Origin of the sequence: Lutibacter profundi (genome assembly GCF_001543325.1) — a bacterium.
Lineage (GTDB): Bacteria > Bacteroidota > Bacteroidia > Flavobacteriales > Flavobacteriaceae > Lutibacter > Lutibacter profundi.
The window spans coordinates 1,479,045-1,940,417 of record NZ_CP013355.1; the positions used below are offsets into that span (position 1 = coordinate 1,479,045).

420 protein-coding genes, 4 tRNA genes and 2 pseudogenes (2 of these 426 running past the window's edge) are annotated in these 461,373 nt (G+C 29.7%); 180 read left to right on the forward strand and 246 right to left on the reverse strand.

Features of this window, described 5'->3' with window-relative positions; genetic code table 11:
- Window positions 1-238: the start of a signal peptide peptidase SppA gene (gene sppA / locus Lupro_RS06535; RefSeq protein ID WP_068207608.1), read on the reverse strand. It extends 1,517 nt beyond the left edge of the window; the window shows 238 of its 1,755 coding nt (coding positions 1-238); it begins with the start codon at window positions 236-238; its stop codon lies beyond the left edge, outside the window.
- A 102-nt stretch (window positions 239-340) separates the two neighbouring features.
- Here sppA and folK point away from each other — a divergent pair, with 102 nt between their 5' ends.
- Window positions 341-1,465 carry a 2-amino-4-hydroxy-6-hydroxymethyldihydropteridine diphosphokinase gene (gene folK, locus Lupro_RS06540; RefSeq protein ID WP_068207610.1) on the forward strand — a complete coding sequence of 375 codons (1,125 nt, stop codon included), beginning with the start codon at window positions 341-343 and terminating at the stop codon, window positions 1,463-1,465.
- A 15-nt stretch (window positions 1,466-1,480) separates the two neighbouring features.
- On the opposite strand, the gene gldC is transcribed toward folK, so the two are convergent.
- Together gldC and gldB are read right to left on the reverse strand one after the other, a co-directional pair.
- Entirely contained in the window at window positions 1,481-1,819 is a 339-nt protein-coding gene (gene gldC / locus Lupro_RS06545) for a gliding motility protein GldC (protein WP_068207613.1), read from the reverse strand.
- Entirely contained in the window at window positions 1,819-2,769 is a 951-nt protein-coding gene (gene gldB, locus Lupro_RS06550) for a gliding motility lipoprotein GldB (RefSeq protein WP_068207615.1), read from the reverse strand. Before gldB ends, gldC begins: the two co-directional genes overlap by 1 nt.
- Before the next feature lie 95 nt (window positions 2,770-2,864).
- On the opposite strand from gldB, the gene Lupro_RS06555 reads away from it, so the two are divergent.
- On the forward strand, window positions 2,865-4,472 hold the full coding sequence (locus Lupro_RS06555; protein ID WP_169792338.1) for an NAD+ synthase: 1,608 nt from the start codon (window positions 2,865-2,867) through the stop codon (window positions 4,470-4,472).
- A gap of 7 nt (window positions 4,473-4,479) precedes the next feature.
- Here Lupro_RS06555 and dnaG read toward each other — a convergent pair whose 3' ends face one another.
- From dnaG to clpP, 3 genes are all read right to left on the reverse strand, one after another.
- A complete protein-coding gene (dnaG, locus tag Lupro_RS06560; protein WP_068207619.1) occupies window positions 4,480-6,459 on the reverse strand; it encodes a DNA primase in 1,980 nt (659 codons plus the stop codon).
- Between the two features lie 203 nt (window positions 6,460-6,662).
- Window positions 6,663-7,904 (reverse strand): ATP-dependent Clp protease ATP-binding subunit ClpX, encoded by a 1,242-nt coding sequence (gene clpX / locus Lupro_RS06565; protein WP_068207622.1) that lies wholly within the window; start codon window positions 7,902-7,904, stop codon window positions 6,663-6,665.
- Window positions 7,905-7,941: 37 nt separating this feature from the next.
- Window positions 7,942-8,601 carry an ATP-dependent Clp endopeptidase proteolytic subunit ClpP gene (clpP, locus tag Lupro_RS06570; protein WP_068207625.1) on the reverse strand — a complete coding sequence of 220 codons (660 nt, stop codon included), beginning with the start codon at window positions 8,599-8,601 and terminating at the stop codon, window positions 7,942-7,944.
- Window positions 8,602-8,754: 153 nt separating this feature from the next.
- On the opposite strand from clpP, the gene Lupro_RS06575 reads away from it, so the two are divergent.
- Both Lupro_RS06575 and Lupro_RS06580 read left to right on the forward strand, forming a co-directional pair.
- Window positions 8,755-10,350: a M1 family metallopeptidase gene (locus Lupro_RS06575; RefSeq protein WP_068207627.1), complete on the forward strand. Its 1,596-nt coding sequence runs from the start codon at window positions 8,755-8,757 to the stop codon at window positions 10,348-10,350.
- 123 nt (window positions 10,351-10,473) lie between these two features.
- Entirely contained in the window at window positions 10,474-11,805 is a 1,332-nt protein-coding gene (locus Lupro_RS06580; RefSeq protein ID WP_068207629.1) for a DEAD/DEAH box helicase, read from the forward strand.
- Here Lupro_RS06580 and Lupro_RS06585 read toward each other — a convergent pair whose 3' ends face one another.
- From Lupro_RS06585 to Lupro_RS06610, 7 genes are all read right to left on the reverse strand, one after another.
- Window positions 11,806-14,478, reverse strand: a complete 2,673-nt coding sequence (locus tag Lupro_RS06585; RefSeq protein WP_068207632.1) for a carboxypeptidase-like regulatory domain-containing protein — start codon at window positions 14,476-14,478, stop codon at window positions 11,806-11,808.
- Between the two features lie 9 nt (window positions 14,479-14,487).
- On the reverse strand, window positions 14,488-15,234 hold the full coding sequence (locus tag Lupro_RS06590; RefSeq protein ID WP_068207635.1) for a GLPGLI family protein: 747 nt from the start codon (window positions 15,232-15,234) through the stop codon (window positions 14,488-14,490).
- A gap of 138 nt (window positions 15,235-15,372) precedes the next feature.
- Complete coding sequence (locus Lupro_RS13840) at window positions 15,373-15,501, reverse strand: hypothetical protein (protein ID WP_257720987.1); 129 nt, start codon at window positions 15,499-15,501, stop codon at window positions 15,373-15,375.
- Between the two features lie 526 nt (window positions 15,502-16,027).
- A complete protein-coding gene (tig, locus tag Lupro_RS06595; RefSeq protein WP_068207638.1) occupies window positions 16,028-17,350 on the reverse strand; it encodes a trigger factor in 1,323 nt (440 codons plus the stop codon).
- A 90-nt stretch (window positions 17,351-17,440) separates the two neighbouring features.
- The gene (locus tag Lupro_RS06600; RefSeq protein WP_068207641.1) at window positions 17,441-17,794 is read right to left on the reverse strand and encodes a phage holin family protein; all 354 of its coding nucleotides are present in this window, start codon (window positions 17,792-17,794) and stop codon (window positions 17,441-17,443) included.
- Between the two features lie 54 nt (window positions 17,795-17,848).
- Window positions 17,849-18,613 (reverse strand): alpha/beta fold hydrolase, encoded by a 765-nt coding sequence (locus Lupro_RS06605; RefSeq protein WP_068207643.1) that lies wholly within the window; start codon window positions 18,611-18,613, stop codon window positions 17,849-17,851.
- On the reverse strand, window positions 18,610-19,338 hold the full coding sequence (locus Lupro_RS06610; protein ID WP_068207646.1) for a pyridoxine 5'-phosphate synthase: 729 nt from the start codon (window positions 19,336-19,338) through the stop codon (window positions 18,610-18,612). Before Lupro_RS06610 ends, Lupro_RS06605 begins: the two co-directional genes overlap by 4 nt.
- A gap of 100 nt (window positions 19,339-19,438) precedes the next feature.
- Between Lupro_RS06610 and Lupro_RS06615 the strand changes: the two genes are divergently transcribed.
- From Lupro_RS06615 to murI, 8 genes are all read left to right on the forward strand, one after another.
- The gene (locus tag Lupro_RS06615) at window positions 19,439-20,098 is read left to right on the forward strand and encodes a CBS domain-containing protein (protein ID WP_068207650.1); all 660 of its coding nucleotides are present in this window, start codon (window positions 19,439-19,441) and stop codon (window positions 20,096-20,098) included.
- Window positions 20,099-20,100: 2 nt separating this feature from the next.
- On the forward strand, window positions 20,101-20,982 hold the full coding sequence (locus Lupro_RS06620) for an NAD kinase (RefSeq protein WP_068207653.1): 882 nt from the start codon (window positions 20,101-20,103) through the stop codon (window positions 20,980-20,982).
- Between the two features lie 133 nt (window positions 20,983-21,115).
- The gene (gene porG, locus Lupro_RS06625; protein WP_068207656.1) at window positions 21,116-21,796 is read left to right on the forward strand and encodes a type IX secretion system protein PorG; all 681 of its coding nucleotides are present in this window, start codon (window positions 21,116-21,118) and stop codon (window positions 21,794-21,796) included.
- The gene (locus Lupro_RS06630) at window positions 21,796-22,551 is read left to right on the forward strand and encodes an isoprenyl transferase (RefSeq protein WP_068207659.1); all 756 of its coding nucleotides are present in this window, start codon (window positions 21,796-21,798) and stop codon (window positions 22,549-22,551) included. Before porG ends, Lupro_RS06630 begins: the two co-directional genes overlap by 1 nt.
- A complete protein-coding gene (bamA, locus tag Lupro_RS06635) occupies window positions 22,544-25,099 on the forward strand; it encodes an outer membrane protein assembly factor BamA (protein ID WP_082703870.1) in 2,556 nt (851 codons plus the stop codon). The genes Lupro_RS06630 and bamA overlap by 8 nt, the downstream gene beginning before the upstream one ends.
- A gap of 64 nt (window positions 25,100-25,163) precedes the next feature.
- Complete coding sequence (locus Lupro_RS06640; protein ID WP_068207665.1) at window positions 25,164-25,943, forward strand: OmpH/Skp family outer membrane protein; 780 nt, start codon at window positions 25,164-25,166, stop codon at window positions 25,941-25,943.
- Between the two features lie 19 nt (window positions 25,944-25,962).
- Complete coding sequence (locus Lupro_RS06645) at window positions 25,963-26,466, forward strand: OmpH/Skp family outer membrane protein (RefSeq protein WP_068207668.1); 504 nt, start codon at window positions 25,963-25,965, stop codon at window positions 26,464-26,466.
- A gap of 59 nt (window positions 26,467-26,525) precedes the next feature.
- Complete coding sequence (gene murI / locus Lupro_RS06650; RefSeq protein WP_068207671.1) at window positions 26,526-27,311, forward strand: glutamate racemase; 786 nt, start codon at window positions 26,526-26,528, stop codon at window positions 27,309-27,311.
- Window positions 27,312-27,445: 134 nt separating this feature from the next.
- Here the strand turns inward: murI and Lupro_RS06655 are convergent, their stop codons facing one another.
- Genes Lupro_RS06655 through Lupro_RS06665 form a run of 3 tightly spaced genes read right to left on the reverse strand, consistent with a single transcriptional unit; the run spans window position 27,446 to window position 29,293 of the window.
- Window positions 27,446-27,955: a gamma carbonic anhydrase family protein gene (locus Lupro_RS06655; protein ID WP_068207674.1), complete on the reverse strand. Its 510-nt coding sequence runs from the start codon at window positions 27,953-27,955 to the stop codon at window positions 27,446-27,448.
- A gap of 17 nt (window positions 27,956-27,972) precedes the next feature.
- Window positions 27,973-28,950 carry a PorP/SprF family type IX secretion system membrane protein gene (locus tag Lupro_RS06660; protein WP_068211497.1) on the reverse strand — a complete coding sequence of 326 codons (978 nt, stop codon included), beginning with the start codon at window positions 28,948-28,950 and terminating at the stop codon, window positions 27,973-27,975.
- A 55-nt stretch (window positions 28,951-29,005) separates the two neighbouring features.
- Entirely contained in the window at window positions 29,006-29,293 is a 288-nt protein-coding gene (locus tag Lupro_RS06665; protein ID WP_068207677.1) for a hypothetical protein, read from the reverse strand.
- Between the two features lie 236 nt (window positions 29,294-29,529).
- Here Lupro_RS06665 and Lupro_RS06670 point away from each other — a divergent pair, with 236 nt between their 5' ends.
- From Lupro_RS06670 to Lupro_RS06770, 21 genes are all read left to right on the forward strand, one after another.
- On the forward strand, window positions 29,530-29,919 hold the full coding sequence (locus Lupro_RS06670; protein WP_068207680.1) for a DUF302 domain-containing protein: 390 nt from the start codon (window positions 29,530-29,532) through the stop codon (window positions 29,917-29,919).
- 62 nt (window positions 29,920-29,981) lie between these two features.
- Entirely contained in the window at window positions 29,982-30,398 is a 417-nt protein-coding gene (locus Lupro_RS06675) for an HYC_CC_PP family protein (protein ID WP_068207683.1), read from the forward strand.
- Between the two features lie 135 nt (window positions 30,399-30,533).
- The gene (locus tag Lupro_RS06680; protein WP_068207686.1) at window positions 30,534-34,373 is read left to right on the forward strand and encodes an efflux RND transporter permease subunit; all 3,840 of its coding nucleotides are present in this window, start codon (window positions 30,534-30,536) and stop codon (window positions 34,371-34,373) included.
- A 22-nt stretch (window positions 34,374-34,395) separates the two neighbouring features.
- Window positions 34,396-35,631 (forward strand): TolC family protein, encoded by a 1,236-nt coding sequence (locus Lupro_RS06685; RefSeq protein ID WP_158499555.1) that lies wholly within the window; start codon window positions 34,396-34,398, stop codon window positions 35,629-35,631.
- A 10-nt stretch (window positions 35,632-35,641) separates the two neighbouring features.
- Complete coding sequence (locus tag Lupro_RS06690; protein WP_144439114.1) at window positions 35,642-37,465, forward strand: efflux RND transporter periplasmic adaptor subunit; 1,824 nt, start codon at window positions 35,642-35,644, stop codon at window positions 37,463-37,465.
- Window positions 37,466-37,486: 21 nt separating this feature from the next.
- Complete coding sequence (locus Lupro_RS06695; RefSeq protein WP_068207696.1) at window positions 37,487-38,056, forward strand: DUF3347 domain-containing protein; 570 nt, start codon at window positions 37,487-37,489, stop codon at window positions 38,054-38,056.
- Window positions 38,057-38,117: 61 nt separating this feature from the next.
- Window positions 38,118-38,438 (forward strand): P-II family nitrogen regulator, encoded by a 321-nt coding sequence (locus Lupro_RS06700; protein WP_068207699.1) that lies wholly within the window; start codon window positions 38,118-38,120, stop codon window positions 38,436-38,438.
- Window positions 38,439-38,455: 17 nt separating this feature from the next.
- Window positions 38,456-39,037: an AraC family transcriptional regulator gene (locus tag Lupro_RS06705; RefSeq protein ID WP_144439115.1), complete on the forward strand. Its 582-nt coding sequence runs from the start codon at window positions 38,456-38,458 to the stop codon at window positions 39,035-39,037.
- A 106-nt stretch (window positions 39,038-39,143) separates the two neighbouring features.
- Window positions 39,144-39,587 (forward strand): hypothetical protein, encoded by a 444-nt coding sequence (locus Lupro_RS13365; RefSeq protein ID WP_068207707.1) that lies wholly within the window; start codon window positions 39,144-39,146, stop codon window positions 39,585-39,587.
- 133 nt (window positions 39,588-39,720) lie between these two features.
- Window positions 39,721-40,146 (forward strand): hypothetical protein, encoded by a 426-nt coding sequence (locus Lupro_RS06715; protein ID WP_068207710.1) that lies wholly within the window; start codon window positions 39,721-39,723, stop codon window positions 40,144-40,146.
- Window positions 40,147-40,211: 65 nt separating this feature from the next.
- Entirely contained in the window at window positions 40,212-41,543 is a 1,332-nt protein-coding gene (locus Lupro_RS06720; RefSeq protein WP_068207713.1) for an NAD(P)/FAD-dependent oxidoreductase, read from the forward strand.
- Window positions 41,544-42,347 (forward strand): AlbA family DNA-binding domain-containing protein, encoded by an 804-nt coding sequence (locus Lupro_RS06725; RefSeq protein ID WP_082703873.1) that lies wholly within the window; start codon window positions 41,544-41,546, stop codon window positions 42,345-42,347.
- A 121-nt stretch (window positions 42,348-42,468) separates the two neighbouring features.
- Window positions 42,469-43,062, forward strand: a complete 594-nt coding sequence (locus Lupro_RS06730; RefSeq protein WP_068207719.1) for a hypothetical protein — start codon at window positions 42,469-42,471, stop codon at window positions 43,060-43,062.
- A gap of 100 nt (window positions 43,063-43,162) precedes the next feature.
- On the forward strand, window positions 43,163-45,916 hold the full coding sequence (locus Lupro_RS06735) for a heavy metal translocating P-type ATPase (RefSeq protein ID WP_068207722.1): 2,754 nt from the start codon (window positions 43,163-43,165) through the stop codon (window positions 45,914-45,916).
- Between the two features lie 33 nt (window positions 45,917-45,949).
- On the forward strand, window positions 45,950-46,591 hold the full coding sequence (locus Lupro_RS06740) for a DUF3347 domain-containing protein (protein ID WP_068207725.1): 642 nt from the start codon (window positions 45,950-45,952) through the stop codon (window positions 46,589-46,591).
- Window positions 46,592-47,044, forward strand: coding sequence for a heme-binding domain-containing protein (locus Lupro_RS06745; protein ID WP_068207728.1), 453 nt, complete (start codon window positions 46,592-46,594; stop codon window positions 47,042-47,044).
- A gap of 38 nt (window positions 47,045-47,082) precedes the next feature.
- Window positions 47,083-47,604, forward strand: a complete 522-nt coding sequence (locus Lupro_RS06750) for a nuclear transport factor 2 family protein (RefSeq protein ID WP_068207732.1) — start codon at window positions 47,083-47,085, stop codon at window positions 47,602-47,604.
- 78 nt (window positions 47,605-47,682) lie between these two features.
- Window positions 47,683-48,102 carry an HYC_CC_PP family protein gene (locus Lupro_RS06755; protein WP_068207736.1) on the forward strand — a complete coding sequence of 140 codons (420 nt, stop codon included), beginning with the start codon at window positions 47,683-47,685 and terminating at the stop codon, window positions 48,100-48,102.
- Between the two features lie 148 nt (window positions 48,103-48,250).
- On the forward strand, window positions 48,251-48,646 hold the full coding sequence (locus Lupro_RS06760; RefSeq protein WP_068207738.1) for a c-type cytochrome: 396 nt from the start codon (window positions 48,251-48,253) through the stop codon (window positions 48,644-48,646).
- 15 nt (window positions 48,647-48,661) lie between these two features.
- Window positions 48,662-49,822, forward strand: coding sequence for a porin family protein (locus Lupro_RS06765; protein ID WP_068207741.1), 1,161 nt, complete (start codon window positions 48,662-48,664; stop codon window positions 49,820-49,822).
- Window positions 49,823-49,839: 17 nt separating this feature from the next.
- On the forward strand, window positions 49,840-50,118 hold the full coding sequence (locus Lupro_RS06770; RefSeq protein ID WP_144439116.1) for a c-type cytochrome: 279 nt from the start codon (window positions 49,840-49,842) through the stop codon (window positions 50,116-50,118).
- Between the two features lie 97 nt (window positions 50,119-50,215).
- Here the strand turns inward: Lupro_RS06770 and leuB are convergent, their stop codons facing one another.
- The 7 genes from leuB to Lupro_RS06805 form a co-directional block, all read right to left on the reverse strand.
- Window positions 50,216-51,274 carry a 3-isopropylmalate dehydrogenase gene (leuB, locus tag Lupro_RS06775; RefSeq protein WP_068207744.1) on the reverse strand — a complete coding sequence of 353 codons (1,059 nt, stop codon included), beginning with the start codon at window positions 51,272-51,274 and terminating at the stop codon, window positions 50,216-50,218.
- Window positions 51,275-51,427: 153 nt separating this feature from the next.
- Window positions 51,428-52,945, reverse strand: a complete 1,518-nt coding sequence (locus tag Lupro_RS06780) for an alpha-isopropylmalate synthase regulatory domain-containing protein (protein ID WP_068207747.1) — start codon at window positions 52,943-52,945, stop codon at window positions 51,428-51,430.
- 25 nt (window positions 52,946-52,970) lie between these two features.
- Window positions 52,971-53,567 (reverse strand): 3-isopropylmalate dehydratase small subunit, encoded by a 597-nt coding sequence (gene leuD, locus Lupro_RS06785; protein ID WP_068207750.1) that lies wholly within the window; start codon window positions 53,565-53,567, stop codon window positions 52,971-52,973.
- Window positions 53,568-53,585: 18 nt separating this feature from the next.
- Window positions 53,586-54,980, reverse strand: coding sequence for a 3-isopropylmalate dehydratase large subunit (gene leuC, locus Lupro_RS06790; RefSeq protein ID WP_068211504.1), 1,395 nt, complete (start codon window positions 54,978-54,980; stop codon window positions 53,586-53,588).
- Between the two features lie 254 nt (window positions 54,981-55,234).
- Window positions 55,235-56,191 (reverse strand): carbon-nitrogen hydrolase family protein, encoded by a 957-nt coding sequence (locus Lupro_RS06795; RefSeq protein WP_068207753.1) that lies wholly within the window; start codon window positions 56,189-56,191, stop codon window positions 55,235-55,237.
- Between the two features lie 26 nt (window positions 56,192-56,217).
- Window positions 56,218-57,621 carry a M61 family metallopeptidase gene (locus tag Lupro_RS06800; protein WP_068207756.1) on the reverse strand — a complete coding sequence of 468 codons (1,404 nt, stop codon included), beginning with the start codon at window positions 57,619-57,621 and terminating at the stop codon, window positions 56,218-56,220.
- 224 nt (window positions 57,622-57,845) lie between these two features.
- A tRNA-Met gene (locus Lupro_RS06805) sits at window positions 57,846-57,918 on the reverse strand.
- A 97-nt stretch (window positions 57,919-58,015) separates the two neighbouring features.
- Between Lupro_RS06805 and era the strand changes: the two genes are divergently transcribed.
- Window positions 58,016-58,897 (forward strand): GTPase Era, encoded by an 882-nt coding sequence (gene era / locus Lupro_RS06810; RefSeq protein ID WP_068207764.1) that lies wholly within the window; start codon window positions 58,016-58,018, stop codon window positions 58,895-58,897.
- A 28-nt stretch (window positions 58,898-58,925) separates the two neighbouring features.
- On the opposite strand, the gene Lupro_RS06815 is transcribed toward era, so the two are convergent.
- Window positions 58,926-59,429, reverse strand: a complete 504-nt coding sequence (locus Lupro_RS06815; protein WP_068207767.1) for an ABC transporter ATP-binding protein — start codon at window positions 59,427-59,429, stop codon at window positions 58,926-58,928.
- Window positions 59,430-59,550: 121 nt separating this feature from the next.
- Between Lupro_RS06815 and der the strand changes: the two genes are divergently transcribed.
- The 6 genes from der to Lupro_RS06845 all read left to right on the forward strand — a co-directional run bounded on the left by der (window position 59,551) and on the right by Lupro_RS06845 (window position 66,510).
- Entirely contained in the window at window positions 59,551-60,852 is a 1,302-nt protein-coding gene (gene der, locus Lupro_RS06820; protein WP_068207771.1) for a ribosome biogenesis GTPase Der, read from the forward strand.
- A gap of 164 nt (window positions 60,853-61,016) precedes the next feature.
- On the forward strand, window positions 61,017-62,432 hold the full coding sequence (locus Lupro_RS06825) for a M20 family metallopeptidase (protein WP_068207773.1): 1,416 nt from the start codon (window positions 61,017-61,019) through the stop codon (window positions 62,430-62,432).
- Between the two features lie 151 nt (window positions 62,433-62,583).
- A complete protein-coding gene (locus Lupro_RS06830) occupies window positions 62,584-63,750 on the forward strand; it encodes an NAD(P)/FAD-dependent oxidoreductase (protein WP_068207775.1) in 1,167 nt (388 codons plus the stop codon).
- A gap of 38 nt (window positions 63,751-63,788) precedes the next feature.
- Window positions 63,789-65,120: a cytochrome ubiquinol oxidase subunit I gene (locus tag Lupro_RS06835; protein ID WP_068207778.1), complete on the forward strand. Its 1,332-nt coding sequence runs from the start codon at window positions 63,789-63,791 to the stop codon at window positions 65,118-65,120.
- A gap of 3 nt (window positions 65,121-65,123) precedes the next feature.
- Window positions 65,124-66,197 (forward strand): cytochrome d ubiquinol oxidase subunit II, encoded by a 1,074-nt coding sequence (gene cydB / locus Lupro_RS06840; protein WP_068207782.1) that lies wholly within the window; start codon window positions 65,124-65,126, stop codon window positions 66,195-66,197.
- A gap of 13 nt (window positions 66,198-66,210) precedes the next feature.
- On the forward strand, window positions 66,211-66,510 hold the full coding sequence (locus Lupro_RS06845; RefSeq protein ID WP_068207784.1) for a hypothetical protein: 300 nt from the start codon (window positions 66,211-66,213) through the stop codon (window positions 66,508-66,510).
- A gap of 215 nt (window positions 66,511-66,725) precedes the next feature.
- Here the strand turns inward: Lupro_RS06845 and Lupro_RS06850 are convergent, their stop codons facing one another.
- The 5 genes from Lupro_RS06850 to Lupro_RS06870 all read right to left on the reverse strand — a co-directional run bounded on the left by Lupro_RS06850 (window position 66,726) and on the right by Lupro_RS06870 (window position 69,976).
- On the reverse strand, window positions 66,726-67,547 hold the full coding sequence (locus Lupro_RS06850) for a TPM domain-containing protein (RefSeq protein WP_068207788.1): 822 nt from the start codon (window positions 67,545-67,547) through the stop codon (window positions 66,726-66,728).
- Complete coding sequence (locus Lupro_RS06855) at window positions 67,547-67,984, reverse strand: TPM domain-containing protein (RefSeq protein ID WP_068207791.1); 438 nt, start codon at window positions 67,982-67,984, stop codon at window positions 67,547-67,549. The genes Lupro_RS06850 and Lupro_RS06855 overlap by 1 nt, the downstream gene beginning before the upstream one ends.
- Window positions 67,984-68,592, reverse strand: coding sequence for a LemA family protein (locus tag Lupro_RS06860; RefSeq protein WP_068207793.1), 609 nt, complete (start codon window positions 68,590-68,592; stop codon window positions 67,984-67,986). The genes Lupro_RS06855 and Lupro_RS06860 overlap by 1 nt, the downstream gene beginning before the upstream one ends.
- Window positions 68,593-68,669: 77 nt before the next feature.
- Window positions 68,670-69,005, reverse strand: coding sequence for a MerR family transcriptional regulator (locus Lupro_RS06865; protein WP_068207795.1), 336 nt, complete (start codon window positions 69,003-69,005; stop codon window positions 68,670-68,672).
- A complete protein-coding gene (locus Lupro_RS06870; protein ID WP_068207797.1) occupies window positions 69,005-69,976 on the reverse strand; it encodes a M23 family metallopeptidase in 972 nt (323 codons plus the stop codon). Before Lupro_RS06870 ends, Lupro_RS06865 begins: the two co-directional genes overlap by 1 nt.
- A gap of 225 nt (window positions 69,977-70,201) precedes the next feature.
- Between Lupro_RS06870 and alaS the strand changes: the two genes are divergently transcribed.
- The 3 genes from alaS to Lupro_RS13160 all read left to right on the forward strand — a co-directional run bounded on the left by alaS (window position 70,202) and on the right by Lupro_RS13160 (window position 74,190).
- Window positions 70,202-72,814: an alanine--tRNA ligase gene (gene alaS, locus Lupro_RS06875; RefSeq protein ID WP_068207800.1), complete on the forward strand. Its 2,613-nt coding sequence runs from the start codon at window positions 70,202-70,204 to the stop codon at window positions 72,812-72,814.
- A gap of 99 nt (window positions 72,815-72,913) precedes the next feature.
- Window positions 72,914-73,858, forward strand: a complete 945-nt coding sequence (locus Lupro_RS06880; protein ID WP_068207803.1) for a GSCFA domain-containing protein — start codon at window positions 72,914-72,916, stop codon at window positions 73,856-73,858.
- Window positions 73,859-73,947: 89 nt separating this feature from the next.
- Window positions 73,948-74,190, forward strand: coding sequence for a response regulator transcription factor (locus tag Lupro_RS13160; protein ID WP_227807499.1), 243 nt, complete (start codon window positions 73,948-73,950; stop codon window positions 74,188-74,190).
- A gap of 85 nt (window positions 74,191-74,275) precedes the next feature.
- Here the strand turns inward: Lupro_RS13160 and Lupro_RS06885 are convergent, their stop codons facing one another.
- The 3 genes from Lupro_RS06885 to Lupro_RS06895 all read right to left on the reverse strand — a co-directional run bounded on the left by Lupro_RS06885 (window position 74,276) and on the right by Lupro_RS06895 (window position 77,760).
- A complete protein-coding gene (locus Lupro_RS06885; RefSeq protein WP_068207806.1) occupies window positions 74,276-75,562 on the reverse strand; it encodes an amidohydrolase in 1,287 nt (428 codons plus the stop codon).
- Window positions 75,563-75,647: 85 nt separating this feature from the next.
- Window positions 75,648-75,959: a rhodanese-like domain-containing protein gene (locus Lupro_RS06890; RefSeq protein ID WP_068207810.1), complete on the reverse strand. Its 312-nt coding sequence runs from the start codon at window positions 75,957-75,959 to the stop codon at window positions 75,648-75,650.
- Window positions 75,960-76,026: 67 nt separating this feature from the next.
- On the reverse strand, window positions 76,027-77,760 hold the full coding sequence (locus Lupro_RS06895; protein ID WP_068207813.1) for an aromatic amino acid hydroxylase: 1,734 nt from the start codon (window positions 77,758-77,760) through the stop codon (window positions 76,027-76,029).
- Between the two features lie 231 nt (window positions 77,761-77,991).
- Between Lupro_RS06895 and gpmI the strand changes: the two genes are divergently transcribed.
- The gene (gene gpmI, locus Lupro_RS06900; protein ID WP_068207815.1) at window positions 77,992-79,509 is read left to right on the forward strand and encodes a 2,3-bisphosphoglycerate-independent phosphoglycerate mutase; all 1,518 of its coding nucleotides are present in this window, start codon (window positions 77,992-77,994) and stop codon (window positions 79,507-79,509) included.
- A 34-nt stretch (window positions 79,510-79,543) separates the two neighbouring features.
- Window positions 79,544-80,071: a thioredoxin family protein gene (locus tag Lupro_RS06905; protein WP_068207818.1), complete on the forward strand. Its 528-nt coding sequence runs from the start codon at window positions 79,544-79,546 to the stop codon at window positions 80,069-80,071.
- Between the two features lie 75 nt (window positions 80,072-80,146).
- On the opposite strand, the gene Lupro_RS06910 is transcribed toward Lupro_RS06905, so the two are convergent.
- On the reverse strand, window positions 80,147-81,415 hold the full coding sequence (locus Lupro_RS06910) for an acetyl-CoA hydrolase/transferase family protein (RefSeq protein WP_068207820.1): 1,269 nt from the start codon (window positions 81,413-81,415) through the stop codon (window positions 80,147-80,149).
- 163 nt (window positions 81,416-81,578) lie between these two features.
- Here Lupro_RS06910 and map point away from each other — a divergent pair, with 163 nt between their 5' ends.
- From map to Lupro_RS06925, 3 genes are read left to right on the forward strand one after another with little or no spacing between them, the layout of a single operon-like run.
- Window positions 81,579-82,397: a type I methionyl aminopeptidase gene (gene map / locus Lupro_RS06915; RefSeq protein WP_068207823.1), complete on the forward strand. Its 819-nt coding sequence runs from the start codon at window positions 81,579-81,581 to the stop codon at window positions 82,395-82,397.
- A 3-nt stretch (window positions 82,398-82,400) separates the two neighbouring features.
- Window positions 82,401-82,721 carry a cupin domain-containing protein gene (locus Lupro_RS06920; protein ID WP_068207826.1) on the forward strand — a complete coding sequence of 107 codons (321 nt, stop codon included), beginning with the start codon at window positions 82,401-82,403 and terminating at the stop codon, window positions 82,719-82,721.
- Window positions 82,722-82,723: 2 nt separating this feature from the next.
- Window positions 82,724-83,488 (forward strand): class I SAM-dependent methyltransferase, encoded by a 765-nt coding sequence (locus tag Lupro_RS06925; RefSeq protein ID WP_068207830.1) that lies wholly within the window; start codon window positions 82,724-82,726, stop codon window positions 83,486-83,488.
- On the opposite strand, the gene Lupro_RS06930 is transcribed toward Lupro_RS06925, so the two are convergent.
- Window positions 83,489-84,475: an FAD:protein FMN transferase gene (locus Lupro_RS06930; protein WP_068207833.1), complete on the reverse strand. Its 987-nt coding sequence runs from the start codon at window positions 84,473-84,475 to the stop codon at window positions 83,489-83,491.
- A gap of 138 nt (window positions 84,476-84,613) precedes the next feature.
- Here Lupro_RS06930 and Lupro_RS06935 point away from each other — a divergent pair, with 138 nt between their 5' ends.
- On the forward strand, window positions 84,614-85,456 hold the full coding sequence (locus Lupro_RS06935) for an OmpA/MotB family protein (protein WP_068207836.1): 843 nt from the start codon (window positions 84,614-84,616) through the stop codon (window positions 85,454-85,456).
- A gap of 159 nt (window positions 85,457-85,615) precedes the next feature.
- Here the strand turns inward: Lupro_RS06935 and Lupro_RS06940 are convergent, their stop codons facing one another.
- The 7 genes from Lupro_RS06940 to Lupro_RS06970 all read right to left on the reverse strand — a co-directional run bounded on the left by Lupro_RS06940 (window position 85,616) and on the right by Lupro_RS06970 (window position 92,098).
- Window positions 85,616-85,993: a Na(+)-translocating NADH-quinone reductase subunit F gene (locus Lupro_RS06940; RefSeq protein WP_068207839.1), complete on the reverse strand. Its 378-nt coding sequence runs from the start codon at window positions 85,991-85,993 to the stop codon at window positions 85,616-85,618.
- A gap of 68 nt (window positions 85,994-86,061) precedes the next feature.
- Window positions 86,062-87,372, reverse strand: coding sequence for an NADH:ubiquinone reductase (Na(+)-transporting) subunit F (nqrF, locus tag Lupro_RS06945; protein ID WP_068211507.1), 1,311 nt, complete (start codon window positions 87,370-87,372; stop codon window positions 86,062-86,064).
- Window positions 87,373-87,374: 2 nt separating this feature from the next.
- On the reverse strand, window positions 87,375-88,124 hold the full coding sequence (nqrE, locus tag Lupro_RS06950) for an NADH:ubiquinone reductase (Na(+)-transporting) subunit E (RefSeq protein ID WP_068207842.1): 750 nt from the start codon (window positions 88,122-88,124) through the stop codon (window positions 87,375-87,377).
- Between the two features lie 5 nt (window positions 88,125-88,129).
- Window positions 88,130-88,777 (reverse strand): NADH:ubiquinone reductase (Na(+)-transporting) subunit D, encoded by a 648-nt coding sequence (locus Lupro_RS06955; protein WP_068207845.1) that lies wholly within the window; start codon window positions 88,775-88,777, stop codon window positions 88,130-88,132.
- Between the two features lie 4 nt (window positions 88,778-88,781).
- Window positions 88,782-89,528, reverse strand: a complete 747-nt coding sequence (locus tag Lupro_RS06960; RefSeq protein WP_068207846.1) for a Na(+)-translocating NADH-quinone reductase subunit C — start codon at window positions 89,526-89,528, stop codon at window positions 88,782-88,784.
- Window positions 89,521-90,744, reverse strand: coding sequence for an NADH:ubiquinone reductase (Na(+)-transporting) subunit B (locus Lupro_RS06965; protein WP_068207849.1), 1,224 nt, complete (start codon window positions 90,742-90,744; stop codon window positions 89,521-89,523). Before Lupro_RS06965 ends, Lupro_RS06960 begins: the two co-directional genes overlap by 8 nt.
- Window positions 90,745-90,748: 4 nt before the next feature.
- On the reverse strand, window positions 90,749-92,098 hold the full coding sequence (locus Lupro_RS06970; RefSeq protein ID WP_068207851.1) for a Na(+)-translocating NADH-quinone reductase subunit A: 1,350 nt from the start codon (window positions 92,096-92,098) through the stop codon (window positions 90,749-90,751).
- 437 nt (window positions 92,099-92,535) lie between these two features.
- Here Lupro_RS06970 and Lupro_RS06975 point away from each other — a divergent pair, with 437 nt between their 5' ends.
- Together Lupro_RS06975 and apaG are read left to right on the forward strand one after the other, a co-directional pair.
- Window positions 92,536-93,780: a type IX secretion system plug protein gene (locus tag Lupro_RS06975; RefSeq protein ID WP_068207856.1), complete on the forward strand. Its 1,245-nt coding sequence runs from the start codon at window positions 92,536-92,538 to the stop codon at window positions 93,778-93,780.
- Window positions 93,781-93,833: 53 nt separating this feature from the next.
- Window positions 93,834-94,220 carry a Co2+/Mg2+ efflux protein ApaG gene (gene apaG, locus Lupro_RS06980; protein WP_068207860.1) on the forward strand — a complete coding sequence of 129 codons (387 nt, stop codon included), beginning with the start codon at window positions 93,834-93,836 and terminating at the stop codon, window positions 94,218-94,220.
- A gap of 19 nt (window positions 94,221-94,239) precedes the next feature.
- Here the strand turns inward: apaG and Lupro_RS06985 are convergent, their stop codons facing one another.
- Window positions 94,240-94,944 carry an NRDE family protein gene (locus tag Lupro_RS06985; RefSeq protein ID WP_068207861.1) on the reverse strand — a complete coding sequence of 235 codons (705 nt, stop codon included), beginning with the start codon at window positions 94,942-94,944 and terminating at the stop codon, window positions 94,240-94,242.
- A gap of 108 nt (window positions 94,945-95,052) precedes the next feature.
- On the opposite strand from Lupro_RS06985, the gene pruA reads away from it, so the two are divergent.
- A complete protein-coding gene (gene pruA / locus Lupro_RS06990; protein ID WP_068207862.1) occupies window positions 95,053-96,681 on the forward strand; it encodes an L-glutamate gamma-semialdehyde dehydrogenase in 1,629 nt (542 codons plus the stop codon).
- A gap of 71 nt (window positions 96,682-96,752) precedes the next feature.
- Here pruA and Lupro_RS06995 read toward each other — a convergent pair whose 3' ends face one another.
- Window positions 96,753-96,932: a hypothetical protein gene (locus tag Lupro_RS06995; protein ID WP_068207863.1), complete on the reverse strand. Its 180-nt coding sequence runs from the start codon at window positions 96,930-96,932 to the stop codon at window positions 96,753-96,755.
- A 66-nt stretch (window positions 96,933-96,998) separates the two neighbouring features.
- Complete coding sequence (rsmG, locus tag Lupro_RS07000; RefSeq protein ID WP_068207865.1) at window positions 96,999-97,625, reverse strand: 16S rRNA (guanine(527)-N(7))-methyltransferase RsmG; 627 nt, start codon at window positions 97,623-97,625, stop codon at window positions 96,999-97,001.
- Between the two features lie 152 nt (window positions 97,626-97,777).
- On the opposite strand from rsmG, the gene Lupro_RS07005 reads away from it, so the two are divergent.
- From Lupro_RS07005 to Lupro_RS07025, 5 genes are all read left to right on the forward strand, one after another.
- Complete coding sequence (locus Lupro_RS07005) at window positions 97,778-98,875, forward strand: fatty acid desaturase family protein (RefSeq protein ID WP_068207868.1); 1,098 nt, start codon at window positions 97,778-97,780, stop codon at window positions 98,873-98,875.
- 11 nt (window positions 98,876-98,886) lie between these two features.
- Window positions 98,887-100,074, forward strand: coding sequence for a pyridoxal phosphate-dependent aminotransferase (locus tag Lupro_RS07010; protein WP_179945739.1), 1,188 nt, complete (start codon window positions 98,887-98,889; stop codon window positions 100,072-100,074).
- A gap of 86 nt (window positions 100,075-100,160) precedes the next feature.
- Window positions 100,161-100,361, forward strand: a complete 201-nt coding sequence (locus tag Lupro_RS07015; RefSeq protein WP_068207870.1) for a dodecin family protein — start codon at window positions 100,161-100,163, stop codon at window positions 100,359-100,361.
- Window positions 100,362-100,621: 260 nt separating this feature from the next.
- Window positions 100,622-102,670, forward strand: a complete 2,049-nt coding sequence (locus tag Lupro_RS07020) for a thioredoxin domain-containing protein (protein WP_068207871.1) — start codon at window positions 100,622-100,624, stop codon at window positions 102,668-102,670.
- A gap of 4 nt (window positions 102,671-102,674) precedes the next feature.
- Complete coding sequence (locus Lupro_RS07025) at window positions 102,675-103,037, forward strand: DUF1304 domain-containing protein (RefSeq protein WP_068207873.1); 363 nt, start codon at window positions 102,675-102,677, stop codon at window positions 103,035-103,037.
- A gap of 166 nt (window positions 103,038-103,203) precedes the next feature.
- Here Lupro_RS07025 and tsaB read toward each other — a convergent pair whose 3' ends face one another.
- The 10 genes from tsaB to cyoE form a co-directional block, all read right to left on the reverse strand.
- Window positions 103,204-103,875 carry a tRNA (adenosine(37)-N6)-threonylcarbamoyltransferase complex dimerization subunit type 1 TsaB gene (gene tsaB / locus Lupro_RS07030; protein WP_068207876.1) on the reverse strand — a complete coding sequence of 224 codons (672 nt, stop codon included), beginning with the start codon at window positions 103,873-103,875 and terminating at the stop codon, window positions 103,204-103,206.
- Between the two features lie 209 nt (window positions 103,876-104,084).
- Window positions 104,085-105,413: a TolC family protein gene (locus tag Lupro_RS07035; protein ID WP_068207878.1), complete on the reverse strand. Its 1,329-nt coding sequence runs from the start codon at window positions 105,411-105,413 to the stop codon at window positions 104,085-104,087.
- A gap of 90 nt (window positions 105,414-105,503) precedes the next feature.
- Window positions 105,504-105,713, reverse strand: a complete 210-nt coding sequence (locus Lupro_RS07040) for a hypothetical protein (protein ID WP_068207881.1) — start codon at window positions 105,711-105,713, stop codon at window positions 105,504-105,506.
- 1 nt (window position 105,714) lies between these two features.
- Window positions 105,715-106,230: a DUF420 domain-containing protein gene (locus Lupro_RS07045; RefSeq protein WP_068207883.1), complete on the reverse strand. Its 516-nt coding sequence runs from the start codon at window positions 106,228-106,230 to the stop codon at window positions 105,715-105,717.
- Complete coding sequence (locus tag Lupro_RS07050; protein WP_068207886.1) at window positions 106,230-106,856, reverse strand: SCO family protein; 627 nt, start codon at window positions 106,854-106,856, stop codon at window positions 106,230-106,232. The genes Lupro_RS07045 and Lupro_RS07050 overlap by 1 nt, the downstream gene beginning before the upstream one ends.
- Before the next feature lie 3 nt (window positions 106,857-106,859).
- Window positions 106,860-107,513 carry a hypothetical protein gene (locus tag Lupro_RS07055; protein ID WP_144439117.1) on the reverse strand — a complete coding sequence of 218 codons (654 nt, stop codon included), beginning with the start codon at window positions 107,511-107,513 and terminating at the stop codon, window positions 106,860-106,862.
- A 174-nt stretch (window positions 107,514-107,687) separates the two neighbouring features.
- Window positions 107,688-108,041 (reverse strand): cytochrome C oxidase subunit IV family protein, encoded by a 354-nt coding sequence (locus Lupro_RS07060; protein WP_068207891.1) that lies wholly within the window; start codon window positions 108,039-108,041, stop codon window positions 107,688-107,690.
- Between the two features lie 19 nt (window positions 108,042-108,060).
- Window positions 108,061-109,041 (reverse strand): cytochrome c oxidase subunit 3, encoded by a 981-nt coding sequence (locus tag Lupro_RS07065; protein ID WP_068207894.1) that lies wholly within the window; start codon window positions 109,039-109,041, stop codon window positions 108,061-108,063.
- Window positions 109,042-109,095: 54 nt separating this feature from the next.
- The gene (locus tag Lupro_RS07070; RefSeq protein ID WP_068207897.1) at window positions 109,096-109,677 is read right to left on the reverse strand and encodes a cytochrome c oxidase subunit 3; all 582 of its coding nucleotides are present in this window, start codon (window positions 109,675-109,677) and stop codon (window positions 109,096-109,098) included.
- A gap of 1 nt (window position 109,678) precedes the next feature.
- The gene (cyoE, locus tag Lupro_RS07075; RefSeq protein ID WP_099092414.1) at window positions 109,679-110,539 is read right to left on the reverse strand and encodes a heme o synthase; all 861 of its coding nucleotides are present in this window, start codon (window positions 110,537-110,539) and stop codon (window positions 109,679-109,681) included.
- A gap of 222 nt (window positions 110,540-110,761) precedes the next feature.
- Here cyoE and Lupro_RS07080 point away from each other — a divergent pair.
- The 10 genes from Lupro_RS07080 (at window position 110,762) to Lupro_RS07125 (ending at window position 118,814) form a co-directional block, all read left to right on the forward strand.
- Window positions 110,762-110,833 (forward strand) — tRNA-Gly (locus Lupro_RS07080).
- Window positions 110,834-110,853: 20 nt separating this feature from the next.
- A tRNA-Leu gene (locus tag Lupro_RS07085) sits at window positions 110,854-110,939 on the forward strand.
- Window positions 110,940-110,995: 56 nt separating this feature from the next.
- Window positions 110,996-111,280: a GIY-YIG nuclease family protein gene (locus tag Lupro_RS13935; protein ID WP_068207911.1), complete on the forward strand. Its 285-nt coding sequence runs from the start codon at window positions 110,996-110,998 to the stop codon at window positions 111,278-111,280.
- Window positions 111,281-111,377: 97 nt separating this feature from the next.
- Window positions 111,378-111,662, forward strand: a complete 285-nt coding sequence (locus tag Lupro_RS13940) for a GIY-YIG nuclease family protein (protein WP_068207914.1) — start codon at window positions 111,378-111,380, stop codon at window positions 111,660-111,662.
- Window positions 111,663-111,999: 337 nt separating this feature from the next.
- Complete coding sequence (locus tag Lupro_RS07100) at window positions 112,000-112,713, forward strand: LPXTG cell wall anchor domain-containing protein (protein WP_068207917.1); 714 nt, start codon at window positions 112,000-112,002, stop codon at window positions 112,711-112,713.
- A 53-nt stretch (window positions 112,714-112,766) separates the two neighbouring features.
- Entirely contained in the window at window positions 112,767-115,574 is a 2,808-nt protein-coding gene (locus Lupro_RS07105; protein ID WP_144439118.1) for a hypothetical protein, read from the forward strand.
- 9 nt (window positions 115,575-115,583) lie between these two features.
- A complete protein-coding gene (locus tag Lupro_RS07110) occupies window positions 115,584-116,507 on the forward strand; it encodes a zinc ribbon domain-containing protein (RefSeq protein ID WP_068207922.1) in 924 nt (307 codons plus the stop codon).
- 16 nt (window positions 116,508-116,523) lie between these two features.
- Entirely contained in the window at window positions 116,524-117,135 is a 612-nt protein-coding gene (locus tag Lupro_RS07115) for a zinc ribbon domain-containing protein (protein ID WP_068207927.1), read from the forward strand.
- A gap of 2 nt (window positions 117,136-117,137) precedes the next feature.
- Window positions 117,138-118,028 (forward strand): zinc ribbon domain-containing protein, encoded by an 891-nt coding sequence (locus Lupro_RS07120; RefSeq protein WP_068207930.1) that lies wholly within the window; start codon window positions 117,138-117,140, stop codon window positions 118,026-118,028.
- Between the two features lie 84 nt (window positions 118,029-118,112).
- Complete coding sequence (locus tag Lupro_RS07125; RefSeq protein ID WP_068207934.1) at window positions 118,113-118,814, forward strand: urease accessory protein UreH domain-containing protein; 702 nt, start codon at window positions 118,113-118,115, stop codon at window positions 118,812-118,814.
- Here Lupro_RS07125 and hypE read toward each other — a convergent pair.
- The 7 genes from hypE to Lupro_RS07160 form a co-directional block, all read right to left on the reverse strand.
- Window positions 118,811-119,839 carry a hydrogenase expression/formation protein HypE gene (hypE, locus tag Lupro_RS07130; protein WP_068207940.1) on the reverse strand — a complete coding sequence of 343 codons (1,029 nt, stop codon included), beginning with the start codon at window positions 119,837-119,839 and terminating at the stop codon, window positions 118,811-118,813. The two genes, Lupro_RS07125 and hypE, sit on opposite strands and share 4 nt — an antisense overlap.
- A 10-nt stretch (window positions 119,840-119,849) precedes the next feature.
- Complete coding sequence (gene hypD / locus Lupro_RS07135) at window positions 119,850-120,932, reverse strand: hydrogenase formation protein HypD (RefSeq protein ID WP_068207943.1); 1,083 nt, start codon at window positions 120,930-120,932, stop codon at window positions 119,850-119,852.
- A gap of 3 nt (window positions 120,933-120,935) precedes the next feature.
- Complete coding sequence (gene hypF, locus Lupro_RS07140; RefSeq protein WP_068207946.1) at window positions 120,936-123,191, reverse strand: carbamoyltransferase HypF; 2,256 nt, start codon at window positions 123,189-123,191, stop codon at window positions 120,936-120,938.
- A gap of 85 nt (window positions 123,192-123,276) precedes the next feature.
- Window positions 123,277-123,813: a hydrogenase maturation protease gene (locus tag Lupro_RS07145; protein ID WP_068207947.1), complete on the reverse strand. Its 537-nt coding sequence runs from the start codon at window positions 123,811-123,813 to the stop codon at window positions 123,277-123,279.
- 5 nt (window positions 123,814-123,818) lie between these two features.
- Window positions 123,819-124,589: a Ni/Fe-hydrogenase, b-type cytochrome subunit gene (gene cybH / locus Lupro_RS07150; protein WP_068207949.1), complete on the reverse strand. Its 771-nt coding sequence runs from the start codon at window positions 124,587-124,589 to the stop codon at window positions 123,819-123,821.
- A gap of 25 nt (window positions 124,590-124,614) precedes the next feature.
- Window positions 124,615-126,351, reverse strand: coding sequence for a nickel-dependent hydrogenase large subunit (locus Lupro_RS07155; RefSeq protein WP_068207952.1), 1,737 nt, complete (start codon window positions 126,349-126,351; stop codon window positions 124,615-124,617).
- 12 nt (window positions 126,352-126,363) lie between these two features.
- A complete protein-coding gene (locus Lupro_RS07160) occupies window positions 126,364-127,488 on the reverse strand; it encodes a hydrogenase small subunit (protein ID WP_068207957.1) in 1,125 nt (374 codons plus the stop codon).
- A 240-nt stretch (window positions 127,489-127,728) separates the two neighbouring features.
- Between Lupro_RS07160 and Lupro_RS07165 the strand changes: the two genes are divergently transcribed.
- The 3 genes from Lupro_RS07165 to Lupro_RS07175 all read left to right on the forward strand — a co-directional run bounded on the left by Lupro_RS07165 (window position 127,729) and on the right by Lupro_RS07175 (window position 129,356).
- Window positions 127,729-128,070: a hydrogenase maturation nickel metallochaperone HypA/HybF gene (locus Lupro_RS07165; protein ID WP_068207958.1), complete on the forward strand. Its 342-nt coding sequence runs from the start codon at window positions 127,729-127,731 to the stop codon at window positions 128,068-128,070.
- Window positions 128,071-128,081: 11 nt separating this feature from the next.
- Window positions 128,082-128,903: a hydrogenase nickel incorporation protein HypB gene (gene hypB / locus Lupro_RS07170; RefSeq protein ID WP_068207961.1), complete on the forward strand. Its 822-nt coding sequence runs from the start codon at window positions 128,082-128,084 to the stop codon at window positions 128,901-128,903.
- Between the two features lie 174 nt (window positions 128,904-129,077).
- Window positions 129,078-129,356, forward strand: a complete 279-nt coding sequence (locus tag Lupro_RS07175) for a HypC/HybG/HupF family hydrogenase formation chaperone (protein WP_068207963.1) — start codon at window positions 129,078-129,080, stop codon at window positions 129,354-129,356.
- Here Lupro_RS07175 and Lupro_RS07180 read toward each other — a convergent pair.
- The 17 genes from Lupro_RS07180 to Lupro_RS07260 all read right to left on the reverse strand — a co-directional run bounded on the left by Lupro_RS07180 (window position 129,334) and on the right by Lupro_RS07260 (window position 156,333).
- On the reverse strand, window positions 129,334-131,397 hold the full coding sequence (locus Lupro_RS07180) for a gliding motility protein RemB (protein WP_068207967.1): 2,064 nt from the start codon (window positions 131,395-131,397) through the stop codon (window positions 129,334-129,336). The genes Lupro_RS07175 and Lupro_RS07180 overlap by 23 nt on opposite strands.
- A 5-nt stretch (window positions 131,398-131,402) precedes the next feature.
- Window positions 131,403-131,987: an acyltransferase gene (locus tag Lupro_RS07185; RefSeq protein WP_068207969.1), complete on the reverse strand. Its 585-nt coding sequence runs from the start codon at window positions 131,985-131,987 to the stop codon at window positions 131,403-131,405.
- Window positions 131,988-132,063: 76 nt separating this feature from the next.
- Window positions 132,064-132,924 (reverse strand): aldehyde dehydrogenase family protein, encoded by an 861-nt coding sequence (locus Lupro_RS07190; RefSeq protein WP_068207972.1) that lies wholly within the window; start codon window positions 132,922-132,924, stop codon window positions 132,064-132,066.
- Between the two features lie 32 nt (window positions 132,925-132,956).
- Window positions 132,957-134,420, reverse strand: a complete 1,464-nt coding sequence (locus Lupro_RS07195) for an aldehyde dehydrogenase family protein (RefSeq protein WP_068207977.1) — start codon at window positions 134,418-134,420, stop codon at window positions 132,957-132,959.
- A 2-nt stretch (window positions 134,421-134,422) separates the two neighbouring features.
- Window positions 134,423-135,319, reverse strand: coding sequence for a deoxyribose-phosphate aldolase (deoC, locus tag Lupro_RS07200; protein ID WP_068207979.1), 897 nt, complete (start codon window positions 135,317-135,319; stop codon window positions 134,423-134,425).
- Window positions 135,320-135,449: 130 nt separating this feature from the next.
- Window positions 135,450-136,181: an energy transducer TonB gene (locus Lupro_RS07205; RefSeq protein ID WP_068207983.1), complete on the reverse strand. Its 732-nt coding sequence runs from the start codon at window positions 136,179-136,181 to the stop codon at window positions 135,450-135,452.
- Between the two features lie 226 nt (window positions 136,182-136,407).
- Window positions 136,408-137,130 carry an energy transducer TonB gene (locus tag Lupro_RS07210; protein WP_068207985.1) on the reverse strand — a complete coding sequence of 241 codons (723 nt, stop codon included), beginning with the start codon at window positions 137,128-137,130 and terminating at the stop codon, window positions 136,408-136,410.
- 192 nt (window positions 137,131-137,322) lie between these two features.
- Entirely contained in the window at window positions 137,323-138,042 is a 720-nt protein-coding gene (locus Lupro_RS07215) for an energy transducer TonB (protein ID WP_068207988.1), read from the reverse strand.
- Window positions 138,043-138,115: 73 nt separating this feature from the next.
- A complete protein-coding gene (locus tag Lupro_RS07220; RefSeq protein ID WP_082703877.1) occupies window positions 138,116-138,475 on the reverse strand; it encodes a VanZ family protein in 360 nt (119 codons plus the stop codon).
- On the reverse strand, window positions 138,465-138,845 hold the full coding sequence (gcvH, locus tag Lupro_RS07225) for a glycine cleavage system protein GcvH (RefSeq protein WP_068207991.1): 381 nt from the start codon (window positions 138,843-138,845) through the stop codon (window positions 138,465-138,467). Before gcvH ends, Lupro_RS07220 begins: the two co-directional genes overlap by 11 nt.
- Before the next feature lie 23 nt (window positions 138,846-138,868).
- Entirely contained in the window at window positions 138,869-145,912 is a 7,044-nt protein-coding gene (gene sov / locus Lupro_RS07230) for a T9SS outer membrane translocon Sov/SprA (RefSeq protein ID WP_068207994.1), read from the reverse strand.
- 3 nt (window positions 145,913-145,915) lie between these two features.
- Entirely contained in the window at window positions 145,916-146,497 is a 582-nt protein-coding gene (gene ruvA, locus Lupro_RS07235; RefSeq protein ID WP_068207997.1) for a Holliday junction branch migration protein RuvA, read from the reverse strand.
- Window positions 146,498-146,536: 39 nt separating this feature from the next.
- The gene (locus Lupro_RS07240; RefSeq protein ID WP_068208000.1) at window positions 146,537-148,813 is read right to left on the reverse strand and encodes an NADP-dependent malic enzyme; all 2,277 of its coding nucleotides are present in this window, start codon (window positions 148,811-148,813) and stop codon (window positions 146,537-146,539) included.
- Window positions 148,814-149,205: 392 nt separating this feature from the next.
- Window positions 149,206-151,458: a glycoside hydrolase family 65 protein gene (locus Lupro_RS07245; protein WP_068208003.1), complete on the reverse strand. Its 2,253-nt coding sequence runs from the start codon at window positions 151,456-151,458 to the stop codon at window positions 149,206-149,208.
- Between the two features lie 4 nt (window positions 151,459-151,462).
- The gene (gene pgmB / locus Lupro_RS07250) at window positions 151,463-152,107 is read right to left on the reverse strand and encodes a beta-phosphoglucomutase (RefSeq protein ID WP_068208006.1); all 645 of its coding nucleotides are present in this window, start codon (window positions 152,105-152,107) and stop codon (window positions 151,463-151,465) included.
- An 11-nt stretch (window positions 152,108-152,118) separates the two neighbouring features.
- Window positions 152,119-153,348, reverse strand: coding sequence for an MFS transporter (locus Lupro_RS07255; RefSeq protein WP_068208008.1), 1,230 nt, complete (start codon window positions 153,346-153,348; stop codon window positions 152,119-152,121).
- Between the two features lie 372 nt (window positions 153,349-153,720).
- Complete coding sequence (locus tag Lupro_RS07260; RefSeq protein WP_068208010.1) at window positions 153,721-156,333, reverse strand: TonB-dependent receptor; 2,613 nt, start codon at window positions 156,331-156,333, stop codon at window positions 153,721-153,723.
- A 222-nt stretch (window positions 156,334-156,555) separates the two neighbouring features.
- On the opposite strand from Lupro_RS07260, the gene Lupro_RS07265 reads away from it, so the two are divergent.
- Window positions 156,556-157,575: a LacI family DNA-binding transcriptional regulator gene (locus Lupro_RS07265; protein WP_068208013.1), complete on the forward strand. Its 1,020-nt coding sequence runs from the start codon at window positions 156,556-156,558 to the stop codon at window positions 157,573-157,575.
- 141 nt (window positions 157,576-157,716) lie between these two features.
- On the opposite strand, the gene Lupro_RS07270 is transcribed toward Lupro_RS07265, so the two are convergent.
- Both Lupro_RS07270 and nrfD read right to left on the reverse strand, forming a co-directional pair.
- Entirely contained in the window at window positions 157,717-160,617 is a 2,901-nt protein-coding gene (locus Lupro_RS07270; protein ID WP_068208017.1) for a molybdopterin-dependent oxidoreductase, read from the reverse strand.
- A gap of 16 nt (window positions 160,618-160,633) precedes the next feature.
- Entirely contained in the window at window positions 160,634-162,250 is a 1,617-nt protein-coding gene (gene nrfD / locus Lupro_RS07275) for an NrfD/PsrC family molybdoenzyme membrane anchor subunit (protein ID WP_068208020.1), read from the reverse strand.
- 157 nt (window positions 162,251-162,407) lie between these two features.
- On the opposite strand from nrfD, the gene Lupro_RS07280 reads away from it, so the two are divergent.
- Window positions 162,408-162,650, forward strand: coding sequence for a MoaD/ThiS family protein (locus Lupro_RS07280; protein ID WP_068208023.1), 243 nt, complete (start codon window positions 162,408-162,410; stop codon window positions 162,648-162,650).
- On the opposite strand, the gene Lupro_RS07285 is transcribed toward Lupro_RS07280, so the two are convergent.
- Window positions 162,647-162,922, reverse strand: a complete 276-nt coding sequence (locus tag Lupro_RS07285) for a DUF3817 domain-containing protein (protein WP_068208027.1) — start codon at window positions 162,920-162,922, stop codon at window positions 162,647-162,649. The two genes, Lupro_RS07280 and Lupro_RS07285, sit on opposite strands and share 4 nt — an antisense overlap.
- Before the next feature lie 82 nt (window positions 162,923-163,004).
- Here Lupro_RS07285 and Lupro_RS07290 point away from each other — a divergent pair, with 82 nt between their 5' ends.
- On the forward strand, window positions 163,005-163,427 hold the full coding sequence (locus tag Lupro_RS07290) for a molybdenum cofactor biosynthesis protein MoaE (RefSeq protein ID WP_068211516.1): 423 nt from the start codon (window positions 163,005-163,007) through the stop codon (window positions 163,425-163,427).
- Here Lupro_RS07290 and Lupro_RS07295 read toward each other — a convergent pair.
- The 13 genes from Lupro_RS07295 to rplU all read right to left on the reverse strand — a co-directional run bounded on the left by Lupro_RS07295 (window position 163,424) and on the right by rplU (window position 173,441).
- A complete protein-coding gene (locus tag Lupro_RS07295; RefSeq protein WP_068208030.1) occupies window positions 163,424-165,193 on the reverse strand; it encodes a MutS-related protein in 1,770 nt (589 codons plus the stop codon). The two genes, Lupro_RS07290 and Lupro_RS07295, sit on opposite strands and share 4 nt — an antisense overlap.
- A 221-nt stretch (window positions 165,194-165,414) precedes the next feature.
- The gene (locus Lupro_RS07300; protein ID WP_227807430.1) at window positions 165,415-166,272 is read right to left on the reverse strand and encodes a HesA/MoeB/ThiF family protein; all 858 of its coding nucleotides are present in this window, start codon (window positions 166,270-166,272) and stop codon (window positions 165,415-165,417) included.
- On the reverse strand, window positions 166,272-167,108 hold the full coding sequence (locus Lupro_RS07305; protein WP_068208033.1) for a DUF1835 domain-containing protein: 837 nt from the start codon (window positions 167,106-167,108) through the stop codon (window positions 166,272-166,274). The genes Lupro_RS07300 and Lupro_RS07305 overlap by 1 nt, the downstream gene beginning before the upstream one ends.
- Window positions 167,101-168,213 carry an NTP transferase domain-containing protein gene (locus Lupro_RS07310; protein WP_068208036.1) on the reverse strand — a complete coding sequence of 371 codons (1,113 nt, stop codon included), beginning with the start codon at window positions 168,211-168,213 and terminating at the stop codon, window positions 167,101-167,103. The genes Lupro_RS07305 and Lupro_RS07310 overlap by 8 nt, the downstream gene beginning before the upstream one ends.
- Window positions 168,206-168,682 carry a cyclic pyranopterin monophosphate synthase MoaC gene (gene moaC / locus Lupro_RS07315; RefSeq protein ID WP_099092396.1) on the reverse strand — a complete coding sequence of 159 codons (477 nt, stop codon included), beginning with the start codon at window positions 168,680-168,682 and terminating at the stop codon, window positions 168,206-168,208. Before moaC ends, Lupro_RS07310 begins: the two co-directional genes overlap by 8 nt.
- A gap of 27 nt (window positions 168,683-168,709) precedes the next feature.
- The gene (locus Lupro_RS07320) at window positions 168,710-168,916 is read right to left on the reverse strand and encodes a four helix bundle protein (protein WP_068208040.1); all 207 of its coding nucleotides are present in this window, start codon (window positions 168,914-168,916) and stop codon (window positions 168,710-168,712) included.
- A gap of 65 nt (window positions 168,917-168,981) precedes the next feature.
- On the reverse strand, window positions 168,982-169,641 hold the full coding sequence (locus Lupro_RS07325; protein WP_068208043.1) for a Crp/Fnr family transcriptional regulator: 660 nt from the start codon (window positions 169,639-169,641) through the stop codon (window positions 168,982-168,984).
- Between the two features lie 14 nt (window positions 169,642-169,655).
- Window positions 169,656-170,069 (reverse strand): DUF6691 family protein, encoded by a 414-nt coding sequence (locus Lupro_RS07330; protein WP_068208046.1) that lies wholly within the window; start codon window positions 170,067-170,069, stop codon window positions 169,656-169,658.
- A gap of 4 nt (window positions 170,070-170,073) precedes the next feature.
- Window positions 170,074-170,631 (reverse strand): YeeE/YedE family protein, encoded by a 558-nt coding sequence (locus Lupro_RS07335; RefSeq protein ID WP_068208049.1) that lies wholly within the window; start codon window positions 170,629-170,631, stop codon window positions 170,074-170,076.
- A gap of 64 nt (window positions 170,632-170,695) precedes the next feature.
- Complete coding sequence (locus tag Lupro_RS07340; protein ID WP_068208052.1) at window positions 170,696-171,328, reverse strand: Crp/Fnr family transcriptional regulator; 633 nt, start codon at window positions 171,326-171,328, stop codon at window positions 170,696-170,698.
- Window positions 171,325-172,485, reverse strand: a complete 1,161-nt coding sequence (locus tag Lupro_RS07345; RefSeq protein ID WP_335339087.1) for a 3-deoxy-D-manno-octulosonic acid transferase — start codon at window positions 172,483-172,485, stop codon at window positions 171,325-171,327. The genes Lupro_RS07340 and Lupro_RS07345 overlap by 4 nt, the downstream gene beginning before the upstream one ends.
- A gap of 161 nt (window positions 172,486-172,646) precedes the next feature.
- Window positions 172,647-172,907 (reverse strand): 50S ribosomal protein L27, encoded by a 261-nt coding sequence (rpmA, locus tag Lupro_RS07350; RefSeq protein WP_068208058.1) that lies wholly within the window; start codon window positions 172,905-172,907, stop codon window positions 172,647-172,649.
- Between the two features lie 27 nt (window positions 172,908-172,934).
- Window positions 172,935-173,441, reverse strand: coding sequence for a 50S ribosomal protein L21 (rplU, locus tag Lupro_RS07355; RefSeq protein ID WP_068208061.1), 507 nt, complete (start codon window positions 173,439-173,441; stop codon window positions 172,935-172,937).
- Window positions 173,442-173,768: 327 nt separating this feature from the next.
- Between rplU and Lupro_RS07360 the strand changes: the two genes are divergently transcribed.
- Both Lupro_RS07360 and Lupro_RS07365 read left to right on the forward strand, forming a co-directional pair.
- A complete protein-coding gene (locus tag Lupro_RS07360) occupies window positions 173,769-175,088 on the forward strand; it encodes a M16 family metallopeptidase (RefSeq protein WP_068208065.1) in 1,320 nt (439 codons plus the stop codon).
- A gap of 14 nt (window positions 175,089-175,102) precedes the next feature.
- Window positions 175,103-177,163, forward strand: coding sequence for a M16 family metallopeptidase (locus Lupro_RS07365; protein ID WP_068211522.1), 2,061 nt, complete (start codon window positions 175,103-175,105; stop codon window positions 177,161-177,163).
- Window positions 177,164-177,213: 50 nt separating this feature from the next.
- Here Lupro_RS07365 and Lupro_RS07370 read toward each other — a convergent pair whose 3' ends face one another.
- Complete coding sequence (locus Lupro_RS07370; protein ID WP_068208068.1) at window positions 177,214-178,086, reverse strand: DMT family transporter; 873 nt, start codon at window positions 178,084-178,086, stop codon at window positions 177,214-177,216.
- Between the two features lie 89 nt (window positions 178,087-178,175).
- Here Lupro_RS07370 and Lupro_RS07375 point away from each other — a divergent pair, with 89 nt between their 5' ends.
- The gene (locus Lupro_RS07375; RefSeq protein WP_068208072.1) at window positions 178,176-178,553 is read left to right on the forward strand and encodes a heavy-metal-associated domain-containing protein; all 378 of its coding nucleotides are present in this window, start codon (window positions 178,176-178,178) and stop codon (window positions 178,551-178,553) included.
- A 68-nt stretch (window positions 178,554-178,621) separates the two neighbouring features.
- The gene (locus Lupro_RS07380; protein WP_068208075.1) at window positions 178,622-178,900 is read left to right on the forward strand and encodes a hypothetical protein; all 279 of its coding nucleotides are present in this window, start codon (window positions 178,622-178,624) and stop codon (window positions 178,898-178,900) included.
- A 53-nt stretch (window positions 178,901-178,953) separates the two neighbouring features.
- Here Lupro_RS07380 and Lupro_RS07385 read toward each other — a convergent pair whose 3' ends face one another.
- The 5 genes from Lupro_RS07385 to mutY are packed head-to-tail and all read right to left on the reverse strand — an operon-like array spanning window position 178,954 to window position 183,414.
- A complete protein-coding gene (locus Lupro_RS07385; RefSeq protein ID WP_068208078.1) occupies window positions 178,954-180,009 on the reverse strand; it encodes a COX15/CtaA family protein in 1,056 nt (351 codons plus the stop codon).
- Complete coding sequence (gene gldD, locus Lupro_RS07390) at window positions 180,010-180,561, reverse strand: gliding motility lipoprotein GldD (protein WP_068208081.1); 552 nt, start codon at window positions 180,559-180,561, stop codon at window positions 180,010-180,012.
- Window positions 180,562-180,570: 9 nt separating this feature from the next.
- The gene (gene gldE / locus Lupro_RS07395) at window positions 180,571-181,887 is read right to left on the reverse strand and encodes a gliding motility-associated protein GldE (protein ID WP_068208084.1); all 1,317 of its coding nucleotides are present in this window, start codon (window positions 181,885-181,887) and stop codon (window positions 180,571-180,573) included.
- 22 nt (window positions 181,888-181,909) lie between these two features.
- Window positions 181,910-182,335, reverse strand: coding sequence for a single-stranded DNA-binding protein (locus tag Lupro_RS07400; RefSeq protein ID WP_068208087.1), 426 nt, complete (start codon window positions 182,333-182,335; stop codon window positions 181,910-181,912).
- Window positions 182,336-182,364: 29 nt separating this feature from the next.
- Complete coding sequence (gene mutY, locus Lupro_RS07405; RefSeq protein ID WP_068211525.1) at window positions 182,365-183,414, reverse strand: A/G-specific adenine glycosylase; 1,050 nt, start codon at window positions 183,412-183,414, stop codon at window positions 182,365-182,367.
- Between the two features lie 133 nt (window positions 183,415-183,547).
- On the opposite strand from mutY, the gene Lupro_RS07410 reads away from it, so the two are divergent.
- Both Lupro_RS07410 and Lupro_RS07415 read left to right on the forward strand, forming a co-directional pair.
- Window positions 183,548-183,835 (forward strand): HU family DNA-binding protein, encoded by a 288-nt coding sequence (locus Lupro_RS07410; protein WP_068208089.1) that lies wholly within the window; start codon window positions 183,548-183,550, stop codon window positions 183,833-183,835.
- Window positions 183,836-184,113: 278 nt separating this feature from the next.
- The gene (locus Lupro_RS07415) at window positions 184,114-185,664 is read left to right on the forward strand and encodes an Rne/Rng family ribonuclease (protein WP_068208093.1); all 1,551 of its coding nucleotides are present in this window, start codon (window positions 184,114-184,116) and stop codon (window positions 185,662-185,664) included.
- 57 nt (window positions 185,665-185,721) lie between these two features.
- Here the strand turns inward: Lupro_RS07415 and Lupro_RS07420 are convergent, their stop codons facing one another.
- A complete protein-coding gene (locus Lupro_RS07420; RefSeq protein ID WP_068208096.1) occupies window positions 185,722-187,959 on the reverse strand; it encodes a patatin-like phospholipase family protein in 2,238 nt (745 codons plus the stop codon).
- Window positions 187,960-187,963: 4 nt separating this feature from the next.
- A complete protein-coding gene (gene uvrC / locus Lupro_RS07425; RefSeq protein ID WP_068208098.1) occupies window positions 187,964-189,745 on the reverse strand; it encodes an excinuclease ABC subunit UvrC in 1,782 nt (593 codons plus the stop codon).
- A gap of 171 nt (window positions 189,746-189,916) precedes the next feature.
- On the opposite strand from uvrC, the gene Lupro_RS07430 reads away from it, so the two are divergent.
- The 4 genes and pseudogenes from Lupro_RS07430 to feoB (Lupro_RS13165) all read left to right on the forward strand — a co-directional run bounded on the left by Lupro_RS07430 (window position 189,917) and on the right by feoB (Lupro_RS13165) (window position 195,118).
- The gene (locus tag Lupro_RS07430) at window positions 189,917-191,143 is read left to right on the forward strand and encodes a pyridoxal phosphate-dependent decarboxylase family protein (RefSeq protein WP_068208102.1); all 1,227 of its coding nucleotides are present in this window, start codon (window positions 189,917-189,919) and stop codon (window positions 191,141-191,143) included.
- Window positions 191,144-191,247: 104 nt separating this feature from the next.
- A complete protein-coding gene (locus tag Lupro_RS07435; protein WP_068208105.1) occupies window positions 191,248-191,901 on the forward strand; it encodes a metal-dependent transcriptional regulator in 654 nt (217 codons plus the stop codon).
- Window positions 191,901-192,926, forward strand: a complete 1,026-nt coding sequence (locus Lupro_RS07440; RefSeq protein ID WP_068208108.1) for a metal-dependent transcriptional regulator — start codon at window positions 191,901-191,903, stop codon at window positions 192,924-192,926. Before Lupro_RS07435 ends, Lupro_RS07440 begins: the two co-directional genes overlap by 1 nt.
- Window positions 192,926-195,118 (forward strand): annotated as a pseudogene (feoB, locus tag Lupro_RS13165) (ferrous iron transport protein B). The gene Lupro_RS07440 and the pseudogene feoB (Lupro_RS13165) overlap by 1 nt, the downstream one beginning before the upstream one ends.
- 12 nt (window positions 195,119-195,130) lie before the next feature.
- Here feoB (Lupro_RS13165) and Lupro_RS07455 read toward each other — a convergent pair.
- The 20 genes from Lupro_RS07455 to Lupro_RS07550 form a co-directional block, all read right to left on the reverse strand.
- The gene (locus Lupro_RS07455) at window positions 195,131-195,841 is read right to left on the reverse strand and encodes an aromatic aminobenezylarsenical efflux permease ArsG family transporter (RefSeq protein WP_068208118.1); all 711 of its coding nucleotides are present in this window, start codon (window positions 195,839-195,841) and stop codon (window positions 195,131-195,133) included.
- Entirely contained in the window at window positions 195,842-196,276 is a 435-nt protein-coding gene (locus Lupro_RS07460; protein WP_227807431.1) for a nitrophenyl compound nitroreductase subunit ArsF family protein, read from the reverse strand.
- A 33-nt stretch (window positions 196,277-196,309) separates the two neighbouring features.
- A complete protein-coding gene (locus tag Lupro_RS07465; protein WP_068208121.1) occupies window positions 196,310-197,218 on the reverse strand; it encodes a cation diffusion facilitator family transporter in 909 nt (302 codons plus the stop codon).
- Between the two features lie 3 nt (window positions 197,219-197,221).
- Window positions 197,222-197,584, reverse strand: coding sequence for a carboxymuconolactone decarboxylase family protein (locus Lupro_RS07470; protein ID WP_068208122.1), 363 nt, complete (start codon window positions 197,582-197,584; stop codon window positions 197,222-197,224).
- Window positions 197,585-197,603: 19 nt separating this feature from the next.
- Window positions 197,604-198,581 carry a permease gene (locus Lupro_RS07475; RefSeq protein ID WP_068208123.1) on the reverse strand — a complete coding sequence of 326 codons (978 nt, stop codon included), beginning with the start codon at window positions 198,579-198,581 and terminating at the stop codon, window positions 197,604-197,606.
- Window positions 198,582-198,593: 12 nt separating this feature from the next.
- Window positions 198,594-198,971 (reverse strand): rhodanese-like domain-containing protein, encoded by a 378-nt coding sequence (locus Lupro_RS07480; protein ID WP_068208127.1) that lies wholly within the window; start codon window positions 198,969-198,971, stop codon window positions 198,594-198,596.
- Between the two features lie 12 nt (window positions 198,972-198,983).
- Window positions 198,984-199,220, reverse strand: a complete 237-nt coding sequence (locus Lupro_RS07485; protein ID WP_068208128.1) for a thioredoxin family protein — start codon at window positions 199,218-199,220, stop codon at window positions 198,984-198,986.
- Between the two features lie 49 nt (window positions 199,221-199,269).
- Window positions 199,270-199,599 (reverse strand): ArsR/SmtB family transcription factor, encoded by a 330-nt coding sequence (locus Lupro_RS07490; RefSeq protein ID WP_068208130.1) that lies wholly within the window; start codon window positions 199,597-199,599, stop codon window positions 199,270-199,272.
- A 126-nt stretch (window positions 199,600-199,725) separates the two neighbouring features.
- The gene (locus Lupro_RS07495; protein WP_068208132.1) at window positions 199,726-200,583 is read right to left on the reverse strand and encodes a VIT1/CCC1 transporter family protein; all 858 of its coding nucleotides are present in this window, start codon (window positions 200,581-200,583) and stop codon (window positions 199,726-199,728) included.
- A gap of 108 nt (window positions 200,584-200,691) precedes the next feature.
- On the reverse strand, window positions 200,692-203,751 hold the full coding sequence (locus tag Lupro_RS07500; protein ID WP_068208134.1) for an efflux RND transporter permease subunit: 3,060 nt from the start codon (window positions 203,749-203,751) through the stop codon (window positions 200,692-200,694).
- 3 nt (window positions 203,752-203,754) lie between these two features.
- Window positions 203,755-204,813, reverse strand: coding sequence for an efflux RND transporter periplasmic adaptor subunit (locus tag Lupro_RS07505; protein WP_068208135.1), 1,059 nt, complete (start codon window positions 204,811-204,813; stop codon window positions 203,755-203,757).
- Window positions 204,810-206,111, reverse strand: coding sequence for a TolC family protein (locus Lupro_RS07510; RefSeq protein ID WP_068208137.1), 1,302 nt, complete (start codon window positions 206,109-206,111; stop codon window positions 204,810-204,812). The genes Lupro_RS07505 and Lupro_RS07510 overlap by 4 nt, the downstream gene beginning before the upstream one ends.
- A gap of 51 nt (window positions 206,112-206,162) precedes the next feature.
- Window positions 206,163-206,753: a TetR/AcrR family transcriptional regulator gene (locus tag Lupro_RS07515; protein WP_068208141.1), complete on the reverse strand. Its 591-nt coding sequence runs from the start codon at window positions 206,751-206,753 to the stop codon at window positions 206,163-206,165.
- 82 nt (window positions 206,754-206,835) lie between these two features.
- On the reverse strand, window positions 206,836-207,882 hold the full coding sequence (gene arsB / locus Lupro_RS07520) for an ACR3 family arsenite efflux transporter (protein WP_227807500.1): 1,047 nt from the start codon (window positions 207,880-207,882) through the stop codon (window positions 206,836-206,838).
- A complete protein-coding gene (locus tag Lupro_RS07525) occupies window positions 207,878-208,495 on the reverse strand; it encodes a low molecular weight phosphatase family protein (protein WP_068208146.1) in 618 nt (205 codons plus the stop codon). Before Lupro_RS07525 ends, arsB begins: the two co-directional genes overlap by 5 nt.
- Entirely contained in the window at window positions 208,486-208,818 is a 333-nt protein-coding gene (locus tag Lupro_RS07530; RefSeq protein WP_068208149.1) for an ArsR/SmtB family transcription factor, read from the reverse strand. Before Lupro_RS07530 ends, Lupro_RS07525 begins: the two co-directional genes overlap by 10 nt.
- 70 nt (window positions 208,819-208,888) lie before the next feature.
- Window positions 208,889-209,485, reverse strand: coding sequence for a lipoprotein signal peptidase (locus Lupro_RS07535; RefSeq protein WP_068208152.1), 597 nt, complete (start codon window positions 209,483-209,485; stop codon window positions 208,889-208,891).
- A 113-nt stretch (window positions 209,486-209,598) separates the two neighbouring features.
- Window positions 209,599-209,976, reverse strand: a complete 378-nt coding sequence (locus Lupro_RS07540; protein ID WP_068208155.1) for a TraR/DksA family transcriptional regulator — start codon at window positions 209,974-209,976, stop codon at window positions 209,599-209,601.
- Window positions 209,977-209,980: 4 nt separating this feature from the next.
- On the reverse strand, window positions 209,981-213,388 hold the full coding sequence (gene ileS, locus Lupro_RS07545) for an isoleucine--tRNA ligase (RefSeq protein ID WP_068208158.1): 3,408 nt from the start codon (window positions 213,386-213,388) through the stop codon (window positions 209,981-209,983).
- Between the two features lie 305 nt (window positions 213,389-213,693).
- A complete protein-coding gene (locus tag Lupro_RS07550) occupies window positions 213,694-214,434 on the reverse strand; it encodes a TerB family tellurite resistance protein (protein WP_068208160.1) in 741 nt (246 codons plus the stop codon).
- A gap of 195 nt (window positions 214,435-214,629) precedes the next feature.
- On the opposite strand from Lupro_RS07550, the gene Lupro_RS07555 reads away from it, so the two are divergent.
- The 3 genes from Lupro_RS07555 to Lupro_RS07565 all read left to right on the forward strand — a co-directional run bounded on the left by Lupro_RS07555 (window position 214,630) and on the right by Lupro_RS07565 (window position 216,297).
- Window positions 214,630-215,040, forward strand: coding sequence for a BrxA/BrxB family bacilliredoxin (locus tag Lupro_RS07555; RefSeq protein ID WP_068208163.1), 411 nt, complete (start codon window positions 214,630-214,632; stop codon window positions 215,038-215,040).
- Between the two features lie 40 nt (window positions 215,041-215,080).
- Window positions 215,081-215,473 carry a hypothetical protein gene (locus tag Lupro_RS07560; RefSeq protein WP_068208166.1) on the forward strand — a complete coding sequence of 131 codons (393 nt, stop codon included), beginning with the start codon at window positions 215,081-215,083 and terminating at the stop codon, window positions 215,471-215,473.
- Between the two features lie 170 nt (window positions 215,474-215,643).
- Window positions 215,644-216,297, forward strand: a complete 654-nt coding sequence (locus Lupro_RS07565) for an HD domain-containing protein (protein ID WP_068208168.1) — start codon at window positions 215,644-215,646, stop codon at window positions 216,295-216,297.
- Between the two features lie 37 nt (window positions 216,298-216,334).
- On the opposite strand, the gene Lupro_RS07570 is transcribed toward Lupro_RS07565, so the two are convergent.
- The 5 genes from Lupro_RS07570 to Lupro_RS07590 form a co-directional block, all read right to left on the reverse strand.
- A complete protein-coding gene (locus Lupro_RS07570) occupies window positions 216,335-217,111 on the reverse strand; it encodes an enoyl-CoA hydratase/isomerase family protein (RefSeq protein WP_068208171.1) in 777 nt (258 codons plus the stop codon).
- Between the two features lie 4 nt (window positions 217,112-217,115).
- On the reverse strand, window positions 217,116-218,573 hold the full coding sequence (locus Lupro_RS07575) for a sensor histidine kinase (RefSeq protein WP_068208174.1): 1,458 nt from the start codon (window positions 218,571-218,573) through the stop codon (window positions 217,116-217,118).
- Between the two features lie 229 nt (window positions 218,574-218,802).
- A complete protein-coding gene (locus tag Lupro_RS07580) occupies window positions 218,803-219,294 on the reverse strand; it encodes a hypothetical protein (protein WP_068208177.1) in 492 nt (163 codons plus the stop codon).
- 49 nt (window positions 219,295-219,343) lie between these two features.
- Complete coding sequence (locus tag Lupro_RS07585) at window positions 219,344-220,099, reverse strand: PepSY domain-containing protein (protein WP_068208180.1); 756 nt, start codon at window positions 220,097-220,099, stop codon at window positions 219,344-219,346.
- A 126-nt stretch (window positions 220,100-220,225) separates the two neighbouring features.
- Window positions 220,226-223,180, reverse strand: a complete 2,955-nt coding sequence (locus Lupro_RS07590) for a leucine--tRNA ligase (RefSeq protein WP_068208183.1) — start codon at window positions 223,178-223,180, stop codon at window positions 220,226-220,228.
- Window positions 223,181-223,308: 128 nt separating this feature from the next.
- Between Lupro_RS07590 and Lupro_RS07595 the strand changes: the two genes are divergently transcribed.
- Both Lupro_RS07595 and Lupro_RS07600 read left to right on the forward strand, forming a co-directional pair.
- The gene (locus Lupro_RS07595) at window positions 223,309-224,079 is read left to right on the forward strand and encodes a patatin-like phospholipase family protein (RefSeq protein ID WP_068208187.1); all 771 of its coding nucleotides are present in this window, start codon (window positions 223,309-223,311) and stop codon (window positions 224,077-224,079) included.
- An 87-nt stretch (window positions 224,080-224,166) separates the two neighbouring features.
- Window positions 224,167-225,075: a DMT family transporter gene (locus Lupro_RS07600; protein WP_068208190.1), complete on the forward strand. Its 909-nt coding sequence runs from the start codon at window positions 224,167-224,169 to the stop codon at window positions 225,073-225,075.
- A gap of 17 nt (window positions 225,076-225,092) precedes the next feature.
- Here Lupro_RS07600 and Lupro_RS07605 read toward each other — a convergent pair whose 3' ends face one another.
- Window positions 225,093-226,034: a ketopantoate reductase family protein gene (locus tag Lupro_RS07605; protein WP_068208194.1), complete on the reverse strand. Its 942-nt coding sequence runs from the start codon at window positions 226,032-226,034 to the stop codon at window positions 225,093-225,095.
- A 581-nt stretch (window positions 226,035-226,615) separates the two neighbouring features.
- Here Lupro_RS07605 and Lupro_RS13700 point away from each other — a divergent pair.
- Together Lupro_RS13700 and Lupro_RS07615 are read left to right on the forward strand one after the other, a co-directional pair.
- Window positions 226,616-226,926, forward strand: a pseudogene (locus Lupro_RS13700) (hypothetical protein); the annotation flags it as partial.
- 68 nt (window positions 226,927-226,994) lie between these two features.
- Entirely contained in the window at window positions 226,995-227,687 is a 693-nt protein-coding gene (locus Lupro_RS07615; protein ID WP_068208200.1) for a hypothetical protein, read from the forward strand.
- 276 nt (window positions 227,688-227,963) lie between these two features.
- On the opposite strand, the gene Lupro_RS07620 is transcribed toward Lupro_RS07615, so the two are convergent.
- The 4 genes from Lupro_RS07620 to Lupro_RS07635 form a co-directional block, all read right to left on the reverse strand.
- On the reverse strand, window positions 227,964-228,680 hold the full coding sequence (locus Lupro_RS07620; protein ID WP_068208203.1) for a VIT1/CCC1 transporter family protein: 717 nt from the start codon (window positions 228,678-228,680) through the stop codon (window positions 227,964-227,966).
- Between the two features lie 224 nt (window positions 228,681-228,904).
- On the reverse strand, window positions 228,905-231,013 hold the full coding sequence (feoB, locus tag Lupro_RS07625) for a ferrous iron transport protein B (protein ID WP_068208205.1): 2,109 nt from the start codon (window positions 231,011-231,013) through the stop codon (window positions 228,905-228,907).
- Window positions 231,013-231,243 carry a FeoA family protein gene (locus Lupro_RS07630; protein WP_068208208.1) on the reverse strand — a complete coding sequence of 77 codons (231 nt, stop codon included), beginning with the start codon at window positions 231,241-231,243 and terminating at the stop codon, window positions 231,013-231,015. The genes feoB (Lupro_RS07625) and Lupro_RS07630 overlap by 1 nt, the downstream gene beginning before the upstream one ends.
- A gap of 70 nt (window positions 231,244-231,313) precedes the next feature.
- Window positions 231,314-231,991 (reverse strand): SCO family protein, encoded by a 678-nt coding sequence (locus tag Lupro_RS07635; protein ID WP_068208211.1) that lies wholly within the window; start codon window positions 231,989-231,991, stop codon window positions 231,314-231,316.
- Window positions 231,992-232,147: 156 nt separating this feature from the next.
- Between Lupro_RS07635 and rseP the strand changes: the two genes are divergently transcribed.
- Window positions 232,148-233,461 (forward strand): RIP metalloprotease RseP, encoded by a 1,314-nt coding sequence (rseP, locus tag Lupro_RS07640; protein ID WP_068208214.1) that lies wholly within the window; start codon window positions 232,148-232,150, stop codon window positions 233,459-233,461.
- A 151-nt stretch (window positions 233,462-233,612) separates the two neighbouring features.
- Here the strand turns inward: rseP and Lupro_RS07645 are convergent, their stop codons facing one another.
- The 6 genes from Lupro_RS07645 to Lupro_RS07670 form a co-directional block, all read right to left on the reverse strand.
- On the reverse strand, window positions 233,613-236,138 hold the full coding sequence (locus Lupro_RS07645; protein ID WP_068208217.1) for a S9 family peptidase: 2,526 nt from the start codon (window positions 236,136-236,138) through the stop codon (window positions 233,613-233,615).
- Window positions 236,139-236,288: 150 nt separating this feature from the next.
- Window positions 236,289-236,567: a F0F1 ATP synthase subunit delta/epsilon gene (locus Lupro_RS07650; RefSeq protein ID WP_068208219.1), complete on the reverse strand. Its 279-nt coding sequence runs from the start codon at window positions 236,565-236,567 to the stop codon at window positions 236,289-236,291.
- A gap of 21 nt (window positions 236,568-236,588) precedes the next feature.
- Window positions 236,589-238,097 carry a F0F1 ATP synthase subunit beta gene (atpD, locus tag Lupro_RS07655; protein ID WP_068208222.1) on the reverse strand — a complete coding sequence of 503 codons (1,509 nt, stop codon included), beginning with the start codon at window positions 238,095-238,097 and terminating at the stop codon, window positions 236,589-236,591.
- Window positions 238,098-238,265: 168 nt separating this feature from the next.
- Window positions 238,266-241,067, reverse strand: coding sequence for a TonB-dependent receptor (locus tag Lupro_RS07660; RefSeq protein ID WP_179945740.1), 2,802 nt, complete (start codon window positions 241,065-241,067; stop codon window positions 238,266-238,268).
- A gap of 128 nt (window positions 241,068-241,195) precedes the next feature.
- Window positions 241,196-241,894 carry a fibronectin type III domain-containing protein gene (locus tag Lupro_RS07665; RefSeq protein ID WP_068208228.1) on the reverse strand — a complete coding sequence of 233 codons (699 nt, stop codon included), beginning with the start codon at window positions 241,892-241,894 and terminating at the stop codon, window positions 241,196-241,198.
- Between the two features lie 2 nt (window positions 241,895-241,896).
- On the reverse strand, window positions 241,897-245,817 hold the full coding sequence (locus tag Lupro_RS07670; protein WP_068208232.1) for a reprolysin-like metallopeptidase: 3,921 nt from the start codon (window positions 245,815-245,817) through the stop codon (window positions 241,897-241,899).
- Between the two features lie 143 nt (window positions 245,818-245,960).
- Between Lupro_RS07670 and Lupro_RS07675 the strand changes: the two genes are divergently transcribed.
- Genes Lupro_RS07675 through serS form a run of 3 tightly spaced genes read left to right on the forward strand, consistent with a single transcriptional unit; the run spans window position 245,961 to window position 248,789 of the window.
- Window positions 245,961-246,902 (forward strand): bifunctional riboflavin kinase/FAD synthetase, encoded by a 942-nt coding sequence (locus Lupro_RS07675; protein WP_068208237.1) that lies wholly within the window; start codon window positions 245,961-245,963, stop codon window positions 246,900-246,902.
- 18 nt (window positions 246,903-246,920) lie between these two features.
- A complete protein-coding gene (locus Lupro_RS07680; RefSeq protein ID WP_068208240.1) occupies window positions 246,921-247,460 on the forward strand; it encodes a hypothetical protein in 540 nt (179 codons plus the stop codon).
- A 54-nt stretch (window positions 247,461-247,514) separates the two neighbouring features.
- Window positions 247,515-248,789, forward strand: a complete 1,275-nt coding sequence (gene serS, locus Lupro_RS07685) for a serine--tRNA ligase (protein ID WP_068208243.1) — start codon at window positions 247,515-247,517, stop codon at window positions 248,787-248,789.
- Here serS and Lupro_RS13595 read toward each other — a convergent pair.
- Entirely contained in the window at window positions 248,782-248,925 is a 144-nt protein-coding gene (locus Lupro_RS13595) for a hypothetical protein (RefSeq protein WP_169792339.1), read from the reverse strand. The genes serS and Lupro_RS13595 overlap by 8 nt on opposite strands.
- Window positions 248,926-249,061: 136 nt before the next feature.
- Here Lupro_RS13595 and Lupro_RS07690 point away from each other — a divergent pair, with 136 nt between their 5' ends.
- The 4 genes from Lupro_RS07690 to mgtE are packed head-to-tail and all read left to right on the forward strand — an operon-like array spanning window position 249,062 to window position 253,316.
- The gene (locus Lupro_RS07690; protein ID WP_068208246.1) at window positions 249,062-250,837 is read left to right on the forward strand and encodes a tetratricopeptide repeat protein; all 1,776 of its coding nucleotides are present in this window, start codon (window positions 249,062-249,064) and stop codon (window positions 250,835-250,837) included.
- A gap of 24 nt (window positions 250,838-250,861) precedes the next feature.
- A complete protein-coding gene (locus Lupro_RS07695) occupies window positions 250,862-251,194 on the forward strand; it encodes a DUF4286 family protein (RefSeq protein ID WP_068208248.1) in 333 nt (110 codons plus the stop codon).
- A gap of 3 nt (window positions 251,195-251,197) precedes the next feature.
- Window positions 251,198-251,974, forward strand: coding sequence for a 16S rRNA (adenine(1518)-N(6)/adenine(1519)-N(6))-dimethyltransferase RsmA (gene rsmA / locus Lupro_RS07700; protein ID WP_068208252.1), 777 nt, complete (start codon window positions 251,198-251,200; stop codon window positions 251,972-251,974).
- Window positions 251,964-253,316: a magnesium transporter gene (mgtE, locus tag Lupro_RS07705; protein WP_068208255.1), complete on the forward strand. Its 1,353-nt coding sequence runs from the start codon at window positions 251,964-251,966 to the stop codon at window positions 253,314-253,316. Before rsmA ends, mgtE begins: the two co-directional genes overlap by 11 nt.
- On the opposite strand, the gene Lupro_RS07710 is transcribed toward mgtE, so the two are convergent.
- Window positions 253,313-253,843 carry an RNA methyltransferase gene (locus Lupro_RS07710; protein WP_068208257.1) on the reverse strand — a complete coding sequence of 177 codons (531 nt, stop codon included), beginning with the start codon at window positions 253,841-253,843 and terminating at the stop codon, window positions 253,313-253,315. The genes mgtE and Lupro_RS07710 overlap by 4 nt on opposite strands.
- 62 nt (window positions 253,844-253,905) lie before the next feature.
- Here Lupro_RS07710 and mutS point away from each other — a divergent pair, with 62 nt between their 5' ends.
- Window positions 253,906-256,518, forward strand: coding sequence for a DNA mismatch repair protein MutS (gene mutS / locus Lupro_RS07715; protein ID WP_068208260.1), 2,613 nt, complete (start codon window positions 253,906-253,908; stop codon window positions 256,516-256,518).
- An 85-nt stretch (window positions 256,519-256,603) separates the two neighbouring features.
- Window positions 256,604-256,921, forward strand: coding sequence for a Sec-independent protein translocase subunit TatA/TatB (locus tag Lupro_RS07720; RefSeq protein ID WP_179945741.1), 318 nt, complete (start codon window positions 256,604-256,606; stop codon window positions 256,919-256,921).
- A gap of 12 nt (window positions 256,922-256,933) precedes the next feature.
- Here Lupro_RS07720 and Lupro_RS07725 read toward each other — a convergent pair whose 3' ends face one another.
- The 5 genes from Lupro_RS07725 to Lupro_RS07745 all read right to left on the reverse strand — a co-directional run bounded on the left by Lupro_RS07725 (window position 256,934) and on the right by Lupro_RS07745 (window position 263,564).
- Complete coding sequence (locus Lupro_RS07725) at window positions 256,934-257,575, reverse strand: O-methyltransferase (RefSeq protein WP_068208268.1); 642 nt, start codon at window positions 257,573-257,575, stop codon at window positions 256,934-256,936.
- Window positions 257,576-257,646: 71 nt separating this feature from the next.
- Complete coding sequence (locus Lupro_RS07730) at window positions 257,647-257,901, reverse strand: hypothetical protein (protein WP_068208269.1); 255 nt, start codon at window positions 257,899-257,901, stop codon at window positions 257,647-257,649.
- A 9-nt stretch (window positions 257,902-257,910) separates the two neighbouring features.
- Complete coding sequence (locus tag Lupro_RS07735; protein ID WP_068208272.1) at window positions 257,911-258,480, reverse strand: sigma-70 family RNA polymerase sigma factor; 570 nt, start codon at window positions 258,478-258,480, stop codon at window positions 257,911-257,913.
- Window positions 258,481-258,615: 135 nt separating this feature from the next.
- A complete protein-coding gene (locus Lupro_RS07740) occupies window positions 258,616-262,665 on the reverse strand; it encodes a PAS domain S-box protein (RefSeq protein ID WP_082703880.1) in 4,050 nt (1,349 codons plus the stop codon).
- A gap of 107 nt (window positions 262,666-262,772) precedes the next feature.
- Complete coding sequence (locus tag Lupro_RS07745) at window positions 262,773-263,564, reverse strand: sensor histidine kinase (RefSeq protein WP_144439119.1); 792 nt, start codon at window positions 263,562-263,564, stop codon at window positions 262,773-262,775.
- 166 nt (window positions 263,565-263,730) lie between these two features.
- On the opposite strand from Lupro_RS07745, the gene panB reads away from it, so the two are divergent.
- From panB to Lupro_RS07760, 3 genes are all read left to right on the forward strand, one after another.
- Window positions 263,731-264,549, forward strand: a complete 819-nt coding sequence (panB, locus tag Lupro_RS07750) for a 3-methyl-2-oxobutanoate hydroxymethyltransferase (protein ID WP_068208281.1) — start codon at window positions 263,731-263,733, stop codon at window positions 264,547-264,549.
- Window positions 264,549-265,487 carry a 2-hydroxyacid dehydrogenase gene (locus Lupro_RS07755; RefSeq protein ID WP_068208283.1) on the forward strand — a complete coding sequence of 313 codons (939 nt, stop codon included), beginning with the start codon at window positions 264,549-264,551 and terminating at the stop codon, window positions 265,485-265,487. The genes panB and Lupro_RS07755 overlap by 1 nt, the downstream gene beginning before the upstream one ends.
- Before the next feature lie 101 nt (window positions 265,488-265,588).
- Window positions 265,589-265,876: a TM2 domain-containing protein gene (locus Lupro_RS07760; protein WP_068208286.1), complete on the forward strand. Its 288-nt coding sequence runs from the start codon at window positions 265,589-265,591 to the stop codon at window positions 265,874-265,876.
- A gap of 4 nt (window positions 265,877-265,880) precedes the next feature.
- On the opposite strand, the gene Lupro_RS07765 is transcribed toward Lupro_RS07760, so the two are convergent.
- Genes Lupro_RS07765 through Lupro_RS07775 form a run of 3 tightly spaced genes read right to left on the reverse strand, consistent with a single transcriptional unit; the run spans window position 265,881 to window position 269,493 of the window.
- Complete coding sequence (locus Lupro_RS07765) at window positions 265,881-267,716, reverse strand: GNAT family N-acyltransferase (RefSeq protein ID WP_068208288.1); 1,836 nt, start codon at window positions 267,714-267,716, stop codon at window positions 265,881-265,883.
- A gap of 38 nt (window positions 267,717-267,754) precedes the next feature.
- A complete protein-coding gene (locus Lupro_RS07770) occupies window positions 267,755-269,008 on the reverse strand; it encodes an aspartate kinase (RefSeq protein WP_068208291.1) in 1,254 nt (417 codons plus the stop codon).
- Window positions 269,008-269,493 carry a GNAT family N-acetyltransferase gene (locus Lupro_RS07775; protein WP_068208295.1) on the reverse strand — a complete coding sequence of 162 codons (486 nt, stop codon included), beginning with the start codon at window positions 269,491-269,493 and terminating at the stop codon, window positions 269,008-269,010. The genes Lupro_RS07770 and Lupro_RS07775 overlap by 1 nt, the downstream gene beginning before the upstream one ends.
- A gap of 124 nt (window positions 269,494-269,617) precedes the next feature.
- Between Lupro_RS07775 and fbp the strand changes: the two genes are divergently transcribed.
- The 3 genes from fbp to Lupro_RS07790 all read left to right on the forward strand — a co-directional run bounded on the left by fbp (window position 269,618) and on the right by Lupro_RS07790 (window position 272,469).
- Window positions 269,618-270,640: a class 1 fructose-bisphosphatase gene (gene fbp / locus Lupro_RS07780; RefSeq protein ID WP_068208298.1), complete on the forward strand. Its 1,023-nt coding sequence runs from the start codon at window positions 269,618-269,620 to the stop codon at window positions 270,638-270,640.
- A 124-nt stretch (window positions 270,641-270,764) separates the two neighbouring features.
- Window positions 270,765-271,373 (forward strand): superoxide dismutase, encoded by a 609-nt coding sequence (locus Lupro_RS07785; RefSeq protein ID WP_068208301.1) that lies wholly within the window; start codon window positions 270,765-270,767, stop codon window positions 271,371-271,373.
- A 172-nt stretch (window positions 271,374-271,545) separates the two neighbouring features.
- Window positions 271,546-272,469 carry a DMT family transporter gene (locus Lupro_RS07790; RefSeq protein WP_068208304.1) on the forward strand — a complete coding sequence of 308 codons (924 nt, stop codon included), beginning with the start codon at window positions 271,546-271,548 and terminating at the stop codon, window positions 272,467-272,469.
- 2 nt (window positions 272,470-272,471) lie between these two features.
- Here the strand turns inward: Lupro_RS07790 and Lupro_RS07795 are convergent, their stop codons facing one another.
- Window positions 272,472-274,370, reverse strand: coding sequence for an amidophosphoribosyltransferase (locus Lupro_RS07795; protein WP_068208306.1), 1,899 nt, complete (start codon window positions 274,368-274,370; stop codon window positions 272,472-272,474).
- Between the two features lie 58 nt (window positions 274,371-274,428).
- Window positions 274,429-275,355 carry a PfkB family carbohydrate kinase gene (locus Lupro_RS07800; RefSeq protein WP_068208309.1) on the reverse strand — a complete coding sequence of 309 codons (927 nt, stop codon included), beginning with the start codon at window positions 275,353-275,355 and terminating at the stop codon, window positions 274,429-274,431.
- A 90-nt stretch (window positions 275,356-275,445) separates the two neighbouring features.
- On the opposite strand from Lupro_RS07800, the gene Lupro_RS07805 reads away from it, so the two are divergent.
- The 5 genes from Lupro_RS07805 (at window position 275,446) to Lupro_RS07825 (ending at window position 278,866) form a co-directional block, all read left to right on the forward strand.
- Window positions 275,446-275,868, forward strand: coding sequence for a SufE family protein (locus tag Lupro_RS07805; protein WP_068208313.1), 423 nt, complete (start codon window positions 275,446-275,448; stop codon window positions 275,866-275,868).
- A gap of 51 nt (window positions 275,869-275,919) precedes the next feature.
- On the forward strand, window positions 275,920-276,240 hold the full coding sequence (locus Lupro_RS07810; protein WP_068208317.1) for a DUF59 domain-containing protein: 321 nt from the start codon (window positions 275,920-275,922) through the stop codon (window positions 276,238-276,240).
- A 1-nt stretch (window position 276,241) separates the two neighbouring features.
- Entirely contained in the window at window positions 276,242-276,751 is a 510-nt protein-coding gene (locus Lupro_RS07815; RefSeq protein WP_068208318.1) for a DUF2480 family protein, read from the forward strand.
- A gap of 59 nt (window positions 276,752-276,810) precedes the next feature.
- Window positions 276,811-277,695, forward strand: coding sequence for a DUF3078 domain-containing protein (locus Lupro_RS07820; RefSeq protein WP_068208321.1), 885 nt, complete (start codon window positions 276,811-276,813; stop codon window positions 277,693-277,695).
- 79 nt (window positions 277,696-277,774) lie between these two features.
- Complete coding sequence (locus Lupro_RS07825; protein WP_068208324.1) at window positions 277,775-278,866, forward strand: CNNM domain-containing protein; 1,092 nt, start codon at window positions 277,775-277,777, stop codon at window positions 278,864-278,866.
- A 4-nt stretch (window positions 278,867-278,870) separates the two neighbouring features.
- Here Lupro_RS07825 and hflX read toward each other — a convergent pair whose 3' ends face one another.
- Complete coding sequence (hflX, locus tag Lupro_RS07830) at window positions 278,871-280,082, reverse strand: GTPase HflX (protein WP_068208328.1); 1,212 nt, start codon at window positions 280,080-280,082, stop codon at window positions 278,871-278,873.
- A gap of 141 nt (window positions 280,083-280,223) precedes the next feature.
- Here hflX and Lupro_RS07835 point away from each other — a divergent pair, with 141 nt between their 5' ends.
- The gene (locus Lupro_RS07835) at window positions 280,224-281,195 is read left to right on the forward strand and encodes an endonuclease/exonuclease/phosphatase family protein (RefSeq protein WP_068208331.1); all 972 of its coding nucleotides are present in this window, start codon (window positions 280,224-280,226) and stop codon (window positions 281,193-281,195) included.
- 139 nt (window positions 281,196-281,334) lie between these two features.
- The gene (locus tag Lupro_RS07840) at window positions 281,335-283,239 is read left to right on the forward strand and encodes a S9 family peptidase (RefSeq protein WP_068208334.1); all 1,905 of its coding nucleotides are present in this window, start codon (window positions 281,335-281,337) and stop codon (window positions 283,237-283,239) included.
- 58 nt (window positions 283,240-283,297) lie between these two features.
- Here the strand turns inward: Lupro_RS07840 and Lupro_RS07845 are convergent, their stop codons facing one another.
- Window positions 283,298-285,364, reverse strand: coding sequence for a DUF5689 domain-containing protein (locus Lupro_RS07845; RefSeq protein ID WP_068208337.1), 2,067 nt, complete (start codon window positions 285,362-285,364; stop codon window positions 283,298-283,300).
- 10 nt (window positions 285,365-285,374) lie between these two features.
- On the reverse strand, window positions 285,375-288,134 hold the full coding sequence (locus Lupro_RS07850; RefSeq protein WP_068208340.1) for a TonB-dependent receptor: 2,760 nt from the start codon (window positions 288,132-288,134) through the stop codon (window positions 285,375-285,377).
- Between the two features lie 130 nt (window positions 288,135-288,264).
- Between Lupro_RS07850 and Lupro_RS13530 the strand changes: the two genes are divergently transcribed.
- The gene (locus Lupro_RS13530; protein ID WP_068208343.1) at window positions 288,265-289,308 is read left to right on the forward strand and encodes an endonuclease/exonuclease/phosphatase family protein; all 1,044 of its coding nucleotides are present in this window, start codon (window positions 288,265-288,267) and stop codon (window positions 289,306-289,308) included.
- Window positions 289,309-289,312: 4 nt separating this feature from the next.
- Here Lupro_RS13530 and recJ read toward each other — a convergent pair whose 3' ends face one another.
- A complete protein-coding gene (gene recJ / locus Lupro_RS07860) occupies window positions 289,313-291,010 on the reverse strand; it encodes a single-stranded-DNA-specific exonuclease RecJ (RefSeq protein WP_068208346.1) in 1,698 nt (565 codons plus the stop codon).
- Between the two features lie 35 nt (window positions 291,011-291,045).
- Window positions 291,046-291,465: an OsmC family protein gene (locus tag Lupro_RS07865; protein WP_068208349.1), complete on the reverse strand. Its 420-nt coding sequence runs from the start codon at window positions 291,463-291,465 to the stop codon at window positions 291,046-291,048.
- Window positions 291,466-291,677: 212 nt separating this feature from the next.
- Here Lupro_RS07865 and Lupro_RS07870 point away from each other — a divergent pair, with 212 nt between their 5' ends.
- The 3 genes from Lupro_RS07870 to Lupro_RS07880 all read left to right on the forward strand — a co-directional run bounded on the left by Lupro_RS07870 (window position 291,678) and on the right by Lupro_RS07880 (window position 294,214).
- Complete coding sequence (locus Lupro_RS07870) at window positions 291,678-292,301, forward strand: class I SAM-dependent DNA methyltransferase (protein ID WP_068208351.1); 624 nt, start codon at window positions 291,678-291,680, stop codon at window positions 292,299-292,301.
- A 92-nt stretch (window positions 292,302-292,393) separates the two neighbouring features.
- Window positions 292,394-292,858: a hypothetical protein gene (locus tag Lupro_RS07875; RefSeq protein WP_068208354.1), complete on the forward strand. Its 465-nt coding sequence runs from the start codon at window positions 292,394-292,396 to the stop codon at window positions 292,856-292,858.
- A gap of 72 nt (window positions 292,859-292,930) precedes the next feature.
- The gene (locus tag Lupro_RS07880) at window positions 292,931-294,214 is read left to right on the forward strand and encodes a DEAD/DEAH box helicase (protein ID WP_068208357.1); all 1,284 of its coding nucleotides are present in this window, start codon (window positions 292,931-292,933) and stop codon (window positions 294,212-294,214) included.
- A gap of 6 nt (window positions 294,215-294,220) precedes the next feature.
- On the opposite strand, the gene Lupro_RS07885 is transcribed toward Lupro_RS07880, so the two are convergent.
- From Lupro_RS07885 to Lupro_RS07895, 3 genes are all read right to left on the reverse strand, one after another.
- Window positions 294,221-295,699 carry a Na+/H+ antiporter NhaC family protein gene (locus Lupro_RS07885; protein ID WP_068208360.1) on the reverse strand — a complete coding sequence of 493 codons (1,479 nt, stop codon included), beginning with the start codon at window positions 295,697-295,699 and terminating at the stop codon, window positions 294,221-294,223.
- A gap of 117 nt (window positions 295,700-295,816) precedes the next feature.
- Window positions 295,817-296,545: an NYN domain-containing protein gene (locus tag Lupro_RS07890; protein ID WP_068208364.1), complete on the reverse strand. Its 729-nt coding sequence runs from the start codon at window positions 296,543-296,545 to the stop codon at window positions 295,817-295,819.
- Between the two features lie 136 nt (window positions 296,546-296,681).
- Window positions 296,682-297,878, reverse strand: coding sequence for an IS4 family transposase (locus tag Lupro_RS07895; RefSeq protein WP_068205741.1), 1,197 nt, complete (start codon window positions 297,876-297,878; stop codon window positions 296,682-296,684).
- Window positions 297,879-298,028: 150 nt separating this feature from the next.
- Here Lupro_RS07895 and Lupro_RS07900 point away from each other — a divergent pair, with 150 nt between their 5' ends.
- The 6 genes from Lupro_RS07900 to Lupro_RS07920 all read left to right on the forward strand — a co-directional run bounded on the left by Lupro_RS07900 (window position 298,029) and on the right by Lupro_RS07920 (window position 302,172).
- Window positions 298,029-298,562, forward strand: coding sequence for a potassium channel family protein (locus Lupro_RS07900; protein WP_082703881.1), 534 nt, complete (start codon window positions 298,029-298,031; stop codon window positions 298,560-298,562).
- A 10-nt stretch (window positions 298,563-298,572) separates the two neighbouring features.
- Window positions 298,573-299,907 carry an APC family permease gene (locus Lupro_RS07905; protein WP_068208370.1) on the forward strand — a complete coding sequence of 445 codons (1,335 nt, stop codon included), beginning with the start codon at window positions 298,573-298,575 and terminating at the stop codon, window positions 299,905-299,907.
- Window positions 299,908-299,930: 23 nt separating this feature from the next.
- The gene (locus Lupro_RS13845) at window positions 299,931-300,062 is read left to right on the forward strand and encodes a hypothetical protein (protein WP_257720989.1); all 132 of its coding nucleotides are present in this window, start codon (window positions 299,931-299,933) and stop codon (window positions 300,060-300,062) included.
- A gap of 28 nt (window positions 300,063-300,090) precedes the next feature.
- A complete protein-coding gene (locus Lupro_RS07910) occupies window positions 300,091-300,609 on the forward strand; it encodes a TlpA family protein disulfide reductase (protein ID WP_068208373.1) in 519 nt (172 codons plus the stop codon).
- An 11-nt stretch (window positions 300,610-300,620) separates the two neighbouring features.
- Window positions 300,621-300,857, forward strand: a complete 237-nt coding sequence (locus tag Lupro_RS07915) for a VF530 family protein (protein ID WP_068208377.1) — start codon at window positions 300,621-300,623, stop codon at window positions 300,855-300,857.
- A 79-nt stretch (window positions 300,858-300,936) separates the two neighbouring features.
- A complete protein-coding gene (locus Lupro_RS07920; RefSeq protein ID WP_068208379.1) occupies window positions 300,937-302,172 on the forward strand; it encodes a DEAD/DEAH box helicase in 1,236 nt (411 codons plus the stop codon).
- Window positions 302,173-302,214: 42 nt separating this feature from the next.
- On the opposite strand, the gene rlmF is transcribed toward Lupro_RS07920, so the two are convergent.
- The gene (gene rlmF / locus Lupro_RS07925; protein ID WP_068208382.1) at window positions 302,215-303,135 is read right to left on the reverse strand and encodes a 23S rRNA (adenine(1618)-N(6))-methyltransferase RlmF; all 921 of its coding nucleotides are present in this window, start codon (window positions 303,133-303,135) and stop codon (window positions 302,215-302,217) included.
- A 124-nt stretch (window positions 303,136-303,259) separates the two neighbouring features.
- Here rlmF and Lupro_RS07930 point away from each other — a divergent pair, with 124 nt between their 5' ends.
- The 6 genes from Lupro_RS07930 to Lupro_RS13705 all read left to right on the forward strand — a co-directional run bounded on the left by Lupro_RS07930 (window position 303,260) and on the right by Lupro_RS13705 (window position 306,571).
- Window positions 303,260-303,838 carry a TetR/AcrR family transcriptional regulator gene (locus Lupro_RS07930; protein ID WP_068208390.1) on the forward strand — a complete coding sequence of 193 codons (579 nt, stop codon included), beginning with the start codon at window positions 303,260-303,262 and terminating at the stop codon, window positions 303,836-303,838.
- A 47-nt stretch (window positions 303,839-303,885) separates the two neighbouring features.
- Complete coding sequence (locus Lupro_RS07935; protein WP_068208393.1) at window positions 303,886-304,518, forward strand: nitroreductase family protein; 633 nt, start codon at window positions 303,886-303,888, stop codon at window positions 304,516-304,518.
- Between the two features lie 14 nt (window positions 304,519-304,532).
- Window positions 304,533-305,693 carry an iron-containing alcohol dehydrogenase gene (locus tag Lupro_RS07940; RefSeq protein WP_068208396.1) on the forward strand — a complete coding sequence of 387 codons (1,161 nt, stop codon included), beginning with the start codon at window positions 304,533-304,535 and terminating at the stop codon, window positions 305,691-305,693.
- Between the two features lie 243 nt (window positions 305,694-305,936).
- Window positions 305,937-306,140: a hypothetical protein gene (locus Lupro_RS07945; protein ID WP_068208399.1), complete on the forward strand. Its 204-nt coding sequence runs from the start codon at window positions 305,937-305,939 to the stop codon at window positions 306,138-306,140.
- A gap of 30 nt (window positions 306,141-306,170) precedes the next feature.
- On the forward strand, window positions 306,171-306,341 hold the full coding sequence (locus Lupro_RS13535; RefSeq protein ID WP_158499556.1) for a hypothetical protein: 171 nt from the start codon (window positions 306,171-306,173) through the stop codon (window positions 306,339-306,341).
- A 131-nt stretch (window positions 306,342-306,472) separates the two neighbouring features.
- On the forward strand, window positions 306,473-306,571 hold the full coding sequence (locus tag Lupro_RS13705) for a hypothetical protein (protein ID WP_237049965.1): 99 nt from the start codon (window positions 306,473-306,475) through the stop codon (window positions 306,569-306,571).
- 162 nt (window positions 306,572-306,733) lie between these two features.
- Here the strand turns inward: Lupro_RS13705 and Lupro_RS07950 are convergent, their stop codons facing one another.
- Genes Lupro_RS07950 through Lupro_RS07960 form a run of 3 tightly spaced genes read right to left on the reverse strand, consistent with a single transcriptional unit; the run spans window position 306,734 to window position 309,226 of the window.
- Window positions 306,734-308,182, reverse strand: coding sequence for a pyridoxal phosphate-dependent decarboxylase family protein (locus Lupro_RS07950; RefSeq protein ID WP_068208402.1), 1,449 nt, complete (start codon window positions 308,180-308,182; stop codon window positions 306,734-306,736).
- Between the two features lie 2 nt (window positions 308,183-308,184).
- Complete coding sequence (gene rsmI, locus Lupro_RS07955) at window positions 308,185-308,865, reverse strand: 16S rRNA (cytidine(1402)-2'-O)-methyltransferase (RefSeq protein ID WP_068208405.1); 681 nt, start codon at window positions 308,863-308,865, stop codon at window positions 308,185-308,187.
- Between the two features lies 1 nt (window position 308,866).
- Window positions 308,867-309,226: a cupin domain-containing protein gene (locus Lupro_RS07960; protein ID WP_068208408.1), complete on the reverse strand. Its 360-nt coding sequence runs from the start codon at window positions 309,224-309,226 to the stop codon at window positions 308,867-308,869.
- Window positions 309,227-309,518: 292 nt separating this feature from the next.
- Here Lupro_RS07960 and aspS point away from each other — a divergent pair, with 292 nt between their 5' ends.
- From aspS to Lupro_RS07985, 4 genes are all read left to right on the forward strand, one after another.
- Window positions 309,519-311,267, forward strand: a complete 1,749-nt coding sequence (gene aspS / locus Lupro_RS07965) for an aspartate--tRNA ligase (protein WP_068208412.1) — start codon at window positions 309,519-309,521, stop codon at window positions 311,265-311,267.
- Window positions 311,268-311,282: 15 nt separating this feature from the next.
- A complete protein-coding gene (locus Lupro_RS07970) occupies window positions 311,283-313,049 on the forward strand; it encodes an APC family permease (RefSeq protein ID WP_068208414.1) in 1,767 nt (588 codons plus the stop codon).
- A 313-nt stretch (window positions 313,050-313,362) separates the two neighbouring features.
- Window positions 313,363-315,159: a chloride channel protein gene (locus Lupro_RS07980; protein WP_068208419.1), complete on the forward strand. Its 1,797-nt coding sequence runs from the start codon at window positions 313,363-313,365 to the stop codon at window positions 315,157-315,159.
- 41 nt (window positions 315,160-315,200) lie between these two features.
- On the forward strand, window positions 315,201-315,431 hold the full coding sequence (locus tag Lupro_RS07985; protein ID WP_068208422.1) for a hypothetical protein: 231 nt from the start codon (window positions 315,201-315,203) through the stop codon (window positions 315,429-315,431).
- Between the two features lie 11 nt (window positions 315,432-315,442).
- Here Lupro_RS07985 and Lupro_RS07990 read toward each other — a convergent pair whose 3' ends face one another.
- Window positions 315,443-315,892, reverse strand: a complete 450-nt coding sequence (locus tag Lupro_RS07990) for a nucleoside deaminase (protein WP_068208425.1) — start codon at window positions 315,890-315,892, stop codon at window positions 315,443-315,445.
- 147 nt (window positions 315,893-316,039) lie between these two features.
- On the opposite strand from Lupro_RS07990, the gene dxs reads away from it, so the two are divergent.
- Window positions 316,040-317,809: a 1-deoxy-D-xylulose-5-phosphate synthase gene (gene dxs, locus Lupro_RS07995; RefSeq protein ID WP_068208429.1), complete on the forward strand. Its 1,770-nt coding sequence runs from the start codon at window positions 316,040-316,042 to the stop codon at window positions 317,807-317,809.
- A 96-nt stretch (window positions 317,810-317,905) separates the two neighbouring features.
- Here dxs and Lupro_RS08000 read toward each other — a convergent pair whose 3' ends face one another.
- From Lupro_RS08000 to Lupro_RS08015, 4 genes are all read right to left on the reverse strand, one after another.
- Window positions 317,906-322,075 (reverse strand): proprotein convertase P-domain-containing protein, encoded by a 4,170-nt coding sequence (locus Lupro_RS08000; RefSeq protein WP_068208432.1) that lies wholly within the window; start codon window positions 322,073-322,075, stop codon window positions 317,906-317,908.
- A gap of 81 nt (window positions 322,076-322,156) precedes the next feature.
- Window positions 322,157-322,861 carry a hypothetical protein gene (locus Lupro_RS08005; protein ID WP_068208434.1) on the reverse strand — a complete coding sequence of 235 codons (705 nt, stop codon included), beginning with the start codon at window positions 322,859-322,861 and terminating at the stop codon, window positions 322,157-322,159.
- 5 nt (window positions 322,862-322,866) lie between these two features.
- On the reverse strand, window positions 322,867-326,676 hold the full coding sequence (locus Lupro_RS08010; protein ID WP_068208437.1) for a PA domain-containing protein: 3,810 nt from the start codon (window positions 326,674-326,676) through the stop codon (window positions 322,867-322,869).
- Window positions 326,677-326,712: 36 nt separating this feature from the next.
- A complete protein-coding gene (locus Lupro_RS08015) occupies window positions 326,713-328,047 on the reverse strand; it encodes a deoxyguanosinetriphosphate triphosphohydrolase (protein WP_068208439.1) in 1,335 nt (444 codons plus the stop codon).
- A 147-nt stretch (window positions 328,048-328,194) separates the two neighbouring features.
- On the opposite strand from Lupro_RS08015, the gene Lupro_RS08020 reads away from it, so the two are divergent.
- The 3 genes from Lupro_RS08020 to Lupro_RS08030 all read left to right on the forward strand — a co-directional run bounded on the left by Lupro_RS08020 (window position 328,195) and on the right by Lupro_RS08030 (window position 332,953).
- A complete protein-coding gene (locus Lupro_RS08020) occupies window positions 328,195-328,578 on the forward strand; it encodes a carboxypeptidase-like regulatory domain-containing protein (RefSeq protein ID WP_068208441.1) in 384 nt (127 codons plus the stop codon).
- Between the two features lie 229 nt (window positions 328,579-328,807).
- The gene (locus tag Lupro_RS08025; protein ID WP_068211528.1) at window positions 328,808-330,043 is read left to right on the forward strand and encodes a hypothetical protein; all 1,236 of its coding nucleotides are present in this window, start codon (window positions 328,808-328,810) and stop codon (window positions 330,041-330,043) included.
- An 81-nt stretch (window positions 330,044-330,124) separates the two neighbouring features.
- Entirely contained in the window at window positions 330,125-332,953 is a 2,829-nt protein-coding gene (locus Lupro_RS08030) for a TonB-dependent receptor (RefSeq protein ID WP_068211531.1), read from the forward strand.
- A 64-nt stretch (window positions 332,954-333,017) separates the two neighbouring features.
- On the opposite strand, the gene Lupro_RS08035 is transcribed toward Lupro_RS08030, so the two are convergent.
- From Lupro_RS08035 to Lupro_RS08085, 11 genes are all read right to left on the reverse strand, one after another.
- Window positions 333,018-333,365 (reverse strand): toxin-antitoxin system YwqK family antitoxin, encoded by a 348-nt coding sequence (locus tag Lupro_RS08035; RefSeq protein ID WP_068208443.1) that lies wholly within the window; start codon window positions 333,363-333,365, stop codon window positions 333,018-333,020.
- A 204-nt stretch (window positions 333,366-333,569) separates the two neighbouring features.
- Window positions 333,570-335,831, reverse strand: coding sequence for an inorganic phosphate transporter (locus tag Lupro_RS08040; protein WP_068208445.1), 2,262 nt, complete (start codon window positions 335,829-335,831; stop codon window positions 333,570-333,572).
- An 87-nt stretch (window positions 335,832-335,918) separates the two neighbouring features.
- Complete coding sequence (locus Lupro_RS08045) at window positions 335,919-338,300, reverse strand: ribonucleoside-diphosphate reductase subunit alpha (protein ID WP_068208448.1); 2,382 nt, start codon at window positions 338,298-338,300, stop codon at window positions 335,919-335,921.
- A 125-nt stretch (window positions 338,301-338,425) separates the two neighbouring features.
- On the reverse strand, window positions 338,426-339,403 hold the full coding sequence (locus Lupro_RS08050) for a ribonucleotide-diphosphate reductase subunit beta (RefSeq protein WP_068208450.1): 978 nt from the start codon (window positions 339,401-339,403) through the stop codon (window positions 338,426-338,428).
- A 341-nt stretch (window positions 339,404-339,744) separates the two neighbouring features.
- On the reverse strand, window positions 339,745-340,224 hold the full coding sequence (locus Lupro_RS08055) for a hypothetical protein (RefSeq protein ID WP_144439120.1): 480 nt from the start codon (window positions 340,222-340,224) through the stop codon (window positions 339,745-339,747).
- A 1-nt stretch (window position 340,225) separates the two neighbouring features.
- Entirely contained in the window at window positions 340,226-341,182 is a 957-nt protein-coding gene (locus tag Lupro_RS08060; protein ID WP_068208455.1) for a hypothetical protein, read from the reverse strand.
- 5 nt (window positions 341,183-341,187) lie between these two features.
- Window positions 341,188-342,264: a hypothetical protein gene (locus tag Lupro_RS08065; protein ID WP_068208458.1), complete on the reverse strand. Its 1,077-nt coding sequence runs from the start codon at window positions 342,262-342,264 to the stop codon at window positions 341,188-341,190.
- A 65-nt stretch (window positions 342,265-342,329) separates the two neighbouring features.
- Window positions 342,330-343,175 (reverse strand): hypothetical protein, encoded by an 846-nt coding sequence (locus tag Lupro_RS08070; RefSeq protein ID WP_068208461.1) that lies wholly within the window; start codon window positions 343,173-343,175, stop codon window positions 342,330-342,332.
- A gap of 10 nt (window positions 343,176-343,185) precedes the next feature.
- Window positions 343,186-344,481 (reverse strand): OmpA family protein, encoded by a 1,296-nt coding sequence (locus tag Lupro_RS08075; protein ID WP_082703882.1) that lies wholly within the window; start codon window positions 344,479-344,481, stop codon window positions 343,186-343,188.
- 395 nt (window positions 344,482-344,876) lie between these two features.
- Window positions 344,877-346,556, reverse strand: a complete 1,680-nt coding sequence (locus Lupro_RS08080; protein WP_068208467.1) for a tetratricopeptide repeat protein — start codon at window positions 346,554-346,556, stop codon at window positions 344,877-344,879.
- 11 nt (window positions 346,557-346,567) lie between these two features.
- Complete coding sequence (locus tag Lupro_RS08085) at window positions 346,568-347,137, reverse strand: DUF3109 family protein (RefSeq protein WP_068208471.1); 570 nt, start codon at window positions 347,135-347,137, stop codon at window positions 346,568-346,570.
- Between the two features lie 89 nt (window positions 347,138-347,226).
- Between Lupro_RS08085 and Lupro_RS08090 the strand changes: the two genes are divergently transcribed.
- Window positions 347,227-347,811: a MarC family protein gene (locus Lupro_RS08090; protein ID WP_068211534.1), complete on the forward strand. Its 585-nt coding sequence runs from the start codon at window positions 347,227-347,229 to the stop codon at window positions 347,809-347,811.
- Window positions 347,812-347,823: 12 nt separating this feature from the next.
- Window positions 347,824-348,435, forward strand: coding sequence for an FAD-dependent oxidoreductase (locus Lupro_RS08095; protein ID WP_068208474.1), 612 nt, complete (start codon window positions 347,824-347,826; stop codon window positions 348,433-348,435).
- A 31-nt stretch (window positions 348,436-348,466) separates the two neighbouring features.
- On the opposite strand, the gene Lupro_RS08100 is transcribed toward Lupro_RS08095, so the two are convergent.
- Window positions 348,467-349,279: a BtpA/SgcQ family protein gene (locus Lupro_RS08100; RefSeq protein ID WP_068208477.1), complete on the reverse strand. Its 813-nt coding sequence runs from the start codon at window positions 349,277-349,279 to the stop codon at window positions 348,467-348,469.
- Between the two features lie 74 nt (window positions 349,280-349,353).
- Between Lupro_RS08100 and Lupro_RS08105 the strand changes: the two genes are divergently transcribed.
- The gene (locus tag Lupro_RS08105; RefSeq protein WP_068208480.1) at window positions 349,354-350,439 is read left to right on the forward strand and encodes a carbohydrate kinase; all 1,086 of its coding nucleotides are present in this window, start codon (window positions 349,354-349,356) and stop codon (window positions 350,437-350,439) included.
- A complete protein-coding gene (locus Lupro_RS08110) occupies window positions 350,436-351,359 on the forward strand; it encodes a pseudouridine-5'-phosphate glycosidase (RefSeq protein WP_068208482.1) in 924 nt (307 codons plus the stop codon). Before Lupro_RS08105 ends, Lupro_RS08110 begins: the two co-directional genes overlap by 4 nt.
- Here Lupro_RS08110 and glmS read toward each other — a convergent pair whose 3' ends face one another.
- The 3 genes from glmS to Lupro_RS08125 are packed head-to-tail and all read right to left on the reverse strand — an operon-like array spanning window position 351,360 to window position 355,582.
- Window positions 351,360-353,210: a glutamine--fructose-6-phosphate transaminase (isomerizing) gene (glmS, locus tag Lupro_RS08115; protein ID WP_068208485.1), complete on the reverse strand. Its 1,851-nt coding sequence runs from the start codon at window positions 353,208-353,210 to the stop codon at window positions 351,360-351,362. It lies immediately after the preceding gene.
- A gap of 14 nt (window positions 353,211-353,224) precedes the next feature.
- Window positions 353,225-354,748, reverse strand: a complete 1,524-nt coding sequence (locus Lupro_RS08120; RefSeq protein ID WP_068208487.1) for a DUF4270 domain-containing protein — start codon at window positions 354,746-354,748, stop codon at window positions 353,225-353,227.
- Between the two features lie 27 nt (window positions 354,749-354,775).
- Complete coding sequence (locus Lupro_RS08125) at window positions 354,776-355,582, reverse strand: glycogen/starch synthase (RefSeq protein ID WP_068208490.1); 807 nt, start codon at window positions 355,580-355,582, stop codon at window positions 354,776-354,778.
- 107 nt (window positions 355,583-355,689) lie between these two features.
- Between Lupro_RS08125 and panC the strand changes: the two genes are divergently transcribed.
- Genes panC through radA form a run of 4 tightly spaced genes read left to right on the forward strand, consistent with a single transcriptional unit; the run spans window position 355,690 to window position 359,296 of the window.
- A complete protein-coding gene (panC, locus tag Lupro_RS08130; RefSeq protein ID WP_068208494.1) occupies window positions 355,690-356,529 on the forward strand; it encodes a pantoate--beta-alanine ligase in 840 nt (279 codons plus the stop codon).
- Window positions 356,530-356,567: 38 nt separating this feature from the next.
- Window positions 356,568-356,918, forward strand: a complete 351-nt coding sequence (panD, locus tag Lupro_RS08135) for an aspartate 1-decarboxylase (protein ID WP_068208497.1) — start codon at window positions 356,568-356,570, stop codon at window positions 356,916-356,918.
- 1 nt (window position 356,919) lies between these two features.
- Window positions 356,920-357,894, forward strand: coding sequence for a lysylphosphatidylglycerol synthase transmembrane domain-containing protein (locus Lupro_RS08140; protein WP_068208499.1), 975 nt, complete (start codon window positions 356,920-356,922; stop codon window positions 357,892-357,894).
- A gap of 43 nt (window positions 357,895-357,937) precedes the next feature.
- Window positions 357,938-359,296, forward strand: a complete 1,359-nt coding sequence (gene radA, locus Lupro_RS08145; RefSeq protein WP_068208502.1) for a DNA repair protein RadA — start codon at window positions 357,938-357,940, stop codon at window positions 359,294-359,296.
- A gap of 50 nt (window positions 359,297-359,346) precedes the next feature.
- On the opposite strand, the gene Lupro_RS08150 is transcribed toward radA, so the two are convergent.
- Together Lupro_RS08150 and Lupro_RS13945 are read right to left on the reverse strand one after the other, a co-directional pair.
- Window positions 359,347-360,093: a uroporphyrinogen-III synthase gene (locus Lupro_RS08150; protein WP_068208504.1), complete on the reverse strand. Its 747-nt coding sequence runs from the start codon at window positions 360,091-360,093 to the stop codon at window positions 359,347-359,349.
- 17 nt (window positions 360,094-360,110) lie between these two features.
- The gene (locus Lupro_RS13945; RefSeq protein ID WP_068208507.1) at window positions 360,111-360,773 is read right to left on the reverse strand and encodes a DUF4271 domain-containing protein; all 663 of its coding nucleotides are present in this window, start codon (window positions 360,771-360,773) and stop codon (window positions 360,111-360,113) included.
- Window positions 360,774-360,843: 70 nt separating this feature from the next.
- Here Lupro_RS13945 and Lupro_RS08160 point away from each other — a divergent pair, with 70 nt between their 5' ends.
- From Lupro_RS08160 to Lupro_RS08170, 3 genes are read left to right on the forward strand one after another with little or no spacing between them, the layout of a single operon-like run.
- Window positions 360,844-361,563 carry a polyprenol monophosphomannose synthase gene (locus Lupro_RS08160; RefSeq protein WP_068208511.1) on the forward strand — a complete coding sequence of 240 codons (720 nt, stop codon included), beginning with the start codon at window positions 360,844-360,846 and terminating at the stop codon, window positions 361,561-361,563.
- An 18-nt stretch (window positions 361,564-361,581) separates the two neighbouring features.
- Entirely contained in the window at window positions 361,582-362,931 is a 1,350-nt protein-coding gene (locus Lupro_RS08165; RefSeq protein ID WP_068208513.1) for a dihydroorotase, read from the forward strand.
- Window positions 362,924-363,394 carry a DUF4296 domain-containing protein gene (locus tag Lupro_RS08170; RefSeq protein ID WP_068208516.1) on the forward strand — a complete coding sequence of 157 codons (471 nt, stop codon included), beginning with the start codon at window positions 362,924-362,926 and terminating at the stop codon, window positions 363,392-363,394. The genes Lupro_RS08165 and Lupro_RS08170 overlap by 8 nt, the downstream gene beginning before the upstream one ends.
- 1 nt (window position 363,395) lies before the next feature.
- Here the strand turns inward: Lupro_RS08170 and Lupro_RS08175 are convergent, their stop codons facing one another.
- Entirely contained in the window at window positions 363,396-364,397 is a 1,002-nt protein-coding gene (locus tag Lupro_RS08175) for an NAD-dependent epimerase/dehydratase family protein (RefSeq protein WP_068211536.1), read from the reverse strand.
- An 85-nt stretch (window positions 364,398-364,482) separates the two neighbouring features.
- Here Lupro_RS08175 and tyrS point away from each other — a divergent pair, with 85 nt between their 5' ends.
- A complete protein-coding gene (gene tyrS, locus Lupro_RS08180) occupies window positions 364,483-365,769 on the forward strand; it encodes a tyrosine--tRNA ligase (RefSeq protein WP_068211538.1) in 1,287 nt (428 codons plus the stop codon).
- A 13-nt stretch (window positions 365,770-365,782) separates the two neighbouring features.
- On the opposite strand, the gene Lupro_RS08185 is transcribed toward tyrS, so the two are convergent.
- Window positions 365,783-366,760, reverse strand: a complete 978-nt coding sequence (locus tag Lupro_RS08185) for a LuxE/PaaK family acyltransferase (RefSeq protein ID WP_068208519.1) — start codon at window positions 366,758-366,760, stop codon at window positions 365,783-365,785.
- Between the two features lie 88 nt (window positions 366,761-366,848).
- On the opposite strand from Lupro_RS08185, the gene Lupro_RS08190 reads away from it, so the two are divergent.
- The 3 genes from Lupro_RS08190 (at window position 366,849) to amaB (ending at window position 370,290) form a co-directional block, all read left to right on the forward strand.
- Window positions 366,849-367,388: an RNA polymerase sigma factor gene (locus tag Lupro_RS08190; RefSeq protein ID WP_068208523.1), complete on the forward strand. Its 540-nt coding sequence runs from the start codon at window positions 366,849-366,851 to the stop codon at window positions 367,386-367,388.
- Window positions 367,389-367,405: 17 nt separating this feature from the next.
- On the forward strand, window positions 367,406-368,608 hold the full coding sequence (locus tag Lupro_RS08195; RefSeq protein ID WP_068208527.1) for a porin family protein: 1,203 nt from the start codon (window positions 367,406-367,408) through the stop codon (window positions 368,606-368,608).
- 131 nt (window positions 368,609-368,739) lie between these two features.
- A complete protein-coding gene (amaB, locus tag Lupro_RS08200; RefSeq protein WP_068208531.1) occupies window positions 368,740-370,290 on the forward strand; it encodes an L-piperidine-6-carboxylate dehydrogenase in 1,551 nt (516 codons plus the stop codon).
- Window positions 370,291-370,339: 49 nt separating this feature from the next.
- On the opposite strand, the gene Lupro_RS08205 is transcribed toward amaB, so the two are convergent.
- The 20 genes from Lupro_RS08205 to Lupro_RS08295 all read right to left on the reverse strand — a co-directional run bounded on the left by Lupro_RS08205 (window position 370,340) and on the right by Lupro_RS08295 (window position 387,371).
- Complete coding sequence (locus Lupro_RS08205; RefSeq protein WP_068208533.1) at window positions 370,340-371,479, reverse strand: ATP-binding protein; 1,140 nt, start codon at window positions 371,477-371,479, stop codon at window positions 370,340-370,342.
- Between the two features lie 9 nt (window positions 371,480-371,488).
- Complete coding sequence (locus Lupro_RS08210) at window positions 371,489-372,244, reverse strand: SDR family NAD(P)-dependent oxidoreductase (RefSeq protein ID WP_068208536.1); 756 nt, start codon at window positions 372,242-372,244, stop codon at window positions 371,489-371,491.
- A gap of 108 nt (window positions 372,245-372,352) precedes the next feature.
- On the reverse strand, window positions 372,353-373,276 hold the full coding sequence (locus Lupro_RS08215) for a hypothetical protein (RefSeq protein WP_068208538.1): 924 nt from the start codon (window positions 373,274-373,276) through the stop codon (window positions 372,353-372,355).
- A gap of 102 nt (window positions 373,277-373,378) precedes the next feature.
- Window positions 373,379-373,873, reverse strand: coding sequence for a hypothetical protein (locus Lupro_RS08220; RefSeq protein ID WP_068208542.1), 495 nt, complete (start codon window positions 373,871-373,873; stop codon window positions 373,379-373,381).
- A gap of 412 nt (window positions 373,874-374,285) precedes the next feature.
- On the reverse strand, window positions 374,286-375,146 hold the full coding sequence (gene atpG, locus Lupro_RS08225) for an ATP synthase F1 subunit gamma (protein WP_068208545.1): 861 nt from the start codon (window positions 375,144-375,146) through the stop codon (window positions 374,286-374,288).
- Window positions 375,147-375,224: 78 nt separating this feature from the next.
- Window positions 375,225-376,802, reverse strand: a complete 1,578-nt coding sequence (atpA, locus tag Lupro_RS08230; RefSeq protein WP_068208549.1) for a F0F1 ATP synthase subunit alpha — start codon at window positions 376,800-376,802, stop codon at window positions 375,225-375,227.
- 27 nt (window positions 376,803-376,829) lie between these two features.
- Window positions 376,830-377,387, reverse strand: a complete 558-nt coding sequence (gene atpH / locus Lupro_RS08235) for an ATP synthase F1 subunit delta (protein WP_068208552.1) — start codon at window positions 377,385-377,387, stop codon at window positions 376,830-376,832.
- Window positions 377,388-377,397: 10 nt separating this feature from the next.
- Entirely contained in the window at window positions 377,398-377,898 is a 501-nt protein-coding gene (locus tag Lupro_RS08240) for a F0F1 ATP synthase subunit B (protein ID WP_068211540.1), read from the reverse strand.
- A gap of 70 nt (window positions 377,899-377,968) precedes the next feature.
- Complete coding sequence (gene atpE, locus Lupro_RS08245) at window positions 377,969-378,160, reverse strand: ATP synthase F0 subunit C (protein WP_068208555.1); 192 nt, start codon at window positions 378,158-378,160, stop codon at window positions 377,969-377,971.
- 38 nt (window positions 378,161-378,198) lie between these two features.
- The gene (gene atpB, locus Lupro_RS08250) at window positions 378,199-379,299 is read right to left on the reverse strand and encodes a F0F1 ATP synthase subunit A (RefSeq protein ID WP_068208558.1); all 1,101 of its coding nucleotides are present in this window, start codon (window positions 379,297-379,299) and stop codon (window positions 378,199-378,201) included.
- Between the two features lie 119 nt (window positions 379,300-379,418).
- Entirely contained in the window at window positions 379,419-379,802 is a 384-nt protein-coding gene (locus tag Lupro_RS08255) for a hypothetical protein (RefSeq protein WP_068208560.1), read from the reverse strand.
- The gene (locus Lupro_RS13175; protein ID WP_227807432.1) at window positions 379,795-380,025 is read right to left on the reverse strand and encodes an AtpZ/AtpI family protein; all 231 of its coding nucleotides are present in this window, start codon (window positions 380,023-380,025) and stop codon (window positions 379,795-379,797) included. Before Lupro_RS13175 ends, Lupro_RS08255 begins: the two co-directional genes overlap by 8 nt.
- Window positions 379,994-380,392, reverse strand: a complete 399-nt coding sequence (locus Lupro_RS08260) for a bactofilin family protein (protein ID WP_068208563.1) — start codon at window positions 380,390-380,392, stop codon at window positions 379,994-379,996. The genes Lupro_RS13175 and Lupro_RS08260 overlap by 32 nt, the downstream gene beginning before the upstream one ends.
- A 25-nt stretch (window positions 380,393-380,417) precedes the next feature.
- Window positions 380,418-382,595 carry a type IX secretion system periplasmic lipoprotein PorW/SprE gene (porW, locus tag Lupro_RS08265; protein ID WP_144439121.1) on the reverse strand — a complete coding sequence of 726 codons (2,178 nt, stop codon included), beginning with the start codon at window positions 382,593-382,595 and terminating at the stop codon, window positions 380,418-380,420.
- 90 nt (window positions 382,596-382,685) lie between these two features.
- Complete coding sequence (locus Lupro_RS08270; RefSeq protein ID WP_068208569.1) at window positions 382,686-383,381, reverse strand: ABC transporter ATP-binding protein; 696 nt, start codon at window positions 383,379-383,381, stop codon at window positions 382,686-382,688.
- Between the two features lie 23 nt (window positions 383,382-383,404).
- Entirely contained in the window at window positions 383,405-384,877 is a 1,473-nt protein-coding gene (locus Lupro_RS08275) for a DUF5687 family protein (RefSeq protein WP_068208572.1), read from the reverse strand.
- A gap of 49 nt (window positions 384,878-384,926) precedes the next feature.
- Window positions 384,927-385,610 carry a hypothetical protein gene (locus Lupro_RS08280; protein WP_068208575.1) on the reverse strand — a complete coding sequence of 228 codons (684 nt, stop codon included), beginning with the start codon at window positions 385,608-385,610 and terminating at the stop codon, window positions 384,927-384,929.
- On the reverse strand, window positions 385,607-386,332 hold the full coding sequence (locus Lupro_RS08285; protein WP_068208579.1) for a hypothetical protein: 726 nt from the start codon (window positions 386,330-386,332) through the stop codon (window positions 385,607-385,609). Before Lupro_RS08285 ends, Lupro_RS08280 begins: the two co-directional genes overlap by 4 nt.
- Complete coding sequence (locus Lupro_RS08290; protein WP_068208582.1) at window positions 386,329-387,012, reverse strand: hypothetical protein; 684 nt, start codon at window positions 387,010-387,012, stop codon at window positions 386,329-386,331. Before Lupro_RS08290 ends, Lupro_RS08285 begins: the two co-directional genes overlap by 4 nt.
- 26 nt (window positions 387,013-387,038) lie before the next feature.
- A complete protein-coding gene (locus tag Lupro_RS08295) occupies window positions 387,039-387,371 on the reverse strand; it encodes a PadR family transcriptional regulator (RefSeq protein ID WP_068208585.1) in 333 nt (110 codons plus the stop codon).
- A gap of 154 nt (window positions 387,372-387,525) precedes the next feature.
- On the opposite strand from Lupro_RS08295, the gene Lupro_RS08300 reads away from it, so the two are divergent.
- From Lupro_RS08300 to Lupro_RS08315, 4 genes are read left to right on the forward strand one after another with little or no spacing between them, the layout of a single operon-like run.
- Window positions 387,526-388,581 (forward strand): ferredoxin--NADP reductase, encoded by a 1,056-nt coding sequence (locus Lupro_RS08300; protein ID WP_068208588.1) that lies wholly within the window; start codon window positions 387,526-387,528, stop codon window positions 388,579-388,581.
- Window positions 388,582-388,619: 38 nt separating this feature from the next.
- The gene (locus Lupro_RS08305; protein WP_068208596.1) at window positions 388,620-389,294 is read left to right on the forward strand and encodes a LysE family translocator; all 675 of its coding nucleotides are present in this window, start codon (window positions 388,620-388,622) and stop codon (window positions 389,292-389,294) included.
- A 16-nt stretch (window positions 389,295-389,310) separates the two neighbouring features.
- On the forward strand, window positions 389,311-389,520 hold the full coding sequence (locus Lupro_RS08310) for a YwbE family protein (protein WP_068208600.1): 210 nt from the start codon (window positions 389,311-389,313) through the stop codon (window positions 389,518-389,520).
- 33 nt (window positions 389,521-389,553) lie between these two features.
- Entirely contained in the window at window positions 389,554-390,189 is a 636-nt protein-coding gene (locus Lupro_RS08315; RefSeq protein WP_068208603.1) for a transglutaminase-like domain-containing protein, read from the forward strand.
- A gap of 97 nt (window positions 390,190-390,286) precedes the next feature.
- Here the strand turns inward: Lupro_RS08315 and Lupro_RS13540 are convergent, their stop codons facing one another.
- Window positions 390,287-390,436, reverse strand: a complete 150-nt coding sequence (locus tag Lupro_RS13540; protein WP_158499558.1) for a hypothetical protein — start codon at window positions 390,434-390,436, stop codon at window positions 390,287-390,289.
- Between the two features lie 235 nt (window positions 390,437-390,671).
- Here Lupro_RS13540 and Lupro_RS08320 point away from each other — a divergent pair, with 235 nt between their 5' ends.
- Complete coding sequence (locus Lupro_RS08320) at window positions 390,672-391,286, forward strand: class I SAM-dependent methyltransferase (protein ID WP_068208605.1); 615 nt, start codon at window positions 390,672-390,674, stop codon at window positions 391,284-391,286.
- Between the two features lie 18 nt (window positions 391,287-391,304).
- Here Lupro_RS08320 and Lupro_RS08325 read toward each other — a convergent pair whose 3' ends face one another.
- From Lupro_RS08325 to folB, 5 genes are all read right to left on the reverse strand, one after another.
- Window positions 391,305-393,140 carry a M1 family metallopeptidase gene (locus Lupro_RS08325; protein ID WP_068208609.1) on the reverse strand — a complete coding sequence of 612 codons (1,836 nt, stop codon included), beginning with the start codon at window positions 393,138-393,140 and terminating at the stop codon, window positions 391,305-391,307.
- 97 nt (window positions 393,141-393,237) lie between these two features.
- Entirely contained in the window at window positions 393,238-394,887 is a 1,650-nt protein-coding gene (locus Lupro_RS08330; RefSeq protein WP_068208612.1) for a S8 family peptidase, read from the reverse strand.
- A gap of 13 nt (window positions 394,888-394,900) precedes the next feature.
- Window positions 394,901-395,761 (reverse strand): MBL fold metallo-hydrolase, encoded by an 861-nt coding sequence (locus Lupro_RS08335; RefSeq protein ID WP_068208615.1) that lies wholly within the window; start codon window positions 395,759-395,761, stop codon window positions 394,901-394,903.
- A 91-nt stretch (window positions 395,762-395,852) separates the two neighbouring features.
- A tRNA-Cys gene (locus tag Lupro_RS08340) sits at window positions 395,853-395,923 on the reverse strand.
- 101 nt (window positions 395,924-396,024) lie between these two features.
- Window positions 396,025-396,399 (reverse strand): dihydroneopterin aldolase, encoded by a 375-nt coding sequence (folB, locus tag Lupro_RS08345; RefSeq protein ID WP_068208618.1) that lies wholly within the window; start codon window positions 396,397-396,399, stop codon window positions 396,025-396,027.
- Window positions 396,400-396,552: 153 nt separating this feature from the next.
- On the opposite strand from folB, the gene Lupro_RS08350 reads away from it, so the two are divergent.
- Entirely contained in the window at window positions 396,553-398,226 is a 1,674-nt protein-coding gene (locus Lupro_RS08350) for a glutamine--tRNA ligase/YqeY domain fusion protein (RefSeq protein WP_068208623.1), read from the forward strand.
- Between the two features lie 281 nt (window positions 398,227-398,507).
- Here the strand turns inward: Lupro_RS08350 and Lupro_RS08355 are convergent, their stop codons facing one another.
- From Lupro_RS08355 to Lupro_RS08410, 12 genes are all read right to left on the reverse strand, one after another.
- Window positions 398,508-399,482 carry a DUF4837 family protein gene (locus Lupro_RS08355; protein ID WP_068208624.1) on the reverse strand — a complete coding sequence of 325 codons (975 nt, stop codon included), beginning with the start codon at window positions 399,480-399,482 and terminating at the stop codon, window positions 398,508-398,510.
- A 1-nt stretch (window position 399,483) separates the two neighbouring features.
- Window positions 399,484-401,028 carry a lytic transglycosylase domain-containing protein gene (locus Lupro_RS08360; protein ID WP_068208625.1) on the reverse strand — a complete coding sequence of 515 codons (1,545 nt, stop codon included), beginning with the start codon at window positions 401,026-401,028 and terminating at the stop codon, window positions 399,484-399,486.
- Between the two features lie 6 nt (window positions 401,029-401,034).
- Window positions 401,035-401,985 (reverse strand): OmpA family protein, encoded by a 951-nt coding sequence (locus tag Lupro_RS08365; protein WP_068208626.1) that lies wholly within the window; start codon window positions 401,983-401,985, stop codon window positions 401,035-401,037.
- A gap of 20 nt (window positions 401,986-402,005) precedes the next feature.
- Complete coding sequence (locus Lupro_RS08370) at window positions 402,006-402,764, reverse strand: exodeoxyribonuclease III (protein WP_068208630.1); 759 nt, start codon at window positions 402,762-402,764, stop codon at window positions 402,006-402,008.
- A gap of 2 nt (window positions 402,765-402,766) precedes the next feature.
- Window positions 402,767-404,530 (reverse strand): AMP-binding protein, encoded by a 1,764-nt coding sequence (locus tag Lupro_RS08375; protein WP_082703885.1) that lies wholly within the window; start codon window positions 404,528-404,530, stop codon window positions 402,767-402,769.
- A 69-nt stretch (window positions 404,531-404,599) separates the two neighbouring features.
- Window positions 404,600-406,894 (reverse strand): transglycosylase domain-containing protein, encoded by a 2,295-nt coding sequence (locus Lupro_RS08380; protein ID WP_068208645.1) that lies wholly within the window; start codon window positions 406,892-406,894, stop codon window positions 404,600-404,602.
- A complete protein-coding gene (locus Lupro_RS08385; RefSeq protein ID WP_227807433.1) occupies window positions 406,891-407,394 on the reverse strand; it encodes a gliding motility lipoprotein GldH in 504 nt (167 codons plus the stop codon). The genes Lupro_RS08380 and Lupro_RS08385 overlap by 4 nt, the downstream gene beginning before the upstream one ends.
- Window positions 407,378-408,691 (reverse strand): PSP1 domain-containing protein, encoded by a 1,314-nt coding sequence (locus tag Lupro_RS08390; protein ID WP_068208648.1) that lies wholly within the window; start codon window positions 408,689-408,691, stop codon window positions 407,378-407,380. The genes Lupro_RS08385 and Lupro_RS08390 overlap by 17 nt, the downstream gene beginning before the upstream one ends.
- A 114-nt stretch (window positions 408,692-408,805) precedes the next feature.
- The gene (locus Lupro_RS08395) at window positions 408,806-409,036 is read right to left on the reverse strand and encodes a ferredoxin (RefSeq protein ID WP_068208650.1); all 231 of its coding nucleotides are present in this window, start codon (window positions 409,034-409,036) and stop codon (window positions 408,806-408,808) included.
- Window positions 409,037-410,290 (reverse strand): peptidase U32 family protein, encoded by a 1,254-nt coding sequence (locus Lupro_RS08400; RefSeq protein WP_068208652.1) that lies wholly within the window; start codon window positions 410,288-410,290, stop codon window positions 409,037-409,039.
- Between the two features lie 129 nt (window positions 410,291-410,419).
- Window positions 410,420-411,256 (reverse strand): Kelch repeat-containing protein, encoded by an 837-nt coding sequence (locus Lupro_RS08405; protein ID WP_068208654.1) that lies wholly within the window; start codon window positions 411,254-411,256, stop codon window positions 410,420-410,422.
- On the reverse strand, window positions 411,243-411,722 hold the full coding sequence (locus tag Lupro_RS08410; RefSeq protein ID WP_068208657.1) for a carboxypeptidase-like regulatory domain-containing protein: 480 nt from the start codon (window positions 411,720-411,722) through the stop codon (window positions 411,243-411,245). Before Lupro_RS08410 ends, Lupro_RS08405 begins: the two co-directional genes overlap by 14 nt.
- A gap of 178 nt (window positions 411,723-411,900) precedes the next feature.
- On the opposite strand from Lupro_RS08410, the gene Lupro_RS08415 reads away from it, so the two are divergent.
- Entirely contained in the window at window positions 411,901-412,890 is a 990-nt protein-coding gene (locus Lupro_RS08415) for an aspartate-semialdehyde dehydrogenase (protein WP_068211546.1), read from the forward strand.
- Between the two features lie 61 nt (window positions 412,891-412,951).
- On the opposite strand, the gene trxA is transcribed toward Lupro_RS08415, so the two are convergent.
- Window positions 412,952-413,311: a thioredoxin gene (gene trxA / locus Lupro_RS08420; protein WP_068208660.1), complete on the reverse strand. Its 360-nt coding sequence runs from the start codon at window positions 413,309-413,311 to the stop codon at window positions 412,952-412,954.
- Window positions 413,312-413,483: 172 nt separating this feature from the next.
- Here trxA and Lupro_RS08425 point away from each other — a divergent pair, with 172 nt between their 5' ends.
- Complete coding sequence (locus Lupro_RS08425; RefSeq protein WP_068208662.1) at window positions 413,484-413,855, forward strand: DoxX family membrane protein; 372 nt, start codon at window positions 413,484-413,486, stop codon at window positions 413,853-413,855.
- Window positions 413,856-414,042: 187 nt separating this feature from the next.
- Here the strand turns inward: Lupro_RS08425 and Lupro_RS08430 are convergent, their stop codons facing one another.
- Complete coding sequence (locus Lupro_RS08430; protein WP_068208664.1) at window positions 414,043-414,498, reverse strand: GreA/GreB family elongation factor; 456 nt, start codon at window positions 414,496-414,498, stop codon at window positions 414,043-414,045.
- Window positions 414,499-414,539: 41 nt separating this feature from the next.
- A complete protein-coding gene (locus Lupro_RS08435) occupies window positions 414,540-415,874 on the reverse strand; it encodes a YfcC family protein (RefSeq protein WP_068208667.1) in 1,335 nt (444 codons plus the stop codon).
- Between the two features lie 104 nt (window positions 415,875-415,978).
- Here Lupro_RS08435 and mnmL point away from each other — a divergent pair, with 104 nt between their 5' ends.
- The 3 genes from mnmL (at window position 415,979) to Lupro_RS08450 (ending at window position 419,137) form a co-directional block, all read left to right on the forward strand.
- Window positions 415,979-416,917 (forward strand): tRNA modification radical SAM protein MnmL/YtqA, encoded by a 939-nt coding sequence (gene mnmL, locus Lupro_RS08440; protein WP_068208670.1) that lies wholly within the window; start codon window positions 415,979-415,981, stop codon window positions 416,915-416,917.
- 16 nt (window positions 416,918-416,933) lie between these two features.
- Window positions 416,934-417,845, forward strand: coding sequence for a TolB-like translocation protein (locus Lupro_RS08445; protein WP_068208674.1), 912 nt, complete (start codon window positions 416,934-416,936; stop codon window positions 417,843-417,845).
- Window positions 417,846-418,003: 158 nt separating this feature from the next.
- Complete coding sequence (locus tag Lupro_RS08450) at window positions 418,004-419,137, forward strand: saccharopine dehydrogenase family protein (RefSeq protein WP_068208678.1); 1,134 nt, start codon at window positions 418,004-418,006, stop codon at window positions 419,135-419,137.
- A gap of 214 nt (window positions 419,138-419,351) precedes the next feature.
- On the opposite strand, the gene dinB is transcribed toward Lupro_RS08450, so the two are convergent.
- From dinB to gdhA (Lupro_RS08470), 4 genes are all read right to left on the reverse strand, one after another.
- Window positions 419,352-420,443 carry a DNA polymerase IV gene (gene dinB / locus Lupro_RS08455; protein WP_068208680.1) on the reverse strand — a complete coding sequence of 364 codons (1,092 nt, stop codon included), beginning with the start codon at window positions 420,441-420,443 and terminating at the stop codon, window positions 419,352-419,354.
- 173 nt (window positions 420,444-420,616) lie between these two features.
- Complete coding sequence (gene gdhA, locus Lupro_RS08460) at window positions 420,617-421,954, reverse strand: NADP-specific glutamate dehydrogenase (RefSeq protein ID WP_068208681.1); 1,338 nt, start codon at window positions 421,952-421,954, stop codon at window positions 420,617-420,619.
- Between the two features lie 162 nt (window positions 421,955-422,116).
- Window positions 422,117-425,149: a PEP/pyruvate-binding domain-containing protein gene (locus Lupro_RS08465; protein WP_068208682.1), complete on the reverse strand. Its 3,033-nt coding sequence runs from the start codon at window positions 425,147-425,149 to the stop codon at window positions 422,117-422,119.
- Window positions 425,150-425,288: 139 nt separating this feature from the next.
- Window positions 425,289-426,662 (reverse strand): NADP-specific glutamate dehydrogenase, encoded by a 1,374-nt coding sequence (gene gdhA / locus Lupro_RS08470; RefSeq protein WP_227807434.1) that lies wholly within the window; start codon window positions 426,660-426,662, stop codon window positions 425,289-425,291.
- A 257-nt stretch (window positions 426,663-426,919) separates the two neighbouring features.
- Here gdhA (Lupro_RS08470) and pheS point away from each other — a divergent pair, with 257 nt between their 5' ends.
- Complete coding sequence (gene pheS / locus Lupro_RS08475) at window positions 426,920-427,939, forward strand: phenylalanine--tRNA ligase subunit alpha (RefSeq protein WP_068208683.1); 1,020 nt, start codon at window positions 426,920-426,922, stop codon at window positions 427,937-427,939.
- Between the two features lie 25 nt (window positions 427,940-427,964).
- Entirely contained in the window at window positions 427,965-428,366 is a 402-nt protein-coding gene (locus Lupro_RS08480) for a hypothetical protein (RefSeq protein WP_068208686.1), read from the forward strand.
- A 12-nt stretch (window positions 428,367-428,378) separates the two neighbouring features.
- Here Lupro_RS08480 and Lupro_RS08485 read toward each other — a convergent pair whose 3' ends face one another.
- The 6 genes from Lupro_RS08485 to Lupro_RS08510 all read right to left on the reverse strand — a co-directional run bounded on the left by Lupro_RS08485 (window position 428,379) and on the right by Lupro_RS08510 (window position 438,640).
- On the reverse strand, window positions 428,379-431,036 hold the full coding sequence (locus Lupro_RS08485) for a PAS domain S-box protein (protein WP_068208689.1): 2,658 nt from the start codon (window positions 431,034-431,036) through the stop codon (window positions 428,379-428,381).
- 36 nt (window positions 431,037-431,072) lie between these two features.
- Complete coding sequence (locus tag Lupro_RS08490; protein WP_068208692.1) at window positions 431,073-435,539, reverse strand: PAS domain S-box protein; 4,467 nt, start codon at window positions 435,537-435,539, stop codon at window positions 431,073-431,075.
- Between the two features lie 176 nt (window positions 435,540-435,715).
- Window positions 435,716-436,603 (reverse strand): TolB-like translocation protein, encoded by an 888-nt coding sequence (locus tag Lupro_RS08495; protein ID WP_144439122.1) that lies wholly within the window; start codon window positions 436,601-436,603, stop codon window positions 435,716-435,718.
- Window positions 436,604-436,684: 81 nt separating this feature from the next.
- Window positions 436,685-437,212 carry a menaquinone-dependent protoporphyrinogen IX dehydrogenase gene (gene hemG / locus Lupro_RS08500; RefSeq protein ID WP_068208698.1) on the reverse strand — a complete coding sequence of 176 codons (528 nt, stop codon included), beginning with the start codon at window positions 437,210-437,212 and terminating at the stop codon, window positions 436,685-436,687.
- Window positions 437,213-437,365: 153 nt separating this feature from the next.
- Window positions 437,366-437,557, reverse strand: coding sequence for a cold-shock protein (locus tag Lupro_RS08505; RefSeq protein WP_068208701.1), 192 nt, complete (start codon window positions 437,555-437,557; stop codon window positions 437,366-437,368).
- Between the two features lie 87 nt (window positions 437,558-437,644).
- Complete coding sequence (locus tag Lupro_RS08510) at window positions 437,645-438,640, reverse strand: NAD(P)H-dependent glycerol-3-phosphate dehydrogenase (protein WP_068208704.1); 996 nt, start codon at window positions 438,638-438,640, stop codon at window positions 437,645-437,647.
- 172 nt (window positions 438,641-438,812) lie between these two features.
- Here Lupro_RS08510 and Lupro_RS08515 point away from each other — a divergent pair, with 172 nt between their 5' ends.
- The 3 genes from Lupro_RS08515 to dut are packed head-to-tail and all read left to right on the forward strand — an operon-like array spanning window position 438,813 to window position 441,514.
- Window positions 438,813-440,267 (forward strand): oligosaccharide flippase family protein, encoded by a 1,455-nt coding sequence (locus tag Lupro_RS08515; protein ID WP_068208706.1) that lies wholly within the window; start codon window positions 438,813-438,815, stop codon window positions 440,265-440,267.
- Between the two features lie 14 nt (window positions 440,268-440,281).
- Complete coding sequence (locus Lupro_RS08520) at window positions 440,282-441,055, forward strand: class I SAM-dependent methyltransferase (protein ID WP_068208709.1); 774 nt, start codon at window positions 440,282-440,284, stop codon at window positions 441,053-441,055.
- Between the two features lie 27 nt (window positions 441,056-441,082).
- On the forward strand, window positions 441,083-441,514 hold the full coding sequence (dut, locus tag Lupro_RS08525; RefSeq protein ID WP_068208711.1) for a dUTP diphosphatase: 432 nt from the start codon (window positions 441,083-441,085) through the stop codon (window positions 441,512-441,514).
- 91 nt (window positions 441,515-441,605) lie between these two features.
- On the opposite strand, the gene Lupro_RS08530 is transcribed toward dut, so the two are convergent.
- The gene (locus tag Lupro_RS08530) at window positions 441,606-442,547 is read right to left on the reverse strand and encodes an ABC transporter ATP-binding protein (protein ID WP_068208713.1); all 942 of its coding nucleotides are present in this window, start codon (window positions 442,545-442,547) and stop codon (window positions 441,606-441,608) included.
- 91 nt (window positions 442,548-442,638) lie between these two features.
- Window positions 442,639-443,646: a recombinase RecA gene (gene recA / locus Lupro_RS08535; protein ID WP_068208728.1), complete on the reverse strand. Its 1,008-nt coding sequence runs from the start codon at window positions 443,644-443,646 to the stop codon at window positions 442,639-442,641.
- A 98-nt stretch (window positions 443,647-443,744) separates the two neighbouring features.
- Between recA and Lupro_RS08540 the strand changes: the two genes are divergently transcribed.
- Entirely contained in the window at window positions 443,745-444,083 is a 339-nt protein-coding gene (locus Lupro_RS08540; protein WP_068208731.1) for a cupin domain-containing protein, read from the forward strand.
- Between the two features lie 2 nt (window positions 444,084-444,085).
- Here Lupro_RS08540 and Lupro_RS08545 read toward each other — a convergent pair whose 3' ends face one another.
- The 4 genes from Lupro_RS08545 to Lupro_RS08560 all read right to left on the reverse strand — a co-directional run bounded on the left by Lupro_RS08545 (window position 444,086) and on the right by Lupro_RS08560 (window position 446,451).
- Window positions 444,086-444,529 (reverse strand): GNAT family N-acetyltransferase, encoded by a 444-nt coding sequence (locus Lupro_RS08545; protein ID WP_068208733.1) that lies wholly within the window; start codon window positions 444,527-444,529, stop codon window positions 444,086-444,088.
- 10 nt (window positions 444,530-444,539) lie between these two features.
- Window positions 444,540-444,977: a ribose 5-phosphate isomerase B gene (rpiB, locus tag Lupro_RS08550; protein WP_068211552.1), complete on the reverse strand. Its 438-nt coding sequence runs from the start codon at window positions 444,975-444,977 to the stop codon at window positions 444,540-444,542.
- Between the two features lie 560 nt (window positions 444,978-445,537).
- Window positions 445,538-445,852 (reverse strand): diacylglycerol/lipid kinase family protein, encoded by a 315-nt coding sequence (locus Lupro_RS08555; RefSeq protein WP_068208735.1) that lies wholly within the window; start codon window positions 445,850-445,852, stop codon window positions 445,538-445,540.
- 41 nt (window positions 445,853-445,893) lie between these two features.
- A complete protein-coding gene (locus Lupro_RS08560) occupies window positions 445,894-446,451 on the reverse strand; it encodes a diacylglycerol/lipid kinase family protein (RefSeq protein WP_068208736.1) in 558 nt (185 codons plus the stop codon).
- Window positions 446,452-446,563: 112 nt separating this feature from the next.
- Between Lupro_RS08560 and rnr the strand changes: the two genes are divergently transcribed.
- The 3 genes from rnr to Lupro_RS08575 are packed head-to-tail and all read left to right on the forward strand — an operon-like array spanning window position 446,564 to window position 449,797.
- Window positions 446,564-448,813, forward strand: coding sequence for a ribonuclease R (rnr, locus tag Lupro_RS08565; protein WP_068208739.1), 2,250 nt, complete (start codon window positions 446,564-446,566; stop codon window positions 448,811-448,813).
- 60 nt (window positions 448,814-448,873) lie between these two features.
- Window positions 448,874-449,548: a head GIN domain-containing protein gene (locus Lupro_RS08570; RefSeq protein WP_068208742.1), complete on the forward strand. Its 675-nt coding sequence runs from the start codon at window positions 448,874-448,876 to the stop codon at window positions 449,546-449,548.
- A 48-nt stretch (window positions 449,549-449,596) separates the two neighbouring features.
- Window positions 449,597-449,797, forward strand: coding sequence for a Sec-independent protein translocase subunit TatA/TatB (locus Lupro_RS08575; protein WP_068208744.1), 201 nt, complete (start codon window positions 449,597-449,599; stop codon window positions 449,795-449,797).
- A gap of 70 nt (window positions 449,798-449,867) precedes the next feature.
- On the opposite strand, the gene Lupro_RS08580 is transcribed toward Lupro_RS08575, so the two are convergent.
- Together Lupro_RS08580 and Lupro_RS08585 are read right to left on the reverse strand one after the other, a co-directional pair.
- Entirely contained in the window at window positions 449,868-450,185 is a 318-nt protein-coding gene (locus Lupro_RS08580; RefSeq protein WP_068208748.1) for a heavy metal-binding domain-containing protein, read from the reverse strand.
- A complete protein-coding gene (locus Lupro_RS08585) occupies window positions 450,185-451,102 on the reverse strand; it encodes an SPFH domain-containing protein (protein WP_068208753.1) in 918 nt (305 codons plus the stop codon). Before Lupro_RS08585 ends, Lupro_RS08580 begins: the two co-directional genes overlap by 1 nt.
- A 161-nt stretch (window positions 451,103-451,263) precedes the next feature.
- On the opposite strand from Lupro_RS08585, the gene Lupro_RS08590 reads away from it, so the two are divergent.
- Window positions 451,264-451,611, forward strand: a complete 348-nt coding sequence (locus Lupro_RS08590) for a 6-phosphogluconate dehydrogenase (RefSeq protein ID WP_068208756.1) — start codon at window positions 451,264-451,266, stop codon at window positions 451,609-451,611.
- Window positions 451,612-451,625: 14 nt separating this feature from the next.
- Here Lupro_RS08590 and gltX read toward each other — a convergent pair whose 3' ends face one another.
- On the reverse strand, window positions 451,626-453,155 hold the full coding sequence (gene gltX, locus Lupro_RS08595) for a glutamate--tRNA ligase (RefSeq protein WP_068208758.1): 1,530 nt from the start codon (window positions 453,153-453,155) through the stop codon (window positions 451,626-451,628).
- A 551-nt stretch (window positions 453,156-453,706) separates the two neighbouring features.
- On the opposite strand from gltX, the gene Lupro_RS08600 reads away from it, so the two are divergent.
- From Lupro_RS08600 to mnmG, 7 genes are all read left to right on the forward strand, one after another.
- Window positions 453,707-454,150 (forward strand): hypothetical protein, encoded by a 444-nt coding sequence (locus tag Lupro_RS08600; RefSeq protein ID WP_068208761.1) that lies wholly within the window; start codon window positions 453,707-453,709, stop codon window positions 454,148-454,150.
- A 444-nt stretch (window positions 454,151-454,594) separates the two neighbouring features.
- Window positions 454,595-454,789 carry a hypothetical protein gene (locus tag Lupro_RS13445; protein ID WP_144439123.1) on the forward strand — a complete coding sequence of 65 codons (195 nt, stop codon included), beginning with the start codon at window positions 454,595-454,597 and terminating at the stop codon, window positions 454,787-454,789.
- A 194-nt stretch (window positions 454,790-454,983) separates the two neighbouring features.
- Window positions 454,984-455,568 carry a sensor histidine kinase gene (locus Lupro_RS08610; RefSeq protein WP_068208765.1) on the forward strand — a complete coding sequence of 195 codons (585 nt, stop codon included), beginning with the start codon at window positions 454,984-454,986 and terminating at the stop codon, window positions 455,566-455,568.
- A gap of 7 nt (window positions 455,569-455,575) precedes the next feature.
- On the forward strand, window positions 455,576-456,220 hold the full coding sequence (locus Lupro_RS08615) for a response regulator transcription factor (RefSeq protein ID WP_068208766.1): 645 nt from the start codon (window positions 455,576-455,578) through the stop codon (window positions 456,218-456,220).
- A 47-nt stretch (window positions 456,221-456,267) separates the two neighbouring features.
- Window positions 456,268-459,579 (forward strand): DUF4175 family protein, encoded by a 3,312-nt coding sequence (locus Lupro_RS08620; protein WP_068208768.1) that lies wholly within the window; start codon window positions 456,268-456,270, stop codon window positions 459,577-459,579.
- Entirely contained in the window at window positions 459,548-459,961 is a 414-nt protein-coding gene (gene ybeY, locus Lupro_RS08625) for an rRNA maturation RNase YbeY (protein WP_068208770.1), read from the forward strand. Before Lupro_RS08620 ends, ybeY begins: the two co-directional genes overlap by 32 nt.
- Before the next feature lie 33 nt (window positions 459,962-459,994).
- Window positions 459,995-461,373, forward strand: the 5' portion of a protein-coding gene (gene mnmG, locus Lupro_RS08630; RefSeq protein WP_068208776.1) for a tRNA uridine-5-carboxymethylaminomethyl(34) synthesis enzyme MnmG. Its footprint extends 493 nt past the window's final position; 1,379 of the gene's 1,872 nt are visible here — the first part of the coding sequence; it begins with the start codon at window positions 459,995-459,997; its stop codon lies off the right edge, out of view.

A 461,373-nucleotide genomic window follows, 5' to 3' on the forward strand; every position in this document is an offset into this window, starting at 1 on the left:
TATTTAATCCTAATTTTTTATCATTAAAACCTAACAACTCGTCTAAAGGATCATTACTTTTTGGGGCATAATCTTTTACTATATTCTCAAGTTTTAACTCTAAAACCGAATTACTTTTCAAAACCACTTTTTTGGTATCTCCAAAAGTTGCGGCTATTAACAAAAATAACATAACAATTAAGCCTAAGGCAATTAAAGTCCCAATAATTGATGCTGCCAAGTTTCTTAAAAAATTCATAGAAATATTAAATTTAAAAATGAAAAAACAAATAAATGTTTATAAGTTGAGCAACAAAGATATGTTTTTAAATGATACTTTTCTTTTCTTTGTATTCACTTTATGCAAATTGTACGAACCACATATTTATCCTTAGGAAGTAACCTTGGGAACAAGCTTGAAATTTTACAACAAGCGGTGGATTTAATTGCTAAAAACATTGGCTCAATTGCTAAAATTTCAACTGTTTATAAAACGGAATCATGGGGATTTAAAAGTGCTGATTTTTATAACATTTGCATACAAGTATTTACAAGTTTAAATCCGGAAGATTTACTAAAATCTATTCATGAAATTGAATTCTCTTTAGGTAGAACACAAGATTTATCTACTAAATACAACGCGAGAAGCATTGATATTGATGTTTTACTTTTTGATGATGAAATTATTTTTTCAAAAGAATTAATAGTTCCACATAAGAATATGTTGAAGCGTAAATTTGTAATGGTTCCCTTAGCTGAAATTGCACCTAATTTAATACACCCTATTGAAAAAAAACGTATTCAAACTTGTTTAAGCAATTGTACAGACAATGGTAAAATTGAAAATACTTATCTAAAGCTAAAACGTCCTATTTCTATTTCTGAAAAATATAATTACATAGCCATTGAAGGGAATATTGGTGCTGGCAAAACTACACTTACCAATATGATTGCCGAAGATTTTAATGCTAAAATAATATTAGAACGTTTCGCCGACAATCCTTTTTTACCTAAATTTTATGAAGATAAAGAACGATATGCTTTTCCTCTAGAAATGAGTTTTTTAGCTGATAGATACAGGCAACTTTCTGATGATTTAGCACAATTTGATTTATTTAAAAATTTTATTGTATCTGATTATTACATTTTTAAATCTTTAATTTTTGCGCAAGTAACATTGCCAAAAGATGAATATTTCTTATACCGAAGAATGTTCGATATTATGTATAAAGAAATTTCAAAACCAGATTTGTATATTTATTTATATCAGGAAACTCCCCGTTTAATTGAAAATATAAAAAAACGAGGAAGAGATTATGAGCAAAATATTGCCCCTGAATATTTAGATAAAATTCACAAAGGTTATTCAACTTTTATAAAAACTGAAGAAAATTTAAATACGCTCATTATTGATGTTTCTAAAAAAGATTTTGTACGTAATAAAGAAGATTACAAAGAAGTTATTGAACTTATAAAAAACGCTTAAAACTATCTATCTGAGTTACTTTTTCTTTAGTTCTAATTTCTCTGCAAAGAAGTCACAAAAATCATGCATAGTCGCACTCATTTTTTCATCATTAGTTGCACGTTCAAACGTATTTGCCATGGATACCAACGTTTGATAAAAAAAATACCTCATTTCATCTAAAGGCATATCTTTAGTCCATAAGTCCATTTTAAGTGTTTCTTTTGATTTTGGATTCCAAACTGAGACTAAAATAGCTTTAGCTTCTTCGTTTTTTATATTATTGTCTTCTGCAGACCAATGAATTTTTTCAGGAATTTTATTTTCGTCTAACCCTACTTTAAACTCTATTTTTGATGTATGTGCTACGGCCATTATTTTTTAGGTTTATATTTTGATTTTTTAAAAATTTCTTCAGCGTTTGTTTGCAGAAGTTCTTGCAAAGTTACATTATTATTGTTCATATATGAACGTACTATTTGCCACCCTAACCAAACTCCAATTCTACCAGGTGATTCTTTATCAATATCAATATAAAATTTTGAAAAAGGAGCATTCGTTATAAAACGTGTAAGCAAATCTGCATTAGTACTGTACAATAATTTGTTCTCAATAAAATACTTCCACAATTGAGATTCATTTGCTATGGCCCAACCTAGTTGGTCTTGGGTATATCCCATTTTTTGAGCATCAGAAAAAGTTGGTAAATAACGGTCTAATAAATACATCTTTTTCCCTTCGTTAATTATTAAATTTAAAAATTGACGGCTTCTATCGGGGATAAAATAACGTTCACTTATAGCTGTTGCAATATCAACAACCAATTGAGACTTGTTAAAATTTTGGGATAAGTATTTTGGGAAATCGCTATACACATTACTGTTTTTCCCTAAATACATATCTAAAGAAACAAACAGTAAACTATCTGCATAAATTACTTTATTTTCATAATCTAAATTTGTTATTAACGTAATTATTTTAGGAGGTTTAAAACTTGAATGATAATATTTTACGTGCTTAAATAAATTTATTATATGTTTTTTTACAGTATCAATATTTTTAAAAACATTTTGTGTTTCTTGAAATAATTCAGCTTCATTTTTAATTTTATTCAACCAAATACTATCATTTTTAATAGGAAATAAATATGGATATTCTTTTTCAATATTAGGTAACGTTTTTTTGTTTGCTGTATAAAATTTTTGCTCAAACCTATCAATGTTAACAGTTACTTTAATATTTGAAACATCAACCTCTTTTTTTGTTGTAGTAGTACAAGAAACTCCCAATAATAAAATGAAAATGGAAATATAAACTCTATTCATTAATTTCTATCTTTACGCCGTTAATTTAAATAACGACAAAAATATTAAATTAGTTTAATAGAAACCTTTAAATCTTGTTTTAAAACTCGATACCTATGCCTATAAAAATAGCTATTGCTCAAATAAACACAACTGTTGGAGATATTAATGGAAATTTTGAAAAAATAATTTCCAATATTAATAGTGCTAAAACCGAAAAAGCTGAGTTGGTGGTATTCCCTGAATTGACTTTAACAGGATACCCTCCACGTGATCTATTAATAAAAAAAAGCTTTATTAAAAAAAATATTGAAATTCTTCATAATATAGTTGAACACACAAAAAACATTGCTGTTGTTGTTGGTTTTGTTGATGAAAAAAATGGAAAGCTATTCAATGCTGCCGCACTAATTGAGAATCAAAAAATTATAGGTATTTATCATAAAATTCATTTGCCAAACTACGATGTTTTTGATGAAAAGCGTTATTTTACAGCAGGAAATTCAACTGCTATTTACACTTTAAAAGGCGTAAAAATAGGACTTACCATTTGTGAAGATATTTGGATTGATAACGGCCCTGCTACAGATTTAAAACAAAAAGGAGCAGAATTAATTATCAATATATCTGCTTCACCATTTCACGCAGGTAAAGACAAAATTAGACTAAATGTAGTTGCAAAACAAGCCAAAGAAAATAACATTCCTATAGTTTATTGCAACTTAATTGGAGGGCAAGATGATTTAATTTTTGATGGTAGAAGCTATGTTATAAACAACCAAGGAAAGTTAGTACAACAAAGTAAAGCATTTGCTGAAGAATTGAGTTATATTTCTAATATTCAAACAAAAAATGAAATCGATTTTATTGAAAATGAAAACGAATCTATATATAAGGCATTGGTTTTAGGCGTTAAAGATTATTTTAGAAAAAATGGCTTTAAAAATGCAATTATTGGTTTAAGTGGCGGTATTGATTCAGCCTTAACTGCTGCAATTGCTGTAGAGGCCTTAGGTAATGTTAATGTAAAGGGTGTAAGTATGCCAAGTAAATTTTCATCTGAAGGAAGTATTTCAGATTCATTAGCATTGGCAAAAAATTTGAATATTCCTTGTGAAATAATTCCTATTAAAAATATTTATATAAGTTATTTAGACTCCTTGAAAAATCAATTTTCAAATACTAAATTTAATGTTGCAGAAGAAAATATTCAAGCCAGAATTAGAGGAAATATTTTAATGGCACTTTCTAATAAATTTGGATATTTGGTGCTTACTACAGGAAACAAATCAGAAAGCTCTGTTGGTTATTCAACACTTTATGGGGATATGGCTGGTGGTTTAGCCGTAATTTCAGATGTGTTAAAAACTAAAGTTTATGAATTATCAACTTACATAAATAATGTAAATGGAAAAGAAATTATACCTGTTTCTACCATTACCAAACCACCGTCTGCAGAATTAAGAGAAGACCAAAAGGATTCAGATTCATTGCCAGAATATGATATCTTAGACCCTATTTTAAGAGCTTATGTAGAAGACGATTTAAGTAGTGAACAAATTATTGATTTAGGTTTTGAAAAAAGTGTTGTAGTTAAAATTATTGGTTTAGTTGATAGAAATGAATACAAACGACAACAAGCTGCTTTAGGTTTACGAATTACTTCTAGGGCTTTTGGACAGGGAAGAAGAATGCCTATAACAAACCGTTGGAAAGATGAATAATTTAGATTTAAACAACTCTATTTAACCGTTCAAATAATCGTAATTTTAAGTTCGTATAATTTACAACTGTTTCCAAAACCTGTTCCCTTTCATCAATATTTTCGTTTACGGAAATTAATGAGTTAATTTTTTCTTCAATAAGTACACGACGTAAATTATAGATAGCATCTAATACCATTTTAGCCAAGTCTTTTTCTTTGCTTTTAATAACAATATTTTTCCGTTTCCAATCACTCAATGTATGTTTTTCTTCATCCATTAAAATATTGGTTACCAAATTTGCAATTTCAGTATTTGAATGATTTATAAATGCATCAACTAAAATAGATTTACTTTGGTTTAGCTGGTGTATTATTTCATAATAAATTTGTTTAAAATTTTCATCGGTAAATTCAACTTCATCTTCCTGCAAATTCAAATAAATTTCGTTAGAAACTACATTTTTAAAATATTCTTTTTTCAAAGGAGTTACTTCATTATCATCTACTTCTTCACCAGCAATAAAATTTTCAAATTCAACCTCATTATTACCGTATAACAATAAGATTTTTATAATCTCACGTTCATATTTTTTAAGTTCATCAATTTTTTCAAATTGTGGTGTTTTTTGTAAAACAGGTGCTGTTAGTTTTGATTGAGTTGGTCTTTTTGTAGCATCTCTTTTCTCTTTTTTATCAAGTTGAGCCAATTCACTAAACAAAACATTTTCAGAAATATCCATAATTCTGGAACATTCTTGAATGTACACTTCACGTTGAATTCTATCCGGAATTTTAGAAATACTAATCACAATATCACGAATTAAACCTGCTTTTTTAACAGGATCATTTTGTGCATCTTTCATTAATAAGGAAACCTTAAAATTGATAAAATCTTGTGAATTATTTTGTAAATATTCTTTTAATTCCTCATTTGAAACTTTTTTAGCAAAACTATCTGGATCATCACCTTCAGGAAACATTAATACTCTTACGTTCATTCCTTGCTCTAATATAAGGTCTATACCTCTTATAGAAGCTCTAATACCCGCTGCATCACCATCAAAAAGAATGGTTACATTTTTTGTGAGTCGGTTAATAAGGCGTATTTGATTTTCAGTTAAGGCTGTGCCAGAAGATGCAACAGTATTCTCAACTCCAGATTGATGAAACGAAATTACATCTGTATAACCTTCAACCAAATAACAATTATCTTCTTTAGCAATAGCTTGTTTTGCATAATAAATTCCATATAAAATATTACTTTTATGGTAAATATCACTATCTGGAGAATTTAAATATTTGGCTGCTTTTTTAGTATTCGTTAAAATTCTTCCTCCAAATCCTAAAACGCGTCCACTCATACTGTGAATTGGAAACATTACTCGCCCTTTGAAGCGGTCAAATTGTTTTGTTCCTGTATCAGAAAGTAAATCTTGTTTTACAATGGTAAGCCCAGTTGTTTCTAGGTGTTTTAGATTATAACCTTTATTTAAAGCTTCAGAAGTAAATGCTTCCCATTCATCTAATGAATATCCTAATTGAAATTTCTGAATGGTTTCATCTGTAAAGCCACGTTCTTTAAAATAACTTAACCCTATTGCTTTACCTTGGCTGTCTTCTACTAAAATTTTATGAAAATAATCACGTGCAAATTCTGAAACCAAAAACATACTTTCTCGCTCATCCGCTTGTTCCTTTTGTTCATTAGTTTGTTCCGTTTCTTCAATTTCAATATTGTATTTTTTAGCCAAATATCGAATAGCTTCTGGATACGAATAATGTTCATGTTCCATTAAAAACGAAATGGCATTCCCTCCTTTTCCTGTGCTGAAATCTTTCCAAATTTGCTTCACTGGTGAAACCATAAACGAGGGCGTTCGCTCATCAGAAAATGGGCTTAACCCTTTAAAATTGCTTCCTGCCTTTTTTAATTGAACAAATTCGCCAATTACCTCTTCAACACGAGCAGTTTCAAAAACTCTATCTATGGTTTCTCTGGAAATCAATATTCTTATTTTTTTAAGATTCCTAAATTACAAAATTTAGATAAAAAATAAAGGTTGTTTAAAAAGATAAAAAAAAACCAATTGTCACATTGAACGCCGTCGAAATGTTAGTTATATAATTATTTATTTCTAGACTTCGCTCGAAATGACAAGGCCACTCTCATTATTGCTTGCCAACTATAATGCAATATGTTTATTTTAAATTAAGAAACTGCTTTTAACTTTTTTAAGGTTGATTTGTTTAAACTATTTTCTGCATATTTCTTGGTAACCTTCAGTTGTTTTTCATCTGTACTTGGTAATTCAAACATTGCATCTGTTAAAATTGCCTCACAAAGTGATCTTAAACCACGAGCTCCTAGTTTATATTCGATAGCTTTGTCAACTATATACATCAATGCATTTTCATTGATAGAAAAATCAATGCCATCCATTTTAAATAGTTTTTTGTACTGCTTAATAATAGAATTTTTTGGTTCCGTTAAAATAGCTCTCAAGGTATCTTCATCTAAAGGATTCATATGTGTTAATACTGGTAAACGACCAATAATTTCAGGTATTAAACCAAATGTTTTTAAATCGCTAGGAATAATATATTGCAGTAAATTTTCCTTTTCAACTTTATCAACTTTTATAGAGGCACTATATCCTACAGCTTGTCTGTTTAACCTTTTCCCTATCACTTTATCAATTCCTGAGAAAGCGCCACCAGCCATAAATAAAATATTTTTGGTGTTTACTTCAATAAATTTTTGATCTGGGTGTTTTCTTCCTCCTTTTGGTGGAACATTTACTACTGAGCCTTCTAACAATTTTAATAACGCTTGCTGAACTCCTTCTCCAGAAACATCACGAGTAATTGAAGGGTTATCTCCTTTACGTGCTATTTTATCAATTTCATCAATAAAAACAATACCCCGCTCTGCTTTAGCAACATCATAGTCTGCTGCCTGTAATAAACGAGTTAATATAGTTTCAACATCTTCACCAACATACCCGGCTTCAGTTAAAACAGTAGCATCTACTATACAAAAAGGTACATTTAACATTTTTGCAATAGTACGAGCTATCAATGTTTTTCCGGTACCTGTTTCTCCTACTATAATAATATTACTTTTTTCTATTTCAATATCATCTTCATCTTTGGTAACCGGTTGTAACAATCTTTTATAATGGTTGTAAACCGCAACTGACATAACACGTTTTGCTTGATCTTGACCAATCATGTATTGGTCTATAAATTCTTTAATTTCTATTGGTTTTTTAACAATCAATTCAGAAGTAAGAGAAGAACTACTATTTTCAGCCATTTCTTCTATTACAATTCCGTGTGCTTGTTCAATACACTTATCACAAATATGTGCATCTAAACCTGCAATAAGCAAATCGGTTTCTGGCTTTTTTCTACCACAAAACGAACATTCTAAAACTTCCTCTTTTGCCATTTCATCAATTATTTAGTAACCTTAAATTTAAAACTTTTTATTTTCTCACTAAAATTTCGTCAATCATTCCATAAGCTTTTGCTTCATCTGCCTTCATCCAATAATCTCTATCAGAATCTGCATGAACTTTCTCTATAGTTTGACCAGAGTGCTTCGAAATTATTTGGTATAATTCATCTTTTAATTTCAATATTTCTCGTGCGGTAATCTCAATATCACTAGCCTGTCCTTGAGTTCCTCCCATTGGCTGATGAATCATTATACGAGAATGTGGTAATGCAGATCGTTTTCCTTTTGTACCTGCACACATTAATATAGCACCCATTGAAGCTGCCATACCTGTGCAAATTGTGGCTACATCAGGTTTAATAAATTGCATTGTATCATATATTCCCAAACCTGCATAAACACCTCCTCCTGGAGAATTTATGTATATTGAAATATCTTTAGAGCTGTCTACACTTTCTAAAAATAACAATTGAGCTTGAATAATATTAGCGACATTATCATCAATACCTGAGCCTAAAAAAATTATTCTATCCATCATTAAACGTGAAAACACATCCATTTGTGCAACGTTTAACTGACGCTCTTCAATAATATATGGTGTAACACTACTTACCAACTTATCGTAATGCATACTGTTAATTCCTTGATCTTTTGTTGCAAATTTTTTAAATTCTTTTCCGTAATCCATTTTACAGGTTTTAAAATATTAAGGGTGTAAAGATATGAAGTATTTATGAATTGTTTATTTCTTTATTTGTGGAATCTCTAATTTATGATTTCTAGGTTAAATTTTATTTAGAGGTTTCTATGTATATTTGGTGTTTATTTTATACCTTTTTCTATGAAAATTAATTTATCTATCACTTTTATATTTTTAGTGATAACCTCAACCCTTACTGCTCAAAATTATAAACAGCGATTTAACACTATTGATATACAACACTATAAATTAACAATTATTGTTAATGATTCCACCAATAGTATTGATGCTACAGCTCAAATTCAATTAAAATTTAAGAAGCCTGTAACTAAATTTAAACTTGATTTCGTTAAAAAAGATAGTGTTAGTAACAAAGGGATGATTATAGATTCTATTTACCAAAACAACATAAAAGTTGCATTTTTACACAAAAACAATTTACTTACAATTTATCCTAAGCATCCTTTTCCCGGCATAGTGTATACATATACCATTAAGTATAGAGGCATTCCAAAAGATGGGTTAATTATTGGTGAAAACATGTATGGTGATAGAACTTTTTTTGGAGACAATTGGCCCAATAGAGCGCACAATTGGTTTCCTTGTGTAGATCATCCATCAGATAAAGCAACCATTGAATATATTGTTGAGGCTCCTAATCAATATCAGGTTATTGCAAATGGTTTTCAAGTTGAAGAAACCAACATAACGAATACAACAAAACAATATCATTGGCAAACATTGACTCCTTTACCAACAAAAGTAATGGTAATTGGCATTGCCAAATTTGCCGTTCAAAACCTAGGAGAAACACATAATATACCTGTTTCAACTTGGGTATATCCTCAAACAAAAGAACAAGGATTTAATGATTTTTCTAAGGCTAAAAATATACTTAACTTTTTTATTGAAAATATTGGAATATACCCTTTTCAAAAATTAGCAAATGTACAATCCAAAACACGCTTTGGAGGTATGGAAAATGCCGGAAATATTTTTTATTTTGAAGAAGTTGTAAATGGAAAACAAAATCACAATGATTTAATTGCTCATGAAATTGCACATCAATGGTTTGGAAATTCAGTTTCAGAGATTGACTGGCCTCATTTATGGCTAAGTGAAGGGTTTGCAACGTATTTTACAGATTTATTTATTTTAAAAGACAAAGGGGAAAGTGCCTTTTTAGAAAGAATAAAAAATGAACGTAAAACAGTTTTAAATTTTCATCAAAAAAAGCAACTACCTGTAATTAACACCAAAACAACAAATTACATGAAGTTATTAAATGCAAATTCCTATCAAAAGGGAGCTTGGGTTTTACATATGCTTAGACATAAATTAGGTGATACCATTTTTAGAAATGGAATTAAAACTTACTATAAAAAATATAAATTCAGGAATGCTTCAACAACTAATTTTAAAAATGTAATGACCAAAGTTTCTGGTGAAAATTTAGATATTTTCTTTACGCAATGGCTTTATAAATCTGGTCATCCAATACTAAAAACAAATTGGATTTACTACAATAAAAAAGTTCGATTAATTATTGAGCAAACCCAAGAAACTATTTTTCAATTTCCTTTAGATATAGAGCTTACTTATAAAAATGGCACTTCTGAAATTAAAACTATTCAAATTACAACTAAAAATGAACCTTTTGTAATTGAAACCAATGGAGATGTAAAAGAATTAAAATTTGATCCAAACAGTTGGTTGTTATTTGAAAAAATTAATTAGCGATTTTTCAACTAAAAAAGCATACTATTTCTGCCTTCGTAGGAATATCAAGACAGTTTTGCAACTTGTTAACGCTATAACTTGTTACCTAATTAAATAGTACATTTGCAAAAAAATAGAACAATGACCTTTTCCGATTTAAACTTAAACCGTTTTTTATTAGATGCCTTAGACGAAATGGGCTTCACAACACCTACTCCTATTCAGGAAAAAGCCTTTTCGGTAATTATGAGTAGTAAAGATATGGTAGGTATTGCACAAACCGGAACTGGTAAAACATTTGCGTATTTATTACCTATTTTAAAACAATTAACATTCTCAAAGCAACAACACCCTCGTGTATTAATTATTGTTCCAACACGTGAATTGGTTGTGCAGGTTATTAAAGAAATTGAAAATCTTACTCCCTATATTAATGTAAGGTTTGCTGGTGTTTATGGAGGAACAAACTTAAACAAGCAAAAGCAATTGGTGTACCAAGGGCAAGATATTATTGTTGCAACTCCAGGTCGCTTATTAGATTTAGCGTTGGATGGTATTTTAAAACTAAAACACATTCAGAAGTTAGTAATTGATGAAGTTGATGAAATGATGAATCTAGGATTTAGACCTCAGTTAATTACACTGCTTGATTTGTTGCCTAAAAAACGTCAAAGTATTTTATTCTCCGCAACATTAACAAAAGAAGTAGCTGGTTTATTAGATCAGTTTTTTAAATCACCTATTAAAATTGAAATTGCAAGTAGCGGAAGCCCGTTAGACACCATTAAACAACTTGCTTATCCTGTTCCTAATTTTTATACAAAAGTTAATTTTTTAGTTGAATTGTTAAAAGATAAAGCGATTTATACTAAAGTATTAGTATTTGTAAAAAATAAAAAACAAGCCAATATTCTGTTTGAAGAGTTGGAAGTTTTATTACCTGGAGCAACCAATGTAATACATTCTAATAAAACACAAAATTACCGTTTACGCGCTGTGAAAAACTTTGAAAAAGGGTTTTTTAATATATTAATAGCAACCGATATTATTGCACGTGGTTTAGATCTAACCGATGTTAGTCATGTTATTAATTTCAATATTCCTGAAGAACCTGAAAATTATATGCATAGAATTGGAAGAACTGGTAGAGCTGAACAAGAAGGAACTGCTATCTCCTTTTTTACTGAAGAAGAAGTTGATTATTTAGGTGAAATTGAACTTTTAATGAATACTGAAATTGAAGTGTACGATTTACCTGAAAACATTGAAATTTCTACACAGAAGATTGACGAGGAAATGCCAAAAGTAGCACTAGAAAGTGTTGGTAAGAAAAAGACAATTACAGAACCAAGTGGCCCTGCTTTTCATGAGAAAAAAGAAAAAAACAAACGTGTTAACTTAGGTGGTTCATACAGAAGAGAAATTGCTAAAAAATACAAAAAACCTAAAACTAGAGGACAAAAAAGGAAGTAATTATAATTTGTATGAAACTGTAAATAATACTACACGAGGTAATATATATGTTTTAACATCTGAGATTAAAAATTCATTTATATTATTTGAACGCTTATAGTTTATGTTTAATAAATTATTAGCCTTAATTTCAAAACCCCAAGCACTATCTTCTTTTTGATAAAAAAGTGATGTATTTGCAAGTTCATATAAATCTTTTTGAGCTAAAGCTCTGTTTTCAAAAGTATTTTTATAATAATCTGTCTTAAAAATAAACCCATTTAAAAAATTGTATTCAATTTCAACAAAAGGCTCTTTTGTAGTGTAATTACTTTTTAAAGTTGAAGATTGATAGTCATTTAACTTAAGATTGTAACCAATTTTTATATTTGGAGCTTTTTCAAAATTAGTACTTAAACTTGACTTGTAATATTGGCTTTTATTTTTATTTTGAGATAATTTATTGTCTATTAATTGCCTATAATCAGACATGTCAAATCGTCCAGTAAATCTAATTTTAAACTTTCCATAACGTTTATAAATATCACCTCTAAAATTCCAATTCGTTTCTGGATGCTCAAATAAAATTGGGGTCAAAAATTTATTTGTGCCCGATAAAATTATCTCGTTTTTTATACTTTCTTTCTTTTTATTATATCCAACACTAGCGCTCATAATTATGTTTTTATATAATTGAAATTTAGTATACAAAAGCCTAGCTGTATGATAATTTGTGTATTCTAAACTTGAATTTCCCTTATACACTGAATTATAATTTAATAATGTATAATTGTTTGTAAACTGATTGGTTTTTCCAAATCTATTTTTTAACGCATAATTAAAATGCAATTTTTCTGATTTATAAAATGAGTATTTTGCAGTAATATTGGGTAGTAAAGATAATTTGCTTCTAATGATATTGGTATCTTGATTAATTTCCCAATTATAATTATGAAAATTTCCGCGTGCTTCAACTACTAGTTTACCCGCCTTAAATTTATAGTGCATTCCAATAAAAACATCATTTAAGGTGTATTTTAAATAATTATCAAAATTGGCAATTTTAAAATCATTGATAGTTCCATCTGATAATTCTTGAGTTTCACTTGTTTCATAATTTTCTTTAAAATAGTGATTTCCAAAAGTGGTATTTAATTGACTTTTTGCCCCTAAAATCCAATAATGTTTGAGTCCTAATTCTAATTTATGCGACTGTCTGTTAATATTTTGTATAATCGTATAATTATCATCTTCTTGTAAAGGTATTAAACCTTGTAAAAAAGGAGTATCCGTAAACCATTGATTTTTTGGCGTACTCTTTTGATGTTCATAGTTTAAAACAAATGATGTTGTATGTTTAGACGTATATTTTTTATGCCATTCTACATCTTGTTTTACTAATAAATCTGTTGAGTTTTTGTTTATAATAAAATTTATTTCATTAATATTTATTATTGATTGATTTTCACTTACACTTCCTACATCATTATATTTAACCTGAGTATTAACATACAACTCGTTCTTAAAGCTAGGTTTATGTTCAAAACTTATTTTACCAATTGCTAATTTATTGTTATTAATCTTTTTCTCACTTAATTGTTCTTCAAAAGTATTATCAATAAATAAATATTGCCTTAAACTTTCATTAAATGCTGTGGTTTGTGAATCAGAAAACAATATATACCCAGAAATAGCTGTATTTTTAGAAATAGGTGTATTTAAATTTAAAGCTACAAATTTATTAATGCTTTTTGTTACATCTTCAAAATTAAAAAAAGAGCTGAAATTACTATTTGAAGTATTATATACCGAACCATTTGTACTTAATATTTTGTTAATTCCTCCTTCAAAACGAATATAGTCTTTGATTGTAAAAAAATGATCTCCTAAAGTATTTATATCTCCAATAAAGTTAATTGTTGTTTTAGGACTATAATAAAACAAACCTGTATGTGCTAAATAATAATTTTTAGTGCCTTTTCCAACTTCAACATCTCCAAAAGTAAATTTCTTTTTATTTTTTTTTAGCTTAATATTCATAGCCATATCTTCGGTTTCAGTTAAACCTTTTAACATAGCAACTTCATTATAATTGTCAATTACTTCCACTTCTCCAACAGCATCAGCTGGTATATTTTCAACCGCAAGTTTAGAGTTTCCTCCAAAAAACTTTTTCCCTTCCACCAACATATGAGTCACTTTTTTTCCTTGTACTGTAACCAACCCATTTTTATCAACTTCTACACCTGGCAACTTATTTAGTACGGCTTTTAATTTACGTTCATTACCTGTTATAAAAGCTTTTGTTCTATAGGTAATTGTGTCTTCTTTAACTTCAACAGGCAATTGTTGAATAATTACAACTTCATTTAATTGTTGAGATGCTTGTTTTAAGATAAAATCTTTTTCGCCACTTTCACTACTATTAACCTCAAAACCTTGAATTGTATATCCTAAAAAACTGGCTTCAATAGTGTAGGATTCATTTTTTGTTAACTCTAATTTATACCTACCTTGTTCATCAGTAATTGCAAAAGATAAATTTATAGCACTATTCTGCGGTTTTGCAATTACATTAGCATACGTTAATGGGTTTTGTAAACTATCTTTTACAGTACCTTTTAAAACAATAATTTGGGCTTTTAGCCCAAACATTGAAAATAGTAATAAGTTTAAAGCAATTTTTTTAAGCATTTATGTATTTTAATTAGAAATTTTAGTTCTAAAATTCCCCATGGCTTCTTTCCCAATAGCATTAAATTCTTCTTCTGTTACCAGTTTTCCTTTATTAGGTTTTTTAATTTTAATTTTATTTTTAGGATTTAACATTAATTTTGTCATGGAATATTTAATATTTTGAACTGATAATTCTACAATTAAACCAGGTAAACCACCATAACCTATAGGGCCAAACCCAATTGGTATTTGAGATGTGTACCAAGCATCAACTGGATGATTAAAGATCCCTTTACTGTTTTCAACAACAAATATTGTTGTTGCTTTATAACATAAATAATTTCCTATTTTTTTAGTTTCATTATGCATCTTCCAATTCAGATTCTCAATAGTATTTTTAATAATGAACTCTTGTCCAAAAGCTTCCACTTCACGTAACCTCACATTTTGCTTTAGGTCTATGTACCAACTACCTCCACCTCCAAGAAGTAAGGCTAATCTATAATACCTATTCTCCTCAACTTCAAAATTTAAATTTTCAACAAAAAAAACACTCTCAAGGCCTTTAAATCTTAAAGTATAATTCAACTCCTTAAATATATTTTTTAATTCATAGTCCTTATTTGATAAATAAGAATTTATATTCTCATTTGTCTTTGATTTACTTTTATTAACTAATTCCTTACTATAATGAACTTCTCCAAAAATTGACTGACTATAAACATTACTAGAAGTAATATATATAAGTACCAAAACAATTACATATTTTTTCATAATTTTTTATTAATTTTCAAAAGGAGAACTAATTAAAGTTCTCCTTATAAACAATATTTATGTTTATTACTCTTGCCAAGCCATACAATCTTCATATGCTTGATTCGCCTCCTCATATGCTTCTGCATATGAAGCTCCTTATTCTTCTGCCCAATCTCCAACATCCATAGCCATTTGTACACAATTAATTCCTTGTGCTAAGTTCATTGCATTTACAAAAGTTGTAACTGTAAATACAAATACCATACTTAATATAATTTTTTTCATAATTTTAAAAATTTAATTTGTTTGTATAGAGCAAATTGCTCTTTAATTTTGTAGTTTCTACGAGGAATGTTACTTTTGCAACAAACTCCTCATTGTTTAGGAAATTCTCTATTTCATAGGCAATACGTTTTAGTTAGACATTTATTTTGAAATATCTTTGTTGTAACAACTAAAATTAATGGGGAGTTTTCATAAATACTCCTGCAACTTTTTTTGTAAATATATAAAAAAAAAAAACTTAAATAGTACGGTAAAACCGTAAAATTAATATGGTTTTTCCTTACTATTTTGTGGTTTTGTATTTTAAAAACCTAAAACAAGAGGTCAAAAAAGGAAGTAAATTGGTTAACCTTTACAATTACGAGGAGTAATAGTGACGAAGTAATTTGTGACATTATAGTTCCAATCCAAAAGATTGCTTCAGTTTTTACTAAAACTTCGCAATAACAAAATTTAATAAAATGACATAAAAAAACTCCTTAATGATTTTCATTAAGGAGTTTTTTTATATTGAATTTGAATTACTCTATTTGTAAACTTCTTTTACAAATTTTTCGTAGTTCAATTCCTTTACTTTAAACGTAATATTTTCTTTGTAAAAAGTTAATAATTTTTGACTTACTAATTGTTCTTGTAAACGCTTCGCTTCATCTTGGTTACTTAGCACTCTTTGTACAATCTCATCCAATTCTTTTTCCTCTGGATTTAATTGTCCGTATTGAGCCATTTGTGCTTTTACAAACCCTTTTGCGAATTCTTGTAACTCTGCAAAATCAGTTTTTATATTATTATCTTTTAAAACTTTACCTTCTATTAATTGGTAGCGTAATGCTTTTTCTGATTTTTCAAATTCTTCCGATGCCTGTTCTGGAGTCATTGGCTTTTCACCAGCAACTGCTAACCATTTTTTTAAAAATTCAGCAGGCAATTCAAATTTTGTGTTTTCAACCAAATATTCAGTAACATCATTTAGTAATTGTTGATCTGCTTGTGTTTGGAATTGTTTTTCAGCATCTTCTTTTATTTTTGCAACCAACTCCTCTTTAGATTTAACTACGCCTGGTCCAAAAACTTTATCAAATAACTCTTGGTTTATCTCAGCAAGCTCCGTTGCATTAATCTCTTCAATAGTAAAAGTAACTGGAATATCCAATCCGTGAATAGCATCGTGATCTAACCCAAGTGCTCCCATTAATTTATGATCGTCAACAAATAACCCTTTTGTTTTTAACTCAATTACATCTCCAACTTTTTTACCTAAAAACTTTTTTTGGTTTGTTTTTCCTTTAACATCTTCAAAAGCAATGGTAGATTTTTTAGTAATTTCTTTTTCTTCATTAACAAAAGTTCCTGTAATATTTACACCTTCTTCAACAACTGGTTTAGGAACAATTTTCCCGTAACGCTTTTGAATATTTTCAACTTCTTTTTCTAATAATTCTTCGTCTGCAATAATGTTGTATTGGGTAATTTTCTTTTTAGCATCTAAATCAACTTCAAACTGAGGAGCTAATCCTAATTCAAATTCAAACAAATAATCCTCGGCTTCCCAAGAAAAATCGTCTTGCATTTTTGGCAATGGATTTCCAAGAATGTCAAGTTTTTCTTCCACTAAAAAATTATTTAATGATTCTTGTAGCAATTTATTCACCTCATCAATCATTATTGATTTTCCGTATTGTTTTTTTACCATTCCCATTGGTACTTGCCCTTTTCTAAATCCGGGAATATCTGCTTTTTTACGGTAATCTTTTAAAATAGTTGCTACTTTATCTTGGTAATCAGCAGCTGAAATTTCAACTTTCACTACTGCATTTAACGCATCAATATTTTCTTTTGTAATATTCATTATTATGCTTTTTTATCTTAAATCATTAAAAAATCGGGTGCAAAATTACTGTTTTTTATGAACTTCGCAAAGTATTTAACTTATTCTATTTCAACTATTTTCATTATTTTCATTTAAAAATGAATAGAAGAACGATTGAAATAGTGATAATAACAAACTAAACAATAGAGCTATCCAAAAACCTGAGACTGCAAATCCACTCACAAAATAATCTGCTAACAATATAATTACTGCATTAATTACCAGTAAAAACAATCCTAAAGTTACAATGGTTGCAGGTAGTGTAAAAAAGATAAGCAATGGTTTTACTGTAACTCTTAACAATCCTAAAACAATTGCTACAATAATTGCACTGGTATAATTTGCAATTTCAATACCGGGTAAAAACTTTGCTAATATTACAACTGCAACTGCTGTTAATAATACTTTTAAAATTAATTTCATTTTTTTAATTTATAATGAGTTTTAAAACGAACTATAATTGTGCCAATTTTATTTTTAAGCTAAAAACCTGACAACTTCATTATAAAATTGCGTTGGATTCTCTGCGTGAAGCCAATGTCCTGCATTTTTGACAGTTACAATTTGAGCATTTGGAAAATGCGCTAAAATTAATGGCTTATCTTTGGTTGTTATATAATTTGAATTCTCACCTTTTAAAAACAATGTATCTCCTTCAAAATGGGTGAAAGAAGGTAAGGCCTCTCCAACTACTGCATTATTTTCAGTTAAACTTTGTAAATTAAAACGATAATCTAATTTTCCTTTTTCTTTCCAATATACATTTTTTAATAAAAACTGAATAATTCCTTGTTCCTTAATATAAATTTTTAATACTTCTTCAACTTTTTTTCGTGTGTTGTGTATTGAAAAATTAACTTCGTTTAAGGCTTCCAATATTTGTTGATGATGTGGTTTATAAGCTCTAGGGCTAATATCTGCTACAATTAATTTATTCATTAATTCTGGAAAAGTAACGGCAAAAAGCATAGCTACTTTTCCTCCCATAGAATGTCCCAATAGAATAATATTCTGTAAATTATGATATTGAATGTATTGGTATAAATCTTCTACTAATAATTCATAATCAAAATCGTCACTGTGAAAACTTCTTCCATGGTTACGCTGATCTATTAAATGTACTTGAAAATTTTCTGCAAATTTATTTCCTAATGATTTCCAGTTATCACTCATTCCAAAATAACCGTGCAGTATAAGCAATGGCATCCCCTTTCCTAAAATTGTTGAGTGTAAAATTTTCATTGTTTAGATGCCATACTTAATTTATATTTATACATGTTAATCACATTCTCTAACCCTAAATACAACGATTCTGTAATTAATGCATGACCGATGGAAACTTCGCTTAAATTTGGAATGTTTTCAGCAAAAAATTGAATATTATCAAGGCTCAAATCGTGCCCGGCATTTATTCCTAAACCAAGTTCTGCTGCCAAAATAGCACTTTTAGTATATGGCTGAATAGCTTTCTTATTACCCAATCCATACTGTGTTGCAAATTCTTCGGTATACAATTCAATTCTATCTGCTCCTGTAGTTGCAGCAGCCTCAATTAGATTTAAATTGGCATCAATAAAAATAGAAGTTCTTATTCCTTTTAATTTAAATTCGGCAATAATTTCTTTTAAAAACGATTGATGTTTTATAGTGTCCCAACCGGCATTTGATGTAACAGCGTCAACAGCATCAGGTACTAAAGTTACTTGTGTTGGGCATATTTCTAGTACCATTTCCATAAATTTAGAGATTGGGTTTCCTTCAATATTAAATTCAGTAGTTACTATTTTTTTTAAATCATATGCATCTTGATAACGGATATGACGTTCATCAGGTCTCGGATGAATGGTAATCCCATCAGCTCCAAAGTCTTGAATATCAGAAGACACCTTTACAACATTAGGAAAATCACCTCCCCTAGAATTACGTAATGTTGCTATTTTATTTACATTTACACTTAATTTTATCATTCTTAAAACACATTAATTTAAATTAGGTAAGCAAATTTACGAAGTAAGAATATGATTTTGGTTTTATTTTTGATTAATTTGTACTATAATAGTAATTAAAATGAAAACTATCCCATACATATTAAAGGAATTTAAAGCGTTTACCTTACAAACAAAGATTGCCGATGTGAAGTCTCTTTTTAATGAAACTACATATTCTCATTTCCCTATTGTAAAAAACAAGCAACTTATTGGTTTAGTTTCTGAAACTGATATGCAAGGAATTACAGAAGACAATAAAGAGTTAAAAGATTTTCAACTTTTATTTAGTTTATTCTTTACAGAAGAAAACAATAATTTATTAGAAATTTTGAAGGTTTTTGCTTTAAATGAAACAAATTTAATTCCAGTTATTAGTATTGAGAAAGAATATTTGGGTTACTATGATTTAATTGACGTATTGCACGTATATAGAAATACACCTTTTTTAAATAACGAAGGCTCTATTTTAATTTTAGAAAAAGAAATTAGAGATTACTCATTTAGCGAAATTTGTCAAATTGTAGAATCTGATAACGGTAAAATATTAGGTGTTTTTATTTCTGAAAGCAATTCAACTTCAGTAAAAATAACCCTCAAATTTAGTTCACAAGATGTAAACGAAATTATACAGTCTTTCAGACGTTATGGCTATAAAGTTCTTTCCAATCATAAAGAAGATTACTATTTGGAAGAATTAAAAGACAGAACCAACTACCTACAAAAATACTTAAACATTTAAGGATGAAAATTGCTATTTACGGTCAGTATTACAAACCTGAAGATAAAAAATATGTTGAAGAATTATTTGATGTACTGAAAAGTAATTCTGTAACATTTGTTGTTGAAAAAAATTACTATTCAGGCTTAAAAAAACATCTTGAAGTTTCAGCAGTTAAAACATTTCGCTCACATAAAGAATTAGATAATTCCTTTAATTTTATGATTACAATTGGAGGTGATGGTACTATTTTAAGAGCCGTAACTTTTATTAGAAATTCTAATATTCCCATTGTTGGTATAAATACAGGCAGGTTAGGTTTTTTAGCAACTGTTCAAAAAGAAGAAATAAGAAACGCTATTGAACAACTTATTAAAGGTGAATTTATAGTTAAAGAGCGCACACTACTAAGCGTTATTACGGCTCCTAAAATTAAAAATTTAGCTACATTAAATTTTGCACTAAATGAAGTTTCAGTAAACAGAAAAAATACAGCTTCAATGATAACAGTTGAGACATACTTAGATAATGAGTATTTAACTTCTTATTGGGCAGATGGGTTAATAATAGCAACTCCAACAGGCTCTACAGGATATTCTTTAAGTTGTGGAGGTCCAATAATTACACCTCAAGCCAAAAGTTTTGTGCTAACACCTATAGCTCCACACAATTTAAATGCAAGGCCTTTAGTAATACCTGATGATACAATTATAAAATTTAAAGTAAGCGGTAGAGAAGATAAATTTTTCTTATCATTAGATTCACGAATTACAACCATTAAGCGAAATACTGAAGTACAGGTAAAAAAGTCTAAATTTAACTTAAAAATGGTACAACTAAATAAACAAACGTTTATTAAAACACTTCGTGAGAAATTACTTTGGGGGCAAGATACCAGAAATTAATTTTAATACGTATTCATAAAAAAGTAGTTTGTTAAAACTACAATAATTTCATTTATAAGCAGTTTAACAAAAAAGACTTTGCATAACTTCAATAAACAATGATATTTATTTATATTTGCACGCTATTTTATTTATGAAAAAACTAGTTTTACTTATTACATTTATCTGTGTTACAAACACTTCCAATGCGCAAATTAACGAAGTTGGTTTATTTATAGGTGGTAGCAATTATATTGGAGATATAGGCCCTGAGTACTATATAAACCCAACTAATATTATGGGAGGAGTAATTTACAAATGGAATATGAACCCACGAATTTCTTTTAGAGGAACATTCACCTATGCCGCAATAAAGTCTGACGATAAAAATGCTACAAACAGAGAACGCTACTTTAGAGGTATAGGATTTAAAAATAGCATAAAAGAATTGGCTGTAGGTATTGAGTTTAATTATTTTAATTACAACCTAGACGATTACAGAAACACATACACTCCCTATTTACTACTAGAATTTGCGGCCTTTAATTATAATATTGTAGTAGCAGAAACAGCTCCATTACAATATCAATATGCTTCAAAAACAGCATTTGCAATACCTTTCGGTATTGGTTATAAAACAAAATTATTTCAAGATTTTGCCATTGCTTTTGAATTAAGAGCTAGGTATACTTTTGTAGATGATATAGATTATAATAACAATAATATAAAATCTTTAACCTTTGGAAACCCTAATAGTAACGACTGGTATATTTTAAGTGGTATATCTTTAGTTTACACTTTTGGAAGACCAGCCTGCTATTCAAGTCCATTTTAATGAAAGATTTAAAAGCTAACATATTGAAAAGTGCACTTCCAAACCATATTGCAATAATTATGGATGGTAATGGACGTTGGGCTAAATCAAAAGGAAAACCACGTATTTTTGGACATAAAAATGGTGTTACCTCTGTGAAGGAAATTATTGAAGGTTGTGCCGAAATTGGAGTTAATTATTTAACTTTGTACGCTTTTTCAACTGAAAATTGGAATAGACCCAAGTTAGAAGTTAAAACTCTAATGGCTTTGTTAGTTTCATCATTAAAAAAAGAACTGAAAACGCTGCAAGAAAATAACATAAAACTAAACACCATTGGCACTCTTTATAACTTGCCTGAAAAAGCACAAAAAGAACTTGCAGATGTTATTGAAAAAACAAAAAATAATAACAGACTAACACTAACATTAGCATTGAGCTACGGCTCTAGAGAAGAAATTGTTAATGTTATCAAAAAATTATCAAAAAAAGTTGTTAATAAACAACTTGACATTAAAGAAATTAATGAAAAAATTATAAATAACCATTTATATACGTTTTCTTTGCCGGATGTTGATTTTATGATTCGAACAAGTGGAGAAAAAAGAATCAGCAATTTTTTATTATGGCAAATAGCTTATGCTGAATTGTATTTTACAAATACACTTTGGCCAGATTTTAGAAAAGAAAACCTATTTAATGCAATTTTAGAATATCAGAATAGAGAACGTCGTTTTGGAAAAACTAGTGAACAAATTGAAAAACTCAATGAATAAATTAAACATAGCCCTTTTACTTTTTACATTTTTTTTAGCAATAACTTCTGTAAGAGCACAAGAACCAAAAAATAATATTTTAAAAGAGATTCAAATAAAAAATGATTCCATAGCTAATGATAGCATACCTCCAACACTAAAAAATACTACTTTCAAAAAAGATAGTTCTTATGAACTTGGTGGAATTACAGTTAAAGGTCTTCAAAAATTTGAAGAAGAAACTGTAAAAGTTTTTACCGGTTTAAAAGTAGGACAACAAATTAAACTCCCTGGAGATAAATTAACAAGTGCCATAAAAAAACTATATGAAACCAAACAATTTAGCAATGTAGAGGTTTACATCTCTAAAATTGATGGTGATATTGCTTATTTAGAATTTGAAGTTCAGGAATTGCCACAACTAAACAACGTAACTATTCAAGGTATCAAAAAAAATAAAGCCTCCGATTTACAAAAAGATGCTGAACTTAAAAAAGGAGCAATGGTTACAGATAACTTAATTGTTACCACAAAAAATTATTTTAAAAAGAAGTTTCAAGAAAAAGGGTTCTTAAAAACAAAAGTTGCCATAAATACAAGACCCGATACTTCTAGCGTTAACACAGTGAATATGCTTATTCATATTGACAAAGGTGAAAAAGTAAAAATAAAAAACATCACTTTTGAGGGTAATAAAGATTTTAGCACCAAGAAACTTAGAAAAACGCTGAAAAATACTAAAAAGGAAATGTTAGGCAGGTTTTGGAAAAAATCAAAATTTATTGAAGATGATTTTAAAGAAGACCTAGAAAATTTAATTACTACATACAGCGAAAAAGGATATAGAGATGCTAGAGTTGTTAACCATTCAATAAGTTGGAATGATGATAATACCTTAAATTTAAATATAAAAGTTGAAGAAGGTAAAAAATATATTTTTGGAAATATTCAATTTTTGGGAAATACAAAATATACTGATGCTCAACTTCAACGACTTTTAAGAATTGAAAAAGGAGATACTTATAACGGTAAAGTTTTAAAAGAAAGAGTTACAGGTGATGGCTCTCCAGATTCTCAAGACATTGCAACTTTATATCAAGATAATGGTTATTTATTTTCAAGAGTGCTTCCTGTTGAAACAAGAGTAAACAATGACTCTATTGATATTGAAATACGAATTTATGAAGATCAACCTACAAGAATAAAGAAAGTAACTGTTAATGGAAATGACAAAACTAACGACCATGTAGTTTTTAGAGAGATTCGGACAAAACCAGGTTATTTATACAGCAAAAGAGATATTATTAGAACAATAAGGGAAATTGGTCAATTAGGGTTTTTTGATGCTGAAGCTATTTCACCTGATATTAATCCTAACTATCAAGATAAAACTGTTGATATAGATTATACTGTGGCTGAAAAGGGTTCAAGTCAAATAGAATTACAAGGAGGTTATGGAGGAGGTTCCTTTATTGGTACTTTAGGACTATCATTTAATAACTTTTCTGTTAGAAATTTATTCAACAAAAAAGCATATCGCCCATTACCTATGGGAGATGGTCAAACACTTTCATTGAGATTGCAAAAAAGTAGATTTTATACCACTTCAAGTTTCTCATTTGTAGAACCGTGGTTGGGAGGAAAAAAGCCCCAATCTTTATCATTTTCTATCTATAATTCAAAACAATTTAGATACGATTACCAAACTAATAGGGTTGATAAAGACCAACGTTTAAACATTGTTGGAGCATCTATTGGCTTAGGAAAACGCTTGCAATGGCCCGATAATTATTTTACATTATCACAAAGTATTAGCTACCAATTATACGATTTAAAAAACTATCCTGTTTCTACATTTTCTTTTTCAACAGGGTCTTCTAATAATTTATCTTATAGTATTACTTTAGGAAGAAGTTCAGCAGGGCCAAATCCTGTTTTTCCTAAACAAGGATCTGAATTTAGTATAGGAGCTAAATTAACATTGCCTTACTCATTATTCAATGACAAAGATTACTCAACACTAGAAGATAGTGAAAAATACAAATGGCTAGAGTATTATAAAGCTAGTTTTAAGGGTAAATGGTATACTGCACTAACAGATGATTTGGTAATTATGACAAATGCTGAATTTGGAATTTTGGGAAGTTATAATAGTAAATTGGGGGATTCTCCTTTTGAACGTTATTTTGTTGGTGGTGATGGAATAGCAACGTTTCAATTAGACGGCAGAGAAACAATTGGTTTAAGAGGTTATGAAAATGGTAGATTATCAACAATTAGTGGCGGAACTATTTACAATAAGTTTCAATTAGAACTTAGATATCCTATTACACTAAAGCCATCTGCATCAATTTACGTGTTAGGATTTTTAGAAGCTGGTAATTCTTATGACGGCTTTAAAAACTTCAATCCTTTTGTATTAAAAAGATCAGCAGGTGTTGGACTTAGAATATTTATGCCTGCTTTTGGAATGTTAGGAATTGACTTTGCAAATGGTTTTGACCCTTTACCTGGACAAACAGAAAAATCTGGTTGGCAAACTCACTTTATTATTGGGCAACAATTTTAATCAAAATCAGTTATATTTGTAAATATTATTAAATGGCACGATTTTTTCTAAATACTTATTAGTTATGATAAAAAAAGTTCTTTTCTTTGCATTTATAATTTTAAGTGTTGCTTCAAATGCTCAAAAAGCACAAAGAATTGGCTATATTGATATGGAATATATTTTAGAAAATATTCCTGAGTATAAAGAAGCACAAGAAAAAATTAATAACAAAGCAGTTATTTGGCAACAAAATATTGAAAAACAACAAAAAGAGATAGAAAAATTAAAAGCTGAATTAAACAATGAAAAAGCATTATTAACTGATGAGTTAATTGTTGAGAAAGAAGAAGATATTCAAATATTAGAATTTGATTTGAAAAAATTACAAGCTACCTATTTTGGTGTTAACGGTAATTTGTTTTTTTTGAGACAACAATTGGTTAAACCAATTCAAGATTTAGTATTTAATGCGGTACAAGATATTGCAACTAAAAGAAGATATGACTTTGTATTGGATAAATCTAGTTCATTAATAATGTTGTATACCAATAAAAAATTCGATATTAGCGATTTAGTTATTAAAAGCATAACAAGAAGTAAAAAAACAATAGCAGCTAAAGAAAAACAAAAGAAAAGAAATAAAGACAAAACTGAACCAAAAGTACTCAATGAAGAATCACAAAAAAAGATAAGTGTTCGTGATTCTAAAAAAGCTGCATTAAAAAAGAAAATTGAAGATAAAAGAGCAGCTCAACTAAAAAAAAGAGAAGAATTAAAAGCTGCAATTGAAGCTAAAAGACAAAAAAGAATTAAAGAAATTGAAGCTGCCAAAAAAGCAAAAGAAAAAAAGAATAATAATTAAATAAATAACAACTATAAAAATGAAACAATTTAAAAACTTATTATTAATCGCAATAATTACTGTAGGATTTAACACTGCTGTACAGGCTCAAATAAAAATTGGACACATTAGTACAGATCAGCTTTTGAGCATTATGCCAGAGACAAAAGCTATGAATGCTGAACTTGAAAAATTAAGTAAAACTTATGAAACTGAATTAAAAGCTGAGCAAACAAAACTGCAAGCTAAATTAAAAAAATATGAAGCTGAAGTTAAATCTCAAACTGACGAGGTAAATCAACAAAGAAGTGCTGAAGTACAACAAGATCAACAAAACTTATACCAAGCATCTCAAGTAGCTAGAGAAGAAATAAACAAAAAGAGAGATGAAAAATTGAAACCAATTTTAGAAAAAGCTAAAAAAGCTATTGATGATGTTGCTGCAGAGCAAGGTTATACATACGTTTTAGAAGCTTCAACTTTAATTGTTGCTAAAGGAACAGATTTACTACCTGCAGTAAAAGCTAAATTAGGCATTCAATAAAAAAATAATACTTAAAAAAAAATCTCGCAAATGCGAGATTTTTTTTTACATTTATTCTAATGAAAAAACAACCTATTGGTATATTTGATTCTGGTATTGGAGGTACATCAATATGGAAAGAAGTTATAAAACTACTTCCCAATGAAAATACTATTTATTTAGCTGACAGTAAAAATGCTCCGTATGGAGAAAAATCTACTGAAGAAATTATTTCACTATGTATAAAAAATTCTGAACTCTTAATTTCAAAAGGTTGTAAACTAATAATTGTTGCCTGTAATACTGCTACAACAAATGCTATAGATTATTTAAGAAATAATTATACTATTCCGTTCATTGGAATAGAGCCTGCTATAAAACCTGCTGCACTTTTAAGTAAAACCGGTGCTATTGGAATTTTAGCAACCAAAGGTACATTAGCAAGTGAGTTATTTGAAAAAACAACAGCCAATTACACAAAAAATATTACAACTGTTGAACAAAATGGAGAAGGGTTGGTTCAATTAATTGAAAATGGAGAGTTAAATTCACACCAATTAAATGAACTACTTATCTCGTACTTAAAACCCATGTTAAATTATAATATAGACCATTTGGTTTTAGGCTGTACACATTACCCTTATTTAATTCCTCAAATACAAAACATAGTTGGTGATAATGTAAAAATTATAGATTCTGGTGAAGCTGTAGCAAAGCAAACCAAAGCCATTTTAAAAAAGCACAACTTAATAGCTTCACAAAAAAAAAGTAACCACTTATTTTATACCAACATTAAAACCAACGTCTTATCTGAAACTTTAAGTAATGTTTTAGCAACGTTTACCGTTGAAAAGTTAGATTTTTAAAATTTTATTTACGCTAGGGATAGCATACTTCGAAAAGCACAGCACAAGAGCTATTTGTTTGCGCTCTTTTTTAGGTGTTTTCTAACTAAAAAAACGAATAGTGGGCGCCTTATTCAAAAGGTAATGCCCAAAAACTATTGATACCAATTAGCATATTTCACATAATTATCAGCAATTCTATTTATTTCTCCCGAAATTAATTCCTCACTAATATCTTTTACTTTTTTTGCTGGTACACCTGCGTAAATACTTCCCGATTTTACAATTGTACCTTTGGTAACAACAGCTCCGGCAGCAATAATTGAATTACTCTCCACAATACAATCGTCCATAATAATAGCTCCCATTCCTACTAAAACATTATCGTGAATTGTACAACCATGTACTAATGCATTATGACCAATAGATACGTTGTTCCCTATATTTGTAGGTGATTTTTTATAAGTTGCATGTATTACAGCACCATCTTGTACATTAACTTTATTTCCTAATTTTATATAATGTACATCTCCTCTAATTACAGCATTGTACCAAATACTACATTGATTTCCCATTTCAACCTCTCCAATAATTACTGAATTCTCAGCGAAAAAACAATCATTTCCAAAAATTGGTTTGTTTCCATTTAACTCTTTAATAATCATATAAAATTTGTTAACTTTTAAAAAGAAGCATTGATATTAGGGCATCCATTTCTGCGAGGTTGTCTACACCCAAAATTAAATCCCAACGAAATTTGATGATAGCCCGCATCGTCAAATAAAATTTCACCCGTTTGTTTTGTATATGTATACGACATCATAAATTTTTGGTAATTGATACCTACAATTGGTGTTAAATAATTTAATTCTTGTGTATTGGCATTATCAAAACCTCTTCTGTATGAAAATGCAGCCCAAAGTTGAGCATTTGAAACTTCTTTATAAATTTTAATATTAAAATCTACAAATTTCTCTCCTGTTCTTTCAATACTTTGAGCCATCACAGAAGGTTCAAATTGAAGATTTTTACCTTTCCCAAAATAATAACCTAACGTTACCAAATACCTGCGTAAATTTAATGACTCATACTGATCATTATATAAATTACGAGCACTTAACATAATATTTTTTGCAGTGAAATAAGAAAAAAAACCTTCTTTATGATAGGCCATACTAAAATCGGCATTAAAGTAATTCTCGCTTTGTACTATTTGTGAAATCACTGGATCTGGAATTGTAAATTGACTTTCATCAACCGTATTATTAACAACCATAAAGGATAGCCCAAATGAAATTTGATTAGACTCTTCTGGCCATCCCAAATTAATATGGTAAGCATAAGTAGCCTGAATTCCCTGTTGGGAATGATAACCATTTTTATCATTGAAAAGAATAAAACCAACCCCTGTGTTATCTCCAATACGTTGATGAACACTTAACGTTTGTAATGAAGGTGCATCACTTACACCGCTCCATTGACTGCGAGCTGTTAATCTAATTTTACCACAATTACCAATTCCAGCGGCAGAGGGGTGTACTAAATACACATTATCTGATAAATAGTCAGCGTAAATAGGTAATGTTTCCTGTGCTTTTATAAAAATGGGAGCCACAAAAAGGAAACTTAAAATAAAAGATTTTACAATTTTTACAATCATTCTTTTTTTATAAAGCTCAAATATAATTAATATATCTTTTAACTCATGTAAATAGCTATTTATTATAAGAAGTATTAAAAAGCGACAAAACATTACTTTTAACGTCTTCATTTCTCCCTATAAATATTTGTATTTCTAAAAACTTTAACACTTTTAACAATGTATTAAACCTATAATCTTTATCACAATCATCTAAACATAATACACTATTAACAGCCGTTTTACTTAAATGTGTTCCCAAAATTATTTCACTTTTTTTAATTCCATTATTTTCCATTTTTAAACGAATAATTCTAGCGATTTGATTTTTATTATTTACTTCCGTTAGATTTATTGACACCATAATTGAAGAAGTTTTTATTACTCTTCTAATTTACAGATTTTTAGCTAATTAAATAACTATTTTTAATGAATTTTTATTTATACAAGCACTGTTTATTTCACTATTTTTAAGATTATTTTCACACAAAATATCGCAAGAAGAATAAAGCATTTCATAATTTTACAATAAAAAGTCAAAAAAATATAAAATTTGATGCAATAGAATAGTATATCTTTGTATCACAAAATAAAAATATTATGAACTATTATTTTAGCACAACACTTAAAAATTCATCTTTTGAAGATGTGAAAGAAAAAGTAACTGAAGCGTTAAAACAAGAAGGTTTTGGTGTTTTAACCAATATTGATGTTAAAGCAACCTTAAAGAAAAAAATAGATGTTGATTTTAGGCCTTATGAAATATTAGGTGCTTGCAATCCTCATTTTGCACACAAAGCACTTCTTGCTGAAGATAAAATAGGTATTATGCTACCTTGCAATGTAATTGTTGAAGAAGTGAAAAATGGAGATATTATTGTTTCTGCTGTTGACCCTATTGCTTCAATGGGAGCAGTTGAAAATAACAGTTTAGAAGATATAGCAAAGGAAGTTCAACAAAAACTTAAAAGAGTAATTGACAGTTTATAACCTCCTTTTTAACACATATTTAATAACATACTAAATAATAAATTATATCTTTGCACAACTTAATGAAATCATTTTTTGTAAAAATAGCAGCAATTTTAATGACTTTTGTAGTCCTTTTTTCTACAATGTCATTTACCATTCACCAACACTATTGCGGTGGCGAAGTGTTTGCTAGTGCACTATTTTCAAAAGCTGATTCTTGTAGTATGGATGAAGAAGCTCCTTCAAAAGAAGATTGTAATATAGGTAACATAGATTGTTGTGATACTATAATTAAAATATATAAAGGGCAAAATGAGTTAGAAACTACTGACGTTTTAAGTTTAAACTTCAATCAACAACTATTTGTTGCATCTTTTGTATACACCTATATTAATTTATTTGAAGGCTTAGAGACTAACATCATTCCTTTTAAAAACTACTCTCCTCCTTTATTGGTCACAGACATACATATTGTTGACCAAGTTTTTCTTATTTGATTTTAAATTATTTTTTAGACACCATAAGATAGTAAAATTTATTATACTATTTCTTATTTGTATTTTATAGAAATTACGGTATACACCATAGTTTTTTATAACTTTAAAAAATAAATAATTAAAATCAAATGCTATATGCTTAATAAAATAATTCGCTATTTTCTTGAAAACAAGTTAATAACATTTATGTTGCTTGCTACCTTTATTATAGGTGGTATTGTAACAGCCCCTTTTAATTGGGAAACTTCATTAATTGAACGAAATCCGGTTCCTGTAGATGCCATTCCTGATATTGGCGAAAACCAACAAATTGTTTTTACAGAGTGGATGGGGCAATCACCTCAAGATATTGAAGATCAAATTACCTACCCTTTAACAACTGCCTTACTAGGTATTCCTGGTGTAAAAACAATTAGAAGTAATTCTATCTTTGGTTTATCTAGTATTTACATTATTTTTAATGATGATGTAGATTTTTACTGGAGTAGAACACGAATACTAGAAAAATTAAATTCTTTACCACCAGGAACTGTACCTAACGAAGTAAAACCTGCTTTAGGCCCAGATGCAACTGCGTTAGGACAAGTGTATTGGTACACGTTAGAAGGTAGAGATCCTAAAACAGGAAAACCAACAGGTGGTTGGGATCCTCAAGAACTAAGAACTATCCAAGATTTTTATGTTCGTTATTATTTAACCGCTACTAGCGGTGTTTCAGAAGTTGCTTCTATTGGTGGATTTATAAAAGAGTATCAGATCGAAATTGATCCTAATGCTATGAAAGCCAACAATGTTGATGTAAATATGATAATGAATGCTGTTAAAAACAGCAATTTAGATATTGGCGCACGTACCATAGAATTTAATAAAGTTGAATACCTTGTTCGCGGATTGGGATACATAAAAAACCTTTCTGATTTAGAAGAAAGTGTAGTTACCGTTAGAGACAATGTTCCTATACGTTTAAAAGACGTTGCCAAAATACAGTTTGGCCCTGCTACAAGAAGAGGTGGGCTTGATAAAAGTGGTGTAGAAGCCGTTGGTGGTGTTGTAGTAGCTCGTTACGGTGCAAATCCACAAGAAGTAATTCATAAATTAAAAGATAAAATTGCTGAAGTTGCTCCTGGGCTACCTTCCAAAACATTGGCTGACGGAACGGTTTCAAAAGTGACTATTGTTCCTTTTTATGATAGATCAGGATTAATTCAAGAAACATTAGGGACTTTAGAATCCTCCTTATCGCATGAAATTCTCATTAGTATTTTGGTCGTATTAATTTTGGTTTTCAATTTAAGAGCTTCGGTTTTAATTTCAAGTTTATTACCAATTGGTGTATTAATGACATTTATATTAATGAAATATTTTAATGTTGATGCAAACATTGTTGCACTTTCTGGTATTGCCATAGCAATTGGTGTTATGGTCGATGTGGGGATTGTATTTACTGAAAATATAGTTCGACATCTCGAAATGCCAGAAAATGAAGGAGCAAGAGGTAAAAAATTATTGCAAATTATTTATGAAGCCACCATTGAAGTTGCTTCTGCAATTATTACCGCATTAGCTACAACAGTTATAAGTTTTTTACCTGTGTTTGCCATGCAAGCTTCCGAAGGAAAGCTATTCAGACCTTTAGCATTTACCAAAACATTTGCGCTAATATCTTCTTTATTTATTGGGATTATGTTTATTCCAGCCATTGCACATGTATTATTTTCAATAAGATTAGATAAAAAACGCTCTTCAAGAATATTTAATTCTATGTTGATAGGTTTAGGATTTGCACTTTTAATTATATATGGAAGTATAATGTCTTTAGCTTTAGTAGCATTTGGAGTTAATAATTTACTAACACAAGTTGCTAAAAGAAGCTTATTTAACAACAAAATTAAACTTCCTTATTCAACCAAAGTTGCTAATATTATTAATATTATCATCACTATCTTTATTGTCGTTTACTTTTTAACTATAGAGTGGATGCCTCTAGGAGCTTCCAATTCGCTACTGGTCAACTTCATATTTGTTATTATTGTAATTGGTGTTGTACTTGGTTTATTAATGAGCATTGTTCATTTTTACAAACCTATATTAATGTGGTGTTTGGATAATAAATGGAAGTTTTTATCCCTTCCAATTATTATAGTTTTCTTCGGAGTTACTATTTGGATGGGTTTTTCAACCGTATTCGGATTTATGCCTAATTTCACCAAAGACAATGTAGCTTGGAAAAGTATGGAGAAAACCTTTCCAGGATTGGGTAATGAGTTTATGCCTGCTTTAGATGAAGGTTCATTTTTATTAATGCCAACTACAATGCCTCATTCTGGTATTACAGAAAATATGGAGGTAATAGCAACCATTAACAAGCATATGAATTCTATCCCTGAAATAGCTACTTCTGTAGGTAAATGGGGACGTGTAAATTCTGCTTTAGATCCAGCACCAACTTCAATGTACGAAAATACCATCAATTATATTCCTGAATTTATTTTGGATGAAGACGGAAGAAGGGTTCGTTTTAAAGTAAATGATGATAAAGCCTTCGTTTTAAAAGATGGTTCTACCTATAAATACGGCAAAGATAAATTCAGAAAGATTACTAAAGAGCAATTAACTAAAGATGAAGACGGTGAATATTTTAGACAGTGGCGTCAAAAAATAAAAAAAGCAGATGATATATGGAAAGAGATTGTAAAACATTCTAAATTTCCAGGTCTAACATCTGCTCCTAAATTACAACCTATTCAAACACGTTTAATCATGTTGGCTACAGGAATGAGGGCTCCTATGGGAATTAAAGTATTTGGACCAACACTAGAAGCCATTGAAAAAGTAGGTTTTGAATTAGAAAACTTATTAAAAGAAGTTCCTAGTATAAACCCTTCAACAGTTTTTGCTGACAGAGTTGTTGGAAAACCATATCTAGAAATTAAGCTAAACCGTCAAGCGATGTCTCGCTATGGATTAACTGTAAAAGATATGCAAACACAATTATCCGTCGCTGTGGGTGGAAAACAATTAACTACCACTGTTGAAGGAAGAGAGCGTTTTCCTGTTCGTGTACGTTATGCCCGTGAGTATAGAGACAACCCTGATGATTTAAAGAAAATTTTAATCCCTACACCTGCAGGTGTCCAAATAGAATTGGGTGAATTAGCTTCCATTGAGTACGTACGTGGCCCTCAAGTTATTAAAAGTGAAGATACCTTTTTAACAGGTTATGTAATTTTTGATATGAAAGAAGGAAATGCAGAAACAAATGTTGTTGAAGCTGCTCAAAAACTAATAAAAGATAAAATTGATTCAGGAGAATTTAAATTACCTGATGGTGTTACTTATAGGTTTACAGGTAATTATGAAAATCAAGTTCGAGCTTCCAAACGCTTATTAATTGTAGTACCTATTTCATTAATGCTAATTTTATTAATATTATACTTCCAATTTAAATCGTTAACTCCAGCATTAATGGTGTTTAGTGGGATATTTGTAGCATTTTCGGGAGGGTTTATCATGATTTGGTTATACGGTCAAGGATGGTTTTTAAACTTCAGTTTTGCAGACGTCCATATGCGAGATCTCTTTCAGCTCCATAGCATAAACCTAAGTGTCGCCGTTTGGGTTGGTTTTATAGCCCTCTTTGGTATTGCAACCGATGATGGTGTAATTATGGGAACATACCTAACACAGGTTTTTGAGAAAGAAAAACCCACCACAATTAAAGAAATTAGAACTTCTGTTTTACACGCAGGATCTAAAAGAGTACGCCCTGCAATGATGACCGCAGCAACAGCAATTATAGCCCTAATTCCTGTATTAACAGCCACAGGAAAAGGAGCAGATGTGGTTATACCTATGGCAATTCCATCATTTGGTGGTATGTTGTTACAAGTAATGACCATGTTTGTGGTTCCTGTATTATACAGTATGTGGAAAGAGCATAAATTTAAAAAAGAATTAAAAAAATCACAAGCTTAAATTTAAAAACATGAACGTAAAAATGTATAAAATAATTTTCTTTAGTTGGTTGTTGCTACTAAGTATTAACACTTTTAGTCAAACAACTCTAGAAAATTATCTGAAAATTGCAGCTGAGAATAATCCTGAATTAAAAGCAACATTCAGTGAATATATGGCTGCTATGGAAAAAGTACCTCAAGTAGGTGCTTTACCAGACCCACAAGTTGCTTTTGGTTATTTTATTGAGCCTGTTGAAACACGTGTTGGCCCACAAAAATGGAAATTTAATCTTGCGCAAAGTTTTCCTTGGTTTGGCTTATTAGCCGCTAAAGAAAATGTAGCAACTGAAATGGCAAATGCGAAATTTGAAAAATTTGAAAATACAAAGTCAAATCTTTTCTTTGAAGTAAAAACAGCTTATTTTAATTACTATTTTATTGAAAAAGCTATTGAAATTACAAAAAAAAATATGGAAATTCTTCAGGTTTTCAAACGGCTATCTTTAGTTAAAATTGAAGCTGGAAAAGCATCAATTGTTGATGAATTACGTGTTGAGTTAGAATTGAATGATTTAGAAAATCAGTTAGCGCTATTTGTTGATACAAGAAATACTATTCAAACTAATTTTAATAATTTATTAGCAAGAGAAGTTTCAAATAGCATTGAAATACCAGATACTTTATGGCAAGATGAATTACCATTTGACAAATTAAATATGCTAGATGAAATTTATGCAAACAACCACCAATTAAAAAGCATCAATCATAGATTAAATGCTTTTATAAATCAGGAAGTTGTTGCTAAAAAAGAAGGATTGCCTAAATTTAATATAGGATTAAATTATACGGTAGTTGAAAAAAATCCTTCTTCAACAGCAATTGATAATGGTAAAGATGCCTTTTTATTCCCTTCAATAGGTGTTAAAATACCTATTTTTCGTAAGAAATACAAAGCATTAATTAAAGAAGCTAAATTTTTACAAGAAGCTGAAAGCTTTAAAAAAGAAGACAAAAAGAATGTATTAAGTACTGTTTTTTCATCTTCTTATAAAAATTTTAGTGATGGAGACAGACGTATAGCTTTAAACAAAAAACAATCACAAATAGCAAAAAAAGTATTAGACGTATTAATTATTTCGTATTCAACAAATGCAAAAGATTTTGAAGAAGTTTTAAGAATTGAACGTCAGCTATTAAAATATGAATTGGCTTACCAACAAGCCTTAATAGACAAAAATGCGGCTATAGCATTTATGCAATATTTAATTGGAAAATAAAATCAATAGTATGAAAAAATATAAAAATTATATTATAGGAGCCGGTATTTTAATTATCGGAATTATTTTAGGAAACGTGTTTTCTGGAAATGACAATACAAAAACTTCACACAGTGAAGAGGAACATAATTATGTTCAAGATCCAGTAACTAAATTATGGACTTGCTCAATGCACCCACAAATAAGAATGGAAAAACCAGGAAAATGCCCTATTTGTGGAATGACTCTAATTCCTGTAGATAATAGTAGCTCTTCTGAAGAAAAAATTGGGGATAATGAAATTGTTCTAACAGCTGAAGCTATTGAATTGGCAAATATTCAAACTTCAATTGTTGAAAGAGCAAGTGCAACTAAAGAAATTCGCTTATTAGGTAGAGTAAAACCTGATGAAAGACGTTTATTTTCACAGGTGTCTCATATTCCAGGTAGAATTGAACGCTTATATGTAAACTTTACAGGTGAAAAAGTATATAGAGGACAAAAAATAGTACGAATTTATTCTCCAGATTTAATCTCAGCACAAAAAGAATTATTTGAAGCCATTAGATCTCGAGATATTTACCCTCAATTATATACAGCAGCTCGTAATAAATTAAAATTATGGAAACTCTCTGACAGTCAAATTGATGCTATTGAAAAATCTAAAAAAGTACAAGAACAAATAGATATTTTATCTGATTACACAGGCTATGTTATGAAACGTAATGTTGAACTTGGAGACTATATTACTGAAGGAAGCTCTTTATTTGACATTGCAGATTTAAATAGCGTATGGGTTATGTTTGAAGCTTATGAGGCCGATATTCCTTGGATACAAGTTGGCAATATAGTAGATTTTACAATTAATGCAATTCCTGGGAAAAACTTCAAAGGCAAAGTTACCTATATAGACCCTTTTGTTTCGTCAAGTACTAGAGTTGCTAAAGTACGTGTTGAACTTAAAAACCCTGGTAATAAATTATTACCTGAAATGTATGCTAATGGTATTATTAAAGCCAAATTAACCAATATTAAAAATGCTATTATAATTCCAAAATCAGCAGTACTTTGGACTGGTAAAAGAGCGGTGGTTTATGTTAAAGTACCACACGAAAAAACAATTTCATTTGTTTATAGAGAAATTATTTTAGGTCAAGATATGGGTAATTTCTACATTGTAGCAAAAGGGTTAAAAGAAGGTGAAGTTGTGGCTACAAACGGTGTATTTAGAATTGATGCCTCTGCTCAATTAATTGGCCAAAAAAGTATGATGAACCCTACAGGTTCTAAAGGCAATACAGGAGGTATGGCTGGAATGGATATGGGTGGTGATAAAAAAGAGAAAGAGACCAAAACAGAGATGAACGATGCAGAAATGAAGAAAATGGTTATGATTGATAAATCTAAAATTGACCCAAAATTTAAAAGTCAGCTAGGAGAAGTTGTAGATGCGTACATTCATTTAAAAGATTTACTTTTTGATGGTGATTTTGCAGAAGCAAAAATGCAATCAAAAAATGTTGAAAAAGCCTTAAATAATGTAGACATGTTAGTGCTTTTAGGAGATGCTCATAATGAATGGATGAAAGATTTGAAAAAAATGAATTTACAAGTAACTTCAATTATGAATGCTAAAGATATTAAAAATCAAAGAATCTCTTTTGCTAAATTAGGACCAGAACTAGGAAAATCAATTGAAAAATTCGGCTTTAAAAATTCAAATAAACCTCTTTATTTAGAATACTGTTCTATGAAAGATGTGTACTGGTTAAGTTACGATAAAACTATTAAAAATCCATTCTATGGAGACGAAATGCCAACGTGTGGAGAAGTTACAAAAGAGTACAAAAATTAAACAATTAAAAACATAAATAACATGAACAAATTAAATTTTAAAACTGTTTTAATAATTGCAATTACTCTAAGTATATCAATAACAACTTTTGGTCAGCAAAAACACGACCATAGCACAATGAACATGAACCACAAAAAAGGGATGATGAAGGGTGAAATGATGCAGCAAAAAATGGGTGAAACACAATTTACTGATGCAAACTTAAATAAAGCTTATATGCATTATATAATGATTAATAAAGCATTGGTTAAATCTCAACCAAAAAAAGCACAAATGATGTCTAAAATGCTTGTTGATATTTTAAATAATTATGGAAAAGCATCCGAATCTTTAGTTGCTGCAACTAAATTAGCTGAAAATGATAATTTAGAAAACCAACGTAAAATATTTGCAGAGTTAACCATTTCAATGGAACCTCTTTTTAAAGATAACATTACAAAAGGTAAAGTTTACAAAAACTTTTGTCCAATGGCAAATGGTAGCGGCGCTTACTGGTTTTCAAATTCAGAAAATATTGTAAACCCTTATATGGGTGCAGAAAGCTCAATGTCAAGTTGTGGCAGTGTAAAAGAAACATTTAAATCTATATAAAATACTTTGGGCTATTTTGAATTGTAAATCAATTCAAAATAGCCCCTAAATAAGTAAAATCATGAAAGAAATTAAAGCATTTATTCGACCTGAAAGATTAAATTTAGTTGCTAAAAACCTAAAAAAAGAACAGTATTGTTGTTTTACAGTTTTTCAAGGCGAAGGTGTTGGAGACTACACCGATCCTAAAACTGAATTTCCGAGCCTAAACTTCCCTTTTTTACATAATAAAGTAATAAAAATAGAAATAGTTTGTAATAAAGATGATGTAGATAAAATTATCAATGTTATAAAAACACATGCAAGAACAGGAGACAAAGGAGATGGGTTGATATATGTAAGTAATGTTGAAAGTAAAACACGAATTAGAGACGGAAAATAATTAAAAAACTTTCTATTTTGAAAACTTTAAAACTCATAGAATTACGTATCAAAGGAATGGTTTGCGATCGCTGTATTAGTGCAGTAAAAACTGAATTAACAAGTTTAGGAGCACAAGTTGTTGAAATAAAATTAGGGAAAGTTGTAATAAAAGACCCTAAACATAAAATTACTTTGCAAAGTATTGAAAATGCATTAATGAAACATGATTTTGAGTTAATTATTGATGATGATACTAAAATTATTGAAGCTATAAAAGCTGTTTTAGTTGAAATCATAAGTGATCTTCCTATAGAAATGACAACAAATTTATCAGCTACTTTAGCTCATAAATTGCAAAAAGATTATACTTATTTAAGTAAATTATTTTCCAATACACTTGAAATTACCATTGAGAAATATTTCATATTACTGAAAATTGAAAAAACCAAAGAATTGATTCAAACTGGGCAATTAAATTTTACCCAAATATCATACGATTTAGGATACAGTAGTGTTAATTATTTATCAAACCAATTTAAACAAATAACAGGTATGAGCATGAGTGCTTACAAAAAGCTATCTAACTGGAATAGAAAGCCTTTAGATAAAATTTTATAGATATCAACCATAATACTATATAAATAAAAGAAGGCTTAAAAGTACCTTTACTAAGTAATAATAAATTAAAATAATAATAATAATAATAATTTAAAACAAAATAATCATGAAAAAAATAGCATTTATTTTAACAATTGTAGGGCTAATAAGTTTAAACGGAAATAGTCAAAATATGGATACTATGAAAAAAACGGATATGCAACAACAAAGCATGTCTAAAGCAATGGAACAAAATCCCGATATGAAGGATAAAATGATGAGCGCAATGATAGAAAACGAAACAATGCGTAACAAAATACATATGATGATGATGAAGGATGAAGGAATGATGAAAATGATGATGAAAAGTGATGGAATGAAACATATGGAATCTAAAGAAGGAATGATGAAAATGATGAATGCTAATCCAGAGATGAAAAATAAAATGATGAAAATGATGATGAAAAACCCTGAAATGTTAGCTAAAATGAATGTAATGATGAAGAACCCTGAAATGATGAAAAATATGAAAGAAAAGAAAATGGATCACAATATGAAACATAAACATTAAAACATTTTAAAGACCTGCTTTTAAGAAAAGAGAGTGTAACCCCATATTAATAAATGATTTTGATTATTTCACTCTTGAAAAACACGCTCTTTTCTTTTGCAGGCACTAATTATTAATTTTAAGAAAAACATTTATGAAACGAAAGAAATATTTATTAGGAATCTCTGTCCTTGTTTTAAGTATAATTTTAAGTAGCTGTACAACTACTAATCAAAAAAAACAAGACAGTAAAGCAACAACAACTATTCAAAAAGAAAAAGTTGTTGCTACAAAAAAAGGAGCGAAACTAAAATCTAGTGAGGTTTGTTATGTAAATAATGCATTTATGAGAGCTGAACAAATTCCTGTTATGGTGGAAGGTAAAATATATTACGGATGCTGTGAAGGTTGTGTAGATAAACTAAAAAACAATTTAGAAGGTGTAAGATACAGCACTGACCCGCTAACAGGTGAAAAAGTTGATAAAGCTACTGCCTATATTGTTTTAAAACCAAATAGCAATAGTGATGTTCTTTATTTTGCTTCTGAAAAAAATTATAATGAGTTTGTAAAACTCTAATACAAAATTGTTTGTTGATTTTTGATTTGAATTTTAATTCAGTAAAACTGCTAAAACATAACACAATGAAAAATGATTGTACATCTAATGTTTATGAAGACATAGAATGCCGTTCATCAGAAACCATTTGTTTACCAAAAACAACCCTAAAAAGGCTGGTAGTTATTGGAGGTGGTTTTGCTGGGTTAGAATTAGTCAAAAAATTAAAAAACAAACCTATTCAAGTAGTATTAATTGATAAAAATAATTTTCATCAATTTCAACCTTTATTATATCAAGTTGCAACAAGTGGTTTAGAGCCTGACAGCATTGCATTCCCATTAAGAAAACAGCTAGCAGGTTATAAAAATGTTAATTTTAGGCTTACAGAGGTATTACAAATTAAACCAAAAGAAAATACTATCTATACTACTAAAGGTAAAATAACCTACGATTATTTAGTATTAGCAACAGGTACAGCTACCAATTTTTTCGGATTAAAATCTGTTCAAAAAAATGGTCTTGGATTAAAAGACATTCGTGACTCTTTGAATATACGTCATATGATGCTGCAAAACCTTGAGCAAGCAACCATAACCTGTAATGAAAAAGAAAAGAAAGCTCTAACCAATTTTGTAATTGTTGGTGGTGGCCCTGCCGGAATAGAAATGGCTGGTGCATTGGCTGAATTTTGTAAATATATTATCCCAAAAGATTACCCTGAATTCTCAGCATCAATAATGAAAATTTATTTGATTGAAGCCTCTAATAAAATTTTAGGAGTAATGTCTAATAATGCCTCTTCTCAATCACTAAAATACCTAAAAGATTTAAATGTAAATGTTTTAATAAATGAATCGGTTATTGATTATGATGGTACCCTTGTTAAAACTAAAAGTGGGAAAGAAATACAGGCTAAAAATTTAATTTGGGCTGCTGGTGTAAAAGGGCAATTTCCTGAAGGGCTTGATCAAAATAATATTGTTAGAGGTAATCGTTTAAAAGTAAATGAAAACCTATTGGTTGAAGGGTTTGATAATATTTATGCTATAGGTGATGTATCAGCAATGATAACAGAAAAAACACCTAAAGGGCATCCTCAAGTAGCACAACCAGCCATTCAACAAGGAAAATATTTGGCAGATAGTTTTCTCAGGGCTCTAAAAAATAAGCAACCAAAACCTTTTAAATATAGTGATAAAGGTTCTTTAGCAACAATAGGTAAACGTAGAGCTGTAGCTGACATAGGAAAACTTAAATTTTCTGGGTATTTAGCTTGGTTATTATGGTCTTTTGTTCATTTAATGTCTATAAGTGGTTTTAAAAACAAACTGCTTGTTGGATTAAATTGGACAATAAGTTATTTCTCATACGATAAAAGTAACAGGTTAATTATTAGAAAATTTAAAAAGAATTAAATGCTAACTTATACCTTCTTTTTTAATAAGCTAGTTGACAAAAAAACAGTCATTCTTCATGCCATTATGGGTGTAATTATTTTCTATTTTATATTCCACCCTTTAACAATGGTTGTGTATTGGTATGAATTTAATTCTGAACCATTAACATTTACATCTTTCTTTAATGTTCTAAATCATAGAATAGAGCATTCTTTTTCTTATAGGATGCTAGATATGTCATTTATTTTTATGTTAATGGGAGGAATTACAGGTTTAATTTTTGGATTGTATAAATTAAATAACAAAAAATTAAACAAGCATATTCAGTTGTTAAATAATGATTTATTAAAATTAATTAATCAAGGAGAAAGTCAATTTGTTGAGTTAAAATCATCTGTTAGATATGATTTTAAACAACAAACAACCAATCTTGATTTAGAAGTTATAATTGCTAAAACCATTGTTGGTTTTATGAATGCTAAAGGTGGAAAATTAATTATTGGCGTAAATGATGATGGAGAAATATTAGGTTTAGAAAAAGATTTTAAAACTCTAAAACAACAAAATACTGATGGTTTTGAACAAAAAATCTATGAAATAATTTCAAAATATATAGGCAAAGAGTTTTGTTTTTATTGTACTGTATATTTTCATCAATTAGCTAAAAAAACTATTTGTGTTGTAGCAATAGATAAAGTTGCCGAACCCGTTTATTTATCAAAAGGTAAAGATACCATATTTTATATAAGAACTGGAAACTCTACTAAACCTTTAACTATAAAAGAGGCTTTTCATTATATTAAAATGGAAAAGGAAGCATAAATTTATTAAATTTTGAACGAACATACTTATGGCTTTAAAAAATAAAATAATTAGTACTCTGTTACTTTTTGTACTGTTGTTCAAATTTGAACTGTACTCACAGAGCCTTAAAGGAATGTTAATGTACCAAATAGAGAATAAACAGTTTAAAAAAACAAATTTTGATAAAAACCATAAAATAGTAGATTATCAATATATTAAAGTTGGAAATATTGTTAAAAACAATAATGGATTCTCTTTAGAAATAAACATGAAAAAATTTGATAAAAAAGGCAATTTAAAAAAGGAAGAAACCTCTAAATATAGTTGCAACACAAAAGAAGGAGGCGTTTTTATGGGTATCATCCCTTTTATAAACAAACCTTCTAAAAAAATTAATATTAATGTATTGAGTAAAAATTCTTTATATCCCAGTAATTTTCAAGAAATAAATGTACTTGATGATTATAAAATTATAGCTACCTATAAAACAGGGTTTTTAGGTGTTACATCCATTACTGATATGAACTATATAAATCGAAATATTAAAAAAACTGATGACAACACATATACTATTTTAGGTGAAATTGATATAAAAATAGAGGTAGCTGGTGTTAACATTTCAAATATTAGCTACAAATCAGAAGAAAAAATAGATACATTAAAAGGTATTGTATTTCAAAAATTTGTTGAAAATTCTGGTTCCTATTTTACAATACAACTTATAAATGAGTAATTATCAAAAAATTATAGTTAATAACCAATAAACCGTAACTTAATTTTATACGTATTTTATACGTTTGGTAGCAATTAAAATAATCAAATAAATTTTTATTATGAAACATACATATAAGGTAACCGGAATGACTTGCGTTGGTTGTGAAACAGATGTAAAAAGTGCTTTAAGTAATTTGAAAGAAATAACAGCCGTACATGTTAATCTAAATAAAGAAGAAGTCACGGTAGAAATGACTACACATGTTTCTATAGAAAAACTCCAGCAAACCCTTTTGTTGGCAGGATTACACTATACCATTAGTTTACCGAATACAACTTCTCAAAAAGAAGAAAAAGAGAGCAATATAATCAACAAAAAAGGCATATACGCTTGCCCTATGCACTGTGAAGGAGATAAAACTTATGATGAGTCGGGGAAATGTCCTGTTTGTGGTATGTTTTTAAAAGAAGTTTCAACTAAATATACTTGTCCTATGCACCCAGAAGTGCTAAGTGATAAACCTGGAACTTGCCCTAAATGCAAAATGAATTTAGTTCCTAAAAATGTGAAAGACAATAAACCAAACGCTCAACACCATAATCATAAATCAACCTCTCACACACATAATCATAATCATGAAAAATCAGATTCTGGTGTTTATTATTGCCCTATGCGCTGTGAAGATGATAAAACTTACAGCGAACCTGGTAGTTGCCCAAAATGCGGTATGGATTTAATTGAGCAACCTAAACTGGTTGTAGATTCAAAATACACGTGTCCAATGCATCCTGAAATTATTAAAGATGCTCCTGGTAATTGCCCTATTTGCGGAATGGATTTAATCCCTATGGAACCAGATGAAAGTGAAGAATTAAAAACCTACAATAAATTGGCTAAAAAAATGAAATTAGCCACCGTACTTTCTGTTCCTGTTTTGCTCATTTCTTTGGCAATGTACTTGCCAAAAAATCCTTTACTATTAATAATGCCTCAATATTATTGGGATTGGGTACAATTTCTATTAACAATTCCTGTAGTATTTGTGGCTTGTTGGATGTTTTTTGAACGCGCTTGGAAATCTATTATCACTTGGAATTTAAATATGTTTACCCTAGTAGGAATTGGAACTGGTGCCGCTTTTTTATTCAGTATTGTTGGATTATTTTTCCCTGATGTTTTCCCTCAAGAATTTAAAGGAGAAACAGGTGATGTTAGTTTATACTTTGAGGCTACAGCAGTTATTTTAACATTGGTATTACTAGGCCAGCTGTTAGAAGCTAGAGCACACAGCCAAACCAGTGGTGCAATTAAAGAATTACTAAAATTAGCGCCTTCTGAAGCCACACTAGTTATTGATGGTGAAGATAAGGTGGTTTCTATTCACAATATTAAAGCAGGTGATTTACTACGAGTAAAACCAGGAGAAAAGATTCCTGTTGACGGAGTTATTGTTGAAGGAAAAAGTAGTATTGATGAATCTATGATTACCGGTGAACCTATTCCTGTTGATAAAACAATTGATGACAAAGTAAGCTCTGGAACTATAAATGGTACGCAGTCTTTTATTATGAAAGCTGAACGTGTTGGTTCAGAAACACTGTTATCTCAAATTATTCAAATGGTTAGTGATGCAAGTAGATCAAGAGCTCCTATCCAAAAATTAGCAGATACTATTTCAAAATATTTTGTTCCAATTGTTGTTGTTATTTCTATCATAACCTTCATTGTTTGGTTTAATTTTGGACCAAATCCAGCAATGGTTTATGCCTTTGTAAATGCTGTAGCGGTATTGATTATCGCTTGCCCTTGTGCATTAGGCTTGGCAACACCAATGTCTGTAATGGTTGGTGTTGGTAAAGGTGCTCAAAATGGTATTTTAATTAAAAATGCCGAAGCCTTAGAGGCAATGAATAAAGTTAATGTGCTAATAACAGATAAAACAGGAACACTAACTGAAGGAAAACCATCAGTAGAAAGTGTTTATGCCCTTAATGGAGATTCAAAAGACGTATTACAACAAATTGCCTCTTTAAATCAGTATAGTGAACATCCTTTAGCACAAGCTGTTGTGCTCTATGCGAAAGAAAATAACACAAAACTTATTAAAGTGAACGATTTTGAAGCTGTTGCAGGAATGGGTGTTATAGGTACTGTTTCTAAAAACAAAGTAGCTCTTGGAAACAAAAAACTAATGCTTCAAACAAATACAGAAATACCAAAAGAATTAGAAACCAAAATTATTACCGAACAAAAATTAGGTAAAACCGTATCTTTTATTGCTGTAAATAAAAAAGCTATTGGTTACGTAAGTATTTCTGACGCCATAAAAGAAACCAGTAAAAAAGCAATAAAAGCTCTAATGGATAAAGGCGTTGAAGTAATTATGTTAACAGGTGATAATGAAAATACTGCAAAAGCTGTCGCCAACGAATTACATTTAAGTAATTTTAAAGCAGGCTGTTTACCTGAAGATAAATTAAATATCATAAAAGAATTACAAGCTAAAGGAAAAATTGTTGCAATGGCAGGAGATGGAATTAACGATGCACCTGCTTTGGCACAAGCAAATGTGGGTATTGCCATGGGAACTGGTACTGATGTTGCTATTGAAAGTTCAGAAATAACGTTGGTAAAAGGTGATTTACAAGGTATAGTAAAAGCAAAAAATTTAAGCCATCAAGTAATGAAAAATATTAAACAAAATTTATTTTTCTCATTTGCTTATAATATATTAGGGGTTCCAATTGCTGCAGGCGTATTATTTCCTGTGTTTGGAATTTTATTATCACCTATAATTGCTGCCTTGGCTATGAGTTTTAGCTCTGTTTCGGTAATAGCAAATTCACTTAGGTTAAGAAGTGCAAAAATTTAAATAATCAATAATAACTATTAAAAATCAAAACAAATGAAAAAATCAATTTATGTATTAGCGTTAATTACAATACTTTTTAGTGCTTGTAAAAACGACAAAAAACAAGCAGAATCTAACAGTATGCAATCGTCAGAAATGAACATGAAAGAGGCTGACGGTCATGACCATGACGACCATGACCATGATGCAACAATGGGCGAAAATTCTTCAAAGGAAGAACGAAATATTGATGCAACTACTCAAAAAAATAGCGCTACATCAGCTATTATTGACAGCTATTTACAAATTAAAAATGCATTGGTAGAAGACAGTAAAGAAGGTGCTGCCAAAGGTGGAGCAATGATGCTTACTGCTTTTACAGATTTTGATATGTCGCAACTAAACGACTCTCAACATAAAGAGTATATGGAAATTTTAGAAGATGCAAAAGAACAAGCTGAACATATTGTTAAAAGCCCTATTGATCATCAAAGAGAACATTTTGAAAATTTAAGTATAGATGTTAATGATTTAATTGCATTGTTGGGAACAGACAAAACATTATACCAAAGTAAATGCCCAATGGCTGGAGAAGGGAAAGGCGCTATTTGGCTTAGTGAATATAAAGAAATTAAAAATCCGTTTTTTGGTAGTAAAATGATTTCATGCGGAAGTGTGCAAAAGCAAATTAACTAAATGAAAAAACTAAAAAAATTATTTATTTTCTTATTAATTGTGTTTGTGGGTATACAATTTATACCCACAAAACGCAATCAGAGCACTGAAGTTTTAGAAACAGATTTTTCTAAAACTTTTGCTGTTCCAACCAACATCCAAAATATGTTTGAAAAATCATGTTATGATTGCCATAGTAATAATACAAATTACCCTTGGTACAATAAAATTCAACCCATAAGTTGGCTATTAGAAAACCATATAAAAGAAGGTAAAAAAGAATTTAATTTTAGTGAATTTGGTGCTTACTCTAAGCGAAAACAAAAAAATAAATTAAAATCTCTTGCCAGTCAAATTAGAGATAATGAGATGCCTATGCAATCTTATACTTTAATTCACCGTGATGCCAAACTATCTGACAATGATAAAGAGCAAATTATAGTTTGGATAAACAAATTAAGGGACAGTTTGTGATAAATTTAGAATTAAAAAAATATAAAAACTAATTAAAAATGAATACTTTAAAAACAATTATAACATTAATTATAGTTGCAATACTTTTTACGAATTGCACAAATAATAAAACTACTGACAGCAAGAGAGTTCAAACAGTTGATATTCCTGCTGAAAAACAAGCTGTATTTACAGTATTAAAAAATTATAAAGATGCCATACAAAATTTAAATGTAGAAGGAACTTTAGATCTTTTCTCAAAAGATTCAGAGGTTTATGAATCCGGAGGTTCAGAAGGTAGTTATTCTAATTATTTAGGACATCATTTAGGCCCAGAACTAGATTATTTCAATAGCTTTATTTTTTCTGACTATAAAGTTAATGCTATTATAGACTTACCCTATGCATTTACAACTGAAACATACATTTACACAATAGATTTAAAGGCAAATGAAAAAAAAGGGAGAGAATCCCGCATAATAAATAAAAAAGGCGTTGCAACCTCTATTTTAAAGAAAACAAATGGCGTTTGGAAAATTATTAAAACCCATTCTTCGTCAAGAGCCAATAAGAACCATTAAATACAGTGATATTTGTCATAAATTTAAAATAAAAATGATTTAATTTTACAGCATTACAAATAATTGAATAACAACAAGTTGAAAGACATAAAAAATAAAATAAAAGCCGTTTTTTTAGCAATTATTGTATTGTTTTCATCATCATTTGTCATAATTGATGAGCATTTTTGTGGTGATGAATTACAAGATTTCTCAATACTTGGGAAAGCAGACACTTGTAGTATGGCTATGTCAACTTGTGAATTTAAAAATAAACTTAATTTAATTTCCGAAGACAACTGTTGTTCCAATGTTCAAAAAATAAAGGCAGGCAGTATTTTTGCAAATAGCCCTTTATCAGGCATTAATTTTCAACAATTTATAGCGACACCAAATATCAATCTCAATTTATATAGCCTATATTTAAATTTAACTAAGAATACTCTTCATTTTAAGGATTATTCCCCTCCTTTAATTGTAAAAAATATTCTAGTTTTTATCGAATGCTTCCGCATTTGATTTCTCTCTCTAAAGTGTCTTCATTTAAACAACAAACTTAGACGCACTTTAACCTCAACTTCAGGACCTTTTTTTATATTAATTTAATTGAATTTACTTCATTTAAATTACTTATAAAATAATACTAATAAAAATAAAATTATATAAAATGAAAGTAATAACAAAAATAGCATTCGTTGTTTTAATAGTCACATTTTCAATAAATGTACAAGCTCAAAAAAGTAGTTGGGTAGCTCCTAAAAACGCAGATGCAATTGAAAATCCTTTAAAAGGAAATACAGATGCTATTAAAAAAGCTAAAAAATTATACGTAAGTATGTGTGTAATTTGTCATGGAAACAAAGGTAAAGGTGATGGTATTGCTGGAGCAGCTTTAAGTCCAAAACCTGCAAATTTCACCTCGAAAAAAGTACAAGCACAAACTGATGGTGCAATATTTTGGAAATTAACAAATGGAAAAACACCAATGGCTGCTTACAAAGATATATTATCTGAAGAGCAACGTTGGCAATTGGTTAATTATATAAGAACATTTAAAAAATAACTAAACAAAAAAATAATGAAAAAACTAATTTTAGTAATCTTTTTAGGACTTATTGGATTTGGAGTAAAAGCTCAAGTAAACGACTTCAAATCTAGTAAAACCCAATTTATGATTCGTGGTTATGGCCATATGGGCTATGAAAACGTTACCATAAATGGAGACAAGGAAACAACTTATAATGGTGGGACTTTTGCACCAATATTTCTATTTAAACACTCAGATCGCTTAATGGTTGAAGCAGAGTTAGAATTTCAAATTAATGAAGGATCTTTAGAAGTAGGTTTTGAGTATGCCAATATTATGTATATTTTAAATGATTATATGACCATAAGAGGTGGTAAATTTTTATTGCCTTTTGGTACATTTATGGAACGTTTACACCCTAGTTGGGTTAATAGAATGCCTACTAAACCTTTAGGTTTTGGACATGATGGTATTGCCCCAAGTTCTGGTGTTGGAGTTGAATTAAGAGGAGCCTTTAGAGTTGGAACATCTACTATTAATTATTCTGTTTACAATACAAACGGCCCAGGAATTAAGACTCCAGATGGTGTAGAACCAGGTGAAGCTGGTATGTTAGCTTTTAATAACCTTATAGATAATAACAACAGCCGTGCATTTGGTGGACGTTTAGGAATACTCCCTTTTGCTAATAATTCAACTGAATTTGGGGTCTCTTTTTATACTACAGATAAAGCAGGAGATACTGGTAGTATTTATGAAAATTTAGGAGCTAACTTATTTGCACTTGATTTTTCATTTGTAAAACAATTAGCTGGTTTAGGTGGAATTGTAGATGTTAAATCACAATACAATAAATCAAAAGTTGATAATATGATTTATACTGTTGAAGAAACTCCAGGTGAGTTTGAGAACTTGAATTTTGATAATAACAGTAATTCATTTTATGCTCAATTATCATATAGACCAACCATGTCTGGTAGTGAATTTATTAGCAAACTTGAATTTGTAACTCGTTATTCTACTTTAAGAACTCCGGAAGGTGCAGGATGGGAAGTCAATAAAAAAGAATATTCTTTTGGATTAAACTATTGGATTAGCTGGAGATCTCTTATTAAATTAAATTATCAAAGTATTACTGGTGAAGGAGGTCATGATACTCTTGGTGATTTTGATCAAAAAGGTCTTTACTTACATTGGGCAATAGGATTATAATTAAAAAACATACAATAATGAAAACATACAAAACATTTGGAATAGCTACTGTTGTAATAGGAATTTTAACAGTATTTATGCTTGAATCTTGTTCAACTGAACAAGTAACAGCATACAAAAACAAATCAGGAGCCCAACTTTGGGGAGAAAATTGCATTAGATGTCATAATACGCCATCTCCAGCTGCTTATAATGATACCGATTGGTCAACTATTGGCTTACATATGAGAGTTAGAGCAAATTTGAGTAAAGAGCAATCTGAAAAGATATTTGATTTTATTAAATCTGCAAACTAATATTTGAATAGTATGTTGCTTTATAAGCAATACAATTATAACAAAAAACAGTGAAAACATCTTCACTGTTTTTTGTTATAAAAATACTATCAACTCTTTATAAGTTTAAAACTAACCAGTCTCCTACTTCACTAGTCTTGTACGCTTTATTTTTTCCTGATAAATCTTCTGTAACAACACCTTCAGCTAGTGATTTATTTACAACATTTCTAATACTTTCTGCTTCCTGCTTTAGTCCAAAAGCATCTTCAAACATCATTGCTGCAGATAATATTGTTGCTAACGGGTTAGCAATGTTTTTACCAGCAGCTTGTGGATATGAACCGTGAATTGGTTCGTACAAAGATGTTTTTTCTCCAACAGATGCAGAAGGCATTAACCCCATTGAACCCGATATTACAGAAGCCTCATCAGTTAAAATATCTCCAAATAAGTTTTCAGTAATTAACACATCATAAGAATTTGGCCATTGTACCAAACGCATTGCAACTGCATCAACAAATTCGTAAGAAACTTCTACTTCTGGGTAATCTTTTTCCATAGCTTGAACAGTTTCTCGCCACAACCTTGAAGTTTCTAAAACATTTGCTTTATCAACACAGCATAATTTTTTAGAACGTGTCATCGCCAATTCAAATCCTTTTTTAGCCAAACGAATCACTTCTTCTCTAGTGTAGGTACAAGTATCAAAAGCCGTTTCTCCTCCATCTTTTCTTCCTTTTTCTCCAAAATAAATACCGCCCGTTAATTCTCTTAAAAATACCAAATCAGTACCTTCAATACGTTCTCTTTTTAGTGGCGAATTGTCTATTAATGACGGAAAAGTAAATGTTGGACGTACATTGGCAAATAAGCCTAATTTTTTACGCATTTTTAATAAACCTTGTTCTGGACGTACTTTTGCAGAAGGATCATTATCATACTTAGGATGCCCAATTGCTCCAAATAAAATAGCATCAGCATTGATACAAATTTTATGAGTTTCATCTGGGTAAGGTTCTCCAACAGCATCAATGGCTGCAGCTCCTGTTAACGCAGGTATCCATTTTATTTCATGACCATGCTTTACTGCAACTGCATCACATACTTTTACCGCTTGGTTTATTACCTCTGGACCTATTCCATCTCCAGCTAAAAGTGCTATATTTAATTTCATTTTTATTTATTTAATATTCTTAAAATAGTGAAATTCTTTAAAATGTAAAATTTTTATGCTTTCTAAAGAAGTCGAGAAATCTAAAACATTTCGACTGCGCTCAATGTAAAATTTAAGGTTCAATCATAGGTTAAAGATAGTTTCATTCTTCTTTTATATGTTTAACATTTTTTTTGTGGCTTTAATTGCTGATACTGTTTGATCTGAATCTAAGCCTCTTGTAATAAATTGCTTTTCATTTGTTTTCCAAGTAATTATTGTTTCACACAAAGCGTCCGAATTACTTCCTGGGGGAATTCTCACCGCATAATCAACTAGTTTTGGCAATACCATGTTTTTCTTAGTATATAACTTATTTAATGCATTCATAAAAGCATCAAACTGCCCATCACCTTGTGCATGCTCTTCATATAATTCTCCATCAATTTTAACAGCAACGGTGGTAGATGGTTTTAAGCCTTTTGAATGAGTAAGCACATACGATTCAATGGTAATTCTTTCTTCATACAAATTATTGTGTAATACATCTGAAATAATATATGGTAAATCTTCTTTGGTTACCAATTCTTTTTTATCGCCCAATTCAATAATTCGCTGGGTAACTTTTTTCAAATCTTCATTATTCAATGCTAAACCCAATTCTTGCAAATTTTTTTCAATATTCGCTTTTCCTGAAGTTTTTCCTAAAGCATATTTGCGTTTTCTCCCAAAACGATTAGGCATTAAATCGTTAAAATAAAGGTTATTCTTATTATCACCATCGGCATGTATACCTGCTGTTTGCGTAAAAACATTTTCTCCAACAATTGGTTTATTTACAGGTATTCTAAATCCTGAAAAAGTTTCAATTAACTTACTAACAGAATACAGTGCAGTTTCTTTTACAGAAATTTCAACCTCATTTTTAAAAAAATCATTTACAACAGCAACTACACTAGCTAACGGAGCATTTCCTGCTCTTTCTCCCATACCGTTAACTGTTAAGTGTAATCCTTTTGCTCCTGCTTTTATTCCCTCCATCACATTTGCCACACCTAAATCATAATCGTTATGAGCGTGAAAATCAAAATGTATATTTGGGTATTTCGTTGTTATTTTTGAAAAATATTTATAGGTTTCTGAAGGTGTTAAAATTCCTAAAGTATCTGGCAACAATATTCTGGCAACTGATTGTTTAGTTAAAAAATCTAAAAATTGAAATACATAATCTTCTGAATTTCGCATTCCATTACTCCAGTCTTCTAAATATACATTGGAAACAATACCTTCTTTTTTAGCAAGTTCAATAGTTTCTTTTATTTCAGAAAAATGTTGCTCAGGTGTTTTTTTTAGTTGATGTGTCAAATGATTTAAGGAGCCTTTTGTTAGCAAATTTTGAACTGTTGCTCCTGCTCTTTTCATCCAATTTATAGATTGTCCTTTATCTACAAAAGTTAAAATTTCAATCTTATCTAAGTGGTCATGCGTTTTTGCCCATTTTGTAATATTTTTAACGGCTTCAAATTCACCCTCTGAAACTCTTGCTGAAGCAATTTCAATTCTATCAACGTGTAATTCTTCTATCAAAAGCTTTGCTATTGTTAACTTTTCAGGTGCTGAAAATGACACTCCAGAGGTTTGTTCTCCATCGCGAAGTGTAGTATCCATTATTTCAATTTTTCTTTTTTTCATGTAAATCGTGAAATTTAATTTTCACCTAAAAGGGCCTCGTTTTTTCAAAATCTTTAATTTCTTCTTTCATTTTTGTTAAATAATCTATATCGTCATAGCCATTTAACATATTTTGTTTCTTATAGTCATTTATTTCAAACAATTCATTTTCTCCACTATCTAGCAGTGTAATTGTTTGGTTTGGTAGATTTACTTCAATTTCAGTAGCTGGATTAATCTCAACTGCTTTAAATATTTTATTTAAAAATGCTGGGCTTACCTGAACTGGCAGTACACCAATATTTAAACAATTTCCTCTAAAAATATCTGCAAAAAAACTAGAAACAACACATCTAAAACCGTAATCATAAACTGCCCAAGCTGCATGTTCTCTTGACGATCCAGAACCAAAGTTTTTCCCTCCTATTAAAATTTTTCCTTTGTAAATTGGGTTATTCAGTACAAAATCTTCTTTTAATGTATTATCTGGGTTATACCTCCAATCTCTAAACAGATTATCTCCAAATCCCTTTCGTTCCGTTGCTTTTAAGAAGCGTGCTGGAATTATTTGGTCTGTATCAACATTTTCAATTGGCAATGGAACCGCTGTACTTTTTAATATTTCAAATTTATCGTAAGCCATTTTCTTTTGTTTTTAAAATTATAAAAGTGTTCTTGGATCTGTTACAACTCCTGTTACAGCCGTTGCCGCAGCAACTAAAGGACTGGCTAACAATGTTCTTGACCCAGGCCCTTGTCTGCCTTCAAAATTTCTATTTGAAGTACTCACGGCTAATTTACCAGCAGGAACTTTGTCATCATTCATAGCTAAACAAGCTGAACATCCAGGTTGCCTTAACTCAAATCCTGCTTCTGTAATAATTGCCAACAATCCTTCTTCTTTAATTTTAGTTTCAACAATATGAGATCCAGGAACTAACCAGGCGGTAATATTTGTGGCTTTTTTTCTCCCCTTTACAATAGAAGCAAAAGCTCTAAAATCTTCAATTCTACCATTTGTGCAACTCCCTAAGAAAACATAATCTACCTTTTTACCTATCATAGTATCACCTTCTTCAAACCCCATATAATTTAAGGATTTTTTATAAGTAATAGCACCACCTTCAACTTCTTCAGCATTTGGAATAGTATTTGAAATACCTGTTCCCATACCTGGATTTGTTCCATAAGTAATCATAGGTTCTATTTCATTTGCACTAAACGTTAATTCTTTATCAAACACCGCATCTACATCTGTTTTTAATGTTTTCCAGTACTTCATTGCTAAATTCCAATCTTCGCCTTTTGGTGTATACAAACGTCCTTTAATGTACTCGTATGTTTTTTCATCTGGAGCAATAATACCTCCTCTAGCACCCATTTCAATACTTAAATTGCAAACTGTCATACGTCCTTCCATTGTCATATTTTTAAATACTTCACCTGCATATTCAACAAAGTATCCTGTGGCTCCTGAAGTTGTTAATTTGGAAATAATAAATAACGCAACATCTTTTGGCGTAACTGCCAAACCAAGATTACCATCAATGTTTATGCGCATTTTTTTTGGCTTTGGCTGCATAATACATTGAGAGGAAAGTACCATTTCTACTTCTGAAGTTCCAATACCAAATGCAATAGCGCCAAAAGCGCCATGTGTAGACGTATGAGAATCTCCACAAACAATTGTTGCTCCTGGGAGCGTAATACCATTTTCTGGACCTATAACATGTACAATACCATTATTTTGATGCCCTAAGCCCCAGTGAGGTATACCCCATTCAGCTGAATTTTCTTCTAATGCTTTTAGTTGATTAGAAGATAAAGGATCCTCAACTGGTAAATGTTGATTTATAGTTGGTGTATTATGGTCTGCTGTTGCAAACGTTTTATTAGGATATAATACCGTGTTATTTCTACTTTTTAATCCTAAAAATGCTACCGGACTTGTAACTTCATGAATTAAATGTCTATCAATAAAAAATACATCTGGCCCATTTTTTATTTTACGAACTACATGAGAATCCCAAACTTTGTCAAATAATGTTGTACCCATTCTAATTATTTTTAAAACTTTAATAAAAATTAACATCTCAAAATTTTAATGCTAATTTAAGTTTGCAAGTTTACAAAATAATGAGAGTTTATTAGAGATAAAATACGAAAACGATTGAAATTTTATAGGTTTAGCACTATTTTTTAACAATGTTTGCGTTTTAACTTAAAAAACTAAACAAAATATGAATTATTTTAAATAGATATTTACTCAATTGCTTTTCTATTATTATTTAAATAAAGTCTATTTAATTATTATTCAATAATATCAATAACTGATTGTCTTTCTCTATTCACTATTAGTTTTGTTATATCTGGACGAGAGTAGTGCCCTACAGGATCAAAATTTTGTCGCTCTTCTAACACTCTATTAAAATCTATATCTTTTATAATTAATCCTTCCTTTCCTACAATTGGTTCAACAATCCATTCTCCATCAGGACCTGCAATACATGAACCTCCATTTGCTAATACTGTGGGAGCGTTTTTTAAAATTGTTTTTAAATGAGGTGTATTGTTTGGAAAATCTTCAACCTTCATTAAACTAGAAACAGATATTACAAATGATCGCGATTCTCTTGCTATAAATCTGGTGATATCTATTGTATTATAATCTGAACCCGGCCAAACAGCTATATGCAAATTTTCTCCTAAACCATAAAGTGCAGTTCGGGAAAGTGGCATCCAGTTTTCCCAACAATTTAAACCACCTACACAAAATTGTTTAAGATTATGAACTTGTAAACCATTACCATCTCCAGCAGCCCAAACCAATCTTTCTTCATAGGTAGGTTGTAATTTTCTGTGAACAGATTTAATTTTTCCTTTTGCATTAATGTACACCAAAGAACAATATAGGCTATGCCCTCCTCTATTTTTAGCTCGTTCTATAATTCCAAGATAAATTGCAATATTGTATTTTTTTGCTAATTCACAAATTTCATTTAATTCTCCTGCTTCAATTTGTATTGAATTTCTAATATAATGAGCATGTATTTCTTTTTGAATTGTAGAATTAAACTCTGACCCATTTGTTATTGAAACCCAAAAAGGATAACCTGGTAACAACCCTTCCCCAAAAATTACAAGTTCACAATTTCCTTTTCCTGCTTCGATAATAAATGATTTTATTTTTTCAATAGTTTTATCTTTATTTAACCATACAGGAGAAATTTGAGCCATTGCTATTCTTAATATATTTTTTTTATTCATATTATATTAAAGGTTTTTATTCGTCATTATTTGATAGGTTTTTGCCATTTCTCCCATATCTTAGAAACATCTACATTCACAGATTTTGATATTATAGGAGCTATTTCGTTATACTTATAAGCTCTTTTATTTATTTCCGTCCATTTTAGCAAGCCTAATATAGCATCTTTGAAAGATTTTTGTCCGTTTGTTTCCTTAAGAATTAAAACATCAATATCATGAGCTAAAAGTGCACCTCTTGAAAATAAATTTTGACCTATTCTAAAATCCATTGAATATTGGGTAGAACCTAACAATGATAATTCTTTTAATGATTTTTTCTTAATATAATCTGGCGCATTATCTATTATTTTATTAAAAAAAATAAGAATTTGCTTGTTATTTAAAACAGTATAGTATGAAATATACCAAATAAATCCTTCATTTAACCAAATAGTTTCTATTAGCGGAGCCGTTTGCCATTCAAACGGGCGATATCCTGTACCGTAAGAGCGTAACGGAACCCAAGAATGCGCTATATGGTGAACAACACTTCCTATTTTTGCATTTAGATTGTAATTTTTAATAGCTTTAGAAATATCAAAACTTGCTGTCATACTGTTTAAATGTTCCATAGAAAAGCCATAATCATGCCTCTTAGAAATAGGCTTTAAAAATTCATAACAAACTGTATAATGTGGCATAGGAACATATCCAAAATAGCTAGTTAATTTATTAAATGATTTTAAAACTCTTCTCCCAATTTCTTTGATGTTAATTTCTGTTTCGGCATATACAGCAACAAATAAGGGTATTTTTGCACTTGTTATTTGATAAACCTCAACACCTTCTCCCAATAAATATTGAGCATCTGCAAGTAATGCGTAATTTTCAATAGCATAAGAGTCTGTACCTTTTTTTCTTTCTTTTTGAGGGCGAAGAGTACTAAAAATGGGCCAATCTGGAGCTGTATTAATATCTAATACTATTTGTTTATCTTCCAAACCCTCAACAAAACCAAAAACTGAATATCCTAAGATTCCTAAATATTTTTTCCTTTTTTTAGAACTTGCATAAGAACCTAATAATGTTTTTTCCATTTTAACAATATCAACTTCATAAGTAATAGACGATATGTATAAATTTTTATCAGCTGAAAAAGTAAAATAAGAACCATCTCCTATATTTCCTTCTATATATTTTTTAGAACCCGTATACGCTTTAACATTATTAACAAAAGAAATGTAATTTGTAAGTTCATAAGTTCCTGGAGCGCTTCTAGGAATTATAAACTTAACAGTGTTAATACTTAAAGAATCAAAATGTATAGTTATAAAAACCTTTTCTAATTTTTCAATATGATTAAGTGTGTATTTTACGTTATTTTTATTTTGTCCAAATGCATACGTAAGGGAAATAAATAGAAAACACAAGTGTATTATTTTATTCATAATTAACCTATATAACAAACATCTTTTAATGTTTTTGCTTTAGTTAGAAGTAATTTATACTTTTTAAATTATTTTTCATGTATAAATGTACTGAAATTTTTAATGTAGAAATACAAGGTTGAATTTTTAACATACTAAAAAACGAATAGTTAACCTTTTTGGAAACAGAAATCAAAATATAGAATATAAAAAAACCTCATTTAAAAAAAATGAGGTTTTTTTAGTAGCGGGGACTGGACTCGAACCAGCGACCTTCGGGTTATGAGCCCGACGAGCTACCTACTGCTCTACCCCGCGATTTGGACTGCAAAGATACAACGTTTTTTCAAAAAACCAATAAGATTTTTTAAATTAAAAATATTAAAGAGTACCTTTGCAGCTTTAAACATTGAAAATGAAGCACAAAGCAGGTTTTGTTAATATTATTGGAAATCCAAACGTTGGTAAATCCACTTTAATGAATGCTTTTGTAGGTGAACGGCTCTCAATTATCACCTCAAAAGCACAAACTACTCGTCATAGAATTTTAGGAATTGTAAATGGCGATGATTTTCAAATATTATTCTCTGATACTCCAGGAATTATTAAACCCGCATATGAATTACAAGCTTCTATGATGGACTTTGTAAAATCTGCTTTTGAAGATGCCGACATACTAATTTATATGGTTGAAATTGGAGAAACCACCTTGAAAGATGAAAAACTTTTTAATAAAATTAAAAGTTCTAAAATCCCTGTTCTTCTTCTTATAAATAAAATTGACAAGTCTTCACAAAAGGAAGTAGAAGAAAAATTACAATATTGGAAAGAAAAAGTACCTAATGCTGAAATATTTTTAATATCTGCTCTAGAAAATTTTAATGTTGAAAACGTTTTTAACAGGATTATTGAAATTTTACCCGAGTCACCAGCATTTTACCCTAAAGATCAATTAACAGATAAACCAGAACGTTTTTTTGTAAATGAAGCTATTCGTGAAAAAATATTAATGCACTACAAAAAAGAGATTCCGTACGCCGTTGAGGTAGATACTGAAGAATTTTTTGAAACTGAAAAAATTATAAAAATACGTTCAGTAATTATGGTTGAGCGTGAAACTCAAAAAGGAATTATTATTGGTCACAAAGGTGCTGCTTTAAAACGCGTTGGCGTTGAAGCTCGTAAAGATTTACAAAAATTCTTTGATAAAAAAATTCATTTAGAATTATACGTTAAAGTAAATAAGAACTGGAGAAGTAATAAACGTCAATTAAGGAGATTTGGGTATAACGATTAGCAATATTATTTCACCTTTTACCTTACAACTACTTATTTAATGTTTTCATCATAAATTCATAAAGTTCATCCATTTGTTGGTGCCCTCTTTTTTTACCCAATTGTCCTAAAAAATACATTACAATCCATAAAATAGGCAAGGCAATCACTATAATTAATGCATTTGTGTAGTTACTTTTTAAAGTCCATTTTACATAAGCCATAATTGAAAACCCAATAAAGGCAACAGCAACAGCAAAATGAAAAAACATAAATAATGTCCAAACTTGTGGCTTAGGCCCAAACAAACCTTTAACAATTGTTTTATTTCCTTCAACCTTTGCAATTTCAATGTTAAGTTGTGGAGACCAAAAATGATTTTCACCAAAAGGGATATCAATTACAATATGCCCATCAATAATTTTACTGCAATATTTACAATTTGTATCTTTTAAATTATCTTCAAATTTTGAAATTAAACGTTGTTTAGTTTCATTAAAATTCATTTTAAATCTAGGGCGTAAATAAATATCCCTGTTTTTAAATTCGTTCATTCATTGATTTTTTTAGCAATGCAATATACTGTTTTTTAATAAATAGCTAATTTAGAAGCAATCATATTCCGTTTTCCAAATTAAAATTACGTAATTTTGCAAAAAATTTAAAAATACTCAAATGAGTAATATTGTAGCCATTGTAGGAAGACCAAATGTTGGTAAATCAACTTTATTTAATCGTTTAGTACAACGTAGAGAAGCTATTGTTGATTCTGTTAGCGGTGTTACGCGAGATAGGCATTATGGAAAAAGTGATTGGAATGGGAAAGAGTTTTCAGTAATTGATACTGGAGGTTATACTATTGGATCTAATGATATTTTTGAAGAAGAAATAAGAAAACAGGTGCAATTAGCCATTGAAGAATCTGATATTATTGTATTTGTTGTTGATGTTGAAGAAGGAATTACCCCAATGGATACTGAGGTTGCTAACATTTTACGAAAAGTAAAAAAACCCGTTTTAATGGCGGTAAATAAAGTTGACAATTCAATGCGAGTTAATGACGCCCTTGAATTTTACAACCTTGGATTAGGTGAATATTATACAATTTCATCTATTAATGGTAGTGGAACTGGAGAACTTTTAGATGCCTTAACTGAAAAATTAGAAGGTGAAGTTATTGCTGAAAATGAACTTCCTCGTTTTGCGGTAGTTGGCCGTCCAAATGCCGGAAAATCTTCATTTATCAATGCTTTAATAGGTGAAGATAGAAATATTGTAACTGACATTGCCGGAACAACACGAGATTCTATTGATACTAAATACAACCGTTTTGGCTTTGAGTTTAATTTAATTGATACTGCTGGAATTCGCAAAAAATCTAAAGTAAAAGAAGACTTAGAGTTTTATTCAGTAATGAGAGCTGTTAGAGCAATTGAGAATTGTGATGTAGCTATTGTGGTTGTAGATGCCACTCGTGATTTTGAAGGGCAAGATGAAAATATATTTTGGTTAGCTGAAAAAAATAAAAAAGGCGTTATTATTTTAGTAAATAAATGGGATTTGATTGAAAAAGAAACCAATACTATGCGTGATTTTGAAGCCAAAATCAGAAGAGAAATAGCTCCTTTTACCGATGTTCCAATTTTATTTATTAGTGCTTTAACCAAACAGCGTATTTACAAAGCTATTGAAACTGCTGTTGACGTTTTTAAAAACAGAAAGAAACGAATTCCAACAAGCAAATTGAATGACACAATGTTGGAAATTGTGAAACATAATGGCCCTCCAGCAATTAAAGGGAAATTTGTTAAAATTAAGTATTGTATGCAATTGCCTACTCCAACACCTCAATTTGTGTTTTTTTGTAATCTCCCTCAGTATGTAAAAGATCCGTACAAACGTTTTGTTGAAAATAAATTACGTGAAAATTTTGACTTTCATGGCGTTCCAATTGTTATTTATTTTAGACAAAAATAACCCAATTAGAACAGTGTTTTGTTTCGGTTTATTTATTAGGTTTTTAATTGCCTATCTTTAATTTGTGCTTAATTTTTAGCACCATCAATCATATAAATAAATTACTTTTTTGGTCAGTTCAATATTTATAGTATATTTATTTCCACAAACATAATTTGATAATAATGAACACTAAAATTTTAGTATTAGCTTTATTTTGTTCTCTTTTGACTTTTGGTCAAAAAAACAATACCATAAAAGATTTAAATAATAAAAAAGATTTCTATAGTACAATTGCACAAAAGATATGGGGTTATGCTGAAATGGGTTATCAAGAAGAAAAAAGCGCAGCCCTATTAGAGCAAACACTTAGCGATGAAGGCTTTAAAATAAAAAAAGGAGTTGCTGGTATGCCTACTGCTTTTATAGCCGAATATGGAAAAGGCAAGCCAATTATTGCTATTTTAGGAGAATTTGACGCATTACCTGGTCTTTCCCAAGAGGCTATTCCTGAAAAAAAATCTGCTCACAAAGCAGCAGGACATGCCTGTGGTCATCATTTGTTTGGAACAGCTTCGGTGGCTGCATCTATAGCAGTTAAAAATTGGTTGAAAACTAACAATATAAAAGGAACTATTCGCTTTTATGGATGCCCTGCAGAAGAAGGTGGTTCAGGAAAAGTTTATCTTGTAAGAGAAGGGTTATTTAACGATGTTGATGCTGTATTACATTGGCATCCAAATTCTGTAAATGAAGCTAACGCAGGAGCTTCTTTAGCCAATAAATCGGCTAAATTTAGATTTTACGGTGTTTCTGCACACGCTGCAATTTCTCCAGAAAAAGGAAGATCTGCTTTAGACGCTGTTGAAGCTATGGATATGATGGTTAATATGATGAGAGAGCACATTCCTCAGGAAGCTCGTATTCACTATGTTATAACAGATGGCGGAAAAGCACCTAATGTAGTTCCAGATTTTGCTGAAGTATACTACTATGCCAGACATAATAATAGGGAAACTGTAATTGAAATATTTGATAGAATTGTAAATGCAGCAAAGGGAGCCGCATTAGGAACAGGAACTACTATGGATTATGAAATGATTGGTGGAACTCATGAATTATTACCAAACCTAACCTTACAAGAATTAATGTATAAAAATTTAGTAAAAATTGGGGGAATAACTTATACTGATGAAGAAAAAATATTTGCTCATAAAATTGCTAAAACTTTAGGTTTAGAAAAGGCAAACTTAGAAGCTGCAAAAATAGTTCAGCCGTATAAAAGTAAAGGGAAACCTTTTGGCTCTACCGATGTTGGAGATATTAGCTTTACCGTTCCAACCGCAGGAATGAGTAGTGCTACTTGGGTACCTGGAACGCCCGCTCATAGCTGGCAAGCTGTAGCAGCTGGAGGTACTAATATTGGCTACAAAGGCATGATGGTTGCAGCAAAAACAATTTCTTTAACAGCCATTGATTTATTTTTAGATAATTCAATAATTAAAAAAGCAAAAGAAGAATTTTACATAAAAAGAGGTGAAGATTTTAAATATATTCCTCTTCTTGGTGATAGACCTCCCGCATTAAATTACAGAAGATAATTTTATAAAACAATTCGACTATTAAAAAACACCGTACGCTATTTTATTTTATTTTCTGTAATCTTATATACTTTACTCTGTAATTTATTTTACAAAACTAAATTGTTTATCTCCTTACTTTTGAAATCAATTTAAAATTTCAGAAAAAAGAATGAAAATTTTAGTCTTAGGTGGTGGTTTTGCAGGTGTTGAAGCAACCATAAAACTTAGAAAATACGGGTACAATGTAACATTAATTTCAGATAGAGATTATATGTTTATTTATCCTGTGTCTATATGGATTCCTGTTGGAAAACGGAGTTTTGAAGACACCAAACTCAATCTTTTTGATTTACAAAAAAAACATGGATTTAATCTTGTAATTGAAAAAATTACAAAAATTGATATTGAAAATCAACAAATAGTTACCAACAAAACTATACATGAATACGATTATCTTTTTATTGGCTTAGGAATGAGTAAAGTTTATATAAAAGGAATGGAACATACACATTCTATATGCGGTAAACCAAGAGAGTCTATAACCATTAAAAATGAATTAGAAAAATTAGTTACTAAAGGTAGTGGATCCATAAATGTTGGTTTTGGAGGGAATCCCAAAGACCCTACATCCACTACCGTTAGAGGTGGGCCTGCTTTTGAACTATTGTTTAATATTAGCCATTACCTTAATAAAAAAGGATTGAGAGACAAATTTAAACTTACCTTTTTTGCGCCAATGGCAGAACCAGGAAAACGAATGGGTAGGAAAGCTTATAAAAATATGGACTCATTTTTTGAACACTACCATGTAAATACTCATTTTGGCAAAAAAATTAAAGAATTTACAAAAAATGCTATTACTTTTATAGATAATACACAATTGGATTCAGATTTAACTTTATTTATTTCTGGTGGAGATGGCATGAATTTAATTAAAAATACTAGCTTGCCTCAAAATGAGACAGGTTTTGTAAAAATAAACGAACTTTGCAGAGTAGAAAACAAAGACAACGTATATGTAATTGGTGATGCGGCGGCTATTATAAATCATCCATGGGCGGCTAAACAAGGCCATATTGCTGAAGTAATGGCAGATGTAAGTACTTACAATTTTCACAATACCATAATAGCTAGTGGAAAACGTAAAAGTTATTGGGAAAAATTACATATTATTTGTGTTATGGATAGTGGAGATGGCGCTGCATTTGTAATGCGTACTGCTAAAAAAGAAATAATGATACCTTTGCCAATAGTAGGTCATTGGTTAAAAAAAGGTTGGGGTTGGTACTATAAACAGAGTAAAATGAAACGTATGTTCCGTATTCCTGGAATGTAACAAAATTAATAACTACCTTTAAAAATATAGATATAGATATGGAAGACATGATTTTTTATGATAGATTGCAATTTGCTTTTACTATCACTTTTCACTACATATTTCCCCAATTAACAATGGGTTTATCTTTACTAATTGTTTATTACAAATGGCGATTTTTAAAAACTAACATTGTAAAATATAATAATGCCGCTAAATTTTTAATGAAAATATTCGCTATTAATTTTACAATGGGAGTTGTTACCGGAATTCCTATGGAATTTCAATTTGGAACCAACTGGGCTAAATTTTCTGAACTTACAGGTAGTATTATAGGCCAAACATTAGCTATGGAAGGTTTATTTTCATTCTTTTTAGAATCTACATTCTTAGTATTGTTCATTTTTGGTGAAAAACTAATGGGACAAAAATTACATTTTTTAACAGGCTTTTTAGTTTTTTTAGGCTCTTGGGCGAGTGGATATTTAATTCTAGCTACCAACGCTTGGATGCAGCACCCAGTGGGTTATGAAATTTTAGAGAATGGTAAATTTGTACTAGAAAATTTTTCAGCATTATTTAGTAATCCTTGGCTGTTACCAGCTTTTTTACATAATCAAATTGCATCTCTTGTTACTTCTTCATTTGTAGTTGCAAGCATTGGTGCTTTTTATATATTAAGAAATAAAAACATTGAGTATGGTAAGCTTTTTTTAAAAACGGGAGTCATATTTGGCCTAGTCTCAAGTTTACTCCTTGCTTTTCCAACAGGAGATTGGAATGCTAAAAATGTAGCTAAATATCAACCTGCCTCATTTGCTGCAATGGAAGGGATTTTTAAAACTGAAGAAAAAGGAGCAGAAATTGTACTTATTGGACAACCTGATATGGTTCAAAAAAAATTAGACAATAAAATAGCCGTTCCAAATATTCTTAGTTTTTTAACATATCAAGAATGGGATAAGCAAATTCCAGGGATGGATCAATTTAAAAAAGAAGAATTACCCGATAATATTCCTGCACTCTATTATTCTTATCATATTATGGTTGGTTTAGGAACTATTTTTATGGCTATAATGGGCTTAGCCGTTTTCTTTTTATGGAGGAGAAGATTATTTTCTATGAAACCATTACTATGGGTAATTATGTTTTTAGTACCATTTCCTTACATCGCAAATTTAACAGGTTGGTACGTTGCTGAACTAGGTAGGCAACCTTATTTGGTTTACGGATTATTAAGAACATCTGAAGGCGTATCACCTACAGTTTCATCAGGTAATACTTTATTTACATTATTAGGGTTTGTAGCCTTATATATGCTACTAGGTTTGCTATTTTTAGTACTTGTAGGAAAAACTATTCACCATGGGCCAACACCTCAAAAACATTAAATTATGGAAGTATTTTGGTATATTATAATAGCAATTGTTTTAACTATTTTTTTTATTCTAGATGGTTATAATTTCGGAACAGGCATCATACATTTATTTTTAGCTAAAACAGAAAAAGACAAAGAAATAATTACAAAAAGTGCAGGTTTATTTTGGGATTTTAATGAAGTATGGCTTGTTGCTGGTGGAGGACTCCTTTTTATGGCATTCCCTACATTTTACGCTTCCGTTTTTAGTGGATTTTATTTACCCTTAATCATCGTTTTATGGTTAATTATTTTTAGAGCTATCGGTCTAGAATTTAGGAGTCAGTTTAATTATCAAATGTGGAAAGACATTTGGGATAAATCTTTTGGTGTTTCCAGTTTATTATTAGCATTATTTTTTGGAATAGCTTTAGGAAATGTTGTTAGAGGTGTTAATTTAGGAGGAATTGAAAATGGTATTGCTGCATTTGAAGGACACTATTTTTTCTTACCATTATGGAATAGTAGTTTTAGTCCGCTAAGTGAAACACCAGGTGTTATTGATTGGTTTACTATTATAATTGGTTTAATTTCAGTAGTTACTTTAGCAATTCACGGAGCAAATTGGATTATTTTAAAAACAAACTCTTCTATAAATAACAAACTTAAATCTGTGATATTTAAGTTGAATATATTGTTGTTCATTTTAACTGTAATTTCATTATTTGTTTGGCAAATAGTGAATCCTAATTCTTTAGATAACTTTTTTGATAAGCCTTATTTAATAGTATTCCCGGTTATTTATTTTTCTGGATTATTTGGGCTATTTTTTATTAAAAAATTAAAAAAAGACATCCATGGATTTATCTTATCAACATTAGTTATTTTTGGTGGTATTACCTCATCTTTAGCTTCATTATTCCCTGTAATTTTACCTTCAACTCATAAACAAAATGAATCGCTTACAATATACAACACCGCAGCTCATGAATATGGTTTATCGGTTGCTTTAGGTTGGGGTATTATTGGTATTATACTTGTTATTGTGTATTTAATTACTCAAAACAAATTACTGAGTGGAAAAATAGACAACATGGATTATGGGCATTAAAAAGTAGTATTTTATGACACCAACCATAATTTCGTTAACTAGTATCCTTATTGGAATATCTGGAGCTAATCTAGCTGGGTATATATTCAAAACATATTCTTTAGGTAGTATTGGAAATACAATTGCGGGCGTATTTGGAAGTGCTTTTTTTATAAAATCATTTGGACGGTTAGGTTTTGATCCAATCTCCATAGTGAAATTAGGAGATATTAATTACAATTTGTTAATTATCAATTTTTCAGTATCATTTTTAGGCGGTGTTGTTGCAGTTATTTTAATTTATAAATTAAAAACGGTAATGAATAAAGAATGATATAATTAATAGTATTTTTTCTAATAAAAAAACACGAAGAACTAAATTATGTAAATAGCAATACTAACAAACAATAGAAAAATAATTACAAAATACACAATTTATTTGTAGACAGCATTCACCTTATGTACAATTACCAAACATTAAGAGTTATTATTTTTTATTTAACTTCTTTTATTTGCCCAAAATTTAAATACTTTCTGAAATTACACTGATTACCAGCCTCCTCCGGCACCACCACCACTAAAACCTCCACCTCCAAAACCACCTCCGAAGCCTCCGCTTCCAAAGCCACCTCCAGAACTTCCGCCTCCAAAACTACCACTTCCAAAACTACCTCTTCCTGCACCGCTTAAAAGAATGGCTGTTAAAATATCTGACGCTGTGGAGTTTCTTCTATTCCCTCTGTTATTACCGCCTCCTTTATTTTTTTTAGAAAATAGAATCATTAAAATAATAAAAATAATAACGGGCGCTATAAACCCTGAAAAGCTTTTTGATTTACCTTTTTTATTCGTCTGCTTATTTTTAAAAGTTCCATTTAAAACTTCAAATATAGCATCAGCTCCTTTGTTTAAACCTGCGTAATAATCTCCTTTTCTAAATTCTGGAATAATAATGTTTCTAACAATTGTACCTGTTATACCAGCCGTTAGTTTATATTCTACTCCATAACCAGGAGATATCCATATTTTTCGCTCTTTTTTAGCTAACAAAATAAAAACACCATTATCTTCTTTTGCTTGTCCAATACCCCATTTGTGTGCCCATTTAGGTGTTAAAATCCCAATATCTTCTCCTTTAATGGTTTCAACTGTAACCACAACTATTTGTGTTGATGTTGAGTCAGAGTATTTGATTAACTTATTTTCTAAAGCAGCTTTTTGCGAAGCAGACAACAATTTAGCATAATCATATACACTTGTTTGTAATGTTGGTTTTTCAGGTATTGTAAACTGACCAAAAGCAACTTGAACTAATAATATGGCAATTAAAAATGTACTGTATTTTTTAAATAATCTGTTTATTGAAGTCATTATCCTTTAGAAATTTCATCTGACAATTCATTAGTATCATTTGTTTGGTATGGAAAATAGTTCTTTAATTTTTCTCCAACTTCAAGTATTCCAAGTTCCAACCCTTTTGCAAATTCTTTTTTAGCAAAATGCGATAACACAATCTCTTTAGTTGTATCCCAAAAGCTACTAGTTACTTTATTATGAATACCTTCATCACCAATTATAGCAAATTGTTTACTTTCAATTGCTACGTATAATAGTACCCCATTTTTAAGTTGTGTTTCGTTCATTTTTAAAAGATGAAAAACCTCTAATGCTCTATCTATTGGAGGTTTATCTGATGCCTTTTCTATATGAACACGTATTTCTCCTGAAGTATTTTTTTCAGCAACTTTAATTGTTTGAATAAGTTTCTGTTCTTGCTCTTTTGTTAAAAAATCTTCAACTTCAGCCATTATTTCTTATTGTTAAAATCAAATTTAACCTCTGGTGCTTTTTCAGCTCCTGGTTCAGAATCAAAATAAGCTTTTCCTTCAAAATTGAAAATACTTGCCAAAATAGAATTTGGAAAAGTTTTTACATGATTATTATATGGTTTTATAGCTTCATTAAAACGTGTACGAGCTGTTAAAATTTGGTTTTCTGTGCTAGCCAGTTCATCTTGTAATTTTAAAAAACTTTGATTTGCTTTTAAATCTGGATAACGTTCAACTGTAACTAATAAACTTTTTAAAGCTCCACTTAACCCTCCTTGAATTTTATTGAAATTTGCCAATTGTTCAGGTGTTATATTTGAGGGATCAATTGTAACAGATGTTGCTTTTGCTCTTGCTTCAATTACAGAAGTTAACGTAGATTTCTCAAAATCGGCTGCTCCTTTAACTGTATTAACTAAATTTCCTATTAAGTCACTTCTGCGTTGGTAAGCTGTTTGAACATTCCCCCAACTTTCCGATACATTTTCATTTAATTTTACGGCTGTATTATTGAAACCTACAGCCCAGCTGTATATCCCAAAAACAACAACGACTATAATTATTAACGGTAATAACCACTTTTTCATTATGTTTTGTTTTAGTTTTTATAATTCTATTATATTCGTGTTAAAAATACTCATTTGTTACAAATTAACAATATTATTTATCCATTAATCTGATCTTTTATTTTAATGAGTTTTGCTTTAATGGCCTCTAGACGTATAATAATGTCAAGGTTATTTTTAATATTTTTCGGATTCTCTTTCATTTTACTTTTAGCACCTTCTAGGGTAAATCCTTTCTCTTTAACTAGATGATAGATTAACTTTAAATTTTTGAGATCTTCTTCGGTAAATAATCTATTTCCTTTCTTATTCTTTTTTGGTTTTAAAATATCAAATTCTTTTTCCCAAAACCGAATATGAGAAGTGTTTAACCCAAATGCCTTGGCTACTTCTCCAATTTTATAGTATCTTTTTTTAGGTAAATTTATATGCATTAGTCTAATGATTGTCCTTCAATTTGAGCTGCTTTTTGCATTGCTTCAAATTCTTCAGGAGATAAGTTTCCATAGTAAAAATTAATAGGGTTTATTTTTCTGCCATTTTTATGAACTTCGTAATGTAAATGGGGGCCTTGAGAACGACCGGTTGTACCTACAAATCCAATTAAATCACCTCGTTTAACATGTTGCCCTCTTCTAACATTATATTTACTTAAATGTGCATACAACGTAATATATCCAAATCCATGGTCTATCTCAATATGTTTACCAAAGCCAGAGGCTCTTTGATCGGCTCTTTTTACTATACCATCTCCAGTTGCATAAATAGGAGTTCCACTTGGTGCCGAAAAATCCATTCCATAATGTTTTTTTCTAGCTTTTGTAAACGGATCGGTTCTCCAACCAAAACCAGAAGCCATACGTGTTAAGTCTTCTTTTTTAACAGGTTGTATAGCGGGGATTGCAGCCAGTAACTTCTCTTTATTTTCAGCCAAATTAACAATTTCATCCAATGACTTTGATTGAATATACAATTGCTTAGATAAAATATCCATATTTTTAGTAACATCAATAATCATTTCTGAATTATCAAACCCTTCTAATGCTTTGTATCTATTAATACCTCCAAAACCTGCTTTTCTCCGTTCTTCAGGTATTGGGTTCACTTCAAAATACAACCGATAAATATTATTATCTCTATCCTGAATTTCTTTTAAAATACTTTCAAGTTGAACTATTTTTTTACTGTGTAATTCCTCATTTAATTTTACAAACTCTAATTCTCTACTAAGTTCTTTCTCTTTTGGTGATTCAAAAAAAGGTGTAAAAACTACAAATCCCAAAATCATAAATATAAAAGCCGAAATAATTGTTAGTAAAAAGTTTTTAAGTTTATCTCTTTTTTTAATCTTAATCTTTTGATAAGAAAGCGTATCTGAATCGTAATAATATTTTACTTTCGCCATGTGTATAAATTATATTATTTTTGCATCGTGAAAAATGCCATATTATTTTATGAATTATATGGCGTACAAAAACAAATTTACAAAATGTTTTACAAAAGTTGTAGAACACTTATTTTTTAGCATATAATTAACAAATGAAATAGCTCTAAATAAAATTTTAATAAAATATAATATTATTAAATTGAGCTATTCCTTTTGACCTATAAAAACATTAAGATATTACAAATGAAATCACAACAAGTTCGTCAACAATTTTTAGACTTTTTTGCTTCAAAAAAACACACAATAGTACCATCTTCTCCAATGGTACTTAAAAATGACCCTACCCTGATGTTTACAAATGCAGGTATGGTTCCTTTTAAAGAATTTTTTTTAGGGCAAAAAACAGTGAAAGATAAACGTGTTGCTGATTCACAAAAATGTTTGCGCGTTTCTGGAAAACACAACGATTTGGAAGAGGTTGGAAAAGACACCTATCATCATACTATGTTTGAAATGCTTGGCAACTGGAGCTTTGGAGATTATTTTAAAAAGGATGCTATTGACTGGGCTTGGGAATTATTAGTTGATGTGTTAAAAATTGATAAAGATTGTTTGTATGTTACTGTTTTTGAAGGGGAAAAAGAAGAAGGATTGGCTTACGACCAAGAAGCCTACAATTATTGGAAAAAGCATATTAGTGAAGACCGAATTATTAACGGTAATAAAAAAGATAACTTTTGGGAAATGGGTGCTCAGGGGCCTTGTGGTCCTTGCTCTGAAATTCATGTGGATATTAGATCTGATGAGGAAAAAACAAAAATTTCAGGAAAAAGCTTGGTGAATATGGATCACCCTCAAGTGGTAGAAATATGGAATTTAGTTTTTATGGAATTCAATCGCAAGGCCGATGGTTCCTTAGAAAAGTTACCTGCTAAACATGTTGATACTGGAATGGGGTTTGAACGTTTATGTATGGTTTTACAGCACAAACAATCTAACTATGATACTGACGTTTTTACACCATTAATTAGAGAAGTTGAAGCAATTACGAATACTAATTATGGCAAAAATGAAGAAATAGACATTGCTATCCGGGTTATTGCAGACCATGTTCGTGCAGTAGCTTTTGCCATTGCAGACGGGCAATTACCATCAAATACAGGTGCTGGATATGTTATTAGACGTATTTTAAGAAGAGCTATTAGATATGGGTTTACTTTTTTAAACAAAAAAGAACCTTTTATTTATAAATTAGTTTCTACTCTTAGTAAGCAAATGGGAGATTATTTCCCTGAAATAAAAGCACAAAATCAATTAATTACCAATGTAATTAAAGAAGAAGAACATTCTTTTTTACGCACTCTTGAACAGGGTCTTATTTTATTAGATGGTATTATAAAAAGCACCAATGGCACAAAAGTTTCTGGTAAAAAAGCCTTTGAATTGTATGATACTTACGGTTTTCCTATAGATTTAACTTCGTTAATTCTCTCTGAAAAAGGAATGACTCTAAATGAAGATGAATTTACCGATGAATTAGAAAAGCAAAAAAATAGATCAAGAGCTGCAGCAATTGTGGAAACTGATGATTGGATTCTTTTGATAGATGATAACGAAGAAGAGTTTGTAGGGTATGATATTCTTGAAACGAATGTGAAAATAACCCGCTATAGAAAAATATCTTCAAAAAAATATGGAGATTTATATCAATTGGTATTTAATTTAACTCCTTTTTATCCTGAAGGAGGTGGGCAAGTTGGAGATAAAGGGTATTTAGAAGCTAGTAACGGAAATGTAATTTATATTGTTGATACCAAAAAAGAAAATAATTTAATTATTCATTTTGCTAAAAGTTTACCAAAAGACCCTACACAAACTTTTAAAGCTGTTGTTGATAAAAAACAACGTTATAGAACTGCTTGCAATCATTCTGCAACTCACCTTTTACACCAAGCTTTACGAGAGGTTTTAGGAACACATGTTGAACAAAAAGGATCAGCGGTTCACTCAAAAAATCTACGCTTTGATTTTTCGCATTTTTCTAAACTTTCAAGTGATGAGATTCAAGCCGTTGAAGATTTTGTAAATGCGCGTATTGAAAGTAAAATACCTCTAAAAGAATTTCGAAATATTCCCATGGAAGTTGCCCAAAAAAAAGGAGCTATGGCTTTGTTTGGCGAAAAATATGGAGATACCGTTCGTGCAATTCAGTTTGGAAATTCTGTAGAATTATGTGGAGGTACTCATGTACAAAACACGGGAGATATTTGGCATTTTAAAATAATTTCTGAAAGTGCCATTGCTGCAGGTATTAGACGTATTGAGGCTATTACAAATGATGCTGTAAAAGAATACTATTCTGAAAATAACAAGATTTATAACAACCTAAAAGTGTTACTTAAAAATCCTCAAAATCCACAAAAGGCTATTACCGATTTACAAGAAGAAAATACATCATTAAAAAAACAATTGGAAATTTTATTAAAGGATAAAGCTAAAAATTTAAAAGGAGAATTAATTCAGAAGGTAGAAAACATTAACGGGGTTAATTACTTAGCTAAAAAGTTAGATTTAGATCAAAATAGCATTAAAGATTTGGCTTTTGATTTAGGTAATAAAATTGAGAATTTATTTCTATTAGTAGGTACGGAGAGGGAAGGAAAAGCCTTTTTAACATGTTTCATTTCTAAAAATTTAGTTGAAGATAAAAAACTAAATGCTGGACAGGTAGTTAGAGAACTAGGAAAATTAATCCAAGGTGGTGGTGGTGGTCAACCTTTTTTTGCAACTGCTGGAGGTAAAAATCCAGAAGGAATTGAAAAAGCACTGGAAGAAAGTAAAAGATATATTTTATAAATGTATATCCTTACGAAGAGTGAAACAATGAAGTAGTCTCACACAAATAAACAAATTGCCACAGCAAATTATTATTTGACTCGCAAAGACAAAATTACCATGAATTTCAGAACTAACATACAACTTCAAAAAGAGCGTAATCAAATAGATTATAATTCTAAATTGTTGCTAATTGGTTCTTGTTTTTCAGAAAATATTTACCATAAATTAAACTACTTCAAGTTTAATGCTTTTAGCAATCCGTTTGGAATTTTATTCAATCCTATTGCTATTGAAGCGTTAATTTCAAATGCTATTAATCAAAAAGAATATACCAAAAAAGATGTTTTTCAACTAAATGAGCGCTGGAATTGTTTTGATGCACATTCTAATTTGAGTTCTATTGATAAAGTTGAATTGTTAAGTAATTTAAACAATGCAATTACTTTAACTAATCATCAATTAAAAAAAGCAACACATATTATTATTACATTGGGAACTTCATGGGTTTACAGGTTTATTGAAACTGACACAATTGTGGGGAATTGTCATAAAGTACCTCAAAAAAAGTTTTTAAAAGAGTTGCTTTCTGTGGAGGAAATCAATGCTTCTTTAGAAAATATGTGTGCACTTATAAAAGATTTTAACCCAACAATAAACATCCTTTTTACAGTAAGTCCGGTAAGGCATTTAAAAGATGGTTTTGTTGAAAATTCTGTTAGTAAAGCGCATTTATTAGCTGCAATTCATCAACTAGGAGATAAAAGGAAACAGCTATATTACTTTCCTTCTTATGAAATTATGCTAGATGATTTACGTGATTATCGTTTCTATACTAGCGATATGGTTCATCCTAACGAAACTGCTATTAATTATATTTGGAATCAATTTCAAAAAATTTGGATTGATGAAAAGGCATCTTCAATTATGAAAGAAGTGAATACCATTCAAAAAGGATTGGGACACAAACCTTTCAATCCTACTTCCAAACAACACCAACAATTTTTAGTTCATTTAAAGCAACAAATTACTTCTTTGAAAAATAATTACAATATTACATTTTAGAAAAATAGAGCATTTGACGTATTGCTTTAAAAGCATTCAATTTATTACGAAACCCCACCTTATTTAAAATTGATAGTTTAGTTGAGAAAATAAAACTTACCAATAGAGAAACCGATATTTTAGAACATTTAAGCAATGGTTTAATTTATAATGAAATTGCTGAAAATTTATTTATTTCTCCTTCCATCGTGAGAAAACACCTTGAAAATAGGTACAAGAAATTACAAGGCCATAATAGAATAGAAGCTGTATATAAAGCTAAAAAATATAGAATAGCTCCATTTTTAAATGAAACATTAGCCTTTATAAGGCTGTATTTTATTAATAATTAAATTCGTATTATCTAAAAAGAGAAGTTTTCACTTCTCTTTTTAGATTTAGATTGTTACTCTCTAAAAAATGTTATATTTAGCCTAATTATTTAGGGTTTTGGTTTAAATAATCTAAGGTTAAATTTACAAAAGCTTCTACTCCTAACTTGAAGCCACTTTCATCTATAAAAAAATCTGGAGTATGGTGTGATGCCGTATTTTCAATTGATACATCAAGTGGTTTTCCTCCTAAGAAAAAATAAAACCCTGGAATCTCTTTTTGGTAAAATGAAAAATCTTCAGCTCCAGTAACTGCATTAATTAATTTAACATTGTTTTTTCCAGCTGCTTTTTGCAATGAAGGTAACATTTCGTTTACTAAATTCACATCATTATATGTAATAGGGTATCCCTTATCAATCTCAATAGTAGCTGTAGCTCCAAATGCTTCAGCAATTGCAGGTACTCGCCTAGTAATCTCTTTATTTAACTTCTTTTGCATATCGTAATCTAACGTTCTAATTGTTCCAATCATTTCAACCTCTTCAGGGATAATATTACTTCGTACACCTCCACGAATTAAACCCACGGTAATAACAGCTGCTTCTTTAGTTAACTCAGTACCTCTACTAATAATTGTTTGTAAACCATTTATTATTTGAGCTGAAATAACAATAGGGTCTATCCCTTCCCAAGGTCTAGATCCATGCGCTTGTTTCCCTTTAACTTTTATTGTAAAACTTTGGGCTGCAGCCATAATTCCTGCTGGTTTATATGTTATTATACCTACATTGGTAATAGCACTTATATGCAAGCCGAAAATGGCATCAACATCCGGATTTTTAAGTACTCCTTCTTCAACCATAAGCTCAGCACCTCCTCTTTCTCCTTTGGGAGCTCCTTCTTCTGCAGGTTGAAAAATAAACTTTACTGTTCCTCTTATTTCATCTTTAATTTTGGTGAGTACTTCAGCTGTTCCCATTAAAATGGCAATATGTGAATCATGCCCACAAGCATGCATTACTCCTGTTTCAATTCCATTATAAGTACTTGTTACTTTAGAAGCAAACGCAACTGGCGTTCTCTCTGTTACAGGTAAAGCATCTATGTCAGCTCTTAATGCAACAACAGCACCTGGTTTTCCTCCTCTTAATATGCCAACAACTCCTGTATGAGCAACATTTGTTTGCACCTCTAACCCCAAGCTTTTCAAATATTTTGCTATTTTTTCAGCCGTTTTGAATTCTCTATTCGACAATTCAGGGTGTTGATGAAAATCTCTTCTCCATTCAATTACTTTAGGCTCAATGTTAGTAATTAGTTTATTAATTTTTTTGTTTTGTGCATTAAGCGCAGCAGAAATTAAAAATAATAGTATCGTTAAATTTTTCATAAATTAAGTTAATTAGGCGCTAAATATAATAAAAAAAGAGAAGTTTTACTTCTCTTTTTCCAATCAATGATTTTTGAATAAATAACTATTTTATAAACTTTTCAACATGCTGCCATGGGCCTCCATTAATAATATCAATCCCCTGCTTACTTAAAAAAGCTGTTGCTTGTCCGCTCCTTGCTCCACTTCTACAAACAGCTATTATCTTTTTATTTAAATCTTTTATTTCTTTAATAGTATTTGGTATACTATTTAACACTATATTTTTAGAGCCTTTTACATGTCCTTCTCTAAACTCTTCTGGAGTTCTAACATCAATAACAATAGCCCCTTCTTTAATATATTTTTCAATTATTTCATTATTATTACCACCTCCAAATAATCCAAAAAAACTCATTTTTCAATTTTTTAATTAATGTGCAAAGTTAATTGATTCGTAATTAATTTTAGTAACATTAGTCACTTTATTTTTTGAGTAATTGAATTCCGCTAGCTATTAGGTTTTGATATTCTAACTGATTATTCAAGTAATTTAAAACCTCTTTCTCTAAAGTTATTTTTGAATTTAAAATTAATTCATAAACCTCTAATGCGAGTAACCATTCTGTAGGATAATCTTCTTTTAAAGTTAAGAATATTTGTTCTGATTTTTCAATATTTATAATTTCTTTTTTACGCATTTCTGCAATTTGTTTGTATAATTTATGAAGTTTTAATTCAGGTTCAGAATACTTAATTCTATGTGTTTTTTTAGTAGAAATTTTACTTTTATTCTTGAACGAATTTATTGATGCAGGTCCAGCATAGGCCGAAATTATTTTCTCTCCTACCGCCATATCATAAACTCCCCAATCAGGTTTAAATAAAATGGTTTGGTTATGTGTTACTGTACAATTTTTAAAGGAAATCAATATAATTTTACCTTGTAAATCTCTTTTCCCGGTAATTACCTCACCTTCAACTTTAATATTCCCTTCAAAAAGTAACGTTGTTTTTTTACCTTCATAAATTCCGTAGACTTCTAAATCTTTGGGAAACATATCTTCAATAGCCAAATTAATACCTTTTAATTTACCTAACGGGCTTCCAAAACCTTCGGTATGATATGAAATTCCATGACCTATTAATTCCTTATCTCTGCTAGCCAATGCTGTTGCTCCAACAGTTTGAAAATAAACGGGTTTGTTTTCATCAACAATAACATTTGTAAAAACACCCGAAATTTGTATTCCTGTACTCAATTCTATTGTGCCTAAATTTTTAGATTGTATTAATTTTTGAATTCCTTTAAGCCCTCCTGTTCGTAAAGCCATTTTATTGGCAAACTCTTCTAAAATATAACTTAAGTATGCGAAATTTGGTGTTACAAACAGTTGTGGTTGGGGTTTTGTAATATCAAAGTTTTGCAAAGCGGCTTCAATACTATATGGTATTTTCTTTACTTTATTTGTTAAACAATACCTACTTTCATTAATTGAAGAAAGCAACCCTGCTCCATAAATTTTTGGGTTATTAACATCACCTATCAACCCATATTCTACGGTCCACCAATGTAAATTTCTAATTTGTGCCATTTCAGAAAGTTCTCCCATATTATTTTGCAATGCTTCAACTTTATTTTGAGCGCTTTTAATTTTTTCTTCTGAAGAATTTGGGTCTTCTTTTAAAATAGAAAGTAAACGAATAGCTTCATACATTTCAAAATCTTTAGCTGAAGAAATTGCTTTAGAACCAATTTCTCCAAATCTTCTTAAATACTCAGCATATTCAGGATTTGCAATAATTGGTGCGTGTCCTGCAGCTTCATGAATAATATCGGGTGCAGGTGTATATTCAATGTGTTCTAATGTTCTTATATCTGAAGCAATTACCAACACATTATATGCCTGAAATTCCATAAAAGCATTTGGAGGTATAAAACCATCAACAGAAACAGCTGCCCAGCCAATATCTTTCAAAATACGGTTCATGCCTTCCATTTTTGGAATACTTTCTTCAGATATTCCTGCTTTTTTTAATCCCTCTATATACGATTTATCTGCTACTTTACTTAAAAAATCAATATTTACCCGCATCACATACCTCCAAACAGCTTGGTTTTGAGCCGTATAGTTTGCATATGGTTGCTTAACTATAAACTTATGCAGGTGTTTTGGTAACCTTTTTGTAATTTTATTAAATTTTATAGTTTCAGTCATTCTACTTAATATTTTAGGTCTGAAAGTTACAATTTTTAAAAATTTAGCCTTTAGGTTTAAAAAGTACAAAAAGTAAACCAATTATTCTATTAATAAAGACATAGAAAAATCTCCTGTTTTTAATTTTTCCCCGCAATCGTTTTAGTAATTTTAACAGGAATTAAACAATATTTATAAAAGTCAAAAGCGAATACTTCGTATCTTTGACATTCAAAACAAATAGATATTCTGATGAACAAGAAAGTGATTTTGATGATTTTAGATGGTTGGGGAATAACCCAAATCCCTGAAGTTTCAGCAATTTTTAATGCAAAAACTAGTTTTATTGACAGCCTGTACAATAAATACCCAAATGCTAGCTTAAGAACCGATGGAGAATTTGTGGGCTTACCTAAAGGACAAATGGGAAACAGCGAAGTGGGACATATGAATTTAGGTGCGGGTAGAATTGTTTATCAAAACCTAGTTAAAATTAATTTAGCAGTTAAAAATAAAACATTAGGAAAAGAAAAAGTGTTGTTAGACGCGCTCTCTTATGCTAAAAAAAATAATAAAAATGTTCATTTGTTAGGATTGGTATCTGATGGAGGAATTCACTCTCATATAAATCATTTAAAAGCGCTATTAGAGGTTGCAAATGAAAATAATGTGAAAAATGTGTATTTGCATGCTTTTACAGATGGAAGAGATTGCGATCCAAAATCTGGAAAATATTTCATCAATGATATTCAACAACACATGCAAAAAACAACTGGAGAATTGGCTTCAATTACTGGTCGTTATTATGCTATGGATCGTGATAATAGATGGGAGCGTATTAAAATAGCGTATGATGCCTTGGTAAATGCTAAAGGTAAAAAATCTACAAATGCTGTAGAAAGTATTGAAGAAAGTTATAAAAATAACATAACAGATGAGTTTATTATGCCAATAATTATGGCAGATGAAAATGGCGCTCCAAAAGCACAAATTAAAGCAGATGATGTTGTCATTTATTTTAATTACAGAACAGATAGAGGAAGAGAACTTACTGAAGCTCTAACCCAAAATAATTTTCCTGAATTTGATATGAAAATGATGCCTTTGTATTACGTTACAATGACAAACTACGATGAATCATTCAAAAATATTAAAGTTATTTACAATACTGATAATTTAGTTGACACCCTTGGTGAAGTTTTAGCAAAAGCACATAAAAAACAAATTAGAATAGCTGAAACAGAAAAATATCCACACGTAACTTTTTTCTTTTCTGGAGGAAGAGAAACTAAATTTGAAGGTGAAAAACGAATATTAATTCCATCACCTAAAGTAGCTACTTACGATTTAAAGCCAGAGATGAGTGCCTATGAAATTAAGGATGCAATTATTCCTGAATTGGATAAAAAAGAAGTTGATTTTGTATGTCTAAATTTTGCTAACGGCGATATGGTTGGTCATACAGGGGTTATGGAAGCCGCAATTAAAGCTTGTGAAGCTGTTGATAAATGTGTTGAAGATGTTGTAACAAGTGCTTTAAAAAATAACTACACAACAATTATTATTGCAGATCACGGTAATTGTGAAACTATGATAAACCCTGATGGAACTCCAAATACAGCTCATACAACAAACCCTGTGCCCATTGTTTTGGTTGATAAAGAGCTCAAACATATTAATGATGGAATTTTAGCCGATATTGCACCTACCATTTTAAAATTAATGGGAATTGATCAACCAAAATTAATGACACAACACTCTTTGATATAATTTTGTACTTTTATCAAAATTTAAATTTATTCAAATGAAAAAAATACTCTTAGGTGTTATTTTAGTAACTAGTATTGGTTGTCTAGCACAAAAAAAAGAAACATCGGTAACAAAAGATGAGGAAGGAAACTTAATTGGAAATGTAAATAAAGCAAATTTTCTGCAAGAACCTTATACCGATTGGTTTAGTCCAAATTATAACAACTATAAAACAAACAAAGAAACTATAAACAAGTTAAAACCTTTGTTAAAAGGTATTAGCATAAAAGCTTTTATGGGAACTTGGTGTAGTGATAGTCAAGAACAAACGCCTGCCTTTTATAAAATTTTAGATGAAGTTGGGTTTAACTACAAAAATTTAGAATTGGTTGCTGTAAATAGAGATAGAGAAACACCTAATAATTTACAAAAAGGTTATGATGTTGAAAGAGTTCCTACTTTAATTTTTTATAAAGATGGAAAAGAAATAGGTAGGTTTGTAGAATTTCCTAGAGAAACAGTAGAGAGTGATATTTTAAAAATTGTAAGCGGAAAACCTTACAAACATTCATACGAAGATTAACTAATTTAATATTTAAAAAAACCGATATTTAATAATTGAATATCGGCTTTTTCGTCTTTGGGCTATATTTTTCTTTTATTTTGGAGCCTCAAAATATTCTCTTTCAATATGTTCTCTGTGATCTGGATGTGCAATTTTAATCAGTGCAGTTAAGCGTTGTTTTATAGTTTTTCCATATAAATTAGCAACTCCATACTCTGTTACAATATACTGTACATGTGCTCTTGTGGTTACCACACCGGCTCCAGGGTTTAAAAAAGGAACAATTCTACTAATCCCATTTTTTGTGGTGGAAGGCATTGCAATAATTGCTTTCCCTCCTTCACTTAAAGAAGCACCTCTAATAAAATCCATCTGTCCACCAACACCTGAATACAATCTAGTACCAATTGAATCTGCACAAACTTGACCAGATAAATCAACTTGAATTGCAGAATTTATAGCTACCATTTTTGGGTTTTTTCTAATATTGGCAACATCATTAACATAATCACATGAACGCATTTCTATATATGGATTATCATCAACATAATCGTACAATCGTTTTGAGCCCATTAAAAATGTGGTTAATGCTCTTCCGGCATTAATTCCTTTATAATTCCCATTAATTACATCATTCAAAATTAAATCAATAACTCCATCTGAAAACATTTCAGTATGTAAACCTAAATCTTTATGATTCTTTAATCTAGATAACACTGCATTTGGTATAGATCCTATTCCCATTTGAAGTGTACTTCTATCTTCAATAAGTTCAGCAATATGGTCACCTATTTTATTTTCAACTTTATTTGGTGTAGGCAAAATAAATTCAGGAATTGGTCTATCTACCTCAACAAAGGTATCTAATTCAGAAATATGAATAATTCCTTCTCCATGTACACGTGGCATTTGTTCATTAATTAAAGCAATAACATGTTTGGCACTTGAAATAGCCGCTAAAATAGCTTCAACCGAAACACCTAAAGAGCAATACCCATGCCTATCGGGCTTAGAAACTTGAATTAAAGCCACATCTAATGGTAAAATATTTCTTTTAAACAGCAGCGGTACTTCACTCAAAAACACAGGTGTATAGGATCCATTGCCTTCTTTTATTGTATGACGTACATTGCTACCTATAAAAAATGAATTTATGTGAAAACTATCTTTATATTTTGGATTTGCATAAGGTGTTTCACCTTCTAAATGTAAGTGGCAAACTTCAACATCTCTTAGCTCTTCATGTCTTTCAGTCATAGCATTTATCAATTCTTGAGGAACAGAAGCTGCCGCTTGAATATAAACCCTATCGTTCGATTTTATAACTTTTACAGCCTCTTCAGCCGTTACTGCTTTATACATAATTTACAATTTAAATTATGCTGCAAATTTACAAATGATTTTCAGTAAAAATCCTGCTAAAAATCAGTTTTTAAAAAGATCTTATTGTTAATTTTAAAGCCGCTTTTTAAGCTTTGTAATTATTATTTTTAAATTACCTTTGCATCCTAAATTTCAGGATTATATGATACTCACTAAAACTCGTGAAGAAATTGAATTAATGCGCGAAAGCGCACTCATCGTTTCAAAAACTTTAGGAATGCTTGCCAAAGAAGTAAAACCTGGAGTTTCTACTTTGTATTTAGATAAATTAGCTGAAGAATTTATAAGAGACCACCAGGCAATACCTGGTTTTTTAGGGCTTTATGATTTCCCTAATACCTTATGTATGAGCCCAAACGCTCAGGTAGTTCATGGCATTCCAAATAATAAGCCAATGGAAGAAGGCGATATTATTTCAATTGATTGTGGTGCCTTAAAAAATGGTTTTTATGGTGATCACGCTTATACTTTTGAAGTTGGAGAAGTTGCTGCAGAAACCAAAAAATTATTACAAATCACAAAGGAAAGTTTGTACGTAGGTATCCGTGAATTTAAAATAGGCAATAGAGTTGGAGATGTTGGTTTTGCGATTCAAAATTACTGTGAAAAACAGGGTTATGGAATTGTAAGAGAATTGGTAGGCCATGGATTAGGCCATGAAATGCACGAAGATCCGGAGATGCCTAATTATGGTAGAAGAGGAAAAGGTAAGAAATTTATTGAAGGAATGGTAGTTGCCATTGAGCCAATGGTAAATTTAGGAACTCATAAGATAACTCAACTTAAAGATGGTTGGACTATTTTAACTAAAGATGGTAAGCCTAGTGCTCATTTTGAACACGATGTTGCTCTTGTAAATGGTAAACCTGAATTACTCTCAACATTTAAATATATTTATGAAGCTCTGGGAATTGAAAATAATGAAGAAGAAGGTTTAAGACAACAAGATTTAGTTTTATAATTTATGTTTAAATATATTTCGAAAATTAAGCAAAAAGAAATAATAGAAGGCTTTAAAGGGCGTTTTTTTCATACTGATAGTTTTACCATTGCTTTTTGGGAAATTGAAAAAGGAGCCATTTTACCTGAACATTCTCACATTCACGAACAAACAACTCAAGTAATTGAAGGCACACTTGAAATGACTGTTCATGGCAAAACTCAAGTTTTAGAATCGGGCATGATTATTAACATTCCATCAAATGTAAAACACAGTGGTAAGGCATTAACAACTTGTAAATTAACTGACACCTTTTGCCCTGTTAGAGAAGATTATAAAATTTAATTTTGAAAAGGTTTTTTAAATTTATATTAAATACTATTCCTCGTCCAATGCTAATTAAAATTAGTTATTGGGCTCGTCCTCTAATTTCCTTTTATTTAAAAGGAACAACCTATACGGACCCTATAGACAATAAAAGTTTTAGAAAATTTTTACCCTATGGTTATGGAGTACAAAGGTTAAATGCTTTGTCACCAAGTACTTTTTCTTTAGAACGTCATAGACTACTATGGCTATATTTAAAAAATGAAACAGCTTTTTTTACTTCAGCAAAAAAAGTACTTCATATAGCGCCTGAACAATGCTTTTTAAAACAATTTAAAGCACAAGGTAATTTAAATTATATTACAGCCGATTTAAATTCTCCAATTGCAGATGTTAAAGCTGACATTTGCAATTTACCCTTTAAAGAAAACACTTTTGATGTTATTCTTTGCAATCATGTTTTAGAACACATTGAAAATGACAAAAAAGCAATGAGTGAGTTATTTAGAGTTTTAAAACCTGGAGGCATGGGGATTTTTCAAGTTCCTCAAGATTTAAATAGAGAGAAAACATATGAAGATTTAACAATTACTTCACCTAAAGAACGTGCCAAACACTTTGGACAATATGACCATGTACGTGTTTATGGAAGAGATTATTTTGATAAATTAAGAGCCGTTGGATTTATTGTACGTGAAATTGATTACTCCAATACTCTCCCAAATAATTTAATTAAAAAATATTGCTTGGTAAAAGGTGAAATTTTACCAGTTTGTATTAAATAATTAACTATTGAAATTTGCTGACTTAAACGTTTTTATTTTTCCATTTTCATCAACATAAATTAAAAATGCTTTTAATTCTGTATGTTCTTTTAAAAATTTTGTTGCTTTCTCAAATCCCATAGCCATAAAAGCCGTGGCATATCCATCTACATCAGCACAATCAGATTTTGAAATTACAGAAGCACTTAACAAGTTACTTGGAGTTGCATAACCTGTTTTTGTATTTATTGTATGCACAAATTTAACACCATTAGCTGAAATTCTATATTTTCTGTAGTTTCCTGAAGTTGCCATAGATTCATTATGTAATTGAACCGCTGTTGCAAAAGAACGTGTACCGTCAAAGTTTGGCTCTTCAATTGCTATTCTCCAAAATTCATTATTTTGATTAACACCTCTTGCTCTAATTTCACCTCCAATTTCTACCATATAATTTTTAATATGGTTTCTTTCAAAAAGCCTTCCAACAACATCAACTAAGTATCCTTTGGCTATCGCATTAAAATCAAAATATATCTCAGGGTATAATTTTTTTATTTTTTTATTAAGCATACTAACCTTATCAAATCCAACAAATTGTAAGAGGTCTTTAATTTTTATAGAATCCAAATTACGAATAGGTTTTCCAGGTCCAAAACCCCAAGCATTTACCAAAATTCCTATTGTTGGATCAAAATCTCCGTTTGTTTCTGAATAAATTTTAGCCGATTTTAAAAACACTTCTTCAAAAATATCATCAACTACAATGGTAGTATCTCCTTTATTAATTTTAGAAATATCAGAAGTTGGAATATACGTTGAAACAGATTTATTAACTACGGTAATTAAACTATCAATTTTAGCGTCAAACTTTCTGTTACTTGTATCTAAATAGCGAATTGAAAATGTGGTGCCTAAAGCTGTTCCTTTTAAAATTTTTAAATTTTCTTGTTTATTATTGCAAGAGAATATTGAAAATATTAAAAGAACTAATAACTTATTTTTCATTGTAAACTTTTATTAAAATTTAATTTCACAAAGTTAACATTTATAAATATCATAAAATATTTATAAATTATAATTTAAAACGGTAAATTTTAAACTTCTTTTTTTAACTTTGCTTTTAGTCTAAAGCATTTTTAAATTATGAAAAAATTAGTTGTATTAATTATTGTAACATCGGTGATGTTAAGTTCATGTGTATCTCAAAAAAAATACACTGAATTAGAAGGAAATTTCAATAAAAAAAATCAGGAGTTAGTGGATGCTAAAGCTGACTTAATGAAATGTAGAATTGAAAACGAAGGTAAAATTACCTCACTTGAACAACAGGTAATTGATTTAAGGAAGGATAAAGAAAAAACATTAGAATATGTTGATAATTTAACTGTACTATCTAAATCTGCTTCAGAGAACATTAAAGAAACGCTATCTCAAATGGGTAAAAAAGATGAGTACATTAAATACATTCAAAAAGCAATTACCCGCAAAGACTCTATTAATTTAGCTCTAGGGTTTAAATTAAAAAGCGTGCTAAAAGAAGGGTTTAGTGATGAAGATATACAAGTTGATGTTGAAAAAACAGTTGTATATATTTCTATAGCAGATAAATTATTATTTAAGAGTGGTAGTTCAACCATTTCTAACAATGCAAAAAAAGTATTAGGTAAAGTTGCTGAAGTAATTGCAGCACAACCAGAATTAGAAGTTATGGTTGAAGGTTATACCGATAATAAAAAAGTTATTAAAAACTCAAGTATTAAAGATAACTGGGATTTAAGTGTTAAGCGTTCTACAGCTGTAATTAGAGTATTGCAAAACGATTTTAACATTGAGCCAAGTCGTTTGGTTGCCGCTGGAAGAAGTGAATATAAACCTTTAGAGAGTAACGATACGGTTGAGGGTAGAGCTAGAAACAGAAGAACAAGAATTGTTTTAATGCCTAAACTAGATCAGTTTTTCAATTTATTAGAAAGTAAGGTTGAGTAATAACCTTATTATTTATTACATAAAAAGAGGCTGTCTGAAAAGCAATTATACTTGTCATTTTGAACAAAGTGAAAAATACCAACACCTTGATATATAAGTGTTTAATTTCAAAGAGATTCTTCATTTACATTCAGAATGACACTTTTTAGACAGCCTCTTTTAGTTTAATTGAACATCTATAAATTGCAAACCATCATACTGCAATAAATATTCTTCATTTAAAGTTGGTGGTTTTGATTTATTGTTCACAGCACCTAACCCAACACCTGCAAATATAATTTTAGCGTTATTTTTTTGTGCATGATTTTTAAAAGTTTCCATCCAAATAACATCATAAGTTATTGGATTGTCAGAAATACCTATTGCTTTTACTAGAACAAAATAGCGTATATTATTCTTATCAACACAAACATATTGTGGATGCTTCTTTAATTTGCTATTAATGGCAATAAATTCATAACCTTTTGCTTGCAAATCTTTCCCTACAATATTCATTGCCAGATTATGTAATTCTTGTTTTGTAAGTGGTCTACTCATAATAAAAAGTTATAAAAAAATCCGATACAAAAATATCGGATTTTAATTCATATGTATGTATTTTTAGTTTATCCACCAAAATCATCAAATCTAATATTCTCATCTGGCATTCCAAAATCTTGACCCATTTTCTGAACAGCTTTATTCATTAATGGAGGTCCACAAAAATACAATTCAATATCTTCTGGAGCTTCGTGTTTAGATAAATACTCGTCTATTACCGCTTGGTGAACAAATCCCGTAAATCCATCGCCTTCAGTATCATTCACATCTTTTTTATTTACCCAGTTATCTTCTGGAGCAGGTTCAGATAGCACAACATAAAATTTAAAATTATCAAATTCATTTTCTAATTCATGGAAATGTTTTAAATAAAATAATTCGCGTTTAGAACGACCTCCATACCAATAGGTTACTTTCCTTTTAGTTTTTAAAGTTTTAAACAAGTGATATAAGTGTGAACGCATTGGAGCCATACCTGCACCTCCACCAACATACAACATTTCAGCATCAGATTCATTTATAAAGAATTCACCGTAAGGCCCAGAAATTACTACTTTGTCACCCGGTTTACGAGAAAAAATGTACGATGAAGCGATACCTGGATTTACATCCATCCAAGCATTTTTAGTTCTATCCCAAGGTGGTGTTGCTACACGAACATTTAGCATAATTTCTCTTCCTTCAGCAGGATAAGACGCCATTGAATAAGCACGTTCAACTGGTTCTTGGTTAACCATTTTAAGTGACCATAAACCAAATTTATCCCATTCTAATTTAAATTTATCAGGTGTTTCATGCTCTTCTGGATGAGCCGTAATATCAATATCAGAGAAATTTACTTCACAAGCTGGAATTTCAATTTGAATATATCCACCAGCTTTATAACCCATATCTTCAGGAATTTCAACAACAAATTCCTTAATAAAGGATGCTACATTATAATTTCTAACAACTGTACCTTCCCATTTTTTAATACCAAAAACTTCTTCAGGAATAGAAATATCCATATCCTGTTTAACTTTTACCTGACAGGCCAAACGAATACCGTCTTGCAATTGTTTTCTTGTAAAATTAGGTATTTCTGTAGGTAATGCTTCTCCTCCTCCAGAGTGTACATAGCATTCGCATTGAAGACAAGTTCCTCCTCCTCCACAAGCTGACGGCAGAAATATTTTTTCGTTACTCAACGTAGTTAATAGAGTGCTTCCTGAAGCTACTTCAATTTCTTTCTCTCCATTAATTTTAATTTTGACAGGTCCTGAAGGTGATAGTTTTTGTTTTACAAACAATAATAAAGCAACTAGCAATAGTGTTAAAACTAAAAATGCTACTACTGTTGCTACAATTGTACCTAAGGTATTTGCTGCTAATATAATCATTACTCTTTAATTTCTTTTTCGTTATTCGCTAAATTATTAGCATTTTTGGTTACTTCAAGTTGAGCTGTTTTTTCTTTAGTTTCTTTAATTTTCTCAATTTGAGTTGTTTCTTTTTTAACTTCCTTTTTATCACCTCCAGTTAACATTCCTCCAAAACTCATAAACCCAATAGCCATTAAACCAGTAATAATAAATGTAATTCCTAAACCTCTTAAAGGTGCTGGCACATTTGAATATCTAATTTTTTCACGAATAGCTGCAATTGCTAAAATGGCTAAGAACCAACCAATTCCTGAGCTCACACCGTAATTAAAAGCCAATCCAAAAGATTCAATTTCACGAGATTGCATAAACAATGAGCCTCCTAAAATTGCACAGTTTACGGCAATTAGTGGTAAAAATATTCCAAGTGAATTATATAAACCAGGAGCAAATTTTTCTACAATTATTTCTACCAATTGTACCATTGTAGCAATAGTTGCAATAAACATAATAAATGACAAGAAACTTAAATCAATATCTGCATATTCTTCCCCTAGCCATTTTAAAGCTCCTTCTTGTAAAATATATTGATCCAACAACCAGTTTAGAGGAACTGTAATAGCCATTACAAATATAACTGCCGCTCCTAATCCTACAGCTGTTGATACTTTTTTAGATACGGCTAGGTACGAACACATTCCTAAGAATGTTGCAAACACCATGTTATCTATAAATATTGCCTTAAAAAATAATTCTAAATGTTCCATACTACTTAATTATCTTCAATTAATGCTTCATTTCTTGAGCGTTGTACCCATATTATAATTCCTAACGTTATTAACGCCATTGGTGCTAACAGCATAAATCCATTATTTTCATAACCGTAAGCATACACTCCTGTTTTCTCAATAGAATCTCCTAATACTTTAAACCCTAATAATGTTCCTGATCCTAATAATTCTCTGAAAAATCCGACAATTACTAGAATTATACCATAACCTAATGCGTTTCCTATTCCATCTAAAAATGATCTCCAAGGTCCGTTTGCTAAAGCAAATGCTTCAAAACGCCCCATAATGATACAATTTGTAATAATTAACCCTACAAATACAGACAATGTTTTACTCAATTCATATGCGTATGCTTTCAATACTAAATCAACTATTATAACCAATGCAGCAACTACAATTAATTGAACAATAATTCTAATTTTGGGTGGTATAATATTTCTCAGTAATGAAATTACTACGTTCCCCATAGCGAGTACAAACAATACTGCTAATGCCATCACAATAGATGCTTTTAATTCAGCTGTAATTGCTAATGCTGAACAAATTCCTAAAACCTGAATAGTAATAGGGTTATTATCAGCTAGCGGGTCTGTTATTAATTTTGCGTCTTTTTTTGATAAAAGTCCCATAAAATTATTGCTTTAATGTTTTTAAATATGGTATATACATCGCTAAATCTTTTTTTAGCATTTCTGACAAACCATTTCCTGTTATGGTAGCTCCTGCAATTGCATCTACTTCAAAATCTGTTTTATCTAAATTTTTAGGGTCTGAATTTCCTTTAGATACAGAAATTCCTTTAAATAAATCTCCATCTAAAATATGTTCACCTTCAAAATCATCCATAAAAAATCGTTCTTTTATATTTGATCCTAAACCTGGTGTTTCACCCGCATGATCAAAATACACTCCTTGAACCACCAATTGATTATCTAATGCTACATAGCCCCAAATTGCATCCCATAACCCCTTACCTCTAACAGGAATAATATAATATTTTTGATTATCCTTATTTCCAATAAATAGTGGAAGTCTTCTTTTATAATTGGGGTCTTTTGCAGCAGCAGCTTCTTTTTTAAGATCTATTAAATAGGCTTTATCATCTTCTACAGCTTTATTTCCTGTAATTACTATTTGTTTGGTAATATATTTAGAAAACTCACTTGCTACTTTGTCTTTCGAAACAAAAACAACACTACTTTCATCGTTTTCATTGATACCCATTGCGTATAAAATATTTTGTTGTTTTTCTATACGTTTATTCTCAGCTATTTTATCTTTTAATGATGATGACACAAAAGCTAACAATGTTCCAACTATAAGTACCATCCCAGTTGCAAACAGTATTGTATATACGTTACTTTCAGTATTTTTAGCCATAGTTTTTTATTATAATTTTTTGTACTTTTAATCGTTTTAGCCTTCTTTTTATGTTCCCAAGAATCACATAATGATCAATGGTAGGTGCAAAAACGTTCATTAATAAAATTGCGAGCATTACACCTTCTGGATAAGCTGGATTGAAAACACGAATCATAATTGAAATAAATCCAATTAAAAATCCATAAATCCACTTTCCTTTATTTGTTTGCGAACCAGTTACAGGGTCAGTAGCCATAAATACAACTCCAAAAGCAAATCCTCCAATTATTAAATGTTCCCAATAAGGTGTGGTCATCAAGTCATAAAATTTACTTCCTTCTGTAATCCAGCCAGCAGTTACAACACCGTTAAATATAAGTCCCATAACAATTGCTCCAATTATTGCTGACAGCATAATTCTCCAGCTGGCTATTTTGGTAAACAATAAATATAGAGCTCCCAATAAAATTAAGAGTGTTGATGTTTCTCCAACTGATCCTGGAATAAATCCATAAAACATATCCCACGTTGAATATACTAAGTCTTTTCCTTGAGCTAAACCTCCTAAAATAGTTTCACCTGATATGGCATCTGGCGTTCCCTTTAATGCATTGGCTCCTGCTACCCAAACTTTATCACCACTCATCCATGTTGGATATGCAAAAAATAAGAATGCTCTAATAGTTAATGCTGGATTTAAAATATTCATTCCTGTTCCTCCAAAAACTTCTTTTCCTATAACTACACCAAAAACAATTGCTACTGCAAGCATCCAAAGAGGCGTATCAATAGGTATAATTAAGGGAACCAACATACCTGTTACAAAATAACCTTCTTCTACTTCATGTTTATTAATAGTTGCGAAAAACACTTCTATCCCTAACCCTACAACGTAAGAAACAAGTATAAGAGGTATTAATTTTACAGCACCAATGTAAAGGTTATCTAAATTCCAAAAATCACCACTAAAAAAGGACATTCCTTCAGGAAAACCATTAATTGCGGCATTGTGTTGAAATCCAACGTTAAACATCCCAAAAATTAATATTGGAATTAAAGGTATTATAACATTTGTCATAACACGTTTTAAATCATCAGCTCCTTTTATATGACCTCCCGAATGTGTTGTTTCATTAGGTGTATACACGAAAGTATGAAAGGCCGAATAAGCAGACAACCACTTTTTACCCTTTCCCTTTTCTTTTATATTATGTAATTTTTCTTTTAATCCCATAATTTTATCCTATTTCTTTTAACATTAAGTCTAAGCCTTTTCTAATAATTTCTTGATGAGGTTGTTTAGAAACGCACACAAATTCAGTTAAGGCAAAATCTTCAGGAGCAACTTCATACATTCCTAATTGTTCCATTTCATCTAAATCTTTATACATACAAGATTTTAATAATTGTATTGGATAAATATCAAGAGGAAAAACCTCTTCATAAATACCTGTAACAACAAATGCTCTATGCTCTCCATTGGTATTTGTATTTAAATCAAACTTTTTATTTGGGAATAACCATGAAAAAGTTAAAGCTCTTGAAGTTGAAATTTTATTGAAAATTGGCTTAATCCACCCAAAAAATTCATAGTCATTTCCTTCAGGAATTACTGTAACCATATTGTTGTAATACCCTAATACTCCTTTTATATCTTGTGCAATACCTGTTAATACATTTCCACTTATAATTCTATTGTCACCTTTTTTTAACTTTCCTCCAACGATAGAATTTATAGCTGCTCCTATTTTAGTTTTATAATACTTAGGCATTTCAACCGATGATCCTGCCAAAGCAATTATACGTTCAGCATTAAATTTACCCGTTAAAAGTAACTCTCCAATAATTACTAAATCTTGAGGTGTCACCGTCCAAACTACTTCTCCTTTATTTATAGGGTCAATTTTTGCAATTTGAGTTCCTACATTTCCTGAAGGATGTGGGCCTGAAACTTTATGCAAGGAAATATCATTTAACCCTGCAAATGGTGAATTTGAATTTTTACCAATAGAAACATGAACTTTCCCTGCTGTTAACTTGCTTAAAGCCGTAACAGCTGCTTGCAATTCCTTTTCTTTCCCTACCAATACGTAATCGTAATCGGCTGCCAAAGGAGCACTTGCATACGCCGAAATAAAAATTGCCTTAGGGTCTTTTTCAGTATTTGCAATTACATCATAAGGTCTCTGTTTAATAAATGGCCAGCACCCTGAAGCTAATAAATGACTTTTAATTTCTTCAGCTTTCATTGATTTCGGGTCTTTTGTACCAAAATCAAAAAAATGTTGTTCACTATCAGCTTGTATTTTAATGGCTAATAATTTTCTTTTTTCACCACGTATAATATCAACCACTTCACCACTTACCGGAGAAGGAAATTTCATTTCTTCGTTAGCTTTATTATAAAAAACTGGTTCTCCAGCTTTTATTTTAGCACCAACTTTTACTGATAATTTTGGAATAATACTGTGGAAATCTACAGGTTTTAATGTATAAACATTACTAGATACAGCGTTTTCGGTAACTTTCTCGGCTTCACCTTTTAGCTTTATATCTAAACCTTTTTTAATCTGAATGTCTTTTGACATATATTTAGTTTATTTAATAGTCTTAGAAAACGGAGCAAAAATAACAATTTCTAAGGTAAGATTTATGATTTTTATCATGTTTTTTGTTACATTTATTTGCTTGTGGTTACAAACCATAATTTTATTAATAAATAAAAGGAATTTAAATGAAATTCTTATTCTAAAATTTACAATCCTTGTTATTCATTATAAGTTTAATAAATTAACATTTACCAATCTAAAGGAGTCTTTTTCTATAGAAAATTGTATTGAGAACTGCTTTTAGGTCGAGTTATTTTTATCCTTCACATTAAAAGTTTATGTGTTTACCATAAGAAAAATGAGGTTTTACCTTACTTTCAGTTTTATTAGCCTTCTAATTTTAGTTTTAATACTTTTGCTCTTACCTTTTTGGTATTATTATTGTTAATTTAACTACTAAATAAACCTTAATTATTTTGAAAAAATATCTTCTATTTTTCTTTTATATCTATTTCGTTCAATTCGGTTATTCACAATCTGATTTTACGGAACCCGATTATATTAAAACTATTATTTTCAAACCAACCGCTACAAACAATTATGCACCTATAATTAGACTAGGAGAAAAATTAGTACTTACTTTTGACGACTTAAATGCCGATGAGCATAACTACACTTATAAAATTGAGCATTGTACTTTAGATTGGGAAATTTCTAATCTATCTGAGTTTGAATTTATAACTGGTTATGCCGAAGACAGAATTAGAGATTTTGAAAACTCAGTTAACACCTTACAACCTTATACAAACTATAGCTTAACAATTCCAAATGAAGCTACTAAAATTAAAATATCTGGGAATTATATATTGTCTGTGATAAATGAAGATGAACAAGTTGTTTTTAAAAGAAAGTTTGTAGTTTACGAACCTAAAGTTACTGTTGGAGTTTCCATTTATAAAAGTAGAGATATTTCAACAATTGACACCAAACAGTCTGTTGAATTTATTATTAATCACCCAAATTACAGAATTAACAATCCAAGTTTAGAAATTATACCTGTTATTCTTCAAAATAACAATTGGCAAACGGCAATTATTGGGTTAAAGCCTCAATTTTATAGAGGAACCCAACTACTGTATAAATACAATAAAGAAACTAGTTTTTGGGGAGGTAATGAATTTTTATTTTTCGATTCAAAATCAATCAGAAATTCAACTTTAAACATTGCTAAAGTTGAACTTGGCCAAGAATTATATCACACCTATTTATATACAAACGAAGGAAGAATTGGCAAGCCTTACACGTTATTTCCTGATATTAATGGAAACTTTATAATTAGAACACTTGATGGAAATAACAGCAATTTAGATGCCGATTATAGTTGGGTTCATTTTTCATTAGAAAGCTTTGAAAATTTAGAGGAAAAAGACATTTATGTTAGCGGAAATTACAATAATTGGCTGTTAAACAAAACCAACAAACTTCATTATAATACAAATTCAGGTTTATATGAAGCAACAATATTACTTAAACAAGGATTCTACAATTACCAATACGTTACCAAAACTAAAAAGGGTATTATTAGCAATCATGATATTGATGGTTCTTATTATCAAACTGAAAACGATTATACGGTTTTCGTTTATTATAAAAAGTTTGGAGATAGATATACAAAAGTAATTGGTATTGGTTATGGTAATTCTGAAAAAGTAAATAATTAATTTTTTGATTTTATAATTTTAGTATCTTTGACCTTTAAAAACAGTAAGTTACTATGGTACAACAAGTAACAAATGGAATTAAAATCTCAGTAATTTCTAATTTCGAAGGCACAAGCTATCGAAATTACAGGCTCTACTATGCCTTTAGTTATCAAATTACAATTGAAAACCAAAGCAATGAAACTGTTCAACTTTTAGGAAGACACTGGAAAATTTTCGATTCATTAAACAATACTGAAATTATTGAAGGATCTGGTGTTATTGGTGAGAAACCTATTTTAAAACCTACTGAAAAACACACTTATAAATCGAATTGTTTTTTAACCTCTCCCATTGGAGCTATGAAAGGATTTTACAACATGATAAATTTTAAAACCTCTAAAACATTTAAAGTTTATATTCCTACATTTCAATTAATGGTTTCTAATATTTACAATTAATTACCTAACAATAAAATGATTATAGGAAATTGAATGTTGATTTTTTATGGTGTACAACATCTTCGTACAACATTTTAATGGAGGCTCCTTCTTTTTTTACCGAAGTAATACTTACTGTTTCAACAGAAGAACGCTTCATTAAAACCGACTGTTTTTTGTCTCCTTTTTCCGAATGATGGAAACTTAAAATAGCGTTGGAAGTAAATTGATTTGTACGAACCCAATTCCCAAACCATTGTTTACGTTTTTCTTTTATTACATCTGAATACAATGTAGAAGATGACCAAACTTTTGGTTCATTCTTTAATTTGGTAAAATATATTTTTTCTTCATCCCAAATTAATTCATATAAATTTAATTGCTTATTATTCCAATCAACAATAACCATTGTAAAAGGCTCAATACCTTTTAAATTTAAACATTCAATATATTGAATAAAATTATCTTCTTTTAATATTTCTTTGGCAATTACACCTCTACTTTTCTTGTACTTTTTTTTCTTTACATGCTTTTTAAAAGCTCCATTTAACACACACACCAATCTATTTTTAGAACTTATACCAATCCAAGTTCCACCCGCAATTTTATCTTTTGGAAATACCATTTCTACACCATTTTCAATATAACTTTTTGGAGGTAATGTTTCCCTCAATCGTTGTTCATCTCTATTTGATGTTAAAATGAAATCGTTATTGGTTAAAGGAAGAAAAGTAACGGTACACATGCTATTAAAATTTGAATATTCAGTATTAGTTTAGAACAAAAAAAGTGAATCCAATTTTGTAACTTTGTCGAGCAAATTTAAGTAGAAAAACTTTTAAAAAATAATATAATGGCAACAGGATTTTATAAAGTACCAAAAGCAGTTAATGAGGCTGTAAAGTCGTACGCCTCTGGAACTCAAGAACGTAAAGATTTGTTAGATACATACAAAAAAATGTACAATGAACAAGTTGATATTCCATTCTATATTGGCGGGAAAGAATATAGGACAGGAAAAACAATAGATATTCATCCACCTCATGACCATAAACATACCGTTGGAAAATATCATACAGCAGAAAAAGAGCATCTTGAATTAGCTATAACAGAGGCCATAAAGGCTCGTAAAAAATGGGCGGCAACAAGTTGGGAACACCGAGCTGCTATTTTCTTGAAAGCTGCAGAATTATTAGCGGGTCCATTTAGAAACAAAATGAATGCTGCAACGATGATTGCACAATCTAAAAATGTAATGCAAGCTGAAATTGATGCTGCATGTGAATTGATAGACTTTTTCCGCTTTAATGTGGAGTTTATGACTGAAATATACAACAATCAACCACAATCATCACCTGGAATATGGAATCGTATGGAATATCGTCCACTCGAAGGTTTTGTATATGCAATTACTCCTTTTAACTTCACATCAATTGCAGGAAATTTACCTGCGGCTCCGGCATTAATGGGAAATGTTGTTATTTGGAAACCTGCAAGGTCTCAAGTATATTCAGCAAATGTGATTATGGAAATATTTAAAGCTGCTGGTTTACCTGATGGTGTTATTAATATGGTTACTGGCAACTCAAGCATGATTACTGATGTAATTTTAAATAATGCTGAATTTTCTGGAGTTCATTTCACAGGGTCAACACCTGTGTTCAACAGCTTTTGGGAAACTATTGGTAAAAATATGAATAACTACAAATCTTACCCAAGAATTGTAGGAGAAACTGGTGGTAAAGATTTTATTTGGGCTCATCCATCTGCAAATGCTCAGGAAATTGCCACAGCTATTTCAAGAGGTGCTTTTGAATACCAAGGACAAAAATGTTCAGCTGCATCACGTGCATACTTACCAAAAAGTTTATGGGGAGCAATTAAAAAAGCTGTTTTAAAAGATGTGAATTCATTTAAAATGGGCTCACCTGAAGATACTTCAAACTTTATAAATGCAGTAATTGATGATAGAGCTTTTACCAAGTTATCTGGCTATATTGATCAAGCTAAAAAAGATGCAGATGCTGAAATTATAGTAGGTGGAGGTTATGATGATTCTGTAGGATATTTTATTGAACCAACTATTATTGTAACAACAAACCCTCAATACAAAACTATGTGTACTGAATTGTTTGGACCAATTATTACTATATTTATTTATGAAGATGACCAATGGGAAGAAATTTTAGATGTTTTAGATAATACAAGTGAATATGCTTTAACTGGAGCCATTTTTAGTGGAGATCGTTACGTTATAGACATTGCTACTGATAAACTTGAAAATGCAGCTGGTAATTTTTATATCAATGACAAACCTACTGGAGCTGTTGTTGGTCAACAACCTTTTGGTGGAGCAAGAGGTTCAGGAACAAATGATAAGGCTGGGTCTGTGTGGAATTTATTACGTTGGGTTAGTAACCGTACCATAAAAGAAACTTTTGTACCTCCAACAGATTATAGATATCCTTTTTTAGAGGAATAATTTAAGTAACTTTTCAAATCAAAAAACTCGCCTTTCGGCGAGTTTTTATTTACTAATGTTTAAATATTCTATTATCCTTTTTGTAGCTTATCTGCGTTTGGCAGCAACCCTATTAATTCTTGAGGGTTATGAATTAAAACAGGTATGTGTTGCGGACAAATATAAAATTCACTCGTTTGATAATAAAATTTCGTTACAGGTGTTTCACTTGATGATTTTTTACAAACTAGACACTCTTTCTTTTGATCCATAATTTTATCTTTATTAAAAGACAAATTTACCTTAAAATACTTAATTGATTTCTGACATTTGTCATATCATCTTTTTTTCAAGGGAATATGCACTATCTTTTTAGTTTCATAGAATTCTTCTTCAAAATAATTGTCCAAATTATATTGTGTTGCTTTAGGGAAATTAGCCAACTCTTCCGTTAAATCACCTCCTTTTAAATATAAAATTCCATTTTTTAACTCGTGTTTCTGTTTTTTAGCAATTTTATTGCGAGTCCACTTTACAAAATTATCCATATTGGTTACAGCTCTACTCACTATAAAATCAAACTCACCTTTTACATTTTCAGCTCTAATAGCTTCTGTTTTAATATTTTTTAAACCAAGTGCGGTAACAACTTCATTTACAACTTTAATTTTTTTTCCAATTGAATCAACCAAATAAAATTTAGTTTCAGGAAATAATATTGCCAATGGAATCCCTGGAAAACCTCCTCCAGTACCTACATCTAAAACAAAAGTATTTGGTTGAAATGGTTGAACTTTTGCAATACCTAATGAATGTAATACATGGCGAACATATAACTCATCAATATCTTTTCTTGAAATTACATTAATTTGTGCGTTCCATTCTTTGTACAATTCTTCTAATTTTGAAAACTGTTCAATTTGAATTTCAGATAAATTTGGAAAGTATTTTGAAATTATTTTCATGTTTTTTAATTTTAACGTTACAAAATTAATCTTTCTGAAATTAAATTAACATCTTATAAAAAAATGTTATATTTTTCCCAAAATTTCTTTTTTGAAATTTAATTGGCATAATTTTGGCGTATATAATATATACCGTATTATAAAATAAAATCATGAGTAACAACACAATACATTTTTCAAGAGTTGATAAAGCAAAATTCTTCAGAACATTAAACAAACGAGTTAATACCTACTTTAAAGAAAATAAAATTAAACGAACAGGTAATTGGATACTATATACGAAAGCAATTATAATGTTTGCTGTATTTTTAATTCCTTTAATTTTAATATTAACTGTTTCTATGCCACAGTGGGCACTACTGGCATTAACGGTTATTATAGGAATAGGAATGGCTGGCGTTGGCATGAATGTAATGCACGATAGTAACCATGATTCCTTTTCTAGTAAAAAATGGGTAAATAAACTAATGGGAAGTAGTATTTACATTTTAGCTGGAAATGTTTACAATTGGAAAGTTCAACACAATGTATTACATCACACATTTACCAATATTCAAGGTTATGATGAAGATATTGATGCAGGGAGAATTATTCGTTTTTCAAAACATACGAAATGGTTAAAAATTCACAAGTTTCAAAAATATTATTCGTTTTTATTATACGGTTTGTTGACCATAAATTGGGCTATTACAACCGATTTTAAGCAAATGCATAAATACTTGAAGCGTAAACTTTCATATGGAAAATTTCCTAACCCAACAAAAGAGTGGACTGTTTTAATAATTACTAAAATAGTGTATTATTCTCTTTGGATTGTATTACCGCTAGTTGTTTTAGATATTGCTTGGTGGAAAGTATTAATTGGCTTTTTTGTGATGCATTATACTGCTGGAATAATTTTAAGTGTCATTTTTCAATTGGCTCATGTAGTACCAAGTACAGATATGCCTATACCAAACAAAGAAGGGAATTTAGAACATACTTGGGCTGTTCATCAACTATTTACAACATCTAATTTTGCTCCAAAAAATAAATTCATATCGTGGTATACAGGTGGATTAAACCATCAGGTTGAACATCATATTTTTCCTCATATTTCTCATATTCATTATGAAAAAATAGCAAAAATAGTTAAGGAAACTGCACAAGAATTTAACTTACCTTACAACGAATATAAAACTTTTAGAAAAGCAATTATTGAACATTTTAACCAACTAAAAATGCTAGGAGCAAAACCTACTTACGCATAATTTTATTTATTATGAGCAATCAACTCTCAAACAGAATTAACAGTTTACCTATTTCAGCAACTTTGGCAATGGCAGCTAAAGCTAGAGAATTAAAAACTGAAGGAAAAGACATCATCAGTTTAAGTTTAGGGGAACCCGATTTTAATACGCCCAATTTTATTAAAGAAGCTGCTATACAAGCTATTCATGATAATTATAGCTCTTATAGCCCTGTAGATGGTTATTTAGATTTAAAAAAAGCAATTTGTAAAAAATTTAAACGCGATAATAATTTAGAATACAACCCAAGCCAAATTGTAGTTTCAACAGGGGCAAAACAGTCTTTAGCGAACGTTGCAATGGTATTATTAAATCCGGGTGACGAAGTATTACTTCCTGCACCTTATTGGGTAAGTTATTCTGCTATATCTATTTTGGCTGAAGCTACCTATAAAGAAATTCCTTCAACTATTGAAACTAATTTTAAAATTACACCTCAACAGTTAGAAGCTGCAATTACACCTAAAACTAAATTAATTTTCTTTAATTCTCCCAATAATCCAAGTGGTTCAATTTATAATGAAGATGAATATAGGGCTTTAGCAAAAGTTTTAGAAAAATATCCATATATATATATTATTTCTGATGAAATTTATGAACATATAAATTATGGTGAACCTAGTTTTAGCTTTGCTGCTATTGAAAGTATGTATAACAGAACTATTACTGTAAACGGTGTGGCAAAAGCTTTTGCTATGACTGGCTGGAGAATAGGCTACATAGGCGCACCAGAATGGATTGCCAAAGCTTGTACTAAAATGCAAGGGCAAATTACTTCAGGGGCAAACAGTATTGCTCAAAGAGCAACTATAACAGCTTTAGAAGCTCCCGTTTCTAAAATTCAGTATATGGTTGATGAATTTCAAAATCGTAGAGATATGGTTTTAAATTTGTTAGGTAAAATTGAAGGTTTCAAATTAAATGTTCCTAGTGGTGCTTTTTATGTTTTTCCTAATATTTCTTATTTTTTAGGAAAAGAAATTAAAGGTTATAAAATTAATACTGCTGCAGACTTTTCTATGTTTTTATTAGAAAAAGCAAATGTTGCAACAGTAACAGGTGATGCCTTTGGGGCTCCTAATTGCATTAGAATATCGTATGCCGCATCAGAAACTCAATTAAGAGAAGCTATCAAAAGAATTAAAGAAGCTCTAAGTTAAAAATTAATCTGTTCTTTTATTTTATTATTTAGTAATACTTAAAATTTTGTATATTAGTGTTTATTAATTAACAAAAATCATGTATTATGTCAGTAATGAAAGTAATTGAGGTAATGGCAAGTTCTGACAAAAGTTGGGAAGATGCTACTAGAAAAGCAGTATCACATGCTGGAAAAAGTATCAATCATATTAAATCTGCATTTGTACAATCACAAAGCGTTGTTGTTAACGGTGGCAACGTTGAAGCATTCAGAGTAAATGTAAAAATTACTTTTGAAGTGAAATAATTTTAATTAAATCTATTTTAAGAGGCTGTCTGAAAAGCAATTATACTTGTCATTTTGAACAAAGTGAAAAATCTCAACATATTGATATATAAGTGTTTAATTTCAAGGAGATTCTTCATTTACATTCAGAATGACACTTTTTAGACAGCCTCTTTCTATTTTATATTTATACCTCATCTAAAAAACTAGTAATGCATCGTTTATTATTTATTATAATATTAGCTTCTTTTATTAGTTGCAAAAGTCAAATCGAAAAAAAAATGCCTGAACAATATAAGTATACCAACAATTTAATCCATGAAACTAGCCCTTACCTACTTCAACATGCTCATAATCCTGTTAATTGGTATGCTTGGAATAATGAAACTCTTGAACTTGCTAAAAAAGAAAATAAACTTATTATTATTTCAATAGGGTATTCCTCTTGTCACTGGTGCCATGTTATGGAGCATGAAAGCTTTGAAAATGAAGAAGTTGCTAAGGTTATGAATGAAAATTTTATAAGTATTAAAGTAGATAGAGAAGAGCGTCCAGATATAGATCAAGTTTATATGAATGCCGTACAATTAATGACTGGCAGAGGCGGTTGGCCTTTAAATTGTATTGCTCTGCCCGATGGAAGACCTATTTGGGGAGGTACCTATTTTCCTAAAGAGAATTGGATAAATGCACTAAATCAACTAGCCGACTTGTTTAAAAATACTCCTGAAAAAGCAATAGAATATGCAGAACAACTAACAGAAGGCATTAAAAAATCAGAATTAGTTTTCTTAAAAAAAACGCATACAGAAAATACGGTTTCAAATTTAAATTTAGCAGTAAAAACGTGGGAAGAAACTATGGATTTTGATTTAGGAGGAAGAAAAGGAGCCATAAAATTTCCAATGCCTAACAATTATGAATTTTTATTGCGATATGCCGTTCAAGCAGAAAATAATAAAATATTAAACTATGTTAATACAACGCTAACCAATATGGCGTATGGAGGTATTAACGACCAGGTTGGCGGAGGATTTGCTAGATACTCAACAGATGAAAAATGGCATATACCTCACTTTGAAAAAATGTTATATGATAATGGTCAGCTAGTCAGCTTATACTCAAAAGCTTTCCAAGCAACAAAAAATGAATTGTACGAAAGCACAGTTTATCATACGCTTAATTTTATTGAAAGAGAGCTTACAAGTAATGAAGGTGCTTTTTATTCTTCTTTAGATGCAGACAGTAACAATGCAAAAAACGAGTTAGAAGAAGGCGCTTACTATGTTTGGAAAAAGGAACATTTAAAAACTATTTTAGGTGATGATTTTAAATTATTTTCAGACTATTACAACATCAACAATTATGGTTTTTGGGAAAACAATAATTATGTACTTATAAGAAAAAGTAGTAATGCTGAGATTGCAAAAAAACACTCTATTTCAATTTCTAAATTAAAAGATAAAGTTACAACGTGGCAAAAATTACTTTTAAAAGAAAGAGGAAAAAGAGAAAAACCTAGATTAGACGATAAAACACTAACTTCATGGAATGCTCTTATGTTAAAGGGCTATATAGATGCCTACACTGTTTTTAATGAAAAACATTTTTTAGAGATTGCAGTTAAAAATGCTACATTTATTTACACCAAACAATTACAAGAAAACGGAAGTTTAAATCACAATTATAAAAATGGTAAAAGTACCATCAACGGCTATTTAGAAGATTATGCCACTGTAATTGATGCTTATATTGCATTATATGAAATTACTTTTAATGAATTGTGGTTAAACACGGCCAAACAATTAACCGATTATACATTTGATCATTTTTATGATGTAGAAAAGTCTATGTTTTATTTTACTTCAGATGAAGATACTAATTTAATTACTCGCAAAATGGAAATTGAGGATAATGTAATCCCTGCTTCAAACTCTATTATGGCGAAAAATCTATTCAAACTAAGTCATTACTACTCAAACAATTACTATTTAAAAGTGAGTAAACAAATGCTAGAAAACGTTAAGGAGAATACTCAACAATATGGATCTGGATATTCAAATTGGTTACAATTACTGGCAAATTATGTTGGAAATTATTATGAAGTTGCCATCTCTGGTAAAAATGCATTTGATAAAATAGTTGAACTAAACCAGAAGTACATTCCGAATAAATTAATTGCTGGTAGCACAAAAAAAAGTAACCTCCCATTAATGGAAGGTAGATACAACGAAAATGAAACACTTATTTATATTTGTGTTGATGGAGCGTGCCAACTCCCTGTTAACAACACTAAAGAAGCTTTAAATCAATTAAAAATTAAGTTTTAAGATTATGAAATATTTACAAATTTTCTTTGTTGCATTGGTTGCATTTGAACATCTTTATTTTATGATACTTGAAATGTTTTTTTGGGACAAACCTATAGGGTTAAAAACTTTTGGGTTAAAATTAGAAGATGCAAAAAAAACTAAAACACTAGCTAAAAACCAAGGGCTATACAATGGTTTTTTGGCTGCTGGACTTATTTGGGCTATTATAAGTGACAATAATTTTAAAGAAATAGCTCTTTTCTTCCTTATTTGTGTAACTATTGCAGGCATGTATGGAGCTTATACTACACAAAAAATAAAATTGTTTTTTGTGCAATCTATTCCTGCTTTAATTGGAATAACCTTAATCTTACTATATAAATAATAAATTATTAAGAACACTAAAAACTAGTATTAAATGTTGTGGTAAAACCTTCAGCTTCGCCAAAAGCAATTGAAGTGTGTTTTTTGATATTATTGAAAGTGTTATTAAATACACCCTAAAAAAAGTAGGGATTAGAATACCATATCCACATCAAGTAAAAATTAATTTATTTTTTTGACTTTAAAGCAATAAAATCTTTTAAATAAAAAGGTTCAAAATACGCAACATCCTCAATATCATTATTTTTATACTTTTTAAAAGAAAGCATTGACATTTCATTTGCTGAAGGTAATTTACCATCAATAAAAGTTATATTTTTATGATTTATAACTTCTTTACATTTTTCAACACCATCACCCACTAAATACACTTTTTGTTTTGTTAAAAAATTATGAAATGAATCTTCAGTAATTATTTCAGCCTTTACTTCTCTTATTTTTTTATTTTCCGAATCAAAAACACTACTGTAAACTTCCATTCGTCTTGCATCTAATAAAGGAACAATGCAACCTTCAGTAATTGAAACTGATAATGCCAATGTTTTTAAAGTATCAACCGATATTAACGGAATATCTAAGGCAAAACACAACCCTTTAGCTGCTGAAACCCCAATTCTTAAGCCCGTGTATGATCCAGGCCCTTTGCTAACTGCTACAGCTTTTAAGTCATACAATTCTATTTCACTTTTACTAATTACCTCTTCAATAAATTCATGCAATTTCTCAGCATGTGAATATTCTCCACTATTTAATTCTTTTAAAGCAATAGTTTCTCCGTTGTTTGCAATACTTACTGAACAATTTTTAGTTGCTGTTTCTATGTTTAATATATATGCCAATGTTTTTCTTTTTGATTGGCAAATATACTTAAATCAACAGGTATAAAACAAAAGAGGCTGTCTAAAAAGTGTCATTCTGAAAGTAAATGAAGAATCTCCTTGAAATTAAACACTTATATATCAAGATGTTGAGATTTTTCACTTTGTTCAAAATGACAAGTATAATTGCTTTTCAGACAGCCTCTTTTAATATTTATTTAAAGTTTTAATTAATCAATTAAAGATTTGCCTACGTAAAAATCTAAAACTTTTGTTCTAAACACAAAATCATATTTAGCATTAATTAATGATGATTGTGCATTTAAAAATCTATTTTTAACTTGCTCAAAATCAAAAGAAGTCATAACTCCTAAATTGTAACTCTCTTGTGAGTTTTTAAATGACAGTTCTTGTGATGCTACATTTTTCTCTGCAGCAACGTATGTTTTTAAAGCTGCCTTTGCATCCATAAATGCTCTTTCAATAATTTTCCTCAATTGAAGTTTTGTATCTTCTAAATTAAATTGACTTATTTCATGATTTATTTTAGCTGAATTCACATTTGATTTAACCCTAAATCCTGAAAAAATAGGGATGTTTAATGAAAGTGAAAAGCTATTATTTTTATTGTTATCTAATTGATAGAAAAATGCTTTGTTTGAAATTGATGCCAAATCTAAAAATGAAGCTGCTGAACCAAAATTATAATTGAAAGATAAAGTCGGCAAAAACCCAGATTTCGCAATATCTATTCCTTTTGAAGCACTTAAAACATTTAATTTAGCACTTTTTATCTCACTTCTATTTTCAAGGGCAATTTTATAAATTGGTAATGCTTCATCATACATTAATAATTCAGAAGGTGTATTAACAACCATATCTTCAATATCAAACCCCACATAATCAAGCTGTAGCGTTTGTGCTAAATCTAATAATGCTAAATCTAACGAATTTTGAGCTGTAACAACTTGTTGTTCATCATTTGCCAAATTTGCTTCTACTTCTAATAAGTTTGATTTAGGTTGAACACCTGCATCAACAAGTCTTAAAACTTGACTTACTTGTTTTTGACTAACTTCTATTTGAGACTTCGCAATTTTAAGATTTTCTTTGTTAAATAAAACATTTAAGTACGAATTAACAACTGTTAAGGAAATATCATCTTTTAATTTTTCTAAATCATATTTGCTGGCTTCTAATCCTATTCTTGATTGTTCAACCTGATTTATAATTCTAAAACCATTAAAAATTGTTATCCCTGCATTAATACCAACACTTGTTGAGTGACTTGTGGCGTTAACCCTTCTAAAAGTTACTCTGTCCTGTGCTGAACCAAAAGTTAACCTTTGAGATGTAGTTGCTGAAACTGTAGGATAAAAACCTGATTTCCTATTTACAATTTCTTCATTTTTTAATTCAATAGCTAATTCACTTCTTTTAACCGAAATATTATTTTCTAAAGCATAATTAACACATTCTTGTAGAGTCCATTTTTTATCTTGTGCATTCATAGTTATAAAAAATACAAATGCTAAGGCAGTAACAATTTTTGTTCTCATTTTATGAAGTGAGTTTTATTTATGATGTTGATTTTGTTATAAGACGACTAAATTTATTATTTGTTACACTCTTAGTCTCTTATAGAAATGTTAAATTTTATTCTTTCTTTTTCTTTTAAGAATAAAGTAAAATAGTGCACCAACTAAAAGGTATGGAAAAATCATTAAATAAAGTATGCCTGTATTTAGCCCTTCAGCTTCAGAAGCATTGCCACTTTCTACAACTGCCTTACACATGGCACATTGCGCATCAACAGAACTCGTAAAAATTATAAATATGATAACAAGTAACTTTTTCATTTTAATAATAGGGTGCTATCATTAGGTAAACAATTACTCCACTAATAGTTACATACAACCATAAAGGGAATGTAATTTTGGCTATTTGTTTATGAAGTCTAATGTTGTTTGTAATGGCTCTTACAAAAGTAATTAACACAAACGGAATCACTACAATTGACAATATTATATGCGAAATTAAAATGATGAAATATATGGTTTTTAAACTTCCTTCACCACCAAACTTCGTTGAATTAGAAGTCATATGATAAACAACGTAGAGAACTAAAAATAATATAGAAAACACAATTGCACTCTTCATTAACTTTTTGTGTAATTCAACTTTTTTATTTTTAATAGCCCAAAATGCTACAATTAACAATACTGCTGTAAATGCATTAATACTCGCATAAATTGGGGGTAAAAAAACGGGTAAAGAAACATTAATTTTAACACCAAATAAAACAGCAACTACCAAAGGAATTAGAATTGATAAAAGAATTATTCGTTTGTTATATTTTTTAATAGTTGTTTCCATTATTCATTTAAAAGTATTGCAATATCTTCTTTAATCATTTGAACCCCTTTAGGATCTAAACCATCATAAAATGCTATTGGGTTTCCAAATTCATCTAATCTCGAACGAATATTACCCTGTTTATCAACTAAAGCAAACATTCCAGAATGTTCAAAACCTCCTTCAGCATCACTATTTTCTCCTGCAAAAAGTGTAAACCCAGTATTAGCCAATTCATAAATTTTATCTTGATCTCCTGTCAAAAAATTCCAATTTTTTAATGTTGCGCCGTGAGATTTTGCATATTCTTTTAAAATTTGAGGTGTGTCATGTGTTGGATTAATACTAAAAGACGCAATTCCAAATTCGTTATTTCCATAAAATTCATTTTGAATTTTCACCATATTTTCATTCATTTTAGGACAAATTGTGGGGCAGGTTGTAAAGAAAAACTCTACAACATATACTTTGTCTTTATAAAATGAATTTGTAATTAATTTTCCATCTTGATTTGTAAATTTAAATGGGGGTACTTTTGCAATTGTAATTAATTGAGGTGGTTTTAATTTAGCTACAATTTTAGGAATGGCATAAATACCAAAAATTAAAATTATAAAAGCAATACCTATGTATGAATATTTTTTCATTCTTTATTGTGATTTTTCTCTTTTTCTTCGTTGTTCCTTTTCTGCAGTTTTTTTTAATTGGTAATAAATAATATCAATATCATCTTTTAGTTTATTTTTTAATGTGGAAACAGATCTCATATTGTAACCAAATAGTTCTCCACCTACCGTATCCTCGTCATCTTTTCTTCCTCGTAAACGCAGTTCCTTATCAATAATATACGCATATTCTGAATACCCGTTTTTATTTAATTTATAGGGTGTCTTTAAACTATTAAAAAGTAATTGCATATTCGTTGTATCAGCGTATATAAAATGCCATTTACTCAAATCTGTAAATACTGACAATTCATTAATTACATTTAAATACTCACTTTCTGTTGCTTTTGGCAGAATAGCTACCGCTTGAAAAAAAGGTTTTGGATAATATCTTTTGTAAACAATTTGATTTAAATTAAACAAGCTTGCTTTTGCTGTTTTAATATCACTGCCTAAAAAGCATACAATTGAAATTTTATTAGAAAACGAAACATCTTTCTCTGTTGATATTTCTTTAATATCCAAAACGTTTTCAGTTAGTATTGGTAAATTTGAATATTTATAAATTCCTTGTGACAAAAAAATATAAAAAACCAACGGTAACAAAAACAGACTAAAAAGGACTAAAAATTTCTTCATTTTTTTATAAAAAAGTAAAAGAGGCTGTATAAAAAGTGTCATTCTGAATGTAAATGAAGAATCTCCTTGAAATTAAACACCTATATATCAAGATGTTGAGATTTTTCACTTTGTTCAAAATGACAAGTATAATTGCTTTTCAGACAGCCTCTCCTCCTTCTATTTTTTAATTTTTTAGTAATTCCATTTTGTTAATGGCCCTAAAACATCATTAATATAACTACCTTCTATTAATATTAATGTTGCTAAATAGGCTATTAAAAATAATGCGGTCCAGACTACTGCTCTCCTTAAACTCTTTTTTTCATCAGCCATATGCATAAAAAACCATGTGATATAATATGCTTTTACTAATGTTAAAATTAAGAATATAATATTTAATATACTTGTTCCTAAAAAATGCGTTAAATGAAGTGATGCTGGTTTTATAATACCTAAAACAACTTCAACCATTGTTATTACAGAAAGTATTGCAAATACTTTCCAAATTAATTTTGTGTGCGATGTATGTTCTTGTGCGTGTTCCATTTTAATATTTTTTTGTGAATTAAACTAAGTAGAAGAATGTGAATACAAATACCCAAACTAAATCTACAAAGTGCCAATATAACCCTACTTTCTCAACCATTTCATAACTTCCTCTTCGCTCATAAGTTCCTACAATTACATTAAAAAATATAATTATGTTAATTAAAATTCCTGAAAAAACGTGAAATCCGTGAAATCCTGTAATAAAGAAAAAGAAGTCGGCAAACAATGTTTTACCATATTCATTAACCTCTAAGTTTGCACCTTTAACAATAGCCTTACCTTCAGCTAAATAGGCCATTGCATCTTTACGTGGAATTATTATTTTTTGTTTTGTTTCTGGGTTTATCTGTTCAGTTCTAATTGTTATTTCTGGATGTTCTTTAAATCCCTCAATAACTTCATTTATAGTAAAAGGAGGTAAAGAAGCTTCCTTTACATACCATATTCCATTGCTTTTAGTATGTTGTACTCTTTCGGAATTCAAAGGTTTAGAAAAACTTTCTAAAGTAACCTGATGCCCAGAAGCATTAACAAACTGAATAATTTTTCCATCTTTTAATTGCATAGCTCCATAAGATCCTTGAATGAATTGTTTCCATTCCCAAGCTTGTGAACCTAAAAATATGACACCACCAATAATGGTAAGTAGCATATAAAATGTTACTTTACCTTTTTTCATTTGATGACCTGCATCAACTGCTAACACCATGGTTACAGATGAAAAGATTAAGACAAAAGTCATTAATGCTACATAAAACATAGGGGCATTAACACCATGTAAAAAAGGAAAGTGAGTAAAAACTTCATCGGCAATTGGCCAAGAGTCTATAAATTTAAAACGCATTAAGCCATAAGCGGCCAAAAAGCCTGAGAATGTAAGTGCATCAGATAAAATGAAAAACCACATCATCATTTTACCATAGCTTGCATCTAATGGTTTTTTATTTCCTCCGCTCCAATTATTCCCATTAGAATCACTAGCAATAGTTGCTTCCATAAAAGTTTTATTTTGATTTTTAGTTATAGTTTTGCCAAAAATACATATTTTTTATTATCTAATAAAATAGAAAAAGAAAAATAGGTAAATCCACAGTATATCCACAAAATGCCAGAAAATAGCTCCTAATTCAAGGCCTAAGAAGTTTTTTGAAGAATATTTTTTTATTAAATGATTATAAATTACAATTACTAGCACAATAATTCCAGCTATTATATGCGCTAAATGCGCTAGGGTTATACCATAAATAAATGACGATTTCACGGTACTGTATTCACCGGCAAAAAACAATCCAGAATCAAATAGTTCTTTAAATCCTTCAAACTGAAAAAACACAAATCCAATACCTAACAGTAATGTTAATACTAAAAAAAGTGTTGTTAGTTGTCGATTATCTTTTCTAATAAAATTTTTTGCTAATAAAAAAGTAATACTACTTAATACAATTATAATAGTACTTATGTAAAAGGCATTAGGCAAATCAAATGATACCCAATCACTTCTTTTACGGCTAACTACGTACGCGCTTGTTAAGCCTGCAAACATCATAGTCATACTAATCATTGAAATCCAAAGCATTGGTTTGGCTGATTTTCTTCTGGCTTGTTTTAATTCTTGATCTAAAGTTTCTTTCATTTTAATGTAAAAATTTATCTACAACATATATTATTTGTATCAATGTAATATATAAAACACTTGATAACATTAGTTGCCTTGCTACTTTATTTGTTAACTTTTTATATAATTTTATAGCATAAAATAGCATTGTACTTCCTAAAAGTAATAAAATTACAGCTGTAATTGGGTAAATATAAAAACTTCCTGTTAATTTCAAAACTGGAATTACAGAAACAATTATTAAACAAAATGTATAAATAATAATTTGGACTACTGCTTTCTTGTTTTTTTGTCCCATTGGCATTAAGTTAAATCCTGCTTTTTTATATTCATCGTATTGCAACCAAGCTATTGCCCAAAAATGAGGAAATTGCCAAAAAAATTGAATTAAAAATAACATTCCAGGTTCAATAGAAAAACTATTTGTAGCTGCTACCCAACCTAACATAAAAGGTATGGCGCCAGGAATTGCCCCTATAAAAACTGCTAATGGTGTTATTGATTTTAGTGGTGTATAAACACTTGTGTATAAAAATATTGAAATAGCACCAAACAATGCACTTTTAGGATTTATACTATATAAAATTGATATTCCTAAAATAGTGAATGAAACAGCAATTACCATAGCCATTGAAACATGCATTCTACCAGTTGGCAATGGACGGTTTTTGGTACGTTTCATTAAAGCATCGGTATCTTTTTCAATAATTTGATTAAATGCATTTGAAGCTCCAACCATTAAATACCCTCCAATTGCTAATAAAATAAGAGTTGAAATTTGAATTTTTTCAACAGCCAACAAGTAGCCTGCTAATGACGAAAACACAACACTTAATGACAAACCAACTTTTGTAAGTTGCTTGAAATCGTTAAATACCATGGAAAAATTCACTTTTTGATGAACAAAATTTGACACTACCTTCATTAAATTAACTTATAAACTGTGCAAATATATTTTATTATTAGAGAATTACAACCTTATAGTAAGTTGATTGAGTAAATATTTTAAATAAATTTGAAAAAAGTCTTTGCATTTAACAGATTTGTATTAAATTTGCCCTCGCGTTTGAGAGATTAAATGTATGTTCTTTAAAATATGACTGCGAAAGTAGCTCAGGGGTAGAGCATCACCTTGCCAAGGTGGGGGTCGCGGGTTCAAATCCCGTCTTTCGCTCTATTTTTACATATACCAATGCTGAAGTGGTGGAATTGGTAGACACGCTGGACTTAAAATCCAGTGGGCTGTAAGGCCCGTACGGGTTCAAGTCCCGTCTTCAGTACTAAAACTCTTGTTAATCATCTGATTAACAAGAGTTTTTTAGCTTAACAAAACACCATGGCTTACGTTTATATTTTACATTCAGCTTCTACAAACCATTATTATACTGGCAGTTGTAAAAATTTGACTTCTCGTTTAAGGGAACACCGTACACACATATACACTAATAGTTTTACAGCCAGAGCATCAGATTGGAAGGTCTTTTTAGTTATTGAAAATTTAGAATATCTACAAAGTAGAAAAATTGAAAATCACAACAAAAGAATGAAAAGTAAAATCTTCATAGAAAATTTAAAAAAGTATCCAGAACTTATTCAAAAATTGAAAATAAAATACTCCTAAACGGGTTCATTCCGATAGCTATCGGAACCCGTCTTCAGTACTAAAACTCTTGTTAATCATCTGATTTTCAAGAGTTTTTTTGGCTTAACAAAACACCATGGCTTACGTTTATATTTTACATTCAGCTTCTACAAACCATTATTATACTGGCAGTTGTAAAAATTTGACTTCTCGTTTAAGGGAACACCGTACACACATATACACTAATAGTTTTACAGCCAGAGCATCAGATTGGAAGGTCTTTTTAGTTATTGAAAATTTAGAATATCTACAAAGTAGAAAAATTGAAAATCATATCAAAAGAATGAAAAGTAAAATCTTCATAGAAAATTTAAAAAAGTATCCAGAACTTATTCAAAAATTAAAAATAAAATACTCCTAAACGGGTTCATTCCGATAGCTATCGGAACCCGTCTTCAGTACTAAAAACTCTTGTTAATCATTTGATTTTCAAGAGTTTTTTAGTTTTTCTTTTATTTGTAATTATAAACTTCTTTTTACTAAATCTATTTATTTAATTTTTTATTTGTCTAATATGCATATTTTTAGAAATTTATTTAAAAATAATAGCACTTATTTACACAAAACATAACAATTATCATAAATTTTTGGAATTTATTTAAACAAGTTGTAAATTTACTCAGCTACTTATTAAAAATTTTAAAACAATTCTGAATTATTAACGGAATCACAAGTTGATACTATTTTATTAGATTGTTATGCGATTTTTTTCTCTCCTTTTATTTTTTGTGCTTAATGGTGTTTATGGACAAGAATTTGAAATAACTCACAAAGGACCATTAAAAGAAAATTGGGAGTTTTATAAATCAAAAACGACATATATTGATTATAGTACAATTTATCTTTGTGGTAGACAACCTAATGAGAATAAATATAATGATGCTAAAGTCAACATTTTGTTTATTGATTATACTCTATATGGAGGCATCATAGTAACTGCAAATAACCAAACAAATATTGAAAATGATTATGTAGATGATTATGTTCTAAAAGGAATAAATTATTATACAATTTATAGTAAACGAAAGGAAAATGAGACTGATTATAAATATTGGTTTTATATTGATATAGATGGTGATAATACTAAAGGAGTTGAAGTAGCTGCAATTATAAAAAAAACAGGTAAATCAACTTGTTCCTATGATAAGCTAGAAAAAATTTTATTTCAACATGTAAGAGAGTTACAGTTTTTACCTTTAAGTAATAACAATAAACAACCCACTTTAAACAATAACACACAAAATGACAAGAATTCTTCCGATGATAACAGCAACACTTGGACAGTCATTATCGGTGCCATAACTGCAGGGGCATTATTAGGAATACGAAATAGAAGAAAAAAAAGAAAAAGTCTAAAGAAGAAAAGAAACTCAAAAAAGAAAAAGAAGCTACCGATTACATTTTACAACTAAACCACAATAGTTTTAACTTAAAACCAAATGAAACCCAAAACTTAGTGGTTAAAGTGTGGAAAATTACTGAAAAAAGTAAATTTGTGGTAAATGCATCCATAAGGGTAAATAATCCGGAAAAGGCTTTAAAAATAATGCCTTATAGCAATATTGGAACACTTGACAGTCAATTAACATTAAAAGACAAACCTGCCAATAATAAATTTAATATTATGGTTACTGCCACTACCGGAGGAAATTCCTTTCAAAAAATAGTTTCCATAAGTATAGGTGGTGAAAAACAAATTTTAGTAAAAACAACACCAAATAACACTCGTATTTTACGACCTAATACCAAACAGGCTATTTCTTGTTATGCGAAAGTTGTTGATGAAAATGGAAAACTCCTTCCAAAAGAAACTAAAAATATAAAATTCAAACCACAAAGTGATTGGATTGATTTGTCTGACCCAGTAATAGATGGTGAATGGATTGCTATAAATATGGGAGCATCAGATCCAAATGCTATTGCTGCTGTATCGCATCCACCAAAATCGGTTATTTTATCTGTCATCATGGATAAAGTAGAACAAGGTGAAGAAATTTTACAAAATGATTTAGAAATACAACTCTTAGATTGTAAAATTGACACAAATATAGATACCATTTCTTTACCTGTTTCAAACGAGCTAACTGAAATAACATTTAACGCTTTTATTGAAGATTGTGATGGCAGTACCCCTTGGAAGTTTGAAGCATTGTACCTAACCAATGATAACAAACCAGATAAACCTCTCTCTAAAATTGAGTTAGCACAATTATCCAATACCAAAATACAAATTACAGTTACTGGCCCAATTTTATTCCCTTCTGAAAATGAGAAATACCTAATTAAAAAGCTAGTTATAAAAACTTGGCAAAAAGAAGAAAAACCGCTAGAACGCCATCTTAAAGTAATCGTATCAAAAGAAGGTTTATTTGTAGAAAGTGGAGCAACAAAAAACAACACTATAAAATTTACAGCTAAAGGTGAATATGTACATGAACTTGAATTTGGACTCTATGTTTATGATGAAGCAACCAATGATATTGTAGTTGATAAACTAGGACTTCAAAATTTAGATTTTGAACTAATAGATAAAGACTTAAAATTAAAAAATATTAACAGTGTATTGAAACCCAAACTGAATTTTGATAATTATGTTACAACAATTCCTCATGCCAGATATATTTTAGAAGTGCCCAACAAATTTCCAGGCTTTGGAGATTATTATAATTTACACTATCGTATAAAAGTACTGGATGCAAAATATAATGAAAGTTTAGAGTTTGAAAAAATAATCACATTAAAAATACAGGACTACGGTATTGGAGAAGCATTCCCAGATTGGCAAAAAGCGTATGATGAGTGTAAATATACTATTTTAGAATACGTACCTAATTCTGACAAACAACACCAGTTACTAAATATGCTCGAAAAGCATAAGTTTCAGTTTGATATAGAAGGTATGGTGGCATTTCGTAAAATGATTTGGAGAACTGCTAGAGACCTAATGCTTAATAAAAGAGATGGTTATTTAGCTTTAGCCAACTGGTATGATGCTGTTATTGACACTTTAGAATGGGTAGTTTGGATGGGAGACATTGCTTTTCAAATAGTTATATCAACTTATACAGGAGCTGCAGGTGGTTTTGCTGCAAGTGCTTTTAAGGAAACCTTTTTAACGGGAGTTAGATTAGTTATTGAAGGAAAATCTATAGATGATTTTGTGAATGAAGAAATTGAGTCTCTAAAACAAATGATGTATGGTGCAGCAAAAGGAAGTGTTATCAATACTCGAAATATTGAAAAAGTATACAAAGGTAATAAGCTAAAAGTATGGGCTATTTATGCAGTAGTTACTTTTTCTATGCAATACCACCGCTCTGGATCTATTCCACAAGCTGCAAAAGATACAGCAAAACAACTACGCGATGAAGCTATTATACGTTTTTTGCACGGGAAAGTCATGCAAGAAAGTGCGAAACTGAAACAAAAAACATTAAAAGACAAAGAAGCTAATTTTAAAGAAAAACAAGGAGATTCAACTGAACTCACAAAAAAAGGAACAAACGATTATGAAAACGTCTATAATCCGCCAGATGTAAGTGGTTATACAAGTGGTAGTTTGAAAACAATCCAAAGTGTAGCTAATAAGTTAAAGGTTAAAATAATTACCAGACCCACAAATGCCGCTGCTCGAAAATTATTAAAATCTGGTAAAGCCGTTGCAAAAAAAATGTTTGTTAAAAACAAAACCATTAATAAATTAGATACCTACATAGGTGCAAAAAAAGACGATATAGGTAAAGTTGGTAGTTTTAAGCCTAAATTGAATAGAGCCAAAATGAAAAATTTGTCTAAGAAACAAGTTGAAAAAATTGTAAAACGCTATAAACAAAGAAGTAGAGAATGGATAAATCAATCAGAACATCTTATACAAAATTCAGATAAACTATATGTAAAAAAAGGAGTAGTATATGATAAATTATCTGGAAAACCTTTTACGGGTGATATAGATATATTTGATATTAGAGGAGCGCATGGTGAATTACTTACTAAATCTCAATATGAAAAAGTAGTTAAAGAATTATTAAAATCAAATATAAGTAATGTGGAACATGGTGCACATGTGAAATGGGATTGGCAAAGCATTAAAGATTCTGGTGATAGAAAAATAGCAAAAGATATTTATGATAAAATAATTGGTGACCACACTAAAGTAGAAGGAAGTAAATCAATAGCTAAAAATATTAAAGACTATAAAAAAGAAGCTTTAGTTGAATTTGAACCTGGAAGTTCCAAAGGGGTAAAAATAAAAAGTGTATTACATAAAGGGTAATTATTACGTATGAAAACTACTAATTTCACAATAGAAAAAAGAAATAAATTAATTAATTTAATATTTCAACAAAGAATTATTGTCGCACAATTATCAAATGATTTAGACAAAACATCTGATGACGAAAAGCTACAAAATCATTTAATGCTCGAATATGAAAAAGCACTAAACGAACTTCAAACAGTTGAAAATGAATACACCCTAATTTTACCTAAAATAGAGTTATCACGTTGTCCATTTTCTAAGGAAATTTATACTTTATCTATTGACTCGTTTGGACTAAATGGTCCTTGGTGGGATGCCAATCAACCAATAAGAACTTTTGAGAAAGAAAGCAAAACTTTTTTTGCATTAACTGGCAGTGTTAATATTAAAGGAGAATTGCCAGATGCACCTTTCCCTATAAAACCCGGACCTGCTGTGCCTTGGGTTTCTCCTAGATTACTGTCTAACAAAAATATTACAGCCGTTTTATCTGCTATTAAAATTGACATATACAATGCCTACGTTGTTGTGTATTTTTCAAAGGATAAAACTATAGAAATAGAAAGAATAAACACTTGGGGCACTGATGGGTATATAGCTGAAGATATTGAAGGAATAGCTGTTTTAGGCAGTACTTTTGATGAAGAAGATGAATATGATTTTGATATTACCCCGTGGATAGAAAAAGGAAAATTAAAATGGATTTTCCCAAATGATGATGCATTAGAACTTCAAGATAGTGTTGATAATTGTCCTTATTTAGGTATTAAAGGTTACCAATACCCAGTACTTATTCAAAATAAAACAATAAAAAGTTGTATGCTTAAACTAGAATATGATGATGATGATGATGATGAAAGAAAATCTAAGAACTTTTGTACTAACTGTGGCGCTCCAGTAATTAAAGGAGCTAAATTTTGTGGAAATTGTGGAAATAAACTTAATTAATCTTAATAAATAAATTATGCCTTTTTGTACTAACTGTGGAGCATCAATTAATAACAAAACTAAATTTTGTCCAAATTGTGGATTTAAAATTGGAATAACGCCCAAAAATAGCAGTGAACCGTCCAAAAAGAAAATGGAAAAAGGAGTGGTAAAAAGCTTGAAAAATGAAACTTCAAACTATGTGAAATCAAAAATAAAGGAGACTGTTTCTCCAAAAACCCAAAAAGATAATTTATATACACACTCAGAAATCAAAACTGATGATATTCAAATTGATAACAACAATACTATTAATACGAAGAAAACAGCTAAAAACTTAATACTATTTTATGTTTTATTAAATATACTTTTATTTTCATTTGGGGAAGGTTCTGACGATATTATGGGAGTAAAATTCTTTTCTGTAATTATACTTGTTATTTATTTTATTAGACATCAAAAAGAAAAACCTCTTAATTGGCTACTTAAAATATTTATAGGATTACAAGCCATACTGCTATTCTCAATTTTCATAACTCAATCTCAATACCTTTTTGTTAATTTCATTTCATTTTTAACAACCTTATCACTTCTAGGATTATTTATTATCATACTCCTGTTATTATTTAAAGGAAATAAAACTCAATAATTATGAAAACTATATATTGTACAAATTGTGGTGAAGCTATAACTGAAGACACTAAATTTTGTCCCAGTTGCGGTAAAAAAACAAATAACAATCAAAAAGAAAATTTAGAAGAACCCAAAAACTCTTCTTTTAACCCTAATACCTCCTCATCAAATATTTTTTTAGAAATAAATAATAAAATTACCCTTCAAAATAGTGAAAGTAAGATTGTTAAACGTTCTTGGTATGCTGCTGGTTTCTTTTTATTAATTATTATTGTAGCTTTTATGGATTTGGATGCATTACCAATACACCCAGCAATTGTAATGATTTCTATTTTCTTTTTTATAATATCAATAGTTATTGGATATATGTTTAAAAGTAGAGAAAAAAAATTACAAACTTTAATAAACGGCGAAAATTTAGTGGCTGAATGGACTTTAACAAAGGAACAAAAAAAGAGCTACGTTAATTATTTATTTAAACAAGAATCTGGCAAAAACCTAATCATCCTTTTTTCAATAGGATTAATTGCTATTGTAGTTTTTGGAATATTTATTTTAGTTATTGATGAAGGAAAATTATTTATGTTTTTAGTACTTATAGGCTTAATATTATTTTTAGCCTCTTTTGCCTATGGAATGCCTTTTTATTACAAAATAAGAAATACTAAAGGTGATGGCAAAATATTAATTGGAGCAAAATACGCTTATATAAATGGTTATTTTCATAATTGGGATTTCCCTTTATCAGGTTTAAAAAAGATAAAAATTATTGAAGATCCTTTTTATGGCATTTACTTGGTTTATTATTATACGGATAGAACTTTAAAACATAGCGAAGAACTCTATATTCCTGCAAACAACACTATTGATTTACCTAAATTAATTACAACTTTAAAAAATTTAAATTAGTAAAATCACATCATAATTCTTTATAGTATTCAACCTGTTTTCAATTAAAAGTTGTAATTTTAATACTCATAATTTTTGATTCTTATGGACTTTAACTTACCCTTATTCGCAGGCATAATTGCTGCGGTTGCTCATGTTATTTCAGGCCCTGATCATTTGGCTGCTGTAACTCCTTTTGCAATTGAAAGCAAGAAAAAGGCTTGGAAAGTAGGTTTGTTTTGGGGAATAGGGCATTTGTTGGGAATGTTATCTATTGGTATTTTATTTTTACTTTTTAAAGAATTTATTCCTGTTGAAAAAATTTCAGCTCACAGTGAAAAATTTGTTGGCGTACTGTTAATTGGGTTAAGTATTTGGATCTTTTTTCAATTGTTTAGAAAAGAAAAAAATCACACACACACACATATTCATACTGAAAATAATGGTATTATTCACAAACATCCCCACCAACATTCTGAAGAAAAATCACACAATCATCAGCATATAAACTTAAAGCAAAACACAATGGCTTCCTTATCTTTTGGCTATGTTCATGGGTTAGCTGGTATTGCTCATTTTTTATTGTTTTTACCCGTTTTGGGGTTTACATCTAAACTAGAGTCTACCGAATACATTATTGGGTTTGGAATTGGAACCATACTTGCTATGGTTTCTTATGCAATTGTTATTGGGCATATTTCTCTTGCCTCAAAAAACAACCACAATATCAACTTTTTTAAAGGAATACGTTTTGCAAGCGGTTTATTTGCTTTAATTATTGGCGTTTATTGGATTTTAGTAAATTAACAAATTCTAGGTAATTGCTCTCCAACTAACGGACTCACAATTCGTTTACCTCCAATTGAACTTTCCATAACTACTTTTTTAGGGTGGTTATTTGTAACGAAGCCAATAATAGCCGCATTTTTTCCTTTTGAATGGTTTCTCATTAATTGTAAAACCTCAGAAGCAATTTCTTTACTAACTATTGTTAAAAAAACACCTTCATTGGCTACATAAAGCGGATCTAAACCAAGCATTTCACATGCGGCTGCAACTTGTTTTTCAATAGGAATATCAGTTTCTTTTATAAAAACACCTTTAGAAATATCATTGGCAATTTCATGCAATACTGTTCCTAGCCCACCACGTGTTGGGTCTCTAAACATTTTAATGTTATTGCCAAATTCATCTAACAAATCTTTTACCAAATAATTTAAATTGGTAGAATCACTTTTAATTGTAGTTTCAAATTCTAACCCTTCTCTGTCACTCATAATTGCCATTCCGTGTTGAGCAATAAAACTATTAACAATAATTACATCATTTTCTAATATATTTTGGATTGATATATTTGCTTTTGAATGCATTTCACCAAAACCCGTTGTATTTATAAAAATTTTATCGCCTTTCCCTCTTTCCACTACTTTAGTATCTCCAGTAATTATTAGTACACCACTTTCATCGGCTGCTTTTTTTATAGATTGAACAATTTTTATGAAATCTGACACTTTTAATCCTTCTTCAATAATAAAAGCTAACGACAAATATTTTGGTATTGCACCACACATTGCAACATCGTTTACAGTTCCGTGTACTGCTAAACTACCAATATCTCCTCCTTTAAAAAAAATTGGAGTTATCACAAAACTATCTGTTGAAATGGCAATTTTTTCATTAAATTCTACAATAGATCCATCATGTTTTTGATCTAAAAACGGATTGCTAAATGTTTTGAAAATTATTTTGTCTAATAAATTCCTGGTTAATTCACCTCCACTTCCGTGACCTAAATGAATAGTTTCAAATCCTATATCTACTATTTTTTCCATTTTTACTTTTTTATATTATTGAAAAATGATAATATGCTGCACAAGCCCCTTCTGAAGATACCATTGGTGCTCCTAGTGGATTTGAAGGGTTGCATGCTTTACCAAACTGAGCACACTCAGCAGGTTTTTTAATTCCTCTTAAAATTTCACCCGCAATACAAGAACTATTTTCAGGTACTTTTATATGACTGATATTAAACTTTGCTTCAGCATCGTAATTTTTGTATTTTGATTTAATTACATATCCACTATTAGGAATTTCTCCTATTCCACGCCATTCTCTAGTACCAATTTCAAAAACTTGATTTATCACATTTTTTGCAGCTACATTCCCTTCCTTTTTAACTACTCGCGCATATTGATTTTCTAATTCAAATCTATTTTCTTCTAATTGTTTTACCGCCATATAAATTCCCTGAACTAAATCTAAAGGTTCAAAACCTGTAACCACAATTGGTATTTTATATTTTGTTACCAATGGTTCATATTCTTCAGTTCCCATAATTGCACACACATGGCCAGCTCCTAAAAAAGCATCAATAGTACAAAACTCATCATCTAAAATAGCTTCCATAGCTGGCGGAACTAGCACATGAGATGCCAAAATAGAATAATTAGTAACACCTTCTTTTTCTGCATGTAAAACTGAAAGAGCATTTGCAGGAGCTGTGGTTTCAAAACCAACAGCAAAAAACACAACTTCTTTTGTTGGATTTTCTTTAGCAACAGCTACCGCTTCTAAAGGTGAATACAAAATACGTAAATCACCACCTAAAGCTTTAGCTTCCAGCAAACTTTTTTTACTCCCTGGAACTCGAATCATATCCCCAAAAGAGCAAACAATAACTCCTTTTTCAAGTAAATCAATGGCTTTATCAATTAAATTTAGCGGCGTTACACAAACTGGGCAACCTGGGCCATGAATCATTCTAACTTTCTCTGGTAGTAATTCTAAAATACCATTTTTAACTAAACCGTGTGTTTGTCCGCCACAAATTTCCATAATATTCCATTCATGTTTAGTAATATTATGAATTTCATCTAATACTTTTTTAGTCTCTTCTAAATTTCTATATTCCGCTAAATACTTCATCTATTATTTTTTAATATGAATATAATACATCAGTTGACCGAATGAAATATTTTCATCATTTGGCGATAAATCTTTATGAAAATACAATTTTATTTCTTTAGGAACTAATTCAATTAGCATATCTACCAATGTAGTGTTTTGAAAAACACCTCCGCTAAATGCTATATATTTATAATTGTTTGTTTTTGCCATTTCAATAATTGTATTTGCTAATGTGAACAAAAAATTTAAAATAATTTTTTGTTTAGATTTTCCTTTTTTAACATCAATAGCTATTTGTTTTATTATTTCTTTGGAAGAAATCCCTTTTTCTATAGAATTCAAATAACTTTTGCAGTTTTTTATATTATACCCCGTAACTAAATTTTCTAAAAGGATTGCTGCTTCACCTTCGTATGAATTATAATCTGTTATATTTAATAAAGAAGCTACCGCATCAAATAACCGTCCTACAGAAGAAGTTTTTAACCTATTTAACGTTTTTAAGGTTTTATACGTTTTTAATTCATTTGGTGTGAATTTAACACTCAAAATTCCATCCATTTCTGAAGTTGCTAAAGACAACAATGAAATACGTGGTTCTTTAGCCATTTTATCGCCTAACAACCAATCAAAATATTCTAGGTGATTGATTCTTTTTATTTTATTTTTTTCGTAATTAAAAAATTCTCCTCCCCAAATAGCCTTGTCATCACCATAACCGGTACCATCAAAAATAACACCTAATACCTTTTTTTTAAATAAATTATGGTCTCCTAAAATAGCTGTAAAATGTGCTTTATGATGTTGTATTTCAATTAATTTGGCCTTGTTTTTTTTCGCAAAATCTCTTCCAAATTCTGAACTGTGATATAATGGATGCTTATCTATCAAAATTACTTGAGGTTGTTGTTCAAAAATTTTGATATATGAATTTACCATTGCTATAAACCGATTATAAACATCGTAGTTTTCTAAATTCCCTAAATATTGACTGCTATAAATATACTGATTAGGATAAAAAGTAATACTGCTTTTTAAATCTGCACCCATTGCTATTATTTTTTCAGTAGATTTTAATTGAGCTCCAAAATAATTGGGGGCAAAACCTCGCGAGCGCCTAAACAAAACTGGTTGCTTAAATTTAAAGCTGAATTTTAACACAGAATCGTCTTGAGGTTGTGTTATTTTTAAATTATGGTGCAGAAAATAATCGGCTACATTTTTTAATTTCTCTATAGCATCTTCATTATTACTAATAATTGGAGAACCATGAATATTACCACTTGTAGCTATTATTGGAAAATCTAATTCATTTGCTAATAACTGTAAAATTCCTGTATATGGCAGCATTACGCCTAACTGATTTAATTTTGGAGCAATTTCATTTAATACCAAGTTTCCTTGGTAGTTTTCAGATGAAATAATGGTTATGGGGTGTTCTTTTGAAGTTAGAGACTTTACCTGCAACTCATTTAATTTTAATTCTTTTTGAAGTTTTTCTAAAGAAGGATACAATACCGCAAATGGTTTATTTGGACGGTTCTTTAACTTTCTTAGTTTTTGAATAACCTCTGAATCTTCAGCATTGCAACATAACAAATATCCACTTGTGTTTTTTATTGCAATTATTTTTCCATCTGTAAGAAACTGAGCTACTTTTTTAAAAGTAATTGATATATTTATCGTTATTTTTTTTGAATTAGTATCTTCTAAATGCAACTGAATTCCGCAGGTAGAACAGGTATTTGTTTGTGAATGAAATCTTCTATCTCCCGGATTGGTATATTCTTTTTCACAATCATCACACATTGTAAACATATCCATGCTTGTATGGTTTCTTTCAAAAGGAAAAGATTGTGTTATAGCCCAACGCGGCCCACAATTTACACAAGTAGTAAATGGGTAATTATACCTGCGATTTGTTGAATTATTAATTTCAGTTTTACACGCTTCACAAATTGCAAAATCAGGTGTTAGCGGTAAGTTAATATTCCCGTTTTTACTTGAAGGAATTATTTTAAAATTATCAAACTTAAAAAAATTAGTTGGCTTAATTTCACTTGCTAAAATATGTGAAACTGGAGGCGGATTTTTAAGTAATTCTTCATAAAATAGTTTAATGTTATCACGTGTTTGCGTTGCATAAATAACAACTCCATTTTCATCATTTGATACAGAGCCTTTTATTAAATGTTTTGTTGCTAGATTATACACAAAAGGTCTAAATCCAACACCTTGTACTTGTCCAGAAATATAAATTTTATAAGTTTTGAGCATAAAATTTACTTAAAAAATTATCCCTATAAATTTACAATTTTTTAATATAATTTATAGGGATAGGTAAATAAAAGAATGGTTAAAATTATTTTTCGATAGTTATTTTATTTAAAATGTTTAAAATTTTATTTACAACATGTTGAATACTATTTTCAACGTTATCTGTCAGGCTAATAGTCATAGGAATCATTTCTGTAATAGAGACTGTTACTAAAATTATTTTTGGTAATTGATTTTGAAACTCTAAGGCTTCAATCATATCTTTTAGCCCAACATCATGGGCACTTAATACTGTTGGGAAATCAGCTGCAAATTTAGGATAAATAACATCTATAGTTCCTGCAGGTTTATTATCCATTGTAGCATCAACAAAAATCACCAAGGGGTATTGTGATAGAATTGGCATTAAATCAAAACTTCCTGTACCACCGTCCATAATATCCACATTGTCAGGTAAATCAATTTTACTCAAAGCATGAATGGTGTGCACACCAACACCTTCATCTCCCATTAAATAATTACCAATACCTAGAACTAAAATGCTATCTTTTTTCTCACTATTTAAATAATTATGAGTTTGATAAAATAGCTTTTGCAGCTCCATTACATCATCTGAAATCATATCTATTATTTTTCTTTTTGAGTTTTTTTATTCTTTTTTTTCCATGTTATTTTTTCGGCTTTATCAATAATTTCAGATTCACTTTCTTTCAATCTTTCAGCGCGAACAAATTTAAACCCACTTATCATAGAGGAGGCTTCTCCTCTTGCTTCTACATAATCATGGAATAAAACTAAGTACACATGTATTACTACAAATGCCATAAATAACCAAGTAAGAATATGATGAATATAGCGTGTAACTATATCACCTCCAAACATAGTTGAAACCCATTTAAACATACTTGGAAACCACCAACTTGAGGTATCTGCAATAAGTGATAAACCAGTCATTACTTGTAATAAAAAAAACAATGCCATTATAAAATATGAGAAAGCCGCCAAGTAATTATGACCAATACTTATATTGTATAATTTGTGTTCTGTGTCTTTCATTAAAAAGATATCTACTTTTAACACATGAATAATGTTATGTATTCCTTTTTTAGTATATGGAATAAAATTACGCCAATTTGCAAATTGATTACCAGTAAATGCCCAATAAACTCTAAAAATTAAATTTGCAATTAAAATATATGCAGTAATAAAATGAATAGCTCTTATATAGCCAAACCAAAATGAATTTGTAGCTTCTACATTAGCATTGATAGCAGGTGGATCTGCAATAATAAATCCTGTAATTATCAAAATGGTTGTTGAAAATGCTGTTACCCAATGAAAAAAACGAACAGGTAATTCCCATACATAAACTCTTTTATAATTAAATGTTGTTGCCATTACTTATAATTTCAATTGTTAACTACTAAATACTACAAGACCCACCAATTTGAATTTGGCTAATGTGTTTACCATGCTCATCATACAAATGCACAGCGCAAGCTAAACAAGGATCAAATGAGTGAATGGTTCTCAAAATTTCAACAGGATTATTTGGATCTGCAATTGGCGTTCCTATTAAAGCAGATTCATATGCAGACATTTGTCCTTTTGGATCACGTGGTGAAGCGTTCCAAGTTGTTGGAACAACCATTTGATAATTATCTGTTTTTTTATCTTTAATCACAATCCAATGAGCCAAACCTCCTCTTGGAGCTTCCATATACCCAACTCCTTTAGCTTCTTTTGGCCAAGTTTTTGGATCCCATTTTTCCATATTTGCCATTCGAGTATCTCCATTTTTAATATTGGCAATAAGTTTATCATAGAATTCTAAGCCCCAATCAGCTAACAATTTAGACTCTAACCCTCTAGCAGCTGTTCTTCCAAGTGTTGAAAATAACGCAGTTACAGGAATATTTAGTGCTTTTAACGCGCCATCAACAACATTTTTAAATTCAGGAACTCCTGAAGCATACCCCACTAACATTCTTGCTAATGGGCCAACTTCCATAGGTTTCCCTTTCCATCTAGGAGTTTTTAGGAAACTATATTCCTTATCTACATCTAAATGTTCAAATGGAGGTTTTGGTCCTGTATAATTGATATCGGTTTCTCCTTCCCAAGGATGTAGCCCTTTATCTTTACCTTCAGTATAATTATACCAAGATTTATTTACAAATTCTTGAATTTCATTGGTGTTTTCTAAATCTACAGGATGTACTTTACTAATATCTCCATTTAATATAACACCTTGTGGCCATTTAAAACTCGCAGGATTTCTATAATTATCCGTTGGTAAATCTCCATAAGACAAATAGTTGTTAAATTTAGCATCGCCAATGGCACCCCAATCTTTATAAAAAGAAGCAATTGCTAACAAATCGGGAACATACACTTCGTTAATAAACGTATGAGCATCTTTTAATAATTGCCCAACATAAGCTAAACGCTCCATATTAAGCCCTCCTGCATCGTCTAAATTTATTGCACTACCCATACCCCCAACTAAGAAATGAGGATGCGGATTTTTACCGCCTAATATTGTGTGCACCTTTACAATTTCTTTTTGCCATTCTAAGGCTTCTAAATAATGAGCAACCGCTAATAAGTTTACTTCAGCTGGTAATTTCATTGCTTTATGTCCCCAATATCCTTTGGCGAAAATTCCTAACTGACCGCTATCAATAAATTTTTTAATTCGGGCTTTAACATCTGCAAAATAACCAGGAGAACTATTTGGCCATTTAGATATGCTTTGTGCTAATTCAGAAGTTGCTTTAGGGTCTGCATTTAAAACTTGTGTTACGTCAACCCAATCTAATGCGTGTAAATGATAAAAATGTACTACGTGATCTTGCATTGCATGTGCAATTGTCACAATATTTCTTGCTATTTCTGCATTAGGAGGAATAACAATATCCAACGCATTTTCAACAGCTCTTATAGAAGCTATTGCATGTACTGTAGTACAAACACCGCAAGTACGTTGCACAAAAGCCCAAACATCTCTTGGGTCTCTTCCTTGCACTATTTTTTCCATTCCTCTTATCATTGTTGAGGAAGTATATGCATTTACTACTTTTCCATCTTTTATTTCAGCTTCTACACGTAAATGCCCTTCTATTCTAGTAATTGGATCTATTACAATTCTATTTGCCATGATAAGTTTATTTTATGCTTTAATATTTTGTTCATTTTCTTCCCCGCATTTTTCAGCTTCTCTAATTTCCTTTTTCTTTGCTAAATTAGTTGCTACAGAATGTATAACCGCTCCACCTACTGCTGCCCCAATAACAATTTTACCAATTTTATCAGCAGTTGCTTCAATACCCATTCCAGGTAGATTCACTAATCTCTCTGTAAAAGGTGAGTTATCCCAGAAACTTGGCTCACTACAACCAATACAAGGATATCCTGATTTAATTGGAAAACTAACGCCATTATTCCATCCCATAGTTCCACAAGCATTGTAGGTTACAGGCCCTCTACATCCTAACTTATACAAACAATAGCCATCTTTGGCTTCTTGACTATCAAAGCTTTCGGCATATAAACCGGCATCAAAATTAGGTCTTCTATAACAGCTATCATGAACTCTTTTTCCATAAAATTGTTTTGGTCTTCCCATAGAATCTAGTTCAGGCAACGTTCCAAAGGTGGCATAATGCATAACAACCCCTGTCATAACTTCACCAATTGGTGGGCAACCTGGTATTCTGATAATTGGTTTGTCTTTAATAATTTCATCAACTGGAACAGAACCTGTTGGGTTTGGATATGCTGCTTGTACTCCTCCCCAAGATGAGCAGCTTCCAAAAGTGAGAATTGCTGCTGCTCCTGCGGCTGATTCTTTTAAAATATCTACAGCTGAACGACCTGCAATTGTACAATAAACACCGTCATCTTTTATAGGGATAGCTCCTTCTACTACCAAAATATAGTTTCCGTAATTTTCCTTCATAGATTCATGCTTGGCTTCTTCAGCATTGTGCCCCGAAGCAGCCATTAAAGTATCTGTATAGTCTAATGAAATATGGTCAAAAATTAAATCTGCCACCAAAGGGTGGTCAGAACGGATGAATGATTCAGAACAACCAGTACATTCTTGGAAATGCTCCCAAATAACTGGAATTCGTTTTTTTGTTTCCATTGCTTTCACAACTTGTCCAATCATAGATGATTCTAGCCCCATAAAGGCAGTCATATATGTTGCAAATTTGATAAAATCTCGACGTGAATAGCCTTTTTCTATTATACTTTGATAATAGGTTTTCTGCTTTTCTTTTTTGGTAGACATACGTGAAGTTTTTAATATTAAAAAAATCTTTTGTTTATTTTATATATTTATAAAAAATGAACAGTACTAAGTTATAAAATATTTTAACGCCATTTCACTTAATGCCCTAATTTAGAACGCTTTAAAATAAGATATCCTAATCTTAATTATATGATAATTATCATATAAATTTTTAAACTATTCTTTAGTTCATTTCTTATTAAATTTTGTAATTTTGAATTGGTCACAATTATTAATAGCATGCATGAATTATCTATAGTTATGGGAATTGTAAAAATTGCTGAAGATGAAACTGCAAAAATTAAAGAAAATACCGTAGCTAAAATTGAGCTTGAAATTGGGCAATTAGCTGGAGTAGAATTAGATGCCTTAAATTTTGTATGGGAGTCTGCTGTTAAGGATAGTGTTTTAGAACATGCGCTAAAAACCATTATTGAAATTCCTGGAAAAGCAATTTGCGCAGATTGTAATCGTGAATTTTATTTAAATAATATATTTGATAGCTGCCCTAATTGCAACAGCAACTTTAAAGGTATTATTCAAGGAAAAGAATTAAGAGTAAAATCATTAGAAGTAATTTAAAAGCTATAATTATGTGTGGAACTTGCGGCTGTGGATCTGATACTAATGGTCCAACAATTTTAAAACCTGGAGAACACAATCATTCTCACGATGTACTTCATCACAACCATGATAGTCATACTCATACCCACGAACATCATACTCATGAAGAGCATACACATACGCACAATCATTCTCATGACCACAAACATAAAGTATTAGAAATAGAGCAAGATATTTTACAAAACAATCAGGTTTTGGCTGCCAGAAATAGAGGTTATTTTGAAGCTAAAAATATTTTCACCTTAAATTTAGTAAGTTCTCCTGGATCTGGGAAGACTTCTATTCTTGAACGAACATTATCTGATTTAAAAGAAACAATTCCTTTTTATGTGATTGAAGGAGACCAACAAACATTAAATGATGCAAATAGAATTGATGCTATAAAAATTCCTGTAATACAAATTAATACAGGTAAGGGATGCCATTTAGAAAGTGATATAGTTTATGAAGCTGTTAAAAAATTAGAAATTAAAAATAACAGTATTTTAATGATTGAAAATGTAGGAAACTTAGTATGTCCTTCTATGTTTGATTTAGGAGAAAGCAAACGCATTGTTATTATTAGCACTACAGAAGGTGATGATAAACCTATTAAATATCCTGATATGTTTTATACTTCTGACATTTGTATTATTAATAAAATTGATTTACTTCCTTACTTAAATACTGATATTGAAAAGCTTAAAAGTTACGCATTACAAGTAAACCCTAAATTGCAATTTTTTGAAGTTTCAGCAACAACGGGTGAAGGTATGGAAGCATGGTATGGTTGGCTAAAAGAAAATATTTAAGCTGTATTTTCTTTTGCGTTAGCAATTGAAGCGCTTTAACTACGCTCAGGATAAATTTATCCTTTTTTGAAGCATAACGAAAAAAATATATAACAGAAAAATGCGACCTGAAAGGGAATCTGCCTATCCGGCAGATAGGCATTCAAAATAACAAATTAAAATTATTTTATAGATATGTGTTTATCAATTCCTGGAAAATTAATAGAAATTACAAACGAGTTAGACGAAGTTTTTAGGTTAGGAAAAGTCTCCTTTGACGGTATTATAAAAGACGTAAGTCTCACTTTAGTTCCTGAAGCTAAGGTAGGAGATTATGTTATGGTACACGTTGGTGCTGCAATTTCTGTAATTGATGAAGAAGAAGCTAAAAAAACTTTTGATATTTTAATGCAACTAGATGAATTGAAAGATTTAGATATCCCCGAAGATATTAAAAATCGAAATTCCAATTAAATAGATCTGTTTTCAAACCAAAAGAGAACCAAGTAGTATTTGATTTGTCAAAAATACCTGTTGGAGCATCTGGATTAAAATTTCTGAATGTTACTCCTCCAAACAACTTTAAATTAGTAGCTGGATTAACTAAGTAACCTAGTTGTAAATCACCAATAAAAATTGAAGCTGAATTTCCTTGACCTATGTTATTCCCATAATCTGAGGCTCTATTATCATTGTCTTCAAAAACATTTCCTCCATAACTAAAGGTATCTGTTGTATTACTATAATCAAATCCTTTTGTTCCAAAAATAATTTTAGCATTTGCAAACCAGCGATTTTTTGTATATCTCACAATACCTATGGTTTCTCTAAAATTTGCCCCCCATAAATGTGCTAAAGGTTGGTTGTTATGTCCGTAATTTAAATTAAGCTCATCATGAGAATATGTATAAGGTCTTACTGCATTGTATTCTGCTTGCAAATACAAGTTTTCAATATTAAATGCATTGTAAAATTTTACACCTAATTGAATACCGTTCTTATTTCCCCACCAACCATTACCACCTGTAATTTCAGAAACTCTAAATTCGTCTAATATGAATTGAGAATATAATGAGATATTTTTGAGTTTATATTTCAAACTTAATCCTAACAATGTATTCCCTGCTCTTGATCCTGTTGAAAATTCGGCTGCTGTGTAAAATATCAATGGATTTAGGTAATTTACATCAAAACCTCTGTTGTTTGTATCTTCCCAAATAACAGTTTCAAACAAACCTATATTCAGTTTTTTAGTAACATTCCAGCTTAAATAATGAACGGCCATAAACTTTTGCTTATAGGCTCCATCAACTGTTAATTCTGGTCTAACATCCTGCATCCACATCCAAAGGTTTGTATATTTTATTTTCCAAAAATTGGTGTTTATTTTGACAAAAGGATATGGTGAGGCTACATCAGATAAAAATAAAGAGCGATAACCATCTCCTATGAAATTTTTACCATTTCCAAACTGAAAATTAACTGTTTTATTGGGTGTATAAGATATGTATGCCTCTGCAACGGGATAATCGTACGCGTCAGATTTATATTCTTTAGCAATACCTCTTCCTGGTATAATTGCAGGATTACCACCTGCAGGTTTTATTGATTCAGCGTATTGATTCACATAATTCGCAAATCTTCCCTGACTTTCATAAAAACTTGCTGAAAAATTAAACTTCTTTCCTAAACCACCATTTATTTGAATAGATCTTGTGTTGTTAAAAGTATTTATTCCATAGTTGTCTTTACCTACTTGTACATCAACACCAGGATCAACTGTAAACCAAAAATCTTTTCCTTTTACAAAAGCCATATGTTCATTCAATAACTTTTTACCAAACCAAGTTGATTTTGGTTTTATTAATTTATCTTTTTGAGCGTCTAAATCAATATATTTTGTAACTTCTGAATATACGTATGGTTTCACTGCTGTATGTGAATTATCTGCCTTATCTAAATAAAAATTGTAAGAACTATATTCTGCATGCGTAAAAGGGATATTTAATTCACTTTTATGTTCTGGAAATAGGCTTTTTTTGTTCAACGTTTTTATAGGTTTTTTTGTTAATTGAACAATTTCTTTTTTAACTTCTTTTTTTTCTATTACTTCTTGAAAATTATTTTCTAACGGAATTATTAGTGGAAAAACAAACTGCATTTCAATGGGATGATTATTAAATTTTGCAGGCGTTATTTTTGGTAAGGTTTTAAAAACACGTTCAACTTCCTTTTTTAATTCTTTGTATGGAGAATTAATGTAAGTAACATGGAAATTACCTGAATTATCAACCAAAAAAACAATATTAATTGTCCCTTCAAAATTTTCTTGCTGTATGTTTTTTGGGATTTTAAATTCTTTTAAAATTGCCTTTTTAATTTGTGTTTTAAAGCATGTTGGTATTTTAGAAACATCTGTAGAGTTACATTCATTAAAAACAGGGTATTTTTCAATTTGAGAAAAAACTGAAATTGATAAAAAAATGAAGATGAAACTTAACAGTGCTTTTTTCATAGACCTTAATTCGGGATTTTCTTAACTTTATTGTCTTTTAAACTATATATTTCTTTACTTTCAATACAGGTTGCAAAGCCATTCTTATCAAATTCTAATCTATGTCCGTACTCACTTATCCAACCTATTTGTTTTGAAGGATTTCCCACAACTAAAGCATACGGTAATACTTCTTTTGTAACAACAGTACCCGCACCAACAAAGGCAAATTTACCAATATTATTTCCGCAAACAATAGTTGCATTAGCACCAATACTAGCTCCTTTTTTTACGATGGTTTTCAAATATTCACCTCTTCTAACAACTGCACTTCTTGGGTTTATTACATTCGTAAATACCATTGAAGGGCCTAAAAACACATCGTCTTCACAAATAACACCTGAATAGATGGAAACATTGTTTTGTACTTTCACATTTTTTCCTAAAACAACCTCAGGAGAAATAACAACATTTTGACCAATATTACAATTCTCTCCAATTTTAGAATTTGGCATAATATGGCTGAAATGCCAAATTTTAGTCCCGTTACCAATTACACATCCGTCATCAATTACAGCTGTTTTATGTGCAAAGTAACTTTTAGTATCCATGATGCTCAATTTAATTATTTTTGATTTAACTGTGTGTTAATTCAATGTAGTTAATTTAATACCGTTTCCCTTACTCTTAAATTTCTGTTGGATGCCAAGTAGTTTTCACTTCTTGTGTTTTTTCAATAAAATAAGGAGATTCACATAATTTATTTTCCCAATTACTTTTTTTATAAAAAATAGTTCTCTTTACGTTGTTACTAGCTAGTTCACTAATTTCTTTCAGTTCGTTTTCATCTTTTCCACAATATACGATGGCGTTAACGTCCATATGTGAAGCCATGTGACTTACTAATTCTGCTTTATTTCCTGTTAGAATGTTAACAACGCCTCCTGGAACATCAGATGAATTTAATACTTCAGCAAAAGAAATAGACGTTAAAGGTTTGCTTTCTGAAGCTAAAACAACAACTGTATTCCCTCCAACTATTGCAGGCGCAATTACAGACACTAATCCCAATAAACTTTGCTCTTCAGGAGCTATTATTGAAACTACCCCAACAGGTTCAAGGTTTGAAAAGTTAAAATGAGAACTTGATACTGGATTTACAGCACTAAATAATTGCTGATACTTATCGCTCCATCCTGCGTAATAAACCAACCTATCAATAGCTGTTTCAACTTCTTTTTGTGCTACTTTTCTTGCTTCACCTTGTGTAATTAACTCTAAAATAAACTGTTCTTTTCTACCTTCAAGTATTTCAGCAATACGATATAGTATTTGTCCTTTATTTAAGGCGGTAGCATTTGCCCAAGAATTTTGAGCTTTACGTGCAATAACAACTGCATTCCTAAAATCTTTACGAGAAGCTAAGCACATATTTGCAATTAAATTTCCACTACTATTATTAATTGTGTAATATCTACCTGATTCTGTACGAGGAAATTTACCTCCTATATATAATTTATATGTTTTATTAATATCTAATCTGCTCATATTCTGTAGTTAAAATAATTTTAATTTATATTTTACTCAAACTTCACGTATGGTTTCAATCCATGTAAGCCTCCTTCTCTTCCAAAACCACTTTCTTTGTAACCTCCAAAAGGAGAAGTTGCATCAAATTTGTTAAAGGTATTTCCCCAAACCACACCTGCATTTAGTTTTTGAGTTAAATGAAATATTTTTGACCCTTTCTCTGTCCAAACTCCTGCTGATAATCCGTAAGGAGTATTATTTGCTTTTTCAATAACTTCATCAATTGTTCTAAATGTTTGAACGGCTAAAACAGGACCAAAAATTTCTTCTTGAACAATACGATGTGATTGTGAAACATTTAAAAACAATGTTGGAGCACACCAATTTCCTTGCTTTGGAAATTCACATGTTGGTTGGTATATTTCCCCCCCTTCATTGATTCCTATTTTAATATAATTCTCAATTGTTTGCAATTGTTTTTTAGAATTAATAGCGCCTATATCTGTGTTTTTATCCAATGGATCTCCTACAATTAACGTTTCCATTCTTCTTTTAAGTTTTTCAATCACCAAATCAGCAACTGATTCTTGCACAAACAATCGTGATCCTGCACAACATACATGACCTTGGTTAAAAAATATAGCATTCACAATTCCTTCAACTGCTTGATCAATTGCAGCATCTTCAAAAATAATATTCGCTCCTTTACCTCCAAGTTCTAAGGTTAGTTTTTTATTTGTTCCTGCTGTTGCCTTTTGAATGTATTTTCCAACTCCTGTTGAACCCGTAAATGCTATTTTATTAACATCTGGATTGTTTACAATACTAGCACCAGTTTCTCCAGCACCTGTAACAATATTAACAACTCCTTTTGGAATACCACTCTCATGAATAATCTCCGCAAGTTTAAGTGCTGTTAATGATGTTGTTTCTGCTGGTTTTAAAACTACGGTATTACCCGTTGCTAAAGCTGGAGCTAATTTCCAGGCCGCCATTAACAATGGAAAATTCCAAGGAATAATTTGCCCAACAACTCCTAAAGGTTTTGGGTTTCTATTAGGAAATGCATATTCTAACTTATCTGCCCAACCCGCATAATAAAAAAAGTGATTTGCCGCTAAAGGAATATCAATATCTCTTGACTCTCTTATTGGTTTTCCTCCATCTAAACTTTCAATTACTGCAAATTCTCGTGCTCTTTCCTGAATTAATCGGGCAATTCTAAAAATATATTTACCTCTTTCTTTTCCGGTTAGAGCTGCCCAACCTTTAAAGGCTTTTCTAGCTGCTTTTACAGCTTTGTCAACATCTTCAGAAGAAGCTTCTGCTATACTTGCTATTTTTTTTCCGTTAGAAGGATTTATCGTATCAAAATAATTATTTTTAACGGGTTTTGTAAATTCTCCATCAATATATAATTCGTACTGTTTTTTAATTTGAATATGATCTGTACTTTCAGGAGCTTCATCGTAAGTCCACGAAGCTTTAAATATATTATTGTTTTTTTTAGCCATAATTAATCTTTTGAAAAGTAATTGATAGATTGATATATTCCCGTTTCTGCTTTTACTAACTGCATTAGAACATCATTTGCTAAACTGCTTGCTCCAAATCGAAAATAATTGTTATTCATCCATTTTTCTCCTAAAACCTCGTTCAACATTACCAAATATTGCAATGCAATTTTTGAAGTAGAAATTCCACCTGCAGGCTTCATGCCAATCATTTTTCCTGTTTTTAAGTAAAAATCTTTAATGGCATCTAGCATTACATATGTTACCGGCATAGTAGCTGCTGGTTGAATTTTTCCTGTTGAAGTTTTTATAAAATCAGCGCCCGCATACATGGCAATTTCACTTGCTTTTCGTACGTTCTCTAATGTATCTAACTCTCCTGTCTCTAAAATTACTTTTAAATGAGCCTTTCCGCATACTTCTTTAACTGCAGCAATTTCATCAAATACAAATTGGTAATTTCCTGAAAGAAATTCTCCTCTTGAAATTACCATATCTATTTCATCAGCTCCTTGATCTACTGCAAATTTTGTATCACTTAGTTTAACTTCTAGAGCTGACTGACCACTAGGGAAAGCGGTAGCTACAGATGCCACTTGAATATTACTTCCCTGCAGTGCCTTTTTTGCAACACCTACATAAGATGGGTACACGCAAATTGCTGCTACAGTGGGAATATTTTTTAACGAATCATGTGGATGCATTGCCTTATAGCAAAGTTGTTGCACCTTTCCTTTGGTATCTTTACCTTCAAGAGTTGTTAAATCAATCATACTTAACGCAAGCTTTAAACCTTCTGTTTTTGAAGATTTTTTAATACTACGAGTACAAAAACGTTTAACACGCTCATTAACACCTGTATTGTCATAAACAGGTAAATTATTTAAATTTGGAAACATTTATTTTATTTAATTTTCAAAATTACGAATTATTTTATTGTAACTATATAACAAAATAGCTACTATAAAATGTAATTTCATGTGTTTTTTATGTTTGCAAATTTATACTAATTAAGTTAAATAGTAAATATTATTCGACTCTAAAAACAATTGGAAGCCCATATCTAACACCTACAGCTCTACCTCTTTGTTTCCCTGGTTCCATTTTTGGTAATAACTTAATTACTCTTATGGCTTCTTCTTTTAATTTTTTATGAGGAGCTCTTGCCTGTATGTTGGCAATATTTCCGTTTTTATCAATTTGAAACATTACAAAAATTCTTTGAATACTTCCTGATGATAATCCTAAATCTGATGCCAATTCTGAATTGAAATTTTCGGAAACAAATTTAGACATCTGTGCAGAAAAACATGCTCTAAGTTTTTTATTATCGCCTTTGCACCCTGGAAATATTGGGACATTCTCTATAACCATAAATGGCACATCTTCAACAATAGTTTCTTCTTCTTCAACCGACTTAATTTGTTTATTTGGATCAACGATAATTGCTTCAGATTCATCTGTTTCAGTAGACTCAATAATTGTTTCTTCTACGTCTATTTTATCTTCAACTTTTAATATTTTATCGGGTATAACCATTTTAGCAGCTGGCTTAACTTTGACTTCAATTTTTTTAATATCAATTGTTTCTTCTGTATCGTCAATTTCAACAATATCCCCAGTTAATCCTTTAATTGATTTTGGATAGGTTTTCATATTCATAAATTCATAAACAATAAAAAGTGACAATACTAAACCTAATTGAATTAAAATTTTACTATAATTTTCTAAAGCCGCGTCTGGATATTTTTTTATTTCCATGATTACCTTGCTTTTGGTTCAACAAGAAATACTTCTAAAAAGAACTGTTATAACAGTATAATTTATAATGCAAGAAATTGAAAAATAACAAGAGTATTGTATCAATACCTTGCAAGATGTTCATCGTATTAAATTTACGAAATTTTTGAACAAAATGCAATAAACAGGCAAAAAAAGACTCATTTAAGCGGATGAGTCTTTTTAAATAACTTATAAAATTTTATTGCTATTCTACTTTAAATGCAATTGGCAAGCTGTACTTTACACTAACAGGAATTTTACGCTGCATTCCTGGTTCCATTTTAGGCAATAACTTTACAATTCTAATAGCTTCTTCCTTTAACTTTTTATGAGGTGCTCGAGCCTGTATATTTGTAATATCTCCATTTCTATCAATTTTAAATAGTACAAAAATACGTTTTACTCCAGGTGTTAAACCAAGTTCAGATGCTAACCCTGAATTAAAATTTCTATATATATGTTTTGTGATTTTTTCTTGTAAACAAGCCCTTAACTGATCCTTATCTCCTTTACAACCTGGATAAACTGGAACGTCTTCAATAATTGCAAAAGGCACATCTTCAAGAACCTCATCAGTATTACCTGAATCAACATCAATAAACCCTAAGTCATCAATAGGTTCGCTTGTATCAATATCTTTAAGTGTTGTTTCTATAAAATCGGAGTCATCATCCTTCTTTTGAATATCAATTAAAATTACTTTTTTAGGAAGTGGTTGTTTAATTTTGGGTTCAATCTCATATATAATATTTGACTCTGGATTAAAAGCGTCTTCTCTACCAGTATCGCTTAAAATAGCTATTTCTTTTTCAAAAGTTTTGTTTTGTATTAATACATATACGACAAGTAAAGATAAAACAAGTCCTAATTGTACAAATAATTTACTGTAATTTTCTAAATTTGCATTTGGGTGTTTTTTTGTATTCATAATTTTATCCGTTTTATTTCATCCTTTTTAAGAGCATGTTATTTGAAATTAATTGTTTTGAGTGGTATTAAGATTTTTAGTTTTTAACAACTCTTATCAAGGACAAATGTTAAAATTATGTTAATGCAATAAACAGGCCAAAAAAAAAGCTCAACCAAATGGTTGAGCTTTTTAATTATAATTTTCTAATATTTATTCTACTTTAAATGCAATTGGCAAACTATATTTTACTCCTACAGGTCTTCCTCGTTGTTTTCCAGGAATCATTTTAGGTAGTAATTTTATAACTCTAATTGCTTCAGCTTGTAATCTTTTATGAGGTGCACGCGCCATTACATTGGTAATATTTCCATTTTTATCAATTTTAAACATCACAAAAATACGCTTAACCCCTGGTGACAAACCTAAATCTGACGCTAAATCAGAATTAAATTTCCTATTTACATGCTTTGTTATTTTTTCTTGCAAACAGGCTCTTAATTTTGCTTTATTTCCTTTACAGCCAGGATAAACAGGAACATCTTCAATAATTGCAAAAGGCACATCTTCCATTACATCTTCATCTTCTTCAACATCAACTATTTCTTCAACTTCAACAGCGTCATCTTCATCAGTTTCAGTAGACTCTATAACTGTTTCTTCAACTTCTTTTTCATCCTCTACAATTTCAATCTTATCAGGAGTTGGTGGTGGTGGTGCTTTTTGTTCTGGTGGAGGTGGTGGTGCAATTTCAATTGTTTGTTCATCATCTTCAGCGTTTAAAACAACTGGACCAAGATCACCAATTACTCTATCATACGTCTTTTTTTCAATGGCTAAATATACCACTAATAGTGCTAAAACTAAACCTAATTGCATAAACAACTTGCTGTAGTTTTCTAGATTTGCTTTTGGACTTTTTTTAACTTCCATTTATAAAATAATTTAAATAGTGTGCTAATTTAATAATTTTAATATATTATACAAGTATATTTTTTATTTCATTCTATTTTCTTTTAAAAAATAGGCTAAAAAATATAAAAGAGAGACCAATACCTATAAAATTGGCTAAAACATCTAATAAATCTGCCTGCCTATAATTGGTTATGGTTCCTTGCAAAACTTCAATAACTATGCCATAAATAAAAACAAACAGCAAAATCAATAAACTAAATTTTAGTTTATTGGCTTTAAACTTATAGGCCAGCAACCAATTTAATGTTAGCAAACAATAAGCAGATATGTGCACAAGTTTATCTGAAATTTGTACTTGTGTTACTTCTAATTTAGGGATTGAAATTAGACTACCTATTGTAATTACAATTGTTAAAAGTAGTGCACTGTAAAAATATAATTTACGCTCCAATTAATTTTTTATAATCTTCAGCTGATAATAACGCTTCAACTTGAGAAGTATCAGAAATAGCTATTTTAATCATCCATCCTTCTCCATAAGGATCTGTATTCACTTTTTCTGGTTCATCTTCTAAAGCTTCATTAAAATCTGTTACTTCACCTGTTAAAGGCATTAACAAATCTGATACTGTTTTTACGGCTTCAACAGAGCCAAACACTTCATCTTTTTCAACTGTTTCATCAACAGTATCAACATCTACATAAACAATGTCTCCTAATTCAGATTGCGCAAAATGCGTAATACCTACTGTTGCTGTATCTCCTTCAATTTTTATCCATTCATGGTCTTTTGTATACTTTAATTCTTCTGGAATATTCATTTTTATTAAATTTAATTTGTTAATTAATTTCCTAATATATATCTAATACTTAACCCAGAACTCACAGATTGTCTAGGGAAAGTAGTTGAAATTGCGTATCTAGATGAACTTTGATCAAAATAGAAAGATGCTATTAAATTTTTACTTACTGCATAATCGGCAAAAAGTTTAAGAGATAGTAAACGTTGCCCTCCTGTTACTTGATTATTATCTTGATCTATTGCTCTAATAACTGTTATGTTGTCTCTTAAAGATAAATCGGCTCTTACATTCAGATCCCCTTTTAATCTAGTTACTTCTCCTCCAAATTTTAATTTCATTTTTAAATCTTTAATTCTATAACCTAATCCTATAACATATTCTGTTCCCTTAATTTGAGTAATAGTATTATTATTAAAATTTAACGTTAATCCTCTATCTTTATTTATTCTACCGCTGAAAGATAATGAATTTTTCATTTTCATATCTACTTTTAGTAATGGAGAAAATTCTTCAATCAAATTTACATTTGTAAAAAGTGTTTTATTGAAGTAATTCCCCACAATATCCGTTTCAGCATACGGATTATTTACATTATATTCTAAATTATTACTAAAATTTGTAATTGAATACAGTGAATTATAACTGTGTGAAATTGAAAAACTTCTAAAACGTTTTTTAAACCATTTCATTCTCATAAACCCTTTATAATTTAATCTCCACCCTGGAATTGGAACGCTTTTAAATGTATTTAAACTTATTTTTGAAGCATCCTTACCTGAGTATGCTGCCATAAATGCAGGGAGCATAACTTGCTGGCTAGTTTCTCCAAACCCATTTATTGGTTGCCCTGTATTTAATGCTAAACGCTGAGCAATGATTGCTCTGTTAGTTTTGAATTTTTCAAAATTTACATTATTGTTACTAAAAGATGTTTTTAACATATTATAGCTGATGCTGAAATTCCCAAATTCTGTAATGGGAGCATTTGTATCTAATATATTGTCTACCACATCTAATTGTTGTGATGTTTTTGTGGTATACGTTCTATTACCTCTAAACTCTAAATCGAAATTTTTAAACGGTTCAACAGTAATAATACCATCTAATTTATTAAAATGGGTTTTGCTATATGTTCTATTGAAATAAGGGTCATTAATATTACGTGATAGCAACCAACCATTTTCAATTGCTCGTTGTCTAATATCTATTTGGCTACCAAAAACAAACCCAAATGTTGGTGCTAAACTTCCACTAAAATTATCACGTCCTAAGAATCCTATTTCTGGTAAATATCCCGGTAAATAAGTACCATTGTTTTCAGAGTAATTAATACGCGCTTTTTTAATGGATGTTAAAAGGTTATAAAACCCTTGTCCTATTTTACCTCCAATTGTTTTTTTCTTTTTTGTTTTAAAATTTCTTGGTATAATTGGTGTTTTAGAGCTTCCTTTTTTGGATGAAGAATTCTTTTTATTAAACAATTTGTTTAAACTTAAAATTTTATAAAATTTATTAAAATCAATATTTGCTCCTAAGGTATGTGTGTTTTTATTTTGAATTACATTCCCAATTTGATTGACATAGGATTGTGATGCTGATTGCCAATCAAAATCTGCAGTATATACATAGTTTGCTTTTACAAAATTTAAAAATGGAATTTTATTTAAAGGAATTTCATACGTTCCATTTAGTGTTTGATGATAATGATTTGGCCTTCCAAGTGTAAAGAAATTATCCATTAACTGTATATCGTCTGAAGCTTTAAAATCATCATAGATATAATTATTGGTTGCTCGAAAATTAAATTGTAACGATTTTGTTAGGTTATACCCAATATTGTAATCCCAATCAAACATAAAAAAACGTTGCTTCAACACTGGTAATTCTGGCAATCCTTCTATTAAACTTCGTGATAATTGCTCACTGTATCTTCTAATAATACTTGAGTTAATTGAAATAGTTGATGGTAATAAATTTACATTTAAATCTTTTATAAATTTTAAATACCTACTATTTAAAGATTTCCAATTTTTAAATGGCTCAATACTCATAGGTCCAAAACTATAATTATAATTTGCAGAAGCTCTCACGTTTTGATCAACAAATTTTTGAATATTATAGTTTTTGCGATAGATTTCATTAAATGCGTATGAAACAGATACATTTTCTATATTATAAAAACGTTGTTTTTTGGTTGAGTTTGGATTGAATTCTTTTCTAACATTTATTAAGCTAATACTTCTTCTTTTAGTATAATCTCTTGCTTTATTGCTATTTGGGTTGATATTTTTTGCTTCCTCAAATAATACATCTTGATATTGAGGGTCGTATTTTGGGTCTTTAAATTGTTCAGAAATACTATAATTTAATGGCAACTTAATTCCCCATGTTTTTGGTAGTAGTTTTCCTAGATTTACATTGGTAACTATATCATATAATTTTGTATCTTCTTGGCTGCGTTCATTTACACGTTGCTCTATACCTCCAAAACCTTTTGTTTCCATTCTTCCTGTAATAGAGACATCTGCAAAATCTGCAAAGTTTGCATCAGCACTTACAACTGCAGCCCATCCGCCCTGATTATCAAATTCAGAAACACGCATTTCGTTAAACCAAATTTCAGCACTTTGATTCACATTTGTTACGTTTTTAACGCCTAACATAATGGTTCTAATATTTGATAAATTTGGATTTCCTTTTACTCTAATATCATACCCTTCTAAACCTTCTATTGGGGAAGGTGTTCCAATAGCAGGATAAAGTACATTTGGTGCAATACCTTCGTCAAATCTTAACAGTTTTAACTTCCCTAAATACTCTAACAATGCATTTAAATTATTTTCTTCAGGCCATATTTCAAGGGGTGAAATTACGCCATAATCTGAAATTGTAAGCAGTTTTTCAAGCTGATAATAATTATCATTTAAATCACTTCCTATTCTAATTATAGCTTTTACTTCGTTATCTTGAACCTGTGGCTTAGTTTGTATTCCTTCAGCATGTAAAAACAATTTTAATTTTTTATACATCCTTAAATCAACATTTACATTTTTAAATATTGCTCTAGTTTCATTAGGTTCTAAGTCTGTTACTTTAATGGTTACTGATTGCTCATTTTGTTTTTGCAAGGTGGTACTTCCTCTTAAAATCTCTCGCTGAATTCCTGGAGGTAAGGTATAAGGTATTGGTGATCTTTTTTCGTTTTCTTGAATATTAACTACTCCTACTTCAAAATTTTGTAATTGTGGTGTGGTTAAGTTTTGTGGTGGTGTAATTGCTTCATCTAACGTTTTGGTATAACGTCTCCAGTCTCCTCTAACTAATTGTAATTCACCAAAACGTAAAACAATTGGCATCTTAAATTTTGTTAAGAAAATTCTCATAAACCGAATTGAATTGAAACCTGTTATATCATTAATAACTTCATCTGGTGTAGCAACCTGTATTCTAAATTGCAACCATCTATATTGTTTTTCACTACCGTCTTCAAGCTTCACTGTTACCGTTTTTTCATCAACAATATTATTGCGCCCTACAACTAAATCATTTTTGTTTAAAGATACTTTATATTGATAGTAACTTTCTACTGAATTCATTGTTTGATCTTTATCAATATCTTCTGTATCAGGAAATGTGGTTGCAGAAGTTGGATAATTTTCTGGAGATAAATTATTTGTTGGTGAGTTTCCCTGTGTATTATTGTACTTTTTATATCGTGTTATAATTGAGGCATCCGTATTGTCATATTCTGAACTTCTAAAATAAGAGTAGTTATCATTTGCTGGATCAAGCCCAAAACTAGTTCCAAACAATTGTATTTCTTCCTCATCATTTAGACCATCATAACCAATATCTTGATTCAACCGCTCATTATCATTATCACTAAAAGCATATAATAGAGACTGACTTGTTGGTATTTTACCCCAAATAGTTGGATCTGTATTTGTTGTACTTAAAGGATTTTCAGGTAATCCATTTTCATACATTTTTCTTCCGTCTTTTAAAACGTCTTCAGAAATATTTCCAAGATTAAAATACAAATCTCCCACTTGGTTTTCAGGGTCATTTGGATTAACTCCAACGGGTAGTCCTTCTTCATTCGTAATTGAATAATGATCATACGGATTCATTAACCAAAACTGAATGTATTCTACATTTGATCGTTCAAAATCTGTTGTTGTTAATGCTCTAGTAATACCGGCCCACCTATCTTCAGGGTTTGTAAATTTACCATCTCCTCCTACATTATTAGTGTCGTAATTATAACTTCCTCTTTCATTAGGAAAGTATGCCAAATCAAAGGTTCTAACTATAGTTGTTTGAGTTAAATCTAAATCTTGTTCAGGAAACAACTCTTCAAACCTTATTCTTCTAACCTCTGCACGTGAAAGTTCAGCATTGTCAATATTTCCAGGTTTTAATGATGTTCCTCCATAAAATAATGGGTCAATAATATACCAAGCTAATCGAGCTCTTTTATACCCATAAGACAAATCTATTTCATTCCCTCCTAAATCAAATTGTGTTTGATATTGGGGGGTGCTTGCCAAATGCCATTGTTGAACAGATTTAATTTCTAGTGGAATTTGAGAACCCTCAAAATCATCTACATAAGAAGTTGCTTCTCCATCTAGGCTAATCCTTTTCGGTGAACCTGGCTTTAAATAAGCAAAATCTCCTCTAATTGAAAAATTTGAAATAACATCTGTATCAATATTAGGCAACTTATTCACCCATTTTGTGAATTTTGGCACTTCCGTTCCAAAGTTCGCATTTAACCCAAAAATAGTATTGTTAATTGGCTCTTGGTTAAACAATGCTTTTTGAGTTATTGGCCTCTCATTTAAATTTAAAATTGTTGCTCCTGCAATAAATTTATTTGAAAATTTATGTTCAATATCAATCCCCGTAAACCGTTTCGTTTGTAAATTAAATGTAGCATTATTTTCAACTGAAACTTGAATTGGCGCATTGGATGCTTCTAAACTTGGGTTTACAATTTGCACTCTACCCATTTGATAATCTACAACGTAATCAACCCCTTCAACTAATTCTCTTCCTCCTGTGGTAACTCTAACTGAGCCCTGTGGAACATTAAAAGCCCCTAAAGGAATACCATTTTCATTTTCAGATTTGTGATATCCTTTTATTAAGTATTTATCTTTTTGTTGAAAGTTGTTTTTAGCTTCAGATTGAGTCATTTCATACAACTCATTAAAAACATATATTTCATCTGCTGGGTCGGTTAACTTTGATTGCAAGTCTTTTCCGAAGGGTTCTACCGTAGGGAAAATAATATATCCTTTTTCTGAATTTACCGTTGCGCCTTCAACATAATCAAAATAGCCATCACCTTCGGGTGTGTAAAATTGGCTTTGGTCTAACCTATCAATATCAAATAAATTCAATAATGTTCTATCTGAAATATTTGGTGTTTGTGCATTTTGTAATACATTTATTGAAACTCCTGTAGCATCATCAGCATATAATAATTCTAATCTAAAACCTTCTGGTTGCATTCTATAAGTTTGTAAAGAATAAACATTCTTCATCATCAAATCCCATAATGGTATTTGTGTACTTATTATTTCACTTCTCAATAATTTAACAACAATATTATCTGGTGCTATAATTCCATCACTTATAAATTCACCTACTCTATATACTTTAGAATCTCCACTTACTGTATATTCATAAGCTACAGCAAGCACATCAGAATCTGTTAATCTCCTATTTAATGAAATAATTCCTAATTGTGGTTGTAATGTAAATTCATCTGGACGTAACTTAATCGCATTTTCCAACACAGAATAATCACGTCCTTGCTGCATTGAGAATGATGATAATCCACTACTTACTGTAGCAATTTTTCGAACTGCATTTGTTGTAGTTAAAATTGACGAAATATCATTTGACTCGTTAGACGGTAATAGTGCTCCTGGAACTGGAGTTACATTTGCAGGTCCAATATTTACAGGGTTTCCTTCTCCAATATCAGCAAGAGCCACAATATTTCTAATATCTGTTGTGGAAGCTCTTCTATTCGTAATCCAAACTTCAATTCTTGTGATATTAATAGCGCTATTTATTAATGGAAAATCTTTTAAAGCATTGTTATAATTATCTCTAAAATACTGTGCTAAAAAGAAATGACGATTTTGGTCATAATCAGTTGTATGCAACTCAAATTCCTGAATTGTTGAACCTCCTTGTGCAGCTACTGAACGTGTTTGTGATTTTTGTTCTGCAAATACACCTGTAATAGTTGTTTTCCCAAATTGTAATTGTGTTTTAACACCAAACAAACTTTGTGCTCCTACAATTAATGAATTTTTTAAAGGCATACTTACATTTCCCACTTCTATTTTTTGAAGTATATCATCTTCTGTAGGAGTGTATTCTAATTTTACCTGATTTTGGAAGTTAAAAGTTGATTGAGTATCATATTGTGCTCCTACTTTTAATCTTGTACCTACGTTGGCTAAAATACTTGCACTAATTTCTTGGTTAAAATCAAATGTGAAACTACTTCGGTTTCGCTCAGATAATTGGGGGTTATCAACCTTTTGATATAACATCCCTAATTTAATTAACACAGATCCTTGTGCGTTTACTTCTATTTTATCTCCTCCAAAAACGGACTGAAAAAAATCTGATTTTACATAATAAGTTGGTAGTAAATTTTTTTGTGCATTTTCACTTCCAATTCTTTTACTATTTGTAGCACTAATTTTTTCTTTGTAATATTCAAGCATATCTTTTTTAAGCTTGAATTTTTTATACTCCTCTTGTGTCATGTAAATTGGACGTTTCACTAAATAACCTCCAATTCTTTCAATAATCATATATTTTCCTAATTCAGCATCATAAATAACTTCAGATTTTGATGGATCTGCTAAATACAGGCTCCCAGATTGGTTGCTTTTAAAGGGGTATTTTAATTTTAGTGAGTCGCTAATTTTGGTGACTTTTGTAGTGTCTATAGGTCTAACAACCTGGGGTATTTGAGCCTTCACTGTTGATTGAATAAACAACAATAAAAAAAATAATACAGCTATTTTGAAAATAAATTCGCTCTTTTTCAAATCTTATAAATTTTTAAGCGCTTTTTTTATTAAAATTTCAACACTTGATATTTTATTTTCTAATAAAATTTTATCCAATACTTTTTCTGATTGTTTTTTATTGAATCCTAAAACCTCTAAAGCAGATAACGCTTCATTTTTATTCGTATTGTTTTCAGCGAAAGAAACTTCATCAATAATAAAAGTTTTTAAAATTTTATCTTTCAAATCTAGTAAAACACGCTGTGCTGTTTTTACTCCAATACCTTTAACTGATTGAATAGCCCCTACATTTCCAGAGCCAATAGCTTGTTGAATTTCATCTGTAGTCATTGAGGATAACATTGTACGTGCTATGCTAGGGCCAACTCCAGAAACAGAGATAAGCAATCTAAAAATTTCACGTTCAGTTTTACTAATAAAACCATAAAGTGTATGCGAATCTTCTTTTACTGAAAGATGGGTATATAATAAAATAGCCTCATTTTTGGGTAAAAGAGAAAAAGTATTTAAAGAAATATTTAGCCAATAGCCAATGCCATTTGCTTCAATTATAACATAGGTTGGGTTTTTTTCAACTAACTTACCTCTTATATGGGTTATCATATTTTATATTTTCTAATAACACCAAATGTAATAAAATTATTATTGCTTTTTACTGTTTTCTTGAGCGTCTACCACAGCCACACAAACCATATTTACAATTTCATCTACACTAGATCCTAAATGTAAAATATGTGCTGGTTTTTTTAACCCCATAACAACTGGGCCTATTGATTCTACATTATTTAATCTCTTGATTAGCTTGTAGCTAATATTTGCTGAATTTAAGTTTGGGAAAATTAATCCATTTACTTTTTTATTAAGTAATTTGGTGAAAGGAAATTTTTCATCTCTTAATTCTCTACTCAATGCAAAATCTGCTTGAATTTCACCATCAATAATAATTTCAGGATAGTGTTTATGAAGGTAATCTACGGCATTTGAAGCTTTTGTTGCTGATTTTGATTGTGCGGAACCAAAATTTGAATATGATAACATCGCTAAATTAGGTTCAACACCAAAAATTTTCATTACTTCAGCTGTCATTCTTGCAATTTGAACCAATTCTTCTTGAGTTGGATTTATATTGAAAGCTGTGTCAGAGAAAAACATGGGTCCTCGCTCAGTCATCATAATATTAGTTGCAGCAACTCTAAGTACTCCTTCTGCTTTTCCTATCAATTCAATTATTGGTTTTGCAACAGTAGGGTAACTGCGTGAATAACCTGTAACTAGCGAGTCTGCTTCTCCTTCATTTACCATCATTGCTGCAAAATAATTACGCTCTCGCATCCATTTTTGTGCATCTAACAATGAAATCCCTTTGCGTTTTCTCTTTTCCCAGTATACTTTAGCGAAACGATTTCTCCTTTCTTTTTCTTCAGCAGATTTTGGGTCTATTATTTTAACATCTCCTTCAAAATTAATCTCAGCCATTAATTCTTTGATAATTTTTTTATCACCTAATAAAATTGGAATTCCAATTCCATCTTCATAAACAATATGTGCCGCTTTTAAAACATCAAAGTGATCTGCTTCAGCAAAAACAACAGTTTTAGGGTTTGATTTAGCACGTGAAGTAAGCATCCTCATTAATTTATTCCCTGTTCCTAATCTTTCTGCTAACTCTTCTTCATAAGCTTCCCAATCTTTTATTGGCTCTTTTGCCACACCTGATTCCATTGCTGCTTTTGCAACCGCTGGAGGAACTTTAGTTATAAGTCTATTATCAAATGGTGTAGGTATAATATATTCTCTTCCAAATTGGATATTGGTTTTCCCGTAGGTTATATTTACATGTTCTGGTACTGTTTCTTTCGCTAAATCAGCCAATGCATGAACAGCCGCAATTTTCATTTCTTCATTAATTGCTGTTGCTTTAACATCTAAAGCTCCTCTAAAAATAAATGGAAATCCTAATACATTATTTACCTGGTTAGGATTATCTGATCTTCCGGTAGCCATAATAATATCTTTTCTTGTTTCTACAGCTAATTTATATTCAATCTCAGGAGTTGGATTTGCCATTGCAAAAACTATTGGATCTTTTGCCATAGTTAATAGCATTTTTGGCGTTACAAGATTTCCTTTTGATAAACCAATAAATACATCTGACCCATCCATTGCCTCTTCCAATGTGTAAATATCTCTAGCTGTTGCAAATTCGGCTTTTTGACTACTTAGATTTTTAATGTCTTTTCTAATTACTCCTTTGCTATCACACATAACAATATTTTCTCTTTTTACACCAATTGCTATATATAAACGTGAACAAGAAATTGCTGCTGCACCAGCACCACTTACTACAATTTTAACTTTTGAAATATCTTTTTTTGCAATTTCAACTGCGTTTTTTAAGGCAGCAGCTGAGATTATTGCTGTTCCGTGCTGATCGTCATGCATTACAGGAATATCTAATTCCTCTTTTAATCTACGTTCAATTTCAAAAGCTTCTGGAGCTTTGATATCTTCTAAATTAATTCCTCCAAAAGTTGGTGAAATATTTTTAACCGTTTCTACAAATTTATCTACATCAGTAGTGTCAACTTCAATATCAAAAACGTCAATTCCAGCAAATATTTTAAATAATAATCCTTTACCTTCCATGACTGGTTTTCCAGCTAATGCTCCAATATTTCCCAATCCTAAAACTGCTGTTCCATTTGAAATAACAGCCACTAAGTTTCCTTTTGAAGTATATTTATAAGCATTATTCGGGTCCTTCTCAATTTCTAAACAAGGTATAGCAACGCCCGGCGTATAAGCCAATGATAAATCTTTTTGGGTTGCGTGTTTTTTGGTTGGAATTACTTGAATTTTACCTGGAGATGGTTTTGCATGATACAATAACGCTTCTCTTCTTAATTTAGAATCACTCATAATAGTTATAATTTCGTATAAAATACTGAGTACAAAGTTAACTATAATTAAAAGAAACAAAAGCTAACATTTATCATATTATTAAAAACAAATGTTACATTAATATGTGAAACAGTTATACAAAAAAGACATATTAAGTTTTAAACGAGGCTGTCTGAAAAGCAATTATACTTGTCATTTTGAATAAAGTGAAAAATCTCAACATCTTGATATATAAGTGTTTAATTTCAAGAAGATTCTTCATTTACATTCAGAATGACACTTTTTAGACAGCCTCATTCTTTTTTATTCTCATCAATATAGTAAACAGATTCATCTGGTTTGAAGGCTCTATTTTAGAACTAATTAATCTTTTTCTTTATAAAACATAAACGTCAATTGAAAAAAGTAATTTAATTAACCTCTATTAAATTGTTGTTAACACAAATTTTTAAAGGTTGCCCATCTATCAATTTAATTTCAATTGTATTTGTCTCAAGATTACAATTTAAAACTCTATTTTTAAAATTTATTCTAAAATTTAAGCTTTCCCAGTTTTTTGGTAAATTAGGTCTAAAACTCAATTCCCCATTAATTACGCGCATACCTGCAAAACCAAATACAATAGACATCCAAGAACCTCCCATACAGGCAGTATGAATACCATTTTCAGTATTGTGATGTAAATTATCGATATCTAATCTTGATGTATTCATAAAATAATCATATGCTTCTTTATATTTGCCAATTCTATTTGCCATAATACTAAAAATACAGGTTGACAGGGAAGAGTCATGAGTTGTAATTTTTTCATAATAATTGTAATCATTCTTTATAAATTCTAATTCTGTTTCTCCTTCAAGTAAGAAATGCCCTAATATTGTATCTGCTTGTTTGCAAACTTGGTGTCTGTATAAAGTTAAAGGGTGATAATTTAATAATAATGGATAGTTTTCTTTTGGAGTATTTTCAAAATCCCATACTTTTTTATTGAAAAAACTATCATCTTGTGGGTGTAATTTTCTCTCCTTGTCAAAAGGCAAGTACATTTTATTTCCTGCTTTTTCAAAATTAATTAATTCCTCTTCATTGAATTTTATTTTATTGGAAATTTTTTCCAACTCACCCTTGTGAGTTTCTTTAATGCTATTCCAAATAGCCCCTATTTTATCAAAAAGATTTTTGGTAAGTACATTAGTATAGTAATTATTATTTACAATACAAGTATACTCATCTGGGCCAGTTACGGCATCAATACAAAATTTACCATCATTCCTAAAATGACCTATGTGATACATTAATCTGGCCATTTCAGCTAACATTTCCATACCTTTTTCTATCATGAAACCAATATCTTCGGTTACCTCAAAATATTGAATTATTGAATATGCTATATCTACATTAATATGATATTGTGCAGTTCCGGCTGGAAAAAAAGGAGAGCATTCGTTACCTGAAATTGTTCTCCAAGGGTAAAGCGCCCCAGTGGTATGCCCCATTTGTTTTGCTCTTTTACGGGCATAATCTAAAATTGTATACCTATAGTTTAATAAGTTTTTTGCCAAATTTGGATTGGTGAATAGGAAAAAAGGGAAAATATAAATTTCTGTATCCCAAAAATAATGCCCTTCATATCCTTCTCCCGAAAGTCCTTTTGCCGAAATATTACTCCACTGGTCTTTCCCTGTAGATTGCAATAAATGAAATATATTAAAACGAATAGCTTGTTGCATTTTCTCATCGCCATTAATTTCAATGTTAGATGATTTCCAAAAATCATTTAAATATTCCTCTTGTAAAAAAGCAAAATGATTAAAATCGTACGTTAAAACACTGTTTAAAATTTCAACATTTTTAGATATTTCATTTTTATATCTAATTGTATCTGTATAAACAGCATATTTTGTGAAAATATTTTTTTTTCCTTGAAGCAAACTTCCTTTAATAAAATGATTGCTGTTTTTTTGTTCTGTTAAAATTGATTCTATAAATTCTTTAGGGTATTTATGTGCAATTCCTGAAACAACAATTAAATTAGAGTTTTTTGTTTTTGCTTCTATAAACGAACAATTGTTTTCTTGCTTTACATTTATAACTTTAAGAGCCTTTGCATTTGCAGAACCAACTCGTGGATCTTCTTCAACAATAATATTACTTACATCGCCATCTATTTTAGAAACAATTTCAATTACACCATCAAAATTTAGTGCTTCAACCTCCATTTGAATTAAAAAAAGTTCTTTTTGAATGAATGATATTAACCTTTTAAACTCTATATGAATTTCATTTCCTTTTGGAGACCTCCAATGTACCTTCCTTGTTGCTATGCCTTTTTTAAAATTCAACTCTCTTTCAAATGACAAGACTTCTCCTTTATCTAATGAAAACTCTTCTTCATTAATTCTGATTTTTATTCCCTGAGTATCAATAACATTTAAAATACTTTCGCTATTATTAGGGAAACCATGTAGTTTTTCTCCATAAATGATTTCTTCTTTTTCATAAAAACCATTTATATATGTTCCTCTAACGGTTAAAATTTCTTTATTTAATCCTTCTTCGAAACTTCCTCTTACTCCTAAATAGCCATTTGCTACACTAAAAAGAGTTTCTTTTAGTTGATACGATTCTTTATAATTACTATCTTTTAAAATCCAACTATTCATTTGTCTAAATATTTTGTATTATTTCTAATTTTAAAAAATTTGTACTTTCTAAAACAACCTCTGCCTTTCCTAAAACCTCTTTAGAACCTATACCTATGGCTTTCATTCCAGCCTTATGAGCAGCTTCAATTCCAGATGAAGCATCTTCAATTACTATACACTCATTAGGAGTTAGCCCTAGTTCTTTAGCTACATATAGAAATAAATCTGGAGCTGGTTTAGCCTTTTTAACTGAGTTTCCATCTCCAATTACATTAAAAAAAGGAGTTGCTTCTAACCTTTCCAATACTGATAAAGCATTTTTACTTGCAGAACCCAATCCTATTTTAATATTAGATGCCTGTAATTCTTGTAAAAATTTCTTTATTCTAGGTAAATAATCTTTTTGAGTAATTTTTTTAAGATATTGTAAATAATAATTATTTTTACGCTCCAAACAATCTTTCTGTTTTGTTTTAGAAAAAGTTGTATTGTTATGTTTTAGAATTCTATCAAGTGATTTTGCACGTGAGACTCCTTTTAATTTTTCATTTAGCAGCTTATCAAAATTTAGTCGTTCTTCATTACTTAATTGTTTCCATGATAAATAATGAAATTCTGCGGTATCAGTAATTACACCGTCCAAATCAAATATTATTCCTTTAATCATGCTATGAATGTTTAATAAATATTAGCTTTTGATTTATTTGTTAACCTGTACAGAACCATTATTGAAACTAATAATAAAGCCATTGGAATTAATGTGTAGAAAAATGCTGATTTAGCACCAAAATTTTTAAATAACCACCCTATAAAAGTTGATCCTGAAGTGCCTCCAAGTGCTGAAAAAACAACTATTAAGCCTGTCATTGGGCTATGTAATTTTTTAGGTAAAGCACTTAAAACTGATGAATTTAATAATGGATAAATTGGAGCTATAAATACTCCTACAATAGGGAAAGCATATCCTATTAACGGAATATCTTTGATTGAATTAATCACACTAACCTCAGCTTCAATAGTTTTTGGCAAGACAAAAATTACCATTAACATTGCTACTACAATGCAAAATGATAAAATGTAAAACCATGAAATGTATTTAGATACTATACCCGCACCAATTCTACCAACTGCTAAAGACAACGCAAAAATACTTGCCATCATAATACTAACATTTGAAGGGAGCTGCAAAACACGATTGTAAAATGTAGGTAACCAAGTCATAATGCCTTGCTCAACCATTACAAATAAAAATGCACTGCAAATAAAAATTATTACCAATATTTTTGAACAAAGCATTATCATTTGCTTTATATCATCCAATAGATTTACACCTGGTATTTCATTCCCTTCATCAAACTTTGTAAAATATAACAATACAAATGAAATAAAAGTTAATCCTGCTAATAACCAATAAACTCGTAGCCATGCATCTGGATCTTCATTTGAATTAAACGCAGGGAATAAAAAATAAGCTAAGGCAATTCCAATCATAAAAACCCCTTCAATAGAACTCATAAAGCTGTTGTGTTCTTTAGGGCTATCTGTTAAAAGGCCTATAACTGAGTACACGGAAACTTTAATTAATGCAAAGGAAATTCCAACAGATGCAAATAATATTTTGGCTGTCCAAAAAGAATTACCAAAATACATATAAACACAAGCGAACATAGATAACGTTAATGCTATTAACATAGATTTTTTATATCCAATTCTTGGTAAAAATGATGCTACAACAAACGACACTATTGCTATTGGCAAATCCTTAAACCACTCTAAAACACTTGCTTGAACCTCGTTAACGCCATAATTTTCTAAAGATTTTAAAATTACAATTCCAACGCTATTTAATAAAATAGCAAAAACAAAGTAATTTAAATATAATGATATTTTTATTCCAATATTCTTCATTTAAAACAAGTTAATTATTGATTTTAAAAATCTGTTGTGCATTTTAAATAATATTAATTCTAATATAGTTAATGTTTCTCCCAAAAATAAACTTGTATATGTGTTGAGCTTCAGTTAATGTAATGATTTTGGGGATATTCTAATTCTAAACAGGCTCTAAATGTTGATTTTTTTTATATTTTTTTCAATAATTACAACATGTTCTTTTGTGATTTAATACACTTATAAACAACGCTTTATGTATAAAATAATTCACTAATTACTTATAGTAATAACTACTTTTTTTATTAAATTATAATACACAACGGGTTTTAGAAATAAAAATTTACTGCATTTATAAATTTCATAATGTAAATGCAGTAAATAGTTTTTTTAGAAATTAATTGCAACAGACAATCTTACCGATCTCCCTAAAATTGATCTTCCTAAAAATACTGCTCCATTTGCTGGTGCTCCTCCATCTCCTTCAGTAAGACCTATTGTATTAAATAGGTTTGCTGCATCTAAAGCAAATCTCAAATTATTAACTTTATAAGACGCTCCTGCATTTACAACTCCAAATTCTGGTAATTCAAATGTATTTCCTATATCGTTATATTTTTTACCAAAATATGAGTATTTTGCATATACATTAAATTTGTCTGAGATGTTATAATCTGGTCTAAAATTAAAATATACTTTTGAAATTCTCCTAGCTAAATTACCATTAAGTGACGCCTGAGACCCCTCATAACCACTATACTCAGGATTTTGAATTGTTCCATTAAAATTTAAATTAAATTTACCCATTTTCAAAATAGCTTCTAACTCTAATCCAATGTTATTCACATTAGCAAACTTTCTTTCAGAAACTCCTCCCTCTCTTATATCTTGATAGGTAACATTATCCAATTTCATATAAAATGCATTCGCAAATAAAGCTAATTTTTCTGAAGAATATTTAAACCCAAGCTCAGATTGATTAACTTTAGTTGGTTCTAATTCTGCAAGAGCTGCATTACCTTGCCCACTTTCAACTGCAACATAAAAAGCTTCTTCAATTGGAGATCTAAACCCGTGGCTATATCTCACATAAGACGCTACATTATCACTAAATTTATAATTTGCTGCAGCAGTATATGACAATTCACTTACATCATAATCCCAATAAACGTAGTTTCCTGTTAAAATATTTACTCCATTATCAGCATTGTTATTTGGTAAAACTCCTATATCATTTCCCCAAGTACCGTGATCTCCTGATCCCGCATATTTGTCGCTATCGTAACGAAACCCAATATTTAAAGTTAAATCTTCGCTTGCATCTATTTCAGCATCAACATAAATAGCATTTAATGTCCCTTTAATTTCAGACTCTCTTTGCAACCAAGAGATTCCTGAAATACCACGATATGTGTATTCTATATTTGAATTAGTATCTACTAAATTCACCAATCTACCTTCATCTTCAACACTTGCTAAAAAGCTACTCCAATTCCAATTTTGTTTTGATTTCCAATTCGAATAATAATATCCTACATTTAGGTTTACTTTGTCTAGGTTAAAATTAAATGCCAAGTTATTGGCAAAATTATCCATCTTCTTTCTGATATTCCAAAAATCAGCTCTTTTTAAGTTAGTATTAGCATTTAAAGTTGCTCCTCCGTTATTATATGTAAATAAAGCATCACTAGGGTTAATACCTAAACCTGTTGCGTAATCTGCTTGACTTGTTACTCCACCCATCCAAGCTGCAGCAAATATTGCATTATAATCTAAATCAATATTGGTTGATTTAAAGCTATTTTTTACAGAAACAATGTCAGATAATTCATATTTAAATTCACCACCTACTGCAGTTGTTTTAGGGTGAATACCGTCTTCTAAGTCTGCTTTAAAAAATCCTCCTCCTCCTTGAGGTATATTAATATTAGCCATTTCTCGGTTAGCAAAAGTCCCATAATTAGCATCAAATCCTGAAAATTCTTTTACTTTATTTCCATCTTTTACAAATGGTGTAGATTGGTAAAAAATTGTTCTGTCATTTAAGTTTTTATAATTAATACGTGCATACCCTTTGTCAAATTTGTATGTTACATTTAGCTTAACCTGACCTCCATTGTTTGCTTTGTATCCTGGATCTCTAATACCATCATCAACTCTATAGAATCCACCAACATTAAAAAATAATTTATCTTCAACAATGGCTCCTCCTAAGTTGAAATCTGTTCTAAATAACCCGTAATCACCAACAGTTAATTTAGTGGTTCCTTCAAACTCATTTTGCCCTGTTTTAGATATAAAATTGATAATACCACCTGGTGCTCCTGATGCATAAATAGATGCTGACCCCCCTTTAATCGCCTCTAATCTTTTTACAGTTGCATCTACTCTTTGAAAATTATCAATATTTGCAAACTGTAATGCTCCATCTTCAAAAATTGGTAATCCGTCTTCTTGAAATTGTACATACTCATAGGCACCTGCAGTTGGAATTCCACGAGCAAATAAATTATTCCCTGTTTCTCCTCCAGAGGTTTCAACTAAAAACCCTGGTATTGATTGCAAAAGATCTGCAGTACTTTGAGGTGATCTTTCTTCAATTTGTTTTGCGCTCATTGTAGTAACAGCAATGCTTGATTCTAGTTTTGTTTTAGGATTTGATGATCCTGTAACAATTACTTCATCAAGAGATAATAAATCTTCTTGCAAAATAAAATTTTGAATCTCATTTTCACCATCCAGCGTAATCTGATGACTTACAGATTTATAACCTACAAATGATGCAGTAACAACGTATGTCCCATTTGAAACACCTGTTATTTCATATTTCCCATTAAAATTAGAAGATGCTCCTTGACTCGCTCCTTCAATAATAATACTTACCCCAGGCAAAGGTTGATTTAAAGCATCAGTAATTATCCCTGATATCGTACCTGTCTGTTGTCCTATTGCATTAGTAATAGCAAATAAAGCAAAGACTGTTAAACATAAAAATTTTTTCATCTTTTATTAATTTAGTTTAAATAATTTGATTTACTTTTTAAAAGTAGTCACATTTCACACAGCTCATTCTCGTTTTTTTTACGAAATCGATTGCGAAAACTACGAAATCGATTGCGAAAACTTTTTTACTATTTTAAAATTATAAAGATTTAAACAAGTATTAAATTTTCAATTATAAAAAGTTAATAAATTATCCTAATTTAGAGCAATTATTTTTTTTAGATGAAGCCAATTACCTTAAAAGACATTGCGTTAAAATTAAATATTTCAGTAACAACGGTTTCTAAAGCATTACAAGGCCGAAGAGATGTTAGCAAATCAACACGCCAATCAGTTGTTGATTTAGCTGAAGAAATGAATTATGTCCCAAATTCAGTAGCTGTTAACTTAAGAACACAGCAAACTAAAACTATTGGGGTTATTATTCCAACTGTTGTTCATCAATTTTTTTCCAAAGTAATTGATGGTGTAATTGAGGAAGCGGAGAAGCAAGGATACTTAGTAATAACATTACAATCAAATGAAAATTTTGAGTTTGAAAAAAAACAGTTACAATTATTAATGCAAAAAAGAGTTGATGGAATTCTAATTTCCCTCTCTAATGAAACTCAGCATTGTAATCATTTAAATGAAATAATCAAAAATGAAATTCCTATAGTTCTTTTTGATAAAATTTATAAGCTCGCCAATTGCTCTAAAGTGTATATTGATGATCAACAAGCGGCGTATAATGCGGTCACTAGTTTAATTAAAAAAGGATACAAACGAATTGCACATTTTAGAGGTTCATTAACACCTCAAAACTCAATTGATCGATTTTTAGGTTATAAAAGGGCACTTACAGATAACGATATTGAATTTGATGCTTCACTTGTATATTTATGTAATAACAATGATGATTTCAATGATGGTTATAACAATGCTAATAAATTATTAATAGAACAAAATAATGTTGATGCTATTTTTGCTATTACTGATCTTATTGCCGTAGGGATACTCAAATGTTTTAATGAAAAAGGAATTAAAATCCCTAAAGATATTGCAGTATTTGGGTTTAGTGACTGGTTTATGGCATCTGTAGTTACCCCTTCTTTGTCTTCTGTAAAACAACCTAGTTTTGAAATGGGTAGAAAAGCTACTGAAATTTTAATTGATGAAATTAAAAACCTCAATAAGAATATTTCATATTCATTTCAAAATGTAGTTTTACCTACAACTTTAGCTATTAGAGATTCTATTTAATTATTATTGAAGTTTTCGAAAATAAAGATTAAAAACAGACTTAAAATAATTCACTTTTAAATATTTATGCATTTTCAACTTTTTAAAAAGTCTCTATTAAAATCAATTAAAAAAAATCCCGCTGCAGCGGGATTTAAGTTCTTATTTCTCCTTATCAATATAGTAAACAGATTCATCTGGTTTGAAGGCTCTATTAAACCACAATGGTCTTCGTTCTCCATTTGGTCCTGGTGCAGGGCGCGTCATTGCTAACCATTCTTTATATACTTCATGAGATTTATTAGTATCAACAAAAATATCTCCATATTTTTCGTCCTTTCCAGGTTTTTCAATTCGTACTCGTTGATGCCAAGTGTGCATACCACTAATTGGATCTGGATGTACGGCATGTGTAATGTTTTGATGTACACCACCATCTTTCCAAAAAATACGTTTCGAATCTTTGTCGCTCGATTCAAATGGTTTAATCCCTGAAATGGTATTCATTTTCCAAACTCCCTTACCATCAGTTTCAATATTTACGGTATTGGTTGCCCAACGATTTCCTGTTTTGTCTTGGGATCTTCTCCAACGTCCAATATGATGTGAACAGGCAACTACACCTGGTTTCATACTTTGCGTTACCCAAACTTTATCAATAAAATAACCAATATCGGTATTTAACTTCACCAAATCACCTGTTTGGAATCCCCATTTCTTAGCATCATCTGGGTGCATCCAAATTGGGTTTCTATTGGAAATTTCAACCAACCATTTTGCATTTCCAGAGCGTGAATGAATTAATGTTGGTAATCTAAATGTAGGAACCAACACATATTCTCCTTTTGACTTATCCAATACATCATTATGAATATGACTTTTAATATACGTTGGTGTAGCATACTCCGGCCATTTCCAATCTACCATAGTTTGTGAATAAAACTCGTTTTTACGAGATGGCGTTGGGAAACCTACACAAGGTTTGCCTTTTATCATGACCCCAATAGGTTTGCCATTTTTTGAAATTACATCATTAGTTGGGTCTACTTTAGTTCCTTTTAGTTGTTCTTCACTTAATAAATTTTCATTCATTTTATAAGACTCTCCTTTTTCAATTTCATAAGCACCGTACTTTTTCATGTATTCTAATGCTGCAAATTGTCCAGTAAATCCGTCTGCTTTTGCAGTTTCATTCAACCCTTTAATTCTTTCAAAAATATATTGGTAATATTCATCTATTGTAATTTTTTCTCCTGGTCTGTACGGAGATTCAAATGTTTTACGAATTCCCATACTTCCATCAGGATCAATTCTCCAAGATAATTCTATAAAAAATTCATCTTCTTCCCAAACTTCACCCGGATTTGCTTCATAGGTTAATTTTACTGGTTTGCCATTTCTACGTGCAGCCTCTCTTAATACTGGCTGACGGAATGCTACCCAAGTTCCGCCATGTGTTGCGTAACTATTTAAATCGTGACGCTCTGATGCCAATCCCATTGGCAACACAAAATCTGCATAAAAAGCAGTTTCGTTCCAAGTTGGAGTTAACGCAGCATGGAGTCCAAATTTTGTTTCATCAGAAAACATTTCCATCCAAGTAAATCCATCAGGATATGTCCAAACTGGATTAAATACTCGTGAAAAATACACATCCATTTTACCTCTTCCTTCTTTTAAGAAATGTGGTAATAACTGACTCATTTCAAAAAATGCTAATGGATATTCTTTTGGGAAATGTAATTCATTCCATTTTTTCTGAGGTGCTGGCGGATTTGGTTGTGTTGGCTTGAATTTGTTCCAAGAATTTGGAGATGTTCCTCCCTTGGCACCAACTGCTCCAGTTAAAACAGTTAGAAAATGTAAACAACGAGCTACTGCCCAACCTCCTAGGTTTGAAGCGCCTGCTGCTCGCCAGTTATGAGATGCAAAACGTTCACCTGCTTCCCCAATTTTATGCGCTATTTCAACAATCATTTCAGCTTTAACACCCGATTCTTTCTCTGCATATTCAGGAGTAAATTCTTTATACTCTTCTATCATTTCAGCAATATAATTCTCAAAAGTTATTTCTTTATCTGAATGTCTTGCTTGTAAATATTCTTTCCAGTTAGTCCAATTTTCCAGATATTCTCTATTGTACAATCCTTCTTCCAAAATAATTAAAGCCATGGCTAATAAAACAGCAGCTTCAGTTCCTGGATAAGAAGGCAACCAATAATCGGACATACTCGCAGTGTTTGATAAACGAGGATCCATGGTTGCTAATTTGGCTCCCTTCATTTTGCCTTCAATAATACGTTGTGCATGCGGATTGAAATAATGTCCAGACTCTAAATGTGCAGAAATCAATAATATAAATTTTGCTTCAGCGTGATCTGGTGATGGTCTGTCATACCCATACCATAAATTATATCCAAAACGAGCTCCTGAAGAACAAATATTGGTATGTGAGTTATGCCCATCAATTCCCCAACCTTGTAAAATCCAGTTCATAAATTTTTCATTTCCTGGTCTTCCTACGTGGTAGGCAATTTCATTGTGACGATCTTCAAGAATTGCTTTTCTTATACGAGCCGCAATAGTATCTAAAACTTCATCCCAAGAAACACGTTCCCACTCACCGTCTCCTCGCTTTCCCTTTCTCTTTAAAGGAAATAAAATTCTATCTGGATCTGTAACTTGATTTATGGTAGCAGGTCCTTTTGCACAATTTCTTCCTCTACTTCCGGGGTGATACGGATTTCCTTCAAACTTTTTAACTTCTTGTGTTTCTTTATCTATAAAAGCTGTTAAACCACAAGCACTTTCACAGTTAAAACACGTTGTTGGTATAATTTGATAGGTCTTTTTTTCTTTTCTAGGCCATACTTTTGGATTGTATTCAACCCAATTATCCCATTTTTCTGGTGGTGGGAAATTTTCATATAGTTGCGCAACCTCCTCATCTGAAAATTGACGCATATCGCCATCAAATTCTTGATAACCCTCTTTGTGCAGATTTGGAATAATTCCTAATTTTTCTGCTATATTTTCTATAAACGATGGTTTTTTATAACCCATAATTTTAAATTTTAAATTAAGCTAATGGAATTCTCTGAGGCGCTTCCACCCAAATTTTTTCAGTGATTAAAATTCCTATTAATACACATATTCCTGAAACAACTGTTAACAGTCCTCCATTTCCAAAAAATAACAATGCTAATGGAATGATATTGCCTATTAAAACTGTAACCATCCAAAATAGATTTTTATATCTCCCTTTGGTAATCATTTTAACAACTGTTTTTGCAGCTGTTGTAGGATGCGTAATTGTTAATTCAGTTACCAATGTAAATAGGTTAACAACTAGCGCAATAATCATGGTGTTTTTTAAGATGCTCATCCATTCTTCATTTCCAAATACTAAAGAAGCAATCACAAAAATTGCAACTCCTGCCATAATGCTGTGCACTAACATGTGTAATGGTAATGTTGGACTTTGCCAAAAATCGCGCCCTTTTGCTTGCGCAAATAAGAATGCTGTATAAATAGCTAATAATACTGCAAAAACAGCTGTTACCCATAGTAAAACAGTTTCTCCAACATGTACTTCAAAGAATGTCATGGCTCCCCAAACGGTTACTAACAATCCAAAAACTGTAATTGTGTAACCTCCTTTTACTAACCAAGAATTCCATTGTGGACGTAATAAAACGTTTAAGAAACGATCTGGCCTGTCTAAATCCATTACCAAGAATAATCCCGTTAAAGCTAAGAATGTTAATGAAATTCCTGCTGACCATAATTTAGCTGTTGAAGATACTTCATAACCCAACATAATTGCTAAAAATGGAATTAAAAATGCGCCTGCTGCAATTGCTTTTGTAAACACATACGCTGAAACTTCCCAACCCCATAAAATACCTTTATCTGGCGTATCATAAACTCTACGAGCTTTCCCAGTTAGTACATCAATATAATTTGGATTTTTACTTTCTTTCTTTTGATAAGCTGCCTGAATATCATTATCTATAGTCATTTGTAATAAATCTACATCATTATTGGTATGCATCATTTTTTCAGCCGCTTTTGCAAAATGCCCAACACCACGTGCTTGTGAATTCCACAAACCTGGCCCAGATTTATCTGTTGCTTCAGGAACTAAAGAAGCGTCATCAGCATCAATATAAAATAAATTTGGCTTGGTGCCTTTTTCTGGCTTACGAACTTTCACTGCTTGACGTGCCAATAATTGAGAGATTTCAGTAGCAGGATTATCCATGTCTCCAGCAATAATTGCATGTTCTGGGCAAACCGACACACAAGCGGGCTCTCTACCTACATCAACTCTATGTGCACAATAATTACATTTTGCAGCAGTATTAGTGTTTGGGTCAATATATAACGCATCATACGGACAAGCTTGCATACAAGATTTGCAACCAATACAACGGTTATTATCAAAATCTACAATACCATCATCACGTGTATATAATGCTTCAACTGGACAAATTTCCACACAAGGTGCATCTGTACAATGGTTACATCTCATTACTGAAAAAATTCGACGTGTATCTGGAAATTCTCCTTTTTCTACTTGTTTAACATACGTTCTGTTAACGCCAACTGCAACATCATGTTCTGACTTACAAGCTGTTGTACAAGCATGACAACCAATACATTTCCGATTGTCAATTATAAAACCATACTTCATATTTTATTAAAATAATTTAGTGTTAACAAATTTAACTATTGACAATGTTAGTATTGTGACAAATATCACATAATATATTATTTAGAATCAATTTAAATTACACACCTGATTTATTAACTAGAAATAATTTACTTTTGCTCTAAATTAATGTATAATAATGAATATTACTGTTTTATTTTTTGGTATTACTACTGACCTTGTTGGAGAAAGTTTATTACATTATAACTTACAGGGAAAATCTAGTGTTAAAGAATTAAAAGAGACTTTAAAATTAAAGTATTCTACTTTAAAAAACATACACGAATATGCCATTGCAGTTAATGAAGAGTATGTTAATGATGAATTTTTAATTAAGGATGGTGACATCGTAGCTATTATTCCGCCTGTAAGTGGTGGCTAATTTTTTAAGTGTTTTTTATCTATATAAAATGTACCAAATGGAATAACAGATGCTATTAAAACTGTCCAAGTAGTTTTAGCTTCCCATTTTAATTCGTATTTCAGCATAATTGCAAATACAACATACACTAAAAATAATATTCCGTGCGGCATTCCAAGCATTTTAACAAAAGAATCGTTTCCTGCAAAATATTTGATTGGAGTTGCAATAAATAACAACAATAAAAATGATATCCCTTCTAAAAAGCTAATAATTCTAAATATACTTTTCATTCTGATTTTCTTAAAATTAAAGATTTTACGAAAATAGACTTTAGATTTGTTAAATTTGCTAAATATTAGTTAAATATCAATGATCCAAAAAACTTCTATAAAAATAACAGCTGAAAAATTAAATTTACAAAACTGTATCACTTTTGTTGAAGACGATACTTGTGGTGGAATTGTTACTTTTGTTGGAACCGTAAGAAATGTAACACAAAACAAAACGGTTACTTTATTAGATTTTAGTAGCTATGAACCAATGGCATTGAAAGAAATGCAAAAAATTGCCGATACCATATTGGAAAAGTACCCAATTCATAAAGTTGCTATTCATCATGCTATTGGCAAATTGCAAATTGGAGCTATTCCTGTAATTATTGTTGTTTCATCCGCTCATAGAAAAGCGGCCTTTGAAGCTTGTGAATACGCCATTGACACCTTAAAAGAAACCGTTCCTATTTGGAAAAAAGAACATTTTGAAGATGGTGAAGTTTGGGTGAACTCACACCCTTAAATAATTTCCATTTTTTGTAACAAAAAAGAGGCGTTCATATTTTTACAAATTCCTTCTTTAAGTTTATAATCAAAACTTAATTCATCATTTATAATTTCAGCGTCAAAATAATAGTTCTTAACTTGCGGTAAATCTCCTTCAATTTCACACAAACTTAAATCGTGTGTAGCTATTATCCCAGTTGACTTAGAACTTACCAATTTTTGTACAAATTTTCTAGACCCAATTGCCTTATCTGTACTATTGGTTCCTTTTAATATTTCATCTAAAATAATAAAATATTCTTCTGTTTTAATTTCATCAACAATAAATTTTAATCGTTTTAATTCAGAAAAGAAATAAGATTCATTATCTGCCAAAGAATCTGACGTGCGCATACTTGTAATTAACTTTATAGGAGCATATTTAAATTCCTCAGCACACACTGGCAATCCCATATTTCCCATAACTATAGCAAGTGAAACCGTTCTTAAAAAGGTGCTTTTACCTGCCATATTTGCGCCAGTAATAATAAAAAATTGTTGGTTTTCAATTGAAAAATCATTATCAACTCTTTGAGATTCCTTTAATAAAGGATGTCCCAAATTTTTTGAAGTGATTACTTGTTTATTTTTATCAATTTTAGGGAAAACATACCTTGGATGATTATAGGCGAAATTTGCTAAAGAATTTTGAGCATCAAAAAAAGCAATAATAGTAAACCAATTTTCTACTTTACCTCTATAAATATGTATCCATTTTTCAACGTTGTAAACTTGTTGCAAATCACGTAATAAAAAAGCATTTCCAAAAACAGCTACAATTAAATTATTTCGCTGATCAAACGCATTTAGAACTTTAGAAAATTTAGCAAATATGGTAGATGCTTTTTCCAATTCGGTTTGAATCTCTTCCTGTTTCTCTTTTAAAATTTGTGAAGAAAAAGAAGCTGTTTCAATTTCGTTCAATAATTTATGATACTGCTTAAAAGTGTCTTTTGCATTGCTGGCATCACTGTATAATTCATTTACTCTCTTGTGATAAGCTCCAGAAATTCCTAAACCAATAAAAAACCAAAGTAGCAAAATTTGTTCTGCAATAATTTGCATACCAACAAGGGCAATTAACACCATTGAAACAACTGAAAATATTGTTGGTAAAAAAGCGATAACTTTTGGAAAAACCGATTTATAATTATGCATCCAATTTATAATTTCTTTCGCTGGATGTTCAACTTTTACCAAGCTGGCAAGTGCAGAAAATTGCTGCCTCCATTTCGGTTTTTGACTTAATTCTTTAATGGCATTTTGTCTTTCAACAATACTTGAAATATCATTATTAGTTAATCTTTTAACAAACTCTTGTTCTCCTTCATTTGTAACTGTTCTGTTGCAATATTGAAAAAAAGACCCTTTCCCAAACAAATCAATATCATAACTAAAAGGATGTGTTGAATCCATAAATTTAGCTCCACTTTGTAATGAAAAATAGTCTCTTTTTAAAACTTTTATTTCTGTGTTGTTTATTTCAAGAAGTGCTTTGTTAAGATTGTTTTTGTATTGTAAATTGGTATGCCTATTTATTAAATAGGCAAACAAAATAATCCATAAAACAATAATTAAAATTACAATTTTAATAGTTCCAAAAAAGAAATAAATGCCAAAAACAGCACTTAAAAAAATAAAGAGACGCAATAAACTAGAAACTGCTAATTTCTTTTTTATGGTTTTTAATTCTTGCTCAAAAAAAACTTTTTGAGTTGTATAAAATTTAGATGGATTGTGCATTTAATATTTTGTTATACCTCCAGACAGACTTAAAACCGAGAGTGATGGATATTTTTCCTTTATTTTTAAAGTAACTGCATAACTTGTAATTCCTTTTGCACAAATTATTACATACTTCTTTTTAAAATTGGGTTTAAAATTTTCTATATCGAAAGTTTTATATGGAATTTGTTGATGAACATTGAAAGGAATTGTTTCATCAAAATTATTTAATATACTAACTATTTCAATGGCTGAATTTGAAATAGTTTTTTTAATTCTGAAGCAGTAATTAACAATGTACTATCTTGAAAAGTACATTTAGAGTCTAAATATGTTGAGTTTTTAAAAATTTCTTCAATATTTAGCTGCTTGTTTCTCTTTAGTTTTATTTTAAATTGAGAGTTATTAAGCGTATTGTAAATTAACAATTGATTGGTTAATAGTTTCCCTTTTTTTGTAATTAATTTAATCACTTCATTTGTTTGAAACAAGGCAATTAAACCTACAATTGGATTTAGAGTTCCTGCTTCTTCACAATTTGGAATATCTGTTGCTATTTTAGGAAAGGCATCTCGTAAATTACATGTATATTCTTCGTCTTCACCTAACACATTAAACGTAGCAACATAACCATCAAATTTGTACAATGAACCGTACACTAAAGGTTTTTTAGCTAAAACACAAGCATCGTTTATCAAATATTTTATTGGTAAACTATCTGTTCCATCAACTACAATATCGTATTTTAAAATTAAATCTAAAATTGAATCTTTATCAATAGCCTTGTTTGTATGCGTAACTTTCGTAAAAGGAGTTCTCGTTTTTATTTCATTTGCCAGAATTTCAACTTTTGGTTTACCAACATTTTCGATTTTATAAAAAACCTGACGATGTAAATTTGAAATTGAAACAGTATCAAAATCAACTAAATGTAATTCTCCAACCCCACTAGTTGCTAAATAAATTGCAACTGGATTTCCTAAGCCTCCACAACCAATTATTAATACTTTGGCTTTTTGCAAAAGTTCTTGCCCTTCTTTACCTATTTCAGACAATGTGGTTTGGCGTTTAAAATATTCCTCTTTATTGAAGTCCATTATCTATTTATTTTAGCGTAACCCATTTCATTTAAATAGTATTTCTCTTCTTTTATTGTATAGTACTTATCTAACTTTTTAAGATACTGAAAATACTGAATATCTCCAAAGCCATAAACAGTTTCTTTTTGTTGCCAAAGTAATAAATTACTAACAATTTCTTTTGTTGAAAGTGAACTAGAATTTATAATTTCTAAAATTTTATTTTCAATTTGATTTAAACCGTTTTCGCTTGGAAATCGCAATAAATGTTGATTGATAGCTAATTGTAAATACTTAAATTTTGAACTTTGGTTGAAATCAAAGCTCTTTAATTTTTCTTTATTATTTTCAACGTATAACTCCCAACTTTCTTTGGCAAATTCTAAATTAGTTTTACTTAATGAAATTTTATGATTATATAAAATTGTAAGCTCTTCTGGAGAATAATTTGGCAAAGACTGCAATTGTACTTTGTCTTTCTCTTTTTCTGTACAAATTAAATAATAATTTGTTTTTTTTACATAATTATCTAATAAATAAGTACACAAAGCCAACAAATTAACTTGGCAAAACAAATCATATTCAAACCATAAAACTACGTTATCATAATCTGACACATCTTCTAATTGTATAATTTCTTTAATGGTTTTATCGTAATATTCTAATCGTTCTACAGCAAACTCATTTTTAAAATAAGTATATCTTTTAGTCCAAAACTCATCGCTCCCAACTTCTTTATGTAAAGAACCATCACATAATAATTCTCGCCAAACAACAACATCACCTTTAATTCCAGATTTTTCTAAAATTTGAGCAGTGCTATCATCATTTAATACATGAATTGTTTTACTCATTTATTTCTTTGTGGGCTGCTTTAAATTCTTCAGGAGTATTTATATTTCTAATAAAATCATCGTCAACCTCCACAATTTCAACATCAGAATTTATCAATACTTTTCTTGGGCAAGAATAACCTTGTGCTAAATAATTCAACAATAATGTATAACTTTTTGGTTCCCAAATGGTAATTAAAGGCTCTGGAAATTGTTTGTTTTTTCCTTTAATTGTAGTGGCAGCTTTTGAAGGATTTCTATGTTTTAATAACAATTGAATTACAGCATCATTTACAAATGGTAAATCGGTTGCAATTACCAGCCAAGCAACATTCGGGTTTTCTTGAAAAGATGAACAAATAGCTCCAAATGGACCTAAACCTACAAACTTATCGGTAATTTTATTCTCAATACCAATTTGTTGTTCTTCTCTAACAGATAAAAATGTTTTCAAGTTGTTTTTCTCTAGCAAATCAATGGCTACATCTCGCTGATTTTTACCGTAGAAATTTAACATTCCTTTATCCGTTCCCATTCGGGTACTTTTCCCTCCAGCCAAAACCAACCCTTGAATTGGCGCAATTTTTTCTTTTATTAAATTTTCTATGTGCTTTGAAATTTTATCAATTTCATTGATATTATAACAATGTAAGTTTTTAATTTGAGGATGCTTCTCTTCTAGAAAGTCGAAAAACGCAACATCATCGGTTAATTTAATAACAAACTGAATATTATTTAATTGGTCTAATCTTTTTAAAACCGAAGCCTCTTTATCTTTATCTAAAATTAAAATTTGCTTGGCTCCTTGGTAATGGTTTCCATTAATAAAAACAACATCAAATTGTGAGAATTGAATACGTTGATTGAATTTATTGACTTCAAAATTTGTTGAAATAGCAGCCGTTCCTTTTGAATGAAATGTAAACGTTTCTAAATTATTTAATTGAATATCTTTAGAATGAGAAGCATCAAAATAAGCTAACTTATAGTTCAATAAATTTTTAGAAACTTGATGTGCTAAATTTGAAATAATACCACATTTTGTACCAACAAAAGCTATTTCATTTGGTCCAAAATTATCGTTATCTCTTAGTATTAATTTGGTATGTTTTTGATGTTTACCCATTTTTAATATCACTTTTACCTCCTGATTTTTCAACCAATTTCACTTCTTTAATGACCATTTTTTGAGAAATTGATTTACACATGTCATATACGGTTAATGCTGCAATACTTGCGCCTGTAAGCGCTTCCATTTCAACACCCGTTTTCCCTTCAATTGCAACAGTGCATAAAATTTCTATATGTTTGTTGTCTATAATTTCAATATCAATATCAACGCCGTTAATTAATAAGGGGTGACACATTGGAATTAACTCAGAAGTTTTTTTAACAGCTTGTATACCTGCAATAATAGCGGTTTGAAAAACAGGGCCTTTTTTGGTGGTTAATTCCTTGTTTTCAAAATGAGCAATAATTTCAGCACCCAAAAACATGGTTGCTTTTGCAATTGCTTTACGTTTGGTAATTTTTTTATCACCAACATTTACCATTTTGGGGTGGTTATTTTTATTTATATGAGAAAATTGTTTCACAATTTTAAAGTTTTTAGTGTTGTATTTTTAGTGCTTAGTTAGATTTTTCTGAGATGTTTTGACAATTGCGGTTAACATTCCAATAAGTTCTTCAATATTAGCTCCAATTGAAGTTCCACTTCTCAATAATTGATTGGATAAAATATATTCATTTTCGCTTAATAATTTCTTATAAAGCTTAGTTGTTTTTAATGAAAATTGAAAACTTTTTTCTTTAATAATACTTTCACTCATAACTTAACACTCAAAATTAAAAACTCCGATACAAAAATATTGAAAATACTTCTCCTTTTGTAAAATTACTTAATTGTTGGGTTAATTTTATTTTGTACAATGTATATTTTATTTCTACCTAAAGTTATAACCTTCTCTTGTTCTAATTTTTTTAAGGCTCTTGAGACTGTTTCTCTAGATACTTTCAAATCACGAGCAATATCAAAATGTTTTATGTTTATTGTTGTGTTATTTTTTATTAAACTTGTGTATTGCAAATACTTTAATAATCTATTTTCCAAACATGTAAAAGCAATGTCGTCAATTTTTTCAATTAGATAAGATGTCTGTTGCTGATTTAATTGAAAATAAAAAGATCTCCAAGAGTTATATTTTAAAAACCATGAATTTACAACTTTTGCGGGTATAGCTATATATACAATATCACTTTGCGCTTCTAATCTTATTTCACTTATTTTATTTTCTAAAGCATAAGTAATAGCAATTGCACTGAGTTGATTCTTCGCTAAAAAATGTAAAAAAATTCCATTTCCTTTCCCATCTCTATGCATTACCTTAACTACACCTGAAACAATTAAAGGAATGAAGTCAATTTTTCTTCTTATCTCTAAAATTATTTTTTCTGATTCTGCTTTTTTTAAAATCCCATTATTGCCAATTTCTTGCAGTAATTTTTCTTCAAAAATAGTTGAAAAATTGGCCGTAATAATTTCTTTTAGTTTCATAGACAGAAACCTTGTTAATGAGGTAGTTTTTCTTTAAATAATCCATATAGAAATGCACCTAAAGTTGCTCCAAAAATTACAACTAAAATTGACACAACTCCCTTACCTATCAATACAAACATTGGCCCTGGACAAGCGCCTGCTAATGCCCAACCCAAACCAAATAAAATACCTCCTAAAAGATTTCGATATAATCCACTTTTTTTTGGTGCTACATAAACATCATTTCCTTCAAATGTTTTTACCATTTTTTTTCGAAAAAGAAACATACTTATCATACCCAAAACAATTGCAGAACCAATAATTCCGTACATATGAAAAGATTGAAATTTAAACATTTCATAAATTCGATACCATGAAATTATTTCTGCTTTGGTCATTACTATTCCGAAAAGAATTCCTACTAAAAAAAATTTTATATACTTCATCTTTCTAAAATATTAATGGTAAAATAAACCAAGTCATTGTTAATCCTCCTATAAAAAATCCAATGACAGATATTAATGAAGGAAGTTCTAAATTACTCAAGCCAACTATCGCATGCCCTGAAGTACAACCTCCGGCCCAACGTGCACCAAAGCCAACCATAACACCTGCAATTATAAGTGTAAAAAACCCTTTAATTGTAAGCATTGTATCTATACTAAAAATTTCGTCAGGCAAATAAGAACTCCCTGCATTGGCAATACCTATAGCCGCCAAATCTTTAACAGTTTGCGGATTTAACGCTACAACATCACTAGTTGACAACCATTGAGATGCTATAAACCCTCCTGCAATAGAACCGGCAATAAATATTAAATTCCATGAGTTTTGTTTCCAATCAATTTTAAAATAATCAATAAATTTCCCTGCTCCACCAATAGAGCATAAAGTTTCTAAATTTGAAGATACGCCAAAACGTTTACCAAAATAAAATAGTAAAAACATGACGATTGAAATAACGGGACCTGCAACATACCAAGCCCAAGGTTGGGTAATAAATTCCATAATTAAGTTAGTTAGTTTCTCCAAATATCATAAAATAAATTGCTTATAACAAATATTAGAAATTTTAAAACTCTAATATTTCTATTTTATTTCGGTGTAATTTTATTTTTCCTTCGTTTTCTAGTTGTTTTAACAGTCTTGAAATCACAACCCTAGATGTATGTAAATCGTACGCAATATCTTGATGTGTGGTATGCAAAGATGTGTCCCTCATTATTTGAGCCTTGTCTGTTAAATATTTATACAACCGCTCATCCATTCTCATAAATGCCAGGGTATCTATAGTTTCCATCATTTCATTGAGTCGAATATTATAACTATCAATAACAAAATTTCTCCAAGATTTATATTTTACCAACCATTCATCTAGCTTCTCTTTTGGAAGAAAAATAAGTTCTGATTCTTTTTCTGCAATAGCCCTAATACCACATTTTCCATTTGATATTGCACTTGCAAATGAGCTTGCACACGTATCCCCTCGTTCTAAAAAATACAATAAAATTTCTTCCCCATTTTTATCTTCTCTTACTATTTTAATAGCTCCTTCTAATAATAAAGGTACACCTGTCATTTTATCTCCTAAATCAACTAGCAGTTCATTTTCCCTGAGTTTTTTATACGTTCCTACTTGCACTATTTCATCAATTAGTTCATCTTCAAAAACAAACGAATAATAGTTTTTTAGCTTTTCTCTCATTTTTTTAAATAATATAAAATTTTAGTTGTAGCTCCTGTTCTTTCAACTACATAATTTAAGGCTTGTTTACCTGCTTTTTTCCTTTTTTGTTCTTCTTGAAAAAACTTTTTTAAAAGTACGTATAATTTTTTAGAATTATTAACTGAAAAACATGCCTTTTTATTTACCAAGTCAATCACCTCTAAAAATTTATTATAATTGGGGCCTATTAGTATTGGAACTCCAAATGTTGCAGGTTCTAAAACATTATGCACACCTGTATTTGTAAAACCTCCTCCTACGTAAGCTATATTAGCATAACTGTATATTTTAGTAAGTATCCCTACCGTATCAATTATAAAAACCTGAAAATTTTGAAGTTTTTTATCCTTTTTGTCAGAAAATAGAATTACTTTTTTTGAAATGGATGCTTTTAATTCTTCTATATTTTTGGCGTTAATATTGTGTGGTGCTATTATAAATTTTTCATTTTCTGAAGCTAAATTGTTGATATATTCAACTAATATTTTTTCATCATCTTCCCAAGTACTTCCAGCAACCAAAGTATAGGTGTTGTTTTTAAATTCTTCAATAAATTGAAGTTGATTATTTTGTTGTGTTATTTCAAAAACCCTATCAAAACGTGTATCACCACTTACTGTAACATTTGAAAAACCAATACTTTTTAATAATGTTTCTGAATTTTCATCTTGTACAAAAAAATGATTAAATGCCTGTAAAGTTTTTCGCATCCAGTTGCCATACCATTTAAAAAAAGGTTGATTTTTTCTAAAAATTCCTGAAACTAATATTGTTTTTATATTTCTTTTTTTTAATTCCCTCAATATATTTGGCCAAAATTCATATTTTACAAATACGGCTAATTTTGGATGTACAATATCTAAGAATTTTTTTGCATTTAATTTTGTATCTAATGGCAAGTAACAAACTACATCGGCCTCTTTATAATTTTTTCTAACTTCATATCCAGAAGGTGAAAAAAAGGTTAAAACTAATTTGTGAGTTGGGTTTTCCTCTCTTAATTTTTCAATTATTGGCCTTCCTTGCTCAAACTCGCCCAATGATGCACAATGAAACCAAATTACTTCATCATTTTTAGAAATAACTTTTTTTAGTTTAGAAAAAGTTATTTTCCGACCATCAACAAACAACTTCACTTTTTTATTGAAAAGTGCTATAATTTGTAGAAACAAGCGGGCAATAAAAATAAGTATGTTATATAAAAAGTACATAAAAACACAAAGGTACAAAATAAGCCTATAAAAAAACTCCCAAACTTAACAAGTTTGGGAGTTTTAAATTTATAAAAATTTGTTTCTTAAGCTTCAAAAGGCTCAATAGAAACATATGATCTATTATCTTTCTTTTTTTGGAATTTCACCACACCATCAACTTTCGCATGCAATGTGTGATCTTTTCCCATATATACGTTATCACCAGGGTGGTGCTGAGTTCCTCTTTGACGGATAATAATATTACCTGCTATTGCAGCTTGACCACCAAATATTTTTACTCCTAGTCGTTTCGATTCTGATTCTCTACCATTCTTCGAACTACCTACTCCTTTTTTATGTGCCATGATATTATGGTTTTAAAATTGAAATTTTTATTTAGTTAATGCCTCAATTAATTCAGCTTTCTTTAAAGAAGTGTATCCTGTAATACCTTTTTCTTTAGCTAATGCTTTTAATTCAGTAACCGTTTTTGAACTTAAATCCTCTGAAATTGTTTCTTTAGATTCTTTTGTTGGTTCTTCTTTTTGTACAGGTGCTTTTTTAGCAACTTCTTTTTTATTTGCTCCACTAGCAATAATACTTTCAATTTGAATTTCAGTTAAAGCTTGGCGATGACCATTCTTTTTCCTATATCCTTTTCTACGTTTCTTTTTAAAAACGATTACTTTATCACCTTTTAAGTGACCTAAAATTTTAGCCGTTACTTCGGCTCCTTTTATAGCTGGGGCGCCAACTGTTACTGTACCTTTACTGTCTAAAAGAAGAACTTTATTGAAAGAAACTGTAGTTCCTTCTTCTTTTTGTAAGCGTTGTACATAAACCTTTTGGTCTTTTGCTACTTTAAACTGCTGCCCTGCTATCTCTACAATTGCATACATACGTATAGTTTTATTCGCTTTATTAATAATTCTTTACCTTTTAATTAAGGCGGGTGCAAATATATAATTTTTTCTTGATTTCAACAAAACAAATCAAACCCAAAAAAAATCCATCCTTTTATTAAGGATTGCTAACTATCTTAAGTTTTTGTTAATTCTTAATGTTTTTTAAAGTAGATGTTAAAAAAACAATATCTTTATCTCTAGTATTAGTACTTCAGAATGGTTTTTTTATTTAAAAAACATTTCTTCTGTAAAAATTGTAACATCTATTCAAAAATAGCGTCTTATACGCAATATTAATTAATTTAAAACCTATAAACAACTATGAGAAAAATTTATTTCTTAAGCCTTTTAGGGCTACTTTTAAGCATTAATACATTTGCTCAAAAGGTAGACTTTGAAGAGTATGACTTAAGCAACGGTTTGCATGTAATTTTATATCAAGATAATTCTGCTCCCGTAGTAACCACTTCTGTTATGTACCATGTAGGTGCAAAAGATGAAAACCCTGAAAGAACAGGTTTTGCTCACTTTTTTGAACATCTATTATTTGAAGGCACTGAAAATATTAAAAGAGGTGATTGGTTTAAAATAGTATCTTCTAATGGAGGAACAAACAATGCCAATACAACTCAAGATAGAACTTATTATTATGAAGTTTTTCCTTCAAACAATTTAAAACTTGGTTTATGGATGGAATCTGAAAGAATGTTACATCCTATTATAAACCAAATAGGTGTAGATACTCAAAATGAAGTTGTAAAAGAAGAAAAGAGAATGCGTTATGATAATTCTCCATACGGACAATGGACGCCTCAAGTTTTTAAAAATCTATTTAAAAAACACCCTTATCGCTGGACAACAATTGGGTCTATGGATGATTTAGATGCCTCTACTTTAGAAGAATTTAGAGCTTTTAACAAAAAATTCTACACCCCTAATAATGCTGTATTAGTAGTTGCAGGAGATTTTGAAAAAGCTTCTACAAAAAAATTAATTAAAGACTATTTTGAAAGTATTCCTAGAGGAAAAGAAATAACACGTACTGTAATAAAAGAAGACCCTATTACTGAAGAACTTAATGTAACATTTGAAGATTCTAATATTCAAATACCTGCTGTTTTTACAGTGTATAGAACACCTGCTATGACTACGAGAGATTCTCGAGTGTTAGATATGATTTCGACAATCTTAAGCGGAGGTAAAAGTTCACGATTGTATAAAAAATTAGTTGACGATGAGAAAAAAGCAATGCAAATTGCTGCATTTAACTACTCTTTAGAAGATTATGGAGCCTATGTTGTATTGGCACTTCCTTTAGGGGAAAATACACTTGATGATTTAGTAAATGAGATGGATGAAGAAATTGTAAAACTTCAAACAGAATTAATTTCAGACAAAGAACTTCAAAAATTAAGAAATAAATTTGAAAATAAATTTGTAAACTCAAACTCAAGTATTGAGGGTATTGCAAATTCACTGGCAAAATATTATATGCTTTATGATAATGTGAATTTAATTAATACTGAAATTGAAATTTACAATTCTATTACCAAAGAAGAAATAAGAAAAATTGCTAAAAAGTATTTAAATCCTAATCAACGATTAGTACTAGATTATTTACCTAAAACTGCTAAAGAATAAAACCTATGCAACGTATGAAAACAAAAATTTTATCTATCATAACACTATTTTTATTGACATTTTCAATGTCGGCTCAAATAGACCGATCAATACAACCAAAACCAGGACCATCTCCTAAAATTAATATTGGACAGCCTAAAACCTTTGAATTAAAAAATGGGCTAAAAGTTTTAGTAGTTGAAAACCATGTATTGCCTCGTGTATCAGCAACTTTAACTATTGACAATAATTTAATTTTTGAAGGTGATAAGGCTGGCGTATCAAGCTTAACAGGTAGCTTAATGGGGTCTGGAACAAAAAATATTCGTAAAGATGATTTTAATGAAGAGGTTGATTACTTAGGTGCAAATATCTCATTTTCAAGTCAAGGTGCTTATATGCGATCTTTATCTAAATATTTTCCAAGAGTTTTAGAATTAATGGCAGATGCAGCCCAAAATCCGGTTTTTACACAAGAGGAGTTTGATAAAGAAGTGAACCTTTTGCTTGACGGAATTAAATCTGGTGAAAAAAGTGTAGCCAACATTGCCAACAGAGTGCAAAGTGCATTAGCTTATGGTAAAAATCATCCTTACGGTGAATTTACATCAAAAAAAACTGTTCAAAATATAAAATTAGCAGATGTTCAAAATTTCTACACTACTTATTTTAAACCCAACAATGCATATTTAGTAATTGTTGGTGATGTTAATTTTAAAGAGGTAAAGAAATTAATTAAAAAACACTTTAACAATTGGGAAAAAGGTGAATTGCCATCTTACACAATTCCAACGGTAAAAAATGTTGCTAAAACAGAAATTGATTTTATTAATATGCCCAATGCTGTACAATCTAATATAGCTGTTTTAAACACTGCAAATTTAAAAATGAGTAATCCTGATTTTTTTGCTGTAAAACTTGCAAACAAAATTTTAGGTGGAGGTGGAGAAGGCAGACTCTTCTTAAATTTACGAGAAGATAAGGGTTATACTTATGGTGCCTATTCAAACATAAGGAGTAACGAAAAAACAGCTACTGTATTTAAGGCTTCTGCTCAAGTACGTAATATGGTAACTGATAGTTCAGCTGTTGAGTTTATAAAAGAAATTAAAAAATTTAGAGACAGTCTTGTTTCTGAAGAAGAATTAAAAAATGCTAAGGCCGCTTACATTGGTAGTTTTGTTAGAAATGTTGAAAAACCTGAAACAGTAGCTAGTTATGCTCTAAATATTAAAATAAATAATTTACCAGAAGATTTTTATGAATTGTATTTAACTAAAATTAATGCTGTAACCGTTGAAGATATACAACGTGTTGCACAAAAATATTTTAGTGCAGATAATGCTCGAATAATTATTGTTGGTAAAGCTTTAGATGTATTACCAAACCTTGAAAAATTACCTTACCCTATTAAATATTTTGACAAGGAAGCAAACCCTACTTCAAAACCTGAGATGACAAAGCCAATTCCTGCTGGTGTTACAAAACAAACTGTAATTGATAGTTATTTTGAAGCTATTGGAGGGCAAGAGAAAGTAAATACAATAAAAACGGTATTTAATACCTCTGAAGCAAGTATGCAAGGTATGACCTTGCTATTAGAATCAAAATCAATGGTTCCAAATAAGCAATCAGTTATTATGTCTGGTATGGGTATGATTATGTCTAAAATGAAGTTTGATGGAGAAAAAGGCTATTCAGAACAACAAGGGCGTAGAATGGATTTAGCAGGTAAAGAATTAGAAAAAGTAAAATCCAATACTGTACCATTTCCAGAAACTGGTTACGCTATAGATGAGAAAGTTTCATTAGAAAAAATTGAACCAATAGACGGAAATGATACTTATGTATTAAAAGTAGGTGATGATATTTCTATTTATTACGATGTAGCTTCAGGGTTAAAAATAAAACAAGCAACTAAAATTAAAATTGGTGAAAAAACAATGTACCAAACTTTTGATTTCTCAGATTATAAAGACGTTGATGGTATTAAATTTCCTCATTTAATTAAAATGACAATGGGACCTCAACAGTTTGAATTTATTGTTAAAGAAATATTAATTAACAAAGATGTTGCTAACAGCGATTTTGAATAAATAATATAAAAGAATACTTTTAAAACGCCTCAATTTGTATGAGGCGTTTTTTATTTAGATTTATTAACTAAATAAACTCCTATAAGAATAATAAACCCTGAAATAAATTGTAAAAACAAGATTTTTTCTCCATCTAAAACACCCCAAGTTATTGCAACAATTGGAATTAAATACGTTACAGATGAAGAAAACACAGGGGAAGAAATTTGAACCAATTTATTAAACATAATTTTGGCTAATGCAGTTCCAAAAACTGCTAAAATCAACATATAAAATAATGAGGTTGTACTAGTTTCTGTAAATTCGAATGTTTCAAAAAATCCAGTAAACAATAGTACCGCTATAGCAGGAATTATTAATAATACAAAATTCCCTACAGCAATACTTACAGCATCTAAATCATACAAATATTTTTTTAAAATGTTTACATTTAATGCGTAACCAATGGATGCAATGAGTATAAATATAGCATAAAAATAATCTTGATTTGGATGAAGTTCAGCACTTTTGAGAATTAACATCAATGTTCCTACTAACCCAATAAAAATACCGATAACTTGATTTTTTCCAAAGTTAAATCCAAAAAACAAAACTCCTAAAATTAAGGTATTTAAAGGCGTTAATGAATTCAAAACGGCAGTAATTGAACTGTCAATTTTTTCAATAGCATACGCGAATAAAAAGACGGGAAAAAAGCTACCTAATAAAGCATTTAACGATAAATAATACCAATGCTTTTTTTTTATTCTTGAAAAACTCTTAAACCCAATAAGCAATAAAAAAATGGCCGTAAATAAAATTCTAAATACTCCTACTTGAATTGGAGTTAAACCAATCAAAGCTTTTTTCATTAAAATAAAAGAACTCCCCCAGATAATTGAAAGGGAAAATAAATAAATCCACCTTAATTTTTTATCGTCCATTTTTGAAGCAAAATGCAAAAATCGGATAAAAATTCGGATTTAAAGTATAAATTTATAAATTCGCAAAACTATTTACTTAATTTTTAATTATGAAAAAAATAATTCCCATTCTAATACTAACATTCCTTTTTATTTCTTGCAGCGAAAACAAAAAAGAAACTACGGCTAAAAAGACCGAAGTTAAAAAAACCGAAGTTGCTGCAAATTACAAAAGTATTGAAGTTGACATTGAAGGTATGACATGTGAAATTGGTTGTGCTAGAACCATACAATCAAAATTATCAAAAGTTGACGGCGTTACCTATTCAAAAGTAAATTTTGAAGCAAAAAAAGGAATATTTACCTATGATTCCAATAAATTAAGCGAGCAAGATATTACGAATAAAATAAGTGGAATTGGTGGTGGAGACCTTTATTCAGTTACAAAAACAACTGAAATTAAAGAAGTTATTAAAAAAAATAAATAATTTCATTATTTCTACGCTAAAATTATTGTTTCTTTGTATCATCAAATTTTAATCAAAATCAATCTAAAATGAAACAAATCAAATTTTTAATTGCAATTGCATTGGTAAGTGTTATTGCTATTTCTTGTAAAGAAACTAAGAAAGAAGATGTTAAAGACGCTGTAAAAACAGAAGTTGAAGCTGCAAAAGAAACTGTAAAAGATGCTGTTGATGCAACTAAAGAAGGAGCTGAAGACATGAAAGAAAGTGTTGAAAAAGCTGTTGATAGTTTAAAAGCTACTGCTGAAGACGCTGCAAAAAGTGTTAAAGAAGGTGCTGAAGCTGTAAAAGATGCCGTAAAACACTAAGACAATTTTATATAGGTCTAAATAAAAACTCCAATTGATAAATTGGGGTTTTTTTATGCTCTATTCTTTCTTAGTGAATAGTATAAAAATAATAAACTCATAAAATACAATAACCCCACCAATTGATGAGCTACACCTAGAAAGAGAGGGATTTTTCCATGAACATTTAATACTGTAAAAATTCCTAATATTACTTGAACCACCACTAAAACAAAAGTGAATTTAAGCCATTTTTTTGAAGTTATTTCAATTTTATCTTTTAATTTGAAATACATATAAATAGTTGAAAAAACTAAAATATAAGCTAGCATTCTATGCGTAAACTGAATAAATGCTGGAGCAAACAAATAAGTGTCGTAATTAATAAAATTATTCCAATTCCAATTTGAAGAACTCAACAAAACACTTGGAATAAACTCTCCATTCATATCAGGCCAAGAGGGGTAATACAACCCTGCCTTCATCCCAGACATCAATCCTGCAAAAATTAGTTGAATAAAAGTAATACCTATTGTAATTAAAACAACTTTATTAGCAACTATAATTTTAAGGCTTTTAAACCTGTATACATCTGCCACTGTTTTAACCATTGCTGTAATTACTAACACCGCTAAAATAAAATGAACAGTTAATTTATATGCATTTACCCAAGGCCTGTTTACCAAACCACTTTGTACCATAATCCAACCAGCCGAAGCAGTTAATATTGTAAGAAAAATAACCAGTCCTAAACGCTTTATTAAATAAAAATCGAGTTGCTTTTTAACAACAAAGAAAATAAAAGGAATTAAAAATATAAATCCGAGTGACCTAACCCAAAGTCTGTGAAAGTACTCCCAAAAATAAATAAATTTGAACTCATGAATTGTAAATGTTGAGTTTAATTTATGAAACTGAGGTGTTTGTTTATACAAATCAAATGCATTTAGCCATTGCTCAGGAGTTAATGGAGGTATAACTCCCGTAATTATATCCCAACGTGTAATAGAAAGCCCCGACCCTGTTAAACGAGTAATTCCGCCCAAAATAACCTGGCCAATTAGCATAATTAACCCTACTAGTAACCAATTTCTAATTGTTTTTGAGTATTTAAAATTGTTTTTTAACATTTATTTCCATTCTAAAGTTTCAACTAAATGCACCATATCTTTTTGAATATATTTAACAGCTGGTATTATTGAATCATAATTAGGTTTTACATAAAAATACAAAGCTCCTGAAAGCACATGCTTTACACTATCTGTAGCTCTAAATTGAATATTTGTAGCAACATTACCTTCAATATTATACAATTCTCCAAAAACTTTTTTGTCAAAATTTTCGTATGGAACTGAATTAATTACGTCTGCTTTTATAGTGTGTTCAAATGTTAGTTTCTCAACCTCTTTTAAAATTTCTTCTAAATTATTTTCAACAGCTCTATATGTAATATATATAGTAGCTTTAAGTTTTGGGTATTCAATACTTGCCCAACAATTCTTTTTAAATTTTATTGTGGCTAAATTGGAAATTTCAAAACTATATGGACAGTTTGATTTAATTTTTTTATATGTTGGTTTATGGTATTGTAGTTTTAAATATGGTTTTGGTTTTGGTAATACTTCCTCTCCACAAGAAAATATAAAAAAGGCAATAATTAAGAGTGCATAAATTTTCTTCATTCTACTATTTTAATTAGTTCTATGAATTGTAACCTTTACTTGTTTTATTCGCTTCTTATCCATAGATTCAACCTTAAACGAATAATTACCAATTTTTATTATTTCATTTTTTTTAGGAAATTTTCCATGAACTTCTAAAATTAAACCCGCTAAAGTTTCTGATTCTCCTTTATTTTCATCAAAAAAATCTGTATTTTCAATTTCTAATATTTTGTAAAAATCTTTTAAATTAGTTTTTCCTTCAAATAAATAGTTGTTTTTATCCAACTTTGAATATGTAGCATCGTCATCATCAAACTCATCACTTATATCACCTACAATTTCTTCAATTACATCTTCTAAAGTTATTATTCCACTTGTTCCTCCATATTCATCAACAACAATTGCTAAATGACTTTTTATTTCCTGAAATTCTTTTAATAAATCATCAAGTTTTTTATTCTCAGGCACAAAATACGGTTCTCTAAGTAGTTTTAGCCAATTAAAATTTTTCACATTTAAATATGGTAATAAATCTTTTGCATATAAAACGCCTATAATATCATCTATGTTTTCGTTAAAAACGGGGTTTCTAGAATAACCATTATCTACTATTTTGTCTAAAACATCTTTGTATGGCTCTGAGCTAGAAAGTGCAAAAATATCTATTCTAGGTGTCATAATTTGACTTGTTTCAGTATTGCCAAAATTTACGATTCCTTCTAATATTTTTTGTTCATCTTTTGTTGTTGCTTCATTTGAGGTTAACTCTAATGCTTGAGATAACTTTTCAACTGATAAGTTAGATTTCTTTTTTCCAAGTTTTCTTTCAATAACATTTGTTAAACGCATCATTGGTAAACTAACTATTGAAAGTATTGAATTTAATATTTTAAGTGGAAAAGCCATAAATGAAGCAAATTTCAACGAATTTCTTGTCGCATAAATTTTAGGCAATACTTCACCAAATAATAAAATTAAAAATGTTACTAAAACTACCTCTAAAATAAATTTGAAAATAATTGAAGCTATATTTTTAAAAATAAACTCTCCTATATAAGCAAAAATTAAAACAATTAAAATATTTATAAAATTGTTTGATATTAAAATAGTTGCTAGTAGTTTTTGAGGGTTTTTAAGCAGCGACACTACTGTTTTTTGGCTTATTGATTTTGATTCAGAAGCCTTGTCTAAATCAGTTTTAGAGAGTGAAAAAAAGGCGACTTCAGCACCAGAAATTAAAGCAGAGAGTAATAGTAACAGTAAAAAAATTACACTACTTATGGGTAACCAGTAACTTATAGTTTCTGGTAATAAAATGAGTAAAATCGAGGGTTCAGGATCCAAATTAATTTTAATTTAATTAAACTTAGAATGGTAAATCATCATGGTTATCTGTAGACTGTTCTTGTACAGTTGGCTTGTCAATTGTGTTTTTTTGAGGCGTGTTTAATTCACTTTTGGTGGTTAGAAATGTCATGTCAATTACATGAATTTCTGTGGTATATCTTTTCGCTCCATCATCTCCTTCCCATTGTCTTGTTTTTATTCTACCTTCACAATATATTTTATCACCTTTATTTAAATATTTTTCGCAAATTTCGGCTAGCTTATTTCTAACCACAATATTATGCCATTCTGTGGTAGTTACTCTTTCTCCTGTTTGCTTATTTGTATACGTTTCATTTGTTGCTAAAGGAAATCGTCCAATTGAATTTCCTCCTTCAAAATAATGCATCTTTACCTCGTCTCCTAAATGTCCTATAAGGATTACTTTATTAACTGTACCTGCCATAATTTTAATTCATTTACACATCAAAAGTACTAAAAAAAATAGTTGGTTTTGTATTGGTTTAAAAAATTATGTATTAAAGTTGAAACTGGATATTTTTTAACGGTTTTCCAATGAACTGTATAATCTGTTAAAATTTGAGTTTTTACAATCCAAAATTTAGTATAAATATGTTGGTGAGATAATTTATGTATTACCACACTATCATTAAAAAGCTTTACGGTTATATTACCTGTTTTAAACAATGTATTAAATTCTTGTTGTTCAATAAGTTGCTTTTCATCAATTAAGCTTTCTGTTTCAATTAAAGGAAACTCATACAAATTTTTCCAAATACCTTTTTCTCGTTTTACAATTTTGGTGTTGTTATCTTCTGTCTCAATAACAATATAATTGAAATATCTCTTTTTTATTTTTATCTTGTTTTCTTTTACAGGAAGCTCATTAACTCTTTTTTCTGACAATGCAACACAGCTATCATTCAATGGACAATTGCTACAAATTGGGTTTTTAGGTTTGCACATAAGTGCTCCAAACTCCATAATTGCCTGATTGTGTGTACCTGAGTTTTTAGTATCTAATAATTGTTGAGCTAGCTGTTTAAACTCTTTAATTCCTTTAGTTGTATTAGTAGGAGTGTGAATTCCAAAATAACGAGCTAATACTCTATAAACATTACCATCTACAACCGCTGTTGCTTTGTTAAAACAAATTGAAGCTACAGCTGAAGCAGTATAATCACCAACTCCCTTTAATTTAATTAGTTCATTGTAGGTTTTTGGAAATTCTCCATAAAGTTCATTCATTATATATTTAGCTGAAAAATGTAAATTCCTTGCTCTTGAATAATATCCTAATCCTTGCCAAAGTTTTAATATTTGTTCTTCTGAAGCTAAAGCCAGATCATTTACGGTGGGAAAATTTTCAATAAATTTATAATAGTATTCCGTTCCTTGATCAACTCTAGTTTGTTGTAAAATAATTTCAGACAACCAAATTTTGTATGGGTTAATGGTAGAACGCCAAGGTAAATTTCGCTTATTCTGTAAATACCACGATATTAGCTGATTAGAAAAATTCATTACATTTTTTATAAAATACAATAATACAAGTTTTAATTGATTAAATTTTAGTGAATTAACTTTTTGAAATTGATTTATATATCCTATATTTGCCGTCTTAATTTTATAATAACTCATATTAACAATATTAAAAATGACGAAAGCAGAAATCGTATCAAGTATCTCAGATAAATCTGGAATTGAAAAAGCAGATGTTTTAGCAACTGTTGAAGCGTTTATGGAAGAAGTAAAAACATCTTTAGAAAAAGGTGACAATGTTTATTTAAGAGGATTTGGTAGTTTTATTATTAAAACAAGGGCTGAAAAAACTGGAAGAAACATTTCAAAAAATACAACTATTAAAATTCCTGCTCACAATATTCCAGCTTTTAAACCTGCAAAAGTTTTTGTAGAAAGTATCAAAAGCAATGTGAGTGTATAAATAGACACATTTTATTTATTAACATAAAAATATTATTTTATTATGCCAAGTGGTAAAAAAAGAAAAAGAGCTAAGATCTCTACTCACAAACGTAAAAAAAGAGCAAGAGCAAATAGACATAAAAAGAATAAGTAGGGCTAACTTACTTATTCTTTAAATTTTAAGTTCATTGAAATAAATATTTACATTAATTTGTAAATATTGTTGGGTATAAAATCCTGTAAAAATTAATTATAAATCGTTCAAATCGAAGTGATTTGGACATAAAACAATACAGAGTGAAAACAGAATTAATTATAAGATCAAACTCCTCTGATATTGATTTTGCCTTATTAAAAGATGGTAGATTAACAGCACTAAATAATGAAACAAATGGAAATAAATTCTCTGTAGGAGATATTTTTTTAGCTAGAATAGGTAAAGTATTATCTGGGTTAAATGCTTCATTTGTTAATGTTGGTTATGAAAAAGATGGTTTTTTACATTATCATGATTTAGGAGCACAATTACTGTCATTAAATAAATTTATAAAAGGTGTTAGCACAGGTAAAATTAAAGATTACACTTTAAAGAATTTTCAACTAGAAAAGGATATTGACAAAAATGGAAGTATTATTGACGTATTAAAAACAGGTCAAACTTCTTTAGTTCAAATTGTAAAAGAACCAATTTCTACAAAAGGACCACGTATGAACTCTGAAATATCAATTGCAGGGAGATATATGGTTTTAGTTCCTTTTTCTGAAAGAGTTTCAGTTTCTCAAAAAATTACTAACTTAGAAGAAAAAGAACGATTAAAAAGATTGGTAAAAAGTATTAAGCCAAAAGGTTTTGGCGTAATTATTAGAACTGTTGCAGAAAATAAAAAAGTAGCAGAACTCGATAGAGACATACAAAACTCCCTAGAACGATGGGTAGTGATGTGTAAAAAAATTAGATCAGTAAAATCACAACAAACACCTGTAAAAGTGTTGAGTGAGTTAAATAGAGTTTCTTCAATATTAAGAGATTTTTTTAATGATTCTTTTACAAGCATTGTAACAAATGACGAAATATTATTTCTAGAAATTAAAGAATATTTACGAGAAATAGCTCCTGAAAAAGAGTCTATCGTAAGTTTATACAACTCTAAAGTTCCTATTTTTGAAAAATTTGGAATTGAACGTCAAATAAAAACAGCATTTGGTCGTACCGTTTCAATGAGTAAAGGAGCTTATTTGGTAATTGAGCATACTGAAGCACTTCATGTAATTGATGTTAATAGCGGAAATCGTTCTAATAAGGCGACTTCACAAGCTGACACAGCGCTTGAAGTTAATTTAATTGCTGCTTCAGAAATTGCACGTCAATTACAATTGAGAGATATGGGTGGTATTATTGTTGTTGACTTTATTGATATGCACACAGCTGAACATAGACAAAAATTATATGATCACTTAAAAGCTGAAATGGCATTTGATAGAACTAAACATAAAATATTACCTCCAAGTAAGTTTGGACTTGTTCAAATTACAAGGCAAAGAGTGAGGCCTGAGTTAGTTATTAAAACTCAAGAGCCTAACCCTAGTGGTTCAGGAGAAGTAGAAGCTCCAATTGTTTTATTAGATAAAATTGAAGCTGAACTTGATAAACTTATTGTTTTAAAAGATCACAAAAAGATAATACTAAACGTACATCCTTTTATTGCGGCTTACTTAAAGAAAGGAATTCCATCTATTCAACATAGATGGTTTACAAAATACAAAAAGTGGATTAAAATTTTACCAAGAGATGCTTACCAATATTTAAAATTTAATTTCACCAATAAAAATGGTGAAGTACTTAAATAATTAAATAAGGCATTTACAATATCTAAAAGTCCTACATAAAAAATGTAGGGCTTTTTTTTAAAACCAAAACCCAACATTAAAATACCAAAATTTTGTATTATGATCTGGTGACCAAGCATAATTTATTTCCATTGGTCCAAAAAAAGTATCTAATCCATAACCAACCATATATCCTGATTTGGTGTTTTCAAAAATCTTTCCTTGATTAAATAAATCACGTTCTACCCTCGCATAATTAGCTGTAACCGAAAAATAATTTTTTGGTAAAAATTCATATCTCAATATAAATGTAGATTTTAAAAATGAATTTGCACTTAATTCGGCAAAATCGTAACCATAAAAAGGAATAAATGTATTTATAAAATTTTCGCCATATCCACCTATATTATAATCTAACACTCTATTATTATTTTCACCAATTGTAATACCAGCTTCAGAAATGAAATGTAAGGTTAGCTTGTTAAAAAATGTGTGAGCAACACCTAATTTGCCATTTAATTGAGAAAAAGACACGAAATTATTTTTATAATCTGATGAAGTTAAATACCCTTTAAAATCAATATCTAGATAAAACCCTCTTTTTTGAAAATATTTTTTATCGTACGTATCTATTTTTAAATAAGCTAACATATTCAAATAGTTAGATTTATCAAAATACAGCCTGTCCCTATTATTTATAATACCTCCATTATCTGAAGGAAAAACTGTTTCTGTATAAGCTCTTATATTTTTATACTCAAAACCAACACCTAAAGCAAATTTTCGGTTAAATACTGTTTGAAAATAAATTTGATTTGTAAAATCTTCATACTCCAAGTTAATCTTATTAACATCAACATTTGAGTCGTAAATATTGGTGTTATCAAAATTAACACTTGCATTAAAATTATTATACCTTGCTTTTATTCCAAAACTCCAATAAAAACCATTATCAATAAAGTAATTAATGTTGTACCGTAAATTATCTCCTAATATAAAATCTGTAGATAAAACGTCATTTTTATAAAATATATGCTTTGTTTTAGTGTTTATTAGAATCCCCGTTTTGTAAAGATCATCAAAGTGAATTCCTAGTTGTAAAAAAGTTGATATTGCATTCTCCTTAACTTTAAATTTTACAATACTTCCTTCTTTCTCATTAATTATTCTATATTGAATATTTTCAAAATTACCTGTAGCAGACAGGTTGTTTACACTTTCTATTAATTTTTGATAATCTGTAGTATCCTTTTTTCTTATATTTAATTTGCCCAATATATAGGCTCTTGTATAATGTTTATTTCCTTCAATTTCAATTTTTTGAATATGAAATTTTTGAATATGTCTCGTATTTATTTTTTTAACTTCTTTTTTAATTTGTAGACTTGCAATATTTTTCAATTGTTCAATTTTTTCTCTTGCTGCCATTTGACCCGCATACATAATTTCATGTATTTTATCAAAAGAAACAACATTAAAATTTTTCACTTTTGGTTTTATTAAAATATCCACACTATTATGTTTAGATTTATTTGCCTGATGTATTTGAAAACCAACTATTTGATTTAATATTTTAACAGCAGAATCTAATTCTTCTTTTGTTTCTAAACCGCTTTGAATATCAACTCCAATAATAATATCTGCACCCATTGCCTTAACTTCATCAACTGGGAAATTATTAACTATTCCTCCATCGGTTAATAATTTTCCATCTATTTCAACAGGAGCTAATAATGTTGGGAAAGAACCACTAGCCTTAACTGCTTCTGGTAAAAAACCTTTAGTTAAAACCTCCTGTTTTCCAGTTTCTAAGTTTGTAGCAATACACAAAAATGGTATTGGCAATTTGTTAAAATCACTTATATTATTTACATGCTGAGTTAATTTAGTTAGTAAATTAAGTACACTCTGCCCTTCTGATAATGCTCTTGGAATTCCTACTTTTTTATTTTTAATTGGTAAAGATAATGCGTATTTTTCACCGCTTTCTTTTTCATAAAATGGTTTTGATTTACGCGGTAAATCGTCTAACAAAATTTTTTCAAAATTTATAGACCTAATAATTGAATCTAATTGATTTCCATTATATCCTGAAGCATAAAGTGCTCCAATTATGGCTCCCATACTTGTTCCTCCAACATAATCAACTCTCACTCCTGCTTCTTCCAAAACTTTTATAACTGCCACATGGGCAAATCCTTTTGCTCCTCCACCACTTAGCACTAAACCTACTTTTAAGTCCTTTTGCTCTTGTTTCTTTTGTGAATAAACAAACGAAATAGATAACATTAAAATAGCTATTAAGAGTTTTCTCATTTTATTATTTTTGAAAGTGTTCTTTTATTTTTTTAGCGCGATTTGCTCCTATTATTTTTTCAATTTCATCAAATGGTGCTGCTTTTATTCTTTTTACCGATTTAAAATGTTTCATTAAAGATACAACAGTTTGTTTACCAATTCCTGATATTAGTTCTAATTCATTAATTAGCAAAGCCTTACTTCTTTTATTTCTATGGTGCGTAATTCCAAACCGATGCGCTTCATCTCTAAGTCGCTGTATTACTTTTAAACTTTCAGATGTTTTATCTAAATATAGCGGAATGGAATCATTTGGGTAATAAATTTCTTCCAATCGTTTTGCAATTCCTATAATTGCAATTTTATTTCGAAGTCCTAATATATCTAAACTTTTAACTGCAGATGACAATTGGCCTTTCCCTCCATCAATTACAATTAATTGTGGCAATGGCTGATCTTCTTCTTTTAATCGTTTATAGCGCCTAAATACAACTTCTTCCATAGATGCAAAATCATCAGGACCCACTACTGTTTTTATATTAAAATGTCTATATTCTTTTTTACTTGGTTTTCCGTTTTTAAAAACAACACAAGCAGCAACAGGGTTTGTTCCTTGTATATTCGAATTATCAAAACACTCAATATGGCGAGGCTCTTTTGTAAGTCGTAAATCTTTTTTCATTTGCGCCATAATACGATTTACGTGCCTATCTGGATCAACAATTTTTATTTGTTTAAAACGTTCTTGTCTAAAATATTTGGCATTTCTAATACTCAATTCAACAATGCGCTTTTTATCGCCTAATTTAGGAACTGTTACTTTTAATTCCTCTCCCAAATCTACCTTAAATGGTACATAAATTTCTTTAGATTGCGAGTTAAATCGAGTTCTAATTTCAATAATAAAAAGTTCTAATAATTTTTTATCTGTTTCATTTAATCGTTTTTTTATTTCTGTAGTATGTGATTGAATAATTGAGCCATTCACAATTTTAAAAAAATTAGCATAGGCAAAACCCTCGTCTGAAATTAACGAAAAAACATCTACATTTGTAATTGACGGGTTAACAACTGTTGATTTTGCCTGATAATTAGCCAATAAATCTATTTTTTCTTTTATTTTTTGTGCTTCTTCAAACTCCATTTTATCTGCAAATTGGAGCATTAACTCCTTAAATAGTTTCAAAGAATGCTTAAAATTACCTTTTATAATATTTCGTATGGCATCAATATCTTGTTGGTAGTTCTCTACTGTTTGCAACCCTTCGCAAGCACCTTTACAATTCCCAATATGATAATCTAAACAAACTTTATACTTTTTAAACTCAATATTTTTTTTGCTTAAATCATAATTACACGTTCGCAATTGAAATAATTCTTTAATTAAATCTAACAAAGCTCGTGCAGTTCTTACCGAAGTATATGGACCAAAATATTCAGAACCATCTTTTATAACATTTCTAGTTAAAAATATTCGAGGAAATCGTTCTTTTTTAATACAAATCCACGGGTAAGTTTTATCATCTTTCAACAATACATTATAACGTGGTTTATACTTTTTTATCAAATTATTTTCCAACAACAGCGCGTCTGTTTCAGAATTTACTACAATGTGTTTAACAGTTGCAATTTTTTTAACTAACACTCGTGTTTTACCATTCTCGTGTGTTTTAGTAAAATAGGAAGCTACTCTTTTTTTTAAATTTTTGGCTTTACCAACATATAAAATAACACCTTCTTTATCGTAGTACTGATAAACGCCAGGTGAAGTTGGTAAGGTTTGTATTTGAATTTCTAATTTCAAAAAAAGTATTATTTAAAAAATAAAAATACAGTTTTTTATTGACTCTACTCTTTATTTTTTAAGATTGAACTTCGCATGTTTTTACTACTAAAAAAAGCGTATTTTTGCAGAAAATATAAAAATTTACTTTTTATATCTATTTTTTTACGAATAACTAGAAATTATTACTAAATGAAATACTGGAAAAAATATTCAAAAGAAAAATTAATACAACGAATTGACAAAGCTTTAGATGCCAACGTTAATTTTCAAACAAGTAAATATTTAGGGTATCCTGTATCAAGATTAGACCAAAATGTATTTAACACTAGTGGTGCATTTTTAAGTGACTCTCCTTTGTTAAAATCCTTCATTGCAAACCCAAATAATATTGGTTGCCATACCACCGGAAAATCTGAAGAAGCTTTTAAAGGCTCTCAAGAATTAGAAAAAGAAGTTTTAGACGTATTGGCTGTTGATATTTTTAAAGCTAAAGAAAATGAATATGATGGCTATATTGCAACAGGCGGCACAGAAGCAAATATTCAAGCATTGTGGATTTACAGAAATCATTTTAAAAATAATTTCAATGCAACTTTAAATGAAATGGTTATTTTATCCTCTGAAGACACGCATTATTCTGTACATAAAGGATCCAATTTATTAAGTGTTGAGGCTGTTTCTATTCCAGTTAATTTTGATTCAAGAGAAATTATTGTTGAAGAATTAAATACCATTGTTGAAAATTTAATTGCTGATGGTAAAAAATATTTTATGGTTATTTCAAATATGGCAACTACTATGTTTGGATCGGTTGATAATCCTGATGTTTATGCAGAAACATTAACAAAACATAACGTTACCTTTAAAATTCACATTGATGGTGCTTTTGGCGGATTTATCTATCCTATTTCTAATAAAAATTCAACTATTAATTTTCAAAATCCAAATATAGCTTCCATAACCATTGATGCTCATAAAATGTTACAAGCTCCTTATGGAACTGGTGTTTTTTTATGTAGAAAAGGACTTATAGAAAATGTGTTAACCAAAGAAGCTCAATATGTTGATGGAATGGATTTAACTTTGGTTGGAAGTAGATCTGGAGCAAATGCCATTGCTGTTTGGATGATTTTATTTAGCTATGGTTATTATGGTTGGTTCGAAAAAATTAATACACTTTTACTAAGAACAGTTTGGTTTTGCAATCAATTAGATAAACTTGATATTAAATATTTTAGAGATCCTTTTATGAATATAGTAACCATAAAATCTCAATACGTCCCTCAAGAACTAGCTCATAAATTTGGTTTAGTACCTGACACACATAACGGAAATCACAAGTGGTACAAAGTAATTATGATGGATCACGTTGAAATTGATGATTTATTAAAGTTTGTGAATGAACTAAAAAAGTAAATCACAGTAAATACTTATATCTTTTCAATAATAATTCTGATTACTTTTTTAATTTTTAGATTAATCTAAATATTTTTATTAGATTTGCCTAAAACAGGACGTTTATGAATTCTTTTACTGAAGAAAATTATTTAAAAACCATTTATAAATTTAGCACTGCTGCCAATAAAGGAGTTTCAACAAATACAATTGCTAGTAAATTAAACACCAAAGCATCATCTGTTACAGATATGCTTAAAAAATTAGCTACAAAAAGCTTAATTAATTATAAAAAATATTACGGTGTAACCCTAACTAATAAAGGTGAACAAATTGCGCTTACAATTATTAGAAATCACAGATTATGGGAGGTGTTTTTAGTTGAAAAGTTAAATTTTAAATGGGATGAAGTTCATGAATTAGCCGAAGAATTAGAACATATTAAATCTGAAAAATTAATAAACAGTTTAGATGCTTTTCTAAATTTTCCAACCAATGATCCTCACGGAGATCCAATCCCAAATAAAAATGGTAAAGTTAAAAATCTTACTATGGTTAATTTATCTAAACTTAAAATAAATGAAGAAGGTGTTTTTATTCATGTTAAAGATTCTTCTAATAAATTTCTTAAATATTTAAGTAAAAATGAATTAGAAATTGGCAAAAAAATTAAAGTTATTGATATTGAACCTTTTGATAATTCATTTAAAATTGCCTATGGAAATCAACAATTAATTTTATCAGAAAGTGTAGTTAAAAACATTTATATCCAAAACTAATGAGTACTTACAATCCACTTAATGCATTACTGATTTTTTTAGGGTTTTCTACCTTAATTTATTTTTTATTTCGACCTACAAAAGGTTGGTTTTGGATTATAAAAAATAATTATAGAATCAATGAAAAAATAGTTATTGAAGATATTCTAAAACTATTATTTCACAGTGAAGATTCAGAAAAAATAGTAAATACTAACGACCTTACCCGTATCCTTGATTTTGACAATAGTCTCATTATTGCATCCATAGAAAAAATGACTGCAAAAAACCTCATTTCACTTGATGGAGAGCAGTTAAAATTAAAACCGTTAGGTAGAGAATACGCTTTAAGAATTATTAGAATGCACCGGTTATGGGAGAAATTTTTAGCAGAAAAAACAGGTTATGACAAATCGGAATGGCACGGAAGAGCCGAACAAAAAGAGCACGAATTAAATGCTGAAGAAACCAATTTATTAGCTTCAAAATTAGGGAATCCTCAATTTGATCCACACGGCGACCCTATCCCTTCAAGAACTGGCGAAATGCAAACAGTTAACGGCGTACCACTCACCACTTTAGCTGTAAATACCATTGGTAAAATTATTCATATTGAAGATGAACCAGAAATTATTTATAAACAAATTTTAGCTGAAAATATTCATATAGGTTCACACATTAGAGTATTAGAAAATAATAATACAAGAGTCTCCTTTTTTTCTGAAGGTGAAGAATTTAAATTAGCGCCAATTGTTGCAGGAAATTTAACTATTTCAATACTAAAAAAAGACATTATAAATGAAGAAAATATAGCCCGACTTTCTAATTTAAAAGAAAATGAAACTGCCAGCATCATTGGGATTTCAAAAGAAAGTAGGGGAGAAAATAGAAGAAGGTTATTAGATTTAGGTTTTGTAAAAGGAGCAACTGTTAGCATTGATTTACTAAATCCTTTAGGCGAACCAAATGCTTATTTAATAAAAGGAACTGCCATTGCTTTAAGAAACAATCAGGCTTCTAAAATTTTGATTAAAAAAATTAACTAATGGATGTAAAAGTAAAAACTGCTTGCGATACCTGTGCTCATTTCAACGCAAAAGGATTAAAAAAATTAGGAGTAAATACTTCCAATTTTAACTTTGTAATCGCTTTAGCAGGAAATCCAAATACTGGAAAAAGTACTGTTTTTAATGCTTTAACAGGATTAAAACAACACACAGGAAACTGGCCTGGAAAAACAGTTACAAGAGCTGAAGGTGGATTTGAGTACAATGACCAAAAGTATAAATTAATCGATTTACCGGGCACATACTCATTACTATCAACCTCTGAAGATGAGGAAGTTGCTCGTAATTTTATCTTATTTGGAAAACCTTCTGTTACGGTAATAGTTGTTGATGCTAGCAGACTTGAGCGCAATTTAAATTTAGTATTACAAATTTTAGAAATAACTGACAAAGCCGTTTTATGCCTAAATTTAATGGATGAAGCCAAACGAAATAATATTGAAATTAATACTCGTACTTTAGCTCGTAATCTAGGTATTCCAGTAGTTCCAACAAGTGCCAGATTTAATAAAGGTATTCCAGAATTAATTCAAACAATTAGTGAAGTTGCAAATGGTGAAATTAAATGTAACCCACATAGAATTAAAAATATTCCTAAAAATATTGAAATTGCGGTTAAAAAACTAAGTGCCAAAATTGAGAAACAATATCCAACAATACCAAATAGCAGATGGATTGCTTTTAGATTGTTAGAAGGAGATTCTCAAATAATAAACGCCCTTAAAACAGGTGAATTTATTTAAACTTAAAATATGAAAAACAAAAATATTAATGACATATTAAATCTTTCTAATGAATTACGTTGGCAAATAGGTGATGATTTTCACGACCATTTAGCCGAAGGTATTTATGCTGATGCTGCTGAAATAGTAGATGTTGCAATCACAAAAAAGAACAAAAAAAATAAATTTTCTATAGACACTAAAATTGATAAAATTGTAACTAGCAAAACTTGGGGTTTTCCTATTATGTTTTTAATTTTAGCTGTAGTACTTTGGTTAACAATCACTGGGTCAAACTATCCTTCTTCATTTTTAGCAAAAATTCTATTAGATGATGTTCATCCGTTTTTAAAAAATTTGACTACAAGCTTTCATTTTCCTTGGTGGTTAAGTGGTTTTTTAATTGACGGCGTTTACTTATCTGTTGCTTGGGTAATTTCAGTAATGTTACCTCCAATGGCGATCTTTTTCCCTTTATTCACTTTATTAGAAGATTTTGGTTACTTACCTAGAGTTGCCTTTAATTTAGATTCACTATTTAAAAAATCTGGAGCTCATGGAAAACAAGCATTAACTATGAGTATGGGATTTGGCTGTAATGCTGCAGGTGTTATTGCTACAAGAATTATTGATAGTCCTAGAGAACGTTTAATTGCTATTATAACAAATAATTTTTCACTTTGTAATGGGCGTTGGCCTACTCAAATTTTAATTGCAACTATATTTATTGGGGCTGTAGTACCTAATTATTTATCTGGATTGGCTTCTTTAACAGCCGTAATTGGAATTGCCTTATTGGGAATATTTTTTATGTTTTTTTCCTCTTGGGCACTATCAAAAACCATTTTAAAAGGTGAAGTTTCTACATTTAATCTTGAGTTACCTCCATACAGGCCTCCAAGATTTTGGCAAACTATTTATACCTCCTTAATTGATAGAACTTTAATCGTTTTATGGAGAGCAGTTGTATTTGCAGCTCCTGCTGGCGCAGTTATTTGGTTAATTTCAAATATTTATATAGGTAACGAAAGTGTAGCTTCGTGGATTATTAATTCTTTAGATGGATTTGGTTTTTTATTAGGTTTAAATGGTGTTATTTTATTAGCTTTTATTGTTGCAATACCCGCTAATGAAATTGTAATTCCAACCATATTAATGTTAACTGTTTTGGTTACAGGAATTTCGGCAGGAAATGGTGCAGGTGTTATGTTTGAATTAGATTCTGTAAATGCAACTGCAAAAATTTTAAAAGCTGGCGGATGGACCTTACTTACCGCAGTTAATATTATGTTATTCAGTTTATTACACAACCCATGCAGTACTACAATTTATACTATTTATAAGGAAACTAAAAGTTTAAAATGGACAACAGTTGCCACTATTTTACCCATTATTTTAGGTTTTATTGTTACTTTTTTAGTTGCACAAATTTGGAGAATTTTATTTTAATTAAAGTAAATTTTATTGAATTATTCCCGTAAAAATAAATACATAGTAGAATCCTGTTAGGATAAATACGATACCTGCAATAGAACGCATGACTTTTTCAATTTTGGTAATTTTATTATAAAATACACCTATGCTTCCTGCGGCAAAAGCCAATAAATAGGTAAACAAAACAACAGGCAATCCAGTACCAAAGGCAAAAATTATAGGTAAATATAATCCGTCAACACTAGAAATTGTCATTGGAATTAACATTCCAAAGTACAAGGCTCCACTATACGGACAAAAGGCTAAAGCAAAAATAGCACCTATTAAAAATGAACCTAACAGGCCTTTGTCTTTAAATTTTTTAGAAAATCGTTCGGTAAAATCAGATTTTCCTAAAAAGTTTAATTTAATAATATTTAACATTATTAAACCTACTATTATCAATAGTGGTCCTAAATATTTTTCACCATTAAGTTGAAAAAACCTCCCAATTTGAAACTTACTCGCACCAAAAAACAAAATCAATCCAATTGTAGTATAACTAAAAGCTCGGCCTAAAGAATATAGTAAGCCACTTAAAAACACTAATTTTTTATTTGAAATATTTTTTGAAATAAATGCTGTTGCTGTAATATTTGTAGCAAGTGGACAAGGACTTATTGAAGTCATTAATCCTAATACCAAAGCAGATAAAATTGGTATGTTATAATTTTCGAGAAGCGCTTGTAAATATTCCAATTAAACTTTTTTTAATTCAGCTTCTAACTTAGATTTCAATTCCATTGAAAAAACTTCTTGGTCGTTTCCTTTCATAAAAGCAAAGTCTGTTAAATCAATTTGAGTTTCTTTCCCGTTAACTATTACATTTAAAAACAAAGCGGTACCTGTTGCTTCAAACTTTTCAGCTAGTTTGTAATTCTCTTCCTCATCAACATTTACAGTTTTAAATGTAATTTTCTTATTTTTTAATTCAGAAGAAAAATAGGTGTCTAATGTATATTTTGTGTTTGCTTCTATAGCTTTACAAGTCATACAACGATGTGTTGAATAAAAATCAATAACTTCAATTTTATTCGCTACTTTTTGAGTTTTTTCTTTGGTTTTATTTGTTTGTGTATTTCCATTACAGGAAATAAAAATTAGGCTTAGTGCCAGAATTGATAAATACTTCATTTTTATAAAATTAAAATTATTATTTAAACTGATTTATATATTATTTATAGGATTAATATCTTCACATTCTTCTGCTGCTGTTTCAAACTCTAAAGTGCTGTGTTTAATATTGTGAGCTTCTAATTCTTCTTTTATTTTTTGTTTAATTGAGGCTATATTTTCCATATTTCCAATTAAGATATGACAGGTTAGTGCATTTTCGTTAGTACTCATTCCCCAAATATGCATATGATGAATGTCAATAACTCCTTTTACTTTTAAAATATGATTGATAATTTCTTGCTTATCAATATTAGAAGGAATGCCATCTAAAACACCAATAATACTGTCTTTAAATAAATTCCAAGTGCTAAATAAAATAACCACAGCTACAATTATAGCTGCCAGTCCATCCACAAAATACCAGCCCGTATATTTCATAATTAAACCTGCAAAAACAACGCCTAATGAAACCAACGCATCAGCCATTAAATGCCAGTAAGCGGCTTTAATATTTAAATCGCTTTTTCCTTTTTTTCTGAATAACAATGCAGACCCAAAATTGATTATAATACCTATAAAAGCAACAACCATTACTATATTTCCGTTAACTGGTGAAGGATTTAGAATATGTTGAATTCCTTCCCAAGCAATGGCTCCAATAGCGAATGCCAATAAAATAGAATTTACAAAAGAAGCTACAATAGATGCTTTTTTAAATCCGTAAGTAAATATATTAAATGGTTTAATAGCTTGAACTCTAAATGCAACAAGTGCTAATACCAATCCTGAAATATCACCTATATTATGAACGGCATCGGATAACAATGAGGTTGAACCACTTCGCCAACCATACCATAGTTCAATAATTACATAAGTTACATTTAATGCAATTCCTATTATAAACGAACGATTAATATCGTTTGTTGATGCTACGGTATGGTGGTGATGGTGTTCGCTCATAACTTAGAGTTCTTCAAATAACATTTCAGCATTTCCCATTACTCTAGAAGATTCTGCATATCTCACAACTTTATAAGTTTCAATTAATTTCTCTTTAGAAATATTTTGAGCCTTGGCTTTATTTAACATGGCTTTAATACAGGTTTTACTTCCTGTAGCAATAGCTACTCCTAAATAAATTAAGGTTCTGGTTTCATTTTCTAGCGCTCCGTTTTCTGGCATAGCGAACATATTACTTCTAATTTGCTCGTACAACATTTCTGGCATTTTTTCACTTACTAATTTTACCACATTTGGTAATTCTCCATTCATTGATTCTTTCATTTTTGAAATAATTTGTGGTACTGTTGGTTTTTGTGTTTCCATCACATTTAAATTTAAAATTCTATAAAATTATATTAAATACATATCCTGAAATAATAATACATAGTGTTACTACTCCAAAGAATATTCCTATTAATTTAAAAGTCATTACTTTTTTCAAAAGCATAGCTTCAGGAAATGATAATCCTACCACTCCCATCATAAATGCAATTGCTGTTCCTATAGGAATTCCTTTTGAAACAAGTACTTGCACTACGGGTAAAATTCCTGATGCATTTGAATACATTGGCACTGCTAAAATGGTTGCCAAAGGCACGGCAAAGAAGTTGTTTTTGCTCATATACTGTTCAAAAAAACCGTGTGGAATATAACCGTGCATTAAGCCACCAATAGCTATCCCTATTAGTACATAAATAATAATCCCTTTAACAATTTTTAAAACTTCATCCCAAATTATGGGTAATCGTTTTATAAAAGGTGTTTTTTCTGCCACAAAAGCTTCTTCATCTCTTTCTGCACTCGCTAAAACTTCTTTTACCCAAGGTGTTAGAAACCGCTCTAATTTAAAACGACTTAATATAAGTCCGCTTATTAAGCCTAACAATACACCACTTATAACATAAATAACTGTTATTTTTACGCCAAAAAGGCCTAAAAAAAGACCAATAGCCACTTCATTTACTAAAGGTGAGGTTACTAAAAATGCAAAAGTGACGCCCAGCGGAATGCCACCTCTTACAAAACCAATAAACAATGGAACAGATGAGCAAGAACAAAACGGTGTAACCACTCCAAAAAGACTTGCCATTAAATATTCAAATCCAAATAGTTTATTACGAGATAAGAAGTTACGAACTTTTTCAATTGGGAAATAACTATTAATTATCCCCATAAAAAAGATAATTACAAAAAGCAAAAGAAGAATTTTTATACTATCATATATAAAAAAGTTTAAGGCTTCTGCTAAATGCTGTCCTTTAATCAAATGTAAGGTGTCATAAACAACCCAATCTGCTAAATGTTGAATCCAATCAAACATAATTAATATTTATTAGCAGCAATTAGATTGAGAGCAATCACAACTTGACATAGCAAGCAGTGAGGCAACATCTCCTTTAGTTGGAAAATTTTTAGAAACCCATTTTATAATGCCTCCATCCATATTAAATACATTTTCAAAACCATTATTCATTAAAAAATAGGTAGTTTTTAAACTTCTTTCTCCACTTAAACAAACCATTACAATTTCTTTGTCTTTAGGTATTTCGTTAAACCTTTCTTCTAATTCATCTATTGGAATATTTATGTAATTTGGTACATCAAAAGTAACACTTGCTACTTCTTCAGTTTTTCTTACATCAACAATTAATGCGCCATTTTTTATCTTACCCATAGTAGTGGATGGGCAAATTTGATTTGCTAATTTCATGATTTTAATTTTTTACTTTAATAGTTCTTCTATTTCTTTTTTTGAAGGAACTCTTCCTTTAATTTTAATTTCTTCATCAACAACCAAAACAGGTGTTGAAAGCACGTTGTATTTCATAATTTCCATAATATCCTCCACCTTTTCAATTATGGCATCAATATTATTTTCTTTCACAACGTGTTCAACTATTGCTATGGTATTTTTACATTTTGTACAACCTGTTCCTAATATTTTAATAGTTTTACTCATTATTTTTTATTTGTTTATCGCAAATAAGCGATTGTGTAATTATATTTTTTTAGTGTTTAGTTTTTTGTGCTTTACTGTTAAATAAATCCTCAAATAATTGTTTTGCTTTACTCCAATTTTCTTGATTGATACAATATTTTATTTTTGGTGGTTTCAACTCGCCTTGAATTAATCCTGCTGTTTTTAATTCTTTTAAATGTTGCGAAATAGTAGATTGTGCCAACGGTAATTCTTCCACCAAGTCGCCCGTAAAACAACAAGATTCATTTTCCAATCTTTTTAAAATTGCAATACGAGTTGGATGCCCTAAAGCCTTAGCAAAACGAGCTAATTCTTCGGTATGATCCTTATATTCTATTTCTTTTAAATTTCTTTTCATTTTTCCTATCGCAAATATACGATTAATATTTTAATCAACTCTTCTTAAAAAGAATTCCTTGGTTATAAGAACCATTCTTTACACTTGTTATTTAAAACATTTAGTTTTGAATTAAATTAATGTTTCTTAAATATTTACTCCAAATATTTGTTTTATGATAGTCCCTATTCCAAAGGAAATTGCTGCTACTCCAATAGAAATAACAGCCATTTGTATAAATCTTTTTTTAAAAGATAGTATTTTAGCCACTGAAATATAGTATGTATAGCCGGCAATAATTAATACTGTTGTTAATAGCATTAATCCTAATGCTAGGTATGGATTATCCAATATTAAATAAGGAGCAACTAAAAAAACAACTGTAAGAATATATGATACTCCTGTATAAATTGCAGCTGTTATTGGATTTATCTTTTCATTTTCTTCCTCTTCTTTTGAAGATAAATAACCTGATGCCGCCATAGAAAGAGATGCTGCAAACCCCATAATAAGTCCAGTTGCACCAACTATTTTGTTATTTGAAAAAGCAAAGGTTAAACCCGCTAAAGTTCCTGTAAATTCAACTAAAGCATCATTTAATCCTAATACAATAGATCCTGCATAGTTTAAACGATTATCATTTAAAATTCCTATTAATTTTTGTTCATGCTGAAGCTCTTCTTCTTGGATAGTTAGTGCTTCTGGGTATTTCTCTGCAATAGAACTGTAAAATTTACTTGCCTCACTTTCTCCCATTTCCATTAATCGCAATGAAAATGATAGACCAAACATTTTAGCTAGCCAAACATATTTTTTTATTTTCCATTTATTTGGTTTTATTTCTTTTTTTGTAATTCCTTTCCAAAACTCATAATGGCTTAGTTCTTGACTAGAAATTTCATAAAGTATCTCAATATTTTTTTTATCTGTACTAATTTTAGCTAATTCGGCATAAATTAAATGTTCCGTTATTTCATTTTGTTGCTGCTTTACTATTTTATTCATATTGATATTCCTAATTTATTCTATTTCAATCTATATATTTTAAATATAGTTTAATTATTTTAGTATTTATAAAAAGATTGCTAATTAAAATATCTTCTACTAACCATTTTATGTGTCAACTGAATACGCATAAATAGGTACGTATATTAAGGTTAAAAGTGTTCCAATTAATAAGCCACCAATGGCAACATCAGCCAACGGACTTAATCGCTCTAACCCAACTGCGTGTTCTAGTGCTATTGGAATCATACCCGCAATAGTACCAAAAGCAGTCATTAGCACAGGACGAAAACGTACGCGTACACTCTCAATAGCACTTTCAAACGGTGTTTCTCCACTAGCACGGTGATGTTGATAAAAGTCTATCAGCAATACAGCATTTTTAATAATAATACCAAAGAGCAGTAAAATACCTAACAAACTTGGCATACAACTTGGTTTATGAAACAGCAACATTCCCCAAGCAGCACCTATTAATGATAACGGCAGTACCAATATCATAATAAAACCCATTTTAACAGATTTGTAGATGGCTATTAAAACCATTAATAATAACACAATACCTAAAGCAATGGCTTTCATCATTCTACCGAAACTATCATTTATGGTTTGAATATCACCTTCTTGTGTAACCACCACATCTTTTAAGTTTTTAATATTACTTAAAGCTGCATCGGCATCATCTGTTAAATGTGTAATAGGGCGTTTGGCACGATAACCACTTACATCTACACTATACAACATTTTATCGCGTTCGATTTTAGCATAAGTGAGTTGTTTGGAAATTTTTGCTAACGACTCCAATGGAATTTCACCAAATTTTGATTGAATAGGCAATAAGCGCAAGGTTTGCTCATTTTGACTAAATTTTCCTTTTAGATACAGACGCACATATTGCGTATTCATAGATTGCAAATTGGCATTTAAGCCAACTACTTGACCCTTAACCGGAATTTGCATCGCTATTTGATAAGGTGTTAAACCATAACTCAAGGCTTTATTTTCATCAATATCCAATACGATTTCACTTACATCTTTATCCCAACTTGTAGAAACCGATGTTAAGCCTTTAATAGAAGCAATTGCGGCACTTACTTGATGTGTTTTATCAGTTAATCCATCTACAACAGGTGATTTTAGACGAACTACTAACGGTGCTTTTACTGAGGATAAGGCTGTTGCACCAAAATCAAAAACATCATTGCGTTTTAGCCCTTCTAATTCTGAAAGTTTATCACGTAGAATATCTTCTATTTCCCACATCGTTAATTTTCTATGAAAACGATCTACACAGTTTATGGTAATGGTAGCTTCCGAAGGTAAATTTCCGCTACCTAAACTTAATACACCCGGTTCTGTTCCAAATGCCACAGAACTTTTATCTGCCCAATCTTGGGTATGCAACCAGGTTAAGAAGGGTGCCACTTTTTTCTCCGCACTATTTACAGTTTCATTCGCACTAAAGGCAATTTGTGCTTTAATAATTCCAGTATCCATTGGTGGCATAGCATCTTTACCAATGGTTGGCATAATACTACCCATACTTACTGCTAATAATACTACCACACCAACGGTTAATGCTAATCTTCTTAAAACTTTGCGTTTTCCGTTAGAAAACTTAATCACATTTACATAAGGTTCTACCAATCTTCCTATAGAATTATTATAAGCTTTGTCAAACCATAATTCTACTTTTGTTTTTCTAAACCCATTTTTATACAACACTTTTAATAATTGAGGAATAAATGTAATGGATATAAAAAATGATATTACAAGCGCAATTATTAAGGTGAAAATTAAAGGTTTAAATATTTTTTCAGGAAACCCACCAATAAACATTAAAGGAAATATAATAGCAATGGTAGATATGGTTCCAGCAAAAACAGGGGCTATAACTTCTTTGGTTCCTTTAATAATGGCTGTTTCTAAATCTTCTTTTAGCTCGTTAAGATGCCGTTCAACATTTTCCAAAACAACCACCGCATCATCGGTTAACATACCCAGCGCTAAAATAATAGCAGTATAAATAACGATATTTAGTTCGCCACCTGTTAACCAAATTACCGCCATAGTTGCAAAAAATACCATAGGTATTGATAAACCAGCCGCAATAATGGCTCTAAAATTTCCTAAGAAAAATAGCACCACAATAAGTGTAAAAATAATGGCATCTCGTAAAGCGTCTAGCATATTAGAGTTCGCTAATTCGATAAGGTTTCGTTGGGTATCCGAAATTTCAAATTTAATGTTTGGATATTGCGCCTCTAATTTTTTCATTTCAGCTCTGGCTGCCTTACTAACATCAAGCACACTTCCTCCAGGAGCACGTTGAATAGCTAGGGCAATAGCGGGTTTTGCATTGCCAATATAACCACTGGTACGTTTTTTATACCCCCAAACAACATCCGCCACATCTTTTAACCGAACATTTGGCAAAATATGTATATTTTTAATTTTCTCTATTTCATCTTTCTCACCATAAAAAGTAATGGTATAAAAGCTATTTTCACCTTTAACAAACCCAATGGGCATATCTTTATTTAATACTTGAATTGCTTTTGATATGGATTCAAAATTTACATGATAGCGTTTCGCTTTAAACGGATCTACTTCAATGTTTACCGCACTTTCATATCCCCCAAACACTTCCACGTTTCCAATTTCAGGGTTACTCAACAAATAAGGCTTGATAAAACTCTCTGCTATTTTACTAATATCTGCAATATTTATGTCGCTGTTTTTAGGACTTAAAGAGATTACATCTACTGGTAAGGTAAAATCACCAGCCGTATAAATAGCTGGATTTACATTCGAAGGCAATTTTCCTTTTGCAATGGATAAGGCATTAGCCACATCAACAGCAGCAGCATTTAAATCCTTTTTATATCCAAAATCAGCTTTTACTATAGAGAAATTGGCAACGTTTACAGAACTTACATCTGTTACTAAACCCAATCTTGAAATTTCTTGTTCAATAGGTTTTGAAACCGTATTTGCTGCTACTTGTGCAGTAGCTCCAGGAACATTTGTAATAACAATGACCTGTGGTGGGTTAGCATCTGGAAATAGATTTTTTGGTAATGTAATTAAGGCTACTATGCCCATAATAAAGAAACCTGCTATGATGGCATATAGTGTATAAGGGCGTTTATAAAAATAGTTGAACATAGCTTAGTTTTTTTGAGTTGTGATGTTTGTACCTCCCAAAAGTCTCAATAAAATATCCTGCTTGGCAACAATAATTTCTTTACCTACAATAGCTGGATTACTAATTACAACCCCTTCTTCTCCTGATTGGATTATAGTTACAGGAATCGCTTTTGCCTTATCATTTTCTTTTGCTAACACAAAACTTTCTCCATCACGATTTAAAATAGCATCAAAAGGTAATTTTATTGCTTCTCCTTTAAAAACAATAACATTAACTTCTATTCTATCGCCTGTTGTAAACCCTTTTGAGTTAACATATACTTTGTATTCTGCTAAGCTGTTAAAAGTGCTGTTTAATGCAATGGCCGAATAATTTTCATTTTTAAAATTAACGCCATATATAGTTAGATTTGTAGGAACTCTTAGTAGCAAATAAAAACCATTGGTAGCCCTAATAGTTGCCACAGGGTGCCCTGGTAAACACATGTCTCCCTTATTGACCAATGTTTTTGAAATAATACCATCAACTGGTGACAAAATAGTAGAGTACGTTAGTGTATTAGCTACATTTATTTGATTTTGTTGTAAAGCATTTAATTTAGCTTTTAAAGTTTCTATGCTACTTTCTTCTTTTTGATATTGTTCAATAGAAGCACCCTTAATAGCTAGTAATTCTTTAGTTCTTTGATGTGTTTCTTCTAAATTTTTAAGCGAAGTTTGAGTCGCTTTTATTTGTGATTTTAAACTAGCTGAGTTGGTTTGAATGGAAGTATTATCTAATCGTGCAATAATTGCTCCTTTTTTAACTTTTGTGCCACTTGGCTGTATAAAATTAACACGTGCTGTTACTTTTGATGATAAATTAACATCTTTATCATTTTCAGTTTGCGCTAAATAAGGAAGTGTTAAGGCTACCTCTTTTAATTCAGGTTTAATGGTTGAAACTACAATACCATATTCTTTAGCTATTGGTAATGCGGCTTCTTTTCGTTTAGCATTTAGTACAGCAAAAATTGCTAAAAGTATAATTACAACTACTGCAATTATGCCTATTGTTTTTTTGTTTTTTATTGTTTTCATTTTACTAAATTTTCAATGTTATTACCATAAATTACAGCCAACTTCATAAGTGTTTGCCATTTTTCAGCTTGTGCTTTGTATAATTTTGATTTTTCCAACACTAAATCGTCTTCATATTTTAAATAATCTTCAATAGATATTCTATTTAATTGATAGCTTACTTTAGCTATATGTAAAATATTTTCTTTTTCTTTCACATTTTGTTGATACAGTCTTTCCGACTTATATAATAACTTTAGGCTATTCTCTAATTGATTTACTTGTGATTTAAGTGATAATTCCAATCTAGAGAACTCATTTTGGGTAGATTTGTAGATTATTTTACTTTTTTTAATTTGAGTATATTGACTTTTATTAAAAAGAGGCATGCTTACTACTAAACCAAATGTGGTGTAATTTTCATCAATTGCAATATCATTATTATATGCATTTGCAAAGCTGTGATTATAGTTTCCTCTAAGCAAAATAGATGGTAATAACTTTTCTTTTTCAGCTCTATAGTTTAATTTATCAGCAAAAACTTTTTGTTTTAAAGGTTCTAATGCTTCCATAGCACTTGTATCTATACTTTTATTAATTTCAAGCATATCTACTGGGTTTTCCACTCTAATTCCTGTTAATGTTTCAATAGTTTCTATTATTTTCCCTCTATTAATAGCAATTTCATTTTTGGTAGCTTCTACTTGGTTTACTCCATTACTAATAATTAATAAACTTGAACCTGAAGCCCTTCCATTTTTTACTTTTAAAGCAATTATTTCTTTCGTTTTTAAAAGTGATTGTTTTTTACTTTCAAGTGCTTCTGTTAAAGCTTTTATATATTGTAAATTAGCATTTGAGCTAACTATAATAGCTTCATATTGTAATAAATTAATATGTTTTTTTGCCTTGGCAGATTGTTGCATATATTTCGCTTTACTTACCATAGTATAAATAGATTTTATAAATACTGGCATTGAAATACTAATTCCTACTCTATATATTTCTTCACTAAATGGTTGAGGTATACTTTGGTTATTAACTAAAGGCATTAAATCATTTGGAGGTAGAGGTATTAACCCTGTTGGAACAGATGTATTATCATAAGTACCAAATGCAGTAATTTTGGGGAACAAAGCGCTATATGCTAATTGTTTTCCTGTTTTTGCTTTTTCAAATGCTAAAGCATCACCTTTTGTTTGTGGATGCTTTTTTAAAGCACTAAATAAATCTTGAATATTTGTAACTTTCTGAGCTTTAAGCAACGGAGGGGTTACAAAAAACAGAATTAAAACTATTATTAAAATTTTATTTTTCATTTCTAATTATTTATGTTTGTGAACACTTACTTACTTATTTGTGTAAATTTTTTAATATTTTAATATGCGCTCTAAAAGCACAAACATTTTATTACAAAACGCTTCATGATTAAAGTCCTTTTTATTTAAAACCAGTTCAATGTTTAATATTATAGGAATTCCCATATAAATGGTAGCAAAATCATTTACATCAATATTTTTATTCCACAAACCATGTGAAATTCCTTCTTGAACAATTTGAATTAGTAAAAGTTTTTGTGATTTTAAAATTTGTAAAAGTTTTTCTTTTAATTCTGAGTCGTTTGCATGTGTAGCTTCAGTAAATAGTAAAATAGTGATACCCTTATTATGAATTAAATACTTAATTTGTTTACAAAAAAACGTAAATAACTTAATAGATGGTACCATGTTTGAATTGGCAACCTCTTTTTGATTTACAACTAAATTATTATAAACATCTTTAATTATTGATAAAAGAATACCTCTTTTACTTTTAAAATGTCTGTAAATAGCTCCTTCACTAACTCCAACCTTTGCTGCTAAATTTTTTATGGAAAGTTTTGCTAAACCTTCATTTGAAATTATATCTAAAGTAGCTTCTTTTATTTGAGCTTGCCTGGTTTCAGTACTTAATCTTAACATAACAGCATACAAGTATGTAAGTAATCGCTTACAAAAGTATTGTAATAATTACAATTCACAAAATAATACATAAAAATTTATTTTAATAATACTTTTTCTTTAACCAAAAAGAAACTCGCACTAATAAAATCAATGCAGGGACTTCAACCAAAGGCCCAATAACACCAGTAAATGCTTGTCCTGAGTTTAAACCGAAAACAGCAATGGATACCGCAATAGCTAATTCAAAATTATTTCCTGCTGCTGTAAATGCAACTGCTGCTGTTTTATCATATTCTGCACCCATTGCTTTGGTAAAGAAAAATCCAATAATGAACATTAAGCTAAAATAAATAAGTAATGGCACTGCTATTATTAATACATCCATAGGTATTTTAACAATTAACTCGCCTTTTAGAGAAAACATAACTACAATAGTAAATAATAAGGCAATAAGAGTTAATGGTGAAATAGTAGGAATAAATTTTTTGGTATACCACTCTTCTCCTTTTAGTTTAACTAAAATCATTCTGCTTAAAATTCCTAAAACAAAAGGTAACCCTAAATAGATAGCTACACTCTCCGCAATGGTTGCAATAGATATATCAACAATAGCTCCTTCAAACCCAAAGTAAGGTGGTAATACTGTTATAAACAACCAGGCATAAAAACTATATGCAAAAACTTGAAAAATACTATTTAACGCAACTAATCCTGCTCCATATTCACTACTTCCCTCTGCAAGATCATTCCAAACTAAAACCATAGCAATACAACGAGCCAACCCTATTAAAATTAGCCCTACCATATATTCTGGGTAATCTTGCAAAAAAGTAAGCGCAAGTATAAACATAAGTACTGGTCCTATTATCCAGTTCAATACTAAAGAAATAGCTAAAATTTTTACATTTTGAAATACTTTTGGCAATAGTGCATAATTAACTTTGGCTAAAGGTGGGTACATCATCACAATTAAACCAATTGCTATTGGAATATTGGTAGAGCCACTATTAAATGAATTAATAAGGGTTGGAAATGAAGGTAAAAAATAACCTATTCCAACACCCAGAGCCATAGCAACAAATATCCATAAAGTTAAATAACTATCGAGAAAATTTAATTTTTTTTGATTGTTGTCATTGAAATTAATTTATTTTAATTTGTGAAAAAACATATAACATTTCAACTGCAATTTGATTACTTCGTTCTTGGTATTTTTCCTTTTGCTGGGGTGTATTGTCAAATTCCTTTGGATCTTCATATTCTATAGGGATACGTTTTTCTGCTCCAGGAATAAAAGGACAATTGGCATTGGCATGTGAACATGTCATGATTGCAGCAAATTTATTTTTAGGATTGAATAAATTGTCAAATATTTTAGAAAACCCGATAACAGGATGTTCATTTTCAGCATATTTAATGCTATATACTTTATTCCCACTTTCAGATAATTTATTAATCTCAAACCCTACCTGTTCTAATGTTTGCACAATTATTGGATACAATGTAGTAGCTTCAGTACCTCCAGAATAGCAATGTACATTTTTTACGTTAAAATAATGTGCAACTGCTTGTGCCCAAACTTGTGATAAATGACTCCTTCTTGAATTATGTGTACAAATAAAGTTTAAATTAACATTTTTATTTTCTGAAACCTTTGATTGTATATAATTAATTAGAGGTTGTAAAATTTGCTTCCTCTCGTTAGAGATTTTTTTAGTTTTTAAAAAATCAATTGTATTTTTTATTTTTTTTAACAGCATTGTATCTTAGAATTGTTATATTCATTAAAAAATGAGATAAAAAGTTGTTTAAATTCTTCCCAAACTTTTTCATCAATACAATAGCAAACACTTGTTCCTTCAATTGTTCCTTTAATTAAACCAACATTTTTTAGCTCTTTTAGGTGTTGTGAAGTTGTAGATTGAGCCAAGCCTATTTCAAGAGCCAAGTCTCCACAAACACAGGTATTTAATTTAAATAACTGTTGTAAAATAGCTATTCTGGCAGGATGTGCAAAAGCTTTTGCAGCCTGTGAAATTTTATTTTGTTCTTCGTTAAATTTTTCAAATTTTGTAATACCCATATTAATATATCGTTTTATTGCAATATTACGATAAATAATTATTATAAATATACTTTTATTAAAATTTAATTTATACTTCTTTGGGGAATACTTTCTTGTTAAAAACAATTAACAAACCAACACCTGTAGAAATTGCAGTATCTGCTACATTAAAAATAGCATTGAAAAAAGTAAAGGGTTTACCGCCATAAAAGGGTATCCAAGAAGGTAAATTACCGCTCCACATTGGAAAGTATAACATATCTACAACTTTGCCAAAAAATAATTTACCATAAGGTTTGTCTGAAAATAATGTAGCTATATTTAAACCTCCAGGTGTATTAAATATAGTTCCATAAAAAACAGAGTCTATAATATTTCCCATAGCTCCAGCAAAAATTAGTGATATAGCGACAATTAATATAGTATGCGCCTTTTTTTTAACAGAAGTATATAACCAATAGCCTATGCCCGTAATTGCAAATAATCTAAAAATAGTTAAAAATAATTTTCCTGCTTTACCCCCAAATTCAGCACCCCAAGCCATTCCATTGTTCTCAATAAAATGAATTCTAAACCAATCAAAAACTACAACTTCTTCTCCGTAAAAAAAATTAGTTTTAATATAAATTTTGCTAATTTGGTCTATTAATAAAACCAAAACTATGATAAATAGTGCTTTTTTCAATTTTAGTTATTTTATATATTGAAAATAAAAGCTATTAAAAAAGGGTTAAACTTTGTGTTATTTATTTTTATAATTAACGTTTAACTCTTTTTTAATAGCTTATTTTAGATTGATTATTGTTGCATTCTTTTAGCTTCGATACTTAACGTTGCGTGTGGTACTAATTTCAATCGTTCTTTTTGAATTAATTTACCTGTAACTCTACAAATACCGTATGTTTTGTTTTCAATACGCAACAATGCATTTTTTAAGTCTCTTATAAACTTTTCTTGACGAATTGCTAATTGCACATTTGCTTCTTTAGACATGGTTTCTGATCCTTCCTCAAAAGCTTTGAATGTAGGTGAAGTATCATCAGTCCCATTATTACTGTCATTTTTAAATGCACTTTTTATCAATGCTAAATCTTCTTCAGCATTGCTTATTTTTTTTAAAATTATCTCTTTAAATTCAGCTAAGTCTTTGTCGGAATATCTATTATTTTCATTCATAATCCTATATTTTTTCTATTAATATCTTTGTATTTACATTGTCAAATACAATTTCAATACCTTTTTCTAACATCTCTTCAAATACCAATTCTTTTGTTAACGTTTCAGCTTTAATATATTGTTCATTTGCTAAAATTGATTGCTCTAATATATCATTTTTTTGAATAACTAGCTTAATTTTATCGGTAACATCTAATCCTGATTCTTTACGTAAGTTTTGAACTCTATTTACCAACTCTCTTGCATTTCCTTCTTTACGTAAATCATCTGTAATTGTTACATCTAAAGCCACGGTTAAATTTCCTTGGTTTGCAACTAACCACCCTTCTATATCTTGCGATGTGATTTCAACTTCTGCAATGGTTAAATTTACAATATTTCCTGCTATTTCTATAGGAATTTTTCCTTGTTTTTCAACAATTGCTATGTCATCCTGGGTTAAATTTTGAATTGCTTGTGCCACAAACCTCATGTCTTTTCCATACTTAGGGCCTAGTACTTTAAAATTAGGTTTTATTGTTTTTACCAATATACCTGAAGCATCATCTATTAACTCAATTTCTTTAACATTTACTTCCGATTTTATTAAATTTTCAACTGCTAAAATTTCTTCTCTTTCCTCATTATTCAAAACGGGAATCATTATTCGTTGTAATGGCTGACGTACTTTTATCATTTCCTTTTTACGCAATGATAAAACCATAGATGATATTTTTTGGGCTTGTTGCATTTTATGCTCTAATTTACCATCAATTAAACTTTTATCATAGATTGGAAAAGAGGTTAAATGTATAGATTCAAAATTTTCTTTTCCTGAAACACTTGTTAAATCTTTGTAAATATTATCCATAAAGAATGGAGCAATTGGTGAGGCTAATTTAGCAACTGTAACCATACACGTATATAACGTTTGGTAAGCAGAAATTTTATCTTCCCCATATTCTCCTTTCCAAAAGCGTCTTCTACTTAAACGAACAAACCAATTACTAACATATTCTGAAACAAAATCTTGTATAGCTCTTGCGGCTTTGGTTGGTTCATATTCTTCGTAAAATTTTTCAACATTCTTAATTAATGTATTTAATTCTGATAAAACCCAACGGTCTATTTCAGGTCTTTTTTCTATAGCTATTTCATCTTCAGCATACGTAAACCCATCTAAGTTTGCATACAAAGAAAAGAAAGAATAGGTATTATACAGCGTTCCAAAGAATTTGCGTCTAACCTCATCAATTCCTTCAATATCAAATTTTAAATTATCCCACGGATTTGCATTTGAAATCATATACCAGCGTGTTGCATCTGCACCATATTTATCCATTGTTTCAAATGGATCCACTGCATTTCCTAAACGTTTCGACATTTTTTTACCTTCTTTGTCTAACACCAATCCATTAGACACTACATTTTTATAGGCTACCGAATCAAAAACCATGGTTCCAATTGCATGCAAGGTATAAAACCATCCTCGAGTTTGATCAACACCTTCTGCAATAAAATCGGCTGGAAAGAATTTTTTCTCGTCTATTAGCTCTTTATTTTCAAAAGGATAATGCCATTGCGCATACGGCATAGAGCCAGAATCAAACCAAACATCAATTAAATCTGATTCGCGTTTCATTGGTTTTCCTGAAGGTGAAACTAATGTAATAGTATCAACTACATTTTTATGCAAATCAATTTTATCATAGTTTTCTTCACTCATATTCCCAACTTCAAAATCGTCAAAAATATCAGCTTCCATAAACCCTGCTTCAACAGCTTTTGCTATTTCAGCTTTCAACTCTTCAACAGAGCCTATCATTATTTCTTCAGTGCCATCTTCAGTTCTCCAAATTGGTAAAGGAATACCCCAATAACGTGAACGAGATAAATTCCAGTCGTTGGCATTTTTTAACCAATTACCGAAACGACCTTCTCCTGTTGATTTTGGTTTCCAATTAATAGTTTCATTTAATTCAAACATCCTATCTCGTTTATCAGTCACCTTTATAAACCAAGAGTCTAATGGATAATATAATATAGGTTTATCTGTTCTCCAACAGTGTGGATAACTGTGGCGATACTTTTCAACATGGAATGCTTTATTTTCTTCTTTTAACTGAATAGCAATTTCAACATCTAAAGAACGTGCAGGAGCCGGTTCATCTATATAATATTCGTTTTTTACATATTTCCCTGCATATTCTTTCATATGCTTGGTAAATTTTCCTTGTAAATTAACTAAAGGCACTGGATTTCCATTATCATCTAATACTAGCATTGGTGGAACTTCTGGTATTGCTTTTTTAGCAACCATGGCATCATCAGCACCAAATGTTGGAGCAGTATGCACAATTCCCGTACCATCTTCAGTAGTTACAAAATCCCCGGCAATTACTCTAAAGGCATTTTCAGGGTTTTGGTATGGAAGTGCATAAGGCATTAACTGTTCGTATTTAGACTCCAAGAATGCTGTTCCTTTAAACTCTTTTACAATGACATATGGAATTTTTTTTTCATCCTCTTTATATTCTGAAAGTTGAGTTTCATTTTCAACTGCAAAGAATTTTTTTGAAAATTGCTTTTCAACTAAATTTTTAGCTAAAATTACATTCATCGGTTTAAATGTATACTGATTGAATGATTTCACAACAACATAGTCTATTTTTTTTCCAACTGTAAGTGCTGTGTTAGAAGGTAATGTCCAAGGAGTTGTTGTCCAAGCTAAAAAGTAAATATCACCATCTATTTCTTGTAAAAAATTAGGCAATGTGTTTTTAATTGCTTTAAATTGTGCTACAACTGTAGTGTCTGTAACATCTTGATAGGTTCCTGGCTGATTTAATTCATGTGAGCTTAAACCTGTACCTGCTTTTGGTGAATATGGCTGTATTGTATACCCTTTATAAATCAATCCTTTTTTATACAGTTGGGCTAATAACCACCAAACCGTTTCCATATATTTTGATTTGTATGTTACATACGGGTCATGCATATCAACCCAATGGCCCATACGGCGTGTTAAATCTTCCCAAACATCGGTATAACGCATTACTGCTTTTTTACAAGCTTCATTATATGCTTCAACGGTAATTTTTTTTCCTATATCTTCTTTGGTAATTCCTAATTCTTTTTCAACACCCAATTCAATTGGTAATCCATGAGTATCCCAACCTGCTTTACGCTTTACCTGAAAACCTTGTAAGGTTTTATACCTACAAAAAATATCTTTAATTGCACGTGCCATTACGTGATGAATTCCTGGTAAACCATTTGCTGAAGGAGGCCCTTCAAAAAATACGAATGGTTTATTTTTATCTCTAGTAGTGATACTTTTTTCGAAAATATGCTCTGCTTCCCATATCGCTAAAGTTTCTTCTGCTACTTTAGTGAGGTTCAATCCTTTATATTCTCTGAATTTTTTACTCATTTTATGCCTTTAAATCAATTAGTTTGCGAAATTACGTATTTTATTGAAAATATCATTTTATAATAAGCAAAAAATTAATCACTTGATATGTTGAAATTTAAAGTTTTAATTTAACTTTATATTTATATATATTTTAGACTGTAAAATGATTCAGTAAATTATTTTAAATTCATATAAGAAGGTGAAAAGAATTCCATATCTAAAAAGTTATTTATACTTCGGAAAAAATGCAATATGGGCGTTAAAAAGTATCTAAAAGGAAACTCTTCTTTTTATAAAATTAAATCTCAATAAAAAAATAGCTACTATATTTTTTGTTCTTTTTGCAATTCTTCATAAGCCTTTTGAACTTGTGTAAACTTTTCTTTGGCTCCTTTTACATGTTCTTCTCCCAAATGCTGTAGTTTATCTGGATGGTATTTTTTTACCATTTTTCTATATGCTATTTTAATTTCTTCTCTGCTCGCCGTTTTATCAACTCCTAAAATTCTATATGCACTTTCAGTACTATTGTAAAACATTGCCTTTATAGATTCAAAATCATATTGATTTATATATAAATAACCTGCAATTGTTTTAATTGAGTTTACTTCTGCTTCATTGACAAAACCATCAGATTTTGCAATACCAAATAAAAAATGAATCAATTGCAATCGAGAAGCATGCGTTAAATTTTGCCTAATTTGTAAGCAAACTTGCCTTGTAGAAATTTTATTATTCTTTATAAATCCTTTAAATAATTTAAATGCATTTGTAGCTCTTTGCTCTCCATACATTTTTATAAAATGATTTCTTACATAAGACAATTCTCTTTGATCTACTTTTCCGTCAGCCTTAATTACAACGGAAGATAAAAGCAATAAACTAATTTCAAAATCACCTGAATGGCTTGTTCTACTAGTATTTCTATATGCTCTAGCTCTTTCAACATCTCCTTTTGTAAAACCATCAATTAAATTTCCAACAGCATAACCTAAAATACTTCCAATAGGCCCTCCCAAAGTAAATCCTAATCCAGCTCCAAGCCATTTAATAAAATTTGCCATTTTTATTTTTTAGTTTTCAAATATACACCTAATTGTTAGTATCCTTTCTATTAATATTTGCTACAGTTGTTAAAATATTTATAATTATTTGTAAACGAGGTTCTTTTGATTGTTTTTTGTTTTTAAAATAATTTCAAAACAAAAAAATTATGTAGGTTTGTACCTTAAATATTGTATAACTAAAAAAATAAAAATATGTATCCACCAGAATTGGTAAAACCAATGCAAGAAGAGCTAGAAAATGTAGGTTTTACGTCACTTCATACAGCTCAAGAAGTAGAAGAAACATTGAAAAAAGAAGGAACAACATTAGTTGTTGTAAACTCGGTTTGTGGTTGTGCCGCAGGTACAGCTCGCCCAGGTGCAATTCTTTCTTTACAATACGATAAAACACCTGCTAATTTGGTAACTGTTTTTGCAGGAGTAGATGCTGACGCCACTGCAAAAGCACGTGAAAACATGGCTCCTTTTCCTCCATCATCACCTTCAATTGCTTTATTTAAGGATGGGGTATTGGTTCATATGCTAGAACGCCATCATATTGAAGGTAGACCTGCTGAAGTTATTGCTTCTAATTTAGCTGGAGCTTACGAAGAGCATTGCTAAAATATTATCTTTAATCCATTTTTGAAGTAATTAAATACATATGAAAGTTTTTAAACACCTCTTAAAAGCAATTGTAATATTAGCTACCATCCTAAGTTGCTCTAACAATTCTGATATAAGCCAAAGAGAAGAAGAACGGCTTGAATTAGATAATTTAAAAGAAGAAATTGAACTATTAGTTTCTAAAGGAACTTGTACTGAAAACACTATGTGTAATTTTATTGCCTTTGGCAGTAAACCCTGTGGAGGACCTTGGAGTTATTTAGTATTTAGCACTTCTATTAATGTTGGGTTGTTAAAAGAAAAGGTAGCTACCTATACCAAAAATGAAGCCGCTTTTAATATAAAATGGAATATTATTTCTGATTGTTCTATTGTATTACCTCCTACACAACTAACTTGTGTAAATGGTAAGTGTACGGCAATTAATTAAAAAAGATTAAAATATATTTTTAAGAGGTTGTCTAAAAAGTGTCATTCTGAATGTAAATGAAGAATCTCCTTGAAATTAAACACTTATATATCAAGATGTTGAGATTTTTCACTTTGTTCAAAATGACAAGTATAATTGCTTTTCAGACAGCCTCTTTTTATTTTTAGAAAATGAATAAACAACAAATAATTTCCAATACAGAAACCTTTGTTAAAGCCACTTTAAAAAATGCTGAAGGTGGCCATGACTGGTTTCACGTATTGCGTGTATGGAACAATTCTAAGTTAATAGCCCAACATGAAAATGTTGATTTATTTATTGTAGAATTAGGAGCTTTGTTACATGATATTGCCGATTCAAAATTTCACAATGGAGATGAAACCATTGGCCCTAAAATTGCTCGTGCATTTTTAAAAAGTCAACTTGTTAAAGAATCAATAATAATTCATATTGAAAATATAATTACAAATATTTCTTATAAAGGCGGAAATTTTGAGCAAACATTCACATCCCCTGAATTAGATGTTATTCAAGATGCTGACAGATTGGATGCCATTGGAGCTATAGGTATTGCACGAACTTTTAATTATGGAGGGTTTAAAAATAGACCATTGTACAATCCTGAAATTAAACCAAACCTAAATCTAACAAAAAAGGAATATAAAAATTCTGAAGCTCCCACAATAAATCATTTTTACGAAAAATTATTGTTATTAAAAAACAACATGAACACAGAAACTGGTAAAAAAATTGCTGAAGAACGCCATCAATACATGGAAACGTTTCTCAAACAGTTTTTTAATGAGTGGGATGGGCTTAAATAAATTATACGCAAATTAAAGCTGCTTTTTTATTTAATTTTTATTCAAAATTTGGTTTTTTCTTTTCTAAAAAAGCAGTGGTTCCTTCTTTAAAATCACTGGTACCAAAACTTTTACCAAATTGCTCAATTTCAACATCAAATCCATTTACAGCATTCTTATAATTAGCATTGATAGATTTTATGGCTGCAGCAATTGCAACTGATGAATTTCTTGCTATTTTGGTTGCTATTTTTTTACAAAAAGGCAATAACTCTTCCTGTTCAACTACGTTGTTTACTAATCCCCAATCTTTAGCTTCTTCAGCAGAAATCATTCCTGCCGTCATTATCATTTCCATAGCTTTTCCTTTACCAACTAGCTGAGGTAAACGTTGTGTACCTCCATAACCTGGAATTACACCTAAGGAAACTTCTGGCAACCCCATTTTTGCATTTGTACTTGCAACTCTAAAGTGTGAAGCCATGGCTAATTCTAAACCTCCACCTAAAGCAAAACCATTTATTGCTGCTATTACAGGAGTACTTAAATTTTGAACAAAATCAAATAATAGCTCCTGTCCATTTCTTGCAAGTTCAGTTCCTTCTTCAATGGAATAATTTGCAAATTCAGAAATATCAGCACCTGCAACAAAAGCTTTTTCTCCACTACCAGTAATAAGGATAACTTTAACTTTAGTAGTTGCATCTAAACTCTTAAAAGCTTCGTGCAATTCTTCAATTGTATTTTTATTTAATGCATTTAGTTTAGATGGTCTATTTATTGTAATTACTGCTATTTTGTCTTTTTGCTCAACTAATATATTTTCAAAATCCATAAAATTATTTTTTAGGTAATACTATTTTAAAAACGGTTCCTTTATTTATTTGTGATGTAAATGTAATTTTTCCTCCATAGGTTTCTACAATGTTTTTTACCATTGGCAAACCCAACCCCATACCACTCGATTTTGTAGTAAATTTAGGCTCAAACACACGTATTTTATCTTCATTAGAAATTCCTTTACCATTGTCTGCAACTTTAATAATAACACTTTCATTATCTTCTTCAACAGAAACTTCAATTTGTTTATTTTCAGTTTCATCTAATGCATGGACAGCGTTCTTTATTAAATTCGTGATAATTCTAATCAACTGAGCTTTATCCAATTTTGCAATAATTACTTTCTGCTTTGGAAAATAAGAAATATAATCCTCTGTAAAAATATCTAATGCGTGTTTTACAACTTCAACAACATTTAATTCTTCACTTTTTTGAACTGGCATTTTAGCAAAAGTTGAAAAGGCAGATGCAATGGAACTCATCGTATCTATTTGTTGAATTAATGTTTTACTAAATTCGTTTACTTTATCATAAATATTTGGGTCATTCGCATTAAATTTTCGCTGAAAACTTTGTACCGTTAAACGCATTGGTGTTAACGGGTTTTTAATTTCATGGGCAACTTGTTTAGCCATTTCACGCCAAGCTTGTTCTCGTTCTCCCTTTGCTAATTTTACAGCACTTTCTTCTAATTCATCAATCATTTCATTATAAGCATTCACTAGTGTGAAAATTTCTGAACTCGCATCTTTCAATATAATTTTTTCATTACGCTCATCTAACCTTGTTCTTTGTATTTTATCTGTAACTGCTTTAATAGACCTTGTAATATAGCTAGATATAAAATATGCCAATAAAATTGCCACAGCAAACATTAAAATATATACCATTAATAAACGGTATAAGAACTCTACTAAATCTCTATCCTGAACCGAATTATCTTGAACATATTGCAAATTTAAAATTCCTATTGGTTTAAATTTGTTATCGGTTATATATGAGTATGAGGATTGAAAGGTATTTCTCTTTATTATCTTTGTTTCAACATAATGATGCTTAAAATTATTAGCAATTTTAGCTAAAACTGTATCAGATAAGTTAATTGGCGCATCACTTTTTACAAATCCAGAATGAGAACTTTTAACTAATTTTCCATCTAAATCATAAATGTTAATTTCTAAATTTTCAATATCAGAAATCTCATAAATTTTATCTTTAAATATAGCAGCTAACTTTTCTGTAACTATTGGATATGAGTTTTGTGAAGAATTTAGCCAAAAGTTTATTGCGGCTTTTACAGATGCTTCTTTTCTGTCTAACCTTCCTTTATTATACTCGCTAGTTTGTTCTTTATACTGATAAATAGTAATGGCAGCAATTAATATTGAAGCTAATAAAACAAGCAATATCATTGACAAAAATATACGAATACGTAAAGAAAGTTGTTTTAATTTCATCCAATCAAATTTATTGTTTTTTATTGATTAACAGAAAGTAATTAAATTTAATTATACTCATTTTATGCTCAAGTTTAATGTAAATATAGGTGTTAAGCTTTGGTTAATCTCAACCAAAATTATGATTTTATTATTGTAATTTTTTGTTTTATAAATATCATAATTTTAAAATTTAAGAAACCTCTCTTTTACTAAATTTAACAATTTCAGTTAAAAAATATTGTATTAATTACTCAATTGTAGTCTTCATAATTTTATAAACTTTTAAAATAAAATCATCGTTAGAAGAACTTCTCAAATATGTTGAGTTAACACCAATTACTTTATTCGTTACTTTCACATTCTTTTCAGACACAAAAATATTGTTCTTGTATTTTTTCATTAACCAGTTAATAGTATCAATATTTATATATTCTGCAAAAATTTCATAGTCGTTATTTTTTATAAATAGGTCATATTTCCAGTCGCTTTTTCCATCGCTATTTTTCTGTTGTAAAATTTTACAATAGTTAATTTCCTTGATGTTTTTATCAATTTTTAATGGTGAAATTTGCTCACCTACTTTATCAAAGCAAAAACAAGTTCTCAAGATTGAATCTTTTTTTGAAAAATAATTTCCTACAAGAAAATCAGGTATTTTAATAATTTTTGTATCCGATTGCCCAAATAAGGTTAATGGAAAAATTAGTAGTATTATACAAATGGCTTTTACACTTCTCATAATTGGCTACAATACAGTAAGCAATAAATATACCATATATAAATTTTAATTAAGAATTTTTACTACTTGCTTTTTTTTTCATTTTTTTTACTGATGGAGATGTTAAATAAAATAGGAAAAACCCTGAAAATATGGTTAATATCCCAAAAATTGAAAGAATTCGAAGAGCCCAATTGGTAATTTCATCTCTTGCTGAGTAATCCATCGTATGAAGCATCCACAAAAAATCAAATCGCCTCCAATTATTATTTCTAACACTTGTAATTTCTCCTAATTCTGGCGAAACATAAATAGTTGTTTTAGTAGGGTGATCAATAGTAAAAGCGTACACCGGAAGTGGTTTTTTTCTATATTCGTGATGTTTTCCAACATCATTTTGGGTTAAATATTCAGCTTTAATAATTGGAATTGGCTCTTTTAACTGTTGTTCAGCTATTTCAAGACATTCTTGAGCAGAAAATGGGGAGTGTAGTTTTCCTGTTTCAGTTATTAATTGTGTTTTTAAATGGTTTTTATTGTAATATTTAAACTGTGTTAATGGTTTTCCTAAAACTTCAATTAAATGAATAGAATGAATGGAGTCAATTTTTAAAGAATCAATTCCTTTTTGAATTTGAGAAAAATCAACATGTTTAACATGTTTTTTTTCTTGTTTCATCAATGTTTCACCATGAACATCATCCATATTATTCCAACTAAAATAGATACCTCCAAGTGTCCAAAATAAAAATTGAATGCCAATTATTACTCCTAAATAACGATGAATTTTTCGAGTATTATAATTAATGTTTTTTTTTAATTTCATAATTTATCTCTTAAATTTAGTTAGTAATTACTATAAAAAAACACAATATACATAGTTAATAACAAACATTCAAGCATTTTGTATTTTTAGAATTTCGAAAAATAAAAACTTAAAATCTTAATTATTTTACCCAACAATATTTACAATTTTACCAGGAACAACAATTACTTTTTTTGGAATACGCCCTTGTAATTGTGCTTGTGTTTTTTCATGAGCCATTACTGCTTTTTCAATTGCATCCCTATCCATATCCATAGGAAACTCTAACTTAAATCTCATTTTTCCATTAAATGAAATTGGATATTCTTTAGTGCTTTCTATCAAATATTCTGGGTTAAATATTGGGAAATCTACCGCCGAAATTGATTCTTCATAACCTAAATTTTTCCATAATTCTTCAGCAATATGAGGTGCATAAGGTTCAATAATTATAGCTAAAGGCTCTAAAATAGCTCTTTTGTTACATTTTAAAGCAGTCAATTCATTAACAGCAATCATAAATGTAGAAACAGATGTATTGAATGAAAAATTTACAATATCTTCTTCTACTTTTTTTATGGTTTTGTGTAAGGTTTTTAGTTCTTCCTTTGTTGGCGGTTCATTTGAAACAATAAATTCTTCATTTTTAAAATATAACTTCCATAATTTTTTTAAGAAGCTATACACCCCTGAAATACCCGATGTTTTCCAAGGTTTAGACTGCTCTAAAGGCCCTAAAAACATTTCAAATAAACGCAAACTATCTGCTCCATATTCCTCACAAATTTGATCTGGATTTACAACATTGTATTTTGATTTCGACATTTTTTCAATCTCACGACCAACAATATATTTATCATCTTCTAAAATAAATTCAGCATTGCTAAATTCAGGTCTCCATTTTTTAAAAGCATCAATATCCAATTCATCAGATGCATTTACAAGGGAAACATCTACATGGATAGGTGTAAAATTAGACCATTTACTGTTATTTTTAGCTTCTAAAATTTTAGTTTGCTTTAATAAATCTGATGGATCTACTTTTACATTTTCACCTTCTTTCTCAATAATTTTTCTTTCTTTAATTATGTTATCCATTAAGTTTTTACTAACAAAAATGGTTTTTTTAGCCATTTCTGACCTATTTCCATCTCCAAACTCCCATCGATAAACAAAAGCACTGGTTCCTGTTATCATTCCTTGGTTAATCAGTTTTTTAGCATATTCATCAACAGGTAATATTCCTTTATCAAATAAGAATTTTTGCCAAAAACGAGAGTATAATAAATGACCTGTTGCATGTTCACTTCCTCCTATATACAAATCAACATCTTGCCAATAATTTACGGCTTCTTTACTTACAAATTCCTTAGGGTTATTAGCATCCATGTATCTATTAAAATAAGATGAACTTCCTGCCCAACCCGGCATCGTATTTAATTCTAATGGAAAAATGGTTGTATTATCAATTTTACTATTCTCTACCACTTTATTTTTTGAAGTATCCCAAGCCCAAACAGTTGCATTTCCAAGTGGTGGTTTTCCATCTTCAGTAGGTAAGTATTTTTCTACTTCAGGTAAAACAATTGGTAAATATTGTGTAGCAATCATTTGAGGTAATCCATTTTTGTAATACACAGGAAAAGGTTCTCCCCAATAACGTTGACGACTAAAAACAGCATCTCTTAAACGGTAATTTATTTTTCCAAAACCTAAGCCACGTTGTTCAATTTCATAAATAATACGTTTCATCGCTTTTTTATAGGGCAATCCATTTAAAAAATCTGAATTTGTAATTATTGAATTCTCTTTATCTGTATTTGCTTCTATAGAAATATCAACATTTTCAAAAATATTTGGTATTGGTATATTAAAATGTTTTGCAAAATTGTAATCTCGTTGATCTCCACAGGGAACAGACATTACAGCTCCGGTTCCATAACCTGCCAACACAAAATCTCCAATCCAAATTTGTAATTTTTCTCCTGTAAATGGATGTTTTGCATATGCTCCTGTAAAAACTCCTGATATTGTTTTTACATCTGCCATACGCTCCAGTTCACTTCTCTTTGCTGTAGCCTTAATATAAGCTTCAACCTTTTCTTTTTGGTTTTCTGTTGTTATTTTAGAAACCAATTCATGCTCAGGAGCCAATGTCATAAAACTTACACCAAAAATTGTGTCAGGCCGTGTTGTAAAAACATCAATACTTTCCTCATGTCCATCAACTTTAAAAGTAACCATAGCTCCTTCAGAGCGTCCAATCCAATTAGTTTGAGAGTCCTTTAATGGCTGTGGCCAATCTATTTTCTTTAAACCATCTAACAAACGTTGTGCATACGCCGTAATTCTCATACTCCATTGCTTCATTTTTTTTCTAACAACAGTATGACCTCCTCTTTCTGAGACTCCATTTACAATTTCATCATTGGCTAAAACTGTTCCTAAAGCTGGACACCAATTAACTTCAGTTTCAGACAAATAAGTTAATCTATATTTTAATAAAATTTGCTGTTGTTCTTGTTCAGAATAATTATTCCAATCTTCTTTTGTGAAAATTTCAATATCATCATCGCTAGCTGCATTTATATTTTTATTTCCTTCAGAAGAAAAAATAGTAACTAAGCTTTCAATGTCTTCAGCTTTATCGCTAGTTTTATTGTACCAAGAATTAAATAATAACTTAAAAATCCATTGTGTCCATTTGTAATAATTAGGGTCTGATGTACGTATTTCTCGAGACCAGTCAAATGAAAATCCAATTTTATCTAGTTGCCTTCTATACGTTTTAATATTGGCTTCTGTTGTAATGGATGGATGTTGTCCTGTTTGAATAGCGTATTGCTCGGCGGGCAATCCAAATGAATCATAACCTTGCGGATGTAGCACATTAAACCCTTTATGACGTTTATAACGCGCATAAATATCTGAGGCTATGTAACCTAACGGATGACCAACATGTAAACCCGCTCCTGATGGGTATGGAAACATATCTAACACATAAAATTTTGGCTTATTTGAATTGTTTTCAGCTTTAAACGTTTGGTTATCTGCCCAATATTGTTGCCAATTTGTTTCTATATCTCTAAAATTGTATTCCATACCTTGTTATTCGTTTTTAAAAGCGCAAAGTTACATTTTAAATAGAAAACTATAAAGTCTATTTAGCTTGTATTTAAAGTAATTATATTTTGTAACTTAGACGTGAATCATTTAATACTTAACAAGCAATGGCCAAAGAAATTGGTTTGGTACTTTCAGGTGGTGGAGTAAGGGCAATTGCTCACATTGGACTTATAAAGGTATTACTTGAAAACAATATTATTCCCATTGAAGTATCAGGAACAAGTGGTGGTGCATTAGTAGCTGCTTTATATGCTGCTGGATATAATCCAAGTGAAATGATTGATTTTTTTGTTCAAACTCCATTGTTAAAATTATCGCTCTACGCTCTTAATAAACCAGGAATTATGGATAGTGACAAATATACCTTGTTTTTTAAAAAATTCTTTCCTGAAGACTCTTTTGAGAGCTTAAAATACCCTTTAACAGTAACTGCAACTAATTTACTTAGTGGTAATTTAGATTATTTTAATAAGGGAGAACTTATAAAACCTTTAATTGCCTCTTCGGCATTACCTCCTGTATTTTCACCTATTGAAATAAATGGTAATTTATATTCTGACGGAGGTATATTAAATAATTTCCCCATTGAACCCTTACAAAATAAGTTTAAATACATTATTGGAAGTTTTGTAAATCCTATTTCCACTGTAGAAAAGTCTGAAATTAATTCTTCATTAAAACTTTTATATCGGGTTTTTCATATTGGTTTAGATGTCAATAATTTTAAAAAATTTAGTCAATGTAATTATGTGTTTTCACCTACTGATATAAATAAAGTTGGCGTATTAGATTCAAAAGCTATACATAAAGCTTTTCAGTTTGGTTATGAGCATGCTAACCGTGAAATTTATGAAATTGTCAAATCTTTAGCTTAAGTTATTTTTTTAGTATTACCAAAAGGTAAAATACAATTAATTAATTTCTACATAATTTGTAATTTCGGCTTTTTTAAAACCTAAAACTTGAACAAAAAAAATTATAAAGCACATTTGGCTTTATTGGGTGCCAATATTATTTATGGAATAAATCATATTGTTGCAAAAGGCATAATGCCAAACAAAATTGGCCCTTCAGCTTTTATTTTTTTAAGAATATTAGGTGCAGGGCTATTATTCTGGATTATAAAGTCATTTATTAAAGAGAAAATACATAAAAAAGATTTCAAGTTATTAGCAATTAGCGGTTTGCTTGGCGTAGCTATTAATCAGTTACTTTTTTTTCACGGTTTAAATTTAACATCACCTATTGACGCTTCTATTATAATAACTGCCGTACCTGTTATGGTACTAATTTTTGGTGTATTTATTTTAAAGGAAAAATTAACTTCATATAAAATAGCGGGTATTATTATTGGTGGCATTGGAGCTGTTTTACTAATTGCTTACGGAAGTAAATCTGGAGGAACAAGTTCTATTTTAGGCAATATCTATATTTTTCTAAACGCTATGTCTTATGCATTGTATTTGGTATTGATAAAACCACTTATGAAAAAATATAAGCCTTTAACCGTAATAAGTTGGGTGTTTTTATTTGGCTTTTTATTTATGCTTCCTTTTGGTTTACCCGATGTAATTAAAACCAATTTTTATGCTTTTACATTAAATACATATTTAACTGTTGCTTTTGTTGTTATTGGTACAACTTTTTTAACCTATTTACTAAATATTTATGCACTAACAAAAGTATCTCCTTCGGTTAATGGAAGTTATATTTATTTACAACCTGTAATTAGTTTTCTTATGGTTAGCTTTTATGCTTATATTTTAGGTTATAATGAATATGCCAGAGATATTAATTTAATTAAAATATTAAGCTGTTTTATGGTAATAATTGGTGTTTCTTTAATTAGTAAAAAGGTGAATAAAATATAACTTTTAAATTGTTGTTATTAACAGCCTATTTTATTTAATACCCTTGCTTTATTTTCCTGCGGAAGTAAACAATAATAAATAAAATTATTAACAGGAGTTGAAATTCCTAATTCATTTCCCATTTTTACAATTTTTCCGTTTTGTGCTTCCAATTCAGAAGGCTTTCCTTCCATCATATCTCGTTGCAAGGATGAAGTTGTATTATAAGGTTGATTTTCAATTAATTTAAATTGTTTTTTTATAATATCATCTGGTAAATTAATTTTTTTAGCCTTGGCAATAGTTACAATTTCCTCAGCCGTTTTATACATTAAATCTTTTATTTCAGGTAAACAAATCATTTCTCCAATTGAAGCTCTTGTTAGGGCTCCAATGGCGCTAATTGTTGAAATAAATAAAAATTTAGTCCATATTTCTTTTTGAATATCCATTGTTAATTTGGTGGTGATTCCTGCTCTTTTAAATGTTTGTTCTAATTGTAATGCTCTTTTAGATTTTATATTATTTAGCTCTCCAAATACAATAGTTGGTTCATAAGAAATATGATTGACAATTCCGTAATCCTCAATTTTACTAACTATTTTGCACAACCCTCCTAAGATATGTTTTTTGTCAATTTTTTTTGATATAACCGCTACATTATCAATACCGTTTAGTAATGAAATTATCATTGTATTTTTAGCTAAAACATTTTCAATTTCATTTACAGCCTCGTTCAATTGCCAAGTTTTAACACATATTAAAATTAAATCAATGTTTTTGACTTCTGAAATAGCTGAAGTAGCTTTAGCTGGATACACTAAAAAATCTCCTTTATAACTTTTAAGTTGTAGTCCTTTTTTTTTAATTACACTTAAATGTTCTCCTCTAGCTATAAATGTAACGTCATTTCCTGCCTGAACTAATCTAGCTCCAAAATATCCGCCAACTCCACCAGTTCCATAAATTACTATATTCATTCTTTTGTTTTTATATCCAAAAATAGCATTTTATGATTTGAGTCAAAAAAATATTACTTAATTTGATTATTTTGATTCATATTTTGGATTAAATTAATATGAATATTTTTTTTGGCTAAATTTAAATATTATGCTATCTCAAACTGAAGAAAATTATTTAAAAACTATATACTGTATTGGATTATCAAATTCGAAAAATGTAAATACATTTATAATTAACCTGTAGTGCATTTGGATGTTTTGGGAGTTCTTGACGGATTCTTTAAACCTTCAAAACCTAGTTTTATCGAACCTATTTATTAACTTATAAGCTGTTAATATTGAGATTTTAAAATTCATACATAATCCTGTAATGGTATATTTTCCTATTCTACATCCACAAATAAATTTAATTTTTTGCTCCATAGTTGTTGTTTCTTTCTAAGTCATAATAATTTTAGTTTAGTTTTTAAATTACTCCACAACTTTTAGTGCTGATCCAAACTACACCTCTTTAACTTTGTGAAACCTGTCCTATTATCATACCTAAATAACACCTAAGTGCTGAATATCAATTAGGTATGTTTTAAGGACGTAAATAGGTAAAACTAGAGGTTTCAATGCTAAAAAATCAACAAAATTATAATCAACCTTAGCCTTATATTTATAGGAAGTCAAGGAAGCGATTAGGAACCTTATTTTCTCAACTTCCAATCTCTTTATGATTAAAGAAAATTACGCTAAATATTTTCAAGGTTTTAAAACTAGAATACTATTTAAATTAACATCATTAACAATTATTCAATACAATAATAGGTTTGTTTTTGATAGAAATATAAACAATTTAAAAATCAATTTTATAAAGTTATACAACGGATTCTTTTATTTATATTTGCTTAATTTATCTAGTTGAATCATTAGACTGAAACAACCAAAGACTGAAAACAAATAGAAATTCAATTATTAATTAAAAGTCATAAAATGAAGAAAACAAATCTATTATTTAAAATTACATCTTTACTAGTATTTACTGCATTATTGTTTAATAGTTGTGATAAAGATGATGGTGCTAATGATACAACCATGAGAGTATCTTTAAAAATGAATACAACAATTACACCCACCGCTAAATCAATAGCGGTTAATACTCTTGTGTTTAATTCAGGTTCTGTAATAATTAGAGAAATTGTATTTGATGGCGAAAGAGTATCTGGTAGTGGTACAGTATCTGAATCCATTACGCATGAGCAGATTTCTACAATTAATTTGGCAACTGGTGTTGCAAGCCCTTCTGTTGAAGTAACAATTCCTTTTGGTGAATATACTGATGTTAATTTAGGAATTGAAATTTATGACGAAGTTGACGCTCCATCGGTAATTGCCGAAGGAATTTACATCAATGATTCAGGAACAGAAATACCTGTTAGGTTTGAATTTAATTCAGGTGAAGTATTTGAAGTAGATGCGGAAGCTCACACATTTACTGAAGGTTCTACTGCTATTGCAGAAATTAATTTTAGCCCTGCTATTTGGTTCTCAACTATTTCAGGGGCAATGTTAGATGATGCAATACAGGTTGAAGGAGTTATACTTATTAATGAGAGTACAAATAGCACAATTTTTGACATTGTTGCTGACAAATTAGACAATGCTACACAAGGCATATTTAATTAAAATTTCAAATACATAATAGAAAAATAGGCTGTTGAAAAATAATTTGACAGCCCTTTTTTTTACAACACACTTAATGCTTATAAGAAAAAAAGATTAAGCAAAAGTATTTAAATATGCGATTAGGTTTTTCAAATTGCCTATCAAAGGCAAAACAACCTTTACTTTGTATTCACTTAAATTTAGTTATATTAAAAATAGAACCAAAGGAAAGGCCTTAGGTTTTTCAAATAAACACAAAATCAACAATTGATTATACCTGTTGTTGACCATAATTTTTTATCCAACATTTACATTGAAGAAATAACCAACTAAAGCTGTCAACCCCATTGCCACAGTTCCCCAGAAAGTAATTCGGGTTATTGCTTTCCAAATACTCGAACCACCAGCTCTAGCTGCAAATGCTCCTAATATTATTAGAAAAAATAGTGCAAAACCGTATAGAGAATATTCCATACTTTTCAAAGGAAGAAATAATGTAACTAAAAACGGAAGTAACCCTCCTACTGTAAAGGCTGCACCAGAAGCAAATGCAGCTTGCATAGGTTTAGCTTGGCTAATCTCATTAATTCCTAATTCGTCTCTAATATGTGTTCCTAACGCATCGTGATCTGTTAGCTCTTTAGCTACTGTTAAGGCCGTTTCTTTTTTCAGGCCTCTTTTTTCATAAATTTCTGCTAGTCTTTGTAATTCAATTTCGGGCATTTCATCTAGTTCTTGTTTTTCACGTTCAATGTCAGCTTTTTCCATATCAGTTTGTGAACTTACAGAAACATATTCTCCAGCTGCCATTGATAAAGCACCAGCAACTAGCCCAGCTAATGTTGCCAAAATAACAGGTTCTCGCATATCGCTCGCAGCAGCAACTCCAATTGCAATACTTGCCGTTGATAAAATTCCATCATTAGCTCCAAGGACAGCAGCTCTTAACCAATTACTTCGATGTATGTAATGATTATCTAAATAATTGTCTAATTCGTCTGTTTTTTCTACCATCTATTCTGTTTATTCAAATTACACGTAAAATATGATAAATAGATTGATATTGCAACTCTTGGTTTTATGGGAAGTTTATTATTATGACTTTAGATGTAGGTTTAAGTTATATTAACACTTACAATCTGTATCACATTTCCCTTTCTTTTTTGATTTGAAAAAATATTTTTTAACCAAAAATACAATTGCAACTCCTAAGGCTATATATACTAAAATTTCTTGCATTAATTTAAAATATTAAAAGCTATAGTTGATGTAACATAAGCCAATACACCCATACCTACTAACTGCAAAACTGGCCATTTCCAACTGTTAGTTTCTCTTTTTACTATTGCTAAAGTACTTATACATTGCATAGCAAATGCATAAAACAACAATAAAGAAATTCCTGTTGGAAAATTAAATCGCTTTTCACCTGTTTCTGGATTTATCTCAGCAGCCATACGCTCTTTAATTGTCCCAACATTTTCATCACTTTCAACATTATAAATTGTAGCCAAAGCACCTACAAAAACTTCACGTGCTGCAAATGAGCTAATTAATGCTATTCCTATTTTCCAATCGTACCCCATTGGTTTAATAATAGGTTCAATTGACTTACCCATATATCCAATATAAGAGTGTTCTAATTTATAGGAGGCTACTTTTTTTTGAAGGGCCACTTTAGATAGGTTAGAATTTTCTATTTGAGCTGATACCATTTCCTCTGCCTTTTTAAACGATGAAGGACCATTAGAAGCTAAAAACCATAATATAATTGAAATTGCCAAAATAATTTTCCCTGCTCCAAAAACAAAAGCTTTTGTTTTTTCAACAACTTCATAAAAAATATTTTTTAATGATGGTATTTTAAAATTTGGCATTTCAATCACAAAAAAACTTTTACTTTTAATTTTTAATACATTATGCAACAAAATTGCCGACAAAATTGCAGCTGTAAACCCCAACAAATACAAAGCCATCATAGTTAAACCTTGTAAATTTAAAAAACCAAATACTCGCTTATTGGGAATTATTAATGAAATTAATATTGCATATACTGGTAAACGTGCCGAACATGTTGTAAATGGAATTACTAAAATGGTAATTAATCTTTCTTTCCAGTTGCTAATATTTCTTGAAGCCATTATTGCAGGTATAGCACAGGCTGTACCTGATATAAGCGGTATAACACTTTTACCACTCATTCCAAATCTTCGCATTATTTTATCCATTAAAAAAACAACCCGACTCATATATCCTGTTTCCTCCAATACAGAAATAAATGTAAATAAAATAGCAATTTGAGGAATAAATATAACCACTCCTCCAATACCCGGAATAACACCTTCAGCAATTAAACTCGTAAAAACTCCTGCTGGGAGAACCGATTTCACCCACAAACTTAAATTTGCAAATGTTCTATCAATAAAATCCATTGGATAGCTAGCCCAATCAAAAATACCTTGAAAAATAAATAATAGTATTAAAGCAAAAATAATATATCCAAAAAATTTATGCGTTAATACTCTATCTAATACTCCTCTTAAATCAGTTGCTTTAGATTTATCAACCTTAAAATTTTCTTTCAATATATCATTAATAATTTGATATCTTAAAATTGTTTCTTTGTGTTGATAGCGCTTTATACAATCTAAATCTTCTCTAAATTTTAGAACTATTTTTTTTTGTTCCTTATTTAGGAAATGAAATTCAATATTCTGAGTAATTAATAACCATGATTTGTACGTTGAAAATTCTTTAAAGGCGTCTTTTAAATTACTGAAATACTCTTTATCAATTCTCTTTGATATTTGACCTATAGGCTTATTATCAAGTTTTTTATAATTTAATATTGCTAACTTTAATTGCTCAATACCTATTTTTTTTCTAGCACTTGTTAAAACAATTTTAGTATGAAGTTTTTCCTCTAATTGTTGTACGTCAATACTAATACCTTTGCGTTTCATTTGGTCAATCATATTGATAACCAAAATTGCAGGTATTTGTAAATCTTTTATTTGAGTGAATAGAAGAAGGTTTCTTTTTATGTTTTCAATATCGATTATTACTACAACTACGTCAGGAAAACTATCTCCGCTTTCATTTAATAAAGTATCAAGTACAATGGTTTCATCCATAGAGGTAGGATTGATACTGTATGTTCCTGGCAAATCGGTAATTTCAGCTTTAATACTACTATCTAACTTACATATACCCTGCTTTTTTTCAACGGTAATCCCTGGGTAGTTTCCTACTTTCTGCTTTAAACCCGTAAGTTGGTTAAATAATGATGTTTTACCTGTGTTTGGATTTCCTATTAAAGCAACTTTTATAACCTCGTCATTACTCATTATTTTGCTAATACAACTGTTATTTTTTCTGCAGTTTCTTTTCTTATAGCCAAATAGCTACCATTAACTTTAATATATAAAGGGTCTTTCATGGGGGCTTTTTGAATTAATTTCACCTCTTTCCCTGGTAAACAACCCATTTCTAATAATTTTAATGGAATATTTTCTAAGCAGAGCTTTTCAATAACGCCTGTATCTCCAACCTCTAAATCTGCAATAGTTCCAATCATTATTAAGACTAATTATAAATAATAGGCAAATATACTAAATTAGAATCATTCTAAACAATGATAATTATCATTAATCTTTAAATTCGTTTTTTAATATTTTAATGTCGGCTATTAAACGTTGCATATCTTTGGAGTCTGTACCATCATAAAATCCACGTATTTGCTTTTTTTTATCAACCAAAATAAAATTTTCAGTATGAATAAAATCTTGTACTCCTCCATCTCCTTCATCTAAAACGGCAAAATAACTTTTACGTGCCAGCTCATAAATATGTTTTTTATCACCTGTAGTAATATTCCATTTAGCATCTATAACTCCTTTTCTGTTTGCATACTCTCTCAAAATTGGAATACTATCCATTTCAGGTGTTACTGAAAGTGATAAAAACTTAATATCATTATCATTTTTAAAAACTTCTTGTAATTTTCCAATATTATTTGTCATAATAGGGCAAATTGTTTGACAACGTGTAAAAAAGAAATCTGCTACATAAATTTTATCCTTATAATCTTCTTGTGTAATGGTATCTCCGTTTTGATTTATCAACTTAAAATTGGCTACTTTATGATTTCTACGAATATGAATCATACTTTCATCAACTAATTTCGGGTTAACATCAGCAGGGTTATAAATAGGTAATTTTTTTTCGGGTGTTAATAAAGAATAAATTAAATAAATCATAACAACTGACAAGAAGGCCATGATAACCAACACTGGAATTGATTTTTTGAAAAAACTTGAATTCATTTTTTGTCTAAATTTAAAATACAAATTTAGTACAATTCGCAATCATAGCTATCTATCTTTTTTAAAACTTTGTTAAAACTATTAGTTACAGTATTTTCAGTTTTAAAACTGTATTTAAAACCGTACATTTGTGCGATTTTATTTTTGAAAGTATATATGGAGATAGTTATAAAGGCATCACAGTTTATTTTAAGTTTATCTTTTTTGATAGTATTGCACGAATTAGGGCATTTTATTCCTGCAAAATTATTTAAAACACGTGTAGAAAAATTTTATTTATTTTTTGATTATAAATTTTCTCTTTTTAAAAAGAAAATTGGAGAAACTGAATATGGTATTGGATGGATTCCTTTGGGAGGTTATGTGAAAATTTCGGGAATGATTGATGAAAGTATGGACACTGAACAAATGAAACAGCCTGCTAAGCCTTGGGAATTTAGATCAAAGCCAGCCTGGCAGAGATTAATTATCATGTTAGGAGGTGTTATTGTGAATTTTATCTTAGGAATCTTAATTTATATTATGATTACCTTTGTTTGGGGTGTTGATTTTATAAAACCAAATGATGTAAAAGAAGGGTTTACTGTTCATGAATCATTCAAACAATATGGATTTAAAGATGGTGATAAGATTACTAAATTTAACGGTGTTGAACCTTCTAATGTTACAGATGTAAATAAACATTTATTTTTAAGAGGAATTACTTCGTTGGAAGTTTTACATACAGATGGAACAAAAGAAACAATAAGTATTCCTGAAAATATTGGGGAAATTATGTGGGAAAAGGGTATTATGCAACCATTTGAAGTAAGAATACCTCCTGTTATTGATACTGTTATTGTGAATTCTCCAGCCGAAAAAGCAGGGCTTTTGAAAAATGATAAAATCTTAGCTGTAAATAATACACCTGTTTTTTATTGGAACGACTTTACTAAAATAATTGTGAATTCAGAAAATGAAATTAATATTACATTAGAAAGAGATGGTGTAACTAAAAATATCTCTCTTAGGGCTGGGAAAGATAAAAAAATTGGAGTTGCTCCAAATAGAGCTAGTGTTGTTCATGTTCAACACAAAAATTATTCATTTTTAGAGAGTATCCCAAAAGGAAACTCAATTGCTATTTGGACTTTAAAAGATTATATTACACAATTTAAGTACGTATTTACTAAAAAAGGAGCAACAAGTATTGGTGGTTTTATTGCTATTGGAAGCATTTTCCCTGCTACTTGGAGTTGGCAAGCATTTTGGAGTATTACAGCATTTTTATCTATAATGCTTGGATTTATGAATTTACTACCAATACCAGCATTAGATGGTGGGCATGTAATGTTTACTTTATACGAAATAATTACCGGTAGAAAACCAAACGATAAGTTTTTAGAATATGCCCAAATTGCTGGGTTTATACTTTTAATAGCGTTACTTATTTTAGCAAATGGAAATGATGTTGTAAAACTATTTTCATAAAAATTGAAAGAGGCTGTCTGAAAAGCAATTATACTTGTCATTTTGAACAAAGTGAAAAATCTCAACATCTTGATATATAAGTATTTAATTTCAAGAAGATTCTTCATTTACATTCAGAATGACACTTTTTAGACAGCCTCTTTATTTTGTCTTATCCTTTTGGTTTATCCCTGCTCATTTCTAACATGTCAATGTTTACAGCCTCCACTCTCAACAAGTATTTACTAAAGTAATCTGCTTTTAACCAAAAAAAATATTCAGTCATTTTTCCATAACCATGGCGTTGCCCTGGCATTAACATAAAATCAAAACGTTTGTTTGCTTTTATTAAAGCATCTGCCATTCTAATCGTTGAGCCTGGATGCACGTTATTATCAACATCACCTGTAACAAGCAACAAGTGTCCTTTTAAGTTATTCGCTAATTCTTGATTAACATCTATCTTGTATTTATAAGAAATTTCACCTTCTTCATCCATTTCTTCTTTTACACCATGATGTGTTTCACTCCACCAGCTATTGTATATGGTATTATCATGATTTCCAGATGAAGAAACTGCAACTTTAAAAAAATCAGGATAAACTAGCATTGCTGCTGTTGACATAAACCCTCCTCCTGAATGTCCAAATATCCCAACTTTGTTAATATCTATAAATGGAAACTTATCAGCTAATTGTTCTGCAACATATTTTTTATCAGCCAACCCATAGTCTCTTAAATTTCCATACCCATAATTATGATACCATTTGGAACGATTTGGGTGCCCACCACGATTTCCAAGCGTTACAACAACAAAACCAATTTGTGCCAAGCGATCTGTTCTATTCATTCTTATTGAAAATGATTTAGCTACAGCTTCAGTTTGTGGTCCTGGATACACATATTCAATTAAAGGATACACTTTTGTAGCATCAAAATCATACGGCTTATACATCACACCATAAATATCGGTAATTCCATCATCTGCTTTCATTTTAAATGGTTCTGGAAACTTGTAACCTGTTGTAAACAATTGAGATAAATCGGCTGTTTCTAAATGCATTACAACATTTCCTTTGTTATCTCTTAATTCAGATTTTGGTATTGTGTTAACTCTTGAATAACTACTTACAAAGTATTTATTAGAATCAGACATGCTAATGCTTGTATTATAATCGCCTACATTTATACTTCGTAAACCCGTTCCATTTAAATTAATACGATACAAGTGAGCATAATAAGGATCCTGACTTTTATTAACTCCATTAGCTGTAAAATACAAAATACGTTCTTTTTCGTCAATATTAATAAAGTCATCAACATGGTAAGAACCTTGAGTAATTTGTTTTTTAAAATTCCCTTTAGTGTCATATAAGTAAAAATGTGCCCAACCATCACGCTCAGACCAATGCAACATTTCTTGTTCATTATTAAATAACACTAAATTTTTTGACTCAATATAAGTGTTAAAACGTTCTTTTATTAAAATTGTAACGTCACCTGTATTGATATCTGCAACACAAATATCTAATTTTTTACGATCTCTACTAATGGTATTGAAATAGATTTTATTTTTTTTAGAAAGCAACAATGCAGGTTTAAATTTATTATCTAGATTAGCCTTCTTTATAGGTGCTCTATATACAGAAATACTTTGTTGTTTAATTGTATCTAATTTAACTTTTACAACACCTTTGGAAGGAATATCAAAAACCTGTAATTCGTTTTTATAATATTCTTGTTCTCCTGGCATATGATATTTATACGTCTCAAGTGTTGGTCTTTTCTTAGAAACAGAATTTATTACCCACAAATCTTTAATATTTCTTAGATCTCTTTTTTGAAAAACAAATTTTTTAGAATCACGTGACCAAATTCCCCAAATTGTTTTTCTATCATCTTTTTTTTCTTCCTTTGTTTCATTATTTTCTCCTCTTGACTCTCCTCCATAACCAAAATTCTCTACACCGTCTTTAGTCCATTGATGTTCTATAATTGTTGTGTCTTTCTCATCTTTCACCGCTTTTAAAAAATTTTCTTTATTCATCCAATATAAATTGTAATTTTTAGAATACAATACTATTGAACTATCTGGTGCAATATTTGCCCATTTTTTAATATTCTTTTCTTCTTTCTTATTGTCAATTACTGTTAATTTATTATCTCCTAATCTGTATTCAAAGTGATACACTTTCTTCTCCATTTTAGGTTTTTTATTTACTTTTTTTACTGTTTCTGTTGAATCTATTTTTACTTCTTCTTCACTTTCTTCAACAACCTCAACTTCTTCAGTAGCCGTTATTCTAAAACGTATGGCTGTTTCATTCTTAACAAACTCAAATTTAAATTTTGGTAAATGTTTGGCATCGTATGGGTCTTTTGTTATTTCAGTTAACCATTTTGCCATTTTTTCATTATTAAAAAGTAAAGTTTTAACTTTTTTATCAGCATCTACTAAATAATAATTTGAACCTTCGGTAGTTTTATATTGATACCAAAAACGGTTACTATTTTTTAACCAATGTGGTTTAACTGTGGTTGAATGTACTAATTTTGCTAAATTTTCAGGTGAATATTTTGCTGCTAATCTATAATTTGGAACTGGTATTTCTTTAGATAATTGCTCATTTACATAGCGTTGCGAAAAAACAGATGTTGAACTTATGATTAGCAAGAGTAAAAGTATTATTTTTCTCATAATTATGGTAGTTGTTAAAAGATTTAACTATAAATTTCATTAAATCTATTTACATAACAAACCGTATTATAATACTTTATTATTATTTTAACAGTTGAACAAAAAAAAACCTCGTAAAAACGAGGTTTCAATAAATATTATCTATTAAAATTAATCTGCAAGTACAATTACTTTATTTTCTTTCATTTCAATAGTACCACTTTTTATTTGTAGCGTAAATTCATCTTTATCATTTGTAAATTTATCTTCAAATTCTTCTTCTATTTTAATATTGTTCCCTTTAAATTTTATAGCACCCTCAACAAGTAAGGATACAATTGGAGCATGGTTATTTAACATTTGAAATTCACCATTAATACCTGGAACTGATACCAATTCAACATCAGTATGTAGCAAGGTCGCTTCAGGTGTTACTATTTCTAAAATCATCTTTTAATATTGTATATTATACTAAACTTCTGCTAACATTTTTTCTCCTGCATCAATTGCATCTTGAATTGATCCTCTAAGATTAAATGCAGCTTCTGGATATTTATCTAACTCACCATCTAAAATCATGTTAAACCCTTTAATGGTATCTTTAATGTCAACTAACACACCAGGTATTCCTGTAAATTGCTCTGCAACATGGAAAGGTTGTGATAAAAACCGTTGTACTCTACGCGCTCTATGAACTGCTATTTTATCTTCTTCAGATAATTCTTCCATTCCTAGAATAGCAATAATATCTTGTAATTCTTTATAGTGTTGTAATAGTTCCTTAACGCGTTGTGCACAATTATAGTGTTCATCTCCTAATATATCAGCCGTTAAAATTCTTGAAGTAGAATCTAGTGGGTCTACCGCAGGGTAAATACCTAGTTCTGCAATTTTACGAGATAATACAGTTGTTGCATCTAAATGTGCAAATGTTGTTGCTGGCGCAGGATCTGTTAAATCATCTGCAGGTACATAAACTGCTTGCACAGATGTAATTGAACCATTTTTTGTTGAAGTGATACGTTCTTGCATGGCTCCCATCTCAGTTGCAAGAGTTGGTTGATAACCTACTGCAGATGGCATACGTCCTAATAATGCAGATACTTCTGAACCTGCTTGTGTGAAACGGAAAATATTATCAACAAAAAATAATACATCTTTCCCTTGTCCCTCTCCAGCACCATCACGAAAATACTCAGCAATTGTTAATCCTGATAACGCAACTCGAGCACGAGCTCCAGGAGGCTCATTCATTTGTCCAAAAACAAAGGTTGCTTTAGATTCTCTCATTCCAGCTTTATCAACTTTTGATAAATCCCATCCTCCTTCTTCCATTGAATGCATAAAATCATCACCATATTTTATAATACCAGATTCTAACATTTCTCTTAAAAGGTCATTCCCTTCTCGTGTTCTTTCTCCAACACCTGCAAATACAGATAAACCACCATGACCCTTTGCTATATTATTAATCAATTCCATTAATAATACTGTTTTACCTACACCGGCACCACCAAATAACCCAATTTTACCACCTTTTGCATAAGGTTCAATTAAGTCAATTACTTTAATTCCAGTATATAAAACTTCTGTAGAAGTAGATAAATCTTCAAATTTTGGAGGCTGCCTATGAATAGGTAATCCATTTTTACCATCTTTAGGTAAATTTCCTAATCCATCAATAGCGTCTCCAATTACATTAAATAAACGGCCGTAAATATCATTTCCAACAGGCATTTGAATTGCGGTACCTTTAGAAACCACTTCGGTTCCTCTGCTCAATCCGTCTGTTGAATCCATTGATATTGTTCTAACAGTGTCTTCTCCAATATGAGATTGTACTTCTAATACTAATAAAGAACCATCCTCTCTTGTAATTTCTAATGAATCATACAATTTTGGGAGTTCATTCTCTGATTCAAATTCAACATCAATAACTGGACCTATAATTTGTGCAACTTTACCTGTAACTTTTGCCATTACTTTAACTATTTATTTTTTAGATATTTAACCTTTTTAGCCTAATCTTAATTTTAAAGGGGCAAAGATAGTTTTTTGATTTTATTTTTAAAAATTTTTATGCCTTTTTTAAAAAAAGAAACGCTCTAAAAATTTAGAACGTTTCTTAATTATATTATTTATTATTTATTATGGATTAATTGTCCAAGACAAATAATATTGTGAACCAATACTTCCAACACCTGGTGCGCTAATATATTCTTTCCCTCCAATATTAGCACCTCCTATTTTAAATGTAGATTTAAAAGAAGGAACTGAATAACTAACTTGTGCATCAACTACTGTTCTAGCATCAACCATAGTATCTACAAATGATGATTGCCATAAGTATTCATCACTCCATCTTAAATTAACCATAAATCCAAGATTTTCGGTAACATTTGAACTTCCAAAAGATACTTTCACTTTATTTTCTGGTGTATTAAATCCAGCTTCGTAATCAGGATCTGTAGTTTGGTCAAAATCAAGTTTTGCATAAGTATAGTTTATTCCAAAACTATAATTACCAAACACCTTAGTTGTTAAACCAAAAGTTGCTCCATAAGATGCTATATCTGCAGCTGAATTTGTGTAAATTTGAAATGGTTTATAATCTCCATTTCCTAAAGCTATTAAAGCGTTTGGTAATTGAACAACTGGATGTATGTCAGAGAAATCTGCCTGTCCATAATAAGGTACTAAAACTGTTTTATTTCCAATAAAATCTTGATATTGATTGTAATAAGCACTCATGTCTAATGCCAATTTCCCAAAACCAGCTCTATACCCAACTTCAAAAGCTGTTACCCTTTCAGGTTGTACAAAATCAAAATTGGCTTTTTCAGGTGCTCCTGCTAATACAGAAGATAAAGAAAATGCATTTTCATAAGCGGCTCTTCCTGATAATTGAACTGACGCTGGAAAACCTAAGAATTGACCTGTTCCACTAACTGCTTGTGGTGCGCTTGTATATCTATCTAAGTTATCTGGTGCGGAACCAATTAAAATAGCTCTACCTGCATCTAAACCAATATATTGGTCTTGTGTTGTTGGATTTCTAAAACCTGTTTGAATAGAAGCTCTTAAATTACGTGTTTTCCCTTCTCCTAAAGAATAAGAAACGGAAAGCCTTGGTGAATAGTTTCCATCAAAATTTTTGGCCTTATCATAACGTATAGAACCTGTAAATTTAAGTCTATCGTCAACAAATTTCTTTTGTACTTGCATATAAGCACCATACTCATTGTAATTAATTGGCCCATCGTAATCTGTAAAAATAGTACCACTAGAGTTAAGTGAATATTGTCTCCATGACCCACCTACTTGAACATCTGCAAAATCAATAATATCTCTAAAATTATAATTTGCATCTCCGTGATAGATTTTTGTTCTATCTTGAAACTTAGCTCCTGTAGCCAAATTAGGATCAGAAGTAACCTGATCTAAAGCATTGCTAAAAGCTGGTGTTCCAGGAACCAAAGCTCCTGTTTGAGCAAATGCTCTTGCTTGTTGGTGAATTGCATTAGGATCTGGTGTTCCTCCTGCTAAAATTGTTCCAACATAGGTTTGAACATAAGCTCCAGCATATTCTGTAAACCATTGCCTGTCTGATTTCCACTTTCTATTTAAATTAATTGCTGCAAAACGGCTATCATAAGAATCTCCTGCATCCTCATCGGTAATATATCCTCTAACAAAGAAGTTATCCCCTTTAACTTCCAACTTGTGTTGTTGCATGAAGAAATTTTTGATAGAATATCTGTTTGCTCCTTGATAAATAGTACTTCCTTGTCCAAATTTGGCATTGTAGCTTATTTCAACATTATTATCAAACGGTCTATAGTTTAAAGAAACATCAACTTTAGCACTTTGAGCTACATAATCCATTAAATCTACCTCTTTATAACCTGTTCTTGAAACAGTTGTAGCCCCCATAGTTGAAGCTATAAATGCAGGAACACCATTAGCAAGTGCTATTTCTTCAAAGTTTAACGATGTAGAAACTTCATCTCCATAAATATTTAACCCATCATAATTTGGATCATCTCTTGTTGCTCCAGGATTTGCATAATCTTTATAATCCGTCGCGTACCAATCAGTACCTCTAAGAAATGAGAATGATGCTTTTGCTGCAAATTTATCACTAAATTTATGTGCCATTCTAATTCCAACATCTGTAAAATTATTATCTCCTGCAGCTTTTTGTGATGTAAGTCCTGTTTTTATGTAAGTACTAATCCCTTCTGAATCAAATGGGTTTTTACTCGTCATAAATAAAATACCATTGAATGCATTTGCTCCGTATAAAGCAGAAGAAGCCCCTGGTAGTAATTCTATAGAGTTTATATCTAACTCAGACATTCCTAATAAATTTCCTAAATTAAAGTTTAATGCCGGAGATGAATTATCCATCCCGTCAACTAATTGCATAAAACGTGTATTTGCAAAAGTTGCAAATCCCCTTGTATTTATAGATTTAAAAGTTAAACTATTTGTATTTACATCAACTCCTTTTAAATTTTCTAAACCATCGTAAAAGCTTGGTGAAGATGTATTTCTGATAGCTCTAACATCCATATGTTCAATAGAAACAGGTGATTCTAAAATACGTTCTGGTGTTCTCGAAGCTGATACAATAACTTCGTTTAATGCTGTTGCGGCTTCTTCAAGTGAAACAATAACTTTTTGGTTATTTTGAGTGATTTCAACTTTTGTTGTCGAAAACCCCATAAGAGATACTGCTATCGTAAAAGGAGGATTTTGATTTACCGTTAATGAAAAGTTTCCATCAAAATCGGTTGTAGTCCCAATAGATTTCCCTACTACTTTTATATTTGCTCCCGGTATTGGTTGCTCAGTTTTTGCTTCTTTAACAGTACCAGAAATTGTGGTTTGAGCCACCATTACCGATCCTACTAAAAACACAAAAATAACACTTAATAATTTTTTCATAATATCCTATATAGTATTGATTAACATAACCGCAAAATACAAATTTTTTCCAATTCCAATTAAATAATGACATAAAAAAAAGCGTATAATACATTTATACACTTTTTATTTTGAGAATATGATAATTATCAGTCGGTTACAAAGTTCCAGATTTGCCCAATGGTTTGGCCTCCTTTATCATCTTTTACTACCACTTTCCAATAGTAATTGGTAGAAGCTGTTAAACTTACATTTAAGCTATTTGTAGTTAAATTTGAAGACTCCATTGTCACAGGAGGGTTAACCGTATCAAAATAAACATCGTATGTTAAGGTATCTGAAGTATCAACGTCACTTGCAGTCCATTGTAATGTTGTAGTTGTGCCTGTTTCTGTTGTATTTAAACTTGGTGATACCAGTACTGGTGAAAATGGCAAGTAATTTGAAACACCATTACCCTCTGTATAGAATTGGTTCGTACTTGAGTAATCACTTGATAAATTTTTACTATCTGTAGCCCTTACTCTCCAATAATAAGCAATCCCTTTTTCTAAAGAAAGTGTTCTTAGTGTATTAGTTTCAGATACCGTATGTACTATTTGTGTAAAATTAGCATCTGTTGCTACCTGTACCTGATAAGTAATAGTATCTCCCTCAGGATCTGTTGCGGCATTCCAATTAAAATCCAACACATTATTAATACACAATAAATTATTTGTTGGATAAACCAATGTAGGTGTTGTTGGTGCTTTGTTTGCAGGAGGTGGTGGAGGTGGTGTATCTCCTCCGCTTCCGCCACAAGACCATAAAACTGTACCTAATACAAGTGTGAATATAAATTTTTTCATTTCTATTGTTTTATAATTTTAAGGGTTACTGGTTTATCTAATTGTACTTTTACTATATACAACCCTGTTGGTTTGTTTGCGATATTTAACTGTACTTTTCCATTTATTATTGGATATACCTTTCTTGATATTAATTGTGAATGGATACTGTACAAACTTATTGTTACCTCTTTCTGTGAAACTGGTAAGGCTATCTCTAAAACACCACTTGTTGGATTTGGATATGCAACAATACCTTCTAATAATGCTATTGTTTTACTGTAAACCCCCTCACAAGATTTTGACGTTTTTACCTCTAATAAATCTCCGTGTTTTACTTCAACATTAAATACCGGTGAGTTTGTTTCCAATACCTCTTGCCCATTTACATAAATAATAAATGGTGCCGTGCCTTCTGCTATCTCTATGGTGGCTCTATTTGAACTTACGCTTGATTTTCCCGATACGGTAACCCCTGCTATAACTTCCACAACAAAACACTGCTCATAGGTTTCTCCTGTAACGGTAATACAAAAATTATACATTCCCGGAGCTAAACTATCAACGGTTAAACTATCGGTAAAAGTATAAGCTGTACCATTAATTGTTACGGCATAATTTTGAACTGTTTGAGCTGTGATAACCAACTGTCCATTGTTTTTATCTGGACAGGTTTCACTAATTACTTGAACATTAAAATTGTCCTCGGGTAAGGTGAAACATCCTGTAGCATCTACTGTTACTCCTAGAGTGGTGTTTGGGCATAAATCATTGCTATTTTGAACTCCATCTCCATCATCGTCTAATTGTCCGTTTGAACAACCATCTGAGTTAACAATCTCTCCTGTTGGTGTATTCGGACACAAATCTAAATTATCCAATACACCATCGCCGTCTGTATCCGTAAGTATATGAACCCCGCAAATTTCAATACTCCAACTTTCTATTTGACCAACATCTGCAGGTCCTGAATCAACAACTTTTAAAATCCACACTCCATAAGATTCTTCATTGTTAAAGCTCGATAAACTTCCTTGAGGTGAAAACACTCCTGTAAAAGGAGCTACTCCTGAAGTAATTGACGTTGTTGCTGCATCATCAAAAACAGTGTTTGTATAATTATCTCCTTCATCATTTCTACTAGAGACTAAAACTATAGAAGTTCCTTTTGGACTTGTTAAAGTTAATGTTAAATCTCCAATCCACGGATGCGTAATATTAACCGTTACATTAACATCTGTAATTATTTTATTAGCTACTAAGTTAATTCTTGAACTTATTCCTATTGTATTGTTATCGGGTATTCCCAACGGTGTATCAGTTGAATTATAGGAGTCACAAACTTCATTTGCAGTTGTAAAATTATAAACACTTGAAAAAACACTTTCGCTGCAATCGTTTATTGATTTAACCCTCCAAAAATAATTTGTGTTTAATTGAAGCAGTAAAGGACTATAAAAATTATCACTAACTGTAGCCGACTCAATAATTGTTGTAAATGAATTATCTGTTGAAATTTCTAAGCTATAATTTAAGGCGTTAACATCATTTTGCCAATTTAAAATATATGGTTTTAAAATACTTACAGCATTATTTTCTGGAGATACTAATATAGGCGCATTAATTGTTGACGAATAAACATCTAACGTTACAGCCGTTGTTTTAGTAGTTGAAGAAGTAGCTGAAACACCTGTTACAGAAATAGTATGGCTCCCTATATTTGTATTCGTTACACCACTTATTGTCATTTCAACCGTAGTATTATCTGCTGTTGCAGAAGTTGGATTAAAAGTAACTGTTGTTCCTGCAGGTGTATTTGAAGCTGAAAACGTAGTTTCTTCATTAAATCCTAAAAAAGTGTTGTATGTAAACGTATAAACCGCATTGTTTGGGCTACATACTGCTACGTTATTTGAAGTGAAATTCATGATAAATTCTGAGGCTTGAACAGTAATATCTGCAGCATTCATCGTATAAAATATATTACCAACACTTTCAATTTTTATTCTTGCTGTATTGGTTGTAATATTGGGAGTGATAATTTCGTGAGAGCCATCATTTGCAACATTTGAAGCTAGTGTTATAGGATATGTAAATCCCCCATCTGTAGATAATAGAATATTTACTAACGTACAATTTATAGGAGAAACATTTGTGTTGGCAACATCCCAAGTAATAGTTTGTGCTGTTCCTGCATCCCAAATTTCTACAGTCGCTTGTGAAGTTAGTTTAAAAGGCCCTGAAAGTCCATCAACAGTTACCGTTGTTTCTTCACTTGATGTTTGACCTCCTACAACATTATTATCTCTAACCGTTACTCCAAATCTCATAGTTCTTGCAACCGAAGGTAAAACCTCCCAAGTAGACGATAAATTTCCTGCCACAACCGTATTTTGATTTGGGAAAAATCGCATTGAAGAAGTACTTGGCATAACAGATCGAAAAGCGGGTCCTCCAATAGCTGTAGATTCTAGTGGATGTAGCGTAATTTCCGTATCTAATTGCTCCCAAGTGTAGGTTAATGCATCATTTTCAGCGTCTGTTGCAGTTGCATTTAATACAAAAGGAGTAGAAATTGGTATTGTATAGTTCGCTAACACGTTTAAAACAGGTGTATTATTGGCCGTAGAAGTTTGTGCTCCGCAAGTACTATTCCCAGCTGTAATATTATCCCACATTTCTCTAATACTAACTAGGTGAAAATAGGCATCACTAAGATTTTGCACATTATTTGGCGCACAAATACCTGCATAAGCCATAATGGTTGATCCACTCCCTGGTTCTACAGCTGTTGCATCATTTCTGTTGCCACCGCCACAATTTCCTGAATCAGTATTAAAGGTGTGATGAGCCCCAAATTGATGTCCCATTTCATGAGCTACAAAATCAATGTCATACGGATCTCCAATAGGGTTGCTAGACCCTGTTATTCCTCTAGCTTTACTATCTGTACAAGGAGATCTTAATTGTGCTAAACCACCTCCACCTGTGCTAAAAGTATGCCCTATATCATAATTTGATGTGCCAATAGCAGCATCTATTACTGTTTGGCTTTCGTCTATTAATTTACTGGCATCGTCATTTGTAAAACTATCAGTAGTAGCATCTAAAAATATAATATCTGTATTATTTGCTACAAGTACCATTGTTAGTGCAACATCTCTTTCAAAAATAGCGTTCACTCTTGTCATTGTAGCAACTATTGCAGATAATACTGCCCCTTTTTTTTCTGCATCGGTTGCAGTTGCACTTATACCTTGATTTGTTAAATGAAATTGAGAATATTCACCAGTTGTAGCAATAGCTAACCTAAAAGTTCTTAAAATGCCATCATTCGCATTTTCAGCTTTAGCTGTTATATTTGATTGTTCAATTTTTGTAGTGTTTTTCACCTCTTCAACTCTACACTGAAATTGCTCAACCTGTGGTAAGCTTTTCTTTTTATAAAAAATATATGATTCTTTATTTGAAGAATAAGGATCAATATACGTTGATTGCCCTGTTTTTTGAAAAACCATCGCATGCAACCCTAAAGAAGTAACGCTAAATCTAACAACAGAGTTAGAATTGTTAATGCCTTTTCCTATGTAAGATTTAATATTAGGGTATTTCCTTTGAAGAGCTTCTTCTAAAATAGGAGTTTCAAAAATTTGGTATTTTACGAATTCACCATTTTCATTAGGAAACCTTAAAACAACATTAGATTTTGTTATTTTATTTTTTCTTTTAGGTGCATTTGTTAACTCCCTTTGAAGTAGGTTTAAATTTAAATTATATATTTCAAAATCTGTAGGAATTGATTTTCTTTTAATTTTTTGGAATGTGTTTTTTTCTAATTTAGTATTCTTAATCCATAAATCACCTTTGTTTTGAGATGATACTGAGAAAATTATTAAAAATAAAAAAAGTGTAAAAACGAAGTATTTATTACAAAGTTGTTTCATAAATTTCTGTAGTTGGGGCATATATATTCACAAATATAAAAATATTTTAGTTAAAGCAAATATAATAGAAATTTATAACAATGTTTTTTAATTAAATAAAGTATTTTTGAGAACTCATTAATAACTTAATACGATTTTAACTTTTGGAAATCATTAACGATTTATCTACTTACAAATCAACAGCAAAAACTTTTGTTACCATTGGCACTTTTGATGGTGTACATATTGGCCATCAAAAAGTACTAAAAAATTTAGTAGAAAGTGCTAAAATTAATAATGCAACACCCTTACTATTAACTTTTTTCCCTCATCCAAGAATGGTTTTAGAGAAGGATAAAGAAATTAAATTAATTAATACTATTGATGAACGAATTGAGTTATTAAAAAAAACAGATCTAGAATTTTTAATCATCCAAAAATTTACAAAAGAATATGCAAATAAAACGGCACTAAATTTTGTGAAAAATATTTTAGTAGACACCTTAAATATCTCAAAATTAATAATTGGATATGATCATCAATTCGGAAAAAATAGAGAGGGTGATTTTAGCCATTTAAAAGAATATGGACAACAATTTAATTTTACTGTAGAAGAAATATCACAACTTAATGTTGATTCTATAACAGTAAGCTCAACTAAAATAAGGAAAGCTATTGAAAAAGGTGAAATAGAGAAGGCAAATAACTATTTAGGTTACAATTTTATGTTAACTGGCAAAGTGGTTAAAGGAAGAAATTTAGGCGAAAAAATAAAATTTCCTACGGCTAATTTAAGTATTTGTGAAACCTATAAATTAATACCTAAAACAGGTGCATACATTGTTAAATCTGAAATTGAAAACAATACCGTTTTTGGAATGATGAATATAGGATATAGACCTACTGTTAGTGGCAAACACCAAACTATTGAAATTCATTTTTTTGATTTTAATAAAAATTTGTACGGCGCTAAAATTCAAATAGAGGTTCTGAAGTTTTTAAGAAATGAACAAAATTTTAAATCGATTGAAAATTTAAAAACTCAATTACAAAAAGACAAACAAAAATCTTTAAAATATATTAACGGCTTACTTTTTGATTATTAATTGTTGTAAATTAAATTTATGAAAAGTATTTTACCTATAATTATTATATTATTTATCTCTTGTAAACCAACTCAAAAAACATACCAAGTGAATGAACCTATTATTGTATCTGCTGAGAATTGCCCCAATAATGGAGTGTGTTTTTTAGAGTTAATTCCAAACAAATCATTGATATTTATGGAAGATGAGTTTGGTAATTTATATCCCGTAATTTCAGAAGGCGAAAAAACAATATTAAAGTACACCTACAAAAAAAATCCGGTTTCTAAAACACAAGACAGTAATTACACAGAAATTGTATATGCTGAGTTAGATAAAACAATCTCCGAACTTTCTTTAAATAACAAAAATCTGCAAACTATAAAACTACATTTTGGACGTTTGTGCTATTGCAAAGGAGAAACGGGTTATTACCCTATTAAAAACGGAATATTTAAAATTGTCAAAATCGACAGAAAAACAATGAAAATTAATTTTGAGTTTACCATAAATAAAGTTCCTCAAATTATTTCAAAAATAAATGAAACTATTTATTTAAAATCAAATGGCACTAATTAGTTCCTTTTAACTTCAATTTATTAAATTTGCTTTTCAATTAAAGGAAAAGGAACAATGTTACAAGTAGCGTTTATTAGGGAAAACAAAGAGATTGTTTTAGAAGGTTTAGCAAAAAGAAATTTAAAAAATGCCGAAGAGTTAGTTGATAGCACTATTTTGGCTGATGAAGAAAGAAGGACTATTCAAACAGAATTAGATGCTATTTTGGCTGAATCAAACAAATTATCGAAAGATATTGGACTATTATTCAAGTCTGGCGAACGTCAAAAAGCAGAAATTTTAAAGCAAAAAACTATTCTGTTAAAAGAAAAATCAAAAGAGTTAACAGAAAATTTACAAAATAAAGCAACTGAACTACAAGAATTATTATACTTAATTCCTAATATTCCAAATAAAATTGTTCCTGGAGGAACGTCGGAAGAAGATAATGAAACAACTTTTCAAGAAGGAGAAATTCCTAAATTACACAAAGGAGCTTTACCACATTGGGAACTTGCAAAAAAATATGACATTATAGATTTTGAGCTTGGAAATAAAATTACTGGTGCAGGTTTTCCTGTTTACAAAGGAAAAGGGGCAAAATTACAACGAGCTTTAATTAATTATTTTTTAGATAAAAATACAAATGCTGGATACGATGAAGTTCAAGTACCCTATTTAGTTAATGAAGCATCGGGTTTTGGAACAGGGCAATTACCTGATAAAGAAGGACAAATGTATCATGATGCACAAGATAATTTATATTTAATTCCTACTGCTGAAGTTCCTGTTACTAATATTTTTAGAGATGTTATTTTGAAAGAAGATGAATTTCCAATTTGTAAAACTGCTTATACACCTTGTTTTAGACGTGAAGCAGGATCATATGGAGCCCATGTTCGAGGGTTAAATAGACTGCATCAATTTGATAAAGTTGAAATTGTAAGAATTGAGCATCCTAGTAATTCTTATGCAGCTTTAGACAGCATGGTAAATCACGTAAAAGGTATTTTGAAAGAATTAAAATTACCTTATAGAATTTTACGCTTATGTGGTGGAGATATTGGATTTACTTCTGCATTAACTTATGATTTTGAAGTATTTTCAACAGCACAAGATCGTTGGTTAGAAGTGAGTTCTGTTTCAAACTTTGAAACATTTCAAGCAAACCGATTAAAACTTCGTTTTAAAAACAGTAAAGGTAAAAGTGAATTGGCACATACACTCAATGGAAGCTCGCTAGCCTTGCCTCGTATTTTAGCTGGCTTATTAGAAAACTATCAAACACCTGAAGGAATTAAAATCCCAGATGTTTTGGTGCCGTATTGTGGTTTTAATATAATTAGTTAGCACTAACCATTAACATTAGTTTTTTATAATAATTCATTTCAATCAAAGCTTCAAAATAAGCGTTTAATTGCCCTTTATTCATAAACTTTAGTGCTTTTATTTTTGCTATTTCGTATTGTCTAATTAGTTCTTTCATTGTGTAAAATTTAGTTGTTTGTTTTTATGTAGACAACTTCCGTGCCAAAATGTTACAAAACTTGTTTAAGAATAAGTTCATTTTATCAAAACTTTAACACTTGTTTGGTTATCTTTGGCTTAGTTAAAAAGAGTAAATGCATAAATTATTATTGATATTATTCTGTTGTTTTTCTTTGCAGTTTTATGCTCAAGAACAGCAACTTGCATTGCAATATTTTAGAAATGGTAATTATGAAAAAGCAGCATCTTTTTATAAAGTTTTACACAAAAAACACCCATACAACACTAGCTATACTAACTATTTAATTGATTGCTATCAACAATTAGAAAAATTTGAAGAAGTAAAAATCATTGTAAACAATCAATTAAAAAAATTCCCAAACCAAGAATATTTATACATTAAATTAGGGTATAATTACCAATTACAACATCTACAAGAAAAGGCAACTTTAAACTATCAAAAAGCACTAAAAGCAATTGAAAAAAAACCATCTACAGGTTACTTAATTGGAAAAACTTTTCAAAAGAGTAATTTGCTAAACTACGCTTTACTTTCCTACAAAAAGGCTATGAAATTAAACCCTTCATTAAATTATTATTTTCAAATAGCTGCTATTTATGGTGAAAAAGCAGAGATAGAAAATATGTTTAATACGTATTTGGATTTAATTGCTAACAACAATAATTACCTACCAATTGCAAAGAATTATATAGGTAAATTTATTACCAATGACGCTCATAACAAATACAATGTTTTACTAAAAAAAATAGTGCTTAAACGTTTACAAAACAACCCGAAAATTAGCTGGAACAAATTATTGAGTTGGCTTTTTATACAACAAAAAAATTATAATAAAGCGCTAATACAAGAAAAAGCACTCTATAAAAGAAATTTAGGCAGCCTACAAAACATTATTGAAATTGGTAAAATTTCATTTCAAAATAACAGCTATGAAACTTCCATAAAATGCTTTAATTATGTTATAGAACACACAAATGATTTAGAGATTGAATTAATTTCAAAATTATATTTATTAGAAATTGACATTAAAACAAATACAACAATTGAAATTATTGAAACTAAATTTCAACAACTATTTAACCAATATGGCAAAAACAGTGAAACCGCAAACATACAAGTTAAATATGCTGAATTTTTAGCCTTTAAAAAAACCGAGCCAGAAAAAGCCATTTCAATCTTAAATGAGGTATTAAAATTACCCATAAATAAATTTCAAAAAGGCAAAATAAAAACAACATTAGCTGATATTTTAGTATACACTAATAAATTTAATAGCGCTTTAATCTATTATACTCAGGTTCAAAATAATTTAAAAAATCATCCTATCGGACAAGCAGCACGATTTAAAATTGCACAAACTTCCTATTTTAAAGGTGATTTTGATTGGGCTCAATCGCAATTAAAAATATTAAAAAATTCTACATCACAACTCATTGCAAATGATGCGCTAGATTTAAATCTCTTGATAACTGATAATACTGTAAAAGACAGTTTGAAAATTGCACTAAAAAAATATGCAATTGCAGATTTACTTTCATATCAACAAAAAAATCAACAAGCAATAGATACCTTACAAGTAATTCTAGAAAATTACAAAGGACATCCAATTGAAGATGAAGCACTGTTTAAACAAGCTAAACTTTATGAAAAATTAAATGAGTTTGAAAAAGCAGCAAACAATTATTTACAAATTATAAGTTTAAATAAAGATGATATTTTAGTTGATGATACTGTTTATTTTTTGGCAGAATTGTACTTGAATAAATTAAACAATCTTGAAAAAGCTAAAGAATATTATCAAAAAATTATCTTTGAATTTCCCTCTAGTATTTATTTAGTTGATGCTCGCAAAAAATACAGAAAATTAAGGGGAGACCTCATAAATTAATAATATTAATTATTCAATAAAACTATGTATATCTATAACGTTACAACAAATATTGATGAATCTATTAAAAATGAATGGTTAAAATGGATGAAAGAAAAGCATATTCCTAATATGCTTGCAACAGGAAAATTTAGCAATGCTAAAATGAGTCAAGTTATGATTCAAGAGGAAATGGGAGGTATTACCTATTCCGTACAGTATACAACTGATAATTTTGAAACGTTACAAAAATATTATAAAGAAAATGCATCTCAATTACGCAAGGAAGCATTCTCTCTTTTTGGTAATAAAATAGTTATTTTTAGAACTGAGTTAAAAGTAATAAGTGAACAATTTAGCATGAGTATAAAAAATTAATTTATGAGTGTAAAAGCAAAAAAACACCTTGGTCAACATTTTTTAAAAGATGAACTTATTGCACAACAAATAGCAGATAGTTTAACCGGAAAAGGATATGAAAAAGTATTAGAAATAGGCCCAGGAATGGGTGTTTTAACCAAATATTTACTTCAAAAAAAATTCACAACTCACGTTATAGAAATTGATACAGAATCTGTTGAATATTTAAAAGCTCATTATTTAAATTTAACCAATAGAATTATTTTAAACAATTTTTTAAAAATAAATTTGTTTGAATATTTTGGAAATAATCAAGTTGCTATTATTGGTAATTTCCCTTATAATATTTCTACCCAAATAGTTTTTAAAACCTTAGAAAACAAACACCAAATCCCCGAATTTTCAGGGATGTTTCAAAAAGAAGTAGCCAAAAGAATTGCAGAAAAAGAAGGAAGTAAAGTATACGGAATTTTATCGGTGCTTACACAAGCATTTTATAATGTTGAATACTTGTTTACCGTTCCTCCAACTGTTTTTAATCCGCCACCAAAAGTAGATTCGGGAGTTATTAGACTTACTAGAAAAGAAAATTATATACTTCCTGTAAATGAAAAATTATTTTACCGCGTTGTAAAAACTGCTTTTCAACAACGTAGAAAAACACTTCGTAATAGTTTAAAAATCATGAATTTATCAAATAATTTAAGGGAAGATAGTATCTTTGCAAAACGCCCAGAACAATTATCAGTTCAAGAATTCATAAATCTTACTTCTAAAATAGAAAAAGATGCAGTTTGAAATTACAAAAGAATACATTCAACAAATTCAACAATTAATTGCTGAAAATAAAAACACCGCACTTTTAAATTTATTAGAAGATTTGCACTACGCTGATGTTGCTGAAATTATTGAAGAATTAGATACAAAAGAAGCCATTTATTTAATAAAGTTATTAGATAGTGATGTTACTTCTGAAGTAATTGCAGAACTTGATGAAGATGATCGTGAAAAAATATTAAAAAGGCTTTCTTCAAAAGAAATTGCTGAAGAAATTGAAGAATTAGACACTGATGATGCAACTGATATTATTGCAGAACTTTCTGAAGAACAAAAGAAAGAGGTAATTTCTCACATTGAAGATGAAGAACACGCAAAGGATATTATTGAACTTTTACGTTATGATGAAGATACCGCCGGTGGTTTAATGGCCAAAGAGCTAGTGAAAGTAAACGAAAACTGGAATGTACTTACATGTGTTAAAGAAATGCGTAAACAGGCCGAAGAAGTTACCAGAGTTCACTCTATTTATGTAGTTGATGATAACGATATTTTAAAAGGTAGACTTTCTTTAAAAGATTTACTAACAACCTCAACCAAAACAGCCATTAAAGATGTACTTATTAAAAAGGTTGATGCCGTAAATGTAAATGACAAAGCTGAAGACGTAGCAAGAATTATGCAAAAATATGATTTAGAAGCCATTCCTGTTGTAGATGAATTAGGGCGTTTGGTTGGAAGAATTACTATTGATGATATTGTTGATGTAATAAAAGAAGAGGCCGAAAAAGATTACCAACTAGCAGCAGGTATTACGCAAGATGTTGAAGCCGATGATAGTATTTGGAAATTAACAAAGGCTCGTTTACCTTGGCTACTTATAGGTATGTTTGGAGGGTTAGGTGCCGCAAGTATTATAAATGGTTTTCAAGGGGCTTTTTTAAAATTTCCAGTATTGTTAATTTTTATTCCTTTAATTCAAGCTACAGCTGGTAATGTTGGGGTACAATCATCTGCAATAGTTGTACAGGCATTGGCAAATAATACCATGAAAGGAGAAATGGCAAATCGTATTTTTAAAGAGTTTTTATTGGGTTTAATTAATGGTCTTGTTATTGCCAGTGTAGTAATTTTAATCAGCCATTTTGCATTTCACACTTCATTTTTAATTTCAATAACCGTTTGTGTTGCTTTAATTACTGTAATTATAATGGCCGCTCTCATAGGTACATTTATTCCCGTATTTTTAGAAAAACAAGGGATAGATCCTGCTGTTGCTACAGGTCCTTTTATAACTACCAGTAATGATGTTTTTGGTATTTTAATTTATTTTATGATTGCAAAAATGATTTTAGGCTTTTAAAATTTTATTTTCTTAAATAAGTCCCAAAGTACAATACCTGTACTAACAGCTATATTTAATGAGTGTTTTGTTCCAAACTGTGGAATTTCAATACAATAATTTGAGGCTGAAACTACTTCCTGTTGAACCCCTTTAACTTCATTTCCAAAAACAACCGCATATTTTTGATTCTCTTCAATATTAAAATCTGGTAACGTTGTGCTATGGTTAGCTTGTTCAATAGATGCAATAATTACTCCTTTATTTTGTAGTTTTTTTATCAGCGTTAAAGTATCTGTTACATATTCCCAATCTACTGTTTCTGTTGACCCTAAAGCTGTTTTATGAATTTCTTTATGAGGTGGTTTTGCCGTAATTCCGCACAAATATATTTTCTCAATTAAAAAAGCATCACTTGTTCTAAAAACCGAACCTATATTATTCAAGCTTCTTATATTGTCAAGAATAACAATAATAGGTGTCTTCTCCTTTTTTTTAAATTCTTCAACGTTCAATCTTCCTAACTCACTATTTTTTAATTTTCTCATAAATTCGTTTATCTTTAAAACGGAATAATTAACTTCGCAAAACTAATCTAAATTCTCAAAAATTGGCAGCGAAAACCAAGAAAGTCACTCCTTTAATGAAACAATACAATGCTATTAAGATGAAATATCCTGATGCAATGTTATTGTTTAGAGTGGGTGATTTTTATGAAACCTTTGGTGAAGATGCCAAAAAAGCGGCTAAAGTTTTAGGTATTATTTTAACCAAACGAGGTGCTGGAAGTGAAACCGAAACAGCATTGGCTGGTTTTCCTCATCATTCATTAAACACCTATTTACCTAAATTGGTAAAAGCAGGAATGCGTGTTGCCATTTGTGATCAGTTAGAAGACCCAAAAATGACAAAAACTATTGTAAAACGTGGTGTTACAGAATTGATAACTCCAGGTGTTTCTTTAAACGATGAAGTTTTACAAGCAAAAACCAATAATTTTTTAGCTGCCATTCATTTTGGAAAAAAACATTTTGGTATCTCATTTTTAGACGTTTCTACAGGTGAGTTTTTAACTGCACAGGGAAATAGTGAATACATTGATAAACTACTCCAAAATTTCAATCCAAGTGAAGTATTGGTTCAAAAACAATTTAAATCCCAGTTTTTAGAACTATTTGGTCATCAATTTTATACTTTTTATTTAGAAGATTGGATTTTTCAATCTGAATATGCTTTGGAAACACTAACCAATCATTTCAACGTAAAAACACTAAAAGGGTTTGGTATTAATACTTTAAACGAAGCTATTATTGCCTCTGGTGTTGCACTTCACTATTTATCTGAAACACAACACAACAATTTAAATCATATTGCTGTAATTAAGCGTGTTTTGGAAGATAATTATGTTTGGATGGATCGTTTTACCATCCGTAATTTAGAATTATATAACGCTACTTCTGATAATGCCGTAACGCTTTTAGATGTTATTGACAAAACCATTTCTCCAATGGGTGGAAGATTGTTAAAAAGATGGCTTGCCTTACCTCTTAAAGACATAAATAGTATTAAAAAAAGGCATGATATTGTAAAATATTTTATTGATAATGCTACTTTTTTTGATCTTTCAACCTCACAAATAAAACAAATAAGTGATATTGAACGATTCGTGTCTAAAGTAGCAACTGGCAAAATAAATCCTAGAGAAGTAGTATTGCTTAAAAATTCATTAAATGCCATAATTCCTATAAAAAAAGCTGCCTTAATAAGTAATAATGAATCGTTAAAAGTTATTGGAGAACAATTACAAAGTTGCACCTCACTACGTGAAAAAATAAGTAAAACTTTAAATGAAGATGCCCCTGTTAATATTAACAAAGGGAATACTATTGCAAGTGGTGTTTCAGTTGAGTTGGATGAGCTAAGAGCTATTTCAACCTCTGGAAAAACATATCTAGAAGGTATGGTTTCTAGAGAAATTGAACGCACAGGTATTTCGTCTTTAAAAATAGCCTTTAACAATGTTTTTGGGTATTATATTGAAGTTAGAAATACCCATAAAGATAAAGTTCCAGAAGAATGGGTTCGAAAACAAACATTAGTAAGCGCTGAACGCTATATTACTGAAGAATTAAAAGAATATGAAACTAAAATTTTAGGTGCAGAAGAAAAAATTGCAACACTTGAAAATAATCTTTTTACACAACTGGTTAGTTCATTGCTAAATTATATTGAACCTATTCAACTCAATGCGCAATTAATTGCACAAATTGATTGTTTAATCTCTTTTGCTAAAATTGCCAAACAATATAATTATATACGGCCACAGTTAGATGAAAGTACCAATTTAGAAATTAAAAATGGTAGGCATCCTGTAATTGAAAAACAATTACCAATTGGTGAAGAATATATTGCAAACGATGTTGTTTTAAATAGAAATTTACAACAAATAATTATGATTACCGGTCCAAATATGAGTGGTAAATCTGCTATTTTACGCCAAACAGCATTAATTGTTTTATTGGCGCAAATGGGAAGTTATGTACCTGCCCAAAATGCTAGAATTGGTATTGTTGACAAAATTTTTACTAGAGTTGGAGCTAGTGATAATATTTCTATGGGTGAATCTACGTTTATGGTAGAAATGAATGAAACTGCCAACATTTTAAATAATATTTCCGAAAGAAGTTTAGTGCTTTTGGATGAAATTGGAAGGGGTACAAGTACGTATGACGGTATTTCAATTGCTTGGGCTATTGCTGAATATTTACACGAGCATCCTTCAAAAGCAAAAACATTATTTGCTACACATTATCACGAGTTAAATGATATGACGAGTACATTTAAGCGTATTAAAAATTTTAATGTTTCAGTTAAAGAACTAAAAGATAAAGTAATTTTTCTTCGAAAATTAGTTCCTGGCGGAAGTGAGCACAGTTTTGGAATTTACGTTGCTAAATTAGCCGGAATGCCAACAGCTGTTATTCATAGAGCAAGTAAAATGCTAAAACAGTTAGAAAAAAATCATACAAATGAAAATGTAAAAGAAACCTTAAAAAATGCTTCAGAAAACGATATGCAATTGAGCTTTTTTAAGTTAGATGACCCTTTGTTAGAAGATATTAAGGAAGAAATTCTCTCTACCAATATTGATACACTTACACCAATTGAAGCGTTAATGAAATTGAATGAGATTAAAAGAATGTTGAGTAAAAACAAAATATAGCACTAGCCATTTTCTATAGTTAAACTTAATTCTGTACTATTTTAAAATATTTTTTTAACTATCTTTGTACTTAAATTAGTTTATAATGTACTTATTTATTAGTGGTCCTGAAATTTTTGTTGTATTACTTATTGTTGTAATGCTTTTTGGAGCAGATAAACTTCCTGAAATAGCTCGTGGGCTTGGGAAAGGCATGCGTCAAATAAAGGATGCTACTAATGATATTAAAAGAGAAATTAATACCAGTGCAAAAAAAAATAATATTGACATTGATCTTGCCTCCAACGTTAAAAAAGAAATAAATAAAGTAAAAGATAATTTTGATGATTTTACCAGACCTGTTTCAAAAATAAAAGATTCCGTTGAAGATTTCACAGGCCCTATTAAACGAAAAAAGTTATAGAGTACTTCATTTTTATTTTACTCTACTTATTGATAAGCCATCACGTATAGGTAATAAAATAGTTTCAATTCTATTGTCAGAATTTAATAATTTATTATACGCTATTAAAGATTTTGTGTCTAAATCTTTAGGTTTAATTTCTTCAACAACTTTCCCGTTCCACAATACGTTATCAGATAAAATTACTCCTCCTGTATTCATTTTTTCAATCACTAAATTAAAATAATTACTATAATTAGATTTATCTGCATCAATAAAAACCAAATCAAATTTTTGATTAAGAGTTGGCAATATATCCAATGCATTCCCTATTAAATGTTTAAGTTGATTTTTATACGGTGATTTATCAAAATATTTTTTTGCAAAATCTGCCAATTCTTCATTTTTATCAATTGTAAAAAGTGTTCCATTTGCTTTCATTCCTTCAGCCAAACAAAGTGCAGAATAGCCTGTATATGTACCTATTTCTAAAATGGTTGTAGGTTGTATTAATTTTGAAATCATTGCCAATACTCTTCCTTGAAAAGCGCCACTTAGCATTCTAGGGTTTAATACTTTTTGCCAAGTTTCTTTATTTAATTGTTGCAGAAGTTGAGGTTCTCTTTGAGAATGATTTACTACATATTCATTTATATTACTAGGTAAAAAACTCATTGTATTTTTTTGTAAAAGTAAAAAAGGAGCTCAATTTAAAGTTCCTTTATATTGCACAATTTATAATCTTATTAATGATTCATTTTTATCTCCAACTCTTCTTTAATATGTTCTTTTTCTACATCACTTAAAGAATCCTTTTTTATCAGTTTAGAATCTTTATGAATTTTAACACACTTCGTTACAATATGGTTTTGTTTAGAATATAAACCACATTTTTTACATAAAAAAAGGTGTATATTAAGTTTTAGTTTCTCCCAAAGAGTTGCTTCATTGTATTGATTTTTATCGCATAAAGCCGTTGCTTCGTCACAGGTTAATTTCATACTATAATTTTAATTTTTAAACCAATTTTCTTCCATACATTTTCTAAGTTGAGTTCTCGCTCTGTGGATGATTACCCAAAGATTTGACGAGGTTATCTCAAGTTCCTTACATATTTCTTCTGTTTCAAATTGTTGAATTGTTTTCATTCTAAAAACCATTGCATACTTTTCTGGCAAGTCTTCAATACATTCTTCTAAGGCTACCCCTAACTCATCATTTTCAATACTTTTTTCAACTTCGTTATTCCAATCTGTTGGAACACATTCTTCTATCCATTCACCCTCTCTATCTCCATCAGTATAAAAGCTCATTTTCACTTCTGCCTTGCCTTTAGCCGAATTAATTTTACGGTAATAGTCAATTATTTTTCGCTTAAGAATAGAAATTAACCAAGTTCGTTCACTTGCTTTACCCTGAAAATTATCTTTTGCTTTTAAAGCCGCAAAAAAAGTATCTTGTACTAAATCTTTTGCTATATCATGATTGCTAACTCTACTAATTGTATAATTAAAAAGATAATCTGCGTGGAGTATTACCCATTTAGTAGGATTGAGCTTGTGTTTGTTAGTTAACGGCATTCGTTTTAATTGCTTTACAGCTAAAATAGTTAATTATTTATAATAATTTTAGTTCAGTTATTTTTTGTTTAACTAGTTTAGTCGTTTATTTTTTTAACATGTACATTGAGCTCCATCTTTTTTTTACAAAAAATGTTAATTTGCATGTTTATCAATTAAACTGAAAAGGTGTTTTTTATTTATTGGTTTCGTTAAGTAAGCATCAAATCCTTTTTTTAAAGCACTTTCTTTATCAGATTCCATTGCAAACGCAGAAAGTGCTATAACAGGTAATGACGGGTTTTCTTTTTTTATCTCAATCATTGCTTCATTACCATCCATTATTGGCATTTTAATATCTAAAAAAACCAAATCTATTTCAGGATGATTTTCTAGCAACTCAACTGCTTTTTTACCATTACTTGCTTCAATAATTGTATAGTTAGTTTTTGAAAATAATTCGTTAATATACATCATGTTATATTCTTCATCCTCAGCTACTAATATTGTTAATTTTTTATTTTTCACTTGCTTGTTTGGTTTTTGTTCTTCAACTATAGAAGAAACTAATGGTTCTTTCTCTTTAATATAAGGTATTGTAAAATAAATGGTTGTACCTTTTGTATTAGAATCTATCCATATATCTCCTTTAAACAATTCAATAAATCTCTTTGATATTGCCAAACCCAGCCCTGTTCCTTGAAGTTTTTTATTTAAATCTTGATTTGCCTGAATAAATCTATCGAATATTTTATCTTGAATATCTTCTTCAATACCAACACCAGTATCTTTTACATAAAATTGCAATTTGTTTTCAATAAATTCATATCCAAAATCTATGCTCCCTTTGTCTGTAAATTTAAATGCATTTGACAACAAATTTGTTAATACTTGATTTAATTTAATTCTGTCAATACTAATTACGCTTTTAAAATTTTCCAATCCTTTCACACAATTTAATTCTAAATTGTTTTCCTCGGCTTTTGGTTTGTAAAAAGCATATAAATTATCAAGCATTCTATTCACATTTGTACTTTCATAATTTAGCTTTACAACTCCAGCTTCAATTTTTGAAATGTCTAAAATGTCATTTACAATAGTTAATAACTGTTTGCTACTGTTTATTACAACATTTGCATATTTTTCTCTATCCTCATTCGATAAATTTGGTTCTAAAAATAATTCTGAAAATCCAATAATCCCATTCATTGGTGTCCTAATCTCATGACTCATATTGGCTAAGAAAGAAGATTTTAATTTATCTGATTCTTGTGCTTTTGCCAAAGCTTGAGTTAATTCGTCTTCTATTTTTTTACGCTGAATAGTGGTACTTATTTGGTCTGCTACAAATTCTAATAAATTTACATCACTCTTATTAAAAGCATTTTTATTATCATAACTTTGAACAACAATGGCTCCAATTGCTTTACCATCAATTAATAATGGAACACCCATCCAACATTCAGAATGTGCCCCAATAATATCTACAACTCCTTGTCTAATTAAACTCCTATGTTCATTATTCGTTAACAATAGTGGTTTTTTTGTTTTTATTACATGACCTGTTAGAGATCCTTCTGCAGAAAATTCTTCAACTTCTTCTTTTTCATCTACAAAAATGGGAGTTGTAATCATATTTGTTTTCTCGTTGTATATAGCAACGTAAAAATTGCTAGTATCAATAATTGTTTGTAGTTCGTCTTTTAGAAAAAGACCAAACTTATTAAAATCATTAATTGTTAACGCCGCTCTAGAGATATTGTACAATACATTTTCTAATTGTTCATTTTTAACTCTTTCGGTAATATCTCTTATAACTGTATGTATTGTAGGTATATTATCTGGAGTATTTATTCTAGTAAGAGAAACTTCAGCAGGAAAAACACGTCCGTTTTTTTGTTGATGATTCCATCTAAACCTATGATGCCCTTTTTCTAAGGCAATTTTCATCATTCCTTCAGCTTTTAAATAAGATGGTGTCCCATCAGGTTGTTTTTCTGGAGATAGTATTGATGGGTGCTTTTGAAGTAATGATTGCTTATTATCGTAATCAAATATTCTTAGTGTAGATTCATTACAATTAACAAACTTGCCATTTTTTATAATAATAACTGCGTCAATTGATTTTTCAAAAATATCTCTATATTTCCGTTCAGATTTTTCAAGTGCTTTTTTAGAATTAATTCTTTCTGTTACATCTTCAATTAATGAAGCAAAACCTGTTATATTCCCTCTGGCATCTTTTAATTGTACATTGTACCACCTACAAATTATTGTTTTCCCATCTTTAGTAATATTTTCACTCGACGTTACTTTCTCAAAATTGAGAGAAGCAAATTTATCTCGGAATTTTTTCATTTCCGAAATTAAATGAGGTGGATTTATTAGGTCTTTAATCGATTTTACTTTTGATTCTTCAACCGTATATCCAAATATTCTCTGAGATGAGTTATTCCATTCAAGTACATTAAAATCTAAATCCCAAATTATAATACCTAGTGGTGTATTTTTAAATATTTCTTCTAAACGCTGATTACTTTTAAATAGTAAATCTCTCGAAATTTTCTGTTCAGTAATATCTTCAGCTATTCCTTGAATATGGGTTGTTTTACCATTAGAGTCTTTTATAACATCAATTCTAACCTCAATCCATCTTACATTTCCATTTTTAGAAAAAACTTTAATGGCCTTTGTTTTAAAACCCTTAAAATCTTGATTTCTTTTAAGTGGGGCTAATAAAGATTGCACATAATCTAAATTATCTGGATGAATTATTTTAAGCGTTCTAAAGGTGTTACTTAATACTTCTTCACTGGTATACCCAAATAATTTTTCTGTGTTTTTGGAAATGTATTCAATGGGAAAATATCTTTCATTTTTACATAAAAATACAACTGAAGAGCTTTTATTAATTATATCATATGCTTTTTCTATTTTTTCTTCATCAATCTTTCTACTGGTTATTTCATGAAAAAACATTATAATCCCTTCACTTGAAGGAATTATTCTATTTTCAAACCATCTATTCCAAGGTTTAAAATAATTTTCAAAACTAATAGGTTTTTTGGTTTTTAACACCTTTTGATAATTGTCAAAAAAAACATCTCCTTCTTTTTCTGGAAATTCAGTCCAAATATGTTTTCCTATAACCTCCTCAGGGTTTTTAACACCTAATAATTTTGCTGCTTCATTGTTTAGGTACAAATAATTAGAATTGTAATCTAAAATTATAAAACCATCTTTAATGCTTGTAAGTGTTTTTGAAAGTAAATTCTTAGTAACATTTAACTTTTGTTCAATATGTACATTTTCTGTAATATCTTGACATATACCTATTATTTTAACAATCCTTCCATCTTTAATTTGTACACTTCGCTTTTCACTAATATATTTTATTTTGCCTTGTTTTGTAATAATTCTATACCTTAAATTCTGATTTTGGTTTTTTAATAAAAAGTTTGCACTTACGTTTTTTACCAATTCCCTATCATCAATATGTACATGTGATAAATAAAATTCTAAACTTATATTCTTTTGTGGTTTACTTTCTATTAGTTCAAAAGCTTCATCTGACCAATATATTTTTTTAGCAGAAAAATCATATTCCCAACTTCCAATTTTAGCAACTTCTTGAGACTCTCTATACCTTTTTTCACTCTCTGCTAATGCTCTTCTAGTGTTAATTCTTTCGGTAATATCTTCAATAGAGACAATTATATTTTCAAGTGTTTCTTCACTACCCTCAATTACTTTAAATTTTATTGTGATATCAAGTATTTCACCATTTAAAGTTTTATTAACTGTTTCAGCCTCTGTTTCTTTTTTCCCAGTTAAAATATCAATAATCAAGTTTTTAAAAGCCTCCGTTGATTTTTCGGTAAAGGTTCTATTTAAATTTTTTAATAATTCTTGTTTAGTTTTTGCTTTAAACAACGTTAGCGTAGTTGCATTTACATCTTTTATTATAATTAAAGATGCTAGTTTTGATATTACACTTGGATTTTCATTAATATACGATATAACATCTGTATTGTTCTCTTTTACAACCTTTTCAATATGTGTTTTAAGTTTTGAGAAATCTTCAACCATTAATGCAATTGGAGCGTTCTCAAAAAATGTAAAATACTTTTTGTCTGGTGCTTGTTGGTTTTGTGTTTTATTTTGGTAATCTATTGGAGTCATTTTAAGATTAAATCTTTCAGTCATTTTTAAAATTTTGGGGCTTTTGACATGTTAAATATACGTTTTTTTATAAAACTTTAAGTTTCTAATTTTTCTGTATAAACTTTTAAAAGAAGTATGTAAATTAATTTTTAGCGCTTTGGAATACTAATTTTAAAGCTAGATCCTTTATCAATTACACTAGTTATTGATATTTTTCCTTTATGATGTGTGCTTATTTTAGAAGCAATTGCTAGCCCTAAGCCAATACACTTTTTCTTATCTTCTGAATAAGTATTTACAACAAAAAACTCATTCAATACATTGGGTAAATTTTCTTCAGAAATACCTATTCCCTCATCCGTTATTATAGTTTCAATAGTATTATCCTTTTCAATTATAGTAATTTCAATTGTTGTGTTTTTGCCAGAATACCGAAAAGCATTGTTGAGTATGTTTCTAATTACCACAGAAATTTCAGCCTCATCAACAGTTAAAAAAACTGGCTTTTCAGGAAATTTTATTTTAATTATACAATTTTTTTTCTCAGCTGTATCTTTAAACTCACTTATAACATCATTTACTAAATTCGTATAATTTATTTCCTTTAAATTTAGTGTATAGTTTGAAGATTTAATTTGTGAAAGCTTCGCCACCGTGTTTAATAATTCAATAGAAAATTTTGATGAATTTTTAATAATTTCAATATGGCTTTTTAGTTTTTCTATTGAATAATCTTCAATATCTTCCAACATCATTTCAGAAAATGAAAAAATTACACCAACAGGATTCTTTAAGTTATGTATTAATTTCCCTATCGTTTTATTGTAACTTTCTTTAACTGAAATCAACTCATTAGAATAACTTTTAAGCTGTAAACTAAGATCTACTACTTTTTCTTCCAATTCATTAACATAAGTGGGCAAGTTATTTTTCTTTATCAAAATAGACTTATTTTTAGTAAAGTTAACTTATTTTACTAATTTTTCAAACTATTTTTTTCATGTTTTTACCCTCGTTTAAATTCTAAAATAAATACTTAAATAGGTTCCTGTAAAATACAAACTGTTTTTTCATTACTTTTACCTTTTAAGATTAAACTTATTTAAAATGTCAACAGCAAAAAAAGATTATAAAAGAATTACAACCAAAAGTTTGGTAGAAATGAAAAATAATGGTGAAAAAATTGCCATGTTAACTGCTTATGATTATACTATGGCTAAAATTGTAGACAAAGCAGGTATTGACATTATTTTGGTTGGTGATTCTGCATCAAATGTAATGGCTGGTCATGAAACCACACTTCCTATTACTCTGAATGAAATGATTTACCATGCAAGCTCCGTTGTTAGAGCTATTGAAAGAAGCTTAGTTGTGGTAGATTTACCATTTGGTAGTTACCAAGGTAATTCTAGAAGCGCCCTAGATTCAGCCATAAGAATAATGAAAGAATCAGGTGGACATGCTGTAAAATTAGAAGGCGGAAGTGAAATTAGAGAATCAATCTCAAGAATTTTAACCGCCGGAATTCCTGTTATGGGACATTTAGGACTTACCCCTCAATCTATTTATAAATTTGGATCTTATACCGTTAGAGCCAAAGAAGATGAAGAGGCTGAAAAATTAAAAGAAGATGCCTTATTAATTGAACAATTAGGGTGCTTTGCTTTAGTTTTAGAAAAAATACCTGCAAAATTAGCTCAAGAAATTGCAGAAAGTATTTCTATCCCAGTGATAGGAATTGGAGCTGGAAATGGTGTAGATGGCCAAGTACTTGTAACGCATGATATGTTAGGGATGACTCATGAATTTCACCCTCGTTTTTTACGCCGTTATTTAGATTTATTTTCTGAAATGACAACTGCTTTTGAAAATTATATTTCTGATGTGAAAAATAGAGATTTCCCTAATGAAAACGAACAGTATTAATGAAAGTTCTTTTAATTGACACCAATCATTCATTACTTCAAAATGGTTTAGAAAAACTAGGCTGCATTTGTGATGAGGATTATACTTCTACGAAACAACAAATTGAAGAAAAAATAAACAACTATAACGGTATTGTTATTAGAAGCCGGTTTCATATTGATAAACAATTTATAGATAAAGCAACTCATTTAAAATTTATTGCGCGTGTAGGTGCCGGACTTGAAAGTATTGATGTTATATACGCCAACAAAAAAGGAATCCATTTAATTTCTGCTCCAGAAGGAAATAGCAATGCTGTTGGTGAACATGCCTTAGGAATGATACTTTGTTTATTTAATAATATTAAAAAAGCTGATCTTGAAATTAGAAATGGAAAATGGTTACGTGAAGAAAATAGAGGTATTGAATTAGAGGGGAAAACTGTTGGTATTATCGGTTACGGAAATATGGGGAAATCCTTTGCTAAAAAATTAAAAGGGTTTGATGTTGATGTTATTTGCTACGATATAAAAGAAGGAGTAGGTGATGAAAATTGCAAACAAGTCTCGTTAAAACAATTACAAGAAAAAACAGACATTTTAAGTTTACATACCCCTTTAAATAAACTATCACACCATATGGTAAATGATCTGTTTATTAGCAACTTTAAAAAATCTTTTTATTTAATAAATACCGCACGAGGTTCTGCTGTTGTTACCAATGATTTGGTTGAAAATCTCATTAACAAAAAAATATTGGGTGCTTGTTTAGATGTATTAGAATATGAAAAACTATCTTTTGAAAATTTGTTTGAAAATGAAAATTTACCCGAAGCCTTCTCGTATTTAATTCATGCAAATAATGTACTACTATCACCTCATATTGCAGGTTGGACCGTTGAATCCAAAATTAAATTAGCGCAAACAATTGTTGATAAAATTAAAAGAATATTTTTTTAAAATAAACGCTGTTAAAACTAAAAATTGACTCATAGAAACTTCTATAGACTCCTTTTTTTATCGTTATTATTTTGTATTTTTATAATACTAAAAAACACACAATGGATGTATTGGACGAAAATGGAAATATAATTCCAAAAAATAATGAAGAAAGTAAAAGGGTAATTGCTGGAATTTTAGCCATAGTTTTAGGGCCGTTTGGTGTACATAAATTTATTCTTGGCTATACTACACAAGGTATTATTCTATTAGCTGTCACAATTTTAACTTGTGGTATTGGAGCTGCAGTTACAAGTATTATAGGATTAATTGAAGGCGTTATTTACCTCACTAAATCTGATGAAGAGTTTATTCAAATGTATCAAACCAATAAAAAAGAATGGTTTTAAAAAATTAAATAGAAGATGGCTTTTCTATAATTTTGTCTTCTTTTTTCTCACTTTCAAGTCTGCTTTCTAATTCTGCTTGAAACTCTTCCATAACTGGTTTTACAGTGCTCTCTGGTATATCTGCAACTCTTATATACATTAAACCATCAACTGAGTTATTAAATTTTGGATCAACATTAAAAGCAACTAAGCGTGCATTTTGTTTAACATATTTTTTAATAAGAACAGGCATTCTTAAAGCTCCAGGTTCAATTTCATCAATCACTTTATCAAATTTATTCATATCAGCCTTTGTAGCATCAAAAACAAAATCTTTATCAGCATCATTTAGTTTTACTTTGTATTCTTTTTTAGGATGAATATACTGTGCTATATACGGATCGTAATAATGTGATTTCATAAACTCAATCATCAACGATTTTGAGAAATTTGAAAACTGATTGCTAATACTTACACCTCCTATTAAGTATTTATACTCTGGGTATCGCAATGTAATATGAACTATTCCTTTCCAAAGTAAAAACAGAGGCATAGGCTTTTGCTGATATTCTTTAATAATAAAAGCCCTGCCCATTTCTATAGAATTTTCCATCATTGAAAACAGCTCGGGTTCAAATTTAAATAACGTTTGCACATAAAAACCTTCAATACCATACTTTTTAAATATGTCTTTACCTAATCCCATACGGTAAGCTCCAACAACGCATTCAGCTTCGCTATCCCACAAAAATAAGTGGTGATAATAGCCATCAAAAACATCTAAATCTATGGATTCATTTGTTCCTTCTCCAACTTCCCTAAACGTAATTTCGCGTAAACGCCCAATCTCAAACATAATATTTGGGATTTTTTTACTTGGAGCAAAAAACACTTCATAATTCTTACTTTTAAGCAATCGGCCGTTATTTTTTCTCAAAGCTTCTACTTCAAGAATCATTTTATCTATATTTCTTTGACTTACAATTTCTTTCGGAGATTTTGGTAATTTTAAAGATGAGGCATTTAGCTTTATTGTCTCTTTTTCAAAAGGATTCGCTAACATATAGGTTTTCTTTCTAAGAAAATCACAAAAATCCTGCGAGTTTTTATACTCTTCTTGATCTTTTATTGATATTTGTTTCCCTATTCTAACTTTAATAACTCGTCCTTTTTGTGATAATAATTCTGAGGGTAATTTTGCTGTTCTCAAATTTCCATTTAATTTTGATAGGAAATAAAACAATGGGCTATTCTTTGCGTGAAAATAAATTGGAATTACAGGAACTTTTGCTTTCTGAATTAATTTTATGGCACTTTCTTCCCATGGCCTATCAACAATTACTCTACCATCTTTATAAGTAGAAACTTCACCTGCAGGAAAAACGCCTAAAGAATTTCCCTCTTGTAAATGTAACAATGCATTTTTTATTCCTGAAATACTCGAGTGACTATCTTTTCTATTTTCAAAAGGATTAACAGGCATAATAAAAGGCTTCATTGGCTCAATTCTATGCAATAAAAAATTAGCTATAATTTTATAATCTGGTCGTTCTTCAATCAATAGTTTTAATAATAGAATACCATCTATTCCACCAAGTGGATGATTAGAAACTGTTATAAAAGCTCCTTTTTTGGGAATTCGTTTTAAATCTTCTTCGGGTATTTCAAACTTAATTTGTAAATCATCTAATAATGCCGTGAAAAAGGCAATATCTTTTAAATGTTTATGCTTGTTATAAATTCTATTAATTCTTGAAATTCTGAGCACTTTTAACAAAACCCACCCAAAAAATGTACCAATAAATCCATATTTATCAAGGTGAATTACTTTCGCAATTTCTTTAGCTGTTACTAAACTCATTCATTTAAAATTATTGGTAAATACAAAAATACTTAAAATTATTGTATCACAACTTGTACCGTTCCTTTTGTTGCTTGTTTTAACAATACTTTACCTTTTTGTTCTATTTTATTAACTGCTTCATTAGAGGCATGCCTTATCGTATATAATGAAACATTCTCAGTATAGTGTATCTTATATTTTGACTCTAATACTACTAAAAGATTTCTAAAATTATTGAATTTATCTTCAATACAAACTGAAAAACTTAACGCTGAATTTTGAATTAAATTTACTTTGAGTTTATTATTGTGTAAAATTTTAAAAATATCACTTAAATTATATTCAACCATAAATGAAAAATCTAATGCTGAAATTGAAATTAATATTTGGTGTTCTTTTAAAATAAAACAAGGAATCTCAGGAAATAGAGAAGGCCCTTTTTTTACTGTTGTCCCCTTTTTTTCTAAATTATAAAAAGACCTCACATACAATGGGATATTTTTATTTTCAAGAGGTTTTAATGTTTTTGGATGTATAACCGATGCTCCATAAAAAGCCATTTCAATAGCTTCTGAATATGAAATTTGCTGTAATAACTGTGTGTTTTCAAAAGAACTTGGATTGGCATTAAAAACACCTTCAACATCTTTCCAAATTGTAATGCTTTTTGCACTTAAACAATAGGCAAAAATTGCCGCTGAATAATCTGATCCTTCACGCCCTAATGTAGTAGTTACATTATTTTTTGAGCTACAACCACTAATAAACCCCTGAGTAATACACAATTGATTTTTGTCTAAATTTAAAATATTTGCAGTAGTTTGCTCCCAATTTACATGGGCATCTCTATAATTTGAATCTGTTTTAATATACGCTCTTACATCAATCCAATAATTTTCAATGTTATTTTTATTTAAATAAGCACCTATAATTTTAGTTGAAAGCAATTCTCCAAACCCAACTATTTGATCATAAATAAAATTGTAATCTTTTGACTTATTCGTTATCAAAAAACCTATCATTTCACCAAATAATTTTTCAACTTCTATAAAAATAGCATTGTTTTTAGTGAAAGATAATTCATCTACTATTTTTAGGTGAAAAGCTCTTACAAACTCAATTTTTTGGTCTAAGTCATTTGTTTTGTTATAATAAGCTGTTACTATATTTTCAAAAGCGTTGGTCATTTTTCCCATTGCCGAAACAATGATTAGTGTTTTTTGAAATCCTTCATGTTTTAGAACCCTAAGCACATTTCTTACACCTTCAGCATCTTTAACCGATGCACCTCCAAACTTAAAAATTTTCATTATATCACCGTTGTTTCCAAATATTTTTTTATTGCTTTATCATCTATTTGCACAGTATTCCAATCATCTAAAATTATAGCTCCTGTTTTTTTATAAAATTCTATTGCTGGTGTATTCCAATCTAAAACCACCCATTCAATTCGTTTTACACCCTTTTTATAACCAAATTCAAGAACCTTCGTGTATAAAGCCCTGCCAATATTTAATCCTCTTTTGTTTTTTTTAACAATTAAATCTTCCAAATGAATTGTTGGTCCTTTCCAAGTTGAATATCTTGGATAAAATAATGCCATTCCAACAATTTCATCATCTAATTCTGCTATAAAAGTTTTAAATAGTGGGAAATTTTCAAATCCATGTTGTTCTAAATCAGCTACTGTAACTTCAACGGCATTAGGTTCGTTTTCAAAGTGGGCTAATTCTTGTATTAATTCCAATACAGCAGGCATATCTGTAATTTTTCCTTTTCTTATTTTAAAATCCATTTTAAGTGCTACTCCTTTAGTTTTAGCTAAAATAAAAAATCTTTATTCAAACTATCTGAAAAACAAATGTCTTTTTAAAAATAATTTTCTCGATATTTGCGCAAACAAACAACTAAATACAATTATGAAAAAAAACAACCTTACTTTAGGAGAGTTTATAATTGAAAATCAAAAACATTACAAATCAACTTCAGGTGAATTTTCTCGTTTAATAAGTTCTATTAAATTGGCTGCAAAAATTGTTAATTATAAAGTTAACAAGGCAGGGTTGGTTGATATTTTAGGTGATGCAGGAGATACAAATATACAAGGAGAAGATCAACAAAAACTTGATGTATATGCAAATGATGTATTTATGCAAACCCTTATTAATAGGGAAATTGTTTGTGGTATTGCAAGTGAAGAAGAAGATGATTATGTAACTATTAAAGGAAAACACGAAACAAACGAAAATAAATATGTTGTATTGATGGATCCTTTGGATGGCTCATCAAACATAGATGTAAACGTTTCTGTTGGTACCATTTTTTCAATATATAAAAGGGTAACTCCAACGGGCACGCCTGTAGATAAAATAGATTTTTTACAGCGTGGAAACCAACAAGTTGCAGCAGGATATGTTGTTTATGGGACTTCAACAATGTTAGTATTAACTTCTGGCAGTGGTGTTAATGGTTTTACTTTAAATCCGGCAATTGGTTCTTTCTATTTATCGCATCCAAATATGAAATTTCCTGAAAACGGAACTATCTACTCTATAAACGAAGGAAATTATGTACATTTTCCGCAGGGCGTAAAAGATTATTTAAAATATTGTCAAGAAGAAAAAGAAAATAGACCTTATACTTCTCGGTATATTGGTTCTTTAGTATCTGATTTTCATCGGAATATGATTAAAGGAGGTATTTATATTTATCCAACAAGTACCAAAAACCCAAAAGGAAAATTAAGATTGTTGTATGAATGTAACCCTATGGCTTTTTTAGCAGAACAAGCTAATGGGAAAGCTAGCGATGGTTATGTTCGAATTTTAGATATTAAACCAACCGAGCTACATCAACGTGTGCCCTTTTTCTGTGGAAGTAAATCTATGGTTAAAAAACTCGAAGAATTTATGGCAAAATACCCTAAAGACGCAAATTATTAATCTCAAAAATTTAAGATTTCTCATAACAATAACCAATAACACTATAAAAACATTCGATTTTATAGAATGAATATCGTTTATTACCTTTGAGTACTTTTTAATTATTAACTAATAAATTACAATTATGGCTTTTGATTTACCAAAATTATCGTACGCTTATGATGCACTTGAACCTTATATTGATGCAAGAACAATGGAGATACACCTTACAAAGCATCATTATGGATATACTAACAATTTAAATAATGCAATTGCCGGTACCAATTTAGAAGGAAAATCTATCAATGATATTTTAACTAAATTAGATATGAATAATACAGCTGTTAGAAATAATGGTGGTGGTTATTACAATCACAATTTATTTTGGGAAGTGATGAATCCTGAAGGAAAAGGTTACCTCTCTGGTGAATTAAAAGATGCAATTGTAGCAGAATTTGGATCTGTTGAAGATTTTAAAGATACTTTTGCTAAAGCTGCAGCTACTAGATTTGGTTCTGGATGGGCTTGGTTATGCGTTCATAAAGGTGGTAAAGTTGAAATTTGTTCAACTCCAAACCAAGACAATCCTTTAATGCCAGGTGTTTCTTGTAAAGGAACTCCAATTTTAGCATTAGATGTTTGGGAACACGCTTATTACTTAAAATATCAAAACAGAAGACCAGATTATATCAATGCATTTTTTAATGTAATTAACTGGAATTATGTTGAAAAACTATATGCAGAAAACAAATAAACCGTTTTATTACTATTACTAAATTAATCAACTAAAAACCCACTATATTGTGGGTTTTTTAATTATTGTAATTTCAAATGGTATTATTTATTTGAAAAATATTTCACAACTCATAATCCTTAACCTTAAGTTTTAAGTACTTTAGTACCCCTAAATTTATCCTTCATTAGTTATGATAACATCACACTTAGGTGAATTATTTGCTTTATTAACTGCTTTTTTTTGGACTACTACCAGTTTATCTTTTCAACAAGCAACTAGAAGATCTGGTGTTTTATCTGTTAATGTTTTACGCTTAATTATTGCTTTTGTTATTTATGCTTTAATTTCGTACTTCTCAAGAGGTATGTTTTTACCTTTTGATGCTTCTGTACACCAATGGATTTGGATGTCATTATCTGGAATTGTAGGATTTGTTTTTGGGGATTATTTTTTACTTAAATCATACGAGTTTATCAGTGCTAGAATTTCTATGCTACTCATGTCTTTAAGTGCTCCTATTGCTGCTCTTATAAGTTGGATTTTCTTAGGAGAATCAATGAGTTTTATCTCATTGATTGCTATGTTTATAACTATTTTTGGAATTACAGTGGTAATTACCGAAAAAAAGAAACTAGACGAGGAAAAATTAGGATCCAAAAACAAGAAATTTCAATTTTCATTTTCTCCAAAAGGAATGTTATTTGCTTTTTTAGGTTCATTAGGACAAGCTTTAGGATTGGTATTAAGTAAATATGGAATGCAAGATTATAACGTTTTTGCCGCTACCCAAATTAGAATAATTGCCAGTAGTATTGGGTTTGTAATTTTAATTTCATTGATAAAACGATGGCCAAAAGTTAAACAAACCGTTAAAGATTCTATTTCAATAAAATTTATACTAGTTGGCTCTATATTTGGTCCTTTTTTAGGGGTTTATACTTCATTGTTATCTGTAAAATATACAAGTGTAGGAATTGCCTCTACAATTATGGCTATTATTCCTGTGCTAATTATTCCTCCAGCAATTCTAATTTATAAAGAAAAAGTGACTCTAAAGGAAGTTATTGGAGCTTTTATAGCATTAACTGGTATTGGCTTATTTTTTATTCAATAAAATTAATATGCTCTTTTATTACTTCCTTCATAAAAATTAATAAAAGCATCATTTACAACACGATTCCCTCCCGGTGTTGGGTAATCTCCGGTAAAATACCAATCACCTAAATGGTTAGGAATTGCTTTATGTAAATTTTCAACCGATTGGTAAACAATTTCCACATCAGCATTAATAGTTGGTGTTTTTAACATTTCAGCAATTTTATCTGAAATTTGCTCATTGGTAAATGGTTCATATATTTTAACAACGGCGTTGGTTATTTCAAAATCTTCTAATAATTGCTGTTGCTTACAATCTTTATAAACTTGTTCCACAATATCATTTTGTTGTGTTTCTTGAAGTAAAGCTAATGCAGCTCTAAACGCTATAAAATCACCCAATTTAGCCATATCAATTCCGTAACAATCGGGATAACGAATTTGAGGTGCCGATGAGACTATCACAATTTTTTTAGGATTTAATCTATCTAAAATTTTAATAATACTTTGCTTCAACGTGGTTCCTCTAACAATGCTATCATCAATAATTACCAAATTGTCAGTTGGTTTTACAATACCATAAGTAACATCATAAATATGAGCAACCAAATCATCTCTACTGTTATCATCAGCAATAAAAGTACGTAATTTAGCATCTTTTATGGCTAATTTTTCAATACGTGGCCTCTCGGCCAAAATTTCTTTTACCTTTTCAACAGATAAACTTCGTTGACCTTTTAAAATAATTTTAGCTTTCTGTAAATTTAAAAAGTCTTCAGCTGCTTCTCGCATTCCAAAAAAAGAAGTTTCTGCAGTGTTAGGAATAAATGAAAATACCGTATTTTTAATATCCTCATTTATTTTTTTTAATACTTGAGGAAATACTAATTTGCCTAAATTTTTTCGTTCAGTATAAATATCAGCATCACTTCCCCTTGAAAAATAAATACGCTCAAAAGAACAAGATTTTTTAGGTAATTGTTCTTTAATTTTATCCATAGAAACACTTCCATTTCTCTTAATAATTAAAGCATGGCCTCTGTCTATTTCTTTAATATCTTTTATAGCAACATTAAAAACAGTCTGAATTACTGGTCTTTCTGAAGCAACCACAACAACTTCATCATCAACATAATAAAATGCCGGTCTAATCCCCGCCGGATCACGTAATACAAAAGCATCTCCATGTCCTAATAAACCTGCCATTGCATAACCACCATCCCAATTTTTAGCAGATTTTTTTAGTATTTTTTTAATGTTAATTCGCTTTTCAATTAAAGGAGAGGCCTCTTTTTTATTTATACCCTCTTCTTTAATTTTTTTGTACAAACTAGCAACTTCGTCATCAATAAAATGACCTATTTTTTCCATAACAGTAACAGTATCTGTCATTTCTTTTGGATGTTGACCTATTTCAATTAAATCATTGAATAATCTTGGAGAATTTGTCATATTAAAATTCCCTGCTACAATTAAGCTTTTATGCATCCAGTTACTTTGACGTAAAAACGGGTGTACGCTTTCAATACTATTTTTACCAAAAGTACCATAGCGCACATGACCTAAAAATAAATTACCTATGTAAGGGGCATTATTATTTTGCCATTCAACATCATCAATTTTAGTTGGGAAATCTTCATTTAATTTATTTAAACGGCCATTAATTTGCGCAAAAATATCTTGAATTGGTTGATCTTCATTTGAGCGAATACGACTAATATATCTTGTTCCTGGAGTAACATCAAATTTTATACTTGCCAAACCTGCACCATCCTGACCGCGATTATGCTGTTTTTCCATAAGTAAGTACATTTTGTTTAACCCATAAAAAGCCGTTCCATATTTATCTTTATAATATTGCAAGGGTTTTAATAACCGAACCATTGCAATTCCACATTCATGTTTAATAGCTTCGCTCATAATTTCAATGTTAAAGTAAAATTAAATAAAAAATTCCGCACGCTGGCGGAATTTATTTCTAACTTAATTCAATTTCAAATTGTGTAAGTTGTTTAAATTGTAATAATCTTTTTTGTATTTCATCATGTGTGATGTTCTCCATTCTTTCAGTTCCAAATTTTTCAACGCAAAACGATGCCAAATTAGAGCCTGATATTACAGCTCTTTTCATATTCTCAAATGAAATATCTCCAGATTTTGCAATATGCCCAATAAAACCTCCGGCAAATGTATCTCCAGCTCCTGTTGGGTCGAAAACTTCTTCTAATGGTAATGCAGGAGCAAAAAATACATCTCCATTATTAAATAGTAAAGCCCCGTGTTCTCCTTTTTTTATTACTACATATTTAGGGCCCATTTTATGAATTTTTTGTGCAGCTTTAACCAATGAATATTCTCCTGATAATTGGCGAGCTTCTTCATCATTTATGGTAATTACATCAATTTTGGCAATAACTTCCATCAATTCATTTAACGTATTATCCATCCAAAAATTCATAGTATCCAGTACAACTAATTTTGGTCGAATAGGAATTTGTTTAATCACTGCCATTTGTACAGAAGGGTGTAAATTTCCTAACATCAAAAATTCAGTATCTTTAAAATTTTCAGGAACTATTGGATTAAAATTTGCCAATACGTTTAAATCTGTAATTAAAGTATCACGTGTGTTTAAATCGTTATGATACTTCCCTTTCCAAAAAAATGTTTTCCCATCTTCAATAACCTCAATACCATCTGTATTGATATTTTTAGCATTTAATTTTTCTAAATATTCCTTCGGAAAATCTCCTCCTACAACAGAAACAATTCCTGAATTTACACCAAATTGTGAAGCTGAAAGCGAAATATACGTTGCTGCTCCACCTAAAATTTTATCAGTTTGTCCAAACGGAGTTTCAATAGCATCAAAAGCAACCGTACCTACAATTAATAGTTTACTCATAATTTAATTTATATCAAATCTTGTTTAATTTGTTATTATATTTTTTTTAAACAACAGATGTGATTATTTTTGCAAAAATAAGTTTAAAAAATGACTATCAAAGAAATACAAGAAGAAATTATAGATGAGTTTTCTATGTTTGAAGACTGGATGGAGCGTTACGAATATATAATTGATTTAGGAAAATCACTTCCTCTTATTGACGAAGCCAATAAATTAGATGAAAATTTAATTAATGGATGCCAATCTAAAGTGTGGCTACGCTCAGAAATTAAAGGAGATAAAATTAATTTTACTGCAGATAGCGATGCTATTTTAACCAAAGGAATTGTTGCTATTCTTCTGCGTGTTTTTAACAACCAAAAACCTGCTGATATCTTAGCTGCAGATTTATTTTTTATAGATGAAATTGGGTTAAAAGAGCATCTCTCTCCAACTCGTGCAAACGGGTTAGTTTCTATGATTAAGCAAATTAAATTATATGCCTTGGCACATCAATCTAAATTAAGTTAATTAGTGTATATTTGTACTTATTTAGAATGAATATAAAGAAAGATTTTTAAAATGAATAGTGAACGTGTTCAAGATTTAGGCGAAGATATAGTTGAAATGCTTAAAACCATTTATGATCCCGAAATACCTGTTGACATATTTGAATTGGGTTTAATTTACGACGTTTTTGTTAGTGAAAATAATGATGTTAAAATTTTAATGACTTTAACCTCTCCCAATTGCCCTGTAGCTGAAACTTTACCTGTTGAAATTGAAGAAAAAGTAAGATCAATAGATAAGGTTAAAGATGTTGAGGTTGAAATTACTTTTGACCCAATGTGGACACAAGATATGATGAGCGAAGAGGCTAAACTAGAACTTGGTTTTCTTTAAAATGTCAACAAAAATTATAAATAAAGTTGCAAATAGTCAATTAAAAACAATTGATCTTGAAGAGTTTTACCCTCAAGGGACAAGAACAATTGTTGATATAAAAGACTGGCTTTTTCAAGAACTAATTTTAAAAGAAACCGATTTTCGTGAGCATGTAAAAAAGCACAATTGGAATCAATACAAAAATCATTATGTTGCACTTATTTGCTCCTCTGATGCCATTATTCCATCATGGGCGTATATGTTAATCTCAACATACATTTCTCCATTTGCAAAAAAAATTATTGTAGGAACTTTACGCGAATTAGAAACTTCTATTTTTCAAGATATTATTTCTAATTTTAATGTTGAGGATTATGCAAATAAACCCGTTATTATTAAGGGTTGTGCAAACAAACCTATTCCTGAAACAGCTTATATTCAACTTGTTGAAAAACTACAACCTGTTGTAAAATCAATTATGTTTGGTGAAGCGTGTTCAACGGTTCCTCTTTTTAAAAAGAAAAAATAAATTTTATTTTAGAGATAATAAATATATTTTTGCCACCAATTATTAAAAATAACTTAAAAATGAATAATTGTAAGGGAACGAAAATCTTATTATTACTATTTATACTAAACACTACCTTAAGTTTTACTCAAGAAAAAAAAGAAAAATCAAAAGAAGGCTGGTCTAAAAAAGGGAATATTTCATTTTTATTCAACCAATCTGCTTTTTCTGATTGGGTTGCCGGAGGTCAAAATAATATTGCTGGTAATATTGGTATTAATTACGAATTTAATTATGTAAAAGGAAATACTACTTGGAATAATAAAATAATAGCATCTTACGGGTTAACAAAAAGTAAAAATACCGACTTTGAAAAGAAAACTGATGATCGCTTTGAATTTAATTCTGTAGTTGGTATAAAAGCACAAAATTATTGGTATTATTCTGTTTTTGTAAATTTTAAAACCCAATTTACTAAAGGATATGTTTATGGGAAAGATATAAATAACACCGAAGTTAGAACTGAATACACCAATGTAATGTCTCCAGGTTATCTATCTTTTGGCCCTGGTATGCTTTGGGAAAAGAATAGTAATTTAAAATTTAATATAACTCCTGCTACTGGTAAATTAGTTTTTGTAAATAAAGACTTCACGCTACCAAATGGTGCATATTTTGGTGTTGAAGAAGGAGAAAGTACTCGTTTTGAATTTGGTTTGAACGCATCGGGTTATACAAAACTTAATATTATGGAAAACGTTTCTATAGAAAATATTTTAAATTTATATGCCAATTATTTAGAAAATGTACAAAATGTTGATATTGATTACACCATGAATATTGTTATGAAAATTAACAAGTATTTATCAACCACTTTTATTTTCCAAACTATTTATGATGATAATGCATTTAAGGGGTTTCAAATTAGAGAGGTGTTTGGGTTGGGTATTAACTACAATTTTTAATTTTCAAGTATCCTTTAAATTAAATTTTTTTACTTAAGTGAAATTTATTTCTTATTTTGGTTGTTAAACAATTTTTGTAATGACATTACTTTTAGTATACGCTTCACTTTCTATTTTTTTTTCATTTTTATGCTCCATACTTGAAGCTGTTTTATTAAGTGTAACGCCAACATTTATTACTATAAAAAAGCAGGAAGGGAAAAAATTTGCTGAAACTCTTGAACACTTAAAAAATGATGTTGACAAGCCTTTAATTGCTATATTAACAGTAAATACAATTGCACATACTGTAGGAGCTATTATGGTAGGTGTTCAAGCTGAAACACTGGACTATAAAGTATCTATACTTGGTATAAATATTGTAGGAATTGTTTCTACTATAATGACCATACTAATTTTAGTAGCCTCAGAAATAATCCCTAAAACAATTGGAGCTACCTATTGGCAGCAATTAGCCAACATTACTTCCAAAGCATTGGTTTTATTAATATTTCCTTTAAAATGGACAGGTATTTTATGGATTTTACAATTAACTACTAAATTAATTAACGGAAAAAAAATTCATGGATCTGTTTTAAGTAGAGCTGATTTTAAAGCAATGACTGATATTGCTCAAGAGCAAGGTGTTTTTGAAGAGAGTGAAAGTGCTATTATTAAAAATTTACTCATATTTAAAGAGGTTCAAGTAAAAGATATTATGACTCCTAGAACTGTAATGATAACAGCTTCAGAAGATCAAACAATTAAATCTTTTTATAACAATCATCCTAAACTTCAATTTTCAAGAATTCCTATTTTTAAAACAAACCCTGATAATATTACTGGTTTTATTCTAAAAGGAGAAGTTTTAGAAGAAATTATTAAAGGAAATAGTGCCAAAAAATTAGAAAACTTAAAACGTGAAATTTTAATAACTAATAGAAATTTACCTATCCCTGATTTGTTTGAAAAATTTATTGAGAAACGGGAACATATAGCCTTGGTAGTTGATGAATACGGTACTACAAGTGGCTTGGTAACTATGGAAGATGTGATTGAGACATTACTTGGGCTAGAAATTATGGACGAAAGTGATAATATAGCAGATTTACAACATTTAGCTCGTGAAAACTGGAAAATAAGAGCAACCAAACTTGGAATTATTGAAGAAAAAAAACTGAAAAAAAAATAGATAGCTAATCTATTTCTTTATACTCTTCATATAAAAAATCATTATATGGAAAACGTGTAATATGAATTTTCTTTACTTCTTTAAAAACTTTTTCTTTAAAATTTTCTAAATTTTCTTTATTCAACGCAGAAATAAATAAACAATTATTATCTAGTTTATTCATCCAAGTTTTTTCCCATTCAGCTAGCGTATAATGTTCTTTCGTTTTTTTAGTAACTAAATCATCACTGTCAATTGTTTCGTGTTGGTAGACGTCAATTTTATTAAAAACCATAATAGTTGGCTTATTTGCACTTTTAATTTCGTCTAATATTTTATTTACCGAAGCAATATGCTCTTCAAAATTTGGATGTGAAATATCAACAATGTGCAATAGTAAATCTGCTTCTCTAACCTCATCTAAAGTAGATTTAAAAGACTCCACAAGTTGTGTGGGTAATTTTCTGATAAACCCAACCGTGTCTGTTAATAAAAATGGAATATTTTTTATCACAACTTTTCTAACTGTTGTATCAAGAGTAGCAAATAATTTATTTTCGGCAAAAACATCACTTTTACTCACAACATTCATTAACGTAGATTTACCAACATTTGTGTAGCCAACTAAAGCAACCCTAACCATTTTACCACGGTTTTTACGTTGCACAGCCATTTGCTTATCTATAACTTTTAACTTCTTTTTTAATAAGGTTATTTTATCTCTAATAATTCGTCTATCCGTCTCAATTTCAGTTTCGCCAGGTCCACGTAAACCAATACCTCCTTTTTGACGTTCTAAGTGCGTCCAAAGTCGTGTTAATCTTGGCAATAAATATTGACATTGAGCTAATTCAACTTGGGTGCGTGCATAACTTGTTTGTGCCCTTCGGGCAAAAATATCAAGAATTAAACTGGTTCTATCTAACACTTTACAATCCAATACTTTTTCTATATTTCTTAATTGAGAAGCCGAAAGTTCATCATCAAATATGGCAGTTTCAATATTATTAGCTTCCATATATTGTTTTACCTCATCTAATTTACCCGTACCAATAAATGTTTTTGGATTAGGTATTTCTAGTTTTTGAGTAAAACGTTTAACGGCAACTCCTCCCGCTGTTAACGTTAAAAATTCCAATTCATTTAAATATTCATTTGATTGTTCCTCATCTTGATGTTGAGTTACAACTCCAATCAAAACAATTTTTTCAGATGTAACTTTTTTTTCTTCAATCATATTTTTAGTCGCTTCTTACAATATCTTATTTTAAATTAAAGAACATTTATTTTGTTTTAATATTCTTAAATTACTGAAGCAAAGATACGAATACAAAGTTTAATTCTAATTTTGTATTTTACTGTTTTTAATCAAAAATTTATGTTTTCATATTTTAAATCTACAGGGAGAATAAAACAAGCATACACCATTGCTTTTTACAATCTTGAAAATTTATTTGACACCAAAGATAACCCTACAACTTTAGATGATGATTTTACGCCTAAAGGACGAAAAAATTGGAATTATAAACGCTATAAAAATAAAATTAGGAAACTAGGAAATGTTATTGCCCAACTTGGAACTAATAAATCTTTTTATGCACCAGCCATTGTTGGTGTTGTTGAAGTTGAAAACCAAAAAGTATTGGAAGATTTAGTTGCCTCTAAAAACTTAAAAAATCATCAATATGGAATTGTACATTATGATTCTCCTGATGAACGAGGTATTGATGTTGCCTTACTTTACAAAAAGGAATTTTTTGAATTATTACACTCTGAAACTTTTCCATTATACCTTGAAGACGAGCAAGGCAATAGAGATTACACAAGAGATATTTTACTTGTAAAAGGGAATTTAAATGGAGAACTAATTTATGTTCTTGTAAATCACTGGCCTTCACGCAGAAGCGGAGAAGATTTAACCGAAGAAAAAAGGATAAAAGCTGCCCAATTAGCTACTCAGATAACAGCAGGTATAATTTCTAAAAACGCAAATGCTAAAATTATAATTATGGGCGATTTTAACGATAACCCATCTAATATAAGTGTAAAAAAACACCTTGTAAATAACACTTTTTACAATCCAATGGAGCGGTTAATTAATACTGGAAATAGGACTTTAAATTATAAAAAAACATGGCTTTTGTTTGATCAAATTATCTTTTCTAAAAACTTTTTTAATAATGAAAAAGAAAAACATTCTTTTAAATATGCCGCGGTTTTTGATAGGTATTTTTTAAAAGAATGGAAAGGAAAATATAAAGGAAACCCTTTTAGAACTTATATTGGGAAATGGTATCAAGGTGGGTTTAGTGATCACTTTCCCGTATATGTGTATTTAAAAAAGAATTAACGTATATAAAATACTGATTTAAAGTTGCTTAATTGTTTTCAACTAATCTAACACCTAAATTAAAGACTTTTAAGAAGTTATTTAAAATTAAAAATAATAAATTTGTTAAGTAAAAATTCACTTCACACAAATTTAAATTATGCAAAAATTAATAGTTCGTTTTATATTCCTATTTACAACTTTAGGGTTATTTGCTCAAGATGTAATGACTCCTGAAATATTAATTCAATTAAACAAAGTTCATGGAAAGGGTATTACCAAAGATGGTAACAATTTAATTTACAGTGTTTCAAAATATAATATTGAAACAAATAGCAAATTAACAAAAACGTATATTGTTCCAATTTCTGGTGGAGAAGCTCAAATAATTAGTGATTTTGAATCTTTACTAACAGACAAAAGTATTTCTCCAAATGGAAATTATAAAATAACAACTTCAGAGATAAAATTAAAAAAAATTACAGGACAAGATTATTACCCTGAATTAAAAAATTCTAACGTAAAAATAATTCAATCTTTAAATTATAGACATTGGGATACTTGGGAAGATGGTGCTTTTAGCCATGTTATGTATACATCTACTAAAAACAAAGGTGAGCTTATTGATATCATGGAAGGAGAACCTTTTGATTGCCCACAAAAACCCTTTGGTGGTTCAGAAGATTATACTTGGGGTCCTGATAGTGAAAACATACTATACGTAACAAAAAAATTAAGCGGAACTTCTTATGCAACAAGTACAAATACGGATATTTATAAGTATAATTTAACTACTAAAAAAACAATAAATTTAACTGCTGAAAACAAAGGGTACGATACGAATCCTGCTTTTTCTTCAAAAGGGCAATTGGCTTGGTTACAAATGAAACGTGACGAATATGAGTCTGACAAAAATGATATTGTTGTTAAAATAAATGGCGAAACCATAAACCTAACAGCGAATTGGGATGGTACAGTTAATAGTTTTAAATGGCAAACTGAAGGAAGTAAAATTTATTTTGTAGCTCCTGTTTTAGGTACTGTTCAATTATTTGAAATTAAAGTTCCTTCTTCTAAAAAAAATATTGAAAGTCCGAAACAAATTACAAATGGTCAATTTGATGTGAGTGGAATAGTAGGGCAATCAAAAAACACAATGGTTGTTAGTAGAAGAGATATGAATCACGCATCTGAGTTATACACTGTAAATTTATCAACTGGTAAAATGAAGCAATTAACCCATGAAAATGATGCTATTTATAACAGTATTAAGTTAGGAAAAGTAACCAAAAGAATGGTTAAAACAACCGATGGTAAACACATGCTTTCTTGGGTTATTTATCCTCCAAACTTTGATTCATCAAAAAAATATCCAACTTTATTATACTGCCAAGGTGGGCCACAAGGAGCTTTAAGTCAGTTTTATTCTTTTAGATGGAATTTCCAATTAATGGCTGCTAATGGCTATATTATTATTGCTCCAAACAGAAGAGGAATGCCAGGTTATGGCGTTGAATGGAATGAACAAATTAGCAAAGATTATGGCGGACAAAATATGGAAGATTATTTAGCTGCCATTGATGATATTTCAAAAGAACCGTACGTTGATACCAATCGTTTAGGAGCGGTAGGAGCCAGCTATGGTGGTTATTCTGTATTTTATTTAGCAGCTATTCACGAGGGGAGATTTAAAACTTTTATTTCACATGATGGTATTTTTGACTGGAGAAGCATGTATGGCACAACAGAAGAATTATTTTTTGTGAATTGGGATTTAGGAGGTGCTTATTGGGATAAAAATAATGCTGTTGCACAAAAATCATATACGGAGTTTAACCCAGCTGAAAAGGTTGAAAAATGGAATACCCCAATTATGATAATTCAAGGTGGAATAGATTACAGAGTTCCTATTGGTCAAGGGTTAGCTGCTTTTCAAGCCGCGCAACTACAAGGTATTAAAAGTAAATTACTGTTTTTTCCAAATGAAAATCATTGGGTTTTAAACGGCCAAAATAGCTTAATTTGGCAACGAGAATTTTATAAATGGTTAAAAGAAACCTTATAGCTTCAACTGAACCTTAAAATTAGGTAGCGAATTTATCGCTATCTAACTTCTATAAAACCTATCTTTCTCTAGGGTTAAAATTTATTGGTGCGTTTTGAGGTGTATTTGGGTTTGAAATTAGACCATTAGAAGCTTTTGAATAAATAACCCACTCACTTACTGTAAATGCTGTATTTGGTTCTGTTATTTCTATATTTCTAATAGCTCTGCCATCTAAATATTCCCAATTAGTACCATTGCCATCTTCACCAATAACACCAAAAATATCTATTGTGTTTTCTGTATTATCAACCAATTCATATACATCATCACCATTGCCTGAAATATATGATGATTCTATATCTGAAATATCATTAAAAATAGCTTCATAACCTGTATTTGCAATAATTATAAATCCACCAGCTTGAATGGTAATATCACCTAATTCAACTGGAGAACCAGAAATTGTTGTTGAACCATTTACATATTTATTCAATTTCCAACCTGTTAGGTTTATTTCTGAATCTCCTGCATTGTACAATTCAACAAAACGTGATGAAACACTATTTTTTGGGTCGGCAACTTCAGTAATTATTATTTTAGGAATAATTATTGGGCAAACTTCAAAATCTTCATTAAACTGAACGTCATTCAAAGCTCTTATTTCTAAATTATTACTTAAAATTCCTGTTATTTTGCCATGCCCTTCTGGAAACAACTCATGGGCGAAAATTGCATCTCCATTAGTAAAAACAGAAAGTTTTATAATTTCTCCACAAGTTTCAAGTGTTCTTGTACCATTATTATTTCCTGTAAAATACGTAAATGCTTTTCCCAATTCACTTTCAACTAATTGAACATCTAATATAGTTACTAATGTATTTTCATGACTAGAGCTTAACGCTTCTGATATTAAAATTTCTTTTGGAGTTATCTCAAAATTTTCTCCACTATTGTATATAAAACTACCTATTTCTTCAGCATCAATTTTTGTGATTTTGTTTCCACTTGGATAGCCTACTGTTAAAACTCCATTATTTTTTGACATATATAGTTTATCTAATTTTACAAAAACTTTGTCGCCAATATTATATTGTTCAAAAATAGCGTCACTTTCAATCAAAATTTGTATTCCTGTAGTTGGATTTTCAATAGCGTCTTGTATTACTAATTTTTCCTTAAAATTGCGATTTTCATCACTTGAAACAACATACCCTTCTATTATATAATTATTGTTTATACCAAATTCAACTGTAGTTCCTTGGTATAATTCTTTAATTTCTGAAAGAGTAATATTGGGTGTAAATACATTGGAATAAGCACACCGTTGCTCTATAAAATTCACATCTTCTTCATCTCTTAAATACAGTTGAAAATCATCATAAAAATTACCTAAAACAGCTACTATACTACCTCTTCCTTCTGGTAATAATTTATTTTTAAAGCTAGAGAAACCACTATTTCTAATGGGTACCTCACCAACCAAATTACAATTACTATTAAAACTTTCTAACATTCTGTTTACAGTTTCAGTGTTTTCAATGTTAGCATAAGACAATCCTAAATCATTAGATTTAAATTGTACATTTTCAATTTCAATTAGCATTTCTAGCATATTTTTACTCAATGCTGAGATAGTCACTTTTTTTGGAATTATTTCAGCAACTTCACACGAACGAAAAATATGATTTTTTACTTTAAATGATGAAATACGAGCCAATTCACCACCAACAGCTTGTCCAATTTGGATACTTCCAAAAGTGTATCCTACTGCCAATCCTTTTAATTTAATATAAATTTTACGCCCTATATCGTATTTGGTGTATAAATTTGTTTCATCAATAGCAATTTTAATTGCTGAAGTTGGATTTTCTGGCTTGTCTTGTATTGATAGTGTTTTGTAAATATTTCCAGATTTATCACTAGAAACCACATACCCTTCAATAACAACATCCGTATCAATAACTATTGCATTACCATAAGTATACATGTCTTTTACTTGCTGAAGTGTATTGGTGACAGTAATATTTGGTTCATTACAACTAATTGTGGGTGTTAAAAAATTTTGATCTTTTACACAATTCGTAAATAGGTTAACTAACAGTAATAGCCCTATTATTTTTTGTTGGTTTTTATAAATTTTCATAGCTTAAATTTTAAAATCTCATATATAAATTTAAATAATATGATGTATTGTTTCCATACCAATATTTGGGGCCAAAAATTGGTTTATCTAATTGTTTGTCTTGTTTTAGTTCAGGGTAATTTGCATTTCTAGATTGTTCAAAACCTCCTGTTTTAAACAGTTTACCTAGTACATTGTTAACACTTAGAAAAAACCCAACATAATTATGATTCACCAGCCAGGATTTACCCCCTACAATATTCACTAAAAAGGCAGCATCAAACTTTTCTTGATTTAATAATGAATTTACTTGCTCTTGAGTAACTTGAACTCCTGTTTCTTCATCAACAAATGGAATCCCATCTGAATCTGTAAAAAAATTGTTGGTGCGTAATAATGGAGAAATATCTAAATAGTTATTTGATAAAAGATTTGCATTTGCTTGAAACCACCAAAAATTAGGATCTCTATACTCAAATCCTAATGAATAAGCACGTTGAGGCGTTCCAGAAATACGATAATTTTTTAAATAGGAAATTCCAAAATCACTGTCTTCTCCAATAAAACTTTCTGATTGAATATACAGTTGAGGGTTATTATCATACGTGTATTGCCCCAAAGAACCTGCTAATAATAGCTTTATTTCTGGCGTAACTTGGTATTCAAAACTTAACTCAGCTCCTATATTTTTTTTATCGACACCTGTAATAATTTCATTTACAAAATCGGCTTGATTCCCTAACAAACCTTCTGCAAAAAAGAAAGATGTTTCAATAGTATTATTAAATTTTGTGTAATAAGCAGTTACTCTTGTTTGAATTTTTGGAAGCCTTAAAACATAACTTATATCTCCTGTTACAATTTTTTCACTAAATAAATTTGGCACAATATTATTATTTACCCTTGCGTTTGAAAAAGTAGTTTTAATTGTTGGAGCATTTGAAATATAAGCACCATTTAACGTTAATAAATGACGTCCCGTGAATTTATAGGTTATTCCTCCTTTTGCACTAAAATCGAAAAAAAATTGTTTGTTGCTTTTCCCAAAAGAATTGTTTGAATATGTTCCATTTTGATACAATCCATCACGTTGATAATTTGTGCTTTTAACGTTAACACCTAGAAAGTAATCTAATTTTCTTTTAGTAATTTGTATTTGTGAAAAAAAACTTGCTATTGATGCTTTTATCTTATAGTTGTATTGAAATTTTTCATTAACACCTACTCTTTTATTAGGGTTGTTTAAATCATTTTGTTGTGCATCACCCTCAGCGTATTGGTCTAAATCTACAAAAGTATTACCTCCTAACAAATCTAACATATTTGCATAATTGCTAGAATTTAAATTTTTATAGGTAACACCTATATTTAAATTTAAATTATTAGTTAAAACTGCATTGTACGTTGTGTTAAATGTAACTTGAGAATCATCAAGGCTATCTTCATACAAATAATACAATGAGTTGCTATTAATTGTATTTATTTCGTACATTTCATTCCAATTCAATTGTCCATTATTTAAAATTTCTTGTTCGGCTAAATACGCATTTTCAAAATCCAAATTATCACTGTAACGCAAAAAACTACTAGGTAATTTTTTCCAATATGTTGGGTCTGGGTTTGGAGCATTAAAATAGCCTAACCTACTATTTCCAATATGCCCAAATTGGTATGCCAATGTAGTTTTTAAAGAACTTTTTTTAGTTGTATAATAATAACTTAACATTAGAACTGGTTCAACAATTTCTTTAATACGTGAGTTCCTGCTATCACCTTGTTGATTACCCCAATATGAATTGTATCTATATCCTTTTAAATCATAAACTTCTTGCGTATTTGGTGATGATTTTCCTCTTCTATTTGGCGCTACAAAAACCGTTAAATTTAAACTGTGTTTACTATTTAGTTTTTTCTCTACCGCTAAAAAGGTTGCCCAAGCATTGTATGACGTTCCTTCAAAATACCCTTCATTAGCAATTCTACGAGAGGTTGAAACTACAAAAGCCCAATTATTTTTATTTAAACCTGTTGCATAAGTTGCCATTAATCTACCTGTATAACTTTTATTGGTTGAAGACAACGAAATTTTTGATACCTTTTGATAATCAGAAGCCCTTGTACTAAAATTAGTAGTTCCTAATATTCCTCCAAAAGTAATTGACGAAGGTGCAATTCCGTTTGTAAACTCCTGATTTCTAAATGCATCATTTAAACCGCCCCAATTACTCCACTGAGGTCTGCCATCATATAATTTATTCATTTCAATACCATTAATCAAAATGGTTCCATAACTAGAATCGTAACCCCGAACTTTAAACCATGCCTGACTAAAATTGTAGGCTGCTGCCTTTAAATAATTATCTTTAGAAGACTGAAATAAACCGGCTATATATTCTGAACTACGCTCTCCATCATCTAGCAAATCATCATCCGATAAAGAAATAGTAGCTGTTTCCTGAGGTTCAAAAATTTCTTTATACAAAAAAATAACACCTAGGTTATAAATTTCATCTTCAAAAGCATTAACATTAATTGGTGTATTTTGTGTTTCAAAACCTTTAAAAATAAATTGTAAAACCATATTTCCTTTCGGAAGATTCTCAATACTAAATTCTCCTTCAGATTTAGTTTCTGTAAAAAATGGAGTACCTTTAATTTTAACCATTACCCCTTTTAAAGGTCTTTCTGAAGTGGCCTCAATAACCTTTCCTTTAAGTGTAATTACTGTTTGTGAAGTTACATTTATTGTACAGCACAGCCATACAATAGTAGTAATAACTATTATTTTCATTAGCTTTTTTTTTAAAAGTAATCATTTTTATCATACTACTAAAATTCTATAACCAAAAATATTATACCGGTGCTTTTATTGAGACTCAAACTTTGTTAGTATCTTTGCCTCTTTATATATTCAAATACCTATGAAACGTTTTTCTTTAATATTCGCTTTTTTTCTTATAACATCATCTGCTATTTTCAGTCAGGAAAACTACCAGATTAAAACCATTGCTTTTTATAATTTAGAAAATTTGTTTGACACTATTAATGACCCCACTAAAAATGATGAAGCAAGTCCTATTATGGAAATTAAAGGAAATAGGAGTAAAATTTATGAGAAGAAACTAAATAATATGGCAAAAGTACTTTCTGAAATAGGGGTAAAAGAAGCTAAAAATAGCCCAGTTATTATTGGTGTTGCTGAAATTGAAAATCATAAAGTATTAGAAGATTTAGTAAACACTAGTTATTTGAAAAATAAGAAATATAGTATTATTCAATATGATTCTCCAGATTTAAGAGGAATTGATGTTGCTTTACTATATCAAGAAAAGTATTTTAAACCAATTTCTCATGAAACTTTTGAATTAAAATTATGGGACGAGAATGGTATGCGAATTTACACCAGAGATCAATTATTAGTGTCTGGTTATTTAGATAATGAGTTAATTTATATTATTGTAAATCACTGGCCTTCAAGAAGAGGTGGTGAGAAAAAAAGTAGATCTAAAAGAGAAAAAGCGGCCTATTTAAATACTCAAATAATTGAAAAAATTAAATTAAGCAACCCAAATCCTAAAATAATTATTATGGGCGATTTAAATGATGACCCCACCAATGCTAGCTTAAAAAAAGTGCTAAAAACAAAAGCTGTAAAGGCAAATGTAAAAGAGGGAGATATTTACAACCCAATGGAAGATATGTTTAGGCGTGGACAAAACACTTTGGTTTATAGAGATAACATCAATCTATTTGATCAAATAATGATTAGCTCAGCATTGTTAACTACAACAAAAGATTTTTCTTCTTATAAATTTTACAAAGCCAAAATTTTTAAACCTCAATATTTAACTACTCAAACTGGAAAATACAAAGGATATCCTTATAGAAGTTTTGCGGGGAGTAACTTTATTGGAGGTTATAGTGACCATTACCCTGTTTACATATATTTGATAAAAGACAACTAAATTGTTATTCCTCTTTTAAATCTTTTAGCAGTAATTGTAATGACGTATTTCCATTCCAATGGTTTTCATCAATATTAAAAACAGCTTTAAAAGGCTTTCCGTTTTTTATCAACGAATGTTTATTTCCCATATTAAAACCTATAGCATTAAATGTTTTTTGGTTTGAACCTTCAAAAATATTTAATTTTAAATGAGTTTCATCAACACCTACTTTTTTACCGTAGCCATTATCACGCAACCCATTTGCTAAAAAAACAGGTTTCATATTTTGAGGCCCAAAAGGTTCAAGTTGTTTTAAAATACGATAAAATTTTGGTGTTACTTCTAATAAACTTATTTCAGCATCAATTGAAATTTCTGGTTCTCTTAATTCATCAGGTAGTGTATTTTTTACAACTTCTTCAAATTTTGCTTTAAAATTTTGATAGTTTTTTTCTTCCAATGTTAATCCTGCTGCATATTTATGTCCGCCAAATTGCTCAATAAATTCAGCACATTGCTCTAACGCATCATAAACATCAAAACCTTTAACTGAGCGTGCAGAAGCCGCTAATTTATTGCCGCTTTTTGTAAAAACTAATGTTGGTCGGTAGTATGTTTCAATTAACCTAGAAGCCACAATACCTATTACACCTTTATGCCAATTTTTTGCATATACAACTGTTGAGTAATTCTGTTGCTCATTAGTATCTTCTATTTGTTGTAAAGCTTCTTTGGTTATTTTTTTATCCAGTTCTTTTCTGTCATTATTATTCTTTTCAATTTCAGCAGCAAATTTTATTGCCGTATCTAAATCCATTTCCGTTAATAATTCCACCGCATAATTTCCATGTTTAATTCTTCCAGCAGCATTAATTCGTGGAGCAATAATAAAAACAACATCTGTAATTGTAAATTGTTTCTTTTTTACTTGTTGAAGCAATGCCTTTATTCCATTTCTTGGATTGGTATTTATAACTTGTAACCCAAAATATGCCAAAATTCTATTTTCTCCTATTATTGGAACAATATCTGCTGCAATGGCGGTAGCTACCAAATCTAAATATTCAACCAAATCTCCTATTGTTTGATTTCTTTCTGTTGCCAACGCTTGAATTAATTTAAATCCAACGCCACAACCACATAATTCCTTAAATGGGTATCCACAGTCTGAACGTTTTGGGTCTAAAACTGCAACAGCTTCAGGAATTTTATTTCCAGGTCTATGATGGTCACAAATAATAAAATCTATTCCTTTTTCTTTAGCGTAAGTAACTTTATCTATTGCTTTTATTCCACAGTCTAACGCAATAATTAATGAAACTGCATTGTCTTCAGCAAAATCAATTCCTTGAAATGAAATACCGTAGCCTTCATTATATCTGTCAGGAATATAGGTGGCAATGTTGGGGTAAATTTTTCTTAAATAAGAAGACAATAATGAAACGGCTGTTGTACCATCAACATCGTAATCACCGTAAACTAAAATGTTTTCACCTTTTAGTATTGCTTTTTCAATACGATCCACAGCCAAATCCATATCTTTCATTAAAAATGGATTGTGTAAATCATTTAAATTAGGGCGAAAAAAGGCTTTGGCTTGATTGTAGTTTTCCAAGCCGCGTTGCACAAGTAATTTAGCCAATGTATTATCTATTGATAATTCTTGTGCAAGTTTTGATATGATTTGAGGGTTTGGGTTTGGTTTTAATTTCCAACGCATAGCAGTGCTTTTCCCTCAAAAGTAATCAAATTATTTTATTGTTCAATATATTTAATTTCTGTTGTTATTTCTGAAAATTTACGAAACATTTCCATAACTCCACAATAACGTTCAACAGAAAGTTTTACAGATTTTTCTATTTTATCTTTTTTGAAATCACTTCCGTAAAAATAATAAACTACATGAACTTTATCGTAAAATTTAGGGTGTTCATCTGTTAAATTAGCAATTACTTCAACTTTAAAGTCGGCCACTTCAGCACGCATTTTTTTAAGCAAAGAAATTACATCCATAGATGTACAACCAGCCAATGATGTTAACATTAAAGCTTTTGGGCGCAACCCTTTTCCTTGTCCGCCAACTGCTTCATCAGCATCAATTAATACACTTCCTTCAGGAGCAACAGATTCAAAAAGCATATTGCCTTTCCAACTAACTTCTATTTTATTTGTCATAATTATTTCAGTATTAAAAAATGCAAATTTAAATGATTTTTTATCCTTTTGCCGTAATATTTTACACAAATTAGTTATTACCCCATTCGCATCTATAAATATGACGTAAATAAACCTTATAATTTGATTAAAATTTAATAAATTAGATAGCTTATATAAATTATAATTGAAGCCAAAATTGTAAATACAAAACAAGTACAACTATTAAAAAAATGAGTATAGAAAAAGCATACAATTCCTGGGCTGCACAATATGATAGTAACGAAAATAAAACGAGAGAGTTAGATAAAATAGTTACTATTTCTACACTGTCAAACTATAAATTTAGTACTGTTATAGAATTAGGTTGCGGAACAGGGAAAAACACTTTGTGGTTACTAAAAAAAGCTCAAAAAATTATTGGGTTAGATTTTTCTCAAGAAATGTTGAAAAAAGCCAAAGAAAAAATTAAAAATTCGAATGTAGTTTTTAAAAATGCTGACATCACAAAACCTTGGGATATAGAAAATGAATTTGCCAATTTGATAACCTCTAATTTAACGTTGGAACATATTAAAAATTTAGATTTTATTTTCAATCAAGCTTTTAAAAAATTAAAGCCCAATGGTGTGTTTTTCATCAGTGAACTACACCCTTTTAAACAATATAGTGGAAGCAAAGCAAGATTTGAATCTGAAAACGGAACTGTAGCATTAGAAGTTTACACACATCATATTTCTGAATATTTAAATAGTGCTAAAAAATATAATTTTAAACTCATTGAAATAAATGAGTGGTTTGACCAATCTAGCAAAAATGAAATACCAAGACTTATCTCATTTATTTTTAAGAAATAATTACTCCTAAAATAATATTTTATTTACCTTTAATGTGTTAAAAAAGATTTGTGAAAATTTTGGTTTTACTGCTTAAATTTTTATAGTTGTAAATGCTAAATACTTCAATTGATATGAAAAAAAATGCTTTATTTGTTTTAATACTAATTACTTTATTTGGTTGTAAAAATGACTGTAGTGATTATGCTTGTTTTACACCTCCACCTGTATTTAATTTTGAACTTCTTGATAAATCCACAGGAGAAAATCTTTTTTCTAATGGCACTTTAAACCCTGATGAAATTCTTGCTTTTGATGAAGAAAACAAACGTGTTAATGTTCGTTTTATTTCCGAAAACAACATCAATCTTATTAATCTTTCTGAAATTGGTTGGTATCTTGGGGCGCATACCTACAAATTAATTGTTGCACCTGACTTAGAAATTAATATTGAACTTGACATGGAAAAAAAGAACGAAAATTGTTGTACTTACTTTGATGTACTCAATTTTCAAGTTTTAAATTATGAATTTTCAACATCTAATACAACTGAAATAATAACAGTTTTAATACCTTAAAAAAATCTCTTTTTATAGTAAAACTATATATTCAATCAAATCCACTACCTTTGCCGCTTTTATATAAACTCTATGAAATTTACAGACTTAGGAATTATAGCACCTATTTTAAAAGCATTAACTGCTGAAGGTTATACACACCCAACACCAATTCAGGAACAATCTATCCCTATTTTATTAAATAGAAATGATTTATTAGGTTGTGCACAAACAGGAACAGGTAAAACTGCAGCTTTTACAATTCCTATTTTACAACATCTTTTCAACAGTAGAGATGATTATAAAGGGAGACGAAGAATAAGATCGCTAATTATGACTCCAACAAGAGAATTAGCCATCCAAATTTCTGAAAATATTACAGCTTATGGTAAATACACAGGAATTAAAAATGTGGTGGTTTTTGGTGGAGTAAAACAGTTATCCCAAACAAAAGCGTTACAACAAGGTACTGATATATTAGTAGCAACACCCGGCAGGTTACTTGATTTAATTTCACAAGGTTTTATTAGTTTAAAAGATGTCAAATATTTTGTATTGGATGAAGCTGATCAAATGTTAGATATGGGGTTTATTCATGACATTAAAAAAATAATAGTCAAATTACCTACCAAAAGACAATCTCTTTTCTTCTCGGCCACCATGCCGTCTGCAATTATAGATTTATCAAGTAATATTCTTGGAAACCCTCAAAAAATAACTATTAAACCTAAGCAAGCAACTGCTGAAAAAATTGAACAAGCTATTTATTTTGTTAGTAAACCAAACAAGAATAAGTTATTAGTTCATTTATTAGGAGAGCGCCCCAATTCATCTGTGTTAGTCTTCTCGAGAACAAAACATGGAGCCGATAAAATTGTACGAATTTTAGCCAAAGCACAAATTAAAGCTGCTGCTATACACGGTAATAAATCACAAGGTGCAAGGCAGCGAGCTTTAGGAAATTTTAAAAAGGGAGAACTAAATGTGCTAATAGCAACTGATATTGCTGCAAGAGGAATTGATGTTGAAGAACTATCGTTGGTAATTAATTTTGATTTACCCAATATTCCTGAGACTTATGTGCACAGAATTGGAAGAACTGGCCGTGCAAAATCAAACGGCTTAGCACTGTCTTTTTGCAATGTTGAAGAAAAGGCATATTTAAAAGATATTCAGAAATTAATCAAGCAAGAGATTCCGGTAATACGAGAACACTCTTTTGTTGATGATGAAATTGAAGAAACTCCAGTTCCAAAAACACCTTCAAAAAATAAACAAAAAAAGTCACAACATCGCTCAAAATCTCCAAGAAGAGAAGGTGAAAATACTCCTAAGAAAAAAAAATGGAGACCTTATTCTAAAAAGCGTAGTTCTTAAATATTTTTAAACAATATAACCCATAATAACATACAAAATAGTACTTATAGCACCTCCAATTAACGCATAAGGCAATTGCGTTTTTACGTGATCTATATGGTCACTTGCCGATGACATAGACGAAATTATTGATGTATCTGAAATAGGAGAACAATGGTCTCCAAATACACCTCCACCAAGTGTTGCTGCAATTACTAAATTTGTTTCGGAACCGTGTATGGTTGCCATTGGTAAGGAAATTGCCAGCATAATAGCAAATGTACCCCAGGAAGTTCCTGTAGAAAAAGCTATAAAAGAACTAATCACAAAAACAATAGCAGGCAATAATTCGGGTGATAACCAATCTTTAGAAACATTCGCAATATAAAGGCCTGTTCCTAATTGATTACAAGCTTCTCCAATCGCAAAAGCAAGCATCATTAATAAGGCTAAAGGCATTAGTTCACTAATTCCTTTTAACACTAAATCTACCATCTCTTTCATTTTCATTATTCCTTGAGCTCTATATAAAACCATGGCAACAAAAATTGCTGCAATTACTGCATACAACACAGAAGAAGACCCAGATCCCTTCCCAATAGCTTGAGAAATATGATTTGCAAAAGAACTAGCGTTTTCTACACTACTCCATCCCGTATAGACTAAATTAATTGGCATCATAAAAACCATTGTTGCTAAAGGAATAACCATATTGTAAGCTTTGGCTTTAACTCCTTCTTTTGGCGGGAACGATGTTACCGTATCTGATAGCATTGGTTTAGCGCCTTCATTCATTAATTTCCCCGTTTCTTTGGTTCTTTTTTCAGCCTTTTTCATAGGCCCAATATCTTTTTTAGAAACTATTACAAAAGCTAAAATTAATAAGGCTATTATAGGGTAGAAATTATATTTAATAGTTGCTATTAATGTAGCAAAAGGATGTTCAATTCCTTGGGTTATTAATAATCCCATAATAAAAGCTCCCCAAGCATTAAATGGAATAAGAATAGATGTTGGAGCAGAACTAGAGTCTGCAATATAGGCTAGTTTTTCTCTAGGTATTTTTAACTTATCAAAAACAGGTCTGTATAGTGTACCTACTGTAAGTGAACTAATACTGGTTTCAACAAATAAAATTATTCCCGTAAACATGGCCAACAATTGCACTATAACCCTACTATAACCAGCTTTTTTATTTTCAAAATATACTATTAAAACATGTAATTTATTTACAAATCCTTCAACTCCTCTAGAGTATTGAATAAACAGAAGCAAAGCTCCAACCAAAGCACTAAACATAATGGTTCTTGTATTTCCTGCTGATTTAAAAACATTAACTAACCCTTCAATTGTAGCTAAAGTACCTGTTAAAATATTCCAATCACTCATTATAATCCATGAGAACCAAATTCCAAAAAACAAAGCTATGTAAACTTGTTTGGTTCTTAGTGCAAAAATAATAGCTATAACAGGTGGAAGAATTGACAAAAACCCATAATCAGTCATAAGAAATAATCTAATTTAGATGGAAAGATAAAGAAAGTAGGCTAATAAAAAAATAATGTAAAGTACGGCACTCTTTTTATTTCTTATAAATTACTTGCAATCAACAAACTACAACGTTTATTTATTTCTAACGTAAATTAGTTTAAACCGTTTATTAGATCTTTCTCTTTGTTCTATCTCAAATTCCTTTAACGATTTGAATAAAGGTGTTAATTTTTCAAATCCAAAGTTACGTGCATCAAAATTAGGCTGTTTTTTTAAAATTAAAGAGCCTACATCTCCCATAAAAGCCCAACCATCCTCATCGGCTGCATCAGCTACAGAGTTAGAAAGCAAACGAATTACTTTTGGTGTAATTTTATCAATATTTAATTTTTTCGATGTTCTTTTACCCTCTTGATTGTCCTCTTCAATTTCTAAAATTTCTAAATAAATAAATTTATCACAAGCAACAATAAATGGGTTTGGTGTTTTCTTTTCCCCAATACCATAAACAACATGACCTGCTTCTCTTAGTCGTGTTGCTAATTTAGTAAAATCACTATCTGATGAAACCAAGCAAAAACCATTTACTTTCTCTGAGTATAAAATGTCCATGGCATCAATAATCATCGCTGAATCTGTGGCGTTCTTGCCGGTAGTATAACCATATTGCTGAATGGGCGTTATCGCATTTTCTAACAATATATTTTTCCATTTAGACAAATGTGGTTTCGTCCAATCTCCATAAATACGTTTTATGGTAGGTGTGCCATATTTTGCAATTTCTTCCATCATCTCTTTAATATATTTTGAAGGAATGTTATCACCATCAATAAGCACTGCTAATTTTATATCTTTTATCATAATTGTAAAGGTATTAAAAATTACATATTTAAAATAAGTATCATTAGTGTCCGATAAAACTACGAATTTTAATTAAACCCATCTTTGATCCCAATAAATACGCTTTATATTTTTCTTTTTGATTTAGCAAGGTGTCTTACTTAAAAAGTTGCAGTTGTATATCTGGAGGTTTAGATGTTAGTTCCCACCATTGTTTGTTTGGATTTTCGAGAAATTTAAACAGATCAATGTAGGTCATCAGATGAAATCTCATCACAGAAATCATATTTGAATATGCCCATTTCCGTTTGATTTTTCGTTGAATAACTAGTATAATGAGTTGAATAATTAATGCTGACCATATCTGAATTTCTATTGCATTTTGATTATCTCCAAGAAAATATTTAAGAGGGAAGTTCTGCTTAAGTCTTTTAAACATTGTTTCAATCTGCCATCTGTGTTTGTATATATCGGCTACTTGGTCTGGAGATATTTCTACATTATTGGTGATAAACTCATACACTTTTTCTTGTGTAGCATCCCAATAAGCAACTCTTCTTATTTGAATAGATGTATCGTCTTTTTTTATCAATATAAGTTCATCTTTTAGCACTGCATCACTTGTTTTGTCTGCTAAATCAAATTCTTTAATGCTTTTATAGACAGCATTGTCTTTTTGGCGAGTTACAAAGTAAATATCATTTAAAGTCCACTCTAAATATTGGAGATAATCATTGTATGCTTTATCAAAAACTACAAAAGAATCTTTCTCTAAATTTAACTCTTTTAAAAAGGTGTGGTCGTGAGTAGCAGCACTGCTAAAACGTATCAGACAAGGTACATCTTCCAAAGCATTTATCATTGTGTGCATCTTGATACCTCCTTTCTTTTTGCCATTAAGAGGATTACGACCAACTCCTTTTAAAATATCACTAAATAGGCTGATTGTGGTAGAATCTACAATTTTTAAATTCTTTATTGTTGGTTTTAATGGACTGCTGTCCGATAAAAACGGAGCATAGCGTTGCAATAGTTTTGAATAAATTGCGCCAAAGACTTCACTGGTTCTCTTCCTGTTGGCATCTGATAATGTACTTCGTTTTGGAAAATGTTTTAGGTTTAAATGACTGATACGTCCTTCACAGGCTAATAAAACGGTCGACAACTCTCTAAGTGAGGATACTCCGCTCATTGTGGCATATAGCATCGTGACTAAATGGTCGTAGGTTTTGAACTTTTTATAATATCTGTCGCTATTATAGGTTTTGGCTGTCCGAGTAATATCTTCTTGTGGGATATACTTTAAAATTTGTTTAATTATGGGAGTTCCGCTAAAGTGTGTACTTTTGTTCATATCTCAATTTTGTAGTAAAAATCAAGATATAAATAAAGCAGGAAATCCAAAATGGAAATCCTGCTTTTAAAAATGTTTATCGGACACTAATAAATAAGTATCATTAATTTTTGTAAATTACAAGCTACACTTATTAAAAAATCTTATTTTATGATTGAAAATTTATTTTCTAAAATGAAAATAATTGTTAATCTCACTAAAGAATTTATTTTTCTAATAGTTTTATTAATTGTTTTTTTTGTAATCATGACCTTTTTTGGGCATCAAAAACAACCTCACTTATGGGCAATAGCACTCATACTATTTTCAATAACAAAAATTTATTTTTTAGTATCACATACCTTTAAAAAATTAGATAAATTAATTGAGCATAATCATTCTTTCAATCATATGCTTTTTTTGCTTGGAGCCATAATTAGTATCATTATAATTTCTTTTGCAATAGATTATTTATGCATTAGTGAAATTTATCCAGAAGCATTTTCTGGTATTTCACATAACCAACCTCTAATATTTCGCTTTTCAAATTTATTATATTTTAGTATCGTAACATTTACAACCGTAGGGTTTGGAGATATTACACCTTTACTACCTGCAGCTAAACTTATTACTGTGTTTGAGATGATGTCAGCTTTTATTGTAATTATATTTATTATTTCTAAGTATTTTAAAAACACCAACTAAAACTAAAAAAATGAAAAACAGTAAACTAAAAGAACAAAAACTCTCCTTAATTGGTTCTATATCTTTGGGAACAGGAGTAATGATTGGTGCCGGAATTTTTGTTCTTATGGGGCAAATAGCTGAATTGGTAGGCGATTTATTTCCTCTAGCTTTTGTAGCAGGAGCTATAATAGTTGGCTTTAGCTCTTATTCTTACGTTAAGTTTTCTAACGCCTATCCGTCGTCTGGAGGTGTCGTTAAATTTTTATCAAAATCTTATGGGCCAGGAACTACAACGGGCACATTTTCATTGTTAATGTATGTTTCAATGGTTGTTTCTGAGAGCTTAGTTGCCGGTACTTTTGGTGCCTATACGCTACGCCTTTTCCCTGAAGGGTATGCTGGATATGCTTCTGTTTTGGGAGTGCTATTAATTGCTTTTGCTTATATTATAAATATCTCAGGAAACAAGGTAATTGAATCATTTGCTACTTTTACGGCTATTCTAAAAGTTATTGGAATTACAGTTTTGGCAATTTCAGGACTTCTTATTTCGGGATTGCCAAACATTACTGGCTCTTATATTGCTGAATCAAGTGTTAATGTACCTAAAGGATTTGGTTTTGTAGCTGCATTAGCACTATCAGTTCTTGCTTATAAAGGATTTACAACAATTACAAATCAAGGAGGAGATGTTGTGAATCCACATAAAAACATTGGGAAATCTATTATTATTTCAATTATAATATGCACTTTTATATATGTTACTTTATCATTATCTGTCGCTGGTGGATTAAGTATCTCAGAGATTATTAAAGCTAAAGATTATGCCTTGGCAGCAGCAGCTAAACCTGTATTTGGTGAGTTGGGCTCTCTATTAACCATTATGCTAGCTATTATTGCCACAGTCTCTGGTGTTATAGCAAGTGTGTATTCTGCTTCAAGAATGTTAAAAATGTTAAGTAACATGAAACAAGTTCCTAATCTAAATAAATTAGGAAACGCTAAATCTCCAGCACTAATTTTCACCGTTTCATTGGCTATTCTTTTAACCATTTTATTTGACCTTACTCGAATTGCGTCTATTGGAGCTATTTTTTATCTAATTATGGATATAGCTATTCACTGGGGATTGATTTGGCATTTAAAAAATAAAATTAAATTTAATCCAATTATACCAATCCTTGCAATAGTGGTAGATGTAATTGTGTTGGGGGCGTTTATTTATATAAAATTTTTAAATGATCCGTTTGTTCTTGTAATTGCCTTCATTGGAATAATTTTAGTGATTTTAGGAGAACGTCTTTTTATGAAATCACACACAGATAGCGAAGGAAAAATGCATATGGGAATGGATGATGAATAGTAAAATGAGCGCTAAAAAATTTAGTGAGAATTAAAAGAAAAGTTAAAAAAGCACAAGGAGTAGCAACTTCAAAAACTATTTTAAATAAAAGAGAAATAATTGTACTTTACGGCAATGTAAAAAATATTAAAAAGCTGTTAGAAGAAGAAGGTTGAAACCATTTTAAATGAAACTACTTATTTTATGAAAAAATTACTCCTAATTATTTTACTCTCTTTACCTGCTTTTTTGTACGCTCAGGAAAATACAAGAGGTTATAAAGTAAAAGTTGGTGAACAAGCACCTAAATTATCGTTTTCTTTAATGGATGGTACTGTAATTTCCAATAAAACTTTAAAAGGAAAAGTTGTAGTACTTCAATTTACGGCATCTTGGTGTAGCGTATGCCGCAAAGAAATGCCTCATTTAGAACAAGAGGTTTGGCAACGATTTAAAAATGAAAATTTTATTTTAATTGGAATTGATTTAAAAGAAAAACCCCAAAAAGTAAAACACTTTATAACTCAAATGCAAGTTACCTATCCTTTTGCAATTGATACTAAAGGTAAACTTTTTGAAAGTTTTACCCTACCAAATGCAGGAGTTACAAGAAATATTGTTTTAGATAAAAAAGGGGAAATTATTTTTCTCTCTCGTTTGTATGAAGTAGAAGAGTTTAAACACATGGTAGAAATTATAGATTTAGCACTTAAAAAAAGTTAACTTTAACTTATATGAAGACAAAAAATAGTGACAAAGAGCAGCCAAACAACCCGCTTCACGGTGTTAAATTAGCTGAAATTTTACAATACCTCGTTTCAGAATATGGGTGGAAAGAACTAGGTGCTATTATTAAAATTAACAGTTTTAATAATAATCCAACCATAAAATCAAGTCTTAAATTCTTAAGAAAAACACCATGGGCTAGAACCAAAGTTGAGAATTTATATTTAAAATCTATTCAGAAATAAACCTAAACACTCCTTCTTATTCCTAAGAAAATGCTTATAAATATGCGTACCTTTGCAAAATATTGTTTAAACAACATCTATGCAATTTAAAAACTTACAGTTAAACAAACCTATTTTAAGAGCCATTTCAGAAAAGGGATATCAGTTAGCTACTCCCGTACAAGAGCAAACAATTCCGTTGGTATTGGATAAAAAGGATGTAATTGCATCTGCGCAAACTGGTACAGGTAAAACAGCAGCTTTTGCATTGCCAATTTTACAGTTGTTGTTTGACAAACAAGATGCGGGTAAAAAAGCTAAAAAAATTAGGGCATTAATTGTAAGCCCAACACGTGAATTAGCCATTCAAATTGAAGATAATTTTAAAACCTACGGTAAATACACCAATTTAAGAACCACAGTTATTTACGGTGGAATTTCTATTGAGCCTCAAAAAGATACTCTTAAAAAAGGAGTTGATATTTTAATTGCAACACCTGGAAGACTCTTAGATTTACACAAACAAGATATTGTTAATTTAGATTATGTTGAAATCTTGGTTTTAGATGAAGCCGACTTAATGTTAGATATGGGTTTTATAAATGATGTAAAAAAAATTGAACGATTATGCCCAAAAGAAAAACAAGTTTTACTGTTTTCTGCAACAATGCCTAGTCGTATAATTGAATTATCAAATTCCATTTTAAAAAACCCTGAAACTATAGATGTGACACCCAAATCATCAGCCGCAGAAAGTGTACATCAAAAGCTGTATTACGTTCCTAAAACTAAAAAAATGGAATTGTGTTTACACCTATTGCGTAATACCATAAAAGGCGATATTCTTATTTTTAGGCGTACCAAATTTGGCGTTGATAAATTAGAGAAAATGCTTCGTAAAAATGGATATAAAGTTAACAGTATTCACGGTGATAAAACTCAAAGCGCTAGAGAAGATGCTTTAAATAAGTTTAAAAATAAACAAGTCAATATTTTAATTGCTACGGATGTTGCTTCTCGTGGAATTGATATTCAAAATTTAGATGCTGTTATTAATTTTGATATGCCAAATGTTCCTGAAATTTACGTTCATAGAATTGGCAGAACAGGTAGAGCTGGTTTAACAGGAAGTTCTCATTCTTTTTGTGCTGCTGATGAAAGAACTTACATTCAAACCATTGAAAAATTAATAGGTACCACTATTCCTGTTGAAAAAGAACACCCTTATCCGTTAGATCCGAAAGCAAAACCAGAAGTATACATAAAAAAAGGAAGTAACCATAAAAAGGGACGAAAATCTGCTGCTTCTAAAAAGAATAAAAAACGTTGGTATTAAAACCACACGATACAATTGTGCGGGAGCGATGGCTGTTTTATTTTACTTATTCCACTCTTTCTGTTCTTTGTCGCTCAAAAAAGTCCAAGCAATAACACGTGTGATTTTATTTCCTTGATGCATTGGAATGGTTTTTATTTCTGTTGCCCCCAGCTTTGTTAATGAATCATACATACTTTGTGCATTTTCTTTTTTTGAAACCAATGTAGTATACCAAAAGCATTGTGTTTTAAACATGGAACTTTCGTACAAATAAGTATGCACAAAAGCTTTTTCTCCTCCTTTATACCACAATTCCTGCTGTTTCCCACTAAAATTTCGTGTTTTAGAATCATTTCTACTTCCTAAACCTTCTAATTTTCGGGCATTTGCTTCCATAGCCTCTTGCTGAGACCTATAAAATGGAGGGTTACACATTACTGCCGAAAATCTGTCTTTTTCATCCAAAATCCCCTTAAGTATTTGTGATGAGTTTGCTTGTTGTTTTAATTCAATAAAATTAGTTAAGTCATTCTTTTTTAGGATTTTATTAGCTCTATCCAATGATTTTTTATCAATATCTGTTCCAACAAATTGCCAACCATATTCAGCATTTCCTAACAACGGATAAATACAACTTGCTCCAGTACCAATATCTAAAATTGAAATATTTTTTTTAATTCCTGAAGATTTTAACAAATCATTTAAATAATGAATATAATCTACTCTACCCGGAATTGGCGGACATAAATTATCACTGGGGAAATCCCAAAAAGTAATATTATAATACTTAAATAGTAAGGCTGTATTTATGGCTTTTACAGCTTCATAATTGGCAAAATCTATAGTTTCTGTTCCAAAATTATTTATAAAAACAAACTCTTTTAATTCTGGATAAACTTCACATAATTCAGTAAAATTATAACCTTTATTATGATAATTTCTTAGATGAAGACGTTTATTATTTCTTTTTTTAGTTTCCATAATTTATATACTTCAACAAAAGTACGCTTTTTAAGTTTTAACATAATTTTATATTTGCAAAACGAATGAATGTTCATTTTGTAAATATTTTTATATATCTTTGCCCAATAATAAAATTTAACGAATGGCTATTAGACAAAAATGTGATAAAAAACGTACTGCTTTATTAAATGCAACACTTCATTTGGTAAACAATCAAGGGTTTCATGCTGCACCAATGTCTAAAATTGCGAAAATGGCTGAAATGTCACCTGCAACTATTTACATTTATTTTGAAAATAAGCAGGATTTAATAAATAAGTTATACTTAGAAGTTAAAAAATCATTTAGCGAATATGCATTTAGTAATTATTCTGAAAATTTATCTATTGAAAAAGGATTCAAATTAATTTGGTATAATATTGCCGATTTTAAATTAAATAAAATTGAAGAAGCTATATTTTTATCTCAATGTGATAATACTCCAATGATTGATGAACAAAGTAGGCAAGAAGGTATTAAACATTTACAACCTTTGTTAGATTTATGGGAACGTGGACAAAAAGAAGGAATTATAAAGTCTCTTTCTCCTTATATTTTATATGCTTTTACAATTTACCCTCTTGCTTTTTTAATGATAAATCAACAACGAAATTTCTGTAAATTAGATAAAATTAAATTGGATGATGCATTTAAATCTGCTTGGAATAGTATAAAAGTTTAAAAAACAACTAACAAAAATAAATAGATTAAATAATATAAATAGAAAATATGGAATTATTAGATAAATTAAATTGGAGATACGCTGCAAAAGCAATGAACGGAGAAAAAGTATCCGAAGAAAAAATTGCCAATATTATTGAAGCTGCACGTTTAGCTCCAACCTCAAGTGGTTTGCAACCCTTTGAAATTATTATTGTAAAAAATCAAAAAATTAAAGAACAAATTAAACCCTTTGCTTGGAATCAATCTGTAATAACCGATTGTTCTCATTTATTAGTATTTGCAGCTTGGGATACTTACACTGCAGACCGTATTAATAAAATGTTCGATTTAACCAATGAAATTAGAGGGTTTAAAAATGAAGGCTGGGAAAATTATCGCCAAATGTTATTAAACAACTATCCTCAAAAAGATGCAGAAGAAAACTTTAACCACGCCGCAAAACAAGCATATATCGCATTTTCAGCTGCAATTATTGCCGCTGCTTATGAAGGTGTTGATACTACGCCAATAGAAGGATTTGAACCTGCTGAAGTTGACAAAATTTTAGGCCTACGTGAAAAAGGATTACGAAGCTGTGTTATGCTTGCAATTGGTTATAGAGATGCTGATTCAGATTGGTTAGTAAACTTGAAAAAAGTGAGAAAATCAACTAAAGATTTAGTAACTATTATTGAATAACAAAATAAAAAACGATGAATAATTTTCAATTTAAAAATCCGACAAAGATTTTATTTGGGAAAAACCAAATTGAAAATCTTACAAACGAAACTCCTAAAAATGCTAAAATATTGCTTCTTTATGGCGGTGGAAGTATTAAAAAAAATGGAATTTACAATCAAGTAATAAAAGCACTTTCCAATTTTGAAGTGATTGAATTTGGAGGAATCCCGGCAAATCCAGAATATGAAGTGCTAATGGATGCCTTAAAAATTATAAAAAAAGAAAACATCACTTTTTTATTAGCTGTAGGAGGAGGCTCTGTTATTGATGGAACTAAATTTTTAGCAGCTGCTGCATTATATAAAGGTGAAGAGCCTTGGAATATTTTAAAAAATAACGAACGAGTTTTTAAAGGATTGCCTTTTGGAACTGTGCTTACATTACCTGCAACAGGTTCAGAAATGAATTCGGGGGCAGTAATTACACGTAAAGAAACCAAAGAAAAATTTGCAATGGGAGGTCCGGGATTGTTTCCTCAATTTTCAATTTTAGACCCACAAGTAGTTGCATCTATTCCTCAACGCCAAATTGCAAATGGTTTAGCCGATGCTTTCACCCATGTTTTAGAACAATATATGACTTATCCTGTAAACGGTCTTTTACAAGATCGTTTAGCTGAAAGCATTTTACAAACCTTAATTGAAGTTGCTCCTAAAATAATGAAAGACACAACGGATTATGATGCTGCAGCAAACTTTATGTGGAGTTGTACTTTAGCTTTAAACGGATTAATTCAACAAGGCGTTCCATCCGATTGGGCAATACATATGATAGGTCATGAATTAACTGCTTTGTATGGTATAGACCATGCTCGTACTTTAGCTATTATAACTGAAAGTCATTACACCTTAAATTTTGAAGATAAAAAGGAAAAACTAGCACAATATGCCGAACGAGTTTGGAACGTTACTGAAGGAACGGCAGAAGAAAAAGCAAAAGCTGGTATTGAAAAAACAACTGCTTTTTTTCAATCTTTAGGAATTAAAACCAAACTTTCAGAATATACAAAAGACTATAAGGGAACAGCAGAACTAATTTCAAAACGTTTTGAAGAACGTGGTTGGAAAGGTTTAGGTGAACATGGAAAAGTAACTCCAAACGATGTTGAAAAAATAGTAAAAATGAGTTATTAATTAATTCCTTATGTTCACTTAAAAACATGAGGCTGTCTAAAAAGTGTCATTCTGAATGTAAATGAAGAATCTCCTTGAAATTAAACACTTATATATCAAGATGTTGAAATTTTTCACTTTGTTTAAAATGACAAGTATGATTGCTTTTTAGACAACCTCTTTATAAAAATATTTATCTATTTTAATTGTCTTTATGTAAAGTTTTATTTACTTTTTGTATGGAAATAATAGATTTTAAAAACGTTGATATTACCAAACTGGTGTAAAAAATTTGGGATAATTGTATTTATCATTTTTTCAATTTTAGGTGATGGAGATGATTTTAATGAAGGTTTTAAATCTGGTTATAATTCTGTTAGCCCTAGTAGAAACCATATCGTTAGCATTCATAAAAAATTAACACCCTTTTCTTCATACTTTGGAGAAAATTTAACACACTTTTTTTAAATTTTAGAGATTCTTGGAATCTTAATTTATATGCTTTCAAAAGAAAAAGTTGAAGACGATTATATCAATAAATTACGTTTAGAATCTTATCAATTGACAGCGATTATTGGATTAGCAGTTTCTATTTTATTATTTTCTTTTACAAAAGATTTAAAGTTAACACTAAATTACTTTATAACTCATTTTTACTATTTCATCTAGTTGTGTTTTTCATTAAAAAAAGGCTTTATTAATGAAAAACCTAGTAAAAGTAGAACGAGCTCGGCTCAATTTAACACAAGCAGATTGAGCTAAAAAATTAGGAGTATCAAGGCAAACGAACGATACATGCAATTGAAAAAAACAAATTCAATCCTTCTGTTACATTAGCTATAAAAATGGCACACTTTTTTAGTGTTACTGTAGAGTATTTATTTGATATTGAAAAATAATTTAATGTATATCCGTTTTTAGTCAGATGGTTAAGACGTCACCCTGAATTTATTTCAGAGTCTCACCTTATTATGTTGATTTACAATCATTATTAGATTCTGAAACAAGTTCAGAATGACGTACATTATAAATTTATGAGTTTTTACGGATATACAAATCATTTATATTGAAAAAGCGTCTTTAGTTTGTTTCAAGCATTTTTGAATCATTTCAATTGCTGTATCAATAGTTGCTGTTTTTGTTCTTATTGAAAGAATTGCCATTCTTATTACAAACTTCCCTTTAATTTTTGTAGAGCTTAAAAATACATCTCCATCATTATGAATAATTTCCATGAGTTTTTTATTAAACTCATTTTCATCAACTTCTTTTGATGGATACCAAAAATAACTCACTGTTAAATCGGGTTTTGGTCCTAATTCAAACCCTATTTCAATCAACTTATTTCTGAAGTATTCTGTAAGCAATAATTTTTCTTCAATACTTGCTATAAAAGGTTTTACTCCGTGTATTTGTAAAGGCAACCACATTCTTAAACCTCTAAAGTGCTTTGTTAATTCAGGCGATACATCCGAAGGGTTTACTTGCATTGTGTCTGATACAGCATCTTGCATATAATCGGCTGTATAATGATGTGAATGAAAAACAGCTTCTTTGTCTTTTATCAATACAGCTCCTATACCATAGGGTAAAAATAATCCTTTATGTGGGTCTACAACCAAAGAATCTGCCATTTCAATTCCTTTAAAAAGATGCTTTCTGTTTTCTGATAAAATAAAGAATCCACCATAAGCTGCATCAATATGATACCATAAATTGAATTTTTTGGCAATACTACCTATTTCTTCTAATGGATCAATTGCTCCAGTATCTGTTGTTCCAGCAGAAGCAATTACTAAAAAAGGGTTCAAGCCTTTTTCTTTATCTTCCTTAATTATAGTTGCTAGTTTACCTGTGTCAATTTTTGAAATGGCATCTAGCTCTAGCAACGTAACATTAACATCTTCCAAACCTATAATTCGTAGTGCTTTATGAATACAATGATGTGCCTGCGGACTTAAATAAATAACACTTTTTTGTGTTTTTTCATTTTTAATTTGGTATTTATCTCTCGCTGCTGTTAAAGCTATTAAATTTGCAATTGAGCCACCTGATGTAAGGTTACCGACAGCTTTTTTTGGAAACCCAAAAATATTTTTCATCCAATTCAAGAGTTCGTTTTCAATAGTAACTGCCCCAGGAGAAGCGTAATACATTCCGGCATATTCATTGGTAACACTTGCTAAAAAATCTCCAATTGCAGCTACGTATATACCTCCTCCGGGCACATAACCTAAATGTTTTCCAGATGCAGGCTTGATACCTTTTAACACAACTTCTGAATTAAAATCAGCCAATAATTCCTTTAAATTTTTCTTGTTTTCTTGAATTGATAATTTCTCAATATTTGGATTCTCATTAACGTATGCAGGATAATTTGCTAAGTTCTCAAGAAAATTATTGATAAATTCTTGAACATCTTGATTTATACTTTCCCGTTCTTTAAGTGACGGATTTAATTCTTTAGAAACTTTTTCTAAAGCAGCAATTTTATTAACTAAACTATCCATAACTACTCTTTTTGCTTTTTCCCACTAACTACAATAACAAATTCACCTTTGGGTGGTTTTGTTGTGAAATACTCAACAACTTCTGAAACAGTTCCTCTAATTGTTTCTTCGTACAATTTGGTTAACTCTCTTGAAACTGAAATTAAACGATTATTTCCAAAATATTCTTCAAAATGAGTCAATGTTTTTAGTAATTTATGAGGAGATTCATAAAAAATCATCGTTCTAGTTTCTTCAGCTAATAACAGTAAACGTGTTTGTCGTCCTTTCTTTACAGGTAAAAAGCCTTCAAACACAAATTTATCGTTTGGCAAACCACTATTTACAAGTGCGGGAACAAAAGCTGTTGCGCCAGGTAAACATTCAATCTCAACATCATTTTCTATACAAGCGCGTGTTAATAAAAATCCTGGATCGGAGATTGCAGGTGTACCAGCATCAGAAATTAAAGCAATATTATCACCATTTTTAATGCGTTGTACAATATTAGCAACCGTTTTATGTTCGTTGTGCATATGGTGGCTGTGCATATGAGTTGTAATTTCAAAGTGTTTTAATAATTTACCACTGGTACGCGTATCTTCAGCTAAAATTAAATCAACTTCTTTTAAAACTTTAATCGCTCTTAACGTAATATCTTCTAAATTTCCAATGGGTGTTGGTACTAAATAAAGTTTTGACATATTATATGTTTTCGAATGTTTCAACGGTTAAATTATTGATTACATTTCCGGTGTGTTTAATGGCTAGAGGTTCAAATAATAAAACGTGAACTTCTTCTTTTGCAATTGGTTTATGTTCAACACCTTTTGGAATAATAACGATTTCTCCTTCATTTAACTCCACTATTTTATCTCTAAATTCAATAATTAAACGACCCTTTATAATATGAAAAAGTTCATCTTCGTTTTCATGAGTATGCCAAATAAATTCACCTTTTAATTTGGCTAACAATAGCTGTTGCCCGTTTAATTCTCCAATTTTTTTAGGAGTCCAGTGTTCATTAAACAGTTTGAATTTTTCAGAAATATTAATTGGTTTCATTCGCCAAATTTTATGTTTTAATTAGTAAGATAGAATTTGCCAATTATTACCTCCAATTGATTTTGAAATTATATTTGGCTCATTTTGTTTTACAAAAATACAAAGAATTTTGCGTTAAGGATAGCAGCATTTGTTTGAGCTCTTTTTATGCTTCTTTTGGCATAAAAAAGCGAGTGCTGTTAGCCTGACATTTGCTTTTGCAAATGGAACGCCCAAAAAAAAACACTTATCTGTACAATCTATGTTGGAAATCCTTAAATTTGCACTTTCTTTTTATTTTTAAACAACAAAAATGTATAGAACACATACGAACGGAGAGTTACGATTGACAAATATAGGTGAGCAAGTTACCTTAACCGGATGGGTACAAAAAACACGAGATAAAGGGTTTATGATGTGGGTTGATTTGCGCGATCGCTACGGTATAACTCAATTGATTTTTGATGAAGAACGTACACCTAAAGAAATGATGGCAAAAGCCAAAACCTTAGGTCGCGAATTTGTAATTCAAGTTAAAGGTGAAGTTATTGAACGTATTTCTAAAAATAAAAATATTGAAACAGGTGAGATTGAAATATTAGTGAAAGAACTAACTGTTTTAAACAAATCTATTACACCTCCTTTTACTATTGAAGATGAAACTGATGGTGGTGACGAATTGAGAATGAAATATCGTTACCTTGATATACGAAGAAACCCTGTAAAGAACAACTTAATTTTTAGGCATAAGGTAGCTATTGAAGTTCGTAAATACCTTTCTGATAACGATTTTATTGAAGTTGAAACTCCTGTTTTAATTAAATCTACTCCTGAAGGTGCTCGTGATTTTGTGGTGCCAAGTAGAATGAATGAGGGACAGTTTTACGCATTGCCACAATCTCCTCAAACTTTCAAGCAATTATTAATGGTTGGAGGAATGGATAAATATTTTCAGATTGTAAAATGTTTTAGAGATGAGGATTTACGTGCTGATAGACAACCAGAATTTACTCAAATTGACTGTGAAATGGCTTTTGTTGAGCAAGAAGATATTTTAAATACTTTTGAAGGTTTAACACGTCATTTACTGAAAGAAATAAATGGTGTTGAGGTTGCTAAATTTCCAAGAATGACCTACGATGAAGCGATGAAAAAATATGGGAACGACAAACCCGATATTAGATTTGGAATGGAGTTTGGTGAGTTAAACGAAGTAACTCAACACAAAGATTTTGGTATATTTAACAATGCTGAATTGGTTGTTGGAATAGCTGTACCGGGAGGAAATAAATTCACAAGAAAAGAAATTGACAACTTAATTAAATGGATAAAACGCCCTCAAGTTGGTGCTTTAGGAATGATTTATGCTCGCTGTAATGAAGATGGCACTTTTAAATCATCGGTCGATAAATTTTACAATCAAGAAGATTTGGCTGAATGGGCTAAAATTACAGGTGCAAAAGCAGGTGATTTAATTTGTGTTTTATCTGGAGATATTGATAAAGTTCGCACACAATTAAGTGCTTTACGTATGGAATTAGCGGAACGTTTAGGATTGCGTAACCCAAAAGAATTTGCACCATTATGGGTGGTTGATTTTCCATTGTTAGAATGGGATGAAGAAACAAAACGTTACCACGCAATGCACCATCCGTTTACATCTCCGAAACCTGAAGATATGGCTTTGTTAGATACTGACCCTGGGAAAGTACGTGCCAATGCGTATGATATGGTGTTGAATGGAAATGAAATTGGTGGTGGCTCTATACGTATTCACGATAAAGAAACACAAGCTTTAATGTTCAATCATTTAGGGTTTACACCTGAACAGGCTAAAGAACAATTTGGATTTTTAATGAATGCTTTTGAATATGGTGCGCCTCCACACGGCGGACTAGCATTTGGATTGGATAGGTTAGTTGCTATTTTAGGCGGACAAGAAACCATACGTGATTTTATTGCTTTCCCAAAAAACAATAGCGGTCGTGATGTTATGATTGATGCTCCTTCAAAAATTGATGATGAACAATTAAAAGAGTTACATTTGAAAATAAATTTGTAAAGAATATTTCTAATTATGGGAACTAAAGTCCATAAAAAATTAAATGAACTAGCAGCAACAGCAATTTGTGGTAATGATATTAGTTCTTCTGTATTGTATGTTTCAGCTTTGGCTATAGCATTTGCTGGTCAATATGCTTGGATTACATTACTTATTGTATCATTAGTGTTGTTTTTATTTCGAAAAATTTATGGAGAAGTTGTTGGTGCATTACCTTTAAATGGAGGAGCATACAATGCCTTACTAAATACTACAAGTAAAGGTATGGCGTCTTTTGCTGCTGCATTAACATTACTTTCCTATATGGCTACAGCTGTAATTTCGGCAAATGAAGCCATTCACTATTTACACCATTTAATTCCATCTATGCCAATAATTATTGCAACAATTGTATTGCTTGCTATATTTGCATCTCTTACTATTGGTGGAATAACCGAATCTGCCAAGGTAGCTATAGGGATTTTCTTATTTCACTTATCATCATTGGTAATTTTAAGTGCATTTATTATTTATTATTTAAGTAACAATGGAATTGGATTATTTCTAGAGAATTGGCACTTTTCAGGAAATGGAGGTAGTATTTCCAATGCTATCTTTTTTGGTTTTGCAGCCTCAATGTTAGGCGTGTCTGGGTTTGAAAGTTCTGCTAATTTTGTTGAAGAGCAACAAAAAGGTGTTTTCCCAAAAACATTAAAAAATATGTGGTCTATAGTAAGCATTATAAATCCGCTTATGGCAATATTTGCATTGGCTTTGTTTACAATTCCTATACTGCAAAGCCCTGAATATCAAAATACATTATTGGTAGAAATGGGAAAACACGTTGGTGGTAAATGGGTAGCTGTTTTAATATCAATTGATGCTTTTTTAGTTTTGAGTGGAGCTGTTCTTACAAGTTTTGTAGGAGTGTCTGGATTATTAGAACGTATGACTTTAGATAGAATTTTACCTCAATTTTTCTTAAAGAAGAATAAAAAAGGGAGCTCTTACAGAATCATATTAATGTTTTTCTTTTTATCCATATCCGTATTACTTATTACCAATGGTAATGTAAAATTATTGGCTGGTGTTTATACTATTTCATTTTTATCAGTGATGGTTTTATTTGGAGTAGGTAATATTTTATTAAAAGTTAAAAGAAGTAAATTACCTAGACCAGAAAAAGCTTCTTGGCTTGCTGTTATAATTGCAATTAGCGCTGTTGGATTGGCTCTTATTGGGAATATAATTATGAAACCTAAAGATGGTTTACCAAGTAATTTAACAATCTTCCTCGACTACTTTATACCAACCATTCTTTTTATTGTTTTTATGCTAAATAGAACTGTTTTACTAACATTCTTATTAAATGTAATGCATACTATTTTTGATCCTGTTCGTAATTTTGTTTTAAAAACTGATAAAAAAATATTAAAGACCATTAACAAAATAAATTCACAAGAATTTGTATTTTTTACTAAAGGTGATAAAATATCTACGCTAAATAAAGTGATGCTTTACATCTTAAAAAATGAGCATACTAAAAAAATTAAAATTGTTATAGCTTTAGAAAAAGGACAAAAAGTACCCGAAAATTTACCACAAGAAATAGATTTTCTAGATAGAGAATATCCTGAAATAGCTATTGAATTTTTAGTTGTTGAAGGAAAATTTAGTCCAGAACTTATTAAAGAACTTTCAAAAAAGTGGGGCATTCCTATTAACTTTATGTTTATTGGGTCACCAAGTGATAAATTCCCTTATAAAATTGAAGAATTAGGAGGGGTCAGATTAATAATATAAAAAGACTTTGTCTTCCAGTCTATTTAACTTTAATTAAAATTCATGACTTTTTATCATGCTGATTTTCAAAGTATTTGTACATTTGTTAACGTTTTATTCTAAATGCATGTGTATCCAATTTTAAAACTACAACCATTTATAATTATGTTTTTGAATGATTCTATTCAACTAAATACCGTAAAAAAATCAATAAAAGAAAAGTGTTGTAAAAAGCATTTAGAGGAAGGTAAAAAAAAAATAAAAACTGCTCTAATTTATCAACTTAATGTCTTTATTTTGATACTTTTGCACTTTCTTTTTTATAAAAACAAAAATGTTAACTAGTCCTAAAATTTTATTTCGTAAATTTTTAAAATGGAGATACCAACATATTTCTAATAAACAATTTACAAACATTGCTAGTGCTGTTATAGGTTTATTAGCTGGTTTAGGGGCTGTTGTTTTAAAAAATATTACTCACTTTATACAGCGTTTATTAGAAGGTGAATTTATTAGAGATATTCATCAGGCTTTTTACTTTATATTTCCAATTATAGGATTATTAGTAGTTTTATTTGTAATTAAGTATTTGGTAAAGAAAAAGGTAGGGCATGGAATTCCTTCAACTTTATATGCTATTTCCAAACAAAAAGGAATTATGTCTAGGCATCAAATGTGGGCATCTTTAATTACAGCACCATTAACCGTTGGTTTTGGAGGTTCCGTTGGATTAGAAGGACCAACTGTAGCTACTGGAGCCGCATTAGGTTCTAATTTTGCACGATTATTTCATCTAAATCAAACTACCCGAACATTGTTAATTGGAGCTGCTGCTGCAGGAGCCATGTCATCAATTTTTAAAGCTCCTATTGCTGCCATTGTTTTTGCTGTTGAAATATTTAGTTTAGAGCTAACTTTAGCTTCAATGATTCCTTTATTACTAGCATCTATTACTGCTATTTTAACTTCTTATTTCTTTTTAGGAGATGATGTGCTACTCCATTTTCAAATACAAGATAAATTTATTTTAAATGATGTTTTGTTTTATGTTTTTTTAGGTGTTGTAACCGCTACAATTTCAATTTATTTTAGTAAAACGTATTTCGCTATAGGTAATAAGTTCAAACAATTTAAAAGCCCTTATAAAAGGCTTTTAATTGGAGGTTTTTTAATAGGTATAATGGTTTATTTTGTACCTCCTCTTTTTGGTGAAGGGTACGAAACTATCAATAATATTTTAAAGGGTAATGTTGGAAATGTTATTGTAAATAATATTTTTCAGACAGAAATAAGTAATATTTGGATTATTATATTACTGCTTATAGGGCTAATTATTTTCAAAGTAGTTGCCATGTCTTTTACATTTGGAGCAGGAGGTATAGGTGGTGTTTTTGCTCCAACTCTTTTTACAGGAAGTATTTCGGGATATGTATTTGCAGTAATTGTAAATTATAGTAGCTTCTTTAGCCACCAATTATCTTTAACCAATTTTGCTATGGTTGGCATGGCAGGTTTAATGGCTGGAGTATTACAAGCTCCATTAACAGCCATCTTTTTAATTGCAGAAATCACAGGTGGTTATGAACTTTTTGTCCCTTTAATGATTGTTGCCTCTATTTCTTTTATAATTACAAAAATATATGTTCCTCATAATATTTATGCTGCTGAACTAGCTAGAAGAGGAGAATTAATAACTCACGATAAAGATAAAAATGTTTTAATGATGTTAGATTTAGATAAACTAATTGAAACTAATTTTGTTTTATTATATCCTGAAATGACCTTAGGAGAAGTTGTAAATAATGCCGTTGTAAAATCATCACGTAATCATTTTCCTGTAGTTAATGAAGCACATGAATTTTTAGGAATACTTACATTAAATGATATTAGAACTATTATGTTTGATAAAGATTTATATGATAAAGTGAAGGTTAGAAGTTTAATGCATAGCGCATCAGATATTATTTATTATGAAAAAGATTCTGCAGAAGAAATTTTAAATAAATTTAAAATGAGTGGCGCTTGGAATTTGGTAGTTCTTAAAAACGGCAAATACTTTGGTTTTATGTCAAAATCTCGTTTACTAACGGCCTACAGAAGAAAATTAATTAATGTTACAGCCAATTTATAACTTTTATTAATTTTGCAACAACTAATAAAAACACTTTCTTTATGAAATATCTTTTAGCCTTTCTTTTAGTACTTATCTTAGGAATATTAGGCTATGGTTTTTACCTTAAAAGCATAGGAAATACCAATAGTGAACTTGTTATTGGGCTAAGTGTTACTGCAATTGCATTTATATATATGCCCTTGTTTATTTACCACAGGTATAAAAACAAAAAAATAAGCGATTTTACCTTTGAAAAATTTAAAAAAGATTTAGAAAACAGAAGTAAATAACTTTCGTTTATTTAATTTAAATTACGTTTTTCAATAAAAAAACGTTTTAAAAGGCTGGCTGATTCTTCTTCTAAAATACCTCCCAAAACCTTTGTTTTAGGATGTAAAGTTGTTTTTAAAGCCAAAAACCCTCTTTTTTTTTCAGAAGCACCATATACAATTTTCCCTATTTGAGTCCAATAACTTGCACCTGCACACATTTGACAAGGTTCTAATGTTACGTATAAAGTACACTCTTTTAAATATTTTCCCCCTAAAAAATCTGAAGCAGCTGTAAAAGCCTGCATTTCAGCATGTGCAGTAACATCATTTAGCGTTTCAGTTAAATTGTGAGCTCTTGCAATAACTTGATTATTCATAACAATAACAGCTCCAATAGGCACTTCATTTTTATCAAAGGCCAATTGTGCTTCTTGCAAAGCTCTTTTCATAAAATAAATATCATCAAAAGGGTTTATCATACTTCAAAAGTAATTTTTTTAATTCAACGTACAATTTAAATATTGTAATTTTGTAATGAATGAACCGAGCAATACAAATTTTGATACCTATAAAAATTATGAATAGTGAACACCATCTGTTACCTTTAAAAAATAAAGTTTGAACAGATGAAGCCTAATTTATTAAATCATATTAATAATCCTGAAGATTTACGAACTCTTAATCGAAATCAACTTCCTCAAGTTGCGAAAGAATTACGTAATTTTATTATTGATGTTGTTGCAACAAAAGAAGGGCATTTAGGTGCAAGCTTGGGTGTAGTTGAATTGACTATTGCTTTACATTATGTTTTTAACACTCCTGAAGATCTTTTAATTTGGGATGTTGGTCATCAAGCATACGGACATAAAATTTTAACTGAAAGACGAGAACAATTTTATACAAACAGGCAATTAGGTGGAATTGCAGGTTTTCCAAACAGAAAAGAAAGTGTTTATGATGCTTTTGGAACTGGGCACTCATCAACATCAATTTCGGCTGCGTTGGGGATGGCTATTGCTTCAAAATTAAAAGGTGATTTTAAAAAACAACATATTGCAGTTATTGGAGATGCTTCTATTGCAAGCGGAATGGCTTTTGAAGGATTAAACCATGCGGGCGTTACTGATGCTAATTTACTGATAATTTTGAATGATAATGCTATGGGAATTGACCCAAGTGTTGGTGCTTTAAAAAACTACTTCACCAATGTAAAAGCTGGTAAAAAAGTTCGGAAAAACAACATTATAGAAGCATTAAACTTTAACTATTCTGGCCCTATTGACGGGCATAATATTGATGCTATTATTAAAGAATTAGAACGATTAAAAACCATAAAAGGTCCTAAATTTTTACATATTATTACCACAAAAGGAAAAGGTTTAGAGCAAGCAGAGCAAGATCAAGTAACCTATCACGCACCCGGGAAATTTAATAAGGTTACGGGTGAACTAATTTCTAAAAACAATACACTCCAGCCTCCAAAATTTCAAGATGTTTTTGGTGAAACCATTGTTGAATTAGCCAAAAAGAATATTAAAATAGTTGGTATAACACCTGCTATGCCAACAGGAAGTTCTTTAAAAATAATGCTTGATGTGTTGCCTGAAAGAGCCTTTGATGTTGGTATTGCAGAACAACATGCAGTTACTTTAGCTGCCGGAATGGCAACTCAAGGTTTAATTCCTTTTTGTACTATTTATTCTACTTTTTTACAACGTGCTTACGACCAAATAATTCATGATGTTGCTTTGCAAAATTTACCCGTTATTTTTTGTATTGATAGAGCTGGAATAGTTGGTGAAGACGGTGCTACCCATCATGGCGTTTTTGATATTGCTTACTTACGTTGTATTCCAAACGTAGTGATTTTTGCTCCTTTGAATGAACTAGAATTACGTAATATGATGTACACCGCTCAATTAGGAATAAATTTTCCATTAGCTATTCGTTACCCAAGAGGAAGGGGAACTATTATTGATTGGAAACAACCTTTTTTAACCGTTGAAATTGGTAAAGGGGAATGTATTTCAGAAGGAAATGAAATAGCGGTTTTAAGTATTGGAACCATTGGCAATACTATTATGGAGGTGCAAAAAGAACTTCCTCTACATAAAATTGCACATTACAATATGCGTTTTGTAAAACCTTTAGACTCTCTCTTATTGCATAAAATATTTCAAAAATTTAACACTATTATTACCATTGAAGATGGAACAATTAAAGGTGGTTTTGGAAGTGCTATTTTAGAGTTTTCTCAGCAACAAAACTATATTAATAAAACAATAAAGCAACTTGGTATTCCCGATAATTTTGTGGAACATGGTAAAGTTGATGTATTATTTGATAATCTTCATTTATCAAAAGAAAAGATTAAAGAATTTTTATTGAAATTATAATAGGTATCACCCATTGTGTATGCTGAATCAAATTTTCTAATTTCAAAATAGTTCTCGATACAATTTTCTATCGAAAATCACTCGAACTAACATTCATTATTTAATAATTATCTTTTTACTTCCTTGTAACGCTTCAGAAGTTAACTTTAAAATATATACTCCAGAAGCTAAATGATTTGCGTTAATATGCTCAATATTACCTCTATCAAAACTCAATTGCTTCACAAAAACTTTTTGCCCCATAATGGTATACAATTCAATAGTTGTTTTTCCAATAAACTTACTTGACGAAATTGAAAATTCTCCTTCTGATACCGTAGGGAAAACCGAAATTCCAGTTTTTTCAAAGAAATTATCATCAATACCTAAAGCGGCATCAATTGTTACGCTAATTTGTTCATTTGGCAAAAACCCATTTGTTGCATTGGTAATATCTACTTTAAAAGAATCGGTATCATTTGTTCCACTTGAATTTACATAGGTTATTATTCCTGTATTAATATCATCTTGAGTAAATGTTTCTCCTAGTAATAAGGTAACATTGTTTAATCTTACTTCTCCTACTGTTGGTAATTCAGCTAACATATAAATCTGTTCACTTGCTGTAGAACCCGCACTGGTTGCTTCTGTTTCACTTTGTAATAACGTGTAAGTACTATTTGTACCTACAGTAATTGGAGCGTTTGTAAAGGTTGAATTTGTAGTTGTTTGATTTTGACAAATTTGAATAGACCAACTATTAATATCTCCAAAATCTCCATCATACCAATCAACTACTTTTAACGTCCAATCTCCCACAGAATTTTTCCCATTAAATCCGCTTAAAAGATTTGTTGGGATAACGGTAGCTGAAACTGCACTATTTGCACAGTCAAAAATCCCTGCAGCGGCATCATCATAGGTAACAAGAATATCATTTTCTCCATTACACTCTCTATCAAATAAAACTATTTCTGTAGCATCAGGAGCAATTATAGAAATTACTAAATCTTGAATATATGTATGAGAAATATCAATAGTTATATTTACATCACTTATGGTTAAATTATCTGTAATATTTATAATAGAAGTAGCTGGCGTACCAGCAGTATTTGCTCCTGCTCCATCAGGAATTGTAACTGAGGTAGCATTAGTAGCTAACGTACAATCGTTTTGGGTTTGAAACTTTTGTGTTGCAGAATAAGTACCTGTAACACAGTCGTTTTTTGCTCTAACTCTCCAATAATAAACTGTACCAATAGTTAGTATTGAAGTACTTGTATAGGAGTTGGTTGCAACATTTGCTGTTTCAACAATTGTAGAAAATCCTGCATCTGTAGAAATATCAATATCATAAGAGGTTGCACTTGCATCAGCATTCCAATCAAAAACAAGACTAGAAATAGCAATTCCTATGGCTTCATTTACCGGAGCTACTGTTGTTACAGTACCAATAGATGTGTCACGTACTTTTAAAATTACATCAATAGAATTTGTTTGGTTTCCGGTTCCTGTAACTGTTATTGTATAATCACCTATTGCTACGGATCCTATATCTCCAATGGTCATTGTAAAAGTACCTGCTGTACTAAGTGAAGTTGGATTAAACGTAATTGTAGCACCCGTTGGAGCGCCAGTTTGTGAAAAAGTAGTTACTGTATTATAAGAAGCATTTGCATTAAAATCAAAATCAAAAACAGCATCATTAGGTGTACAAGTAGTAATGGTGCTATTTGCTGTTGTAATTGAAAAATCAGTATCTGTAAATTTCCCTGTAAAAGTACCTCTTCCAAATGTTGTTGCCAACACACTATTATCAGAAGTACGCAAATCTAAATCTAACACTTTAACATCTTGCATTCCATTGTAAGAAGATACCCAAGTTGGAGATGCATCATTAAAATTAGCTGTTGACCATACTCCTAATTCTGTACCAACGATAACTTCGTTTGCTACTAACGGATTTTGTAAAATACATTTCACAGGCATATCGGGTAAATTACCTTCTTTATCTTGCCAAGTGGTACCACCATCAGCAGAATACCAAACACTCGTAACACCGTAATTGTGAAATGTTACAAAAATATCATTTTCTGTTGCTCCAAATTCAATAGCAGAAACACTTCCAACAAATGATCCTCCAGAAATATCGGTCCAAGTTGGCGTTCCATCTGCGTTGGTTAGTTTTAATAATTTACTGTTATCTGTACCCACAAGTAGTGTAGTGCTTGCTGTGGTGTATAGAGAAACTTTAAAAGCTGTTGGAGAACCGTCTAATAATGCATTTGTTAATTGATCCTTTATTGCACTACTACTACCCAAAGTATATCTATTTATTTGCTTTGTAGTTCCAGTAGAACCATTAGAATACATTATATTTAAATTATGGTCTAGCCCTGCAGGATTTATAAAATCTCCTTCTGTTGTTGCATTTTCTATATAATATCCAGCTCCACTATATGGTAAATCTAAATAATAATGCGTATTATACACATAAGAAACTACCATATAATTACCATCTTTATCTATGGTACTATAGGCGCCATCTCCACCAAATACACGTATGCTAGAATTTGCTCCTGCTGAAGCGCCATTAATAAACTGTGAGCCGTTATCTTGAGCTCCTGCAACAATTAATTCATTTGCAGCATCTTGTCCATATCCTCCATAATAAAACTGAGTGACATTATAGTCTGTATTCATAGCGGTAAATACATCGTTTGTTTCAGCTGTAGATAAGCTAGAAGCGTAATACACACCACCATCACCACCTATAACAGCTTCGTTATTTGCTCCTGGTCTAAATGAAAATGCATGCTGATCTGCATGTACTATAGAGCAACTAAGCGTGTTTAAATTAGGATTGGTTGACCATCGTGAAATTTGTTTCCAATCACTAGCTACACTTGTGTTTTCTCCTTGTGTTGTTCTAAATAAATCGATACCGCCTACATAAACAATAGTGTCATCAGTAGGATCCACTTCAATAACTAAATCGTAAAATGCTTGCCCACGGGTAAAATCTGCTGCCGAAATTCCATTATCAGCATCATCTGGTTTTGCTAATTCAGTGGTAGTTGCAAAAGCATCAGTAGTTACAAAAATGTGTGGATCTGTACCATCACCTTCTGTTAATGCGTATAGTTTATTTGCATTGCTAGATGAAACTGCTAATTCAACTCTATCAGAAGTTGTTAATGGTGAAGCTGCTGCTTCTGTCCATGTAGTACCATCGGTAGAACTAAAAACCTTTCCTCCCCCTATACCACTTGTTCCTGGAGTAGTTATGGATCCCATCCAAAGCGTATTGTTCACTGAAATTTCTAAATCGTTTGGAATATAATAAAACGTATAGCCATTGTAGGCAAAACTCATATTGGCAGACTCTATTCTACCCCAATTTGCACCTCCATCAACGGTTCTATACAACCCTGCTGATTGTAGGCCTAACCAATTTGTTGGGTTTGCAGAATCACCATAAAGGTGACCTCCAACACCTATAAAAACCTCTGTAGTTCCAGCATTATTCCAAGCTATAATATCATTAATAAAATAAATACCTGCTAATAAATTCCCCGAATTACCCCCGCCTGCTATTTGCACAGGTACATTTGTCCAATTAGCTCCACCGTCAGTTGTTTTATATACGCCATTCCCTACAGCAGCGCCAAATGTATATTGTTCACCTGTTCCAATATACCATGTATTAGAATCGTTTGGATCCACCGTAATACACGAAATATTCATATTTCCTGGCACTCCAGAAACCAATGTCCACGTAGAATTTACATTTGTTATATCTGGGTTTACCCATAACCCTCCACTAACTCCACCGGCAAAAACTCTCTTATTCGTGGAATCATTAGGATCAAACAACACAACCCGTGTTCTTCCTCCTACATTATTTGGGCCTCTATCTACCCAAGCATTGTCAACGGCATCTCCTGGGTTTCTTTTACTCAAAAACTTATCTTTTAATCTTTTTTGAAGTGCTAATACTTTGTAAGGTTCTGGTTTTCCCGTTGCTGGGTTCATGGTTAATTCCCATTCACGTTCATAATATTTGTTGGGTGGTAACCCTTGTTTTAGACGCTCCTCTCTCGTTAATTTAAGTGTATTTTTAAATGGACTATTTTTTAAAAAATATTCGTGTTGTTCTCTAAGTTTTTCTGCATTTGTTAAAACGCTATTGAAATCATTAAATTTTATTATATAATTTATTGATATCAATGTAATAATAATAGTTATTATTATAAGAGGTAACCTATTCTTTAATTTGAGTTTCATAAGTACAAAAATATCATTTTACTTTTTAAAGTCAAGTAAGTATGTGTTTTGTTAATGTTTTATCGTTAAAAAAAATAATTATTAGTCCGTTACAAAATTCCAAATTTGACCAATAGTTTGTCCTCCTTGATTATCTTTAACAACTACTTTCCAAAAATAAGCTGTAGATGCGGTTAGAGTTGGAGTTTCAAAACTAGTTTCTGTTTGATCTGCTGATGCGATGCTTAAATTAGCCTGATTTGTTCCAAAATAAACATCATACGTTAACGTGTCTGTTGTATTAACATCATCTGCTGTCCATTGTAATGTTGTTGTAGCACTAGTGACAATTAAATTTAATGTTGGCGCTACTAGTATTGGTGAAAATGGTAAATAATTGGACACCCCTTCACCTTCTGTATAAAACTGATTGGTTGTTGAATATGCACTTGATAAATTTTTACTGTCTGTTGCTTTTACTCTCCAATAATACGCAATTCCCTTTTCCAAAGATAAGGTTCTTAATGTTGCTGATTCTGTTACCGTATGCGTTAGTTGGGTAAATCCTACATCTTTGGCTACCTGTACTTGGTAGGTAATTGCATCTCCATCTGAATCTGTTGATGCATTCCAATCAAAATCTAGCACATTATCTATACATAATAAATTATTTGTTGGATAAACCAATGTTGGCACTGTTGGGGCATTGTTTGTTGGTGTTGGGGAAGGTGGAGGAGTATCTTCTCCTCCGCCACCACAAGACCAAATTAGTGTACTTAATGCTAATGTATATAGTATTTTTTTCATTTTCTTTATTGTTTTATTATTTTTATACTTAGAGGTTTATCTAACAACACTTTTGCAATATACACTCCTGATGGAATTGTTGTTAAATCTAATTGAACTTTCCCATAAACTATTAAGTATACGTTTTTAGAAATTAATTGTGAATGAATATTGTATAATTCAATGGTGACTTCTTGTTCTGAAATTGGTAATATAATCTCTATATTCCCTCTTGTTGGATTTGGATATGCTACAATAGCATCTAATAATTCAATAGTTTTGGAATAAACCCCTTCGCAAGTTACCGCAGTTTTTACCTCAACCATATCGCCTGGTTTTATAGCAATATTAAATATTGGCGAGTTTGTTTCAAATGTTTCTTTTCCGTTTACATAAATCGTAAATGGAGCTGTCCCTTCTTCTATTTCTACTGTAGCTTTTCCTGATGTTACACTCGATTTCCCTGAGATTGTTGTGCCTTCTTTTACTTCTACAACAAAACATTGTTCGTAGGTTTCTCCTGTAACTGTTATGCAAAAATTATATATTCCTGGCGCTAAATTATCAACTGTTAAATCTCCTGTGAAATTATAAGTAGTCCCATTAATGGTAGTTACATAACTATGTGACTCTACTGTTTGGATAATAACTAGTCCATTATCACTACTAGGACATGTTTCACTTATTGTTTCTATGCTAAAGTTGTTAGAGGGTAAGTTAAATATTGAACAACCCGTTTCATCTACAACATCATCTACTGGAGTGTTAGGACAAACATCTAAATTGTTCATTACTCCATCGTTATCATCATCTATTTGACTCTCCGAACAACCATTTGCATCAACAGTTTCTCCTGCTGGTGTATTTGCACATAAATCTAAACCATTAATTACACTGTCATTATCATCATCATCATTGTAATTATCAACAGTAAATTTAGCTGTAAACATTCCTCTTCCATAGGTTGAAGCTAAAACCGTATTGTCAGATTTTCTTATATCAAAACTAGTAACTTGAACATCTTTCATTCCATTTTGAGATTGAAACCATGTTGGACTTGCCTCATTAAAATTAGAGGTTCCCCACACTCCTAAATCTGTTCCAAGTATTACTTCATTAGAATTTAAAGGATTCATAAGAACCGCTTTAACGGGCAAATCTGGTAAATTTCCTTCTTTATTTTGCCAGGTGTTACCACCATCTTGAGTATAATAAACACTTGTTACTCCATAGTTATGGAACGTAACCATAATATCGTTTTCTGTTTCTCCTAATTCTATACAAGATATACTTCCGTAAAACATATCTCCTGTAATATCAGCCCAAACAGTTCCTCCTATACTTCCTGCTATATTAGCGTTTGTTAACTTGAGCAATTTACCATTTTCAGTACCAACAAATAGAGTGGTAGTTGTAAATGTTGAAGTTTTAAATGCTGTTGGTGATGCAGTTAACAAACTGTTTGTCATTGTTGAACTAGTTGCACTGGCAGCATTTAATGTATACCTGTAAATTTTATTATTCCCCGAAGTATATAAAATATTATTATCACTATCTAAAGCCGCTGGATTTATAAAATCACCATCATCATCATTTTCTGCAATAGCGTACTTAAAAGCACCCGTATTATAATCTAAATAAAAATAATTATTGTATACATATGATGTAACTATATACTCATTATCCTTATCTATAAATACATGTGCTCCATCTCCTCCTGTTACTCTTATTGAAGCATTAACACCAGAAGAAGCGTTGTTGATAAATTGCGCCCCATTATCTTGTGCTCCTGCAATTAATTTTTCTGAAGAAAGGTTTGACCCTATTGAACCATCATAAAATTGAAGGGTATTGTAATTTTTATTCCGACTAGAAATAGCTGATGTTGATAAGGTTGCATTGGTTAAATCATTTCCATAGTAAATACCTCCATCTGTACCAAAAATTCCCTGATTGGCATCTTCTGGATTAAAAACTAAAATATGATGATCTGCATGAACCATAGGAATATTTAAGGAAGCTAAATTATTATTATTTGACCATTTAGAAATTTGAGACCAATTTGTTCCCCCATCAGATGACCTGAATAAATCTATCCCTCCAACATAAATAACATTATCAGAAACTGGATCAATTTCAATCATTAAATTGTAAAAAGCCTGACCTCTTGTAAAATCATTATCTGGAATTCCTGTATCTGCATCTACTGGTGGTATTAATTCATTTACTGTTGTAAAAGCATCATCAGTTTTAGCTAAATAAATAGGAGCGCTACCCTCGCTTCCAAGTTCTGCTAAAATATATACAATACCTGCATCTAATTTTGAAACTGAAATTTGAGTTCTATCACCATTCGCAATGGTATGTTTTACCGTAAATGTATTGCCATCTGTTGAAGAAAGAATTGTTCCTCCACCATCACCAAAAAGAATACTGTTATTTGTTGATACCCAAATAGTATTATCAAACCCTATTTCAATGTCATTTGGAACATACTTATTATCATCTACAGTTGTTGGCAATAGAACTTCGGACCAACTTACTCCTTCATTGTCTGACTTATAAAGTCCATATTCTTGAACTCCTAATAAAGATACAGGTGTTGAATTTGAATAATACGACTCTCCTACAGCAACATATACTTCACTATTTCCACCTCCAATATCTCTTACTTTAATATCATTTATATGTTGAATACCAGGCGTAACAAATGATCCTGAAAAAGGTGAATCAACAGCTTCTATTGTAACATTAACGCCGTTGTCTAATTCTTGCATAATTAACGCCCCTTCTTCTTTTGAAATCATTATAGAAGGTATTGTAATTGTGTTATCATCCCCTCCTAAAGAAATAGGTGGTCCAATAACATTATTAACCACAATAACTGCAGTAGCCCCAGCATCTTGAGCATTTTTAACCTTCGAAACAAATGTACAACTCCCTCTTTCTACAACAGCAATATTCCCACTAATTGCAGAGTTATTTGTAAGTGTGTTACAAGCTTCTGTTGGTGACAATGAACTATCATCTGATAATACTAGATTTCCTGTTATTGATGTTATTCTTGGCCCAAAAGCTGCAGAAGTAACTTGATACTCTCCTATAATTGAACTTGGAGAATTCACAATAAGTTTTAGATTAGTTTGGAAAGTTGTTTCACCTGTTATTCCTCCAAATATTTTTGACCAATTAGCACCTCCATCTACTGATTTCCATAGTCCATTACCATTAACACCTCCAGCTACATATGATTCACCCGTGCCTAAATAAAAAATATTAGTGTTATTTGGATCATAAGTTATAACACTTATTGCTAAATTTTGCGGCATATCAACTAGCTCCCAGCTTGAGTCTTGGTTGGTAATATCATTATTAACCCATAACCCTCCACTTACACCTCCTGCAAAAACTCGCTTATTTGTTGCATCATTAGGGTCAAACATAATAGCTCTTGTTCTTCCCCCAACATTATTTGGACCTCTTTCTTCCCAATTATTCCAAGCTGCTGATCCCGGGACTTTACTTGCTATATTTTTTAATCGTAAAGACTCCTGCAATGTAAATAATCGCTCTGGGTGTGGTTTTCCTGTTGTAGGATCCATTGTTAACTCCCATTGCCTTTCAAAATATTTATTTGGGGGTATCCCCATTGTTTTCCTTTCTTTTTTTGAAAGCTGTAATGTTTTCTTAAATGGACTATTTTTTAGAAAATTTTCATGTTGTTTCCTAAGGTTGACTATAGCACCATTTGTTCTTTCTAGTTTAGAATTCTTAAAATTAGAAATTAGAAATATAGCAAAAAATAGTACTAAAAAAAGAATAAATTTATTTTTCATTGTGGAGTGTTTTAAATCAAGAATTTGGGGTTATTTTTAGTTTCCAGTTAGTTTTTTATACAGTTGTAAAGCAAAACCATCGGTTAAACTTGCTACATAACCACACATACTTAGAAGTCTAAGGTAGAGTGTTTCTTTTGGTTTCTGTATATTCTCAGGAAGCAAAGATAGTATTAATTTATCATAATTCGTTAAAGAGCCTTTATGGCTGTTATTTGTTGCCTCAATAAATACATCCAATAATTTTGTTATTATGGTATAACCTGTCAATTCTTTTTCAACAACTTCTCTACTTTTATAAATTTTTTCAACGCTCAATTTAATAATATCATTTATTTGAGCTTCATACTTACATTTTTCTAATAAAGAATATGCATATTCTCCTTTTAAAATTACTGCTTCATTATTCAAGAAAACTGTTGCTGCTTCTTTTATAAGTGTTCCTATAGCCAACGCACGTAAATAACTTAAACGATCTTTTTTATATTTTAATTGATAATATTTTTTAGAATTAATAGTATCTTTTACTAATTTTATCAAGTATTCTAAAGCAAATTCTTCTTCAATTAAACCTAAATTTATACCATCTTCAAAATCAATAATTGTGTAACAAATATCGTCTGCTGCTTCAACTAAATATGCTAACGGGTGCCTTTTAAATGCTACACTCCCTTTTTCTCCTGAAACTTTTAATCCTAATTCTAATGCTACTTCATTAAAAAATGGTATTTCAGACTGAAAAATTCCATATTTCTTATCAGCTATTTGGTTGGTAGGTTTTTTTGGCAATGATTCTTTTGGGTATTTAATAAAAGCCCCAAGTGTTGCATAAGACAACCGTAAACCACCTTCTATACCTTCTTTATTTTCTGTTATAATTTTAAAGCCATTTGCATTCCCTTCAAAATCAATTAAATCTTGCCACTGTTTTTTATCGAGGAAATCTTTATATTTTTGCCCATTTCCATTCTTAAAATACTCACCAATGGCTTTTTCACCGTTATGTCCAAAAGGCGGATTTCCAATATCATGTGCTAAAGCAGCCGTGGCAACAATGGCTCCAAAATCGTTCATTTTATATCCTTGCTTAAGTAACGTTGGATGATTTTTTAATATTTGTTCTCCAACAATTCTTCCAAGCGAACGTGCAACTACACTAACTTCTAAACTGTGTGTTAAACGCGTATGCACAAAATCGGTTTTTGAAAGAGGTACTACCTGCGTTTTATCTTGTAAACTTCTAAAGGAATCTGAAAAAATGATACGATCATAATCTACCTCAAAACCCAATCTTGTTTCATCTTGACTTGTTCGTAATCTCTTTTGCGTATCTCCATAACGTTTTAAAGAAAGTAATTGTTCCCAATTCATATTTTAGTATTTAATCGCAATATATTTAATTTAAAATAATCTCTCTTAAATTTGAATTAATAATTGATAATTAAATTATATAATTTTAATTTTTAGTTAACTATTACTTAACATAAACTTCCTTTATTTGCAGTAAAATTTATTTAAATGAAGTTGAAGTTACTTTTCTTTTTAACAATTATTACGCTTTCAGCTAATTCACAAAATTTTAAAGTGGGTTCGTTTTTTACTGAAACTATTAAAAATGGAATAGTACAAGGAATTGTTTTAGATGGAGAACTAGAAAAAACACCCTTAGTTTTTGCTAAAATAACCGTTAAAGAATTAGCAAAATCAATTAATACCAATACCGAAGGAGCGTATAAACTTAAATTAAAGCCGGGCACTTACACTTTGTTGTTTGATTTTATTGGTTACGATACCAAAAAAGTGGTTAATGTTGTTGTTAAAAACAATACCAAAACTAATTTAAATCAAACGTTGAAAGCTTCTACTATCAATGGTAATTTTTCTATCACCTCTCTTAATTAGTCTTTTTTTAAAAATATCACCTACTTTTTGAACAGCTATATAATTATGCAAGCATTTGATTGTTAGATTATTGCTTAGGTAATTTTATATATGTTAACGTTTATTTTACATTGTTAACTATTTATTAAAATTTAACACTGTTTAAATAACATTCATATAAAACACACTACTAATATTGGCTATACTTTTGCAGAAGAATTTAATAATTAAAACAATTAATTTAAAAAAAATGAAAAAACTAATTATTCTATTATTTTTAACAAATCTTATTTTAACTTCATGTTCTAATACAGATTCAAGTCCTATTATCCCTGTAGTTACTGCACCAACCGAGGAAAATGTTGCTGGGTTAATAAACCAAAATACAACATGGACTAACGATAAAATATGGGTGTTAAATAGTAAAGTTGTAGTGGAAGACGGAGTAACTTTAACTATAGAAAAAGGAACAATAATAAAAGGAAAAGAAGGATCTGGATCTCTTGCCACAGGACTAATTATAGCTAGAGGTGGAAAAATAAATGCTGTAGGCACGCCAGATCAACCTATAATATTTACTTCAATAAATGATAATATTCAAATAGGTGAAAAATTTGGTACTAATTTAACGGTAAGTGATAATTCTCTTTGGGGAGGCGTTATAATTTTAGGAAAAGCAAAAGGTTCTTTTAGTGGAGATGTTAGCGAATTTCAAATAGAAGGAATTCCTGCTAGTGATTCATTTGGTCTTTATGGAGGGAATGATGATGCAGATAATTCAGGAAATTTTGAATATATTGCTATAAGACATGGCGGTGCAGAAATAGGCGCTGGAAATGAAATCAATGGCTTAACATTAGGAGCTGTAGGAAGTGGTACAACTATAAGAAATATAGAAATAACAGGAAATCTTGATGATGGAGTGGAATTTTTTGGAGGTACTGTTAGCCCTTCAAATATATTGGTGTGGGGTTCAGGTGATGACGGGTTAGATATTGACCAAGGTTATTCTGGAACAATTAGTAATTCATTCGTTATTGAAGGGAATACCTCAGATAGTGGATTAGAAATTGATGGAGGCGAAGGAAGTTACCAAGCTCAATTTACATTAAACAATATAACCATAAAAGGACATCAAAATGCTCCTGGAGGAAAATATTGTGATTTAAGAAGTGGTGCACAAGGAAATTTAAACAATATTTATGCTTATGATTTTAAAACTACTTCATACGTACGTTTGAAACAAGATAATGTTGCACAAAATTATGTTGATGGAAAAATTACTTTTAGTAATTGGGAAATTGCGTTACCTGATGGTGTAGCAATAACCGATATTTTTCAAGACCATTCAGATTCTCAAGTTGCTTCAAATATAGCAAATGATGCAACTAATTGGACAACATCAGTAACTGCAGGAAGCCAAACAGTAGGTGCTGATTTATCAGTTTTTAGTTGGACTTATGCAAATTCTCAAGGAGCTTATTAATATAAAATTCAATATTCAATATTCAAATTGCTTGCTTTTTTAAGGCAAGCAATTTGTGTGTTATCTATAACAATGTTTCAAATGAAAAATAAATTTAAGTTACTTCTAATAAATTTTTTTATATCTTTTATTGGTTGGACTCAAACGGGTATTTTAACAGGAAAAGTAATTGATGGTGATTCAAATGATCCTCTTGCCTTTGCAAATGTAATTATTAAAGGAACTTCAAAGGGTACTACCTCAGATTTTGAAGGTTATTACGAACTAAAAATAAAACCAGGTACGTATTCTATTACTTTTTCTTTTATTGGATATGAGACAAAAGTAATAACAGAAGTAGTAATAACAGCTGATGAAATTAATAATCTTGATATTATTTTGAAGCCTGAAGGAATTAGCTTTGAAACCGTTATTATTACTGCAAAAAGAGCCAAAAATACTGAAACTGCCATTTTAAACGTTCAAAAAAAATCAGTGAATTTAATGGATGGTATTTCTGCTCAGTCTTTTAGAAAATTAGCTGTTAGCAATGTTGCTTCTGCTGTAAAAAATGTTGCTGGAGTTTCGGTTCAGGATTCAAAATATGTTTACATCCGTGGATTAGGAGATAGATATACTAAATCTATTTTAAATGGTGTTGATATACCTGGTTTAGACCCAGATAGAAATACCGTACAATTAGATATTTTCCCAACAAATATTATTGATAATGTCCAAATTTTAAAATCATCTACCGCAGATTTGCCCGCTGATTTTACAGGAGGTATGGTAAATATTGTAACCAAAGATTTACCTTCTTCTAAAAACTCAAGTTTAAGTATTGGTGGTACCTATAACCCAAGCATGCATTTCAATACTAATTATTTAAATTACAAGGGTTCTTCTACTGATTTTTTAGGTTTTGATAATGGAGATAGAGATTTACCCATATCTAGGTCACAACCTATTCCTGGTGCATATTCTAGAAACCCTGCACTAACTGCCATTACCAAAGTTTTTGACCCTACTTTAAAGGCTCAAAAAGGAACAAGTGGTATGGATTTTAGTTTTGCATACACTATGGGTGATCAATTTAATGTTGGAGAAAATAATAAATTGGGTTACTTAGTAGCTGTTTCATATAAAAATAAAACTACTTTTTATAAAGATTATGAGAGGGGATTTTACAGAAAATTCGCTGATAAATCAATAAATGAATTGGATTTTTCAGAAAATCAAATAGGAGATTTAGGAAAAAATGAAGTGCTGTTAAGTGGGTTGGCAGGTTTTACTTTTAAAACAGAAAAAAGTAAATATCGATTAAACTTCCTACACCTTCAAAATGGAGAAACTACCGCAGGTTATTTTAAACAAATTAAAAATTTCTCAGATGCTGTAACTATTTATAAAGATAATTTACAATACACACAACGATCAATTTCTAATGTATTGCTAAGTGGTAAACATTATAATGATGAATCTTCATTTACTACTGAATGGAAAATTGCACCTACTTATTCATTTATACAAGACAAAGATGCTCGTGTTACACCTTTTGAATTTAATGAAAGTACAAATACTTTTTCTATTAGACCAAGTTCTGCCGGAAGCCCAAGAAGAATATGGAGAACTTTAGAAGAGTACAACGTAGTTGGTAAAATAGATTTTACATATAAACATAAGCTGTTTAATCATGATTCAAAGTTGAAATTTGGAGCAAGTTATTTATATAAACTAAGAAATTTTAGTATTGATGATTACTTTTTACTAATAAGGGGTTCATCAGGCGAATCACTTAATGGAGATGCAAATTTATTGCTAGCTGATGAAAATATATATGATTCAAACTCCGGATTAGGAACTTATGTTAAAGGAAATTACGAACCTTCTAACACATTTGAATCTTACAACAATAATATTGCTGGTTACATCTCTGAATCTTTTAAGCTAATTGAAAAATTAAAAGCTGTAATGGGTTTAAGGGTTGAAAAATTCAATCAATTCTACACGGGGCAAAACAATAGTGGTTCTATAATTTATAACAATGTTGAAACAATTAGTAAATTAGATTTGTTTCCTTCTACAAATATAATTTACAGTTTAAATGACGATATTAATTTAAGAGTTTCTTATTCAAGAACTGTTGCTAGGCCTTCATTTAAAGAGGCATCAATTACTCAAATATTTGATCCTATTACAAATTTAACTTTTAATGGGAATATTAATCTACGTCCTTCATATATCAATAATTTTGATATTCGATTTGAAAATTTTGGTGAAAAAGCTCAATTATTTGCCTTCTCTGCTTTCTACAAAACATTTAAAGATCCTATTGAACTAACTTTCTTTAGCGCTTCTGCTCCTGATAATTTACAACCTAGAAATATTGGGTCTGCTATTGTTTATGGTATAGAAATTGATTTTCGTAAAAATTTAGATTTTATTGGAGATAACTTTAAAAATTTCACTCTTAAAGTGAACACATCTCTTATAAAGTCGGAACAAGAAATGGATAAAAGTCCAAATGGAGAGTACGAATCAAAATTACTAAACTTAAGAGATGGAGAAACATTATCTGATAAGCGTTATTTACAAGGGCAATCTCCTTATTTAATTAATGCCGGAATTAGTTATAATAATTCTGATAAAGGAATTGAAACGGGTTTATTTTTTAACGTTCAAGGTAAATCGTTAGAGGTTGTGGGTATTGGTGCTATTCCAGATGTATATGCTATGCCTTTTAATAGTTTGAATTTCACACTTAACAAATCCTTTGGAGAACATAAAAAATCAAGTGTAAACATTAAATTTGGTAATATTTTAAATGATGAAAGGGAAAGCCATTATCAATCTTATAAAGCTTCAGATAAAATATTTTCTAAAATACGTTTAGGACAAACTTTTTCTTTAGGATATAATTTTAAATTCTAAAAAAATCAATAAAAAAAATCAGATTATTTACAATCTGATTTTTTTTTATTGTTAGTTTTTACAACTAATTTACCACTAGTAGTTTTTCTTCAACACCTATTAATTTATTATCTTTATAGGTTACAAAATTTATTTTGTCTTTGCTAAAATAAGTCCAAACACCAACTTTTTTATTTTTATCATAATATGCAATAACTTTTTTATTTCCATTTATATCATAACTCACCCACATATCTTGTAGCTGGTTATTGCTATTAAAAAAACCTTCACGTTGAACTATATCACTATTATTTACAAAATAATACGTTGCTTTAACTAAATTGTTAGAAACTTTTTCATACTCAACACGTTGCTCTTGTGAAAATGCTGTTATGCTAAACAACAAAATTACGATGCTTAAAATTGCTCTCATCTTTTTAAAATTTTAGTTAATACTAGGCTCTTGTGTATATCAAATATATGAAATTTTACCTTTTATTAACGCTTTGTTAACGTTAAGTTTACATTAAGTTTTTTAAAAACAAGTGTACATAGCTCATAACGTGATAGTTACAAGCTTTAAGGTTAAGGTGCTAAAATTTGGTTTTTAATAAAAAAGGATATAGAGCCGCGTTTTTTATCTATGTTCGTTACCTACCGCGCTTAAATAAAAATCTTCATACAATTTAAGAAGGTTTATTAATGCATTTATTAAGTCTTGCGTTTCTAACAATATACTAAAATACAAGGTTGTATTTTTTGGGCTTGTTTCTTCTGTTCTAATACGTTTTATTTGACGCTCAATTGATTCAGAGACTCTATTCAATGTATTTTGTTTGTCCTCTATTATTGTTCCAAGACTATCAAACTCTCTTTTAATAAATACTGTTTCTATTTCATTTAAGATAATTTCTAATTCATTATCTATTGATTTTAAATCTTTTAGTTGATCTTTCTTCAGTTGTTTATGGTTGTTATTTACATGTTTAAAACTTGCTTTTGATATATAGCTTATACTTTGAGCTACATCTTGCAAGTAACTAAGTACTAAAATATAAAATCTACTAGCTGCAACAGATGTTTCATCTAATGATTTAATAAAGTAAAATACTTCATCTTTTAAATCATCTACTTCCTGGTTTAATTTACCAACATGTTTATCTGTTTTTTTGAGTTTATTTAAATCATGTAAAGATAAATCGTTTACAACACTAGAGAACAGTTTACGAACTCTATCAACAACCGCAGCAATATGCTCAGAACTTTCATCAATAACTCCTTTTATTGTAATAATCTCATTTCTTGTTATGTTTCTCTCAACTTTTTCTTCTTTTTGTTTTTTAGAATATCTTAAATAGTTTCTACCTATCATTAAAAAAACAAAAATAAGTAATAGTGACACAGCTGTGATTCCTCCCAAATTAATTACGTATAATGCAATTGCGGCTGCCGAAAAAGCGATTAAGGCCGTACCAAACCAACCAGCAATAACATTAAGAACACCTGCAACTCTATAAACTGCACTTTCTCTACCCCAAGCTCTATCAGCAAAAGAAGTTCCCATTGCCACCATAAAAGTTACATAGGTAGTTGAAAGAGGCAACTTAAATGATGTTGCTATTGAAATTAAAATTCCCGCCACTACTAAATTTACTGAAGCTCTAACTTTATCAAAAGCAGGCATTTCGTATGTTTTAGATTTAGGTAATGAAATTACTGGAACTTGAAATCTAGAATCAATCCAATTTCTGATAGATTTAGGAATTATTAATTCCAACACTTTATTAATAGCTATTGCTCCTCTAACTGTTATTCTAGAAATATCTGTAGGTTGAAATTTTTCAGCTCCTTCTCCTTGTCTCGATAAATCAACACCTGTTTTAATAACAGAACGTGCTTTTTTAGAGAACCAAATGGTAATTACCATTATAAGACCTGCCAATACTAAAAATATGGTATTTGATGGAACTTTTCCTGCTAAACTTTCCATTGAAAATTCGGTAGCTAATTCACCTGATGAATGCCAAACCTCATAAGCGTTCCACCCAGCAATAGGAACTCCAATAAAGTTAACCAAATCGTTCCCAGCAAAGGCCATCGCAAGAGAAAAAGTACCAAACGCAACAATAATTTTTAAAATATCTACTTTAAAAAAACGTATTAGCAACTCTGAAACCAATGTCCAAGTTGTAAAACTAATTACAATAATTTGTGTTAAACTATCTTCAATAATATATTTAATATCACCATAAAACGGTGTTCCTTTTAATCCTTTCACAAAAACAAAATAGGTGATTGACGTTAAGGCAAACCCTCCAAACAAAGCATTTACATAGCTCTTTTTATTTTCTAAATTAAAGGAATAAATTAATCTTGATATAAATTGCACTATAGCACCAACAGTAAAAGCTATAATAACCGATAGTAAAATTCCTAAAATAATTAATGTTGCTTTTTCATGATTTATATACTTCCATATTGCTGATGCTGTTTCATTTTCATTCATTGAAATTTTTATAAAAGCCATAGCGACAGCAGCTCCAAGCAATTCAAATACAATTGAAACAGTGGTAGAAGTAGGCATTCCTAGGGTATTAAAAACATCTAGTAATAAGATATCTGTTATCATTACCGCTAAAAAGATGTATATAATTTCATTAAAATAAAACTCTCCCGGAACAAAAATTCCTTTTCTAGCAACCTCCATCATACCACTAGAAGTTAATGCTCCAAAAGCTACTCCTAAACTAGCTATTATTAAAATATTTTTAATTGAAATTACTTTAGAACCAAAAGCTGAATTTAAAAAATTAATTGCGTCATTACTTACCCCAACAACTAGATCAATAACTGCCAAAACAGCCAAAGCAACAACCATTAAAATATATATGTTTTCCATTAAAATTATTTTCAACAAAATTACTTCTAAGTATGTATCTTAATGTTAAATTAATGTTACTAATAGTAAGCTATTTATTTTATTTTTCTAAGATCCACACATTAAACAATCATCTGGATTTTCTTTTGACTGAAGCAATAATTCTTTTAATTCTTCTGGAGTTAAAGGTTTGTTTTCTTGCTTTTTTTCTTTTGATACTGTAAATTGAATGGCATTTACCGCGCTTTTAGTTCTTAAATAATACATCCCTGTTTTTAATCCACTTTTCCAAGCGTAAAAGTGCATAGACGTTAATTTCGAGTAATTAGCATCTTGCATAAATAAATTTAACGATTGAGATTGATCTACAAAATAACCTCTTTGTCTAGACATATCAATAATATCCTTCATACTTAACTCCCAAACTGTTTTATACAACTCTTTTAGTTCTTGTGGAATTATATCAATATGCTGAATAGAACCATTAGCACGCATAATCTCTTCTTTCATTTCATTATCCCACAAGTTTAATTCTACTAAATCCTCTAATAAATGTTTGTTTACAATAATAAATTCTCCACTTAAAACTCTACGTGTGTAAATATTTGAAGTATATGGTTCAAAAGCTTCGTTGTTTCCTAAAATTTGGGATGTTGAAGCTGTTGGCATAGGTGCAACTAGCAATGAATTTCTAACACCATTTGTCATTACTTTTTTTCTCAAGGTTTTCCAATCCCATCTTCCGCTTAAATCGTCTTCAGAAATTCCCCACATATTAAACTGAAATTCTCCTTTAGACATTGGTGAACCTTTAAATGTTGAGTATGGTTCTTTTATTTTTGCAATCTCCATAGAAGATGTTACCGCTGCAAAATAAATAGTTTCAAAAATTTCTTGATTTAATTTTTTTGCTTCATCACTAGTAAAAGGCATACGCAACAATATAAATGCATCTGCCAAACCTTGAATTCCTAACCCAATTGGTCTATGACGAACGTTTGAATTTTCAGCTTCTTTTACTGGATAGTAATTACGATCAATAACGGTGTCTAAATTTCGGGTAACTTTTTTAGTGACTTTAAATAATTTTTTATGATTGAAAAATTTAACCCCTTCTTTATTTTCTTCAATAAACATTGGCAGTGCTATTGAAGCTAAATTACAAACAGCTATTTCGTCTTTTGCTGTATATTCCATAATTTCAGTACATAAATTTGAAGAACGAATAGTTCCTAAATTCTTTTGGTTAGACTTCCTATTTGCTGCATCTTTATATAGCATATATGGATTTCCTGTTTCAATTTGTGCTTCTAATATTTTTTCCCATAACTCACGAGCTTTGATGGTTTTTCTTCCTTTTTTCACCTTTTCATACCCTGTGTAAAGCTTCTCAAATTCATCTCCATACGTATCAAATAAATGTGGGCATTCATTAGGGCACATCAACGTCCAATTTCCATTTTCTTCAACACGTTTCATAAATAAATCTGGAATCCACATGGCGTAAAATAAATCTCGTGCACGCATTTCTTCAGCTCCAGTATTTTTACGCAAATCTAAAAAGTCAAAAACATCGGCATGCCAAGGTTCCATATAAATTGCAAAAGAGCCTTTACGTTTTCCACCTCCTTGATCTACATAACGAGCCGTATCATTATACACTTTTAACATAGGTACAATCCCATTTGAAGTGCCATTAGTACCTCTAATATACGAACCGGTTGCACGCACATTGTGAATTGACAATCCTATACCACCAGCCGATTGTGAAATTTTAGCTGTTTGCTTTAAAGTATCATAAATCCCATCAATACTATCGTCTTGAATTTGTAACAAAAAACAAGATGACATTTGAGGTTTTGGTGTTCCTGAATTAAATAATGTTGGTGTGGCGTGTGTAAATATTTTTTTAGACATTAATTCGTACGTCTCAATAGCTTCATCAATATCTTCTTGGTGAATTCCTATAGCCACACGCATTAACATATGCTGTGGTCGTTCAGCTATTTGCCCATTAATTTTCAATAAGTATGAACGTTCTAAGGTTTTAAAGCCGAAATAATCATAACTAAAATCTCTGTTATAAATAATTGTAGAATCTAATTTAGCGGCATTATCTATAATTATTTTATAAGTTTCATCAGACACTAATGGTGCTTTTTTACCCGTACGTGGATTTACATATTTATATAAATCTATCATTACTTCTGAGAACGTTTTTTTGGTGTTTTTATGTAAGTTTGAAACGGCTATACGAGCAGCTAGTTTCGCATAATCTGGATGTTGAACAGTCATAGTTGCTGCTATTTCAGCAGCTAAATTATCTAATTCTGAAGTGCTTACACCATCATACAAACCTTCAATAACTCTCATAGCAACCTTAACAGGATCTACTAGTTTATTTAAACCATAACACATTTTACGAACCCTAGCAGTGATTTTATCAAACATCACTGGTTCTTTCTTTCCGTCTCTTTTTAATACAAACATAAGTTACACGTATTTTTTTAGTTAGTTAATTTTTTAAAAATCATATAAACGATAACGCTATTGACTTTTGAATAGTTGAAACTCAAAGGGGGTTGAATTTGCCTGTTATTTACTTTATTCTGAAATTAAAAATCTGCGTCAAAGCTAAGATCTCCGGCTCCGGTTCCTCCACTTTTTACACCTGCTTTTTGATATTCAGAAACTCTTTTTTCAAAAAAGTTAGTTTTACCTTCTAATGAAATCATTTCCATAAAATCAAAAGGGTTTGAAGTATTGTAAACTTTATCACAACCGTATTCAACCAATAATCTATCGGTTACAAATTCTAAATATTGAGTCATTAATTTTGAATTCATACCAATTAAACTTACTGGTAATGACTCTGTTATAAATACACGTTCTATATCAAGTGCGTCTATTAATATTTCTGTTATACGCTCTTTTGGAACTTTGTTTACAATATGATTTTGGTGTAAATGCACTGCAAAATCGGCATGCAATCCTTCATCACGATTTATCAGTTCATTTGAAAAGGTTAAGCCTGGTAATAGCCCTCTTTTTTTCATCCAAAATATAGAGCAAAAACTTCCTGAGAAAAAGATACCTTCAACTGCCGAAAAAGCAATTAAACGTTCGGCAAAACTATCGCTTTCTATCCATTTTAAAGCCCAGTCGGCTTTTTCTTTAATGGCAGGGAAAATTTCAATAGCTCTAAAAAGTTCATCTTTTTCATTTTCATTTTTAATGTACGTATCAATAAGTAATGAATATACCTCAGAATGAATGTTTTCCATCATTAATTGAAAGCCGTAAAAAAATTTTGCTTCGGTATATTGTACTTCTGATACAAAATTTTCAGCTAAATTTTCATTTACAATCCCATCAGAAGCAGCAAAAAACGCTAAAATATGTTTAATAAAATAACGTTCATCATCGTTTAATTTGGTTTCCCAATCTATTACATCTTGGTGTAAGTCTATTTCTTCTGCCGTCCAAATACTAGCTTCCTGTTTTTTATACCATTCCCAAATATCATGATGTTGAATTGGAAAAATAACAAATCGGTTTTTGTTAGGCTGCAAAATAGGTTCAATGAAAGACATTAATGGTAGCTTTTTTTTAGTTGATAAATGATTGCTTATTTCTATGAAAACGAATTAAACAAATATTGAAAAAAAATACTCAAAAAAAAAGGGCACTTATTCACATTTACACCCAAGTTTTTAACATTTTGATGAAAAATAGAAATTTATAAACTATTTTTAATTGCTGATATTCAGATAGTTAAAAGTTTAGCAATGCGCTGAGTAGTTGAGTTTATTGAGTTTTGTAAAAAACGCTAAAACATAAAAGAGCACATGTTAATTGTACTCTTTTTTGGGGACACAATTAAAATAGCAACAATACTATTTTAAATTATTACTCAAATAATTATTGTTCAGCCTTATTTTTTAAAATAATTTTTATATTTTTCATTAATCTGTGTCATTCTATTTGTAAAAGTGGCTCCTACTTTTTCTAAAGCATTTAATTGGGCATCATTCATTAATCCTTGTGATGCTTGCTTTTTTTTGTAGGTGTCAAATTCATCAATTAATTTACCTAATTGAGCACTATTTGCGGCAAATTCAACAATTAGTTTTCCCATTTTTAAATTATCCATGACTCCTTGTTCCTCTTCTTTCATCTCAAAAACTTCTTTACCATCTATAACCAATTGCTCAATATTATCTGACAGTTCATTAATGGCTTTTTCTGAAGATTTTATAACTTTTGTAAGTTCTACATCGTTTTTAATTTCAGTTGGTATTTGAATACTTAGGGGTGGTAAAAAATTAACATTTCTTTTTTTTTCACCCGAACACGCATAAAATAAACTAGTAACAAGTATTATAATTAAAATTCTTTTGGTAAAATTTTTCATTTTATTTAATTTCTTTAAGTGTATATAAATTTGTATAACCAAACGGCACCATTGCGTCTTTAACTTTAACTATTTTTGCAAATACGCCTGGTTTTTCATTAACCATCCAATATTTTATCTTCCCGTCAAAATCCCCATAACCTTCAACAACAGTACATTCAAAAGTTCCAATAGCAGTTGCCACATTTTCTGTACCTACTACTTTATATATATTTAAATTTTCTTTTGGAAAAAACATAAAATCGTATTCATATTCCTGTAAATTATCCATCCAAATTGGGTCTTCTGTCATATCTATATACTCATTTTGGAAATATGAATATCTTCTAACATCAATAGATTTTGCTTCTTCATTATAGTTTATTTTTTCGCTTTCTACCCAAGCATCTGCTTCTTGTTCGTCAGGGAAATTTGTTACATCATAAACAACTTCATTATACTCTTTTAAAAAGTTTACAATAGTTTCTATTCGCCAAGGGAGCTTACTTTCTGCTTCTTCATAATTAAAATCTCCTTTTTCATCAAAAAGAGTTTCTCTTTCAAATAATAAAACTGGCTTTTTTAAAGTAATTTTATTCGTGTTAACTGCAATTGATTTAGGAGTAATCTTTTTAAAACTTAGTATTGCTTCATCTTTTTTATATGCTAATACACTATCGTTTAATTTTATAATTTTTGCTTCTCCATTAAAATCCTTATCCATGCTGCTAGTCATAATAATGGCTTTTTTCTTTTTATTATATTTCCATGTCCCAGCTTCAATAGATTTTGATGTAGTACTTCTGGCTGCTTTTAAAACGCCTTTTTCAGCAAAAATAAACACAGTTTGAAAGCCTTCTAATGTTTTACCATCATCAATAACTGTTGTTAATTGCCAGTTGCCAATTATTTTTGACTCTTGTGATTGCGCTATAAAAGCAACAAGTAGTAGTAATAATGTTATTGTTAATTTTTTCATGATTTTTATTTTAACTTTTGGGTTCTACTTGCTTTTAGTACATATATTCCTATATTATTTTGCGGAATTAATTTTGAGTTTTCGTACTTAAAGTCAAGTTGACTAATATCTTCTGTTTTAAATGGAATATTATCTATATTTAATAATGTGTTGTTTTTAATACTAAAATAATTTCTAAAACTAACAATGTTATTTACACCATTATACAATGTGAAATTTATGTTTACCTTATTTTTATCAATATTTAAAATTTGAATTTTACCTAAGTTTAATTTTGTAGTTACAAAAAATAAAATGTCATTTTTTTGGATAACAATTCCTTCAACATTTTCTGCCTGAATTAGTAAATCTTGTCGAGCATCTAGTATTCCTCCTATTTCAATTCCATTAAAAGACTTATATAATTTATCTCTTTTCAACCAAATTGGATGAAACAGTTTTTTATCAATTTTAAATACAGTATCTATTTCTACAGCTATTTTTGTTCTATCAGGATGTAATCGCACTCCTTTTTTGGTGGTTGCAAAACTTTCATTTTTTAATACCAACCCTTTCCAAGCATATAAATCTTGAAACGTATCAATTTTATAATAATCGGCTTCTTTCCCAAGTATTTCTTTGGTTGCTGATTTTTCAGTTCCCATATAAAGTGTTTCAATCCAAGAATCTTTTATTTGATAATACTGAAAATTTTCCCTGCATTTTATTCTTAAATAATAGGGATCGTCACTTACTTTATTTTTTTCAACATCAAAATAATAACGATGTTCATCAACCCAAAATCGTTCGGCTATTTTTACTTTTTTTGGAAGTAATTTTCCTCCAAATTTTGAAACTTTATAAATTTCTTCAAAAGCAATATCCCCAAAATTATCCCAGTAATAAATTACTTGTTCTGCTACATAAGGTATTTGTTCGCTAAAACTTGTTTCAACACCATTTTTAAATGAAAATCCAGCATGTGTTGAGTATCTATACTTTTCATAAACTATTTTACCTGACTTTATTTTATAGGGTTTAAAATCTTGTGATTGTGTTGAAATAGTAATGATAAGTAGGAGTAATTGAGTTATTCTTTTCATGTTTTGTTGTAAAAAATTACCATCTGAAAACTAAGTAGGGACGACTTAATTATTTTAAAAGTTAACTAATTTCCTTTTCTCATTTTAATCATTTTCTGAATCATATTGTATGTTTGATGCAGTTCTTCATCGCTCATTTCTTGCATTTCAGAATCATCTTTTGTTGCTAATTTTTTCCATTCTTCAAAACTTAGTTTACTTATTTGATCCATATTATCATTCATTCCATCCATTTCACCTTCAAACACTTGATTATTCATAAAACCTTCTTGTTTCTGTATTGGAAAATTTGGGAGTTTAAAATTAGAATCGGCTACAGAAACATTAAACTTAGCACTTGTAGCTTCCTTTAAAGTTCTAATACCCAAAACAGTAATATCTATTTTTAAGGGAACTCCTTTGTACATCCATTGTTTGGCTCCTTTAATATCCCAAACTTCACAGTTATACCCTAAAAAACTTTCATTTCCTATCTTTTTACCACCAATAGATTCTAACATACTTTTTCCTGCATCACCTGCATCAGTATTACTTTGTTTCATCATATCCATCATTACATCTCTACCAACTGTAATTATTTTTTTATCGAAATCAACTACATAACTCTCTCCATTATTTAATTTATTTATTACATGAGTTGAATTTTTTTCTGTTTTTGATCTTCCAAAAAACTTCATGGTTGTAGTTTGGGTAGCTTGTTCTTCTTTTAATTCAACAGCACCCCAATTTTTAAAATATAAACTCTCTGTGCCGCTTCCTTTAACTTCCCCTCCAAGTACTTTTCCTGAAATAGTACTTGTATATTTTACAATTCCTGATTTTACATCATAGCGTTTTAATTTGTTTTGGCTGTTTCCACTACAACTTGTAAGTATTATAATTAATGAAAGTAATATGTTTAGTTTTTTCATGATTTTATTTTTAAAATTTTACAAATTCCACTCTTCTGTTATTTGCTTTCCCTTCTGGTGTACTATTAGTATCTAAAGGTTTACTTTCTCCAAAACCATTTGATTTTAATCTGTTAGGTGAAATTCCCATACTAATAAGTTTATCCATCACTGTTTTTCCTCTGGCTTTTGATAAGACCATATTGGTTTCATCTCCACCATCACTATCTGTATGTCCTTCTACGCTAAATTTAAGGTCAGTGTTTTTGTTCATCAATTGGTAAATTTTATTGATGGGCCCCATACTTTCGGGTTTTAAAGTGGCTTTATTCACATCGAATTTAATACCGTTTACAATAATTTTTCCTTCTGATAAAACTCTATCGTAATATTTTACACCGCCTTTTGCAATACGGAAATTTCTTAAGTATTGATTCCCTTTCTGTGATTCTATAGTAAATCCCCAAGGGTTACCTTCTAGATGAGGAATATTGATTAATCGAGTGTCATCCATATAAGCTTTAAACTTCCCTTTAGTATAGGCAATAGCAATATGTCGCCATTGTCCTATTGGTTCTTCTGCCCAGCTTAGTTTTTCGGTGCCAGGATATCTTTTGTCTGTATCTTCAAATTCAATTCCATTTGGATAAACCGTGAAATTTCCTCCTAAACCTTTTCCCCATTGATTCTTTTTATCTCGGAAAGCTATAAAAAACCTATTAGCGGTGGTACGTCCTTTTTCAAACCAAACATCAAATTCTACGGTAAAAACTTCTGGTAAATAATCTTCTTTAGAATTTTTTAAATAGGGTACTATTTCGCCACCTCTATCAATAAACATGATGACATTTTCTCCATTTACTTGGGCAATTTCAGCAGAACCTTCATATAAATCCCAACGGCTTGGAAATTCACCGTTTTCTTCATCAGCACTTGGGCCGTCTTCAAAAATTACGGTATCGCCAGGTACAAAATCAAACTTGCTCCAAACGACAGTAGGCTTGTTTGATTTTGCTTTGGCTTCATTAGAATTTGTAGATTCTAAATTGTTTTCTCTTTTTTCATTTGTATTGCTATTTCCCTCTTCCTTGTCTTTTTTCTTACCATCTAAAATATCTTCCGCTTTATCAAATTCTTTATCAATTTTTTTATTAACACGTTTTTCTGCTCTTTTCTCAGCTTCACGATCTATTTTTTCTTTCGCTTTTTTAGCTAACTTTTTAAAAAATTGAGCTTCTGATTGTTGGGGAATAAAGAAGAACAAACTAAAGACCAACAATATTTTAAAAATTGAGCTCGTTTTAAAATTAAGTGTGCTTTTTTTCATGATTTTTGAATTTATAATTTTAGCGTTATTGTGGTTTTAATTATGATGCTAAATTACTTTCAAAATCAAAAAATTACTTCATACAAAAGTGTGATTTACCTAACCCTTTTGGGTGATTTTGTATTGAAAAGGTATTGTTATTATTAACATTTACAGTAGTTAGATCTATTGCAAAATTATTTTAACAGTGTAGTTTATAAAAAAGTTTTAGTACAAGACAAAAAACAAAATGTGTTTTGTTTTGGAGGTAGTGAGCGAAAATTATAGAGCGATTATTTTATTACAAAGGCCTTAAAAAAGAGGTCTCGACTGTGCTCTACCTGACATTTGATAATTTATGTTAACTTTTGATAAGTACTAAAAAAAGTAGTTGGCTCCTAAAACAAGCTTATTGTTTAAGTTCTAATTTTTTTTATGGCCTGAATTCTATTTTTAACATCTAATTTAGCATAGATGTTTTTTATATGTGTTTTAATGGTATTGTTTGAAACAAACATTTTTTTGGAAATTTCATTATTACTAAATCCTGCTGCAATATGTTGTAACACTTCAATTTCTCGTTTTGAAAGTCCAAAATCACTAAAATTTTCAGCAATATTTTTAGTTTCGGTATTTATATTGTTTTTTGCTTTTTCTTTTAAATCATTAATTTGAAGTACGTAATTTTGTAATTCTGAATTTTTGTTTTCAATTTCTAAGTCCGAATTTCTTCTGTAAAGTCGAAATAAATAAAGTAAGCCTAAAATTCCTGCTAAACCTAAAGAAGAGATTATAATTAAACGGTTAAAATTTGTTTTTGCCTTCTTTTTATTTAATTCATTTTCTTTTGCTAATTCCTGTATTTGCGCATCTTTTTTTGCTGTTTCATATTCAACTTGAGTACTTATAATACTTTTTTGTGATGCTTCATTAACAATGCTATCTTGAAATGCTGTTGCAATTTTATGTGAACTTAGTGCTTCTTTATAGTTTTTTGTATGTGTATAGTAATCAACCAAAGCATTATATCCTAAAGAAATATTTTCTTTAGATTTAATTATTTTGGCACTTGACAAACCCATAATAATATTTTCTTTAGCCTCTTTATATTCACCTAAATTTAACTGATTTTTACCAACATTAATTAATGTATTGCTTAAATATCTTATATTATTTTCTTTTGTAAAAAGAGGGATTGCTTCTTTATAAAATTCGATAGATTTTTGATATTCTCCTTTTTTTTGAAATAATAGCCCTAACAAATTATACCGTATAGCCTCACTTTGTTTGTGTTTGTATTTTTTTGTTAATGCTAATGCTTTACGTAAATAATGATCTGAAGAATCATACCGTTTTTTATATAAATAAACCTCTCCTATATTTGATAAACTATATTCTTGACCTCTAATGTTATTATTCTCTACATCTAACCTATAAACTCTTTTAAAATAATGTAGTGCCTTGTCATATTCTTTAGTGTCTATAAATACATTTCCTATACCATTTAAAGCTATTGTAATACTTTTATTGTGTTTTATTTTTTCTGATAAATCTAATGCCTGAAAATAAAAATCAAAAGCTTCCTTTTCTAAATTTAATTTTCTATAGCTAACACCTATATTATTTAAACATTTGATTTTTAATAATGTATCTGTAGTTTTATTGAGATAGCTTAAAGCTCTTTTGTGAAGTGCAACCGAACTTTCATAATCATAATTATATCTTGCGGCTAAACCTTTTCTATTGTAACTTTCTCCTAATCCTTTTATATAAAATATTTTTTCTGAAGTTGAAATAGCATTATCTATCACATATTCACTTGGTATTTTGGCTCTAACAGCATTTTTGTATAATGCAATTAAATCATCAACCTTAGAAATAGTATTTGGTTTTACTTTTAACTCATTAAAAAGACTATCAACAACCCTTTTATTTATTTTTTTTTGTGAATATATTGGGTTTAAAGCAAGAAATGTTAAAATTAAAAAGAGTGAGGTTAAATAGTGATTTTTATTCATTTTTTTAAATTCTACTTCCTGTAAAGTTAAAGAATTACTTCCTCTTTTTAACTTATTAAAAAGTAATATTTGATACATATAACTACTCTTTAAGTTTCAATAAAGGTTTTCGCTACTTTTTCAAGTTCGCTATACCAATCTTTTCCAAATTTTCTAATTAAAGCTTCTTTTACAAATTTATATACAGGTACTTGTAATTCTTTTCCTAAAGTACAAGCATCATCACAAATTGGCCACTTATGGTAATTTACTGCCGAAAACTCACTATATTCCATAATACGTATTGGGTATAAATGACAAGAAATAGGTTTTTTCCATTGTATTACACCTTGATTGTAAGCTTCTTCAATACCACATTTTGTAATGTTATTCTCATCAAAAATTACAAAAGCACAATCTTTATTATTAATTAAAGGCGTTTCAAATTCGCCTTCATTGGTTATAAAAAGTCCTTGATTTTCTATTGCTGAAATTCCTTCAGCTCTCAAAAATGGTTTTATTTTAGGATAAATATCTAACAATATTTGTAATTCTTCTTCTTCTAAAGGTGCACCTGCTTCACCGTCAATGCAACATTTACCTTTGCAAGAAGCCAAATTACAAACAAACTCCTTTTCTATAATATCTTCTGAAACTATTGTTTTTCCTAATTGAAACATGCTGCAAAATTAAACTATTTTTTTACATACATTTGTGTTAAATTAGATTGTTATTTTATAATTTAGTCCACTTTTAAAAATTTATGATTATGGGCTTCAATTTTAAAGAAATATTTACTGCAACAATGATATTGTTTGCTGTAATTGATATTATAGGTAACATTCCTATAATTATTGATTTACGAAAAAAAGTTGGGCATATACAGTCTGAAAAAGCTTCAATTATAGCTGGTGTTATTATGATTTCTTTTTTATTTTTAGGAGCAAGTATCTTAAACTTAATAGGTATTGATGTTAATTCATTTGCTGTAGCTGGTTCTTTTATTTTATTTTTTTTAGCTTTAGAAATGATTTTAGGAATTACACTTTATAAAGAGGAAGAAACAAATGCAATTACAGCATCTGTTTTTCCATTGGCATTCCCGCTAATTGCTGGTCCGGGTAGTTTAACCTCTATTTTATCTCTAAGAGCTGAATACGCAACAATAAATATTGTAATTGCCATAATTATAAATATTATATTTATGTATATTGTATTAAAAACTTCATCAAAAATTGAAAAAATAATCGGTGAAAATGGTATCAGCATTATACGTAAAATATTTGGCGTAATATTACTGGCAATTGCTGTTAAATTATTCACCACAAATATTCAAGGTTTATTACATAATTAAAATATATAAAATATGGGTTCTTTAGATGTGTTAATTATTGGAGGAAGTGCTGCTGGGTTGTCAAGTGCTTTAATTTTAGGTTCAGCATTAAACAAGCCTTTTGGTATTGGCAAAAAAGTTGGAATTATTACGCACCAAAAAAGTGCTGCCTTACAAAATGCTGAATTAAATAATGTTTTGGGATTTAAAAAAGGAACAAAAGGAAATGAAATTCTTAAAGAAGGTTTAATTCAATTGGCTGAAACCTATCCTGAAATAATTCAAATAGCTAAGGAAAAAGTAGTTAAAGTTGAAGGTAATTACCCAAGTTTTACAGTAGTTACCAATAAAAATTCATATCAAACAAAAAAAATTGTAGTTGCGGTTGGCCCTTCTAATTTATTTAATATTGAAGGATTAATGCAATATGTGATTCCTCATAAAGCGATACCTGCTGTTAAAGAAAAAATTATGCTTAAAAACAACAATCACATAGTTACTGAAGGAATTTACGTTGCTGGTGTTTTAGCTGGTTGGAGAAGTCAATATGCAATTGCAGCCGGTAGTGGGTCTCAAGTTGCCACTGATATTTTAACTTTATGGAATGGAGGAAACCATACAATGATCCATGATGTAATTGAGTAAAAAATGAATTTTATAAAAGTCTTTGGATGTCTTATTTAAGTCTAATCCTTTTTGCTTCTTCCATAAACCTTGCAATTTTATCATAATTTAGAGCATTTTTCCAATGCCCATCTTCTTTAAACCAAGAACCAACAATTAAAGCATCTGCAATAGGTAAATATGTTTCTAAATTTTTTAAAGTTACACCCGAACCTACAATTACAGGAATTTTACAAGCTTTTTTTACCGTTTTCACCTCCTCAATATTTGCTTCTTCACCTGTACTTGTTCCCGTTATTATAAGTCCATCACTCCTAAAGTATTCGGCTGTTTTGGCTGTTTCTTCTAAACTAATATCTGAAGTTAATGCATGGGAACTATGCTTCTTTTTAATATCTGTAAAAACTGCTATTTCTTCTGCGTCAATTTGTTTCCTGTAACGCAATAAATCTCCAGCGCAAGAATCTATATAACCTTCATCGGCCAAATGCCCAAATACAAACCCTTCAGCACGAATAAAATCCAAATTTGCTGCTTTTGCAACTGCTAACGCAGCTCTGTTAGCTGATGATAATACTTGAATACCACAAGGCAATTGTGTTGTTTGCTTTATTTGCGAACCAATAAGCGTCATCATTGCACTAATTTCATGTCCTACCTCATTTTTAATGTAAGGTACATCGTGCATATTTTCTATTGCTAAAGCATCTATTCCTGCTTTTTTATATAATTGGGCTTCCATTAAGGCAGTTTCTAAAATTTCATTGTTATTATTTTTATAACCTGGCGTACCTGGCAAAGCTTTTAAATGAATCATTCCAATAATTATCTGATTTCTTTTAAAAATTTTGAGAAATTTTTCCATAAATTAAAATACAGTGTTTAATTAAAATGTAAATTTACACAAATGTTTAGTTTTAAACATTAATTTAGATAAAAATGACTAAGCGAGAACAAGAAATTCTGATTATACTAAAGGAAAACCCTTTAATAACACAGCAAGAACTAGCAAATATATTAGGAATTAAACGTTCATCTGTTGGCGTGCATTTAAGTAATCTACTTAAAAAAGGTTATTTAAAAGGTAAAGGATATATTATAAATGAAGCTCCTTATTTAGTAGTTTTAGGAGGTGCTAATGTTGATATTGTTGGTTTTACAGATGTTCCTTTAGTTATGAAAGATTCCAACCAAGGAACACTTAAAATTTCTATGGGTGGCGTTGGCAGAAATATTGCCGAAAATTTAGTAAGGCTTGGTTTAAATACAAAATTGATAAGTGTAATTGGAGATGACGCAAATGGATATCAACTTAAATCACATTCTCAACAAATTGGATTGGACATTTTAGATAGTTTGTTTTTGAAAAATCAACCTACATCCGTCCATTTAGCAATAATGGATGAGCATAACGACATGGCTTTGGGACTTTCTGCTATGGATATTTATAATCAGTTTAGCTTGGCCTTTATCAAAAAAAAGCATGAAATTTTACAAAAAGCCGAATGTATTGTTTTAGATACCAATATGCCAAAAGCAATTTTAGATGCAGTAGCTGCTAATTATCATTCTCAAAAACTATTTTTAGATGCAGTAGCTGGTTCAAAAGCCTTACGTGCTAAAAACATTTTACAGTTTTTATACGTTTTAAAAGTGAACCGGTTAGAAGCTGAAATTTTAAGCGGACTAACCATTAAAAAAACTACAGACGTTCCTAAACTTGCCAATTACTTTCACAAAATAGGAGTAAAAAACGTATGTATTACACTAGGTAATGAAGGTGCTTTTTATAGTAATTCCAAAATAAATGGTTATATAAAACCACAAAAAATAAGTGTTATAAACGCCAATGGAGCCGGTGATGCTTTTATGGCTGGACTCATTTTTTATGATTTACAAAATAAATCATTGAAAGAAAGTGCATCTTTTGGGATGACCTGTGCTGCCGTTACTTTAGAACATGAAGACAATGTACACCCAGAATTACAACAAAAACTTAATACCCAACTAAAAACATTTAAATGAATTCTTTTTTAGAAATACATCCTGAAGTTAAACAAGCACTTGCTAATAACAAACCTGTTGTAGCACTAGAATCTACCATTATATCACACGGAATGCCTTATCCAAAAAATATGGAAACTGCATTGCACGTTGAACAAATTGTACGTAACAATCGTGCTATTCCTGCAACCATTGCAATTATCAATGGTAAATTAAAAGCCGGATTAACAAAAACAGAAATAGAGTTATTAGCCAAACAAGGACCATCTGTAATTAAAACAAGTAGAAGAGATATTCCTTATTTAGTTTCTAAAAATTTGACTGGGGCAACAACAGTTGCTTCAACCATGATTATTGCGCAAATGGCTGGTATTAAAATATTTGCAACTGGTGGTATTGGAGGAGTTCATAGAGGAGCAGCTGAAAGTTTTGATATTTCGGCAGATTTACAAGAACTAGCCCATACCAATGTTGCGGTGGTTTGCGCAGGAGCAAAAGCTATTTTAGATCTTAATTTAACGTTGGAATATTTAGAAACTCAAGGGGTTCCTGTAATTGGATACAAAACCAAAGAATTACCTGCTTTTTACACTCGTAAAAGCGGATTAAATGTAGATTTTAAACTAGATTCAGCACAAGAAATAGCTACCTTTCTCAAAAGTAAATGGGATTTAAACCTCAATGGAGGCGTTGTTATTGCAAATCCGGTACCTTCTGAATATCAAATGGATTATTCACTCATAATGAGCATTATTGATAATGCACTTTTAGAAGCAGATAAATTAGGTGTAAAAGGAAAAGAAAGCACTCCTTTTTTATTAGAAAAAATAACTGATTTAACTCAGGGTCAAAGTTTAGAAACTAACATTCAATTAGTTTTAAATAATGCTAAACTAGCTTCAAAAATTGCATGCAATTATGTAAAACTAATAAACCATTAATTACTCCACCGTAACGGATTTTGCTAAATTTCTTGGTTGATCTACATCACAACCTCTCATTACAGCAATATAATATGATAGCAATTGTAAAGGTATAGTGGCAAGCAATGGTGTAAAGGCTTCTTCAGTTTCAGGAATCTCTATTACGTGGTCAGCAATTTCTCTAACTGTTGTATCTCCTTTTGTAACTACAGCAATTATTTTTCCATTACGTGATTTTATTTCCTGAATATTACTCACCACTTTATCATAATGACCTTTGTTTGTAGCTATTATTACAACAGGCATAGATTCATCAATTAATGCAATTGGCCCGTGCTTCATTTCAGCAGCTGGATAACCTTCTGCATGTATGTATGAAATTTCTTTTAATTTTAATGCACCTTCAAGAGCTACGGGGAAATTATAACCTCTTCCTAAATACAGGCAATTAGAAGCGTCTTTATAAATAGCTGCTATTCTTTCAATTTCAGAACTAATTTTTAATGTCTCTTCAATTTTAGAAGGAATCAAAGTCATTTCTTGTAAAAATGCATGAAACCTAGAATTTGAAATTTCACCTTTTAAATTTCCTAGTTTTAAAGCCATTAATGTTAGTACTGTAATTTGAGTTGTAAATGCCTTTGTTGATGCAACTCCTATTTCTGGGCCGGCATGAGTATATGCTCCTGTATCTGTTTCTCTAGCAATAGACGACCCAACAACATTACATATTCCAAAAACAAATGCTCCTTTAGATTTAGCTAATTTTATAGCTGCTAAAGTGTCTGCTGTTTCTCCAGATTGAGATATTGCAATTACAACATCACCTTTATTAATTACAGGGTTACGGTACCTAAATTCAGAAGCATATTCCACTTCTACAGGAATACGTGCTAAATCTTCAAATAAATATTCAGCCACCAAACCTGCATGCCAAGAAGTGCCACAAGCAACAATAATAATTTTATTTGCATTTAAAAATTTTGCAATATTATTATCAACGCTACCCATTTTAATAATGCCATTATTTGCCAAAAGCCTTCCTCTATAGGTGTCAATAATTGCATTTGGTTGCTCATAAATCTCCTTTAACATAAAGTGATTGTAACCACCTTTTTCTATTTGCTCTAAATTTAATTTTAATTCTTGAATAGTTGGTTCAACCTCAGAATCATCTTGAATTTTATGAATTTTAATATCTCTTCCTAACTTAATTATTGCGAGTTCCTCATCATCTAAATAAACTGCATCTTTAGTATATTCAATAAATGGAGAAGCATCAGATGCTACAAAAAATTCTTGGCTATTTTCGCCTATACCAATAGCTATAGGGCTTCCTAAACGTGCAACAATTATTTCATCTGGTTTAGTAACGTCAAAAACAGCAATTGCATAAGCTCCAACTACATTTGTAAGTGCTAATTGAACAGCTTTTCCTAATTTGCAGTTATTGGTGGTTTTTACCTCTTCTATCAAATTAATTAAAACTTCAGTATCTGTTTCGCTTTTAAAAGTATATCCCCTTGTTAGAAGTTCTTTTTTTAACGTATTGTAGTTTTCAATTATTCCGTTGTGGACAATTACTAAATTTCCTGAACTAGAAACATGTGGATGTGAATTTTCATTATTAGGAATACCATGAGTAGCCCAACGAGTGTGCCCTAAAGCTAAATTTCCATCAATATCTTTATTTTCAGCAAGTTTTTTTAATTCAGCAACTTTTCCTTTTGTTTTATAAAGTTGCATTCCCTTTTTATTAGTTAAAACAACTCCTGCGCTGTCATAACCTCTATATTCTAAACGCTGTAAACCGTTTATAACTATTGGGTATGCCTTTCTAAAACCTAAATAACCAACAATTCCACACATAATAATTTATGTTATTAATTATTAATTTGAGAGTAAGAAATTTCTAGTTTAACTTTTTTATCTCCTGCACTTTCATTTGCACCAAACAGAACAACTCCTTTTGGATTCCAATTAAAATCTTTTATTTTATTATCTATAATACTCGCAGGTAAATCTGTAGAATTATAGACTCTTAATCCTAATTTTACTAAATCTAAAGGTTCTTCAGATTTTAAAAGTTCTGATACATAATCTGTAATTTTAAATACATACTTATATGGGTTTCCATCTTCATCTCTTTCTAATCTCCCTCCAAATGCAGCCAATCCTTCAGACATCATATCTCGTATATGCTCTTTTTTATCATAATTGTATAATAAAAGCTGCTCCGGGGCAATGTTACTTGATGCGTTTTGATCTACATAAAAGGTTAGGTTAGCATCGGTAATTAACCAATTATTACTTTGTAATTCGTTTATATTTTCATTTTTAAATAACTCTAAAATTTCCATAGTTCCTGCAGCTCCTTGTACATACAGTCTATCATTACCACTTTGACGAGAATTTGTATAATCTCTCTCTAATATATTTGATTTAATAGCTCCAAATACAAATATAAATTCTTTCTTTATTCTAACTCCTTGCTCTCCATTAACGCCATTTCCATTTAAATCTATATCTGCGCCCTCATCTTCATCATTTGAAAAATATATCGTTATTTTTGCATTTGCCATATTTAGCGATATTAAATGTGATTTATCATTCAATAATTCTTCTGCCTCAATATACAGCCCTCTAAAATAATGATGAAACTCATCTAATGACGAGAATTCAATGCCAGATGCGTTATCAACAAAAATTTGTTGAATCATACTTTCGTTTAAAGGAATTTTAATGCTTGGACTTAGGTCTGTTTGTTTAATAGTGTCTTTATCAAAAACAGTTCCGTCAGCCAAATATCTTTTTATTATAGATATTGTATCGTCTGGGTTAACTTTAAAGTTTGCTGAATAAAAAGGAGTTGTCCCTTTTTGAAATACTTTATCTGAATAATAAACTGCGTTTTTTGAAGGATCTTCTGGGTCCAACGTATTTAAAAAAGTTTTAAGTTCATAAACACTTAATTGAAATTCAACGTCAGTATCACCAATAATTGAGTCTATAGAAAATTTGGGTTTCCCATCTGCATAATTTTCTTCTCTTGTTACTTGATATGGAATGTTGAGTATTACTGAATCAATACTTGAATTTGTTCCATAATTATATTCAATATCAATTACTGGAAGTGATAATTGAGATACAATTGACGCTTTTAACTTTCCAAATTCAGGGTCTGAATATACTCCTAATAAATATTGTGGAATACCCGTTGTAGGTACTCTATTAATATTTTGAGGGGTTGTAAAAACTTCTGAAGTTAGAGCGTTTGTACTAAAATTATTGTTATCTACAAGATTTACACCAATACTTTCAATGTTTTGTTCACATGAAATTACCATAAAAAATACTAAGAATAATAATCCAAAGTATTTAATTGCATTTACAACTTTTGTTGTCATATATAATTTTTGATTTTTTTTATTGAACTATAAAACTTTGTTTAAATAAAATTCTGTGTAAGCTGTATCAAATTCACTAACAGGGAAATAGTCCAATACAGGTTTTTCCGTTGTTTTTAAAATTTCGTTTAACTCACTAGGAAGTTCTTCGCTACCTTTAATAACTGCATCAGAATTTTGAATTGCATTAATTAATATATTTACATAGTTTGGCTTAGATAAAGTTTTTATTGTTGACTCATCAATATTGTCAAACTTAATTTTTTCACTAAACTCTTTACTTAACGAACCTTCAAAACCTTTATTATAAACAGATGTAACTATTTTGCTTTCTGAAAATAACGCATCATCTTTATAGTATTCTTTAATATATAATGGTAAAAGTGATGCCATCCATCCGTGAACATGAATAATATCTGGTGCCCAATTTAATTTTTTTACAGTTTCAATTACTCCTTTTGCAAAAAATATTGCTCGCTCATCATTATCATCAAATAACTTGTTATCTTCATCAGTATATAATGCTTTTCTTTTAAAATACTCATCATTATCAATAAAATAAACTTGCATTCTTTCTTTTGGAATGGATGCAACTTTAATAATTAATGGCATATCCATATCATTAATTACCAAATTCATTCCAGATAAACGAATAACCTCGTGTAATTGATGTCTTCTTTCATTTATTAATCCATATCTAGGTATAAATATTCTTGTTTGCCCTCCTTTGCCATGAATCATTTTAGCGGCTTCAAATGAAGATGTTGACAATTCGTTTTCTGGCAAATAAGGTATAACTTCCGAAGAAACAATCAATACTCTCTTATCTTTCATAATCCAACTATATATTTTAAATATTATGCAAAATTACGAAATTTTATATAGAATTTAGCTTGAAAAATGTAAGTTTGCACGCTTTTAACGTTTATTAACAATAGTATATGTTAGTTTTTGCTAAAATAAAATCAATACAAGAATATTTAAAGTCCTTAAAAAAGGGAACTTCAATTGGTTTTGTTCCCACAATGGGTGCGCTTCACAAAGGACATTTATCACTTATTGAGCAAGCAAAAAAAGAAAATGATGTTGTTGTAGTTAGTATTTTTGTTAACCCAACCCAATTTGATAAAAAAGAAGATTTAATAAATTACCCTAAAACTATTGATCAAGATTTAGCTCTTTTAAAAAAAATAAAATGTGATTTTGTTTTTACTCCAACTGCAAAAGAAATTTACAGTAACAATGTTAAATCTCAACAATTTAATTTTGATGGTTTAGAGTATCAAATGGAAGGAAAATTTAGAGAAGGACATTTTGATGGTGTAGGGACTATTGTTAAACGTTTTTTTGAAATTATAGCTCCCACTAACGCTTATTTTGGCGAAAAAGATTTTCAACAACTCCAAATTATTAGAAAAATGGTGCAAAAAACCCATTTACCAATAAAAGTAATTGGTTGCGCTATTTATAGAGAAACTGATGGTTTAGCTATGAGTTCTAGAAACTCAAGACTGACAAAAGAGCATAGAAAAGCAGCTCCTTTTATTTATAAAATACTTAAGCAAGTAAAAAACAAGTTTGGCATAAAAAATGCCTTAGAAATAACAAAATGGGTTGAAAATGAATTTAAAAAACAACCGTTATTAAAGTTGGAGTATTTTGAAATTGCCAACGAAGAAACTCTTCAACCAATTAAAAATAAAGATTTTAAGCAAAATTACAGAGCTTTTATAGCTGTTTTTGCTGATAAAATTAGACTTATTGATAATATAAGTTTATAAATATGAACTGTTTAATACAAAATCATTAATTTTGCACCATGCAAATAGAAGTAGTAAAATCAAAAATTCACAGAGTTAAAGTAACCGGAGCCGATTTACAATATATTGGCAGCGTTACTATTGATGAGGATTTAATGGAAGCCGCAAATATAATACAAGGAGAAAAAGTTCAAATAGTAAATATTAACAATGGTGAGCGCCTTGAAACATATGCTATTCCAGGCCCTAGAAAAAGTGGTGAAATCACATTAAACGGCCCAGCTGCCAGAAAAGTTGCTAAAGGAGATATTGTTATTATAATTTCTTATGCAATAGTAGATTTTGAAGAAGCTAAATTGTTTAAGCCTTCACTTATTTTCCCTAATGAAATAGATAATTCATTAACGTAATTTGAGTTTTAATATAAAAAAAATAAGTTTTATAACACTCCCTATTGTATTGGGAGTTTTTTTAATTTGGTATTCACTCTCTAAATTAACAGATAACGATATACTATCTATAAAAACTTCTTTTAAAACAGCAAATTATTGGTGGGTTGCCTTGTCGTTATTTTTTGGTGTTTTAAGTCATTTATCACGTGCATACCGTTGGCAATTTTTACTAGAGCCTTTGGGTTATAAACCACGATTTGCAAATAGCATTATGGCTGTTTTAATTGCTTATTTACTTAATTTAGTTATTCCTAGGTCTGGTGAGGTTGCCCGTGCTGCTAGTATTAAAAAATATGAAAAAATTCCTTTTAAAAAAGCTTTTGGAACAATTGTAGCCGAGCGTGTTGCCGATGTAATTATGTTACTTTTTATTACTGGAATCGCATTTTTTTTACAAACCGAACTTCTTGCTAGTTATCTTTTTAAAGATGATAAAGAAAGTACTCTTATCTCTAAAGTTTTCTTTTTTATTGTATTACCCGTAATTGGCTATTTTACTTATACTGTTTTAAAAAAATCCAAAAATTCTTTTTTATTGAAAATATTTTCATTTATAAACGGATTAATGGATGGTGTTAAAAGCATAAAAAGAATGGAAAAGAAATGGCAATTTATTTTTCATACTGTTTTTATATGGACAATGTATGTTCTTATGTTTTACACTACAACTTTTGCTTTACCCGAAACTACAAATTTACCTTTTGCCGCCATTATTGTTGGCTTTGTTGTTGGCGGATTTAGTATGGCTTTAACTAACGGAGGTTTAGGAACTTACCCTGTGTTTGTTGCAAGTGCTCTTATATTATATCATGTTGATGATAACCCTGCGCGTGCCTTTGGATGGATTATGTGGACCGCACAAACTTTGATGGTAATTGTATTTGGTGGAATCTCTTTCTTATTAATTCCCATCTATAATAAATATCAAAAATAACTAAGAATTCTTAGTATATTTACTTTTTTCAACTCATATAAACATGGCTAAAACTAAAACAACTTTTTTTTGTCAAAATTGTGGCGCCCAATATGCAAAATGGTTAGGGCAATGTAACTCTTGCCATAAATGGAATACAATTGTTGAGGAGATTATTCAAAAAGAAGAAAAAAGAAGTTGGAAACAAACTACCAAAACAAAAAGAGTAAGCAATGCTTTAAAAATTAATGAAATCCCCTTCGATAAAGAAGACAAAATTTCAACAAAAAATAATGAGCTAAACAGAGTTTTAGGTGGGGGATTGGTAAAAGGGTCAATGCTTCTTTTGGGTGGTGAACCTGGTATTGGAAAATCTACTTTATTACTTCAAATTGCGCTAACACTCCCTAAAAAGGTATTATATGTTTCTGGCGAAGAAAGTCAATCTCAAATAAAAATGCGAGCTGAACGATTACAAAACTCCAATACAAACTGTTTAATTTTAACCGAAACAAATACACAAAATATTTTTAAGGTTATTGAAGAAATAACTCCTGATGTTGTTGTGATAGACTCTATTCAAACTTTATACACAGAATATATTGAAGCTTCTCCTGGTTCTATTTCACAAATTAGAGAAACAACTGCCGAACTTATTAAATTTGCCAAAGAAACGGCAACACCTGTACTTCTAATAGGGCATATAACAAAGGATGGCAATATTGCTGGCCCAAAAATATTAGAACATATGGTAGATGTTGTATTGCAATTTGAAGGCGACAGGAATCATACATATAGAATACTACGTGCTATTAAAAATAGATTTGGATCTACTGCAGAGATTGGAATTTATGAAATGCAACATACGGGCTTACGCCAAGTTGAAAACCCTTCTGAAATTTTAATTTCTCAAAAAGAAGATAATTTGAGTGGTACTGCAATTGCAGCTACATTAGAAGGTGTGAGGCCATTAATGATTGAAGTTCAAGCGTTGGTAAGCACAGCTGTTTATGGAACACCTCAGCGTTCATCTACTGGTTATGATATAAAGAGGTTAAACATGCTTTTAGCTGTTTTAGAAAAACGTGCAGGGTTTAGGTTAGGTGCAAAAGATGTTTTTTTAAATATTGCAGGAGGTATAAGAGTAGATGATCCTGCGATAGACTTGGCTGTAATAAGTGCTATTTTATCTTCAAATGAAGATATTGCAATTCCACAAGACTTTTGTTTTGCAGCTGAAATTGGTTTGGCTGGAGAAATTCGCCCTATAAGTAGAGTAGAACAACGCATTTTAGAGGCTGAAAAACTAGGATTTCACAAAATATTTATTTCAAAATTTAACAAGGTAAACAGCTCAAATCATACCATTAAAATTATAAAGATTACTAAGGTTGAAGATGTTTTCTCTAATTTATTTATATAAAAAAAACTTGAGTTTATCTCAAGTTTTTTTTATATAATTTAATAATTATTTTATCTTTTATTTGCTTTTATTATGTATTTTTCTAGTGCCATAGTCATTGAAGGAGTTTCAGGAGTTGGTGCCTGAATACTGCATTTTAACCCTGCATCAGTTGCAGCTTTTACAGTTGAATTTCCAAAAACAGCTATGCGTGTATTTTTTTGTTGAAAATCCGGAAAATTCTTGAATAAAGAATCAATTCCTGATGGGCTAAAAAACACTAAAATATCATAAAAAACATCTTCTAAGTTTGATAAATCGCTAACAACTGTTTTAAATAAAATTGCCCTGTCCCAATTAACATTAATTTCATTCAATACTTGTGGAATAATTTCTTTTAATTTATCAGATGATGGTAATAAGAACTTTTCTTCTTTATATTTTTTAATAATTTTGGCTAGTTCAGGGAACGTTCTTTTTCCAACATAAATTTTTCGTTTACGATAAACAACATACTTTTGTAAATAAAAAGCTACAGCTTCAGACTGGCAAAAATACTTCATATCATCAGGTACCGTAAATCGCATTTCTTCAGCAATTCTAAAAAAATGATCAACTGCATTTCTACTTGTTAAAATAATAGCAGTATAATTATTTAAATCAATTTTTTGAACCCTAACATCTTTAGCTGAAACCCCTTCAACATGAATAAATGGCACAAAGTCTATTTTAACCTTTTGTTTTTCCATTAATTCAACATAAGGAGAATTTTCAGTCTTAGGAGCTGGTTGAGAAACTAGTATTGTTTTCACTTTCATAAGCTTCAATTTTATTTTTAAAAAGTTAGTTTTAAAACAATTATTAAAGGCGCTATTTCAAGGGCGCAAATGTACAAAATAAAATAGAACAAGTTATTAAAAATGAGCTTTTTATTCATTATAAGCATTAAAACGTATCTCACAATTAACAAAAAAACAAATAACATTGCCGTAATTTCAAAAAATAATTTATTGTAATATCTTGAGTACACACTTAGTATTAAAAAGGGTAATAACCATAAAATTACATTATTAAAATAATTAGATTTATCAAAAACTATTTTGCTATACTCATTTATAAAATTAAATAAATATGCTAGTAAAAGCCCTAATACGTAACGTGAGCTGTAATACAAACTAACCCAAAATAAAATTAGTATATAGCCTTTAAAATTTAATAATTCGACTTCAAATTGAAAATAAACATTCGTTAAAAAAATTAATAATGATAGTGCTAAAAGTTGCACACTAAAAAGTAATATTTGAAACCCATTTAGTAGTTTTCTTTTTTCTTTGTTGAAGTATATTGAAAGATATTTTCTTGAAAGGAAAAACACATTTGTATGAGATAGTCTTTCATTGTATACAACTTTAGTGATTGTTAAAACGACTAAAATGACTAAAAAAACAATTGTTATCCAATCTTTATTTTGATATATTATTTTTAAAGCTTCAGCCATTAATTTAAGGTATATTTTTAACGCAAAATTAGGAATAATTTGTTTTATCTTTGTCAAATAATTTTTTTAGATGTCAAATACGCTTGTTATAATTCCTACATACAATGAAAAAGAAAATATTGAAGCTATTATTGAAGCCGTATTTTCTCAGGAAAAAGAATTTGATATATTGGTTGTTGATGACAGTTCTCCAGATGGAACGTCTAAAATTGTAGCTACCCTCCAACGTAAATTTTCTAACTTATTTTTAGAAATTAGAAAAGAAAAAAATGGCCTCGGCGCTGCTTATATCCATGGTTTTAAATGGGCTTTGAATAAAAATTATGATTATATTATAGAAATGGATGCTGATTTTTCGCATAATCCAAAAGATTTAATATCTTTATATAATGCTTGCGCTATTGATGGAGCTGATTTCTCAATTGGATCAAGATATTTAAATAACAAAATTAACGTAATTAACTGGGATATTAAACGATTACTCCTATCCTATTTCGCCTCAAAGTACGTTAAAATTATTACTCAAATCCCCATTTTTGATACCACAGCAGGTTTTGTTTGTTACAAAAGCAAAGTGTTAAAAAATATTGAATTAGATAAAATTAAATTTGTTGGATATGCATTTCAAATTGAGATGAAGTTTAAAGCTTGGAAACGAAAATTTAAACATAAAGAAATCTCTGTTATTTTTACCGATCGAAAAAAAGGAACTTCAAAAATGAGTGGCTCCATAATTTCAGAAGCTGTGTTTGGAGTTATAAAAATGAGATTGCAAGGGTTACCTAAATAAAAAAGAAAAAGAAAAAACATGAGTTTAACACTTATTAAAAATGCTAAAATTGTTAACGAAGGAGAAACAATTGAGGGAGATGTATTAATTAACGGAGAATATATTGTAGATATAGATTCTTCAATAAGTCCAAAATCTGCAAATACAACTGTTATTGATGCCGAAGGTAAATATTTAATTCCAGGTGTTATTGATGATCAGGTTCACTTTCGTGAGCCAGGATTAACTCACAAGGCAACCATTAGAACCGAAAGTAAAGCTGCTATTGCTGGTGGTATAACTTCATTTATTGAAATGCCAAATACAGTTCCTCAAGCAACAACTCAAAAGTTATTAGAGAAAAAATTTGAAATTGCTTCAAAAAATTCATACGCTAATTATTCATTTATGTTTGGCGGAACAAACGATAATTTAGAAGAATTAATAAAAACAGACCCTGCAAATGTTGCTGGTATTAAATTATTTTTAGGATCTTCAACAGGAAATATGCTTGTTGATAACGATGCTATTTTAGAAAAAATATTTTCCTCTACAAAAATGCTTATCGCAGTACATTGTGAAGATGAGCAAACTATAAAAAATAATTTAGCATCCTATTTAAAAGAATATGGTGAAGATATTCCTATAGAAATACACCCAAAAATTAGAAGCGAACAAGCTTGTTATTTATCTTCATCAAAAGCTATTGAATTGGCTAAGAAAACAGGAGCACGTTTGCATGTGTTTCACTTATCAACAGAAAAGGAAACACACCTTTTTACTAATAAAATTCCTTTAGAAAAAAAACAAATTACTGCTGAAGTTTGTGTTCACCATTTGTGGTTTGATGAAAGTGATTACGAAAAGAAAGGGGCATTTATAAAGTGGAACCCAGCAATTAAGACCAAAGAAGATAAAGAAGGTTTGTGGAAGGCTTTATTGAATGATAAAATTGATGTAATAGCATCTGATCACGCACCTCATACTTTAGAAGAAAAACAACAAGTTTACACAAAAGCACCAAGCGGAGGCCCTTTAGTGCAACACGCTTTACCTGCTTTATTACAGGCACATAGAAAAGGTAAAATATCCGTTGAGAAAATTGTTGAGAAAATGTGTCACAATCCTGCAAAAATATTTAAAATTAAAAAAAGGGGATTTATAAAAAAAGGGTATTATGCCGATTTAGTGTTGGTAGACCTTTATTCACCTTGGACTGTTACCAAAGATAATATTTTGTACAAATGCGGATGGTCTCCTTTTGAAGGGACTACTTTTTATTCAAAAATTACACATACATTTGTTAATGGGTATTTAGCGTATTACAATGGTGTTTTTCACGATGAATTAAATGGTAAACGCTTACAATTTGACCGTACAAATGAATAAATTTTTACACATAATTATTTTAAGTATGTTTCTGGGTGCTTGTACAAGCAATACAATCCTAAAAAAGCCCAAAGACCTAATACCAAAAGAAGAAATGGTTGACTTATTAACAGATATATTTATAGCAAATGGCGCTATGAGTGTTAAAAACACCAACCTAAAACGCAATGTAAATTATTTTCCGTTTGTTTTTGAAAAATATAAAATAGACACCACTAGATTTAAAGAAAGTAACTATTATTACACCTCTAGAATTGATGATTATGACTATATTTTAGGAAAAGTTGATAAGCGTTTGAAAGCTCTTAAACACCAATACGAAAATGACCTTAAGATTAGAGATTCTATCAAACGTATTGAGAAAGATTCATTAAGAAAGGTAACTTCCCCTAAAAAAAATAAACAACATGAAATTATTAAGAGGCTTCAAAAAAATCGTTTAAAAAAAGAAATTATTGAATAAGCTATTTCTCATATAGTTTACAAACAGCTTTTACAGTAGCAAAAACTGATTCAAACTGAAAATCAATCGCTTTCTTTATTTTTTCTGAAGAATAATAATGTTTATTGTGAATTGCTTTTGAAGATTGCTTTGTAAGTAAAGGAGGTTTGTGCGTTAAAATAGCTCTTATTTTTTCTAAACGCCAACCTATGGCAGTCATAAACTTTGTGGTTTTAATTGTGGGTCTTTTTTTATTAAAACTATCTGCAATCTTAAAAAATACATCTTTAAAACTCACATTTTCAGAAACTAAAATATAACGTTCGTTCTTTATGTCACTTTGCATTAATTGTATCATTATTTTAACTACATCAGTCGTAGATACAAACCCTGTAATTCCTTCAGAGTAAAATTTTAGCCCATTATAAATTTTTGAAAAAAGTTCTCCCGACCCATTATGCCAAAACCCAGCGCCTAAAATTACACCGGGGTTTACAATTACAACATCAACACCTTCTTGAGAAGCTCTCCAAACTTCCATTTCAGCACCGTGTTTTGTTATTGCATAACCATAATTATTTAACTCTACATTCCATTCACAATTTTCATCTATAATTTTATTATTTATAGATTTTTCAATAGTAGCAATTGAACTTACATAACATATTTTTTTTACCTTTTTCGCAATACAAAGATTTACAATATTAGAAGTGCCTTCAATATTAACTTTACGCATAGCTTTGTTGTCTTTCGAGTTAAAAGAAATTAATGCCGCTGCATGGTAAACCTCTGACACATTTTCAAAGGCTTTTTCCAACGAAAACACATCAGTTATATCTGCTTCAACCCATTCAATTTTCTTGAAAAGAGTTTCAAAGTTAGATGAATAATAACTAAATACTTTTTTTACTGCATTTAAATTACTATTTTTTCTATGGATGGCTCTTACCATATTATTTTTCAATACCAATTGAAGTAATAAATGTGAACCCACCAAACCTGTACCTCCTGTAACTAAAATCATAAAACGAAAATATAAAAAACTAAGGGTTAAAAATAAATTACTAACAACTAAAATTTTATATTTGCTAAAAATTAAAATTTTAAAAATGAATTTTGTTGAAGAATTACGTTGGAGAGGCATGTTACACGACATTACGCCTGAAACTGAAGAATACCTTTTAAAAAATAAAACTACAGGATATATTGGTTTTGACCCAACTGCCGATTCCTTACATATTGGAAGTTTAGTTCCAATTATATTACTTATGCATTTTCAAAAAGCTGGTCATAACCCTATTGCATTGGTTGGCGGAGCTACAGGAATGGTAGGAGACCCTTCAGGAAAGTCTGATGAACGTAATTTATTAGACGAAGCTACTTTAAATAAAAATGTTGCAGGTGTGAAAAGTCAGTTAGCTCGTTTTTTAAATTTTGATAGTACCACTAAAAATGCTGCTCAATTGGTAAATAATTACGATTGGATGAAAGAAATTTCATTAATTGAATTTGTGCGCGATATTGGAAAGCACATTACCGTAAATTATATGATGGCAAAAGATTCTGTAAAAAAACGCTTAGATTCTGAAGCTAAAACAGGAATGAGTTTTACTGAATTTACCTACCAATTATTCCAAGGATATGATTTTTACCATTTATACAAAGAAAAAAACTGTAGGCTTCAAATGGGAGGTTCAGATCAATGGGGAAATATTACTACTGGAACTGAATTAATTAGAAGAAAAGTTCAAGGTAAAGCTTATGCGTTAACTTGTAAATTAATTACTAAAGCAGACGGCTCTAAATTTGGCAAAACTGCCGGAGGAAACATTTGGTTAGACGCCAATAGAACATCTCCTTATAAATTCTATCAATATTGGTTAAATTCATCAGATGAAGATGCTGAAAAGTATATTAAAATATTTACTTTTTTAGATAAAGAAACCATTGAAACGTTAATAGCAAAACATAAAGAAGCTCCTCATTTACGTATTCTTCAAAAAAAAATTGGAGAAGAAGTAACTGTAATGACTCACGGAGAAGAAGCATATAATAATGCCATAAAAGCTTCAGCAATTTTATTTGGAAAATCAACTGCTAACGATTTAAAAACATTAGATGAACAAACTTTTTTAGATATTTTTGATGGTGTTCCTCAAGCTAAGATTAAACGTGAAGTAATTGAAAACGGATTGGATATTGTTGCTGCTTTTGCAGAAAACGGATTTTTAAAATCAAACGGAGAAGTACGTAGAGCACTAAAAGAAAACTCCATTTCAGTTAATAAAGAGAAAATAAAAGAAGATTTCGTTATTACAATCTCTGATTTAATTGCTGATAAATATGTGTTATTACAGCGTGGCAAAAAAAGTTATTTTTTATTGAAAGTTGTTTAAAGAATTCTAAAAATTACATTACCATTAAATTACAACCTCTAATATCTGAGTTGTCAAACCTTCCTAATACTTCAAAAGTATTATTTGGGTGAATTTTTCCCAAATCTTGGGTAGTAATAAAAGAACATGAATTTACATTTGCCAAATCAATTACATTAATACCTCCTGATTTTCCTGTAGGTAATAATGTAAGCGCATCTTCGGTATCACGAATTAAAATTTTCATCCAAGGAGGGCATTTAAAAATTCCATTCCCTTTAGAATACGCTTGGCTTAGCAGTTCAGTCATTCCATACTCTGAATGAATTTTTTTTACTCCAAAACCCTCACACAAAATTTGATGTAATTCTTCTCTAATTAATTCTTTTCTTCTGCCTTTCATACCTCCTGTTTCCATAATAATGGTGTTTTTTAGTTGAAATTTATATTTTTCAACCAAGTCTAACAACGCAAAAGAAACTCCTATTAATATTGTTTTTTCATTATTTTTATCTAATTCTAATAAATTTTTATGTAGTTCATCAAGGTTATTTAGATAAAATCCACTTCTAGGTTTTTTAGATTTTTTAATAAAATTATTCACCATATAAATTAATGAAGATCCTTCTCGTTCAAGATAGGATGGCAACAAAGCTAAAATTGTGTAATTTTTTAATGACCCATAAAAATATTCAAATCCTTTTTCAAAACTTTTTTCATAAATAGTTAAATCCGTAACAAAATGTTTACTTTGGCTATTTCCAGTTGTCCCACTACTTAAAAATAGTTGTTGAATTTTCTCTTTTGAAGAAATAACTTTATGAGATTTAAAAAACTGGATGGGTAAAAAAGGGATTTGCTTTATACTTTTAACATCTCTTATATCAACATGTAAATAATTTATAAACGCTTTATAAACTAAATTATTTTCAGCTTGAAATTTAAATATTTCAAGTGAAATCTGCTTAAAATCGTTGGCATTAGAAATGTTAAAAAACTTATTTATTTTCATAAACTTTGGGAAACATCACAAAAGTAATGTAAATTTACGCAACCTATTATCTTTTTAGGTATCTTATTAACAATTAAAACAGTTGCTTTTGGGTTTAAATAAACTCATAAAACAATGTGCTAAGAACGATCGAAAAGCACAAGAAGAAATTTACCAGCTTTTTGCCGGTAAGTTATTTTCAATATGCTTAAAGTACTCTAAAAATAAACAAGAGGCTCAAGATAATTTTCAAGATGGTTTTGTAACTATTTTTAATAAAATTGGGCAGTTTAAATTTAAAGGATCTTTTGAAGGTTGGTTAAAGCGAATTATGGTTAACACTATTCTGTTAAAATATAGACAAAAAAACGTGTTAAACATTGTTGTTACAGAGGAGATACCTGACGAAGTAATTGTTGATGTTGATGATGAGGAAATTTCTTTAGATTTTTTGCTAAATCTAATACAGGAATTGCCTGATAGATACAGAATGGTTTTCAACCTATATGTATTGGATGGTTATTCACACAAAGAAATTTCTAAAATGTTGTGTATTGCTGAGGGTACGTCCAAATCAAATTTAGCCCGAGCAAGAGCCATTTTAAAGAACAAAATTGAATTACATCAAGAAGAGCAACAATCTGTTTAAGATTAATTAAGGTAGTAGTGAAAGATTATAAAAATATTGATAGAATATTCCAAGAGAATTTAAAAGACTTTGAGGTTTTTCCTCCAAACAATTCTTGGAACGCCATTGAAAAACAATTAGCTCCAACTTCTAAAAAACGCCACATACCTATTTGGTTTAAAGTTTCTAGTGTTGCAGCATTACTTGTTTTATTTTTTAGCATTGGTACCATTTTTTTATTACCCACAAATAACTTCACTAAAAATTTAATTTTTAATAGTGATAAACAAAAAGAAAAATTAAATACTAAAGATACTTTAAATAGTAAAAATACTGTTATAAAATCTAATACCATAAACGAAAAAGAATCAGTAAAAAGTATTTTCGATTTTGAGAATGAGAAAAACATTTTAAGTTTAGAGAATGTTGATTCAAAAAAAACTGATGAGAATGTTGAAAAAAATGGGATTACAAACAAACATTTAAATAGGTATTATTCTTTAACTGATGGTAAAAATTTACCACTAAAAAACAATATCAATAAAAAAGTTTTAGGTAAAGATTTTTTAAAAGGTAGATTGTCTGTAGCAACAATATTTGCTCCAATTTATATCAATTCATTTGGTAGTGGGTCTGGAATTGATTCTCAATTTAAAGAAAATACAACTTCTGGAAATTCATCCTATTCGTATGGTGTTAAATTTGCCTACAAACTTAACAACAAGTTTAGTATACAATCTGGTGTTAACCTTATTAATTTAGGATATACAACTAATGATGTATTTATAACACCTGGGGTAGCTGTTATCAGTTTATCCAATCTATCAAGTAACCCTATTTCAAGTAAAAGCAGCAATATCTCCTCAAAAGAAATTACCAATACAGGAAACATAAATCAAATTTTTGGTTATGTTGAAATTCCTGTAGAAATAAAATACAATGTTACCAATGGCAAATTAGGTGTTAATTTAGTTGGTGGTTTTAGTACACTTCTTTTAAATAAAGATGAAGTTTTTATTGAAACAAGCAATTTTTCACAAAGTTTAGGTTCTTCGAACAATTTAAGATCTGTAAACTTTAGTGGTAATATTGGATTAGATGTAGATTATTCAATCCATAAAAATCTATATATCAATATATCACCCATGTTTAAAGTTCAAACAAACACATTTTCTAAAAACGCTGGTAGTATTCAACCTTATTACCTAGGAGTTTATACAGGATTAAATTATAAGTTTTAGTTGGTTTATTATTTGGTTGGTTACCAAATATTGAATGAAGAATGCCGTTTCAAATTTGAAGCGGCATTTCTTTTTATAACATTTATTATTTGTAATTTTGCAACATCATTTATTTAAAATAAATCCATATCATGGAAACAACTATAGAAAAAACAATTCAAAAAACGCTTACTAAATTAGGAGTTCAAAACTTAAATCAAGGAACATCAACCGGTTCTAATTTCTTTGGAAACGGTGAAATTATTGAGTCTTTCTCACCAGTAGATGGAAATTTAATAGCAAAAGTAACTACAACAAGCAAAGATGATTTTGAAACTGTTATTGAGACAGCTCAAGACGCTTTTAAAACTTGGAGATTAAAGCCTGCGCCTCAACGTGGTGAAATAGTTCGCCAATTTGGTTTAAAGTTGCGTGAATTAAAACAACCTTTAGGCGAATTAGTGTCTTATGAAATGGGAAAATCATTACAAGAAGGTTTAGGAGAGGTCCAAGAAATGATAGATATTTGTGACTTTGCCGTTGGGTTATCACGTCAATTACAGGGTTCTACCTTACATTCTGAACGCCCTGGGCATAGAATGTACGATCAATACCACCCTCTGGGAATTGTAGGGATTATTTCAGCATTCAACTTTCCTGTTGCTGTTTGGGCTTGGAATACTGCTTTGGCTTGGATTGCAGGTGATGTTTGTATTTGGAAAGCTTCTGAAAAAGCTCCTTTGTGTAGCATTGCTTGCCAAAATATTATTGCTGATGTATTGAAAGAAAACAATTTACCAGAAGGTATTTCTTGCATTGTAAACGGAGATTATAAAGTAGGGGAATATATGACTACTGATAAACGTGTTGCTCTAATTTCAGCAACTGGTTCTATTAGAATGGGAAAAATAGTTGCCAAAACAGTTGCTGAACGTTTAGGACGATCTTTATTAGAATTAGGAGGAAACAATGCTATTATTGTAACTCCAGATGCAGATATTAAAATGACAATTATTGGAGCTGTTTTTGGAGCTGTAGGAACTGCTGGGCAACGCTGTACTTCAACACGTAGACTAATTATACATGAATCTATATATGATACAGTAAAAAATTCATTGATTGATGCTTACAAACAATTAAGTATAGGAAATCCTTTAGATGAAAAAAACCACGTGGGGCCATTAATTGATAAAGCTGCTGTTGAAATGTATAAAAACGCATTACAACAAGTTGTTGAGGAAGGTGGAAATTTAGTGGTTGAAGGTGGTGTATTAAGTGGTGAAGGTTATGAAAGTGGTTGCTATGTTAAACCTGCAATTGCAGAAGCTGAAAACCACTTTGAAATAGTTCAAAATGAAACTTTTGCCCCCGTTTTATATTTATTAAAATATTCAGGTGATGTTGAAAATGCTATTGAAATTCAAAATGGGGTTGTTCAAGGACTTTCTTCTGCAATTATGACCAACAATTTACGTGAAGCTGAAAAATTCTTATCTCAAGCAGGTTCAGATTGTGGTATTGCGAATGTTAATATTGGAACTTCTGGAGCTGAAATTGGTGGTGCTTTTGGTGGTGAAAAAGAAACTGGAGGAGGAAGAGAATCTGGTTCTGATGCTTGGAAAGTTTATATGAGAAGACAAACAAATACTATAAACTATACTACGGAATTACCTTTAGCACAAGGTATTAAATTTGACCTGTAGTAAAAATTTTATACCAAATAAAAAACCACTTTAAATTTGAAGTGGTTTTTTATTTATTTTTTACTTTTCTTAAAACTCTAACGGCTTCTTTATACTTAATATAAGTAGATTTATCTTCTAAATTTCTCAAAATTTCTCGAGCCTCTTCTAACTTAAGTTTTGCTCCTTTAATGTTATTCAAAACACAAATCATATAATTGGTTGGTAATTCTTGTAAATCAATTAATTCACGTTGAGTAAGTGGTGTTTTATTTTTTAACTTCATTAAAATTGCATTGCAATTATTAAATATATGATGTAAAACTGTTTTGTTAAATTTAGGAGGCTGAAATATCAGTTCACTAACAATATCATGTTTACCGTTATCTTTAAAATGGATTACTGTTTTCTCAAATGGATAAAAATCAAAATCATCTTTAATTCTTAAATAAACGTATTCAGTAATAATAAATGATCTATGGTTGTATTCAATTTTAACTTCATCTAAAGCCGAATAAAAAAGTCGTACTCGTTCATTAATTAACTCTATATCTACACGAGAATAGAATGTTTTATCTCCTACTTTCTTTTTTTCTCCCGCCCAACATAACACAAATTGTTCATTAAAAACTTTATATGTTGGATGAAATATTTTTTTGTGTCGTTTAAAAAAATCGAAAACACCATCTAGTGTTAATTCAATATTGTTACTCGCATTAATTTCAATAGCTTCAACAATAGCCTGATTTGTGTTTTTTAGTTCAAACTTTCCTAAAGTTGACATAGAATTGCTACCTCTTCTAAAAAAAATTCTTCCTTTAACATACTTCCAAATAGACTTCTTTAAATACGTAACTTTATTATTAGGATGAATTGTTACTAAGCCAATTACTTTATGCCTAGGTAGCCTTGGAAAAGGAATATTTTCATATTGAATTTGTGGCGGATTTTCAAAATAGGAATTAATAAGGTTTTGAATTTTGCTGTCATCAAAAAAATCAACTCCTTCAATCTTATTAGTTTGATCTTCAACGCCTATAACTATGTATGAATTATTTTTAGGATTTGAATTTGATAATGCACAAACATGTTTTAAAAATTTAGCTTTTCCTTCATTTGTGTCTAACGATATTTTTTGCTTTTTATCATAAAAGCTATTCTCATCATTATGAGCTAATAAATTTTTAATTAATAACCGCTTGTTAATCATGTTAAAATCTTATTCCTTATTTAAAATAGTTGCACTTGCCTGTGCTGTAGGATATACTATTAAATCTTCTATATTAACGTGGTATGGCCTTGTTATTACAAAATAAATGATATCGGCTACATCTTTAGCTTCCAATGCCTTAAACCCTTTGTATACATTTTTAGCTCTTTCTTTATCCCCTTTAAAACGAACTTCAGAAAACTCAGTTTCAACAGCGCCAGGGTGTATAGCCGATACTCTAATATTATAGTTGTTTAAATCTATTCGCATTGACTTGTTTAAAGCATTAACCGCATACTTTGAAGCACAATAAACATTTCCATTTGGATAAACTTCTTTTCCGGCAATAGATCCAATGTTAACTACAAAACCATTATTTTTCTCAATCATTTTTGGAAGTATCGCCCGTGAAACATACAACAACCCTTTAACATTTATATCTATCATTGCATCCCAATCATCTATATCTCCTTCTTGAATAGTGCTTAGTCCATGCGCATTCCCTGCATTATTTATTAAAATATCTATCTCTTGAAATTCATTTGGAAGTGATTCTATAGCTTTAAAAACTTCACCTCTTTTACTAACATCAAATTGTAACGTAATTACATCTGTTAATTTATCTAATTCTTCTTTTAATTCAACTAACCGTTCTTTACGCCTTCCACATAATATTAACCTTATATTATTCTTGGCGAAAAGCTGAGCTGTTGCTTTTCCAATTCCAGAAGTTGCTCCTGTAATAAATGCTGTTTTATTATTCATTTTATCTTTATTTTAAATTATAAAGATACAAAAAAACCGCTCCTTGGCAGGAGCGGTTTGACTTAATTGGTTATAAAAATAACCAACCAAAAATCAACTAACCAAACTTTATTTTAAATTTCTTCTTATTTTTGTTTCTCTTGTTACTTTAGTTCGTTTTCTACCTTCGTTACTTACAGTTTCTTTGGCTGAACTAGATTTTAAGTATTGAATATATCCAACTCCAGTAAACTCATAAGTTGTTCCAGAACTTATATGGTACAAACTAATCTTTTCATCATTTATAACGGTTAACTCAAACTCCTCATTGCCCACAGAATCATAATCTAATGTTAAAATTTTTAGATTGTCATATCCATGTACATTTGCTACTGAGTAACTTCCAACATAATCCCAATATATATTATCAATATTTGTGCCAACTTTATCTTGAGAAGAATAAAATGTTGTAATATTTTCAGGGGTAAAAGCTAAAAAGTTTTCATTATCAAATTCATTTAAATTACCTGTAGTGCTTACATCTGTTTTTTCCCAAGCATCATATTCTTGTAAAAAATATTCTATGTTGTCATAAAATATTTGATCAAAATCAAAACTATTTTTTTGATAACCTTCTAAATAATAGCTCACATTATTATAATTATCTACTAGTTTTAATCTATCAACTGATAATTGGACAACTTCAAAATTAAAATATCCATCTAAATCATGGTCTATTTCTAAACTTCCATTAAAAGTATCGTAATACCCTACCAAAATACCATATCCGTTTCCTGTAGCTCCAATTCCAACTAAGTTATTGTTTGCATACAATTTTCCATTAATAAATGATACCGTAAAAGCTTTTGATAAAAAAGGAACATCTCCAAATCCAGTTGTTTGATTGTAATCTATATACCATAAATCATACGCAGTTACAACATCTTCTAAATCTACATAATATGGGGCATTAAACTCTTCTACTATAACACTACATGATGTAAACAATATTCCAGCTACTACGGTTGTAAAAAGTAATTTTAAAGTTCTCATAATCATTTCTTTTTGGTTACAACTTTATAGTTTCAATTTTTATGCCATAAATTTCAAAGCACAACAACAAAGGTGTAAAATACTGATTATAAATACTTTGTATTATTGTTTTTTCTTCATAGGGTACTGAACTGCTTTTACTTCAATAACATTTTTTATCTTATAAAAATACTTTTTATCCTTATAAATATAGCTTACAACTGCTTCGTTATCTCCCAATGTAAAAGGTATATTTAAAGATGTTTTAGGTGGTATATTCCCAAATTCTTTTATTGATTTTTTTTCTAAAATAAAATCATGTTCTTTATTATGAAGCGTAAAACTACCTACAAAAGTGTTAGATGTAACACTTAAATCTTTCTTTAATTTCGTTTTCATATTTCTGAAGAAAACCGTATCTAAATTAATTTTAGGGTTATCTATCGTAACATAAATAGTAATTCCTCTTACTCCTGGCTGTCCACCAACCCAGCTATTGTACGTAGTTTTAATAATTTTAAAAGGAGGGTTGTTTTTGAACGTATTTTTTGATGCGCTACAAAAAGAAAATGCAAAAAGGATAATTATTGAGATTGAAAAACTTGCTAATTTATTCATATTATTATTTTAAATCAAATATACACAAAGTATGTACCAAACTAAAAGAGCTTATCAAAATTTGATAAACTCTTTTAACTATTAACCAATTTAAATTTTACGAATTATTAACCCCTCTGCGCTTTTTTAAACATTTGGCTACGCCTAATTGTTTAACGCCTCTGTTCTTTTAAACATTTGGCTACGCCTAATTGTTTAACGCCTCTGCTCTTTTTTAAACATTTGGCTGCGCCTAATTGTTTAACGCCTCTGCTCTTTTTTAAACATTTGGCTGCGCCTAATTGTTTAACGCCTCTGCTCTTTTTTAAACATTTGGCTGCGCCTAATTGTTTAACGCCTCTGCTCTTTTTTAAACATTTGGCTGCGCCTAATTGTTTAACGCCTCTGCTCTTTTTTAAACATTTGGCTGCGCCTAATTGTTTAACGCCTCTGCTCCACCAACAATTTCAAGAATTTCATTGGTGATTGCTGCCTGACGTGCTTTATTGTATTTTAATAGTAGATCGTCTCTTAATTCTGTTGCATTATCTGTAGCTTTATGCATCGCAGTCATACGTGCACCATGTTCAGAAGCAAAAGAATCTCTAATTGCTTTGTATAATTGTGTTTTTAATGATTTTGGTATTAATTCTAATACAATTTTTGCTTTAGATGGTTCAAAAATATAATCTGTATTTACCTTTATAGCTTCTTTTACTGGTTCAATTGGTAAAAACTGTTCAATAGTTTCAATTTGAGTTGCTGCATTTTTAAATCTATTGTATATCAATTCAACCTTATCATATTCACCTGAAGCAAATAAATCCATTACTCTTTCTGCAATAACTGCAACTTTATCAAAAGTTAATTCTTCATAAATTTCATTATGCTTTTCAACAACAGTATAATTTTTCGCTAAAATAGCATCTCCTTTTTTACCAATAGTTAAAAGATCAACTTGTTTCCCTTTATAATTATCTTCAATATTTTGGATAGTTGCCTTAATTATATTTGAATTAAAGCCGCCACACAAGCCTCTATTTGAAGTAATTACAACTAATAATACTTTTGAAACTTCTTTTTGCTCAGAATAAACTCCTCCTACTTCACTATCTAATGTTGCACTTAAACTTTGCAAAAGTTCTGTTAACTTATTAGCATACGGTCGCATTTTAGTAATTGCATCTTGTGCTTTTTTCAACTTTGCTGCTGATACCATTTTCATGGCACTAGTAATTTGCATTGTTGAACCAATGGATGTAATTCTATTACGTATTTCTTTTAAGTTTGCCATTTTTAGCCTTTACGAACCTCTTTATATAGAGGTAAATTAAATTTTAATTTTTACTCAAATAAAATATTCGATAGTAATTTAAGCGTATTTTGCTGAAATTTCTTTAGCTGCATTAGTTAATGTGTCTATAACCTCATCAGTTAATTTTCCTGCCTTTAAAATATCTAAAGTATCTCTATGTTTTGCATTTAAATACGCTAAATAATCTTTTTCAAATTCTTTTATTTTATCAACAGGAACATTTCTTAATAGGTTTTTTGACCCTGCATAAATAATTGCAATTTGATCTTCAACTTTAAAAGGATCTGCTTGGTTTTGTTTTAAAATCTCAACATTACGCTTTCCTTTTTCAATTACGCTCATAGTTGCAGCATCTAAATCTGATCCAAATTTAGCAAATGCTTCTAACTCACGATATTGAGCTTGATCTAATTTTAAAGTACCTGCTACTTTTTTCATAGATTTAATTTGAGCATTTCCTCCAACACGAGATACTGAAATACCAACGTTAATTGCTGGGCGCACACCTGAGTTAAATAAATCTGACTCTAAGAAAATTTGACCATCAGTAATAGAAATTACATTTGTTGGTATGTAAGCTGATACATCTCCTGCTTGAGTTTCAATAATTGGTAAAGCGGTTAAAGAACCTCCTCCTTTTATCATTCCTTTTATTGAATTTGGAACGTCATTCATTTGAGTAGCAATAGTATCATCTTTAATTACTCTTGCTGAACGCTCTAGCAAACGAGAATGTAAATAAAATACATCACCTGGATATGCTTCACGCCCTGGTGGACGACGTAACAATAATGAAATTTCACGATATGCAACTGCTTGTTTAGATAAATCATCATAAACAATTAAAGCAGGGCGACCTGTGTCTCTAAAATATTCTCCAATAGCAGCACCTCCCATTGGAGCATAAACTTGCATTGATGCAGAGTCTGATGCGTTGGCAGCAACAATAGTTGTATAAGCCATTGCTCCTTTTTCTTCTAATAAACTAGCAATTGCAGCAACGGTAGAGGCTTTTTGACCAATTGCAACATAGATACAATATACTGGTACACCAGCATCGTAAAATTCTTTTTGATTGATAATGGTGTCAATTGCAACAGTTGATTTACCTGTTTGACGGTCACCAATAATAAGTTCACGCTGTCCTCTTCCAACAGGAATCATAGCATCAATAGCTTTTACTCCTGTTTGTAGTGGTTCTGTTACAGGCTCTCTAAATATAACACCTGGTGCTTTACGCTCTAATGGCATTTCAAAGGTTTCTCCCTGTATTGGGCCTTTTCCATCAATTGGAAGCCCTAATGTATTAACTACACGCCCAACGATACCTTCACCAACTTGTAAAGACGCAATTTTTTTTGTGCGTTTTACAACAGCTCCTTCTTTAATTACCTTAGAGTGTCCTAATAAAACAACACCTACATTATCTTCTTCTAAGTTTAATACAATACCTTCCAATCCGTCTTCAAACTCAACTAGTTCTCCGTATTGAACATTTGCCAAACCATATACACGAGCTATTCCATCACCCACTTCTAGTACGGTTCCTACTTCATCTAAAGAGGCTGAACCTTCAAATCCTGCTAATTGTTGTTTTAAAATCGCTGATACTTCAGCTGGTTTTATTGATGCCATTTTTTATTTATTTTTAAAACTAAATTTCTACAATTTTAAACTTAAACTTTCGTCTTCAAATTGTCTTTTTAATATTTGTAATTTATTTGCAATACTTGCATCATATTGTATATCTCCAATACGTAAAATAAACCCACCAATAATATCTGGATTTACTATGTTTTCAATTGTTGCTTGTTTTCCTGTAATTTCTTTTACTTTATTTAAAACCTGTTTGTTTAAATCATCCGTCAAAGAAATTGCGGTTGTAACTTTAGCTACTTCTATTCCTTTTAAGCTATCAAAAAGAATGGTGTATTTTTTTGCTACACCTTCTATTATTGAAAGGCGTTTATTATCTATTAAAAGATTGATAAGGCTTGATGTTAAACTTGTAATTTTTGTTGAAAAAACTTTATTTAATGCCTTTTTCTTTAATTCAGATTTAATAATTGGATTGTTCAGAAACAATTGTAACTCTTTACTTTCATCAATTGTGTTAGCAATTAACAACATATCTTTATTTACTTCAGTTTCTTTATGTTGTTCAAGTGCAAAACTTAATATTGCCTTTGCATATCGTACTGCTGCTCTAGATCCACTCATTTGAATTCAATTAACTAATAGTTACTTCTTTTAACATATCTTCAACAAGTTTAATTTGCTTGTTTTTATCAGATAATTCTTCTCTTACTACTTTTTCAGCAATTCCTAAAGATAATTCTGCTACCTGATTTTTTAAATCTGTAATTGCTGCTTGTTTCTCTGCTTGTATTGTTGCTTGAGCTTGTTCTATTACTTTAGTTGCTTGTATTTGAGCAGCTCCTTTAGCTTCAGAAATAATATTTTCCTTCATCTCTCTTGCCTCTTTTAAAAGTGTATCACGTTCAATACGGGCTTCTTTTAAAATACGTTCATTATCGGCTGTTAGATTTTGCATTTCTTTACGAGCATTTTCAGCTTCTTCTAATGCATTTTTAATACCTTCTTCACGCTCATTTATTGCATTTAAAATTGGTTTCCAAGCAAATTTCTTAAGTAATAGTAATAAAACTATAAATAGTAGTGATTGCCAAAAAAACAATCCGTAAGAAAAGTCGTTTATTAATTTGTCCATAATAAAATAAAATTGTTTTAAATTAAAGCAAAAAGCTATAACCAACCGTTACAGCTTTTGCTTTTAAAAATTAAACTGCAAATAATGCTGCAAAAGCTAAACCTTCAACAAGGGCTGCTGCAATCAACATTGCTGTTTGAATTTTTCCAAATGCTTCAGGTTGACGAGCAATTGCGTCCATAGCAGAACCACCGATTTTACCGATACCTATACCTGCTCCAATTACTATTAAACCTGCTCCTACCATTACTGGAATTTCCATAATATATATATTAATTAATTAAACATTCATTTTTAAAATTATTCCGTATGCTCCATTTCGTGTTCTTCAGATGCAAATCCAAAATACAGTGCTGATAACATCGTAAATATATATGCTTGCAATATGGCTACTAATAATTCCAAAATTGAAATTACCAATGCCAAAGTAAAACTTAAACTTCCTCCTATATAACTTTTAAATACAAATAGCAAACCAAGTATACTATAAATAACTATATGACCTGCAAAAATATTAGCATATAAACGCATCATTAAAGCAAATGGCTTAATAAAAACCCCCAGTAATTCAATTGGAGCTAATACAATTTTCATAGGCCACGGCACTCCAGGCATCCAAAAAATATGCAGCCAATAGTTCTTTTTTGATGTTAATTGTGTAATTAAAAATGTTAATAAAGCTAGTGCTGCTGTTACTGCTAAGTTTCCTGTTATATTCATTCCAAAAGGAGTAATTCCTATTAAATTTGAAAACCATATAAAAAAGAAAACAGTTAATAAAAACGGCATGTACTTTTTATAATGCTTGTGTCCAATACTAGGAATGGCTATCTCATCTCTGATATAAATAACTAATGGCTCAAAAAAACGACCAATTCCTTTTGGTATTGAACCATTTTTTGCATACGATTTAGCTAAACTAGAAAATATTAGGAATACTATAAGAGAAACAATTATAATACTTAAAACACCTTTGGTTATTGAAAAATCTAGCGGTTTTGTATTTGTTGGGTGATGATGTTCATCAAATGACAACTTCCCTGATGCGTCTGTTTTATAAATTTTATTGTGATATAATTTATAGTAATTCCCTCCAACTTTAGCTATTTCTTTTCCATGTTTAAATTTTGACGACATAAATACTTGTAGCCCATCATCAAATAAAATAATTGGTAATGAAAATCCATTATACTCTCCCGTTTCTGAATTTGAATTAAAATCAAAATAATATGAATCTTTAACGTGATGTCTTATTTCTTCTTTTATTTTAGTTTTAAAATCTTTTTCAGGTGATGCCTTTTCTTCATGAGAAGTTTTGGTTGCTTCATGTTGAGCATTTACTGAAAATGTTATTACTAAAAATAGTAATGTAAGGGTTTTTACTACGTTAATTCTGTACATATCACTTTATTACTAGTGGTGCCTAAAAATATTTTGCAAATATATGTTTTTAAATTAGAAACCAAAACTATTTTTTGAGATAATGACTTGGTGCTTTCTAGTAAATAATTAAGGTATTACTACTTACTGGTCAACAGTTTAGATAAATAAAAAATTTCAACTGTTAAACACGCAAAATAGGGTGTTAAAAATGAAGTAGCTTCTAATGTGCTCATATTACCATCTTGCTTATAGATTGGATAAAAATAAAGAAAGAAAATAGTAAATTTTAGAAAACTTCCAATTAAAAAAACAAACCCAAGTATTTGTTCATTATCTTTTTTAAGCTTAATTAGTCCAATAAAAATTACAATTGCTAAAACAACATTTACGATATAGGCTAAAATAATTTTATTTTCAAATAATGGAATATTTAAAAAATATAAAATTCCTATATGAATACTAAAAACAATACTTATAATAAGTAGTAATTTTATGCAAAAACGAACTATCAACTTAGTCATATTTTTTGTTTATTCTTTTCAACTGCCTTAAAACATTCCATATTGAAACAACTAAAGCCAACATTGTTGTAATAATTAAAAATGTTTTATTTGAAGTTTGGAAATAATTATCTAACCATTTTCCGGCATAAGTGCCTAAATAAATGGTAATACCCATTTGAAACACAACACTTGTTAGTTGTAGATACTTACTAAGCTGTTCTTTCTTTTTTGGTTTGCTCACTTTTTAATTCTTTAACAGATCCTTTCATACTGCATGAGGCATTAAATTCAGCTCCTGGCTCAACAGATAATTTACTAATTATTACATCTCCAGAAATAATTGCTGTTGCTTTTAACGTAAGTAGGCTATTTACAATCAATTCCCCCGAAAATTTCCCTTCAATATCTGCATTATTACACGCTACTTTACCATTTATACTTCCTGTTTTTCCAATAACAACTCTTCCTGTTGTTTTTATAGTTCCTTCTACTTTTCCATCAATTCTAAAATCTCCTTCAGAAATAACATCTCCTATAATAGATGTGTTTTTTCCTATAATGTTTCTCTCTAATACTTGTGGCTGCTTGTCTTTTTTTTCTGAAAACATAGTGTTGTTATTTTTTAGGGTTTGTTTATATTTTAGTTTTTATAGTGTTTATTACCTCTAATGCTTTTTTTCCTTCTTCAGTATTTGGGTAATTCATAGCAACAAAATTTAATGCTTTTTTAAAAGCTTCTAGCCCTTCTTTTTTCCCTATTGCATAAGCCTTTAATAGTTCAAATTTTGAAACTATTTTTTCACCTTCATATTTACTTATGGCAATGGTTGTTTTTTTAATTACTTCTTCATACAGTTTGTCTTTATATTCGTAAAAAACAGCGGCATACTCATCTTTTGGAGTAATTTCAGAATCGTTGTTTAAAACCTCGTTAGGATTTAAAATAATTTTAGCATATTTCGAATTAGGATACGTATTAATAATATCATTTTTTAGCAAAATAGCTTTTTTATTGTTTTGATGACTATAAATTTTATACAAATGATATTTTGTTGGTAATAATAATGTAGAAACAGGGTTAAACGTAAGTAGTTTCTCTAATTTATCTGTAGCTAGAGAGAATTCTTTAAATTGTTCTTTATAAATAATTCCCAATTTAAAATATGCGTCATTTCTCTCTTTTGTAATACTATCAATTTTATGCTTACTTGTTACTACTTTATTTAAATAATAAGGTAATTTTAGTTTTTCAGGAGTATTAATTACATCGTTTTTTTGAGTAATATTTGTTTTGCTATTCTCTAAATTAAGTTGCGTTTTATCACTCAAGCGCCAATTATCTTCTAAGGGCCTATTTCCCCAAACGCGTTGAAATTCTTGTTCTCCAAAACCAACAGCCTGAATGTTGTAAAAATACCATTTTCCTGCATTTGAGTTTTCTTCATTTAAGTTATTTGAGTTGTAAAATGCTGATCCTGTATTTATTTTTTGTTGCAGTAATTCTTCATTGGCTTTAAGTTTTTCAATATACCCTGTAAAAAAGGCTATTTGTTCTTCTTTACTCATAGAAGCTACTTTTAAAATACTATCATTTGTTTTTGCTATTTTTTCATAAAAAATAACTTCATTTAAATTATTTCGTTTTCTAGTTAAACGTCTTATGCGTTTCGTATGTTTTTCTTTCGTTATATTTAAAATACTATCATAATACAACCCTGCTGTAACAAATTTAGCTTTATCAAAATACAAATCTCCTATAGATTGGTAGGTAATTTCTTTTTGTAAATTAGTTGTTTTACTGGCTTGTAAAGATTTTTTATAATACTCAATAGCTCCTTCTAAACCTATTTTATTTTCTATGGCACCCAGTTGATAGTATATTTCTTCCAAATAAGGTCTATTATCTCTATCTTTTAATAATTTTTTTAAAATAGCAATAGTTGCTAAAGCTTCTTCTTTTGTTGAAACATTTTTTGCTTTTTCAATGTATGCATGAATTTTGTATTTAAACGGTGCTTTTTTAAAATTTATTAATTCTTGAAATGAAATATTTGAGGAATCTATTAATTTTTTTTCTCTATAAACTTGACCAAGTATAAATAAATTACGAGCTGTTTGTTCATTGTTATTGTCGGCTAAAATTGCTTTTTTTAGGTGATTAATAACTTGTTGTAAGCTATCTTTTTTTACATAAGCCATTGCAATTGCGGTATGGGCTTGTTCTTTAATTTTATCTTTTAACTCTTTGTCTTTTAATAAATTATTTAAATTTTCAATAGCTTGTTCTTCATTTTGCAAGCGAATTAAGGTTTTTGCTTGCCAAATTTTAGTTTCATCTATCAAGTCTGCGTTTGGATAATTTAAAATCACAAAGTTAAAAGCCTCTAACGCAGGCACAAATCTTTTAGAGTAATAACGAGATTTCCCTAGTAATAAATAGGCATCATCTATTTGGCTATTTCGTTCTTGCCTAGCAATTAGCATAGAATGTTTTTGAATTGCTTTTACTGCTTTTTCTTCTGCTTTTTCAAATTCTTTTGGAGAAATATCTTTGTCTAATTTAACACCTGGTAGTGCTAATTCATCAATTTTTAAAGGTTCAATAGGTAAGCGTTGCCAATAATTATCACTATAGTTTGAGTTTAATTCAAGTAACCCTTTTTTAAGAGCTTCATTCCCATTGTAAAGTACATTGTACTTTGTGGCCATAGCCTGAAAATTTCGATTTAAAAAAGCATCTTTTTTTGTTGAGCAACCAACAACAAAAAGAATCATAAAAAAAGCACCTACTATTTTAAAAATATTTTTCAAAAGAAAATGTTTTACTCGCCTCTAACTAGTTATTTACTATAATTATTGTTAAAGGGTTGTAAAAATACAAAATTATGTGTATTTATTGTATTACGCAGAGAAATAGGATTCCAATTCTTTTAGTGTTTCTTTAGACGTTTTTAAATCTTTAACCACATTGCCTTTATCTAGCACAACAATACGTTCACAAACCTCTGTTATATGACCTAAATCATGACTTGAAATTAACACTGTTGAATTATTATTTTTGGTTAATTCCTTTAACAATAACTTAAGTCTAATTTGTGTGGTTGGATCTAAATTTGCAAAGGGTTCATCTAACACAATTACCTCTGGATTCCCAATTAATGCAGCTACAATTCCAGCTTTTTTTTGATTTCCTTTTGATAAATCCCGTAAATATTTTTTCTTTCCTAAAATTTCATCATTAAAAATTTCTGAAAATTGCGCTAAAAAAGTATCAACATCGGCTTTGTTCATCCCTCGTAGTTCACCAATAAAATAGAAATATTCTTCAGGAGTTAAATACCCAATTAAAAAGCTTTCATCAATAAAAGCAGCCGTAAAAGGTTTCCAATCTTCACTTTTATTAACCTGAATATTTTTATTAGTAATAAATCCGGTTGTTGGACTTATTAAATCGAGTATTAAATTAAAAAAAGTAGTTTTCCCTGCTCCGTTGTTTCCTACCAAACCAAAAGCTTGTCCGTCTGGAATTTCTAATGCTTCTATATTTAAAACTTGAACGTTGTTGTATTTTTTTGTGAGATTAGTTACTGATATCATTTATATTACTTTTTAAAATTTGCTTATTTTTTTTCGTTGTATGCGGCAATGGTTTTGTACTTTCCTTTTTGATAAATGCCTTCAATTTTAGTTAAAAAGAAGTTTCTAAAAATAATTCCTAAAACACCGCTAAAACCAAGTACTAAAAGTCCTGCTTCAAAATTTATAAACTTATATGGTATATAAAATAGCAACATAGGCAATACCATTTTTGGTAATGCTATTAACATTTGAGTTGGATTAAATCCGTTGGTATTACTAAACGCTTTTGCCTTTACATTTAATTCTACCGGCGTTCTATTTAAAGCACCTCCAAACAACGTGATAAAAGAGTTTAAACCAATATTAAAAAAGGCTCCAGCTACTATCATTCCATAAATTTTCCAACCAAAGTATAAATATGGAGTACTTAATACAAATGAAATAGTTACCGCAAAAACCATTAAATACCATTTTGATTCTAAGTATTTTTTATAGGAAATATTTTGACTCATTAATAGTTTGTAATACTCGCTATCCCAAGAAGGAACTAATTGACCAAAAGTTAATAAAAACCCACCCGTTACAAATATAGAAGCAAAAGCTAAAATTGCTGGCATTTCTTGATATGTTTTGTTTGTGTAAAAAAGTAGTCCATAAAATAAAAATAAGAACGACATTAACATTACTTGTCTTGGGCGAGCATTTCGCCAAATTAGTTTTACATCGTTTTTTAAGAATATTGCAACACTTCCAAATCTATTCATCCAAGATAAATCAGCTGTATTAACTTCTTTTATGTTTTTTGAAACTTTTCCATCTATATAAAAATCACTTTTTATATACTTGAAATTCATAAAATACAAAACCGCCAATAGTAAAGCCGGAATTACAATTAATATTGGGTTATTGTACAACGTGTTAAAAGCAGTACCAATAGGTTTTGATATTTGAAATATTTTAAAATATTCTAACACAATTAGTACAACCAACACAGAAATTAAACTGTAAAAAATTGCATTTACTTTGTTAATTAGAAAGTTTAAAAAGTTGATTGAATAGGTTAGAAACCCCATTGATAAAAACCAAAATATCACATTTACTGCCGGATAATTTTTTATAAGCAAAACCACGCTAAAAGGGAAAAGCACAAATATTGGCAAAAAATTAAAAAAAGAAATGGTAGTTTTTCCTAATAAATAATGAATAACTGTTTTCTTTTTAACAGGAATAGTCATTAGCGGTTTAATATTCATTACTGGTAATTGTTGCATAAAATATCTCAAAATCAAATCAAACAAAAACCAATAAATTAAAAAGTTATTTACAATAACAATAGGATCAGTTTTTGGAATTGCATCTTTTAAAATAAAATACAAGGCTCCTCCCATAATTAAGGCGCTGCCCCCAAAATAAATTACGGCAAATATTAATAAAATTTTAATAGCAATTCCTTTTTGAAAATAGGCGGCTCTAGAAAATTGTTTCCATTCTAAAGTTAAAAAGTGTGAAATCATATAGTTTGTGCTAATTGTTGTTAAATAAGTATCTCTTAAGCATAAATTGTTACACTAATTTGTATTCGGGATATTGTTTTATCAATATCTCTTCAATTTGTGAAGGTAAAATAAATGTTGTGATGTAAATTAATAAAATAAATATTGTTAAAATGAACGAGGCAATTAAGATAAGAGTATTTGAAGTTGTTTCGGGTGAAAAATTTGCCATTTGTAAAAATAAATTTAAAAAAGCTGCTGCTCCTCCTAAATTAAAAACAAATTCTTCTAGCAACCACTTTTTATTGGTGTCTTTAAAACGTTTCTTTTTTTCTTGATTCAAAAAATACAATTTGAAACTCAAAATAATTACCCCTCCAATACTAATTGATATAAATAGCATTTTTGAGGGAATAAATTGAAAACCCATAAGTAATATTAAAAAAATTGAGATTGAAATAATAATGTGTGGTACATTAAAAAACTGCTTAAAAATTTTCCATACCAATTTCCAATATTTTTTATTTAGTGCTTTTGAGCGAGCTTCAACAACTTCCATAAAACCAAAAACACCAAATTTTTTGAATGAAATAGTTTTAGCATCCTCAAAAGAAAGGTTGGGTTGTGAAAGCCAAATATGTTCAATATCGTTTGCTAGGTGGTCAACCAACTCGGTTTGTACATCGTAGTATTCTACATAATGTTGACGTGTAAACCTGTAAAGTTGTTGGATTTGTGAGGAAGTTAGTTTCATAACGATTGAAGTTGCTTAAATATTTTACTATATTTTTCATAAGTTCTTTTATAAAGCTTTAAACCACAATAAGAAAATACTAAATTTAATGGAGCTATAATAGCTACAACAATTATTTGAAATTCTTTACTAACATTAAATAAGCCATCAGGGTTACTAATTTGAAGAAACATATTTAAAATAGAAAAAGAAAACGTATAATAGAATAAAGCATATTCTAAATGGATTGATTTATTTTTAATAGTAAAATTTCGAATTGAATAAATAACAAAAAATATAATTGGAATTAGAAAAACAATTATATTAATTCTTTTAAACCTAACATATTCTACATTTTGAAATAATAAATAATTCAAGTAAAATATAATTCCCAGAATAGTTGAATTTCTGAATGATTTTAAGAAATTAAAAATCTCCTTAAAGTATAAATTTCTATACTTCTTATTCATTTGCTTTTTCTTAGTTTGAACTAAATTTTTAAAACCTAGTCCATTCGCAAAAATTGAATATTCAACACCTGTATTCCATAGCATTTTCATAGAATTCCCAAAACTTTTATGAACTTCAATCATGGCATCATCAAATGAAATGCCTTGCTCCATTTTTTCTTCAATAGTACTTACAATATGGTCTAATAATTCTATTCGAATATCCCAATATTTAACTTTGTGATGTTTTAGATAATCATCTATGTATGTTATTTGTTCTTTGGTAAGTTTCATTTTAACTGATACTTTTTATAGTTTGAAACTGCTTTTAAGTGGTTTTTAAAGAAGTATCTAGCACCTAGAAAGGTTAAGAAAAAAACAAACAACATTGCGAACATTATTACGCTAAGTTTATTTTCTCTAGTAATATAGCTGTCATTTAAGTAAGGCATAAAAATAAATACAGAGAATAAATTTGGAATAATTCGTTTTCGAAAAAGATAACTGAATGTTGTATTTGCTTTTCCTAATCGTATTTTAATATACCAAAAAAGGATAATTCCACAGTATAAAATAAGTGCTAAATATATAAATTGATGAATTACATTTTTATAGTTTATTAATGAATATTCAAAATAATAATTTACACTATAACCTATTGCTATAAATAAAAATACTAGAATTAATGATTTAACAAATAACGGTTTATAAATTTTGATGCATTTTTTAATTAACATTTTAGGCCCATTACTACTGTAACCTAATAATAAGCTTGAAGTTTTTTTAAAACTCTTATTCCATTTTATTGTTACTTCTTTAAAAGCATCTCCAAAAGAATAGTTATTATGTTCTATCAAATATTCTAAATCAGTAGATATATGATCCAATACTTCAAAACGAATGTCAATATATTTAATTCCTTTTTTAGTTAAATAATTTTCTACTTGCTTAATCTGTTCTTTGGTGAGTTTCATAGTTATAGCAATTTCATGTTGGGGATTTAAGCAAATTTAGGGTTTACAATAGTTTGCATTGTTTTAATAAATTCTTCCAATTCGGCTAAACGATTCACCGTTTCTTTGGTGCCATTTTCTGTGAGTTTATAATATTTACGCAAACGGTTATCAACTTTAGCAACCTCAACATCTAGTAAACCTTCGGCTTCTAATTTGTGTAATGCCGGGTATAAAGCACCTTCCGTTATATTCAATTCTCCTTTGGTAAGCTGTTTCACTCTTTGGGTTATTTCATAACCATACATTTTATCATTCTCTCCTAACAACTTTAAAATAATTGTTTGTAATGATCCTTTATACAATTTTTGATTTCCCATTTATTAACTGTTTATTCGCTAAATCGTTTATTTATTTAAACTTTCAACAAAACAAATATATACATAATTTTCTTATGTATAAGAATCTTAGGTATTATTTTTAACAAAAAGTTATGTTTAGATTAATTACTTTTGTAGCCTTAAATTATTGATAATGTCAAATTTTCATTCTCTTATCGTCAAAGAAATTAAACAAGAAACGCCTGATGCTATTTCTATTGTGTTTGATATCCCTAAAGCAATTCAAAATAATTTTAATTTTATTGCCGGGCAATACATCACCATTAAAACAACAATTGCTAGCGAAGAAATTAGGAGAGCTTATTCTATTTGTTCATCACCAAATAGTGGTGAATTGAGAATTGCCATTAAAAAAATTAAAAATGGTTTGTTCTCTGTATTTGCAACAACAAAATTAAAAAAGGGTGATGTTTTAGAGGTGTCTGCTCCAGAAGGAAAATTTATACTAGAAACCTCTAAAAATAATGCTAAAAATTACTTAGGAATTGTAGCTGGCAGTGGTATTACACCTGTTATGGCAATGATAAAAGCTGTTTTAGAAGATGAACCTACTAGTACTTTCTCTCTTGTTTTTGGAAATAAAACAGTAAAAGATACTATTTTTAAAGGGGAAATTGATACTTTAAAAAATAAGTATCCAACAACTTTCAATATTCAATATGTTTATAGCAGAGAGCAACAACCTAATGCTTTATTTGGTAGAATTGATGAAGGGAATATCAACTTTATTTTAAAAAATAAATTTACAGGTTGTACTTTTAATTCAGCTTTTTTATGTGGCCCTGAAACTATGATTGAAACTGTAAAAAACACATTAATTAATAGTGGATTTGATAAAAACAATATTTATTTTGAATTGTTTTCAACTCCTTCTTCCTCTAAAAATGACGTTACAAAAACCTTTGAAGGAAATTGTGATATTACCGTACTTGTTGACGATGAAGAGACCACTTTCACAATGAATTCTAAAACAACTATTTTAACAGCTGCTTTAAAAGAAGGAATTGACGCTCCGTATTCTTGTCAAGGAGGAATTTGTAGTAGTTGTATAGCAAAAGTTGTAGAAGGAAGTGTTGTAATGGATAAAAACGCAATTTTGTCTGACAAAGAAATTAAAGAAGGACTAATTTTAACTTGTCAAGCACACCCAACTTCGCAAAAAATTACCATTGATTATGATGATGTTTAATAATTATGGTATTTTAACGTTCTTATTAAACCGCCCTTATGCAATTTAACGAAATAAAAGACGCTATACTTATTGGTTTTTTTTTAGCCTTTATGATTGGTCCTGTTTTTTTTATATTAATTCAAACAAGTATTTTAAAAGGGTTTAGAGCCGCATTTGTATTTGATATTGGTGTAATTTTAGGTGATATTACCTTTATTTTAATTGCTTACTTTGGAAGTAAAAGTTTATTAGAAGAAATTAAAGATGACCCTCGCCTATTTTATATTGGAGGTTTAATATTACTCATTTATGGTTTAATTACCTATTTAGATAAAAGTCAAAAAAATATAATTCCGAATAAAGATTTTTTACTCCCTGAAAAAACAAATTATATAAAACTTTTTTTAAAGGGCTTTTTTCTCAATTTTATAAATGTTGGAGTATTGGCTTTTTGGCTAGGAATGATTGTAATTGTTGGTTCCAATTTAAAAATGAACCCAGCAAAAATATTTAATTATTTTACTATTATTTTAGTTAGCTATCTAATTACTGATATTGGAAAAATATTATTAGCAAAACAATTAAAAAAGAAATTAACTCCAAAAATGGCTTATAAAGTAAAACGAATTATGGGTATTGTATTAATGGTTTTTGGTGTTTTTTTAATTTTAAAAGGTTTTGTTCCTAAAGAAAATAAATTCTTTAATAGTGTTATTGAAAAAGTTGAATAAAATTATATAAAAATTTATGGAAACTAAAAAATTAACAGGAAATATTCGAAAGAATATTCAAATAGGTGCAACAGTAGAAATTGTTCAAAAACACCATCAAAAAACTGGTGAATTAACAAAAGGTATTGTAAAAAGAATTCTTACCAATTCAACAAATCACCCTCACGGAATAAAAGTTCAATTAGAAACCGGTGAAGTTGGACGTGTAAAAAATGTTCTATTGTAAATATTAATCCTTTTACTGTTATTAATTACTAAAATGAATTATTTAAAAGCTACGTATTATTTTGATTATGATACTGAAGAGATTCAAAAACTCATACAGGAGTTTAAATCAAACTCACTAACACAAAAAGAAAAAGCAAAACAATTGTATCTTAAAATCCGTGATAATTGGAGATACAATCCATATAAAATAAGTTTATCAAAGCAAAATTATAAAGCAAGTGTTATTGCTAAAAAAACTGAAACTCATTGTATAGATAAATCTATTTTATATATAGCTGCCTTACGCGGATTGCAAATTCCTGCAAAAATTCATTTAGCTAAAGTGAAAAATCATATTGGTATAGAACGAATTGTAGAGAAATTTGGGACTGATGAAATAAGTCCGCACGGAATGGTAGATGTTTTTTTAGATAATAAATGGATTAAAGCCTCACCTGCTTTTAATATAGAATTATGTCACAAATGCAATGTAGCTCCTTTGGAATTTGACGGAGAAAACGATTCTATATTTCAAGAATTTGACAATTTCGGTAATGAGTTTATGGAATATATAGAAGATTATGGATCTTTTAATGATGTTCCAATAGATTTTATTTTTAATAATTTTAAAGAAAATTACCCTAAAATAATGAATCGTTCAAATGGTTTAACAGATATTATTATATGATAATGACATTTTATTAATGTTAATTACACTCAAATAATTCCGTAAATAAATTAAACATTTTTTAATAGACTATAGGCATTAAAAAAATAAACTAAAATTAACTATTGTAATTTTTTAAGAACTCTTCTATTGGCATTGGCTTTAAATTTCTGGCTTTGTAATGTTTTACGTATGTGTAATAATTCCTCTTTGCAAATTGGGTAATTGCATTTGAAGTATTATTATCTGTTAGGGGTACTCGTTTCATAATAAGTTGCGGTTAATTTACGCTATAAAGCTACAACACAAATAGTTGTAATCCAAGTAAAATTACTTTTTGTTGTATTTTTACTGCTGTTTATTGTGTTTTTATTGCTGTTTGGTTTATTTATTAATAAATTTATCTTATGCATTAAATTAATTGGAAACACATTATATTTACAAAAATTGGTTGATATTTTTACATCATACTAATTATCTTAAATTAATTATATCATTAAAGTATGGGGCTTTACAATAAATTTATTCTTCCAAAAGCAATACATTGGGCTTGCAGTCAAAAACCAAGTATGCTTCAACGAGAAAAAATAATTCCATTAGCAACTGGAAATGTGCTGGAAATTGGTATAGGGTCGGGTTTAAATTTATCTTATTATACTAAAAAAGTTAAACAGCTTACAGCTATTGACCCTTCTGAAGAACTTTGGAAAAAAAGTAATATCAATACGCTTTCTTTACCTTTTGAATTTGAATTTATAAAAGCTTTTGCTGAAAATATTCCTTTACCAAAAAACCATTTTGATACTGTTGTTATGACTTATACAATGTGTACGATTCCAGATTTAGATAAAGCATTTTTAGAAATAAAAAGAGTTTTAAAACCAACTGGTAAACTCTTATTTTGTGAACATGGAAAAGCTCCTGAAAAAGGAATACAAAAATATCAAAATATAGTAAATCCTTTTTGGAAACGCATTGGGGGAGGTTGTAATTTGAACAGAGATATTCCAACTCTAATAGAGGGTTCTGGTTTTACTATTAAAAAATTAGAAACCATGTACCTTCCTGGCTGGAAACCTGCTAGTTATAATTATTGGGGAATGGCTGAAGTTAAATAATAATACCCTTTTTTAGTTTTACTCTTTTTCAAATTTATTATTACTTCTATCAATATCTGCCATTAATTGAGATGGATCTATTTCAACCGTTTTAATTTCTTTTAAAGCAGAAAAAGTATATGTTGGATGTGCCCAAGCCCAATTTTTTAAGATGGTATTATTTGTTGGTTTATAACCAAACATCATTCTTAAAGGAATGGTAAATTTTTCTAAAGTTCCATCAACATAAGTTACAGAAACATCAACTGGCATTGGCATTGTACCAACTCTTGCTAGCGTTATATTTTTACCTTCTACATTAGCAATTGCATAATCAATAGTATGCATAGTTTCAATCCATTCATTTAAATACCAGCCTAATTGTAATCCTGACACCTTTTCGGCCACTCTTTTAATATCATTAGGCGTTGGGTGCTTAAATTTAAAGTCATTAAAATATTTTTTAATAGTTTGCTTTACATTTTTTTCTCCAATAATATAATTTAGTTGTGTTAAAAACATGCTCCCTTTTGTATAACTGCCAATACTAAATGCTGCATTTGTATTAAACCTATCTGCATGAGTGGTTAGAGGCTCTTGAATTCCTGATTTAACCGAGTAAAAATACCCTCTATAATTTCTTGAAGATGGCTTTCCATCTCCTCCTCTTAAAATTTTATTTGAAGCCATCGATGATATATAACTTGTAAACCCTTCATCCATCCATGAATATTCACTTTCATTGGTTGCTAAAACTTGCTGAAACCATTCGTGTGCTAATTCGTGAAATATTGTCCCTGCAATACTATCAAATGTTTCACCTCCTGCAACTAATGTACACATTGCGTATTCCATACCTCCATCTCCTCCTTGAATTACAGAATATTGTTTCCAAGGGTATTCACCTATATTTTTATTGTAATATTCCATAGCTTTTGCAGTATATGGTTGAATTTTCTTCCAAGCTTTAGTATATTTTTCATCATTTTTATATAAAAAATGGAGAGTAACTCCATTATCCATTTTTAAAATATCATGAATGTAATTTGGATCTGCTGCCCAAGTAAAATCATGTACGTTTGGCGCAATAAAATGCCATGCTAATTTTTCTCCATTTGTAACTTTAAGTTTTTGTGTGTTATTTTCATATCCATGTCCTATTTCTTGTGGATTTTGGAGATACCCTGTGCCTCCAACTGTATATTTTCTATCTATATGGATGGTTACATCAAAATTACCCCAAACGCCATGGAATTCTCTTGCAATATAAGCATCGGCATGCCATCCTTCAAAATCATATTCAGCCATTTTAGGGTACCATTGTGCCATAGATAACGCTACCCCATCTTTATTGTTTCTTCCAGCTCTTCTAATATGCACTGGCAATTGACCTTTAAAAACCATGTCAAAAGTTACTTTTTCTCCTGGCTTTACTGGCTCATTTAACATAACTTCTAAAACTGTACCTATTACTTTGTATTGTACTTTCTTATTATTTTGCATTAATGAAAGTACTTTTAAATACCCTATTTCATTTGGTTTTAATTTTGCAATTCTACTTTCGTATTTTGGGTTTTCAGCAGTGCCAATATTATTTACCATTCTTCTATCTGGATCAACAATTTCTTGTAATCGAGCATCCATTTCACTATTTGGTTGAAATGCATTATAGTATAAATGATAGAATACTTTATTTAATACATCAGGAGAGTTATTTGTATATACCAACTTCTGAGTTCCGTTGTATTGATAATTTTCAACATCTATATCTACATCCATTTTATAATCAACTTTTTGTTGCCAATAAGAAGTGTTATTTTGTGCAAATGAAATAATTGAACTAATTGAGAATAGAAAAATAAGTACTTTATTCATGGTATTCAGTTTTTAAGTTTGCAATATAAACATAACTCTATCAAACAAAAAAACACACTCGATAATGAGTGTGTTTTTTAACAGAAAATTATAATTTTTATCTTTTATTTACCATTCTATCGGCTAAAACCAATGCATTATAAGCATTTACAATTCTTCCTGTAACTGACAATGTTGAAAAGTCAACCAATTCAGGTTCTTGTCCTCTACTTGTTGGTTTAAATACTTTCATATTTAGTTTTGTTCCTGAATTCATGATAATGTGTTTAACTTGGCTTGCAGATAATTGAGGATAATAAGATCTAATTAATGCAGCTACACCCGCTGTTTCTGGCGATGCCATAGATGTTCCACTATACTTCGCATAACTGTTTTGAGGTATGGTAGAATATATTTGAACACCAGGCGCAAATATATCTACATTTTTTTGCCCATAATTACTAAACGTTGCTGGTAACTTTTCGTTATAATTAACACTTATTGCTCCAACGGTTAAAACATTATCAGCAAATTCATTAATTTTATCCGAAGAATCATTTGGCCAGTTATCTTTTACATCAATATCTTTATTATCATTTCCTGCGGCATGTACTAATAAAACATCATGTTTCTCAGCATATTTTATGGCATCAAAAACCCAATTTCTATAAGGAGAAAAACTTTTTCCAAAACTCATATTTATAACTTTAGCTCCATTATCAACCGCGTATCTAATAGCTAAAGCAACATCTTTATCGCGTTCATCACCATCAGGAACAGCTCTTACAGACATTAATTTCACATTATTTACAACGCCATCCATACCTACACCATTATTACGTGTGGCTAAAATAATACCTGAAACATGTGTTCCATGAGATTCATCTTCAACAGAACCTATTACATATGGGTTTCCGTAATTGGTATCATTAATATCAGTAGGATTATCACCAACAATAGCTCTTCCGTTAAAATCAAAATCGAAATTTTTATTTTTCTTTTGAGTTTCATAATATTCTAAATATGCTTTTTCATCTAAACCTCTTAACATTAAACCCAAAATATCACCTATTTGAGCTTGTAATTTTTGGTCTTCAGTTTTAATAGCTTGTAAATCTTCTATTGTAAAACTATTTTTCCCCAAGAATTTTTTAATAGCTGCAAAGTTTTCGCCTATTTGAACTAAACGATTCATTGTTTTAAAATGTTTGCTAGAAGAAGCCTCGTATGCTTTTAAGTATTTTTGATATTTTTCAAACTCTACTTTTTCATCATCACTAATATCGTCAATTGTTTTTCCTTCAAAACGAGGATTCAATTTTGCAACAATACGTGTAATTTCTAATTGTTCAGGAGCAGCTACCCCGTTACCTCCTAAAAAGTTCCATCCGTGTATATCATCAACATAACCATTTTTATCATCATCAATTTTATTTCCTGCAATTTCCTTAGGGTTTGTCCAAACTTCATCTTTTAAATCCTCATGCTCAATATCAATTCCTGAATCAATTACTGCTACAACAATAGGTGTACCTGTTTTACCTTCTAAAAATTTATATGCCTTATCTAAACTAATTCCAGGTATAGTATCCGTTACTAAATCAGCATGTGCCCATTGATTAAATTGTTCTTCACTTATTGCGCCTTTTTTTGGCTCAATATTCACAGTTGTATCCATAGTTGGTACTTCTAAATTTTTTATAGAACCACAACTAACTAAGGTAACAGTTGCAAGAACCGCTACAAACATTGGTTTAAATATTCTCATTTCTATTTATTATTTAATTAAATACTTCGCTAAATTTATATGTTTTGTCTAATCGAATCCCTTTTTCAGTTTGTTTTACTGTACACAATTCATTTGTTGCATCATGCTCAAAAAACAAAAAATAGTTATTGTTGGCTGCCTCATTTAAAAACTTTGATTTTTCATCCATTGTTAATAATGGACGCGTATCATACCCCATAACGTATGGTAGTGGAATGTGTCCAACAGTAGGTAATAAATCTGCTACAAATACAATTGTTTTTCCTTTGTATTGAATATGGGGTATCATTTGTTTTTCGGTATGTCCATCGGCAAATAAGATATCAAATCCGAGTACTGTATCTGTTGCAAAATTACCAGAAGGAATATCTAAAAAGTTTAACTGTCCACTTGCTTCAATAGGATTGATATTTTCTTTTAAAAAAGAAGCTTTTTCTCTTGGATTAGGTTCTGTAGCCCATTTCCAATGGTTTTTGTTGCTCCAAAATTTTGCATTTTTAAACGCGGGTTCATAACCTGTATGATTTTTATTCCATTGAATACTTCCTCCACAGTGATCAAAATGTAAATGTGTTAAAAATATATCGGTAATATCATCTCTATGAAAACCATGTTTAGCCAACGAAGCGTCTAAAGAAAAGTCTCCAAACATATAATAATAACTAAAAAACTTATCTGATTGTTTATTGCCAACACCGGTATCTATTAAAATAAGCCTGTTACCATCTTCAATAAGCATGGTTCTTAGGCTCATATCAATTAAATTATTGCTATCAGCAGGATTTGTTCGCTGCCATAAAACTTTAGGTACCACTCCAAACATTGCCCCGCCATCTAGCTTAAAGTTTCCTGTTTCAATAGGGTAAATTTTCATATACAAACTTATACGTGCAAAGATACATGATTTTATACTTAAGAAAGTGTTAAAGAAAAGCAAAAACCTAAGTTCTCACTTAGGTTTTTTGAGGCATCGAGCGGATTCGAACCGCTGTAGGAGCTTTTGCAGAGCCCAGCCTAGCCACTCGGCCACGACGCCTTATTTGGATTGCAAATTTACGTATTTTTAATTTGTTGGCAAGTATTTTTTAAATTATTGTAACCTCATTTTATACTTAAACTCTTTTCTGTAATAATATTTTATATGTTTAGCTTTTTACTTCTGCTTTTACTCATCTCAATGGTTACCATTGAAACATTACCGCCAATTGGAGGATTTAATTTTGAAACTGCTACATTCGCTTTTTTTACTAGAGGTATTTCAACCAAAATTCTGTTTAAAATACGTTTAGCTACTTCTTCTAACAATTTAGAACGAATGGCCATTTCTTGTTTTACTATTTTATTTAAATATACATAATCAACTGTATCTATAAGGTTATCTGTTTGTGCTGACTTTGATAAATCTGCCTTTACAGATACATCTACTCGATAATCTGAACCTATTTTCCCTTCCTCAACCAAACAACCATGATAGGCATAAATTCTAATATTTTTTATTTTTATTATTCCCATATTAAAATATTTTAAACAAAGGTAAGTTGTTTTATTATTTAAATGTAACCGATGTTGTTTTTAAAAATTCTTGACACTTAAGTAATGACAACTATTTTATAGTTGTATTGCAAAAAAAAATCAATAATTTTACAGCTTATTAGTTTTAGCATTATGAATGAAGAAAAAAAGTCTCTAAATTTTTTAGAACAAATTATTGAAGAAGATTTAGCAAATGGTTTACCGAAAGAAAAACTGCGTTTTAGGTTTCCTCCTGAACCAAATGGATATTTACATATTGGTCATGCAGCATCAATTTGCTTAAACTTTGGATTGGGTTTAAAATATAATGCGCCTGTAAATTTACGCTTTGATGATACAAACCCAGCTAAAGAAGAACAAGAATATGTTGACGCTATTAAACACGATATTAATTGGCTAGGTTTCAAATGGGATAAAGAACTCTATTCTTCTAATTATTTTCAACAATTGTATGATTGGGCAGTTCTATTAATTAAGGAAGGAAAAGCGTATGTTGATAATCAAACTTCTGAAGAAATGGCAATTCAAAAAGGAGCGCCAACCGAAGTGGGAACCAATAGCCCAAATAGAGATAGATCTATTGAAGAAAATTTAGATTTATTCTTACAAATGAAAAATGGGGAACTCGCTGAAGGTTCTCACGTACTTCGTGCAAAAATTGATATGAAACATGTAAATATGCATATGCGAGACCCTATTATGTATCGAATTTTAAAAAAAGAACATCATAGAACAGGAAAAAATTGGTGTATTTACCCAATGTATGATTGGACGCACGGAGAATCAGATTATATTGAACAAATTTCACATTCCATCTGTACTTTAGAATTTAAAAGCCATAGAGATTTATACGATTGGTATTTAGACCAAGTTTGCGACCCAGCAAAATTACGACCAAAACAACGTGAGTTTGCTCGTAGAAATTTAAGTTATACTGTTATGAGTAAACGTAAATTATTGCAATTGGTTGAAGAAGGTATTGTTACCGGTTGGGATGATCCACGTATGCCTACAATTTCTGGATTACGAAGAAGAGGTTACACGCCAACATCTATTCGGAATTTTAGTGATACTGCAGGGATTTCAAAAAGAGACAATGTAACTGACGTGGCTTTATTAGAATATTGTATTAAAGACGACTTAAATAAAACTGCTCCGCGTGTAATGGCTGTTTTAAACCCCGTAAAAATTGTAATTACTAATTACCCTGAAGGAAAAGAGGAATTTTTAGAAGCTAATTATAATGATTATGAAGAAGGTTTTGGTAGTAGATCTGTCCCTTTTTCTCGTGAAATATATATTGAAAAAGAAGATTTTAGAGAAGAAGCTAATAAAAAATTCTTCCGATTAAAATTAGGCAAAGAGGTAAGGCTTAAAAATGCATATATTATTAAAGCTGAAAGCTGTTTGAAAGATGAAAATGGTGAGGTTACTGAAATTTACTGTACGTATGATGTAGACAGTAAAAGTGGTAGTGGTACTGAAGCAAGTAAACGAAAAGTTAAAGGTACATTACATTGGGTTTCTATTAAACATGCCATAAAAACTGAAGTTAGAATTTATGATAGGTTGTTTACAGATGAAGCTCCTGACGGACATAAAGATATTGACTTTAAGGAATTTATAAATCCTAATTCTTTACAAATAATTGAAGCTTTTGTTGAACCAAGTTTAAAAAGTGCTTCTGTTTTAGATAGATTCCAATTTCAGCGCTTAGGTTATTTTTGTGTAGATAAAGATACCACTAAAAGTAATTTAGTTTTTAATAGAACTGTTCCTCTGCGTGACAAATGGACAAAGAAGTAAAATAGCTAAAAAAATTAAACCTTTGTGGTTTAAACCAGTCTTATAACTAAACCCTTAAATTATATAGTTATGAGAACTACTTTTTTATTTATACTTTCTTTGTTTTTTATCTTTACATTAACATCATGTGTAACTACTGTAAGAACAAGACCAACAAACGTTGTATTTATTAAAAAAATACCAAGAGCACACAAAATAGTATATATAAACGGACACCAATACTACAAATGGAATGGCAAGCATTATACCAAAACCCCTAGGGGATATGTTGTCGTTCGCTTTTAGTTTATTTTTAAGGTTTTTAAAATAGCTTCTAGCTCAAACATATAATCACGCTTATTAATTGAAGGTGCGTATGTTAACCCTTCAACAACAACTAATCTATTATTTGGTTTATCTACAACTGTATAGCTTAAAAAAGGACCTGCCATATATACTCCTTTCACTTCCCATTTCCCTCTAGTTTCAAATGCTTTTTTGCCATCTAATGTTACTTCAAAAATATGTGGTGTATATGCTTTTTCAGTAATCATGTATGAATTTTCAATCTCTCCTGGCATATATTTTTTACCTATTGCATCTCTAATTGCCACAATATTATTTCCGTTTTCATCATCTTCTGATGTAATTGGTACTGTATAAGAAATTAACTCCATACTATTTCCTCCAAATAAATGATAACGATACCAAATAAAATCACCATTATCTTCAACTTTATTGTATGTGCGAGGTATTTTTAGCGAATATCCTTGCTTTTCAAATGTTTTAATTTTTGATGGATCCCAATATTTTTTAAGAATTTTTCTTTGAATTGCTCTTAAGTCCGATTTTTTAAACTCTAAAATAATTTTTTTACTGTTTTTTTGAATTTCATTTATCAGTTCTTTTTCACTTTTACCAATAATAGTAATTATTTTTTGTGGTGAAGCATAAACATCTGTACTTATAGTAAACGAATTTTTATCGGCAACACCTATTTTTAATACACTTCTACTTGCCTTAAACATCCTTCCAAAACTTTCTGGTGGTACTTGCGAAACTTCAAATTGTGGTTCTGGTTGAGGTAAACCTACTACCGGCTCTGCAATAATTTTACGCAATTCATCACCCAATTTCCCTTGCCATTCACTATTTTTCATTACTACAAGTAAATTGTTTATTCTACCATTTGCCTCTTTTAATACTTTTTGATTATTCCCTGAATTACAGGAAATTATAAAAGAAACTATCACTAAAAGAATTCCTACTTTTTTCATCTTATTTTTTAAATATTTTTAATTTGGTTCCTGGTTTTAAGTTTTTAACACTCCAAATATTGTTCCAATCTTTAATATCTTGTACTGAAACATTTGCAAACTTTTGAGCAATTAACCACAGCGAATCTCCAGATTTTACAATATACGTATTAAATTTACCTTTAGGAAATGATTTTTTTTGTGTTTTTTTTGCTGATTTCGAACTAGAACTAGAAACAATATTTAATTTTCTTGGGTAAATTGTTAATCGTTGTCCAATACGCAACCGCGTGCTTCTTAAATTATTCCAACGCTTAATTTTTGAAACTGTAACACCAAATTTTTCAGCTATTCTTCCCAAATAATCACCACTTCTAACTCGGTATCTTATTCTATCGTTCATTTCAAAATACTTTGGCAACGGCTTTTCTCTTTTTGCCTCTTCAGCATTTGCAAAAGCATAAATTTGCTGTTCATTACTCACAAAATTCCCAATATCTTTTACAGGTAAAGTAAGTGTATAATTTTTCCCTTTTATATACGGAATAATATCTAACTTATACTGTGGGTTTAGAAACTGAAGTACTTCAATATCAACATTTAACGTTTCATAAATTTGTTCAAAAGTTAATTGTCCTTTTATTTGAACTGTATCGGTTTCAAAATAATTTATAGCACTTTCTTTAGCTTTTATATTGTGTTCTTTGGCATATTCAAAAATATACAATGTAGCGTAAAATGCAGGCACGTATCCTGCCGTTTCTCGTGGTAAATTATGTCTAATATTCCAATAATTTGTACTTCCTCCAGAGCGTCTTATTGCTTTTGTTACATTTCCAGGGCCTGAATTATATGCTGCCAAAGCTAAATCCCAATCTCCAAATATTTTATATAAACTTGCTAAATATTTACATGCAGCTTCTGTTGCTCGATAAGGATCTGAACGTTCATCAACATACGAACTTACATTTAATCCAAATTGTTTACCCGTTTGATACATAAATTGCCACAAGCCGGTTGCTCCAACTCTTGAGCGAGCCCTTGGTTTTAACGCTGATTCTACAATTGCTAAGTATTTAATTTCTAACGGAACATCATATTTATCTAGCTGTTCTTCAAACATTGGAAAGTAAAAACGGGCTCTGTCCATTAAAGCTGAGAAAGCTGATTTTCGTCTTTTTAAATACGTTCTTATAACCTGTTCCAAATTTTTATTGTATTCAATATGAAATGGTGTTTTGCTATCTAAAATTTTCAGCCTTTCTTTTAATAATTCTGTTGGTAATTCTTCTAATTCTGTAAGTAAAATTTCATCATCTTTTAACACATAGGTTATGGTGTCATATAGTGGTGATTTTATCAATTCATTCAACCATAAACTATCTATTAATGTTGCTTCTTTAAATGTTTTAAATGTTGTAGAATCTGTTTTTTTAGAAAATAGCGTGTCTGAAGTTGAAAATAATTCTTTTGTATCCTCAATTTCTTGAACTTTTAAAGTATCTGTTTTTGTTTGAGAAAAACCAAGACTAAAACAAAACAAGCTTATATATATTAATTTATTCATTAATTATTATTCGTTTAAAAGTTTTGAAATTTCATCAAAATTTGGTGCTAAAATAATTTCAATTCTTCTGTTTTTAGCTTTCCCTTCTGCTGTTTTATTAGTGCTAATTGGCATAAATTTACTTCTTCCTGCCGCAGTAATTTGAGTTGGATTTACATGGTTATTTTCTAAAATTCTAACAATTGCTGTTGCTCGTTTTACTGATAAATCCCAGTTGTCAATTAGTGTGTTTCCCTTATATGGAACATCATCTGTATGTCCTTCAATTAACACTTGAATATCTTTATTTTTTGACAATACACTTGCTAATTGTTCAACTGCTTTTTTACCTTGAACCCCTACAGCCCAACTACCTGAATTAAATAGCAATTTGTTTTCCATAGAGACATAAATCTTTCCATTTTTACGAACTACCGTTAATCCTTTTCCTTCAAAATTGTGTAATGCATTTGAAATTGCATTTTTTAATTGCTGCATTTTAGCTTCTTTTGCATCTATTAATCTTTGAAGTTCATCAATTTGTTTAGCACGTAAATTTAATTCTTTTTGTAATTTTTCTAATCGATTACTTTCTATCGTTAATTTCTTTCCTTTTTCTTCAAGTTGAGCTAACAACTCTTTATTTTTTTTAGATTGTGCTGCTAATTTTTTTGAACTTTGAGCTGAAAGTAGTTCGTAGGATTCATCTAAATTATTGTATTTATTTTGAAGAGAAGTATATTCATTATCTAAAATCTCTTTCTGAGTTGAAAGTTCAGCATATGCTGTTTCTAACTTCTCTAAAGTTTCTTCGAGCTGTTTTTTTGAAGCAACTAAATTATCTTTTTCTTTAATTACTGTTCTGTTTAAATCCTGTAGTTTACTATATTTTGTGTCTAATTCTTGATATAATTTTTTAGAAACACACGAATTTAAGGCAATTGAAATAACGAATAAAACTATTATTTTTTTCAACATTGTACTATTATATTTTTTAATTAATCTATTTCAACAACTATCGGGCAATGGTCTGAGTGTTTGGCTTCTGGCAAAATATAAGCTCTTTTAATTCTCTCTTTCATTGGCTCACTTACCATATTGTAGTCTATTCTCCAACCTTTGTTATTGTTTCTTGCATTAGCTCTATAACTCCACCAAGAATAATTATACGGTTCTTTGTTTAAATGACGAAACGAATCTATAAAACCACTCGCTATAAATTTACCTATCCATTCTCTTTCAATAGGTAAAAATCCTGAAACACCTTTCATTTTAGGGTTATGAATATCTATTTCTTCATGGCAAATATTGTAATCTCCACAAATAATAAGATTAGGAATTTCATTTTTTAAATCATTTATATATTGCTGAAATTCAGCCATATAATTCAGTTTAAATTCTAAGCGTGCATCATTAGTTCCTGATGGTAAATACAAGCTCATTACTGAAAAATCGTTAAAATCTACACGTAAATTTCTTCCTTCAAAATCCATTGTTTCAATTCCTGTGCCATACTCAATATGTTTGGGTTTTATTTTAGATAAAATAGCAACACTACTATATCCTTTTTTTTGTGCAGAAAACCAATAGTGAAATGGATATCCAGCTTCTTCAAACAAACTTAAATCTAATTGTTCTTTGTGTGCTTTTGTTTCTTGAATACAAACAACATCAGGATTTGCAGCTGTTAACCATTCAATAAATCCCTTTTTTAAAGCTGCTCTTATTCCGTTTACGTTGTATGATATTATTTTCACAATTATGTTTTATGCTGTTCGTACAAATCTCTTAATTTTCTTCGCATCACTTTATTAGATGCTGTTCTGGGTAATACTTCAATTTTAACTAATTCTGTTACTTTAAATAATGGATTTAATTGTTTTCTGATACTATTTTTAGCTTGATTATAACGTTCTTCATTAGAAAATTCCACAGTACTTTCTACGTAATAAACCATTAACAAACTTGGTCCGCCTCCTTTAGGTGAAACGGCTATTGCAGCAGATTCTTTCACAAATGACAATGTATTAATAATGGCTTCTATTTGAGTAGAACTAACTTTTATTCCGCCCAAATTCATGGCGTCATCAACGCGACCTTGCGCTTTATAATACCCATTTTTAAGTTGCTCCATTTGATCTCCGTGCCTACGTAACGTTTTTCCTTCAAAAGTTGGAGTATTTTTATAATACACCTCAAAATGATTGCTATTTAAAAGATTGGTTGACAAACCCATAATTGGAGGAATTAAAAATACTTCACCTTTGGTTGATTTATTGTTGTTTTCATCTAACAATACAAATTCACCACCTAAAGTCTGTGTTGAAAACGTACTTGCTATATTGGGTTGTACTACGGTGCTTGTTACATAACCTCCACCAATTTCAGTACCTCCACAATATTCAATAGCGGGTTTATTATTCGCTAATTGCATTAAGTATTCCATTTCTAAAGGGTTTGAAACTTCTCCTGTTGAACTAAAACATTTAATAGCATTCCAATCGTACTTTTCCATACACTTAGAACTTTTCCAATACTTTACAAAACTTGGAATAACGCCTAACATAGTTACTTTTGCATTTTGCACAAATTCACCAAACTCATTATCTGTTGGTGTTCCGTAATACAATGCTATTGTTGCTTTGTTTATTAATGCTGCAAAAACCAACCAAGGCCCCATCATCCAACCTAAATTAGTTGGCCAACAAACCACATTGTTTTTATGAATATCTTGATGATAGTATCCGTCACTTGCTCCTTTTATTGGCGTTGTATGTGTCCAAGGAATTGCTTTTGGCTCTCCTGTTGTACCAGATGAAAACAAAATGGTAATAATATCATCTGGGTTTTGAATTATTGTTTTAAAATTCGTTTTTAAACTTAAAAAGTTCTCAAAATATATATCTTTATTTCTTAAATTGATTTTTTTATCTGATACTTTTAAAATAACTGCTTTTGGAGCATTAGCCTCCACAACTTTTTGAAAAAGAGGCAATTCTTTTCCTGCTCTTTGCAATACATCTTGTGTGAAAATTACTTTAGGATTTGTAATTTTTAAACGTACTGCTATTTCGTTTGATGTAAAACTATCTGCAATGGTAACTATTGGCATTCCTGCCTTAATTCCTGCTAAATAAATAGCAACAGCTTCAACAGTCATTGGCATGTCAATCGCAATTTTATCACCTTGCTTTAAACCTAATTCAACCAAGCCATTTGCAATTTGGTTTACTAAATTTAGAAATTCTTTTTGAGTGACTTTTTGAAGCTCTTTTCCTTCTTCTTGAAAAACCACTGCTATTGCATTATCACTATTTTGAAAACAAGAATCTACAATATTAAATTTAGCGTTTTTTAACCATTCTGGATTTTCAACACCTTTTGAAATATCTAAAATTGAAGTGAATTTTTGTGCTAGTTTAATTCCTAAATTTTGTACTGTTGTTTCCCAAAAAACCTCTTTATTGACAACTGACCATTTCCAGAAATCTGAATAATTATCAAAACCATATTGTTGCATCATTTTATAAATGTTGCTTTGTTTACTGCTTTTTTTCGATGGTTTCCAAAAAGGTTTCACAATTATTTTATATTAAAATTCTGGATCTTCATCTATTGTGTTTTTCAAATTTTCATCTACATCAGTTGTATCATCACAATTAACATCAATACTTAAGTTTTCGGGTTTTTCAAATTCTTCTTGACTTATGTTCAAACTTTTATCTGCATATAACTTTTTATAATACAATGCCCAAATTGGTAAAGCCATGGAAGCTCCTTGTCCTTTCGTTATACCGGCAAAGTGAGTAGATCTATCTTCACCTCCTACCCAAACTCCTGTTGCTAAATTAGGGACTATACCCATAAACCAGCCATCTGATTGATTTTGGGTTGTTCCTGTTTTACCAGCAATTGGATTTGTAAATTCATACGGATACCCTGTAGCTATATTATCAGGATATTTTGCCCATTTTGTACGCAAACGAACTCCTGAACCCGCTTCAGTTACACCTTCTAATAAATTAATTACAACATAGGCCGATTCTTCACTTAAAACTTCTTTAGATTTTGGTATAAACTGTTCTAAAACAGTACCATTTTTATCTTCAATTTTCTGTAGCATCATAGGTTCTACTCTTAGGCCTTTATTCGCAAAAGTTGTATAAGCACCCACCATTTCATACAACGATAAATCAACAGAGCCTAATGCTATAGCTGGTACTTCAAGAATATCACTTTCTATACCGGCACTTTTTGCTAAACTCACTACATTTTTTGGATTTACCATATCAATCAACTTTGCGGTAATTACATTTACTGAGCCAGCTAATGCTTGTTTTAACGTTAATTCTCCTCCATATTTTCCTCCTGAATTTACAGGAGTCCAATCTTCAGGCATTCCATATTTTTCTTTTGGAATTGTATAAGGTGTATTTGGAAACTTGTCGCAAGGAGATAAATTTAACTGATTAATAGCTGTTGCATATACAAATGGTTTAAAAGTAGATCCTACTTGTCTTTTTTGTTGTTTAACTGCATCAAATTGAAAATGTTTATAATTAATACCTCCAACCCAAGCTTTTATATGACCAGATTGTGGTTCTATAGATAATAACCCTGATCTTAAAAAATATTTATAATAGCGAATAGAATCTTTTGGTGACATAATTGTGTCTATATCTCCTTTCCAAGAAAAAACTTTCATTTCGTATTTTTTATCAAATGAAGCTTTTATTTCTTTAACTGAAGCTCCACTTCTTTTCATTCGTTTCCAACGATTAGAACGCTTCATAGCCCGTTCAATAGTATTTGTAATTTGCTTTTTATCTAAATCATAAAAAGGAGCCGTTCTGTTGTGCTTTTGTTCTTTAAAAAATACTCTTTGTAAATTAGACATGTGTTCTTTCATAGCTTCTTCAGCATATTTTTGCATACGAGAATCTATGGTTACATAAATTTTAAGTCCGTCACGGTGCAAATTATAAAAAGTACCATCAGGTTTTGGATTCCTTTTTATCCATTTTTTCATGAAATCTCGTAGGTATTCACGAAAATAGGTTGCGTAACCGTCGCTATGACCTTCTCTATTTACATTTAATTCCAAATCTAATTTTTGAAGAGAGTCTTTTTGTACTTCGGAAATAAAATGATTTTTGAACATTTGATGTAAAACCACATTTCTACGGTTTTTAACCAGTTTTTTTCTTGATTGTCTTAAAGGGTTGAAATACGAAGCATTTTTTAACATCCCTACCAACATTGCTGATTCAGGTATTGTTAATTCTTTAGGTTCTTTTCCAAAATAAATACGGGATGCAGATCTAATTCCCACTGCTTGATTTAAAAAATCGTATTTATTAAGATACATTGCTAAAATTTCTTGTTTGGTATATTGCTTTTCTAAACGAATGGCAATTACATATTCTTTAACTTTTTGAAGGATTCTTTCGGGTAAATTTTTAGATCCTTCTCCATGGAATAATAGTTTTGCTAGCTGTTGAGTAATGGTGCTACCTCCTCCATCTCTTCCCATTTTTAAAATGGCTCTAAAAGTTGCTTTAAAATCTATTCCAGAATGCTCATAAAACCGCTCGTCTTCTGTTGAAATTAAGGCATTTACTAAGTTTTTAGGTAAGTCTTTATACTTAACTGGAGTTCTATTTTCTTTAAAATATTTACCCAACGTTTTTCCATCAATTGAAATAACTTCTGAGGCTAAATTATGTTCAGGGTTTTCTAGCTCTTCAAAGGTTGGAAGCATTCCAAAAACACCCCAAGAAGCTAATAAAAAAAGGAATATTAGTGTTAAAACACCTCCTAAAACACTAAACCAAAACCATTTTACATATTTTGAGAATTGATTATTAGTCATTTCTTTTTTCTTCATTTTTTCACTTTTTCAATTCTTAAACCTACATCTGTTATCCCATTTAAAGGGTTTTTGCCTTCAATATCTTTAGAACTTCTAGTTGCTTGATAAATCGCAAATTTATAATCTCCTTTTTCATAAAATACTACATTTTCTTTATAAAAAAGTTTATTTTCTTTAATATCTGTAAACCCTTGTCCTAACCAATTTCCATACGAATCTGTCATTTCATACTCTAATGTGTCAATTACTTGATTTCCACTAGGGAATTCCATTTTTGTAATTAAAAACAATGAGCTAAATTCATAGTTCTTGTTGTTTCTAATATTAATAAACACATTATTTAAAGAAATAGTATCTTTATTACTAACAATAAAATTAATTGCATTTTCTGAATACCATTGATGATTTTCAATAGGTTTATACTTGTCATAAACCACATTTGAATTACACGATAGTACTAAAAATATACCTGAGTATAAACTTATATTTTTAATTATTTTAATTGCTATTTTCACTTCTTTTTGGAGGTCTTCTTTTTTTATTTTTACGTGTTCTATTTTCCGTACTATTCGAATTTTTACTTTGATTATTTGCCGTTGATTTTTGCTGATTATGAGTTGGCTTTCTCGTTTGGTTACGTTGTTTTACCTGAGCTACGTTTTTTTGCTTATTTTGAGAATTTTTGTTTCTGTTTTTGTTTTTTCTTTTCTTTTTTCTTTTTGGAATATCAAATCTGGTTAAACTATCTTGCCCAACTACATTTTCAAATTTATCAATTGTTTCTTCAATTAAATCTAATTCATATTCTTCTAACGAATGTACTGTTTCATTATTTTTATTTGCTTCAATAATTTCATTAACTTGTTCAAGTGTTAGTTTATACCATTTACTTCTATTTTCTTTGTAAGTATACCAAAATACTCTCTTAAAAATATCCATTTTAATAAAAGTAGCTTCTCCTTTTTCTGTTTTCAAAACAACATCTGATTTAGGAAAATCAGTTAATGCATCTAGATAAGTATCTAATTCATAATTTAAACAGCACTTTAATTTACCACACTGACCAGCTAGTTTTTGAGGATTTAATGATAATTGTTGATAGCGTGCTGCGGAAGTACTTACATTTCGTAAATCTATTAACCATGTTGAGCAACATAATTCCCTGCCACAAGAGCCAATTCCTCCTAGTCTAGCTGCTTCTTGCCTTAAGCCAACTTGTTTCATTTCAACTCTAATACTAAAAGCACTTGCTAAATCTCTAATTAATTGTCTAAAATCAACCCGCTCATCAGCTGTGTAATAAAATGTGGCTTTATTTCCATCTCCTTGATATTCAACATCTGAAAGCTTCATTTTTAATCCCAGTCTACCTAAAATTTCTCTTCCCCTGTATTGTGTATCATATTCTTTACCTCTAGCCAATTTCCAAATATCAATATCTTTTTGAGTAGCTTTTCTATAAACTTTTTTAATTTCCTCACTATCAACATTTAATCCTTTTCTTTTTAGTTGAATTTTAATTAATTCTCCTGAAAGAGAAACGGTTCCAATATCATGACCTGGATTTCCTTCAACAGCAATAATATCTCCTATTGAAATTTTTAAATTATCAACATTTCTGTAAAAATGTTTACGTCCATTTTTAAAACGCACTTCAACAATATTAACTGGTTTTTGACCTGCTGGTAATGACATATTTCCAAGCCAGTCAAAAACTGTTAATTTTTCACAATCTCCTGTAGCACAATTACCATTACTTTTACAACCTTTTGGTACTGTATTTATATCTGAAGAGCAACTATTACAGCTCATATATTCTTAAATTTATTTGAGTTACGTAAAATTTATTTTTTAAATTTTACAATCTTCACTAATTTGTAAAGATAAATTAAAATTACAAACGGTAAAACCTTAAAAAGTGTATTTTTAAGTTTGTTTTACATCAATAATTTTTACCGGACAAGCTTCTTTTGCTTTAACACTTGCATCAAAAATTGTTTCATCGGGAGATTTGATAGTGAAAAACCCTTTTTTTTCTTTAGCATGAAGCAAAACTGATTTACCATCTTTTTTTGACATTTGAAATTGAGCAGGAGCCAATTCAACACAATAATTACAACCTATGCATTTGGCTCTTTGTAAGGTGATAATTACCATTTAAACCTCAACTTTAGTTGAAACTATTTTATACAATTTATCTGATGGGCGAATTCTAAAATCTAACGGAATAGTTACAGAATCTCCTTTTTGTCCTTTTTCGCCTTTTACATCATTTATAAACATTTCTTTCACTTCCATTTCTTGTGCTCCCGTTGTTGGCCCTGTAATTAAAATGGTATCTCCAACAGTTATATCGTAAGCTTCAATTTTAAATTCGCCGATGTTTGATTTTGGAAAATAATGCATTCCTTTTCCTATATACACTTTCTTTTGGGTGGCATGACTTCCAGAACCTTTACTCCATTCACCTAATTTCTGACCTAAATAATACCCACTCCAAAAACCACGATTGTATACTTTTTCCAATTCTAACATCCAAGAAATTACTTTTTCTTTGTTGTAGGTTCCTGCTTCAATACTATCAATTGCATCTCGGTAACATTTAATTACTTTTGCCACATACTCTGGTGCTCTTCCTCTTCCTTCAATCTTTAAAACTTTTACACCTGCATCATCAATTTGATCTAAAAAATCTATCGTACATAAATCTTTTGGAGACATGATATATTCATTATCTAACTCCATTTCAAATCCCGTTTCTTGATCTATTACTGTATATTTTTTTCTGCAATTTTGTTTACAAGCACCTCTATTTGCTGAAGAATTTGCCGAATGTAAACTCATATAACATTTCCCTGAAACCGCCATACACAATGCTCCGTGTCCAAAAATTTCAATTTCAACTAAATTTCCTGAAGGCCCACAAATATTTTCTTTTACAATTTGTTCTGTGATTTTCTTAACCTGACGCAAACTCAATTCTCTACTTAAAACCATAGTATCAGCAAACATGGCGTAAAATTTAACCGTCTCAATATTGGTGATATTTATTTGAGTTGAAATATGAATTTCCATACCAATAGCTCTAGCACTTGCAATTACTGCTTGATCCATAGCTATTACTGCAGTAATAGCGGCATCTTTTGCTTTTTGAAGCAATGTTTTTACAATGGTTAAATCGTGGTCGTAAATAATAGTGTTTAACGTAAGATATGTTCTTACATTCTTCGCTTTACATCTGTCGGAAATTTCTTGTAAATCATCTAACGTAAAGTTAATAGATGCTCTTGCTCGCATATTTAATTGCTCAACTCCAAAATAAATTGAATCTGCACCATTATCTAAAGCGGCTTGCATGGATTCAAAATTTCCAGCAGGAGCCATTAATTCAATCTTCCCAGTAGTAGTCATTCTTTTTTGATTTTTTGCAAAAATACGTATTTTGTGATAACTATTGGTATTTCAATATAATAATGCTACTAAATCTCATTAGATTTTAAAGTGTTTTTGAATTGATAACTTTCATTTTATTAAATTCAGTTATATCAATACTAAAAAGATCTCTTGATGGAAATAAGGAATAACTATTTTTTCTAAAACCACCCAATATGTATAATCGTAATAATACAATTCCGGTGCTTCCATAAACAAATCTATTAAATACGCATTCAATTCTTTAGTTAAAACGTTATATGTGCTTATTTTTCCGTCATTAAAAAGATAAATAAGATTCTCTTTATGTGTTATTGCCGGTTTACCAATTCCATAAAAAAGGTTTCCTTCTTTTTTCCATTTTTGAGTTGTCAAATCAAAAGACTCTATAGATGCTAATGGCTTTTTATTAAAGCTACCTACTAAATAAATTTTATCTTCTATTAAAACTCCTTTTACTTCTTTTGCTATGGGCATATTCCCTAATTGATACCAATTCCCCGTTTTAATATCATACAAGTCTACTTTATTAGAATACTCTTTAAATCCATTATTCTTCTTTTTAATTGAGCCTCCCATTACAATAATATTGCCTTTATACGTGAAAGACGCAAAATTTACCGCTTGATGCGGATTGGTATTGTCAATAATTACAATATCCTTATCTACATCAAAAACTTCTATTTTATCATCTAAATATTCAAATTTACCATTTGCTGAAATGTTTTTACCTCCTACCACATATATTTTATGATTGTAAAAATTTAAATTGTGATACGCTCTTTTTTTAAATTTTGATTTTAGTTTTATCCAACTATCATTTTTTATATCATATAATTGTAAATCATTATTATATTTATGCATTGAAGAGAAACCTGCACGACCTGCTCTATTTAAAAACTCAGTAAAATCTTCTAAATCAGGATAATACTCAAGAGTTTTCATAAATATCTTCTACAACTGAAGCATCTCCACCAATTACATAAATTTTATCATCTATTAATATTGAACCAAAAGAATGCACTCCATTTTTCATAGAAGAAAGTTTTGTATACGAAATGCGTTGTTTTAAGTTTCTCCTTTCAGAAATTTTTACTTCTTCTAGTTTATTTAAATCAATTAATAGATTAACTGAATAATTTTTTTTCTGTGGAACATAGGGAACTTCTAACTCTTTATATGCTATATGCGAGAAACGAATAACATCATTTTTTACAATAACATAAGGAAATTTCAAGTAGTAATTTCCTTTTTCATTAGTTACAGCTCCTCTATTTATTCCTTCCATATACACATTAACACCTTCAATAGGTTTATTGGTATTGGCATCTACTACTTTTCCTTCAATATACTGTGAAAAAGATAAAAATGTTGAAAGCGAAAAGATTAAAAACAATGTAATTTTTTTCATAATTCGTTTATTGTGATTGCCTCAATAATTAAGCCTATTTAAATTCATATTAATATATTGTTTTTCAATTAAATTTTAACAAAAAAATATTTATTTGTTAATTTTCAATTATTTACTGCTTGTTGTTGCTTTTTTTATGAAATTTGCTCAAAATTTAAACTTAATAAAATTATTAAAGATGAAAGTAGCTGTTGTAGGTGCAACCGGAATGGTAGGAAATGTGATGTTGAAAGTTTTAGAAGAACGAAATTTTCCGTTTACTGACTTAATCCTTGTCGCTTCTGAGCGATCAGTTGGTAAACAAATCTCCTACAAAGGAACAGATTATACGGTTATTGGATTACAAGATGCTGTTGATTTAAAACCTGAAATTGCTTTATTTTCTGCAGGAGGAACAACATCAGAAATTTGGGCACCTAAATTTGCTGAAGCAGGAACAACTGTAATAGACAATTCATCAGCTTGGAGAATGGATCCTACTAAAAAGTTAGTAGTACCTGAAATTAACGGAGATGTACTAACTAAAGATGATAAAATTATTGCAAATCCTAATTGTTCAACGATTCAATTGGTAATGGCTTTAGCTCCTTTACATAAAAAATATATCATGAAACGCGTGGTAATTTCTACCTATCAATCGGTTTCAGGAACAGGTGTAAAAGCTGTGCAACAACTTGAAAATGAGGAGAATGGTATCAAGGGAGAAATGGCATATCATTATCCAATTAGCAGAAATGCAATTCCGCATTGTGATGTGTTTTTAGAAAATGGATACACCAAAGAAGAAATGAAATTGGTGAAAGAGCCTAAGAAAATTTTAAATGATAAATCGTTTACCGTTACTGCAACTGCGGTTCGTATTCCAACAGCAGGCGGACATTCTGAAGCTGTAAATGTTCAATTTGAAAACGATTTTAATGAAAGTGACGTCCGCAAATTATTAAATGAAACTTCTGGAGTGGTAGTTCAGGATAATTTAGATACAAATACGTATCCAATGCCTATTTATGCGCACAATAAAGATGACGTTTTTGTTGGACGAATTAGAAGAGATGAATCGCAATCCAAAACTCTAAATATGTGGATTGTTTCAGATAATTTACGTAAAGGTGCTGCTACCAATGCTATTCAAATTGCTGAATATTTAATTAAAAATAACTTGGTTTAAATAAAATTAAAAAAAAGACTGCCTTTTCAGGCAGCCTCTTTTGTTTTGGGGTTTCTTAGTGTTACTTTGAAACCTTTAATACATCTTTAAATATTTGTTCAAGTTGATGTTTAGGGAGTGCTCCCTGTGCCATTTGAGGCTCACCATCTTTAGGAACAAATAAAATAGAAGGAATACTTCTAATACCAAATGCTGCTGCTAATTCTTGCTCAGCTTCTGTATCTACTTTGTAAATATTGATTTTTCCCTTATAAGTTTCACTTAATTCTTCTAAAACCGGGGCAACCATTTTACAAGGGCCACACCAATCTGCATAAAAATCAATAACACAAGGTATATCTCCTTCAAACTTCCACTCTTTATTTTTTTCGAAATTAAAAACCTTTTCTAAAAAAGTTTTTTTAGTTAATAATTCTGTCATTATTTTTAAATTTATTTTTATAAATGTAGCAATTTTAATGCCATTTTTTTAGACGACAAAGTGACATAAAAACTTACAATCATATAGTAACTTAAGTTACATCTGTAAATAAATTTGTACTTTAACGACTCGTTTTAAATCAATTAATAAATTTAACTAAAAACTTTTTATTATGAATTCAAAATTAACAATGGTACTTCGTATTTTATTAGGATTAATCTTAGTTGTATTTGGTGCTAACAAATTTTTTGGTTTTATGCCAAATATGGAAATGCCCGCTCCCGCAGCAAATTTAATGGGTGCAATGATGGAATCTGGTTATATGCTTAAGTTAGTTGGAGCTACTGAAGTTGTTATTGGGTTATTACTTTTAATTAAAAAATGGGTTCCTTTTGCCTTGATAGTTTTGGCGCCAATATCCGTAAATATAATCTTTTTTCATGTTTTCTTAGCTCCTGCTGGAATCGCCCCAGCCGCAATTGTAGCAATTATTAATATTCTATTAATCTACAATAATTGGAATAAATTGAAGATTTTATTTTAAAAAATTTGTTTTATAAAGCAAAAAAACAAAAAACAATTTAAGCATAACGTCATTTTGAACATGGTAAAGCTTTCTATTATTTAGAACTAAACACCAAAATATAACCGTATTGTAAAAGCTGTTCAAAATGACGTTGTGTTTTTTAAAAACATTGATTCATTCAATCTTAAACTATACTATAACTAAATTAATATACTTCTAAAATTTTAGCGTTGTTAAAAGTAATACGCTCTCCAACTTTTTTGCCTAATAACTGCATTCCAATAGGTGAATTGGTTGAAACTGCATAAAATATTTTATTATCAAAACTAATTTCACCTGCGCTAATCGCTAAAAAATAGTTAGCTTTTGTAGTTATAATTAAACTACCTAAACATATAACTTCCGAAGTTTTTTGAATTTCAATTTTAGCTAAAATATCTTTCATTTCTGTAATTGACGCTAATTGTTGACTAGCTTTTTCCATTTCTAACTGCAACATAGCTCTACCTGTTTCATGTTTATCCCCAGCAGAACTTTTTGTTTCAGAAAACAAGGCTTTTTTGTTAAACTCAATAATAGTAGATACTGTATGGTGTTTTTTATTCACAAACAACAAACAAGCTTCGTATAGTTTCTTTTTTATTTTTAAATAATCTTTCATAGTTTAAGAGTAAAAATAACTCACTAAATTTTTATAAAAATTTAAATACCAATATAAACTGCAACAACAATAGCTATAGCTCCAACACTTAATATTACCAAGGTAAATTTAAAAATGAACTTAAACCATTTATCAAAAGGTATACCTGCAATAGCTATAATTGCCATTAAAGCACCTTGTGTTGGGTAAATTAAATCCATCATTACGGCGCCATATTGGTAAGCCAATACACAAACCTGACGAGAAACTCCTATTAAATCAGAAAGTGGAGCTAATATTGGCATTGTTAAAATGGCTTGACCTGAGTAACTTGAAACTGGAAAATGTAATACCGATTGAGAAACCATCATAGAAATAGCTGCCAAGCTTTTTGGTAAATATTGCATTGGTTTAAACAAGCCATATATAATTGAATCTATAATCATTCCTTGCTTTAAAATAATTGAAATACTACTTGCAAAACCAACAATCATAGCTGCAAAAACTAGTTCTTTAAAACCATCAATATAGGTTTCAATGGTGCCGTTCATTCCTAGTTTTCCAATCAAACCAACAAGTATTCCAAGTGCGAAAAATTCAGCAGACATTTCATTGAAACCCCAATTATATTTCATCATTCCAATAATTAAAACAACAAAAGCTACACCAACAAGTGTTAAAATAAGAATACTTCTAATACTTACTTTTTCTGTCAATTCATTCTTTTCTACAAGCTTTTCAATTTTGTTTTTATTTGCATATCTAATAATCATAAACATCCATACTACAAATGCTATAAACATAATTATTAATCTAAATTCACTTCCAGAAAGAAATTCTAAACCTGTTTCTTTTTGAGCAATTACAACAGCAAATGGATTAATTGGGCTAAAAGAAGCACCTAAAATTGCAGAACCAAAACTTATGGCAATAGCCACAAAAGCGTTATAGCCTAAACGAGAAGTTAAATAGAGTAAAACAGGCATCATTGCTATTATTTCCTCTTGCAAACCCATAAGCGCACCTGCAATTAAAAAAATAATAGAAACCAATATTAATACAATTTCTTCTTTCCCTTTGAGCTTAACTGTTAGGTATGTAATTCCTTCTTTTAGTGCTCCCGTTTTTTCAATCACATAAAAACAACCGCCAATTAATAGAATTAGCGCAATTAAATCAGCTCTATCTACTATCCCTTCAGGAATAGATAACATTGTTTTAAAAATAGAAATTGGTTCTGCATCAACTAATTTGTAAGAATTTGGGACAACAGTAACCTGATTCGTTTCTGGATTGGTAATTCTTTCATATTGACCTTGTGGAATAATATAGGTTAAAATTGCAGAAAGGAAAATAAACCCAATCATAATGACTAGCGCATTCGGAAATTTTTTCATTCATTCAGTTAGTTAGTATTTTGTAAGATAATAAAAAAATATAACCTATAGGTTTTTAGGTATTTGCACTAGATAATCTTAATTTTGAAGCTCAATTAAAAAACGTGAAATTTACAGGAAAACGTTATTTAGATTATTCTTCATTTATCAAATCAACGTTTGGTAAACGTGTACAAAAAATTTCATTAGATATAGGTTTTTCTTGTCCAAACAGAGATGGTTCAAAAGGATACGGCGGTTGCACGTATTGTAATAACAACACTTTTAATCCAGCTTATTGTGAACCAACAAAAAGCATCAAAGAACAATTAGAACAAGGCATTTCTTTCTTCGGAAAAAAATACAAATCACAACAATATTTGGCTTATTTTCAAGCATATTCAAATACGTATTCTGATTTAAATTCGCTTAAAAAAATATATGAGGAAGCTTTAAATGTTGAAGGTGTTATTGGATTAGTAATTGGCACTAGACCTGATTGTATCTCAGAAGAAATTATTGATTATTTATCTTTTTTATCTGAAAAGTACTTCATTTCGTTAGAATTTGGTGTTGAAAGCACCAATGAAAAAACGTTGATAAATGTAAACAGGTGCCATACGTTTGAAGAAACAAAAGCAACGTATAAAAAATGTAAAAACAAGGGGTTTCATTTAGGTGCGCATATAATTATTGGCTTGCCTGGTGAAACAAAAGAGGAATTGATGAATCATGCTTTTGAAATTTCTAAATTACCTATTGACACTTTAAAATTACATCATTTACAAATTGTAAAAAATTCTGTCATGGAAGTTCAGCACAAACGAAATCCGGAGAATTTTAACTTATTTACTTCAAAAGATTATATAGATTTTATAACCGATTTTATCAGCTATTTACGACCAGATATTGTAATTGAACGTTTTATAAGTGAAACACCTCAAGATTTATTAATTGCACCAAAATGGAACAATCTTAAAAACTTTGAAGTAGTTGCTAAAATTGATAAAAAACTCATTGAAAAAAATAGTTGGCAAGGGAAATTTTATCAAAATGCGAAATAAGTTGTAAATTTAACCTATGAGAAATCCTAAAAACAACTGTAAAACCCTATTCTTAATTTTAAGCATATTGGCGTTTATTAGCTGTAGTCATATAATTGATAATCAATTACCTAACTCTAATTTAATTACGTTTGGATTACCACAAAAAGTGGCTGTAATAGGATACAATAATCATATTATGGAGCCTTTCTTGTCGAGAGATGGTACAACCTTATTTTTTAATAATTTAAATACTCCTGATGTAAATACAAACTTATATTATGCTACAAAAATATCGAATACTTCCTTTGAATATAAAGGGGAAATTGCAGGAGTTAATACTGAATACTTAGAAGGTGTTCCAACGGTAAGTAGCGCTCATAAATTATATTTTGTTTCAGAAAGAAATTACACAACTACTCTTGAAATGGTGTATGAAAGTGATTTTTTTAATGGGTCGGTTTCTAATATACAAGCGGTGCCAAATATTTCAAAAAACCAAGTAGGATGGGTGAATTTTGATGTTGAAATTAGTGAAAATGGGAATTATCTGTATGCTGTAGATGGAAGGTATGATGAGTTTGGTGGACCCTATGAAGCTAATTTGTTTTTGGCTGAAAAAATCAATGGTATTTTCCAACGAAGCAACAATACATCTATTTTTGAAAATATAAACACAACTGCTTTAGAGTATGCTGCTTGTATTTCTTCAGATATGTTGGAATTGTACTTTACAAGAGTTGACACTCCTCTATCAAATACTTCAATACCTCAAATTTATATGGCTACAAGAAATTCTATCAATGAAGATTTTAATACTGCTTATAAAATTAACTCAATAACAGGGTTTGTTGAAGGACCAACTATTTCACCCGATGGACAACGAATCTATTATCATAAATACGAAAATGAACAATTTGTTTTGTACATGGTTGAGAAAGAAGAATAATTTTGTAAGTTTAACCTATGAATTTTTTTGGTAGAAAACACCTCTCAGAAATGCCTTGGATTTTAATTCCAGGATTATAGTTTTTCTCTTTAATTTCTTAAAAGAATTTCAACATTTTACTTTATTATTAAATTTTATTCACTTTTAAAAACGCTAAAATGCATACCATTATTGTACTTGGAGCTGGCATGGTTGGAAGAACTATTGCTATTGATTTAACTAAAAAACATACTGTAACTTTAGCAGATTTTAACCAAGAAGCACTTCAATCTTCAAAAAATAAATGTAATTTGCTTACCACTTTACAATTAGATGTAACCCAAAAAGAAAATCTTAAACAAACACTTCAACCTTTTGATTTGGTAGTTTGTGCAGTACCTGGTTTTTTAGGGTTTGAAACCTTAAAAACCATTATTGAAGCGAAAAAAAATGTAGTTGATATTTCCTTTTTCCCAGAAAACTCATTAGAATTAAATGATTTAGCCAAACAAAATAATGTTACTGCAATTGTAGATTGTGGAGTGGCTCCGGGAATGGATAATATTATTTTAGGGTATTATAATGAAAAATTAAAACTCACAGATTTTCAATGTTTAGTTGGCGGACTACCAAAAGTGAAAAAGTGGCCTTTCAATTACAAAGCTCCTTTTTCGCCCGTTGATGTTATTGAAGAATATACACGCCCAGCACGTTATGTAGAAAATGGAAATGTTATTGTAAAGGAAGCATTATCAGATTGTGAATTTGTGGATATTGAAGGTGTTGGCACCTTGGAATCTTTCAATTCTGATGGGTTACGTTCAATTATTTTTACCATGCCTCATATTAAAAATATGAAAGAAAAAACATTGCGATATCCTGGCCATGTTGAATATATAAAAGTGTTCAAAGAAAGTGGTTTCTTTAATGAAAAAAAAATCAATTTTAATGGTGTCGAAGTTTCTCCATTAGCGTTTACTTCCAAAATTCTATTTAACGAGTGGAAGTTGGGTGAAACAGAAGATGAACTTACCGTTATGAGAGTTACTGTAAAAGGTGAAAATAACAAAGGTGAAGTTAAGGAAATAACTTATAATTTATTAGATAGATATTGTGCGAAAACCAAAACTTCATCTATGGCACGGTGTACAGGTTATACAGCAGCAGCAGCAGCAAATCTATTTTTAGAAGGATTATTTAAAGAAAAAGGTGTTTTTCCTCCAGAATTAGTTGGTAAATACGAAGCGTGTTTTTACTATTTTTTAAATTATTTAGAAGATAGAAATGTAATTTATACATTAGAAGAATCATAAAGAAATCTTTGCTGTAATTCCTATTTACTTGGTTACTGAGTTGGAGTTGAAGTAAAGGAATAAGTGGCTGTCTATAACGTGCAATTTTCGTTAACCTAAATTTATTGCAGGTTCTCATACCTATTGATTATCTATAAATTGAGATTCTAAAATAAATTTAGAATAACTCCTTTCAGTAGTTTTTAGACTACCTAGTGGATACCTACGTTTCTTTTTAAAATTCAAATTTTAGTTGAATATCAATTATTTTTTCTGTTTTTTTAGAATGAATGTTTAAGTTAGTAACTGAAATACCTAATAAACGTACTGAGTTCAATATTTTTTCTTGAAACAATAATTCTTTAACTGTTTCAAATAAAATAGCTTTATTTTTTACAAAATAAGGAAGTATTTTACTACGAGTTTGTGTTTTAAAATCGCTGTATTTTATTTTTAAAGTGATGGTTTTTCCTGATACTTTTGAACGAATTAATCGTTGCTCTAATTCTTCTGAAATTTTATCTAGTTTTTTTAGCATAAATATTTCAGAAGTTAAATTTTTTGCAAAAGTATGTTCAGCTGCTACTGATTTTCTTATTCTGTTTGGTTTTACTTCACTATGATGTATTCCACGAACAATATTGTAATAATGCGTTCCTGAGTTTTTAAAATGTTGTTTTAAAAATTCTTCACTTTTATCTTTTAAATTTTTGCCATTAAAAATACCTAAATTGTACATTTTAGAAGCAGTTACTTTTCCTATTCCAAAGAATTTTTCAATAGGTAATTCTTCTAAAAAAGAGATTACATCTTCGGGTGGAATTGTTTTTTGTCCGTTTGGTTTATTAATATCTGAAGCAATTTTAGCAACAAATTTACTATTTGAAATTCCTGCGGAAGCGTTTAATCCCAACTCTTTAAAAATTCTAGTTCTAATTTCTTTAGCGATTAAACTCGCTGACGGATTTCCTTTTTTATTTTCCGTTACATCTAAATAGGCTTCATCTAAAGATAAAGGCTCTACCAAGTCGGTATAATCATAAAAAATAGCTCTAATTTTTTGAGAGATTTCTTTATACCGTTCAAATCTAGGTTTTACAAAAATTAAATGCGGACAATTTTTTTTAGCTTGTTTGCCGCTCATAGCTGAACGAACATTAAATTTGCGTGCTTCATAGCTGGCGGCCGCTACAACTCCTCGTTCGCCACCACCTCCAACCGCAATTGGTTTGCCTTTCAATTTGGGATTATCAAGCTGTTCCACCGATGCAAAAAACGCATCCATATCTACATGAATAATTTTTTTATCATTTATGCTTACACCCATACGTTAAACATACAAAAGAGGCTGTCTAAAAAGTGTTATTCTGAATGTAAATGGAGAATCTCCTTGAAATTAAACACTTATATATCAAGATGTTGAGATTTTTCACTTTGTTCAAAATGACAAGTATAATTACTTTTTAGACAGCCTCGATAATTAAAATTCTATTTTAAATTTTAAACGATTCCTTGATCTAACATTGCGTCTGCAACCTTAATAAAACCTGCAATATTTGCACCTTTTACATAATTAACATAACCATCATCTTCTGTTCCGTATTTTTCACAAGCAATATGTATTGAAGACATTATTTGATGTAATTTTGCATCAACTTCATCTTTCGTCCAATTAAGTTTCATAGCATTTTGGGACATTTCTAATCCAGAAACTCCAACTCCTCCTGCATTTGCAGCCTTACCAGGAGCAAATGGTAATTTATTTTTAAGGATTATATCAATAGCATCAGGTGTACAACCCATATTAGATACTTCAATAACATATTTTACACCATTAAATACTAATTGTTTTGCATCATCTCCATTTAATTCATTTTGAATTGCTGAAGGCATTGCAATATCACAAGGTACTTCCCAAGGTTTTTTCCCTGGAATAAATTTAGCTTCTGGGAATTCTTCAATATATGGCGAAACAATATCATTATTTGAAGCTCTTAAAGCTAGTAAATAATCTATTTTTTCTTCATCTAATCCTTTTTCATCGTACACATAACCATCAGGGCCAGAAATTGTAATTACCTTACCGCCTAATTCAGTAACTTTTAGGGCAACACCCCAAGTAACATTTCCAAATCCAGAAAGGCAAACGGTTTTTCCTTCAAAAGAATCATTTTGAGTTTTTAGCATTTCATTAGTAAAGTAAGTAGCTCCATAACCTGTTGCTTCAGGCCTTATTAAACTACCTCCCCAATTTAATCCTTTTCCTGTTAAAACTCCTGCATTTTCATGTTGTAGTTTTTTATACATTCCATACATAAAACCTATTTCTCTACCTCCTGTACCTATATCTCCTGCGGGAACATCAGTACTTGGACCAATAATACGCCATAATTCTAGCATAAATGCCTGACAAAAACGCATAATTTCAGCATCTGATTTTCCTTTCGGATTAAAATCTGAACCACCTTTCCCGCCTCCCATAGGTAATGTTGTTAGTGCATTTTTAAAAATTTGTTCAAATCCTAAAAACTTTAAAATACTTAAATTTACACTTGGGTGTAATCTAATTCCACCTTTATATGGTCCAATTGCATTGTTAAATTGAACTCTATGCCCTAAATTAACTTGAACATTTCCTTCATCATCTACCCATGAAACTCTAAAAGTTAAAATACGGTCAGGTTCAACCAATCTCTCAATTATTTTTGCCGATTCATATTGTGGGTTTTCATTGTAAATTGTTTCAATAGACTCTAATACTTCATGCACTGCTTGTAAGTATTCTTTTTCACCCGGATGCTTCGTTTCCAAGTTTGTTAATATCTCTTGTACATTCATAATTTTATTGTTAATACCTATTAAAAATTAAATAATTTAAATTTTAAGCAAAAATACTTTTATTTATTGCAATTTTTATAAAATATCTCAATAATTTTATTGATTTGTTACTTTTATTACCCCCCCAATTATTTGTATTTATCTACGGAATTATAACTATTTTTACATAAATCCATCTGGAGGTAAATCATCAATAGATTCTTCTAACGATTCTTGATTTGTTTTTAGTTTAAAACCTGCTTTGTAGATTGCTGCTTTATTACTTTTTCCTTCAATAATAATACATAAAGGCTCTTTAAATTGAATGTGCCTTAAGTAAGTATCTTCATAAACTGCTTCTTGTTTGTTTAAATATTCTAAATCAAAAAAACCGTCATTTATAAAAGGGTTTATGGTTAAATAGCCCACTTTAAATGATGTTAAATTTTGAAAAAAATGTGTTCCTTGGCTTGGGTCAATTCTAAAATTATTTAATCCTGATTCTACTATTACTTTAGCAGCAGAAATTTGAGGCCAAATAACAGGTATTCCTAGCCATGGATCACTTGAACCCCATCTTCCAGGTCCAACTAAAATGTATTGTTTTTGTGATTCTACAAATTTTTTGTTGATTTGTTCAACTGCTGTAGCAATTTCTCTGGTATTTGCCGAATTAAAAGTTTCGGGTTTTACATATACAAAATCATATATATAATCATATTTCCCATTTCCTAAAGCAGACTCTGAATAAATTATCGTGTCTTTTTTATCAAAATCATCTGGTAATTTAGTCATATTTTCATTCGTTTCAACAATTGGTCTTATCTGCAAAAAACTAAATTCTTTAGGTGTTCCTTTTGGAACATCTAAATTTACAGCAAATTCCATTTCTATTGGGTTTCTCATTTCACGCTGACTAATACGCAATAAATCTTGTAAAATTTCTGGTAATGGAAATGTGTTGTATTTTAAAATATTGTCAAAAGTAATTACTCTAATTCCGTCATGTAAAACACCTGGACGAATTACATTATTTTGTAAATCGTAAGTTGATGCCACAAATTTTAACGAGCCATGCTTTTCTGCTCTACGAATAGAAATTTTCTTTTTATTAATAGCTTCACTTGTTGAAACCTTGTAACTATCAGGGTTCATATCCAATCCATATAAGTATTGTTGCGTATCTCTTTGTGTTGAACCTGGAGAAGAAAGTTGCAATACTTTTTTAGGGTGATACGGTGAAAACCGTAAGGTTTTTCCTCCTCCAACAATTATTTCTCCTAAGCCTAAGGCTATATTTGCAATACCCTCATTTGGTTTTTCATTTCCAATTGGATAAAAATTGATAGAACGTGCTACACCAGAAATATTTGGGTAATATACATCGGCATATTGTTTCCCTGTAACTTCTTGTAAAATTACTGCCATTTTAGCTTCTTCAATGGTGTGTGATGTTGCTTTTAAGTAAACTTTACTATTTATAAAAAAAGAGGAGGCCATTACCGATTTCACTGCATTTGAAACCATTTCTGCCATTTTACCAATTTCTGTATTAGGCAGCATATAGGTTGAAAAAACACCTGCAAAAGGTTGGTAATGAGAATCTTCTAACACACTTGAAGATCTAATAGCTATGGGAGATTTTGTTATTTTTAAAAAAGCCTCAATATCTTCTAAAACCCAATTTGGTAAAGGTTTTGAAATAAATTTTTCTAAAATTTCTTCATCGTTATTACACTTTGCAACAAAATGAATTAGTTTGTGTTTTTCAATAAATTCATCAAAAACATCAGTACTTAAAACCACTGTTCTTGGAATAGAAATGTTAATGTCTTTATATTTTTGATTTAACCGATGTCTCTTTAAAAAAGAATCTATAAAAGCAAGCCCTCTCCCTTTTCCTCCTAACGCTCCATCTCCAATTCTAGCAAATCCTAAATATTCATCATATCTATTTTTATCAAATTTAGAAATTATACCTCTAGCTCTAAAACTTTTATATACCCTAATTGCTTTAATTAAAAATTTTCTAATTTGTTCAGGGTCTTCAAAATCTTCAAGTTCAACTTTACTGAATAAATTTGCCAAAGGAAAAAGAGCTCTTGATTTTAACCATTTTGAATATTGGCTTCGTTCAGCATGGTAAACTATGGCTTCGGGAGTAACTGTTGAAAGTGCTTTTTGAAAAGCTGTTAAATCTTTCACTTTGGCTATTACTTTTTTCTGAACAGGATCCCAAAATTCAAAATCTCCAAACAAAAAATAGTAATTGATATAATTTTTAATTTCTTCTTCTAAAGCATCGGTATGTTTGTATAAAAATTTACCCTTTAGTTTTAACGCAAGTTTTTCATTATTACTATCAGAAGACTGAATTAAAAAAGGGAAATAGCGTTTAAATCCTCGTACATATTTTAAAAATTTAAAACCCGCTTTGGGATCTCTTTTGCCGCCTCTAAAATAGGAAACATCTGAAATTACACCTAATAAGTTGTTTTTATACTTTTCAAACAGGTTTAGCCCTTCTTCGTAATTTGTTGCTAACAATATTTTTGGTCGTCCTCGCATCAACATCATTCTACGGTGTTCATTTAACCCCTCTGACATAAATGCGGTAGTTTGATTTAAAAGTACTTTGTAAAAAAGCGGTAAATATTTAGAATAAAATTTCAACGAATCCTCAACCAATAAAATAGCTTTTACACCAATATGCTCAATATCATTTTCAGCATTCATTCTATCCTCAGTCAACTTTATAATGGCTAGTATAATATCGGCATTTCCATTCCAGTGAAATACATAGTCTATAGCGCCTGTACTTTCTTTATTTAACCTTTCTCTTAATTGAGTTGAATAATGACTAATAGCTGCTATTGGAACATTTGGGAAGGCTTCTTTTATTAATTTTGATGTTTCAATAGTTTTAGCATTCCCAATATCTAACCAAGTAATAACCAAATCAATATTTTGGTTTTGCATCATTCTAATGGCTCTTTTTGCAGAGTTTGCGTGCGCAAAACTTGGTGGGTATCGTAAATTTAAAGCTGTATATTCATTAAAAATTTGTTCATCAATTCTACCATCTTCTTCTAACATATAATAATCATAGTTAGAGCAAACAATTAAAATTTTATGTATTCTATTTTGCATTAACTTATCAAATGCAACTTCTTCAAATTGATATGATTTTAAATCGGGAATTGGATTCTTATTCATTTATAAAAAGGCATTAAATTACCTATGCAAGATATTATTTTACATATAAATTACAGTAAATTTAGCAAGATAAATTCTGATAATTAAAAAAGGATTGCTATTTACAACCCTTTTTAATTATTAATTATAAAATTAATTGTTATACAACACCATGTGCTAACATTGCATCGGCAACTTTAACAAATCCTGCTATATTAGCTCCTCTAACATAATCTATATAACCATTTTCGTTTTTTCCGTATTTTGTACAAGAGTCATGGATATCAGCCATAATTTTTTTAAGTCTTTTATCTACTTCATCACGAGTCCAGTTAATACGTAAAGAATTTTGGCTCATTTCTAATCCTGAAGTTGCAACACCTCCAGCATTTGATGCCTTACCTGGTGCATATAAAATTTTAGCAGCTTGGAAATTGTGAACTGCTTCAGGTGTAGAAGGCATATTTGCGCCTTCACTTATAACATAACATCCATTACTCAATAATAATTTAGCATCCTCTCCGCTTACTTCATTTTGGGTAGCACAAGGCATTGCTACGTCACACTTAATACCCCATGGTCTCTCTCCTGCAAAGAATGTTGCATTTGGATATTCTTTAACATATTCACTAATTCTACCACGTATGTTATTTTTAAGATTCATTACAAATGCTAGTTTGTCCTCATTTATACCTTCTGCATCGTAAATATATCCTGATGAATCAGATAAAGTAACTACTTTGGCACCTAACTGCGTTGCTTTTTCACAAGCATATTGAGCTACGTTTCCAGAACCAGAAACCGTAATTGTTTTACCTTTAAGCGTATCACCTCTAGTTTCAAGCATACTTTGCGCAAAATATACGGTACCGTACCCTGTTGCTTCAGGTCTAATGAGTGAACCACCCCAAGACATTCCTTTGCCTGTTAAAACACCTGTAAATTCATTTCTTAATTTTTTATACATTCCAAATAAATAACCTATTTCTCTACTTCCAACTCCAATATCACCTGCAGGAATATCCGTATTAGGGCCTATATGACGAAATAGTTCACTCATAAAACTTTGACAAAAACGCATAATTTCAACATCTGATTTTCCTTTAGGATCAAAATCCGACCCTCCTTTACCACCACCCATTGGTAATGTGGTTAATGCATTTTTGTAAACTTGTTCAAAAGCTAAAAATTTAAGAATACTTAAATTTACCGTAGGGTGAAAACGCAAACCGCCTTTATAAGGACCAATTGCTGAATTCATTTCAATTCTATATCCTCTATTAACTATTATTTCTCCAGAATCATTAATCCAAGGAACCCTGAACATTAATACTCTTTCAGGCTCAACCATTCTAGTTAAAATTTGCTTACCGTTATAAATCTCATTACTAAGAATAAAAGGAACAACTGTTTCAGCCACTTCCTCTACCGCTTGCAAATACTCAGGTTCATGTGGATTTCGTTTCTTAACTAAATCCATAAATTTTTTTAATTCTAGTTTTGTTGTTTTCGGTTCCATAACTTCTGATTCCATAATTTAAAGATCATTTTTATGTTTATAATGTATTTCCTATAAAATTAAAGTATTTTTTTTAAAAAACATTAAAATTAATTTTTTTTTATTACTAAACTTTCCTTATTTACAACGTTTTCGAAACACTTTTTATATATATTTTTTGCGAGTAATTTAAATACCGTATTTGACTACAAAAAAGTATATTAAGCAATTATCTTTACAACCTTCTTTTCAAAATAAAATTGTTTAAATTTGCAACCTAATTTTATATGTAAATGTTAGATAAAGTAACGAAATTGATTGGTGAAGTAAATGCATTTAGTGCTACCACCAAAGATGAAATTGAAAGTTTTAGAATTAAATTCTTAGGAAAAAAAGGAATTTTAAATGATTTATTTGCTGAATTTAAAAATGTTGCTCCAAAAGAAAGAAAAGATTTTGGTGCGGCTTTAAATACGTTAAAAAATTTAGCGCAAGAAAAAGTAACACATTTAAAAGATCTTATCGAAATTAAAAGTGAACAAAAGGGTATCTACGGGGATTTAACACGGCCTTCTGATCCTGTTGAACTCGGTTCTCGTCATCCAATATCTATAGTTAGAAATAAAATTATTGATGTTTTTTCTCGTATTGGTTTTACCGTTTCTGAGGGGCCTGAAATTGAAGATGATTGGCACAATTTTACAGCTCTTAACTTACCTGAATATCATCCGGCACGAGATATGCAGGATACTTTTTTTATCGAAAAAAATCCTGATATTTTATTAAGAACACATACCTCATCTGTTCAAGTACGATACATGGAAAATCACAAACCACCTATTCGAACCATATCTCCTGGGCGTGTATTTAGAAATGAAGACATTTCTGCTAGAGCTCACTGTATTTTTCATCAGGTTGAAGGATTGTATATTGACACCGACGTTTCTTTTGCAGACTTAAAACAGACGCTGCTATATTTCACTAAAGAAATGTTTGGGAAATCAAAAATTCGTTTACGACCATCCTATTTTCCGTTTACTGAACCAAGTGCAGAAGTAGATATTTATTGGGGATTAGAAACTGAAACTGATTATAAAATCACCAAAGGAACTGGTTGGTTAGAAATTATGGGTTGTGGTATGGTTGACCCCAATGTTTTAAAAAACGCTAATATTGATCCTGAAGTGTATTCAGGCTATGCTTTTGGAATGGGTATTGAACGTATTGCAATGCTTTTATATCAAATACCAGATATTAGGATGTTTTATGAAAATGATGTGCGATTTTTAGAGCAATTTAAATCTATTTTATAAATATCGTTTTTTTACGCAATATTTTATGAAAAAAGATATTCAAATACCTAAGGTAACAGGTGTTTCTATGGCTATTGTCAAAGAATACAATAATGAATTTCAATGTGATGATTGGAATGCTTATATTATTAATAATAAAAATGTTGATATAGAAATGATATTAATTGTTTCTAAGGGGTACAATGAAAATAAACAAATTGAAACAGCTATTTTAAGGCATAAAATTGAGAAACTTCCTGCAAAATCTTATGCAAAAGTTGAACTATTACTTAATGATGTAATAAAGCTTTCCAATGTTTTTAATGTCACTTTTTTTGAAGAAAATGTAATGTACGACAAAAAATTTTTATTTAAAAAAGGAATGATTAATGACGGTGCTTTGAGGGTTATTTCTTTACTAAACAAACGTGGTATTTTAATAAAATAACTGTTTTTAGTGCTACTTTTCATCTTGCTTCAACAAATACTTATCTATTATTTCTAATAAGGTTTTTTTACTTATAGGTTTCGAAATAAAATCATTACAACCTGCTAAAGATGCTTTTTCTATCTCATTAGGGGTTGAATAAGCCGTTTGGGCAATTATAGGTATTGTAGTGTTAAATTTTCGTATCTGTTCAGTAGCTCTATATCCATTTAAAACAGGCATTTTTATATCCATTAATACTAAATTAATAGCCGTATTATTTTTACAAAAATCAACAGCCTCTTGTCCATTTTTTGCGTGTAAAATAGTACATGGTAATTTTATTTTATCCATTAATACTATCTCTATAAATAAATAATTTACTTCTTCATCTTCAGCAACCAAAATAGTATATTTTAAAGGTTTGTTTTCTGTCTCTAAAATTGTTTCTTTTTCTTTAATTTTTTCATGTTGATTTACTGGCTTATAAGGAATAGAAATAAAAAATGTAGATCCTATCCCCTTTTCGGATTGTACTGAAATCTCTCCCCCTAATAATTCTGTATTCTCTTTTGCTATAGATAATCCCAATCCTAAACCTCCTGTTTTTTCAGATAGCTTATGATTACCCCGAGAAAAACGATCAAAAATTCTTTTTTGGTATTTTGAATCTATTCCTGTACCCGTATCTTTTACATAAATATTTAACATTTTGTTTTCTAAGGAATAGCCAACCTCAATAAATCCTTTGTTTGTAAATTTTATGGCATTTTCTAATAAATTACTTACTATTTTAATCAATTTTGTTTTATCAATAAAAATGGTGCTTTTTACATTTGAGAGAGGCTTTTTAAGGTATAGTGGTGTGTTATTTTCTTTCGCTTTGATATCAAAAACTGAAAATAATTCTAACAAAACATCGTTTAAGCAAACTTTTGTTTCAATTACTTTTACTTGTCTGGTTCCTAATTTAGAAATTTCTAAAATATCATCAATAATTTGTAATAGTTGCTTACTACTATTTTGAATTATATTTATAAAGTACTTTCTCTTTGCCTCGGTTATGTTTTTTGCTGTTAACATTTCTGAAAATCCTATAATACCATTCATTGGAGTTCGTATCTCATGAGACATGTTGTTTAAAAACTCTGTTTTCAAACGGTCACTTTCTTCTGCTTTTTCTTTTGCTTTTAATAATTCTTGTTCTATTTCTTTTCTCTCTGTAATATCTTGAATTGTTCCAACAAAATTTACAGGTTCTCCATTTTTATAAATTACTTCTCCTAATCCATGAATACATTTTATTTTTTTTGTTTTCATGGTTATAATTCTATATTCTAAATCAAATTTTTCACCTTTTTCAATGCAATTTTCGAATACTTTTTGATTGTTTTTAGCGTCATCAGGATGGGTAATTTCTCTCCAAACGGCAAATGGTATTTCGCCTAAATTAAATTCTGTTATAGCTTCAAAATTGCTTGATGTTTTAGCAATCATTGTTTTTAAATTCAAATTAAAGCTCCCTATTTTAGCTATTTTTTGTGCTTTTATTAAATTGCGTTCACTTTCTTTTAGGGTTAGCATTGTTTTTTTACTTGCTGTAATATCTTCTTTTATACTTAAAAAATTTATAATATTGTTATGTGCATCCTTTATTGGTGTTATGGTTGCTTGCTCCCAAAAAACTTTTCCTGTTTTAGATTTATTACGAAAAACCCCTTTCCAGGTATTTCCACTTTTAATTACCTGCCACATTTTAGCATAAAATTCTTTAGAGTGGTAATTTGTTTTTAAAATTCTCATATTTTCTCCTAGAACTTCTGTAGCTGTATAGCCTGTAACCTTAGTAAATTTTGGGTTAGTGTATTCTATATTCCCTGCTGTATCTGTAATAACTATTACGCTAGCACTTTGATTGACAGCAATAGAAAGTTTTCTGTTTTCCTTTTCTTTTTCCTCTGCTTTTTCTTTAGCTTTTTTTAATTCTTCAAGCTGTAGAATAATCTTATTTTTTATTTTAAAAAATGAAATTGTAGATATTATAATAATTATAACTACTAAAATATTAATACCCCAAAGTAATAAGTAACTAGTAGTTTCATGCTTTTTTATTTCTCTCCCAATTCTTTTTTGATACATCACAAAAAAATCTTCGATAAGTTCTAATATCTTGGTTTTATCTTCTTGATATTTATCATCGAAAATTATGGTTCGTGCTAAAAATAAATTGGGTGCTTTTTTTACTGTAAAATTTTCTGTGCCATCATCAAATAAACCATCAATAGCATTGATTGCTTTTTTTTCTGTATATGATAAATTATTAATATTTTGAAAAGCCAGCTCAAGTTTATCAACTTCTTCTTTTAAAAAATTAAATTTTGAAATACTATCTTTCCAAGAAATAATTCTTCCATTAGGCCATGGTTTTTTTCCATTTAAAATATTTAAAACTTTCCCATATTTCTTTTTCCAAATACTATCTCCAGTTAAAACATAGGTTCTAGCGTACTGCGTTAAATTATTAGAAGATTTTCTTAATTTACTTGCTATTGCGTATGATTTTAATTTGGCTTCATTATGACTTTTAATATGTGTTATCTTTTGAAATAATAAAAGTGTGAGAACGCTTAATACAATTAACAACGTAATTAAGCTAATATGAATTATTGTAAATATTTTTTTTAAATTCATTTTCTATTACCAAAACACCTTCTCTTAAGAAGAATACTACTGGGTTTTATTTAATGTAATTTTATTAATAATGTCAAAAAACTCTTCTTTATCTATTGGTTTTGAAATAAAATTAGTACAACCAGCTAAAAAGGCTTTTTCTTTATCTTGTTCAGTTGAATATGCCGTTTGAGCAACAATAGGTAGTGTATCATTAAATTTTCGTATCTGTTCAGTAGCTTTATAGCCATTTAAAACAGGCATTTTTAAATCCATTAACACAAAATCAACTGTTGTATTATTTTCACAAAAATCAACTGCTTCTTTTCCATTTTTAGCGTGAAAAACATTACAATTTAATTTCATAACATCTTTTAACATCGTCTCAAGGTACATATAATTTACTTCTTCATCTTCAGCTATCAATATATTATAACTATTTTTAGTTTTTTCTATAATCTCATTTTTGAAAACTGGCTTATACGGAAGGCTAACTATAAAAGTAGCTCCTTCCATTTTTTTAGATTGAACCGAAATTGTACCTCCTAATAATTCCGTATTTTCTTTTGCTATAGATAATCCCAAACCTAAACCTCCTGTTTTTTTAGACATTTCTTTTTCTGCTTGTGAAAAACGTTCAAAAATCAATTGATGTTTTTTAGTCTCTATGCCAACTCCTGTATCTTTAACGTAGATATTAAGTTTAGGAAATTTATTACTATTACTTAGCGTGTATCCAAATTCAATAAATCCTTGATTTGTAAATTTTATAGCGTTTTCTAATAAATTGCTTACTATTTTATTCAATTTAGTTTTATCAGTAAATATAGTACTTTGGCTATCTGAAAGCTCTTTTTTTAGATACAACGGTGTTTTATTTTCTTTCGCTTTAATATCAAAAATTGAAAATAAATCCAATAATAAATCATTCAAACAAACTTTTTCATTTATTACTTTTACTTGTTTTGTTCCTAATCTAGATATTTCTAAAATATCATCTATAATTTGTAAGAGTTGATTTCCGCTATTTTGAATAATATTTACAAATGTTTGTCTTTTAGAATCATCTAAATCAGGGTCGTTCAGCATTTGTGAAAATCCTAAAATACCATTCATTGGAGTTCGTATCTCGTGAGACATATTATTTAAAAATTCGGTCTTTAAACGGTCGCTTTCTTCTGCTTTTTCTTTAGCTTTTATCAGTTCATTTTCTGCTTTTTTTAAGGCTGTGATATTAATAATAGAAACTAAATTTTTGCCTTTATTGTTAAGCATTGCAGATTTCACTAAAACATGTAATTTATCACCATTTTTATTAACTAATTGAGTTTCACTAAAAAATTCTTTTTCACCTGAAATAATTGATATTAGCTCTTTTTTTATCGTATTCAATGATATTTCATTATTTGTTTTTCTAATATGTATTACCAATTCTTCAATATCTTTAATTCCTAATAACTCAAGTGTTGTTTTATTTACATTTAATATCTTAATTTTCGAAATACATTTAATTAAAAAATCTCGGTTTTCATTTAAATACACGTTTACATCTATACCTTCAGATTTCTTTTTGTTCAGTAATTTAATTACTTCTGAAAAATCTTGCTCCCACAATGAAACTGGACTTTTATCAAATAAATTTTTAAATTTATTTTTACTTTCAATAAGTAAGTTGTTTTTTATAGACAATTCATCACTAAGTTTCCTTAGCTCTTTGTTTTTATTTTCTAGATTTTTGTATGCTTTTTTAATTGAAGAAATATCTGAAACCATAGCAAATGAACCTATTCTAATATTTTTTTTGTTAAAAATTGGAGAGGTTTTAAATAAACAAGCTAAACTATTTCCGCTCTTGTGTTTTAACTCAATTTCATAGGTTGAAGGCAAACCTAAACCTCTTATTTTAAGTTGTTTTTTAAATATTTTAGCATTTTCTTCATCAACAAAATTAAATATCGATTTTTCTAAAATTTCATTTTCTGAGTAGCCTAAAATATCACACATTTTAGGATTTACTTCAATTGTTGCACCTTTTCTATTAATCATCCAAAAACCTTCATTGGCTGTTTTTAAAATGGTATTTAATTCTTCTTCACTTTTTTTAATTAATTCAAAAGCATTATTTAAATTCTCTTCGGCTTTTTTCCGTTCAGAGATATCTCTCCAAACACAATGTATAATTTCATTTTCAATTTCATTAGAAATAGCAGTTAGCAACACTTCAACAGGGAAATTTTTTTTAGATTTTTTTGTGTGAATCCATTCAAATCTATGCGTTCCGTGATTCAAAGCCAATTGCATCATTTTATTAGCTTTTTCATTAGAATCTAGCCCGTCAGGTTGTTGTTTTGGAGATAATTTTGAAGGGTGTAAATTTAAAAACTCTTCTTTTGTATTGTAGCCAAGCATATTAACTGTAGCTTGGTTACAATCAACAAAAATTCCATTTTTTATAATTAAAATAGCATCTCCAGATTTTTCGTATAATTCTCTAAACTTTTTTTCACTTTCTTTAATTTTATTGGTAGCCTTTTCTAGCTCTTGATCTGCACGTTTACGGTTGGTTATATCTACTTTAACAGCTAAATAATTGATAATTTTTCCTTCCTTATTTTTAATAGGGGTAATGGTTACTTTCTCCCAAAACAAGTTCCCGCTTTTAGATTTATTTCTAAACTCACCATTCCATATTTTTCCTGCAGTAATTGTTTCCCACATTTTTTTATAATATGATTTAGGCTGAATTCCTGAGTTTAAAATTCTTGGATTTTTCCCTAACGCTTCTTTAGTGGTATACCCTGTAAGTTCCGTAAATTTTGGATTGGTATATTCTATATTACCTTCAGTATCCGTAATAACAATTGTATTGGCACTTTGTTCAACTGCTGTATATAGTTTTAAATATTCTTTTTCTGATTTTTTGCGTGCTGTTATGTCTCTAAAAGCGGTAACCCTTAGTGCATCTTCTGCTATAATATTTCTTGCTTCAACTTCAATAGGAAAAATAGAACCGTCCTTTCGTATAGCTTCCATTTCATAGGCCTGAGTGTATTTGTCAATTCTATTTTTTAAAATAGTTTTATGGTATTTTTTAGGATAAATAATTTGTGTAATATCTTTTCCATAAATTTCGTCTAGGTTGTACCCAAACATTTTTTCAAATGCCAAATTTATATCTAAAACAACGCCATTTTTATGTATTAAAATTCCTTCAAATGTTAGATTTGCTAATTTTTTGAATTTTTCTTCACTTTTTTTAAGTGTTTCTTCTAATTGTTTGTGTAATGTTATATCACTAAGTTCAGTAACGCGAACATTTCTTCCTTTATACAGCATCATCTTTGCTTGTATTTTCGCTGGAAACATTGTGCCATCTTTTCGTAAAGCCCTTACTTCGTACGGTTCCTCATTTCCTGAAAGTATTTTATTCATAACCATTGTTCTATCTTCAGGTACAACCCACTCTGTTGCTAGTTTTCCTACGGCTTCTTTATTTGTATACCCAAATAGTTGTTTTGCTGTAGCATTTTGGTCTAAACAAACTCCTTTTTCGGAAAGAAAAATGGCATTAAATGAAGCTTCTGATAATCCACGGTACCGCTCTTCAGATTCTCTTTGTTTTGTAATATCTATAACAGTTCCTATTGAGGATACAGGCTCTCCTTTATCATTGTAATTTGTATTGCATTTTTCAATAAGATACTTTGTTTCTCCCGTTGCTAATAATATTCTGTGTTCTATTTTATAAGGTGTTTTGTTTTTTAAGGAAGATAGGTAGGCTTCATTTACTTTATTTCTGTCTTCTGGATGTACTTTCTCTAAAAAATCATTGTAAGTAGGGTTAAATTCTTGAGGTTTCAAACCAAAAATTCTATAAATTTCATCTGACCAGGTTAATTTATTCGTTGGAATATCTAATTTCCAATACCCTAATTTTGCAATTCTTTGTGCGTCCTTTAAATTATTTTCACTCTCTTTAATTTTTTTATTTGATAATTCTAAATCTTTTATTTGACGTTTTAATTTATTTTCATAACGCTGTTTTTCAACAACCTGTGCTACTTTTATAGCCACTATTTGTAAAGCTATTGAAATAGTTTTGGTTTCTTTTAGTTCTTTATCATCTAAAATAATTATTAGCCCAATTGGCACTCCTGTAGAACTCCAGAGTGGAATACCAATATAGCTTTCAGCATTCATTTGTGCTAGCAAATAATCTTTAGGAAAAAGGGTTTGTATATTTTTAGGATAAATGCAAATTTTGTTATCAATTACATTTTCGCAGGGTGTGTGTGCTAATTTATAAGTTATATTTGGTAATATGCTACCAGTACTATAAAATGCAATTGTTTTTACAATATTTGGCTCCTTTTTTGAGTACTCATTAATTAAAACGTAGTTAACCTTAAGCGCCTCACTTAGGTACTTAGCAACTTGTTTTAAAAATTCAAATCCTTTTTCTTCGTGACTTTTTTTTGTAATGTATTTTAATGTGTTTTCTACAAGGTTTAATTGCTTTTTCATACTTTTAAATTTGAGTATTCTATTTAGTAATAACCTATTTGAAATTATTTTTAATGGTGCAAATACTTAAAAATAACTTTTATTAATTACACAATTTACGAATTTACGGAATGTAATTTGTTGGTGTTATGATATTTATCAATATATGAAACAAGAATTTTAACTATTTCACATATTTATTTCAATTCAAAATAATAAATATTATCAGTACTATTAAACCTAAATGAAGTTAAATAGCCGCTTTTTTTAGCATTAAATAAAACTCCAAGTTCGTCAAATTCAGAATTAAATTTATTGGCCTTTTGTGGAATACCCCATTTTCCGTTTATTCTTATAATTTTATAAATATTAAAATCACCTTCTTCTCTATACGCTCTTTCTACTTCAATTTCACCTCTCTCATTCACAATATAATTAATTTCATTTATTTTTCCGTCAAAAATATTTGACGAAAAATAAATAGTGTTTTTATCAAATATAGTTGGGTTAAAAATGTCGAAATTTGGATGAGAAATAAAAACAACACTTTTCTGAACCCATTCATTATTTTTATTTCTTACAAATTCAATAATATGTACCAATTCTCTTTCATTACTTACTAAAACCAGTTGATTGCCATCTGGAGAGATAAAAGGGTCTGAATAAGAAAAATTATTATTGCAAAAGGGAAGTTTTTTTACTTTTGAAATTTTAAAATTTTTAAAATTTCCTTTATAAATAGCGAAGTTATAGTATCCTCTTTTATCCATTTTTTTGGAAATTCCTGTAAAGTAAATTTCATTGTTAAAAAGAGAAACTGAACCGAAACGAAATCGTGAATCTATCGTTATTTTTTGAGGTTTAGATTGTAAATTAGAATAATAAAGGTGGTGGTATTTTGTTTTATTATTTGATACATAAATTAATCCTTTGTTATACAAATATGGAAACACATTTGCTTTAGAATTATTTGATAAATATGTTTCAAATAACCGAATACTATCTGTTTCTTGAATTAAAAAGCGTTCTTGGGCTTTAGAATAATAAGAACATAGCGTTAAAGTTATAAATAAAAGTATTCTCATTTGAAGCAATTTACAAGGTTTAAATATGCCAATTGGCATACTCAAATATAACAATAATTGACATTTATCAGGTGTTTTTAGTTAAAACCCTGAGATTTTTTCTCCAAATTTTGTTACTTTTCCCCAATTTGTATACTCTATTTCCGTATTGGTATTTGTGGGTCCTTTTGTCATCCACATAATAAACTGAATCATAATTCTATCAAAAAAAGGATATTTTTTATAATCTAATTTTCCTGCAAAAACTTCAATTATTGTAGGTTTCCAATGAATAGTTTTAAAAAATTTGATGACATACGGATTAGTAGTTGGCGTATTTTTTTCTGGTTTTCTAGCTACTAAATTTACTGAAAAAAAAGCTGTTTTTATAGAATCTAGTTTTAATTTATTCGTATTAATAAAGTCTATTATTTTTTTATGGTGAAGACCATAACGAATGCTAGAACCAATAATTAACTTATTAAAATTGGTGATGTCTTCATTAAAATCATCAATTGAAAATAATGTTACATTTTGCTTATTTTTTTTTAAAATAGTAACAAGTTTATTACATATTTTTAATGTTTGGCCATCAACACTAGCATATATAATCCCAATTTTTGATTCCATATTGAACGTTGTTTAATTTATAAAATTAATTCTATTCAAATTTACAAAACCATTCATGTTGTATATATGATTTATATCAAGTGAAAAAATTAGACAAAAAAAACCAGTTAAAAATAACTGGTTCTAATTTTTCTAAAAAGCTAATGTAGTATCTTAAATTACTTTAACATTTACTGCGTTTAAACCTTTTTTTCCTTCTTTTAGTTCAAATTCAACTACATCACCTTCTCTCACTTCATCAATTAAGCCTGAAATGTGCATGAAATAATCTGTTCCTGAACCTTCTTCTGTTACAAATCCAAATCCTTTAGATTCGTTAAAAAATTTTACTGTACCTTTTTTCATTTTATAAATAGAATATATTAAAGTGCAAAGGTAGTTTTATTTCAGTTATTTATAATCTTTTTTTGAAATAAAATAAATAACTAATTGCTAATCTAATAGTTCTGTCAATTTTTTAAAAATTTTTTTTGGGTTTTTGTGTTCATATAATACTGCATAAACAGCATCAATAATGGGTGTTTTAGCCTTGTTTTTTTCATTCAGTAAATAGGCGCTTTTTGTGGCATAGTAACCCTCTGCAATCATACTCATTTCCATTTGGGCGCTTTTAACAGTGTAACCTTTACCTATCATATTACCAAACATTCTATTTCTACTAAAAACAGAATACCCTGTTACCAATAAATCACCTAAATAAGCTGAATTATTAATATTTCGTTTCATTTTATGTATTTTTTTAATAAAACGTTTCATTTCACGAATAGAATTTGACATTAAAACCGATTGAAAATTATCTCCATAACCCAATCCGTGCGCTATACCAGCTGCAATTGCATAAATATTTTTTAACATTGCGGCATATTCAGAGCCTATAATATCGTCAGAAGTTTTTGTTTTTATATAATTACTAGCGAGGCATTTACTTAACAATCTTGCTTTTTTAACATCAGTACAGGCAATTGTTAAATATGATAAACGTTCCATGGCGACTTCTTCTGCGTGACAGGGACCTGTAATTACGCCTATATTTTCAAAGGGAATTTGATGCATTTTATTAAAATGCTCACCAACAATTAATCCGGTTTCTGGAACAATACCTTTAATAGCAGAAAACACAATTTTTGAAGAAAAATCTTCCGTTATTTTATCTAATTCTGCCTTAACAAATGCTGAAGGAATTGCAAAAATTAAAACATCTGCATAACGTACCAATTCATTAATATCACTTGATAAATACAATTTACTCACATCAAATTCAGCAGAGCTTAAATAATTTGGGTTATGGGCATTTTCTTTAATATAATCAATTGAATTTTGATTTCTCATATACCAGCCAACTTGATGTAAATTTTCACATAACATTTTTACTATGGCTGTTGCCCAACTTCCACCACCAAAAACGGCAATTTTAGGGATTTTTTTCATTTATAAAACATTTAGAATTCAAATGTAAACAAACTAAGATTAAGACCAAAACATTAGAGCTTAACAATTCTTAAAGTAAAAATAGGTGCTTTGTTTTAGTTGTAATACTTTTAAATAGAAAGAAAAACTTTTGTACATTTATACGGTTAATTTTATACACCATAACTCACTTTTGAACGCACTTAAAAGATTTTTTAAAGACACTATTATTTACGGAATTGCTGCTGTTTTACCTCGTGTAATTAATTTTTTATTGGTTCGTGTTCATACTGATGCTTTACCCACAAATAATTATGCTGAAAACACCAACTTTTATATTTGGGCGGCATTATTTTCTGTGTTATTAACTTTTGGAATGGAAACTGCTTTTTTTCGGTTTTATAAATCTGAAGAAAAAAAAGACACCTTAATTTCTACTGCTTTTATTAGTGTATTTTTTTTAGCATTACTTTTTGTTTTTACTACTTATTTATTCTCAAATTTTTTTACAACTATTTTTGATTTTAGTAATAACCCACTTCAACTTAAATTATTAATTACCATTTTAACTATTGATACGCTTGCTGTAATTCCTTTTGCTTATCTGCGCGCTTCAAACAAGCCTATAAAATATACTGTAATTAAATTAATAAATGTTGGAATAATTGTAAGTATTAACTTACTTTTTTTAAAATTTATTCCTGAATTTAAAAACAGCGGAAAAGAAATTCCAACTTTGCTAAACACTATTTTTAATAGTACAGAAATTGTTAATTTTATATTTATCGCTAATACTATTGGTAGTGCTATCTCACTTATTTTATTAATTCCTTATTTACTAAAATTTAAATGGCGTTTTAGTACTGCTTTATTTAAAAAAATGATTTCTTACTCTTGGCCTATTGCTATTGCGGGCATTGCGTATGTAATTAATGAAAATTTAGATAAAATTTTAATTGGTAAAATGATTGATAAAAATACTATGGGTATTTATGCGGCCTGCTATAAACTAGCCATTTTTATGAATTTATATATTATGGCATTTCGTTTAGGTGCAGAACCTTTCTTTTTTAATCATTCAAATCATAAAAATGCAAAAGAAATTTATGCTAGAATTTTAAACTATTTTATAATTGTAGGGTCTTTAGTTTTTCTGGGAATTGTTGTTTTTATCGATTTTTTAAAACAGCTATTTATAAACCAACAATATTGGGATGCTATTATTATTGTTCCAATTGTGTTATTGGCAAATTTATTTTTAGGTGTTTATCACAATTTGGCTATTTGGTACAAATTAACTGATAAAACACGGTATGCAATGTTGTTTTCAATTATTGGTGCAATAATTACCATTATTGTAAATATAACTCTAATACCGGTTATTGGGTTTATAGCTTCAGCTTGGGCTACATTGTTAGCTTATGGAGCTATGATGGTGCTTTCTTATTTTATTGGAAAAAAACACTATCCTGTTCCTTATAATTTAAAAAAATCTGGTAGTTATTTAATTGCTTCTATTATAATTTCATTACTATCTTTTAGTTTTTTTAGAGAAAATTATTTGGTTTCTATAATTTTTGTTACAATTTTTGGAATGCTTATTTTTTGGAATGAAAAAAAAGAAATACTAGCAATTTTAAAACGATAATTAGCAAATAAATAATGAATAATACTACAAAGTGGAATCCTAAACTTTATAATGATAAACATTCTTTTGTTTATCATTATGGTGAAGATTTAATTGAACTTCTTAATCCGAAAAAAGAAGAAAGAGTTTTAGATTTAGGATGTGGCTCAGGGCAATTAACTTTTAAAATTAGCAAATTAGTAAATGAGGTTATTGGGATAGATAAATCACCCGAAATGATAGCTGATGCTAAATCTAAATTTAAAAATATAGAATTTTTTGTTGCTGATGCTTCAAATTTTACATTCAACAAAAAATTTGATGTTATTTTTTCAAATGCTGTACTTCATTGGGTTACAAATTACAAAGGAGCTATAAAAAGTATGTATGAAAATTTAACTAATAATGGTAAAATTGTTCTTGAGTTTGGAGGAAAAGGAAATGTTCAAAAAATTGTTAATCCATTAAGAAATTCTTTGGAGAAACGAGGATATTTAAAACAATCAAAATTACAATTATGGTATTTTCCTTCTATTGCTGAATATACAACTAAACTTGAATTTGCTGGGTTTAGAGTACTTATGGCTCAGCATTTTGATAGACCTACAGCGTTAGCTAAAAAAAATACAGGAATTAAAGATTGGATTGCTATGTTTGGTAATTCTTTTTTTAAAAATGTTACAACAGCACATGTTGAAGAAATTAAAAACGAAGTACAAGAAAAAATAAAATCCGCATGTTTTATAAATGGAAAATGGTTTGCTGATTATAAAAGAATCCGAATTATCGCAATCAAAGAAACAATATAAAATAAACTAATTCTATAACTTATAACAATGAAAATACAAATTATAAATAAATCTAGACATGAATTGCCTAGTTATGAAACCATTGCATCTGCTGGAATGGATTTACGCGCTAATATTTCAGAAGCAATTATACTAAAACCTTTAGAACGAACTATTGTAAAAACCGGGTTGTTTATTGCATTGCCTGTAGGTTTTGAAGCGCAGGTTCGTCCACGTAGTGGATTGGCTGTAAAAAAAGGTGTCACAGTTTTGAATTCTCCTGGAACTATTGATGCTGATTACAGAGGTGAAATTGGTGTAATTTTAGTGAATTTATCTACTGAAAATTTTGTGATAAATGATGGTGAGCGTATTGCACAATTAATAATAGCAAAACATGAACGTGCAGACTGGGATATTGTTGAAGTATTGAGTGAAACTGAGCGTGGTGCTGGTGGATTTGGAAGTACCGGAGTTTAAAAGTACACTAATTTAGTTGTATATAAATTCCTATTTTTATAGGAAGGTAACTTACTATTTATTATCATCCCTTATGTAGGGAGCAATCTCATTAAATTATATCAATACATACCTCTTCTCCCTTATTTAATTTAGTCTCATACTCGAAAAACACAATTGTATTCTTTAATTTAGCTTCAATTAAATAGTGATTTCCTTTAAAATAAGATGAAATTACTGTTGCTTTTATAGCTGACTTTTTTACAATTTTAATTTCATTTGGGTATGCTAAAATTGTTTTTTCTGAAGTTATGTTTGAATCTATTTCACTTGATGGAATTTCATTTATTTCATTAAAAAATGAAGCTACATATCCGCTTTTAGGATTTTTGTATAATTGTTCTGGTGAGTTTTTAGCTATTAATTTTCCATCTCTTATTACTAAAATTTCATCAGCAAAAGAAAGTGCATCAGTTGTATCATGTGTGGCAACAATACAGGTAATATTTTTAGATTTTAAATACTTAAAAAGACTTCTTCTTAATTTGTTTTTTCTAAAATTGTCTATGTGGCTAAAAGGTTCATCCAATAATAAAATTTCAGGTTCTTTTGCAATTACTTTTGCAATGGCTACACGTTGTTTTTGACCTCCACTTAAGTTTTTAACCTTTGTTTTTGAAAAATCATTCATATCAACAACTTCTAATAATTCTAGTATGCGTTGTTGCTTATTTGGGTCTAAACTTGAAATATTTTTCCCAATATTTTCTTCAACAGTTATATAAGGCATTAAATCAAAATCTTGTGGCAAATATTTCATAAAATCTTCACCTGGAATTAATTTAAAATTTGGACCTAGTAATTTTTTTTCATTCCAATAAACAGCCCCTTTATCAAGGTGTAATAAGCCATAAATAATTTCTAATAGTGTACTTTTTCCACACCCACTTTCACCAACAATAGCAATATAATCGCCATTGTTTACGTTAAAACTAATGTTTTTTAGTACTTCTTTTGAAGTGTAACCAAATGATATGTTATCTATTTGTAGCATACATAAAAAACCATCATAGCGATTAAAAGAAACAAAAGATTGATTATGTTCGCAATGATAGTTTTATTAAAATTATTGTAAAATACAATTACTATTCTTTACTATTTATAGCTTCTTTAATTTTAGTTTCTAATTCTTCTGCTAAATCTGGGTTATCTTGAATTAAAGCTTTAACCGCATCACGGCCTTGCCCTAATTTAGTATCTCCATAACTAAACCATGAGCCGCTTTTTTTAACAATTCCAAACTCAACACCTAAATCTAATATTTCACCTGTTTTAGAAATTCCCTTACCATACATAATGTCAAATTCAGCAATTCTAAATGGTGGTGCAACCTTGTTTTTAACCACTTTTACTTTGGTGCTATTACCAATAACTTTGTCACCATCTTTAATTTGAGTTCTTCTACGAATATCTAAACGAACAGAAGCATAAAACTTTAAGGCGTTACCACCAGTAGTTGTTTCAGGATTTCCAAACATTACTCCAATTTTTTCACGTAATTGGTTGATAAATATTACTGTACAATTTGTTTTGTGAATAGTACCTGTTAATTTACGAAGTGCTTGAGACATTAAACGTGCATGCAATCCCATTTTAGAATCTCCCATTTCACCTTCAATTTCACTTTTTGGAGTTAATGCTGCAACTGAGTCAATTACAATAATATCTATAGCTCCAGAACTAATTAAATTATCGGCAATTTCTAATGCTTGTTCACCATAATCTGGTTGAGAAATAATTAAATTATCAATATCAATACCTAAATTTTGAGCATAAAAACGATCAAAAGCATGTTCTGCATCAATAAAAGCGGCAATACCACCTGCTTTTTGAGCTTCAGCAATTGCATGTAATGTTAAGGTTGTTTTACCTGATGATTCAGGTCCGTAAATTTCAATAACTCTACCACGCGGATAACCACCAACTCCTAAAGCTAAATCTAACCCTAATGAACCTGTTGAAATAGCATCAATATCGTCAATAGCCATATCTCCCATTTTCATAACAGTACCTTTTCCGTAGGATTTATCTAACTTATCTAACGTAAGTTGTAATGCTTTTAATTTTGCTGCTTTTTCTTTATCGTCTGCCATAATTTTAATAAATAAGTTTAAATTATTTTGTTGCTAAAATATAAAAAACTATTGAGTATATTTATCGTTTATTTATATTAATATTTATTGCTTTTAACATGAAAAAATCTTCCTTAATAGAAAAAATAATTTATAACGAATTAAAACCTGCTATTTCGGTTTTATTTGAGACTGATTCAACAAAAGAAATTAGAATTATTTTTAAAGAAAATCAACAAATGAAAGAACATAAAACATCTTTCCCTATTACTGTTGAAATTTTTGAAGGTGCTATTGATTTTGGTGTAAAAGGAACCATTTATAGCTTGGTAAAAGGTGATTTAGTTTCGTTAGAAGCAAATGTTTCGCATGATTTATTAGCTAAAAAAGATAGTATAGTACGTTTAACGCTTTCTAAGTTAGATACGGTTGAACGTGTTCTTAAAGTTACTGAATAAATTTAAGTTTTAATCATAGCAATGTGTGGAATATTATCTTCTAAATACTCTTCACCTACTTTTTGAAACCCGTGTGATTCATAAAACTTTTTTAAATAGGTTTGAGCTGAAATTTTAATGGTAGTTTCATTAAAATTAGTATTGATAGTATTGATAGAAGCTTCAACTATTTGATGACCATAATTGTATTTTCGTTCATTTTGTTTAACTAAAACTCTACCAATACTTGCTTCTGTAAAATAATCTCCAGGTTTAAAAACTCGTGTATAAGCAATAATTTTATCTTTTTTTAGTCCAATTACATGTAAAGCTTTTTGATCTTTAGCATCAATATCCTGATACACACAATTTTGCTCAACCACAAAAACTTCGCTTCGTAATTGTAAAATTTTGTATAATTCTTTTGTTGTTAATTCTGAAAATGACTTTATTCTAATTTTCAACATTAATAATATTTTAATTACATTCTATTGGAATTTTAGCAACTCTTTTTTGATGTCTTCCTCCTTCAAACTTAGTATTCAAAAATATATCTACAAAACCTAATGCCTGATGTAAAGACACAAAACGAGCAGGAATACTTAAAATATTTGCATTATTATGTTGTCTGGCAAGTGATACTAATTCATCATTCCAACAAAGTGCTGCTCTTATACCTTGATGTTTATTGGCTGTTATTTGAGCTCCATTACCACTTCCACATAAAATAATACCAAAATCTGCTTCATTATTTTCTACAGCTTCTGCTACAGGGTGAATTGTATCAGGATAATCCATACTTTCATTAGTATTAGTTCCAAAATTTAAAATTTCATAACCTTGATTTTCTAAATGTTTTATAATTTTAAATTTATACTCAGTACCAGCGTGATCATTACCTATTGCTATTTTCATAAATAAATTTTTATGTTTTATTAAGTACAAAAGTACAAATTCATACTTATTAACCATTAAAAAAGTAATTGTTAATAGTAATTTTTAAAAAGCTGATTAACAATTACTTTATATAAAATTCTAATTGTGAATAAATATATACTTAAAAAAGAAAACTTTTTTTTGTTATCAAATATATTTTTACAATACAACTATATATAGTTAACAAGCAACTAAATTTGTACTTCTTTTAAAAGAAGTTGTAAACTAATTTTATATAGGTTATAAACATTTATATGTAATAAACTTATTAAAATAAATTGTTAATTAACCATCTAAATAGATTGTTTATAACCTATGTATTTTAGTTGATTTTAAAGCTTTTAATAAATTATTAATTGTTTATATTTTTTAATAAGTAACAAATACAACTATTTGTTTATTTATTTATTGTACATATTAACATACCATTATAACAACTATGTTTTTTTTAAATTTTAAATAAAAATAAATAGTATTATTATAGATGTTCATAAGTTATATTTTATTGAAAATTATAAAATTTTTAAAGTAGGTTTTACTTACGGTATAATAAAATTTATTGCTTTTGGTAAAATTGAAACTAAAAAATCACCTGATCCTATTAATTCACCATCTGCTTGTATATAAGATTTATTATTATCTAAAACATTAATTTTAAGGGTTGAAGTTTTATATGTACTTATTAATTTATGACTGGTAATTTTGCCATTAAATAAACTTTGTATATTGTTTAAAATAGTTAACAATGTTAAATCTTTAATGTATGAAATATCTAAAAGTCCATCAGTTGAATTAGGATTTTTAGTAAGTTGCATTCCGCCTCCAGAATATTTACAAATACCAATTAATACCATTAAACATTTACCTTTTAATACTGTTTTATTAAAACTAATTTCTAAAAAAGATTTTTGTAACTAATTAAACTTATTAAAGCTCCAACTAAGTATGCTAAAAAACCTAGGTTTTTATATTTATAAACTTCATTTACAACGTAACCATCAAAGCCAATACCAGCTAAATTATTAAAATAAACAGTTTTATTAGTTGAATTAATACTAATTTTACCTATATCTTGTTTTATAGTTTTTTCATTTTTTATTACAGTAATAGCTTTTTTAAAATTTGAAGAAATATTATAGGTTTTTACCCAATCATTTCCTGTACCTATTGGAATTACACCAATCTTTATTTCTGAAATATTTGTAGGATTAAAACTTAAAATACCATTTACAATATTATGTAAAGTACCGTCACCACCAACACAAATAAAATTTTTAAAACCTTTTTTTATAGCTATTTCTACTAATTTTATTGAATGTTTTTTATACGCTGTAAAAACAACTTCAATTTTAAAATTTTGATTTATTAATTCTTTATTTATAACCGGCCATTTTTTTTTAGAAGCACCATTTCCTGATGTAGGATTAACAATTACAAACCACTTATCTTTCATATAAATACTAAATTAATGGAGCACAAAATACAAATTTGTGATTTATATAACCATTTATTATCAACTTCAAATATAAATATTTGTATTTTTGATTAATATTAAATAATAATGAATGTCAAAAAGAAAAAATATATATAAAAAGAAAGGAAATATTGTTAAAGATTTAACTCAAAAAATTTTAAAATTGTTAAATCAAACACCATCTCAAAGTTATAATTACAAACAAATTTCTTCAAAGTTAGCATTGACTGATGCCAGTGCAAGAAACCAAATTACACAAAAATTAGAAGCGTTAAAGGCACAACAAAAAATTGAAGAAGTTGAACGTGGAAAATTTAAAATAATTCCAAATAATAAATATTTTATTGGAATAATTGATGCTACAGCTAATGGAAATGCCTATTTTATTTGTGATGATTTAGAGCATGATATTTACATACCTGCACGTAATTTAAATAAAGCATTAAATAAAGACACCGTTAAAATATATTTATACAATCGTAGAAATAGTAAAAAACAAGAAGGTGATGTTATTGAAATTATTAAACGTTTTAAAACTGAATTTGTAGGTGTTTTACAATTAAATAGAAATTTCGGATTTGTTATACCCGATGATTCAAAAATGTATGCAGATATTTTTGTTCCTCAAAAAAAATTAAAAGGAGCACAAGATGGAGTGAAAGTATTGGTTGAAATTACTGATTGGCCCGACAAATCTAAAAATCCTTTTGGTGAAATAAAGGAAATTTTAGGTATGCCAGGTGACCATAATACCGAAATTCACTCTATTTTATTAGAATATGGATTACCTTATAAATTTCCTGAAAATGTTGAAGAAGAAGCTGCTAAAATTCCATTAGAAATAACAAAAAATGAAATTGCAAAGCGTAGAGATATGCGAAAAGAATTAACATTTACTATAGATCCTAAAGATGCGAAAGATTTTGATGATGCGTTATCTTTTAACATATTAGAAAATGGAAATTATGAAATAGGAATTCATATTGCCGATGTTTCACATTATGTACAAGAAAATACTATTTTAGAGGAAGAAGCTTATAATAGAGCAACATCTGTTTATTTAGTTGACAGGGTTGTACCAATGCTTCCAGAAACACTATCAAACGGTGTATGTTCTCTTCGACCAAATGAAGAAAAATTAACGTTTTCAGCAGTTTTTGAAATAAATGAAAAAGCACAAATTTTAAATCAATGGTTTGGTAGAACTGTGACATATTCCGATAAAAGATTTTCTTATGAAGAAGCTCAAGAACTTATAGAAAATAATAGGGTTATTTCTAGTGAATCTAAGAAATCTTCCATTTTAAAGTGCGATGTTTCTTCAGAAATATCAATTACTGGCGAAGCATATACAGTTGAAAAGGAAATTGTTTCAGCAATTTTAACACTAGATAAATTAGCAAAAAAACTTAGGAAAAAGAGATTACAACAAGGAGCTATTACTTTTGATAGAGTAGAGGTTAAATTTATTTTAGATGACCAAGCTGAACCTTTAGGAGTTTATTTTAAAGAATCTAAAGATGCTAATAAATTAATAGAAGAATTTATGTTATTAGCTAACAAAAAAGTAGCTGAATATGTTGGTGTTAAAAAAGGTGTACCAACAAATAACACCTTTATTTACCGTGTTCATGATGAACCAAATTTAGATAAATTAGAAGCACTTCAAACCATTGTTAGCAAATTTGGATATAAAAATAAAATTGACACAAAAGACAAAAAATCAACGTCAACTTCTTTAAATAAATTATTACAAGATGTGCATGGAACAGGAGAAGCAAATTTAATAGAAACATTAGCTATTCGTTCTATGAGTAAAGCTGAATATACTACACATAATATTGGACATTATGGTTTAGCTTTTGATTATTACAGTCATTTCACTTCACCAATTAGAAGATATCCTGATGTTATGACACATAGATTACTTCACTATTATTTGGAAGGAGGAAAATCACCAAAAGCTGATATTTATGAAGAAAAATGCAAACATTCTTCAGAAATGGAATATTTAGCTTCAAAAGCAGAGCGTGATTCCATTAAATATATGCAAGTAAAATATATGGAAAATCACAAAGATCAAGAATTTGAAGGTGTTATTTCTGGGGTTACCGAATGGGGTATATATGTTGAAATTATTGCAAATAAATGCGAAGGAATGTGTAGAATTAGAGAAATTAAAGATGATTATTATATTTATGATGAAAAACAATATGCATTGGTAGGCCAATCAACTAAAAATGTATATCAACTAGGAGACCATGTATTAATAAAAGTAAAACATACAGATTTAGAAAGAAAACATTTAGATTTTACTTTACTGGAAAAAATTAATAAATAATTAACTATAAAAGGTACAATTATTGTTTGTTTTTGTAGTTATAAATAAAAATAATAAAAAATGAAAAAACTAGTATTGTTACTCACATTATCATGTTCACTAATTTTTGCACAAAAACCTATTACTAAAAATTTAGGAGATTTTAATACCTTAAAAGTTTTTAATGGATTAACAGTAGAATTACAAAAATCACCAACACCTAAAATTCAAATTACAGGATTAAAATCACATGATGTTGTGGTTAAAAATTCAGATGGAGTATTAAAAATACGTCTTAGATTTCCTGAAGGTTTTACTTCTGAAGATTTAAAAATTGTACTTTATTATGCTACTAATATTGATATATTAGACGCTAATGAAGGTGGTAAAATTGTTTCAGATGAGGTTATAAAACAAAAACACCTTGAAGTTAAAGTACAAGAAGGAGCTATAATTAAAGTTCCTGTTGATGTTAAATATTTAGTTGTAAAATCGGTATCAGGAGGTATTGTTAAATTAAAAGGAACTACACAAAACCAAATTGTTGAAGTTACCACAGGTGGTATTTATAAAGCTTATGAGTTACAAAGTAAGCAAACAACAATTACAGCTGCTTCTGGTGCAAGAGCTGAAGTAAAAACAAGTGAAATTTTAGATGCTAAAGTTCGCTTTGGTGGAACTATTTTTTATAAAGGAACTCCTGAAGTATTAAAAACTAAAAAAATTATTGGAGGAACTATAAAAGATAAAAACTAATTTTAGTTTTATATTTATTACTATCTTTGTATTTTAAAATTTTAAATTATGAATGCATTATATATATATTTAGGTATGGTAGGGCCTTGGCAAATAGTGGTAGTTGTTGTTTTAGTACTATTATTATTTGGAGGTAAGAAAATTCCTGAGTTAATGAAAGGTCTTGGTGGTGGAATTAAAGAATTTAAAAAAGCCGCACAAGAAGATGACGACGATGAAAAAAAAGAAGAAAAAATAGACAAAAAATAGTGATTTAATAACTCAAACAAAAAAACCTGTACAAATTGTACAGGTTTTTTTGTTTTTAAATAGTATATTTTTAGAATTTAATAGCGGTTCCAGAAGCAGTTACCATTAACATACCCCCTTTTGCACCAACAGTTTCATAGTCTAAATCAATACCAATAACAGCACTTGCTCCAAGTTTTTGCGCTTCTTCTTGCATTTCTTTCAATGCAATTTCTTTAGCCTCTCTAAGTACTTTTTCATAAGATCCAGATCTTCCACCTACAATATCTCTAATACCTGCAAAAAAATCTTTAAAAATATTAGCTCCAATAATAGTTTCGCCAGTAACAATACCTAAATATTCTTTAACAGGGTGAGTTTCTAGTGTGTTTGTAGTAGTTAATATCATTATTTTTTAGATTTTTTAGCTGTTGAACTAGATTCGTTTATTTTGTTAGCAGCTACCAAACTGGTAACCATATCATTTAACATAGAACTAGCTGCATTTGGGTTATTTGGTAGTAAAATTAAATTAGAGTTTGTATCTGATCCAATACTTTGTAAAGTATCATAATGTTGTGTAATTACAATTAAAGCAGATGCTTCTTGACTGTTGATACCAGCCCTATTTAATACATCTACGCTTTCTTCCAATCCTCGTGCAATTTCTCTTCGTTGATCTGCAATACCTTTTCCTTGCAAACGTTTACTTTCAGCTTCTGCTTTTGCTCTTTCTACTATTAAAATACGTTGGGCATCACCTTCGTGTTGAGCAGCAACTTTTTCACGTTCAGCAGCATTAATTCTATTCATTGCAATTTTTACATTTTCATCAGGATCAATATCAGTTACCAATGCTTTAATAATATCGTACCCGTAGTTAAGCATAGCTTCTTTTAAGTCTCGTTGTATTGCAAGTGCTATCTCTTCTTTTTTAACAAAAACATCATCTAAAATCATTTTAGGCACTTCTGCACGTACTACATCAAAAATAAAGGCAGTAATTTGTTCATGTGGATTTTGAAGTTTATAAAAAGCATCATACACATGATTTCTTTGAACTAAAAACTGTACTGAAATTTTAAGATGAACAAATACATCATCTTTAGTTTTGGTTTCAACAATTACATCTAGTTGTTGAATTCTTAGGCTTATTCTACCAGCAATTCTATCGACTAGAGGAACTTTTAAATTTAAACCAGATTGCCTAGTACTTTGAAATTTACCAAAACGCTCAACAATTACAACGGTTTGTTGTTTAACAATAAATAAACCAGAAATAATAATAAAAAGAATAGGGATAATCCACACAATAGCTGAAGTCATAGTTTTTAATTTAAAATTAACAATTTATGTAAAGATACAAGTTTAAATGGTTTTTATTAGTAAGTATTATAAAATATAAAAATGTTACAAATACATAAATAATAACTTTTTCAATCATCTAATTCTATTTAATGATTATCTTTATTCTTTATAAATTTCATATGAAAAAAATTATAGTTAGAATTGTAGCAGTTATAGTTATTGGTATTACGTTGTATATTACCTCAATTTACTATATTACTTATAGTGAAGGGTATAGAGCAGGAAAATTAGTAAAAATTAGCCATAAAGGTGTAATTTTTAAAACTTGGGAAGGTGAAATTAGCCAAGGCGTTTCAGATGCTCAAACATTTAAATTTTCAGTAGAAGAAAAGGAAAAAAATGTAATAGAGTCTCTTAAAAATTTACAAGGAAAGAGTGTAAAACTAACTTATAAAGAGCGATTCAGCACTTTTTTTTGGTTAGGAGATACTAAATATTTTGTTACAAAAGTTGAAAAAACAGAGTGAAATTTATTTATATATTATTTCAGATTATCAATTGCATTATTAATTCTTAAAATAGTCTCTTTTTTACCTATCATTTCTGCAATATCAAATAAATGGGGTCCTTTCATAGCACCAACCAGGCACAATCTAAGAGGTTGCATAACTTTACCAAAACCAATTTCTTTAGAAGTTATCCAATCTTTAACGTTAGTTTCAATGTTTTGAGAATTAAAATTTCTAATAGTTTCAAGTATTGAAATGAGTTGCTCCATTAAATCTGAGGTTCCTTCTTTCCAATTTTTTCTGATTGCTTTTTCATCGTATACGGTTGGAGCTTCAAAAAAGAAACTACTTAAATCCCAAAAATCAGTTATGAAAGTGGCACGTTCTTTTATCAATGAAATTACTTTTTTAACATAATCTTTTTTAGAAGAAATCCCTTTTTCTTGGAGTATGACAGTAAACAATTCAGCCAACTCAGCATCTGGTTTTTTCATCATATATTGTTGATTGAACCACTTTGTTTTATCGGGATTAAATTTAGCCCCGCTTTTACTTACGCGATCTAAACTAAAGGTATTACATAATTCTTCTAAAGTAAAAATTTCTTGTTCAGTACCCGGATTCCAACCTAATAGGGCTAACATATTTATAAATGCATCAGCAAAATAACCATCTTCTTTATACCCACGAGAAATATCTCCAGTAGTTTCATTTATATATTTTAATGGGAATACAGGAAATCCTAATTTATCACCATCTCGTTTACTTAATTTTCCTTTTCCAACAGGTTTTAATATTAGAGGTAAATGAGCAAATTCTGGCATTTCCCAATCAAAAGCCTTGTACAATGCAATGTGAAGCGGGAGAGAAGGCAGCCATTCTTCACCGCGAATTACGTGGCTAATTTCCATTAAGTGATCATCTACAATATTTGCTAAATGGTATGTTGGCATTCCATCACTTTTAAACAATATCTTATCGTCTAATAGTGCTGTTTTAAAAGATACCTGTCCTCTTATAATATCTGTTGTTGAAATAGTATCAAGTGTATCTTTAGTTGGGTCGTGCATTTTAAAACGAACAACATATTTATCGCCATTTGCAATTCGTTGTTGCACTTCTTCTTTAGATAAAGAAATAGAATTGGTTAGTTTTTCTCTATTATGCCAGTTATAAATAAATGTTTTCCCTTTTTCTTCATGGTCTTTTCTGTGAAAATTTAATTCTTCAGGAGTATCGAAGCAGTAATATGCTTTTTCTTTTTCTATTAATTTATCTGAATATTGTTTGTATATCTGTTTACGTTCAGATTGTCTATAAGGTCCAAACTTTTCATTTTTATCAGGCCCTTCATCAAAAGGAATGTTACACCAGTTTAAAGCATCAATTATATATTGTTCAGCATTCGCAACATATCTTGTTTGATCTGTATCCTCAATTCTTAAAATAAAAGTACCATTGTGTTTTTTAGCAAATAAATAGTTAAAAAGGGCAGTTCTAACCCCACCAATATGTAAAGGCCCTGTTGGACTAGGTGCAAATCGTACTCTAACGTTATCCATGTTTTGTAAGTTTTAAAATGCAAAGATAATTTTTCAGTACGAAATATGAGCTTATTATTATAAAAAAAGGTTGCTCGAAAGCAACCCTTAAAATCAGCCCAATAAATGATTTTAAAAACCCTTTGATTTTCATCAAAGAATAAGTTTGTGGAGAATACTAAAGGACAATTATATGCATTATTGATGTATTTTTATATGTTTTTTAAAACTTTCCTGTGAATTTGATTTTTTAATAATATGATTTAAAAAGTAAAAATTCAAACTAACTAAAATAATAAGTAATACAATTCCTATATATTTTAATTTTTTACGAGTTAACTTTTTAATTTTTTCAAATAATAACATTGGGGACTTTAATTTAAAAGTAGTTCAAATGTAGTTGTTATACTTAAAAATTTAGGAGGGTAAAACACCTCATTTAAAAGGGGGGATACCCCCTTTTTTATAATTATTTATTATTTATTACAATAATGGTAGATAAATAATATTAAACTATCTGTTAAACTTATTAAAATTGTACTTTTAACAAATCAAATTTTATTTATATAATTATGAAAACTAACTTACCAAAAGGACTTATTACTCCATTAGAGGCAAAAAAATTAAATCAACAATTTGTAAAAACAAGATCTAAAGAGTTAAATAAAATTATTGAAAAACTTGATAATAAACCTAATAAACAAGATTCATTATCGTCATGGTTTTCTTTAGAAGAATTAGAAAATTACATTGCGTATGTAAAACAAGAAGGCGCAAAAAAAGGTATTGATATTGACGGTTTAAGAGTTTATTTTGGGGCTTATGGAAAAAACCTAAAAAATCCAGCAAAAAATAACTATTCTACCATCTTTTTTGTTCCAACTACTCCTAATAAACAGTTCAAATCAAAAAACACTATAAAAGCAATTGTAGGGAGTTCAGATACTGAAAGTATAGACGGTTTAAATTTAGGAACCCTTGGAGACCCTCCTAGTGCTACCTATCCCCAAATATAATATAGAGGTTAAATGTTAAACACATATATATTTAGTATTCTATCTTTTATCACCTTTTTTATTGGTGCAATAACATATAGTAAGTATAAAAATACTTTTTTAAAATATTTTTTATACTTTTTACTTTTTGAGTTTTTAACTGAATTAACAAGTTATTACCTAGGGTTTATTCTTCGAAAAAGCACCTTTTTTATTTTTAATATTTATGTACTAATTAGCGCTATTTTTTATTTAATGCTATTTCGATTTTATATTAAAAGGTATAAAATATATATAAATATTATGATAATAATATACATAATATTTTATGTTTGTAATGTTTTATTTTTGCAAAAAACATTACAAATATTTCAATCTTATTCATTAATTTTAGAGAGTATATTTATTGTTTTAAGTTCGGTGATTTTATTTATAGAGCTTTTGAATAGTGATGATATTTTAAAAATGAATAAATTATTATTATTTTGGATAAGTATTGGTTTACTGCTTTTTTATGTTGGAATTTTACCTATAATTATAATGTCAAGTTTTTTAGAATATAGAGGGTTATTTGATTATATTATTTTACTGCTAAATATAATTATGTACGGTTGTTTTATCACAGGTTTTTTAGTTAGTAAAAAAGAATATAACGTATAGAACATGGAAATAAAAGAAGTACAGCTATTAATTTTAATTACTACCATTATAGTGCTAATTTTAGTTGTAACACTTATTTTCTTTTTTCTTTTTTTCAACAAAAAAAAACAGCATATTTAATTAAACAACGTGAAACTCAACTAAAATTTGATGAAGAAATAAATAAATCTAAATTAGAAATTCAAGAACAAGCTTTGCAAAATATTAGTTGGGAAATACATGACAATATAGGTCAGCTTTTATCAGTGGCCAAAATGCAATTAAATATTGTACAAATGAATTTACCTGAGAAAGAAAAAAATCAAATTATTGAAACAGGAGAAATTGTTAGCAAAAGCTTGCAAGAATTACGAGGTTTGGCTAAATCGTTAAGTCCAGATACTATTAAAAATAAAGGATTACTCGCTTCCATAAAACTTGAAATCGATAGGTTTAACCGTTTAAATGTAATCAATGCAACTTTTAGTACAAGTAATAAATATTATAATTTAAGTAATGAAAAAGAAATAATTTTATTTAGAATTTTACAAGAATTTTGTAACAATACATTAAAATATGCTAAAGCTAAAAATTTAGAAATAACATTTAATTATGCAAAAAATTATCTTGAGATTAATGCAAAAGATGATGGCGTTGGATTTGATTATAATAACAAAAACAATCACACAGGTATTGGTTTGGCAAACATTAAAAGTAGAGCAGCTTTAATAAAAGCTGATATAGATTTAATAGCTAAAGTAAATACAGGAACTAAATTATACATACGTTGCCCAAAATAATCAAAGCATGAAAAAAATTGATATTATAATTGTAGATGATCATTTACTATTTTCACAAGCATTGAATGGTTTAATTTCTAATTTTGACGAGTTTAATGTTATTGACACTTTAAATAATGGGAAAGAATTGGTTGATTATTTTACCAAAAATAATAAAGAACCAGAAGTTGTACTTATGGATATTCAAATGCCTATTATGAATGGTATTGAAGCAACACAATGGTTAAAAAATAATAAGCCAACTATTAAAGTTTTGGCACTATCCATGGAAGCAGACGAAGATACCATTTTAAATATGCTTAGAGCAGGAGCAAAAGGTTATTTATTAAAAGATATTCATCCTACCGTATTGTTGCATGCGTTAAAAGAGATACATTCTAACGGGTTTTATTATACCGAGAATATTACAAATACATTACTAAACTCTATTGATAAAAATGATAAATTAACTAAAATTAAATTAAAAGATAGAGAATTAGAGTTTTTAAAACTAACATGTACTGAAATGACTTACAAACAAATAGCTGAAGTTATGTTTTTAAGTCCTAAAACTATTGAAAACTACAGAGAAGCTTTATTTGAAAAATTGGATGCCAAAACTCGCATAGGGTTGGTGCTTTATGCTATTAAAGAAAAAATAGTTATTCTATAATTTAATTTTAGTTAATTTTAGCTTTTACTAGAATTAAAAATACCGTATTGAGTAATTATAAATACATAGAAGAAAAACTTCAAAATTTTATTCAAAAATTTTATGTAAATGAACTTATTAAAGGATTTTTATTATTTTTTGCTATTGGCTTATTATATTTCATTTTTACACTTCTTATTGAATATTTTTTATGGTTAAAACCATTATTTAGAACACTTTTATTTTGGCTATTTATTATAGTTGAATTAGCCTTACTCATTTTTTATGTTGCTTTTCCAATAGTTAAAATAATTGGTCTTAAACAAGGTATTAATAAAACGGAAGCTTCAAAAATTATAGGGAATCACTTTCCAGAAGTTAAAGATAAATTACTGAATGTAATTCAGTTGAAAAACAGTAAACACAACTCTGAACTTATTGAAGCTAGTATAGAACAAAAATCTAGAGAATTAAAACCAATTCCTTTTATACGTGCTGTTGATTTTACAGCCAATAAAAAATATATTAAGTTTACACTAATACCCATAATAATATGGCTGGCTATTTCCTTAACAGGAAATTCAACAATTTTTAATGATAGTTTTTCTAGAGTAGTTCATTATAAAACACAGTTTACACCTCCAGCGCCCTTTTCTTTTAATATTTTGAATAAATCTTTACATATAATTCAAGGAGAGCCCTTTACTTTACTTGTTGAAACTAAAGGCAATATTGCACCAAATGAAGTGAACATTATTTTTAACAATGAAAATTATTATTTAAAAAATAGAGGCATAGGGAATTTTGAATTTCACTTCCCAGGTGTAAATAAGTCTATTAATTTTTATTTAGAAGCAAATGGTATAATTTCAAAAACGTATAAAATTACTGTTATCCCTACCCCTATAATTACAAGTTTGAAAATGAAGTTGAACTACCCTAGTTATACTGGTAAGAACGATAAAGTTATAAAAAATACTGGCAATACAATTGTTCCTGAAGGCACTAATATTACCTGGCGCGTTGAAACACACCAAACAGACAATGTAACATTCAGTATTGAGAATAAAAATGAGATTGATTTTATATATAATTCACAAGATTATTTTAGTTACTCAAAACAATTATTAAAATCTATTAATTATAAAATTTCATCGTCCAACAAACAACTTATTAATTATGAATCATTAAATTTTACGGTGAGGGTTATTCGCGATGAGTACCCTACAATAAATGTTGAATCTGATATTGACTCTATTAGTTATGGCTCGGTTCAATTTGTTGGACAATTAGGAGATGATTATGGTTTAAATAAACTCCAATTGGTGTACTATAATAAATCGAATCCTGCACAATTTAAAAAACATCAAATACATATTCCTAAATCTACATTTACAGATTTTTATTATGTGTTTCCTGAAGGGATATTGATTGAAAAAGGTATTGAATATGAATTCTATTTTGAGGTTTTTGATAATGATGCCGTTAATGGTAGTAAAAAAACAAAGAGCAAAAAATTTAGATATTACAATAAAACATCAGAAGAACTCAAAGAAGAATTATTAAACAAACAGAAAGAAGAAATAAGCAATATTTCAAAATCAATAGAAAATTCTAAAAAAGCAACTACGAATCTGGAAAAATTTAATGACCAACTTCAAAAAAAAGCTACAATAGATTGGAACGATAGAAAAAAATTAGAACAATTTTTAAAGCGCCAAAATCAGTATCAAGAAATGTTTCAAAAGCAAACGAATCAATTGAACCAGAACTTGAAAGAACTTCCAGTAAATAAAGATTTACAAGAAAAAAAAGAAGCACTGCAAAAACGTATTGAAGAAACAAAAAAATTAGCTGAACAAAACAACATATTAAATGAACTCAATGAGTTGTCAAAAAAATTAGAAAAAGAAGATTTGATAAAAAAATTAAAAGAGTTTACTAAGAAAAACAAACACAATCAAAAAAGTTTAAAACGTATTTTAGAACTAACGAAGCGTTTTTATGTAGAGCAAAAGGCAAATCAAATTGCCGAAAAATTAAACCAGTTAGCCCATAAGCAAGATACTTTATCAACTCAAAATGATAGAGAGAATATGATAGAAAGACAGCAGGAAATTAAAATGGGATTTGAGAATATAAAAAAAGAAATTGTTGGTTTAAAGAAGCAGAATAACAATTTAGAACGTCCAATGAATTTGCCAAAAAATAAACAACATGTTAATGATATTGATAAGGAGTTAGAAAAGGTAAAAAGTAAATTATCAAAACAAGAAAATAACAATGCAAAAAAAAATCAGAGAGCTGCTGCAAAAAAAATGAAGAAATTAAGTCAGTATTTTGAGCAATCTATGAGTGCAATGGAAGGAGAGCAATTAGATGAAAATATAGATGATTTAAGAAAGATAGTAGAAAATTTAATTGAGTTCTCATTTCAGCAAGAAAAACTACTTAATAATTTCTCTAAAATTGATAATGACCACCCAGAATACCCCAATTATTTAAAAAGGCAATATGTGTTAAAAGAATATTTTGAACATATTGATGACAGTCTATATGTGCTGTCCTTACGTTTGGTTAAAATGGGTAGTTCTATTCAAAAAGAAGTATCTAATGTATATTATTATATTGATAAATCTTTATCAAATTTTTCTGAAAATAACACAGAAAAAGGTGTTTCTGACGAGCATTTTACCCTTACTTCCGTAAATAATTTAGCCAATCAATTAAGTAATTTATTAGAAAGTTTAATGAATGCTACACCCAGTATGGGAAAAGGGAAAGGCGGTTCGCAAGAGTTTAGTTTACCTGATATTATTAAAAAACAAGGTGAGTTGTCTGATAAAATGAAGGAAGGAATGAAGAAGGGTGAAAAAGAAGGAGAAAAAAACGGTAAATCATTCGGTAATAAAGGAGAACAATCTGATGAACAGCGTAAGGGTGAACTTTATCAAATTTATAAAGAACAAGAATTACTTAGGCTAGCATTAGCAGAATTATTACGAAAAAATGCTAAAAAGGATGCAGGGTTCAGAAAGGCTGTGAAAAAAATGGAGGAATTGGAAAAAGAACTTTTAGATCGTGGGTTTTCTAAAAAGTTACTTGAAAATATACAACAGTTAAATTATGAATTGTTAAAGCTAGACAATGCAACTTTAGAGCAAAGGGAGCAATTACAGCGTAAATCTAAAACAAATAAAGAAGATTATCAACAGCGAGTAATTAATAAACTAAAACTTCAAAGTCTGTATTTTAATTATAATGAAATATTAAACAGACAATCATTACCTTTGCAAACTATTTATAAAAAGAAGGTGTTAGAGTATTTTAATAAATCTATTAAATCAAATGATTCAATTCAATTACGAAACAAATTTTAAATTAGAAAACGAAGATATTCTAAAAAAATGGATTTCTAGGTGTATTGAATTTCACGGTTTTAAAGAAGGAGAATTGAATTATATTTTTTGTGATGACGAATATTTACTAAAATTAAATATTGAATTTTTAAATCATGATACACTTACTGATATTCTTAGCTTTGATTACACTTTAGGAAAATTAATAGAAGGTGATATTTTTATTTCAATTGAAAGAGTTAAAGAAAATGCTAAAAAATTTAATCAACTAATTGATAATGAGTTAAATAGAGTTATTATACATGGTGTTTTACACTTTATAGGTTATTCTGATAAAACAGCTGAAGAAAAAGAAATAATGCGAAGCGAAGAGAATAAATGTTTAGCATTATTAAAACACTAACAAACGTTCCACGTGGAACAAAACAAATAAATTATGTTTACTACTGTATATGATGTTATTGTAATTGGAGGCGGTCATGCTGGTAGCGAGGCTGCCGCGGCAAGTGCCAATATGGGATGTAAAACATTATTGATTACCATGAGTTTGCAAAACATAGCCCAAATGAGTTGTAATCCTGCTATGGGTGGTATAGCTAAAGGTCAAATCATTAGAGAAATAGATGCTTTAGGCGGCTATAGTGCTATAGTTACTGACAATACGGCTATTCAGTTTAAAATGCTAAATAAATCCAAAGGGCCTGCAATGTGGAGTCCTAGAGCTCAAAGTGATCGTATGCGTTTTTCTGAATTTTGGAGGCTAACGCTTGAGAAAATAAATAACATCGATTTTTATCAAGATAATGTTACAGATTTACTTTTTGATGGAAATAAAATAGCAGGTGTCAAAACATCTTTGGGTGTTACAATTAAATCTAAAACTGTAATTATAACTGCAGGTACTTTTTTAAATGGACTTATTCATATTGGGGAAAAAACTTTTGGTGGAGGTAGGGCTGGTGAAATTGCTTCTGTTGGTATTACAGAAGCTTTGGTAAAAGTTGGTTTTGAATCTGGTAGAATGAAAACAGGAACACCTCCAAGGGTTGATGGAAGATCGTTGAACTATTCAAAAATGATTGAGCAGCCTGGAGATGATAACCCTGAAAAATTCTCTTACTTATCTAGTACAAAACCTCTAAAGAAACAACGTTCTTGTTATATGAGTTATACATCAAAAGAAGTGCATAATTTATTAAGAACAGGTTTTGAAAGATCACCTATGTTTAACGGTAGAATTCAAAGTATAGGTCCAAGATATTGTCCTTCAATAGAAGATAAAATTGATAGGTTTGCTACTAAAGAACGGCATCAGTTATTTGTTGAGCCCGAAGGGTGGGATACCGCTGAAGTGTATGTAAATGGATTTTCAACTTCTTTACCAGAAGATGTTCAGGATAAAGCCTTACGTAAAGTTGCTGGTTTTGAAAACGTGAAGTTTTTCAGATATGGTTATGCTATAGAATATGATTTTTTTCCGCCAACGCAATTGTCACATACACTAGAAACTAAATTAATAAAGAACTTATATTTTGCTGGGCAAATAAATGGCACTACCGGTTATGAAGAGGCAGCAGCTCAAGGTTTAATGGCTGGAATTAATGCTGCTTTAAATATTCAGGAAAAACCACCTTTTGTTTTGAAACGAAATGAAGCATATATAGGTGTTTTAATAGATGATTTAATTACAAAAGGAACTGAAGAGCCTTATAGAATGTTTACGTCAAGAGCAGAATATAGAACTTTATTAAGGCAAGATAATGCTGATTTACGTCTAACACCTCTGGGTTTTAAACTAGGTTTGGCTTCACAAGA

Excerpts from the sequence above, each read along its gene's own strand:
- folK (WP_068207610.1), top strand. The coding sequence starts at position 341 with ATGCAAATTGTACGAACCACATATTTATCCTTAGGAAGTAACCTTGGG.
- gldC (WP_068207613.1), bottom strand. The coding sequence starts at position 1,819 with ATGGCCGTAGCACATACATCAAAAATAGAGTTTAAAGTAGGGTTAGAC.
- gldB (WP_068207615.1), bottom strand. The coding sequence starts at position 2,769 with ATGAATAGAGTTTATATTTCCATTTTCATTTTATTATTGGGAGTTTCT.
- Lupro_RS06555 (WP_169792338.1), top strand. The coding sequence starts at position 2,865 with ATGCCTATAAAAATAGCTATTGCTCAAATAAACACAACTGTTGGAGAT.
- clpX (WP_068207622.1), bottom strand. The coding sequence starts at position 7,904 with ATGGCAAAAGAGGAAGTTTTAGAATGTTCGTTTTGTGGTAGAAAAAAG.
- clpP (WP_068207625.1), bottom strand. The coding sequence starts at position 8,601 with ATGGATTACGGAAAAGAATTTAAAAAATTTGCAACAAAAGATCAAGGA.
- Lupro_RS06575 (WP_068207627.1), top strand. The coding sequence starts at position 8,755 with ATGAAAATTAATTTATCTATCACTTTTATATTTTTAGTGATAACCTCA.
- Lupro_RS06580 (WP_068207629.1), top strand. The coding sequence starts at position 10,474 with ATGACCTTTTCCGATTTAAACTTAAACCGTTTTTTATTAGATGCCTTA.
- Lupro_RS06585 (WP_068207632.1), bottom strand. The coding sequence starts at position 14,478 with ATGCTTAAAAAAATTGCTTTAAACTTATTACTATTTTCAATGTTTGGG.
- Lupro_RS06590 (WP_068207635.1), bottom strand. The coding sequence starts at position 15,234 with ATGAAAAAATATGTAATTGTTTTGGTACTTATATATATTACTTCTAGT.
- Lupro_RS13840 (WP_257720987.1), bottom strand. The coding sequence starts at position 15,501 with ATGAAAAAAATTATATTAAGTATGGTATTTGTATTTACAGTTACAACT.
- tig (WP_068207638.1), bottom strand. The coding sequence starts at position 17,350 with ATGAATATTACAAAAGAAAATATTGATGCGTTAAATGCAGTAGTGAAA.
- Lupro_RS06600 (WP_068207641.1), bottom strand. The coding sequence starts at position 17,794 with ATGAAATTAATTTTAAAAGTATTATTAACAGCAGTTGCAGTTGTAATA.
- Lupro_RS06605 (WP_068207643.1), bottom strand. The coding sequence starts at position 18,613 with ATGAAAATTTTACACTCAACAATTTTAGGAAAGGGGATGCCATTGCTT.
- Lupro_RS06610 (WP_068207646.1), bottom strand. The coding sequence starts at position 19,338 with ATGATAAAATTAAGTGTAAATGTAAATAAAATAGCAACATTACGTAAT.
- Lupro_RS06615 (WP_068207650.1), top strand. The coding sequence starts at position 19,439 with ATGAAAACTATCCCATACATATTAAAGGAATTTAAAGCGTTTACCTTA.
- Lupro_RS06620 (WP_068207653.1), top strand. The coding sequence starts at position 20,101 with ATGAAAATTGCTATTTACGGTCAGTATTACAAACCTGAAGATAAAAAA.
- porG (WP_068207656.1), top strand. The coding sequence starts at position 21,116 with ATGAAAAAACTAGTTTTACTTATTACATTTATCTGTGTTACAAACACT.
- Lupro_RS06630 (WP_068207659.1), top strand. The coding sequence starts at position 21,796 with ATGAAAGATTTAAAAGCTAACATATTGAAAAGTGCACTTCCAAACCAT.
- bamA (WP_082703870.1), top strand. The coding sequence starts at position 22,544 with ATGAATAAATTAAACATAGCCCTTTTACTTTTTACATTTTTTTTAGCA.
- Lupro_RS06640 (WP_068207665.1), top strand. The coding sequence starts at position 25,164 with ATGATAAAAAAAGTTCTTTTCTTTGCATTTATAATTTTAAGTGTTGCT.
- Lupro_RS06645 (WP_068207668.1), top strand. The coding sequence starts at position 25,963 with ATGAAACAATTTAAAAACTTATTATTAATCGCAATAATTACTGTAGGA.
- murI (WP_068207671.1), top strand. The coding sequence starts at position 26,526 with ATGAAAAAACAACCTATTGGTATATTTGATTCTGGTATTGGAGGTACA.
- Lupro_RS06655 (WP_068207674.1), bottom strand. The coding sequence starts at position 27,955 with ATGATTATTAAAGAGTTAAATGGAAACAAACCAATTTTTGGAAATGAT.
- Lupro_RS06660 (WP_068211497.1), bottom strand. The coding sequence starts at position 28,950 with ATGATTGTAAAAATTGTAAAATCTTTTATTTTAAGTTTCCTTTTTGTG.
- Lupro_RS06665 (WP_068207677.1), bottom strand. The coding sequence starts at position 29,293 with ATGGTGTCAATAAATCTAACGGAAGTAAATAATAAAAATCAAATCGCT.
- Lupro_RS06670 (WP_068207680.1), top strand. The coding sequence starts at position 29,530 with ATGAACTATTATTTTAGCACAACACTTAAAAATTCATCTTTTGAAGAT.
- Lupro_RS06675 (WP_068207683.1), top strand. The coding sequence starts at position 29,982 with ATGAAATCATTTTTTGTAAAAATAGCAGCAATTTTAATGACTTTTGTA.
- Lupro_RS06680 (WP_068207686.1), top strand. The coding sequence starts at position 30,534 with ATGCTTAATAAAATAATTCGCTATTTTCTTGAAAACAAGTTAATAACA.
- Lupro_RS06685 (WP_158499555.1), top strand. The coding sequence starts at position 34,396 with ATGTATAAAATAATTTTCTTTAGTTGGTTGTTGCTACTAAGTATTAAC.
- Lupro_RS06690 (WP_144439114.1), top strand. The coding sequence starts at position 35,642 with ATGAAAAAATATAAAAATTATATTATAGGAGCCGGTATTTTAATTATC.
- Lupro_RS06695 (WP_068207696.1), top strand. The coding sequence starts at position 37,487 with ATGAACAAATTAAATTTTAAAACTGTTTTAATAATTGCAATTACTCTA.
- Lupro_RS06700 (WP_068207699.1), top strand. The coding sequence starts at position 38,118 with ATGAAAGAAATTAAAGCATTTATTCGACCTGAAAGATTAAATTTAGTT.
- Lupro_RS13365 (WP_068207707.1), top strand. The coding sequence starts at position 39,144 with ATGAAAAAAATAGCATTTATTTTAACAATTGTAGGGCTAATAAGTTTA.
- Lupro_RS06715 (WP_068207710.1), top strand. The coding sequence starts at position 39,721 with ATGAAACGAAAGAAATATTTATTAGGAATCTCTGTCCTTGTTTTAAGT.
- Lupro_RS06720 (WP_068207713.1), top strand. The coding sequence starts at position 40,212 with ATGAAAAATGATTGTACATCTAATGTTTATGAAGACATAGAATGCCGT.
- Lupro_RS06725 (WP_082703873.1), top strand. The coding sequence starts at position 41,544 with ATGCTAACTTATACCTTCTTTTTTAATAAGCTAGTTGACAAAAAAACA.
- Lupro_RS06730 (WP_068207719.1), top strand. The coding sequence starts at position 42,469 with ATGTACCAAATAGAGAATAAACAGTTTAAAAAAACAAATTTTGATAAA.
- Lupro_RS06735 (WP_068207722.1), top strand. The coding sequence starts at position 43,163 with ATGAAACATACATATAAGGTAACCGGAATGACTTGCGTTGGTTGTGAA.
- Lupro_RS06740 (WP_068207725.1), top strand. The coding sequence starts at position 45,950 with ATGAAAAAATCAATTTATGTATTAGCGTTAATTACAATACTTTTTAGT.
- Lupro_RS06745 (WP_068207728.1), top strand. The coding sequence starts at position 46,592 with ATGAAAAAACTAAAAAAATTATTTATTTTCTTATTAATTGTGTTTGTG.
- Lupro_RS06750 (WP_068207732.1), top strand. The coding sequence starts at position 47,083 with ATGAATACTTTAAAAACAATTATAACATTAATTATAGTTGCAATACTT.
- Lupro_RS06760 (WP_068207738.1), top strand. The coding sequence starts at position 48,251 with ATGAAAGTAATAACAAAAATAGCATTCGTTGTTTTAATAGTCACATTT.
- Lupro_RS06765 (WP_068207741.1), top strand. The coding sequence starts at position 48,662 with ATGAAAAAACTAATTTTAGTAATCTTTTTAGGACTTATTGGATTTGGA.
- Lupro_RS06770 (WP_144439116.1), top strand. The coding sequence starts at position 49,840 with ATGAAAACATACAAAACATTTGGAATAGCTACTGTTGTAATAGGAATT.
- leuB (WP_068207744.1), bottom strand. The coding sequence starts at position 51,274 with ATGAAATTAAATATAGCACTTTTAGCTGGAGATGGAATAGGTCCAGAG.
- Lupro_RS06780 (WP_068207747.1), bottom strand. The coding sequence starts at position 52,945 with ATGAAAAAAAGAAAAATTGAAATAATGGATACTACACTTCGCGATGGA.
- leuD (WP_068207750.1), bottom strand. The coding sequence starts at position 53,567 with ATGGCTTACGATAAATTTGAAATATTAAAAAGTACAGCGGTTCCATTG.
- leuC (WP_068211504.1), bottom strand. The coding sequence starts at position 54,980 with ATGGGTACAACATTATTTGACAAAGTTTGGGATTCTCATGTAGTTCGT.
- Lupro_RS06795 (WP_068207753.1), bottom strand. The coding sequence starts at position 56,191 with ATGAATAAAAAAAATATATTAAGAATAGCAATGGCTCAAATTTCTCCT.
- Lupro_RS06800 (WP_068207756.1), bottom strand. The coding sequence starts at position 57,621 with ATGAATAAAATAATACACTTGTGTTTTCTATTTATTTCCCTTACGTAT.
- era (WP_068207764.1), top strand. The coding sequence starts at position 58,016 with ATGAAGCACAAAGCAGGTTTTGTTAATATTATTGGAAATCCAAACGTT.
- Lupro_RS06815 (WP_068207767.1), bottom strand. The coding sequence starts at position 59,429 with ATGAACGAATTTAAAAACAGGGATATTTATTTACGCCCTAGATTTAAA.
- der (WP_068207771.1), top strand. The coding sequence starts at position 59,551 with ATGAGTAATATTGTAGCCATTGTAGGAAGACCAAATGTTGGTAAATCA.
- Lupro_RS06825 (WP_068207773.1), top strand. The coding sequence starts at position 61,017 with ATGAACACTAAAATTTTAGTATTAGCTTTATTTTGTTCTCTTTTGACT.
- Lupro_RS06830 (WP_068207775.1), top strand. The coding sequence starts at position 62,584 with ATGAAAATTTTAGTCTTAGGTGGTGGTTTTGCAGGTGTTGAAGCAACC.
- Lupro_RS06835 (WP_068207778.1), top strand. The coding sequence starts at position 63,789 with ATGGAAGACATGATTTTTTATGATAGATTGCAATTTGCTTTTACTATC.
- cydB (WP_068207782.1), top strand. The coding sequence starts at position 65,124 with ATGGAAGTATTTTGGTATATTATAATAGCAATTGTTTTAACTATTTTT.
- Lupro_RS06845 (WP_068207784.1), top strand. The coding sequence starts at position 66,211 with ATGACACCAACCATAATTTCGTTAACTAGTATCCTTATTGGAATATCT.
- Lupro_RS06850 (WP_068207788.1), bottom strand. The coding sequence starts at position 67,547 with ATGACTTCAATAAACAGATTATTTAAAAAATACAGTACATTTTTAATT.
- Lupro_RS06855 (WP_068207791.1), bottom strand. The coding sequence starts at position 67,984 with ATGGCTGAAGTTGAAGATTTTTTAACAAAAGAGCAAGAACAGAAACTT.
- Lupro_RS06860 (WP_068207793.1), bottom strand. The coding sequence starts at position 68,592 with ATGAAAAAGTGGTTATTACCGTTAATAATTATAGTCGTTGTTGTTTTT.
- Lupro_RS06865 (WP_068207795.1), bottom strand. The coding sequence starts at position 69,005 with ATGCATATAAATTTACCTAAAAAAAGATACTATAAAATTGGAGAAGTA.
- Lupro_RS06870 (WP_068207797.1), bottom strand. The coding sequence starts at position 69,976 with ATGGCGAAAGTAAAATATTATTACGATTCAGATACGCTTTCTTATCAA.
- alaS (WP_068207800.1), top strand. The coding sequence starts at position 70,202 with ATGAAATCACAACAAGTTCGTCAACAATTTTTAGACTTTTTTGCTTCA.
- Lupro_RS06880 (WP_068207803.1), top strand. The coding sequence starts at position 72,914 with ATGAATTTCAGAACTAACATACAACTTCAAAAAGAGCGTAATCAAATA.
- Lupro_RS06885 (WP_068207806.1), bottom strand. The coding sequence starts at position 75,562 with ATGAAAAATTTAACGATACTATTATTTTTAATTTCTGCTGCGCTTAAT.
- Lupro_RS06890 (WP_068207810.1), bottom strand. The coding sequence starts at position 75,959 with ATGAGTTTTTTTGGATTATTTGGAGGTGGTAATAATAATGAAATAATT.
- Lupro_RS06895 (WP_068207813.1), bottom strand. The coding sequence starts at position 77,760 with ATGACTGAAACTATAAAATTTAATAAAATTACAAAAAGGTTACCAAAA.
- gpmI (WP_068207815.1), top strand. The coding sequence starts at position 77,992 with ATGAACAAGAAAGTGATTTTGATGATTTTAGATGGTTGGGGAATAACC.
- Lupro_RS06905 (WP_068207818.1), top strand. The coding sequence starts at position 79,544 with ATGAAAAAAATACTCTTAGGTGTTATTTTAGTAACTAGTATTGGTTGT.
- Lupro_RS06910 (WP_068207820.1), bottom strand. The coding sequence starts at position 81,415 with ATGTATAAAGCAGTAACGGCTGAAGAGGCTGTAAAAGTTATAAAATCG.
- map (WP_068207823.1), top strand. The coding sequence starts at position 81,579 with ATGATACTCACTAAAACTCGTGAAGAAATTGAATTAATGCGCGAAAGC.
- Lupro_RS06920 (WP_068207826.1), top strand. The coding sequence starts at position 82,401 with ATGTTTAAATATATTTCGAAAATTAAGCAAAAAGAAATAATAGAAGGC.
- Lupro_RS06930 (WP_068207833.1), bottom strand. The coding sequence starts at position 84,475 with ATGAAAAATAAGTTATTAGTTCTTTTAATATTTTCAATATTCTCTTGC.
- Lupro_RS06935 (WP_068207836.1), top strand. The coding sequence starts at position 84,614 with ATGAAAAAATTAGTTGTATTAATTATTGTAACATCGGTGATGTTAAGT.
- Lupro_RS06940 (WP_068207839.1), bottom strand. The coding sequence starts at position 85,993 with ATGAGTAGACCACTTACAAAACAAGAATTACATAATCTGGCAATGAAT.
- nqrE (WP_068207842.1), bottom strand. The coding sequence starts at position 88,124 with ATGGAACATTTAGAATTATTTTTTAAGGCAATATTTATAGATAACATG.
- Lupro_RS06955 (WP_068207845.1), bottom strand. The coding sequence starts at position 88,777 with ATGGGACTTTTATCAAAAAAAGACGCAAAATTAATAACAGACCCGCTA.
- Lupro_RS06960 (WP_068207846.1), bottom strand. The coding sequence starts at position 89,528 with ATGGCTAAAAATACTGAAAGTAACGTATATACAATACTGTTTGCAACT.
- Lupro_RS06965 (WP_068207849.1), bottom strand. The coding sequence starts at position 90,744 with ATGGGATTAAAAGAAAAATTACATAATATAAAAGAAAAGGGAAAGGGT.
- Lupro_RS06970 (WP_068207851.1), bottom strand. The coding sequence starts at position 92,098 with ATGTCAAAAGACATTCAGATTAAAAAAGGTTTAGATATAAAGCTAAAA.
- apaG (WP_068207860.1), top strand. The coding sequence starts at position 93,834 with ATGGTACAACAAGTAACAAATGGAATTAAAATCTCAGTAATTTCTAAT.
- Lupro_RS06985 (WP_068207861.1), bottom strand. The coding sequence starts at position 94,944 with ATGTGTACCGTTACTTTTCTTCCTTTAACCAATAACGATTTCATTTTA.
- pruA (WP_068207862.1), top strand. The coding sequence starts at position 95,053 with ATGGCAACAGGATTTTATAAAGTACCAAAAGCAGTTAATGAGGCTGTA.
- Lupro_RS06995 (WP_068207863.1), bottom strand. The coding sequence starts at position 96,932 with ATGGATCAAAAGAAAGAGTGTCTAGTTTGTAAAAAATCATCAAGTGAA.
- rsmG (WP_068207865.1), bottom strand. The coding sequence starts at position 97,625 with ATGAAAATAATTTCAAAATACTTTCCAAATTTATCTGAAATTCAAATT.
- Lupro_RS07005 (WP_068207868.1), top strand. The coding sequence starts at position 97,778 with ATGAGTAACAACACAATACATTTTTCAAGAGTTGATAAAGCAAAATTC.
- Lupro_RS07010 (WP_179945739.1), top strand. The coding sequence starts at position 98,887 with ATGAGCAATCAACTCTCAAACAGAATTAACAGTTTACCTATTTCAGCA.
- Lupro_RS07015 (WP_068207870.1), top strand. The coding sequence starts at position 100,161 with ATGTCAGTAATGAAAGTAATTGAGGTAATGGCAAGTTCTGACAAAAGT.
- Lupro_RS07020 (WP_068207871.1), top strand. The coding sequence starts at position 100,622 with ATGCCTGAACAATATAAGTATACCAACAATTTAATCCATGAAACTAGC.
- Lupro_RS07025 (WP_068207873.1), top strand. The coding sequence starts at position 102,675 with ATGAAATATTTACAAATTTTCTTTGTTGCATTGGTTGCATTTGAACAT.
- Lupro_RS07035 (WP_068207878.1), bottom strand. The coding sequence starts at position 105,413 with ATGAGAACAAAAATTGTTACTGCCTTAGCATTTGTATTTTTTATAACT.
- Lupro_RS07040 (WP_068207881.1), bottom strand. The coding sequence starts at position 105,713 with ATGAAAAAGTTACTTGTTATCATATTTATAATTTTTACGAGTTCTGTT.
- Lupro_RS07045 (WP_068207883.1), bottom strand. The coding sequence starts at position 106,230 with ATGGAAACAACTATTAAAAAATATAACAAACGAATAATTCTTTTATCA.
- Lupro_RS07050 (WP_068207886.1), bottom strand. The coding sequence starts at position 106,856 with ATGAAAAAATATTCATACATAGGTATTGCTTTTATAATTTTAATTTTT.
- Lupro_RS07055 (WP_144439117.1), bottom strand. The coding sequence starts at position 107,513 with ATGAAGAAATTTTTAGTCCTTTTTAGTCTGTTTTTGTTACCGTTGGTT.
- Lupro_RS07060 (WP_068207891.1), bottom strand. The coding sequence starts at position 108,041 with ATGGAACACGCACAAGAACATACATCGCACACAAAATTAATTTGGAAA.
- Lupro_RS07065 (WP_068207894.1), bottom strand. The coding sequence starts at position 109,041 with ATGGAAGCAACTATTGCTAGTGATTCTAATGGGAATAATTGGAGCGGA.
- Lupro_RS07070 (WP_068207897.1), bottom strand. The coding sequence starts at position 109,677 with ATGAAAGAAACTTTAGATCAAGAATTAAAACAAGCCAGAAGAAAATCA.
- cyoE (WP_099092414.1), bottom strand. The coding sequence starts at position 110,539 with ATGGTATTTAACGATTTCAAGCAACTTACAAAAGTTGGTTTGTCATTA.
- Lupro_RS13935 (WP_068207911.1), top strand. The coding sequence starts at position 110,996 with ATGGCTTACGTTTATATTTTACATTCAGCTTCTACAAACCATTATTAT.
- Lupro_RS13940 (WP_068207914.1), top strand. The coding sequence starts at position 111,378 with ATGGCTTACGTTTATATTTTACATTCAGCTTCTACAAACCATTATTAT.
- Lupro_RS07100 (WP_068207917.1), top strand. The coding sequence starts at position 112,000 with ATGCGATTTTTTTCTCTCCTTTTATTTTTTGTGCTTAATGGTGTTTAT.
- Lupro_RS07110 (WP_068207922.1), top strand. The coding sequence starts at position 115,584 with ATGAAAACTACTAATTTCACAATAGAAAAAAGAAATAAATTAATTAAT.
- Lupro_RS07115 (WP_068207927.1), top strand. The coding sequence starts at position 116,524 with ATGCCTTTTTGTACTAACTGTGGAGCATCAATTAATAACAAAACTAAA.
- Lupro_RS07120 (WP_068207930.1), top strand. The coding sequence starts at position 117,138 with ATGAAAACTATATATTGTACAAATTGTGGTGAAGCTATAACTGAAGAC.
- Lupro_RS07125 (WP_068207934.1), top strand. The coding sequence starts at position 118,113 with ATGGACTTTAACTTACCCTTATTCGCAGGCATAATTGCTGCGGTTGCT.
- hypE (WP_068207940.1), bottom strand. The coding sequence starts at position 119,839 with ATGGAAAAAATAGTAGATATAGGATTTGAAACTATTCATTTAGGTCAC.
- hypD (WP_068207943.1), bottom strand. The coding sequence starts at position 120,932 with ATGAAGTATTTAGCGGAATATAGAAATTTAGAAGAGACTAAAAAAGTA.
- hypF (WP_068207946.1), bottom strand. The coding sequence starts at position 123,191 with ATGCTCAAAACTTATAAAATTTATATTTCTGGACAAGTACAAGGTGTT.
- Lupro_RS07145 (WP_068207947.1), bottom strand. The coding sequence starts at position 123,813 with ATGATTTCAGATGATGTAATGGAGCTGCAAAAGCTATTTTATCAAACT.
- cybH (WP_068207949.1), bottom strand. The coding sequence starts at position 124,589 with ATGGCAACAACATTTAATTATAAAAGAGTTTATGTATGGGAATTACCT.
- Lupro_RS07155 (WP_068207952.1), bottom strand. The coding sequence starts at position 126,351 with ATGGCAAATAGAATTGTAATAGATCCAATTACTAGAATAGAAGGGCAT.
- Lupro_RS07160 (WP_068207957.1), bottom strand. The coding sequence starts at position 127,488 with ATGTCTACCAAAAAAGAAAAGCAGAAAACCTATTATCAAAGTATAATA.
- Lupro_RS07165 (WP_068207958.1), top strand. The coding sequence starts at position 127,729 with ATGCATGAATTATCTATAGTTATGGGAATTGTAAAAATTGCTGAAGAT.
- hypB (WP_068207961.1), top strand. The coding sequence starts at position 128,082 with ATGTGTGGAACTTGCGGCTGTGGATCTGATACTAATGGTCCAACAATT.
- Lupro_RS07175 (WP_068207963.1), top strand. The coding sequence starts at position 129,078 with ATGTGTTTATCAATTCCTGGAAAATTAATAGAAATTACAAACGAGTTA.
- Lupro_RS07180 (WP_068207967.1), bottom strand. The coding sequence starts at position 131,397 with ATGAAAAAAGCACTGTTAAGTTTCATCTTCATTTTTTTATCAATTTCA.
- Lupro_RS07185 (WP_068207969.1), bottom strand. The coding sequence starts at position 131,987 with ATGGATACTAAAAGTTACTTTGCACATAAAACAGCTGTAATTGATGAC.
- Lupro_RS07190 (WP_068207972.1), bottom strand. The coding sequence starts at position 132,924 with ATGAGCAGATTAGATATTAATAAAACATATAAATTATATATAGGAGGT.
- Lupro_RS07195 (WP_068207977.1), bottom strand. The coding sequence starts at position 134,420 with ATGGCTAAAAAAAACAATAATATATTTAAAGCTTCGTGGACTTACGAT.
- deoC (WP_068207979.1), bottom strand. The coding sequence starts at position 135,319 with ATGTTTCCAAATTTAAATAATTTACCTGTTTATGACAATACAGGTGTT.
- Lupro_RS07205 (WP_068207983.1), bottom strand. The coding sequence starts at position 136,181 with ATGGAAATAAAAAAATATCCAGACGCGGCTTTAGAAAATTATAGTAAA.
- Lupro_RS07210 (WP_068207985.1), bottom strand. The coding sequence starts at position 137,130 with ATGAATACAAAAAAACACCCAAATGCAAATTTAGAAAATTACAGTAAA.
- Lupro_RS07215 (WP_068207988.1), bottom strand. The coding sequence starts at position 138,042 with ATGGAAGTTAAAAAAAGTCCAAAAGCAAATCTAGAAAACTACAGCAAG.
- gcvH (WP_068207991.1), bottom strand. The coding sequence starts at position 138,845 with ATGAATATTCCAGAAGAATTAAAGTATACAAAAGACCATGAATGGATA.
- ruvA (WP_068207997.1), bottom strand. The coding sequence starts at position 146,497 with ATGATAACCCATATAAGAGGTAAGTTAGTTGAAAAAAACCCAACCTAT.
- Lupro_RS07240 (WP_068208000.1), bottom strand. The coding sequence starts at position 148,813 with ATGAGTGATTCTAAATTAAGAAGAGAAGCGTTATTGTATCATGCAAAA.
- Lupro_RS07245 (WP_068208003.1), bottom strand. The coding sequence starts at position 151,458 with ATGAATAGTTGGATTTTAAAAGATAGTAATTATAAAGAATCGTATCAA.
- pgmB (WP_068208006.1), bottom strand. The coding sequence starts at position 152,107 with ATGATTAAAGGAATAATATTTGATTTGGACGGTGTAATTACTGATACC.
- Lupro_RS07255 (WP_068208008.1), bottom strand. The coding sequence starts at position 153,348 with ATGAAGAATATTGGAATAAAAATATCATTATATTTAAATTACTTTGTT.
- Lupro_RS07260 (WP_068208010.1), bottom strand. The coding sequence starts at position 156,333 with ATGAAAAAATTTTTATGTTTAACAGTCTTTGCTTTATTTGCTATTACT.
- Lupro_RS07265 (WP_068208013.1), top strand. The coding sequence starts at position 156,556 with ATGAAGCCAATTACCTTAAAAGACATTGCGTTAAAATTAAATATTTCA.
- Lupro_RS07270 (WP_068208017.1), bottom strand. The coding sequence starts at position 160,617 with ATGGGTTATAAAAAACCATCGTTTATAGAAAATATAGCAGAAAAATTA.
- nrfD (WP_068208020.1), bottom strand. The coding sequence starts at position 162,250 with ATGAAGTATGGTTTTATAATTGACAATCGGAAATGTATTGGTTGTCAT.
- Lupro_RS07280 (WP_068208023.1), top strand. The coding sequence starts at position 162,408 with ATGAATATTACTGTTTTATTTTTTGGTATTACTACTGACCTTGTTGGA.
- Lupro_RS07285 (WP_068208027.1), bottom strand. The coding sequence starts at position 162,922 with ATGAAAAGTATATTTAGAATTATTAGCTTTTTAGAAGGGATATCATTT.
- Lupro_RS07295 (WP_068208030.1), bottom strand. The coding sequence starts at position 165,193 with ATGCACAATCCATCTAAATTTTATACAACTCAAAAAGTTTTTTTTGAG.
- Lupro_RS07300 (WP_227807430.1), bottom strand. The coding sequence starts at position 166,272 with ATGGACTTCAATAAAGAGGAATATTTTAAACGCCAAACCACATTGTCT.
- Lupro_RS07305 (WP_068208033.1), bottom strand. The coding sequence starts at position 167,108 with ATGAGTAAAACAATTCATGTATTAAATGATGATAGCACTGCTCAAATT.
- Lupro_RS07310 (WP_068208036.1), bottom strand. The coding sequence starts at position 168,213 with ATGGGTAAACATCAAAAACATACCAAATTAATACTAAGAGATAACGAT.
- Lupro_RS07320 (WP_068208040.1), bottom strand. The coding sequence starts at position 168,916 with ATGAGTGAAAGTATTATTAAAGAAAAAAGTTTTCAATTTTCATTAAAA.
- Lupro_RS07325 (WP_068208043.1), bottom strand. The coding sequence starts at position 169,641 with ATGAAACTAAAAGAAATTATTACGGCCAATTTTTCAACTATTTTTGAA.
- Lupro_RS07330 (WP_068208046.1), bottom strand. The coding sequence starts at position 170,069 with ATGAAGTATATAAAATTTTTTTTAGTAGGAATTCTTTTCGGAATAGTA.
- Lupro_RS07335 (WP_068208049.1), bottom strand. The coding sequence starts at position 170,631 with ATGGAATTTATTACCCAACCTTGGGCTTGGTATGTTGCAGGTCCCGTT.
- Lupro_RS07340 (WP_068208052.1), bottom strand. The coding sequence starts at position 171,328 with ATGAGAGAAAAGCTAAAAAACTATTATTCGTTTGTTTTTGAAGATGAA.
- rpmA (WP_068208058.1), bottom strand. The coding sequence starts at position 172,907 with ATGGCACATAAAAAAGGAGTAGGTAGTTCGAAGAATGGTAGAGAATCA.
- rplU (WP_068208061.1), bottom strand. The coding sequence starts at position 173,441 with ATGTATGCAATTGTAGAGATAGCAGGGCAGCAGTTTAAAGTAGCAAAA.
- Lupro_RS07360 (WP_068208065.1), top strand. The coding sequence starts at position 173,769 with ATGAGAAAAATTTATTTCTTAAGCCTTTTAGGGCTACTTTTAAGCATT.
- Lupro_RS07365 (WP_068211522.1), top strand. The coding sequence starts at position 175,103 with ATGAAAACAAAAATTTTATCTATCATAACACTATTTTTATTGACATTT.
- Lupro_RS07370 (WP_068208068.1), bottom strand. The coding sequence starts at position 178,086 with ATGGACGATAAAAAATTAAGGTGGATTTATTTATTTTCCCTTTCAATT.
- Lupro_RS07375 (WP_068208072.1), top strand. The coding sequence starts at position 178,176 with ATGAAAAAAATAATTCCCATTCTAATACTAACATTCCTTTTTATTTCT.
- Lupro_RS07380 (WP_068208075.1), top strand. The coding sequence starts at position 178,622 with ATGAAACAAATCAAATTTTTAATTGCAATTGCATTGGTAAGTGTTATT.
- Lupro_RS07385 (WP_068208078.1), bottom strand. The coding sequence starts at position 180,009 with ATGTTAAAAAACAATTTTAAATACTCAAAAACAATTAGAAATTGGTTA.
- gldD (WP_068208081.1), bottom strand. The coding sequence starts at position 180,561 with ATGAAGAAAATTTATGCACTCTTAATTATTGCCTTTTTTATATTTTCT.
- Lupro_RS07400 (WP_068208087.1), bottom strand. The coding sequence starts at position 182,335 with ATGGCAGGTACAGTTAATAAAGTAATCCTTATAGGACATTTAGGAGAC.
- mutY (WP_068211525.1), bottom strand. The coding sequence starts at position 183,414 with ATGAATTTTTCTAATCAGCTAATATCGTGGTATTTACAGAATAAGCGA.
- Lupro_RS07410 (WP_068208089.1), top strand. The coding sequence starts at position 183,548 with ATGACGAAAGCAGAAATCGTATCAAGTATCTCAGATAAATCTGGAATT.
- Lupro_RS07420 (WP_068208096.1), bottom strand. The coding sequence starts at position 187,959 with ATGAGAAAACTCTTAATAGCTATTTTAATGTTATCTATTTCGTTTGTT.
- Lupro_RS07430 (WP_068208102.1), top strand. The coding sequence starts at position 189,917 with ATGAAATACTGGAAAAAATATTCAAAAGAAAAATTAATACAACGAATT.
- Lupro_RS07435 (WP_068208105.1), top strand. The coding sequence starts at position 191,248 with ATGAATTCTTTTACTGAAGAAAATTATTTAAAAACCATTTATAAATTT.
- Lupro_RS07440 (WP_068208108.1), top strand. The coding sequence starts at position 191,901 with ATGAGTACTTACAATCCACTTAATGCATTACTGATTTTTTTAGGGTTT.
- Lupro_RS07460 (WP_227807431.1), bottom strand. The coding sequence starts at position 196,276 with ATGAAGTATTTATCAATTCTGGCACTAAGCCTAATTTTTATTTCCTGT.
- Lupro_RS07465 (WP_068208121.1), bottom strand. The coding sequence starts at position 197,218 with ATGAGCGAACACCATCACCACCATACCGTAGCATCAACAAACGATATT.
- Lupro_RS07470 (WP_068208122.1), bottom strand. The coding sequence starts at position 197,584 with ATGGAAACACAAAAACCAACAGTACCACAAATTATTTCAAAAATGAAA.
- Lupro_RS07475 (WP_068208123.1), bottom strand. The coding sequence starts at position 198,581 with ATGTTTGATTGGATTCAACATTTAGCAGATTGGGTTGTTTATGACACC.
- Lupro_RS07480 (WP_068208127.1), bottom strand. The coding sequence starts at position 198,971 with ATGAAATTAGCAAATCAAATTTGCCCATCCACTACTATGGGTAAGATA.
- Lupro_RS07485 (WP_068208128.1), bottom strand. The coding sequence starts at position 199,220 with ATGAGTAAAACTATTAAAATATTAGGAACAGGTTGTACAAAATGTAAA.
- Lupro_RS07490 (WP_068208130.1), bottom strand. The coding sequence starts at position 199,599 with ATGAAAAGAAATTTAAAAGAAATAGAATATAAGGATCATACCGAAGAA.
- Lupro_RS07495 (WP_068208132.1), bottom strand. The coding sequence starts at position 200,583 with ATGAATAAAATAGTAAAGCAGCAACAAAATGAAATAACGGAACATTTA.
- Lupro_RS07500 (WP_068208134.1), bottom strand. The coding sequence starts at position 203,751 with ATGTTCAACTATTTTTATAAACGCCCTTATACACTATATGCCATCATA.
- Lupro_RS07505 (WP_068208135.1), bottom strand. The coding sequence starts at position 204,813 with ATGAAAACAATAAAAAACAAAAAAACAATAGGCATAATTGCAGTAGTT.
- Lupro_RS07510 (WP_068208137.1), bottom strand. The coding sequence starts at position 206,111 with ATGAAAAATAAAATTTTAATAATAGTTTTAATTCTGTTTTTTGTAACC.
- Lupro_RS07515 (WP_068208141.1), bottom strand. The coding sequence starts at position 206,753 with ATGTTAAGATTAAGTACTGAAACCAGGCAAGCTCAAATAAAAGAAGCT.
- Lupro_RS07525 (WP_068208146.1), bottom strand. The coding sequence starts at position 208,495 with ATGCTGTTAAAAAAAATAAAAAATACAATTGATTTTTTAAAAACTAAA.
- Lupro_RS07530 (WP_068208149.1), bottom strand. The coding sequence starts at position 208,818 with ATGGGTATTACAAAATTTGAAAAATTTAACGAAGAACAAAATAAAATT.
- Lupro_RS07540 (WP_068208155.1), bottom strand. The coding sequence starts at position 209,976 with ATGAATGAAAATAATAGATATTCCGACAAAGACTTAGCTGAATTTAAA.
- ileS (WP_068208158.1), bottom strand. The coding sequence starts at position 213,388 with ATGAGTAAAAAATTCAGAGAATATAAAGGATTGAACCTCACTAAAGTA.
- Lupro_RS07550 (WP_068208160.1), bottom strand. The coding sequence starts at position 214,434 with ATGGCAAATTTTATTAAATGGCTTGGAGCTGGATTAGGATTTACTTTG.
- Lupro_RS07555 (WP_068208163.1), top strand. The coding sequence starts at position 214,630 with ATGTATCCACCAGAATTGGTAAAACCAATGCAAGAAGAGCTAGAAAAT.
- Lupro_RS07560 (WP_068208166.1), top strand. The coding sequence starts at position 215,081 with ATGAAAGTTTTTAAACACCTCTTAAAAGCAATTGTAATATTAGCTACC.
- Lupro_RS07565 (WP_068208168.1), top strand. The coding sequence starts at position 215,644 with ATGAATAAACAACAAATAATTTCCAATACAGAAACCTTTGTTAAAGCC.
- Lupro_RS07570 (WP_068208171.1), bottom strand. The coding sequence starts at position 217,111 with ATGGATTTTGAAAATATATTAGTTGAGCAAAAAGACAAAATAGCAGTA.
- Lupro_RS07575 (WP_068208174.1), bottom strand. The coding sequence starts at position 218,573 with ATGAAATTAAAACAACTTTCTTTACGTATTCGTATATTTTTGTCAATG.
- Lupro_RS07580 (WP_068208177.1), bottom strand. The coding sequence starts at position 219,294 with ATGAGAAGTGTAAAAGCCATTTGTATAATACTACTAATTTTTCCATTA.
- Lupro_RS07585 (WP_068208180.1), bottom strand. The coding sequence starts at position 220,099 with ATGAAATTAAAAAAAAACATTAATTATAATACTCGAAAAATTCATCGT.
- Lupro_RS07590 (WP_068208183.1), bottom strand. The coding sequence starts at position 223,180 with ATGGAATACAATTTTAGAGATATAGAAACAAATTGGCAACAATATTGG.
- Lupro_RS07595 (WP_068208187.1), top strand. The coding sequence starts at position 223,309 with ATGGCCAAAGAAATTGGTTTGGTACTTTCAGGTGGTGGAGTAAGGGCA.
- Lupro_RS07605 (WP_068208194.1), bottom strand. The coding sequence starts at position 226,034 with ATGAATATAGTAATTTATGGAACTGGTGGAGTTGGCGGATATTTTGGA.
- Lupro_RS07615 (WP_068208200.1), top strand. The coding sequence starts at position 226,995 with ATGAAGAAAACAAATCTATTATTTAAAATTACATCTTTACTAGTATTT.
- Lupro_RS07620 (WP_068208203.1), bottom strand. The coding sequence starts at position 228,680 with ATGGTAGAAAAAACAGACGAATTAGACAATTATTTAGATAATCATTAC.
- feoB (WP_068208205.1), bottom strand. The coding sequence starts at position 231,013 with ATGAGTAATGACGAGGTTATAAAAGTTGCTTTAATAGGAAATCCAAAC.
- Lupro_RS07630 (WP_068208208.1), bottom strand. The coding sequence starts at position 231,243 with ATGATTGGAACTATTGCAGATTTAGAGGTTGGAGATACAGGCGTTATT.
- Lupro_RS07635 (WP_068208211.1), bottom strand. The coding sequence starts at position 231,991 with ATGAATTCAAGTTTTTTCAAAAAATCAATTCCAGTGTTGGTTATCATG.
- rseP (WP_068208214.1), top strand. The coding sequence starts at position 232,148 with ATGGAGATAGTTATAAAGGCATCACAGTTTATTTTAAGTTTATCTTTT.
- Lupro_RS07645 (WP_068208217.1), bottom strand. The coding sequence starts at position 236,138 with ATGAGAAAAATAATACTTTTACTCTTGCTAATCATAAGTTCAACATCT.
- Lupro_RS07650 (WP_068208219.1), bottom strand. The coding sequence starts at position 236,567 with ATGATTTTAGAAATAGTAACACCTGAAGCGACCTTGCTACATACTGAT.
- atpD (WP_068208222.1), bottom strand. The coding sequence starts at position 238,097 with ATGGCAAAAGTTACAGGTAAAGTTGCACAAATTATAGGTCCAGTTATT.
- Lupro_RS07660 (WP_179945740.1), bottom strand. The coding sequence starts at position 241,067 with ATGAAAAAATTATTAAGTGTTATTTTTGTGTTTTTAGTAGGATCGGTA.
- Lupro_RS07665 (WP_068208228.1), bottom strand. The coding sequence starts at position 241,894 with ATGAAAAAATTTATATTCACACTTGTATTAGGTACAGTTTTATGGTCT.
- Lupro_RS07670 (WP_068208232.1), bottom strand. The coding sequence starts at position 245,817 with ATGAAACAACTTTGTAATAAATACTTCGTTTTTACACTTTTTTTATTT.
- Lupro_RS07680 (WP_068208240.1), top strand. The coding sequence starts at position 246,921 with ATGAAAAGTATTTTACCTATAATTATTATATTATTTATCTCTTGTAAA.
- serS (WP_068208243.1), top strand. The coding sequence starts at position 247,515 with ATGTTACAAGTAGCGTTTATTAGGGAAAACAAAGAGATTGTTTTAGAA.
- Lupro_RS13595 (WP_169792339.1), bottom strand. The coding sequence starts at position 248,925 with ATGAAAGAACTAATTAGACAATACGAAATAGCAAAAATAAAAGCACTA.
- Lupro_RS07690 (WP_068208246.1), top strand. The coding sequence starts at position 249,062 with ATGCATAAATTATTATTGATATTATTCTGTTGTTTTTCTTTGCAGTTT.
- Lupro_RS07695 (WP_068208248.1), top strand. The coding sequence starts at position 250,862 with ATGTATATCTATAACGTTACAACAAATATTGATGAATCTATTAAAAAT.
- rsmA (WP_068208252.1), top strand. The coding sequence starts at position 251,198 with ATGAGTGTAAAAGCAAAAAAACACCTTGGTCAACATTTTTTAAAAGAT.
- mgtE (WP_068208255.1), top strand. The coding sequence starts at position 251,964 with ATGCAGTTTGAAATTACAAAAGAATACATTCAACAAATTCAACAATTA.
- Lupro_RS07710 (WP_068208257.1), bottom strand. The coding sequence starts at position 253,843 with ATGAGAAAATTAAAAAATAGTGAGTTAGGAAGATTGAACGTTGAAGAA.
- Lupro_RS07720 (WP_179945741.1), top strand. The coding sequence starts at position 256,604 with ATGTACTTATTTATTAGTGGTCCTGAAATTTTTGTTGTATTACTTATT.
- Lupro_RS07725 (WP_068208268.1), bottom strand. The coding sequence starts at position 257,575 with ATGAGTTTTTTACCTAGTAATATAAATGAATATGTAGTAAATCATTCT.
- Lupro_RS07730 (WP_068208269.1), bottom strand. The coding sequence starts at position 257,901 with ATGAAATTAACCTGTGACGAAGCAACGGCTTTATGCGATAAAAATCAA.
- Lupro_RS07735 (WP_068208272.1), bottom strand. The coding sequence starts at position 258,480 with ATGCCGTTAACTAACAAACACAAGCTCAATCCTACTAAATGGGTAATA.
- Lupro_RS07740 (WP_082703880.1), bottom strand. The coding sequence starts at position 262,665 with ATGACTGAAAGATTTAATCTTAAAATGACTCCAATAGATTACCAAAAT.
- panB (WP_068208281.1), top strand. The coding sequence starts at position 263,731 with ATGTCAACAGCAAAAAAAGATTATAAAAGAATTACAACCAAAAGTTTG.
- Lupro_RS07755 (WP_068208283.1), top strand. The coding sequence starts at position 264,549 with ATGAAAGTTCTTTTAATTGACACCAATCATTCATTACTTCAAAATGGT.
- Lupro_RS07760 (WP_068208286.1), top strand. The coding sequence starts at position 265,589 with ATGGATGTATTGGACGAAAATGGAAATATAATTCCAAAAAATAATGAA.
- Lupro_RS07765 (WP_068208288.1), bottom strand. The coding sequence starts at position 267,716 with ATGAGTTTAGTAACAGCTAAAGAAATTGCGAAAGTAATTCACCTTGAT.
- Lupro_RS07770 (WP_068208291.1), bottom strand. The coding sequence starts at position 269,008 with ATGAAAATTTTTAAGTTTGGAGGTGCATCGGTTAAAGATGCTGAAGGT.
- Lupro_RS07775 (WP_068208295.1), bottom strand. The coding sequence starts at position 269,493 with ATGGATTTTAAAATAAGAAAAGGAAAAATTACAGATATGCCTGCTGTA.
- fbp (WP_068208298.1), top strand. The coding sequence starts at position 269,618 with ATGAAAAAAAACAACCTTACTTTAGGAGAGTTTATAATTGAAAATCAA.
- Lupro_RS07785 (WP_068208301.1), top strand. The coding sequence starts at position 270,765 with ATGGCTTTTGATTTACCAAAATTATCGTACGCTTATGATGCACTTGAA.
- Lupro_RS07790 (WP_068208304.1), top strand. The coding sequence starts at position 271,546 with ATGATAACATCACACTTAGGTGAATTATTTGCTTTATTAACTGCTTTT.
- Lupro_RS07795 (WP_068208306.1), bottom strand. The coding sequence starts at position 274,370 with ATGAGCGAAGCTATTAAACATGAATGTGGAATTGCAATGGTTCGGTTA.
- Lupro_RS07800 (WP_068208309.1), bottom strand. The coding sequence starts at position 275,355 with ATGAGTAAACTATTAATTGTAGGTACGGTTGCTTTTGATGCTATTGAA.
- Lupro_RS07805 (WP_068208313.1), top strand. The coding sequence starts at position 275,446 with ATGACTATCAAAGAAATACAAGAAGAAATTATAGATGAGTTTTCTATG.
- Lupro_RS07810 (WP_068208317.1), top strand. The coding sequence starts at position 275,920 with ATGAATAGTGAACGTGTTCAAGATTTAGGCGAAGATATAGTTGAAATG.
- Lupro_RS07815 (WP_068208318.1), top strand. The coding sequence starts at position 276,242 with ATGTCAACAAAAATTATAAATAAAGTTGCAAATAGTCAATTAAAAACA.
- Lupro_RS07820 (WP_068208321.1), top strand. The coding sequence starts at position 276,811 with ATGAATAATTGTAAGGGAACGAAAATCTTATTATTACTATTTATACTA.
- Lupro_RS07825 (WP_068208324.1), top strand. The coding sequence starts at position 277,775 with ATGACATTACTTTTAGTATACGCTTCACTTTCTATTTTTTTTTCATTT.
- hflX (WP_068208328.1), bottom strand. The coding sequence starts at position 280,082 with ATGATTGAAGAAAAAAAAGTTACATCTGAAAAAATTGTTTTGATTGGA.
- Lupro_RS07835 (WP_068208331.1), top strand. The coding sequence starts at position 280,224 with ATGTTTTCATATTTTAAATCTACAGGGAGAATAAAACAAGCATACACC.
- Lupro_RS07840 (WP_068208334.1), top strand. The coding sequence starts at position 281,335 with ATGCAAAAATTAATAGTTCGTTTTATATTCCTATTTACAACTTTAGGG.
- Lupro_RS07845 (WP_068208337.1), bottom strand. The coding sequence starts at position 285,364 with ATGAAAATTTATAAAAACCAACAAAAAATAATAGGGCTATTACTGTTA.
- Lupro_RS07850 (WP_068208340.1), bottom strand. The coding sequence starts at position 288,134 with ATGAAAATAATAGTTATTACTACTATTGTATGGCTGTGCTGTACAATA.
- Lupro_RS13530 (WP_068208343.1), top strand. The coding sequence starts at position 288,265 with ATGAAACGTTTTTCTTTAATATTCGCTTTTTTTCTTATAACATCATCT.
- recJ (WP_068208346.1), bottom strand. The coding sequence starts at position 291,010 with ATGCGTTGGAAATTAAAACCAAACCCAAACCCTCAAATCATATCAAAA.
- Lupro_RS07865 (WP_068208349.1), bottom strand. The coding sequence starts at position 291,465 with ATGACAAATAAAATAGAAGTTAGTTGGAAAGGCAATATGCTTTTTGAA.
- Lupro_RS07870 (WP_068208351.1), top strand. The coding sequence starts at position 291,678 with ATGAGTATAGAAAAAGCATACAATTCCTGGGCTGCACAATATGATAGT.
- Lupro_RS07875 (WP_068208354.1), top strand. The coding sequence starts at position 292,394 with ATGCTAAATACTTCAATTGATATGAAAAAAAATGCTTTATTTGTTTTA.
- Lupro_RS07880 (WP_068208357.1), top strand. The coding sequence starts at position 292,931 with ATGAAATTTACAGACTTAGGAATTATAGCACCTATTTTAAAAGCATTA.
- Lupro_RS07885 (WP_068208360.1), bottom strand. The coding sequence starts at position 295,699 with ATGACTGATTATGGGTTTTTGTCAATTCTTCCACCTGTTATAGCTATT.
- Lupro_RS07890 (WP_068208364.1), bottom strand. The coding sequence starts at position 296,545 with ATGATAAAAGATATAAAATTAGCAGTGCTTATTGATGGTGATAACATT.
- Lupro_RS07895 (WP_068205741.1), bottom strand. The coding sequence starts at position 297,878 with ATGAACAAAAGTACACACTTTAGCGGAACTCCCATAATTAAACAAATT.
- Lupro_RS07900 (WP_082703881.1), top strand. The coding sequence starts at position 298,029 with ATGATTGAAAATTTATTTTCTAAAATGAAAATAATTGTTAATCTCACT.
- Lupro_RS07905 (WP_068208370.1), top strand. The coding sequence starts at position 298,573 with ATGAAAAACAGTAAACTAAAAGAACAAAAACTCTCCTTAATTGGTTCT.
- Lupro_RS07910 (WP_068208373.1), top strand. The coding sequence starts at position 300,091 with ATGAAAAAATTACTCCTAATTATTTTACTCTCTTTACCTGCTTTTTTG.
- Lupro_RS07915 (WP_068208377.1), top strand. The coding sequence starts at position 300,621 with ATGAAGACAAAAAATAGTGACAAAGAGCAGCCAAACAACCCGCTTCAC.
- Lupro_RS07920 (WP_068208379.1), top strand. The coding sequence starts at position 300,937 with ATGCAATTTAAAAACTTACAGTTAAACAAACCTATTTTAAGAGCCATT.
- rlmF (WP_068208382.1), bottom strand. The coding sequence starts at position 303,135 with ATGGAAACTAAAAAAAGAAATAATAAACGTCTTCATCTAAGAAATTAT.
- Lupro_RS07930 (WP_068208390.1), top strand. The coding sequence starts at position 303,260 with ATGGCTATTAGACAAAAATGTGATAAAAAACGTACTGCTTTATTAAAT.
- Lupro_RS07935 (WP_068208393.1), top strand. The coding sequence starts at position 303,886 with ATGGAATTATTAGATAAATTAAATTGGAGATACGCTGCAAAAGCAATG.
- Lupro_RS07940 (WP_068208396.1), top strand. The coding sequence starts at position 304,533 with ATGAATAATTTTCAATTTAAAAATCCGACAAAGATTTTATTTGGGAAA.
- Lupro_RS13535 (WP_158499556.1), top strand. The coding sequence starts at position 306,171 with ATGCTTTCAAAAGAAAAAGTTGAAGACGATTATATCAATAAATTACGT.
- Lupro_RS07950 (WP_068208402.1), bottom strand. The coding sequence starts at position 308,182 with ATGGATAGTTTAGTTAATAAAATTGCTGCTTTAGAAAAAGTTTCTAAA.
- rsmI (WP_068208405.1), bottom strand. The coding sequence starts at position 308,865 with ATGTCAAAACTTTATTTAGTACCAACACCCATTGGAAATTTAGAAGAT.
- Lupro_RS07960 (WP_068208408.1), bottom strand. The coding sequence starts at position 309,226 with ATGAAACCAATTAATATTTCTGAAAAATTCAAACTGTTTAATGAACAC.
- aspS (WP_068208412.1), top strand. The coding sequence starts at position 309,519 with ATGTATAGAACACATACGAACGGAGAGTTACGATTGACAAATATAGGT.
- Lupro_RS07970 (WP_068208414.1), top strand. The coding sequence starts at position 311,283 with ATGGGAACTAAAGTCCATAAAAAATTAAATGAACTAGCAGCAACAGCA.
- Lupro_RS07980 (WP_068208419.1), top strand. The coding sequence starts at position 313,363 with ATGTTAACTAGTCCTAAAATTTTATTTCGTAAATTTTTAAAATGGAGA.
- Lupro_RS07985 (WP_068208422.1), top strand. The coding sequence starts at position 315,201 with ATGAAATATCTTTTAGCCTTTCTTTTAGTACTTATCTTAGGAATATTA.
- Lupro_RS07990 (WP_068208425.1), bottom strand. The coding sequence starts at position 315,892 with ATGATAAACCCTTTTGATGATATTTATTTTATGAAAAGAGCTTTGCAA.
- dxs (WP_068208429.1), top strand. The coding sequence starts at position 316,040 with ATGAAGCCTAATTTATTAAATCATATTAATAATCCTGAAGATTTACGA.
- Lupro_RS08000 (WP_068208432.1), bottom strand. The coding sequence starts at position 322,075 with ATGAAACTCAAATTAAAGAATAGGTTACCTCTTATAATAATAACTATT.
- Lupro_RS08005 (WP_068208434.1), bottom strand. The coding sequence starts at position 322,861 with ATGAAAAAAATACTATATACATTAGCATTAAGTACACTAATTTGGTCT.
- Lupro_RS08010 (WP_068208437.1), bottom strand. The coding sequence starts at position 326,676 with ATGAAAAATAAATTTATTCTTTTTTTAGTACTATTTTTTGCTATATTT.
- Lupro_RS08015 (WP_068208439.1), bottom strand. The coding sequence starts at position 328,047 with ATGAATTGGGAACAATTACTTTCTTTAAAACGTTATGGAGATACGCAA.
- Lupro_RS08020 (WP_068208441.1), top strand. The coding sequence starts at position 328,195 with ATGAAGTTGAAGTTACTTTTCTTTTTAACAATTATTACGCTTTCAGCT.
- Lupro_RS08025 (WP_068211528.1), top strand. The coding sequence starts at position 328,808 with ATGAAAAAACTAATTATTCTATTATTTTTAACAAATCTTATTTTAACT.
- Lupro_RS08030 (WP_068211531.1), top strand. The coding sequence starts at position 330,125 with ATGAAAAATAAATTTAAGTTACTTCTAATAAATTTTTTTATATCTTTT.
- Lupro_RS08035 (WP_068208443.1), bottom strand. The coding sequence starts at position 333,365 with ATGAGAGCAATTTTAAGCATCGTAATTTTGTTGTTTAGCATAACAGCA.
- Lupro_RS08040 (WP_068208445.1), bottom strand. The coding sequence starts at position 335,831 with ATGGAAAACATATATATTTTAATGGTTGTTGCTTTGGCTGTTTTGGCA.
- Lupro_RS08045 (WP_068208448.1), bottom strand. The coding sequence starts at position 338,300 with ATGTTTGTATTAAAAAGAGACGGAAAGAAAGAACCAGTGATGTTTGAT.
- Lupro_RS08050 (WP_068208450.1), bottom strand. The coding sequence starts at position 339,403 with ATGTCTTTCATTGAACCTATTTTGCAGCCTAACAAAAACCGATTTGTT.
- Lupro_RS08055 (WP_144439120.1), bottom strand. The coding sequence starts at position 340,224 with ATGAAAAATTTTACCAAAAGAATTTTAATTATAATACTTGTTACTAGT.
- Lupro_RS08060 (WP_068208455.1), bottom strand. The coding sequence starts at position 341,182 with ATGAAAAAATTAACAATAACATTATTACTACTACTTGTTGCTTTTATA.
- Lupro_RS08065 (WP_068208458.1), bottom strand. The coding sequence starts at position 342,264 with ATGAAAAGAATAACTCAATTACTCCTACTTATCATTACTATTTCAACA.
- Lupro_RS08070 (WP_068208461.1), bottom strand. The coding sequence starts at position 343,175 with ATGAAAAAACTAAACATATTACTTTCATTAATTATAATACTTACAAGT.
- Lupro_RS08075 (WP_082703882.1), bottom strand. The coding sequence starts at position 344,481 with ATGAAAAAAAGCACACTTAATTTTAAAACGAGCTCAATTTTTAAAATA.
- Lupro_RS08080 (WP_068208467.1), bottom strand. The coding sequence starts at position 346,556 with ATGTATCAAATATTACTTTTTAATAAGTTAAAAAGAGGAAGTAATTCT.
- Lupro_RS08085 (WP_068208471.1), bottom strand. The coding sequence starts at position 347,137 with ATGTTTCAATTAGGAAAAACAATAGTTTCAGAAGATATTATAGAAAAG.
- Lupro_RS08090 (WP_068211534.1), top strand. The coding sequence starts at position 347,227 with ATGGGCTTCAATTTTAAAGAAATATTTACTGCAACAATGATATTGTTT.
- Lupro_RS08095 (WP_068208474.1), top strand. The coding sequence starts at position 347,824 with ATGGGTTCTTTAGATGTGTTAATTATTGGAGGAAGTGCTGCTGGGTTG.
- Lupro_RS08100 (WP_068208477.1), bottom strand. The coding sequence starts at position 349,279 with ATGGAAAAATTTCTCAAAATTTTTAAAAGAAATCAGATAATTATTGGA.
- Lupro_RS08105 (WP_068208480.1), top strand. The coding sequence starts at position 349,354 with ATGACTAAGCGAGAACAAGAAATTCTGATTATACTAAAGGAAAACCCT.
- Lupro_RS08110 (WP_068208482.1), top strand. The coding sequence starts at position 350,436 with ATGAATTCTTTTTTAGAAATACATCCTGAAGTTAAACAAGCACTTGCT.
- glmS (WP_068208485.1), bottom strand. The coding sequence starts at position 353,210 with ATGTGTGGAATTGTTGGTTATTTAGGTTTTAGAAAGGCATACCCAATA.
- Lupro_RS08120 (WP_068208487.1), bottom strand. The coding sequence starts at position 354,748 with ATGACAACAAAAGTTGTAAATGCAATTAAATACTTTGGATTATTATTC.
- Lupro_RS08125 (WP_068208490.1), bottom strand. The coding sequence starts at position 355,582 with ATGAAAGATAAGAGAGTATTGATTGTTTCTTCGGAAGTTATACCTTAT.
- panC (WP_068208494.1), top strand. The coding sequence starts at position 355,690 with ATGTTAGTTTTTGCTAAAATAAAATCAATACAAGAATATTTAAAGTCC.
- panD (WP_068208497.1), top strand. The coding sequence starts at position 356,568 with ATGCAAATAGAAGTAGTAAAATCAAAAATTCACAGAGTTAAAGTAACC.
- radA (WP_068208502.1), top strand. The coding sequence starts at position 357,938 with ATGGCTAAAACTAAAACAACTTTTTTTTGTCAAAATTGTGGCGCCCAA.
- Lupro_RS08150 (WP_068208504.1), bottom strand. The coding sequence starts at position 360,093 with ATGAAAGTGAAAACAATACTAGTTTCTCAACCAGCTCCTAAGACTGAA.
- Lupro_RS13945 (WP_068208507.1), bottom strand. The coding sequence starts at position 360,773 with ATGGCTGAAGCTTTAAAAATAATATATCAAAATAAAGATTGGATAACA.
- Lupro_RS08160 (WP_068208511.1), top strand. The coding sequence starts at position 360,844 with ATGTCAAATACGCTTGTTATAATTCCTACATACAATGAAAAAGAAAAT.
- Lupro_RS08165 (WP_068208513.1), top strand. The coding sequence starts at position 361,582 with ATGAGTTTAACACTTATTAAAAATGCTAAAATTGTTAACGAAGGAGAA.
- Lupro_RS08170 (WP_068208516.1), top strand. The coding sequence starts at position 362,924 with ATGAATAAATTTTTACACATAATTATTTTAAGTATGTTTCTGGGTGCT.
- Lupro_RS08175 (WP_068211536.1), bottom strand. The coding sequence starts at position 364,397 with ATGATTTTAGTTACAGGAGGTACAGGTTTGGTGGGTTCACATTTATTA.
- tyrS (WP_068211538.1), top strand. The coding sequence starts at position 364,483 with ATGAATTTTGTTGAAGAATTACGTTGGAGAGGCATGTTACACGACATT.
- Lupro_RS08185 (WP_068208519.1), bottom strand. The coding sequence starts at position 366,760 with ATGAAAATAAATAAGTTTTTTAACATTTCTAATGCCAACGATTTTAAG.
- amaB (WP_068208531.1), top strand. The coding sequence starts at position 368,740 with ATGGAAACAACTATAGAAAAAACAATTCAAAAAACGCTTACTAAATTA.
- Lupro_RS08205 (WP_068208533.1), bottom strand. The coding sequence starts at position 371,479 with ATGATTAACAAGCGGTTATTAATTAAAAATTTATTAGCTCATAATGAT.
- Lupro_RS08210 (WP_068208536.1), bottom strand. The coding sequence starts at position 372,244 with ATGAATAATAAAACAGCATTTATTACAGGAGCAACTTCTGGAATTGGA.
- Lupro_RS08215 (WP_068208538.1), bottom strand. The coding sequence starts at position 373,276 with ATGAGAACTTTAAAATTACTTTTTACAACCGTAGTAGCTGGAATATTG.
- Lupro_RS08220 (WP_068208542.1), bottom strand. The coding sequence starts at position 373,873 with ATGAATAAATTAGCAAGTTTTTCAATCTCAATAATTATCCTTTTTGCA.
- atpG (WP_068208545.1), bottom strand. The coding sequence starts at position 375,146 with ATGGCAAACTTAAAAGAAATACGTAATAGAATTACATCCATTGGTTCA.
- atpA (WP_068208549.1), bottom strand. The coding sequence starts at position 376,802 with ATGGCATCAATAAAACCAGCTGAAGTATCAGCGATTTTAAAACAACAA.
- atpH (WP_068208552.1), bottom strand. The coding sequence starts at position 377,387 with ATGAGTGGATCTAGAGCAGCAGTACGATATGCAAAGGCAATATTAAGT.
- Lupro_RS08240 (WP_068211540.1), bottom strand. The coding sequence starts at position 377,898 with ATGGACAAATTAATAAACGACTTTTCTTACGGATTGTTTTTTTGGCAA.
- atpE (WP_068208555.1), bottom strand. The coding sequence starts at position 378,160 with ATGGAAATTCCAGTAATGGTAGGAGCAGGTTTAATAGTAATTGGAGCA.
- atpB (WP_068208558.1), bottom strand. The coding sequence starts at position 379,299 with ATGTACAGAATTAACGTAGTAAAAACCCTTACATTACTATTTTTAGTA.
- Lupro_RS08255 (WP_068208560.1), bottom strand. The coding sequence starts at position 379,802 with ATGACTAAGTTGATAGTTCGTTTTTGCATAAAATTACTACTTATTATA.
- Lupro_RS08260 (WP_068208563.1), bottom strand. The coding sequence starts at position 380,392 with ATGTTTTCAGAAAAAAAAGACAAGCAGCCACAAGTATTAGAGAGAAAC.
- Lupro_RS08270 (WP_068208569.1), bottom strand. The coding sequence starts at position 383,381 with ATGATATCAGTAACTAATCTCACAAAAAAATACAACAACGTTCAAGTT.
- Lupro_RS08275 (WP_068208572.1), bottom strand. The coding sequence starts at position 384,877 with ATGATTTCACACTTTTTAACTTTAGAATGGAAACAATTTTCTAGAGCC.
- Lupro_RS08280 (WP_068208575.1), bottom strand. The coding sequence starts at position 385,610 with ATGAAACTAACTTCCTCACAAATCCAACAACTTTACAGGTTTACACGT.
- Lupro_RS08285 (WP_068208579.1), bottom strand. The coding sequence starts at position 386,332 with ATGAAACTTACCAAAGAACAAATAACATACATAGATGATTATCTAAAA.
- Lupro_RS08290 (WP_068208582.1), bottom strand. The coding sequence starts at position 387,012 with ATGAAACTCACCAAAGAACAGATTAAGCAAGTAGAAAATTATTTAACT.
- Lupro_RS08295 (WP_068208585.1), bottom strand. The coding sequence starts at position 387,371 with ATGGGAAATCAAAAATTGTATAAAGGATCATTACAAACAATTATTTTA.
- Lupro_RS08300 (WP_068208588.1), top strand. The coding sequence starts at position 387,526 with ATGTCAAATTTTCATTCTCTTATCGTCAAAGAAATTAAACAAGAAACG.
- Lupro_RS08305 (WP_068208596.1), top strand. The coding sequence starts at position 388,620 with ATGCAATTTAACGAAATAAAAGACGCTATACTTATTGGTTTTTTTTTA.
- Lupro_RS08310 (WP_068208600.1), top strand. The coding sequence starts at position 389,311 with ATGGAAACTAAAAAATTAACAGGAAATATTCGAAAGAATATTCAAATA.
- Lupro_RS08315 (WP_068208603.1), top strand. The coding sequence starts at position 389,554 with ATGAATTATTTAAAAGCTACGTATTATTTTGATTATGATACTGAAGAG.
- Lupro_RS13540 (WP_158499558.1), bottom strand. The coding sequence starts at position 390,436 with ATGAAACGAGTACCCCTAACAGATAATAATACTTCAAATGCAATTACC.
- Lupro_RS08320 (WP_068208605.1), top strand. The coding sequence starts at position 390,672 with ATGGGGCTTTACAATAAATTTATTCTTCCAAAAGCAATACATTGGGCT.
- Lupro_RS08325 (WP_068208609.1), bottom strand. The coding sequence starts at position 393,140 with ATGAATAAAGTACTTATTTTTCTATTCTCAATTAGTTCAATTATTTCA.
- Lupro_RS08330 (WP_068208612.1), bottom strand. The coding sequence starts at position 394,887 with ATGAGAATATTTAAACCAATGTTTGTAGCGGTTCTTGCAACTGTTACC.
- Lupro_RS08335 (WP_068208615.1), bottom strand. The coding sequence starts at position 395,761 with ATGAAAATTTACCCTATTGAAACAGGAAACTTTAAGCTAGATGGCGGG.
- folB (WP_068208618.1), bottom strand. The coding sequence starts at position 396,399 with ATGGGAATAATAAAAATAAAAAATATTAGAATTTATGCCTATCATGGT.
- Lupro_RS08350 (WP_068208623.1), top strand. The coding sequence starts at position 396,553 with ATGAATGAAGAAAAAAAGTCTCTAAATTTTTTAGAACAAATTATTGAA.
- Lupro_RS08355 (WP_068208624.1), bottom strand. The coding sequence starts at position 399,482 with ATGAAAAAAGTAGGAATTCTTTTAGTGATAGTTTCTTTTATAATTTCC.
- Lupro_RS08360 (WP_068208625.1), bottom strand. The coding sequence starts at position 401,028 with ATGAATAAATTAATATATATAAGCTTGTTTTGTTTTAGTCTTGGTTTT.
- Lupro_RS08365 (WP_068208626.1), bottom strand. The coding sequence starts at position 401,985 with ATGTTGAAAAAAATAATAGTTTTATTCGTTATTTCAATTGCCTTAAAT.
- Lupro_RS08375 (WP_082703885.1), bottom strand. The coding sequence starts at position 404,530 with ATGATGCAACAATATGGTTTTGATAATTATTCAGATTTCTGGAAATGG.
- Lupro_RS08380 (WP_068208645.1), bottom strand. The coding sequence starts at position 406,894 with ATGAAGAAAAAAGAAATGACTAATAATCAATTCTCAAAATATGTAAAA.
- Lupro_RS08390 (WP_068208648.1), bottom strand. The coding sequence starts at position 408,691 with ATGAGCTGTAATAGTTGCTCTTCAGATATAAATACAGTACCAAAAGGT.
- Lupro_RS08395 (WP_068208650.1), bottom strand. The coding sequence starts at position 409,036 with ATGGTAATTATCACCTTACAAAGAGCCAAATGCATAGGTTGTAATTAT.
- Lupro_RS08400 (WP_068208652.1), bottom strand. The coding sequence starts at position 410,290 with ATGACTACTACTGGGAAGATTGAATTAATGGCTCCTGCTGGAAATTTT.
- Lupro_RS08405 (WP_068208654.1), bottom strand. The coding sequence starts at position 411,256 with ATGAAAACTCTTGAGTATTATCCTGATTTAGAAGATTTTACTGAGTTT.
- Lupro_RS08410 (WP_068208657.1), bottom strand. The coding sequence starts at position 411,722 with ATGAAAAAAATTACATTGTTTTTAATCTTTTCGCTTTCAACATTTTTA.
- Lupro_RS08415 (WP_068211546.1), top strand. The coding sequence starts at position 411,901 with ATGAAAGTAGCTGTTGTAGGTGCAACCGGAATGGTAGGAAATGTGATG.
- trxA (WP_068208660.1), bottom strand. The coding sequence starts at position 413,311 with ATGACAGAATTATTAACTAAAAAAACTTTTTTAGAAAAGGTTTTTAAT.
- Lupro_RS08425 (WP_068208662.1), top strand. The coding sequence starts at position 413,484 with ATGAATTCAAAATTAACAATGGTACTTCGTATTTTATTAGGATTAATC.
- Lupro_RS08430 (WP_068208664.1), bottom strand. The coding sequence starts at position 414,498 with ATGAAAGATTATTTAAAAATAAAAAAGAAACTATACGAAGCTTGTTTG.
- Lupro_RS08435 (WP_068208667.1), bottom strand. The coding sequence starts at position 415,874 with ATGAAAAAATTTCCGAATGCGCTAGTCATTATGATTGGGTTTATTTTC.
- Lupro_RS08445 (WP_068208674.1), top strand. The coding sequence starts at position 416,934 with ATGAGAAATCCTAAAAACAACTGTAAAACCCTATTCTTAATTTTAAGC.
- Lupro_RS08450 (WP_068208678.1), top strand. The coding sequence starts at position 418,004 with ATGCATACCATTATTGTACTTGGAGCTGGCATGGTTGGAAGAACTATT.
- dinB (WP_068208680.1), bottom strand. The coding sequence starts at position 420,443 with ATGGGTGTAAGCATAAATGATAAAAAAATTATTCATGTAGATATGGAT.
- gdhA (WP_068208681.1), bottom strand. The coding sequence starts at position 421,954 with ATGAATGTACAAGAGATATTAACAAACTTGGAAACGAAGCATCCGGGT.
- Lupro_RS08465 (WP_068208682.1), bottom strand. The coding sequence starts at position 425,149 with ATGAATAAGAATCCAATTCCCGATTTAAAATCATATCAATTTGAAGAA.
- gdhA (WP_227807434.1), bottom strand. The coding sequence starts at position 426,662 with ATGGAATCAGAAGTTATGGAACCGAAAACAACAAAACTAGAATTAAAA.
- pheS (WP_068208683.1), top strand. The coding sequence starts at position 426,920 with ATGTTAGATAAAGTAACGAAATTGATTGGTGAAGTAAATGCATTTAGT.
- Lupro_RS08480 (WP_068208686.1), top strand. The coding sequence starts at position 427,965 with ATGAAAAAAGATATTCAAATACCTAAGGTAACAGGTGTTTCTATGGCT.
- Lupro_RS08485 (WP_068208689.1), bottom strand. The coding sequence starts at position 431,036 with ATGAATTTAAAAAAAATATTTACAATAATTCATATTAGCTTAATTACG.
- Lupro_RS08490 (WP_068208692.1), bottom strand. The coding sequence starts at position 435,539 with ATGAAAAAGCAATTAAACCTTGTAGAAAACACATTAAAATACATTACA.
- Lupro_RS08495 (WP_144439122.1), bottom strand. The coding sequence starts at position 436,603 with ATGAGAATACTTTTATTTATAACTTTAACGCTATGTTCTTATTATTCT.
- hemG (WP_068208698.1), bottom strand. The coding sequence starts at position 437,212 with ATGGAATCAAAAATTGGGATTATATATGCTAGTGTTGATGGCCAAACA.
- Lupro_RS08505 (WP_068208701.1), bottom strand. The coding sequence starts at position 437,557 with ATGAAAAAAGGTACAGTAAAATTTTTTAACGAATCTAAAGGATTTGGA.
- Lupro_RS08510 (WP_068208704.1), bottom strand. The coding sequence starts at position 438,640 with ATGAAAAAAATCCCTAAAATTGCCGTTTTTGGTGGTGGAAGTTGGGCA.
- Lupro_RS08520 (WP_068208709.1), top strand. The coding sequence starts at position 440,282 with ATGAATAATACTACAAAGTGGAATCCTAAACTTTATAATGATAAACAT.
- dut (WP_068208711.1), top strand. The coding sequence starts at position 441,083 with ATGAAAATACAAATTATAAATAAATCTAGACATGAATTGCCTAGTTAT.
- Lupro_RS08530 (WP_068208713.1), bottom strand. The coding sequence starts at position 442,547 with ATGCTACAAATAGATAACATATCATTTGGTTACACTTCAAAAGAAGTA.
- recA (WP_068208728.1), bottom strand. The coding sequence starts at position 443,646 with ATGGCAGACGATAAAGAAAAAGCAGCAAAATTAAAAGCATTACAACTT.
- Lupro_RS08540 (WP_068208731.1), top strand. The coding sequence starts at position 443,745 with ATGAAAAAATCTTCCTTAATAGAAAAAATAATTTATAACGAATTAAAA.
- Lupro_RS08545 (WP_068208733.1), bottom strand. The coding sequence starts at position 444,529 with ATGTTGAAAATTAGAATAAAGTCATTTTCAGAATTAACAACAAAAGAA.
- rpiB (WP_068211552.1), bottom strand. The coding sequence starts at position 444,977 with ATGAAAATAGCAATAGGTAATGATCACGCTGGTACTGAGTATAAATTT.
- Lupro_RS08555 (WP_068208735.1), bottom strand. The coding sequence starts at position 445,852 with ATGGTATTAATTGGTATTTGTAAATATTCTGGAGGCGGAATGCAACTT.
- Lupro_RS08560 (WP_068208736.1), bottom strand. The coding sequence starts at position 446,451 with ATGAAAGATAAGTGGTTTGTAATTGTTAATCCTACATCAGGAAATGGT.
- rnr (WP_068208739.1), top strand. The coding sequence starts at position 446,564 with ATGTCAAAAAGAAAAAATATATATAAAAAGAAAGGAAATATTGTTAAA.
- Lupro_RS08570 (WP_068208742.1), top strand. The coding sequence starts at position 448,874 with ATGAAAAAACTAGTATTGTTACTCACATTATCATGTTCACTAATTTTT.
- Lupro_RS08575 (WP_068208744.1), top strand. The coding sequence starts at position 449,597 with ATGAATGCATTATATATATATTTAGGTATGGTAGGGCCTTGGCAAATA.
- Lupro_RS08580 (WP_068208748.1), bottom strand. The coding sequence starts at position 450,185 with ATGATATTAACTACTACAAACACACTAGAAACTCACCCTGTTAAAGAA.
- Lupro_RS08585 (WP_068208753.1), bottom strand. The coding sequence starts at position 451,102 with ATGACTTCAGCTATTGTGTGGATTATCCCTATTCTTTTTATTATTATT.
- Lupro_RS08590 (WP_068208756.1), top strand. The coding sequence starts at position 451,264 with ATGAAAAAAATTATAGTTAGAATTGTAGCAGTTATAGTTATTGGTATT.
- gltX (WP_068208758.1), bottom strand. The coding sequence starts at position 453,155 with ATGGATAACGTTAGAGTACGATTTGCACCTAGTCCAACAGGGCCTTTA.
- Lupro_RS08600 (WP_068208761.1), top strand. The coding sequence starts at position 453,707 with ATGAAAACTAACTTACCAAAAGGACTTATTACTCCATTAGAGGCAAAA.
- Lupro_RS13445 (WP_144439123.1), top strand. The coding sequence starts at position 454,595 with ATGAATAAATTATTATTATTTTGGATAAGTATTGGTTTACTGCTTTTT.
- Lupro_RS08615 (WP_068208766.1), top strand. The coding sequence starts at position 455,576 with ATGAAAAAAATTGATATTATAATTGTAGATGATCATTTACTATTTTCA.
- ybeY (WP_068208770.1), top strand. The coding sequence starts at position 459,548 with ATGATTCAATTCAATTACGAAACAAATTTTAAATTAGAAAACGAAGAT.